Genomic DNA, 441444 nt, shown 5'->3' with positions numbered 1-441444 from the left:
GACGCGTGCGTGTGGGTCGGCCTGTTCCTGCTGGCGCTCGGCTCGCCGTGGGGCGTCCTCACGGTCTTCTCGCCGATCCTCATGACCTGGCTGCTGACCACCTTCAGCGGCGGCAAGCTCACCGAGAAGGGGATGCGCCGCAAGCGCGGCCCCGAGTTCGAGGCGTACGTCGCGCGCACGAGCTTCTTCTTCCCGCGGCCGCCGCGCAAGGTGGCCTCGGAGCCGAAGGCGTGACCACGTCGGTGGCCTCGCTCGGGTCGATCCTCGACCTGAGCGAGGCCGGCGACGGCGCCTGGATCGGTCACGGCGACGGCGTCGCGCTGCCGCAGCTCTACGGCGGCCAGCTCGTGGCGCAGTCGATCATGGCGGCCGGCCACACCGTGACGGGGCGCCTCGTCGACTCGCTGCACACGACGTTCCTGCGGCCCGGCCGGTCCGACCTGCCGATCCGCTTCGAGGTCGAGCACCTCCGCGACGGTCGGCAGTTCTCCACCCGTGTCGTCGACGCGGTCCAGGACGATCGGCTCATCTGCCGCTCCACGATCTCGCTCGTCGAGCCCCGCGAAGGTCTGTCCCACTCGCGTCGCCGTCCCGAGAGCCTCACCGCCGAGGCCAGCACCGAGCTGCGCGAGCTGGCCGCCGCCGACGGCGGCCTGGGGGAGTACTGGGAGGGGTTCAGCGCCGTCGAGGTGCGGATCTCGCCCGAGACCGAGGAGACCCCGCCTCACTCGGCCGCACCGGTGCAGAACATCTGGATGCGGGTCGCCGAGGACCTCGGGGACGACCCGCTCGTCCACCAGGCCGCCATCGGCTACGTCAGCGACCTCATGCTCATGTCGATGGCGGTCGCGCCGCACGGCCACCGTGCCGGGCGGGAGCGGTCGCTGGCCGAGCGCTGGAGCGCGGTCTCCCTCGACCACGGGCTCTGGTTCCACCACCCGGCGCGGGCCGACGACTGGCTGCTGTTCGAGCACGCCACGCCGACGGCCCACGCGGGTCGCTCCCTGATCGAGGCCGCCGTGTTCGGCGAGTCCGACGCCCAGGCGTGCCACGTCGTGCAGGAGGCTTTGGTGCGTGAGAACTGAGCCGAGCCCGCCCACGGGCTGCTACCGCCTCGTCGACCGCGGACCGGACGGTCAGGACGGCGTGCGCGAGGCCTTCGAGCCCACGTCCGCCGCGGGCAGCCCGTGGAGCGACGACCTCCAGCACGGCGGGCCCGTCGGCGCGGTGCTGACCCGGGCGATGCGCCTGCTCCCACAAGCCGCTCCCGGGCGCATCGCGCGCACGACCGTCGAGATCCTCGGACCGGTGGCCATGGCCCCGATCGAGGTCACGGCCTCGGTCGCGCGGCCCGGGCGCAAGATCGCACTGCTGTCGGCCGTGGCGTCCCAGCGCGGGCCGTCGGGGCTGCGGCCCGTGGCGCAGGCGTCGGCGTGGTGGCTGCGCACGCAGGACTCCTCCGACGTCGTCCACACACCGGACGCCCAGCCACCCGACCCGACGCCGGCCGAGCTCGACCGCGGCGAGCTCGGCGTCCCCGCCAGCTGGCGGCGCGGCTTCGTCGGCTCGCTCGAGTGGGCCGTGCGCACCGGCATCGGACGGATCGACGGCCCGGCGATGGCCTGGGCGTCGATGCCCTACCCGCTCGTCGAGGGCGACACGGGCGACGAGCTCGAGCGCACGATCGCGATCGCGGACGCCGCCAGCGGCGTCGGCTCGCGGCTCGACCCCGCGGACTGGGTGTTCATGAACACCGAGCTCACGATCCACCTCGCCGACGCCCCCACGGGCGCCTGGACGGGACTCGTGGCGGAGAGCTGGATCGGCCAGGACGGCGTCGGTCTCAGCCAGGCCGTCCTGCACGACCTCACCCGGCCCGTCGGTCGCGTCGCCCAGACCCTCCTGCTCGAGCGCCGCTGACTGCCCGCCCACTTCTCCACTTCTGGAACGCGTTGCACCGTTCTCGTCCACGCAACGGTGCAACGCGTTCCAGAAGTGGGCCCGGGAGGTCGGACGGCGCGCGACGCCCAGGGAACGGCGAAGGCCGCGAGCCCCTCTCGGGACTCGCGGCCTTCGCGGCGTGAGGACTCAGCTCACTTCCAGCGCTCGCTGGCCGGGGTGAAGTCCAGCTGACGGGCACCGGTGTAGATCTGCTTCGGGCGGGCGATCTTCTGCTCCGGGTCGTCGACGAGCTCGAGCCACTGCGCCAGCCAGCCCGACGTGCGGGGGATGGCGAACAGGACCGTGAACATCTCCGGCGGGAACTGCAGCGCCTCGTAGATCAGGCCCGAGTAGAAGTCGACGTTGGGGTAGAGCTTGCGCTTGACGAAGTACTCGTCCTCGAGCGCGATCTTCTCCAGCTCCTGGGCGACCTCGAGCAGCGGGTTGACGCCCGTGACCTCGAAGACGTCGTCGCAGGCCTTCTTGATGATCGTGGCGCGCGGGTCGTAGTTCTTGTAGACGCGGTGACCGAAGCCCATGAGGCGCTCGTCGCCGTTCTTGACGCCCTCGATGAACGCCGGGACGTTCTCCTTGGTCTTGATGCGCTTGAGCATCTTCAGGACGGCCTCGTTCGCGCCACCGTGCAGCGGGCCGTAGAGGGCCGCGATGCCGGCGCTGACGGCCGAGTACGGGTCGACCTGGCTGGAGCCGACCGAGCGCACCGCGTTCGTCGACGCGTTCTGCTCGTGGTCGGCGTGCAGGATGAACAGCACCTCGAGGGCCTTGGCCAGACGCGGGTCCGGGTCGTACTTCGGCTCGCTCATCCGGAACAGCATCGAGAGGAAGTTCTCGGTGTACGACAGCTCGTTGTCGGGGTAGACGTACGGCTTGCCCTGCGCGTGGCGGAAGGACCAGGCGCCGAGGGTCGGCATCTTCGCGATCATGCGCACGATCTGCTCGTGGCGGATCTGCGGGTCCTTGATGTTGCGGGCCTCGGGGTAGAACGTCGACAGGGCGCCCACGCTCGACAGCAGCATGCCCATGGGGTGCGCGTCGTAGCGGAAGCCCTGCAACTGGCTCTTGAGGTTCTCGTGCACGAACGTGTGGAACGTGATCTCGTGCACCCACTGGTCGTGCTGCTCCTTGGTGGGCAGCTCGCCGTGGATGAGGAGGTAGGCCACCTCGAGGTAGGTCGAGGACTCGGCCAGCTGCTCGATGGGGTAGCCGCGGTACTCCAGGATGCCCTTCTCGCCGTCGATGTAGGTGACGGCGGAACGGGTGGAGGCGGTGTTCGTGAAGCCCGGGTCGTAGACGGACAGGCCGGGGTCGTCGTCGGACTTGCCGATCTTGCCCAGGTCCGCGGCGCGGATGCTGCCGTCGGTGATCTCGACCTCGTACTCCTCGCCGGAGCGGTTGTCACGAATGGTCAGCGTCTGCTTGTCGGTCACGATGCGGGTCTCCTGTGACGTCAGAGAAGTAACGGTCGCGGGGGTGAGCGACCCACTCCAACCTAGTGTCCCCCGAGACGCTGCGCGAGAGCAGGGTCACGTTCGGCCGACCCGTTTTGACCAGCGGAGGGGTCGCCGGGTAATCTGGGGAGTCGTTGTGTTGCGGCACGTCCTGCGTGCTCACCAACGCGAGTCCCGACTTCACAGATTTCGATTTGCAGCGAGAAGGTCATCCGTGCGTACGTACAGCCCGAAGCCTGCTGACATCACCCGTCAGTGGCACGTCATCGATGCCGAGGACGTCGTCCTCGGCCGTCTCTCGGTTGCCGCGGCGACCCTCCTGCGTGGCAAGCACAAGCCCACGTACGCGCCCCACGTGGACGGTGGCGACTTCGTCATCATCGTCAACGCCGACAAGGTCGCGCTGTCGGGCAACAAGCGCACGGACAAGAACGTGTACCGCCACAGCGGTTACCCGGGCGGCCTGAAGCAGATCGCCTACGGCGACCTGCTCGACAAGGACGCGCGCAAGGCGATCGAGAAGTCCGTGCGCGGCATGCTGCCGAAGAACCGCCTCGGCCGTCAGCTCATCACGAAGCTGAAGGTCTACGCCGGCCCGGATCACCCGCACGCCGCCCAGAAGCCCCAGCCGTTCGAGATCACGCAGATCTCCCAGTAAGCGAAAAGCGCAGGTTCATCGTGGCTGAGACCACCGAAGAGACGACCGAGTTCACCACCAACTCCGAGGGTGTCGCGTACACCTCCGAGTCCGCTGGCGCCGTCGGGACGACCGAGATCAACTCGATCATCGCCCCCGGCTCCGCGACCGGCCGCCGCAAGGAGGCCGTCGCCCGCGTGCGCATCGTGCCCGGCACCGGCGTCTGGACCGTCAACGGCAAGCCGCTCGAGGAGCACCTGCCCAACAAGCTGCACCAGCAGATCGCCAAGGAGGCGCTGGCCGTCACCGGCCTCGTCGACTCCTTCGACGTGATCGCTCGCGTCAGCGGTGGCGGCATGACCGGCCAGGCCGGCGCGCTGCGCCTCGGCGTGGCCCGTGCGCTCAACAACGTCGACGTCGACGTCAACCGTCCGACCCTCAAGAAGGCCGGCCTGCTGACGCGCGACTCGCGCATCAAGGAGCGCAAGAAGGCTGGTCTGAAGAAGGCCCGCAAGGCGCCGCAGTACAGCAAGCGCTGATCTGCCGGCGCGCATGGGCCGGATCTTCGGTACCGACGGCGTTCGCGGTCTGGCCAATCGGGACCTGACCGCCGAGCTCGCGGTCGACCTCTCGGTGGCCGCCGCCCACGTCCTGGGCGAGGCCGGTGCCTTCGCCGACCAGCGCCCCACGGCAGTCGTCGCCCGCGACACCCGCGCCTCCGGAGAATTCCTGGAGGCCGCGGTGGTCGCGGGTTTGGCGTCTGCGGGGGTCGACGTCCACCGCCTCGGCGTGGTCCCCACCCCGGGCGCGGCGTACCTGACCTCGTTCCTCGAGGCCGACATGGGCGTCATGATCTCCGCCAGCCACAACCCGATGCCCGACAACGGCATCAAGTTCCTGGCGCGCGGCGGGGTCAAGCTCGACGACGACATCGAGGCGGCGATCGAGCAGCGGCTCGAGGAGCCGTGGGACCGCCCCACCGGCGCCGACGTCGGTCGCGTCGGTGACAGCCACGCGGGCCTGGGCGCCTACGTGCGCCACCTGCTCGACACGCTGCCCGCGCGGCTCGACGGCCTGAAGGTCGTCCTCGACTGCGCCAACGGCGCCACCCACGAGGCCGCGCCCGACGCGTTCGCGCGCGCCGGCGCCGAGGTCGTCGCGATCCACGCCGAGCCCGACGGACTCAACATCAATCGCGACTGCGGCTCCACCCATCTCGGCGACCTCCAGCGCATCGTCGTCGAGCAGGGCGCCCACGTGGGCTTCGCCTTCGACGGCGATGCCGACCGCTGCCTGGCGGTCGACCAGAACGGCGAGGTCGTCGACGGCGACCAGATCCTCGCGATCCTGGCCCTGCGCGGCCAGCGCGAGGGCTCGCTCGCGCAGGACACCGTCGTGGCCACCGTCATGAGCAACGTCGGCTTCACCCGGGCCATGGAGGCCGCCGGCATCACGGTGCTGCGCACCGCCGTCGGCGACCGCTACGTGCTCGAGGCGATGCGCGAGGGCGGCTACACGCTCGGCGGCGAGCAGTCCGGCCACGTCATCATGAGCCGACACGCCACCACCGGCGACGGCACCCTCACGGCGCTCCAGCTGGCCGCCGAGATGGCCGAGTCCGGCCGCACGATGTCCGAGCTCGCCTCGGTCATGCAGCGGCTGCCGCAGGTGCTGGTCAACGTCGGCGGCGTCGACCGCGCCGGCGCCGCGAGCCACGAGGTCGTGCTGGCCGAGGTGAAGGCCGCCGAGGCGAGGCTCGGCGACTCCGGCCGCGTGCTGCTGCGCCCCTCGGGCACCGAGCCGCTCGTGCGCGTGATGGTCGAGGCGCCCACCTCGCAGGAGGCGCAGGACATCGCCGACCACCTCGCCGAGGTCGTCCGCACGCACCTCGCGATCTGACCGTGGTCACCGTCGAGGCCGGTGGGCTCGAGCGCGACGACGTGCACGCGCTGCTGGCCGAGCACCTGGCCGACATGTTCGCCACCAGCCCCGCCGAGAGCGTGCACGCGCTCGACCTCGGCGCGCTGCGGCACGAGGCGATCAGCTTCTTCACGGTGCGTGAGGACGGCCGCCTGCTGGGCTGCGGCGCGCTGAAGGACCTCGGTGACGGACACGGCGAGATCAAGTCGATGCGCACCACCGCCGCGGCTCGTGGCCGGGGCGTGGCCACCGCGATGCTCCAGCACCTGCTGGACACCGCGCGCGCCCGTGGCCTCGAAAGGCTGAGCCTCGAGACCGGCTCGGAGCCCTACTTCGCCGCCGCTCGCCGGCTGTACGTGCGCCACGGCTTCGAGGAGTGCGAGCCGTTCGCCGACTACGTCCCCGACCCGAACAGCGTCTTCCTGACCCGGGTCGTCTGACCTGTCGCTCGGCGCCCGTGCGGTGCGAGAATGCGCGCATGGGCGCGACCATCGAAGTCCTCGACCCCACCGACCACGGCAGCTTCGTGGAGTTCCACGACGTCTACCAGCGCTCGAACGAGCGCGACATCGACCAGCCGTGGTCGGCCGACGAGCTGCGGGTGATGCTCGTCGGCGACGCCTACGAGCGCTGTGACTCGCTGCTGCTGCGCGAGGGCGAGACGCCCGTCGCCGTGGCGCTCGCGGTGTTCCCCGAGCGCGACAACGCCTCCACCGCGTTCGTCGAGGTCTGGGTGCCGCCCGAGCTGCGTCGTCGCGGCCACGGCTCGGCGCTGCTGGAGCGGATCGAGCTGCGCGTGGCCGAGGACGGGCGCGACCAGATCCTCACCGAGACACTGCGGCCCATCGACGCCGAGACCGGATCGGGCCGCGAGTTCATGCTGGCCCGGGGCTACGCGCCGGACACGACGAACGTGCAGCGCGAGCTGCGACTGCCGGCCGACGTGCCGCCGGCGGATCCGCGCGACGGCTACACGCTCGCCGGCTGGCGAGGCAGCCCGCCGCGGGAGTGGCTCGACCAGTACGCGCGGCTCCGGTCGCTGCTCAACCAGGAGGCGCCGTCGGGCGAGGTCACGCTGGAGAACGAGTTCTGGGACGCCGATCGGCTGCTGCACGAGGTCGAGCAGTGGAAGCGGCAGCGCCGCGTCGCGCACACGGTCGTCGCGGTGGCGCCCGACGGCTCGCTCGCGGGCCACACGCAGCTGCTGTTCCCGCACGAGACGCCCGAGGTCTACCAGTGGGACACGCTCGTCCTGCCCGAGCACCGCGGCCGCGGCCTGGGCCTCTCCCTCAAGCGCCAGGCCATGCGCGACGCGAGCGACCTGCTCGCCGGCCGTGGCCGCATCGTCACGTGGAACGACGCCCAGAACGTCAACATGATCGCGGTCAACGAGGAGCTCGGCTACCGCGCCACCGCGTGGGCCGACCAGTGGGTCAAGCACCTCGCCTGACGCCGAGTGGGCGGTGAGCTGTCAACCCGTCCTGCCTCAAGCCGGTGCGTCATCAACCTCACGAGGTCCGGTTGTGGTTGATCACTCACCGCCACCTGGTGGGATGGGTTGACCACTCACCGCCACTCCCGCGGGTCAGAGCTTGCGGAGCCGGACCCACTGCACGCTGTGGTCGGCGGACTTGCGCAGCACGAGGTCTGCGCGGCCGCGCGTGGTGGCCACGTTCTCGCGCAGGTTGGGCCAGTTGATCGTGTCCCACAGCTCCTCGGCGCGCGTGACGGCCTCGGCGTCGGTCAGCGTGCTGTAGCGGTGGAAGTACGACGCGGGATCGGCGAACGCGGTCTCGCGCAGGCGCAGGAAGCGACTGATGTACCAGCGCCGGATGTCGCGGCTGTTCGCGTCGACGTAGATCGAGAAGTCGAAGAAGTCGCTGATCGCCAGGCCGGGGGAGCCGTCGCCGCGCAGCCGCGGGGGAGCGAGCACGTTGAGGCCCTCGACGATGAGGATGTCGGGGCGCTTGAGCGAGACGGTCGCGTCGGTGCGGTCGTAGGTCAGGTGGTCGTAGACCGGCGCCTCGATGTGCTCGGCGCCGCTCTTGGCCTGCATGACGAAGCGCAGCAGCGCCTTGCGGTCGTACGACTCGGGGAAGCCCTTGCGGTGCATGATGCCGCGGCGCTCGAGCTCGGCGTTCGGCAGCAGGAAGCCGTCGGTGGTGACCAGCGCGACGTGCGCGTGGTCGTCGTGCTGGGCCAGCAGGTCGCGCAGCAGGCGGGCGGTCGTGGACTTGCCCACGGCCACCGATCCGGCGAGACCGATGATGAACGGCACCCGGTCGGGCTGCGGGTCGCCGAGGAACCGCTCGGTCGCCCGGTAGAGCGCCTCGGCCAGCCGCACGCGCAGGCTGATCAGCTGCGTGAGGGGCACGTAGACCTGCTGCACCTCGTCGAGGTCGAGCTCCTCGCCGAGGCCGCGTACGCGCTCGATCTCCTCGCCGGACATCGGCTGCACGGCGTCGCGCGCCAGCTCGGCCCACGCCTTGCGTTCCAGCTCCACGTACGGGGAGGAGTCGCGTGACATACCGACCATTGTTGCCAGCGGCGCCGCCAACCGCGCAGTCGGTACCCTGAACCCATGTGTGGAATCGTCGGATACGTGGGCCATCGCCAGGCGCTGGACGTCGTCATGGGTGGACTGCGACGCCTGGAATACCGCGGCTACGACTCCACCGGAGTGGGGGTCGTCGACGGCGAGCGGATCGCCTGGGCCAAGAAGGCCGGCAAGCTCGCCAACCTCGACGCCGAGCTCGAAGAGCACGAGCTCCCCGCCTCCACCACGGGCATCGGCCACACCCGCTGGGCCACCCACGGTGGACCCACCGACGCCAACGCGCACCCGCACCTCGCGCCCGACGAGCGTGTCGCGGTCGTGCACAACGGCATCATCGAGAACTTCATGGAGCTGCGCTCCGAGCTCGAGGACGAGGGCTACGAGTTCGCCTCCGAGACGGACACCGAGGTCGTCGTCCACCTCGTGCACCGCGAGCTCCAGCAGCAGGACGACCTCTCCGAGGCCGTGCGCGCGGTCTGCCGCCGCCTCGAGGGCGCCTTCACGCTGGTCTTCTCCGACGCCCTGAACCCCGACGTGGTGGTCGGCGCACGCCGCAACTCCCCGCTGGTCGTCGGCCGGGGCGAGGGCGAGAACTTCCTCGGCTCCGACGTGGCCGCCTTCATCGACTACACGGCGCAGGCCATCGAGCTGGGCCAGGACCAGGTCGTCACGATCACGAAGGACGCGATCGAGGTCACCGACTTCGACGGCAACACCGCCCCCACCACCGAGTACACCGTGGACTGGGACGTCACGGCCGCCGAGAAGGGTGGCTACGACTGGTTCATGACCAAGGAGATCGAGGAGCAGCCGAAGGCCGTGGCCGACACGCTCCTCGGCCGCATGACCACCGACGGTCGTCTCCAGCTCGACGAGATGCGCCTGTCGGACGACGAGCTGCGCGAGATCGACAAGATCATCATCATCGCGTGCGGCACGGCCTCCTACGCGGGCCTCGTGGCGAAGTACGCGATCGAGCACTGGACCCGCATCCCCTGCGAGGTCGAGCTGGCGTCGGAGTTCCGCTACCGCGACCCGATCATCGACCGCTCCACGCTCGTCGTCGCGATCAGCCAGTCCGGCGAGACGATGGACACCCTGATGGCCATCCGGTACGCGCGTCAGCAGCGCGCCCGCGTGCTGTCGATCTGCAACACCAACGGGTCCACGATCCCGCGCGAGTCCGACGCCGTGATCTACACGCACGCCGGCCCCGAGGTCGCCGTCGCGTCCACGAAGGGCTTCCTGTCGCAGGTCGTGGCCTGCTACCTCCTGGGCCTCTACCTCGCTCAGGTCAAGGGTGCGAAGTACGGCGACGAGATCACGCACATCATCGACGAGCTCCACGAGATCCCGGCGAAGGTGCAGCGGATGCTCGACGAGGCCGAGCAGGTCAAGAAGCTCGCGGCCGAGCTCGTCGACCGGCGCTCGTTCCTGTTCCTGGGTCGCCACGTCGGCTTCCCGGTCGCGCTCGAGGGCGCGCTCAAGCTCAAGGAGCTGGCCTACGTCCACGCCGAGGGCTTCGCCGCGGGCGAGCTCAAGCACGGCCCCATCGCGCTGGTCGAGCAGGGGCTGCCGATGTTCGTCGTCGTGCCGCCCCGGGCCCGCGACCAGCTGCAGGAGAAGATCGTCAGCAACATCCAGGAGGTCCGGGCGCGCGGCGCCTACACGATCGTCCTGGTCGAGGACGGCGACGACACCGTGGTGCCGTTCTCCGACGTGGTCATCCGGCTGCCGAAGGTGCCCACGCTGCTCCAGCCGCTCGTGGCCACCGTCCCGCTGCAGATCTTCGCGTGCGAGCTGGCCGAGCTGCTCGGCCACGACGTCGACCAGCCGCGCAACCTGGCCAAGTCCGTCACGGTCGAGTGAGCTGATGCTGACCGCCCACACCGTCGCGCAGGTGCGCGCGGCGGAGGAGGTCGCCGCGGCCGACGCCGGGTGGGACGAGCTCATGCGGCGCGCCGCCGCCGGGCTCGCGCAGCACGTCGCGCGGGCCCTGCCCGCCACCGAGACGCTCGTCGTCCTCGTCGGGCCGGGCAACAACGGCGGCGACGCCCTGTTCGCGGCCGCCCACCTGTGCCGGGAGGGCCGGCGCGTGAACCTGTGCCTGCTCGACGAGACCAAGGCTCACCCAGCCGGGCTCGCCGCCGCCCGCGAGGCCGGCGCGCAGGTGGTCGACGGGCCCGAGGGCCACCGCCACGTCGTGGACGCGATCTTCGGCATCGGCGCGCGTCCCGGGCTCGAGGGCACGGCCGCCGCGTGGGCGGAGTGGGTCGAGCGCGAGCGTCCCTTCGTCGTCGCGGTCGACGTGCCGTCCGGGATCGGCGTCGACGACGGCCGGCTCGACGGGCCCGCGATCCGCGCCGACCTCACCGTCACGTTCGCCACCGCCAAGCACGGCCTGCTGCTCGGTCCCGCGTCGGCGCTCGCCGGCCGGGTGGAGGTCGTGGACATCGGGCTCGACCTCGCGGGCGAGCCCGCGCTCGAGGCGCTCGACGCCGGCGACGGCGCGCGGTTCCGCGACGCGATCGTCCCCGGTCACGACGCCCACAAGTACACGCGCGGCGTGCTCGGCGTCAGGGCCGGCTCCCCGCAGTACGCCGGCGCCGCCCACCTCTGCGTCGCGGGCGCCCAGGCCGGACCCGCCGGGATGATCCGCTTCGTCGGCGCCCAGGACCTCGCCCGCCGGGTCGTCGACCGCGCGCCCGAGATCGTGGCGCGCCGCGGTCGCGTGCAGGCGTGGGTCGTGGGCTCGGGCGGCGAGGACTCGCCGGTCCCGCTCGCCTCGGCCCTGCGCGACGAGGTGCCGATCGTGGTCGACGCCACCGCCCTGCACCACCTGCCGCAGTCCTTCGAGGTCGACGCGCTGCTGACCCCGCACGCGGGCGAGCTCGCCGCGGTGCTCGGCGTCGACCGCGAGGCCGTGGAGGCCGATCCCCTCCGGCACGCCCGCGAGGCCGCTGAGCGGTACACGGCCACGGTGCTGCTCAAGGGGCCGCGCACGCTCGTCGTCGCGCCCGACGGCCGCACCCGCGTGAACCTCTCGGGAACGCCCTGGCTCGGCACGGCCGGTGCGGGCGACGTGCTGGCGGGGTTCATCGGCTCCTTGCTCGCGACGGGCCTCGACGCGTTCGACGCCGGCTCGGTCGGTGCGCTGCTGCACGGACTGGCGGCCGAGCGACTCCGCGGCCCCCTCGTCGCCTCCGACGTCGCCCGTCAGCTGGGGTCCGTCCTGCACGACTTCTGCGAGCCGCGTCGCCCCGGCGACGGGGAGGGTGAGCGCCCGTGACCGCCAACGCCGAGCTCGTGGTCGACCTCGACCGGTACCGCGCCAACCTCGCGGTGCTGCGCTCTTACGCGCCCGACGCGCTCCAGATGGCCGTCGTGAAGGCGAACGCATACGGCCACGGGATGGTGCCGATGGCGCGCGCGGCGCGCGAGTCGGTCGACTGGCTCGGCGTCGCGACGCCCGCCGAGGCGCTCGAGCTCCGCGCCGCCGGCGACCGCGGCCCGCTGCTGTGCTGGCTCGCCGTACCGGGTGCGCCCTTCGCCGAGCTCGTCGCGGCCGACGTGGAGGTCACGGCCTCCGGCGTCGACCAGCTCGAGGCGATCGCCGCCGCCGGCGACCGTCCGCGCGTGCAGCTGAAGGTCGACACGGGCCTCTCGCGCAACGGCGCCTTCGGTCCGCAGTGGGACGAGCTCGTCGCGGCCGCCGCGCGCCTCCAAGCCGCAGGGAGCATCGAGGTCACGGGCATCTGGTCGCACTTCGCGAGCGCCGACGAGCCCGACCACCCGGCCAACGACCAGCAGGAGGCGGTGTTCCGCGCCGCGGTCGACCAGCTCGCCGCGGCGGGCGTCGAGCCGGGGCTGCGGCACCTGGCGAACTCCGCCGCGGGCCTGACCCGACCCTCCTCGCACTTCGACCTCGTCCGCTGGGGCATCGCGTCGTACGGCATCGACCCCGACCCGGCCGTCCCCGCGCCCGGCGTCACCCCGGTGCTCACCGCGCGCACCGTCCTGGCGAACGTGAAGCGGGTGCCCGCTGGCGCCTCGGTGTCCTACGGCTGGCGCTGGACCGCCGACCACGAGACCACGCTCGGCCTCGTCCCGGTGGGGTACGGCGAGGGCATCCACCGCACCGCCTCCAACCGCGCCGAGGTGGGGTTCGCCGGGAGCCGGGCGCCCGTCCGTGGCACGATCTGCATGGACCAGTTGGTCGTCGACCTGGGCGACCGACCCGCCCGGATCGGCGATCCGGTCACGCTGTTCGGGTCCGGCGACGACGGCGAGCCGACGGCGCAGGACTGGGCGGACGCTGCCGGCACGATCGCCTACGAGATCGTCACCCGACTCGCCGGACGCTGGTCCCGGACCTACCGAGGAGAGCGATGACATCGGTCGCAGGACGCGTCGCCGCCACCGCGGGCGCCTTCGCCGCAGCGGGAGTCGCCGGCGCCGCCGCCACGGTCCTGAAGAACCGCAAGACCGAGCAGCGCCGCCTCCAGCGCGGCGAGGAGGTCGAGTTCGGCTCGGTCCGCGGCGACTCGTACTACGTCTCGGCGGCCGACGACGTCCCGATCCACGTGGAGGTCGACGAGGGTCCCGGGCCCACGATCGTCTTCCTCCACGGCTGGATGTGCGACCTCGACACGTGGCACTTCCAGCGCCTCGCGCTGCGTGGCCACGCCCGCCTCGTCTTCATGGAGCACCGCTCGCACGGTCGCTCGGGCCGCAGCGGCCCCCGCAACTCCTCGCTGCACGACATGGCCGACGACGTCCGCCGCGTGCTGGACGCCCACGCGGCCGAGGGGCCCGTGGTGCTCGTCGGCCACTCGATGGGCGGCATGGCCCTCATGCAGCTCGCGCAGCTGCAGCCCGACCTGTTCGACGACCGCGTCCGCGGCGTCGTCCTCATCAGCACCAGTGCCGGCAAGCTCATGCGCCGCAGCCCCGCCCTGCGCTTCGTGATGCCGCTGGCCAAGGCCGCCACCCCGGTGCTCGACTGGGGTCGGGAGTTCAACAGCTTCTCGATCATCCGCCGCTGGGCGTTCGGGCCGCACGCGCAGCCCGCCGTGGTCGACATGGCCGACGAGATGATCCTGCGCGCGCCCACCACCGTGGTGCTGAACTTCTACGACAACTTCGTCGAGCTCGACCTCGGCGCCGGGCTGGAGACGATCTCGCGCTGCCGGACCTCGGTCGTGTGCGGCACGAAGGACGTCATGACGCCGTTCGGTCACAGCCGCTGGCTCGCCCGGCACATCGCCGGGGCCGAGCTCGTCCCCGTCAACGACGCCGGCCACATGGTGATGCTGGAGGAGCACGAGCAGGTGACCGAGGCGATCGAGCGCGTCCTGAAGGACATCGCATGAGCGAGTGTCGAGCATGACGTCGGAGCTCGACGTCGCGCTGGTCGGACCCGACCGCGCGGCCGAGGTCCTCGGGGTCATCCACCGCGCGTTCGCCGCGCGGCCCGTGCTCGACCCGCCGGCCACCGCCGGCGACGAGACGCTCGAAAGCGTCGCCGCCTCGCTCGAGCGCGACGGCGGTCTGCTGGCCACGCGCCGCGGCCATCCGATGGGCGCGATCCTGTTCGACCGGTCCCGTCCCGGGCGCCTCGGCCTGCTCCGCGTCAGCGTCGACCCGCTCGGCCGCGACCGCGGGGTCGCCTCCGCCATGGTCGGCGTCGCCGAGGACGTCGCGGAGGAGCAGGGCATGGACGGCATCTGGCTGCACGTGCGCGAGGAGCTGCCCGCGAACTTCCGCTTCTGGAACCACCGCCTCTACCTGCCGGTGCGCCAGCAGGGCCCCACGATCGAGATGGCCAAGACGCTGTGGCTCGCGCGCGAGGTGCCCGACGCCGACGCGATGCGCGACCTCGCCGCGCGCGTGGCCACGCTGCTGCGCGCGGGCGACCTGCTCGTGCTCACCGGCGGCCTCGGCGCCGGCAAGACCACCTTCACGCAGGGCCTGGGCGATGCGCTCGGCGTCCGCGGCCCCGTCACCTCGCCCACGTTCGTCATCGCGCGCACGCACCCCAGCGAGGTCGGCGGGCCGCCGCTCGTGCACGTCGACGCCTACCGGCTCGGCGACGCGGCCGAGATCGACGACATCGACCTCGACGCCACCACCGAGGAGTCGGTGACGGTCGTCGAGTGGGGCGAGGGGATGGCCGAGCAGCTCTCCGACAGCTGGCTCGCGATCACGATCGAGACGCGCGGCGCGAGCCCCGGCGACCCGCTCGGCACCGCGTGCGGCGTCCCGTCCGACGAGATGCGCGTCGTCACGATCCGCCCGCACGGCCCGCGGTGGCTCGAGGAGCCGCTGCGCTCGGTCCTGCTCGGCTGAGCGGCGGCCGCTCGAACGTCGGTCCGGGGCGGAACTAGGCTGGGCCCGTGCTGCTGCTCGCGTTCGACACCGCCACCCCGGCGATCTCCGTCGCCGTCCACGACGGCTCGTCCGTCGTCGCCGAGGCGACGGGGGAGGGCGCGATGGCGCACGGCGAGCTGCTGGCCCCCGCGATCCGCACCGCGCTCCAGCGCGCCGGCGCCGCTCCGTCCGACCTCACCGACGTCGCCGTCGGCGTGGGTCCCGGCCCGTTCACGGGCCTGCGGGTCGGTGTCGTCACCGCGCTGTCGCTGGGCCAGACGCTGGGCCTGACCACGCACGGCGTGTGCTCGCTCGACATCCTCGCGGCCGAGGCCGCCGCCGACTTCGACGAGGAGTTCGTCGTGGCCACGGACGCCCGGCGCAAGGAGGTCTACTGGGGCCGCTTCACGCCCGAGGGCGTGCGCGTCACCGGTCCCGACGTCGACTACCCCGAGACCGTGGCCGCCCTGGGCATGCCCGTGGTCGGTCGCGGCGGCACGCTCTACGCCGACCGCTTCGCGACGGTGCACGACGGTCCGCTCGACCCGTCGGCCGCCGCGCTGGCCCGCCTGGTCGCCGGCGGCACGGCCGCCGAGGTCCCGCTCGAGCCGCTCTACCTGCGCCGACCCGACGCGACACCGCAGGTCGCGACCAAGCGCGCATGATCCGCACGGCGGGCCTGCGCGATCTGGACACGCTGGAGTCCATCGAGAACGCCAGCTTCGGGCCCGACGCGTGGTCGTCCGCCCAGGTCCGCGACGAGCTCGTCGGCGACCGCATCGTCCTGGCGCTCGTCGACGAGTTCGGGGTCCGTGGCTACGCCTCGATCCGGATGTTCGCGCCCGAGGCCGAGCTCATGCGGATCGCCGTGGGGCTGGGCTCGCGCCGCCAGGGCGTCGGCTCCCAGCTGCTCGGGGCCGCCCAGGACGCCGCCCGTGCCCGCGGTGCCGAGCGGCTGCTGCTCGAGGTCGCCGACGACAACGAGCCGGCCCTCGCGCTCTACCGCCGCGCCGGCTACCGCGAGACCGGCCGCCGCCGCGGCTACTACCGCTCGGGTGCCGACGCCGTGCTCATGGAGCGTGACCTCTCCGCGCCGGACGCGACGAGGTCGTCGTGAGCGAGGTGCTCGACGCGATCAGGGCGTGGCCGTGGTTCTGGGCGTGGCTGACGTTCTTCGTGATCGTGCTGCTGCGCGCCGGCGGCACCTATGGCATCGGCCGCGCGATCGCGGCCGGCGTGCTGCGCGAGCGCGAGCCCGGCCCCCGGGTGCGGGCCGCGATGGCGCAGGTCGAGCGCTGGGGCCCGCCAGCGGTCACCGTGAGCTTCTTCACGGTCGGCGCGCAGACCGCCGTGAACCTCGGCGCGGGCCTCGCGCGGATGTCATTCCCGCGCTATCTCACCGGCCTGGTGCCCGGCGCGGTCATCTGGGCGTCGATCTGGTCGACCATCGGGATGAGTGCCTTCCTGGCCGTCTTCTCGGGCGGATCCGAGCGTCTCGGGTGGCTCTTCGTGCTGCTCGTCGTGGTCGTCGTGGCGGTGTTGCTGACCCGCTCGTTCCGGCAGTCTGCGCCCGCCCGGGACACCCGCGCGGACTGAGATCCGCCGCCCGGCGAGTGCGCCCGGTGCGTGGCAAGGTGGAGACATGAGCGATCCCCGCAACCAGCCCCCGGCCCCTTCCCAGTACCTGAGCCAGGACCAGGACCAGGACACGCTGCTCGGTCGCGAGACCCATGATCCGCTGGACGAGGGCCTGACGGCCCCGGAGCGGTGGTCCGCGGGCGAGGGCTACGGCACCACCGCCGAGGAGCAGCGTGACGGCGAGTCGTTCGAGCAGCGTCTGCGCCAGGAGCAGCCCGACGTCGACCCCGAGGCCGAGTGGAGCGAGGACGACCTCGACGACGGTGAGGTCGGCGCCAGCCGCTCCGGTCGACTGGTCGATCCCGAGGGCGGGAACGGCGTCGACCACGTCTCCGAGCTGGTCGGCGACGACGTCGGCATCGACGGCGCCGGAGCCAGTGCCGAGGAGGCCGCCGTCCACGTCGTCGAGGACGAGTGAGACGCCCTTCGGGTGAACGCGCGTGCACTAGTGTGCTCGCATGCGCGACCTGACGTACCCGCCGATCATCGGCACGGCCAAGACGCTGTTCAAGGTGCTGGGCATGAGCTTCCAGACGTCCGGCACCGAGCACATCCCGCGTGAGGGCGGGGCGATCCTGGCCTCCAACCACGTCAGCTACGTCGACTTCGTCTTCAACGGACTCGCGGCCCAGCCGGCCGGCCGGCTCGTGCGGTTCATGGCGAAGAAGGAGGCGTTCGACCACAAGGTCTCGGGCCCGATCATGCGCTCGATGCACCACATCCCAGTCGATCGCGCGCAGGGCGAGGCCTCGCTGCACGAGGCCGCCGAGTACGCGCGGCGCGGCGAGATCGTCGGCATCTTCCCCGAGGCCACCATCAGCCGCTCGATGGAGGTCAAGGAGATCAAGACCGGCGCCGTCCGCGCCGCCGCCGAGGCCGGCGTGCCGCTCGTTCCGATGGTCGTGTGGGGCACCCAGCTGCTCAAGACGAAGGACCACGACGCCGACCTGTGGGGCCGCGGCAAGACGATCGCGCTGCACGTCGGCGAGCCGATCCCCGTCACGGGCGAGGACCCGGTGACCGAGACCGCGCTCCTGCACGAGTCGCTCACGGTGCTGCTCGACAAGGCCATCCGCGAGTACCCCGTCTCGCCCGAGGGCCAGTGGTGGGCGCCCGCGCGCTACGGCGGCACCGCGCCCACGCCCGACGAGGCCCGCCAGATGGACCTCGACGAGAAGGCGGCCCGCGAGGCCAAGCGCGCCGAGCGCGACTGACCGCCGAGGTCCGGTGACGAGCCCGGTGGCCCGCCCACGGCACAATGGACCGGTGAGCGAACCGCTGGTCCTGGGCATCGAGTCCTCCTGCGACGAGACCGGCGTGGGCATCGTGCGGGGCACCACCCTGCTGGCCCATGCCGTGGCGTCGAGCGTGGAGGAGCACGTCCGCTTCGGTGGCGTCGTCCCCGAGGTCGCCAGCCGCGCGCACCTCGAGGCGATGTTGCCCACGCTCGAGCAGGCTTACGAGCAGGCGGGCGTCGACGTCCGCGACGTCGACGCGATCGCGGTCACCAGCGGCCCCGGCCTGACCGGCGCGCTGCTCGTCGGCGTGGCCGCGGCCAAGGCGCTGGCCCTCGCGCACGACAAGCCGCTCTACGGCGTCAACCACCTCGCCGCCCACGTGGCGGTCGACCAGCTCGAGCACGGCCGGTACACCGAGCCCTCGATCGCGCTGCTGGTCAGCGGCGGCCACACCGAGCTGCTGCTGGTCAACGACATCGCCACCGACATCACGTTGCTGGGCGGCACGATCGACGACGCCGCCGGCGAGGCCTTCGACAAGGTCGCCCGCCTGCTCGGCCTGCCCTACCCGGGCGGTCCCGAGATCGACAAGGTCGCCCGCGACGGCGATCCGAAGGCGATCGACTTCCCGCGCGGCCTCACCACCGGCCGCGACCTCGAGCGGTACCGCTGGGACTTCTCGTTCTCCGGCCTGAAGAGTGCCGTCGCCCGCCACGTGCAGCACGAGGAGCGGATGGGCCGCGAGGTCGCCGTGGCCGACGTGGCCGCCTCGTTCCAGGACTCGGTGTGCGACGTGCTGAGCCGCAAGGCGATCAAGGCGTGTCTCGAGCACGACGTGCCGCGGCTGATCCTCGGCGGCGGTGTCGCGGCCAACGGCCGACTGCGCCACTACGTCCTGGAGCGGGCGGAGAAGGCAGGCGTCGAGGTCCGCATCCCGAAGCCGTCCCTGTGCACCGACAACGGCGCGATGGTCGCCGCCCTCGGCGCCGAGGTCGTCCGCCGGGGCATCGCCCCCAGCTCGCTCGACCTCGCCGTCGACTCGAGCCTCCCCGTCACCCGCATCGTCGCCGCCTGACCCGGCTGCCCGCCGCTCGCGACCCCGGTTTGCGCCACTCGGCGGGACGGGGAGGGCGTCAGGCGCGGTGGCGCCGGAAGCGGACCACGTCGCCCGGGCGCACCTGCGCCAGCAGGTCGGTGTCGGGGTCCACCACGACGCCGATGACCGGGTAGCCGCCGGTCACGGGATGGTCCGGGCCCAGCACCACCGGTCGCCCCGAGGTCGTCACCTGGATGCTGCCGCGCAGGACCGGCTCGCTCTCGAGCTCCCCGTCGCGGGCGCGCTCCAGCGCCGGTCCGTCGAGCCGTACCCCGATCCGGTCCGAGACGGGGTCGACCCGCCACGGACTCGACAGCAGGTCCGCGACGGCGGCCGGCGTGAACCAGTCGTCCCGCGGCCCGAGCACGACGCGCACGGTGACCTCGCCCGAGGCGAGCGCCGCCGGGTAGGCCTCGAGCGAGACCGCGTCCGCCAGCACCCCGACCCTCAGCTCGGCCCCCGAGGACAGCGGCGCAGGTCCCAGGGCGGCGAGGGTGTCGGTGCTGCGGCTGCCGAGCACCGGAGGCACGGTGATCCCGCCGCCGACCGCCACGGTCCACCGCAGCCCCAGCTCAGGAACACCCAGTCGCAGCACCTGGCCGCGGCGCAGCGCGAGCACCCGTCCGGAGTTCACCGGAGTGCCGTCCACCGTCAGTGGCCCGGCGGCTCCCGTCACCGCGACGACGTGCGCCGCGGTCGCGACGAGGGCGAGCCCGCCGCCGAGCGCCTCGACGATCGCCGCACCCTCCGGGTTGCCCACCAGGTGGTTGGCCTCGCGCAGCGCCCGCCGGTCGAAGGCGCCGGACGGGCCCACGCCCAGGTCGCCGAGCCCAGGCCGCCCGAGATCCTGCACCAGGCTCAGCGCACCCGGCTCCAGCACCCGCAGACTCATCGCGCCACCGCCTCGGAAGAGCGAAGGTAGGTCGGTGTCGCGATTCGTGGTGTGGAATGGCTCGCTCGCTGGCGCTCGCTCATCGCGCCACCTCCACGAACCGCACGAGGTCGCCGGGGTGCAGCAGCGCCGGGTCGTCGCGGGCGAGGTCCCACAGCGGCGCGTCGGTGCGACCGATCAGTCGCCAGCCGGCGGGGGAGGGGCGCGGGTAGACGCCGCTGAACCGCCCGGCGAGCCCCACCGATCCGGCCTCCACGCGGGGCCGAGGCCGCTCCAGCCGCGGCACCTCGAGTCGCGGGTCGCCGCCGGACAGGTAGGCGAAGCCGGGCGCGAAGCCGGCGAACGCCACGGTCCACCGCGAGGCGACGTGGCGGCGCACGACCTCGTCCGGCTCGAGCCCGCAGTGCCGCGCGACCACGTCGAGGTCCGGGCCGTCGTAGACGACCGGGACCTCCACCTCGCGGCCCACGACGTCGGTCAGGTCGGCGGGCTCGGTGGCGCCGACGAGCGACCGCAGGTCGGCCGGGCGTCCCCGCAGCAGCACGGTGGTGGCGCCGAGGGTCGCACCGTGCTCGCGCAGGGCGGCGTGCCAGCGCCGCGCCTCGGCCGCGTCGGCGCAGTCGAGCAGCACGGCGCGATCGCCGCAGGGCAGGATCCTCATCTTCAGCCGAAGGCCTCGATCGCCACGTCGTGCGCGGCCAGCACCTCGCGCACCCGGCGCAGCAGGGCCTCGGCCTCGGGGCTGTCACTGTGCACGCACAGCGAGTCGACCGACTCGGCGAGCGACAGCGCCTGACGGGCCGCCTCGTCCGGGTCCGTGAGCACGGCGCCCGGCTGGTCGCGCGGCACGAGGCCACCCTCGGCCGTGTAGGCGCGGTCGGCGAACCCCTCGTGCACGACGCGGATCCCGGCGTCCTCGGCCATCTCGAGCGCGATCGACCCCGGCATCCCGACGAGCGGCAGCGGATTCCCGTCGGCGAGGAGGGCCTCGACGACCGCCTCCGCCTGGTGCGGGTCGCGCGCGATCCGGTGGTAGAGCGCGCCGTGCGGCTTGAGGTAGGTGACGACCCCTCCGGCGGCGTCGGCCAGCTCGGCGAGGTGGTCCAGCTGGTGACGCACCTCGTCCACGAGGTCGCGGGGAGCCAGGTCGACCTCGCGCCGGCCGAAGCCCTCGCGGTCGCGGTAGCCGACCTGCGCGCCGATCGCGACGTCGTGCGCGACGGCCGCCTCGCACGTGGCGCGGATCAGGTCGTCGTCACCGGCGTAGGCGCCGCAGCAGACGTTGGCGCTGGTGACGAGCCCCAGCAGCCACACGTCCTCACCGGACTCCCAGCGAGCGCGGTCCTCGCCGAGGTCCACGTTGAGGTCGACTCGGCGGGTCATGGCCCGACGCTACCGTGCCCGGGGCATCGCTGGCAGTGACGTTCCCGGGGTCGGATCCGGGTGCTGCCCCCGGAACGTCACGCTCAGGGCTGCCGCTCGACGAGGAAGGCGCGGGCCTCCCCGGCGACGCGGGTCAGCACGACGGTCGCGGTGCGCGAACCCGACAGCTTGAGGCGGGCGACGAGGCGCTCGGGCACGACGTCGACGCCGCGCTTCTTCACCGTGAGGGTGCCGATGTCGCGCTCGCGCAGCGCCGCACGCAGCTGCTTCTCGCGGTAGGGCAGCTCCTCGAGGACCCGGAACGCGCGGCCGAGTGGTGCGGCGTCGGGGGGCTCGGTGGTGATCCAGGCGATGTGGGGGTCGAGCAGGTGACCGGCGAGGTCCTCGGCGAGCTCGGCCACGAGCCCGGCCCGGATCACGGCGTCGTCGGGCTCGACGAGATGCGACAGCAGAGGCCCGACCGTGGCCGGCGTGCCGCGCGCCACGAGGCTCACCCCGGCCGGGAGGACCGTGGCGACCCGGCCCTCGGGCGCCCCGAGACCGGCGGCCCACAGGCACGCCTCGACGAGGTCGCCACCGTGGGACACCCATTCGGCCTGCACGCCCGGCGGCACCGCGTCGTGCGCGATGCCCGGCATCACCTTCGCGACGGCCCGCCCGGCGAGCAGCCCCGTGACGAAGTCCCAGGGCGGCACGAGGGCGTCCAGCCGGAACGTGCGTCCCGCGCCGTCGCGACGGGCCGGGTCGACGAAGGCCACCTCGTCGGCTGCGACGGTGGTGGTCGTCGCGTCGCCGACCTCGACCGTGCCCTCCAGTCCGAGGGCGGCGAGGTTCGCGCGGGCGATCGCGGCGCGCACCTCGTCCTGCTCGACGCCGCGCACGGCCAGTCCGGCGCGGGCGCAGGCGATGAGGTCGCCGCCGATGCCGCAGCCGAGATCCACGACCCGGGTGGCGCCGAGGGCGACCAGCCGCGTGGCGCGGTGGTCGGCGACGGTCCGCCTCGTGGACTGCTCGAGCGCGTCGTGCGTGTAGTAGAGGTGGGCGGCGTCCGCGCCGAACTTCGCGACGGCCCGGCCGCGCAGGTGGTTCTGGGTGACGGCCGCGGCCACCAGCTCCACCGGGTGGTCGCGACGCAGGCGGGTGCCCAGGGCGAGGTCGGACTCGCGCCCGGCGCAGGCGGCCACCTCGGCCAGCAGCGCCTGCCCGGCCGGCGTGGTCAGGGTGGCGAAGGTCTGGGCGTCCACGCGCCCGAGTCTGCCACCGCGTGCCCCGGCTTCGGACCTAGCACTCTGTTGGGACGAGTGCCAGCCGGTGCTACGCTGACGACTGGCACTCCCAACGAGTGAGTGCCAACCGAACGTCTCTCATCGAAAGGGGAGGTCGACCAGTGTCGGTCACCATCAAGCCGCTCGAAGATCGCATCGTCATCAAGGCCGGAGAGGCCGAGCAGACCACCGCGTCGGGTCTCGTCATCCCCGACACCGCCAAGGAGAAGCCGCAGGAGGGCGAGGTCGTGGCCGTGGGCCCCGGTCGCGTCAGCGACAGCGGCGAGCGCATCCCCGTCGACGTGGCCGTCGGCGACAAGGTGCTCTTCAGCAAGTACGGCGGCACCGAGGTCAAGCACGGCGGCGAGGAGTTCCTCATCCTCAACGCCCGCGACGTCCTCGCCGTCATCGCCTGAGTCCACCCAAGCCAACCGTTAGGGAGCACTCGTGCCCAAGATTCTGGAATTCGACGAGGACGCACGCCGCGCCCTCGAACGCGGTGTCGACAAGCTCGCCGACACCGTCAAGGTGACCCTCGGCCCCAAGGGCCGCTACGTCGTCCTCGACAAGAAGTGGGGCGCCCCCACGATCACGAACGACGGCGTGTCCGTCGCGCGTGAGGTCGAGCTCGACGACCCCTTCGAGAACCTCGGCGCCCAGCTCGCCAAGGAAGTCGCCACCAAGACCAACGACGTCGCCGGTGACGGCACCACGACCGCCACGGTCCTGGCCCAGGCGATGGTCCACGAGGGCCTGCGCGCCGTCGCGGCCGGCGCCAACCCGGTCGGCCTCAAGAAGGGCATCGAGGCGGCCGTCGAGGCCGTCACGAACGAGCTGCACTCGCGCGCTCGCGCCGTCGACTCGGTCTCGGACATGTCCGCCGTCGCCACGGTCTCCAGCCGTGACGCGGTCATCGGCGAGCTCATCGCCGAGGCGTTCGACAAGGTCGGCAAGGACGGTGTCATCACCGTCGAGGAGTCCAACACCATGGGCACCGACCTCGAGTTCACCGAGGGCATGCAGTTCGACAAGGGCTACCTGTCGCCGTACATGGTCACCGACACCGAGCGCATGGAGGCCGTCCTCGACGATCCCTACATCCTCGTCAACCAGGGCAAGATCTCGGCCGTGTCCGACCTCCTGCCGCTGCTGGAGAAGGTCGTCCAGTCCGGCAAGGCCCTGTTCATCATCGCCGAGGACATCGAGGGCGAGGCCCTGTCCACGATCGTGGTGAACAAGATCCGCGGCACGTTCACGTCCGTGGCCGTCAAGGCGCCCGCGTTCGGCGATCGCCGCAAGGCCATGCTGCAGGACATCGCGACCCTCACCGGCGCGACCGTCGTGACGCCCGACGTCGGCCTCAAGCTCGACCAGGTCGGCCTCGAGGTCCTCGGCACCGCCCGTCGCGTCGTCGTCACCAAGGACGACACGACGATCATCGACGGCGGCGGCGAGCAGGCCGAGGTCGAGGGCCGCGTGGCCCAGATCAAGGCCGAGTTCGAGCAGACCGACTCCGAGTGGGACCGCGAGAAGCTCCAGGAGCGTCTCGCCAAGCTGGCCGGTGGCGTCTGCGTCATCCGCGTCGGCGCGGCCACCGAGGTCGAGCTCAAGGAGAAGAAGCACCGCATCGAGGACGCCGTGTCGGCGACCCGCGCGGCCATCGAGGAGGGCATCGTCCCCGGCGGTGGCTCGGCGCTGGTCCACGCGGTCGGCGTGCTCGACCAGGACCTCGAGCTCTCGGGCGACGAGGCCATCGGTGCTCGCATCGTCCGCAAGGGCGCGGACGCCCCGCTGGAGTGGATCGCCCGCAACGGCGGCGTCTCCGGCGAGGTCGTCGTGGCCAAGGTCCGCGAGTCGGGCGAAGGCTACAACGCGGCCACGGGCGAGTACGGCGACCTGCTCGCGCAAGGCATCCTCGACCCGGTCAAGGTCACGCGCTCGGCGCTCGCCAACGCGGCCTCGATCGCGGCCATGCTGCTCACCACCGAGACCCTCGTGGTGGACAAGCCGGCCGACGAGGACGACGCGCACGCCGGTCACCACCACTGACCGACACCGTCACGACGCAGGCCCCGGGCACCCGCCCGGGGCCTGCGTCGTGCGGTGACGGCGGGACGGGCCGGAGCCGCTCGTGAGACGAGGGACGACAGTGTCCGTCGGGCCCAATAACCTAGGGTTCGACCCGGTGTCCGCACCCGTTGATAGGACTGCCCCATGACGACGCCATCGACCACCTGCCCGTGGTGGTGCACCGACCACCGCTCCGGCGAGACGGCAGAGGACGAGCAGCACGCCCGTGTGTTCCCGGTGCCCGGTGGGGCCTGGGTGGCCATCCTGCACGGCGCGCTGCCCGGCGACCGGATCGAGCTGGCCTACGGGGCCGAGGCCTATGCGGCGTCGGCGGGGGAGGGGCGTGCGTTCGCCGCGGCACTGCAGCACGCGGCCGACGTGTTCGACCGGATCGTGTCCGAGGTCGAGCGCGTGAGGGTCAGCGGTCGGACGACTCCATGAACCGCCGCACGTCCACCAGCAGGTCGCCCAGCTCCAGTCCGAAGGCCGCCTCGAGGGCCAGGATCGTGTCCAGGCTCGGGTTGGCCGAGGAGCGGCCGGTGGCGTTGTTGTTGCGGTTGTTCTCCAGGTTCTGCACCTGGTTGCGGCTCAGTCCCGCGCGGTGCGCGAGCTCCTCCTGGGTCATGCCGGCCTGCTCGCGGCGGCGGCGCAGCCACTGGGCGAACGAGCTGGCGACCTCGGCGGTGTGAGCGGTCGGCGTCCGTTTGGGCATGCACAACAGCATGGGCCCAATCGTCGTCCGCGCGCAGCCCAATACGGTGTGGCGCGGCGTCGCATCCCCGGCGTGCGGACCGGGGATCCGGGACGGCTCCGAAAAGGTGGTGACGCGTCTCACAGTCTATGTTACATTCACAATGTCACATACCGATGACCGAGGAGATCGCATGACCGTCACCGACGATCGCGCCGCCGTCGAGTTCCGCCAGTCCATCGACATGGACTCCGAGCTGGAGCGACTGCTCGAGTCCGCCGCCGTCCTGTCGTACGACCCCGACCAGGAGATCGACTGGGACAAGCCGCTCGACCCGCACAAGTACGGCCTCAACCCCGAGTGGTCCACGCTCTACGGCACGCCGCTGTGGGACCGGATGACCGAGCAGCAGCGGATCGACCTCACCCGCCACGAGGTCGGCTCGATCATGAGCACCGGCATCTGGTTCGAGACGATGCTCCAGTCGATGGTGCTGCGCTCGCAGTACTCGGCCGACTACGGCGACCCCGAGTTCCGCTTCGCCCTCACCGAGATCGCCGACGAGTGCCGCCACTCGCTGATGTTCAGCAAGACCTGCAGCAAGATGGGCGTCCCGCACTACCGCCCGCGCCGTCTCTTCCACGAGCTGGCCCGCGTCTTCCGCACCACCGCCACCGGCGAGATGGCGTACTCCTCGATCCTCGTGGCCGAGGAGGTCCTCGACATCATGCAGCGCGACTGGATGCGCGGCGAGAACGTCCTCGAGGAGGTGCGCACCACGAGCAAGATCCACGTGGTCGAGGAGGCGCGCCACATGAAGTTCGCGCGCATGGAGATCAAGGAGTACCTCGAGGGGATCTCCAAGCCGCGCCGGCACCTGGCCGCGTTCGTCATCTCGATCGTGGCCGCGATCATCGTCGACTCGCTGGTCAACGACGACGTCTACGCCAACGCCGGCCTCGATCCCGAGGAGGCGAAGGCGGCGGCGAAGTCCAACACCCACCACCAGAACCTCATGCGGATGAGCTGCGTGCACCTCATGGACTTCCTGTCCGAGGTGGGCCTGCTGACCCCGTCCGCCATGCGGATGTACCGCACCGTCCACATGCTCTGACGGCCACGCCGACCCGAACCGAAAGCACCCGCCGTGGCCTACGCGATCACCCAGTCCTGCTGCAAGGACGCCTCGTGCGTCTCGGTCTGCCCCGTGGACTGCATCCATCCCACCCCCGACGAGCGCGACTTCGCGACGACCGACATCGTCTACGTCGACCCGAGCGTCTGCATCGACTGCGGCGCCTGCGCCGACGCCTGCCCGGTGGCGGCGCCGAAGCCGATCGACCTGCTGCGCGGCCCCGAGACGATCTTCGCCGAGCTCAACGCCGCGTACTTCGAGCGGCGCCCCGAGCGCGAGGAGCCGAAGGTCCACACGTGGGAGGAGATGGGCGGCGACCTCGAGCGCTCGCTGTCGATCGCGATCGTCGGCACGGGTCCGGCCGCGGCCTACACTGCGCGTCAGCTGCTGCTGTCCACCGACGCGCGCATCACGATGATCGACCGGCTCCCCGTGCCGGGCGGTCTCGTGCGCGGCGGGGTGGCTCCCGACCACGTCGACACCAAGAAGTTCGCCGACCTGTTCCAGTGGGCCTACAAGCACCCGCGCACCTCGATGGTGATGAACGTCGAGGTCGGCCGCGACATCTCCCACCGCGACGTGCTGCGCCACCACGACGTCGTGATCTACGGCGTCGGCGCGCGCCGCGACCGCGAGCTGGGGGTGCCGGGGGAGGACCTGCCCGGCGTCTACCCCGCGCCCGAGGTCGTCGGCTGGTACAACGGCGCGCTCGACGTCGAGCCCACCGGCGTGGTGCTCCAGGGTGACCGCGTCGTGATCGTGGGCAACGGCAACGTGGCGCTCGACCTGGCCCGGCTGCTGCTGCACGACCCCGACGTGCTGGCGCGCACCGACATGCCCGACCACGCCGTGCAGGCCTTCCGCGGGCTCGACGTCCGCGAGGTGGTCCTGCTCGGCCGGCGCGGGCCGTCGGTCGCGGCGTTCACCCGGCCCGAGCTGCTGATGATGCCGCCGGGCATCGACGTCGTGGTCGCCCGCGACGAGTTCACCGTGACTGAGCTGGAGGACGCCGAGCCCGAGACCAACGCCGCGGTCCTGGCCGCGCTGCCGCTGGTCGACGTCGACCTCACCACGCCGCCCGGCGAGCGCCGTCGCCTCGTCTTCGCGTTCGGCCGCCAGGTCGTCTCGATCGAGGGCGACGACCGCGTCGAGGCCGTGCAGATGGCGCCGTCGGGCGTCGCCGAGCAGGCCGTGAAGGTGCCGTGCGGCACGCTGATCCGCGCCACCGGCCACCGCGGCACTCCCGTGCCCGATCTGCCGTTCGACGAGGAGACCGCCACGGTCCCGAACGAGCACGGTCGCGTGATCGACCCCGACACGGGTCGGCCCGTGCCGGGCACCTACGTCGTCGGCTGGATCAAGCGCGGCGCCACGGGCGGCATCGGCACCAACCGCACGTGCGCCCACGAGACGATCCAGTCGATCATCGCCGACGCGAACGCCGGGCTCATCCCGCCGGCGCCGCGCCGCAGGCTCACCTTCGGACCGTTCGTGCGCACCCGCGTCGACGGCGTCGTGGGCCGTCGCCGCATGCTCGCGATCGAGAAGGCCGAGGAGAAGGCGGGCCGCCGCGAGGGCCGTCCGCGCGTGAAGTTCTCGTCGGTCGACGAGATGCTCCAGGTCAGCCCCGCGACGAGCCTGCACTGACGACGCGGATCACATCCCGCGGCCTCGGGACGGCGTCGGGGCGCGGGTAGACTCGCGCCATGGTGGGCATCCCCGACAAGTTCGCTCCTCTCGGCCTCACGTACGACGACGTCCTGCTGCTCCCGGGCGAGACCGACGTCATCCCCAGCGAGGTCGACACCACGACCCGGCTGACGCGTGACATCTCGCTGCGGATCCCGCTGCTGTCGAGCGCGATGGACACCGTCACCGAGTCGCGCATGGCGATCGCCATGGCGCGCGAGGGCGGCATCGGCATCCTGCACCGCAACCTCTCGATCGAGGACCAGGCCTATCAGGTCGACCTCGTCAAGCGCACCCAGACGGGCATCATCCCCAACCCCGTCACGATCGGCCCGAAGGCCACCCTCGAGGAGCTCGACGAGCGCTGCGGCGAGTACCGCGTCTCGGGCCTGCCGGTCGTCGATGAGGACAACACGCTGCTGGGCATCGTCACCAACCGCGACCTGCGCTTCACGCCCGTCGCCGAGTGGGCCACCACGCTCGTCCACGACGTCATGACCCACATGCCGCTGATCACCGGGCCCGTCGGCATCAGCCGCGAGGACGCCTCCGCGCTGCTGCGCCAGCACAAGCGCGAGCGCCTGCCGATCGTCGACGAGCAGGGCAAGCTCGCCGGCCTCATCACCGTCAAGGACTTCGTGAAGTCCGAGCAGTTCCCGATGGCCAGCAAGGACGCCGAGGGTCGCCTGCTCGTCGGTGCCGCGGTCGGCTTCTTCGGCGACTCCTACGACCGCGCGAGCCGCCTCATGGAGGCCGGCGTCGACGTGCTCGTCGTCGACACCGCCCACGGCCACGCCCGCGCCCTGCTCGACATGGTGCGCAAGCTCAAGGCCGACTCGGCCTTCGACGGCGTCCAGATCATCGGCGGCAACGTCGCCACCCGCGAGGGCGCCCAGGCGCTCGTCGACGCCGGCGTCGACGCGGTGAAGGTGGGCGTCGGACCCGGCTCGATCTGCACCACGCGCGTCGTCGCGGGCGTCGGCGTGCCCCAGATCTCGGCCGTCTACGAGGCCACGCTGGCCGCGGCCCCGGCCGGCGTCCCGGTCATCGCCGACGGCGGCCTGCAGTACTCCGGCGACATCGCCAAGGCGCTCGTCGCGGGCGCCGAGAGCGTGATGGTCGGCTCCCTGCTGGCCGGCTGCGAGGAGAGCCCGGGCGAGCTGATCTTCGTCGCGGGCAAGCAGTACAAGACCTACCGCGGCATGGGCTCGGTCGGCGCGATGGCCTCGCGCGGCAAGAAGTCCTACTCCAAGGACCGCTACTTCCAGGCCGACGTCACCAGCGACGACAAGATCGTCCCCGAGGGCATCGAGGGACGCGTCGCCTACCGCGGCCCGCTGTCCACCGTGGCGCACCAGCTCGTCGGTGGCCTGCACCAGTCGATGTTCTACGTCGGCTCGCGCACCATCCCCGAGCTGCGCGACCGCGGCCGCTTCGTCCGGATCACCGCGGCCGGCCTCAAGGAGAGCCACCCGCACGACATCCAGATGACGGTCGAGGCGCCGAACTACACGATCCTCTGACGTCATCGCGGCCCGATAGGCTGGGCGCGTGAGCATCGACATCGGACTGGCCAAGCGCGGCCGGCAGGGGTACCACTTCGACGACATCGCCATCGTGCCGAGTCGCCGCACGCGCGACCCGCAGGAGGTGTCGACGCACTGGCAGATCGACGCGTACCGCTTCGACCTGCCGATCGTCGCCGCTCCGATGGACTCGGTGATGAGCCCCGAGACCGCGATCGCGCTGGGCAAGTTCGGCGGCCTCGGCGTGCTGAACCTCGAGGGCCTGTGGACCCGCTACGAGGACCCGCGCCCGCTGCTGGAGGAGATCGCGCGCATCGAGCCCGCGCAGGTCACTCCGCGCCTGCAGCAGATCTACAGCGAGCCCATCAAGGCCGAGCTGATCACCGCGCGCCTCCAGGAGATCCGCGACGCGGGCGTGACCGTCGCGGGCTCGCTCTCGCCGGGCCACACGAAGCAGTTCGCCGACGCGGTCGTGAAGGCAGGCGTCGACCTGTTCGTCATCCGCGGCACCACCGTCTCGGCCGAGCACGTCTCGGGCAACGCCGAGCCGCTGAACCTCAAGGAGTTCATCTACGAGCTCGACGTGCCGGTGATCGTGGGCGGCTGCGCCACCCACCAGGCGGCCCTGCACCTCATGCGCACCGGCGCGGCCGGCGTGCTGGTCGGCTTCGGCGGCGGCGCCACCCACACCACGCGCAGCGTGCTGGGCGTCGCGGTGCCGATGGCCTCGGCCGTGTCCGACGTCGCCGCGGCGCGCCGCGACTACCTCGACGAGTCGGGTGGCCGCTACGTGCACGTCATCGCCGACGGCTCGATCGGCCGCAGCGGCGACCTCGCCAAGGCCTTCGCCTGCGGCGCCGACGCCGTGATGATCGGCTCGCCGTTCGCGCGCGCCACGGACGCCCCCGGCAGCGGCTTCCACTGGGGTGCCGAGGCCTGGCACGGCGACCTGCCGCGCGGCGAGCGCGTCGAGATCGGCACCGTCGGCTCGCTCGAGCAGGTGCTCTTCGGTCCCTCGCACGTGCCCGACGGCACGATGAACCTCGTCGGCGCCCTGCGCCGCGCGATGGCCACCACCGGCTACACGGACCTCAAGGAGTTCCAGCGCATCGAGGTCGTCCTCGGGTGACGCTCACCGTCGCGGCCGGCCAGTTCGCCTCGGCCGGCGACGTCGAGACCGACATCGCCACCGTCGTCCGCGCGGTGCAGCAGGCCGGCGGAGCCGACCTGCTGGTGATGCCCGAGCTGTTCCTCGGCGGCTATCGCCTGCCGCCGATCGTGGTGGGCGAGTCGGATCCGCGCCTGCAGCCGATCGCCGACGCGGCGGCTGCCGCGGGCACGGTCGTACTGGTGGGCGCGTGCCTCGACGGGCCCGACGGGTTCACGATCTCCACGCTCGCGTTCGGGCTCGGCGACGACCCGGCCGCTCGCCGCGTCTACGACAAGCAGAACCCCTGCGGCGACGAGGGTCAGCACGTCGTCCCCGGCTCCGAGAGCGTCATCATCGACGTCCGGGGCTGGGCCGTCGGCCTGTCCATCTGCTACGACGGCTGCTTCCCCGAGCACGCCCGCGCGGTAGCCCTTGCCGGCGCCGAGGTCTACGCCGCGTCGGTGGCGTACTTCGCCGGCAGCGCCCACCGGCGCGAGGTCTACTACCGCGCCCGTGCGGTCGAGAACGGCATGTACGCGGTCGTCAGCGGCCTGAGCGGCTCGGTCGCGGGCGCGGAGTTCGACGGCGGCAGCGCGGTCTACGACCCCGAGGGCCGCGTCCTCGCCTCGGTCGAGGAGACCGAGGGCCTCGCGATCGCCACGCTCGACCGGCCGCTGCTCAAGGCCACGCGTGCGGCCCACACGATGCTGGCCGACGTGCGCGAGCCCGGCCCGGTGGTGCGGCGATGACCGCCGAGATCGTCGAGGTCGACTTCCTCGACCCCCGCGTGCTCGACCTGCGCGCTCGGATGGGCGCCGAGATGGGCGAGCTGTACGGCACGCCCCGGCACTCCGTCGGGGCCGAGGACGTCACCCCGGAGTCCGTGCTCGCGTGCCTGCTCGCGCTCGACGGCGACCGGCCGGTCGGCACGGTCAGCCTGCGCCGCCTGCGCGACCTCGTGGAGATCAAGCGGATGTTCCTGCTGCCCGAGACGCGCGGCACGGGCCTCGCGGCGCGGATGCTCGCGGCGATCGAGGACCGCGCCCGTGCGGTCACCGACCGCGTCGTGCTGCACACGGGGGAGCGGCAGCGAGCCGCGATCGCCCTCTACACGCGCTCGGGCTACGAGCCGATCGAGATCTACGAGCCGTACGACCAGGTGCCCGAGTCGCTCTGCTTCGCCAAGCGGCTGGACGACCCCGCCTTGCTGTAACCCGCGGTGACGGGATGTGACAGTCGTGGTGTCACATGTCGGATTTCTTCGGTATCGTCCTGTCCATGCCTGATGTCGCCCAGATCACAGTCGCGCCCGAGCGCGCCGCCCAGCTCACCCGCCTGATCCGGGCGACGGGCACCGAGACCCGTACCACCGTGTCGCCCCTGAGCGGAGCCGACGTGGCCACCATCCCGGTCTCCACCGACCAGGACGTCCTCGACGCCTTCGCTGCCGCTCGCGTCGCCCAGCTGACCTGGGCGCGCACCTCGCTGCGCCGCCGGAAGAAGGCGCTGCTGCGGCTGCACGACCTCGTCCTGAAGCACCAGGACGAGCTGCTCGACCTCGTGCAGCTGGAGTCGGGCAAGGCGCGCGCGCACGCCTTCGACGAGGTGCTGCACACCGCGCTGACCGGCCGCTACTACGGCCGTCGCCTGGCGCGCATCCTCGGCCCGCACCGCCGGGGCGGCGTCTACCCCGGGCTCACGAGCGTGCGCCAGCACCAGCGGCCGAAGGGCGTCGTCGGCCTCATCACGCCGTGGAACTACCCGTTGTCGATGGCGCTCGTCGACGGCCTCGCCGCCGTCGCCGCCGGCAACGCCGTGGTGCACAAGCCCGACAGCCAAGCGCCGCTCACCGCCCTGGCGATCATCGAGCTGATGCACCGCGCGGGCTTCCCGAAGGACCTGTGGCAGGTCGTCAGCGGCGCCGGTTCGGTCATCGGCTCGGCGATCATCGCGAACGCCGACTACATCTGCTTCACGGGCTCCACCGCCACCGGCAAGCGCATCGCCGCCCAGTGCTCCGAGCGGCTCATCGGCTGCTCGCTCGAGCTCGGCGGCAAGAACCCGATGATCGTGCTGCCCGGCGCCGACGTCGAGAAGGCGGTCGAGGGCACGGTCACGGCGGCCTTCAGCTCGGCCGGCCAGCTGTGCGTCTCGATCGAGCGCATCTACGTGCACGAGTCGATCTACCCGCGCTATCGCGACGCACTGGCCGAGCGCCTGTCGCACCTGGCCTACGGCGCGAACGCCGACTGGGAGGTCGAGATGGGCACGCTCGTCTCGCCCGCCCAGCTGGCCACGATCGAGAAGCACGTCGCCGACGCGCTCGACCACGGTGCCACCCTCGTGTCCGGCGGCCGGGCCCGTCCCGACATCGCCCCGTGGTTCCACGAGCCCACGGTCCTGGAGGACGTGCCCCCGGCGGCGCTGTGCTTCGCCGAGGAGACGTTCGGTCCGCTCGTCTCGCTCTACCCGTACCGCAGCGTGGGCGAGGCGGTGCAGGCCGCGAACAGCACGGTCTACGGCCTCAACGCCAGCGTGTGGGGACCCACGCGCCGCGCCCGCAAGGTGGCCGAGCGGCTCCGCGCGGGCACGGTCAACGTCAACGAGGGCTTCGCCGCCACGTTCGGCAGCATCGGCGCGCCCATGGGCGGCATGAAGGAGTCCGGCACCGGACGCCGCCAGGGCGCCGAGGGCCTGCTGCGGTTCACCGAGACCCAGTCGATCGGCGTGCAGCGGCTGATGCCCGTCAGCGGACCCGCCTTCCTGTCGAGGCGGACGTTCGGCTCCCTGCTGACCGTCGGCCTCGGCCTGCTGCGCCGACTCACCACCCGAGCCTGAGAGAGGAACGACCATGACCGAGCAGGACTACGACGTCGTCATCATCGGATCGGGGTTCGGCGGCAGCGTCTCGGCGCTGCGGCTGACCGAGAAGGGCTACAAGGTCCTCGTGCTCGAGGCCGGCCGCCGCTTCGCCGACCACGAGTTCGCGAAGAACTCCTGGCACCTGCGCGAGTACCTGTGGGCCCCGCGGCTCGGCTGCTACGGCATCCAGCGGATCAACCTGCTGCGCAACTCGCTCGTGCTCGCCGGCGCGGGCGTCGGCGGTGGCTCGCTGGTCTACGCCAACACGCTCTACGAGCCGCTCGACCCGTTCTACGAGGACCCGGCCTGGAGCCACATCACCGACTGGAAGAGCGAGCTCGCGCCGTACTACGACCAGGCCAAGCGCATGCTCGGCGTCAACCCGGTCACCGAGATGAGCCCCGCCGACACGGTCGTGAAGACCACCGCCGAGCGGCTCGGCTACGGCGACAGCTTCCACTTCGCGCCCGTCGGCGTGCTGTTCGGCGAGGAGGAGGGCCGCGACGTCGGCGACCCGTACTTCGGCGGCGTCGGACCCGACCGCCGCACCTGCATCAACTGCGGCGAGTGCATGTCGGGCTGCCGACACAACGCCAAGAACACGCTCGTCAAGAACTACCTCTACCTGGCCGAGCAGGCCGGGGCCGAGGTCCGCGACCTCACCACCGTGGTCGACGTGCGCCCGGCCGCCGGCGGCTACGAGGTGCACTCGCGATCCACCCGGAAGTGGCGTGGCAAGAACCCCGTGATCCGAGCCGAGCAGGTCATCTTCTCGGCCGCCTCGCTAGGCACGCAGCGACTGCTGCACCAGCTGCGCGACGGCGGCAGCCTGCCGCACGTCTCGAAGCGCCTCGGCCTGCTGACCCGCACCAACTCCGAGGCCCTCATGGGCTCGGTCGCGATGAACCGCGACGTCGACTACACGCGCGGCGTGGCGATCACGTCGTCGATCCACCCCAACGACACCACCCACATCGAGCCCGTCCGATACGGGAAGGGCTCCAACGTGATGATGTTCGTCCAGATGGTGCTGTCCACCGACGGCAGCGGCCAGGGCAAGCCGAGCGTGCTCACGGTGCTGAAGAACATCGTGCGGATCGCGCCGCGGCTGCCGAAGCTCTACGACGCGTTCCACTGGTCCGAGCGCACCGTCATCGCGCTGGTGATGCAGGCGCGCGACAACTCGATCACGACCTACACGAAGCGCCGGCTGTTCGGCGGTCGCAAGATGACGACCAAGCAGGGATCGGGCGAGCCGAACCCCACCCACATCCCCGAGGCGCACCGCGCGGTGACCGAGATGGCCGACTACATGGACGGCGTCCCGGGCGGCATCGTCACCGAGCCGATCGGCATTCCCATGACGGCGCACTTCCTCGGCGGCTGCGCGATCGGCGACTCGCCCGAGACCGGCGTCATCGACCCCTACCAGCGGCTCTACGGGCACGAGGGCCTGCACGTCATCGACGGCTCGGCGATCAGCGCCAACCTCGGCGTGAACCCCTCGCTCACGATCACGGCGCAGGCCGAGCGGGCCGTGGCGATGTGGCCCAACAAGGGCGAGGCCGACCAGCGTCCGGCGCTGGGCCAGGCCTACCGCCGCATCGAGCCGATCCTGCCGAAGAACCCCGTCGTCCCCGACCAGGCCCCCGCGGCCTACCGCCTCCCGATCGTCGCCGTCTCCTGACCGTTCCCGCCTCCGGCGGGCGAGATCTGTAGCGGTAGCCACCCTTTTTCGGCCGGAACCGCCCGAGAACGGTGGAGACCGCTACAGATCTCGGTCCCGGGAGGGACGAAAGACGCCCGCGGGCGTGAGCACGAGGTCGACCGGGTGGTCGTGCGGCTCGTGCGGCACGTGCTCGAGGAGCTCGTCGTCGAACACGACGGCGCACACGACGCCGGGGAAGTCCGCGAGGGCGCGGTCGTAGTAGCCCGCGCCCCGGCCGAGCCGGTTGCCGGCGTGGTCCACCGCGAGCCCGGGCACGAGCGCGACGTCGCACGTGGCCAGCGCGCCGGCGCCGAGCGGCGGACCGGTGGGCTCGGGCACGCCGAGCGCCCCCACGGCCACCGAGCCGAGCTCGTGGACGACCCAGTCCATCGAGCGGTCGGGCCGGCCGAGCGGCACCAGCACCTCCACGCCGCGTCCCGCCAGCAGGTCGATCAGCGGCTCGGTGCCCGGCTCGCTCGGCAGCGAGAGGTACGCCGCCACCCGCCGCGCACGCACCAGGGCGGGCAGCGCGGTGGCGTGCAGGGCGATCGCCTCGGCGGCTCCGGTCCGCTCCGCGGTCGTGCGATCGCGCCGACGTGCGGCCAGCAGCCGACGGAGGTTCGTCTTCTCACCCGTCACGGACGCCGACATGGCGCTAGCCTAGGGCCGATGAACGCACTGGCAGCCGCACAGGACAAGATGCGCTCGGTCGGGCTGCCCGAGCAGGCGATCGACGTCTTCACGGCGTTCTACCACCAGCTCGAGGAGGGTGCGTCCGGGCTCATCCCCGAGTCCGAGGTCGAGCCGCTCGAGGACGTCGCGAGCATCCACTCGCTCGACTACGACACCGAGACGCTGCGCCGAGCCGCCGCCGAGACGGTGGTCATCAAGCTCAACGGCGGCCTCGGCACCACGATGGGCATGCAGCAGGCGAAGTCGCTGCTGCCGATCAAGCACCGCCTGAGCTTCCTCGACCTCATCGTCGACCAGGTGTGGCACGTGCGCTCCACCCTCGGGGTCGACCTGCCGCTGCTGTTCATGAACAGCTTCCGCACGCGCGACGACACCCTCGAGGCCCTGTCGCACTACCCCGAGCTGAAGGTCGGCGACCTCCCGCTCGACTTCCTGCAGAACCGCGAGCCCCGCCTCGACGCCGAGACCCTCGCGCCCGTCGAGTGGCCCGACGATCCGTCGCTCGAGTGGTGCCCGCCGGGCCACGCCGACCTCTACACCGCCCTCGACGCCTCGGGCGTGCTCGACCAGCTGATCGAGGCCGGCTACCGGTACGCCTCGATCTCCAACGCCGACAACCTCGGCGCCGTGCCCGACCCGGCGATGATGGCGTGGTTCGCCGAGACCGGGGCGCCGTACGCGGCCGAGGTCTGCCGCCGCACGCCGGCCGACGTCAAGGGCGGTCACCTCGTGGTGCGCCGCTCCGACGGCCGCCTCATCCTGCGCGAGACAGCGCAGATCGCCCCTGAGGACCGCGAGGCCGCGGCCGACCTGTCGGTTCACCGCTACTTCCACACGAACAACCTCTGGTTCGACCTCCACGCGCTGCGTGCCGAGCTGGACCGCGCGCAGGGCGTCCTCGACCTGCCGCTCATCCGCAACCAGAAGAACGTCGACCCCACCGATCCCGACAGCCCCGAGGTGATCCAGATCGAGTCCGCGATGGGCGCGGCGATCTCGGTGTTCGAGGGCGCCACGGCGATCGAGGTCGACCGCGCGCGCTTCCTGCCGGTGAAGACCACCGACGACCTGCTGCTGCTGCGCTCCGACGTCTACGACGTGGGCCCCGACTACCAGATGCGCGCCCGCGTGGACGACGTCCCGTCGGTCGACCTCGACAAGCGCTACTTCAAGGCCATCGGCGAGTTCGACAAGCGACTGCCGTTCTCGGTCGGCCTGCTGTACGCCTCGTCGCTCACGGTGCGCGGGGACTGGAGCTTCGGCGAGGGCGTCGTGGTGCGCGGCGACGTGGTCCTCGAGGACGAGGGCCGACCGCGCCACGTGGCCTCCGGAACGGTGCTGTCCGGGATCTAGCGCGGAACGGCCGTTAGGCTGGCACGCATGTCGTCAGGACAACTGCCTCCGCGGACGCGTCCCGTCAGCGTCGCCCCCGGCCGCCTGACGGTCGAGGACCACCTCGAGACCATCCTGCGGGGCGTCGGACCCCTCGCGGCCTACGACCAGCCCGTCGTCGAGTCGCTGGGCCTGACCCTCCACGAGGACGTCCTCAGCGACGACGACCTGCCGCGATTCTCCGCGGCCGCGGTCGACGGCTACGCCGTCAACGCCACCGACGTCGTCGGGGCCCGCCCGGGCGAGCCCGTCGAGCTCCCGGTCGTCGCCGAGATCGTCCCCGGCCTGGGCAAGCCCTTCGCCATCAGTGGCGGCTCGTGCGTGCGGATCATGGCCGGCGCGCCGCTGCCGCGCGGCGCCGACGCCGTCGTCCCCGCCGACTCCACCGACGGCGGCCGGACGAAGGTGGCCATCGGCCGCGCCGTGCTGGCCGGGTCGGGCGTGCGGCACGCCGCCGGCGACCTCTCGCGCGGTGCCGTCGCGCTGCCCGAGGGGGCCGTGCTCGGTCCGCGCGAGATCGGCCTGCTGGCCGCGATCGGCCGCGACCGCGTGCGCGCCCGTCCGCGTCCGCGCGTCGTCGTGATGTCCACGGGCCGCGAGCTGCGCGAGCCCGGCGCCCACCTCGACGCCGACTCCGTCCACGACGCGAACTCCTCGATGCTGGCCGCGGCCGTGCGCGACCTCGGCGCGATCGCCTACCGCGTCGGCGTCGTCGACGACGATCCCGCGCACTTCAAGCGCGTGCTGTCCGACCAGCTCGTGCGTGCCGACCTCGTCATCACCACCGGCGGCATCACGGGCGACGAGCGCGCCCTCGTGAAGCGCACGCTCACCGAGGTCGGCGAGGTCACCTTCTCCGACGTCGCGCTGCACCCGGGCCGCACCCACGGCTTCGGGCGCGTCTTCGACGAGCAGACCCCCGTCATCACGCTGCCGGGCGACCCGGTGTCGGCGTACGTCGGCTTCGAGGTCTTCGTGGTGCCGGCGATCCGCCGCATGCTGGGCCGCACGCCCTACCGCCGCCCGCAGGTGCACGCCGTCCTGGCCGAGGACCTCACGTCCGACACCGGCGTGCGCGAGTACCGCCCGGCGTTCTTCGAGGTCACGCACCGCGGAGCGAAGGTCACCCCCTTGCCGCACGCCGGACCCCACCTCGTGGGCACGCTCGCGAAGGCCAACGCCCTGATCGTGGTGGGCGAGGACGAGAGCGCGCTGCACCTGGGCGACACCGTCCGCACCCTCGTGCTGGACCGCAACTTCTGATGGCACGCGGGTGGCCGGCCACGCTGTCGGACGGTCTCGTCGGCGTCCGTCCGCTGGTGCGTCGCGACGCCTCCACGTGGGCGCGGCTGCGCTCGGAGAACGCCGACTGGCTCGTCCAGTGGGAGGCCACGCTGCCGCGCGGCGAGGGCAACGCGCCCGAGTCCTACGGTGCGACGATCGCCACGCTGCGCCGCCGCGCCCGTGAGGGCTCCGCGATGCCCTTCGCCGTGACGTGGGCCGGCGACATGGTCGGGCAGGTCACCGTGAGCGGCATCACGCGCGGCTCGGCGCTGTGGGCCAGCATCGGCTACTGGGTGGCACGCAGCCACGCCGGTCGCGGTGTCACGCCCACCGCGGTCGCGCTCGTGTGCGACCACCTGTTCACCAAGGCCGGCCTGCACCGGATCGAGATCTCGATCCGTCCCGAGAACGCCGCCAGCCTGCGCGTCGTGGAGAAGCTCGGCTTCGAGGAGTTCGGTCTCGCCCCGCGCTACCTGCACATCGCGGGGGAGTGGCGCGACCACCGGATGTTCCAGCTGCTCCAGGAGGACGTGCCGCACGGCGTCCTGGCGCGCCTGCGCGGGGACGGTTCCACCACCTGAGTCCGACGGGGCCTGCGTGAACTCTGGTGCGACACACCCGGCAGGCTCCCACGGATCGAGCGCGTCACGACCTACGGTTTCAAGCGTGGGTTCCAGCGGATTGATCGTCGCGTTCGTCGTCGCCTTGTGGGCGGCGTACTTCGTGCCGCTCGTCCTGCGTCGCTACGACGAGGCGGGCAAGAACTCCTCCCTCGACCAGGACGGTCCCACGCGTCGCGTGGTGGAGCCGCGCCGCACCGTGGTGGCCGCCGAGGAGCGTCCCGCGCCCTCCGTCACGAAGAAGGTGGCCCCGCCCGTGACGAAGCGCGCCGAGCCCGCCACCCCCTCGACTTCCCCTCGCGTCGACCGGACTTCTCCGGCGGTCGACGCGCAACGTCCGCGCGTCACGCGCGAGGCCGCCCAGATCGCGGCCCGTCGTCGCCGCAACGTGCTGCTGACGCTCGTGGCCGTGCTGGCGGTGCTGACCGGCGTCACCGTCGCCAGCCTCGTTCCCGTGTGGACGCCCGCGATCGGCGTCGGCCTGATCGTCGCCTGGCTGGTCCTGTGCCGCGTCATGGTGCGCCAGGAGCGCGGCATCGCCCGCGGCTCCTCGCAGGGCCGTATCGTGCGCGGGCTGCGCGCCGTGCCGTCGTCCGTCGTCCGGGCCTTCGGCTGGGCCTCGGGCCGTGTCGGGTCCGACCGGTCCACCACCGTCGGGGGCACCGCCGCCGACGAGGAGATGACCATCGTCGTCTCCGACCAGGTGGAGGACCTCGCGCTCGAGCGTCGCAACGTCATGGAGACCGACGCGCCGCTGGCCGCCGACGCCCTCGACGAGCAGTTGCAGATCGCGGTGCCCAGCGTCTCGGCCACGAGTGGCGAGCCGCTGTGGGACCCGCTGCCGATCACCGTGCCCACCTACGTGAGCAAGCCGCGCGCGGGCCGGACGGTGCGCACGATCGAGTTCGGCCAGCCCGGCGCGTGGACCTCGGGCCACGTCGAGGGCGAGCAGACCGAGCTGCCCGGCATGGACGAGGGCGACGCGGGCTCCGACCAGCGCGCCGTCGGCCACTGAGCCGGTCACCCACCCCCGCAGGAGCGACACCGGGGACCGTGTTGCTATCCTGATGTACGACCTTGGGGCATTGGCGCAGTTGGTAGCGCGCTTCGTTCGCATCGAAGAGGTCAGGAGTTCGAATCTCCTATGCTCCACGTCATCGACGCCCCCGGACCCGGTCCGGGGGCGTCGCTCACTTTCCGGGCCCGCGCGCCTCATCCGAGCTTCCTACACGCGATGGTTCCTTCGGACCACCTTCGCGAAAAAGCGCGACACTCCCGCACCACGCGCCCCTAGGCTCACGCGCATGATCCCCCCGAAGACCCAGTACCGAGTCGTGTCCGGACTCCTCGGCGGAGCCCTCGTCACGAGCGCTCTCGCCTTCGCCGCACCTGTCGCCACGGCCGCCCCGGCCGCCGCGCCCGGCGCCAAGGTCGTCGTCCTCAACGACCCCAGCTTCGTCGACACCATCGCCCTGGCCGACGTCCCCACCAACGAGGGCCACGAGGCCGCGAACATGATCGTCGGCCTGCGCGCCGACGGCCACACGGTCACCGAGCTCACCACCAGCACCCCGGCCGCCATCACCGCGGCGCTGAAGGGCAAGGACACGCTGGTCGTGCCCGAGCTCGAGCGGGACGCGTGGGCGCAGAACATCGGCTCCGCGAGCCGCAGCGCCGTCAAGTCCTTCGTCCGCAACGGCGGCACCATCGTGGTCGCCTCGGACTACGAGGACACGCTCAACACGCTGTTCGGCTACAAGATCGAGACCACCGGCGACGACGGCTGGACCAAGCGCGCCCCCGCGGGCAGCCCGTTCCGTGGCGGCCCGGCCGCGCTGCCGGACAACAACGGCTCGAACTCGGCCGTGATCTCCACCCTCCCGGCCGGCGCGGTCGTCGAGTACGCCGACTCCGACAACGACAACGCCGGCGTCTTCACCAAGCGTGAGGGCAAGGGCCTGGTCGTCTCCCTCGGGTGGGACTGGTACTGGGCGGCTCCCGCGCAGGCCGACGGTCAGGACGGCGGCTGGCGCAGCATCCTGGACACCTCGGTGCGCACCGGCATCAAGCCCGCCGTCGCCCCGAGCAACGTGTTCAAGCTGCCCAAGCCCGCCGCGCACTCCCGTGCCGCCGCGGTCAAGCTGAAGCTCGACCTCCCCGGTGCCGGCAAAATCAAGGTCGGCCCTTCCAAGAAGGGCACGCTGAAGACCGTCACGAAGAAGGTCGGCTCCTCGGGCCACACGTCCGTCTGGGTCAAGCCGTCGGGCTCGACGATCAAGAAGCTGAAGAAGAAGCTCAAGGCGAGCGGAAAGTCCGCCGTCGCGACGAAGCTGCGCGTCAAGGCCACGTACACCCCGACCGGCGGCAAGCCGCGCACGGTCACCCGGGTCTACGTGTTCAAGCTCCAGCGCTAGCTCGAACCCCCCACCGGCGCGGTGGATCGTGGCCTCGGCCACGGTCCACCGCGCTGTCGTTCGCGGGGCGTAGGCTCGGCGCGCACCCGCCGTCGCCGGAAGGAGTCCCGTGCGCGCTGATGACGCCTCGTCGCAGGCGCGGCCGCTGTACGCGAGTCCGGTGGCGCTCGTCCTCGTCCTGATCGGCGGTGCGGTCGGCACGGCCGTGCGTGCGTCGCTGGCCGAGGCCTTCCCGCCGGCCGCCGGCGACTGGCCGTGGGCCACGTTCGCGGTGAACGTCGTCGGGTCGTTCCTGCTGGGTGCGCTGGTCGCCGTGGTCTCGGGACGCGAGGTCGGACGGCTCCGGTACGTGCGCCCGGCCCTCGGCGCGGGCGTGCTGGGCGGATTCACGACCTACAGCACGTTCGCGGTCGAGGTCGAGCGGCTGCTGACGGGTGGTGCCGTGGGTCTCGGGCTGGCCTACGGGGTGCTGAGCGTCCTGCTGGGCGTCCTGGCGGCCGCTGCGGGCGTCCTGGTGGGCGGCGGCGTCCGGCCTCCCGCCGCGGAGCGGGACCGGTGATCGCGCTCGTCGCGCTCGCGGGCGGCGTCGGGGCCGTGCTGCGATTCGTCGCGGAGGGTCTCGTCACGCGTTCGGTGCGCGCCCCCGTGCCGCTGGGGACGTTCGCGGTGAACGTCACCGGTTCGTTCGTGCTGGGACTGGTGGTGGCCGTCACGGTCGCGGACTCGGACGTGCGCCTCGTCCTCGGCACCGGCCTGCTCGGCGGCTACACGACCTTCTCGGCCGCCAGCGTCGAGGCGTTTCTGCTGGCGCGCTCCCGCGGCCCGCGCGCCCTCTCGCTCGCCGCCGCCCATGCCGCGGCGATGCTCGCCTGCGGCCTCGGCGCCGCCGCCCTCGGGCTCCGGCTGGGCTGACGGTTTCCCCGGTTAACCGGGGAAACCGTCACTTCGCGAGGTTTGCGAACCTCGCGAAGTGACAGGAAACCTCGTTCAGTCTGCGAGGGGGAGCGTCAGAGGACGAGCTCGGCCATCATCCGGAGCGTGTCGGCGTTGCCGCCGATCGTGAGGGTGGTGACGACGGACTCGCGCCAGGCGGCGAGGTCGTCGCGGATCTTCTCCTTCGGGCCGATCAGCGCGATCTTCTCCACGAGGTCGAGCGGGACGGCGGCGGTGGCCTCCTCCTTGCGACCCTCGAGGTAGAGGTCCTGGATCTTCGCGCAGGCCTCCTCGTAGCCCAGGCGTGCGACCGCGTCGAAGTGGAAGTTCGCGCCCTTCGCGCCCATGCCGCCCACGTAGAGCGCGATGAACGGGCGGATGAAGTCGGCCGCGGCCTCGAGGTCGTCCGACACGATCACCTGGACGGGGCAGGCGATCTCGAACTGCTCGCGGGGGAGCCGCTCGGGGGCGCGCTTCGCGAAGCCCTCCTCGAGCGCGGTGTGCGCGAACTCGGCGTCCCAGGGGGAGTAGAAGAACGGGATCCAGCCATCGGCGATCTCGGCGGACAGCGCGATGTTCTTCGGGCCCTCCGCCGCGAGCAGCAGCGGGATCTGCTCGCGCACGGGGTGCAGCGTCGAGCGCAGCGACTTGCCCAGGCCGGTGGACTTCAGGCCGTAGACGTCGCGGTAGGGGATCTGGATCTGCGGGCCGTCGTGCGCGACCCGCTCGCGCGCGATCGTCTGGCGCAGCACGTCGAAGTACTCGCGCGTGCGGGCCAGCGGGCGCGGGTAGGGCTGGCCGTACCAGCCCTCGACGACCTGCGGGCCCGAGACGCCCAGGCCCAGCATCATGCGTCCGTTCGAGAGGTGGTCGAGCGTCATCGCGGCCATCGCCGTGGCGGTGGGCGTGCGGGCGGACATCTGCACGATGCCGGTGCCGAGCTTGATGCGCGAGGTCGAGGCGCCGAGCCACGCGAGCGGGGTCAGCGCGTCGGACCCGTAGGCCTCGGCGGTCCACACCGAGTCGTAGCCGAGCTCCTCGGCCAGCGCCAGCTGTTCGGCCTGGCCCGGCGGCTGTCCCTGACCCCAGTAGCCGAGGCTGAGTCCGAGCTTCATCGCGTACCTCCGTCGTCCCGGGCGCCCGTCGCCCGTGTCGTGGCTCACGCTGCCACATCGGGGGTGGCGTCGTCCCGGGGGTCTGACGAACGATGAGGCATTCGGGCACCCCAGCGGGGCCGAATGCCTCATCGTTCGTCAGGCGCGGGCCCTCCGGCGGCGGAGCCACAGCACGACGGCCGCGACGAGGCCTGCCGGGACCAGCCACGGCGTGACCAGACCGGCGAACGCGACGATCCCGTCGACGGTGGCGACGAGGGCGTTCCAGCCACGCGTCAGGCCGCCGACGAAGCCCTCACCGGGCTCGACGGACCGTGCGGTGTCCCGCGGCACCACCAGCACCTCGATCGTGGCGAGCGAGGTCTGGTCGCGCAGCACCCGCCGCTGGGCCTGCAGCGCCTCGAGATCGCTCTGGCGCTGGGTCAGCTGGGCCTCCGCGTCGAGCAGGTCGCGCGTCGACGAGGACTCGGCGATGATCGCGCGCAGCCGGCGGATCGACGTCTCGAGCGACGCGATCCGCGCGTCCACGTCGGCGATCGTGGCCGCCTCGTCGGTGCGCTCGAGGAACACCGAGGCCGGCCCGCCGAGCTCGTCCAGCTCGCGCCGCAGCGCCTCGACGGCCCCGGCGGGGACACGCACGGTCAACGAGGCCGACCCCTGGGTCCCGCTCTCGATGCTCTCGCCGTCGATCCGCCCCTCCCGCTGGGCCACGAAGACGCGGATGGCGGTGACGGCCTCGCGCACGTCGTCGACCTCCACCGACATCGAGCCCGTGGTGACGACCGTGCTGCTCGTCGGCAGCTCGGCGTCGGGGGCGACCTCCTCGTCGGCCTCGGCCCCGCCCGCGTCGGACCGGGAGGTCGGACCCTCCGCCGCGCCGGAGTCGCTCGAGGTCATCGAGTCCGAGCCCCCGGAGGTCCCGGCGGGTCCGCCCAGTCCCACTCCGACGCCACCCACCACCACGACCGCCGCGGCCGCGGCGCCGGCGAACGCGGCGCGCACCCGCCGTCGGCGCCGGCGCGCGTCCTCCGCGTCCTCGGCGACGACGTCCATGACGTGCGCACGCATCCGCTCGATCCGCTCCGGCTCCAGCACCGGCAGCTCCGTCCCGCTCATCGGGCACGCTCCTCTCGCAGGTCGCCGCGCAGGCGGGCCCGCAGTCGCGACACGCGGTTGCGGACGGCCCCGTGGGTCACGCCCAGCTCCGCGGCCGCCTGCTCATAGGTCAGGTCGCCGTCGACGCACAGCTCGAACAGCCGTCGGTCGACGGGGGAGAGGCGGGCGACGGCAGCGTCGATGGCCGCCGCGACCGCCGCCTCCTCCACGTGGCCGGAAGGGTCCGCGCCGGGGTCCACCGGCTCGTGCTCCAGGTCGACCGCGTGCAGGCGAGCGCGCTTCCGTCCGGCGTTCAGTGCGGTGTAGCGCGCCGTGACCATGAGCCACGGCAGGATCGAGCGGTCGACGATCGTGATGTCGCCGATGCGACGCCACGCCGTGACGAAGGTGTCCTGGCAGACGTCCTCGGCCTCGCTCGCGTCACCGACGACCCGGTGCGCCTGCCAGTAGACGGCGCTGACGTGCCGGTCGAACAGCGTGCCGAACGCGAACGTGTCCCCTGCCTGCGCACGCGCCAGCAGCGCCGTGTCGCTCAGTGGCGGGTCGTACCCCGCGCCGTGGGCCGGTCCGGCCATCGTCTCGATCCTTGCCTCCACGACCTCTCATGTCGCGGTGCAGCGCATCGTCTCAGATCCAGCGGTCCCACCACATGCGCTCGCGCCACTGGTCGTACGTGATGATCCGGTTGGCCAGGATCGGGAAGAAGTACCAGAACGTGACGGCGACGACGCCGAGGTAGGCCGCGAGGCCCGGCCACCAGTAGCGGTCGGGGATGCGACGGCGGATCGCGCTGAACACCAGGCACAGCGCGATGATCATGAACGGCACGATCGCGATGGCGTAGAACGTGAAGATCGGGCGGCCCGAGGTGATCCACCACGGCGCCCACGTGGCCAGGACGCCCACGAGCGGCAGGCTCCAGCGCCACGTGGGGTTGCGGATCCACGCGACGAGCGCGGTGACCAGGCCGAGGGTGCCGACCCACCAGATCGCCGGGTTGCCCAGCGTGAGCACCTGGCGCACGCACTTGGAGTCGGCCGAGGCGCCGCACACGTCGGCGGCGATGTCGAAGTTCGACGAGACGTTCGTGGGCCGCCACTGGATGAGCCAGCCGAATGCGTTGGACTCATAGGGGTGGGACTTCGAGGCGAGGTAGTCGCCCGTGTGGAAGTTCCAGGTCATGACGTGGAACGACCACAGGGAGCGGAACGCGTCGATCAGGCCCCCGAGGGGACCGCGCGTGGGATCGGAGACGCTGCCCCACACGGGCTCGTCGCCGTATCCGTTGCCGAAGCGGGCCTCGAACACGTCGTGGTGCAGCAACCAGCCGGTCCAGGTGAGCAGGTAGACCACGAGCGCGACGCCGACGAGCCAGCCGAACGCGGGCAGCCCCACCCGGAGCACGCGGACGAAGGCGTCCTGCACCGACTCGACGCGGCCACGGGCCCAGACCTCCCAGATCACGACCGTGAGGCCGAACGCGGCCAGGACGTACAGGCCGCTCCACTTCGTGGCGACGGCCAGGCCGAAGCAGGCGCCGGCGGCGAGCTGCCACGGCCGCCACGCGTAGTAGCGCCGGTCGAGCGCCAGCCGCTCGCCCAGCCAGTCGCGGTCGACGGCGAGGCACGCGACGGCGCACAGGATCCAGAACGCCAGGAAGATGTCGAGCAGGGCGATGCGCGACATCGTGTAGTGCAGGCCGTCGAGGGTCAGCAGCAGCCCGGCCACGCAGCCGAGCGCGAGCGAGCCGGTGAGGCGCAGCACGAGCCGCGCGAGCACGAGCACCATGAGCGAGCCCACGACGACCGCCGCGAAGCGCCAGCCCAGCGGCGTGAGGCCGTAGATCTTCTCGCCGAACGCGATGAGCCACTTGCCGCCGTCGGGGTGGACGATCCACGTGGGGTCCTGCGTGAAGACGTCGGTCTCGCCGTTGATGATGCGGCCGTTCGCGTCCTCGACGGCGTCGCGCGCGTAGCCGCCGTGGATGAGGCCCCACGCGTCCTTGGCGTAGTACGTCTCGTCGAAGGTGAGCGAGTTCGGGCTGCCGACCTTCCAGATCCGCAGGGCGAACGCGAGGAGCGCGATGGCGATCGGGCCGATCCACTCCCACGCGCGTAGGCTGATCCGGTCGAGCAGGGTCACCCGCACACCCTAGCCAGACGGGACGCCCGGCGGGAGAGTGTTCTGAACTCGCAGTTACCTTCCGGTCGCGGGGCCCGGACGACGGCCGACCGGCGCGTGCGCGGGTCCGTGGCAGGATCGAGGGGTGCTGATCCTCGCCGCGACGCCCATCGGGACGGTGGCCGACGCATCGGGCCGGCTGGCCGACGCCCTCGCGTCGGCCGACGTGGTCGCCGCCGAGGACACCCGCCGCTTCCGTCGCCTCGCGGCGGACCTCGGCGTCGAGGTCCCGGGCCGCGTCGTCTCCTACTTCGAGGGCAACGAGCAGCAGCGCACCACCGAGCTGCTCGACCACCTGCGCGACGGGGCGACCGTCGTGCTGGTCACCGACGCGGGCATGCCCAGCGTCTCGGACCCCGGCTACCGGATCGTGGCCGCGGCGGTCGCCGAGGACCTGCCCGTCACCGCGATTCCCGGGCCGTCGGCGGTGCTGACGGCGCTCGCCGTCTCGGGCCTGCCGGTCGACCGCTTCTGCTTCGAGGGCTTCCCGCCGCGCAAGTCCGGCGAGCGGTCCCGCGTGCTCGGCGCCCTCGCCGACGAGCAGCGCACGATGGTCTTCTTCGAGTCCCCGCACCGCACCGCCGCCACCCTCGAGTCGATGGCCGAGGCGTTCGGCGCCGACCGGCCCGCCGCGGTGTGCCGCGAGCTGACCAAGACCCACGAGGAGGTCGTGCGCGGTCCGCTGTCCGAGCTCGCCGCCTGGGCCGGCGACGGTGAGCGGGTCCGGGGCGAGATCACGATCGTGGTCAGCGGCAGCGAGCCGCCCGCCCCCGCCGACCTCGACGAGACCGACCTCGCCGCCCTGGTGGACGAGGCCCGCGCCGAGGGACTGAGCACGAAGGACGCCGTCGCGGACGTCGCGCGGCGCACGGGGATCTCCCGCAAGGTGGTCTATGCCGCCGCCCACGCCACGAAGGAGTCGACATGAGTCAGCCGTTGAAGCTCGGGTACAAGGCGTCGGCCGAGCAGTTCGGCCCGCGCGACCTCGTCGAGTACGCCGTCGCCGCCGAGGCGCACGGCATGGAGTCGGTCTGGACGAGCGACCACTTCCAGCCGTGGCGGCACACCGGCGGCCACGCGCCGTTCTCGCTGGCGTGGATGACCGCGGTGGGGGAGCGGACCAGCTCGGTCGTCATCGGCACCTCGGTGATGACGCCGACGTTCCGCTACAACCCGGCCGTCATCGCGCAGGCCTTCGCCACGATGGGCTGCCTCTACCCGGGGCGGATCGTGCTGGGCGTCGGCACGGGCGAGGCGCTCAACGAGATCGCCACGGGCTTCCGCGGCGCCGGCGAGCAGGACTGGCCCGAGTTCAAGGAGCGCTTCGCGCGGCTGCGCGAGTCGGTGCGGCTCATGCGCGAGCTCTGGTCGGACGAGCGCGTCTCGTTCGAGGGCGAGTACTACTCCACGCACGACGCCTCGATCTACGACCGCCCCGACGAGCCGATCCCGGTCTACGTCGCGGCGGGTGGCCCGGTCGTGGCGCGGTACGCCGGCCGCATGGGCGACGGCTCGATCTGCACGTCGGGCAAGGGCCCCGAGCTCTACACCGAGAAGCTGCTGCCGGCGTTCCGTGAGGGCGCCGAGAAGGCCGGTCGCGACCCCGAGGCCGCCGACCGCATGATCGAGATCAAGCTGTCCTACGACACCGACCTCGACACGGCGCTGGAGAACACGCGCTTCTGGTCGCCGCTGTCGCTGACGCCCGAGCAGAAGCACTCCATCACCGACCCGGTCGAGATGGAGGCGGCCGCCGACGCGCTGCCGATCGAGCAGATCGCGAAGCGCTGGATCGTCGGCTCCGACCCGGACGAGGTCGCGGAGATGATCGGCCAGTACGTGGACTGGGGCTTCAACCACCTCGTCTTCCACGCGCCGGGCCACGACCAGACGCGCTTCCTCGAGCTGTTCGAGCGCGACCTCGCCCCACGCCTGCGCGACCGCTGAGGCTCAGAGCGCGATCTCGGGCTTGATCTGCGAGACGCGCCAGATCCGGCGTCGGTAGGCCGCGGCCGCGGAGACCGCGACGCCTCCCACGACGTAGGCCGTCAGCACCGCGATGTCGCGTGGCAGCGAGTCCAGGCTCGCGCCGTACATCAGGTGCCGGATGCCGTCGATCGCGTAGGTCATCGGCAGCACGTGGTGAATCGACTGCAGCGTGGGCGGCAGCGTCTGCCACGGGAACGTGCCACCCGCGCTGGCCAGCTGGAGCACCAGCAGGACCAGTCCGAGCAGCTGTCCCACGGGCCCGAGCCAGGCGTTGAGCGCGTGGACGATCGCCACGAAGGCGGCCGCCACGAGCAGCAGGAACAGCGCCACCTGGGTCGAGCGGAGCACGTCGATGCCGACGACCGACATCACCACGGTGAGCATGATGAGCACCTGGGCCGCGGCCAGCACGGCCGGCGTGAGCCAGCCACCGAGCGCCGTGCGCCACGGGGACTGACGGGCCGCGATCGCGCGGTTCGACAGCGGTCGCACCAGGAGGAACATGACGTAGCCGCCCACCCAGGCGCCGATCGCCAGGAAGAACGGGGCCAGGCCGGCACCGTAGCTGTCGGCCGAGGCCTGGGCGACGTCCTCGGTGCGGATCGGCGAGGCGATCGTCCGGGCCGTCTCGTCGCGGCGCTCCTCGGAGAGGTCCGGGATCGACCGCACGCCGTCGGCGAGTCCGTCGGCCAGCTCGCGCGAGCCGTCGCGGGCGCTCTCGAGTCCGGACGCGAGGGTGCCGGCCCCGTCGGCCAGCTGCTCGGCGCCCGCCTGGGCGTCGCGCTGGCCGGAGAGCAGCTCGGCGCTGCCGCCCTGCGCGGTCCGGAGGCCGTCGCGGAGCGTGCCGGCGCCCGTGGAGAGGCGGTCCGCGCCGGTGCGGAGCTCGCCCGCGCCTGAGGCCACCTGATCGGCACCGTCGGCCAGCTGGTCGATCTGACCGGTGGTCGTCTCCACCCGCTCGCCCAGCTCGTCGAGCGGCTGGCGCAGGTCGTCGAGGGTGGCGAGCACCGCCGCCTGCTCCTCGGGCGTGAGACCGGAGTCGGCGAGGCGCTCGGCGATGTCCTCGCGGGCGCGGTCGAGGTCGCCGCTGGCCTGCGTGGCGGCGTCGGCGACGCGGTCGGCCACGGTGGCCAGCTGCTCGGTGCCGTCGGCCACCCGGCGCGCGCCGGACGCCAGCTCGGACGCGCCGTCGGCGAGATCGCCCGAGCCGTCCGCGAGCCGGCCGGCGCCGGTCACCGCATCCTCGAGTCCGCTGTTCAGCCGCTGCTGGCCGTCGACGAGACGCGCCTCGCCGTCGGCCAGGTCGCTGGCGCCGTCGGTCAGTCGCAGCGCTCCGTCGTGCGCGCTGACGAGCCCGTCGGCCAAGGTCTCGGCGCCCTCACCGGCCTTCTTCAGCTGGTCGTGCAGCGTCGAGAAGCCGAGCAGGAAGGACGAGGCCGCGCGTTCACTGACGTTCTCGGCGATCGACGAGCTGACCTTCGTCAGGACCTGCTCGGCGATCGTCGAGGAGAGGTAGTTGTTGGCCTCGTTGGTCGTGAGGATCAGCGTGCCCTGCGCGGGATCGAAGTCCGCGGTCGAGGCGAGCGCGGTGGAGAAGCCGCGCGGGATGGTGAGTGCGAACAGGTAGGTTCCGTCCTCGACGCCCGCGGCGGCCGCGTCGGCGTCGACCTCCTGCCAGTCGAACGAGCCGTCCTCGACGAGGTCGTGGGCGACGTCGCGGCCGGCGTGCACCGTGCCGCTCTGGTCGCTCTCGGCGGGCACGTCCTCGACGACGAGCGCGGCCTGCACGGTCGCGAGCTTGCCGTAGGGATCGTGGTTGGCCCACAGGTAGAGCGAGGCGTACATGGTCGGGATCAGCACGATCGCGAGCACGGCCAGCCGCGGCATGCGTCCGGCGGTGAGGCGGCGGAGCTCGCTCAGCGCGAGTCGGAGCGCGGTCACCGGACGGCTCCCAGCGTGGTGTGCGAGGCCCGGACGTTGCGCAGCGAGTTCGTGGTCAGCTGGAGGCAGACCGCGAGGCCGCGGTCGGCCAGCTCGTGGGCCACGCCGAGTGCCGCGTGCGGGTCGGCCCCGTAGCGGTCGGGGCAGCACAGGACCAGCGCCTCCACGCCCGGCCGTCGGGCCGCGACGTCGGCCAGGAGCGCGAGCCGCACGTCAGCCGGCACGTCCTCGACGCGGGTGCGACGCCACTGCGCCGCCGCGCGCTCGTCGAGCCAGTCCTTGACGTCGCCCCGGCCCGCCGGACGTCGCGCCATCGCCAGCTCCTCGCCCATCGTGGTCGCCAGCGAGACGACGTCGTCGGGCTCGGAGACGTCGGGGACGTCGACCAGCGCGACCACGTCGCGCAGCCGCTGCCCGTCGGCCTCGCCGTCGATCAGGACCCGCCCCGACGAGGGGACGAGGCGTCCGCCCAGCAGCAGGCTGAACGCCGTGTGGCCGGTGCCGGGTGGTCCGTCGACGATGGTGACCGCGCCGGTCTCGATGGTGGCCGACGTCGGCTCCAGCACCGCGGAGTGCGGGCCGTCGACCGACGTGGCGATGGCTTCGATTCTCATGTTTCTCGCTCCCGGGCCGTGAAGGTGGCCCAACTCTCCAGTCTCCAGCGTCACGCGTGGTTCTCCCAGAGTCGAGGCGGGTGATTCCCGTTACCCGGCCGTGCGGGCTCGCTCCGGCACGTCAGCGGCCGGGCGGTCCGGGTCGTGTCGGCGCGCTCACTAGACTCGGACTCGTGCCCGAGCCGACCTTCTACGCCACGACGCCGATCTACTACGTCAACGACGCGCCCCACATCGGGCACGGCTACACGACCACGATCGGCGACGTCATCACGCGCTGGCACCGCCAGCGGGGCGAGCGCGTCCAGTACCTCACCGGCGTCGACGAGCACGGCCAGAAGGTGCTGCGCAAGGCCGACGCCAACGGCGTCTCACCGCAGGAGTGGGTCGACCGCCTCGTCGAGAACGAGTGGCTGCCGATGCTGCGCACGATCGACGCGGCCAACGACGACTTCATCCGCACCACCGAGGCGCGCCACGAGAAGGGCGCCCAGGCGTTCTGGCAGGACCTGCACGACCGCGGCGAGGTCTACAAGGGCGAGTTCTCCGGCTGGTACAGCGTCGGCTCCGAGGAGTTCGTCGCCGACGAGTACGTCGCCGACGGAGAGGGCGAGGACGAGGGCTTCAAGGTCTCCACGCTCGACGGCAGCCGGCTCGAGCACGTCACCGAGGAGAACTACTTCTTCCCGCTGAGCCAGTACGCCGAGCGGCTGCTCGCGCTCTACGAGGAGCGCCCCGACTTCGTGCAGCCCGAGTCGGCGCGCAACGAGGTGCTCGCGTTCGTGCGCGGCGGCCTCAAGGACCTCTCGATCTCGCGCTCCACGTTCGACTGGGGCATCCCGCTGCCGTGGGACGACTCGCACGTCATGTACGTGTGGATCGAGGCGCTGCTGAACTACGTCACCGCGGCCGGCTACGGCGTCGACGACGAGCGGTTCGAGGACCTGTGGCCCGCGAACGTGCACTTCGTCGGCAAGGACATCGTCCGCTTCCACGCCGTCATCTGGCCCGCGCTGCTGATGGCCGCCGGGCTGCCCGTCCCGCACCGCGTGTTCGCGCACGGCTGGCTGCTCGTCGGCGGCCAGAAGATGAGCAAGAGCAAGGCCAACGGCATCCACCCCACCGAGATCGTCGGCACGTTCGGCTCGGACGCCTACCGCTACTACTTCACCCGCGCGCTCACGTTCGGCAGCGACGGCTCGATCTCGTGGGAGGACATCGGCGCGCGCTACCACGCCGAGCTCGCCAACGGCTTCGGCAACCTGGCCTCGCGCGTGGCCGCCATGATCGGCAAGTACTTCGACGGTGCACTGCCCGCGGCCGGTCCGCTGGGCGACGCCGAGCAGCGGATCGTCGACACCGTCGCCACCGCGGTCGCCGAGGCCGACGAGGCAATGGAGCGCATCGCGCCGCAGGACGCCCTCGCCGCGATCTGGCGCATCGTCGATGCGCTGAACCTCTACATCACAGAGACCCAGCCGTGGGCCGTCGCGAAGGACGAGTCGCAGCGCGAGCGTCTCGGCACGATCCTCCACACGGCCGCCGAGGGCCTGCGCGTCCTGGCGGTGACGCTGCACCCCGTCATGCCGAAGGCCACCACGTCGCTGTGGGAGTCCCTCGGCGCCGAGCCCGCGCTGGGCGCGCTGGCCGACCAGCGGATCGACGAGGTCGCCCGGTGGGGCCAGCTGCCCGAGGGCGCGACGATCACCAAGGTGCCATCGCTGTTCCCGCGCATCGACCTCGCCGAGGCCTGAGCCGGTGACGCTCACCGAGGGCTGGCCCGAGCCGCCCGCGCCGCTGCCGCGCCCCGTGGTGGACAACCACTGCCACCTCGACACCCGCATCCGCGGCGGGGCGCTGATCCCGGTCGACGAGGCGCTCGACCGCGCCGCGGCCGTGGGCGTCACCCGCACGGTCCAGGTCGGCTGCGACCTCGAGGGCTCGCGGTGGGCGGTCGAGGTCGCCCGTGCGCAGCCCAGCGTGGTGGCCGCCGTGGCGATGCACCCCAACGACGCCGCGCGCAGTCAGACCCTCGAGGCGGACCTCGCCGAGATCGACCGGCTCGCCGCCGATCCCGTCGTGCGGGCCGTGGGGGAGACCGGGCTCGACTACTTCCGCACGGGCGCCGACCTGCGACCCCTCCAGCACCACAGCTTCCGCGAGCACATCCGCATCGCGAAGCGTCACGACCGCACGCTCGTGATCCACGACCGCGACGCCCACGACGACGTGCTCGCGATCCTCGACGACGAGGGCGCCCCCGACCGCGTCGTCATGCACTGCTTCAGCGGCGACGCCGACTTCGCCCAGCGGTGCGTCGAGCGCGGCGCGTACCTCTCGTTCGCCGGCACGGTGACGTTCAAGAACGCCGAGTACCTGCGCGAGGCGCTGCGGATCGCGCCCCGCGACCGCATCCTCGTCGAGACCGACGCGCCGTTCCTGACCCCCATGCCGCACCGGGGGGAGCCGAACGCCTCGTTCCTCATCCCGCACACCGTCCGGTTCATGGCCGAGGTGCTCGAGGCCCCCGTGGAGGAGCTCTGCGAGGCCATCGACGCGAACACCGATCGGGCGTTCGGGGGACACTGGCCCGAGCGTGTCGCTACAGTCACATGAGTCACAGGATTTGAAATCCCGGCCACCAGCACGCATGGTGGAAAGGTTGTATCTCCAACCCTGAGGTAGTTCGTGCCCCGTTTGTTGCCTGAAATCACGCCCCGGAACACCGTCACCATGGGCCTGGTCGCCCTCGGTCTGGCGGTCGCCGTCGGAGGCGTCGTCCACGCATCGACCTACGACGACCTCGTGCGCTTCGACGTCGACGGCGTCGTCACCGAGGTCCGCACCGAGAGCGAGACCGTCGGCGACCTGCTCGCCGAGAAGAACGTCACGCTCGCGGCCGCCGACCAGGTCAGCCCCGCCGTCGGCACCGACATCGACGACGGTGACGTCGTCAAGGTCCGTCGCGAGAAGGCCGTCACGCTCGTCGTCGACGGCAGGATCACCCAGAACACCGTGCACGACGTCGACGTCGCCAGCGCGCTCGACACCCTCGGCGTGAAGCCGAAGGAGGGTGCCACGCTCTCGATGGCCCCCGACGAGCGCCTCGGCCTCGACGGCAACAGCGTCGTGGTGAGCAACCCCAAGCCCGTCACCCTCAAGGTCGACGGCAAGAAGCAGCGCTTCGTCACCGCAGCCCCCACCGTGCAGGCACTCCTGCAGCAGCGCGGCGTGGAGGTCGGCGAGCTCGACGAGGTCAAGCCCGGTCTCGGCTCCTACCTGAAGCCGAAGCAGGCCCTGCGCGTCGTGCGGATCGAGAAGGTCACCCGCACCGAGAAGATCGAGGTCGACCACAAGGTCACCTACACCGACGACTCGTCGCTGTTCACCGGCGACACCGAGGTCCTCAAGGAGGGCCGCGACGGCGTCGACCGCGCCAAGGTCGAGCTGATCCTGGCCGACGGCGAGATCCGTGAGCGTCGCGTCATCTCGCGCAGCACGGTCCGTCCGCCGATCGCCGAGGTGCAGAAGCGCGGCACGAAGGACCCGAACACGATCGACGGTGGCGTCTGGGACCGCATCGCCAAGTGCGAGTCGGGCGGCAACTGGAGCATCAACACCGGCAACGGCTACTACGGCGGCCTGCAGTTCTCGGCCGCCACCTGGCGCAGCGTCGGTGGCCCCGGGCTCCCGCACCAGCACAGCAAGGCGACGCAGATCAAGTACGCCGAGATCCTGCAGAAGCGCTCCGGCTGGGGCCAGTGGTCCTGCGCGGCCAAGGTGGGCGTCAACTGAGCGAGTCCGGGGCCTCCGGCTCCGTCCGCCTCCTCGGCGCCGCCGACATCCGTCGGCTGGCCGCCGAGGCCGGCGTTCGCCCCACGAAGCAGAAGGGGCAGAACTTCGTCATCGACGCGAACACGGTGCGGCGCATCGTCGACGTGTCGGGCGTCGGTCCTGACGACGCCGTGGTCGAGATCGGGCCGGGCCTGGGCTCGTTGACCCTGGCCCTGCTCGACCGGTCGCGGCACGTCACGGCGGTCGAGATCGACGAGGTCCTCGCGGGCCGGCTGCCCGCCACGATCGCCGAGTTCGCGCCCGGCGCCGCCGACCGGTTCGACCTCGTGCTCGCCGACGCGATGCACGTGCGCGAGCTCCCCGGCCCCGAGCCCACCGCGCTCGTGGCGAACCTGCCGTACAACGTCTCGGTGCCGGTGCTGCTGCACTTCCTCGAGCAGTTCCCGTCGCTGCGGTCGGTGCTGGTGATGGTGCAGGCCGAGGTCGCGCACCGTCTGGCCGCGGGTCCCGGCTCGCGCACCTACGGCATCCCGAGCGTGAAGGCGGCCTGGTACGCCGACGTCCGGCTCGCCGGCAACATCGGCCGCAACGTCTTCTGGCCCGCGCCCAACGTGGACTCCGCGTTGGTCTCGCTGGTGCGCCGCGAGCCACCGGTGGGCGACCGCAGGACGGTCTTCGCCGTCGTCGACGCCGCGTTCGCCCAGCGTCGCAAGACCCTCCGCGCCGCCCTCTCGGGCTACGCGGGCAGCGGCGAGGCCGCCGAGCGCGCCCTCGTCGCCGCCGGCATCGACCCCCGCACCCGCGGCGAGCAGCTCACGGTCGAGCAGTTCGCCGCCATCGCCGACGCCCTCGGCGCGCGAGATCTGTAGCGGCATCCACCGTTTTCGCGTGGTTTCGGCCTGAAAAGGGTGGACAGCGCTACGAATCTCGTGGCCGGACGGCCAGCCGCCGGGCGCCGCTGATCGGACCTCCGGTCCGCGAGATCTGTAGCGGTATCCACCGTTTTCGGAGGGTTGACGCCGAAAATGGGTGGTCAGCGCTACACATCTGCTGGCCGGGACGGCCAGCCACCGTCACCGGGGAAGCCGCACCCGGCGGCGCCCGTTAGGTTGGTGGGCGTGGTGACGAGGGTGACCGTGCGAGTGCCGGCCAAGATCAATCTGTGCCTGGGTGTGGGCCGGGTGCGCGCCGACGGGTTCCACCCGCTCGCCACCGTCTACCAGGCCGTCGACCTGCACGACGAGCTGCGCATCTCCTCGCGCGAGGACGGCGAGCTGGCGGTCGCGGTGCACACCGAGCTGGACCTCCCCGAGGGGTCGCAGGTGCCCGACGGCGACGACAACATCGCGGTCCGGGCGGCGAAGCTGCTGCGGACGCGCCTCGGCGACGAGACCCTCGGCGCGGACATCGCGATTCGCAAGCTCATCCCCGTCGCGGGCGGCATGGCCGGCGGCTCGGCCGACGCAGCCGCCGCGCTCGTCGGCTGCAACGAGCTGTGGGGCGGCGGTCTCGGCCGCGCCGACCTCGAGCCGCTGGCGGCCGAGCTGGGCAGCGACGTCCCGTTCCTCCTCCACGGCGGCAACGCGATCGGCGGTGGGCGCGGCGAGACCGTGAGCCCCGTGCTGGCCCGCGGCAGCTACCACTGGGTCTTCGCCACCGCGCCCGAAGGACTGTCCACGGCGGCCGTCTACGCCGAGTTCGACCGCATCACCCCCGATGCCCCGGAGGAGCCCGAAGTCCCCGACGCGCTGCTCAACGCGCTGCGCGCCGGCGACGCGCAAGCCCTCGGCCAAGCCCTCTCGAACGACCTGACCGACGCGTCCCTGTCCCTGCGTCCCGAGCTCGCCGACACGCTCGAGGTCGGCCTGGAGGCCGGCGCCCTCGGCGCGATCATCTCCGGCTCGGGCCCCACCACCGCATTCCTGGCCGCCTCTGACCAGCACGCGCTCGACCTCGCGATGGCGCTGGCCAGCACGGGAGCGGCGGCCGACGTCCTGCAGTCCCGCGGCCCCGTGTCGGGTGCGCGGCTCGTCTGATGCCGCCCCTCGTCGTCGCCGAGCGCATCGGCCAGTCGTTCCCGTCCGGCACGGTCCTGTCCGACGTCACCGTGGGCGTCGGCGACGGCGACCGCATCGGCGTCGTCGGTCGCAACGGCGACGGCAAGTCCACGCTGCTGCGGATCCTGGCCAAGCGCTTCGAGCCCGACTCCGGTCGCGTCACGTGGCGGCGCGACCTGCGCGTCGGGGTGGTCGAGCAGGACGACGTCCTCGACCCGTCGCTCACCGCGATCACCTCGGTCGTCGGCGACCGCCCCGAGCACGAGTGGGCGTCCGACGCGGGCGTCCGCGACGTGCTCGCCGGCCTCATGGGCGACGTCGAGCACCGGGCGCTCGTCGGCACGCTGAGCGGCGGTCAGCGGCGCCGCGTCGCGCTGGCCCGCACGCTCGTGCAGCGCTGGGACCTGCTGGTGCTCGACGAGCCCACCAACCACCTCGACCTCGAGGGCGTCACGTGGCTGGCGGAGCACGTGAAGCGCCGCACCGAGGCGCTCCTCGTCGTCACCCACGATCGCTGGTTCCTCGACGAGGTCTGCACGCTCACGTGGGAGGTCCACGACGCGCGCGTCGACGCCTACGAGGGCGGCTACGCGGCCTACGTGCTGCAGCGCGTCGAGCGCGACCGGCAGGCCGCGGCCTCGGAGGAGCGGCGCCAGAACCTCATGCGCAAGGAGCTGGCGTGGCTGCGGCGCGGCGCCCCCGCGCGCACCTCGAAGCCCAAGTTCCGCATCGACGCCGCGAACGAGCTGATCGCGCGGGAGCCTCCCGTGCGCGACGGGGTCTCGCTGGCGAAGCTGGCCACCGCGCGCCTGGGCAAGGACGTCGTCGACATCCTCGACGTCTCGGTCGCCTACGACGGCCAGCCCGTGCTGCGCGACGTCGAGTGGCGGATCGGTCCGGGCGAGCGGGCGGGCATCCTCGGCCCGAACGGTGCGGGCAAGAGCACCCTGCTCGGGCTGGTGACCGGCGAGGTCCTGCCCACCACCGGCCGCGTCAAGCGCGGCAAGACCGTGAAGATCGCGGCGCTCACCCAGCACCTCGCCGACCTCGACGCCGTGGCGGACGACCGCGTCAGCGAGGTCGTCGCGCGCAAGCGCACCTCGTACGTCGCCGAGGGCAAGGAGATGACGCCCGGCCAGCTGCTCGAGCGGCTCGGCTTCACCTCGGCCCAGCTGTCCACGCCGGTCCGGGACCTCTCGGGCGGCCAGCGGCGCCGGCTGCAGCTCATGCTGATCCTGCTCGACGAGCCGAACGTACTGATCCTCGACGAGCCGACGAACGACATGGACACCGACATGCTGGCCGCGATCGAGGACCTCCTCGACACGTGGCCGGGCACGCTGCTGGTCGTGTCGCACGACCGGTACCTGCTCGAGCGCGTCACCGACCACCAGTTCGCGGTGCTCGACTCGCACCTGCGCCACCTCCCGGGAGGCGTCGACGAGTACCTCCGGCTGCGTGCCGCCGCGGACGCGGAGCCGGCGGCCGTCGCCGCGCCCGCGCCGCGCGCGCAGGGCTCGCGTGGCGGGCAGGACGAGCGCCAGCTGAAGAAGGACGTGGCGCGGATGGAGCGCCAGATCGAGCGGCTCACCGAGCGGATCGCCGACCTCGACCGCGCGATGGTCGACGCCGCCACGCAGCCCGCGCGCCTCATGGAGCTCGACGCCGAGCGCCGCCCGCTGGCCGAGGAGCTCGAGGCCACCGAGGAGGCCTGGCTCGAGGCCTCCGCCGCCCTCGAGCCCTGACGCACCCTCCACTTCTGGAGCGCGTTGAACCCTCTCGCGCCCCGGAACGGTGCAAGCCGTTCCAAAAGTGGGGGAGGGGGCGGCGCGGTCAGGTCAGCCGTTGAAGTGGCTCGTGAGGGTGCGCAGGGCCTGGGCGACGTGGTCGCGCTCGGTCGAGGGGAGATCCTCGAGGATCGCCGACTCCAGCCCGATGAGGGTGTCGAGGGCGCCGTCGACGCGCTGGCGGCCCTCGGGGGTGAGCCGCACGAGCACGCCGCGTCGATCCGACGGGGCGGGCCGGCGCTGCACGAGACCGCGCTGGACGAGCCGGTCGACGCGGTTGGTCATCGTGCCGCTCGTGACCATCGTGGCGGCGACGAGGTGGCCGGGGGAGAGCTCGTAGGGCTCGCCCGAGCGGCGCAGCGCGGACAGCACGTCCCACTCCCACACGTCGAGCTCGTGCGCGGTGAACGCCTGCTTGCGGAGCCGCTCGAGGTGCTTGGCCAGTCGCATCAGTCGGCTGAAGACCTCGAGCGGGGACACCTCGACGTCGGGGCGCTCACGGCGCCACGCCGCGACGATCTCGTCGACCTCGTCCATACCGTCACGGTAGTCCATCAAGAATCTTGACGTAGAGATAGTTGCCGTACGCCGCAGCGGCCGGGCGCACGAGCCTGCTCCGGTAGCCTGAGGCCACCGATCCCCGGTTGGTCTGCCGGCAGGGCCCGCCTGACTTTGAATCAGGACAAGCGACGTAGGTTCGACTCCTACCCGGGGAGCCAGCGCCTCTCAGCCCCGTGCGATGACGGCATGCGTGCCGGTCGCGCGGGCGATCACCCGTCCATCCTGGGTGATCTCCCCCTCCGTCATCGCGATCCGCCCGCCGGCGCTGATGCAGGTCGCCACACAGACGAGCGGCCTGCCCGGTGCGCCGGCACGGACGAACTGGGTGCTGAGCTGGACGTGCGGGGCGACGACGCCGGCCCCGGTCGCGTGCACCGCCCACCCGGTGGCGCTGTCGAGGAGGGCGTTGAGGTACCCGCCGTGCAGGATGCCGCCGCCGTTCACGTGATCGGGCCCGGGTGTCGCCTCGACGACGGCGCCCTCGGCATCGGCGCGTACCACCCGGAAGCCCAGATGCGACGCGAAGGGTCCAGGGTCTCCCACGGCGGTCATGGCGTCACCCTAACGACTGCGCGACCCATGACGGCCGGACCCTCGGCTGCTCGACGCCGCAACGCCGGTCTCGGCTGGGACGCCCGGCCGGGGGACACCTACACTCGGAAGGTCGTCGAACCGAGGAGTGATGTGAGCGAGCAGGTCACCGCGATCGTTCTGGCAGCTGGTGCCGGGACCCGGATGAAGTCGCGTCGAGCGAAGGTGCTGCACGAGATCGCCGGGCGCCCCATGCTGGGCCACGCGCTCGACGCCGTGCGGACCGCCGGGATCGATCACGTCGTCACCGTCGTCGGCCACGACCGCGAGCAGGTCGAGGCGGCCGTCACGCGGCTCGACCCCTCCGCCACGATCGCCGTCCAGACCGAGCAGCGCGGCACCGGCGACGCCGTCCGCGTCGCGCTGGACGCCGCCGGCTCGACCTCCGCGACCTACCTGGTCACCTACGCCGACGTGCCGCTGCTGTCCGCCGAGACGCTGCGCGGCCTCGTCGACGAGCACCGCGCGCACGGCCACGCCGTCACGATCCTCACCTCGGAGCCCGAGGACCCCACCGGCTACGGACGGATCCTGCGCGACGCCTCGGGCGCGGTCACCGCGATCCGCGAGCACAAGGACTGCACGGACGAGGAGCGCGCGACCCGCGAGGTCAACAGCGGCATCCTCGTCGTCGACGGCCCGTTCCTCGACCGCGCCGTGCGGGCCCTGAGCACCGACAACGCGCAGGCCGAGCTGTACCTCACCGACATCGTCGGCCAGGCCGTCACCGAGGGACTGCCCGTCGGCGCCCACGTCCTCGAGGACGTCTGGCAGACCGAGGGCGTCAACGACCGCCGCCAGCTGGTGCGCCTCGGTCGGGAGCTCAACCGCCGCACGGTCAATCGCTGGCTCGCCGAGGGCGTCACGATCGTCGACCCCGAGACCACGTGGATCGACAGCGCTGTCACGATCGGCCGCGACACCACGATCCTTCCGGGCACCCAGCTGCTGGGCGCCACCACGATCGGCGAGGGCGTCACGATCGGGCCCGACACCACGATGCGCGACGTCGAGGTCGGCGACGACGCCTCGGTCGTCCGCACGCACGGGTCGGATGCCGTGGTCGGCCCGGGCGCCACCGTCGGCCCGTTCGCCTACCTGCGCCCCGGCGCGGTCCTCGACACCGGCTCGAAGGTCGGCACGTTCGTCGAGGTCAAGAACAGCCACATCGGCCCCGGCGCGAAGGTGCCGCACCTGTCCTACATCGGCGACGCCGAGGTGGGGGAGGGCACCAACCTGGGAGCCGGCGCGATCACCGCCAACTACGACGGGGTGAACAAGCACCGCACCACGATCGGCACGCACGTCAAGACCGGGTGCCACAACGTGTTCGTCGCGCCCGTGAGCCTCGGTGACGGCGCTCACACGGGCGCGGGAACGGTCGTCCGCGAGGACGTGGCGCCGGGGGCGCTGGCCGTCCCCGCGTCGGGACAGAGGACAATCGAGGGGTGGGTCGCGAGCCGGCGACCGGGTACGCCTTCCGCGCACGCCGCGGACCAGACCACGCAGGAGACCAGCGGTGGCCACCAACAAGAGCCTCAGTAAGCGCACGCCCACGAGCAACCTCATGTTGTTCTCGGGCCGCGCGCACCCGATCCTCGCCCAGGAGGTCGCCGAGCTGCTCGAGGTGGACTGCGTGCCCACCACGGCCTACGACTTCGCCAACGGCGAGATCTACGTGCGCTTCGAGGAGTCGGTGCGCGGCTGCGACGCCTTCGTGATCCAGAGCCACGCCGCGCCCATCAACGAGGCGATCATGGAGCAGCTCATCATGATCGACGCGCTCAAGCGCGCCTCGGCCAAGCGCATCACCGTGGTCCTGCCGTTCTACGGCTATGCCCGCCAGGACAAGAAGCACCTCGGTCGCGAGCCCATCAGCGCCCGCCTCATGGCCGACCTCTTCCTCGCCGCCGGCGCCGACCGCCTCATGACGGTCGACCTGCACACCGCGCAGATCCAGGGCTTCTTCGACGGCCCCGTCGACCACCTCCTGGCCATGCCGATCCTGACGCGTCAGGTGCGCAAGCGCTACGGCAACAAGCCGCTCGCGGTGGTCTCGCCCGACGCCGGCCGCATCAAGGTCGCCGAGCAGTGGGCCCGCCAGTTCGACAACGCCCCGCTGGCGTTCATCCACAAGACCCGCGACATCTCGCAGGCCAACGTCACCAAGGCCAACCGGGTCGTCGGCGAGGTCGCCGGCCGCACGTGCATCCTGGTCGACGACCTCATCGACACCGGCGGCACGATCTGCCAGGCCGCCGAGGCCCTCATGAACGACGGCGCGGCCGAGGTCGTCATCGCCGCCACGCACGCCGTGTTCTCGGGCGAGGCCGTCGACAAGCTGAAGAACTCGGTCGCCACCGAGGTCATCGTCACCAACACGCTGCCGCTGTCGGAGGACCGTCAGTTCGACAAGCTCACCGTCCTGTCGATCGCCCCGCTGCTGGCGCAGGCCGTCTCGGCGGTGTTCGAGGACGGCTCGGTCACGAGCCTCTTCTCCGAGTGAGGCGAGTCCCGGAGTGAGGACGGCGTGACCACCGGGTCGGTCGTGCGCGCCGCGGCGCAGCTGGCGCTGCTGTACGCCGCGATCGGCGTCGCGGGCACGCTGCTGCTGGCTCTTTCGGCCGGCGACCTCACCACGAACCTGCTGCTGCCGCTCGCGGTGCTGGTCGTGGCGCTCGCCCTGGCCGCCGCGGTGATCGTCGTGCTGGCCCGGCTCGCGGTCGGCTGGCTCGAGGGCCGCGTGAGCGAGCCGGTGGTCGTCGCGATCATGGTCGCCTCCGGCGTCGTGCTGCTGAGCGGCGTCCTCACCGTGAGCACGCTGGGCATCCTCTCGGTCGCCGTCTCGGCGCTGATGGCGCTCGCCACCCACCTCGTGCTGACCCGCTGCTGGGCCTGAGTCGCTCCTCGCGGCCGATTTCGGCTCGCCCGCACGGGTGGGTTAGACTCGTGGGGTTGCCTCGGCGAGGGTCCACCGGACCGTGATCGACAGGGCGCTCCACAGGAGTGCTGTGTCGAGCGCCGAGCCCAGACTTCAGACTGAACCCTCCAAGGAGAGAATCCCCGTGGCCGAGATCAAGCTTTCCGCCGAGCAGCGCACCGAGTTCGGCAAGGGTGCCGCGCGCCGCATCCGACGTGACGACAAGATCCCCGCCGTCCTCTACGGACACGGCACCGACCCCATCCACGTGACCCTGCCCGGCCACGACACGATGCTCGCGCTCAAGACCCCGAACGCGCTGCTCGCGATCGACCTGGGCTCGGACAACCACCTCGCCATCCCGAAGCAGGTCCAGCGCGACCCGCTCAAGGGCTTCATCGAGCACGTCGACCTGCTCATCGTCAAGCGTGGCGAGAAGGTCACCGTCGACGTCGCGATCACCGTCGTGGGCGAGCCCGAGGCCGGCGTCCTGCTGGTCACCGAGAACGCCACGGTCGCCCTCGAGGTCGAGGCCACGCACATCCCGTCCGAGATCGAGGTCTCGGTCGAGGGCCTGCAGGTCGGCGCGCAGGTGCTCGCCTCCGACCTCGACCTGCCCCAGGGTGCGGCCCTGGCGGTCGAGGAGGACCTGCTCATCCTCAACCTGACCCACGCGCCCACCGCGGCCGAGGTCGAGGCCGAGCTCGAGGACGCCGAGGCCGAGGCCGGCATCGAGCACGACCAGCCCGAGGCGCCCGCCGAGGAGCAGGCCGCCGAGCCGGAGTCCACCGAGAGCTGATGACCTGGCTGGTCGTCGGGCTGGGGAACCCCGGCCCGTCCTATGCCGCCACCCGGCACAACGTCGGGTACCACGTGACCGATGAGCTGGCCGCCCGCATGGGCGGCCGGTTCTCGTCTCTGAAGGCGGCGCGTGCCGACATCGTCTCGGGCCTGCTCGCGAGCGAGCGCACGGTCCTGGGCCGCTCTCGCGCCTACATGAACGAGAGCGGCGGGGCGGTCTCCGCGCTGATGAAGTACTACGACGTCACGCCCGACCGGCTGATCGTCATCCACGACGAGCTCGACCTGCCGCTGGGCTCGCTGCGCTGCAAGTCCGGCGGCGGCGACAACGGGCACAACGGGTTGAAGTCGATCCGTCAGTCGATCGGCACGGGCGACTTCCTGCGCGTGCGGTTCGGCATCGGGCGCCCGCCCGGCCAGCAGCCCGTGCACGACTTCGTGCTCAAGCCGTTCGCGAAGGTCGAGCGCACCGAGGCCGACATCGTCACGCAGGAGGCCGCCGACGCGGTCGAGAGCCTGATCTCCGTCGGCCTGGAGAAGACGCAGAGCGCCTTCAACTCCTGACGCCGCCGCGTCAGATGGTCTTGAGCTGGACCAGCTCGCCGTCGGCGAAGACGCCGACGAAGCGGGTCGCGATGCCGCAGGCCGCGAACTCGCGCTCCTGCACCGAGGTCACGCCCTTCGCCGCCAGCCGCCGCAGCGGGCCGAGCTCGGCGTTCGCCTGGGCCATGACGTTCGGGTCGGAGTAGAGGCGCGACAGCCGCGCGGAGTGCTGCAGCACCTGCGAGACGTTGACGCGCTCGAGCGTGCCGGGGGAGCGCATCAGTCGCTGGGTCTGCGCGAGCGACGTGCCGCGGACCGAGGGTGAGAACGCCGCGTCGATCCTCAGGGCGCGAATGTCGGGGGCGGTCGCGCAGGCGTTCTGGCGCACGACGAGGCGCATCGCGCGGCGCGTCGTGGCGGTGCGCCCCTTCGAGCGGGACTTCACGGTGATGACGGCACGGTACGTGCCGGGGCGCAGGCGCACGGCGCTGCGGTTCGTGTGGAGGCGCTTGCCGCTGCGGGACACGGTGATGCGCTTCGAGAGCAGCTTGACGCCTCGGGCGCGCTTGACCTGCGGGACGACGCGGACCGAGCCGGCCCACCCCACCACGCGCTGGGTCGGGTTGACGATCTTCACCTTGGCGGTGGTGGCGGCCGTGGCCGCGCGGGGAGCGGGCGCGCTGGCGCGAGCGGACGTGATCGCACCGGCCGTGACGACGGCCGTCGCCACGAGCGCCACCAGCGAGCCGAGGCCCAGCGTCTTCGTGTTCACCCTCGAAGTATGGGGCACGTGTGACTCGCGTGACCACTGATATGCCAGATATAGGTGGGCACTCGTGATACGGCAGGGACTCGCTGGACGTATCAAGGAGGCCCGATGGTGCCTCTCCGCGGGTGATGACGATGACGTCACACACCACATCAGTCGCACTGGTCACAACATTGGGAAAGCCGACAAAACCCCGGCGTTCCGGTCGTTAGGCTCCGAGACACGGGGGGTGCTCGCGGTCTCGAAGGTTCACGAACGCACCGCGACATCAGTGTGGAGATTCGGGTCTCATGCGTCGCAACAGGCGGGAGTGCAGAGGCCATCTGTGAAGGACGGCGTGATGCTTCATCTCAACCCCCCGGGCCGGCGGACCGCGACGATCCTCGCGACGCTGGCCGTGCTGGCCTCGGCCCTGGGCGCTCCGGCGTCCGCCGAGACCACCGACCCCACGCCGACGCCGAGCGCCTCCGAGCCCGCGCCGACGAGCGAGCCGTCCCCGGCTCCCACGAGCGCCGCGACCAGCGCGCCCACCTCCGCTCCCACGAGCGCCCCGACCACCGCGCCCACCACGAGCGCCCCCACCGTCCAGGCCGCCACGCAGCCCGACTACAGCCGCTCGGTGCTGGACACCTCGCCCTCGCAGATCGCCTTCGGCACCCGCGCCGGCCGCCCGTGCACCGGGGGACAGGCCGTCTCGGTCGTCACCTGGAACGGTGACGACCTGCCGTGGACCGCCTCCGCCGACGCGTCATGGATCTCGCTGTCCGCCACGTCGGGCCCGAGCCCCGCGCAGCTGACCGTCACGGCCGACTGCGACGAGCTGTCCGCAGGCGTCCACTCCGCCCAGGTCACCGTCCGCGACGACGCGCCCGGCGTCGACCAGAGCCAGACCGTCGACGTGCGCGTCGTGGTGAACCCGTCCGGCCCGGTGGGCATCTCCACCTGGAAGGACGGCCACCGCGGTGCGTTCAGCTCCTCCACCGACGACTCGTACGACTCGGGGTACGCCGAGCTGAAGGCCGCCGGGACCAAGGGCACCTTCGTCATGAACGGCAGCACGCCTCCCGCGAGCTACCCGCAGATGTACGCCGACGGCATGGAGCTGGGCTCGCACCTGCTCTACCACCTGTGCACGCTGGTGAGCCGCACGAGCCTGATCTCGCACATGACCGGCAGCATCTCGGCCGTCGCGCAGGCCACGGGCTCGGCCGACGAGGTCCAGAGCCTCGTGTGGCCGTGTGGCTTCCGCAACATCGAGTACGGGGTCACCGCCGCCGACTACTTCCTGTCCGCGCGCGGCTACAACTGGAACGCGCTCGAGGACACGACGCCCGTCGACTTCATGGACCTCAAGAGCTTCAACTCCCACGAGCACACGCCCGTGCCCCCGGCCGACCTGAAGACGATCGTCGACGACGCCCAGAGCCAGGGCAAGTGGGCCAACCTCGTCCTGCACGACATGACCAACGACGACGGCGCGATCGCCTACGCCGCCACGAAGGACGTCTGGTCGGCGCCCATCGGCACGGTCGTGAAGTACATCCACCAGCGCAACCGCACGGTGATCGACGACGTCGTCGACGGCCAGGACGCCCTCGACTTCACGATCCGCCGGCTGCCCCTGCCTGCCGTCCCGCAGCGTGATGCCGAGGCGTTCGTGAAGTCGCGCGACGCCCTCACGTTCACCGTCGACGTCACGGGCGTGCCGCACGTCTCGGGCGTCCGGGTGGCCGGCGCGACGGTGCCGTTCCGCATCCGCACCGAGGGCGACACCTCCACCCTCTACTTCTCCTCGGCGGTCACCACGTCGAAGCAGGCCGTCAAGATCCTCAAGTCCGAGACGGTGCCGCCGATCCTCGAGGTCGACGACACCCCGCTGTCCTTCACGTCGGCCCAGGACGGGGCGGTGAAGGAGAAGACGCTCGCCGTCACGAACTCCGGCGCGGGCACGCTGACCTGGGGTGCCGAGGTCGTCTCGGGCGCCTCGTGGCTCTCGGTCACGCCCGAGTCGGGCACCGGCGACGGCAGCGTCACGGTGCGCGCGAACCCGGGCTCCCTGGCGGCGGGCACGTACTCCGGCTCGGTCAAGCTGCACGCGTCCGGCGCGGCGGGCAGCCCGGTCATCGTCCCGGTGTCGCTCACCATCACGCCCAAGGGCGAGAAGAGCTACCTCCTGAACTACCCCGACCGCGCGGCGCTGCTGGCCGACGGCTGGGACTTCAAGGCGAGGACGGCGGCCGGCGCGGTGCGCGACACCGAGCGCACGTCCGGCGCCGTGGTCTCGTACTCGGCCTCCGGCCTGCGAGTGCCGGTCGACACCGGCGACATCTGGTCATCGATGAACAACTCGCGGAACTCGCTGCTGCGCGACCTGCCCTCCGGGTGGAGCCGTGTCGAGCTGTCGGTCCCGTCGTTCGCGCCCACCCGGAACTACCAGTCCGCGGGCATCGGCGTGTACGACGACGACGACAACTACGTGCTGCTGACGCGCAGCTTCAACGTGGGCCAGCGGGTCTCGCTGGTCAACGAGGTCGGGGGCACGGCGCAGATCGTCCAGGCGCAGACGGCCACGGCGACGAGCCTGCGCCTGCGGCTGACCCGGTCGGGCAACACGATCACCGCGGCGTACTCCACGACGGGCGGGGCCTCGTGGATCCCGGCCGGCTCGGTGAGCTCGACGCGGGCGTTCTCGCGACTCGCGCTGCTGACGGGCGCCGACGCGCAGACCACCTCGCAGCCCACCGCGCTGTACGACGAGGTCGTCGTCGCGGCGGACGAGTCGACCCAGCCGACCACCGCGCCCACCACGACGCCGACGACGCAGCCGACCACCCAGCCGACGACGCAGCCCACCACGACGCCGACCACCCAGCCCACGACCAGCCCGACGACGACGCCGCCCACCACGACGCCGCCCGCGGGCGGGACGTTCTCGCTCGGCTACGCGAACCGCGCCGCGATGATCGCGGACGGCTGGGACTTCCGCGCCCGCACGGGCGCCGGGATCGTGCGCGACACCGAGCGCACCAGCGGCGCCACGGCGACGTACTCGGCGCAGGGCCTCGGCCTGCCGACCACGTCGGGCGACCTGTGGTCGACGTCGAACAACTCCGACAACACGGTCCTGCGCGACCTGCCCAGCAACTGGACCTCGGTCCGGGTGCGGCTGACCCACGCGCCGTCCGCGAACTACCAGCACGCCGGGATCGTGCTGTACGACAACGACGACAACTACCTCGAGCTCGCGCGGTCGTACCACTCCACCGCCGGCGGACAGATCGTCATGGCGGTCAACGAGACCTCGGGCACCCCGGCGGCGCAGGCCGTCTCGGGCGTGACCGCGACGGACCTCGTGCTGCGGTTCGAGCGCAACGCGGCGACGAACCAGATCGTGTCCTCGTTCTCGAGCGACGCCGGAGCCACGTGGCGCACGGTCAGCACCGTCACGCGCGGCTTCACGGCTCCGCGGCTGGCGCTGAACTCCGGCGGCGCGACGGGTGCGCAGGTCACCGCGACCTTCCGCGAGGCCACGATCCAGGTGCCGGCCACGGTCGCACCGACCGAGCCGGCCCCGTCGCCGACCACGCCGACACCGACAGCGACGCCGACGCCGACGCCGACGACGCCGTCGCCGTCCCCCACGACGCCGACCCCCACCCCCACCCCCACGACGCCGACGCCGACGCCCACGGCCCCGACCGAGACGACGGACACGCACGTGCTCGACCAGACGTCGCGCGCCGGCCTGCTGGCCGCGGGCTGGGACTTCGCGGCCCGCACGGCGGCCGGCGCGGTCCGCAACACCGAGAGCGCCACGGCGGCGCCGAGCTACGCGGCGCACGGGCTGGGCCTGGCCACGGGCCAGGGCGACCTGTGGCAGGCGATGAACAACACGACCAACACCGTGTTCCGTGACCTGCCGGCGACGTGGACGAGCGTGACCACCACGATGAGCTACGCACCGACGGCGAACTACCAGCACGGCGGGATCGTGCTCTACGTCGACGACGACAACTACGTCGAGCTGACCCGTGCCTACAACTCCGCGGCGGGCGCCCACACGGTGGCCCTGATCGACGAGCGGTCGGGCACCCCGGTCGTGCAGCGCGTGGCCACGACGGCCACCTCGCTGCAGCTGCGCTTCACCCGCCATGCCGCCACCGGCGTGATCACCGGTGCCTTCTCCACGGATGCTGGTCAAAACTGGCGCGAGGTGGGCACCGTCAGTCGTACGCTGACGAACGTGAGGATCGGACTCAACGCGGGAGGAGCCGTCTCGGGCTCGCCCGTGGCGCGGTTCGAGCGCGTCGTCGTCGGCCGGACCACGGCGGGCTGAGCGATGCGCGTCGGGATCATCGGGGGTGGATTCTTCGGATTCCACATCGCGCAGCAGATCGAGCGACGGTTCGGCGACGTCCGGGTCGAGATCTTCGAGCGGGAGCCCACGCCGCTCGTCGGCGCCGGCACCACGAACCAGTGCCGCCTGCACATGGGCTTCCACTACCCGCGCTCGGGCTACACGATCTACCAGTCGATCATGGGCTTCGACCGCTTCACCGGCGAGTACTCCGAGTTCCTCAGCGACGTCGACGAGAACCTCTACGCGGTGCACCACGACGGACTGGTGTCGGTGGAGGAGTACCTCGCCGTGATGAACTCGTTCCACCTGAAGTACGAGGTCCTGCCGATCACCGGCGACCTGCTGCGCCGGCCCGACGACTACGGGCTGCTGGTCAAGGTGCTGGAGAAGTCGATCGACGTGAAGGCGTTGCGCGAGCGGCTGGTGCACCGGTTCGACGGCGTGCTGCACGTGGACACGCCGATCGACGAGGTCGACGCCGCCGCCGGAGTCCTGCGCAGCGGCTCGCGCGAGTTCGGGCCGTTCGACTACGTCATCAACGCCAGCTACACCGACCCCAACATGGGCCTGCCCGCCGACAAGCACTTCCGCATCAAGTGGGAGCTGGCGGCGCTCGTGCTGGCGAAGACCTCGCTGCCACCCGCCAGGGCCGTGACGATCATGGACGGCGACTACGTGTCGGTCTACCCGGCGTACGAGGGGCTCCACACGCTGTCCTCGGTCGCGTACACCCCGATGCGCCGGTACGACTCGCACGACGAGCTCCGGGCCGACTACCCCCACCGCTACGAGATCGCCGAGCGCGAGCACGTCGCCGAGCGCATCGCCCAGGACGTGGGGGAGTACCTGCACATCGAGCACGACCAGAAGGAGCTGTGGGTCACCGCCAAGACGAAGCTGGCCACCGACATGGGCGACTCCCGGGTCACCGAGGTGCGTCAGCACGACCGTCTGTTCTCCGTGCTGTGCGGCAAGATCGATGCCGTCTTCGAGGCCTCCGACGCGATCCTGCGAGAGATGAGGTGAGTGAGCCGCGGCGGCTGTCCCTCGGCATCCGCGACTCGACGTTCGGCGACGACTGCGTCGTGGCCGAGCAGGTCAACATCTACGAGGCCACGTTCGGCGATCGCTGCTTCGTCGGTCCGTTCGTGGAGGTCCAGAACGACGTCGTCTGCGGCTCGAACGTGCGCATCCAGTCCCACACGCTGGTGTGCGAGGGCATGCGGGTCGGCGACGACGTGTTCATCGGGCACGGCGTGATGACCGCGAACTCGCGCTACCCGCAGGCCGGGGCCGCGGAGTGGACGTGCGAGCCGCCGGTGATCGGCGACCGCGTCGCGATCGGCTCGAACGCCTCGATCCTCCCGGGGGTGGTCATCGGCGACGACGCCGTGATCGGCTCCGGCGCCGTCGTCTCGCGCGACGTCGCGCCGGGCGCCGTCGTGGTCGGCGCCAACCGAGTCCTGCAGAAGCCGGAGCAGCCATGAGAGTGCCCTTCCTCGACCTCGCCGCCCAGCAGGCCGAGATCGCCGACGAGGTCCTGCCCCGGTGGCAGGAGCTGTTCGCCTCGTCGGAGTTCATCGGCGGGCCCGACATCGAGGCGTTCGAGCGCGAGTACGCGGCCTACGTCGGCGTCGACCACTGCGTCGCCGTGGCCAACGGCACCGACGCGATCGAGCTCGCCCTGCGCGCCGTGGGCGTCACGGCGGGCGACGAGGTGGTGCTGCCGGCCAACACGTTCGTCGCCACGGCGGGTGCCGTCGCGCGGATCGGCGCGGTGCCGGTGCTGGTCGACGCGGACCCCGAGTACCTGCTGATCGACCCCGACCTCGTCGAGGCCGCGATCACCGACCGCACCCGTGCCCTCGTGCCGGTGCACCTGTTCGGCCAGACCGCGCCCGTCGAGCTGCTGCGGCCGATCGCCGAGCGCCACGGCCTCGCGATCGTCGAGGACACCGCCCAGGCGCAGGGCGCGCGCTCGTCCGCGGGCGTCGCCGGGGCCCTGGGCGACGCCTCGTCCACCAGCTTCTACCCCGGCAAGAACCTCGGTGCCGCCGGCGACGCGGGGGCCGTGCTCACCCACGACGCGGCCGTCGCCGAGGTCGTCCGCAGCACCGCGAACCACGGCAGCACGGTCAAGTACGTGCACGACCGGGTCGGCATCAACTCGCGCCTCGACGCCGTGCACGCGGTCGTGCTGAGCGCGAAGCTGCGTCGGCTCGAGCGGTGGAACGAGGCCCGCCGCGCCGCAGCCGCCCGCTACACCGAGCTGCTGGCCGACGTGCCAGGCGTCCGCACGCCACGGGTGCGGCCGGGCAACGAGGACGTCTGGCACCTCTACGTCGTGCAGGTCGACGACCGCGACCGCGTGCTGGCGCGCCTGCACGAGGAGGGCATCGGCGCCGCGATCCACTACCCGACGCCCGTGCACCTCACCGACGCCTACGCCCACCTCGGGCACGGACCCGGCTCGTTCCCGGTCGCCGAGGAGGCCGCCCGGCGGATACTCTCGCTGCCCATGCACCCGCACCTGACCGCTTCCGACCAGGACGAGGTCGTCACGACCCTCGCGAAGGTCGTGCAGGAGGACGCTTCGTGAAGCTGCGCTGGCCCACCCGTCCCACCACCGGGCGGCTGCCCCACGTCGAGGTCGTCGTGCCCTGCTACAACTACGGACACTACCTGCCGGCCGCGGTCGAGGCGATCGTGCGCCAGCCGCACGTCACCACCCAGGTCACGATCCTCGACGACAAGTCCACCGACGACTCCGCCGAGGTGGCCGAGCGGCTCGCGGCCGAGCACGACAACGTGCGGCTGATCCGCAACGAGGTCAACCTCGGCGCCGTCCCCACGTTCAACAAGGGCGTCTCGCAGGCCGACTCGGACTACGTCGTCCTGATCTCGTCCGACGACCAGCTGGCGCCCGGCGCGCTCGGGCGGGCCACGGCGCTCATGGAGGCCCATCCGAGCATCGGCCTGGTCTACGGCAAGACGCAGAAGTTCCTCACCGACCCGGTGCGCCGGCCCACCCGGCCGGCCGTCACGTGGACCACGTGGGACGGCGACGACTGGATCCGGATGCAGCTGCGCCGGTCGTGGAGCAACATCGCCTCGCCCGAGGCGGTCGTGCGCACCTCGGTGCAGCACGAGGTGGGGCCCTACGACGAGGACCTGCCGTTCACCCACGACGCGCTCATGTGGCTCAAGATCGCCGCCGTCGCCGACGTCGGGCACGTGAACGGCGTCGACCAGGCCTACTACCGCCGTCACCCGAGCAGCATGTCGATGCAGGTCGGCCTCGCCCGCGACGCGTGGGAGCGCTGGCGTGCCTACGACCGCTTCCTGTCGTCGTGGGGCGACCGCGACGCGGCCGAGCGGCTCCACCCGCACGTGCGGCGCCGGCTGGCCGACGAGGTGCTGCTGACCGCGCTGCTGCTCGCGCAGGAGTCGCCGCTGTCCGACGAGGCGTACGACGAGGCCTTCGACACCGCGCGCCGGATCGATCGCCACGTCGTCGAGCGGGCCCAGTGGGCCGACCTCCAGGCGCTGCGCGAGGGCCACTCGCCCGACGGCCTGTCCGCCCACGCCCGCGCGGCCGTGCGCACCGCGGCCGTCCGATCGCGGTGGCCGCGCTGGCACCGCTACCGCTACTTCGGGTAGGCGAGGCGCCGTGAACCCCACCCCGTCCCGCAGCACGGTGCTCGTCGTGCTGGCCGCCCTGCTCGCGCTGGCGGTCGTGGCGGTCGTGCTCCTGTGGGCGCTGCGGGACGAGCCGTCTGACGCCCGGCGCACCGACGGCCCCCTGCCGCAGGAGCCGGGGACGGTGCTCGAGGTCGAGCCGGTCGCGGAGTCGCCGCTCGCGGGCAGCCGGGCCTGGCGCATCCTCTACACGACGACCGACCGCGACGGTGAGCCCGTCGAGGCGAGTGCGGCCGTCTACGCCCCGGAGGACTCCACGCTGACCGACCTCCCCGTCCTGGTGTGGGGCCACGGGACGTCGGGCTTCGCCCGCGACTGCTCGCCGAGCCTGCAGCAGGACCCGATGGCCGCGGGGTCGATGTACGTCGGCGACGAGGTGCTGCGGCGCGGCTGGGTCCTCGTCGCGCCCGACTTCCCCGGCGTGGGCGCCGACGGCGAGCAGCCCTACCTGATCGGCGAGGGCGCCGGCCGGACGATGCTCGACGCCGCCCGGGCCGCGCGCGAGGTCGACGGGCTGAGCACGTCGCCGCGGACCGCCGTCTGGGGCTTCTCCCAGGGCGGTCACGCCGCCCTCTGGGCCGGAGGGCTCCAGCCGACCTACGCGCCCGAGCTCGAGCTGGACGGCGTCGCCGCCCTCGCGCCGGCCACCTTCCTGCGCGAGACATTCGACCGGCTGCCGGCGCAGGACCGCATCTTCGCCGCGTACACGATGGCGTCCTACGACGCGGCGTACGACGACGTCAGCTGGGGCGACTACGCGAGCGACGAGGCCGAGTCGTTCGGCCGGAAGCTGGCCGCGGAGTGCCTGCCCGACCCGCAGGCCTACTCCGAGCTCGCTGAGGAGGTGATGTCGTTCCAGGACGGTGCGATCTTCGACCAGTACTTCGCCGACGGCGCGATGGGCAGGAGACTGGGGGAGAACGAGCCCGAGCTCCCGGTCCCGGCGCCCCTGCTCCTGGCGCAGGGCTCGGCCGACACCGTGGTCCCGGCCGAGCGACAGGCCGAGTTCGCCACCCGGGCGTGCGCGCGCGACCAGGTCCTGGACTACCTGACCGTCGAGGGGCGTGACCACCTGGGACTCGTGCTGGAGGACTCGCCGCTGTACCCCGACCTGTTCGCCTGGACCGACGCCCGCCTGGCGGGCGAGCCCGGTCCCACCGTTTGCGCCCGCGCCACCGCGGGGCGCGGATAGGCTCGGCGCGATGCTCGACTACGCCATCGTGGTGGCCACGCGGAACCGCCTCGACATGCTGCGCATCTCGCTGCCGCTCTTCGTGGCGCAGACCCGGCCCGCCGCCCGGATCGTCGTGGTCGACCGCAGCGACGACCACGAAGCCGTGCGCGCGTACTGCGAGGCGGTCGCCCGCGACACCGACGTCCCGGTGGTCGTCCGCTACGGCGACCACGCCAACCTGCCGGCGCAGCGCAACCAGGGCCTCGACCTCGTCGAGGAGCCGGTCACGATGTACCCCGACGACGACTCGCTGTGGTTCCCCGACACGGCCGAGCACCTCATGGGCGTCTACGAGCAGGACCGCAACGCGCGCTACGGCGCCGTCTCCGCGACTCCCGTGGCCTCCGCGCCCCCCGGTGTCGACGTGCCCGTCGCGCCCACCCGGCGACTGACCAACGTGCCCGCCGTGATGGCCGTCCGCAACCGTGTGGAGCGGCTGCTGGTGCCCGCCCCCTTCGTCCTCTACGGCGCCGAGCGCACGCGCGCGCTGCGTTCCGGGGCGGTCGCCGACGGGCTCGACCACCCGCTCGTGCCCACGATCGGCGGCTACCGGATGACGTTCCGCACCGACGTGCTGCGGGCGGTGCGGTTCGACGCCACGCTCGGCTCGCGGGTCGGCTACGCCACGCACGAGGACATCGACATCGGCCTGCGCGTGCTGGCGGCCGGGTCGCTCGTCGCCGCGGCGCCGCGCTCGCTCGTGTTCCACTGCGTGGCGCCGGGAGCGCGGGCCGCCGGCTTCGACTACGGCTTCTTCCACGTCCTCAACTACGTGTACATCTGCGCCAAGGTGATGCCCGACCGCTCACTCGCGCGACGCAGGCTTCGCCGGTACCTGCGCTACAAGCTCTTCCTCTACGCGCTCAAGCGCCGCGACGAGTACGGCCGCCAGGTGTACGCCGGGGCGAAGGCGGCGCACGCGCGGCTCGACGAGGTGCTGGCGGCCGATCCCGCCGATCTGCCCGAGCTCTACGGCAGGGTCGCCGACGCCGAGCGCGCCGCGTACTCCTCCCTCACCGACAGCTGAGCGCGCCGACGCTGGCGACCGCGCCGTCCTTCGACACCGTGACGGCCTCGTTCCCGGAGCCCCAGCGCGTGGCCCCGCACGAGGTGATCGTGGTGGGTCCGTACTCCCACGAGTCGGCGACGACCTTGAGGCCCGAGACCTCGCCCGGGGTGCCGAGCCGGAACGGGAACCCGCCGCCGGCGACCAGCACGTTCTCCACGGTGAGGCGCTCGTTGCCCGCGTCGTTCGGGTGGAAGATCGCGCCGTTGCCCAGGCACCCCTCGTCGTGGTTGAGCAGGATCGTCGTGTCGCGGATCGTCACCGCCGCGGCGTCGTAGGCCTGGAACCCGTCGCCGTGCCAGTCGACGTCGGGGCACCCGTCCGCCGGCGCGATGCTGACGTAGGAGTCCTCGATCACGACCGGGCCGCAGCCGTTCGGGCGACCGCCGGCACGCAGACCCTCGGACAGTCCGATGACCTTGACGCGCGTGGCGCGGTAGCCGCCGAACTGGACGGCGGGCTGGAAGAGCTCGGTGTCGCCACGGACGAAGCTGGAGTCCTCGATCACGAGGTCGTTGTTGCAGGAGCTCGCCTGCAGGTTGTCGATGCGCGAGCCCACGAACTCGACCCGCCGGATCGTCACGTCGGGTGCGCGCACGTGCAGCACCCCGTTCACGATGCGCACGTCCTCCAGCACCGCGCCGGGCTCGTCGATGTCGACGTCGCCGGTGAAGGTCTGCTGCGGCTCCCAGTCCTTCGGCACACCCGTGTTCGTCGAGGTCGGGAAGCCCTCGGCGCGGAAGTCGTCGGTGTCGACGATCTTCGGCAGGGCCGGGGCGTCCGCCTCCGGCACCTCTTCCCGCGGCACGAACAGCGGGTCGACCCAGTACTGGCTGGACTCCCACGACTTCGTCGGGAACGCGCTCTCGCCGTCGGCATAGACGCCGCTCTCGCCGGGCTCCACCGCGAGCGCGCCGGTGTACGACTGTCCCGAGAAGCCCACCGTCTGGGCGAAGTGGCCGCGCGGCGCGTGGTACGACACGACGTACCGCTCGCCCTCGGAGATCTCGACGGGCTGGTCGAACCACGCGGTGCGCCAGCCCTCCTGGCCGCCGGCCTGCTCGAAGTCGACGGTGGCGAGCCGCTCGCCGTCGGGCGACCAGAGGCTGGCGGTGTGCGGGCCCTCGTTGCGCGGCGTCCACCAGAACCGCACGCCGGCGACATCGCCCTCGACCTTGCTCGTGAAGGCGGTGCCGAGCTCGACCGGGTCCGCGTCGCTCACCACGTCGACGTGCGCCGGTGGGACCTCGGGCCACAGCGACACGACGTCGCCCGAGGGCGCTCCGTCGTCGAACGGGTCGAGCACGAAGAACGCGGCGGCGGCGAGCGCGACGAGGCCGACGCCGAGCGCCAGGCCGATGAGGACGAGGCGGCGCATCAGCGTCCCGCCTCGGTGCCGACGACGCCGCGCGAGGTCTCGTCGCGGTTCCAGCCGTGGTCGCCGCGTCGCGCCCGCAGGCGGGCGTGGGCGCGGGCCGCCACGGTGACGGTCACGTAGACCACGGCGGCGGGCATCAGCCGCGGCTCGGACCGCACGATGTCGCGCCACGTGGGGCGCGGCGCCTCGACCCGGTGGCCGAGGGCGGCCAGCTGCTGGTTGCCCGCGACGATCCGGACCTGGCGCCGGTAGAGCGACCGCAGCGTGCGCGGCGGGTGCACGGTGAACGTGGCGCCGGGCGGGTTGACGCGCTCGGCGTGGTCGAAGTGGGCGTAGACCCAGCCGTCGTCGGCGATGACGTCGGGGAAGGCGCCGAACCGCGCACGCCCCTCGGCCGACACGGCGTAGACGCCGGCGCCGATGACGTGGTGCCTGACGTAGCCGAGCCGCGAGCGGATCGCGTAGTACGCGCGGCACGGCAGCGACAGGCCCGTGGTGTCGAAGACGGGGCGCGGGGCCGCCGCCGGGTGACCCGCCTCGAGCGCCGTGACCACGGCCTCCAGCGCGCCGGGGCCGAGGACGACGTCGGCGTCGAGGTAGACGCGCGGGAACGCCGACACGGCGGCGTCGCCGGCGTTGAGCGCGGCGGTCTTGGAGGGCGTGGCGATCTCGACCACGCGGACGCCGTCGAACGCCGCGGCGATCCGGGGCGTGGCGTCGGTGGTGCCGTTGCAGACCACGACGGTCTCGTACTCGTGCGGCGCGGTGCCGGCGAGCGCGGCGTTCAGCGTGCGCCCGATGACGCGCTCCTCGTCGTGGGCGGGGATGACGATGCTGGCCCGGGCCGCGCCGCTCATCGTCCGCTGCCCTCGGGGAAGCCGTCCCACCACTCGGCGCGGCGCTGCCACGTGGCCAGCCACTTCGCGCCCCTGCCGGTGAGGCGGGCGCCGAGTGCGCGCAGGCCGACGCCGGCGCGCAGCAGCCAGACACCCAGCGGCCCCAGGCGCCCGTGATGCGTACGGGCGTAGGTGATCTTGCCGGCCAGCAGCAGCGGCTTGCTGCCGGCAGTGCCGGGGGAGGACGTGCCGATCGCGTGGACGACCTCGACCGCGGGGTCGATGACGGGACGCGCGCCGAGGGCTCGCGCCCGGGCGCTGAGGTCGGCGTCCTCACCGTAGACGAAGTAGCGCTCGTCGAAGCCGCCGAGCCGGTTCCACAGCCGGCGCTCCACCAGCAGCAGGCAGCCGGTGATCATGCCGACCTCGCGTACCGAGTCGCGCTGCCAGCCGCCGATGGCCTCGGGGTCGAACACGCGTGAGTGACGGAAGACGGTGGACAGGCCCGAGGCGAAGCAGAACGTGCTCCACAGGCTCGGCAGGCCCCAGCACGAGGAAGGCTCGAGCTCGCCCTCGGTGGTCAGGGTGCGGCCGCCGTACATGCCGTGACCGGGGTGGCGGTGCGCGAACCCGACCAGCTCGGCGAGCGAGCCGGGCCGCGCCTCCATGTCCGGGTTGAGCAGCAGCACCCACGGCGCGGAGCCGGCCGCGGCACCTTGGTTGACCGCGCGGGCGAAGCCCGCGTTGACGTCGTTGTGCATCAGCCGCGCGTGGGGCGCGTGGCGCGCCACGACCTTCGCGCTGTCGTCGGCCGAGGCGTTGTCGACCACGACGAGCTCGGCCTCGAGGTCGCCGAGCGCGGCGGGCAGCGAGTCGAGGCAGCGACCCACCCAGTCGGCGCTGTTGTACGTGACGATGACGATCGTGACGTCCGCAGTCATGAGGACGCACCGCGGCGCCGGACGACGGTGGCGGGGACGCCGGCGGCCACCGAGTCGGGCGGGAGATCGCGGGTGACGACGGCACCGGCGGCGACGATCGTGCCGTCGCCGATCGTGACGCCGGGCAGCACCACGACGCGGGTGCCCAGCCAGGTGTTCGCGCCGATCACGACGTCGGCCTCGCGCTTGGGCAGGTCCATCACGGGACCGGGGCCGGCGTCGAAGTCGTAGTTCGAGGCGGTGATGAACACGTCGGGCCCGAGCAGCGCGTGGTCGCCGAGCGTGATGCTGCCGCTCGCGTCGCCCGCCCACAGGCAGCTGCCCTGGCCGATGTGGGAGCCGGCGCCGATCGTGACCCGGCTGCCGTTGCGCACCGAGACCGTGGGGGAGAGGCGCACGCCCGCGCCGATCGTGGCGTCGTCCAGCTCGGCGCCGTCGTAGCCGGCGAAGTTCGCCAGGCGCGCCCAGCGTCGCCACGTGCGGGGCCGCAGGACGCGGCGGGCCGCGCTCGAAGCCTGTCGACCGTCGCTCATGAATCGGTCCTCTCGACGTCGTCCACGCACGGTGGCCGGTCTGGCGGATTCGCCCACTGGGAGCAGTGCTGCGCAGTACAGTGTAAAGCGGTCGGCCGGTGCCTTTCGGCGGTTTGCGGCAGACGCCCGGGACTCGTGCTGCGGCCTCCCCGGCGTGCGACCCACGAGGGTGATGGGGTGAGCATGAGCGACGACACGGGCCTCGCACGCCACACCTCGATCAGTGTGCTGTGGATGACCGCTCAGCGCTGGGTGACGCGCCTCGGCGGCTTCCTGACGATCATCATCCTGACGCGGATCCTGTCCCCGGAGGACTTCGGCGTCGCGGCCACGGCCACCACGCTGCTGCCGCTGATCTACGTGCTCGCCGACGCGGGCTTCTCGGCGTACCTGGTCCAGGCCGACGACGTCGACGAGCGCACCCTCGCCACGGCGTTCTGGTTCTCGCTCGGCTCGGGCCTGCTGCTGGCCGGTGCGATCGCCGTGGCGGCCCCGTTCATCGGCTCGGCCCTCGGCGTGCCCGAGGCCGCGCCGCTGCTGCAGGTCATGGGCCTGTCCGTGCTGGCCGTCGCCCTCGGCTCGGTCCCGGTGGCCCTGCTGCGCCGGGCGATGGAGTTCCGCAAGCTCGCGCTCCTCGAGGCCAACGCCGCCATCATCGCCCAGGTCGTCGCGATCGCGGTCGCGCTCACCGGCGGCGGCGCCTGGGCGCTCGTCCTGCAGGTCCTGTGCGGCCAGCTGATCGTGCTCGTCTCGGTGTGGATCGTCGCGCGCTGGCGGCCGCACCCCGGCTTCTCCTTCGCGCGCTTCAAGGTCATGGTCGACTTCGGCCTGCACGTCGTGGGCAGCGGCCTGGTCTACGCGCTGCGCGTCTGGGCCGAGACCGCGATCGTCGTGGCCGGGCTGGGCGTGCGCGAGATGGGCTACCTCTCGATCGCGCAGCGGCTGGTCCAGACGGCGCAGGACCTGTCGATCTCGGCGCTGCTGCCGGTCTCGATGGCCGCGTTCGCGAAGATCCGCGACTCGGTCGACCGGCTGCGCGGCGCGTACCTGCGGGCCTCGTCCGTGGCCTACGCGGTCATCACGCCGCTCATGGTGTTCCTCGCGGTCGCGGCGCCCGAGGTGGTCCAGCTGCTGTTCGGCGCGGACAAGGCCGAGAGCGCCCACGTCGTCCCCGCCCTGGCCGTGATGGCGATCGCGGGCGTCGGCTGGGCCGTCGACCAGGCGCTCCTGGTCGGCACCGGACATCCCGGTCGCTGGTTCGCCTTCATCGCGACGATCTACAGCCTGGCGCTGCTGGTGTCCCTGTACCTCGTCCAGTTCGGGCTGATGGCGGTCGTCGTCGGCTGGGCCACGATCGCCACGGTCGAGGCGCTGCTTCGCTCGATCCCGGTCGCGCCCGTCATCGGGGCGACCCGCTGGCAGGTCATCCTGCCGTTCCTCGGGGTCGTGCCCACCGCGATCGTCGCGGGCGCCGTCGGCTGGGGCGTGCTGCACCTCGCCGACCCGCTGCCGCTCGTCCTCGAGATCTTCTTGGGCGGGGCCGCCGTGGGCATCACGTACCTGCTGGCCCTCGCGGTGCTGCGCCCGAAGACCACCGCCACCGTGCTCTCGGTCCTTCCCGGCCGGATCGCGGGGCCCGCCCGCGCCGTGCTCGGCCGCCGGGTCCGCGGCGCGTGAGTCCGGCCTCGAGGACCCGCGCGTAGAGCTCCTCCACGTGCTCGACGCGGCGGTCCCACAGCGAGACCTCCGCGCTCTGCCGCCGGGCTCCCTCGGCGAGCCGGGCGCGCAGCACGGGGTCGGCGCACAGTCGGGCGAGGGCGTCGGCGAGGTCCCGGGCCAGCTGCTCGGGATCGGTCACGGGCACGCGGATCCCGCACGCGTCGGTGACCGTGCTCGACGGTCCGCCGCGGTCGCACGCGACCACCGGCAGGCCGTGCGAGAGCGCCTCGATGACGACGATGCCGCCCGCCTCGCGGTAGCTGGGGAACACGAACACGTCGGCCTGCTCGTAGAAGGAGTCCACCTGCTCGTGCGGGACCCGGCCGTGGAACCGCACGAGGTCGGCCACCCCCAGCTCGGCGGCGAGCGCCTCGCAGGCCGCGCGGTCGTAGCCGTCGCCCACGACGTCGAACGTCGCCGTGCCGCGCGGCAGCAGCGCCAGGGCCCGCACCGCGTCGCGCACGCCCTTGGTGCGGATGACCCGTCCGACGAACAGCAGGCGCACACCCCGGGTGCGGTCGCTGCCCGGCGCCGGTGCGGGCAGCGACTCGATGCCGGTGTCGCTCATCGTGGTGAACGCACGCAGGCGGATGTCGCCGAGCTGCTCGCGGACGTAGTCGGCGATGCCGACGACGAGCGCGGCATTCGCGAACGTGGCGCGCAGGCCGCGGCTGTGGCGGAGCCGGAGCGCGTCGAGCCGGCGCAGGCCCGTGAACCACGGCGCGCCGCCCTCCTCGTCGGCGAAGGCCGGCGGCGAGTCGAGGCTGCCGCCGACGGGGCCGATCACGTACGGGATGCCCGAGCGGGCCAGGGGGGAGGCGAACCGGAGCGAGACCGGGGTCAGCTGGTGCGCCAGGTCGAACCGCTCGCCGCGCGCCAGGGCCCGCCGGATCCAGCGGCGTGCCTGCCACGCGAACGGGTAGTAGCCCGGGTTCAGCATGGCCTTGAAGCGCTCGTGCCGGCCGATCAGCGGGGGCTCGGTCCACTCGACCACGCGAGCGTTCGGGACGGTCCCGGTCAACGGCAGCCCGGCGCGCTGGCGGTAGCACAGGACGGTGACGTCGTGACGCTCCGCGAGCCGGTGGATCCACTGGTACGCGATCCAGGCCTCGCCGACGGACTCGGGGTGCGCCGTCGAGACGACCAGCAGGAGGCGCAGCCGGCGCGGCTCGGGGACGGGCGCGACGGGAACGGGGCGGTCGGTCATCGCAGCGCTCACCTCGGCCTCGGGGACGGTCGCCACATCGTATCCGCGAGACGCCCTCGGGCGGGCGATTCCGGCACTACGCTCGTGACATGGCAGACGGTTCGCGGCTCGTGCCGATCGCCGGGATCGACCGGCTCCTGGGTGGGTCGATCATCCGCCAGTCCTTCAGCCCCCTCGACCTGCCGCCGCCCGAGGCGCTGCGCGAGGCGTTCGTGCGCCTGGCCGCCCACGGCCCGCAGACCCGCGTCGGCTTCGAGCGCGCGGACGCCGACCACTGGCGCTACCGCGGCGCCGCGATCGCCGACCGCGCCGACGAGGTCGTCCGCGTCGTGCCCGACGACGTCACCGAGTCCGCACAGGACTGGCTCGTCGCCCACCTCGTCCCGGACCTGCCGGTGCAGTTCGCGCTGAAGGACGACGAGCTCGCCACCGCCATGGACCACGTGCTGCTCGACGCGCCGCTGGCCTCGAGCCTGCCCGCGATCGTGCTGATGATGGCCGCGGGCGCGCCCGTGCCGGCGATGTTCGACGGCGTCACCGACCGGCCCCTCTCGAAGGCACTCTGGAACACCTTCGGGCGCCACCCCCGGAACGCCATCGCCCTCGTGCGCGACCGCGGCGGGGTCCCCGGTCCGCCGCCGGCGGGCGAGGCCCCACGCGAGGACGACCGGCTGCCGCTGATCGACCCGGGTGGCCTGACCCGCCGCCTGCACCGCGACTGCGACGTCGCCGAGATGGCCGGGGTGCGCGCGTGGGGCGCGAAGCACGGACTGGGGATCAGCCCCACGATGCTGCTGCTGGCCGCGGCCGCCACCGAGCAGGCCGGTCTCCCGATCGAGCCCCAGGGCGACCTCGTGGTCGACCTGCGCCGCTACCTGCCGAAGGGCGTCACGACCGGGGGCAACTTCATCACCGGCGTGTCCGTCCCGGTGTGGTCCGAGGGCTTCGAGCCGGAGATGCTGGGCGAGCGCCTCGACGCGATGCTGAGCTCGGGGCGGCCCCTGGCCGCCGTCGCCGCGCGGCTGCTGCGCGCGAAGCGCCGCCCGCCCGTGCCGCCCACGGCTGCCGACACCGTGCCGCGTCCCGTGCGGGCGCGCGTCTCGGTCAGCAACCCCGGCGTGCTGAAGATCTACGAGTCGATGCCGTGGACCGTGCCGGGTGCCGAGCGGCGTGCCGTGCACGGCACCGAGGGCATCGCCCCGAACACGATCGGCTGGATCAGCTCGACCGACGCCGGGCGCTTCCGGATCTCGGTCTCGTACCGCGGCGACGCCTTCGACCCCGCGCAGGTCGAGCGCGCCGCGGACCTCGTGTTCACGGACCCGGTGGCGGTCCTGGACGCGATGCTCTGACCTGACGCGCCCACCTCCGGCGCAGTCGGCGCGCGACGGCACGCCGCAGGACGCGGAGCGGGTGGGTGACGGTGGACCCGGTGGGCACCAGCGACGGGTCGGGACGCCGTGGCTCGAGCACGACGATGCGATGGACCGCCCCGGCCATGCCCAGCAGCAGGAAGTACGTGCCCATCGTCATCGGGAACGCGAACGAGTCGAACAGCGCCATGCCCGTGGCACCGGCGGCGATCGCGGCGAGCAGCGACAGGCCGAGGTCGCGGGTGTCCTCGTCCCGGGCGAGCAGGCGCACGCGCAGGGACACCCACAGCCCCGCGAGCGCGAGCAGCAGGAACGCCGCGGTGCCCACGAGGCCGATGCTCACCATGAGCAGCAGGTACTGGTTGTCGAAGATGCGGTACTTGGGCAGGAACGAGCCGAGACCGCGCCCGAACGCCGGCGACTGCGTGATGAACGCCCACGCGATCTCGTAGCTGTCGGTGCGCGAGGTGATGCTCGGATCGGTGCCGACGTTGCGGAACAGCGACTGGATCGTGCCGAACAACCGCGGCACGGCCGCGAACAGCACCACGGCCATCGCGAGCGCGCCGGCCAGGAACAGCCGCCGGCGCTGGCGCGGCCAGCCGACCACCAGCACGGCGGCGGCCACCGCGGCGCTCACGTACGCCGACCGCGAGAACGTCAGCGCGATCGTCACGCCCACCATGAGCGTGGGGATCCACTGCAGCAGCCGACGGTCGTGGGTGGTGTGGAACGCCGCGTGCAGCGTGAACGGCAGCAGCATCGCCATGATCACGCCGTACTCGATCGGGTGCGTGGCGGTGCCCGAGGGACGGATCGTCTCGCCGCGGGTGAAGATCTGGAACTCGGCGGCCGACAGGCCCGGGATCGAGATGCGGTTGATGATCGGGTCGCTCGTGACCACCTGCATGAGTCCGAGGAACGCCATCAGTCCGCCGGCCCAGGCCAGCGCCGTGGCCAGCGTCCGGGCCCGCTCCATCGTCGAGATGCCGTCGTGGGCCACCAGCAGGGTGCCCGTCCACGACAGCGTCACGGCCATCGCAACGTTGACCGGGCTGATCTCGTCGAAGTCGATCGGCCGGGACATCGCGACGACGTACGTGATCGCGACGCACGTGACGAAGCCGAACAGCGCCCGGCGGACGGGCAGCACCTCACGCGGGTGGCTCTGGCTGGTGGTGCGGCCCACCTGGTAGAGCGCCCAGCCGCCCAGGCTCACCAGGCCGACGAGCATCGAGGGCGAGCCGGCGCTGCCGAGCGCGGGGACGACCAGCCGGGACGGGATCGCGTAGAGGACGGTCAGGTAGAGCAGCAGCCACGTGACCGAGTCCATCCGCGCGGGGGTCCGGACGGTCGAGCTCATGGCGGGGTGAGGCTCCGCGAGGTCTCGGCGTGGCGCTCGCCGTCGGCGGGCTCCCACTCCTTCGAGGACTCGTCCGCGTCGTCGGACGCGGTGGGCTCGGCGCCCTGCTCCTCGGCCTCCGCCTCGGCCTCGCGGCGGCGCCTGGCCGCCCCGAGGCGACGCGCCAGCGCGTCGATGCCGGCGGTGGCGCCGGCCGTGATCGCCAGGCCCACGGCGACGGCCGCGACGAGGGCACGCGTGGTGGCCCGGGTGACGGGGGTGGCGTCGAGGTCGGCGGCCAGCTGCATCGAGGTGATGGAGTCGCCCTTCGGCACGTCCTGCTGGCGCTGGAGGTCGGCCAGCGCCTGCGGCGCCGCGGCCAGGACCAGCTCGAGGGTGTCGATCGTGGCCGCGGCGGTCTGCGCCGAGACCTGCACCAGCACGACCGGCCCGCGCATCGTCGGGTCGGTGGAGACCTGGTAGAGCGCGTTGGGCTGCTCGGCGACGATCTGCTCGCGGACCTCGTCGCCGTTGAGGCGCGCGACCACGAGGGACGTCGGGACGTCGAGGTTGTTCAGCTGCAGGAACGGGTTCTGGATGCCCTCGCCGCTGACCTGGTCCTCGGGCGGGAGCAGCAGCACCGTGCCGCTGGCCTCGTAGACGGGCGGCGTGGAGGTGTACGCGACGTAGCCCAGCACTCCGGTGAGGAGCAGGCCCGCCACGACGACGTACCAGCGCCTCAGCACCGTCCTGACGACTTCTACCAGCATGGATTCCCCAACGGTCTCGTTCCCCGACTGCCGCACGAAGACCCCGTGCCGGCCATCGTGCCCCCATCGTAACGAGGCATGCGTCACGTGGGGCGCTTTCTCGATCGGGGCCGTGACTGGTGGGACCAAGCCCGTCGTTCCGGGCGGTTCGCGGCGTGGCCCGTGTCAGACTGGGCGGACACGCGGACGGTCGGGCCGCGGACGAGGAGTGACGTGGTCTTCTGGGACGTGCTGGTGGCGGCGGCTCGCCGCTGGTACGTCGTGTTCCTGGGGCTGATGGTCACCTACGTCGCGATCGCCGCCGTCGAGGCCCGCCAGGACGTCTACTACCTGCGCGGCCAGGCCGTGTTCGTCGCGCCGGCCAGCCAGGTCTACCCGAACAAGCTGCGCGTCAACGCCGCCGACCTCATCACGGTCGCCGGCATCGTGGGCAAGCGGATCAACGGGATGGAGGCGCTGCCGAAGACGGCGTCGTCGGCGGCCACGATGGTGGGCCGCGGGGTCCGCGACGGCGTGCTCATCACGCTGCCGGACAACGGGGTCCAGTGGGCGCCGTACTACGACACGCGCGCTCTCTACATCGAGGTCGCGGCGCCCGATCCCGACACCGCGCGCGAGCGACACCGCGCGGCCCTGGCCGAGATCGGCGCGGAGCTCGAGGCGCTGCAGGACGAGCAGGACGTCGCCGCCGACGAGCGCGTGACGATCGCCCCGTCGCCGGAGTCCCCGGCCGTCTACCGCCTCGGTGGGCAGCCGATGTTCGCCAAGATCATGACGCTCGTGATCGGCGGCGGCATCACGCTGACGATCGTCGCCGCCATCGAGCGCCGCGCCCAGCGCCGGCGGAGCCCGCAGACGACCGCGCCCGCCGAGCGCGAGCTCGTCAGCAGCAGCTGAGGCTCGGCGCGGCGGGCGCGGTCGGTCGGACTCCGGGTCAGCCCCGGAAGCCCAGGCACGAGAGCGGACGCTTGGACGACCAGGCGCCCGTGCCCTCGTTGTAGCTCACGTACTCGTTGCCCGCGCCCCACGTGATCCCGCCGGTGCAGGACTGGTTGTGGCTGGGCCCGTAGTACCAGGAGTCGTCGACGACCTTGAGGTTCCGGACGGTGCCCGGGGTGTCGAGCCGGAAGACGAAGCCGCCTCCGGACACCAGCACCTTGTCGATGTCGGCGCTGGTGTTGCCCTGGGTGGGGTAGAAGAACGCCGAGTTGCCGATGCAGTACGGCGTCGGGTTCAGCTTGAGCACCGAGTTGCGCACCGTGACCTTCGGGCCGTTGTAGCCCTGCAGCGCGTCGCCGTGCCAGTCGATGCCGCTCCCGGCGCGCTCGCAGCCCGCGTAGGCGTTGACGTTGACGAACGTGTCCTCGACGCGGACCTCGCCGCAGCCGTAGTCCTTGCCGCCGACGCGCAGGCCCTCGGACGGGCCGTCGATCTTCACCCGCCGCGCGGTGTAGCCGCCGAACTGGATCGCGGGCTGGCCGATGTCGGTGCTGCCCCGCAGGATCGTCGTGTCCTCGATCACCAGGCCGTTGGAGCACTGGCGGCTGAAGACGTTGTTGATCTGGCCGCTGCTGATCTCGACGCGACGTACCGTGACGTTGTTGGCCCGGATGTTCAGGCTGCCGTTCACGATGCGCAGGTCCTGCACCACGGCGCCCGCGGTGGTGACGTTGTAGTCACCGTTCACGGTGGTCCGCGGCGACCAGCCCGACGGCGTGCCGGTGGAGGCGCGGGTCGGGAAGTTGGTGCCACCGGGTGCCGTGGTGGGCGCCGTCGTCGGAGCGGTGGTGGGGCTCGTCGTGGGCGACGTCGTCGTCGGCTGGCTGGTCGGCTCCGTGGTGGGGCCGCCCGTGGGCTCGGTGGTCGGCGCCGTCGTCGGCTCGCTCGTGGGTGCCGTGGTCGGGCCGGTGGTGGGGCTCGTGGTCGGCGGGGGCGTGGTCGGCCCGGCGCCACCGGTCGAGACCACCACGTCGACGTGGTAGTTCGAGGCCCGGTAGGTGCGGGTCGGGAAGTTGCCGAGGCGGCCGCTGTAGACGCCGGCGTTGGGCTCGGCCTTCAGGACGCCGTTGCTGATCGAGCGCGTGAACTGGCGCTGGTCCTGCGGCTGGCGGCCCTGGGGCGCCGAGTAGGACACGATGTAGTCGTCGCCCGGCTCGAGCTGCACGGGCGAGTCCAGCTGGACGGTGTCGAGGCCGGTCTGGCCGGAGGGCTCGAAGGTCACGGTCGACAGGGCGCGGCCGGTGGACGACCACAGCGTCGCGATCGTCCCCGCGCTGAGCGTGTGGTTGCGGTACACCTGGATCGCCTCGGCGTACGCCGGGCTGGTGACCTGGAACTTGAGTCCGACCTCCCACGGTCGGGAGTCGCCCAGGGCGCGAGGACGCAGGTCGTCGGGCAGCAGGCTCTGGGTCTGCTGCGCGGCGGGCGCGCGCTCCGTCGCTGCGAAGAGGGCTGGGGTGGTGAGGGAGACCGCGAGCAGTGCCATGACGAGGCTGCGTCGCGAGAAGTTGAGTTTCCGCTTGGCCGAGATCCTGCGGTGCTTTCTGGGGGAACGGTGGGTCAACGGCATGAAGTTAAGCCTTGTGAATAGGGGCTTGGTCGCGCCAACCCTTGCATGGCGCGACGCGGCGATGCAAGCGGAATGACAGGGAGAACGGGCCGTTCCGTGTGACGGGTGTGCTTCAGGATGCGGGAGGGATCGGCCCGCGCGAGAGCACGAAGCGCTCCAACTCCTCCCGTGTGACCAAGTCCACATAGTTCGTTCTGACTGGTCCGGCGTGATCCGTGCTACCCAGCAGGGACTCCCAGACGCCGACGTAAGCCTCCGACTGCGGTTTCCAGTCCAAGTGGGTCGAGACCCGATCGCGGGCCTCTCGCGCCAGCCTGACGCGCAGTTCCGGGTCGTCGAGCAGCCGTTCGACGGCATCGGCGAAGGCCCGCACGTCGCCCGATTCCACGAACAGACAGGTCTCACCTGCCGAGACGCGCGTCTCCACGAGGTCGAACGAGACGGTGGGCAGCGCGTACGCCATGTACTCCATCGTCTTGTTCATCGTGGAGACGTCGTTGAGGGGCGTCTTGAGGTCGGGGCACAGGCCCACGCTGGCGGCGCTGAGGTGGCGCGCGATCTCGGGCGGGCCGACCCGGCCGGTGAACGTGACGACGTCGTCGAGCCCCAGCTCGGTGCTGCGGCGGCGCAGGTCCTCGTAGCAGTCGCCGAAGCCCATGAGGACGGCGTCGACGTCGGTGCGGCCGCGGCGGTGCACGAGCTCGTCCATGACGTCGAGGACCGTCTCGACCCCGTCCTGCGGGCCCATGATCCCCAGGTACGCCAGCGTGTGGCGCGTGCGGTCGGCGTCCTCGGGCAGGTGGATCGGGCGCATCGTGGAGGTGTCGGGGCCACTGCGCACGACGGTGACGTCGGCGGGATCGAACCCGCCGCGCTCGATCGCGATCCGCTGGTACGACTCGTTCGTCGAGATGACGTGGGTGGCCGTGGCGTACGTGCGCCGCTCGAGCCAGCGCAGGAACCCCAGCTGCAGCCGGCCCATGAGCGAGGTCGGCTCGCCGAAGCGCGAGAGGAACAGCTCGGGGTTGAGGTCGTGCTGGTCGAAGACGAAGGTCACGCCGCGGCGACGCCACAGCCGGGCCAGCGCCCAGTAGGTGTCCGGCGGGTTGCAGGCCTGGATCGCCTGGAAGGGGCGCTCGCGCCACACCTTCAGCGAGAGCCGAGCCGTGCGGAGCCAGGAGTAGACGAACTCCACGAGGTAGCCCAGCGCGCCCGAGGCCTGCGGCGCCGGCCGGTACTTGTGGATGCGGACGCCGTCGAGGGTCTCCGAGGACGGGTCGCCCGGTCCCTTCGGGCAGATCACGCTGACGTCGAAGCCGGCGGCGATCAGCGCTCGGCACTCCAGCCACACCCGGCGGTCCAGCGGGACGGGCAGGTTCTGGACGATCACCAGGACGTGAGGCCGAGGCCCGGACGCGTGCGACATGGGCACCAGCCTAGGGAGTCCGGGACCTCGTCGTGGTGAAACCGCGGCGCTCGTCCGGCCGCGGTTCGAGGCGGTACCGGCGGCCCCGCGCCGGTGCCATACTCCTGCCATGACGACAGAGCAGGCGCCCCGGCGGACCCCACCCGTCGTCGTCACGCCGCCCACCGGATGGGACCTGTCCACGTGGCAGGGCCTGGTCGACATCGTCCGCGAGGACATGGCGTCTCACGCCCGCGGCTGGCTCGTCCCCGCCAAGCACATGCTCGCGGTGCACCGCTTCGGCGAGTGGGTCCACGCCCCGCAGCGCGGGCTGCTCGGGGGCCGGCTCGGCCGCATCGCCTACAAGCTCGTCAACGCGGCCTACGTCCGGAACGTCCTCGGGTTCGAGGTCAGTCACGACACCGCGATCGGGCGCCACGTCGTCTTCGTCCACCAGAACGGCGTCGTGCTGCAGCCCGGCGCCGTCATCGGCGACGACTGCATGATCTACCACGGCGTCACCCTCGGGCGGCGGTGGGAGCCCGATCACGCCGAGGCCTACTACCAGCCCCCGCGCATCGGCCGCGGCGTCCACCTGGGCGTCGGCTGCGTGGTCATCGGCGCCGTCAGCGTGGGCGACGGGGCGAAGGTCGGGCCCAACGCCGTCGTCGTCACCGACGTCCCCGAGGGTGGCAGCGTCGTCTCGCCCCCCGCGCGGTCGCTGAGGCTGCGATGATCGCAGCGGCGTTCGCCGACCTCCTGCGGCTGGCCGACGACCCGCAGCGCGTCGCGGTGATCGACGGTGACGTCACGCTGACCCGCGGCGAGCTCAACGACCGCGCCCGCGCGCGGGCCGCGCAGATCGAGCGCACGGTTCCGGAGGACGAGCGCGTGGCGCTGTCCGGCACGGGCCACGAGGCCGTGGTCGACCTCGTCGCCGTGCTGCTGGCGGGCCGCTCGCTCGTGATGCTCCCGCGTCCCACGCCCGAGCGCACGCGCGAGCTCGCCGCCCGCTCCCGCTGCCGCGTCGACCTCGCCGCCGGTGTGCTGGAGCCGTTCGACGTCGAGCCGTCCACCGACCCGCGCCACCGTCCCGGCGACGGCATCGCCGACACCGGCTCTCCCGAGGCGCTGCTGCTCTTCACGTCGGGCACCACCAGCGAGCCGAAGGGCGTGCGGCTGTCCGCGCGCAACGTGGCCTGCAACGTCACCGCGGTCGACCAGGTCGTCGAGCCGTGGGACCCGGACTCCGACGTGCTGGGCTTCATCCTCGACCCCACCCACTCCTACGGCTTCTCGATGGTGTTGCTGGCGCTGATGCGCTCAGTGCCGCTGCTGATGACCTCGGGCACGCTGCCGTCGCGGCCGCTGGCCGAGCTGCTCGACCGGCACCGCGTGACCGTGCTGCCGTGCGTCCCCTACTACCTGCGCCTTGTCGCGCGGCGGTTCACGCTCGGGCAGGACTTCGCGCCGCACCTGCGCACGCTGCTGCTGGCCGGGGGAGGGGTCTCCGACGCCGCGCTCGCCGAGCTGACCTCGGGCTTCGTCGGCGGGACGCACCTCATGTACGGGCTGACCGAGGCCACGGCGCGGGTCGCGGTGCGCCCGCCCTCGAGCGCCGCGCCGGCCGACTCGGTGGGGCTGCCGCTGCCGGGCACCACGGTCGACGTCGTCGACGAGGACGGCCACGTGGTCACCGGGCGGGAGGGCCGCATCCGCGTCACGGGCCCGTCGGTGTTCCTGGGCTACCTCGGCGATCCCGTGCGCGAGCCGGGCACGCCGCTGGTCACGACCGACCTCGGACGCCTGGACGAGCGTGGCCACCTCACGGTGACCGGTCGGCTCGCCGAGATGATCAACTTCCGCGGCAACCGGGTCTCTGCGGTGGCGGTCGAGGCCGACGTCGCCCGGGTCGACGGGGTGGCCGGAGCCCTCCTGCTGGCCGACGACACGGTGGAGGACGCCCAGTGCTCCCTGTTCGTCGAGCTCGCGCCGGGCGTGGAGCGCGACGGCCTCACCCGCCGGATCCTGGCCGCCGTCGAGCCGCGCGGGCTGGTGCGCGAGGTGACCGTGGTGGAGCGACTCGAGACCACCCGCACGGGCAAGCTCGTACGGCGCCGGCCGGCGCCGGCGCCCGAGGCCTGACTCAGAGCGACGTCAGCAGGTACTCCGCGTACAGCGAGCGGCGCGTGTAGAGCTCGAAGAACTTCTCGACGTCGGAGGTGGACAGCCCCAGCCGCTCGGCCGTGGCGCCGGCGTCCTCCTTCTGGTCCCACGCCAGCCACAGCTCGTCGTTCGTGCGCACCGACGTGCCGTAGAAGTACTCCTCCTGGCTCTGCGGCGCGCTGAACGTGTCGGTCGTGGGTGGGCGCTTCTGGACGGACTCGGGCACGCCGATGTGCGCGGCGACCTCGTACACGTGCGACTTCAGCAGGTGGCGCAGCGGGAAGACCTCGCCGCAGCCGTCGCCGTGCTTGACGTAGAAGCCCTGGTCGAGCTCGAGCCGGTTGGAGGTGCCCACGACGATCTGGTTGCGCTCGTCGGCGATCCGGTAGGTCGAGAGCATCCGGATGCGCTGCTTCTGGTTCGTCGCGGCCATGATCGTCAGGAAGTCGCGGCCGCCGAGGCGGTGCATCGTCTGCTCGCCGCCGCGGATCACGTTGAGGCGGAACGACTGGAGCTGCTCGTCGTTGCCGAGGGCCGGGTCGAACTCGACCGAGTAGCGGTCGCCCGCGTCGGCGTCGAACTCCGGCACGATCCGGCGCACCACGGCGAGACGGTCGTCGTAGCAGCCGAGCGCGTCGAGCGGCGCGGTGATGTCGCGGTGCAGCAGCTCCACGCCGAACGCGTCGGCGACCTCCTGCGCGTAGCCGACGGTCTCGACCGAGCTCTCCTTGTCGGGCAGCGTCAGCGCCACGACGCGCTTCGGGCCGAGCGCGCGGACCGCGAGACCGAGGCAGGCCGAGGAGTCGATGCCGCCGCTGAGCGCGACGATCGCGCCGGTGCGGCGGAAGTGCCGGGCCGTGTCGCGGATCGACGAGACCAGCAGGTCGGTGGTGGCGGCCACGTCCTCGAGATCGATCCGGCGGCTCAGTTCCTGGATGTCGGTCATGCGGTTCCCCTTCGAAGGTCGGCGTTCGCGTCCGCGAACCCGTAGGTCTGGACGAGCATCTGGGTGCTGAGGATCCACACGAGCGCGAGGTCGTCGTGGAAGCTCGTGCGGCTGCGCTGCGTCTTGTCGATGAGCCAGGCGACACGGCGCGGGTCGAACACCCCGGTGTCGGCCACCGCGTCGGGGGACAGGTACCGCTCCAGCAGGGCGCGTCCGGTGGGGGAGCGGAAGACGCCGCCCTCGGGCGCGGTGTACGGCTGCTTGACCCGCTCGGTGACGGCCGGCGGCAGCTGGTCGCGGACGGCCTCCTTCAGCACGAGCTTCTCGTTGAGCTCGTGCAGCTTCGACGACTCGGGCAGCGTCAGCGCGAAGTCGATGACGTCCTCGTCGAGGAACGGGTAGCGGCACTCCACGCTCTGCGCCATGAACGGGCGGTCGCACTGCGTGGCCAGCAGCGAGGTGCCCAGGAAGTAGGTGGCCTCGAGGTACTGGGCCCGCTCCACCGTGGACCAGCCGTGGAACGCCTCGGGCAGGCGCTCGCGGACGCCCTCGAGCGTGCCCTCCAGCGAGACCTGCTCGCGCAGCGGCTCGGCGAGGTACTGCGTGATGCGGAACGCCGCGCTCCAGCGGTGCAGGTGCGAGAAGACCGGGTCGTCGTGCTGCTCCAGGCCGCGCTCGTAGAAGGCGCGTCCCGCGCCGCGGCCCAGCTGCTCCTGGTGCGCGAGCGCCTTCTCCAGCAGTCGCGCGAAGGCGGGGGAGTCGGGGTCGGCGCTCCACTGGTCGCGGATCGAGGCCACCTTGAACACGTCGTAGCCGCAGAACAGCTCGTCGGCGCCCTCGCCGCTGAGGACGGCCCGTGAGCCGCTGTGCTTGATCCGCTCGGCGAGCGCGATGGACGAGCCCGGTGCCGTGCGCATGAGCGGCAGCTCGGCGTGGCGGGTGATGAGCTCGAGGGCGCGAGCCACGGCCTCGTCGTCGCACACGATCGCGTCGTGGCGGGTGCCGAAGTGCTCCGAGACCATCGCCTGGAACGGCGCCTCGTTCAGCCCGTCCTGCGTGAACTGGATGGAGAAGCTGTCGATCTGCTGCTCGGGCCGGATCGCGCGCAGGGCCGCCAGGACGGCACTCGAGTCGAGGCCGCCCGAGAGCAGGACCGCGGGATCGCCGTACTGGGGCACGCGGCGCTCGACCGCCGCGGTGAGCAGGCCCAGCAGCTCCTTGGCCTGGTCGTCCACGGGGCGGTCGTCGCGCTGGTCGGCGAACGCGAAGCTCCAGTAGCGGGTCACGGTCTCGCGGCCCTCGTGCGACGCGACGAACGAGCCGGCCGGCACCGAGGAGACGCCGTGGAACGCGGTGCGTCCGGGGTGCAGGCCCCACAGCACGCCGGCGTCGACGATGTCCGGCAGCGACATCGGGGTGCGCAGGCCGGCGTCGGCGAACGCCTTCACCTCGGAGGCGAAGACCAACTCGTCGGCGGGTGTGCGGGTCCAGAACAGCGGCACGATGCCGAGCCGGTCGCGCCCCAGCAGCAGCCGGCGCCGCTCGTCGTCCCAGAACGCGATCGCGAACTGTCCGCGGAAGCGCGCGAAGGCGTCGGTGCCCCATTCCATGAGGGAGTGCAGGACGACCTCGGTGTCGCCCGCGGTGCGGAAGGAGTGGCCGAGGCCCGACAGCTGGGAGCGCAGCTCGGCGAAGTTGTAGACCTCGCCGTTGAACGAGAGCAGGTAGCGGCCGGCGTCGTCGGCCATCGGCTGGCGCGACGTGGGCTTGTCGACCAGGGCCAGCCGGACGGTGCCGAAGTGCGCCGGGCCGGAACTGGTGGAGAGGCTCTCGTCAGGACCGCGGTGGGCGATGCTGGCCAGCATCCGCTCGACCGACCGCAGTCGGTGGGCGTCGTCGTGGGCCGCCGGTGCGACGATCCCCGCAATTCCGCACATGGCCGGTCCCGGAGCGGATCAGCTGTGCTGCACGATGAAGTCGACGACGGAGTCGACGGACGCGAAGGTGGCGCGCGTCTCCTCCTCCGCGGCGAGCGGGCGGCCGATGCGGTCCTCGACGAAGACCGCGACCTCGGCGATGCCCAGGGAGTCCAGGACGTCGTCGACCAGCGGCGAGTCGTCCTTCAGCTCCTCGGGATCGAGGGGGATGAGCTCCCCCAGGATCAGGTCGCGCAGCTCCTGCACCAACTCGTCTCGCGTGGCCATGGGTACTCCTCATCTCCGCAACCGCTGGTGTTCCACCGAGTGTCCCCGACCTCGGTGTCACCGGACAGTACCAGTCGAATAACGCTGAATTCTCGGGTTCTGGGCAACCGCGGGACGGTACGATCAGGGGTACCGGACCACGTATTTTCACAGGAGTCACAGGACTCTCTGCTGATACCCGCCGACGGGAGGAGTTTCCATGGCGAGGATCTGGATCGCGGCCGCCGCCGCGGTCGCGGCCGTGGCGCTCGCGGCCGGCGTCGGCATCGCCGTGGCCGCCGACGTCGAGGACGTGGCCGGCGAACCCTTCACCCCTGCCGAGGCGAGCGAGGCCGACGTGAGAGCTCTGGAATCGACCAAGGTCTTCTTCGCCCACCAGTCCGTGGGCGACGACGTGCTGCGGGGGCTCGCCCTCGTGCACGAGCGCGAGGGACTGCCGCAGCCGGCGGTCGCCGAGGGCACGAGCGTGGCCGGACCGGGCGTCACCCACATGCACGTGGGCACCAACGGCGACCCGATGGGCAAGATCGAGGAGTTCGACTCCGTCGTGCGCTCCGGCGTCGGCGACGACGCCGACGTCGTCGTGTTCAAGCTCTGCTACGTCGACCTGTGGGCGTCCACGGACACCCGGAAGGTCTTCGCGGCCTACCGCGACACGCTGCGCTCGCTGCAGGAGGCGTACCCCGACACCGCGTTCGTGGCCACCACCGAGCCGCTCACCACCCGCCGCAGCTGGAAGGGCTGGGTCAAGAAGGCGATCGGCCGCGACGACGGCCTGGCCAACCAGCACAACATCGCCCGCGAGCAGTACAACCAGCTCGTGCGCGCCGAGTTCACCGAGCCGGGCGAGCTGTGGGACATCGCCGCGATGCAGTCCACCACCCCGTCGGGCGATCGCGTGGCCGCCGTCGAGGACGGTCAGACCTTCTACTCCCTCTACGACGGCTACGCCCGCGACCCCGGCCACCTGAACGAGGAGGGCAGCGTCGTCGCCGCCGAGAGCTTCCTCGCCGCGGTCTCGGCCGCCACGCCCCGGTGACCGATGCCGCAGCCGTGGCGTGCGGCGTCGACATCGTGTCCGTCGCGCGGATCGCCGCCGCGGTCGAGCGGTCGGGCCTGCCGTTCCTGCAGAAGTACTGGACCGAGGACGAGCTCCGGTACTGCGACGGGCGGCCCGAGCGGCTCGCCGCGCGCTGGGCCGCGAAGGAGGCGGTCATGAAGGCGCTCGAGGGCGGCTTCGACCGCTTCGACCCGTTGACGATCGAGGTGCGGCGTGACGACGGGGGAGTCCCACGGCTCCGGCTGAGCGCCGCCGCCGCCGAGCACGCGCGGGCCCGAGGTCTCGAGGCCTGGTCCCTCTCGCTGTCGCATGAGCGCGAGCACGCGATCGCGATGGTCACCGCCGTCCGTCGGGCGCCGGGTCCGGCCTCGTCCTGAGGATCGCCCGGCGGGTCCCGCGCTGGTCCTGCCCGTAGGCTTGACAGGCCATGGCACAACCTGAATTGACGGCAGCGGTCGCCGCAGAGCCCCACCTCGTCGAGTTCGCCTCGGCCCTGCGATCCGGGGCCCGCACGGCGCAGCTCACCGCTCCTCCCGCGTTCCATCCCTTCGCCGCGTCGGCGCTCGCCGGCGACGAGTCCGTCGTCGTCGCCGTCACCGCCACCGAGCGCGAGGCCGACGACCTCGCCGCCGCGGTGGGCTCGCTCATCGGCCGCGAGCAGGTCGCCACCTTCCCCGCGTGGGAGACGCTGCCGCACGAGCGGCTCTCGCCGCGCTCGGACACCGTGGGCCGGCGCCTCGCCGTGCTGCGCCGTGTCGTGCACGGCGGCGACGAGCGCCCGAAGGTCGTCGTGGCGCCGATCCGCTCGATCCTCCAGCCGCAGGTCAAGGGCCTGGCCGACCTCGAGCCGGTCGAGCTGCGGGCGGGCCAGGACGTCGAGCTCGATGACGTCGTCGCCCGTCTCGCCGCCGCCGCGTACACCCGCGTCGACCTCGTCGAGCGTCGCGGCGAGTTCGCCGTCCGCGGCGGCATCGTCGACGTCTTCCCGCCCACCGAGGACCACCCGCTGCGCGTGGAGTTCTGGGGCGACACGGTCGACGAGATCCGTCGCTTCGCCGTGGCCGACCAGCGCACCCTCGAGCCCGTCGAGCGGCTGTGGGCCCCGCCGTGCCGCGAGCTGCTGCTGACCGACGAGGTCCGCGCCACCGCCGCGCGCTACGCCCAGAGCCACCCGTCGCTGGGCGAGCTGTTCACGAAGCTCTCCGAGGGTCACGCCGTCGAGGGCATGGAGTCGCTCGCGCCCGTGCTGGCCGGCGAGATGGAGCTCTTCGTCGACCTGCTGCCGCCGGGATCGACGATCATCGCCTCCGAGCCCGAGCGCATCAAGGCGCGCGCCGCCGACCTGTTCGCCACGAGCGAGGAGTTCCTCGCCGCGTCGTGGGCCACCGCCGCGGGCGGTGGCGAGAGCCCGATCGACCTCGGCTCGGCGGGCTTCCACGAGCTCGGCGACGTCCGCGACCACGTGGCCGAGCTCGGCCTGGGCTGGGGCGAGATCTCCTCGTTCGCCCTCGACGCGTCGCACGTCGTCGACGCCGAGCCCGCGCCGCAGTACCGCGGCGACACCGAGGCCGCGGTCGCCGACATCGTGAAGTGGCGCGCCGACGGCCGCCACCTCGTGGTGGTCGCTCCGGCCCACGGCCAGGCCCAGCGCAGCGTCGAGTGGCTCGCCGAGCACGACATCCCCGGCTCGATCGTCGACCGCGCCTCCGGCACCGACGGTGTCGAGCAGGGCGTCGTCCAGGTGATCTGCGCCGACATCGCCCACGGCTTCGTCTCCGAGTCGCTCGGCCTCGTCGTGCTGACCCGCGACGACCTCGTCGGCCAGCGCGCGCCCGAGCGCACCGAGAAGTCGATGCCCGTGCGCCGACGGCGCCAGATCGACCCGCTCGAGCTCAAGCCCGGCGACCCGGTGGTGCACGAGCAGCACGGCGTCGCCCGCTACGTCGAGCTGGTCAACCGTGTCGTCCACGGTGCGGCGCGCGAGTACCTCGTGCTGGAGTACGCGCCCAGCAAGCGCGGTCAGCCCGCCGACCGCCTCTTCGTGCCGATGGACCAGCTCGACCAGGTCAGCCGGTACGTGGGTGGCGAGTCGCCCACGCTCGACCGCCTCGGCGGCGGCGACTGGACGAACCGCAAGAACCGCGCCCGCCGGGCCGTGCGCCAGATCGCCGACGAGCTCATCAAGCTCTACGCCGCGCGCCAGTCGACGAAGGGACACGCGTTCGGCCCCGACACCCCGTGGCAGGCCGAGCTCGAGGACGCCTTCGCCCATGTCGAGACGCCCGATCAGCTCGCCACGATCGACGAGGTCAAGCGCGACATGGAGCGCACCGTGCCGATGGACCGCCTCGTGTGCGGCGACGTCGGCTACGGCAAGACCGAGATCGCCGTGCGCGCCGCGTTCAAGGCCATCCAGGACGGCAAGCAGGTCATCCTGCTCGTGCCGACCACGCTGCTCGTGCAGCAGCACTACGCCACGTTCGCCGAGCGCTTCGGCCAGTTCCCGGTCACCATCAAGCCGCTCTCGCGCTTCCAGACCGAGAAGGAGTCCAAGGCCACGCTGGAGGGCCTGGCCGACGGCTCGGTCGACCTCGTGATCGGCACGCACCGACTGCTGCAGCCCGGCGTGCGGATCAAGGACCTCGGTCTCGTGATCGTCGACGAGGAGCAGCGCTTCGGCGTCGAGCACAAGGAGGCGCTCAAGCACCTGCGCGCCGCCGTCGACGTGCTCAGCATGTCCGCCACGCCGATCCCGCGCACGCTCGAGATGGCCGTCACCGGCATCCGCGAGATGAGCACGATCGCCACGCCTCCGGAGGAGCGCCACCCGGTGCTCTCCTTCGTCGGCGCCTACGACGACAAGCAGGTCACCGCCGCGATCCGGCGCGAGCTGCTGCGCGAGGGCCAGGTCTTCTACCTGCACAACCGCGTGCAGAGCATGGACAAGGCCGCCGCCCGCCTGCGTGAGCTCGTGCCCGAGGCCCGCGTCGCCGTGGCCCACGGCAAGATGGGCGAGCACCAGCTCGAGGAGGTCATGGTCGACTTCTGGGAGAAGCGGTTCGACGTGCTGGTGTGCACCACGATCGTGGAGTCGGGACTCGACGTCTCGAACGCCAACACCATGCTCATCGAGCGCGCCGACACCCTCGGCCTCTCGCAGCTGCACCAGCTGCGCGGCCGCGTGGGCCGTGGTCGCGAGCGGGCCTACGCCTACTTCCTCTACCCGCCGGACAAGCCGCTCACCGAGACGGCGCACGACCGCCTCGTCACGATCGCGCAGCACTCCGAGCTGGGCGGCGGCATGGCCGTCGCGATGAAGGATCTCGAGATCCGTGGCGCCGGCAACCTGCTCGGCGGCGAGCAGTCGGGCCACATCGCCGACGTCGGCTTCGACCTCTACATCCGACTCGTCGGCGAGGCGGTCGCGGAGTTCCGCGGCGACGCGGCGCCCGAGAAGGAGGTCAAGCTCGAGCTGCCGGTGGAGGCGCACCTGCCGCACGACTACGTGCCCAGCGAGCGACTGCGCCTCGAGATGTACAAGCGGCTCGCGGACGTGCGGGCCACGTCCGACATCGACGAGCTGCGCACCGAGCTCGAGGATCGCTACGGCCGGATGCCCGACTCGGTGGAGGCGCTGCTCGACGTGGCGAGGCTGCGGGTGAAGGTGAGGGCGGCGGGGCTGTCCGAGGTCACCTCGGCCGGCTCGAACATCCGCTTCAACCCGGTCCAGCTGTCCGAGTCGGCGAAGCTGCGGATGAACCGGGTCTACCCCAAGAGCCTGTACAAGGAGGCCGTGAAGGTCCTCCTCGTGCCGGCTCCGCGCGAGCCCGGCATCGGCGGCAAGCCGCTGCGGGGGCGGCCGCTGCTGGAGTGGGTCGCCACGGTCGTCGACACCATCACCGGCTGATCGCCTGAGAGGGTCCCAAGAGGTTCCGAAACCGCCCGAATCGCGGGCGGATCCGGGTTACTGTCAGGCGTGACCGACGCCCAGACCACCGAGGCGCCGCCCGCGGCGAAGCCGCGCTGGCGGCGCGTGCTGCGCAGCCTGACGATCGTCACCTCGATCGTCGTGGCGATCGCCGTGGTGGCCGCGCTCGGCACCGGCCTGTGGCTCCAGGACAAGCTCGGCGGCCAGGTGGACCACTTGCCCTCGGCCATGCCGGCGGGCGACCGTCCGGCGGAGTCGCCGGGCGACTCGATGAACATCCTGTTGATGGGCAGCGACAAGCGCGTCGACGGCTCGGTCGCGGGTCAGCGCAGCGACACGATGATGGTCGTGCACGTCCCGTCGAACCGTGAGGGCATCGGCGTCATCGGGATCCCGCGCGACTCGTGGGTGCAGGTGCCGGGCCACGGCCCCGCGAAGATCAACGCGGCCTTCGCGTGGGGCGGTCCCGCGCTCGCGGTCGAGACGGTGGAGAACCTCACCGACGTCCGGATCGACCACGTCGCGGTCATCGACTGGGAGGGCTTCAAGGCGCTCACCGACGCCCTCGGCGGCGTCGAGATCACGGTGCCGAACACCGTCACCGACGGCTACTCCGGCCGCACGTGGCGCGCCGGAACCCAGCGCATGGACGGGGCGACGGCGCTCGACTACGTGCGTCAGCGGGCCGGTCTCGCGGGCGGCGACTTCGACCGCATCAAGCGCCAGCAGAACTTCCTGCGGGCCCTCATAGCGCAGACCCTCTCGACCGGCACCTTCGCCAACCCGGTGCGGCTCTACGGCGCGCTCGACGCGGTGACGAAGAACCTCTCCGTGGACGAGGGCTGGTCCACCGGCGAGCTGCGCGACTTCGCGTGGTCGCTGCGCTCGATCCGCGGGTCCGACGTCGCGTTCACGACCGTGCCGGTCAAGGGCACGGGCATGGAGGGGGAGCAGAGCGTCGTCTACCTGGATCGCCAGGCGGGCGAGGACCTGTGGCAGGCCGTGCGCGAGGACACGGTGGCCGAGTGGGTCGCCACGACCGGCGCGGGCCTGCCGTCCGACGTGAACTGAGTCACGCTCGGTAGTCTGACGCCATGTCGAAGACCCGCCTGGCCGTCCTCGGACTCGCCGCGCTGCTGATGGCGGGCTGTGGCCCGGTCAACCCCGGCGCCGCGGCCGTCGTCGACGGCACCCGGATCCCCATGTCCGACGTCGATGACGTCGCCGACGTGTACTGCACCGCCTCGCTCTCGGGCCAGGGCGGCAGCGCCGCCGGCATCGACTCCTCCGCGCTGCGTCGCCAGTCGGTGGCCGACCTCGTGTCCGGCGCCGTCGCCGACCGCGTGGCGAAGGAGCGCGGCTACCAGGTCACGGTCCCGGCGCTCGCCGCCGCCGACCGCGAGCAGCTGGAGCAGATGTTCGGCGACGACCTCGACGCGGCCCTCGAGCTCATCGAGCGCAACCAGCGCACCGGCGTGATCGCGCAGCAGATGGCGCGCGAGGCCGACTCCTCCCTCCAGGAGGGCGAGGCGCTCCAGCAGGCCGGTCAGCAGCTGCTCGCGCAGGCCACCGCCGACAGCGACATCGAGATCGACCCGCGCTTCGGCCTCGACGACACCGTCCAGCAGATCGCCGACAGCGGGTCGCTGTCGGTCGCCGGCGGCGAGCTCGACGCCACCGCCACCGAGGACCGCCCAGCCGCGCTGCAGTGCTCCTGACGTGAGCGACGAGTTCGACCGCCTCGTCGAGGTCATGCGGCGGCTGCGGGCCGAGTGCCCGTGGACCCGTGAGCAGACCCACGCCTCGCTGCGCCACTACGTCATCGAGGAGGCGTACGAGACGGCCGAGGCGATCGACCTGGCCGACTCGGGCCACCTGCGCGAGGAGCTGGGCGACCTGCTGATGCAGGTGGTCATCCATGCCGCGATCGCCGAGTCCGACGACGAGGGCTGGAGCACCGACGACGTCGTGCGCGAGATCGCCGACAAGCTCGTGCACCGCAATCCGCACGTGTTCGGCGACGTCACGGTGTCGTCGGCGGCCGAGGTGGACGCCAACTGGCAGCGCCTCAAGGCCGAGCGCAAGCAGCGCACCCACCCGTCCGAGGGCATCCCGAAGGACCTGCCGGCCCTCATGGCCGCCGACAAGGTGCTGGGTCGCGTCGACCGCCCCGTCGAGGGCGACGACCTGGGCGCCCGCCTCCTGAGGCTCGTGGCAGAGGCCAGGGTCCAGGGCGTGGACGCCGAGGCTGAGCTGAGACGCGCCACCCGCCGCCACGCCGACGGCTGACCCAGGATCCGCCTCCGGCGGACGAGATGTGTAGCGCTGTCCACCCTTTTTCGGCCGATCCGACCGCAAAAGGGTGGCTGCCGCTACAGATCTCGGGCGCCTCGGGCGACGGTGATCTGCGGGGCGTAGAGCGCCATGAGGTCGAGGGCCTTGGCGTGGTTCTCCGGCGTGGAGCCGGCGCAGGCCTCGGCCACGACCTTCACGGTCGCGCCGGCGTCGGCCGCCGCCAGGGCCGTGGAGATCACGCAGCAGTCGGTGGCCACGCCGGTGAGCACGAGCTCGGGCGCCGGGCCCGTGACTGCCCCCAGCGCCGGCCACTTGCCGAACGTGGTCGCGTCGACCGTGCCGTCGGAAGCGAGGTCGGTCACCTCGGGCACGAGGTCGAACAGCGCGTCGTCCGCCGGCCGGTCGGCGAACGGCCATGCCGCGAAGTACGCGTTCCAGCCGCCCACGCGCTCCTCGCCCGGCGCGGGCACCCACCGCGTGACGATCGTGCGGTGCCGGGCGGCCAGCTCGCGCACGGGCTCCACGATCGCGTCGAACATCGGCGACCCCCACGGCGAGTCCGGCGCCGCGAAGACCCGCTGGGGGTCGATCACGACGAGCCAGGGCTCGCTCACGCGCGGCCCTCCTGACGGGCGACCCGCGACCGCTGGAACACCAGCGTGACGAGGAACCCGATCGCGAAGGCCAGCAGGACGCCGAGGTTGGCGTAGGCCCAGTTGCCGGTCCAGTAGCCGCCGTCCGCGACCCACTCGCCGAGTCCGAGCGGCTCGATCAGGTAGCCCTGCCAGTTGTTCCAGCTGGCGTCCTGGGCGAAGCTGTTGACCACCAGGCCCCAGCCGACGACCGAGGCGACGGCCATCGTGATCACGGGCACCCAGTTCACGGCGCCGTAGCGGCCCGAGGAGTCGAACAGCGCCTCCTCGTCGTAGTCCCGCTTCCGCAGCGCGATGTCGGCGATCATGATGCCCGCCCACGCCGCGATCGGGACGCCGAGCGTGATGAGGAAGCTCTGGAAGGGCGCCAGGAAGCTCTCGGCGAAGAAGACCACGTAGATCGTGCCGAGCGTGAGGATGACCCCGTCGATGAACGCGGCGGCCGGTCGCGGGATCCGCACGCCGAGGCTCAACAGCGTGAGGCCCGACGAGTAGATGCCGAGCACCGCGCCGCTGACGAGCGCGAGCACCGAGGCCACGAGGAACGGCACGAGGTACCACGTGGGCAGCACGGTGGCCAGGGTGCCGATGGGGTCGTTCACGATGCCGGCGCTGAGCTCCTCGGAGGAGCCGGCCAGCAGGATGCCGTAGAGGACGAGCACCACCGGGGCGAGCGCTCCGGCGAAGGTGTTCCACAGGACGATCTGGGCGCCGCTGGTCTCGCGGCGCTGGTAGCGCGACCAGTCGGCGGCGATGTTGATCCAGCCGAACCCGAAGCCGGTCATCACCATGACGAACGCGCCGACGACCGCCTGGCCCGAGCCGTTCGGCATCGAGGTCACGGCGTCCATGTCGATCTCGTCGACGGTGAGCACGATGTAGCCGATCGTGGCGATGCCCGTCAGCCACGTGAGAACCGACTGCATGGCCATGATGATGTGGTAGCCGGCGACGGAGGCGGCGACGATGAGCGCGGCCACCACGATCATCGCGATGACCTTGACGGCGTCGCCGCTGCTCCAGCCGAGCTCGCGGAAGACCGTGGCGGTGGCGAGCGTGGCCATGATCGCCAGGAACGTCTCCCAGCCGATGGAGATGAGCCAGCTGAAGACGCCGGGCACCTTCTGGCCGACCACGCCGAACGGCGCGCGCGAGAGGATCATCGTCGGCGCGGAGCCGCGCTTGCCCGCGATGGCCACGAGGCCGCACGCGGCGAACGACACCACGATGCCGAGGACGGCCACGATCGTCGCCTGCCACAGCGACAGGCCGAAGCCCAGCACGTAGCTGCCGTAGGAGATGCCGAAGACCGACACGTTCGCGGCGAACCAGGGCCAGAACAGGTCGGAGGGCCGCGCGACGCGCTCGCTCTCGTCGATGATCTCGATGCCCGTGGTCTCGATGCCCGCGCGGCGGACCTGGTCCAGCCCGCTGCCGGGGCCCTCGCTGTGAATCGTCATGACAGACCTCCCTCGTACCTGCGCTCACTGTCCCACGCGCGGGACGCAGGATGAGGCATGGCGCCCCGCTGCGGGACCGGAATGCCTCATCGTGCGTCCGCCCGCCGCGGGGCCTCCTCGATCCGGGTCGTCACGGCGCTAGGCTGACTCTGCTGGACCCCCACACCCCGAACCCACTCGAGGAGCCTGCCGTGGCCATCATCGACGACGTCGCCGCCCGCGAAATCCTGGACTCCCGGGGCAACCCGACCGTCGAGGTCGAGGTCGTCCTGGACGACGGCACGCTGGGCCGTGCCGCGGTGCCCTCCGGCGCCTCCACCGGCCAGTTCGAGGCCGTCGAGCTGCGCGACGGTGGCGACCGCTACCTCGGCAAGGGCGTGCTGAAGGCCGTCGAGGCCGTCAACACCACGCTGTGCGAGGCCCTCGTGGGCTTCGACGCCGACGACCAGCGCGCGATCGACGAGGCCATGCTCGACCTCGACGGCACCCCCAACAAGGGCAACTTCGGCGCCAACGCGATCCTCGGCGTCTCCCTGGCCGTCGCGCACGCCGCCGCCGAGTCGGCCGGCCTGCCGCTGTTCCGCTACGTCGGCGGCCCCAACGCCCACGTGCTGCCCGTGCCGATGATGAACATCCTCAACGGTGGCGCCCACGCCGACTCCAACGTCGACGTGCAGGAGTTCATGATCGCGCCGATCGGCGCCGAGTCCTTCGCCGAGTCGCTGCGCTGGGGCGCCGAGGTCTACCACGCGCTGAAGGGCGTGCTGCACGACCGCGGCCTGTCCACGGGCCTGGGCGACGAGGGCGGCTTCGCGCCGAACCTGGAGAGCAACCGCGCCGCGCTCGACCTCATCGCGATCGCCGTCGAGAAGGCCGGCCTCACGCTCGGCTCCGACATCGCGCTGGCGATGGACGTCGCCGCGAGCGAGTTCCACGGCGAGGGCGGCTACACCTTCGAGGGCGTCGCGAAGTCGTCCGACGAGATGATCACCTACTACAGCGAGCTCGTCTCCTCGTACCCGATCGTCTCGATCGAGGATCCGCTGGACGAGGAGGACTGGGCCGGCTGGACCGCCATCACCGCGGCCCTGGGCGACAAGACCCAGCTCGTCGGCGACGACCTGTTCGTCACCAACGTCGAGCGCCTGAGCCGTGGCATCGCCGAGAAGGCCGGCAACGCCATGCTCGTCAAGGTCAACCAGATCGGCTCGCTGTCCGAGACGCTCGACGCCGTCGACCTGGCCCACCGCGCCGGCTTCCACAACATGATGAGCCACCGCTCGGGCGAGACCGAGGACGTCACGATCGCCGACCTCGCCGTCGCCACGAACTGCGGCCAGATCAAGACCGGCGCCCCGGCCCGCTCCGACCGCGTCGCGAAGTACAACCAGCTGCTGCGCATCGAGGAGCTGCTCGGCCCCGCCGCCAGCTACGCGGGCGCCGGCGCCTTCCCGCGGTTCGCCTGAGCCATGGCCGGACGCGGATCGTCCCCGTCGTCGCGTCGACCCACGGGTCGGCGCGACGGACGGTCGACCCCGCGCACCACGGCCCGGCCGCAGGCCGCGCCCGTCGCGTCGTCCGGGGGCTCCGGCACCCGGTTCACCACCCGGGCACTGATCCTGCTGGGCGTCGCGGTCATGCTGATCGCCTCCTACACCACCTCGGTGCACGCCTGGTGGCAGCAGCGGTCCGAGATCGCCGCGCTCGAGGCGCAGAACCGCCAGACGCAGCAGGACATCGCGCAGCTGGAGGACCAGGAGCGCCGCTGGAGCGATCCGGCCTACATCCGTCAGCAGGCCCGCGAGCGCTTCGGCTGGGTCATGCCCGGTGAGATCGGCTACCGCGTGATCGGCGTCGACGGCGAGCTCAAGGGCCAGTCGTCCACCCTCGAGGAGCCCGAGGTCGCCCCGCGCCGGCCGTGGGTCGAGCGGCTGTGGGGCTCGGTCGAGGCCGCCGGCACCCCCGACCGGGCCGCGGAGCCCACCGACGCCGACCCCGAGCTGGAGACCGACGAATGATCGACCCCGCGGACATCGCCGCGATCACCGAGCAGCTGGGCCGCCCGCCCCGCGGCATGATCGAGGTCTCCTCGCGCTGCCCCTCGGGTCACCCGAACGGCGTGAAGACCGAGCCGCGGCTGCCCGACGGCACCCCGTTCCCCACGCTCTACTACCTGACCTGCCCGCGGCTCACCGGCGCGATCGGCACGCTCGAGGCGTCGGGCCTGATGGCCGAGATGACCCAGCGACTGGGGGAGGACGACGAGCTCGCGGCGGCCTACCGCGCCGCGCACGAGTCCTACCTCGCCGAGCGCGAGGCCATCGGTCACGTCGACGAGATCGACGGCATCAGCGCCGGCGGCATGCCCGACCGCGTCAAGTGCCTCCACGTGCTGGTGGGCCACTCGCTGGCCAAGGGCCCGGGCGTCAACCCTCTCGGCGACGAGGCCGTCGCCCTCCTCGGCGACTACTGGGGCCACTCCGCCTGCGCCCCCGCCGCCGACCAGGCCCCGCCCTCCGCCTGACCCGCGCGTCCCGCGCGCCGGATGTGTAGCGGTATCCACCCTTTTCGCTCCGATCCGAGGGGATTTCGGTGGAGGTTGCTACACATCTCGGGCACGCCCGTGCCGCGGTGAGAGGCGACCCCGATAGCCTGACGGCATGGCTCGAAGCACGGTGGCGGCGATCGACTGCGGGACCAACTCCATCCGACTGCTGATCGCCGAGATCGAGGGCGACGCCAAGACCGACCTGCTGCGCGAGATGCGCGTGGTCCGTCTGGGACAGGGTGTGGACGAGACCGGCACCCTCGCCCCCGAGGCCGTCGAGCGCACGCTCGAGGCCTGCCGCGAGTACGGCGGGGTCATCGACGCGATGGGCGTCGACGTGGTCTCGTTCGCCGCGACCTCGGCGATGCGCGACGCCGACAACGCCGCGGACTTCTCCGACCGGGTCGAGGAGATCCTCGGCGTCCGGCCGCGCGTGCTGACCGGCGAGGAGGAGGCACGCGCCTCCTTCGAGGGCGCCACCGGCGACGTCGCCGAGGCGCTCACTGCCGTCATCGACCTCGGCGGCGGCTCCACCGAGGTCGTCCAGGGGCGCGGCGCCCCGACCTTCTCGCACTCGTTCGACCTCGGCTCCGTGCGGATGACCGAGCGCTTCCTGCTCACCGACCCGCCGTCCGTGGCCGAGGTGACCGCCTGCATGACACACCTGGACGCCGTCCTCGCGCCGGTCTTGTCACAGCTCGAGCCGTCCGACGAGATCGTCGGCGTCGCGGGCACCATCACCACGATCGCCGCGCACTCGCTGGCGCTGCCCTCCTACGACAGCGAGGTGATCCACCAGGCGCGCATCCACGTCGATGACGTCCGCGCCGCCTGCGGCTCCCTCATGCAGATGCCCGTGGCCGACCGCCGCGCGCTGCCGTTCATGCACCCGGGCCGCGCCGACGTGATCGCGGGCGGTGCGCTCATCCTCGACCGGGTGCTCGAGCACCTGCCGCGCACCACCGAGGAGCTCGTCGTGAGCGAGCAGGACATCCTCGACGGCATCGCCTGGGCGGCCGCGAGGGAGGTCGCCTGATGCGCATCTCGGTGCCCGACTCCTCCTGGCAGGGCGTCCTCGACGATCTCCCCGTCGAGGTCGTCGAGTGGGACGGCAAGGCCCCGCAGCCCGAGGGCCGGCTCGACCTCGCGGTGTGGCCGTACACGCTCGACCCCTCCGACATGGCGGCCGTCGACGCGTCCCGCATCGGCCTGATCCAGGGCCAGTCGCTGGGCTACGACGGCGTCGGCGACGTGCTGTCGGCCGGTGGCCGCTATGCCAACGCCGTCGACGTGCACGAGGACTCCACGGCCGAGCTGGCGATGGCGCTGCTGCTCGCCGCCGTGCGCAAGCTCGACGTCTTCGCCGCCCAGCAGGCGGAGGGCCGGTGGCGCAAGAGCTGGACCACCAGCCTGCTCGACCGGCGCGTGCTGCTGCTCGGCGTCGGCGGCATCGGCCGGCGGATGGCCGCCCGGCTCGACGGCTTCGGCTGCGAGATCGTCCGGGTCGGCACCCGCGCCCGCGACGACGAGCACGGCCACGTGCACGGCACCGACGAGCTCGCCGACCTGCTGCCCACGGTGGACGCCGTCGTCGTGGCGGTCCCGCTGACGCCCGACACCGAGCGGATCGTCGACGCGGAGTTCCTCGCCGCCCTGCCCGACGGCGCGATCGTCGTCAATGTGGCCCGCGGCCGCACGGCGGACACCGACGCCGTCCTCGCCGAGGCCGGCCGGATCCGCTACGCCTCCGACGTCTTCGACCCCGAGCCGCTCCCGGCTGACCACCCGCTGTGGTTGGCGCCGGGCGTCATCATCACGCCGCACGTCGGCGGCATGACCTCGGCGATGGCGCCGCGCATCCAGGCCGTCGTGCGCGGCCAGGTGGAGCGGCTGCTCGCGGGCGAGGAGCCCGCGGACGTCGTCGTGGACCACCGCGAGTCCTCGGACTCGTAGGCTGGGCCAGGCTCCCGTAGCCCAACGGCAGAGGCAGACGGCTTAAACCCGTTTCAGTGCGGGTTCGAATCCCGCCGGGAGCACGCGCTCAGGACTGCTTGAGCTCGATCGCCGACCAGGTCTCGTCGAGCTCGAGCGGCGCGGCGGTGTCCCAGCCGTACTCGTCGACGCCCGCGCGCAGGATCGACAGGGGCAGTGCGTCGGAGGGGTAGAGCACCCAGACGCGGCCGATCGAGCCCAGGCGCGGCAGCACGTCGTCGAGCCGCATGTGGAACTCCTGGCTGTTCGACACGGCGATCACCGCGGTGTCGATGCCGGAGGGTCGCACGGGGTCGGTGGGCTCGGGCTGGTTCTCGGCGCCGGTCCACGTGTCGTCGAACCAGCTCTCGGACTGCTCGGGCTCCTCGTCGGCGTACGTCTCCACACCCTCGGGCAGGGGGTCGAGCACGGCCGTCTCCTCGACGGTGTCGCCCACGATCCACAGCAGCGATCCGGGCTCGATCCCGAGCAGCTCGGCCGTGGTCCGCTCGTTGCTCATGGGGTCATCCTAAGCGCCGAGACGTCGCGGATCGTGCGTCCCTTGGCGATGCCCTTCGCCTCGAACTTCGTGATCGGCCGGCCCTCGAACCGCTCGGCCCAGTCGCCCGAGGTCGTGAAGCCCTCGGCGCGCCCGACCACCTCGAGCATCTGGTCGGCGTAGTCCTGCCAGTCGGTGGCCAGCCGCCACACGCCGCCCGGCTTGAGGACGCGGTGGACGAGGGGGACGACCTCGTCCGTGACGAGGCGGCGCTTGTGGTGACGCTTCTTGTGCCAGGGGTCCGGGAACCAGACGCGCACCTCGTCGACGCTCTCGGCCGGCAGCATCCGGGTGAGCGCGGGCACGGCGTCGACGACCGCGAGCCGCACGTTCTCGACCCCCTCGTGGCGCAGCTGGACGAGGGTCTGCGCGACGCCGGGCACGTAGACCTCGAGGCCGAGGAAGTCGGTGTCAGGGTTCAACTTCGCGGCGTGCACGAGGGACTCGCCGCGGCCACTGCCGATCTCGAGCACCAGGGGAGCGTCGCGGCCGAAGAGCTCGGCCGGGTCGATCGTGAACCCGTCGGCCACGGAGGTGCTGGTGCGCCCGCGCGGCACGTCGACGACGAAGCGGTGGGCGACGTCGTCCCACGCGTCCTGCTGGCGCTCGGTGAGCCGGCCGCCGCGCCGGGTGAACGACACGACCTCGCGTCGGAACGGGTCTTCGTCGTGATCCGTGCGATCTTCGGCGGTTTCGGGCATGGTCCGAACCTATCGAGCCTGCCATCGTGAGCGGCATGGCGATCATCCCCGACACCAAGGACTGGACCTGGGTCCTGCAGCAGACCTGTGAGGAGTGCGGCTTCGACGCGGACGCGGCGGAGCCCACGCGGGCGGGGGAGGAGGTCCGCGCGATGGTGCCGCGGTGGGGTGAGGCGCTGGCCCGGCCCGACGCCGCGCAGCGCCCGGACGACGCGACGTGGTCGGTGCTGGAGTACGCGTGCCACGTGCGCGACGTGCTGCACCTGTTCGCCGACCGCCTCGCGCTGATCCGCGAGCAGGACGGGCCGGAGTTCGCGAACTGGGACCAGGACGCCACGGCGGCCGAGTCCCGCTACGCCGACCAGGATCCCGCCGTCGTCACCGCCGAGCTCACTCCGGCCGCCGCCGCGTTCGCGGCCGAGATCGACGCCGTGCGCGACTGGTCGCGCCCCGGCCTCCGATCCAACGGCTCGGCCTTCACCGCCGACACGCTCACGCGCTACGCCCTGCACGACCTCGTGCACCACCTGCACGACGTCCGGGCCTGACGGTTTCCCCGGTTAACCGGGGAAACTGTCACTTCACGAGGTTCGCGAACCCCGTGAAGTGACAGGAAACCTCGTTCAGTGGTGCGACACGACGTGCCGGTGTCACGTTTCGCACACTAATGCGGATTGCGTGGTACTGTCCGACGCATGGATGCAACCCAACTGCTCAAGGGAGTGCTCGACGTGGCCGTCCTGGCCGTCGTCGAGGGCGAGGACGGCTACGGCTACGACGTCGTCCGTCGCCTGCGGGCCGCCGGGCTCGAGGAGGTGGGCGACGCGTCGGTGTACGGCACGCTGCGCCGCCTCTACTCGGCCGGCGCGCTCACGTCGTACGTGGTCCCCAGCGAGGAGGGGCCCCACCGCAAGTACTACGGCATCACCGAGCAGGGCCGGACCATGCTCGCCGCGCAACGCAAGACCTGGGCCGAGTTCGCCCGCACCATGGACCGCATGCTCGAAGGGACCGCCGCATGAACGCCACCACCCTCCCCGCCGAGATCGTCGCGTTCGCGGCCGCCGTCCGCGCCGCGCTGGCCGACCTCCCCGCCGACGAGGTCGAGGAGCTCACCGACGGCCTCGAGGCCGACCTCGCCGAGGCGTACGCCGAGGACCTGGCGCGCGAGCTGCCCGACCCCACCGCCTACGCCCACGAGCTGCGCGGCGCCGCCGGACTGCCGACGCCCCAGGCTCCCAAGGGCCGACTCCACGCGATCGGGACCTCCTTCGCCGAGGCGGGACGCGACGTCGAGCGCAGTCTGCGCCGCAGCCCGGCGGTCTCCTCGACGCTGGACTTCCTCGTGACGCTGCGTCCCGCGTGGTGGATCGTGCGCGGCTGGGTCGCCTACCAGGTGTTCTGCCTGACGATCCTGGGCATGTGGAAGACCGACGTCCTCCCCGGTGACTTCGCGAAGTGGCTGCTCCTGATCCTCTTGGTGGCCGGCAGCGTCTTCCTGGGCCTGAGGTCCTGGCCGCGTCCCGTGGCCGTCCTGATCGTCCTGGGCAACGCGTTCGCCGCGTTCGCGCTGATCCCGGTGCTGGCGAACGACGCCACGGGCGCCGAGCTGGAGATGGCCTACGAGAACCCGCCGGAGTACGAGTACGGGAGCGGGTACGAGGGTGGCGACGGCACCGGCGTCTGGCTGAACGGCAGCGAGGTCACGAACATCTTCGCCTACAACGCCCGCGGCGAGAGGCTCAACGGCGTCCAGCTGTTCGACCAGGACGGCAAGCCCCTCACGACCTCGGTCCCCGGCGGCAACGGCTGCCTGGAGAAGGACGAGTTCGACGAGTGCGCCAAGCCCGGCGCCTGGATGCCCGTGCAGCTCGAGACGGGCGCCTCGGCGTGGAACGTCTTCCCGATGAAGATGGCCGAGTCCTCCTTCGACGATCCGACCCGTCCGGTCACGGGAGCGGTCGCGCAGGACCGTCCCGCGCCATTCCTCAAGGTCCCGGCGCTGCTCGTCGCGAGCCCGACGGCCGACGCGAAGAACTCCGCGGCCGCCACCGAGGAGAAGGACGGGAAGAAGAAGCCCTGAGCGGGAAGCCTGGCGGTGGTGGGGGCGTTGTATAGGGTGAGTACACCGACCCCGCCACCACCGGCGCGCGGGGCCACATTCTCCCGGAGGAGATCATGAGGAGCAGCAACCCCGTCTTTGCGAACAACGCGGAGTTCAACGGCCGCAACACGACTCAGTACGCAGACCCGTCGCAGTGGAAGATCGACCTGTCCGGCTCGGGTGACGGAACGCAGACCCCCGGCCTGCAGGCTCCCACGTCCCCCGGACGCATGACCTTGGACACCGTGGTCGAGAAGACCGCCATCACGCTCGGCCTCGTGGTGCTCGGCGCCGCGGTCGCTTGGTTCATGATCGGCGACATCGACTCCGACGCGGCGCTGGCCACCGCGTGGACGTTCTCCATGGGCGGCGCGCTGATCGGCTTCGTCCTGGCGATGGTCAACTCCTTCAAGAAGGTCATCAGCCCCCCGCTGGTCATGGCGTACGCGCTCGTCGAGGGCGTCTTCGTCGGCGCCTTCTCCAAGATCATCTCCACCTGGGTGGGCGACGCCGGCATCGTGTTCCAGGCCGTCCTGGCCACGTTCGTCGCCGCGGCCGCCACCCTGGCCGCCTACAAGTTCTTCAACATCCAGGTCACCGCGAAGTTCCGCCGGGTCGTCATGATCTCGCTGTTCGCGTTCATGGGCGTCATGGTCCTCAACCTGGTGCTGAGCCTGTTCGGCGTGTTCCCCAACGGCGGCCTGCGCAGCATGGACAACCCGATGCTGGCGATCCTCGTCGGCGGCGTCGCGATCGTGCTCGGCGTCCTGTGCCTGATCATGGACTTCGACTTCGTCGAGCGCGGCGTCGAGGCCGGCCTCCCGGAGCGCGAGTCCTGGCGCGCGGCGTTCGGCCTGACCGTCACGCTGGTCTGGCTGTACCTCGAGATCCTGCGCCTCCTCGCGATCCTGCGCGGAGACAGCTGATCCACGGGGTCACCCGAGACCCCAGCACGAAGGCCCGCCACCACGAGGTGGCGGGCCTTCGTCGTGTCCGGGACCCTGCGGGGAGCGGTGAGCTGTCAACCCTTCCCTCTGGCGACCGGTGCGCGATCAACCGCATCGGGGCCTCGTGCGGTTGACGACCCACCGCCCAGGAACGGGAAGGGTTGAGGACTCACCGCCACAGGCAGGTCAGCGGCGGCGCAGGACGGCGGCCCAGCGGCGGCCGCGGAGAGCCGGCGCGACCTCAGTGCCGCCGTGCTCGGACGCCCACTCGGCGGCCTCGCCGAGCGGCATCTGCTCCACGGCGCCGACCTCGGGCTGCTCGTCGCGCGAGCGCCACTGCGCCACGGCGGCCGCCACGAGGAACCCGCACACCGTGGCGTAGCCGTCGGCGCTGGGGTGGAAGCGGTCATCGCCGAAGAGGGCGTCGCCCTTGACCAGCAGCAGCGGCTCGAGCACGTCGGCCAGCGAGATCACGCGCGCGCCGGCCTCGACGGCGGCCACGGTCTGGCGGCGGGCCAGGTGGCGGCTCCAGTAGCGGCAGACGGTGCGCAGGGGGACGGGCAGCGGCTTGATCGTGCCGAAGTCGGGCACCGAGCCGACGACGACCTCGCTGCCGAGGCCGCGCAGGCGCGCGACGGCGGCCGCGAGGCGGCGGGCCGAGCGCTTCGCGGGCACCTGGTGGGTGATGTCGTTGGCGCCGATCAGGATGATCGCCAGCTGCGGGTCGTCGAGGTCGGACGCGGTGATCTGGTGCTGCAGGTCGCGCGACCGCGCGCCCACGGTGGACTCGTTGCGGATCTGCACGGGTTGGCCCAGCAGGTGCGACAGGCCGGTGCCGATGAGGGCCGACGGCGTGTGCTCGAGGTCCTTCACCCCGTAGCCCACCATCGTCGAGTCGCCGAGCAGCAGGCAGCGGACCGGCTCGCCCGGCAGGTCCTCGCCGTAGACGCCGTTGCCCGAGGGCGGACGGTCGGTGGTGGTGCCGATCCGCTTGCGCGCCAGGAGGGCCTGTCCCACGAGGATCGCGTAGGTGCCGAGGCTGAATCCAGCCGTCCTCGCGGCGGCCTTGGCAGTGGTCCTCGCGGGGCTGGGCACGCGTCCAGTGTAGGAAGTCGGACCAGACGGTCGGACGCGGTTCCTAGGATGGAGGGGTGAACGAGACCGTCCCGAACCTGCGCGACCTCGGCGGCACCTCCGTCGAGGGCGGCGTCATCCGTCCCGGCCGCCTGCTGCGCAGCGCCCTGCCCCTGGGTGACGACGTCGCGCCCGACGACATCACGTGGCCGCCCACGGTCGTCATCGACCTGCGCTCCTCGATGGAGACCGAGACCCAGCACCCGCTCGCCGGGCCGGGGGTCACGGTGCTCAACTTCCCGCTGCTCAGCGCGCTGCGGCCGGGCGTCGCGCCGCCGGAGTCGCTGGCCGAGCTCTACCAGCTCATGCTGCAGACCACGGCGGAGCACCTCGTCGAGGTGATCGACGCGGTCGCGCAGGCCGAGGACGCCACCACCCTCGTCCACTGCGCCGCGGGCAAGGACCGCACCGGCGTCTCGATCGCGATGGTGCTCGCGCTGCTCGGCGCGAAGCGCGACGACATCGTCGAGGACTACCTCGTCACGGCGCAGCACGAGGAGCAGATCCAGGCCCGCTTCAACCGTCTCTTCGGCGAGCGTCGCGCCATGCTGCCGGCCGGCTACATCGCCACGCCGGTCGAGGCGATCAGCGGCGTGCTCGACACGTGGGACCAGCACCCCGGCGGCGCCGTCGGCTGGTTCCAGCGCGCCGGCGGCACGCCCCAGACCATCGACCGGCTCCGCACTACGCTGGTGCGATGAGTCCGGATCGGACGATCGAGCCGCGCGAGGTCCCGCTGGGCGGGCTGCGCGGACTCAAGGTCCATCGCACGCTGCCCAGCAAGGAGATCCCGCTCATCGGAGCGTGGTGCTTCGTCGACCACTTCGGTCCCACCGAGCACCGCATGGAGGTGCTGCCGCACCCGCACATCGGGCTGCAGACCGTCACGTGGCCGATCGAGGGACGGATCCGGCACCGCGACAGCCTCGGCAGCAACGTCGTGCTGGAGCCGGGCGAGCTCAACCTCATGACCTCGGGCGACGGGGTGTCGCACTCGGAGTTCACCGAGGGCCCGCCCGGCGAGATGCACGGCGTGCAGCTGTGGGTGGCCCTGCCCGACGCCACGCGGCGCGGCCCCGCCGCCTTCGAGCACCACCCCGACCTGCCGCGCGTCGAGGGGGAGGGCTGGGCCGGCGTCGTGCTGGTCGGCAGCTTCGCCGGCGAGACGTCGAAGGCCACGGTGCACACGCCGCTCGTCGGCGTCGAGCTGCGGCTTCAGCCCGGGCGCCACGAGTTCGACCTGGATCCCGACTTCGAGCACGGCATCCTCGCCGTCGACGGCGCCGTCAGGGTGGGCGGACGAGCCGTTCCGCACCGCTCGCTGGAGTACGTGGCCCCCGGCCGCGCGCGTCTGGCGCTCGAGGTCGACCGCCCCACGATCGTCATGCTGCTCGGCGGCGAGCCGTTCGGCGAGGAGATCGTCATGTGGTGGAACTTCATCGGCCGCTCGCACGAGGAGATCGTCGAGGCGCGCGAGTCCTGGGAGGCGCTCGCGCCTCGCTACGGCCACGTCGAGGGCCACGGCGACCAGGTCATTCCGGCCCCGCCGATGCCCCACGTGAGACTTCGTCCGCGCGTTCGTCGCGCCTGAGGCCCACTTTCGGATACTGTCGGTATCCGGAGGTGGGTATGACGTACTTCACAGGCAAGGTCGCCGTCGTCACCGGCGCGGGATCGGGCATCGGACGAGCCCTCGCGGTCGCACTCGCGCAGCGGGGAGCCCGCGTGGCCGTCAGCGACGTGGACGCCGCGGGATTGGCCGAGACGCGAGGGATGCTCGAGGCCGCGGGCGCCGACGTCCGCGCCGATCATCTCGACGTCTCGGAGCGTGAGCGGGTGCTGGCCTACGCCGACGAGGTCGCCGCGCACTTCGGCGTGATCCATCAGGTCTACAACAACGCGGGCATCGCGTTCACCGGCGACATCGAGGCGATGGACTTCAAGCACCTCGAGCGCGTCATGGACGTGGACTACTGGGGTGTCGTGAACGGCTCGAAGGCGTTCCTGCCGCACCTCATCGCGTCCGGCGACGGTCACGTCGTCAACATCTCGAGCGTCTTCGGCATCATCTCGGTGCCCACGCAGGGTGCCTACAACGCGGCCAAGTTCGCCGTCCGCGGCTTCACCGAGGCCCTGCGGATGGAGATGGTGGCGCGCGGTCGGCCGGTCAAGGTCACGTGCGTGCACCCCGGCGGCATCAGGACCAATGTCGCTCGCAACGCCGGCCAGGTGGACGGGCTCGACCACGACGACCTGGCCTCGTCATTCGACCGCGTCGCCCGCACCACGCCCGAGCGCGCCGCCGAGGTGATCCTGCGCGGCGTCGAGAAGGGCAAGGCGCGGGTGCTCATCGGCGCCGACGCCCGCGTGATCGACGTCGTGTCGCGGGTGGCGGGTCCGCACTACCAGCGGCTCGTGGCCCGATTCGCGGGGAAGGCGGGACTGTGAGCGTCTTCACCGTCAAGAACGCGTGGGGTGGCCAGCGCCTGCCGCACCCGCCCGGTCGCCGCCCCGTCGCCTACGACGCCCTGACGATGCGCACGGGCACGCCGTTGGCCAACGTCATGCGCGTCGGCAAGGACCTCGGTCCGCTGTTCGAGGTGCGCGTGTTCAGCCAGAAGTTCGTCTTCGTCACCGGTGCCGAGCTGGCCGCCGAGATGTGCGACGAGACCCGCTTCCACAAGAACCTGCCGCCGGCCCTGGTGGCGCTGCGCGAGTTCGTCGGCGACGCCCTGTTCACCGCGTTCGACCACGAGCCCAACTGGGACACGGCGCACGGCGTGCTGATGCCCGCGTTCTCCAAGGCGGCGATGCGCGGCTACCACGACACGATGCTCGAGACGGCTGCCGAGATGCTCGCGGTCTGGGACGGGATCGACGGACCGATCGACGTCACCGCCGACATGACCAAGCTGACGATGGAGACGATCAGCCGCTGCGCGTTCAGCCGCGACTTCGGATCGTTCACGTCGCGCGAGCGACACCCGTTCGTCGACGCCATGATCGCCGCACTGATGACGGGCATGCAGAAGTCGTCGCTCGACTCGATCCCGGGCGGCAAGCGCATCGCCAAGCGGATCGACGAGGCGAACGCGGAGCACCGCGCCTACGTGGACGACCTCGTCGACGAGATGGTGCGCGACCGCCGCGCGACCGGCGAGCGACGCGACGACCTGCTCGACCGGATGCTCTACGAGGCGCACCCCGAGACCGGGGTGCGGCTGGACGACCAGAACATCCGCGAGCAGATCCTGACGTTCCTCGTGGCGGGCCACGAGACCACCTCGGGGGCGTTGAGCTTCGTCCTCTACTACCTCTCGCGCCACCCCGAGCTGCTGGCGAAGGCCCAGGCCGAGACCGACGCGCTGCTCGGCGACGACCCGGACGCCGAGCCGACGTTCGAGCAGGTGCCGCGGTTCCGCTACCTGCGCCGCTGTCTCGACGAGGGCCTGCGCCTGTGGCCCACGGCGCCCGCGTTCGCGCGCTCGCCGCGCGAGACCACCACGATCGCGGCGGGCACCGACCACGAGGCCGTGATGACGCCCGACGACTGGGCGATCATCGTGCTGCCGATGATGCACCGCGACCCCGTGGCCTGGGGGCCGACGGCGGACGAGTTCGATCCCGACCGCTTCCTGCCCGAGAACTCCAAGGGCCGGATGAAGAACGTCTACAAGCCGTTCGGCACGGGCGACCGGGCCTGCATCGGGCGCCAGTTCGCGCTGCACGAGGCGATCCTCGTCCTCGCGCGGCTGCTGCACCGCTACGACATCGCGGCCGACCCCGACTACGAGCTGCGGATCGACGAGCGCCTCACGATCGTGCCGAAGGGCTTCGAGGTGACGCTGACCCGTCGGACGCCTTCGCGTGGGCCCGAGGCGCTGGCCGACGACGACGGTCCGGCCGAGGTGCCCACGGGCTGCCCCGTGGCGCACTGACGCCGGCTCACCTCAGGGTGGTGCGGCCGTCGGCGTGCACGGTCCAGAACGGGTTGTGCGCGATCTCCCACGGGTGGCCGTCGGGGTCGGCGACGTAGCCGGAGTAGCCGCCCCACTCGGTGGGCTCGGCCGGTTTGAGCACCGTGGCGCCGGCCGCGCGGGCCTGCTCGATCACGGTGTCGACCTCGTCGCGTGAGCCGACGTTCTGGGCCAGCGTGATCCCGCTGAACGTGGCTCCGGTGTCCTCGACGCGGGGGTCCTCCGCCAGCCCGGCGCGCGTCCACAGCGCCAGGATCATCCCGGGCAACTGGTAGAACGCGATGCCGTCCTCGTCGTTGTCCTTCGAGAACCCGAGGCCGTCCTCGTAGAAGGCGCGCGACCGTTCGAGGTGGGCGACGCCGAGAGTGATGAGACTGATGCGTTGGTCCATGCCGGTCACGCTAGACGCCGTCGCGGACATCGGGGGCGGCCGACGACCGACCATGTCACACCGTCATCTTCGTCAACCCCACACGCATCCGACACATCGTCGGTAACATCCGTTCAGGCCCCGAACCGATCGGGCGTGCCGTGCCCGGTCGAGCGAGTGGAGGGCGAGGATGCTGAGCTCCTTGCGGATGGTGTTGGCCTGCGGAGCGGCGTCGGCGGTGGTCGGGGCGGGCTCCGCGCTCGCCGTGACGACGGCGACGAGCAATGACGCGGTGCCGGTGAGCTCGCCGATGTACGGCTGCATGGATGTGTCCGCCGGCTCGCTGTACCTCTCCGACTCCGGGACCTGCGCCGACGACCTCGTGCCGGTCACGTGGCAGGGCGAGCCGCAGGCCGCCGACGGCGGGGTCGACGCCGATGGCGAGGACGGCTCGAACGGTGAGGACGGGCAGGACGGTCTCGACGGCGCCGATGGATCCGCTGGCGCGGCTGGCGCGCCTGGCGCGAAGGGCGCGTCCGGAGCGAACGGCGAGGACGGCGCCGACGGTGAGGACGGCGCCGACGGTGAGGACGGCGTCGACGGTGCCGCTGGGTCGAACGGCGCCAAGGGCGAGAAGGGCGAGAAGGGCGAGAAGGGCGACAAGGGCGACGACGGCGCCGCGGGTGCGACGGGTGCCAAGGGCGACAACGGTGCCGCGGGTGCCAAGGGCGACAAGGGTGACGACGGTGCCGCGGGTGCCAAGGGCGAGAAGGGCGATGACGGCGAAACCGGCGCGACCGGCGCCACCGGCGCCAAGGGGGATCGAGGCGACGACGGCCTCGTCCCGTGGAGCGCGGTGTCGTCCTGGAGCGCCTCGACGACCTACAGCGCCGGTCCTCCAGCGGCGGTGGTGACCCGCGGCGGCAGCACGTACGTGGCCGCGCGCTCCTCGATCGCCGCGGACCCCGCGACCTCCCCGGCGGACTGGATCCTCGTCGCGGCCGCAGGCGCGAAGGGCGACCGGGGCGACAAGGGCGAGACGGGCGAGCAGGGTGAGATGGGGGCCACGGGCGAGGCCGGCGCCGACGGTGAGGCCGGCGCCACGGGCGCGGCCGGCGCCGAGGGTCCGGCGGGCCCGCAAGGTCCTCAGGGCATCCAGGGCCCGGCTGGGAACTCGCTGCTGTCCGGCGAGTTCAACCAGTGGCAGGGCTCCGCCCGCGCGTTCCGCGACGACTACGACTGCACGGTCGGCACGGTCGTGCTGGGCGTGGGCTGGCGGGGAGTGCCCGCCGATGGCCGGATCCTGCCGATCTCGCAGTACCAGGCGCTGTTTTCGCTCCTCGGCACCTACTTCGGCGGGAACGGGTCCACGACGTTCGCGGTCCCGGACCTGCGAGCGGTCACCCCGAACGGGCTGCGCTACAGCATCTGCAACAACGGGATCTACCCGTCGTCCGAGTGAGGACGGAAGCTCAGTCGTCGAGGAGTCCTGCCGCCCGCGCCACCTCGCGGTAGGCGCGCGCCAGGGACTCGACGGTCTCGTGGGCGTTGAGGCCGCTCGGGTTCGGCACCACCCAGACCTGGGCACCCGCGAGGTCGTCGGGCTGGCGCCCCGGCTTCGCGGCGCGGTGCCCGAACGCGGTGCGGTAGGACGTGATGCCCGCGACCGCCACCACCCGCGGTGCGCGCTCGCGCACGAGCGAGACCAGCCGCTCGCGGCCCTCGACCAGCTCCGCGGGCTCCAGCTCGTCGGCGCGGGCGGAGGCGCGCGCGACGAGGTTGGTGATGCCGACGCCACGCTCGCGCAGCTGGCCGACGGCCTCGGCGGGGTCGTCTGAGTCCACGAGGCCGGCCCGCACGAGCGCCGGGTAGAAGCGGTTCCCGCGCCGCGCGAAGTGCAGCCCCGTGGCGGCGCTGACCAGGCCGGGGTTGATGCCGACGAACAGCAGGCGCGGCTCGTCGGGCATCAGGTCCGGGATCGTGCTGCCGGCGAACGACTCCAGCTCGGCGCGGCTCCAGCCCACGTCAGCCCGCGAACCGGCCGAGGAGGCCGGCGTCCAGCTCGGCCTCGGTGACCTCGTGGTGGTCGACATGGGCGTCCTTCTCGACGAGCAGGTCGTCGTCACCGGGGTAGAACACGGCGACCCCGGGCTCGGCGCCGGCGAAGCCCCGCACGTCGTCCATCGACTCCCACAGCGAGAGCGTGACGACCTCGACCAGGTCGCCGACGGGCCGGCGCAGGACGAGGACGCCGAGGTTCCCGGGGGTGGCGCGGTAGGCGCGCACCCCCGTGGCGCTCTGGTGCGCCAGGTAGGCCTCGACGTCCTCGGGGCGCACGGCGCCCCGCCAGCGACGCAGGATCACCGGTCCGGCCTCAGGCGTACGAGACGCCGGTGGCGTGCAGCGGGCAGTAGCCGTACGGGTTCTTCACGAGGTACTGCTGATCCATCTCAGAAGAGCGATCAATTCTCATGCGATCAACTCCTCGGCACGCGACGCAAGAAGACTTGCTCGGTCGGGGAAGAACGCCTTCGGGTCGTCGGACCACAAGCTGTCGGGCAGGAACGCACTCGACTCGATCGCGGCGATTGAACTCGGCATCTTGGCGCGGTACTCAGACGGTGCCTTTCCGCCGATCTCACGATTCTCGGAACGGCTGATGATTGCAAAGTTGGCGAGCGAGTTCTGTCTCGTTTCGGGGATCGATTCGTGGTTCTTCTTCAACCAGGCTTTCGGCATGCAGTGGTGGAACTCTTTGCGGTTGGGTTCCGAGAGTACGATGTCAAGATTTACGGGGGACCCGGAGAGGAAACTTCGCGGCGAGTTGCCGGCGAGCATGAGAATCAGCGCTTTCGACGCAACCGTGCGGGCGCTGAAGCTGTTGTCGAGGAAGAAATCTGGACCAACCGTCGCACTGATCTGATCGAGGGTTGACTGTTTTCCGCTTCGGAGCGCCGCCGCCTGTTCGACATCGTGCTTGATATTGCGGCCAGGGTTACCGCTGTACCGATGAGCGAAGGTTGAACGCCAGAACCAGCGCAGCAACACCTCGACGTCCGACGCCGGCGTCGACTTGCTCTGATCAATGGAAAAGTATGTTGCGAGAGGAATCAACTGAGCACTGTAGGGAAGAAACTTGAGGTGGCGCACCTGCAGATTGGTCCGCAGGAAGTCGATGGCCAAGCGCAATGCCTCTTCGACTTTGTCGAAATCTTGGCGGACTTCGCTTCCGTTAATGTCGATCATCGCCGAGGGCGCCGGGTCGCCCTTGAGAATGGCCGCACAGCAGCGCAGCATCAAGTCGTTGTCGGCGCCCACCTCGCCAAACCCGAAGTCGGCGAACTCCTCCGCCAAGTCGGCGAACCTGTTCTGAAGGTCGAATTCCTCACTCCATGTCCATGCAGTTAGGAGTTCGAACATGTCAAGTTCTACGCCCATCCGGTTGACGCGCTCGAACACGATTGCGACGCGCGTTCGATCCTCGGTCTCGAACGTCTCCGCAGGGATGAGCGCCTCTTTGAACTTCTCTTGCACGCTGACGATTTCCACATTGCGCGCTTCGGGGAGGTTTGCGACTGCCCTGGAGAAAGTCACAGGGTCGAAGAACGTCCGCAGCGGAAAGTGTTTGTCGGTGTCCACCTCGGCCTCTTGCAAGGCTAAGAAGCGGGAGTCCTGCGCATCCTCCTGTGCTGAAAAATCATAGTAAATCGGCAGCCAAGATTCCGGGTCCTCAGCTGGTGCCGGGAGCGAAGTCTGGAACGTTGCGAAGATTGACGTCAACCGCTGCTGCCCGTCGAGGACGTAGTCGATGGGGTAATCCTTCTCCGGATCTGGCAGCTCGAAGCCGCCCACCATCTTTTCGGTCTTCAGCTCCGTCCGGGTCCGCCAGAGGAGTACCGAGCCGAACGGGTAACCCTTGTAGATGCTGTCCATGAGGAGAGCGGCCCGGATCGGCTCCCAGACAAACTTGCGCTGGAACCCGGGAATGCGGATCGCGCCGTCGTTGATCTTCTCGATTACTTTCCGCAGGGGCAGCGGCTCACTCATGTACGGGACCTCCAGTCAGTCGCCTGAAGCCTACGCACATCCGTTCTGGCACGTTGGTGAACGTCAATTCCGGTGGTTGACTAGATCCATCACCGGTCCGGCCTCAGGCGTACGAGACGCCGGTGGCGTGCAGCGGGCAGTAGCCGTACGGGTTCTTCACGAGGTACTGCTGGTGGCCCTCCTCGGCGTACCAGTAGTCCTCGAGCGGACGGATCTGCGTGGTGATCTGTCCGTACCCGTGGGCGGTCATCTGCTTCTGGTAGGCGTCGCGGGACGCCTCTGCCTCGGCCTGCTGCTCGGGCGTGGTCGTGAGCAGAATCGACCGGTACTGCGAGCCGCTATCGTTGCCCTGCCGCATGCCCTGCGTGGGGTCGTGGTTCTCCCAGAACACCTTGAGCAGGTCGGCGTAGCTGGTGACCGAGGGGTCGAAGACGACCTTCACGACCTCGGCGTGACCGGTGCGTCCGGTGCACACCTCCTCGTAGGTGGGGTTGGGCGTGTGACCGCCGGCGTAGCCGACCGAGGTCGACCAGACGCCGGGCTGCTCCCAGAACGTCTTCTCCTCACCCCAGAAGCAGCCGAGGCCGAAGACCGCGACGCCGAAGCCCTCGGGGCCGTCCGTCTCGATGGGGTTGCCCGTGACGAGGTGGCGGTCGCCGACCTCGAAGGGGCGGATGTCGCGGCCGGGCAGGGCCGTGTCGGCCGTGGGCAGCGTCGTCTTGTCGAATCCGAATCGCATGGGACCTCCTGTGTCGTCGTCAACACCGTGCGGCGTCGGAGTGTTCCCGTAGCCTCGATGCGTGAGCAACGAGACGCCGCGCGGTGCCGGGCGGTACGAGGTTCCCATCGGCATCGAGATCGCCGCAGCCTGGGCCTGGCGCATCGTCGTCATCGGCGCCGCGCTGTACGTCCTGGCACTGGGCCTGGGGCACTTCTCCGAGGTCACCATCCCCATCGCCGTCGCGATCCTGCTGGCCGCGCTGACGATCGGCGGCGTCGACTGGCTCGTGCGGCACCGGGTGCCGCGGCTCGTGGCCTCGCTCGCCGTCGTGCTGGGGCTGGTGCTCGCGCTGGTGGGCATGCTCGGCCTGGTCGGGCAGCAGCTCTCGACGCAGTTCGACGACCTGCGCGACAGCGTCGTCGAGGGCATCGCCCAGCTGCAGGACTGGGCGCGCACCGGGCCGCTCGGCCTCTCCGACCGGCAGCTGGCCGACTGGGTCGACCGGGTGCAGTCCGCGATCTCCTCCAGCGACTCGTCGGTGGTCAACCAGGCCACCGAGGTCGGCACCCAGATCGGCCACTTCGTCACCGGGTTCTTCATCGCGCTGTTCGCGCTGTTCTTCTTCCTCTACGAGGGCGGCCGCATCTGGTCGTGGGTGGTGGCGCTCTGGCCGCGCGCCGCGCAGCCGCGCGTGGCCTCCTCGGGCCGCGCGGCGTGGGGCTCGCTCACCGCGTTCGTCCGGGCCACGGTCCTCGTCGCGCTGGTCGACGCGATCGGCATCGCCGGCGTCGCGCTGATCCTGCAGGTCCCGCTCGCGGCGGCCATCGGCGTCCTGGTGTTCCTCGGCGCGTTCGTGCCCATCGTCGGTGCGCTCGTGTCGGGCATGGTCGCCGTCCTCGTGGCGCTCGTCGCCCAGGGACCGGTCACCGCACTGCTCATGCTCGCGGGCGTGATCGCGGTCCAGCAGCTCGAGTCGCACGTCCTCCAGCCGTTCCTCATGGGCGCGATCGTCGCCCTGCACCCGCTGGCCATCCTGCTGGCGATCGCCACGGGCCTCGTCGTCGCCGGCGTGGTCGGCGCGCTGCTCTCGGTGCCGTTCGCGGCCTGCCTGAACAGCGTGGTCCGGCACCTCGCGAACGGGGAGCCACCCGACACCGACGGGGTGCTGGGGGAGGAGTCCCGCGACCTCGGCGAGCCACCGCCGGCCACGGCCTAGGGTGGACGTGTGGATCTCGACGATGCGCGCGCGGCGCGCGAGCTGCTCGACGGAGTCAGCGAGGTCACGCCGCTGACGCACTCCCGCTGGCTGCACGCCCTGACCGGGCGCGACGTCCGGTTCAAGTGCGAGAACCTGCAGCGCGCGGGGTCGTTCAAGATCCGCGGCGCCTACACCCGGATCGCCCGGCTGTCCGACGAGGAGCGCTCCCGCGGCGTCGTCGCAGCCAGCGCCGGCAACCACGCGCAGGGCGTCGCCCTCGCGGCGGCGCAGCTCGGCGCCGACGCCACGATCTTCATGCCGCACGGCGCGGCCCTGCCCAAGGTCGCGGCCACGCGTGGCTACGGTGCCGACATCCGCTTCCACGGCTCGGGCGTCACCGAGGCGCTCGTCGCGGCCTCGGAGTTCGCCGAGCGGACCGGGGCCACCCTGATCCACCCGTTCGACCACCCCGACATCGTCGCGGGCCAGGCCACCGTGGGCCTCGAGATCATCGAGCAGCTGCCCGAGGTCGCCACGATCCTCGTGCCGCTCGGCGGTGGCGGGCTCGCGGCCGGCATCGGTCTGGTCAAGACCGAGCGCCCCGACATCACGGTCGTCGGCGTGCAGGCCGAGGCCGCCGCGGCCTACCCCGACTCGCTCGCCGAGGGCATGCCCGTCGAGGCCGACCTCGGCGCCACGATGGCCGACGGCATCGCCGTGGCCCGCCCCGGCGAGGTGCCCTTCGGACTGATCCGCGACCACGTCGACGAGGTCGTCACGGTCTCCGAGGAGTCGATGAGCCAGGCGCTGATCGGCCTGCTCGAGCGGGCCAAGCTGCTCGTCGAGCCCGCCGGCGCGGTGGGCGTGGCGGCGCTGCTGGAGCACCCCGACCGGTTCGAGGGACCCATCGTGCCCGTGCTGTCCGGCGGCAACATCGACGCGCTGCTGCTGCTCGAGGTGATCCGCCACGGCCTCGCGTCCGGCGGCCGCTTCCTCATGTTCCGCGTGCGCATCTCCGACCGTCCCGGCGAGCTGATGCGCCTGCTCACCGCGCTGGCCGAGATGGACGTCAACATCCTGAACGTGCACCACGACCGCGGCTCCGAGGCCCTCGGCGTGCGCGAGGTCGAGGTCGCCCTGCAGGTCGCCACCCGCGGTCCCGAGCACCGCGCCGACGTCTGGCGCCGTCTCGTGGAGCTCGGCTACGACCCGATCTGAGCCCGCACGCACGAGCGCCCGCCACCGGAGGTGACGGGCGCTCGCAGCCACCGAGCGGTGGCACGCGGGATCAGTAGGGCTTGGCCTCGAGGATCTCCACGGTGATCGTCTTGCCGTTCGGGGCCTCGTAGGAGACCGTGTCGCCGGCGAACTTGTCCACGATCGCCGAGCCGAGCGGCGAGGTGGGCGAGTAGATGTCCAGGTCGACGCTGGAGTCCAGGCTGAGCAGCTCGCGCGAGCCCAGCAGGAACGTCTCGGTCTCGGTGTCGCCCTGGAAGCGGATCGTGACCTTCATGCCCGCCTCGACCTTGCCGTCGTCGGCCGGCGCCTCGCCGACCTCGGCGCGGCGGAGGCGATCCTCCAGCTGACGGATCTGCGCATCGGTCTTGCCCTGCTCCTCGCGAGCGGCGTGGTACCCGCCGTTCTCGCGCAGGTCGCCCTCCTCGCGGGCGTTGGCGATCTTCTGCGTGATGTCGGGCAGGACCTCGTTCTTGAGGCGGTTGAGCTCGGCGACGAGTCGGTCGTAGGCCTCCTGGGTGACCCAGATGGTCTCGGTCTCAGTCGACATGGCGTGCTCCTCACTACGTACGACACCCCGGGACCTCCCGGGGTGAAATTCCGAGTCTACAGCATCAGGCCGCGTCGCAGGAGTCCAAGACGGCCGTGACGGCACGGCGCTCGGTGCGGATCTCCGCGACCACCCGGGTCTGCGACTTCGATGACGCCGGGACCTCGATCGTGCGCTCGCCGACGACGACCTTGTCCTGGCTCTGGGCGAAGACGCGGCACGTCAGCGCCACGGGCTCGTCGTAGAAGATCTCGAGATCGACCTTGGTGGTGCGGTCGTCGAGGACCTCGTAGGAGTGGACCCGGGCCTGGTGCGCGGGGACGTCGGACCAGGAAGCCCATGCCGCCCAGGCGACGCCGATCGAGATGCCGATGGTGGCGACGACGGGCCACAGCCAGCGGGGGGTCGTGCGGCGGTGGCGTCCGTATCGCGCTTCCAGGTCGGTCACGACTACCAGTGTCTCAGGGGCGTGAAAGACTGGGGCACGTGGTCGAGAACGCCGAAGCCGGCACCCTGCGTCTGATGCACGTGCACGCCCATCCCGACGACGAGTCGAGCAAGGGCGCCGCGTCCACCGCCAAGTACGTGGCCGAGGGGGTCGACGTCCACGTGGCCACCTGCACCGGTGGCGAGCGCGGGTCGATCCTCAACCCGGCGTTCGAGCACCCGGGGATCCTCGAGAACCCCGACCTCATCGCCGAGATCCGCCGCGAGGAGATGGACAAGGCGCGCGAGATCCTCGGCATCGCCCAGGACTGGCTCGGCTTCGTCGACTCCGGCTGGCCCGAGGGCAACCCCAAGCCCCCGCTCGAGGAGGGCTGCTTCGCGCTCGTCCCGATCGAGGAGGCGGCCGCGCCGCTCGTGCGGCTCATCCGCTCGTTCCGCCCGCACGTGCTCACCACGTACGACGAGAACGGCGGCTACCCGCACCCCGACCACATCAAGTGCCACGAGGTCAGCATCTACGCCTTCGAGGCCGCGGCCGACCCCGAGCGCTACCCCGACCTCGGCGAGCCGTGGCAGGTGCAGAAGCTCTACTACCACCACGGCTGGTCGCGGGCGCGCATCGAGGCGATCAACGCCGCGATGGAGCGTCACGGCCTCGAGTCGCCGTACAAGGACTGGCTCGAGACGCGCGAGATCGACCCCGAGCACGAGAAGCGCCTCACCACGCGCGTGCCCTGCTCGGAGTACTTCGAGGTGCGCGACCGGGCGCTCATCGCGCACGCCACCCAGATCGACCCGAACGGCTTCTGGTTCGCGGTCCCGCGAGAGGTCCAGGCCGAGGCCTGGCCCACCGAGGACTACGAGCTCGTGAAGTCGTTCGTCGACACGCAGCTGCCCGAGGACGACCTCTTCGCCGGTCTGCGCTGAGTCAGCGGCGCAGCGCCCGGCGGGCGACGCCGCGCACGGGCTCGAGCACGCCGTCCACCCGGTGGTGGGCCAGGGCGGCGCGCGCCGCGTTCATGCCGGGCGCGCCGTGCACGCCGCCGCCGGGGTGGGCCGAGGCCGACCCGAGGTAGAGGCCGCGGACGGGCGTCTCCGACCGGCCGAGCCCCGGGATGGGGCGGAAGAACAGCTCCTGTTGCAGCTGTGACGTGCCGCCGTTGATGGCGCCGCCGACGAGGTTGGCGTTGCGGGCCTCGAGCTCGCGTGGTCCCAGCACGCGACGGGCGATCACGCGCGAGCCGAAGCCGGGCGCCAGCCGCTCGATCCGCGCCTGCATGCGGTCGGCGAAGCGCTCGGCGTCGGCGGCGTCCCAGGTGCCGCGCACCGAGCCGTCGCCCGCGTCGGCCACGGTCTTCTGCGGGACGTGCGTGTAGGCCCACACCGACTCGGTGCCGGCGGGGGAGCGGGTGGGGTCGGTCGTGCTCATCTGGCCGGCCAGCATGAAGGGCTGCGCGGGCACGTGGCCCGCGTGCACCTGCTGGAGCGCCACGTTCATCTCAAGCCGCGAGTCGGCCACGTGGAACGTGCCGGGGTCGTGCGGGGGCCGGCTGGCCCACGGGATCGGACCGTCGAGCGCCCAGTCCACCTTCACGGTGCCGGGGTCGAGGCGGAAGCCCTGCATCCGCTCGTGGATCTTGGCGGGGACGTCGGACGGGGCGAGCAGGTCGCCGTAGAGCTGGGTGGCGATGACGTCGGCGATCACCGCCCGGCGGGCCTCGTGGCGCTCGCCGTCGGCGGTGCGGACGCCCACCGCGCGCCCGTCGACGACCTCGACGTGGGCGACCCGGGTGGAGGTCTCGATCTGGCCGCCCAGCGACTCGAGCCGGCTGGCCATCGCGCGGGTGAGCATCCCGGCGCCGCCCTCCGGAACGGGGAAGCCCACGGTCTGGCCGAGCATCGTCATCATGAGGCCCATCAGGCCCGAGCCCGGCGCGTCGAGCGGGATGTCCGCGTGCCCGGCGTTGCCCGCGAGGAGCAGTCCGGGGGAGGAGCCCGTGAATCGGACGTCCGCCAGGTCGACGACTGGGCTGAGCAGCGTCTTGACGAAGTCGAGGCCGCCGACGCGACGCAGCTTCGCGAGCGTCGAGACGCCGCCGCGGACCGGCGGGAACGGTGTCAGCAGCGAGGTGATGAGGGCGTCGCCGATCTCGTCCCACGCGGCGCAGAGCTCGAGCCAGGCCTCGCCGTCTCCGGGCTGCTGCTCCTCCATGAGGGCGGCGGTGATGGTGCGGTCGCGGTGCAGGATCGCCCAGTCGCCGTAGGGCGTGGGGTGGCCGAGCACGGCGGGCGCGTGGGTCCAGCGGAGCCCGTGCTCCTCCAGACGGAAGCCCTGGATCGTGCGCGAGGCGGCGGCCAGCGGGTAGAAGGTGCTGAACGTGTCGTGGACGAAGTCGGGGTGCACGGACCGGTCGCTGCGGACCGCCCCGCCGATCTCGGGCTGCTCCTCGAGCACCAGGACCGACCAGCCGGCGTCGATCAGGTGGTTGGCGGCGACGAGGCCGTTCGGGCCCGCGCCGATGACGATCGCGTCGTGGGTCACGGGTGGATCACCTTCGGGCAAAGCATCGGGAGGTCGTCGACATCGTAGCCGCGGGGGCTCACGAGGTCGGGAGGTCGCGTCGCTCGGCGATGTAGGCGAGCCGTCGCAGCGTCTCGGAGTTCCGCCACTTGAGGGAGGGACCGCGGACGGGGCGGGGGATCAGGGTGGCCGGCCCGCTCGCGGGCTCCTCGGAGATGGTCACGAGGGTCCCGGCCCCCTGCGGCGCGAGGGTGATCACGACCTCGGCCGTGCCGGCGGGCCAGGCGCGGGCGAGCAGCTTGAGGCGATGGCCGGGGTTGACCTCGAGCACGCTCGTGCTGTCGTCGATGAGGGCAGGCCAGACGCCGACGGAGTGGTGCAGCTTCGAGCCGACGATCGGCCACGACGGGTCGACGTCGCGCATGCGCGAGGCACCGACGACCCACAGCGGGTAGAGCCAGCCGTCGGACAGGACCTCCCACACGCGCTCGGGCGTGGTCTCGATGAGGCGGGTGTTCGTCGTCATGCCGGGGACGTACCCACGGCGGGCGCGGCCACACGTGCGCGCGGGCCGGTTGAGGTCGTCGCCTACGCTGCGGTGGAACACCGATTCGACAGTGAGGAACGAGCAGATGTGCTCTCCGGTCCCGTGCAGGCAGTGCGGCAAGACGACGTGGCGTGGATGTGGCGAGCACGTCGACCAGGTCAAGGCGGCCGTCCCGGCCGATCAGTGGTGCGGTCACGAGCAGGACTAGGCTGATCCGGTGACCATGCTGGATTTCGCGATTCTCGCGACGCAGGAGATCGACCCCGAGGGCAACCAGCCGATCGGCTGGCTGGCCGGCCTCTACACGCTGGCCCTGTTCATCGTGATCGGCCTGCTGCTGTGGTCGTTCACGAAGATGGCCAAGAAGGCGCGCCAGCCCTGGGAGGGCGAGGACGCCGACACGCCCACCGACGAGGACCCGCCGAAGCCGTGACCGAGCTGCCCCGTCTCTGGCACGAATTCGTCGAGGCGAACCCGCAGTTCGCCGACGAGGTCCCGGAGGTCGAGCCGTTCGGCGACACCCCCGAGATGGCCGACCGACTCGCGCAGCTCGTGCTGTCGGGGACGAAGCGGGCCACCGCCTCGCCGGTCGAGGTGGGCGTGGCGCCGGAGGACGCCCACTGGGTGATGCTCGACGGTCGCGGTGAGGCCGTGGCCGTGCTGCACACGCACGAGATCCGCATCGGCCGCCTCGATTCCGTGGACGACGTGTTCGCCTGGGACGAGGGCGAGGGCGACCGCACGCGCGACTGGTGGCTCGACGCCCACCGCGGCTTCTTCCGTCGCCGGCTTCCTCACGTGACCGACTTCGACGCGCTGCCCACCGTCTTCGAGCGGTTCACCGTCGTCTGGCCCCCGGCGCTCGCCGACTGACCCGTGCCCACGCTGACGACCGAGCGCCTGACGCTGCGGCCCTGGACGCCGGCGGACCGCGAGCCCTTCGCGGAGCTCAACGCCGACCCCGAGGTCATGGAGCACTTCCCGTCCGTCCTCGATCGCGCCGCGAGCGACGCCCTCGCCGACCGCTTCGAGACGCGCATGGCGCACCAGGGCTGGGGCCTGTGGGTCGTCGAGGCGCAGGGCCGCTTCGCCGGCATGGCCGGGCTGAACCCCGTGCCGCCCGAGGTCCGCGCCCTCCTGCGCGGCTCGCCACCGGTCGAGGTCGGCTGGCGCTTCGCCCGCTGGGCCTGGGGCCACGGCTGGGCCACCGAGGCCGCTCACGCGGCGGTCCGCCACGGCTTCGACATGCTAGGCCTGAAGGAGATCGTCTCCTTCACCGCCGCGGGCAACCTCCGCTCGCGGGCCGTCATGGAGCGCCTCGGCATGACCCATGACCCGGCCGACGACTTCGACCACCCCGCGCTCGCGGCCGACAGCCCCCTGCGCCACCACGTCCTTTACCGCCTGCCCCGCTGAGTCCGGCTCACTCGTCGAGTGGCAGGTGCGGGGGAGGTGGGAAGAACCTCCGGAGCCTTTCCCTGAGCGTAGGATCGCAGACGTAGACGTACGTACCGCGAATTCCGCGGGTGAGCAACACTCGATACACGTTGACTACGTACTCGAGAAGATCTTCGTCGTCGTAACTCTGACCGAGTGCGACGTTGTTCTTGCTGCCGTTCTTGTCGTGGTAGTTCTCGCGGACGAAGACGATCTTCTGCTTGGCCTCGTCCCAACGGAGCTCCGGGCCGATGATGACCCCCGCGTAGTTCAGGTCGTACCCCTGACTCGTGTGGATGCAGCCGACCTCCTCGATGGCCGTCGGAGAGTTGATCCAGTCCTTGTCGGTGCGATTCCAGAACATGGAGAGGCCATCGATGGTGATGTCCGGCGTCTGCTTGTGCTTCTTGCTGACCCAGGGCCAGGCGAACCCCGCAAGCATGCGCGAGAGTCCGACTTCGCCGTCGCGCTTGAAGATGTCCTGTCGCATGCGCCTGATGTCGTCGTAGAAGCGCAGGTCGTAGTCGATGAACTCGACGCGACGCTCCTGCCGCAGAGTGAGGACGTCCACGACGTAGTCGACGTAGTCGTCGCCCGCGAGACTGCGCATCTGAGTCCCCAGCGTGATCAGGCGGTCATCCGCTCGCGCCTCGTCCGTCAGGCCGGCGACCACGGCGGTCGGGAGGTCCGACATCGGTCGAACGGACTGTTTGGCATCGAGCAACAGGATCGGGTGCCTGCTCTTCGCACGGACCCAGTCCAACTGGGTATGTCGGGTTCCTTCGTGGTCATCGGGGAAGAGGCTGCGGTTGATCCTGCGAAAGCGAGTGCTGTTCGTCTGGAGCGCACCCGAGAACTGCTGGAGACGATGCGCCTCATCGACGATGAGGACGTCGAAGCCTGCTTCGTCCTCCGCCGCTTCGAAGGCCGTGATCACCGGCACTGAGTTGAGTGCAGGGATGGCTTCGAAGACCTTCTTGAGCGTGTTGCGCAATGCCTGCTGTGGCACCACGAAGCCGATGCGAAGGTTCTTCACCGCTCGCGCGGCAAGCGCGCTCGACTCCTCGGCGAATGTCTCCTCGTCCAAAGCCGGGTCGTAGGCATCGTGGAGATCGACTAGAAGCTTGGCGAGGAAGACACCCACCACGGTCTTCCCCGTTCCGGGGTCCCCTTGCACGACGATCGGTCGGGAATCCCGCGCGGGCGTCTCCAGCTGGACGATCGAGAGAATCTTCTCGACGGCAACGGTCTGGGTCTGGGTCAGGGAGACGAACGGAGAGAGCTTGAAGAGGTTGCTGTTCTCGAGATCCTCGAGGCGCCGAGCATTGAAGAGCCCCTCGTCCCTCAGCGCCCTGAATATCTCAGCGAACCGCTCGCGATATCGAGCACGATCGTAGTAGTTGCTGTTCCGGGAGTTCGTCTGCTTGTTCAAGACGCGGAAGCGTTGGTCCGCCCCGAACAGGCGGATCAGATAGGTCTCGAGGTCCAGGCAGACCGACTTGTTGAACGTCTCGTCGAGGACGACGTGGAAGCGGTCGAGCAGAGGAGCCTTGGGGGAGTCAAGATGCTGGCGCATCCGGGTCGCCGCGTTGACCGACTCGCCGATGTAGACGTGGTTCGATCCCCGGATCGCGTAGACAACCGGCCAGTCGTCGTGGGCGACCTCCATCTTGGCCCAGCGCGCGACGGCATCTCGCGCGAAGCGCTCACGCCTGATCGTGAAGCCGGTCATACTTCTCGCTCGTGCCGCGCGCGAGCTCCGTCGGATACTTCTCGCGCGTCTTGGTCAGCTTGTTCAGGACGATCTCGCTCGCATCGGCCTCCAGCCGGTCGGCGAGGAGCAGCGCGTAGGTCAGCACATCGGCCAGCTCATCGAGCACTTCGTCCCGGTCGAACGAGTCGTCCCACTGGAAGTGCTCAAGAATCTCGGCGCTCTCGATGACGATGCTCTTGGCAAGGTTGGCGGGTGTGTGGAACTGGCTCCAGTCACGTTCCGACACGAACTTCCGAAGTTCCTCGAGGACGTCAGGCTCGACCATGCCGACACCCTATCCGCGGTGATCGCGGGCGTCTGAAGAACCGCTTCCCGTGCCCACTCTTGCAGCAGGCCGCACTTTCCTACGGCTTGGGCCCGGGCATCCCTATTCAGAAGTGGGAGGAGCGGCGGTGCTGAGCAGGTGAGGGCTGGCCGCCGCCGGTAGCGTGACGAAATGGCCAACCGACTCGCTCAGTCCCAGTCGCCGTACCTGCGCCAGCACGCGGAGAACCCCGTGGACTGGTGGGAGTGGGGCGCGGAGGCGCTCGCGGAGGCGGAGCGGCGGGACCTGCCGATCCTGCTGAGCGTCGGGTACGCGGCCTGCCACTGGTGCCACGTCATGGCGCACGAGTCGTTCGAGGATCCGGCGACCGCGGCGTACATGAACGAGCACTTCGTCAACGTCAAGGTCGACCGCGAGGAGCGGCCCGACATCGACGCGGTCTACATGCGCGCGACGCAGGCGATGACCGGGCAGGGCGGCTGGCCCATGACGTGCGTGCTCACCCCGAGCGGCGAGCCGTTCTTCGCCGGGACCTACTTCCCGCCCGAGCCCACCGCCGGACATCCCGCGTTCAGCCAGGTGCTGCAGGCGCTCGCCGACGCGTGGCAGAACCGGCGCGACGAGGTCCTCGACTCCGCGAGCCAGGTGCGCAGCTTCCTCGGCGAGAACGACGACTTCGGCGGCGACCCGCTCACCGCCGAGGACCTCGACGCGGCGGCCGCCGCGCTCCTGAAGCAGGCCGACGACGAGGCCGGCGGCTTCGGCGCCGCGCCCAAGTTCCCGCCCTCGATGGTGCTCGAGTTCCTGCTGCGCCAGCACGCTCGCACCGGCGACGAGAAGGTCTGGACCACCCTCAGCCGCACCTTCGAGGCAATGGCCCGCGGCGGCATGTACGACCAGCTAGGTGGCGGCTTCGCGCGCTACAGCGTCGACCGCTTCTGGCGCGTGCCGCACTTCGAGAAGATGCTCTACGACAACGCCCAGCTCCTCCGCGCCTACCTCCACTGGCTGCGTGCCCTGAAGGCCCGCGGCGAGAACGGTCCCGCGACCGCCCTGGCCGAGCGCGTCTGCCACGAGACCGCCGACTTCATGCTGCGCGAGCTCGGCACCGACGAGGGCGGGCTCGCCTCGGCCCTCGACGCCGACAGCGACGGCCACGAGGGCACCTACTACGTCTGGAACCCGCACCAGCTGATGAAGGCGCTCGGCACGGCCGACGCCGCATGGGCCGTGGAGCTGCTCGGCGTCACCGGCGGTGGCACGTTCGAGCGCGGCCTCTCCACCCTCCAGCTGCAGCAGGACCCTGATGACCCCGAGCGCTGGGAGCGCGTCAAGCAGCGACTCCTCGAGGTTCGCGCCGAACGCACGCGCCCCGCCCGCGACGACAAGGTCGTGTCCGCCTGGAACGCCTACGCCATCACGGCGCTCGCCGAGACCGGGATCGCGCTCGAACGTCCCGAGCTCGTCGAGGCCGCTACTCAGGCCGCCACGCTGCTGTGGGACCTGCACGTCGAGCCCGGCTTCGTCCGCACCTCCCTCGGCGGCGTGCGGTCCGGGCACGCGGCGGTGCTGGAGGACCACGGCGCCACCATCGAGGGGTTCGTCGCGGTCCTCGGCGCCACCGATGACGACCGCTGGCTCCACCGCGCGCGCCACGTCGCCGACCGCGCGATCACCCACTTCCGCGCCGAGGACGGCGGCTGGTTCGACACCGCCGATGACACCGAGGCGCTCCTCGTCCGCCCGCGCGACGCAGCGGACAACGCGCACCCGTCGGGCGCGTCGGCTCTCGCGCACGGCCTGCTCGCGCTGGCCGCCGTCACGGGCGACCACGACGTGAGGGCCGCCGCAGTGGCCTGCGTGGAGTCGGCCGCCGCACTGGCCACGGGCGCCCCGCGGTTCGCGGGCTGGACCCTCGCGGCCGCGGAGGCGCTGCTCGACGGACCCGCCGAGGTCGCCGTGGTGGGCGAGGTCGGCGGACCGATGCACCGCGCCGCCCTCGCGCTCCTGTCGCCGGGCGCCGTCGTCGCCGCCACCGAGGCGGGATCGTCGGTGCCGTTGTTCGAGGGCCGCGAGGCGATCGACGGGAAGCCGACGGCCTACGTGTGCCGCGACTTCGTGTGCGCGCTCCCGGTCACCGACCCGGAGGCACTGGTCCGTCGGTAGGACGTGGTGCCGCGCCCCACTCGACTCTTGTGACGCGTTTCGCCCGTCCGCGACCGTCTGAGCCGAAAGCGTCACAGAAGTGGGGACGGGCGTCACGAAAGTTGACTCCGGGGGAGTCGGGATCCGGGCGGGTCGGCGAATCGCGGGAGCCCGGCCACGACTCCGCGAACTCAGGAGTTGTAGACGAGGAAGCTGACGCCGATGTAGTGCACGATGAACGCCGCGATCGTGAAGACGTGGAACACCTCGTGATAGCCGAACCAGCGGGGGCTGGGGTCGGGCCACTGGAAGGCGTAGACCAGCGCACCGAGGGTGTACAGCGCACCGCCGACGCACAGCATCACGAACACGACGGTGGACGCCGCCGCGTAGAAGTCCGGCAGATAGAGGAGCGCTGCCCACCCCAACGCCAGGTACAGCGGCACGTAGACCCAGCGCGGGGCCGTCATCCAGAAGACCTTGAACAGCACACCGAGCAGTGCGCCACCCCACACCAGCGTGAGCAGCGTGAGCATGTCCCTCTTGTCCAGCAGCAACAGGGAGAAGGGGGTGTACGACCCGGCGATCATCACGAAGATGTTCGAGTGGTCGAGCCGGCGCAGCACGCGCTTGGCCCGCTCGCGCCACGGCACCGTGTGGTAGACGGCGCTGACCCCGAAGAGCAGCAGAGCGCTGACCATGAAGACCGCGGCGCCGGCGCGAGCGGCGCGACTGTCGGCCAGCACCAGCATCACCAGGAACGAGATCAGCGCCAGGGGAGCGGTGGCGGCGTGCAGCCAGCCGCGAAGCTTGGGCTTGATCTCGTCGACGGTCTCGCGCAGGCGCTCACCGACATCGTCGACGAGGGTCTCGTGCTTGGGGGGCGCCATGCCTTGATTCTAGTGCGGTCCCGGTCAGCGGCGAATCGGACGACCACGTGACGGTCGTCCCACGCGGGCGGCGCGTACTCTGGCGGCATGCCGGTCAGTGACCTCATCTACGGGGCGTACGAGCGTCGCCTCGCCAAGGGGCTCGATCCCGCGCAGCTGCCGCGCCACGTGGGCGCGATCGTCGACGGCAACCGCCGCTGGGCCAAGGGCGCGGGCGCCGGCGTCGACCTGGGCTACCAGGCCGGTGCCGACAAGATCACCGAGTTCCTCGGCTGGTGCGACGAGCTCGGCGTCGAGATCGTCACCCTGTGGCTGCTGTCGACGGACAACCTGCGCCGCCCCGCCGACGAGCTGTCGGCCCTGCTGGTCGTCATCGAGCGCCTCGTGGAGGACCTCGCGTCGCTCGGCTACCGGCTGCGCCTCATCGGCAACCTCGACATGCTCCCCGCCGAGTCCGCCGCGCGGATGAAGCGGGCCGCCGACCTGACCGTCGACCACGAGGGCGCGCTCTCGGTCAACGTGTGCGTCGGCTACGGCGGCCGCCAGGAGCTCACCGACGCGATGCGCTCCCTGCTGCTGGAGCAGGCCGCCGCCGGCCGCACCCTCGAGGACGTCGCCTCCACGCTCGAGGTCGACCACATCGCCGAGCACCTGTACACGAAGGGCCAGCCCGACCCCGACCTCGTCATCCGCACGTCGGGCGAGCAGCGGCTGAGCGGCTTCCTGCTGTGGCAGAGCGTCCACTCCGAGTTCTACTTCTGCGACGCGATGTGGCCGGCGTTCCGCCGCGTCGACTTCCTGCGAGCCATGCGTTCCTACGCCGCGCGCGAGCGCCGCTTCGGCGGCTGAGCGCGGCTCCGATCGTTCACGCGATCGTCACGAAGACACGCCGCTGACCTTCCCCGATCCGGCCACTCACGGTCGTACTTTCGGGGTGTGCCCATGCTCGAACCCGAGCCCTTCTCCCGGAAGGCTCAGGCCCCCACCCACTAGTGAGGGCTGGGCGCCGGGCGCGCGCGTGGCTCTCGAGGAGATTGCCGTGGCTGCTTCGAAGAGCGTGACTCCGCCCCGCCCCGATCACCGGACCTACGTCCTCGACACGAGCGTCCTGCTGGCCGATCCGGCCGCCATGCAGCGCTTCGGCGAGCACGAGGTCGTGATCCCGGTCGTCGTCATCACGGAGCTGGAGGCCAAGCGCCACCATCCCGAGCTCGGGTACTTCGCCCGCAACGCGCTGCGATTCCTCGACGACCTGCGGGTCCAGCACGGCACGATCGACGTCCCGATGCCGGTCGGCGACGAGGGCGGGACCCTGCGGGTCGAGCTCAACCACACCGACGCCTCGTCGCTGCCGTCGGGCTTCCGCCTCGGCGACAACGACACCCGGATCCTGTCGGTCGCGCGCAACCTCGCCAACGAGGGCCACGACGTCGTGCTGGTCTCGAAGGACCTGCCGATGCGCGTCAAGGCCTCGGCCGTCGGCCTCACCGCTGAGGAGTACCGCGCCGAGTGGGCCCTGGAGACCGGCTGGACCGGCATGACCGAGATCGAGGTGGACTCGGTCGACCTCGACGAGCTCTACGAGGACGGCACGATCGACCTCGAGGCCGCCCGCGAGCTGCCGTGCCACACCGGCCTGGTGCTGCTGTCGGACAAGGGGAGCGCGCTCGGCCGCGTCACGCCGGACAAGCAGGTGCGGCTCGTCCGAGGCGACCGCGACGCGTTCGGCATCCACGGCCGTTCGGCCGAGCAGCGGGTCGCGCTCGACCTCCTGCTCGATCCCGACGTCGGCATCGTCTCGCTCGGAGGTCGCGCCGGCACCGGCAAGTCGGCGCTCGCCATCTGCGCCGGCCTCGAGGCCGTCATGGAGCGCCGCCAGCACCAGAAGGTGATCGTGTTCCGGCCGCTGTACGCCGTGGGCGGCCAGGAGCTCGGCTACCTGCCCGGCAGCTCCGACGAGAAGATGGGCCCGTGGGCGCAGGCCGTGTTCGACACCCTCGGCGCCGTCGCCTCACCGCACGTGGTGGAGGAGATCGTCGACCGCCAGATGCTGGAGGTGCTGCCGCTCACGCACATCCGCGGCCGCTCGCTGCACGACGCGTTCGTCATCGTCGACGAGGCGCAGTCGCTGGAGCGCAACGTGCTGCTGACGGTGCTCTCGCGGATCGGCGCGAACTCCAAGGTGGTGCTGACGCACGACGTCGCGCAGCGCGACAACCTCCGCGTGGGTCGCTACGACGGCATCGTCGCGGTGGTCGAGAAGCTCAAGGGCCACCCGCTGTTCTCGCACGTCACGCTCACCCGGTCCGAGCGCTCGCCCGTGGCGGCACTGGTAACGGAGATGCTGGAGGACGTGACGCTCTGAGCGACTGTCAGGCGGCCGTGCCGAGACCTTTCGAGATCTCGGCGCGGCCGCCGTCCCATGTCAGTTGACGGCGCGGGCCGCGAGGGCGCGGCGCAGGTCGTCGCGACCCTCGAGCACGTAGCGACGCGCGGCGGCGGGGGCCGAGGTGGACTCGAGCCACGCATCCACCTTGGCGAGTGCGTCGGACGACGGGTTCGCCAGCGGGAACAGGTGGATCAGCGCGTTCTGGCCGATCCACACGCCCATCTGGTCGATGACCGTGTCGGCCATCTCGAGGTAGCGGTCGACGTAGGGCGCGAGCAGCTCGGCCTGGCCGGGCACCTGGAAGCCCTCCGCGATCTGGCGGCGGGTCTCGTTGGGCGTGGACGCGTCCTCGACGACCTTGCGCCAGGCCTCGGCCTTGGCCTCGGCGACGGGACGACGAGCCCGGGCGCCGGCCGCGTTCTCGCGACCCTGGTTGGTGTCGTCGCGCGCCAGCTCGGCGTCGATCTCGGCCTCGTCCACGTCGCCCAGGCGGGCGAGCCCGCGGATCAGGGTCCAGCGCAGGTCGGCGTCGACCTCGAGGCCCTTGACCGAGCCGCCCAGCACGTCGCGCAGGCGGTCGGGGGTGGTGGCCGCGGCCGACAGCGCGCGGGCGAACGCGAGCTGGTGGTCGCTGCCGGGCTCGGCCGCGGCCAGCAGCTCGGCCACGCCCTGCTCCCAGCGGCGCGCCAGCTCGACGCGCTGCTCGTCGGACGTGAACAGGCTGATCGCCGACTGCGCCTGGCGCAGCAGGGACGACACGGCCGTGAGGTCGGACTCGGTGCCGACGCCCGCGAGCACGAGGTCGACGAACGACGCCGACGGCAGCTCGGCGTCGCGCGTCATGTCCCACGCCGAGCCCCAGCACAGCGCCCGCGGCAGCGAGTCCGCGAACGTGGCGATGCCCGCCAGCAGGGTGTCGAACGATCCCTCGTCGAGGCGGATCTTCGCGTAGGTGAGGTCGTCGTCGTTGAGCAGGATGAGGTCGGGACGACGCTGGTCGACGAGCTCGGTGATCGACGTGCTCTCGCCCCGGACGTCGGTCTCGATGCGCTCGGTGCGCACGAGACGGCCGTCCTCGCCGCGGTCGTACAGGCCGATCGCGATGCGGTGGCGGCGCAGCGTGGGGTACTCCTCGGTGGCGGTCTGCACGACGTCGAAGCGGGTGAACCGGCCGTCGGCGTCGACGTCGAAGTCGGCGCGCAGCGTGTTGACGCCGGAGGTCTGCAGCCACTCCGCGGCCCAGCTGTCGAGCTCGCGGCCCGAGGCCTCGGACAGCTCGGCGAGCAGGTCGGTCAGCTCGGTGTTCCCGTAGGCGTACTTCGTGAAGTACGCGCGCAGCCCGGCGAAGAAGTCGTCCTCGCCGACCCACGCCACCAGCTGCTTGAGCGCCGAGGCGCCCTTGGCGTAGGTGATGCCGTCGAAGTTCGCCTCGACCGCGTGCAGGTCGTAGTTGTCCGCGGCGATCGGGTGCGTGGTGGGCAGCTGGTCCTGGCGGTAGGCCCAGTTCTTGCGGCTGTTGGTGAAGCCGGTCCAGGCCTCGGTGAAGCGCGTGGCCTTCACCGAGGAGTGGTGCGCCGCGAACTCGGCGAACGACTCGTTGAGCCACAGGTCGTCCCACCACTTCATGGTGACGAGGTCGCCGAACCACATGTGGGCCATCTCGTGCAGGATCGTGTTCGCGCGCTGCTCGTAGGCCGAGACCGTCTGGCGGCTGCGGAAGATCATCTCGTCGCGGAAGGTCACGCAGCCCGCGTTCTCCATCGCGCCCATGTTGTACTCCGGCACGAAGAGCTGGTCGTACTTGCCGAAGGGGTAGCCCATCTGGAACGCGCCCTCGAAGAACTCGAAGCCCTGCTTGGTGATGAGCAGGATGTCGTCGGCATCGAGGTACGGCACGAGCGACTGGCGGCAGAACACGCCGAGGGGGATCTGGCCGTACTCGCCGGCGTAGGTGTCGCGCACCTCGTGGTAGTCGCCGGCGACCAGCGCGGTGATGTAGGTGCTCATCGTCTTCGTGGGCTCGAAGTGCCACACGGCGCTGCCCCCGTCGAGCACGACCGGCTCGGGCGTGGGGGAGTTGGAGACGACCTTCCAGTGCGCCGGCGCGGTGACGTGGAACGTGAACTGCGCCTTGAGGTCGGGCTGCTCGAACGTGGCGAACACGCGGCGGGCGTCCGGCACCTCGAACTGCGTGTAGAGGTACACCTTGTCGTCGGTGGGGTCGACGAAGCGGTGCAGGCCCTCGCCGGAGTGCGAGTACAGGCACGTGCCCGTGACGACGAGCTCGTTCTGCGCCTCGAGCCCATCGATCGCGATGCGGCTGTCGGCGTAGGCCGACAGGTCGAGCTCGCGACCGTTGAGCGTGATCGAGGTCAGCTCGCCGTCGACCAGGTCGACGAACGTGGCCGAACCGGGCTGGGCGGCGAAGGTCAGGGTGGTGACCGAGCCGAAGCGCTCGCCGTCCAGGGTGAGGTCGAGCTGCACGTCGTACTGGGGGTCGGAGACGACGGTCGCGCGCTGGCGGGCTTCTTCGCGGGTGAGGTTGGTACCGGGCATGGTGCCCACTCTTGCACTGGGCACCCCCACTGTCACAGTCAGGCCGCGGCACGATCTGGGTCACACGGGGCGCTTTCGTCGCGGCATGGTCCGACGAGTCGTGCAGGATGGAGGAATGCACATCCCCTTCGCCGCCTCCGAGCGATCGACGATCGGAGTCGAGTGGGAGCTGGCGCTGGTCGACCAGGACTCCGGCGACCTGCGCCAGGTGGCCCAGACGGTGCTCGACGCCGTCGCTCCGGGGAACGGCGAGGACCACCCGCACATCAAGCAGGAGCTGCTGCTCAACACCGTCGAGGTCGTCACCGGCGTGTGCCGCACGGTGCGCGAGGCCACCGACGATCTCGGCCGCAGCATCGAGCGGCTGCGCGAGGTCACCGACCCGCTGCGGGTCGAGCTGATGTGCGCCGGCACGCACCCCTTCGCCCGGTGGACCCAGCAGAAGGTCACCGACAAGGAGCGCTACGCCACCCTGATCGACCGCACCCAGTGGTGGGGCCGCCAGATGCTCATCTACGGCGTCCACGTGCACGTCGGCATCGAGGACCGCGACAAGGTGCTGCCGATCAGCCGCGCGATGCTCACGCACTACGGCCACTTCCTGGCGCTCAGCGCCTCCAGCCCGTTCTGGGGCGGCCAGGACACCGGCTACGCCTCGAACCGCGCCCTCATGTTCCAGCAGTTGCCCACCGCGGGCCTGCCGTTCCAGTTCGACCAGTGGCACGAGCTCGAGCAGTACGTCGACGACATGATGCACACCGGCGTGATCGACCACTTCGACGAGATCCGCTGGGACATCCGGCCGTCGCCGAAGTTCGGCACCCTCGAGATGCGCATCTGCGACGGCATCCCCACGATGTCCGAGCTGGCCAGCATCGCCGCCCTCACGCACTGCCTCGTCGAGTTCCACTCGCGCGAGCTCGACGCCGGCCGCGAGCTGCCGTCGATCCCGTCGTGGTTCGTGCAGGAGAACAAGTGGCGCGCCGCGCGGTACGGCATGGACGCGATCCTCATCCTCGACCGCGAGGCCCGCGAGGAGCTCGTCACCGACGACCTCGAGCGCCTGCTGGTCCAGCTCGAGCCCGTCGCGGCGGACCTCGACTGCACCGAGGAGCTGCAGGGGATCCGCGACATCATGCGGGCCGGCGGCGCCTCCTACCAGCGCCAGCGCGCCGTGGCCACCCAGAACCGTGGCGAGCTCGACGCCGTGGTCGCCTCGCTGGTGGAGGAAATGCGGGAGGGTCATCCGGTGTTGGACCGGACATGACCACCACCGAGACCGTCGACCTCTGGTTCGACCCGCTCTGCCCCTGGGCCTGGATGACCTCCCGCTGGATGCTCGAGGTCGAGAAGGTCCGCCCCGTCCGCACCTCCTTCCACGTGATGAGCCTGTCCGTGCTCAACGAGGACAAGGACGTGCCCCAGGAGTACAAGGACATGATCGAGCGCGGGTGGGGCCCGGTGCGCCTGGCGATCGCGGCCGAGCAGCAGCACGGCAACGAGGTCCTGCGCGACCTCTACACCGCCCTCGGCACCCGCCGTCACAACGAAGGGCGTGAGTTCGACCGCGCGATGTACGAGGAGGCGCTGGCCGAGGCCGGACTGCCCGTCGAGCTCGCCGACGCCGCCGACGACAGCTCGCTCGACGACGCCGTGCGCGCCTCGCACAACGACGGCATCGACCGCGTCGGCCAGGAGGTCGGCACGCCCGTCATCGCGATCGGCGACACCGCGTTCTTCGGCCCGGTCGTCTCGCCGGCGCCCAAGGGCGAGCAGGCCGGCACCGTGTTCGACGGCGCCCGCGCCCTCGCGTCCTACGACGGCTTCTTCGAGCTCAAGCGCACCCGCACGCGGGAGCCGATCTTCGACTGAGGCCATCGCGCCGCCTCGGCCGCCCGCGCCGACCCACCCCCGACTTTTGTGACGAGATTCGGTCGAGAAGCCTCAGACCATCCGCAAGCCGTCACAAAAGTCGGGCGCGGGGCGCGGGGCGCGGGAGAGGGGCGCCGGGGCCCGCGGTCCAAGCGCTAGGTTGGGTGCGATGTCGACATTGCTGGAGCGGGTGCGCCGACGCCGCGACCGCTGGCTCGACGACGTGCGTCACCGCTTCCGCACCGACGTCCCCACCCGAGACCGCTGGTTCGCCGGCTCCACCGCCGCGATCGTCCTCGTCGCCGTGGTGGCCGTCCTGGTGCGCGTGGCGCTCGACGGATCGCTGCTCGCCGGCGCGGCCGCCGCGGTGGTCGGCGCCCTGCTGGTGCGCGCCGCGATGCTGCGCCCGGCCACGCCGCCGCACGTCCACGGCCTTCCGGGAGTGCCCGAGCCCGAGACGTGCCCCGCTCCCGACCCGCCCGACCGCGGCCCCTTCGTGGTCGCCGTGCGCTGGCTCGGAGCTGTGCTGGCCCTCGCCGTCGCCTTCGCGCCGACCGCCGTGGTCCTCCTCCTGCTCGTGCTGCTGGCCGCGGCCGCGACGCCGGTGCTGGCCGACAAGCTCGTCCTCTGGCGGGCCCGCCGCACGCTCCGTCGCGCGCTCGCGGACTTCGAGCCCCGCTTCGCCCTCGGCTACGGCGGCTACGGCGGCGGCCCCATCCACGTCGGGATGTGGGAGTCGCACCTGCTGGCGTCGGGCGACCGCGGCGTCATCGTCGGCCTGCGCAGCCACTACTGCGCCGAGCTGCGGGCCGCGATCCAGCCACGGATGCCGTGGATCTCCGCCGGCTCCGACGTCCTCGGAGACATGCGGGTCCTCACGGTGCCGAGCCTCACGACCTTCTTCTACGTGCACAACGCCCCCGGCCACCTCAAGCTCATCGGCATCCGCTCGGTGCGCCACGTGTGGCTCGGCCACGGTGACTCCGACAAGTCCGGCAGCCACCACTCGCGCCACCAGCGGTTCGACGTGCTGGTCGCGTCGGGCGAGGCCGCCGTCGAGCGCTATGCCCGGCACGGTGTGGAGATCCCGCGCGAGCGCTTCGTGCTGCTGGGCCGCCCCCAGTCGGGCGACGTCCTGCCCGCCTCCACGCCCGTCACCGAGGTCGCACGACCCACGGTGCTCTACGCGCCCACGTGGATCGGCAACGGCAGCATGACCGACTTCTCCTCCATGAAGGTGGCCGACCGGATCCTGCGCGCCCTGCTCGACGCCGGCGCCGACGTCGTGTTCCGGCCGCACCCGGTGTTCCTGCGCGACCCGTACTGGTCGAAGCGTCTCGTCGAGCTGAACGCGATCCTGCAGGCCGACCACGACGACCGCGCCACGCCGGGGCGTCACGTGTGGGGTGAGCGAGCCGTCCGCGAGTGGTCGATCGCCGAGTGCATGAACAGCGTCGACGCGCTGGTGTCCGACGTGTCCAGCGTCGTCTCGGACTGGCTCGCCTCGGCCAAGCCGTACCTGATGGTGAGCATGGTCCACGACCTCGACGAGTTCGTCGACGCGGTGCCCGTGGCCGCGGGCGCGTACGTCGTCGACCGTGACCTCACGGGCCTGCCCGAGGTGCTCGACGAGATGCTGCACCGCGACCCGCTGGCCGAGCGCCGGCGCGAGCTGAAGGTGCGCGTGCTGGGCGAGTTCGAGGGCGACGAGTCCGCCCGGGCCTTCGCCGCGTGGGTGCACGAGATGGCCCACACGCCGATGGTCCGCGGCTGACCCCACCTGCGAGAATGGCCGCATGCGCGTCCACCTCGGTGCCGATCACGCCGGCTACGAACTCAAGAACCACCTCGTCACCTGGCTGCAGGAGCACGGGCACGAGCCCGTCGACCACGGCGCCCACGCCTACGACGAGCTCGACGACTACCCGCCGTTCTGCATCGACGCCGCCCAGGGTGTCGTCGACGACCCGGGCTCGCTCGGCATCGTCATCGGCGGCTCGGGCAACGGCGAGCAGATCGCCGCGAACAAGGTCCCCGGCATCCGCTGCGCGCTGACCTGGAGCGTCGAGACCGCCCAGCTCGCCCGCCAGCACAACAACGCCCAGGTCATGGGCATCGGCGCGCGCATGCACACGGTCGAGGAGGCCGAGCAGATCGTCGAGGCGTTCCTCACCACCGAGTGGAGCCAGGCCGACCGCCACCAGCGCCGCATCGACCTGCTCGCCGAGTACGAGGAGAAGGGCAGCCTGTGAGGAACGGGCACGGGCAGGTCGAGCTCCGTGCCTGAGGGTCACACCCTCCACCGGCTCGCGCTCGACCTGACCGGCACGTTCGGAGGCAAGAGCGTGCGGTCGACCAGCCCGCAGGGCCGCTTCGAGGCGGCGGCAGGGCTCGACGGACGCGAGCTCGTCGAGGCCACGGCACACGGCAAGCACCTGTTCGTCGCCTTCTCCGGCACCGAGCAACAGGCGCACGTGCACCTCGGCCTGTACGGGTCGTTCGCGTTCGTCGAGGACCCCGAGCCCCCGGTCGTCGGCCAAGTCCGCTGGAGATTGGCCTCCGACCGCGTCACCGCCGACCTGCGCGGCCCCACGGCCTGCGAGCTGCTCACGCCCGGCGAGGTCGAGGCCGTGCTGGCCCGCCTCGGCGAGGACCCGCTCGACCCGGACGCCGACGTCGAGCGCGCCGCCGCGCTGGTGGCGCGCTCGCGGGCGCCGATCGCCACGCTGTTGATGGACCAGCGCGTCATCGCCGGCGTCGGCAACGTCTACCGCGCCGAGGTCCTCTTCCGTCACCGCCTCGACCCGAAGACGCCGGGGCGCGACCTGCGGCCCAGCACGTTCCTCGCCGTCTGGTCCGACCTGGTCGACCTGATGGGGGAGGGCGTGCGCACCGGACGCATCGACACGGTGCGTCCCGAGCACGAGCCCGAGGCCATGGGACGGCCGCCGCGCGAGGACGATCACGGTGGCGAGGTCTACGTCTACCGGCGCGACGGACGTCCTTGTCACGTCTGCGGGACCAAGGTCCGCACCGAGGTTCTGGCCGCCAGAAACCTGTTCTGGTGTCCGCGCTGCCAGCGGCGCCGATAAGGTCGGTCCGTGAGCACGGTGCGAGGCCTCAGACGCGACCCGGTCGGTCGCTATCTGTCCTCGAACGCCCGCGAATGGCGCTCGGGCTCCAAGGACGGACAGATGGCGGTCCTGGCGGCCCTGCTGCTGGTCACCGTCGTCATGTTCATCGTGAGCCTGACCTGGTACGCGATCATGCCCAGCACGATGTTCATCCTGCCGATCATCGTGGGCGGGATGCTGCTGCAGTGGTGGCCCCAGGCCTCGCTGACGTTCATCGTGCTGTTCGCCGCCACGGTGTCGTCCTTGGTCTACACGCTCGACAGCGGCTGGAACTCCGCCCGTCCGGCGTCGCTGCTGGCCGTGTACATCGGCGCCGGCATCCTGCTCTACAGCTCGTCGCGCACCCGCTCCGGTCTCCCCGCCGCGCTGGGCGAGGCGATGCTGATGGAGCTGCGCGACCGCCTGCAGGCCCAGGGCGCCGTGCCGAAGCTGCCCGAGGGCTGGGTCAGCGAGTCGGCGATGGAGTCGGCCGGCTCGGCCAAGTTCGCCGGTGACTTCCTCGTCGCCAACCTGTCCAAGGACGAGAAGTACCTCGAGATGGTCCTCGTCGACGTGTGCGGCAAGGGCGTCTCCGCGGGCACCCAGTCGCTGCAGCTCGCGGGAGCTCTCGGCGGTCTGATCGGCTCGCTGCCGCCCGTGGGCCTGTTCGCCGCGGGCAACGACTACCTGCTGCGCCAGTCGTGGGACGAGGGCTTCGCCACCGCCGTCCACGTGCTCGTCAACCTCGAGACCGGCGGCTACGAGCTGCTCAACGCGGGCCACCCGCCGGCGATGCAGTGGAAGCCCGACCAGCAGGAGTGGACCGTCACCGGCGCCCGCGGCCTGGCGCTCGGCATCATCGACCGGCCCGAGTTCCGCGGGTCCACCGGCGTGATCCAGCCGGGCGAGGCGCTGATGTTCTACACCGACGGCGTCGTCGAGACCCGCACGCTCGACCTCGCGGTCGGCATCGAGTGGCTCCGGGGCGCGGCGAGGATCGCGATCAGCCAGGGCATGGACGGCGCCCCCGCGCGCATCCTCGGCCAGACCGAGCCCGGCGAGGACGACCGCGCCGTGCTGATCCTGCACCGGCTGCCGGACTGACTCGCGCGGCGGGACCGGGAGGAGGACGACGTGGCCGAGGCTTCGCGACGGGTCGGACGTGGCCTCGCCGGCGCCGCGGTGCTGGCGGCACTGGTCCTCCAAGGTTGTGACACCAGCCCCGGGCCCCAGTACGGGGCCGTTCTCGTGGGGCGCGTGGAGTCCGGTCCGGTCGTGAGGGTCCTGACCTGTGCGGCCCCGAGCCAGTCGGTGGTGGGCCTCACCGTCTATGAGTGGCCCGACGACGAGGAGGTGGGGTGGGACTCGGCGAGGTTCCGCTCCCGTGCACCGGTGATCGGCGACGTCGACCTGTCCCTGACCGCAGTGCTCTCTCCGGCGTGGCAACCCGTCCAGGAGATCGAGGAGGGCCCACCGCGCCGGACGTTGCGCCCTGTCGGTGGCTTCCGGACCGACTCCTCGTACTCGATCAGCGCGACGGTCGCCGGGCCGGCATCCGACCGGCACCTCACCCTCGACGTGGTCTTCACGGCAGCCGATCTGGAGGCTCTGCCGGTCGGCCGATGGCTCCATGCGGGAAGCGGATCAGAGGAGACGGGCGCGCCTCCTGTGACGAGCTCCGATCCCGCCGCTCTCCGAGACGCTGCCTGCGAGGGGTGGACCGAAGGTCGGACGGTCACCGCATGACCGGGTCGTAGGGTGCTGGCATGGACGACACCCCGCGCGCGCCGCTGTCCTCGTGGGCCCTGCTGGTCACGTGCGTGGCCGTGCTGCTGATGGGCGTGTTCATCCTGACCAGCACGAGCGACCCCGAGAAGGGCTGGGTGTTCGTGGTGTTCGGCGGCGCCTGGATCGCGTTCCTGGCGGTGCGGGCCGTCGTGGCCCTCGTGCGGCGGCCGCGGGACTGATCCCGCGGCGGCGGTGGAGCGGACGACGAGATTCGAACTCGCAACATCCTGCTTGGAAGGCAGGGACTCTAGCCATTGAGTTACGTCCGCGCGGCGCCGGAGCGCCACGTCCATGATGCCACAGACCCCGTCGGCGTCAGGCACCCGTCGACACGATGAGGTCGGCGACCTCGCGGGTGTGGTCCGAGGCGAGGTACTCCTCCTCCTGCGCGGCCCATACGTCCCACCACGGCTCGTAGGTCGCGCCGTCGCGGGCGAGCGCCCGCTCTCGACGCTGGTCCTCGGGCGCCTCGAGCCAGACCAGGTGGCTGAGGAACGGGCGCAGCACGGTGGCACCGGCGCCGACGCCCTCGATGATCAGCTCGGGGGTCGGCCGCAGCGAGAGCCACCTGCCCGGCTCGTCGCGCTCCCAGTTCCACAGCCGGGCGCGGCCGACCTCGCCGATGGCCAGGTCCGCGAGCAGGGCGCGCACCATCGCGGGGGTGCGCGCGAGGCCGTGCCAGCCGGGGTAGAGCCGCTCGAGGTGCAGGATCGGCGCACCGGTCAGGTCGGCGACGTCGAGGGCCAGCGCCGTCTTGCCCGAGCCGCTGCGTCCGTCGATCGCGATGACGCGGGTGACGCCGCACACCGGGGCTCGCCCGCGGGCCCGCTCGACGAGGAGCTCGGGAAGGCTGGAACGGCTCACCGAGTCGACGCTACCCGCTCGCCGGATCGTGGCCAGCCCTCGCGGAGGTTAGTTTGGCTGCATGCAACCGGTCCGAGTGCGCCTGTTCGCCGCCGCCCGCGAGGCCGCGGGACTCTCCGAGACGACGTCCGAGGCCGCCACGATCGGCGAGCTGCTCGATGACCTCTCGCGGCGCTTCGCCGACCTCGGGCCGGTGCTGACGCGCTGCTCGGTGCTGTTGGAGGGCACGCGCACGACCGAGCGCTCCACCCCGATCCCCGAGGGCGGCACCGTGGACGTCCTCCCGCCCTACGCCGGGGGCTGAGCCGATCAGCCGCCGATGGCGCTCATGGGGCGGTCGGGCTGCACGAAGGTGGGCGAGTCGATCCCGTGGCCCGCGCGCTTGGCCGCGATCGACGCGGTGACGATCCGCTCGAGGTCCTCGTCGCTGCCGCCGCCGCGCAGGACGGGCACGAGGTCGGACTCGTCGCGCGCGAAGAGGCAGTTGCGCACGTGACCGTCGGCGGTGATCCGGATGCGGTCGCAGGCCGCGCAGAACGGAGCGGTGACCGAGGCGATCACGCCGACCGTTCCCGGCCCGCCGTCGAGCGACCAGGTGTCGGCGGGGGAGGAGCCGCGGCCGGGCACGGGATCGAGACGCCAGCGCGTGCGCAGCTGCGCGAGGATCTCCTCGCCGCTCAGCATCGCGGCGCGGTCCCACGTGTGGCCGGCGTCCAGCGGCATCTGCTCGATGAACCGCAGCTGGGCGCCCTTGCCGACCGCGAACTCCACGAGGTCGACGAGCTCGTCCTCGTTGACCCCGCGCATCGCGACGGCGTTGAGCTTGAGCGGTGTGAACCCGGCTTCGCGCGCGGCATCGATCCCCGCCAGCACGTCGTCGAGCCGGTCGCGCCGGGTGAGCTGGGCGAACCGCTCGCGGTCGAGCGTGTCGATCGAGATGTTCAGGCGCGACAGGCCGGCCTCCTTCAACGGCTCGGCGAGCTCGGCCAGACGCAGGCCGTTGGTGGTCATCGAGACCTCGGGGCCCAGGGCCGCCAGCCGGCGCACGACCTCGACGGCGTCCTTGCGCACGAGCGGCTCGCCGCCGGTGAGTCGGATCGACGTGACACCGAGTCCGACGCACACCCGCGCGACGCGCTCGAGCTCGTCGGTGGTGAGGATGCTGTCGCGCTCGATCCATGGCACGCCCTCGGCGGGCATGCAGTAGGTGCACCGCAGCGAGCACTTGTCGGTGAGCGAGATCCGCAGGTCGCGGTGCACGCGGCCGAAGCCGTCGACGAGGGTCACAGGCCCACCCAGTCCGACCGGCCCTCGGCGTCGGTCTGGCGCTTCCAGATCGGCACCTCGGTCTTGATCAGCTCGATGAGGGCACGCGTGGCCTCGAGGGCCTCCCGGCGGTGCGGTGCCGCGCTGGCGATCACGACGGCGACGTCGCCGACCCCGAGCGTGCCGTAGCGGTGCGAGATCGCGACCGTGGTGCCCGTGTTGAGCGCGACCTGCCCCGCGAGCGCGTTCATCATGCCCTCGGCGTCGGGGTGGGCCTCGTACTCCAGACGCACGACGGTGCCGTCGGCATCGGGGTCGTGGTCGCGGATCGTGCCGACGAAGACGTCGATCGCCCCGTGTGCGGGCCCGGCGACGGCGGCGAGGTGCTCGCCCACGTCGAGGGGCTCGTCGACCACGCGGGCGTGGACCACCCGTCCGGTCGCCGAGTCGGTCGTCATGCTGACAGCCTAGGCGGCGCGGACGAGCGGGGCGCGTCCTCGCTCGGTGCGCGGACCATGGTCGGGATGACAGGATTCGAACCTGCGGCCCCCTGCTCCCAAAGCAGGTGCGCTACCAAGCTGCGCCACATCCCGGAGGCACCGATCAGTGTAGGCCCGCGCGCGGCAGCCCGTTTGACCCGCCACCACGGGCGCCCCGTAGACTGGACGCTGGCCTGCGTGAGGACTCCGTGGGCTGTCCGAGAGCCCACCGACGCAGGAGTCAACACGTGAAGAGCAGCACCGAATCGCTGAGCCCCACCCGGGTCAAGCTGACCATCGAGGTGCCGTTCGAGGAGTTCAAGCCGAACCTCGACAAGGCCTACAAGACCATCGGTGCGCAGATCCAGGTCCCCGGCTTCCGCAAGGGCAAGGTCCCCGCGGCGATCATCGATCAGCGCGTCGGCCGTGGCGCCGTCCTGGACGAGGCTCTCAACTCCGCACTCCAGGGCTGGTACACCGCCGCTCTGCAGGAGACCAACACGACGCCGCTCGGCCAGCCCGAGATCGACCTGACGAAGTTCGAGGACGGCGAGACCATCGAGGTCACCGCCGAGCTCGACGTGCGTCCCACGCTCGAGATCCCCGACGCCTCGCAGATCGAGGTCACGGTCCAGGACATCGAGGTCGCCGACGAGGACGTCAACGAGCAGCTCGACCAGCTGCGCGAGCGCTTCGCCACCTTCACCGAGGTCGACCGCCCGGCCGCCGAGGGCGACTCGATCTCGATCGACCTCTCCGCCGCCAACAAGGACGGCTCGCTGATCGACGAGGCGCAGGCCGAGGGTCTGCCCTACGTCATCGGCAAGGCCACGATGCTCGACGGTCTCGACGAGGCCGTGACCGGTCTGTCGAAGGGCGAGTCGAAGACCTTCTCCACCACCCTGGTCGGTGGCGAGCTGAAGGGCGACGAGGTCGACGTCACCGTCACGCTGCAGGACGTGCGCCAGACCGAGCTGCCCGAGCTCGACGACGAGTTCGCCCAGATGGCGTCGGACTTCGACACCATGGACGAGTTCCGCGCCGACCTCGTCGAGCGCCTCACGCGCGGCAAGCGCATCGAGCAGGCCGCCGAGGCCCGCGACCTCGTCCTCGAGGAGCTCGTCTCCAAGATCGAGGCGCCGATGCCCGAGGGCCTCGCCGAGGGTGAGCTGGCCAACCGTCGTCAGCAGATGGACCAGCAGCTCGCGATGGCCGGCCTGACGCTCGAGGACTACCTGAACGACCAGGAGGACGGCAAGACCGTCGAGGAGTTCGAGTCCGAGCTGGAGCGCGACGTCCGCGAGTCGATCGTGGCCCAGTTCGTCCTGGACCAGCTGGTCGAGGAGAACGAGTACCCGCTCGACAACGACGAGCTGAGCCAGCACATCATGCGCCGCGCCCAGCAGTCCGGCGAGGACCCGAACTCGTACATCCAGCACATCATGGAGCACAATCACGTGCCCGAGATGATCAGCGAGGTGCTGCGCGGGAAGGCGCTCGCCGCGCTGGTCGAGTCCGCGAAGGTCACCGACAAGTCCGGGAACGCCGTCGACCTGAAGAACCTGCGCGCCGACGGCACGATCGGCAGCGACGAGGACGAGGCGTCCGAGGAGCAGTGATCCCCGGTGGGCCCGTCCCACCCCGCTGAGAGAGCCGGTACCCCTCGGGGTGCCGGCTCTCTCGCGTGAGGGGGAGTTCGTGGGACGGGGGCTTGACGTGATCCACTTCACACGAGAACGTAACTCCTCGTTACTGTAACTATCGGTTACAGGTCGTTCTCCCACCAACGACGCTCAGGAGTGAATGTGAACCCACGCCCCTTCGCCGCGACCTTCGCGGCCGCAGCCGTCGCCGCGCTCGCGGTGACCTCCCTGTCCTCACCGGCGCAGGCCGCCGAGGACGTCTACGCCCCGCCGGCGACCATCTCGGGGAGCCCCGGCACGATCCTCAGGCAGGCGCCCGGCACCTACGCCCTCGACGCCCTCGGCGGCAAGGCCGACGCCACCGTCACCAAGGTCCAGTACGTCTCGACCGGCGCGAAGGGCAACAAGACCGCCGTCACGGGCACGGTCATCGTCCCCAAGGCCGCCTGGACGAAGGGCGGCGAGCGTCCGATCATCTCGCTGAGCCCGGGCACCCAGGGACTCAACGACCGCTGCGCGCCGAGCAAGCTCGTGGCGACCGCGCAGCTCTACGACGGCAACTGGCTCAAGCAGTTCTACGACGCCGGCTACGCCGTCGCCATGACCGACTACGAGGGTCTGGGCACGCCCGGCACCCACCCGTACGCCAACAACGTCGCGCTGGGCCAGAACGCGCTCGACGTGGTGCGCGCGGCGCAGAACCTCGGCTACTCCAAGACCGCTCCGGTGTTCCTCCAGGGCTTCTCCGAGGGCGGCGGAGCCACGGCCGGCGCGCTCGAGCTGGCCCCGACCTACGCGCCCGAGCTGCGGATCAAGGGCGGTCACGCCACGGCTCCCACGGTCGACCTCGGAGCGATCGCGAAGAACATCGAGCACGGTCCGTACCAGACGTTCATGCTCTTCGCGGTCAAGATGCTCGACGTCACGTACCCCGAGCTGGGCATCCGCGACCTCACCAATGCGGCGGGCCAGAAGCTGCTCGACGGCGCCGACACCGACTACGGCTGCCTGCCCGAGAGCCTGCCGAGCGGCTGGCTCGACACCAAGACGCTGACCAAGGAGGGCAAGACGATCACGTCCTACCTGTCGCGGGCGGACATCGCGGCTCGGCTCGGTCAGCTGAAGCTCGGGTCGAAGAAGATCGACGTGCCGTTCAAGGTGACGTCGTCGTGGGCCGACGACGTCATCCCGAATGCGACCGTCAAGCAGGCCGCCAAGGACTGGTGCGCGAAGGGATCGAAGATCTCGTACAGCACGCTGTTCGCCCCCACCCACGTCGCCTCCGGGTACGAGGGCAGCGGTCAGGCGGTCGGATTCTTCAACGACCTCGTCGCGGGCAAGGGCTTCAGCTCGAACTGCGGCTGGATCTTCTGAGGTCCTCCACCCCACGGTGATCCCGCCCCCGCGAGCCCCGGCTCGCGGGGGCGGCTGCCGTTCACGGTCCGAGATCGCGTGGCTGCGACGCGGGGGAGTGCGGCACCATGGGGCCATGTCCCCGACGGCGCGCACGACCGACGTCGCCGCGCTCGCGCTCGAGTACGGCGACCGCCTCGTGCTCGGCACCGTGCGCGACGTGCACGCCGCCGTCGCTCGTCGGGCCTTCGGCGCGACGCGGATCGTCGGCAGCCGGGTCCCCGAGGCCGTGCACGACGCGGTCGCGGGCTCGGTCTACGGCTCGCTCTCGGCGGTCCTGAGACGATCGGGCGGCGCGGCACGGTCGCTGGCGGCGCGCGGCGTGGGGGCTCCGGTCGACGGCACGCGCCTCGGACGGCAGGTCCGCTCCGCGGTGAACGGCCTGATCGGCGACGAGCTGCGTCTCCTCGGCGACCCGCAGGCGATCACGATGTCGCTGCGGCACGCCGGGGCCGACATCCCGGCCACGCCCTGGAAGCTGCGCCAGGCGTACCCCGACGCCACGAGCCACCTCGTCGTCCTCGTCCACGGGCTGTGCGAGAACGAGGAGTCCTGGGGGCGCGGCCGCGACCGGCCCACGTACGCCGACCGGGTGGCCGCCGACACCGACGCCACCCCGGTCCTGCTGCGCTACAACACCGGCCTGCACGTCTCGGAGAACGGCCAGCACCTCGACGAGCTGCTCGAACAGCTCGTGGGCGCGTGGCCCGTGGCGGTCGAGCGGATCACGCTGGTCGGTCACTCGATGGGAGGGCTCGTCGTGCGCGCGGCTACGAACCGCGCCACGGTCGCGGGTCACGGCTGGGCGCACCGCGTCAGCGACGTGGTCTGCCTGGGCACGCCGCACGCGGGTGCCAACCTGGAGAAGGCCGCCCATTTGGGCTCGCGGATCCTGCGCATCTGGCCGCAGTCCACGCCGTTCGGCGCGATCCTCGACGCGCGGTCGGCGGGCATCGTCGACCTGCGCCACGGCTACATCACGGCCGACGAGTGGGAGGGACAGGACCTCACGGCGCGCTGGGGCCTCGACCGGATCGCGGCGGCTCCGCTCGCGCACGCGGAGTATCACTTCGTCGCCGCCACGGTGGGCGCGACGCAGCGCCACCCGTTCAGCGCGGTGCTGGGCGACCTCATCGTGCACTTCTCGTCCTCGGCCGGGATCGGGCGGCACGGACCGGTCGTCCCGCACGCGCGACTGGAGTACCTCCCGTCGGCCCACCACCTCGCGCTGCTGAACCATCCGCGCATCGCCGACTGGCTGGTCTCGTGGGTCAACGCGCGGCCGCGCCGGGTGCGCCAGCTCGAGTCCTGACCGCCCACACTGTGAGCGGGGTCACCCCCATGTGACAGTTCTGCTGTCACGGTCCACTAGGCTCCCGTGGCAACGACCGCACGACGAGGGGAGACCACCATGGCCAACCGCGAGGAGATCTCGGCGACCATCGACATCGAGGCGCCGCCCGAGGTCGTCTGGCACCTGGTCAGCGACCCGGCGCAGATGCCGCGCTGGAGCCCGCAGTGCCGCAAGATGATCGTCCGCGGCAAGGGACCCGTCGGCGTCGGCACCACCACGATCAACGTCAACCGCCGCGGCCCGTTGTTCTGGCCCACCCGCTCCAAGGTGAAGGAGTTCGTGCCCGGGAAGCGGTTCGCGTTCAAGATCGCCGAGAACGGCACGGTGTGGTCGTACGACCTCGAGCCCACGGCCACCGGCGGCACCCGCCTCACCGAGAGCCGCCACGCCCCGCACGGCGTGTCGAACCTGTCGAACTTCCTCACCCAGCGCGTCCTGGGCGGCACCGACAACTTCGAGGTCGAGCTCGAGCAGGGCATGCGCCAGACCCTCGAGCGCATCAAGGCCGCGGCCGAGAGCGGTGACCTCGCGGGAAAAGCCTGAGCGGGGGAGTCCCGCCGCTCGAGACCTCCACGTTCGTCGCGGCCCCGCCCGAGAAGGTCTGGGACGTGCTGAAGGACCAGCGCCGCATGCGCCGCTGGAGCCCCGAGACGTGGGCGCAGCTGTTCTACCCGCGCCGGCTGAGCCACAACCAGGTCTCGCTCAACCTCAACAAGCGCAAGGGCTTCGTCTGGCCCACGGTGAGCCGCTACGTCGACGTGGTCCGGCCGCAGCGCCTCGCCTTTCACGTCTACGGACCCGCGGCGCGCTGGAGCTACCGCCTCGACCCCGAGGCCGGCGGCACCCGGCTCACGCTGCGCCGTGACCTCGCGGGTGGGCGCCGCAGCCTGCTGAGCCGGGTCGTGGCCACCCTCGCCCTGGGCGGCATCGAGAGCCACGACGACGAGCTGCTCGACGGGATGGTCCGCACCCTCGCGGCGATCTCCGCCGAGGTCGAGGCGCACGTCGCCTGAGAGGAGCCTGTACGCCGATGGCGAACATGGGTGCCGGGCGCGTGTCTGCGTCGTCTCGGCGGTCTAGGGTCAAAGACGTGAACGCACCCATGAGCCCCCAGATGGCCGTCGAGGCGGGTCCCTCCGACCTCGACGGACACATCTACAACCGTCTGCTGAAGGAACGCATCGTGTTCCTCGGTTCGGAGGTCCGCGACCAGAACGCGAACGCGATCTGCGCGCAGCTGCTGCTGCTCAACGCCGAGGACCCCGAGGCCGACATCTTCTTCTACATCAACAGCCCCGGCGGCTCCGTCGACGCGGGCATGGCGATGTACGACACGATGCAGTTCATCTCGAACGACATCGTCACCGTCGGCATGGGCCTGGCCGCCTCGATGGGCCAGTTCCTGCTCGCCGCCGGCACCGCGGGCAAGCGCTACGCGCTGCCGCACACGCGCATCATGATGCACCAGCCCTCGGGCGGCATCGGCGGCTCGGCGTCGGACGTCAAGATCCAGGCCGAGCAGTCCATCCTGCTGAAGAAGCAGCTCAACGAGCTGCAGGCCCAGCACACCGGTCAGAGCGTCGAGCAGATCGAGGCCGACGCCGATCGCGACCGCTGGTTCACGCCCGCGCAGGCCAAGGAGTACGGCCTGATCGACGAGATCGTCAACACGGCAGGAGACGTCCGATGAGCTACTACATTCCCCAGTGGGAAGAGCGGACCTCGTACGGCTTCCGTCGCATCGACCCGTACGCGAAGCTCTTCGAGGACCGCATCATCTTCCTCGGCACCCCGATCAGCGATGACGTCGCCAACGCCGTCACGGCGCAGCTGCTGTGCCTGCAGTCGATGGACCCCGACCGCGACATCAGCATCTACATCAACAGCCCCGGCGGCTCGTTCACCGCGCTGACGGCGATCTACGACACGATGCGCTACGTCAAGCCCGACGTGCAGACCTTCTGCCTGGGCCAGGCGGCCTCGGCCGCCGCGGTGCTGCTCGCCGCCGGCACGCCGGGCAAGCGCTTCGCGCTGCCGAACAGCCGCATCCTGATCCACCAGCCCTACACCGAGGGCACGGGCGGCCAGATCTCCGACCTGGAGATCCAGGCCAACGAGATCATCCGCATGCGCGAGCTGCTGGAGAAGATGATCGCCGAGGCGTCGAACAAGACGCCCGAGGAGGTCAGCCGCGACGTCGAGCGCGACAAGATCCTGACGGCCCCGGCCGCCGTCGAGTACGGGATCATCGACCAGGTCCTCGAGACGCTCAAGACCCCGGTCTGAGCGACACGTCCGGACGCAAACGCCGTTGACGGGTCCCTCACGATGCCTGCATGTGGCATCGTGGGGGGACCGCCAGGAAACGACAGGAAACACGCATGGCACGCATTGGTGAGACCGCCGACCTGCTCAAGTGCTCCTTCTGTGGGAAGAGCCAGAAGCAGGTCAAGAAGCTGATCGCCGGCCCCGGCGTCTACATCTGCGACGAGTGCATCGACCTGTGCAACGAGATCATCGAGGAAGAGCTCGCGGAGGGCGCCGAGGTCAGCCTCGGCGAGCTGCCCAAGCCCGCTGAGATCTACGAGTTCCTCAACACCTACGTGGTGGGCCAGGAGGGCGCGAAGAAGTCGCTCGCCGTCGCGGTCTACAACCACTACAAGCGCGTGCAGGCCCAGGCGTCCGGTCGGATCAACAAGGACGAGACCGTCGAGCTGGCCAAGTCGAACATCCTCATGGTCGGTCCCACCGGCTGTGGCAAGACCTACCTCGCGCAGACGCTTGCACGGATGCTGAACGTCCCGTTCGCGATCGCCGACGCCACGGCGCTCACCGAGGCCGGCTACGTCGGCGAGGACGTCGAGAACATCCTCCTCAAGCTCATCCAGGCCGCCGACTACGACGTCAAGAAGGCCGAGACGGGCATCATCTACATCGACGAGATCGACAAGATCAGCCGCAAGAGCGAGAACCCCTCCATCACCCGCGACGTGTCGGGCGAGGGCGTGCAGCAGGCGCTGCTGAAGATCCTCGAGGGCACCACCGCCTCGGTGCCGCCGCAGGGTGGTCGCAAGCACCCGCACCAGGAGTTCATCCAGATCGACACCACCAACGTGCTGTTCATCGTCGGTGGCGCGTTCGCGGGCCTCGACCAGATCATCGAGCAGCGCAGCGGCAAGAAGACGCTCGGCTTCAACTCCGACCTCGCGCCCGTCGTCGACGAGAACGACGCGCAGAAGCTGTCGAAGGTCGTGCCGACCGACCTGCTGAAGTTCGGCCTGATTCCCGAGTTCATCGGCCGTCTGCCGGTCATCGCGGCGGTCAACAAGCTCGACAAGCCGGCGCTGGTCTCGATCCTCACCGAGCCGCGCAACGCGCTGACGAAGCAGTACATCCGCCTGTTCGCGATCGACGACGTCGAGCTCGAGTTCACCGAGGAGGCGTGCGAGGCGATGGCCGACCTGGCCCTCGAGCGCGACACCGGCGCCCGCGGCCTGCGCTCGATCGTCGAGGACGCCCTGCAGGACGTCATGTACGAGATCCCCAGCCGTGAGGACGTCGCCAAGGTGATCGTCACGGCCGAGACCGTCCGTGGTCACGCGAGCCCGACCGTGCTGACGCACGACGAGGCCGACAAGAAGGCGAGCTGACCGCGGTATAGCGTCGACCCATGGTCGATCTCACCCTCTTCGGGGCCACCGGATTCACCGGCGGGCTCACCGCCGACTACCTCGCGGTGCACCTGCCCGCCGACGCCACGTGGGCGATCGCAGGGCGCTCGCGCGCCAAGCTGGAGCAGGTGGCCGAGCGGATCGCCGCCACGGGCCGCACCGCGCCGGAGATCGTCGTCGCCGACCTGGCGAACGAGTCCTCGATGGCCGCGATGGCCGAGGGCACGCGCGTCCTCATCAGCACGGTCGGTCCGTACCTCGAGCACGGCGAGCCGGCGGTCAGGGCCGCGGCCGAGGCGGGCATCGACTACGTCGACCTCACCGGTGAGCCGCAGTTCGTCGACGAGATGTGGCTGAAGTACCACGAGACCGCCGAGGCCACGGGTGCCCGGCTCGTGCACGCCTGCGGCTTCGACTCCATCCCGTACGACCTCGGCGTCCTCTACACGGTCCAGCAGCTGCCGGCGGGCACGCCGATCACGATCAAGGGCTACATCCGCGCCAAGGCCAGCTTCTCGGCCGGGACCTATCACTCGGCGCTCGGGCAGATCGGCCAGTTCCGGGGCTCGCGGGCCGCGGCGAAGCAGCGCCGGGCGCGCGAGGGACGTCCCACCAACCGGCGCGTGCGCGGAGGGGGAGGCGTCGGCCGGGCCGAGCCGCCCGCCAAGGGCTTCGGCGTGCCGCTGCCCACGATCGACCCGCAGATCGTGCTGCGCTCGGCGCGCGCCCTCGACCGCTACGGCCCCGACTTCACGTACGAGCACCACGCGCACTTCCGCACACGGCGCATGATGGCACTGGCCGCGCCCCTGCTGGGCGCGGTGGCCGTGGGCGCGCAGATCCCGCCCGTGCGGGCGCTGCTGGTCAAGCTCAAGTCAGCCGGCGACGGACCGAGCGAGGAGGAGCGCGCGAAGTCGTGGTTCACCCTCACGCTCGTGGGCACCGGCGGCGACACCAAGGTCGTCACCACCGTGCGCGGCGGCGACCCCGGCTACACCGAGACCGCCAAGATGCTGGCCGAGTCGGCGATGTGCCTGGCCTACGACGACCTGCCCGCGGTGTCCGGCCAGACCACCACGGCCGTCGCGATGGGCTCGGCCCTCATCAACCGACTGCAGAACTCCGGCATCGACTTCGCCACCCAGCCCGCCGAGTAGCCTCCGTCCGTCCCGAGATGTGCTCCATTTTCGACGTTTGAACGCCCTTCAATCGTGGAAAATGGAGCACATCTCGTCCCCCGGGGATGGGAGTCAGGCGACGACGACCTCGACGCCGAGCTCCTCGAGCATCGCGCGGCCGCGGTCGCTGACGCCATCGTCGGTGACGACGGCCGTGGCATCGGTGAGGGCCGCGAACGAGAACACCTGGTGCGGGCCGAACTTGGTCGAGTCCGCCAGCACCACCCGCGTGCGCGCCGACTCGACCAGCGCGTGCTTCACGGCGGCCTCCTCGGAGTCCGGCGTGCTGAAGCCGTGGTCGGGCGCGATGCCGTTCGTGCCGATGAACGCGACGTCCGCGCGGGTGGCCCGCAGCGCCTCCACCGTGGTGTGGCCGACGGCCACGCCGGTGACCTCTCGCACGCGCCCACCGAGGGTGTGCAGGGCGATGCCCTCGTGCCCCAGCAGCTGGTGCGCGATCGCGACGCTGTGAGTGAGCACGGTGAGGCGGCGATCGGTGGGCAGCACCTCGGCGAGGTGGGCCACGGTGCTGCCACCGTCGAGCAGGACGCTGCCACCGGTCTCGGGGAGGAACTTCAGCGCGGCGGTCGCGATGCGCGCCTTGAGGTCGGGTCGCTCGCCCGTGCGCTGTGTCAGGCTCGCCTCGAGCCGTGAGTAGGACGAGGAGAGCACCGCACCGCCGTGCACGCGGCGCGCGGCGCCCGCGCGCTCGAGGACCGCGAGGTCGCGCCGGATCGTCTCGGTGGACACCTCCAGCTCGGCGGCCAGCTCGTTGACGGAGACCCGCCCCTGACTGGCCAGCCGTTCGGCCAACAGCACCTGGCGCTCAGCGGCGTACACGCGACCTCCCCCGACGTCCCTGTGGGACTGTGTGACTTTTCGTGGAAGTCTACGCGGCGCGGCGGACGCCCGACCAGTGTTCGACCGGACGGGCGTCCGAAGGCTCAGGCCTCGGCGAGCGTGGCGTCGACGACGAGGGCGCCCTCGCCGGCGGTGGTGACGACCTCGCCCACCACGCGGCCGGCGGCCCGCACGTCGGGCAGCGCGGCGTCGAGCAGCTCGAGCGCGGCGGGGTCACCCGTGACCGACACGGCCGTGACCTCGGTGCGCTGGCTGACCTTCGCCGTGGACTTGGCGCCGCGGATGCCCGCGAGGGCCTCGCCCGCGATCGCCAGCAGGCGCGCGTCGAAGGTCTCGACCGCGAGGTCGGCGTCGGGGGCGGGCCAGGCGGCGCGGTGGATCGAGCCCTCCTGCCACCACGACCAGACCTCCTCGGTCACGTACGGCAGGAACGGCGCGAGCAGGCGCAGCTGCACCGAGAGCGCCAGCACGAACGTGGCCTTGGCGGAGGTGCCGGCGGTGTCCTCGCCGCGGGCGCGCTCCTTGACCAGCTCGAGGTAGTCGTCGCAGAAGTCCCAGAAGAACTTCTCCGTGACCTCGAGCGCCGACGTGTAGTCGTAGGCCTCGAAGTGCGCGGTGGCCGTCTCGACGACGTCGCGCAGACCCGTGAGCAGCGCGCGGTCGAGCGGCTCGGTGACCAGTGCGGGGTCCAGCAGCGAGGCGTCGGCGCCCAGGCCGTACTGCTCGACCGGCGCCACGACGAACTTGCTCGCGTTGAGCACCTTCATCGCGAGGCGGCGGCCGACCTTCATCTGCGTCTCGTCGAACGGCGAGTCGGCGCCCGGGCGGGCGCCGGCGGCACGCCAGCGGACGGCGTCGGCGCCGAACTTCTCGAGGATCTCGTCGGGGACGACGACATTGCCCTTGGACTTGCTCATCTTCTTGCGGTCGGGGTCGACCACGAACCCCGAGAGCGCGGTGTGCTTCCACGGTGCGGTGCCGAACTCCTGGTTGGAGCGCACGACGGTGGAGAACAGCCACGTGCGGATGATGTCGTGGCCCTGGGGACGCAGGTCCATCGGGAACGTGCGCTCGAACAGGTCGAGGTCGCGCTCCCAGCCGCAGATCAGCTGCGGGGTCAGCGACGAGGTGGCCCACGTGTCGAGGACGTCGGGGTCGGCGATGAAGCCGCCGGGCTGGCCGCGCTGCGACTCGTCGAAGCCCGCCGGTGCCTGCGAGGCCGGGTCGACCGGCAGGTCGAACTCGGGCGCGAGGATCGGGTTGTCGTAGTCGGGCTCGCCGTCGGCGTCGAGCAGGTACCAGACCGGGAACGGGATGCCGAAGAACCGCTGGCGGCTGACCAGCCAGTCGCCGTTGAGGCCCTCGATCCAGTTCGTGTACCGCGACTGCATGTAGCCGGGGTGCCAGTCGATCTCGTCGCCGAGGCTCACGAGGTGCTGGCGCAGCTCGGCGTCGCGGCCGCCGTTCTTGATGTACCACTGGCGCGTGGAGACGATCTCGAGCGGCTTGTCGCCGCGCTCGTAGAAGTTCGCCATGCGCTGGGTGGCGCTGGGCTCGCCGTCGAGGTCGCCGGACTCCTTGAGCGCGGCGGCCATCGCCTCGCGCGCGCTGAACGCGGTCTTGCCGGCCAGCTCGGCGTACACGGCCTCGCCGGGGCCGCCCGCGATCCACTCGGGCGTCTCGCGCAGGATGCGGCCGTCGCGGCCGATCACGGTGCGGTTCGGCAGGTCGAACTCGCGCCACCACTGCACGTCGGTGAGGTCGCCGAAGGTGCAGCAGTGCACGATGCCGGAGCCCTTCTCGGGATCCGCGAGCGTGTGCGCCAGCACGGGCACCTCGACGCCGAAGATCGGCGAGTGGGCGGTGGTGCCGAACAGGTGCTGGTAGCGCTCGTCGTCGGGGTGCGCGATGAGCGCGACGGCGGCGGGCGTCAGCTCGGGACGCGTGGTCTCGATGTGCACCTTGCGGCCGTCGGCCAGGTGGTACGCCACCCGGTAGTAGTGGCCGGGGTAGTCGCGCGCCTCGAGCTCGGCCTGGGCGACCGCGGTCTGGTACGTGACGTCCCACATGGTGGGGGCGTCCTGGCTGTAGGCCTCGCCGCGCGACAGGTTGCGCAGGAACGCACGCTGGCTCGTGGCCTGCGCGTCGTGGCCGATCGTGGTGTAGGTCTGCGACCAGTCCACCGAGAGGCCGAGCGTGCGCCACAGCCTCTCGAAGACCTGCTCGTCGCGGACGACGAGCTCGTTGCACAGCTCGATGAAGTTGCGACGGCTGATCGGGATCTGCTTCTTCGGGTCGGGCTTGGCCGGCGGCGTGAAGTCGGGGTCGTACGGCAGCGACGGGTCGCAGCGGACGCCGTAGTAGTTCTGCACGCGACGCTCGGTGGGCAGGCCGTTGTCGTCCCAGCCCATCGGGTAGAAGACCTCGAGGCCGCGCATGCGCTTGTAGCGCGCGATGAGGTCGGTGTGCGTGTAGCTGAAGACGTGACCGACGTGCAGTGAGCCCGAGACGGTGGGCGGCGGGGTGTCGATCGAGTACACCTGGTCGCGGGTCTTGGTCCGGTCGAACGCGTAGGTGCCCTGATCGGCCCATACGCCGACCCACTTCTCCTCGAGGCCTTCGAGGACGGGCTTCTCCGGGACGCGGCTCTGTGGGGTGGTCACGAGCGTCGATTCTACGTGGCGCCCCGGGGGTGCGGCACCGCGCGGCCGTCCGTCCAGCAGGATGGTGCACGGAGGCGATCAGATGAGCGACGGCGACCGGCCCACGATCCACGTGGTGGCCGCATTCACGACGGACGCGCAGGGCCGGATCCTCATGGTCCGCAAGCACGGGTCCGAGGTGTTCATGCAGCCCGGTGGCAAGCCCGAGCCGGGGGAGGAGGCGGTCGACGCGCTCGTGCGCGAGCTCGAGGAGGAGCTCGAGGTCCGCATCGATCCCGACGAGCTCGCGTCGTGGGGCCGCTTCGAGGCCGACGCCGCCAACGAGCCCGACCACCACCTCGTCGCCGACGTGTTCGCGCTGCGCCTCGACGGGGAGGTCGTCGCCGCCGCCGAGATCGCCGAGGCGCGCTGGTTCACCCGCGAGGAGGCCCACTCGCTCGGCGACCGTCTCGCCCCGCTGGCGGGCCGGATGCTCGAGCTGCCCGAGGTCCGCTCCCACTTCCGTCCCGCGAGGTTCGCCCCGATCGAGACCGAGCGGCTTCGGCTGCGGCTCATGACCCTGGCCGACGTCGACGCCGTGCACTCGTACCAGTCACGCGAGGACGTCTGCGAGTACATGCTGTTCGAGCCGCGCACCCGCGAGGAGGTCGCCGACCGCGTCGAGCACTGGGCGCGGGCCGACCGCATCGGCAGCGAGAGCGACTACCTCCAGCTCGCCCTCGAGCGTCGCGAGGACGGCGCGATGCTCGGGCACCTCTACCTGCGGGTGAAGTCCCTCGACGCGCTCACGGCCGAGCTCGGCTGGACCCTGCACCCCGACTTCCAGGGCGCCGGCTACGCCACCGAGGGCGCGACCGCGCTCATCCGGTGGGTGTTCGACCGGCTCGGCCTCCGGCGCGTGATCGCCGACCTCGACCCGCGCAACGAGGCCTCGATCGCGCTGTGCCGCCGGCTGGGCATGCGCCAGGAGGCGCACTTCCGTCAGGACGTCTGGTTCCGCGGCGCCTGGGCCGACACGGGCATCTTCGCCGTGCTCTCCGACGAGTTCACCGGCTGATCCGGCGGGGCGCCGTCGTCGCGCCCCAGCCGGCTGGGCCACCAGATGCGGCGGCCGATGTCGAGGTTCAGCGCGGTCACCAGCACCGAGCGCACGATGATCGTGTCGAGCAGCACGCCGATCGCGACCGCGAAGCCCAGCTCGGCGAGGAACACGATCGGCAGCGTGGCCAGCGCGGCGAACGTGCCGGCCAGGACGAAGCCGGCCGAGGTGATCACGCCACCCGTGGCCGCGAGGCCGATGAGGGCGCCCCGGCGCGTGCCGTGCAGGAGCGACTCCTCGCGGACGCGGGTCATCAGGAAGATGTTGTAGTCGATGCCCAGCGCCACGAGGAAGACGAACGCGAACAGCGGGAACGAGGAGTCCGCGCCGGCGAAGTCGAACACGTAGTGGAACACCAGCGCGCTGATGCCCATCGCCGCGGCGAACGACAGCACGACCGTGACGAGCAAGATCAGCGGCGCGGCCACCGACCGCAGCAGCATCATGAGGACCAGCAGCACGACGGCGAGGATGATCGGGATGATCAGCCGGTTGTCGGCGGCCGAGGCCTCCTGCACGTCGAGGTTCAGGGCGGTGTTGCCGCCGACGAGAGCGTCGGCGCCCTCGACGGAGTCGAGGTCGGCGCGGGCCGTCTCGACGATGTCGCGCGCCTCGGTCGAGTCGCTGGGGACCGTCATCGTCGCCTCGATGTAGGCCACGTCTCCCGAGACCTGCGGCTGCGTCACCGAGGCGGCGTCCACGCCGTCGATCCCGGCCACGACGCTGCGCACCTCGGCGGCCTGCGGCGCGTTCGAGATGATCTGCAGCGGGTCGCCCGCGCCGGCCGGGAAGTGCTCGGCGATCCGCTCCTCGGCCGCCAGCGAGGGCTGGTCGGTGGTGAAGGCCTCGGCGTTGCTCAGGCCCGTGGCGTCGAGCTTCACGATGCCGAACGACAGCGCGATCAGGACCAGCGAGGTCACGACCCACACGACGCGGGGTGCCCGCGCGATCCACGTGCCGACCCGGGCCCAGAAGCCCTTCGAGGTCCGCTGCGGGTCGCCGAAGTGGGGGATGAACGGCCAGAACACCCAGCGGCCGAAGATCACCAGCAGGGCCGGGAGCAGCACGAGCATCGCGAGCAGGGCCACGGCGATGCCCGCCGCGCCGACGGGACCGAGCCCGGCCGTCGAGTTCATCTGCGCGAACAGCAGGCAGAGCAGACCGATGATGACGGTGCTGCCGCTGGCGAACACGGCCGGAGCGGCGCGGTGGAGAGCGTGCGCCATGGCCTCGTGCCGGTCCTCGTAGTTGCGCAGCTCCTCGCGGTACCGGGCGACGATCAGCAGGGCGTAGTCGATGCCGGCGCCCAGCACCAGGACGCTGAGGATGCCGGCGCTCTGCCCGTTGACCGTGAGTCCGCCGTACTTCGCGAGCAGGTAGACCAGGCCCTGCGAGGCGAAGACGCTCATGAGGCCGCAGAACAGCGGGATCAGCCAGAGGATCGGGCTGCGGTACGTCAGCAGCAGCATCACGACGACGACGCCCACGGCGGCCGCGAGCAGGATGCCGTCGATGCCGGCGAACGCCTCGGCCTGGTCGGCGCCCAGGGCGGCCGGACCGCCGACGTCGACCCGCAGGCTCGTGCCCTCGACGGCGTCCTCGGCCGCCTCGGTCACCTCGTCGATGAAGTCGGGGAGGTCCTCCCAGCCCTCGTCGTCCAGGGTGATCGGAACGATGAGCTGCGCGGCGACGCCGTCCTCGCTCGGGATCGGACCGACGACCTCGCCGACCGGGACGTCCTCGAGCGCGCCGATGGCCTGAGCCGCCTGCTGCCCGGCTGCGAGGTCGGCGGGGGTCAGCGGGGCGTCCGAGGTCAGCAGCACGATCGCCGGGGCGGTGTTCTCGTCGTAGAACGAGCCCGCCTTCTCGATGACCTGCGTCGACTCGGCCTCCTCGGGCAGCCAGGACGCGATGTCGTTGTCCTGGACGCTCGTGAGCTTGGCCCCGAACGAGCCCAGCCCGCCCAGGATCACCAGCATGAGGGCCAGCACGACCCACTTGACCCACCGATGGGTGATCCACCCCGCGACCTGACGATTCATGCGTTCAGTCTCTTCCCGCTCCTCGGCCCTGAGAATGGGTGAGAACCCCGAGATTGGAATCATTCGCACCAGGGGTCACTGGTGGCTCCGGAGCCGCTGGGATGTCGGCGCCCCTGGAGGCAGACCCCTGCGGCACCGGCTGGGATACTGGCAGGGATGAGGCCCACCTATCCCGACGTCGAGCTCGCCCTGCTGTCCCGCTGGCCGGAGACCAGGCTCGAGCCGTCCCTCGACCGCATCCGCGCGATCTGCGAGCTGATGGGCGACCCGCAGAACGCGCAGCCGCTGGTCCACCTGACCGGAACGAACGGCAAGACCTCGACGAGCCGCATGATCGACGCGCTGCTGCGTGCCCTCGACCTGCGCACGGGTCGATTCACGAGCCCGCACCTGCAGCGCATCAACGAGCGCATCTGCATCGACGGCGAGCCGCTGTCGGACGAGCTGTTCGTCGACGCGTACGCCGACGTCGCGGTCTACGCCGACCTCGTCGACCAGAGCCAGCCGCACCCCCTCAGCTTCTTCGAGATGCTCGTCGCGATGGGCTACGCGGCGTTCGCCGACGCCCCGGTCGACGTGGCCGTCGTCGAGGTCGGGATGGGCGGCGCGTGGGACGCCACGAGCGTCGCCGACGCCGACGTCGCGGTCATCACGCCGATCGACGTCGACCATGCGTCCTACCTCGGTGACACGCCCGCCGACATCGCCGTCGAGAAGTCGGGGATCATCAAGCGCGGCTCGCGCACCGTGCTGGCCTCGCAGTCCGAGGAGGTGCTCGAGGTGATGCTGACCCGCGCCGCCGAGATGGGCTCCCCGGTCGTGCTCGAGGGCGTCGACTTCCGCGTCGAGTCGCGCACGCCGGCCGTGGGCGGGCAGATGTTCACGATCCAGGGCGTCAAGGGCCGCTACGAGGACATCCTGCTGCCGCTGCACGGCGCCTTCCAGGCCCGCAACGCGGCGCTCGCGCTCGCCGCCGTGGAGGTCTTCACCGGTGACGCCGAGCTGGACCCCGAGCTCGTGCGCGCGGGCTTCGGCGCCGTCACGTCGCCCGGCCGCCTCGAGGTGGTTCGCCGCAGCCCCACGATCGTGCTCGATGCCGCGCACAACCCGCACGGGGTGCGCGCCATGGTCGAGTCGATCGGCGAGGAGTTCACCTTCAACCCGCTGATCGGCGTCGTCGGCGTCATGGCGGACAAGGACGCCGAGGAGATCCTGCGCGAGCTCGAGACCTCGGTCGCGCACCTGATCTGCACGCAGAACAGCACCGAGCGCTCGCTGCCGGCCGCCGACCTCGGCGAGCTCGCGACGGGCATCTTCGGATCCGAGCGGGTCACCGTGGTGCCCCGCCTCGACGACGCGCTCGAGCGGGCGATCGCCTTCGCCGACGCCTCGGGCGACGAGTTCGACGACGCGATCGGCTCCGGCGGGGTCATCGTCACGGGCTCGGTCGTCACGGTCGGTGAGGCGCGCACCCTGCTGCGCGGCGCGGGGGAGGAGTCGCAGTGAGGCACATGTGCGCGGCGATGCTGTCGCTCCAGGCGATCATCCTGGGCCTCTCGGTCCCGGTCATGATCGCGGTCGAGGACGTCGATCCCGCGGTGGCCGGTGTGATCGGCGGAGGCCTCGCGGTCCTGTGCCTGCTCACGGCCGGGATGCTGCGGCGGCCGTGGGCCTACTGGGTGGGCCACGGGATCCAGGTGGCCACCTTCCTCACCGGCTTCCTCGTGCCGATCATGTTCTTCATCGGCCTGATGTTCGCCTCGCTGTGGCTCGGCGCGTTCTTCCTGGGTCGCCGGATCGAGGCCGACAAGGCCCGCTGGGCCGCCGCGGAGGAGTAGGTCGGCTGCTGCCAGCGCTTCCCTGACCGCCTGAGATGTGACGTGGCTCACCCGGTTCCCCGGTACGGTGGAGGCATGGTGCGCGTGCTCGTGGTCGCTGACGAGATCTCGCCGGTGATCCACGATGCCGGCGTGCGCCGCATGGACCCCGACCTCGTCCTCGGCGCAGGCGATCTGCCCTGGGACTACCTCGAGTTCCTGTCCTCCATGCTCGACGTCCCGGTGGTGTTCGTCCCGGGCAACCACGACCCCGAGGTGGACGCGCCGCTCTCGGGCTTCCGCGGCTGGCTGGCCGGCAACGGGCTGCCCCCGGAGGATCCTCGTCCGCTCGGCGGGACCAACGCCGACGAGTCGATCGTCGACGTCGCGGGGCTGCGCATCGCGGGCCTCGGCGGCAGCATCCGCTACAACGAGGGACCCAACCAGTACACCCAGGACGAGTTCGCCAAGCGGGCCAAGCGGCTGATGAAGGTCGCGGCCAAGCGCGGTGGAGGCGTCGACGTCCTGCTGACGCACTCGCCACCCCGCGGCCTCGGTGACGGCGACGACCCGCCGCACCACGGCTTCGAGGCGCTGCACGAGGTCATCGAGACGCTGCAGCCCACGTGGCACCTGCACGGCCACATCCACCCGTTCGGCCAGCCGCAGCCCGACCGCGTCGTCGGCGACACGACGATCCGCAACGTGGTGCCCTACAAGCTGCTCGAGATCGCGCCCGTGCTCGACCCGGTGGGCGGTCATGGCTGACTCCGGCTCCCCCCGGATCGACGCCGAGAGCGACTTCATGCGGTCGCGTCGCCTGCAGACGCTGTCGGCGCTGGCGGCCCGCCTGCGCGGCGAGGGCGGTGAAGCCACGCGGGCGCTGTCGTTCGACGAGGTCGTCGACGCCCTCGGCCGACGCGGCGAGCGACGCCTCGGGTTGCAGCTGATCCCGCTCGACGCGATCATCGGCTCGGTCGACAAGGTGAAGGACTTCGACCGCCGCTTCCGGCCCACCTCCGACAAGAGCCGCGCGCGGTGGGAGCGCATCGCCCGTGCCAGCCGCGTCGGCGAGGAGATCCCGCCGATCGACGTCTACAAGCTGGGGGACTACTACTTCGTCCGCGACGGGCACCACCGCGTCTCCGTCGCCCGTGCCCTGCGGCTGCGGCTCATCGAGGCCGAGGTCACCGAGGTGCAGACCCTGCTCGAACCGCGCGACATCGGCCGGCGCGACAGCCTCGAGCTCAAGCACTGGCGCAAGCTCTTCATCCAGCGCGTCCCGCTCCCGACCTCGGTCCGCGAGCGAGTCCGGGTCACCAAGCCCCACGGCTACGGCGTGCTCGCCGAGATGGTCGAGGCCTGGGCGGCTCGCACGATGATGGCCGAGGCGCAGCTGATGGACAAGAAGACGATGGCACAGCGCTGGATGGACGAGGAGTTCCTCCCCGTGCTCGAGCTCATCGAGGAGGCGGGCCTCCAGGGCGAGGACGAGACCGCCGGCGACGCCTACATGCGGGTCGCGGGGGAGCGGTACCGGCTGATCCGCGAGCACGCGTGGGACCGCGAGATCATGAAGCAGGTCGCCGCGGGAAAGAAGCGCGGCCGCAAGTCTCGATGACTCACGGCCGCGCCTGCTGCAGATCTGCGGGTCAGGACCCGTGCGCCAGGTTCTCCCCGGACTGGGCGTCGAACACCTGGATCTTGCTGCTGTCGACGTACAGCTCGGCGCCCTCGCGGGCTCCCACCTTCGACTCCGCGCTGAGGCGGGCGTTGATCTGCGTGCCCTCGCCGGCCATGTCCTGGCCGGTGTCCTTCGCGAGGTCGTCGAGGTCGGCGTTCGCCGCGCCACCCTGCACCGTGAAGTACGCGTAGACGTCCGAGCCCATCTGCTCGACCAGGTCGACGTCGACGTTGACCCGGGCGCCGGGGGCGTCCGCCGCGACGAGTGAGGCGTCCTCGAAGTGCTCGGGGCGGATGCCCACGATGACGTCGCGGCTCGCGCTGCCCGAGCGCAGGGCTTCGCGGTAGGCGTCGGGGACCGGCAGCTCGCCGATCGCCGTCGAGAGCGACTCGCCCTCGATCGTCGCGGGCAGGAAGTTCATCGACGGGCTGCCGATGAAGCCGGCCACGAACAGGTTGTTCGGGTGGTCGTACAGCTCGGTGGGGGAGCCCACCTGCTGGATCTTGCCGGCGCGCATCACCACGACGCGGTCGCCCAGCGTCATCGCCTCGGTCTGGTCGTGGGTGACGTAGACCGTGGTGGTGCCGAGGGTCTTCTGGATGCGGGCCACCTGCGTGCGCATCTGCACGCGCAGCTTCGCGTCGAGGTTCGACAGCGGCTCGTCCATGAGGAAGGCCTTCGGGCTGCGCACGATCGCGCGGCCCATCGCCACGCGCTGACGCTGGCCGCCGGAGAGGTTAGAGGGCTTGCGGTCGAGGTGCTGCTCGAGCTCGAGCATCTTCGCCGCCTCGTCGACCTTCTGCTTGATCGTGGACTTGTCCACGCCGGCCAGGGTCAGCGGGAACGCCATGTTCTCGTAGACCGTCATGTGCGGGTAGAGCGCGTAGGACTGGAACACCATCGCGATGTCGCGGTCCTTCGGCGCCTTGTCGTTCACGACGGTGCCGTCGATCTTGAGGTCGCCGGTGGTGATGTCCTCCAGCCCCGCGATCATGTTCAGCGTCGTCGACTTCCCGCAGCCCGAGGGGCCGACCAGGATGATGAACTCGCCGTCGGCGATCTCGAGGTTGAAGTCCTCCACGGCGAGGGCTCCGTCGGGGTACCGCTTGACCACGTGGTCCAGGACGATTTCAGCCATGATGTTTCCTTTCAGCCCTTGACGGCGCCGCTGGTGAGGCCGGCAACGATCCGGCGCTGGAAGAAGAGGACGAAGATGACGATCGGGATGGTGATGACCACCGCGGCCGCGGCGATCGACTGCGTGGGCTTCTCGAACGTCGTGGCGCCGGTGAAGTAGCTCAGGGCCGCCGGCACGGTGCGGGAGCGCTCGCTGGAGGTCAGCGAGATCGCGAAGAGGAAGTCGTTCCAGCACGAGATGAACACCAGGATCGCGGTCGTGAAGACCCCGGGCATCGCGAGCGGGGCGATGACCTTGCGGAACGCCTGGTAGGGCGTCGCGCCGTCCATCTTGGCGGCCTTCTCCAGCTCCCAGGGGATCTCGCGGAAGAAGGCGCTCAACGTGTAGATAGCCAGCGGGAGGGCGAACGTGATGTAGGGGATGATCAGGCCGAGCCACGTGTCGAACAGGCCGATCCCGGTGAGGATCTTGAACAGCGGCGTGACCAGGGCGATCTGCGGGAACATCGCGATCATCAGCGACGCGCCGACCACGAACTTCTTGCCCGGGAAGTCCAGGCGCGCCACCGCGTAGGCGGCCATCGTGCCCACCACGATCGCCACGAACGTGGAGATCAGGCAGATGCCGATCGAGTTGATCAGGGCCCGGGTGAAGCTGTCGTTCTGGAAGATCGCCTCGTAGTGCTCGCCCGTGATCTGGCTGGGCAGGAAGCGGCCGTCGTTGAGGGTCGCGTCGGGCTTGAGCGACAGCGAGATGATCCAGATGACGGGGATGAACGCGTAGAGCAGGACGATGGCGTTGACGCCCCACCAGATCGCCTTGCTCTTCGGCGTCTCGACTGCGGTGCTCATGACGTCACCTCTTCCCTTCGTCGGAGCCTGGTGCCGCTGCGCCGAACAGCTTCACGAAGATGATCGCGATGATGGCGATGGTGATGAAGATCAGCACCGACATCGTCGAGCCGATGCCGAGGTTGAGCCCTCGGATCAGGTTGTTGTAGGCCACGATCGAGACGCTGGACGTGTCGTTCGCGCCGCTGGTGAGGATGTAGATGTTGTCGAACACGCGGAAGGCGTCGAGGGTGCGGAAGAGGACCGCCACCAGGATCGACGGCTTGATCAGCGGGACCGTCACCTTCCAGAAGCGCTGCCACGGCGAGGCGCCGTCCATCGACGCCGCCTTCATGAGGTCCTCGGGGACGAGCGCCAGGCCGGCCATGAGCAGCAGGGCCATGAAGGGGATGGTCTTCCAGACCTCGGCCAGGACGATGATCCAGAACGAGCTCCACTGGCCGGTGAGCGGAGCGCTGTCGCCGGCGAGCCAGCCGATGTCCTGGCTCCAGGCGAAGCGCCAGCTGAACGCGGCGACGACGGTGACGATCGCGTACGGCACCAGGGCCGAGGTCCGCACCAGGCCGCGGCCCACGATCGTGCGGTGCATGACGATTGCCAGGCCCATGCCGAGCGCCAGCTCGAACGCCACGCTGACCACCGTCAGCAGGAGGGTGAAGCCGAACGCCTGCCACCAGATGTCGCTGGTCAGCACCGTGACGTAGTTGTCGAGGCCGACGAACTCGTTGTCGTCCGGTGTGCGCAGGTCGGCGCGGAACAGCGAGAGGTAGATCGCGTACGCGATCGGGTAGGCCGTGACCGCGATCATGAGGATCACGGCGGGCGCCACGAGCATCAGGCCCAAGCGGCGCTCGGCCTTCTTGCCCTCGCTGAACCGCTGCCGCGCGATCTCCGCGCTGTCGTCCTCCACCTTGTCCAGAACGCTCATGGCAGGATCCCCTTCCCTTCGATGGCGTCATTGATCGAGGAGTCGAGCTCCTTCGTCGTCTCCTCGGGCTTGATGCTCGAGGGCGGCGAGAGCGTGGACGAGATGATCGTCGAGATGTTCTGGTAGACCGGCGAGATCGGTCGAGAGCTGGCGGTGTTCAGGGCGGAGAGGAGCACCTCGCCCTGCGGGTAGGCCTCCTTGAACTCCGGGTCCTCGAACACCGTCTCGTCGACCGGGGGCTCACCGGCGGTCAGCGAGTGCTTGAGCTGGTTCTCCGGCGACCGCAGGCACATCGCGGCGTCGAAGGACTCCTTCGGGTGCTCGCTGAACTTGCTGATCGCGAAGTTCATGCCACCGACCGTGACCTTGGAGGGCTCGCCCTCGACGGTGGACGGGAACGTCGTGAAGGCCAGGTCCTTGGCGATGTCCGGGTTGGCCTCGCGCATCGCGCTCAGCACGTACGGCCAGTTGAGGCTGAACGCCGACTGGCCGTTCTGCAGCTGCGCGAAGACCTCGGGCTCCTGCGAGTTCGACAGCGACCGGTTCGCCAGGCCCGACGTGGCCAGCTTGTTCAGCAGCTCGAGCGACTGGGTGGTCTTGTCGTCGATGGTGGTCTCGGTGCTGTCCTCGTTGACGATCGTGCCGCCGTACGACGACAGGATCGTGTTGAAGCCGACCACGAGACCCTCGTAGCGGGCTCCGGTGAAGCCGATCTCGTACGGATCGCCGGCGTCCTTGAGCTCCTGGGCCATCTCGAACATCTCGTCCCACGTCTCCGGCGGCTTGCCGTCGCCGACCTTGTCGACGAGGGACTTGCGGTACCACATGAGCTGGGCGTTGGTGTGCTTCGGAATCGCGTACAGCTTGTCCTTCCAGGTGGCCGTCTCCAGCGGCACCTCGAGGGTGTTCTCCGAGGCCTGGGCGGCCTGCTCGTCGGTGAGCGGCAGGATCCAGCCGGCCTCGGCGAACTCGGCGGTCCAGACCACGTCCATGCCGATGAGGTCCATGCCGGTGTCGCCGGCGGCGAGGCGCCGGACCATCTGCTCGCGCTGTCCGTCGGCGTCGCTGGGTACGAGGTTGCCGACGATCTCGTACGCGCCGTCGGCCTGCTCGTTGCAGCCGTCGATCAGATCCTGGAACCCCGTGGCGGACGCACCGCCGAAGAGGTTGATGGTGGGGACCCCGCCGTCGTCGCTGCCGGCGCAGGCGGCCAGCGACGCGATGAGCGTCGCAGCCGCGGCCAGGCCGACGGATCGGCGGGTCTTCCTCGATCGCCTTGTCACGTGCACCACCCGACCTTCCCCCGAGACCATGCGGCGTGCGACTCGAAGAAATGTGACGCCGCTCACACGAAACTACGGCGGGCGGACGAACGCCGCAAGTCAGGCGGCGCCGGGTGGCTCAGCCGGGTGCGATCCAGGCGGTGGTGTCGCCGGGCAGGCGGTGACCCTCGAGCGGACCGCTGACCGACAGCAGCTCACCGTGCGGGAGGTCCAGCGGCGCGGCACCGAAGTTCGTGACGACCTGCACCCGGCGCCCGCCGGAGCCCGTCACGGTGAACGCCAGCACGTCGTCGCCGGCCTCCTGCCAGTGCAGCTCGCCCCGGCCCAGGCCGTACTTGCGCCGCACAGCCAGCAGTCGCCTGTAGAGCTCGAGCGTGCTGCCGGCGACGCCGTCCTGGCGGTTGGGCGCGAGGTCGCCGTAGACCTCGGGCTGGGGCAGCCAGCTCTTGCCCGTGGGGCTGAACCCGAAGGCGGGCTGGTCGGCGTGCCACGGCACCGGCACGCGGCAGCCGTCGCGGCCCACGTCCTCGCCGTTCGTGCGAACGAAGGTGGGGTCCTGGCGGACCTCGGGGGGCAGGGTGGTCGCCTCGGGCAGGCCGAGCTCCTCGCCCTGGTACAGGTACGCCGAGCCCGGCAGCGCGAGCATCACCGAGGTGGCTGCGCGGGCGCGGCGCAGGCCCAGCTCGTTGTCGGGCTGCGGGTGGTCGGGGCCGATGCCGAGCACGCGGGTGGCGCGCTCGATGTCGTAGGACAGGCGCGAGGCGTGCCGCGGGACGTCGTGGTTGGACAGCACCCAGGTCTGGGGCGCGCCCACGGCCGCGGTGGCCTCGAGGCCGCGGGTGATGGCCTCGCGCTGCTCGCGCGCCCGCCACGGGGTCATGAGGTAGCCGAAGTTGAACGACTGGTGCAGCTCGTCGGGACGGACGTAGCGCGCCAGCGCCTCGTCGGGGATGACCCACGCCTCCGCGACGAGGATGCGGTCGGCGTCCTGGCCCTCGACGCGGTACTCGTCCACGACGCGTCGCCAGTCGCGGTAGACCTCGTGCACGGCCGGCTTGTCCCACATCGGCTGGTGGCCCGTGGGGTGGATCGCGAGGTCGTAGTCCTCGGGGGAGTCGGGCAGGCCCTCCTCCTTGTGCAGGCCGTGGGCCACGTCGATGCGGAAGCCGTCGACGCCCCGGTCGAGCCAGAAGCGCAGGATCGAGCGGAACTCCTCCTGGACCTCGGGGTTGTTCCACTCGAAGTCGGGCTGGCTGGGGTCGAACAGGTGCAGGTACCACTGGCCGGGGGTGCCGTCGGGGTTCGTGGTGCGGGTCCACGCCGAGCCGCCGAAGTTGCTCTGCCAGTTGTTCGGCGGGAGCTCGCCGTTCTCGCCCGCGCCGTCGCGGAAGATGTAGCGGCCGCGCTCGGGGCTGCCGGGCTCGGCGGCCAGCGCCGCCTGGAACCACACGTGCTGGTCCGACGAGTGGTTGGGCACGAGGTCGACGATGACGCGCAGGCCGAGCTCGTGGGCACGCGCCGCGAGGGCGTCGAAGTCCTCGAGCGTGCCGAAGAGCGGATCGACGTCGCGGTAGTCGGCGACGTCGTAGCCCGCGTCGTTCTGCGGGCTGGTGTAGAACGGCGACAGCCACACGGCGTCCACCCCCAGCGCGACCAGGTGGTCCAGGTGCGCGGTGATGCCCGGCAGGTCGCCGATGCCGTCGCCGTCCGCGTCCGCCCAGGACCGCGGGTACACCTGGTAGATCACGGCGTCCCGCCACCAGGCGGGGGTGGTGGTGTGCGTGCTGTCGACCATGGGAACTCCTTGGCGCGCGCGGAGGATAGGTTGGGCACATGACGCAGCGCACGCTTGTTCTCATCAAACCCGATGCCGTGGCCCGGGGCCTCGTGGGGGCCGTGCTCTCGCGGTACGAGACCAAGGGACTGCGCATCGTCGCGATGGAGCACCGCTCGATCGACGCCGACATGGCAGACGCCCATTACGCCGAGCACACCGAGCAGCCCTGGTACCCGCCGCTGCGGGCCTTCGCCACCTCCGGACCGCTCGTGTCGCTGGTCCTCGAGGGCGACGAGGCGATCGAGGTCGTGCGCGCCCTGAACGGCGCCACCGACGGCCGCAAGGCCGCGCCCGGCACGGTGCGCGGCGACTTCTCGCTGTCCAACCGCGAGAACCTCGTGCACGCGTCCGACTCCCCGGAGTCGGCCGAGCGCGAGATCTCCCTCTGGTTCCCGGAGCTGTGACTCCGTGGGCGGGCGCTCGTTGATCCAGGCCTGTCTCAACGGCGCGCGCCCTCCGGCCGCGCACCCCGCCCTGCCTGTCACCCCCGTCCAGCTCGCCTCCGACATCGTCCGTGCGGTCGAGGCGGGCGCCGACTGCATCCACCTGCACCCGAAGGACGTCGACGGACTCGACACCCTCGACGCCGACGCGGTCGACGCGGTGATGACCGCGGTGCGCTTCGTGTCCCCGTCGGTGCCGATCGGCGTCACCACGGGCGCCTGGGCGCTGCCCGACCCCGCCGCCCGCGTCGAGGCGATCCGCCGCTGGACCGTCCTGCCCGACCTCGCCTCGGTGAACTGGCACGAGACCGGCTCCGAGGCCGTGGCCGCCGCCGTGCTCGAGCACGGCATCGGCATCGAGGCCGGACTGTGGAGCCTCGACGCCGTCGAGGCGTGGGCGCAGTCCCCGTTGCGTGGCGACGTGGCGCGCGTGCTGATCGAGCTGCCCGAGGGGATCGGCGAGACCGAGCTGGTGATCCTCGCCCAGGACATGCTCGAGGCGGTGCGGGCCGTCGACCCGCGGGTGCCGGTGCTGCTGCACGGCGAGGCCCGCTCCGCGTGGCCGGCCCTGCGTCACGCGGTCGCGCTCGGGCTGGAGACCCGCATCGGACTCGAGGACACCCTGCGGCTGCCCGACGGCAGCACGACACCCGACAACGCCGCGCTCGTGCGCGCGGCCCGCGAGCTGGACGACCGGCACACGATCCCCGTGGGACTGCCCGAGGAGGACGTCCCGCTGGCCTGAGGGTCAGCCCTGCTCGAGCAGCTCTCCGTCGAGCCACGCGACGCGACGCTCCAGCCACCGGTGCAGCAGGTCGACCTCGTTCCGCCAGCCCTCGCCGGGCTCCACCGCGGGGTCCTCGTTGGCGAAGACGAACGTCTCGGGGTCGCTGTCGAGGGGGCTCGCCGCGATCGGCAGTCCGGGACCGTCGACCTCGGGTGGGCTGAAGTTGTCCACCGCGTCGTCCTCGATCACGGCGGCCCGCTCGTCGACGAAGTCGCCGATCGTGCCGAGGTCTTCGGACACCTCGCTCCACCGCTGCGCCACGCGCTCCGCGAACTCCGGATCGGACATCAGCACGTTGTAGTAGTGGCCCTGCCGCTGGTTCCACACCTGCGTGGGGGAGAAGGCGCGCCGCCACGCGGGGTCGTCGCTGATCCCGTACCAGGACCGCTGCAGCCACCAGCCCTTCGGATGGTCGAGGCGCCAGGAGCCGTTCTTGCGGTTGCCCTGCGAGGCGGTGAAGTCCCACGGCGGTCCCATCGCGAGGGTGTCGTCGCCGCGCAGCACGAAGTGGACGTCGTCCTGCAGGGGGCTGCCCAGGTTCTTGGTCAGCTCGTTCACGAGGTACCAGTCGGCGAACGAGTCGAGGTCGAGCCGGTCGCGGTAGCCGTTGTCCGGGAACGCCGGGTCGTACAGGAGGTCCTCGATCTCCTGGAAGCGCGCGGCGACCTCCTGGCGGTCGGCTGCGGAGCCCTCGTCGAGGTACACGCGCAGGCCCCGCTCGGTGCGGAACCGGGGCCGGTCCGCGAGGTCGCGGGCGTCGGCCAGCAGCAGCTCGTCGTCGGCGGCGATCTCGATGCGACCGTCCTGGACGGTGGGGCGCTCGCCGAGCAGGTACAGGCCGCACGCGGTGCCGTTGATCTCGAGGTTCGCCGGCACGAGCCGCGGCACCCAGTCGAGACCGATCCGGCGGGCGATCTCCATCGCGGTGGCGCTGCGCAGCAGCGACCGGTCGGCGAACTCGTCCAGGAGGACCCAGTCGCGCGAGGCGGGCAGGCCCAGGACGGAGGCGACCTCGGAGAGCTCGAGGTCGTAGGGGCGCTTGAGGCTGTTGAAGGGATTCGCCGTCTCGGTCACGGAGACGGCGGCGGAGAGCTCCTGGCGCTCGTGCCCGGGCGCCGTGATCGCGAGCTCGACGTCGGTGGGGTCCGTGACGCTCGTGACGAGGTCGTGGCACGGTGCGGCCGGCTCGGTCGCGAAGTCGTCGGTCGGCACTGTGAGCCGCACGGTGGCGACGCCGTCGACCTCGACCTCCGGCTGCACGGTCGCGGACGTGGAGGGCTCGTTCCCGCCGTCGGCGTCTGGAGCGGAGCGCAGGTTGACCGCGATCACGAGCGCCATCAGCCCCAGCAGCGCGAGGGACACCACTGCCACCGAGACCGCCCGAGTCCTGCTCATGGACGAAACCCTACGTCCCACCACTCCCACCAGCCCGGCCCGGCACCGCCACGGCGAGACGACGCGCCGACGACCCGCAACCGAGGGTTACCGCCGGGTACGGTGTCGAGCGTGAACCGTTGGATGCCTTGGGCCTGGGGTGCGGTCGTCGGGCTGCTCTACAGCCTCGTCTCCGTGCTGTCGTGGCGGCGGCTGACCGTGAACTCGTGGGACAACGCGATCTTCGAGCAGGCCGTCAAGGCCTACTCGCGGTTCGAGGCGCCGATCGTGCCCGTGAAGGGTCCCGGCTACAACATCCTCGGCGACCACTTCTCACCGATCGACGCGCTGCTGGCGCCCGCGTACTGGCTGTTCCCGTACGGCCAGACGCTGCTGGTGGCCCAGGGGCTGCTCATCGGCCTGTCGGTCGTGCCGGTGACCCGCCTGGCCGTCGATCGGCTCGGCGCGCGCGTCGGCTGGACGATAGCGGTCATGTACGGCCTCGCCTTCGGCTTCGGCAACGCCGTCGTCGCCGACTTCCACGAGGTCGCCTTCGCGGTCCCGATCCTGGCGATGGCGGGCGTGGCGTTCGTCGAGCAGCGGTACGCCGCCGTCGTCTGGTGGTCGCTGCCGCTGCTGCTGGTCAAGGAGGACATGGGCGTCACGGTCGCCGCGGTCGGGGTGGCCCTGTGGCTGGTCGGGGAGCGTCGCCGCGGACTGATCCTGGCGATCGTCGGAGCCGTCGCGCTCGTCCTCGTCGTGTGGGTCGTCATCCCGGCGTTCAACACCGGGGGCGGGTACGACTACACGGGCAACCTCGGCGGCGAGGTCGGGCTATGGGAGACGCTGACCACCGAGGCCGACCGCAAGCTGCTCACCCTGCTGCTCACCTTCGGGGTCACGGGCTTCGCGGCGCTCTGGTCGCCGTGGGCCGTGGTGGCCGCGCCCACCTTCCTGTGGCGATTCCTCGGCGACGTCGAGTACTACTGGGGCACCGACTGGCACTACTCGATCGTCATCATGCCGATCGTCTTCGTGGCGATGATCGACGCGATCGGCAGACGGCCACGGCTCGAGTGGCCGGGCGTCGTGCTGGGCGCCGCCGTGGGCGGCTACCTGCTGGCCGGCGGTCCGGTCGTGAAGCTGCTCGAGCCCGAGACCTGGGAGGCGTCGCCCCGGCGGGAGGCGATGCAGGAGGCGATCGGGACGATTCCCGAGGACGCCGTCGTCGAGACCGACATCGCGGTGCTGAAGTACCTCACCGGCAGCCACGACGACGCCTACTGGATCGGGACGATCGGCGACGTCGTGCCCGACTACATCATCTTCGACCGTCAGCTGACGCAGACCGACCCCGTCCAGCACGGGGCCGAGCACGGCGCCTCGTACGAGATCGTCTTCGACCGCGACAACTACGTGGTCGCCCGTAGGCTCGGCTGAACGACGGACGCCGCCCGCCCCGAGGGGCGAGCGGCGTCCGAGCGAAGCCCAGCCTCAGGGGTGGGTCATGCTCATGACGTCGAGCGCGGCGTCGAGGTCGGCCTCGCTGATGTCGCCCCGCTCCACGTAGCCCTCCTCGATGACGACCTGGCGGATCGTCTTGCGCTCCTTGACCGACTTCTTCGCGATCGCGGCGGCGTTCTCGTAGCCGATGTGGCGGTTGAGCGGCGTCACGACCGACGGGCTCGACTCGGCCAGCTCGAGGCAGCGCTCCACGTCGGCGGTGATGCCGTCGATGCAGCGGTCGGCCAGCGTGGTGGAGGCGTTCGCCAGCAGGCGCATCGACTCGAGGATGTTGCGGCCGATGACCGGCAGCATGACGTTGAGCTCGAACGAGCCCGAGGCGCCGGCGAAGGCGATCGCGGCATCGTTGCCGATGACCTGGGCACACACCATGAGCGTGGCCTCGGGAAGCACCGGGTTGACCTTGCCGGGCATGATGCTCGAGCCGGGCTGCAAGTCGGGCAGGTGGATCTCGCCCAGGCCGGTGCGCGGGCCCGAGCCCATCCAGCGCAGGTCGTTGTTGATCTTGACCAGGCTCACCGCGATCGTGCGGAGCTGGCCCGACATCTCGACCAGGCCGTCGCGGGCGCCCTGCGCCTCGAAGTGGTCGCGTGCCTCGGTCAGCGGCAGGCCGGTGCGCTCGGCGAGGATCTCGATGACGCGCTGCGGGAAGCCCTTCGGCGTGTTGATGCCGGTGCCCACGGCGGTGCCGCCCAGGGGGACCTCGGCGGTGCGGGGGAGCGAGGCCTCGACGCGCTCGATGCCGCGGCGGATCTGCGCGGCGTAGCCGGCGAACTCCTGGCCGAGGGTGACGGGCGTGGCGTCCATGAGGTGGGTGCGGCCCGACTTCACGACCTCGGCGAACTCGGCGGCCTTGGCCTCGAGGCTCTTCGCGAGGCGGTCGAGGGCCGGGATCAGCACGGTGGTGGCCGACTCGGTGGCGGCGACGTGGATCGAGGTGGGGAACACGTCGTTGCTCGACTGCGAGGCGTTGACGTGGTCGTTCGGGTGCACCTCGATGCCCGAGGCCTTCGTCGCGAGCGTCGCGATGACCTCGTTCGTGTTCATGTTGCTCGAGGTGCCCGAGCCCGTCTGGAAGACGTCGATCGGGAAGTGCGCGTCGTGGGCGCCGGAGGCGACCTCGTCCGCCGCGGCGACGATCGCGTCGGCCATCGCCTGGTCGAGGATGCCGAGCTCGGCGTTGGCGGTCGCGCAGGCGGCCTTGATCTGCGCGAGGGCGCGGATCTGGGCCGACTCGATGGGCGTGCCGGAGATCGGGAAGTTCTCGACGGCGCGCTGCGTCTGGGCGCGGTAGAGGGCGTCGGCGGGGACCTTGACCTCGCCCATGGTGTCGTGCTCGATGCGCCACTGAGTGTTGTCGGTCATGCTTCGCACCCTAGTGGGCGCAGGTCGCGAGGCGGGTGCGAGGTCGGCTCAGCGGGCGCGGGCCGCCGTGGCCGCGATCGCGTCGACGAACGTGTCGTACAGCTGCGCCGGCAGGTCGTGCCCCATCCCGGCGATCTCGAGCAGGGTGGCGCCGCGGATCGCATCGGCGGTGGCCCGTCCGCCGGACCGGTGCACGAGGAGGTCCTTCGTCCCGTGGATCACCTGGGTGGGCACCGTGACGGCGCCGAGTCGCTCGGTGCGGTCGGGCTGCGTCAGCACGGCCATCATGTGGCGCGAGACGCCGCTGGCGATCCAGCCGCGGTCATAGGTCTCGAGCGCGCGGGCGTAGGCGACGTCGTCGGGCGTGGGGAACGCCGGCGAGGCCACGACCTTGCCGTTCCTGACCGAGAGCTCGGCGTACTCGGGGCGGGTGCGGCCGGCGGGGGCGAGCATCGTGCGCATCACGAGCGGGTGGATCCAGCCGACGCGGCGGCGGCCCGTGGTGGACATGATCGAGGTCAGCGAGCGGACGCGGTCGGCGTGGTCGACCGCGAGGGTCTGCGCGACCATGCCGCCCATCGACACCCCGACGACGTGGGCGGACTCGATGCCCAGGTGGTCGAGCAGCGCCGCGGCGTCATCGGCGAGGTCGTCGAGACCGTAGGGCGCCGTGCCGCGGCCGAGGTACGCCTTGAGGAGGTCGGCCCGCGTGACCGGGTGGTGCCGCAGCTTCGTCGAGCGACCCGTGTCGCGGTTGTCGAACCGGATCACGTGGAAGCCGCGGCGCGCCAGTCGCGCGCAGAAGTCCTGGGGCCACCAGGTCATCGGGCCGCCGAGGCCCATCACCAGCAGGACGGGCTCGTCACGCGGGTCGCCGAACGTCTGGTGGCACAGGTCGAGCCCGTTGGGCAGGTGCGCGAACAGCTCGTCGGAGACCGCGACGGTCTCCTCGCCGGCCTGCCCGGGACCCATCGGCTCAGTGCTCGTAGTCGATGGAGGAGAACGCCGCGAGCTTGTGCAGGCGGTGCTCGCTGCGGATCGTGCGGATCGTGCCCGAGCGCGAGCGCATGACGATCGACTCGGTGGTGGCGCTGCCGGCGCCGTAGCGGACGCCCCGGAGCAGGTTGCCCGAGGTGATGCCCGTGGCGACGAAGAAGCAGTCGTCGGAGGTGACGAGGTCCTCGGTCGTGAGGATGCGGTCGAGGTCGTGGCCGGCGTCGATGGCGCGCTGGCGCTCCTCGTCGTCGGTGGGGGTGAGGCGGCCCTGGATGACGCCGCCCAGGCACTTCATCGCGACGGCGGTGATGATGCCCTCGGGCGTGCCGCCGATGCCGAGCAGCAGGTCGACGCCGGAGTCGGGACGGGCCGCGGTGATGCCGCCGGCGATGTCGCCGTCGGCGATGAACTTGATGCGGGCGCCGGTCTCGCGGATCTCCTGGACCAGCGCGTCGTGGCGGGGGCGGTCGAGCACGCACACCGTGACGTCCTCGACGTCGAGGCCCTTGGCCTTGGCGACGATCGCGATGTTCTCCGAGGCGGGGAGGCGGATGTCGACCTTGCCGGCGGCCTCGGGGCCCGCGATGAGCTTCTCCATGTAGAACACGGCCGACGGGTCGTACATCGAGCCCCGCGGCGCGACCGCCATGACCGAGATCGCGTTGGGGAGGCTCTTGGCCGTGAGGGTCGTGCCGTCGATCGGGTCGACCGCGACGTCGCACTCGGGACCGGTGCCGTCGCCGACGCGCTCGCCGTTGTAGAGCATCGGGGCGTCGTCCTTCTCGCCCTCGCCGATGACCACGACGCCGTCCATCGAGACGGTGTTGATCATCGAGCGCATCGCGTTGACCGCGACGCCGTCGGCGCCGTTCTTGTCGCCCCGTCCGACCCAGCGGCCGGCGGCCATGGCCCCGGCTTCGGTCACCCGGACGAGGTCCAGGGCGAGGTTGCGATCAGGGGCGGCCTCGGCGGGCTTCAGTGCGTCCACGCGCACAGCCTATCGGGCCGGAAGGCTAGGCTGGCCGAGGCGACCGAACGGTCGCCGCAGGCGCGGACAGGAGCAGGATGAGCGGGTACTCACGAGGCGTTCCGGCGATGGGTGACGTGCTGCGCTCGGTCCTGGTGCTGGGCGGCGTCGTGCTGGCGATCTTCCTGTTCGGCAAGCTCTTCACGCAGACGCCCGACCAGCCCACCGCCGACGTCGACTGGCGCACCGCCGCGAGCGGCGTGGAGGTGCGCGCCGGTTTCGTGCCGCTCGTGCCCACCGAGCTGCCCGAGGGCTGGCGCGCCACGCGGGCCGAACTCATCGACGACCGCTGGCAGCTCAACGTGGTGACCGACGTGAACCAGTACGTGGGCCTCACCCAGCGCACCGCCGCGGCCGACGAGCTGACCAAGCTCGTCCAGGATCGTGCCGAGGGCAGCGAGCCCGACGGCGAGGTCGAGATCAACGGCGTCACGTGGCAGGTGTTCAAGGGACCCGACGGCGACACCACGCTCGGCCGCGCCGTGGAGTCCGAGATCGTCGTGGTCACCAGCAGCGCGCAGCGCGCCGTGGTGGAGGACTACGTCGCGTCGCTGGAGCCCTTCACGTCCTGAGCGGGATCCACCCGGGCCCGCGCCCCGTCGAGCCACCGCTGGCACGCCTCGGCGAGGGCCTCGCCGCGCTCCCACAGGGCGAGCGACTCCTCGAGCGTGGTGCCGCCGGTCTCGAGGCGCTGCACGATCGAGACGAGCTCGTCGCGCGCCTGCTCGTAGGAGAGCTCGGACGGGTCGGGCAGTTCACTCATGGGGATGCTCCTGCAGGTCGGTGACGCGGACGGTGGCGAGGCCGTCGGTGAGGTGGAGGACGAGGTCGTCGCCGGTGGCGATCGTGCCGACGGACGTGACCGCGCGGCCCTCGGGATCGAGGGCGACGGCGTAGCCGCGCTGCATCGTGGCCAGCGGCGACAGGGCGCGCACGCGCGCCAGGTGGTGGCCGACCTCGTCGTGGGCGCGGGCCAGCCGGGCTCGCATGGCCAGCCGGGCCCGCTCGCGCTGGGCCGAGACGACCTCCTGCTGGGTGTCGACGAAGGCGGCGGGGGAGCGCAGGACTGGGCGGCTGCGGAGGGCGTCGAGCCCCGCCTGCTCGCGGTGCAGCTGGGCGGCGATCGCCTGGCGCGCGCGCTCGCGGGCCCCGGCGAGCCCGGTCAGCTCGTCGCCCACGTGGGGCACGACGCGCTTGGCCGCGTCGGTGGGCGTGGAGGCGCGCAGGTCGGCGACGAGGTCGAGCAGCGGCACGTCGGGCTCGTGGCCGATCGCGCTGATGACGGGGGTGGTGGCGCCGTGGACGGCGCGCACGAGCGCCTCGTCGGAGAACGGCAGGAGGTCCTCCATCGAGCCGCCGCCGCGGGCGATGACGATGACGTCGACGTGGGCCGCGGCGTCGAGCTCGCGAAGCGCCGCGATGACGGCCATCGCCGACTGCGAGCCCTGCATCAGCGCGTGGCGGACCTCGATCGCGGCGCCCGGCCAGCGGTCGCGGACGTTCTCCAGGACGTCGCGCTCGGCCGCCGAGCCCTTGCCGGTGATGAGGCCGATCGAGGTGGGCAGCAGCGGCAGCGGTCGCTTCCAGCGCGCCTCGAACAGGCCCTCGGCGGCGAGCAGCTGGCGACGGCGCTCGAGCTGGGCGAGCAGCTCGCCCTCGCCCGTGGGACGGATCTCGAGCAGGCGCAGCGACAGGCGGCCGTTCGGCGAGTAGAACTCGGGCTTCGCGTGCACGATCACGCGGGTGCCGTCGGTGATGGGACTGGCGCTGGACTCGACCACGCCGCGGAACGCGGTGGCGCTGACGCTCATCGTGGCGGTGAGGTCGCGCAGGGTGAGGTAGTACGTGTTGCCGCTCAGCTTCGGCTGCACGACCTCGGCCTCGACCCACACCGCGCCGAGGCGCGCGATCCAGCCCTGCAGCGCGAGCGAGACGGAGCGCAGGGGCGCGGGCTTGTCCGCGCTCGTCTCCAGGGCCATGCGCCCACCCTATGAGGCGGCGCCGACGCTGCGGTCCTCATCGCCGGGTCGGTAGGCTGGTGCCATGTCCACTCAGGTCGATCTCGGCATGCCCGGAACCTCGGGCCAGGTCCTCCTCGCCGACCCGCGCGGCTACTGCGCCGGCGTCGACCGGGCCGTCATCACCGTCGAGAAGGCGCTCGACCTCTACGGCGCCCCCGTCTACGTCCGCAAGCAGATCGTGCACAACAAGCACGTGGTCAACGATCTCGCGGCGCGCGGTGCGATCTTCGTGGAGGAGCTCGACGAGGTCCCGCACGGCGCCACCGTCGTGTTCAGCGCCCACGGCGTCTCGCCGGCGGTGCACGCCGAGGCCGCCGAGCGCAGCCTGAAGACGATCGACGCGACCTGCCCGCTGGTGACCAAGGTGCACCACGAGGCGCGCCGCTTCGCCGCCGACGACTACCGCATCCTGCTGATCGGCCACGCCGGTCACGAGGAGGTCGAGGGCACGGCGGGCGAGGCCCCCGAGCACATCACCCTCGTGGAGCACCCCGACGACGTCGCCGCCCTCGAGTTCCCCGAGGGCACCCGGCTGAGCTGGCTGAGCCAGACCACCCTGAGCGTCGACGAGACGATGGAGACGGTGCGCCGGCTGCGCGAGAAGTTCCCGCAGCTGGAGGACCCGCCCAGCGACGACATCTGCTACGCCACCCAGAACCGCCAGGTCGCGGTCAAGGAGATCGCCAAGGACGCCGACCTCGTGATCGTCGTCGGCTCGGCGAACTCGTCCAACTCGGTCCGCCTCGTCGAGGTCGCGCTCGAGGCCGGCGCCAAGGCGTCGTACCGCATCGACGACATCAGCGAGATCGACGAGGCCTGGCTCGAGGGCGTCAGCACCGTCGGCGTCACGTCCGGAGCCTCCGTGCCGGACGACCTCGTCCAGGACGTGCTGCTCTACCTCGGCGAGCGCGGCATCGGCGACGCCAAGGCGATCCGCACGGCCGACGAGTCGCTCATCTTCGCCCTGCCGCCCGAGCTGCGCCGCGACATCAAGGCCGCCGCGCAGGCCTGACGGCCCCGCCGCCCGCCCTCAGCGGCGAGCGGGCCTCACCACCAGGGCGGTGCCACCGCCACGGCGCTTCGGCTCGGCCGCGGCGGTGATGAAGCCGCGACGGTCCACCTCGATCGTGGCCGCGGCCCCGATCTCGGCGGCCGACGTGAACGTGTCGCCCGAGGGCACCAGCACCTGGCCGAACGGGCGCAGCGCGTCCGCGTACCGCGCGATGAACTCCGGCTCGGCCGGCGTGGTCGCCGCGTTGCGCTGCGAGGCACGCGGCGCCGCCACCGCCTCGGGCAGCGTCATCCCGAGGTCGATCCGGTTCATGAGGATCTGCAGCACGGTGGTGATGATCGTGGCGCCACCGGGGGAGCCCACCACGTAGCGGACCTGCCCGTTCTTCGTGACGATCGTCGGCGACATCGAGGAGCGCGGACGCTTGCCCGGCTCGATCCGGTTCGGGTCGTTCGCGTCGTAGGTGGTGCTGAAGTCGGTCAGCTCGTTGTTGAGCAGGAACCCGCGACCGGGGACGGTGATGCCCGAGCCGCCGGTCTGCTCGATCGTGAGGGTGTAGGCCACCGCGTTGCCCCACTTGTCCACGACGGACAGGTGCGTGGTCGAGATGTTCTCGGTGTCCGCCTTCTCGTCGAAGGCCGCCGTGGCGCAGCCGCTGCCGTCGAGGGCGCCGGCCGGGACCGGGCGCGTGGACGCGCGGTTCGGGTCGATCGTGCAGTCGCGCGAGTCGGCGAACCGCTGGCTCAGCAGCGTGCGGGTGGGGACGTCGACGAACGCCGGGTCGCCGAGGTAGGCGGCGCGGTCGGCGAACGCGCGGGCCGAGGCCTCGAGGTAGAGGTGCAGGCTCTGGGCCGTGCGCGTGCCACCGCCGAGGCGGTGGTTCTCCAGGATGTTGAGCGCCTCGCCCACCGCGATGCCGCCCGACGAGGACGGCGCCATGCCGTAGACGTCGTGGCCGCGGTAGCTGACCTTCGTCGGCTTCTGGAGGCGGACCTCATAGCCCTTCAGGTCGCGCGTCGTCATCGACCCGGGCGGCACCGGGAGCGTCGTCGTGGGGCTCTTCGGCGGGTCCTGCACGGTGCGGGCGATGTCCTCGGCGAGTGCGCCACGGTAGAACGCCTGGGCGCCACGTCGGGCGATCAGGGCGTAGGTGCGCGCCAGCTCGGGGTTGCGGAAGCGCGACCCGACGACGGGCGCGTCGCCGTTCGGCAGGAACAGCTCGGCCGTGTCGGGGAAGGCCGAGAAGCGGGTCTTGTTGTCGAGCGTCTGGTTGCGGAACGTCTGGTCGACCGTGAAGCCACGGGCGGCGAGCCGCGTCGCGGGGGCGAGGTTGCGTGCCAGCGAGCGCTTGCCGAACAGGCGCGACGCCTTGTCCCACGTGGCGACCGTGCCGGGCACGCCCACCGAGACGCCCGAGGAGACGAGGTCGGCGAAGGGGCGCGGCTGGCCCGTGGCCTCGTCGTAGAAGGTGCGGGGCGTGACGCCCGCGGGAGCGGTCTCGCGACCGTCGATCGTGGTGACGCGTCCGCTGCGACCGTCGCGGAACATGAAATAGCCGCCTCCGCCGACGCCCGCGCTGTAGGGCTCGGTGACGCCCAGTGCGGCCGCGGTGGCCACGGCGGCGTCGGCCGCGTTGCCTCCCGACCTGAGCACGGCGAGGCCCACCTCGCTGGCGTCGCGGTCGACGGAGCTGACCGCTCCGCCGTAGCCGTAGGCGGTGGGGCCGGCGGCGACCGGCCGGTCGTGACCGCCCCCGCGCGCCTGCGCCGGGGACTGCAGGGCCACCGCGCCGGCGGCCAGGGTCAGAGCGGACAGGGCGGCGACGGAACGTCGGACGATCATGGTTTCCCCCCGGAAGAGTCGTCGTCCTGTCACGGTAGGTCGGGGATGCGCGCCCGGCAACCGGGTCGACTCCGGCGCTCTCCGGCGGCGTGGTCACGGGTCGGATAGTGTGGGGCGTCGCCTCCGCCGGGGGAGTCGCTTCGTCCGCACCACCCCCCAGAGGACCCCATGCGCCGCGACAAGGCCCTGCTCATGACCTCGGTCGTCTCCTCGATCCTGGCCGCCGGCGTGCTGCTCTACGTCCCCCTCCTGGTGGGCTCGCAGGACGACTTCTCGGCCGGGCTGATGTTCCTGACGCTGCTGGTCACCGGCCTCATGGCCGGACTCCCCGTGCTGGCCAGCGCGGTCGCGCACGGCTGGTTCGGGCTGCGCGATCGCTGGACGGCCGCCGTCGCCTCGATCGCCGCGGTGGTGGCGAGCGTGCTGCTGATCGGCGCGGGCGGGCGCACGGGAACCCTCGTCACGACGGCGATCGTGCTGGTCGTGGTCTTCGTGGGCCTGTCGCTGGCGGGCTCGTGGGTGGCCTCGAAGGCCTCGGGACCGGGTCTCAGCGGCGGACGCTGACGATTCGCGCCACGATCACCGCGAGCGCGAGGGCGTGCCCGATCAGCAGGGGCACGCCGTGGGCGATCGTGGCGGTGAGGGTGCGGCCGAACAGGCCGGTGTCGGCGGGCAGCCCCTCGACGACGATGGCCTCGGGCACCTGCCACGCCAGCAGGAGCAGCGACCCGACGAGCAGCACGGGCGGCATGACGCCGACGGTGAACAGCCCGCGCTCCTGCACCGCGGTGGCGGCTGTGAGCACGACGAGCACGAAGCCGACCGCGAAGGCCACGCCCAGCCGACCGTCGATGAGGTCGAGCCCGGTGACGGCGGCGAGGGTGAGGGCGGAGCACGCCACGGTCGCACGTGGCGTCAGGTCGTACCTGGACGCCACGGCCGGGGTCCTGGCCAGGGCCATGACGGCGCCGGCTGCCGGCGAGCTCATGCTCATGACGTTAGTTCATCGAGCAGCTCGGGCGCGGTCATGACGCGGGGTGTCGCCTCGATCACACGCGGATGGAACGGCGGCTGGTCGTCGACCTTGAGGTCGTGCAGCCTCCGCGCGCTGACGAGCAGGCGGGACTCCACCGACGCGACCGCGTCGTTGTAGGACCGGACGGCCCGCTCGAGCGAGGCGCCGAGGCGGTCGACGTGCCCGGCCACGGTGCCGAGTCGTTCGTAGAGCTCGCGCGCGACGCGGTGGATCTCGCGGGCGTTGTCGGCGATCGACTCCTGCGTCCATGCCAGGGCGACCGTGCGCAGCAGCGCCACGAGCGTGGTGGGGGAGGCCAGCACGACCTGCCGCTCGGCGGCGTGCTCGAGCAGGGCGGTGTCGGCCTCGAGCGCCGCGGAGAGGAAGGACTCGCCGGGCACGAACAGCACGACGAACTGCGGCGCGGCGTCGAACTGGCGCCAGTAGGACTTCGCCGCGAGCTGGTCGACGTGGCCGCGCAGCTGGCGGGCGTGGCGGTCGAGGTGGGCCTCGCGGACGTCGGCGTCGTCGGTGGCGGTGGCGTCGAGGAAGGCGTCGAGCGGTACCTTCGCGTCGACCACGATGTCGCGGCCGCCGACCAGCCGCACGACCATGTCGGGACGCAGCCGCCCGTCGTCGGTGCTGACCTGCAGGTCGAAGTCGCAGTGCTCGGTCATGCCCGCCAGCTCGGCGGTGCGGCGCAGGTGCATCTCGCCCCACCGGCCGCGCACCTCGGGACGGCGCAGCGCGGTGGACAGCGAGGCGGTCTCACGGCGCAGCGCCTCACCCGTGAGACGTACGGACTCGACCTGCTCGCGGAGCTGCGCGTGCCACTCGATGCGGCTGGACTCGAGGTCGCGCAGGCGGGTGTCGAAGCGGTCGAGGCTCTCGCGCACGGGCGCGACGGCACGCGAGGTGGCGGCGGTGGCCACCTCGACGTCGTGGGCCGACGCGGGCCGGGCGCGGACGCCCAGCAGGTAGCCGAGCGCGCCGGCCAGGCCGGCGACGAGCAGGAGCAGCAGCAGGACGGTCAGGCTGGGGAAGGTGGCCATGCGGCCATGGTGGTGTCGGGGTCTGACAGTTCTGGTCCGAGGCGGTGCGCGCCGGAGATGCACGGATCTTTCGACCGTGTGGTCGTCCCAGCGACATCGTGGTACCAAGATCCGTCCGACAGGGTGGACAGGGTGCCGCCCCGGCGGAACGATCGGGTCACGCGCACCCAGGAGGCACCATGCCCAAGATGACCCTCGCGATCAGCACGACCCTCGAGCCGCGCGGCCCGGCGGCGGCCGTGGTCCTCACCGACGAGCAGGTCGAGTCGTTCGGCGCGGGCCGCTCGTTCCCCGTGCGGATCACGATCGGCTCGGTCACCGAGCCCGCCCGGCTCGCGCGGATGGGCGAAGAGAACCTGATCGGGCTCAGCAAGGCGAAGCGCGAGGCGCTCGGGGTCGAGATCGGCGACGAGGTCGACGTGCGGATCGAGCTCGACGACGCGCCGCGCGAGGTGGACGTCCCCGATGCGCTGGCGACGGCGCTCGACGCGGCGGGCCTGCGGGAGGCGTTCGACGCGCTGGCCTACTCGCACCGCAAGGAGCACGCCCGCTCGGTGGCCGAGGCGAAGAAGGACGACACGCGCGAGCGCCGGGTCCAGAAGGTTCTCGACGCCCTGCGCGGGTCGTGAGGGTCAGTCGCGCGTGAGGTCGGCGACCTGGTAGCTCCAGACCTCGCTGTGGGTGGAGACGGGCTCGGGCGCCTCGCCGCCGGCGCGCTCGGACTCCGAGCGGTGGCCGTGCCCGAAGGCGGGCGAGCTCAGCCACGCCCGGAACGACTCCTCGTCGCGCCAGCGGGTGACGACGAGCCACTGCTCGCGGTCGTCGGTGGGCTTGAGCAGCTCGAAGCCCTCGAAGCCCTCCTGTCCGTCGACGGCGCCGGCGCGCTTGGCGAAGCGGTGGGCCAGCTCGTCGCCGGAGTCCTTCGGAACGGTGATGGCGTTGATCTTGATGACGGTCACGACAGCCATGCTGCCACTGCGGCCCGATCGAGGACGATGACGGCGTCGTCGTCGTCCTGCCAGGCGATGCGGGCAGGGACGTGCGCGGCCTGCTCGGCCGAGAGCAGGGTGACGAAGGCGCCGCCGGGCGCCAGCCACTCGGCCATCGGGGAGACGACGGCGCGCACGTGGTCGAGGCCGTCGCGGCCGCCGTCGACGCTGGAGCGCGGCTCGTGCGCGCGGAAGTCGCCATGGATGCCGTCGATCCGCGCGCTCGGCGCGTGGGGGAGGTAGCCGACGGCGAGGTCGATGCGGCCGCGGAGCGCCGGCGGCAGGGCGTCCCACCACGACCCGTGATGTGTGGTGAACCCGAAGCGGCGACCGTTGGCCCGGGCGACCACGACCGACGCCGGATCGAGGTCGACCGCGTGGACCTGCGCGGTCGGAAGGCGGCGCGTCATGACCGCGGCGATCGCTCCGCTGCCGCAGCCGAGGTCGACGACGACCTCGGCGTCGGGACGCAGGACGGCGGCCACCTCGGGGATCGCCTCCGCTCGACGGCGGGGGACGAACACGCCCTCGGCGACGGCGACCGCGACGCCGCCGAACTCGGCCACGCCCACGGCCTGCTCGAGCGGCAGGCCGGAGACCCGGGCGGCCACGGCCCGCTCGACGTCGCCGGGGTCGATCAGGTGACGGCGCACGAACGCGGCCTCGCGCTCGGCGAACACGCACCCGGCAGCACGCAGCCGGGCGACGATCGGGTCGCTCTCCACGACTCGATCATCGCCCGGCCACGTCATCGGACGCCCGTCAGGGCAGCAGCCACAGCGAGCTGCAGTTCGACTTCACGGCCTTGCCCGTGAGGCGATCCGCCAGCCAGTCGTGGGTCTGGCCGAGGCGCGTGATCGCCGGACCGAGGTGGTTCAGCGCGGTTCCGCCAGTGCCGACCAGCTGCACGACGGGCGTGTACGTGACGTTGACGCCCTGGGCGCACCAGTCCTTGGCCAGCTGCTTGGCCTGCGCGTGGTCGACGATGTCGTCCTTCGTGCCGGTGAGGACCTGGACGGGCACGTTCGGCTTGAGCCGGCCGATGCGCTGGGCGTCGACGGGGGCGCGCAGGGCGGCGTCGTTCTTGACGATGTCGTAGAGCGACTTGCCGTTGGTGGTCCACTTCGACGTCTTCTGGAAGCCGTACGAGAACAGCGTGCCGCCGATGCACTGCGTCTTGACCTTCTCCAGCGCCTCCTTGCCAGCGGGCGTGGCGAGCGTGTCGAGGGCGCTCTGCAGCTCGGGGAAGTACGGCGTGATGCCGTTGATCGCGTAGGCGATGACGCCGGTGAGGTCGGTGCCGTCGGCGGACTTCAGCACCTCGACGAGGTTGGCCGGGGGAGCGCCGGCGTAGGCGCCCTTGAGGTTCAGCTCGGGGGCGTAAGAGGGAGCCAGCTCGGCCGCCGAGCCCGCCGCGCCGCCACCCTGGGAGTAGCCGTAGAGGCCGATGGGCGACGCGGTGGTGACCGAGGTGTCGGGGAGCTGCAGCGCGGCACGGGCGGCGTCGAGCAGCGCCTGGCCCATGTCGAGACGGTTCGTGTAGGTGTGGACGCGGTCGGTGGTGCCCAGGCCGATGTAGTCGGTGAGCACGACGGCCATGCCGCGGTTGAGGAAGTCGTGGATGCTCGGGATCTCGTAGCCGATGCCGAACTCGTCGCCCTCGACGTTGAGGAAGGTCTCGAGGGACTTGGAGGGGGCACAGGCGTCGCCCTGGCCCTGGGTGCCGGCGGCGACCGCGACCAGCGGGCGCGGACCCGTGCCGGTCCACTTCTTCGTCGGCTCGATGTAGGCGCCGCTGACGGCCGCGGGCTCGCCGGCCGCGTCGGTGGACGTGTACATGATGCGGGTGGCCTTGCCGGGCAGGTAGAGGCCGTTGAGCGTCAGCGCGAGCTTCATCGGCTCGGTGCGGATCACCGTGCCCTTGCCGGAGGGGAGGTCGGCGGGCGGGTCGTAGAACGTGGGCGCGGCGTTGGCCGCCTGCGGGGCCGCGACGAGGCCGGCGAGCAGGGCGCCGGCGGCCGCGGTGACGAGGAATCGAGCGGATCGGAACACGAGGTACTCCCAAGTAATGTGACGCTGGTCACGCGAAAGGTATCACGGAGTTACACCTGCGCGACATGGGGATTCCCTGGTCGTGGGCACGCGGCAGTAGGCTGGTTCCCCGTGGCCCTCACCATCGGAATCGTCGGACTTCCCAACGCCGGCAAGTCGACGCTCTTCAACGCCCTGACCAAGAACGACGTCCTCGCGGCGAACTACCCGTTCGCGACGATCGAGCCCAACGTCGGCGTCGTCGGCGTGCCCGATCCGCGGCTGGAGAAGCTAGCCGAGATCTTCGGCTCCGAGCGCATCCTGCCCGCCACCGTCGAGTTCGTGGACATCGCCGGCATCGTGCGCGGCGCGTCCGAGGGCGAGGGCATGGGCAACAAGTTCCTCTCGCACATCCGCGACTCCGACGCGATCTGCCAGGTGACCCGCGTGTTCCGCGACGAGGACGTCACGCACGTCGACGGCGACGTGAACCCCGCCAGCGACATCGAGACGATCTCGATCGAGCTCGTCCTGGCCGACCTGCAGACCGTCGAGAAGGCGCTGCCGCGCCTCGAGAAGGAGTCGCGCAAGGACAAGTCGCTCGTCTCGCAGTTCGAGGAGGCGAAGAAGGCCAAGGAGGCGCTCGAGGCCGGCACCGGCGTGCTCAATGCGGGCCTCGACCTGGCCGAGCTGCGCGACCTGCACCTGCTCACCGCGAAGCGCTTCCTGTTCGTCTTCAACTGCGACACCGACGAGCTGAACGACGAGGACCTCAAGGCGAAGATGCGCGAGCTCGTCGCGCCCGCCGAGGCCGTCTTCCTCGACGCCAAGAGCGAGGCCGAGCTGGTCGAGCTGGGCGACGACGAGGAGGCCGAGCAGATGCGCGCCGAGATGCTCGCGGACCTCGGCATCGAGGAGCCGGGCTTGGACCAGCTGGCCCGCGTCGGCTTCGACACCCTCGGCCTGCAGACCTACCTGACCGCGGGCCCGAAGGAGGCGCGCGCCTGGACGATCAAGAAGGGCGCCACCGCCCCCGAGGCCGCCGGCGTCATCCACACCGACTTCCAGAAGGGCTTCATCAAGGCCGAGATCGTGTCCTTCGACGACCTGATCGCCGCCGGCTCGATGAACGACGCCAAGGCCGCCGGCAAGGTCCGCATGGAGGGCAAGGACTACGTCATGGCCGACGGCGACGTGGTGGAGTTCCGCTTCAACGTCTGAGCCTCGGGCGCCCGCCCTCGGTTCAGGGTGGAGCTGTTGCGCGCGGACCCCTGGGCTGAGGGGTGGCCTCACCCTGACAGGCTTCTGTCATGGGTCACGTCGACGTCGCACACCTGGAGTACGTCCTGCCGGACGGGCGGTTGCTGCTCGGTGACGTGTCGTTCCGGGTGGGGGAGGGTTCCGTCGTGGCGCTGGTCGGCCCGAACGGGGCCGGCAAGTCGACGCTGCTCCGGCTGATCGACGGCTCCCTGACGCCCGACTCGGGCACCGTGAACGTCTCCGGCGGCCTGGCAGTGATGCCGCAGTTCGTCGGGACGGTTCGGGACGGCTCGTCGGTGCGTGACCTGCTGGTGAGCGTGGCGCCTGACCGGATCCGCGACGCCGCGCGAGCGGTCGATGCCGCCGAGGCCGCGCTGGCCTCGAACGACGACGAGGCCACGCAGATGGCCTACGCCCAAGCGCTCTCGGACTGGGCCGAGGCCGGCGGCTACGACTACGAGAACACCTGGGACATGTGCACGATCGAGGCGCTCGGTGCCTCGTACTACTCCGTCATGGACCGTGAGGCCGTGACGCTGTCGGGCGGTGAGCAGAAGCGGGTCGTGCTGGAGGCGTTGCTGCGCGGACCGGCCGAGGTGCTGCTTCTCGACGAGCCCGACAACTACCTCGACGTGCCCTCCAAGCGCCGGCTGGAGCAGCAGCTGCGCGAGACCCGCAAGACCGTGCTGCTGGTCTCGCACGACCGCGAGCTGCTGTCGGAGGCCGCTGACAAGATCCTGTCGGTCGAGCCGTCGCCGGCCGGAGCGGACGTGTGGGTGCACGGCGGCGGCTTCGCGTCGTTTCACGAGGCCCGCATGCAGCGGTTCGCGCGGTTCGAGGAGCTGCGCAAGCGCTGGGACGAGCAGCACGCGCGGTTGAAGAAGCTGGTGGTGAGCCTGCAGCAGGCCGCCGCCGTCAGTCATGCGATGGCGTCGCGGTACGCCGCGGCGCAGACCCGGCTGAGGAAGTTCGAGGAGATCGGGCCGCCCCCCGAGCCGCCGCGCGAGCAGGACATCACGATGCGCCTCAAGGGCGGCCGCACCGGCGTGCGTGCGATCACCGTCGAGAAGCTGGAGTTGACGGGTTTGACGGCGCCGTTCGACCTCGAGGTGTTCCAGGGCGAGCGAGTGGCCGTGCTCGGCTCGAACGGCTCCGGCAAGTCGCACTTCCTGCGCCTGCTGGCGGGCCAGCCGGTCGACCACTCGGGTGCTTGGAAGCTCGGCGCGCGGGTCGTGCCGGGACACTTCGCACAGACCCACGCCTACCCCGAGCTCGAAGGCCGCACGCTGCTGGACATCCTGTGGGCCGAACATGCCCTGCAGCGCGGGCCGGCGATGTCGTTACTGCGGCGCTACGAGCTGGAGCAGCAGGCCGAGACCACGTACGAACGGCTCTCGGGAGGGCAGAAGGCACGGGTGCAGATCCTGCGCCTCGAGCTCGGCGGAGCGACGTCGCTGCTGCTCGACGAGCCCACCGACAACCTCGACCTGGAGTCGGCCGAGGCGTTGCAGGCCGCGCTCGAGTCGTACGAGGGCACCGTCCTGGCCGTGACTCACGACCGTTGGTTCGCCAAGACCTTCGACCGATTCCTGGTCTTCGGGGCCGACGGCGTGGTGCGCGAGAGCTCGGAGCCCGTGTGGGACGAGGGACGCGTGCAGCGCGACCGCTGAGACACTGGACCGTCCGGAACCGCTGCCCACGCGCACCCTCACTCCCAGAGGGCCACGTACGTCCAACCGCTCAGCCAGCAGCGGAGTGAAGTCAGACGCCTCGCCCCTCCACGCATCGCGCAGGGACCCGAACTCCAGACGGCCCATCGTGTGGTCAGTCATCCGTGGCTTCTTGGAGTCGAACGAGAGAAAGCAGCATGGCAGGCCGCGCTGAGCGTCGGGCGCTAGTTCTTGCGCGAACGATAGACGTCCGCGCGGCGCCAGGGTGATCGTTCGCGATGTTCTGGCGCTGAGGCCCGGGTAGGGGCCCAACCATCTCAAGATCCGCGACGAATCGCGGGTACTTCCCGACGGGTCCATCCTGAGAAGGACAGCACGCCGGGTGGATCCGACCTCGGCGACCGGACGATGGAAGCCGGCGGCGACTGCGATGCACGGCCACGCGGCCACTCCCGGCGGGGGGCGGCACCATGTGCACGAGCATCAGATTCTCCGACGGGAGCGGCCATCTGTACCTGGCCCGCAATCTCGACTGGACGCAGGGCTACGGCGAGCGGGTGGTGGTGACGCCCACCGGTGTCGAGGTGCCCTCGCCCTTCGGGGCGGTGCCGAGCATCCGGCACGCCGTCATCGGGATGGCGATCGTGGAGGAGGGCACGCCCCTCTACTTCGACTGCGGCAACGACGCGGGTCTGGCGGTGGCCGGACTCAACTTCCCGGGCTACGCGCGCTACGCGCAGGAGCCGGTCGAGGGCGCGACCAACGTCGCTGCGTACGAGTTCCCACTCTGGGTGACGTCCCAGTTCTCCAGCGTCGACGAGGTCGAGGCGGCGCTGCGGAGTCTGGTCATCGTGGACAAGCCCATCAACGATCGGTACCCGAGCTCGCTGCTGCACTGGATCATCGGCGACGCCACACGCGCCATCGTGGTGGAGGCCACGGACGAGGGGGTGCAGGTCTTCGACGACGACGTTGACGTCCTGGCGAACCAGCCGGGCTTCGGCTGGCACCACGAGAACCTGCGCAACTACCTCAACGTCGGCCCGGAGTTCCCCGAAGAGACCGAGGTCGGCCGAGCGCGCCTCGCGCCGTTCGGCTCCGGGTCGCACATGCGAGGGATTCCCGGGGACTACTACTCGCCGTCCCGGTTCGTGCGCGCGGCCTACGTGAACGCGCACTACCCGCAGAAGTCGACGGAGGAGGAGAACGTGAGCCGCGCGTTCCACACGCTCCAGCAGGTCGCCATGGTCGACGGGAGCGCGGCCATGGGCTCCGGTGAGTTCGAGACGACCATCTACACCGGGCTCTTCTCGGCGCGGACCACGACGTACTACTGGAGCACCTACGACGACCCCGCTGTCCAGAGCGTCGCGCTGGCGGACCACGATCCGGCCGGCAAGGAGCTCGTCGTCGTCTGACCGCTGATCGCACCCGGGTCGCGGCTCGGCGATCACCGGGGGCTGGCTCTAGCGGTGTGGCGCTCGTCCCGCTGTCTCGGCGCGGCTGCCGAGGAGGCGGAAGGCCTGGGCGAGCTCAAGCGGCTCCACGGCCTCGATCTCGGCGTCGAAGCGCAGGAGCGAGGCCGCGAGCGCCGGCCACGACCACGAGCCCTCCACGACGCGAGTGCGGTCGTCCGCGACCGTCTCGGCGTGACCGTCGCGGACGAAGGGGCGCACCCGGTCGATCGGCAGGTGCACCACCGCCGCTCCGCGGCACGGCCAGTCGCTGTCCACGGACCCCCGGAACCGGGAGGTGACGAAGGCCGCAGGGTCGCCGCCCGGCAGGTCGCGCGGGACGAACCGCGGTCCATTCGGGACGCGCGGGCTGATCCGGTCGGCGCGGAAGACGCGCCAGTCCGCGCGGTCGAGGTCCCAGCCGACGAGGTACCAGCGGCCGTGCCGGTGGACGAGGTGATGGGGCTCGACGCGGCGCCGAACGCCGGCGTGGTCGAACCGCAGGACCTCGCGCGCATGGACGGCGGCGCCGATCGCGAGGAGGACGTCGCGGTCGACGGCCGGGCCCGATCGCGCCTCGACCACGTCGACGGGCAACGCGTCCAGGCGGTGCCGCAGTCGTGACGGCATGACCTGGCGCAGAACGGTGAGCGCCCGCAGTGCCGCCTCGCCGATCCGGTCGTCGAGCCCGAGGCCGGTGGTGGTGGAGACCTGCAGTGAGAGGGCCAGGGCCAGTGCCTGGTCGTCGTCGAGGAGCAGGGGCGGAAGGTCCGCTCCGGCGTCGAGACGATAGCCGCCTGCCGGCCCCGTGAAGGCCTCGATCCGGTAGCCGAGCTCGCGCAGCCGCTCGACGTCGCGGCGCACGGTGCGGGGGCTGACGTCGAGACGCGACGCGAGCACCTCGCCCGTCCAGTCGCGGCGGGTCTGCAGGAGCGAGAGCAGGGCGAGCAGCCGTCCCGAGGTCGTCGTCACGTCTCGATTCTGGCGCAAGTAACGGACAGATGCTGACCGCAATGCTCGGGAGGCTGCCACGAGAGCGGCCACCGTGGCCGCCGGAAATGAGGGTCTCCATGTTCAACGTCCTGGGTGACATCAGCTGGCTGGCGTTCGGCATCGCCGCCGTCGCCTCGATCGTGCTGGCGGGCGTGTGGTTCGCCGTCGTCGTGCCCCGCCCCTATGCACTCGCCCTCGGGCGGGCGGGGGAGTCGACGCCTCCGGTGAGCGCCGTGTCCGCGGTGGGGCCGGTCGTGTGCCAGCTCGTCACCCTGCTCGCGACCGCGGTGCTGCTCGAGGCTCTCGGTGTCACCACGACGGGCGATGCGGTGGTCTTCGGCCTCGTCGTCGGCGTGGGCTACCTGACCGCGATGGCCTTCCAGATCGCGATCAATCCCAACGTCCCGCGACCGCTGCTCTACGGCCTCGTGAACGCGCCCTACTTCGTGGGCACGAGCGTGCTCGCCTCGGTGCTCCTCGTCGCCGTCGGATGACGTGCGAAGGGGTCGAAGGGCGGGGTCACCTCGTGCCCTTCGGCCCTGTGCGCGCCAGCGTTACGGCGGGACGATCGAGGGGTAGGAGGCGAGGGCCATGTGGACGATCCGGAGCATGGGCGGCATCGCACTCCTGCTCGCCGGCAGTACGTGGCTGTGGCTGACGCCGGCGTTCGCCGGGCGCGGCGTCGCGACCTCCGGGGCGCTGTGGTGGGTCACGCGGCTTCTCTGTCTCGTGACGATCGCGGGATTCTGCTTGGCGACCTACGGGCTGTTCGCCCGCCACCCCTGGTGGGAGACGGCGGCACTGACGTCGTCGGCCATCGGGCTCGTCGCCCTCCTCACCTACGCCGTGGCCGCCGCCCGCGGTGGTGAGCCCACCGGCACGTGGCTGTGGAACGCCTTCGTCCACGTGCTCATGCTGGCGGGGATCGCCGCCCTGCTGCTCGTCCCGGCGCTGGAGCGCTGGGTGGACTCCCACGTGATGAGCCCCTAGGAGGAGGAGATCCCATGAGCTGGCTGTTCGGTGCCTTTCTCATCGCCCACGGTCTGGTGCACGCCGCGATCTGGCTGGCGCCCGCCTCGGACGACGTGCCCTTCGACGTGCGGCACTCGTGGCTGCTGGGCGAGCTCGGCTCGTCGACGACGGTCGTGGCCCTGGCGGCGGCAGCGGTGTTCGTCGTCGCGGGCATCGCGTTCCTCGCGGGTGCGCCCTGGTGGCCGGGTGTGCTGTTGGCGGCGTCGCTGATCTCGCTCGCGCTGCTGCTCGTGACCTTCACCCCGTGGTGGCTGCTCGGCGTCGGCATCGACGTGGCGCTGGCGGCCGTGGCCCTGCGGGAGCTGTGGACCTGACCCACCGCTCCGCGGCGCCAGATGTGTAGCGTTCGCCACCGTTCTTCGGCCCCATCCTCCGGAAAGGGGTGGAGACCGCTACACATCTCGCGCGCCGGAGGCGTGGACGCGGACGGAGGTCAGCGCTGGCCCGGCAGGGTGCCGAAGCTGTTGCGGTACCGCGTGCCCTCCTTCGGGCGGGTGAACCGCAGCCCGCTCCACGTGGGGTCGACGGACAGGCAGGTGCTCTCCACGAGGCCGCAGTCGTAGCCGATCTCGATGACCTTCGGAAGGGTCAGGTCGGAGCCCAGACCGCGTCCCTTCGGCCACGAGAGCCAGAGCTTGCCCTGCGGCGCGACGTGCGGCACGAGGCGGGGGAACTCGGCTCGCATCTGGTCCTGCGTGACGACGAAGAGGTGGAGGTAGTCGATCTCGCCGCGCAACGGCACCATCCTCAGGTCGGGGAGCCCCATGGACTCCGGCACGCCGTCGGGCGCGTGCACGAAGTGGGCCGTCCAGCCGGGCTTCACGCCCATCTTCTCGGCGACGCTCCGGTTGCCCACGGGCTCAGCCCTCGACTCGCACGTGCTGTCGGGCGGGGCGACCGGTCGCGACCACGGCCACGGCAAGCGGGAGCAAGATGACGCATCCGGCCGCGCTCGCGTGCGCGAGCGCCTCGTGAATCGGGAAGAGCTCGTTCGGGACGGTCTCGCCGGGGATCGGCATGTCGTGGGCATTGGCCCACACCACGAACTGGACGAGCCACAGGAGCCAGGTGACGAGTGCGACGGCCTCCGTGACCCTCCGGAGTCGACGACTCGGTCTCAGCAGGCCCGCGAGTGCGGCGATGGCCGGGGCGATGAAGGCTGCGAGCGCCCAGCCCAGGATGATCCACCACTCCGCGAGGCTCTCCATGGCGCAAGGCTAGGCCTCGCGGCGCTCGCCGGGGCTGTTTTCGACGGTGACCGGTGGCATGCTGCCACCCATGGAGTCCCGTCACGTCAGCCGCGTCATCGCCGCATCGCCCGAGGAGGTCTACGACTTCGCCGTGGATCCCGCGCACCTGCCGCGCTGGGCGGCGGGGCTGGCGCAGGCCGAGGACATCGAAGTGCAGGGCGACGTCCTGCGGATGCAGTCGCCGATGGGAGAGGTGTCGGTGCGCTTCGTCCCGCGCAACGACCTTGGCGTCCTCGACCACGACGTCACCCTGCCGAACGGCGACGTCGTCACCAATCCGTTCCGCGTGCTCGCGCACCCGGAGGGCGCCGAGATCCTCATGACCGTGCGCCAGCTGGACCTCTCGGACGAGGACTTCGACCGCGACTGCCGCCAGGTGGCGGCCGACCTCGACACGCTGGCCGGCCTGCTCGAGGGCTGACTCAGGGCGAGACGGCGCGCGCCTCGGCCGGGTGTCCGGGCTCGAGGTCGTCCGCGTCCGAGACGCGCAACGGCGTGAACGGCCCGCCGCTGTGGGCCGAGAGCACGCGCGTGGCCAGGCAGACGTGGTCGCCGCCGTCGTCGAGCACCGCGATCCGCTCGAGCAGCAGCCGGTTCGGGAGGTCGCGCAGCAGCGGCGTGCCGTGCTGGTCGGTGTCGACCTCGAGGTCGGCGAACTTGTCGGTCTCGGCGCTGCACGCGGTGCCGAACCGCTCGGCGAGCGCGTGGTCCTGGTCGGTGAGGAAGTGCACCGCGAAGTGCGTGGCGCGCAGACCCGTGCGGTACGTGTGGTTCGCCTTCGACAGCCACAGGCTGTAGTGCCCGCTGTCGATGCTGGACTGGGAGTGGAAGCCGACGAGGCAGCCCGCGCGCTCGTCCTCCGCCGCGGTCGTCACCACCACCAGGGGCGGGTCGACGGACGTCATCAGGGACTCGAAGGCCTCGTCGCTCACGCCAGCACCCTACGTCCGCCGGGCGTGCTCCGCAGCGGACGAACGATGAGGCATTCGGGTACCCCGGCGGGGCGAAAGGCATCATTCTGCGTCCCCTACGGTGGACGGGTGACCGAGCTGCTGATCGCGCGCCTCGTGCTGTTCGTCGTCATGGCGGGTACGGGAGTGCTGCTGCTGTGGATGGCGCGCGCCGCGGCCTCGGGCCGCCTCCGTCGCAACGCGCTCGCCGGGATCCGCACGCCCAGCACGATGGTCAGCGACGAGGCCTGGCTCGCCGCCCACCAGCGCGCCGAGCGCCCCACGCAGGCAGCCGGAGCCGCATCGCTCCTGGTCGCCGTCGTGATGCTCACGCCGGTCTCCGAGACCGCCATGTTCGTCACCGTCATGCTCGGCGCTGCCGCGATGCTCGTGCTGGTGATCCACGGCGCCGTCGTCGGCGGGCGCGCCGCGCGGGCGCTCGACGACTGAGGTCACACGTCGGCGAGGTCCGTCCCTTCCGGTGCCCAGTTGCCGTGGAAGCCCGCGGGCACGCGGCCGGGAAGGTGCACCGTCGCGACGTCCTCGAGCGTCGCGGCGTCGAGCAGGCGCAGCTGGCTCCGACCCTCGGCGCGGTCGTGGACGTAGCCCATCAGCACGCCGTCGTCCTCGGCCGTGCCGTCGGGGTCGGGCACGAAGCAGAACTCGCTCGCCTCCATCCCGGAGCCCAGCCGGCGCGCGTCGGTGGTGCCGGTGGCGAGGTCGTGCCGCAGGACGGTGTCGCCCGGGACGCCGTCCTCGAAGCCCACGGCCCAGCCGTACCGGTGCCGTCGTCCCGTGAGCCGCTCGTCGTGCCGAGGGAACTCCTGCGACCGCTGGTCCAAGCCGCTCTCGTGGGCCCGGCCGGTGCGCAGGTCGAGGGTGAACCGGGTCAGCACCGCAGGGCCCTCGTCCGGCCCGTTGAGGACCGTGTCGAACATCCGCGGGTGCCGCACCACGTCCACCACGACGGAGTCGCCGTCGTCGTAGGCGTTCAGCGTGTGGAAGACGTAGCAGGGGTCGATCTCGAACCACCGCACGGCGTCACCATCGGCGTCGCGCGGCAGGATCCCGATCCGGGCGGGGTAGTCGCGGTTCCACCGGTAGGGGAGTGAGGGCTCGTCGCTCCCGCCGCGCGCGATCCGGGCGATCACCGGCTCCGGCAGCGGATTGCGCCCGATCACCCGGTTGAGGACTCCGCGGACGAGTGGCCTGATGAGGCGCGGCACGTCGGCGGTGGCCATCGCGATGTCGAACGTGACGGGCAGGTCGAGGATCACGACGTGCCGTTCGGTGAGGGCGAAGTCGTGCATCATCGGGCTGCCGTGCACCTCGATGTCGACGCTGCGCCGGATCCGGCCGTCGTTGCCGAGCACCGAGTAGGCCACCTTGTTGCCGCGCATCCAGCTGTAGGACAGGGCGTGCAGCTCCCCGGTGTCGGGGTCGCGATGGGGATGCGCCGCGTAGCCGGGCCGACCGGGCAGGCTCGGCAGGGTGCCGCCGAAGTCGCACGGGCCCACCGTGTCGAGCTCGTGGGTCAGCTCGTAGGGCGGCGCGCCCGCCTCGACGAGGGCGAGCGTGCGCCCGGCGTGCTGCAGGACGTTGGTGTTGGCGGCGAAGTCGAGCTCGCCGGGCGTGCCGCGCACGGGCTCGCCGAGGGCGTCGGCGACATCGGCCGAGCGCACCCAGCGGTTCCGGTACCACTGGGCCTGTCCGTCGCGCAGCCGGACGCCGTGCACCATGCCCTCGCCGAGGAACCAGTGGTGCTGGTCGCCGGGGTCGTCGAGCGGATTCGGGCCGATGCGCAGGTAGCGGCCGTCGAGGTGGGCGGGCAGTCGCCCGGTGACGGCCAGGTCGGTCGCCGTGAGCTCCTCGCGAACGGGCGCGAAGTTGTCGCGCAGGTACCGGTTCGTCGAGCTGGTGATGGGGTCGATGGTGTGGGTCATGGCGTCTCCTCAGACATGCGCCCGAGCCGCATAACGCTGTTATCGCTCGACCATAACGCCGTTATGGCAGGGTGTCCAGCATGAGCTCGGAGACCACCGCCGACACGCCGGACGCCCGTCGCAGACTGCTGGAGGAGGCGGCGCGCATCCTCGACGAGCAGGGCCCGTCGGCGCTGTCCGCCCGCCGGCTCGCCACGGGTGCCGGCACCTCCACGATGGCCGTCTACACGCACTTCGGCAGCATGGGCAAGGTCGTCGACGCCGTCGCGACCGAGGGATTCCGTCGCCTCATCGACCGGGTGGACGCCGTCGAGAGGACGGACGACCCGGCGGCCGACCTGTTGGCCACCGCGGCCGCGTACCGCGAGAACGCCCTCCAGAACCCCCACCTCTACGCCGTGATGTTCGGAGCGATCAGTGTGCGTGGTCTGGGTGGCCAGGGACCTGACCCCGATGTGGCCTACGCGGCCTTCCGGCAGCTGGTGACGCTGGTGGAGCGGGCCATGGACGCCGGGAGGCTCCGTCGCGACGACCCGAAGGCCGTGGCGGCACAGTGGTGGAGCGCGCTCCACGGCTACATGATGCTGGAGCTCGCGGGGATGGACCAGGTGGTGAGGGATCCGGAGCACCACGTGCTGTGGCGGCTCATGGGCAACCTCCTCGAGGCGCTCTCGGACTGAGCGCACCCACGAACGATGAGGCATTCGGGGACCGGAGCGGGGCGAAAGTCATCATCGTTCGTCCCGCCGGAGGCCGGCCTCAGGCGCTGCGGGGGGCGTACATGATGACGGCGACGCCGACGAGGCAGATGGCGGCGCCGGCGACGTCCCAGCGGTCGGGGCGGAAGCCGTCCAGGAGCATGCCCCAGGCCAGCGAGCCGGCCACGAACACGCCGCCGTACGCCGCGAGGATGCGCCCGAAGCTCGCGTCGGGCTGCAGCGTGGCCACGAACCCGTAGAGGCCGAGTGCCACGACGCCCAGTCCCATCCACATCACGCCGCGGTGCTCGCGCACGCCCTGCCAGATCAGCCACGCGCCGCCGATCTCGGCGACGGCGGCCACGGCGAACAGGGCGATCGAGCGCAGGACGTCCATGGCGCGATCATGCCGTGTCAGGCTGGAGCCGTGACCGACCAGCCCCAGACGGCCGAGGCGCTGATGCGCTCGCGGTTCGACGCGTTCCGGCGCGGCGACCGCGACTGGCTGCTCGCGACATGGCACCCCTCGACCCGCCCGGACGACCTCGATCTCGCGGACAACCCGCGCTGGCGCGGCTTGCAGATCGTCGACACGCAGGCCGGCGGGCCCGGCGACACGACGGGCGTGGTGGAGTTCCGCGCCACGTACCTCGTCGACGGCGAGCTGGGCATCCTGCACGAGCGGTCGCGCTTCGTCCGCGAGGACGGACGCTGGCTCTACGTGGACGGGGACGTGCGGTGAGCGCCGCGGGAGACCTCCCGACCTCGATCGGCAGGCCGGCGACCCATGCGCTCCACGCCGCCGGCATCACGACGCTCGCGCAGGTCTCCGAGCGCTCCGAGGCGGAGGTCCTCGCGCTGCACGGCGTGGGACCCAAGGCCGTGCGGCTGCTCCGCGAGGCGCTGTCCGACCGAGGCCTGCGCTTCCGTCCGGGCGACTGACTACGCTCGCACCATGACGGAGAGCGTGAAGGGCCCCGCCTCGTACTTCCCGGCGATCGAGAAGAAGTACGGCGAGCCGATCGAGCACTGGATGAGCGAGCTGGAGTCGGTCGCGACCGCGAAGCACATGGAGCAGGTCGCGTTCCTCAAGGACCAGCACGGCTTCGGCCACGGACACGCCAACGCGCTCGTCGCGGTGTTCCGCCAGCGGAAGGGACTCTGAATGGCCCAGCGCATCGCCTTCGCCACCTGCGCCAAGCTCGCCGAGGGATTCGAGGACGACCACGCGGCCGCGCGCCTGCTCGACGCGGACTTCGTCGTCTGGAACGACCCCGCGGTCGACTGGTCGGTGTACGACCACGTCGTGATCCGCTCGGCGTGGGACTACACGATCCAGCGCGAGGCGTTCGTGGCCTGGGTGCGGTCGCTGGGCGAGCGGGTCTCCAACGCGCCCGACCTCATCGCCTTCAACTCCGACAAGGCCTACCTCGGCGCGCTCGGCGTGCCCACGGTCCCCACGGCGTACGTCGTGCCCGGTGCCGAGACGCCCCAGCTGCGCGGCGAGGTCGTCGTCAAGCCCACGGTCTCCGCCGGCGGCCGCGACACCGGCAGGTTCGACCCCGACCACCACGACGAGGCCCGCGACCTGATCGCGCAGATCAACGCCTCGGGTCGCGTCGCGATGGTGCAGCCCTACGTCGAGGGCGTCGACGCCGCGGGCGAGACCGCGGTCGTCTTCCTCGACGGCGAGGTCTCGCACGTCCTGCACAAGAAGCCGGTCCTGCGCGAGCAGGGCACGCCCGAGCTGCTCGATCCCGACGACCCGGCCTCCGAGGCCGCGATCATGCACGACGAGGACCTCGTCACGTCGGGCGAGGCGTCCCCGGAGTTCCTCGACCTCGCGCACGCCGCCCACGGCGAGCTGGCCACCCGCTTCGGCGTGCCGCTCTACGTGCGCGTCGACATGGTGCCCGGCCCGTCGGGTCCGGTCGTCATGGAGATCGAGGCCGTCGAGCCGTGCCTCTACCTCGACCTCGCCGAGGGAGCGGCCGAGCGCCTCGCGGACGCCGTCAGAGCGCGCGCGACCCGGTGACGACGTCCTCGGGACGCAGCTTCTCGGGGGCCAGCCACACCGCGATCGCGGTCGTGATCGGCACCGCCAGCACGAGCCCGATCGCGCCGACGAGCGTGCGCACGATCTCCTGGGCAATGCCCTCGGTGACGGCGACCTCCAGCAGGGGCCGCTGGTAGGCCGAGATCAGCAGCAGCGTCGTCATCGCCGTGCCCGCGTAGGCGAACACCAAGGTGTAGACGCTCGACGCGATGTGGTCGCGGCCGATCCGCATCGCGGAGCCGAACAGCTCGGCGCGGCCCGCGGTGGGCTTGAGGGCGCGCATCTCCCAGACCGCGCTGGCCTGGGTCACGGTGACGTCGTTCAGCACGCCGAGGCCGGCGATCACCATCGACGCCGCCACGACTCCCGCGAGACTCATCGCGGGCGCGGTGGCCAGCAGCAGGTGGTCGTCCTCGGAGCCCACGCCCGTCAGGTGCGCCCAGTCGGTGGACATCGCCCCCACCAGCGCCGTGAAGGCGATGCCGAACAGGGTGCCGAACAGGGCGGCGGTGGTGCGGATCGAGACGCCGTGCGCGAGGTAGAGCACGGCGAGCATGATCACGGTCGAACCCGCCACCGCTACCGCGATCGGTGGCTGGTCGGCCAGCAGGGCGGGCAGGACGAAGCGCAGCAGCACGAGCAGCGTGATCCCGATGCCCAGCAGCGCGAACAGGCCGCGCCAGCGACCCACCACGGCGACGAGGATCGCGAAGACGACGGCGAGGATCAGCAGCTGCGGACCGCGCTGGTGGTCGTAGAACTCGTAGGAGGCCGGCTGGCCCTCGGGCTGGACCTCGATGACGCGGATGCTGTCGCCGACCTCGACGGCCCCGCCGACGTAGCGCGTGGGATCGAGCGTGAACACCGCGGACGAGCCGCGCTCGGTCTCGGCCGTGACGTTCGCGCACGAGCCCTCGACCATCGGGATGTTGTCGGGCCCGGTGCCGGTGCTGCCGCAGTCGAAGGGGTTCACCTCGGTGACGGTGGCGTCCAGGATCGCGACCGAGCCGTAGGGATCCGCGCCCTGCGGGACGTCGGCCTTGTCGGGCCACAGCGCCGCGACCGCGCCGAACGCGACGAGCGCGACGACGAGGACGACGGCGGTCAGCGACCACGCGAGGCGGGGTCGCGGCGGTCCCTCGGGAGGCTGGATCGCGTGGTGGTGTGTCACGATGCCAGCGTGTCAGAAGGCGAAGAGATCCCCGAACACCTCCCCGGTGGATCCGGCGGTGTCTGGCGGGTGGGCCGCACGGTCCGCCGCCCGACCGGTGCCTGGACCCCCGCCGTCCACGAGCTGCTGCACTGGCTGGAGAACGAGGGCCTGGGCGGCATCCCGCACGTCTCCGGGCTCGACGACGACGGCCGCGAGATCGTCTCGTACGTCGAGGGCCGCGGCGTGCCGGTCGACGACGAGGTCGTCCTGGACTCCGTGCTGGTCGAGGCCGTGGGCTGGCTGCGCGACTTCCACGACATCGTCGAGGACTTCCGTCCTGAGGGCCCGCGCGTGTGGCGTCAGGCGGGCGAGGTCGAGCTCACCGGCGACCAGATCATCTGCCACAACGACCCGGGCGCCTACAACTGGATCATCCAGAGCGGGCACTTCGTCGCGATGATCGACTGGGACCTCGCCGGCCCGGGGGAGCGGATCGACGATCTCGCGTTCCTGTGCTGGACCGCGATCCCGCTGTACCGCGAGATCCCGCTCGAGGACGTCGTGCGCCGGCTCGACCTGGTCGTCGACGCGTACGCCGAGTGGGGGCCGATGGCGCTGCTCGACGCCGTGGTGGCCCGCATGACCACCGCCACCGAGCGGATCGCGGCGGGCATCGAGCGCGGCGACCCCGGCATGCTGAACCTCGCGCGCAAGGGCGAGCCGCAGCGCACGCGCGACCGGCTGGCGGCCTTCGAGGCCCGTCTGCCCGAGATCCGCGCCGCGCTCTGAGGCCTCCGGGACCGACCTCGTCGGACCGCCCCGGAATGTGACACGTGTCACGTAGGGTGTCGGCCATGGATTCGATGCTGTCGACCGTGGGACTGCCGGTCGCCCTCGGGGTCATCATGTTCGGGCTGGGGCTGTCGCTGACCGTCGCGGACTTCGCGCGGGTGCGCAAGTCGCCCAAGGCGGTCGCGATCGCGCTGCTGTGCCAGCTCGTGCTGCTGCCGGTGGTGTGCTTCGGGCTGGTGCTCGCCCTCGACCTCCCGCCGCTGCTGGCCGTCGGCATGATGCTGCTGGCCGCGTCGCCCGGCGGCAGCACCGCGAACCTCTTCAGCCACCTGTTCCGCGGCGACGTCGCGCTGAACATCACGCTCACCGCGATCAACTCGGTGGTCGCGATCATCTCGCTGCCGATCGTCACCAACCTCGCGATGGCCTACTTCGACCTCGGCGACGAGGTCTCGCTGCAGTACGGGAAGGTCATCGAGGTCTTCGCCGTGGTCCTGGTGCCCGTCGGCCTGGGCATGCTGGTCCGCGCCAAGCGGCCCGACTTCGCCGACGCGATGGACAAGCCCGTCCGGATCGGCTCGGCGGTGCTGCTGTTCGTCATCATCGCCGGCATCGTCGTGGACCAGCGATCGAACGTGGGCGACTACGCCGCCTCGGTGGGCCTCGCGGTCACGATCTTCTGCATCGCCAGCCTGGTCATCGGGTTCGTCGTGCCCTCGTGGGCGGGCGTCACCGACCGGCAGGCCGTGGCCTGCTCGTTCGAGATCGGCGTCCACAACGCCACGCTCGCGATCTACGTCGCCGTCGAGGTGCTCGACAGCGTCGAGCTCTCGGTGCCCGCCGCGGTCTACGGCCTGGTGATGTTCGTGCTGGCGGCGCTGTGGGGTCTGGTCCTCACCCGGTGGATCCTGCCGAGGTCGAAGGCGCGGGCGCTACCGTCGCACCATGGCTGACGTGCACTTCGACGAGCGCGACGACGCGATCGCGTTCGTCGCCTCCCTGGGGGCGCAGGACGTCCCGTGTCGCCTCCACCGCGACGAGTTCGCCGGCGAGGACGACTTCGACGACGCCGCGTGGCTGGTCGAGGTCGATGCGTCCCTCCCGGGACTCGCGCAGCGCGCCGAGGAGGCCGGGGGCTGGCTCGTCGAGGCGTCGGAGGGACCCGCATCGGTCCCGCCGCCGCTGCCGGAGGCGCCGAAGCGGCTCAAGCGCGCCTGAGGCTCAGGCGGTCTGCGTGGCGTCGTCGTCCTCGGGCAGCTCGATGATGCCGTGGAAGACGGTCACCATCATCTGGTCGAGGACGGTCTCGCGGTCGAACGTCCGGCCCGTCCAGCGCGCCATCTCGGCCGAGAACCAGAGCGCGCCGAAGACCTCCTCCAGCCCCAGGCGGACGTCGATCTCGTCGCGCATGAGGTCGGGGATGCCGTTGACCGTGATCGCGGTGGCCACCTCGAAGAGCGCGTCGAGGCGCTCGATGAGCTTGGTGCGCACGGGGGAGTTCGGCCCGAAGCCGGTCGCGCCGATGAGCGGGCCGAGGTCGACCGCGAGGTCGGCGAGGTCGGTGAAGAACCTGCGGATGCCGTCCTCGACGTCGCTCGCGGAGCCGGCCAGGTCGCGGCTGATGCCGTGGGCGTTCTCGGTGGCGCGGACCATCGCCGCGTCGATCGACTCGAGCACGGAGGCCTCGAAGAGCTCCTCCTTGGACGGGAAGTGCCGGTACAGCATCGCCTCGTTGACACCGGCCTCGGCGGCGATCTCGCGGGTGCGCGTGGCGGCATAGCCGCTCTCCGCGAAGACGCGACGGGCCGACTCGATGATCTGGGCCCGTCGACGCTCCGCGGACATCCGCCGCTTGGGTGTGCGTTCTCCGGTCACGGAAGAGACGGTAGGACACACCACGGCAACATGGGGCAGAAGCCTTGAAACTTATGGGGTTTGTGTGACTCATGTGACTGGATGTGCGACCAAAAGTTACGCAAGTCACCATTTCGACGAATTCGATTGCAGATCGCGTCATGGCGGCCCTAATCTGGCGTCACTCTCTTGAAGTCAATACCTACTTACTTAGGTCGGGATGCTGCCCCGGCCTTCGCGAAGGAGAAGATATGAGCGTTCCGAAGCCGCTCGTCCGGACCCGGCTGTTGATGGCCCGGTCCGTGATGCACTCCACCCGCGTGAGCCTGGGCGCCAAGCGCACCATGGCCGACTCGATGGCCGGAGCTGCCCGCGCCCCCGAGGGCGCGATCTACGACTTCGACGTGATCGCCGGACTGCCCGTGCAGTTCGTCACCGTCGAGAACACCGGCCCGGCCACCGGCCGCGCCACGATGATCTACCTGCACGGCGGCGGCCACGTCGTCGGCAGCTCGCGCGCCTACCGCGCCTTCGCCGCCCATGTCGCGATGCACGCGGGCATGGACGTCCTGCTGCCCGAGTACCCGCTGGCCCCCGAGAGCCCCTACCCGGCGGCGCTCGACTCCCTGATCGCGCTGTACCGCGCGCTCCCGTCCTACGGCGTCGACCCGAGCACCGTGGTGCTGGCCGGCGACGACGCCGGTGCCGGCCTCGCCCTGTCGATGGCACTGGAGATCCGCGACCTCGGCCTGCCGATGCCGGCCGCGATCGGCATGATCAGCCCCTGGCTCGACCTCAACGCCGACATCGAGCGGGCCCGCCCCTCGGCCTCGGACCCGTGGTTCACCCCCGCGCTGGCCACCCGCTGGGCGCGCACCTACCTCGGCGGCGCCGACCCGCTCGACCCGAGCGTCTCGCCGCTGCACGGCGACTTCGACGGCCTCCCGCCGATCGTGGTCCACTACAGCGGCCTCGACCCGCTCCGCACCGACGCCGAGGCGTTCCTGCAGAAGGTGACGCTGCGCACCGAGAGCCCCCGCGTCATCGCCCGCGAGTACCCCGACATGTGGCAGTCGTTCCACCTCCAGGCCGGACGCCTCGAGGCGGCCGACCAGGCCACCGAGGAGTTCGGCAAGGCGATGGCCTCGCTCGTCGAGGCCCCGCGCGGTCACGGCGACGTCGTGCCGATCAACCGCCCGGTCGCCGGACTGGGCGGTCGCCGGCTGCGACTGGTCAAGCCAGCTGCTGCCGCAGGAACTCCATCTGTATGAGCTCGAGGTTCTCGGCGACCTCCTCCTGAGGCGTCATGTGCGTGACCCCCGACAGCGGCAGGACCGTGTGGGGGCGTCCCGCCGCCAGGAGTGCCGAGGAGAGCCGCAGCGTGTGCGCGGCGACCACGTTGTCGTCCGCGAGCCCGTGGATGAGCATGAGCGGTCGCTCGAGCCTCGGGGCCAGCGGCAGCAGTGAGTTGGCGTCGTAGACCTCGGGCACCTCGTCGGGGTGGCCGAGGTAGCGCTCGGTGTAGCAGGTGTCGTAGAGGCGCCACTCCGTGACGGGCGCTCCGGCGACGGCCGCGTGGAACACGTCGGGGCGCTGCAGCACCGCGAGCGCGGCGAGGTAGCCGCCGTACGACCAGCCCGTGATGCCGACGCGGCCGGTGTCGACGTCGTCGGGATAGCGCTCGGCGATCGCGGCGACCGTGTCGACCTGGTCCTGCAGCGTGACCTCGGCGAACCGGTGGTGGATCGCGCGGTCCCACTCCGAGCCACGACCGGGCGTGCCGCGGCCGTCGGACACGACGACGCAGAAGCCCTGGTCGGCCATCCACTGCGACTTGAGGAACATCCGGCCCGATGCCAGCACGCGCTGGGCGCCCGGGCCGCCGTACGGGTCGAGCAGCAGCGGGAGCCGCGTCGAGCCGGGCACGTGGTCACGCGGGAAGAGCACCGCGGCACGCAGCTCGCGCTCGCCCAGGCGCACCAGCTCGACGGACGGTGAGATCGGCGCGGGCTCGGACAGCACGCGGAGCGAGCCGGTGGCATTGCCGCGGCGGACCGTGAACGTGCTGGCGGTGGAGTCGAGGTCCGTGCGGACGACGACGGTGGTGCCGCCGCCGACCACCGCGCCGTGGACGGCTGCGCCCTCGGTGAGGACCTCGGCGTTGCGGCCGGCGGCGAACCGCACGAGGTGGACCTCGGTGGGCTCGTCGGACGCGGTGGCGAGCACGCCGTCCTCGTCGACCTCGACGATCGAGCGCACCTGCCAGGCGTCGCCGCTGACGGGGGTGCCGTCCACGCACACGCGACGGCGGCTGTCGACGTCCTCGACCGTGACGAGGCGGCCCTGCGGGTCGCGGCGCGGACCGGCCGACAGCTCGACCCACGCGTCGTCGGAGAGCTCGCGCAGGGTGCGGGTGGCGCCGGTGGCCGGGTCGGCCTCGAGCACGAGGCTGCGGTGCTGGTCGCGGCTGAGCACCTGCAGGAGCGGGTCCGAGCCCTCCGACCAGTCGACCCGGGCGAGGTACTCGAAGGCGTCGTGGTCCCACGCGATCTCGACCGGCTCGCCGCCCTCGAGCGGCACGTGCCACAGCGTGACCACGCTGTTCGCGGTGCCCGCGGCCGGGTAGCGCTGCTCGACCGCGGGGCGGTCGGGGTGCGCGGGGTCGGCGACGTGCCACACCTCGACGTCGACGTCGTCGTAGCGCTCGACCAGCAGCGAGCGGCCGTCCGGCGCCCACCAGAAGCCGCGGTGGCGGTCCATCTCCTCGGCGGCGGTGAACTCGGCACGGCCCCACACCCGGGTGGGCGTGTCGGGCGTGACCAGCGCGCGGTCCTCGCGGCCGGCCACGTCGACCACGCGCAGCTCGCCGGCGGAGTTCGCGTAGGCGACGTGGCGGCCGGTGGGATCGAGTCGCGGGTCGATCACGGCGCCCTCGGCGGGCAGCTCGCGCACGGCGTCGGCGCCCAGGTGCACGGCGAAGAGGCGTCCCGAGAGCGCGAAGCAGGCCCAGCGGCCGGTCTGGTCGACGTCGTAGGACACGAGGCCGCCGGCGCCCTCGCGGCTGCGCTCGCGGCGCGCGCGCTCCTCGGGTGAGAGGTCCTCGTCGGCCCCGCCGAGCACGGCGACCGGGTCGACCAGCAGCGACTCCTCGCCCGTGGCGACGTCGTACTCCCACAGCCCGCCCGAGCGGGAGACGCCGTTGGCGGTGCGGATGAAGCGCACCGTGCCGCCGTCGGGGGAGACGGTCAGGTTGCGGGGGACGCCGAGCGTGAAGCGCAGGGTGCGTGCGGCCAGCCGGGGGTAGGACTCCGTCATGCCCCCATCCTGTCAGGGCGGTCTGTCACCGTCGGCCCCTACATTGGGACCCATGTCCGACCGCCGACTGCTCCTCGTGCACGCCCACCCCGACGACGAGTCGATCCAATCGGGACTCACCATGGCGAAGTACGTCGCCGAGGGGGCTCAGGTCACGCTCGTCAACTGCACGCTGGGCGAGCACGGAGAGGTGCTGGTCCCCGAGCTGGCACACCTCGCGGCCGAGCACGAGGACCGCCTCGGCCCCCAGCGGCTCACCGAGCTCACCGACGCGATGGCCCACCTGGGCGTCACCGACTTCCGCCGGCTCGGCGGCGACGGCGCCTACCGCGACTCCGGCATGGTCTGGGACGAGAACGGCAACGCCGCCGCGATGGACGAGATCGACCCGCGGGCGTTCTGGCGGGCCGACCTGCTCGAGGCCGCGAACCACCTCGTCGCGATCATCCGCGAGGTCCGCCCGCAGGTGCTCGTGACCTACGACGAGTTCGGCAACTACGGCCACCCCGACCACATCCAGGCCCACCGGGTCTCGACCTACGCGGCCGCGCTGGCCGCCGTCGAGTCGCACCGGCGCGACCTCGGTCCCGCGTGGGACGTGCCGAAGATCTACTGGACCGCCGAGTCCGCCTCGCGGCTGCGCGAGGGCGCGGCGATGATGGCCGAGGCCGGCCAGGAGATGCCGTTCCAGTTCGACCTCGAGAACCTGCCGCCGATGTTCTCCGAGGACGAGGACCTCAGCACGGCCGTCTCGTCGACGCCCGAGCACGTGCAGGCCAAGCTCGACGCGATGCGCGCCCACGCCACCCAGATCACCCCCGACGGCGAGTTCTTCGCGATGGGGATGGACCTCGCGGCGATCACGTGGGGCACCGAGTACTACCGCCTCGCGAAGGGTCGGCGCGGACCCGTGGGGGAGTCCGGCTTCGAGGACGACCTGTTCGCCGGCCTGCGCTGAGTCGGGCTGCTTGGGCCGGAGCCCGTAGGCTTGACGGGTGGAGAAGTCCGTCGATCAAGCCGCATTCCGGGGTGCGCTGTCGCGATTCGCCAGTGGCGTGACCGTCGTGTCCACCCAGCACGAGGGTGTCGACCACGCGATGACCGCGAGTGCGTTCACCTCCGTCTCGCTCATCCCGCCGCTCGTGCTGGTGTGCTCCAACAAGGGCAGCCGCTTCCACGACGCCGTGCGTGAGTCGCGCCGCTGGGGCGTGTCGATCCTGTCCGAGCACGGCCGCCAGGCCTCCGCCTGGTTCGCCCACCGCGGGCGCCCGCTCGACACCCAGTTCGCCGACATCCCGCACCACCGCAGCCCCGGCGGGCTCGCGCTGCTCGACGACGCGCTGTCCTGGCTCGAGTGCGAGACCGAGGCCGAGCACGACGGCGGCGACCACCTGATCCTCGTCGGCCGGGTGACCTGGGCGCAGTACCAGGACGAGACCGACGACCCGCTGCTCTACTACCGCTCGCACTACGGCACGATCATTCGCCAGCCCGAGTCCGAGAAGACGGCCTACCGAGGGGGCGCATGAGCCGCCGTCGCCTGCTGATCGTCGCGGGCGCCGTCGTGTCCGTGATCGCCCTCGCCTACGTCGCCGGGTACGTCCTCACCGGCCAGCGACTGCCGGCCGACACGTCGATCGCCGGCGTCGACGTCGGCGGCCAGAGCCCCGACGAGGCCGAGGAGACCCTCGAGCAGGGACTCGCGGAGCGCTCGAAGGAGCCGATCCGGGCCACGTTCGACGACCGCGACTTCGAGATCGAGCCCACCCAGGCCGGCCTCGCGGTCGACGTGGCCGCCAGCGTGCGCGCCGCGGGCGGCCGCTCCTGGGACCCGCGCGACATGGTCGCCCTGGTCGCGGGCGGCTCCGACCACGACCCCGTGCTCGACGTGGACGAGACGAAGCTGGCCGCGGCGGTGGCCTCGGTCGCCGAGACCGTGGACCAGCCCGTCGTCGAGGCGCAGATCACCTTCCCCGACGCGAAGCCGAAGGCGCGCGCGCCGAAGGCCGGCAACGAGGTCCCGCAGGACGAGTTCGCCGAGGCGATCCAGGACGCGTGGCTCACGCAGGACGAGCCCGTCGAGGTCCCGGTCGAGGCCGTGGCGCCCGCCGTCGACCGCGCCGGCCTGCGTCAGGCCATCCGCGACATCGCCCGGCCCGCCGTGGCGGCGCCGGTCAAGCTCCAGGTCGGCGACGCGACCATCGACCTGCCCGTCACCGCGTACGCACCGGCCCTCGCGGTGGTCGTCAAGGACGGCGCGATGACCCCGGTCATCGACGCGAAGGACCTCGCGAAGCCGCTCACCAGCTCCACCACCGGCATCGGTCGCAGCGCCGTCGACGCCTCGTTCCGCTTCGAGGGCGGGAAGGCGTTCGTCGTGCCCGGCAAGGCGGGTGTGGGCCTCGACCCCAAGACGATGGCCACGCAGCTGGTGCCGGTGCTGACGAAGACGGGCGACGCCCGCTCGATCACCGTCGAGGCCAGCGCGGTGCAGCCCGAGTTCACCACCGAGGACGCGAAGGCGCTCGGCATCAAGGAGCGCATCAGCTCCTTCACCACCGAGTACCCCCACGCCGACTACCGCAACACCAACCAGGCCGAGGCCGCCCGCCGCATCGACGGCGTCGTCCTCGAGCCCGGCGAGACGTTCAGCTTCAACGACATCGTGGGGGAGCGGACCGCGGCGAACGGCTTCGTGTCGGGCTTCGTCATCAACGGCGGCGTGTTCCGCGAGGAGCTCGGCGGCGGCGTCTCGCAGGTGGCCACCACCGCGTACAACGCGGCGTTCTTCGGCGGCCTCGACGACGTCGAGCACCACCCGCACGCGTTCTACATCGACCGCTACCCGGTGGGCCGCGAGGCGACGATCTACTACGGCAGCCTCGACCTGCGCTTCCGCAACCCCTACAAGACGGGCGTCGTCATCCATGCCTGGGTCGACAAGAGCGCGCCCGGCACGGTGGGCCGCATGAACGTCGAGATGTACGGCACGAAGGTCTACGACGTGAAGTCGCGCTCGAGCGACCGCTACAACTTCCGCAACCCGGGCACGCAGTACGACGACACCGACCGCTGCGTCTCGCAGGCGCCGGTCACGGGCTTCGACATCGACATCCACCGCGACTTCTACCAGGGCGGCAAGCGGGTCAAGACCGAGAAGGACACGGCCTACTACCAGGCCGCCGACCGCGTCATCTGCGGCAAGAAGCCCGAGAAGGACGACTGAAGGCTCGCCGCGCCCGTTCCACAAGTTGCACGGTTCGCTCGGAGGCTCAGGGGGCGGTGAGGTACCGGTACGCGTGGTGCGTGCGGAAGCCGAAGGGCGCGTAGAGAGCGATCGCCGGGTGGTTGTCGCGCATCGTCTGCAGGTAGGCCTTGTCGGCGCCGTGCGCCGCGGCCCAGGCCAGTGAGGTCTCGACGATCCGCCGGGCCAGCCCCTGACGGCGGTGCGCGGGATCGACCTCGACCGCCGCGAGTCCCGCCCACTCGCCAGTCACCACGATGCGCCCGATCGCGGCGTCGCCGATCGACACGAAGCCCACGGTCGCCGGGCCCTCGAGCACCGCGCGCGCGGTGGAGGCGTCGCGCACGCGTCCGTAGTGCCGCAGCCAGCCGTCGGTCGCGTGGTCGGCGACGATCGCCTCGGGATCGGCGGCAGGCACATCGCGCAGGTCGGCGACCTGCACGATCGCGCCCGGCGGCTGGTCGGTGACGCCGACCCAGCCGGCCTCGACGAACCGCTGGTGCCACGCCGAGTCCTCGACGATCTGGACGAGCGGACGCAGGTCGCGGGCGCGGTAGAAGTCGACGACCGCGCCGAACGGGTCGTCGGTGCCCGGGTCGCCGTGCACGGCCGCGGAGTTCGCGCGGCCGGTGAATCCGCTCGCCGCCCGCAGCTCCCACGCGCCCAGCGGCACCGACTCGGTGGCCGGCCAGCCGCGCGACGTGACGCGGGTCAGGTCCTCGGACGAGATCGCGCCGGCCGCGCGCGTGCGGACGGGCCGGTCGGGCACGACGCGCATCGCCAGCACGGTGCCCGCGGGCACGAACGCGAGCTCGCCATCGCGCCGCTCGATGCGCAGCCCGTCGGGCTCCGCGCTCAGCACGCGGCCCACGACGTCGCGCGCGCCGTCGCCGCTGCGATGGCGCACGGAGACGCGACGACCGACCAGATCCACGGCGACACGATCTCATGAGGCGAACCCGGCCAGCGAAGCCCGGGTCCCCCGGGAGATACTGGGGACCGACCCCGAAGGAGCAAGCCCGTGACGTATGTGATCGCCCAGCCGTGTGTCGACATCAAGGACCGTGCCTGTGTGGACGAGTGTCCGGTCGACTGCATCTACGAGGGCAACCGCATGCTCTACATCCACCCGGACGAGTGCGTGGACTGCGGCGCCTGCGAGCCGGTCTGCCCGGTCGAGGCGATCTTCTACGAGGACGACACCCCGGACGAGTGGAAGGACTACTACGACGCGAACGTCCACTTCTTCGACGACCTCGGCTCGCCCGGTGGTGCCGCGAAGATGGGCGTGATCGACGCCGACCACCCGTTCGTCAAGGCCCTGCCTCCCCAGAACCAGGAGTGACGGGCGATGGCCGAGGCCCGGGTGTCGGGACGCTTCCCCGACTTCCCGTGGGACACGATCGCCGCCGCCAAGGCACGGGCCGCCGAGCATCCTGACGGCCTCGTCGACCTGTCGATCGGCACGCCGGTCGATCCCACGCCCGAGGTCGCGCGCCAGGCGCTGATCGCCGCGGCCGACTCGCCCGGGTACCCCACGGTCCTCGGCCCCGAGTCGTTGCGGCAGGCCGTCGTCGACTGGCTCGAGCGCCGCTTCTCCATCACCGGCGTCGGCACCGACAACGTGCTGGCCACGATCGGCAGCAAGGAGCTCATCGCCAACCTGTGCGTGCAGCTCGGCCTCGGCCCCGGCGACGTCGTCGGCCTGCCCGAGACGGCCTACCCGACCTACGCCGTGAGCGCGGCCTACGCGGGGGCCACGGCGATCGCCACGGACTCGCGCGTGGCGTTCGGCCCCCAGCGTCCGAAGCTCGTGTTCATCAACTTCCCGGCCAACCCGCACGGCCGCGTCGTCGGCCGCGAGCACCTCAAGGCGTGGGTCGACTTCTGCCGCGAGTCGGGCGCGCTGCTCGTCAGCGACGAGTGCTACCTCGAGTTCGTCTGGGAGGGCGAGCCCGTCTCGGTGCTCGACCCCGAGGTCAACGGCGGCTCGCTCGACGGCATCCTCGCGCTGCACTCGCTGTCGAAGCGCTCCAACATGGCGGGCTACCGCGACGCGTTCCTCGTGGGCGACCGCTCGGTCGTCGCCGAGCTGCTCGCGGTCCGCAAGCACCTGGGCTTCATGGTGCCCACGCCCGTCGCCGCCGCGATGGAGGCCGCCCTGGCCGACGACACGCACGTCGACGAGCAGCGCGAGCGCTACCTCGCGCGGCGGGCCACACTGCGCACGGCGCTGGAGCAGGCGGGCTTCCGCATCGACCACTCGCAGGGCTCGCTGTACCTGTGGGCCACGCGCGGGGAGCCGTGCCGCGACACCGTCGAGTGGCTGGCCGACCGCGGCATCCTCGTTGCTCCGGGCGACTTCTACGGCGCCACCGGCTCGCACCACGTCCGGTTCGCGGTCACGGCCACCGACGAGCGCATCGCCGCCGCTGCCAAGCGCCTCTCGTCCTGAGCGCTGCCTGATCAGCCGGGCAGCTCGACGGCCTCGAGGGCCATCAGCACGCTGCCCACGCACGACGGGCGGTCGTCCAGCTCGGACCCGGTGACCCGCACCTCCCGGGCCACGGGCGTCAGCGCGTGACGGCGCATCGACGCGCGCACCTCGTCGAGCAGCAGGTCGCCCGCCGCGGCGAGGTCGCCGCCGATCACGACGACCTCGGGGCCGAGCAGGTTCGCGACGGCCGCGACGGCCTCGCCCAGGTGGCGTCCGGCGTCCTCGATGAGACGTCGGGCGCCCTGGTCGCCGCGCAGCGCGCGCTCGACGAAGCCTTGCACGTCCAGCTCGCCGCCCGTGGGCGCGTACTGGGCGATGAGGGCGGCGCCACCGACGTAGGCCTCGAGACAGCCGCGGCTGCCGCAGCGGCACAGGGGACCCGACTCGTCCATCGTGAGGTGGCCGAGCTCGCCGGCGGTGCCCAGGCCGCCGTGGTGGACGCGGCCGTCGAGCACGAGTCCGCAGCCGACGCCCGAGGCGATCTTGATGTAGACGAGGTCCTGGTGGCCGCGGCCCGCGCCGCGCATCCACTCGGCCAGCGCGCTGAGGTTGGCGTCGTTGTCCACCACCGTGGTGCGCTCGAAGACCTTCTCGGCCGCGGAGCGGGCGTCGACGCCCACCCAGCCGGGCAGGATCGAGCCGGAGTCGATGATGCCGTCGCGTCCGATCGGGGCGGGGATCGCCATGCCGATGGCGCGCAGGCCGTCGTGGTCGAGGTCCCCGGCCTCCAGCAGCTCGTCCACCATCGAGCGCGCGAGGTCGAGCGCCTCGTCGCTGGGGGCGTCGGGCGCGAGCGGGACGACGCGCGAGTCGCGGATGTCGCCGGCGAGGTCGGCCAGCGCGACCTGCAGGTGCGAGTGACCGAAGTCGACACCGGCCACGACGCCGGCCTCGGGGGAGACGGTGACGGTGGCGCCGCGGCGTCCCGCCCCGGCCTCGGAGTGCAGGAAGCCCGCCGTGACCAGCTCGCGGATGATGCCCGAGACGGTCGCGGGGGCCAGCTGCGTGCGGCGCGCGATCTGTGCCTGGCTGAGCCCGCCGGCCTCGCGGACGACCCGGACCACGCGACTCTGGTTGGAGACGCGCAGGGCAGCGGTCGAACCCGGGCTGGAGGACATGGCGTCCACTGTGACTCACGTCGCAGTTGTCGTCAAGTGTTGAAGGCAAACACGGGCTCTACTGTTGCGTAACAAGATTTGCGTTCATTACTTGACGCTTTTCTTGTGACGTAGTTCACTGGTCATGCTCCACGCCGACGTGGGGACGACATTTCTTGGAGGAACTGTGAACACCATCTCCCGCGTCGCCATGCTCACGGCGACCCTGACGATCGGCCTCGGCGGCCTGGCCGCGTGCGGCTCCAACGACGACGGCGACAGTGGCTCGGACGAGGGCAAGACCATCGCCCTGCTGCTCCCGGAGACCAAGACCACCCGCTACGAGAGCTTCGACAAGCCGCTCTTCGAGGCCAAGGTCAAGGAGCTGTGCGACAGCTGCAAGGTCGACTACCTCAACGCCGACCAGGATGCCTCGAAGCAGCAGCAGCAGGCCCAGTCGGCCATCACGAACGGCGCCTCCGTCCTCGTGCTCGACCCGGTCGACGGCAAGGCCGCCACCACCATCGTGAAGTCGGCGCAGAGCTCCGACGTGCCGGTCGTGGCGTACGACCGCTTCATCGAGGGCGCGGACTACTACATCTCGTTCGACAACGAGCGCGTCGGCCAGATGCAGGGCGAGGCCCTCGTCGAGGCCACGGGCGACAAGGGCGACATCCTCATGCTCAACGGCTCGCCGACGGACCCGAACGCCGCGCAGTTCAAGAAGGGCGCGCACTCGGTCCTCGATGCGAGCGGCCTGAACATCGTGGCCGAGTACGACAACCCGGACTGGAGCCCCGACAACGCGCAGAAGTTCACCAGCTCGCAGTTCAACAAGGTCGATCCCGGTGACCTCGCCGGCGTCTACGCCGCCAACGACGGCCAGGCCGGCGGCGTCTTCGCCGCGTTCAAGGCCGCCGGCGCCGCGGACGTCCCGCCGATCACCGGCCAGGACGCCGAGCTCGCCGCGATCCAGCGCATCGTGGCCGGTCAGCAGTTCATGACCGTCTACAAGCCGATCAAGGCCGAGGCCGAGCAGGCGGCCGAGCTGGCCGTCGACCTCGCCAATGGCGAGGACATCAGCGGCACCGAGGACTTCCAGGGCGTGCCCTCGTTCATCCTGGACCCGATCTCGGTGAAGCAGGACAACGTGGGTGACACGGTCGTGAAGGACGAGTTCTACACTGTCGACCAGATCTGCACCGCCGAGTACGCCGACGCCTGCCAGAAGGCCGGCCTGTCCTGAGTGGCACACGGTGGGGCCGGCCGCCGCCGGCCCCACCGTGCTTCCCTTTTCTCCCGTCGCTCGACCCCAGGAACACTCATGACCACACCCGTGCTGTCCATGCGCGGCATCGGCAAGCGATTCGGTGCCGTCCAGGCGCTCACCGACGTCGACTTCGACGTCCGACCCGGCGAGGTGGTCGCCCTCGTCGGTGACAACGGCGCCGGCAAGTCGACCCTCGTCAAGATCATCTCGGGCGTCTACGGCTCCGACTCCGGAACGATCGAGGTGGAGGGCCGCGAGGTCCACATCCACGGCCCGAAGTCCGCCCAGGCGCTCGGCATCGCCACCGTCTTCCAGGACCTCGCGCTCGCCGACAACCTCGACGTCGTCGCGAACCTCTTCCTCGGCCAGGAGGCCACCGCCGGCGGCGTCCTCGACGAGGAGACGATGGAGTCGCGCAGCTGGGAACTGCTGCGCCAGCTCTCCGCCAAGATCCCGTCGGTGCGCATCCCGATCGCCGCCCTCTCCGGCGGCCAGCGCCAGACCGTGGCCATCGCCCGCAGCCTCGTGGGCGAGCCGAAGATCGTGATGCTCGACGAGCCCACCGCGGCCCTCGGCGTCGCGCAGACCGCGGAGGTGCTCAACCTCATCGAGCGGCTGCGCGAGTCGGGCCTGGGCGTCGTCGTCATCTCGCACAACATGGCCGACGTGCAGGCCGTCGCCGACCGGATCTACGTGCTGCGGCTCGGCCGCAACGCGGCGGAGTTCCACATCGACGACGTCACCACCGACCAGCTGGTGGCCGCGATCACCGGCGCCTCGGACAACGTGGTGGCGGCTCGCCGCGCCCGCGCCGAGGGCGCCGACGTGGCCCCCAACCCGCAGGCCGACCTGTTGGTCGAGGACGAGGAGGGGAAAGCATGAGCACCTTCGCGGACCGCTCGGACGAGCGCCTCGTCCAGGACTCCTCGCCCAAGGCCCTGCTGGGCAACCTGAAGCGGCGGCTGCGCTCGGGTGACCTCGGGATGATCCCCGTGGTCGTGGGCCTGGTCGTCATCTGGATCGTGTTCTACGCGATGAACCCGCGGTTCCTCTCGTCGCGCAACCTCGTCGAGCTGAGCCTGGACTCCGCCACGATCGGCATGATCTCCGTCGGCATCGTGCTGGTGCTGCTGCTGGGCGAGATCGACCTGTCGGTGGGCTCGGTCTCGGGCCTGTCGGGCTCGATCCTGGCGGTCCTGCTCGTCTACCAGGGCTGGCCGCTGCTGGGCTCGATCCTGGCCGCGCTGTGCGCCGGCCTGCTGATCGGCGTGTTCTACGGCGTCCTCTACACGCGCTTCGGCGTGCCGAGCTTCGTCATCACCCTGGCCGGCCTGCTGGCCTTCCTCGGCGCGCAACTGCAGGTGCTCGGGTCGAACGGCACGGTCAACCTGCCGGGCGAGTCGGCGCTGATCGACTTCGCGAACTTCACGTTCCTGCCCCCGTGGCTGTCGTACGTGCTCGCGGCGGCGGTGGGCGTGGCCTACCTGCTGGCGCGGCTGCGCACCCTGCGTCGCCGTTCCGCGGCGAACCTGTCGACGCCGAGCGTGCAGTCGGTGCTCGTGCGCGCGGTGCTCATCACGGCCGCCATCGCCGGCGTGGCCTGGTACCTCAACATCGACCGCGGCATCGGTGCGATGCCGCTGCTGTGGGTCGGCGTCATCATCGGGATGGACTTCCTGCTGCGCCGCACGACGTGGGGCCGGCACGTGTTCTCCGTCGGCGGCAACGAGGAGGCCTCGCGGCGCGCCGGCATCGGCGTGGACCGGGTCTACATCTCGGTGTTCGCGCTGTGCTCGATGTTCGCGGCGCTCGGCGGCGTGCTGGCGGCCGGCCGTCTCCAGGCGGTGAGCCAGACCTCGGGCGGCACGGACACGAACCTCATGGCGATCGCCGCGGCGGTCATCGGCGGCACCAGCCTCTTCGGCGGGCGTGGCTCGGTGTACTCGGCGCTGTTCGGCATGCTCGTGCTGCAGTCCATCACCAGCGGCCTCAACCTGGTCGGCGTCGACGCCTACGTGCGGTACATGGTCACCGGCGCGGTCCTGCTGCTGGCGGTCACGATCGACTCGCTGTCCCGCCAGGCGCGCAAGAGCAGCGGCAGCGGCTGAGCCGTCCCCTGGTCGCCCTCGCCCCGTCCCCCCGGCGAGTGGCGCAGAGACGCCCGCCACTCGCCGAGTGGCGGGCGTTTCCGCGCCAGTCGGCACCCCGGCTTGCGCCAGTCGCGGACCAAGGTCGGACGGACGTTAGGGTCGAGTCATGCGAACCGAGACCGACATCGTCGTCGATCACCTGTCCAAGCAGTTCGGTTCCGTCAAGGCCGTCGATGACCTGAGCTTCACCGTCCGCCCCGGCGCGGTGACCGGATTCCTCGGCCCGAACGGTGCCGGCAAGACCACCACGCTGCGGATGCTGCTGGGCCTCGTGCGTCCCACCGGGGGCCACGCGCTCATCGGCGGGAAGCGCTACGAGGACCTCGTGCGCCCCGGCTCCACGGTCGGCGCCGCGCTGGAGGCCTCGAGCTTCCACCCCGGCCGCACCGGCCTCGACCACCTCCGCGTCTTCGCGCCCCAGGTCGGCGCCACCGACGCCCGCTGCCACGAGCTGCTCGAGCTGGTCGGCATGACCGACGCGGCCAAGCGCCGGGTCGGCGGCTACTCGATGGGCATGCGCCAGCGCCTCGGCCTGGCCTACGCGCTGCTCGGCGACCCCGAGGTGATCCTGCTCGACGAGCCCGCCAACGGCCTCGACCCGCAGGGGATCGTGTGGCTGCGTCACCTGCTGCGCGCGTTCGCCGACGAGGGACGCACGGTGCTGGTCTCGAGCCACGTGCTCAGCGAGGTCCAGCACACGGTGGACGACGTCGTGATCATCGCCGGAGGCCGCCTCGTGCACGCCTCGCCGCTGCAGGGCCTGCACGCGCTGGTCGAGTCGCGGGTGCGGCTCGCCGGCCCCACGCCCGACAAGATCGTCGCGCTGGCGTCCGAGAAGGGCTGGCGCACCGAGCCCGTCGCGGGCGGCGTCGACATCATCGACGTCCCGGCGGCCGAGGTCGGCTCCGCCGCCTTCGCCTCAGGTATCGAGGTGCACCAGCTGGCCGACGTGGGCGTCGGCCTTGAGGACGTCTTCCTGCGCCTGACCTCCAGTCCCGACGCCCCGGCGTCGCGAGGCGGTGTTGCGGCATGAGCGAGCGCCAGCGAGTGAACCAGGAGAATCTCATGTCGGTGCCGACGTACCGTGCTCTTTCGACGGAGGTGGCGGCATGAGCGCTGCAGTGAAGGCAGAGCTGCGCAAGCTCTTCAGCACGCGTCTGTGGTGGCTGCTGGCCCTTGTGCTCGTGGCATACCTCGTGTTCATCGGCGCCGTGATGGCGTTCTCGTTCACCGTCGACACGGGGACCGACATGACCGGCGGCGGCCCGCTGGCCGAGGGGGAGGAGCTGGCGAAGCAGATCTACTCGCTGACCAGCCCGATCGGCTACGTCTTCCCGCTCATCATCGGCAGCCTGCTGTTCACGGGCGAGTTCCGGCACAAGACGATCACCGCGTCGCTGCTGGCGCAGCCGAACCGGTCGATCCTCATGGCGGCCAAGCTCGTGGCGGGCATCGCCGTGGGCGTCGTCTACGGCGTGATCGGCACGGCCTCGACGGTCCTGGGCGCCGCGCCGATCCTGGCGTGGCGCGGCGACGGCGCCTACCTCGGCTCGAGCGCGGTGCTCGAGCTGCTGGGCATGTCGGTCCTCGTCATGACGATCTGGGCCCTGCTGGGCACCGCGATCGGCAGCGTCCTGACCAACCAGGTCGCGGCGATCATCGTGATCCTGGCGTTCACGCAGTTCGTCGAGCCGATCGCCCGCGTGGCGCTCGGCGCATGGGACGCGACGTCCGAGGTCGCCAAGTTCATGCCCGGCGCGGCCGCGGACGCCGTGATGGGCTCGAGCTTCTTCGCCTCCGACGCGAGCGCCGACCTGCTCTCGCGCGGTGCCGGCGCCGCCGTGCTGCTGGCCTACGTGCTGGTCTTCGTGCTGATCGGCCGTCTCGTCACGCTGCGTCGCGACATCGGCTGACGGCCCCTCGCCCCGCCCCTCCACTTCTGGAACGGGATGAACGCCTTCTCGCGCTGAGAGGGTGCATCTCGTTCCAGAAGTGGGAGGGGGCGGGGCGTTCGCGTTCTCGGGTTCAGCGCCGCACGAAGCGGACCTCGGTGCGGCTGGCGTCCTCGGTGGGGCTCCAGCCGGGCTCGTCCTGGTCGGCCTCCCAGCGCATGTCGTCGAAGGTGACCTCGGCGATGCGGAACTCGGTGGAGTTCGCCACGAGGAACTGCGCGAGCGCCCAGCCGCGGGCGTCGACGTCGTCCCCGGTCAGCGCGATCGCGCTCTGGCCCGAGGACGGGTCGGTGTCCACGCGGACCCGGCCGAACGCCTCGTCGAGGTACTCCTCGAGATCGGACGAGACCGAGCCGGCCTTCGGGTCGGTGGCGCACGAGAACGCGGCGGGGGAGTAGCCGCGCAGCGACGAGGCCAGCACGCGCGCGTCGGCCTCGTGGTCGGCGTACGCCTCGGGAAAGCCCGAGCGCTGCACGGCCTGCGCAGCGTCGGTGATCTCCATCGACTCGTAGCCGTCGATCCTCACCAGACCGTCGTAGAACTTCCCGATCGAGTACGACGGGTCGAGGATCTGCTCGACCGAGCCCCAGCCCTGCGACGGGCGCTGCTGGAACAGTCCGACGGAGTCACGGTCGCCGTAGTCGATGTTGCGGATCTTCGACTCCTGGTAGGCGGTCGCGATCGCGATCGTCGTGGCGCGCGGCGGCAGTCCACGCTCCTGGGCCTTCGCCGCGATGAGCGCCGACCACTTCGCCTGCTCGAGGTCGACCTCCGCCGTGCGGTCGCCCACCGTGGCCACGCAGTAGTCGCGCGCCTGCGCCTCGGTCTCGTAGATCTTGAAGACGACGAGCACGAGCGCCACCGTCGCAACGACGGTGGCGACGATCCAGCGCATCAGTTGGCGTGCAGGTCGGCGTTCAGCTCGACGCCGGTGCGGCCGCCGCGGGGGCGCGCCTCGATGGCACCGGTCTGGCTGTTCGTGAGGAAGAGGATGCCGTCGGAGCCCGACAGCTCGGCGGCCTTGACGACCGCGCCGTCGGGCAGCGTGACCTTGGTGCCCGCGGTGACGTACGTGCCCGCGGCCACGACGCAGTCGTCGCCGAGCGAGATGCCGATGCCGGCGTTGGCGCCGATCAGGCAGCCCTCGCCCACGCGGATGACCTCTTTGCCGCCACCGGACAGTGTGCCCATGATCGAGGCGCCGCCGCCGACGTCGGAGCCGTTGCCCACGACGACGCCGGCCGAGATGCGGCCCTCGACCATCGCGTGGCCGAGCGTGCCGGCGTTGAAGTTCACGAAGCCCTCGTGCATGACCGTGGTGCCCTCGGCGAGGTGGGCGCCGAGGCGCACGCGGTCGGCGTCGCCGATGCGCACGCCTGAGGGGACGACGTAGTCGGTCATGCGCGGGAACTTGTCGATGCTGGTGACCGCGACGGCGAGGCCGGCGGCGCGGGCGCGGGCGCGCACGTCCTCGAAGCCCTCGACGGGGCACGGGCCGATCGATGTCCACACGACGTTGCTGAGCAGGCCGAAGACGCCGTCGAGGCTCTGTCCGTGGGGCTGGACGAGGCGGTGCGAGAGCAGGTGCAGGCGCAGGTAGACGTCGTACGCGTCGGTGGGCGCGGCGTCCAGGTCGGCGATCTCGGTGTGGACCACGCGGGTCTCGACCCCTCGCACGGCGTCGTGGCGCGACGCGGCCACGAGCTCGGCGGGCTCGACGGTGCTCTCCGGCGCCGGACCGAGGGCCGGGGCGGGGTACCAGACGTCCAGGACGGTGCCTTCGGGCGTGACGGTGGCCAGGCCCCAGGCGTGGGCGGATCGAGGGGAGTCGCTCATGCCCCCAAGGCTATCGAGGGGTCACACCCCGCCGGCGAACCCGTGCTGGCGCCAGGCCTCGTAGACCGCGATGGACGCGCAGTTCGCGAGGTTCATCGACCGGCGCGACGGCTGCATCGGCAGTCGGAGGCGGTCGGTGATGCGCGCGTCGGCCATGACCTCCTCGGGCAGACCGGTGGGCTCGGGGCCGAAGAGCAGCACGTCGCCCGGCTCGTAGGCGACGTCGCTGTACCGCGTGGTGGCCGCGGTCGTGTACGCGAAGACACGCGCCGGCAGCAGGGCGTCGTAGGCCTCGTCGAGCGTGCGGTGCACCGTGACGACGGCGAGATCGTGGTAGTCCAGGCCTGCCCGGCGCAGCTTCGCGTCCTCGAAGTCGAACAGCGGATCCACCAGGTGCAGGTGCGATCCCGTGGCGGCGGCCAGGCGGATGGCGTTGCCGGTGTTCCCGGCGATGCGCGGCTCGAAGAACAGGATCCGGAACACGCCCCCACAGTAGGCGCTAACACCTTTTCGGCTTCGCCGACGCCAGTTCTTGGAGTGTGAGACGTGGTCGGAGGGGTTCGTGGGACCTGCCTACGGTCGTCGTCGCCCCTCCCACAAGGACCGGGGCGCCCCGCACCGGAAAGGAACCACCGTGTCCGACAACTCCCCCCTCATCGAGGCACCCAAGCGCCGCGGCCCCGCGATCGCGCTGGCTGTCGTCGTGATCGCCGTCGTGGCGGCCCTCATCGCCTTCGCCCTCACCCGGGGTGGCGACAGCGCCGGCGGCGACCTGACGAAGGTCAAGCTCGGCACCGTGGGCGCCAGCGACCCCTACTGGAAGACGCTCCAGGACGAGGCCGAGAAGGAGGGCATCGATCTCGAGGTCGTCGACTTCGCCGACTACGCGCAGCCCAACCCGGCGCTCACCGAGGGCGAGATCGACATCAACCAGTTCCAGCACATCGTCTACCTGGCGGACTACAACGTCTCGAACAAGCAGGACCTCGTGCCCGTCGGCGCCACCGCGATCTACCCGCTGGGCCTGTACTCGCAGAAGGTCGACTCGGTCGAGGAGCTCAAGCAGGGCGACACCGTGGTCGTGCCCGACGACGACAGCAACCAGGCCCGTGGCCTGCTGATCCTGCAGTCGGCCGGCCTGATCAAGCTCAAGGACGGCGGCTCGATCTTCTCGACCCTCGCCGACATCGACAAGGACGCGTCGAAGGTCAAGGTCAAGGCGATCAAGGCCGACCTGACGCCCACCTCGCTGCCCGACGTCGACGCCGCGATCGTCAACAACGACTTCGTCGAGAAGGCCGGCCTGAAGTTCTCCGACGCGATCGCGCAGGACGACCCCTCCGACCCGAACGCGCTGCCTTACGTCAACATCTTCGCCGTCCGCGCCGAGGACAAGGACAACAAGACGTACCAGAAGCTGATCGAGATCTACCAGAACAGCAAGCCCGTCCTCGACGGCGTGCAGGAGGTCTCGGGCAACACGGCGCAGCTGCTGAAGACGCCGGCGGCCGACCTGCAGGCGTCGCTCGCCGACGTCGAGGCGGACACCGCCGCGCAGGGCTGACATGGCACTGGTCGAGCTGCGCGACGTCCACAAGACGTTCGCGCCCACGAAGCGGGGAGCCGCCCCCGTCGAGGCGATCCGCGGGGTCGACCTCGACGTGGAGGCCGGTGAGATCCACGCGATCGTCGGCTACTCCGGTGCGGGCAAGTCCACCCTGGTGCGACTCGTCAACGCGTTGGAGCAGCCGACCTCAGGCAGCGTCACGGTGGACGGGACGCGGCTCGACCAGCTGCGCGAGCGTGACCTGCGGCGCGTCCGCCAGGGCATCGGGATGATCTTCCAGCAGTTCAACCTCATGCGGTCGCGCACCGTGTGGGGGAACCTGGAGTTCCCGCTGCGCCTGGCGGGCGTCGACCAGGCCGAGCGCCAGCGCCGGATCTCCGAGCTGCTGCACTTCGTCGGTCTCGCCGACAAGGCGCACGCGTATCCCGAGCAGCTCTCGGGCGGGCAGAAGCAGCGCGTGGGCATCGCCCGGGCGCTCGCGACGAACCCGTCGATCCTGCTGGCGGACGAGTCCACCAGCGCCCTGGATCCCGACACCACGCGTGAGGTGCTCGGGCTGCTCCGCAAGGTCAACGAGGAGCTGGGCATCACGATCATCGTCATCACGCACGAGATGGACGTGGTCCGCACGCTCGCCCACAAGGTGAGCGTCATGGAGCACGGCCGGATCGTCGAGAGCGGACGCGTGGCCGAGATCTTCGCCCGCCCGCGCGAGAACGTGACGCGGCGCTTCGTCGGCACGCTGGTCGAGGAGGTCCCGCAGGGGCCCGAGCTCGCGGCGCTGCGCGAGCGCTTCGGCGGGCGTCTCGTCGTCGTCGACGTCGAGGGCCGCACGAGCCAGTCCGACGTCTTCGCGGCGCTCGTCGCACGGGGACTGAAGGTGGAGATCGTGCAGGGCGGCGTGAACCGCGTCGGCGGCTCGGTCTTCGGGCACGTCACGCTGTCGGTGCACGGTGACGGCGTCGACGAGGCGGTGGCCCAGGTGGGTCGCCTCGAGGGCGTGGAGGTGCTCGCATGATCGCCCGGGACACCAACCTCCCCGAGCTGTGGCCGCTGATCGGCACGGCCACGTGGGAGACGTTCTACATGGTCGCGATCACCGTCGCGATCGGTGGCTTCCTGGGCCTCGTCGTGGGCCTGGCGCTCTACGCCACGCGCGCCGGCGGCCTGTTCGCGAACCGCGTCGCCTTCACGGTGCTCAACGTGGTGGTGAACTTCTTCCGCCCGATCCCGTTCGTGATCTTCATCGCGGCGGTGCAGCCGTTCGCGCGGCTCGTCGTGGGCATCGGCATCGGCAACCGGGCGATCATCTTCGCGATGACCCTCGCGGCGATGTTCGGCATCGCGCGCATCGTCGAGCAGAACCTCGTGACCGTCGAGCCCGGCGTGATCGAGGCGGCTCGCTCGATGGGCGCCAGCCGGTTGCGAATCCTCGCGACCGTCGTGGTCCCCGAGGCCCTCGGTCCGCTGATCCTGGGCTACACGTTCGCGTTCGTCGCGATCGTCGACATGAGCGCGATCGCGGGCGTCATCGGCGCCGGCGGCCTGGGCGCCTTCGCCCAGCAGTACGGCTACCGCCAGTTCGACACCGTCGTCACGTGGACGGTCGTGCTGATCATCGTGGCCTTCGTCCAGGTGGGCCAGTTCTTCGGCAACACCCTGGCCCGCAAGGTCCTGCGCCGCTGATCCACGCCTCCGGCGCGCCAGATGTGTAGCGCTGTCCACCCTTTTTCCCTGGTCGAGCCGGAAAAAGGGTGGATGCCGCCACACATCTCGCGCGCCCGGGGGCGTGGGCACGAGAGGGTGGAGTGGTGACCGCGCTTCCCCCCGGTGCCCTGACCGACCCTGCGGCCCTCGCGGCCGCGACCTCCGACCGCAGCGGACGTCCGGGGGCCGAGCCCCTCGCGGTCGTGCGCGCCGTCGACGTCGACCACGTCGTGGAGGTGCTGCGCTGGGCCACGTCCACGCGGACGCCGGTGGTGACCCGGGGCGGCGGCTCCGGCCTCGCCGGGGGAGCGGTCGCGACGCAGGGCGCCGTGGTCCTCGACGTCGCGGGCCTGGACCGGATCGTCTCGCTGGACCCGGTGGACGAGATCGCCGTGGTGGAGCCGGGCGTGATCACCGCCGACCTCGACGCCGCCGCGCGCGAGCACGGCCTGTTCTACGCCCCCGACCCCGCCAGCGCCCACCTCTCGACCATCGGCGGGAACATCGCGACCAACGCGGGCGGCATGCGCTGCGTGAAGTACGGGGTCACGCGCGACGCGGTGCTGGGGCTGGAGGTCGTGCTGGCCGACGGACGTCGGCTCGCCACCGGCCGCGGCACGCTGAAGGGCGTGACGGGCTACGACCTGACCTCGCTGCTCGTCGGCTCCGAGGGCACGCTCGGCGTCATCGTCGGCGCCACGCTGCGGCTGCGTCCCGTGCCGGTCGCGGAGGCCACGGTGGCGGCCAGCTTCGCCGACGTGGAGTCCGCGGCTGCGGCGACCTCGGCCCTGGCCGCGGCCCGACTCGTGCCCTCGGTGCTCGAGCTGCTCGACGCCTGCACCCTGGCGACGATCGACGCGGCGCAGGGCACCTCCCTGAGCGCGCGCGGGGGAGCGCTCGTGCTCGCCCGCACGGACGGCCCCGATGCGGCTTCCCAGGCCTCGGCCGTCGCCGCGGTGCTCGGAGCGACCGCCACGTGGATCGAGCACACCGAGGACGCCGCTCGCGCGGACGAGCTGCTCGCGGCACGGCGGCTGGCGCTGCCCTCGATCGAGCGCTTCGGCCGCGCCCTGATCGAGGACGTCTGCGTGCCGCGCTCCAGGCTCGCGGAGGCCGTGCGCGGCATCGAGGCGATCAGCGCGGAGACCGGCGTCACCGTGCACACGTTCGCCCACGCCGGCGACGGGAACCTGCACCCGATCGTCTCGTGGGACCCGAGACTCGGCGACGAGGTGCCCGAGGACGTCCAGCTGGCCGCCGACCGCATCTTCGACCTCGCGCTGGAGCTCGGCGGCACGCTCACCGGCGAGCACGGCGTGGGCCTGCTCAAGCGCGAGCACGCCCGCCGCGAGCTCGGCGAGACGGGTCTCGACGTCCACCGCGCGATCAAGCACGCCCTCGACCCCTTGGGCCTGCTCAACCCGGGCAAGGCCTTCTGACCCTCGTGCACGCCTCCGGCGCGCGAGATGTGTAGCGCTGCCCACCCTTTTCGCAGCGGATCCGCGGGAAAACGGTGGATGCCGCTACACATCTGGCGTGCCGGGGGGGGGGGGGGGGGCACGGCTGTTCGGCTGCGGCTGTCACGCGAACGGCCGCATGGTGAGACGGCTGGAAAGTGTCCGAGGCGCGTGGCTGACTGGGAGCTCGAGCCCACGAGCACACGCCTGGAGGTGACCGTCATGACCGAGCCGATTGCGAGGCCCGTCTCGCAGCTGCGAGCCGGCGACCTGATCGCGCCCGACGACGAGGGGACCGTCTACGTCGTGTGTGCGGTCTCGCAGCCCGTCGGCACCAGCCGCAGGGCCGAGCTCGTCGACGCCCGCACGGGTGAGGCCGGGCGCTGCGTCCGGCTCCAGCTGCACGACGCCGTGCTCACCGTCCCGGGACGCGCCCAGTGGGTGGTCGTCGCGGGCGGCGAGGCCTCCGAGTCGCTGCTCGTCGGAGCCGACTTCCACGCCGGCGACGAGCGTCACCACCTCACCACGTGGGACGTGGAGATCGACCTGCTCGGTCGTCCCGGCTGGGAGCAGCTGCGCCGAGGACCCCGGCTGGAGGCCGCGCGCGCCGCGTGATCAGAGGAAGTCGCGCGGGTCGAACTCGTCGATCGGGATGACCTTGATGCGCGGCAGTGCCACGGTGAACGCGTCGACGTCGTGCTCGAGGTCGTAGCACTCCAGCCCGCGGGGCACGAGCGCGCTGAAGCGGGAGTTGCGGAATTCGTCGAAGCCCAGCACGGCCACGCGGCGCGAGCCGCTGACGAGCGCCTCGACCTGCGGGACGAAGTCGCCGTCGTTGCTCGCGAGCATGACGTCGGCGTCGCGCCGGGCGATCTCCTCCAGCGTGCGCTGGATGGCCAGGTCGACGACCTTCTGGTCGGGCGTGCCCGACAGCGGCACCGGACGGTAGCCGATCGACGTCAGCGCCTGCACGAACGGCATCGGCAGGTCGGTGTCGACCGCGAGGAAGAACAGGCCCTGGACGGGCTGGCTCCAGAGGTCCTCGGCGAACCGGAGCAGCCGGTCCCACCGCGGGCGCTCCTGCGGTTGGGGACGGCGGCCGAGGATCGACATGCCGAGGGTGGCGTCGATGTTCTCGCCGTCCACCAGCAGGTAGGTCTGGGAGCCCGAGTCGCTGTTCACGCTCCGAACCCTACGCGGCCGCGGGCGGTCGGTCCTGCGCGCGGCCCCCCACTTCTGGAACGGGATGAACGCTTTCGATCGCGGGGAACGTGCAACCCGTTCCAGAAGTGGAGAGGGGCGGCGAGCGTCGGAGGCCGCGGACACGACGACGCCCCCGGGACCGAGGTCCCGGGGGCGTCGTGCGGAGGTGGATCAGACCAGGTCGAACCGGTCGAGGTCCATGACCTTCGTCCACGCGGCGACGAAGTCCCGGACGAACTTCTCCTGCGCGTCGGAGCTGCCGTAGACCTCGGCCAGCGCGCGCAGCTCGGAGTTCGAGCCGAACGCCAGGTCGGCGCGGGTGCCGGTCCAGCGGCCGTCCTTCGACGCGAAGCGCGTGCTCGACGGGTCCGTGGCGGTCCACTGCGTGTCGATGTCGAGCAGGTTGACGAAGAAGTCGTTCGTCAGCGTGCCGACGCGATCGGTGAGGACGCCCAGATCGGAGCCGTCGTAGTTGGCGCCCAGCACGCGCAGGCCGCCGACGAGGACGGTCGTCTCCGGAGCGGTCAGCGTGAGCAGGTTGGCGCGGTCGATGAGCTCGTACTCGGCCGGCATGCCGCCCTTGCCCTCGTAGTTGCGGAAGCCGTCGTGGCGCGGCTCGAGGTGGCCGAACGACTCGACGTCCGTCTCCTCGAGGCTGGCGTCGACGCGGCCCACCGTGACGGGAACCGTGATCTCGACGCCACCGTCACGCGCGGCCTTCTCCACCGCGGCCGCACCGGCGATCGCGATGACGTCGGCCAGCGAGACCGCCTTGTCGTAGGCGTCCGCGACGCCCTGCAGGACATTGAGGACCTTCGCCAGCTGCGCGGGGTTGTTGACCACCCAGCCGTTCTGCGGCGCGAGACGGATGCGGGCGCCGTTCAGGCCGCCGCGCTTGTCGCTGCCGCGGAAGGACGACGCAGCGGCCCACGCCGTGGAGACGAGCTCGGAGACGGTCAGGCCGGTCTCGAGGACCTTCGCCTTGAGCGCGGTGACGTCGGCGTCGCCGATGACCTCGCCCTCCCACGCCGGCAGCGGGTCCTGCCAGAGCAGGTCCTCCTGCGGGACCTCGGCGCCGAGGTAGCGCGCCTTCGGGCCCATGTCGCGGTGCGTCAGCTTGAACCAGGCACGGGCGAACGCGTCGGTGAACGCCTGCGGGTCGTTCTTGAAGCGCAGCGAGATCTCGCGGTAGGCGGGATCCTCGCGCAGCGCGATGTCCGACGTGAGCATGCGCGGCTCGCGGGCTCCGGAGCCGTGGGCCTCGGGGACCATGTCCGCGCCGCCGCCGTTGACCGGACGCCACTGGTGCGCGCCGGCGGGCGAGGTGAACAGCTCCCACTCGTACGCGAACAGGATGTGGAAGAACTCGTTGTCCCAGCGCGTCGGGTGGTAGGTCCAGGTGACCTCGAGGCCCGACGTGATGGTGTCGGCGCCGTGGCCGGTGCCGTGGTTGTTCTTCCAGCCCAGGCCGAGCTGCTCGATGGGAGCGCCCTCGGGCTCGGGCTCGAGGTTGTCGGCGTCGGCCGCACCGTGCGTCTTGCCGAAGGTGTGGCCACCGGCGATGAGCGCGACGGTCTCCTCGTCGTTCATGGCCATGCGGCCGAACGTCTCGCGGATGTCGCGGGCGGAGGCCAGCGGGTCGGGGTGACCGCCGGGACCCTCGGGGTTGACGTAGATCAGGCCCATCTGCACGGCGGCGAGGGGAGCCTCGAGCTCACGGTCGCCGGAGTAGCGGTGCTCGTCGCCCAGCCACTCGGTCTCGGCGCCCCAGTACACGTCGGCGTCGGCCTCCCACACGTCCTCGCGGCCACCGGCGAAGCCGTAGGTCGGGAAGCCCATGGTCTCCAGCGAGACGTTGCCGGCGAGGATCATCAGGTCGGCCCAGCTGATCTTCTGGCCGTACTTCTGCTTGACGGGCCACAGCAGCCGGCGGGCCTTGTCGAGGTTGACGTTGTCCGGCCACGAGTTCAGGGGAGCGAAGCGCTGCTGGCCGGCGCCCGCGCCGCCGCGACCGTCGGTCACGCGGTAGGTGCCGGCGCTGTGCCACGCCATGCGGATCATGAGCGGGCCGTAGTTGCCGAAGTCGGCGGGCCACCAGTCCTTGGAGTCGGTCAGGACGGCCGCGATGTCGGCCTTGACCGCGGCGAGGTCGAGCGAGCTGAACTCCGCGCGGTAGTCGAAGTCGTCGTCCATCGGGTTCCGGACTGGCGCGTTCTTGGCCAGGATGCCGAGGTTGAGGCGCTCGGGCCACCACTTGCGGTTCGCGTCACCGGCCACCGGCTTCGGCAGCTGGTTGTGCACGACGGGGCACTTGCCCTTCGCCTCGTCCGGGTCGTTGACCTCGGCGAGGATCGCGTCGTCGTGGTTCTTGTCAGACATGCTGGTCCTTTCGGGATTCGTCAGGCGTTCTGGGCAGAGCAGGAGGGGCACAGGCCCCAGAAGACGACCTCGGCCTCGTCGATGACGAAGCCGTGGTCCTCGGCGGGCGTGAGGCAGGGCGCGGCGCCGATGGTGCAGTCGATGTCGACGATGCGGCCGCAGGACCGGCACACGAGGTGGTGGTGGTTGTCGTCCGTGCGCGACTCGTAGCGCGCCACCGAGCCGGCTGGCTCGATGCAGCGGACGAGGCCCGCGTCGGTGAGGGCGTGCAGGGCGTCGTAGACGGCCTGGTGCGAGATCTCGGGGAGCGTCGACCGGGCGTGGTCGATGATCGTCGAGGTCTCGGCGTGGGGGTTGGCGGCGACGGCGTCCATGACGGCCGCGCGCTGGCGCGTGACCCTCAGCCCGGCGTCGCGGAGCGACTGCTCGATGGCGGGGGAGGAGGTCATGGCTCCACCCTAGGGGCTTTTCTTGAATCGATCAAGAAAAGGTCGCGGGTGTGTCGCGTCGCGAGGTGTGGCGCGGCAGACTGGGGCCATGCCGCTGACCGGAGAGTACGAACCGAGCACGTCCGAGTGGGCCCGCACGCAGGCCGAGACCTACGAGGCCACGGACGGGCGTGAGGCCAATCTGCTGCAGGGGGTGCCGATCATCGTCCTCACCAGCGTGGGTGCGAAGTCGGGCAAGCTGCGCAAGACCGCGCTCATGCGCGTCGAGCACGAGGGCGAGTACGCCGTCGTCGCCTCGAAGGGCGGGCACCCGTCGCAGCCCAACTGGTACTGGAACCTCAAGGCGAACTCGCACGTCGAGCTGCAGGACGGGGCCGACAAGCGCGACTACCGCGCCCGCGAGCTCGAGGGTGAGGAGTACGAGACCTGGTGGGAGCGCTCGGTGGCCGTGTGGCCCGACTACGCCAACTACCAGAAGAAGACCGACCGGAAGATTCCCGTGTTCGTGCTCGAACCGATGAGCTGAGTCGTGCTCGAACCGATGAGCTGAGTCGTGCTCGAACCGATCAGCTGAGCGCGCTGGAGCGCATCTGATCGGGTGCCGGTGACAGGAATCGAACCTGCACGCCCGTGAGGACACCAGGACCTAAACCTGGCGCGTCTACCGTTCCGCCACACCGGCAACGGCCCCAGCGTAGGGCCGCGTGACCGCGACCGTCAGGCCGCGTCGAGGCCGAGATCGCGTCGCAGCTTCGCGACGTGACCCGTGGCCTTCACGTTGTACTGCGCGAGCTCGACCTTGCCCTCGTCGTCGATGACGAAGGTCGAGCGGATGACGCCCTCGACGACCTTGCCGTAGAGCTTCTTCTCGCCGAACGCGCCGTACGCACCGAGGACCTGCTTGTCCGGATCGGACAGCAGCGTGATCGACAGGCCGTCGCGCTCGCGGAACTTCGCGAGCTTCTCGGGCTGGTCGGGGCTGATGCCCAGCACGTCGTAGCCCTCGGCCTGCAGCCGGTCGATCGAGTCGCTGAAGTCGCAGGCCTGCTTCGTGCAGCCCGGTGTCATCGCGGCGGGGTAGAAGTAGACGATCACGCGGCGGCCGCGCAGGTCCGAGAGCGTGACGGTCTTCCCGTCGTCGGTCGGGAGGGTGAAGTCGGGGGCCGGATCGCCGGGCTGCAAGCGGGTCGTCATGGGCACTATCCTGACAAGGCACCCCGCACCGAACCGAGAGGACTCCCGTGGCACGAGGAAATGCGGACCCCGCCCAGGCGTCCCCCGACGAGATCGTCGACGAGCTCGAGGTGCTGCTGACGCGGCTCAGCGGCAACATCGACGAGCTCGTCGATCGCGTGAAGCCCGGCAACATCGCCAAGCGCCAGGTGCAGCGGATCAAGGACTACTTCGTCGACGAGGAGACCGGTCCGCGATTCGAGCACATCGTCCCGGTCGTCACCGGCACGGTCGCCACGATCGCCGGCTTCGCGGTGCTGCGCCGACTCCTGAAGTGATGGACGCCAAGCTCCCGATCCGGATGCTGCACGACCGGCTCCTGGTCTCGCTCGACAAGGAGGCCGGCGACCGCCGGTCGTCCGGCGGCATCGTCATCCCCGCCACCGCGGCCATGGGCCGCCGGCTGGGCTGGGCACGGGTCGAGGCCGTCGGCTCGCAGGTCCGGACGGTCGAGGTCGGCGACCGGGTCCTGTTCGACCCCGACGACCGCGCCGAGGTGGAGGTGCGCGGCGAGAGCTTCATCCTGCTCCGGGAGCGCGACCTGCACGCGGTGGCCTCCGAGCGGATCGACGAGGGCCAGACCGGCCTGTACCTGTGAGCGATCGCGACCGGCTCCCGTTCCGCCGGTTGCGCCTGCCCCGCCTCGAGGTCACGCTGCAGGACCGGCTCACCCGGGTGCGTCGCAGCTGGCGCATGCTGCTGCGGATCGCTCTGTCCACCGGTGCCGCATTCGCCATCGCCACGTACGTCCTGGGCCACAGCCAGGCGTTCTTCGCGCCGATCGCGGCGGTCATCACGCTCATGGGCGGCGCCGGACGGCGCCAGCGCGTCGTGTTCGAGCTCGTGCTGGGCGTGGCCTTCGGCGTGCTCGTGGGCGAGATGCTGATCCTGGCCATCGGCCGTGGAGCTTGGCAGATGGCGCTGGTCGCCTCCCTCACGGCCGTGGTGGCGATGCTGTTCAACCTGCGGGGCATGGCGCTCACGCAGGCCATCAACTCGGGCGTGCTGCTGGCGGCGATCGTGCCGCTCGCGGGCGCGGCCAACCCTGCGGTCAGTCGCTTCGTCGACGCCCTGATCGGCGGCCTGTGCGGCTTCGCGATGCTGCTCGTGCTGCCGCGCAACACGCGCCGCGACATCGACGAGGGTCTGCAGGAGCTGCTCGCCGGACTCACCGGCGTGCTCGAGCGGATCGCCGCGGCGATGCGTGGCCACGACGCGCAGCTGGCCGACGCCGCGCTCGCCGAGGCGCGCGACGCACAGCCGGTCATCGAGTCGCTGCACGCCACCGCCGCGAACGTCAGCGAGATCGTGCGACTCGCTCCGTTGCGCTGGAAGGAGCGGGCCGACGTGGAGCGCTACGCCGGCAGCGTCAACGACCTCGACAACGCGCTGCGCGACGCCCGCGTGCTGGCGCGACGCGTCGCCTCGATGCTCCGGCACGGTGAGCGTGCCCCCGACGGGCTGGCCCGCTCCGTCGAGACGCTCGTGGAGGCGGTGCGCATCTACGCCGACGAGTACGCCTCCTCGGTCGACCTCGAGCGGGCGAACGAGCGACTCGTCGAGGCCTCCGACCTGGCGATGCACGCCATGGCCGAACGGCTCACCGTGAACACCGCCTCGATCGCGGCCCAGGTGCGGTCGCTCGCGGCCGACCTGCTGATGGCCGGGGGAGTGCCGCGCACGGCCCTCGACGACCTCCTGGACGTGGACTGATGGAGCCGCGTCACCTGCTCGCCGAGCTGCGCCGGCGCCTCGCCGAGCTCGTCCATGACGACGAATCCGAGGAAACGCCGCCGGAACCCTCGACAGACGAGGATTGATCCACTAGTTTCGACAGGTCGCTCCGACCGGAGTGACACGTCACACAGACGCAGGAGGTGAGCACCGATGACCCCGTTCCTCGTGTTCACGAACGCCGCCGGGCGCTCCTCCGTCGTGTTGCTGACCTAGTCGACTTCCTTCTGTCGACACGTATCACCAGCCGCTTCGGACGCTCGTCCGGAGCGGCTCTTCTTTTGCCCACCACCCACACGAATCAGAAAGGAGGCGCGTCATGACCACGACTCTCACCCACCTCATGCCCGCGAACACCACCACTGCCCCGACACCCGTCCCGAACTCCGGGACCGTCCACGCGGAGGCGACCACGGGAGAGGAGGTGACCTCCATGTCGTTGTTCGACCTGAAGATCAAGCCGCGACCGCGCCCCGATCTCGATCGCGTCGTGGTCCTGGAGCGGGTGAAGCACCGTCGACGCGCGCAGCGCCAGACCCGTTCCGTCTACAGCCAGGTGTGGGGCGTTCGCGCCAACCGCTGACTGACACGCCACGAGGCGCGTACCCGGACTCTCGTCCCGGTACGCGCCTCGTTCGCGTTCCTGCGGCGTCAGCGGCCCTGCAGCGCCTCGGCGTAGGCGAGGATCCGCTTCGCGTCGCGGATGTGCAGCTCCTCGATCATCTTGCCGTTGTACGTGGCGACGCCCTTCTTCTCGGCCATCGCCTCGTCGAACGCCGCGATCATGCCCTGGGCGCGCTCGACGTCGGCCTCGCTGGGCGCGAACGCCGCGTTGGCCGGCTCGACCTGCGAGGGGTGGATCAGGGTCTTGCCGTCGAAGCCCATCTCGCGACCCTGGCGGGCCTCGGCCGCGAAGCCCTCGTCGTCCTTGACGTCGTTGTAGACGCCGTCGATGACGACCTTGCCGGCGGCGCGGACGGCCAGCAGGGTCCAGGACAGGGCCGTGAGCACGAGCGGGTTGCGGCCCGGGACGTGCAGTCCGTAGGTCTCGTTCACGATGTCGTTGGTGCCCAGGACGATCACCGTGAGGCGCTCGTGCGCCGCGGCGATCTCCTCGGCGTGCAGCAGGGCGGTAGGCGTCTCGATCATGGCCCACAGCTGCGTGTGCTCCGGGGCGCCCGCGGCCTCGAGGGCGGTGACCAGGTCGCGCACCTGCTGGGCGGACTCCACCTTGGGAACGAGGATCGCGTCGGGGCCGGCCTTCGCGGCCGCGGCGACGTCGTCGTCGTGCCACTGCGTGCCGATCGAGTTGACGCGGATGGCCAGCTCGCGGTGGCCGTACTCGCCCGAGGTGACCGCGGCGCACACGTTGGCGCGACCGGTCTCCTTGGCGTCGGGGGAGACGGAGTCCTCGAGGTCGAGGATCAGCGCGTCGGCGTCGATCGACTTGGCCTTCTCCAGCGCGCGCTCGTTGGCGCCCGGCATGTAGAGGACGGAGCGGCGGGGACGGATCTCGGTCATGTCAGGCTCCTCAGAGGTCGTAGGCCGCGGCCAGCTCGGGGTCGCGCTCGGCGAGGGACTTGGCCAGGTCGAGCATGACGAGGCACTGCTTGCAGGAGGCGTCGTCCTCCATCTTGCCGTCGATCATGACGGCGCCCGAGCCGTCGCCCATCGCCTCGACGACGCGCTTCGCGTGCGCGACGTCCTCGGGGCTGGGGGAGAAGACCTTCTTGGCGATGTCGATCTGCACCGGGTGCAGGCTCCATGCGCCGACGCAGCCGAGCAGGAACGCGTTGCGGAACTGGTCCTCGCACGCGACGACGTCCTTGATGTCACCGAAGGGGCCGTAGAACGGGAGGATGTCGTTCATCGCGCAGGCGTCCACCATGCGCGCGATCGTGTAGTGCCACAGGTCCTGCTGGTACGTGGTGCGGCCGACGGTGAGGTCCTCGCCGGTCGGGTCCTGGCGCACGATGTAGCCGGGGTGGCCGCCGCCCACGCGGGTGGTCTTCATGCGGCGGCTCGCGGCGAGGTCGGCCGGGCCGAGACTGATGCCCTGCATGCGCGGGCTGGCCGCGGCGATCTCCTCGACGTTGGCGACGCCCTCGGCGGTCTCAAGGATCGCGTGCACGAGGATCTGGCGGTCGAGGCTGGCGCGGGCCTCGAGCTGGGCCAGCAGGCGGTCGACGTAGTGGATGTCCTGGGCGCCCTCGACCTTCGGCACCATGATGACGTCGAGCTTGTCGCCGATCTCGGTGACCAGCGTGATGAGGTCGTCGAGCACCCACGGGGAGTCGAGGCTGTTGACGCGGGTCCACAGCTGCGTGTCGCCGAAGTCGGTGGCCTTCGCGATGTCGACCAGGCCCTGGCGTGCGGCCTCCTTCTTCTCGGTCTTCACCGCGTCCTCGAGGTTGCCGAGGATGATGTCGACCTTCTTCGCGATGTCCGGCACCTTCGCGGCCATCTTCTCGTTGCTCGGGTCGAAGAAGTGGATCATCCGGCTCGGGCGGAACGGGACGTCGGAGCTGGGCTTCGGGGCGCCGACGGCCAGCGGACGCAGGAAGGCACGAGGATTGCGCACGGGAACTCTCTTCCGTGGGAGTCAGGGTCGGGGCCAGTATGGCGCGCCGCGCCCGGACGGGCGCGACGGGTCCGGGCTCACGGCCCTCCGCCAGCCCGAGATTTGCTCCTTGATCCACCTTTGAGAGGTCCTGAAAGGTGGATTGAGGAGCAAATCTGGGGACTCAGAGGATCTCGTCGACCGACTCGATCGGCCGTGCCAGTCGCGCGCCCTTCTCGGTCACGACGAAGGGTCGCTCGACGAGGATCGGGTGCTCGACCATCGCGGCCAGAATCTGGTCGTCGGTCGCGTCGGCGAGGCCCAGCTCGCGGTAGAGCGGCTCGCGCTTCCGAGCGGCCTGGGCGGGGGTGAGCCCGGCCGCGGCGAAGAGGTCGCGCAGCTGCTGCTCGGTCCAGCCCTCGTCGGCGTACTTCACGATCGTCGGCTCGACGCCGGTCTCGCGGAGCCGGTCCAGCGTCTTGCGCGAGGTCGTGCAGCGGGGATGGTGATAGATGGTCGCGTCCACGTCTCCGACGGTACTCACCAGACGCGGGCCAGCACAGGGACGCGCTCTCCAGCCGCGAGCCCCGGGCTCGGGACCACGGCCACGGCGTCGGCGTCGGCGAGGCCGCGCAGCATGTGAGGGCGGCTCGCTCCCGCCGGGACGAGGCCGTCGGACGTGCGCACGGCGGGCACGAGCGTGGTGCCGGCCCGGCCTTCGAACGCCGCGGCGGCCACCTCCTGCTCGAGGCGGGGGAGCGGTACGTCCGTGAAGCCCGCGACGAGCGCCGGCACGAAGGACAGCGCCGTCAGCGCGGCGGCCAGCGGGTTTCCCGGCAGCGCCAGCCAGGCGCGGCCGTCGGGCAGGACGGCCAGCGAGACCGGGTGACCGGGACGCATGTCCACACCGCGGAACCGCACGTCGGCGCCGAGCCGGTCCCACGCGGACTCGATCGGGTCGGCGGAGGAGCGTCCGGTGCCACCGGCGCTGACCACGAGGTCGGCATCGCTGCGCCCGACCTGGGCGACCAGCGCGGAGACGTCGTCGTGGACGCGCTCGTGATGCGAGGTCTTGGCGCCGAGCGCCGCCAACAGCGGCGGCAGCATCGGGGTCATGACGTCGCGGACCTGTCCGGCCGCGGGAACACCCGCGCCGATCAGCTCGTCGCCGGTGACGAGCAGGCGGACGAGTGGCGCGTGGCGCACGCGGACCAGGTCGTGCCCCGCGGCGGACAGCACCGCCAGCCGCGCGGGCGTCAGCACCGAGCCGGACGCCACGATGACGTCGCCCTCCTGCGCCTCCTCGCCCGCGGGCCGGACGTGGCGACCGGCCGAGGGAGCATCGCCGTGCAGGAGGTCGCCATCGACCTCACCCCACTCCGACGGGAGCACGGCGTCGGCGCCCTCGGGCGGCACGCCGCCGGTGACGATGGGCCGGGCGTGCCCCGGCTCGAGCGGCCCGTCGGTCGCGTCGATCCGCCACGGACCCGAGCCCGCCACGGCCCAGCCGTCCATCGCCGAGGTCGCGGCATGGGGGACGGGTCCGAGCGCGCACAGGTCGGCGGCGGTGGTGGTGCCGAGGGCGCCGTGCACGTTGAGGTCGGTGGGCTCGGCCGGGCGCACGGCCGCACGGGCCAGCTCCCGGGCCTGTTCCCAGGACGGGTCGGTCACGCGAAGTCCTCGGCCGCCCGCTCGGCCCGCGCGATGAGCTCGGCCATGCTGTCGGCGCCGGCATCGGCGCGTCCGGCGGCGTAGCCGACGAGGAAGGTCGTGAGCGGCGCCGCGGGCCGCACGACCGAGTGCGCTGCGGTGCCGGCCAGGTCGAGCAGCGCCTCCGGGTCCGCCTGCGGGTCGATGCCCAGCTCGGCGGTCAGCGCCTGCCACCAGCGGGTCAGGGTCTCGTCAGTCATCGGCGTGCTCCTCCAGGTCGTCGGGCGTGTCGACGTCGGCACCGGCCGCGGCGTCGACGGGGACGTCGACCGGGTCGAGCCGGCCGATCAAGGATCGCAGGGACGCGCCCTCGGTGGGCGCCGTCGAGACGGCCGCCGCTAGGTCGCCGACGCGCACGACGCAGGCGGCCCACTGGCGGCGGCCGCCGGGGTCGACGGCGACGCGGTTGCCCTCCCCGCCGCGAAGTGCGGCGACCAGCAGGTCGGGCCGGACGAGGTCGGCCGCCAGCACGAGCACCTCGCCGTCCGTGTCGGGCGGAAGCGCTGCGAGCCCGGTGGCCACGGCATGCGCCGGTCCGGCGAAGGGCGGGTCCTCGCGCACCCACGCGACCTCGCGCTCGAGGTCGAGCCGGCGCCAGGGGCCGACCACGACCACCCGATCCGCCTGTGCTGCCGCAGCCACGGCGTGGGCCAGGAGGGGGCGTCCGCCGACCGGGACCATCACCTTGTCGATCCCGCCGAGTCGGCTCGCCCGTCCGCCCGCGAGGACGATCGCGTGGAACGGGGCCATGTCCTCATCGTGCCGCACGTGATGGGTGGGTTGCGTGTGACCCACCCCACGCGGTCTGGTGGTGTCATGGCGAAGCCCCTCGATGGCCCCGCAAGCGCTGCACTGCTGAAGACTGGGAGGTTCTTCACTCGGTGGGAGGAGACCGACGACGGTCGAGCCGTCTTTCGCGAGGGAGGACGCCGCGGCGACGTCTTCTACCGCGACCGCTGGAGTCACGACAAGGTCGTCCGGTCCACCCACGGCGTGAACTGCACCGGCTCGTGCTCGTGGAAGGTCTACGTCAAGGACGGGATCATCACGTGGGAGGCGCAGCAGACCGACTACCCCTCGGTCGGACCCGATCGCCCCGAGTACGAGCCTCGCGGCTGTCCTCGGGGCGCGGCCTTCTCCTGGTACACCTACTCGCCCACGCGGGTCCGCTACCCGTACGCGCGCGGCGTGCTGCTGGAGATGTACCGCGAGGCGAAGCAGCGCCTCGGCGACCCGGTGCTGGCGTGGGCCGACGTGGTCGGCGACCCCGAGCGCCGCCGCCGCTACCAGCAGGCCCGCGGCAAGGGCGGCTTCGTCCGCACCAACTGGCAGGAGGCCGTCGAGATCACCGCGGCCGCCCAGGTGCACACGATCAAGCAGCACGGCCCCGACCGCATCGCGACGTTCAGCCCGATCCCGGCGATGTCGATGGTGTCGCACGCCGTCGGCGCCCGCTTCACGCACCTGCTCGGCGGCGCGATGACGTCGTTCTACGACTGGTACGCCGACCTGCCGGTGGCCAGCCCGCAGGTGTTCGGCGACCAGACCGACGTCCCCGAGTCCGGCGACTGGTGGGACTCGACCTACCTCATGATGTGGGGCTCGAACGTTCCCGTGACCCGCACGCCGGACGCGCACTGGATGGCCGAGGTCCGCTACCGCGGCACGAAGGTCGTGACGATCAGCCCCGACTACGCCGACAACACGAAGTTCGCCGACGAGTGGCTGCCCGCGCAGGCCGGCACCGACGGCGCGCTGGCGATGGCGATGACCCACGTCATCCTCAAGGAGTTCTTCGTCGACCGGCGGGTGCCGTTCTTCGTCGACTACGTCCGCCAGTACACCGACCTGCCGTTCCTCATCACGCTCAAGCAGAACGAGGAGCACGGCGGCCTGGTCCCGGGCAAGTTCCTCACGGCGCGCGACCTCGGCGACGAGACGCCCGAGGGCGCGTGGAAGACGGTCCTGGTGAACGCGGCCACGGGCGAGACCGTGGTCCCGAACGGCACGCTCGGCGACCGCTACTCCGAGTCGGGTGAGGGCAGGTGGAACCTCGACCTGCAGGGCGTCACGCCGGCGCTGTCGCTGCGGGACGCGAGGGTCGAGACGGACGCCGCCGAGGTGCTGCTGCCGTCGTTCGCCGGCGTCGACGGCGAGGGCGAGGTGCTGCGCCGTGGCGTGCCCGTCACCCGCGTGGGCGACCAGCTGGTCACCACGGTGTTCGACCTCATGCTGGCGCAGCACGGCGTCGGCCGTCCCGACCTGCCGGGCCGGTGGCCCGCGGGCTACGAGGACGCGACCTCGCCGTACACGCCCGCGTGGCAGGCCGAGGTCACGAGCGTCACGCCCGAGGCGTGCGTGCGCGTGGCACGCGAGTTCGCGAGGAACGCCGAGGAGTCCGGCGGCCGCTCGATGATCATCCTGGGCGCCGGCGTCTGCCAGTGGTTCCACGCCGACGCGACCTACCGCGCGATCCTGTCGATGCTGCTGCTGACCGGCAGCATGGGCCGCAACGGCGGCGGCTGGGCGCACTACGTGGGCCAGGAGAAGTGCCGCCCCATCACGGGCTGGATCTCGCTGGCGAACAACCTCGACTGGAGCCGCCCGCCGCGCACGATGACGGGCACCTCGTACTGGTACATGCACACCGACCAGTGGCGCTCCGACGGCTATCGGGCCGACGCCCTCGCCTCGCCGCTCGCGGAGGGGCACCTGACCGGCATGCACACGGCCGACACGATCGCGCAGTCCGCGCGGATGGGCTGGATGCCGTTCTACCCGCAGTTCGATCGCAACCCGCTCGACCTCGCCGACGAGGCGTTCGCGGCGATCGAGGCGGGGACGGCCGAGGACGTGAACGACTACGTCGTGCAGCGGCTCAAGGACGGCTCGCTGAGGTTCGCGATCGAGGACGTCGACGCGCCCGAGAACTGGCCGCGCACGCTCACGCTCTGGCGCTCGAATCTGTTCGGCTCGTCCGCGAAGGGCAACGAGTACTTCCTCAAGCACCTGCTGGGCACGCACTCGAACACGAAGGCGGTCGACGGGGAGGCCTCGGTCAGGCCGAAGGACGTCGTCTGGCGGGACGAGGCGCCCGAGGGCAAGCTCGACCTGCTCGTCTCGGCCGACTTCCGCATGACGTCGACGACGCTGCTGTCGGACGTGGTCTTCCCGGCCGCCACCTGGTACGAGAAGCACGACCTCTCGTCCACCGACATGCACCCGTTCGTGCACGCGTTCACGCCGGCGATCGACCCGCCGTGGGAGTCGCAGACCGACTTCTCGATGTTCCACCACGTGGCGAAGAGGTTCTCCGAGCTCGCGAGGACCCATCTCGGCGTGCGGCGCGACATCGTGGCCGTGCCGATGCAGCACGACACCCCCGGCGAGACGGCGCAGCCCGGCGGCGTCGTCCTGGACTGGAAGCGCGGCGACGTCGAGCCGATCCCCGGGAGGACGATGCCGGCCCTGCACCTCGTCGAGCGCGACTACACCGCCGTGGCCGACAAGCTCAAGGCGATCGGCCCGCTGGCCGACCGGCTGGGCTTCGGCGTCAAGAACGTGACCTTCGACCTCACCGAGGCGCTGTCGCTGCTCGCCCAGTCCGGGGGAGTGTTCGACTCGGGCGTCGCCGCCGGCCGACCCGCGATCGACACCGACGCGAAGATGGCCGAGGCGATCCTGACACTCTCGGGCACCACGAACGGCGAGCTGGCCACGCAGGGCTTCCACACCCTGGAGAAGCGCGTGGGCAAGCGGCTGGCCGACCTGGCGGAGGGCTCGGAGGAGAAGCGCATCACCTTCGCCCAGACGCAGGCCGCGCCCGTCCCGGTCATCACGTCGCCGGAGTGGTCGGGCTCGGAGACCGGAGGCCGGCGGTACGCGCCGTTCACCGTCAACGTGGAGCGGCTCAAGCCGTGGCACACGCTCACCGGCCGCATGCACTTCTTCCTCGACCACGACTGGATGCGCGACCTCGGCGAGGCGATGCCGATCTACCGACCACCCCTCGACATGAGCCGGCTGTTCGGCGGGCCACGCCTGGGCGAGAACGGCGACCGCGAGATCACGGTGCGCTACCTGACGCCGCACTCGAAGTGGTCGATCCACTCCGAGTACCAGGACAACCTGCTGATGCTGTCGCTCTCGCGCGGCGGCCCCACCGCCTGGCTCAGCCAGGAGGACGCCGCGGCGATCGGGGTCAAGGACAACGACTGGATCGAGTGCTCGAACGCGAACGGCGTGTTCGTGTGCCGCGCGATCGTCACGCACCGCCTGCCCGAGGGCGTCACGTACGTCCACCACGCGCAGGAGCGCACGATCGACGTGCCGAAGTCGGAGTTCACCGGCCGGCGCGGCGGCATCCACAACAGCGTGACCCGCGTGCTGGTGAAGCCGACGCACCTCATCGGCGGCTACGCGCAGCTGTCCTACGCGTTCAACTACCTGGGCCCGACGGGCAACCAGCGGGACATCATCGCGACGATCCGTCGCCGGTCGCAGGAGGTGACGTACTGATGCGTGTCATGGCCCAGATGGGCATGGTGATGAACCTCGACAAGTGCATCGGCTGCCAGACGTGCTCGGTCACGTGCAAGCAGGCGTGGACGAACCGCGCGGGAACCGAGTACGTGTGGTTCAACAACGTCGAGACGCGGCCCGGCCAGGGCTACCCCCGCCGGTACGAGGACCAGGAGCAGTGGAAGGGCGGCTGGGAGCTGAACCGCCGCGGCAACCTGACGCTCAAGGCCGGTGGCCGGCTGCGCAAGCTGTTCGGCATCTTCGCCAGCCCCGTCCAGCCCGAGCTGAGCGACTACTACGAGCCGTGGACGTACGACTACTCCACGCTCATCGAGGCCCCGCTGGGCGACGACTTCCCAGTGGCACGTCCGAAGTCGCTCATCACCGGCGAGGACACCAAGGTCTCGTGGTCGGCCAACTGGGACGACAACCTCGCCGGCACGAGCGAGCTGGGGCACCTCGACCCGATCGTGGAGAAGGTCCGCCGCGAGAGCGAGGACAGGATCAGGTTCGAGTTCGAGCAGACCTTCATGTTCTACCTCCCGCGGATCTGCGAGCACTGCCTCAACCCGTCGTGCATGGCGTCGTGCCCCTCGGGCGCGATCTACAAGCGAGCCGAGGACGGCATCGTGCTGGTCGACCAGGATCGCTGCCGCGGCTGGCGCCAGTGCATCACCGGCTGTCCGTACAAGAAGATCTACTTCAACCACAAGTCCGGCAAGGCCGAGAAGTGCACGTTCTGCTACCCGCGGATCGAGGTCGGACTGCCCACCGTCTGCGCCGAGACGTGCGTCGGCCGACTGCGCTACCTGGGCCTGTTCCTCTACGACGCCGACGCCGTGACGGACGCCGCCTCGACCCCGGACCCGCAGGACCTGTACGAGGCCCAGCTGGACCTCATGCTGGACCCGAGCGACCCCGAGGTGGCGCGGCTGGCCCGCGAGCAGGGCATCCCCGAGGACTGGATCGACGCGGCCCGGAGGTCGCCGGTCTACGCGCTGGCGAAGACGTACCGCGTGGCGCTGCCGCTGCATCCGGAGTACCGCACGATGCCGATGGTCTGGTACGTCCCGCCGCTGTCGCCGATCGTCGATCTCCTGCGCGAGCAGGGCCACGACGCCGAGGCTCCCGAGACGCTCTTCGGCGCGATCGGCTCGCTGCGGATCCCGATGGAGTACCTCGCCGAGCTGTTCACCGCCGGCGACACCGAGGTGATCGCCGAGGTGCTGAACAAGCTCGCGGCGATGCGGTCCTACATGCGCGACGTGAGCCTGGGGCGCGAGCCCGACGGCTCGATCCCCGAGGCGGTCGGGATGACCGAGGAGTCGATGTACGAGATGTACCGGCTCATGGCGATCGCCAAGTACGAGGAGCGCTACGTCATCCCGCAGGCGCACGCCGAGGACGCCCACCACCTCGAGGAGATCGGCTGCTCCCTCGACTTCGAGGACGGACCCGGCATGGGGGGCTCGGGCCCGTTCGGCGAGGCCAGCGGCGGACCCGTCCCGGTGGCGGTCGAGACGTTCCAGGCACTCCGTGACCGCCAGCAGACCGACACCCCGGCCGGCGGCGAGCACCTGCGGTCCCGCGTCAATCTCCTCAACTGGGACGGCAACGGCGTGCCGCAGGGGTTGTTCCCCGACCGGAGCGAGGATTCATGAGCACCCAGGTCGTCCACCAGGTCGCGTCGTGGGTGCTCTCGTACCCGCACGACGACGTGATCGAGGCGCTGCCGCAGCTGGCGGCGGCGCTGCGCGAGCAGCGCCCGACTCGCGCCGTGCGCGAGCTGCTCGAGGTCATCGAGCAGCTCGCCGCCACCGACCCGGAGGAGCTGCGCCACCTCTACGTCGACACGTTCGACCTGACCCGACGGCACGCGCTGCACCTCTCGTACTGGACCGAGGGCGACACCCGTCGCCGTGGCGAGGTGCTCGCCGCGTTCAAGCAGGTCTACCGCGACAGCGGCCAGGTCGTCCGGCTCGGCGGCGAGCTGCCCGACCACCTCCCGGTCGTGCTGGAGTTCGCCGCGGTCGTCGACCCGGAGGCGGGCGCCGCGCTGCTGCAGCGGTACCGCGCGAGCCTCGAGCTGCTGCGCATCGAGCTGGAGGACGACGCATCCCCGTGGGCCGGGGCCGTGCGCGCGGTGTGCGCGACCCTGCCGGGGGAGTCGCCCCGCACGCGCACCGAGGCGATGGCCCTCGCCGGACCCGTGCAGCCCACCGAGACCGTCGGCCTGGAGCCGTTCGACCCGCGGCTGCTGCCGCTCGCGGAAGGAGCACGCCGATGAACGTCCTGCTGTGGGGCGTCCTGCCCTACGTGATGCTGGCGGTGCTGGTCGGCGGCACGATCTGGCGCTACCGCTACGACAAGTTCGGATGGACGACCCGCTCGTCGCAGCTCTACGAGTCCCGGCTGCTGCGGATCGGCTCGCCCGCGTTCCACTTCGGCATCCTCATGGTCGCGATCGGCCACTTCGGCGGCCTCGTCATCCCCGAGAGCTGGACCGAGGCGGTGGGCGTCACGGAGGACCTCTACCACTTCAACGCCCTGTTCTTCGGCACGATCGCGGGCCTGCTGACGCTCGGCGGGCTGGCCCTGCTGATCTACCGCCGCCGCACGACCGGACCCGTCTTCATGGCCACCACCACGAACGACAAGGTCATGTACGTCGTGCTCGTGGCCGCGATCGTGCTGGGACTGTGGACCACGCTCGTCTCGATCGGCGCCGGCCACGAGGCGCACAACTACCGCGAGACGGTCTCGCCGTGGTTCCGATCGATCTTCGTGCTCCAGCCCGACGTCGACGCGATGGCGGCGGCCCCGTTCCAGTTCCACATCCACGTGCTGGTGGGGATGCTGCTGTTCACGATCTGGCCGTTCACCCGGCTCGTGCACGCCTTCACCGCGCCGCTGCACTACCTGTTCCGCCCCTACATCGTCTACCGGAGCCGCGATGCGGCGCACGGTGCCGGAGCCCGTGACCCGCGGCCCGGCTGGGACCCCGTCGGCACCCGTGACAACGCGGGAAGAAGGAGAGACCGGTGAGCGATCAGCAGCAGGCCCTCGAGGCGGGACGGGGCCGGAACCTGGCACTGGCCACGCTCGCGTTCGCGATCAGCTTCTGGGCGTGGAACGTCATCGCGCCGCTGGGCGTGAGGTACGCCGAGCAGCTCGACCTGACCGCGGGGGAGAAGTCGCTGCTCGTGGCGACGCCCGTGCTGGTCGGCTCGCTCGGCCGCATCCTGGCCGGCGCCCTGACCGACCGCTTCGGCGGTCGGATCATGTTCCCCGCCCTCATGCTCGTGTCGGCGCCGTTCGTGCTGCTCGTCGCGTTCGCCGGCGACCGGGGCTCGTACCCGCTGCTGCTGCTGTTCGGCTTCTTCCTCGGCATCGCGGGCACGACGTTCGCGGTGGGCATCCCGTTCGTGAACGCGTGGTTCGACAAGCCGCGCCGCGGCTTCGCGACGGGCGTGTTCGGCGCGGGCATGGGCGGCACCGCCCTCTCGGCGTTCTTCACGCCGCGGATGGTCGAGTGGTTCGGCTACGGGATGACGCACGTCCTCATCGCGGCGGCGCTGGTCGCCGTGGCGCTCCTGTCGTGGACGATGATGCGCGACTCGCCCGCATGGTCCGCCAACCACGACCCGGTCGTGCCGAAGCTGGTCGGCGCCGCGAAGCTGCCGATCACGTGGCAGCTGTCGTTCCTGTACGCCGTGGCGTTCGGTGGCTTCGTCGCCTTCTCCACCTACCTGCCGACGTACCTCAAGGACGTCTACGACTTCGACCTCGCCGCGGCGGGCACCCGCACCGCCGGCTTCGCGCTGGCCGCGGTGGCCGCGCGACCGCTGGGCGGCATCCTGTCGGACAAGGTCGGCCCGAAGGTGATCACCGGGGTCTCGCTGCTCGGCACCGTCGTGATGGCCGGCGTGGTCGCGCTGCAGCCCGTGCCCGAGGTCCCGGCAGGTGCCGCGTTCATCCTGCTGGCGCTGTTCCTGGGGCTGGGCACCGGATCGGTGTTCGCGTGGGTCGCGCAGCTGGCGCCGCCCGAGCGGGTCGGCAGCGTCACCGGCATCGTCGGCGCCGCCGGCGGCCTCGGCGGCTTCTTCCCGCCGCTGGTCATGGGAGCCACCTACAACGAGGCGGACCACAGCTACACGGTCGGCCTCGTCCTGCTGATGGTCGTGGCGCTGGGCGCCTGCGCGTTCTCCCAGTGGGGGATCAGGGCGAAGCGGACCACCTCGGCCTAGCCCGCCTCAGCCGATCCCCAGCAGGTTCGCCATCACGGTCACGCCCGTGACGATGATGACGATGCCGATGACGTCGAACACGATGCCCGACCGGAGCATCTTGGTGATCGGCACCATGCCGGTGCCGTAGACGATCGCGTTCGGAGGCGTCGACACCGGCAGCATGAACCCGAACGACGCGCCGAACACCGCGGCCAGCACGGGGATCGCCGGGTTGACGTCGGCGGCGAGCGCCAGCTGGGCGGCGATCGGCGCGACCACGACCACGCTGGCGGTGTTGCTCGTGGTCTCGCTGATGATCACGGCGATGACGGTGGCCAGGATGGTGATGCCGACGAGCGTCTCGGTGCCCAGCAGGTCGCCCAGGGAGGTGCCCATCGTCTCGGCCAGACCCGTTGACGACAGCAGTCCGCCCAGCGCGATGCCGCTGCCGAACAGGATGATCGTGCCCCAGTCGATCTTCACCGCGTCGTTCCAGCTCAGGGTGAACTCGCGCCTGCCCCAGTCCAGCGGCAGCAGGAACAGCAGCGAGGCGGCGAAGATCGCGACCGCGCCCTCGTCGAGGTGCTCCAGCAGCCAGTCGTAGGTGTCGGACTCGCCGCCGGTGACCAGGCCGACCGCGCCGGGCAGCACCCACAGGGCGACCGCGGTGCCGAACGCGATGAGGGTGTTGCGGCCTCCGGGGCCCATCGTGCCGAGCTTCTGGCGCTCCTCGGCGATGTAGCCCTCGACGCCCTCGACGCTCTTGATCTCGGGCTTGTTGAGCCGCACCAGCAGGACGCACAGCACGAGGAACATCAGCAGCACGAGCGGGAAGGCCAGGATCATCCACTGGAAGAACGGGATCGTGACGTCGAGCTCCTCCTCCAGGTACGCGCGGCCGATGAGGTTCGGCGGGCTGCCGACGGGCGTGAGCAGTCCGCCGACGCTGGCGCTGTAGGCCACCATCAGCATCAGGGCGGTGGCGAACTGCAGCCGCTGCGGGTTCAGGTCGGTGTCACCGTCGCTGCTGCGGCGCATCGCCGAGGCCATGAAGCCGACGATGCCGGCGCCGATCGGCATCATCATGGCGGCCGTCGCGGTGTTGGAGACGAAGCCGCTCAGCACGGCGGTGATCGCGCCGAACGCCACGATGATGCGCGTGGTCGACGCGGCGACCCCCGGCAAACTCAGGATCCCGAACGCGAAGCGCCGGTCGAGCCCGTGCTTGCGCATCGACTCGGCCAGGATGAAGCCGCCGATGAACACGAAGATCGTGCTGTTGCCGAAGGCCCCGAAGACGTCGTCGGCCGTCGCGATGCCGAGCGCGATCACCGCTGCCATCGCGAGCATCGCGGTGACGGGGATCGGGATCGCCTCGCAGATCCAGTAGACGGCGACCCACGCCAGCACCCCGGCCAGGCGCTGCGCCGGCTCGTCGAGCGAGCTGCACGCGAGGTACGTGACGATGCCCAGGACCGGGCCCGCGAACAGACCCGTGGTGCGGCGGATGCGCTCGAAGCGCTGCTCGGCCGGACTGAGCGTCTCCTGGACCTCGTCGAACGTGCGGTAGGTGGTCGGTCGTTCCTCGGCCGTGCTCATCGCGCCCCCCTGGCGGTGGTGATCGAAGTCACATCAGCCTAGGGAGGCCGCGGGCGTTACGCGAACGGGAGCTCGGCCTGGTCGTCCTCGTCGTCGGCGCTGCTGGCCAGGTGGCGGTGCGCCTGGAGGATCTCGACCTCGGGCCGCTCGGCCATCCACCGCTCCACGGCGTCGAGCACCTCGACGACGTGCGCGCGGTCGATCGAGACGAGGGAGCCGCCGATCCCCGCGCGGCGGTAGAGGTCGAGGGAGTCGGTCTCGGCGGCGGACACCGAGAACCGGCGCCGCAGCTCGTTGACGATCGGGCGGACGATGGCGCGCTTCTCCTTGAGGGAGTGCACGTCACCGAGCCGCAGGTCGAACTCGATCCATCCCACCCACACGTGATCAGTGTGGCAGGAGGTCGTCGACGAGACGGTGGAGGTGCGTGCGCAGGTCCTCGAGGGGCTCGACGGTGCGCAGGGCGCGGGCGGTCAGGATCGCGCCCTCGAGGGCGCTGATCTGGAAGCGGGCGAGCGCCGTGGCCGGCTCCGGCTCGGCCCCGGCCTCGACCAGGAGGTCGGCGTAGGAGCGGGTCCAGGTGTCGAACACCTCGGCCGCGGCCTCGACGACCTCGGGGAACTCGCTGCCGGCGATCGCGGCCGCGGCGACCGGGCAGCCGAGGGCGAAGTCGTGGCGCTCCAGCTGGCCCACCCACCAGTCGACCCGCCGGTCGAGGTGCGCGTGCGGCCCGGACGCACCGTCGCGGCGGGCCATGAAGTCGCCGGCCCGACGGGTGGCCGCCGCGACGAGCTCGGCCTTGCCCCCGGGGAAGTGCTGGTAGATCGACTGGCGCGCCGTCCCGCTGGAGCTGAGCAGCTCGGCGATCCCGGTGCCCTGCACGCCGTGGCGGCGCAGGGACGTGATCGTGGCGTCGAGGAGCCGCTCGCGGGGCGAGGTGCGGGAGGCCATGGTGGACACCATAGACCGATCGGTCTACATTGACCAGCATGACCGCCCTGCCGCTCACCGATGACCAGCTCGCCGCGATGTCCCGCATGACCGGGCTCGAGTTCCTGCAGTTCGCCTTCACGCTGCCGCGCGACCAGCGTCCCGCCGTGATCGGCGACCTCTTCGGCATGCAGGTGCTGTCGTTGGAGGAGGGGAAGGTGTCGTTCTCGATCCAGTCGCTGCCGACGGCGGCCAACCCGCTCGGCACGCTGCACGGCGGCGCCTGCGCGACCCTGCTGGACTCGGTGATGGGCTGCGCCGTGCACACGATGCTCGGCCCGGGCGTCGGCTACGGCACGCTCGAGCTCAAGGTCAACTACATCCGCACCGTGCCGGTGGACGGCCGCACGCTGACCGGCACCGGGTCGATCATCCACGTCGGCCGCAGCACCGCCACGGCCGAGGGCAAGGTGCTCGACCCCGACGGCAAGCTCGTCGCGCACGGCACCACCACCTGCATGATCTACTCCTGAGCGGTGGCGGCCACGACCGCTAGGGTGGTCGTCAGGTGTGCCGGGAAGTCTGGTCGGCGTCCTGCCACCGACCCCTGAAGGACTGCCATGACCTCACCCGGCCTGTTCACCCGCGGCAGCTGGCGCGAATCCGCTCGCATCGCCGACATCCTGCGGCGCGAGACCGTGGGCGGCACGATCCTCGTGGTCGCCGCCCTCGCCGCGCTGGTCTGGGCCAACTCGCCCTGGTCGGACGCGTACTTCGACCTCACCCAGGCCCGGATCGGTCCCGAGTCGCTCCACCTGGACCTGACCGTGGCGCACTGGGCCGCCGACGGGCTGCTCGCCATCTTCTTCTTCGTCGTCGGACTCGAGCTCAAGCGCGAGTTCGTCGCGGGCGACCTCAGCGATCCGCGCCGTGCCGCGCTGCCCGTCGTGGCGGCCATGGGCGGCATGGCCGTCCCGGCCCTGATCTTCGTCGCGTTCAACGCCGGCAACGGCACCACCCACGGATGGGCGATCCCCACGGCCACCGACATCGCCTTCGCGGTGGCGGTGCTGGCGGTGCTGAGCACGCACCTCCCGTCCGCGCTGCGCACGTTCCTGCTGACCCTCGCGGTCGTGGACGACCTGCTCGCGATCACGGTCATCGCGGTGTTCTACACCGCTTCGCTCGACCTCCTGATGCTCGGCGCCGCCGTGATCCCGCTCGCGCTGTTCGCCGTCGTCGCCCGCCGCGGTCCTCGCACGGGCTGGGTCCTGATTCCCCTCGCGCTGCTCACGTGGTGGTTCATGCACGAGTCGGGCGTCCACGCGACGGTGGCCGGCGTGCTGCTCGGCTTCACCGTGCCCGCGCGCGGCGACGACAGCATCGCCGAGCGGATGGAGCACCGGGTGCGTCCCGTGTCCACCGGAGTCGCCGTGCCGATCTTCGCCTTCACTGCCGCGGGCGTCGCCGTGTCGGGCGACGTGCTGGCCGACGCCTTCTCCTCGCCGGTCACCCTCGGCATCGTGGCGGGCCTCGTGCTCGGCAAGCCGATCGGCATCGTGGGCAGCGCCATGCTGCTCTCGGCCACGACGAAGGCGCAGCTCGACCCGAGCATCCGCTGGGTCGACGTCCTCGGCGTGGCGATGCTCGCCGGCATCGGGTTCACGGTCTCGCTGCTGATCGGCGACCTCGCCTACGCGACGGACGCGCTCGAGGAGTACGTCAAGATCGGCGTGCTGGCCGGCTCACTGACGGCGTCGATCCTGGCCGCGATCGTCCTGCGGCGCCGCAATCGGCACTACCGCGACGTGGAGCGCGAGGAGTCGGTGGACGACGACGGCGACGGCGTGCCCGACGCGTTCCAGCGCTGAGTCAGAGCACCCAGACGAAGCCCGCGGCGCAGATCCCCAGCAGCAGGACGAGCCACGGCGTGGTCCTCCAGCCGAGGAACGGCTTCTGCAGGATCACGATCGTCACGGCGTAGATGATGATCGCGAGCGGCACCGAGACGCCGAGCAGGATGATCTGGTCGCCGCGGCGGTCGTCGCCGATCGCCTGCGCGGCGCCGATCGCGCCGAACAGGCCGTGGATCGACGTGACCACCCACGTGATCGCCATGATCCGGCGGCGGACGATGTTGAGGGACTCCTCCGAGGCGTCGGGGAGGCGCTGGCTCATGCCGTGGTCCTTTCGTGGGCCCGGTCGGCCCGCTCGATGAGTTCGTGCAGCCATCGGTTGACCTGCTGGAGCTCGGCGACGTCCATGTCGAAGCGCTCGAGCATCGTCGCCGGGACCGCCAGGGCCTTCTCGCGCAGGGCGCGGCCCTCGTCGGTCACGGTGAGCGAGAAGGCGCGCTCGTCGCCCGCGCGGCGGTCGCGACGGATGAGGCCGGCCGTCTCCAGGCGCTTGACGAGGGGCGACACGGTGGCCGGCTCGAGGCGCAGCGCGTCGCTCAGTCCGCGCAGGGTGAGTCCGTCGTTCTCCCACAGCGCCAGCATCACCAGGTACTGCGGATGGGTGAGGCCGAGCGGCTCGAGGACGTCGCGGTAGCAGCCGATCACGGTGCGCGACGCGACCGAGAGCGCGAAGCACACCTGCTCGTCCAGGGAGAGCGGGTTCGGGGCCGAGGTCATGTCATCAGTGTACTAACGATTCGTGGGCTCACGAAATCGTCTCGCGCCCGGACCCCACCGGGCTTAAGTTGTCCACATGGCCTTCCGCCACCGTCGCGAGTACGACGAATCCGTGCCCCGGGCGCTCCGAGCGGCCCGTGACTCGTACGACGCCGCCACCTCCGAGTACGAGGAGGCCATCGCCCGCGCCCGGCGCGAGTGGGCGGCCGCCCTGGCCACGGCGATCGAGGCCGGGATGTCCTACCAGGAGATCGCCGACGAGGTCGGTGTCTCGCACACCAGCATCAGCCGCGCGATCAAGCAGTACGGCTCGGACTGAGGCGTTCGTGAGGCGGGTCCACGTCACGGTGCGCGGCCGGGTGCAGGGGGTCGGCTACCGCTGGTCGACGCGTCTCGTGGCCGAGCGCGAGCGGGTCACCGGGTGGGTGCGGAACTGCGACGACGGCACGGTCGAGGCCGAGCTGCAGGGCGAGCCCGAGCGGCTCGACGCCGTGCTCGCCTGGATGGCCGAGGGCCCTCCCGGATCGGTCGTGGAGTCGCGCGACGTGGCGGACCTGGAGCCGGTGGAGTCGAGCGGGTTCGACGTCCGATGAGACGACGAAGGCCCCGGTGTGAACCGGGGCCTTCGAGCGGGTGGTACACCCCCTCGGACTCGAACCGAGAACCCATTGATTAAGAGTCAATTGCTCTGCCAATTGAGCTAGGGGTGCTCGCGCGCTGCGCGATCACCAACACTAGCGCATACCCTCCCGCGACATGAAATCGAGTGCCACGATGGTCGTCATGACCACCATCGCGGACTGGAATCGCAGCACCTTCACTCACGCGGGGATCGAGCACGAGACGTTCCGGCGCGGCACGGGGCCCGGCGTCGTCGTGATGCACGAGCTGCCCGGGATCACCCCCGAGAGCATCGCGTTCGCCGACGAGGTGGTCGACCGCGGCTTCACGGTGGTCATGCCGAACCTGTTCGGCGACCCCGGCCGGCCCATGACGGCGGGGTACACGGTCCGATCGCTGGTGCGCGGCTGCGTCAGCAAGGAGTTCACGGCCCTCGCCCTGCGCCGCACGGCTCCCGTGACGCGGTGGCTCGCGGCGCTCGCGTCCGACCTGCACGCCTCGGTGGGCGGACCCGGCGTCGGCGCGGTCGGGATGTGCTTCACGGGCGGGTTCGCCCTGGCGATGCTGGTGGACGACGCGGTGGTCGCCCCGGTGCTGGCGCAGCCGTCGCTGCCGTTCCCCGTCACGTCCGCGCGATCGCGCGACCTCGGGCTGTCCCCGGCCGACCACACGCGAGTGCTCGACCGCGTCGCCGCCGGCTGTCCGGTGCTGGGGCTGCGCTACGAGGACGACCCGGCCTCCGGCGGGCGCTTCGAGGTGCTGCGTCGCGAGCTGGGGGAGCGGTTCACCGCCGTCGAGCTCCACGGCCGCAAGCACAGCACGCTGACGCTGCACCGCCAGCAGCGCGCCGTCGACGCCGTCCTGGACTTCCTCGACGAGCGGCTGCGGTGACGGTCAGAGCGAGTCGAGCAGCGCCCGCGCGGCGCTGTGGCCGCCGAGACCGCTGACCGCGCCGCCGCGCCGCGCGCCGCTGCCGCACAGCAGCACCCGCGGGTGCGCGGTCGCGACGCCCCAGCGCTCGGCCGGGGAGTGCGGACGCTCGCCCTCCTCGAGCCACGGCCACGCGAGGTCGCCGTGGAAGATGTGGCCGCCCGGCATGGCCAGCTCGTGCTCGATCTCGGTGGGCGTCTTGGCCTCGAGCCCCAGGATCAACGGCGCGATCGGCTCGGCGAGGTGCTCGTCGAGCGCGGCCAGGACCCGCTTGACGGCCTCCTCCTTCGCGCCGGGGGCGTCGAGGACGCCCGGGGGCGTGTGCAGGCCGAAGTAGGTCAGTGTCTCGGCGCCTGCGTCGCGCAGCTCGGGGCCGAGGATCGAGCGGTCGGTCAGGGTGTGGCAGTAGAACTCGCCGGTGGCCGGCGGGAGGTCGCCCGACTCGGCGACCGACCACGCGTGCTGCAGCTGGTCGAAGGACTCGTCCAGGTGGAACGTGCCGGCGAACGCCACGCGTGGGTCCACGCCCGAGGCGAGCTCGGGGAGTCGCGAGAGCAGGACGTTGAGCTTGAGCTGCGCCCCGGCGGGCTTGCTGGTCGGGGAATGGCCGAGCAGCCGCTCGAGCACGTACGGCGCCGCGCCGAACAGCACGTGGTCGGCGCGCTCGACGAACCCGTCGCCGCAGATCGTGACGTCGACGTCGCTCACGTCGATGCCGTCGACGGCCGAGTTGAGGCGGATCTCGGCGCCGGCCTCGGTGGCGACCCGCGCGAGCTCCTGCGTGACCGCGCCCATGCCGCCGACGGGGACGCGCCACTCGCCCGTGCCGTTGCCGATCAGGTGGTAGAGGAAGCAGCGGTTCTGCACGAGCGAGAGGTCCTCGAGCGACGCGAACGTGCCGATCAGCGCGTCGGTGGCGACGACCCCGCGCACGACGTCGTCGGCGAACCGGCGCCGGATGGCCTCACCGATCGGCTGCTCCACGAGGTCGGTCCAGATGGCCATCTCGACGTGGTCGCGCACGTCGCCGATGTGGGGGAGGGGCTGCAGCAGCGTGGGCGCGAGGGCCCGGGCCAGCGTGCCGACCTCGTCGTAGAAGGCCTTCCACGCCTCGAACTCGGCGTCGCCGCCGGTGAGCTCGGCGAAGGAGGCGCGCGTGGCCTCGCCGCCGGAGGTCTCGACGAGCAGCCCGCCGGCGCGTCCGTCGCGACGCCACGGCGTGAACGACGCGGTGTCGCGCGAGCGCAGCTCGAGGTCGAGCCCCAGCTCGTCGATGAGCGCCTGCGGGAACAGGCTCACGAGGTAGGAGAAGCGCGAGAGCCGCGCGTCGTGACCGTCGAACGCCTGCGTGCTCACCGCGGCGCCGCCCACGCGGTCGAGCCGCTCCAGCACCAGGACGTCGAGCCCCGCCCGCGCCAGCAGCGCCGCCGCCACGAGCCCGTTGTGTCCTGCCCCGACGATGACGACGCGTTCGGCCATGACCCGAGCCTACGGGCGCGCCGGCTCACGAACGATGAGGCATTCGGGTGCCTCAGTGGGGCGAAATGCCGCATCGTCCGTCCGGGCCACCCCGGCTCGTTAGGGTGAGGCGCATGTCACAGGAGTTCGTCGGCGCGATCGACCAGGGGACGACCAGCACGCGGTTCATGGTGTTCGACCACCGCGGGGAGGAGCAGGGACGGCACCAGGTGGAGCACGAGCAGGTGCTGCCGCAGGCCGGCTGGGTGGAGCACGACGCCACCGAGATCTGGGAGAACACGCGCGAGGTCATCGAGCGGGGACTCGAGGCCGCCGGGATCACCGCCGCCGACCTCGCCGCCGTCGGCATCACGAACCAGCGCGAGACCACGGTCGTGTGGGACCGGCGCACCGGCGAGCCCTACGCGAACGCGATCGTCTGGCAGGACACCCGCACCGCCGACCTCGCGAAGCGCCTCGACGAGGACGGACACGGCACGGTCATCCACGCCAAGTCCGGCCTGCCGCCCGCCGCGTACTTCGCCGGCGGCAAGCTGCACTGGATCCTGGAGAACGTGGACGGCGTGCGCGAGGACGCCGAAGCGGGCCACGCGCTGTTCGGCACGATCGACACCTGGCTCATCTGGAACCTCACCGGCGGCACCGACGGCGGCGTCCACGTCACCGACGTCACCAACGCCAGCCGCACCATGCTGATGAACCTCGAGAGCCTCGAGTGGGACGACGAGCTGCTCGAGATCTTCGGCGTCCCGCGGCAGATGCTGCCCGAGATCACCTCGTCGTCCCAGGAGTTCGGGCGCACGACCAAGGACGGCCCGTTCGGTGCCGAGGTGATCCTGGCGGGCAACCTCGGCGACCAGCACGCCGCGCTCGTCGGCCAGGCCTGCTTCGAGCCCGGGATGCTCAAGAACACCTACGGCACCGGCAACTTCCTCGTGCTCAACACCGGCACTGAGATCGTCCGCTCCGATCGCGGCCTGCTCACCACGCTGGCCTACCGCTTCGGCGACGAGCCGCCCGTGTACGCGCTGGAGGGCTCGATCGCCGTCACCGGGTCGGCGATCCAGTGGCTGCGCGACCAGCTCAAGGTCTTCGACGACGCGGCCGACTCCGAGGCGCTCGCCGAGACGGTGGACGACAACGGCGGCGTCTACTTCGTCCCGGCCTTCAGCGGCCTGTTCGCGCCGTACTGGCGCTCCGACGCCCGCGGCGTGATCGTCGGGCTCTCGCGCTTCAACACCGTGGCCCACGTGGCCCGGGCCGCCCTCGAGGCGATCTGCTACCAGAGCAAGGACGTCGTCGACGTCATGGTGGCGGACTCCGGCATCGAGCTGGAGGTGCTGCGCGTCGACGGCGGCATCACCGCGAACGAGCTGTGCATGCAGATCCAGGCGGACATCCTCGACATCGAGGTCAGCCGCCCGGTGGTCCCCGAGACCACGTGCCTGGGCGCCGCGTACGCCGCCGGGCTGGCGGTGGGCTTCTGGTCGAGCACCGACGAGCTGGTGGCGAACTGGTCGGAGTCGAAGCGCTGGAGACCGGACTGGGACGACGAGCAGCGCGACGCCGGCTACCACCAGTGGAAGAAGGCCGTCGAGCGCACGCTGGGGTGGGTCGAGTGAGCGCCGGCACCAGCGCGGGCCTGTCCGCCGCGGCGATGGCCGAGCGTGCCGTGGTGCGCGGCTTCGCCCGTCTCCCGGAGTCCGTGGTCGCGCGGCTCGGCCGGCACGCGCCGGTCAACCGCGACGGGGAGCAGCTCTCGCCCGAGATCGCCGTGGCGCTGCGGGTCCTCAACCGGATCCCCGGTGGCGACTTCACCGAGTACCCCGTCGAGCAGGCCCGCCGCATGCTGACCGACGAGGCCCTCGTGTTCGCCGACGTGTTCCCCGAGTTCGCCGTCGAGGAGGACCTCCTCATCCCCAGCGCGGCCGGCCCGATCCCCGCCACCCGCTACCGCGCGACCACCGAGTCGAAGGGCCTCGTCGTGTACTTCCACGGTGGCGGCTGGGTGCTGGGCAGCCGCGTCAGCACCGACTCGGCCGTGCGCTTCCTGGCCACCGAGGCCGGCGTCGACGTCCTGTCCGTGGACTACCGGCTGGCCCCCGAGCACCCGTTCCCGGCCGCGGTCGAGGACGCGGAGGCGGCGTGGGACTTCGCCGTCGAGCACGCGCCCGGCTGGGGCCTCGACCCGCACCGCATCGTCGTCGCGGGCGACAGCGCGGGCGGCAACCTCAGCGCCGTGCTGTCGAACCGACTCCGCGGACGCGAGGTCGTGCCCGCGCTGCAGGTGCTGCTGTTCCCCGTCACGGACCTGTCCACCAAGCATCCGTCGTACCAGGAGTTCTCCGACGGCTTCTTCCTCACCGAGAAGCACATGGACTGGTACCGCGAGCGCTACCTGGCCGATCCGGCCGAAGCGCTCGACCCGCAGGCCTCGCCGCTGCTCGAGCCCGACCTGTCCGGAGCCCCGCCCGCGTACGTCGCCGTGGCGGGCTTCGACCCCCTGCGCGACGAGGGGATCGCCTACGCCGAACGGCTCGAGCAGGCCGGCGTGCCGACCACGCTGGCGCGCGAGGGCTCGCTGATCCACGCCTTCGTCAACATCACCGGCGTCAGCCGTCCCGCGCGGGAGGCCACCACCCGCATCGCCCGAGCGATCGCGGCAGCCGTGGCCTGACACTGGTTGACTGGAGTCCATGCGATCGGTTGCCCTCTCCCCGCAGCACCGCCAGGAGGCGCTCGACGCGCTGGCCTCGGAACACCTCGACGTCCTCGTGATCGGCGGTGGCGTCGTCGGCGGCGGCGCGGCGCTCGACGCGGCGACCCGCGGCCTGTCCGTGGGCCTCGTCGAGGCGCGCGACTTCGGCTCCGGCACGTCCAGCCGCTCGAGCAAGCTCGTCCACGGCGGCCTGCGCTACCTCGAGATGCTCGACTTCCGCCTCGTCGCCGAGGCCCTGGGGGAGCGCAGCCTGCTGATCGACAAGCTCGCGCCGCACCTGGTCAAGCCCGTGCCGTTCCTGTACCCGCTGACCCACCGCGTCTGGGAGCGCTTCTACGCCGGATCCGGCGTCGCCCTGTACGACTCGATGGCGCTGCTGTCGGGCCGCTCGCGCGGCGTGCCGCGGCACCGTCACCTCACCCGCACCGGTGCTCGCCGGATCATGCCCGCGCTGCGCAAGGACGCCCTCGTCGGCGCCCTGCACTACTACGACGGCCAGGTCGACGACGCCCGCCACACGATGTTCCTCTCCCGCACGGCTGCCGCGTACGGCGCGCACGTCGCCAGCCGCACCCGCGTGATCGACCTGCTGCGCGAGGGCGACCGTGTCGTCGGCGCGCGGGTCAAGGACCTCGAGTCGGGCCGCGAGATCGACATCCGCGCGCGCCAGGTCGTCAACGCCACGGGCGTGTGGACCGACGAGACGCAGTCGTTCGCGGCCGAGCGCGGCCAGTTCAACGTGCGCGCCAGCAAGGGCATCCACCTCGTCGTGCCGCGCGACCGGATCCGCGGCGAGTCGGGCCTGATCCTGCGCACCGAGAAGTCGGTCCTCTTCGTCATCCCGTGGGGCCGCCACTGGATCATCGGCACCACCGACACGGACTGGTCGCTCAGCAAGGACCACCCGGCCGCGAGCGCCAAGGACATCCAGTACCTGCTCGACCACGTGAATCGCGTGCTCGTCGAGCCGCTCGAGCCCGAGGACGTCGAGGGTGTCTACGCCGGTCTGCGTCCGCTGCTGGCGGGGGAGGACGAGGCCACGAGCAAGCTCTCGCGCGAGCACGCCGTCTCGACCTCGGTGAAGGGACTCGTCGTCATCGCGGGCGGCAAGTACACGACCTACCGGATCATGGCCAAGGACGCGATCGACGCAGCCGTGCAGCAGATGGGCACGCTGCTCGACCGGCGCGTGCCCGAGTGCGTCACCGACGACATCCCGCTGCTGGGCGCCGACGGGTACGCGGCCCTGTGGAACCAGCGCCAGGCGCTCGCCGCCGCGCACGGCATCGGCGTCGGCCGCGTGGAGCACCTGCTCAACCGCTTCGGCACGCTGGCCACCGAGGTGCTCGACCTCATCGCCGGGCGTCCCGACCTGGGGGAGCCGCTCGCCGGCTCCGACGACTACCTGCGTGCCGAGGTCGTCTACGGCGTCACGCACGAGGGCGCCCGCCACCTCGACGACATCCTCGCCCGCCGCACGCGCATCTCGATCGAGACCTTCCACCGCGGCACCGAGTCCGCGCAGGACGCGGCCGCGCTCATGGCCGAGGCGCTCGGCTGGTCCGACGAGCAGCGCGAGCGCGAGGTCGACCACTACCTCAAGCGGGTCGACGCCGAGCGCGAGAGCCAGACGATGCCCGACGACGAGACGGCCGACGCGGCGCGCCTCGGCGCTCCGGACGTCGTGCCGGTGGCGCGCCAATGAGGAGTGCCGGTGGCCCGCCAGTGAGCCCTGACCGGGTCCTCGTCGTCTCGGCGACGAAGGCCGAGGCCGCGCACCTGCCGACCGAGATGCCGCTGGTGCTGACGGGGATCGGCAAGGTCGAGGCGGCCACCGCGACCACCGAGGCGATCGCCGCGCTGCGTCCCGAGCTCGTGCTGAACGTGGGCACCGCGGGTGCCCTGCGGCCCGGTCTCACGGGGCTCTTCCTGCCGTCCACGGTGCTCAACCACGACTACTCGGCCGACGCGATCCGCGCCCTGGGGCACGACGCGGTCGACGAGATCGGCGTGCCGGACGGCGACGGGACCGTGCTCGCCACGGGTGACCTGTTCGTCACCGACCCGGCCGTCCGCGCGGGACTGGCCGAGCGGGCTCACCTCGTCGACATGGAGGGATTCGCCGTGGCCCGCGCCGCCCAGCGCGCCGGTGTCCCGTGCCGCCTCGTGAAGATCGTCAGCGACGCCGCGGACGACTCGGCGCTCGAGTGGAACGCCGTGGTCGACGCGTGCGCGCGCCTGCTCGGCCACTGGGTGCGCGAGCAGATCGTCTGAGGGTCAGGGCTCGGGGTCGTCCTCGCGGGCCCACGCGATCGCCACGAGCCGGCGCAGCACGTCGAGGTCGACGTCGTCGAGCCTCTTGACGTAGACGCAGCCCGCGCCCTCGGTGTAGGTGCCCAGGGAGGGCAGCAGTGCGGCGCCCTCGGGGCGGTCCTTCAGCCCGTAGAGCGACAGCGAGGCCTTGCGCGGGGAGAACGCGACCTTGGGCCAGTTCCCGCGCGTGCGCGGGTTGGCGGGCGAGACGTAGCGGTAGCTGCCGTACCCGACCATCGACGGACCCCAGAGGACCGGATCGGTGCCGGTGACCTCGCGGAAGAGCTCGGCCAGCCGCAGTCCGTCCTCGCGGCGGCGCGCGGGAGTGGCGGCGTGGAGGAAGGCCTCGACGTCGGCGTCGGTCGGCTGCGTCTTGATCTCGGCCATGAGCCCATCATGACGCATGAAGAACGGCCCGGAATCATTCGATTCCGGGCCGTTTCCTGGGGTGGATGACGGGACTTGAACCCGCGGCCACCGGCACCACAAGCCGGTGCTCTACCAACTGAGCTACACCCACCATGTGCGCCTTGCGGCACAGCGCGACGAGTCTACCGGACGTCGCGCACGGGACCTACTCCGAGGGGGTGGTCCCGGCGATCTCGGCGGCGATGGCGCGCGCCGACTCGCTGTCGATGCCCGGATCGGGCGTGAAGACCGTGCGGCGGTAGTAGCGCAGCTCGTCGATGCTCTCGCGGATGTCGGCCAGCGCGCGGTGGGCGCCGCCCTTCTCCGGGGCGGCGAAGTAGGCGCGCGGGAACCAGTGGCGGGCCAGCTCCTTGATGGAGGAGACGTCGATGACGCGGTAGTGCAGCCAGTCCTCGAGCTCGACCATGTCGCGGGCCAGGAAGGCGCGATCGGTGCCGATGGAGTTGCCGGCGAGCGGGGTCTTCCGCGGCTCCTTGGCGTACTGGCGCACGTACTCGAGCACCTGCTCCTCGGCCTCGCGCACCGTGATGCCGTGCTGCAGCTCGTCGAGCAGGCCCGAGGTCGTGTGCATCTGCGTGACGACCTCGTTCATCTGGTCGAGCGCCGCCTGCGGGGGCTTGATGATGAGGTCGACGCCGTCGCCGAGGATGTTGAGGTCGTAGTCGGTGACCAGGGCCGCGATCTCGACCAGGGCGTCGTCCTGGATCGACAGACCCGTCATCTCGCAGTCGATCCACACCAGCTTGTCGTTCACCCCGCCACCCTAGTCCGCGACGCCGACAGGTGGGCGGCGACGGGTAGGCTTCCGGCCGTACCGCGTATACGTCTGAGGAGCCACACGTGACGAACGACCGCCAGGCCCGCGCCGCCCGCGCCGAGCAGATGCGCAAGGAGCGCGAGAAGGCCGAGCGCAAGCAGCGCAACAAGATCACCGTCGCGATCGTCGCGATCGTGGTCGTGCTGATCGCCGCGGCCGGCTGGGGCATCAAGTCCCTCTCCGACTCCAACGAGAAGAACACCGAGGTCATCGAGCCGAAGAACCTCACCGAGAGCGGCGTCGACTTCCCGGCGACCGGTGGCGACGTCGACAATGCGGACGCGCCGCTCGTCGAGGTCTTCGAGGACTTCCTGTGCCCCGCGTGCGGCTCGTTCGAGCAGCTGAGCGGCCAGTTCCTGCAGGACCAGGCCGCGTCGGGCGCGATCCGCCTGCGCTTCATGCCGTTCTCGTTCCTGCACAACCAGAGCACCAACGACTACTCGCGCCGCGCCACCAACGTGGCGATGTGCGCCGTCGACCAGGACGGCCCCGAGGCCTTCTGGAAGGTCCACAACGCGCTGTACGCGAACCAGCCCTCCGAGGGTGGCGCCGGTCCCGAGAACGCCGCACTGATCGACCTGGCCGAGGAGGCCGGCGTCACGGGCATCGACGACTGCGTCCGCACCGAGCGCTTCGTGCCGTGGATCGACGACGTGAAGGACACCTTCACCGACGAGCGCGACATCTCCGGCACGCCCACGGTGCACATCGACGGCAAGAACTCCGAGGCGCGCACGCCGCAGGAGCTGCAGGCCGCGATCACCGAGGCGTCCAAGTCCTGACGTGACGAACGACCGCAAGGCCCGCGCCGCTCGTGCCGAGCAGGCGCGGGTCGGGCGCGAGCGGGCCGCGCGTCGCCAGCGCCTCATGATCACGACCGCAGCCGTGGTGGGCGCGCTCGTGCTGGTCGCCGCCGTGGCGTGGGGGATCTCCTCGCTCGGCGGCGACGACGCGGCCGACGGCCCGGTGGTCGAGCCGCGGGGGCTCACCGAGGGCGGGGTGCAGCACCCCGGCACCCCGGCCCGCGGCGCGCCCGTGGTGGAGGTCTACGAGGACTTCCTCTGCTCGCACTGCGCCGACTTCGAGGACGAGCACGGTGCCTACCTGACCGACCTCGCGGAGCAGGGCCAGATCGCGCTGCGCTTCGTGCCGATGACGATCCTCGACGGCACGGCCGACACCGGCCCGGCCCACGACGCCATGAACGCGGCGTTCTGCGTCACCGACCGTCAGGGCGCCGAGGCCTTCTGGGCGATGAAGCCGGCGCTGTTCGCCGCCGGCTTCGCCACCGGGGACGCCGAGCCCGCGCAGCGGGCGCTCGCGGCGATCGCCCGCGACGTCGGCGTGCCGGACATCGAGTCGTGCCTCGAGGACGGCACGTTCGTGCCGTGGCTCAACGAGGTGCGCGAGCAGGCCCGCGAGCGTGGCGTCACCGGCACGCCGTCGGTCTTCGTCGACGGCACGAAGCTCGAGGACCCGGCGACCGTGCGCTCGGCCGTCGAGGACGCGCTCGCGTCCTGACGGCCCTCAGTCACCAGCGCAGCTCGACCTCGATCTCGTTGTCCTCGCCGATCTCGACCTCGACGGTCAGCTCGACCTCGTCGGGCACGTCGACCGTGATGCGGTGCCCGTTCTTCTCGAACTCCACGGAGTTGTGGCGCGCGAGGGCGTCGGCGAGGGCGTGCAGCCGCGCGGCGGCCTCCTCGCGACGCAGGCGCTGGGTCTGGTCGAGCTCGAACAGGTCGCTCATGGCGGTCTCCTTCGGTGGAAGCTGGCGCGCCCGGCAGGATTCGAACCTGCGACCTCGAGATTAGAAGGCTCTTGCTCTATCCAGCTGAGCTACGGGCGCCTGCGGCCACACTATCGGTGGCGGCCGCGGTCGTGACGGCGCTCTAGGCTGTCTCCGTGACGACGACCGAGGTGCAGGCCGCCCTCCCCGCCGAGGACGACCCCCTGCGCCAGCGTGGTCGCAAGCTGCTCGTGATCGCCGTCTGGATCGCCGGTGTCGTGGGTGCGGGCGGAGCGGTGTTCTTCGCCTCCACGTCGGGCTCGGTGGCCGGCGCCTCGCTGGCGCTGGTCTACGCGCTGATCCCGCTGCCGGTCGCGCTCGCCGCGTACTGGTGGCTCGACCGGGTCGAGCCCGAGCCGTTCCGCTACAAGGCCGCCGCGTTCGTGTGGGGCGCCGTGATCGCCGTCGCGATCGCGCTGCCGATGGAGATCGGCATGTCCCGCCTCGGGATGAGCGAGGACTGGCTCATCGCGCTGGGCGCGCCGGTGGCCGAGGAGCTCGCCAAGGGCCTGTTCGTCGTGCTCACCCTGGTGCGGCTGCGCCGGATCATCGACGGCGTGCTCGACGGCCTCATCGTCTCGGGCCTCGTCGCGCTGGGCTTCGCCGCGATGGAGAACGTCGGCTACTACGCGGCCAGCTACCTCGGCTTCGACGAGGTCCCGTACTCCGGCACCGAGATGGCCACCGCCACGTTCGTCGTCCGCGGCCTGTTCAGCCCGTTCGCCCACCCGCTGTTCGCCTCGGCGATCGGGATCGCGATGGGACTCGCGGTGCACCGGTCCTCGCGCGCCCAGCGCTGGGGACTGCTCGCGCTCGGCTACCTGGCCAGCGTCGCGCTGCACGCGCTGTGGAACGGCTCGATCGTCGTCGGAGGGGGCGTCGGCTTCCTGCTGGCGTACGTCGTGCTGGCCTGCCTGCTGCTGGGTCTGGGCATCACCGCCGTCGTCCTGCGGATGCGCCAGCTCGACGTCCTGGCCCGGGCACTCGGCGACATGGCGCGACGCGGCTGGATCCATCCCGCCGAGGTGCCGTGGCTGGTCCGCTTCGCCCGCCGTCGCCAGGCCCGCACGTTCGCCACGCAGTACGGACCCCTGCACGCCGAGGCCGTCGAGCGCTACCAGCGACTCGCCACCGAGGCGGCGTTCCTGCACGACGCGGTCATGACCGGACGGGCCAAGCCCGCAGGGCCCGACCGCACCTACGCGCTGCTCGACCGGATGTGGCACCTGCGCCCGTTCCTGCGCTTCCCTCCGGCGCTGCCGCCGGGCGTCAGATGAGTGTCGCGTCGATTCGTTGGGGCTCGGTCCTCGCCGGTACGCTGGTGGGTATGGATTATCGCGTCAAGGACCTGTCCCTCGCCGAGTTCGGCCGCAAGGAGATCGAGCTCGCCGAGCATGAGATGCCGGGCCTCATGGCCATGCGCGAGCGCTACGGCGACACCAAGCCGCTGTCGGGCGCCCGCATCGCCGGCTCGCTGCACATGACGGTGCAGACCGCGGTCCTGATCGAGACCCTCACCGCGCTCGGCGCCGACGTCCGCTGGGCCACCTGCAACATCTTCTCCACCCAGGACCACGCCGCCGCCGCGGTCGTCGTCGGCCCGAACGGCACCGTCGACGCGCCGGCCGGCACGCCGGTCTTCGCGTGGAAGGGCGAGACCCTCGCCGAGTACTGGGACGAGGCCGAGAAGGTCTTCGCCTTCACTGATGAGCAGGGTGCGGAGTGCGGACCGAACGTCCTGCTCGACGACGGCGGCGACATCACGATGCTGCTGCACCTGGGCGTCGAGTACGAGAAGGCCGGCGCCGTCCCGCCGCAGGACTCCACCGACAACGAGGAGTTCAAGGAGGTGCTGCGCGTCCTGGCCCGCTCGCTGGAGACCAAGCCGCAGTACTGGACCACCATCGCGAAGGACATCAAGGGCGTCTCGGAGGAGACCACCACCGGCGTCCTGCGCCTCTACGAGCGCTTCCGCGAGGGCACGCTGCTCTTCCCGGCGATCAACGTCAACGACTCGGTCACCAAGAGCAAGTTCGACAACAAGTACGGCTGCCGCCACTCGCTGATCGACGGCATCAACCGCGCCACCGACGTCATGATCGGCGGCAAGGTCGCGGTCGTGTGCGGCTACGGCGACGTGGGCAAGGGCTCGGCCGAGTCCCTGCGCGGCCAGGGCGCCCGCGTCATCGTCACCGAGATCGACCCGATCTGCGCGCTGCAGGCCGCGATGGACGGCTACGAGGTCAAGCGCCTCGAGTCGGTCGTCGAGATCGCCGACATCTTCGTCACCACGACGGGCAACTTCGACATCATCCGCGTCGAGCACTTCGAGAAGATGAAGCACCAGGCGATCGTCGGCAACATCGGCCACTTCGACAACGAGATCGACATGGCCGGCCTGGCCAAGGTCCCCGGCATCGTCAAGGACGAGATCAAGCCCCAGGTCCACCAGTGGATCTTCCCCGACGGCAAGAAGATCATCGTGCTGTCCGAGGGCCGCCTGCTCAACCTGGGCAACGCCACCGGCCACCCGTCGTTCGTGATGTCGAACTCCTTCACGAACCAGGTCCTCGCGCAGATCGAGCTGTTCAGCAAGGCCGACCAGTACGAGCTGGGCGTTCACGTGCTGCCCAAGCACCTCGACGAGGAGGTCGCCCGGCTGCACCTGGACGCCCTCGGCGTCGAGCTCACCGAGCTGTCGAAGGCCCAGGCCGAGTACCTGGGCGTCGACGTGGCCGGTCCGTACAAGTCGGACCACTACCGCTACTGAGCATGTCGCAACGTCGCCCCAAGAATGATCGGGTGCTCGTCGTCGACGACGACGCGTCGTTGGCGGAGATGCTCACGATCGTCCTCGAGGGCGAGGGCTTCCGGACCTCGGTGTGTCGCACCGGTGACGGCGTGATGGAGGCCTTCGAGGCCTTCAAGCCCGACGTGGTCCTGCTCGACCGGATGCTCCCGGGACTGGACGGCATGGAGGTGTGCCGCCAGATCCGGGAGCTCTCGGGCGTCCCGATCGTCATGCTCACCGCCAAGGGCGACACCCGCGACATCGTCGAGGGGCTCGGCGTCGGCGCCGACGACTACATCACCAAGCCGTTCCGCAACAGCGAGCTGATCGCCCGCATCCGCGCGCGGCTGCGCCGCAGCGACCCGCTCGGCGCGCGGATCGAGTTCGGCGGCATCGTGCTCGATCCCCAGGCGCACACGGTCACGCGCGACGGCCGGCCCGTGTCGCTGACCCCGCTGGAGTTCGACCTGTTGGCGTGCCTGATCTCCGCGCCCGAGCAGGTCTTCAGCCGTGAGGCACTGCTGCAGAAGGTGTGGGGCTACCACCATCCGGGTGACACCAAGCTGGTGAACGTCCACATGACCCGGCTGCGCCAGAAGATCGAGGACGACGCCGAGAACCCGAGCGTCATCCGCACGGTCCGGGGCGTCGGCTACCAGGCCATCGAGCCGGCGTCGCACTGATGGGCCGACTCGTCGGGCTGTGGCGCCGTTCGCTGCGCACGCGAGTCGTCATCAACACCCTGCTGCTGAGCACGGCGGTCATCATGATCGTCGGCTGGGCGCTGCTGCGTGACGTCGCCGGCGGCCTGGCCGACAACCGGCGCGACGCGGCCATCGCGGAGGCGCGCGCGGGACTCGAGCAGGCGCAGTCCCAGCTCGACGCGGCGGTCGACAGCGAGCCCGCCCGCCAGTCGCCGGCGCTGACCCAGCTGGTCGACTCCCTCGCCGCCACGCGCGGGGAGAACCGGGCCTACGAGCTCGTCCTGCAGGGCCCGCTGGCCGAGGGCGGCGACGCCCCCGTGCGGGCCTCGGGCAGCGTCGGCATCGACGAGGTGCCGTCCTCGCTCGCGGAGCGCGTCGGCTCCGACCAGGGCACCTTCTGGACCTTCTCCGAGCTCTCGCCCTTCGGCGCGGGCGACGACGTCCCGGTGGTCACCGTGGGAGGGCGCGTCACGGCGCCGGGCTCCAACGACCAGTACGCGCTCTACTACGTCTTCTCGATGGCCGACCAGCAGGAGACGCTCGACCTCGTGCGGACGGCGCTGCTCGCCGGCGCGGGCGTGCTGCTGGTGATGGTCACGCTCGTGTCGTTCCTCGTCGCGCGCCAGGTGGTCGAACCGGTGCGTCTGGCCCGCCGCATCGCCGAGCGCTTCGCCGCCGGCAACCTCGAGCAGCGCATGCACGTCAAGGGCGAGGACGACATCGCCCGACTGAGCACCTCGTTCAACCAGATGGCCGAGAGCCTGCAGAGCCAGATCCGCCGGCTGGAGAACCTCTCGCGCCTCCAGCAGCGCTTCGTCTCCGACGTCTCGCACGAGCTGCGCACCCCGCTCACCACCGTGCAGATGGCCGGTCAGGTGCTCTACGAGGCGCGCCCGACGTTCGACCCGCAGACCGCCCGGGCGGCCGAGCTGCTGCACACCGAGGTCGGCCGCTTCGAGGCGCTGCTGTCGGACCTGCTCGACCTCAGCCGCTTCGACGCCGGTGCGGCCACGCTCGAGCTCGACCCCGTCGACCTCACCGCCGTGGCCCGGGCGGCCGCCGCCGACGAGGCGCTGACCCGCGCCGGGATCAAGGGTCGCGCCCTCGGGGTCGCCGTGCCGGCGATCGTCGACGCCGACATCCGCCGCGTCGACCGCATGGTGCGCAACCTCATCGTCAACGCCGCCCGGTACAGCCGGTCCCAGCGGGTCGAGGTCGTCGTGTCGCAGGCCCCGGACCGTGTCTCGCTCGCGGTGCGCGATCACGGCGTGGGCATGGACACCGAGGAGGTACGCCGCGTCTTCGACCGGTTCTGGCGGGGCGATCCGGCCCGCTCGCAGGGTGGCACGGGACTTGGACTGGCGATCGCGCGCGAGGACGCCGCGCTGCACGGCGGGACCCTCGAGGTCTGGTCGCGCAAGGGCGAGGGCACCGAGTTCATCCTGACGCTCCCGCGCGAGGCGGGGGAGCGCGTGTGGTCGCCCGTCACGAAGTCGGTGTACGCATGACGCGCCGCTCCGTGGGCCTCGTGCTCGCCCTCGCCGTCGCCGTGCTGACGGGGTGCGCCGGCATCCCCACGTCGGGTCCGGTCGAGCGCGTCGAGGACGAGGTCGGTCTCGGCGAGAGCACGGTCCGGTACACGCCGTCGGGGCCGATCCCGGGCATGACCGAGACGCAGGTCGTGCGCGGCTTCCTCGACGCGATGCTGGCCTACCCGGTCACGCACCGCGTCGCCGCGGAGTACCTCACGCCCACCGCCGCCCAGCGCTGGCGTCCGGGCGCCAGCACCACCGTCTACTCCTCCGTCGAGGCGTTCTCCGCGTCGGTCGGGTCCACCCGGGTCGAGCTCGGCACCGAGGTGCGCCTCGACGAGCAGGGCTCCCTGACGCCCGCCGAGGGCACCGAGCGGCTGCGGTTCGCGCTCGAGCGGATCGACGGGCAGTGGCGCATCGCGAACCCGCCCGACGGCGTGCTCGTCAGCCGGGACTGGTTCGAGGACTACGTGCGCGCCTTCGACCTGTTCTTCCTCGACGCGTCGGGCCGTCACCTGGTGCCCGTGCCGGTCCACGAGGTCGTCGGCGACCAGCTCGCGACCTCGCTCATGACCAGCCTCGCGCTCGGTCCGCCACCCGAACCTCCGGGACTCACCACCGCCGTCCCGCCCGAGGGCGAGCTGCGGGCCTCGGTGCCGGTCGTCGGCGGAGTGGCGCAGGTCGACTTCGCCCGGCGGGTCGGCGACCTCTCCACCTCGACGCAGAAGCGTCTCTCGGCCCAGGTCGCGTGGACGCTGCGGCAGGTCCCGGCGGTCACGGACGTCCAGATCACCGGCGACGGCACGGTCGTCGCGCCCACCGGCGACCTCGTGCAGGACGCCCGTGGCTGGGCCTCGTACGGCCCCGACAAGTCGCGGCGATGGGTGCACGTGACGGCGGGCGACATCGTCCACCAGGTCGGCCCGCGGGCGCAGCAGCCGGTGCCGGGCGCGTGGGGCCGCACCGACGGCGGAGCCACGGCCGTGGCCGTCGGCGAGGAGCTGGCGGTCGGCGTCTGGACCGATCGCGCCCGCGTCACCACCGCCCGGGGCGGGCGGCCGCTCGACCTCACGGGCGACCGCTTCGTGCGCCCCGCGGTCGACATCGACTCGATGGGCTGGCTCGTCGACCGCCAGGACGGTCGGGCGCGCGTCCGCGTGCACGACGGCGAGTCCCTGACGCTCGTCCCGAGCCCCGGCCTCCCGGTCCTCTCGTCCTTCGCGATCTCGCCCGGCGGAGCGCGCTACGCGGCCACGTCGGGCGGGCGTCTGCTGCTCGGCGGGGTGGAGCGGCGCGAGGGCCGCGTGGTCGGTCTGACCGAGCCGGAGCAGCTGCCCACGCAGGCCGCCGCCCGCGAGGTCGCCTGGGTCGACGGCACGCGCGTCGCGCACCTCGGGCCGCGGGGCACGCAGGTCCGCTCGGTGCGCATCGACGGCACGGGCGCCGTGGACGCCTGGCCCGGGGGAGGGCAGCTGCTGCCCGGCATCGACCCGGTCGCCCTCGTCGCGACCCCGGCCGCTCGGTCCGACCTCTACCTGCTGGACACCGAGGGCGGCGTCTGGGTGCTCGACCGCACGCGGTGGGTGCAGCTGGACCTGCCCGCCGCCCGCGGCATCGCCTGACGATCCACAGGCCGTGTCCGGGCGCTGGTGACCGCGCCCCGGCGCGCCCACACTGGCTCGATGGACCGGTGGTGGCAGGCGGCGGCCGACCTCGTGCTCGGGGCGTGCTGTCCGCTGTGCGAGGCGCCCGGAGGACGCGTCTGCCGCCGGTGCGCCGCGAGCCTGCCGCCCGAGCCCGTCCACGTCGCCGCCGGTGACCTCGAGGTGGTCGCCGCGGGCGTCCACGCGGGATCGCGCCGCGATGCCGTGCTGGCCTGGAAGCTCCGCGCCGCCTCGGGCCTCGACCCGCTCCTGGCCCACCACCTCGCCGCCGCCGTGCTGGCTCTCGTGGGCGACGCCGAGGCGGTCACGCTCGTGCCGGTGCCGTCGACCCGGCGCTCACGCCGCGAGCGAGGGCGCGACCTCGTGGCCGACCTGGCCGTCGCGGCGGCCCGCGACCTGACGGGGATCGGGCTGCACGGCTCGGCCCGGCGGTGCCTGCGGCTCGTGCGCCAGACCGCCGACCAGCACGCGCTGGGACGCGAGGAGCGCGCCCTCAACCTGGCCCGGAGCATGCGCGCGACGGCGCTCCCGACCGGCCCCGTGGTGGTCGTGGATGACATCGTCACGACCGGCTCCACGGTGCGCGAGGCGGTCCGCGCCCTGGCGTCCCGGGGCGATGTCGAGGTGCTCGGCGCGGCAGCTCTCGTGGTCGCCGAGCAGGGCGGTCCAGCGGTGGCGGGTCACCCCGTGGACGGGCTACGGTCGAGGTGAGCCAGAAGCTCGAAACCTCGGGACTGGAGAAGGAGACGGACATGGAAATCGTGGTCACCGGACGCAACAGTGAGATCTCGGAGCGGTTCCGCTCCCACGTCACCGAGAAGCTCCAGCGCATCGAGAAGTTCGACGGTCGTCAGCGCATCAACCGCGTCGAGGTCGAGGTGACCCACGAGAAGAACCCGCGCCAGCACGACAAGGCCGCGCGGGTCGAGATGACGCTCCGCTCGCGGGGCCCCGTCGTCCGCGTCGAGGCCAACTCGACCGACCAGCACTCCGCCCTCGACGCCGCCGTCGACAAGCTGGAGAAGCGCCTGCGCAAGATGGGCGAGCGCCAGATCCGCCACCGCGACAAGCACGCGCCGGCGTCGATCGAGGAGGCCACCGCCGACCTGCGGCTGGCCGGATCGCCCGACGAGGACTCCGGAGAGCCCCACGTGCGCCAGGTCGCGACGCTCGAGGTGCAGGGCGACGGCCCGCTCGTCGTGCGCGAGAAGGACCACACCTCGCCGGCCATGACCCTGGACCAGGCGCTCTACGAGATGGAGCTCGTGGGCCACGACTTCTTCCTCTTCGTGGAGAAGGACTCGATGAAGCCGAGCGTGGTCTACCGCCGCAAGGGGTACGACTACGGCGTGATCCGCTTGTCGGTCGAGGGGTGAATCGCCTCGAACGTGGCATGATCGTGCCGTGACTACGAACGCCGACGCCATCCGGGTGCTGCTGGTCGACGACCAGGAGCTCTTCCGCAGGGGCGTGACGATGGTCCTGGGTGCCGACGGCGGGTTCGAGATCGAGGACGTCGACGACGGCGACGCCGCGCTGGAGCGCATCGCGGAGGAGCCGTTCGACGTCGTCCTGCTCGACGTCCGCATGCCGGGGCGCAGCGGCGTCGAGATCTGCGGCGCGATCAAGGAGACCGCGCCCACGACCGGCATCATCATGCTGACCGCGAGCGACGACGAGGCCGACCTCTACGAGTCGATCAAGGCCGGCGCCGCGGGCTACCTGCTCAAGGACGGCTCCACCTACGACCAGGTCGCCGAGGCGGTCAAGCTGGTCGCGGCGGGGCAGTCCCTGATCAGCCCCAGCATGGCCACCAAGCTGCTCGACGAGTTCGTGCACATGGCCAAGGGGCCGGCCCCGGCCACCAGCCTGACCGCCCGCGAGCTGCAGGTGCTGCGCCTGGTCGCCCACGGCAAGAGCAACCGCGACATCGCCGGCGAGCTGTTCATCAGCGAGAACACGGTGAAGAACCACATCCGCAACATCCTGGAGAAGCTCCAGATGAAGTCGCGGATGGAGGCGGCCATGTACGCCGTCCGCAGCAAGCTCATCGACGACGTCCTGTGACCCCGCGCCTCTCGGCGCTGCAGGCCCGGCGCATCGCGCTGGCGGCCCAGGGGTTCACGCGACCCGCGCCCGCCGAGGTGCGGCGTGAGCACGTGGCGCGCGTCGCCCGGCGGCTCGGGTTCTTCCAGATCGACTCGGTGAACGTGCTGCAGCGGGCGCACTACCTGCCCCTGTACTCGCGGCTCGGGCCCTACGACACCGACCTGCTGCACCGCGCCGCGGGCCGCGCCCCGCGGCTGCTGTTCGAGTACTGGGCGCACGAGGCCGCGCTCGTCGACGTCGACCTGTGGCCCGCGATGAGCCACAAGATGCGCTCGGGTCGCGGCATGTGGGGCGCGATGGCCCGGACCGCCGCGGAGAACCCCGCGCTCATCGACGAGGTCGAGGCCGCCGTGGCACGGTGGGGGCCGATCACGGCGCGCGAGCTCGAGGCCCGGCTGGGCGCGCAGGAGCGCGACCGCACGCACTGGGGCTGGAACTGGTCGCAGACCAAGCAGGCGCTGGAGTACCTGTTCTTCGTCGGGCGCGTGTCGGCCGCCCGCCGCAACAACGCGTTCGAACGCGAGTACGACCTGCCCGAGCGCGTGCTGCCCGCCCGCGTGATGGCGATGCCCGAGCCCTCCGACGAGGAGGCGTACCTGACGCTCGTGGGCCATGCCTCCCGCGCGCTGGGCGTCGCCACGGCGCAGTGCCTGCGCGACTACTTCCGCCTCGCACCCGAGCCGACCGCGCAGGCGGTCCAGACGCTGGTCGCGGACGGGACGCTCGAGACGGTCACGATCGACGGCTGGAAGCGCCCGGCGTTCCTGCACGCCGAGGCCACCCGGCCGCGCCGCGTGGACGCGCGGACGCTGCTGAGCCCCTTCGACCCGCTCGTGTTCGAGCGCACGCGCACCGAGCACCTCTTCGGCTTCCGCTACCGGATCGAGATCTACGTCCCGGCCCCGAAGCGCGTGCACGGCTACTACGTGCTGCCCTTCCTCCTGGGCGACCGGCTCGTGGCGCGGGTCGACCTCAAGGCCGACCGGGCGCGCGGCCGGCTGCTCGTCCCGGGGGCCTTCGCCGAGCCCGACGCACCCGCCTCCACCGCCGCCGAGCTCGCCCGCGAGCTGCACCGGATGGCGGGCTGGCTCGGCCTCGACGGGGTCGAGGTGGGAGATCGTGGTGATCTGGCCCGCAGGCTGGCGACGGAGTGTGCCACCCCGCACTAGGATGTTCGGGTGCCGAAGATCATCGACAGTATCCTGCGGGCCGGCGAGGGCAAGATCCTCAAGCGCCTCGACCGCATCGCCGACCAGGTCAACGCCCTGAGCGACGAGTTCTCCGCCATGAGCGACGCCGAGCTGCGCGCCATGACCGACGAGTTCAAGGAGCGCCTCGGGGGCGGCGAGTCCCTCGACGACCTGCTGCCCGAGGCCTTCGCCACCGTCCGCGAGGCGGCCACTCGCGTGCTCGGCCAGCGGCACTTCGACGTCCAGATCCTCGGTGGCGCCGCCCTGCACCTGGGCAACATCGCCGAGATGAAGACCGGTGAGGGCAAGACCCTCGTCGCCACCCTGCCGTCCTACCTGAACGCGCTGTCGGAGAAGGGTGTCCACGTCGTCACGGTCAACGACTACCTGGCGAAGTACCAGTCCGAGATGATGGGCCGCGTCCACCACTTCCTGGGTCTCACCGTCGGCGTCGTCGTCGCCGGCCAGACCCCCGCGCAGCGCCGCGAGGCCTACGCCTGCGACATCACCTACGGCACCAACAACGAGTTCGGCTTCGACTACCTGCGCGACAACATGGCCGACTCGCTCGACGAGTGCGTCCAGCGCGGCCACAACTTCGCGATCGTGGACGAGGTCGACTCGATCCTCATCGACGAGGCCCGCACGCCGCTGATCATCTCGGGCCCCACCGAGGACGAGGTCAAGTGGTACGGCGAGTTCGCCCGCATGGTCGGCGCCATGCGCATCGACGAGCACTACGAGGTCGACGAGAAGAAGCGCACCGTCGCCGTCACCGAGAAGGCCATCGACGTCGTCGAGGACCAGCTCGGCATCGCGAACCTCTACGACGCGGTCAACACGCCGCTCATCGGCTTCCTCAACAACGCCGTCAAGGCCAAGGAGCTGTTCAAGCGGGACAAGGACTACGTCGTCATCGACGGCGAGGTCCTGATCGTCGACGAGCACACCGGCCGCCTGCTCGAGGGTCGCCGCTACAACGAGGGCCTGCACCAGGCGATCGAGGCGAAGGAGGGCGTCCGGATCCGCGAGGAGTACCAGACCCTGGCCACGATCACGCTGCAGAACTACTTCCGCCTCTACAGCACGCTCTCGGGCATGACCGGCACCGCGATGACCGAGGCCGCCGAGTTCGACAAGATCTACAAGCTCGGCGTCGTCCCGATCCGTACCAACAAGCCGATCCAGCGCGACGACCTGCCCGACCTCGTCTACCGCACCGAGGACGCCAAGTTCAACGCCGTCGTCGACGACATCGCCGCGCGTCACGCCAAGGGCCAGCCGGTGCTGATCGGCACCACGAGCGTCGCCAAGTCCGAGCGCCTCAGCAAGCAGCTGAAGAAGCAGGGCATCGCCCACGAGGTGCTGAACGCGAAGCACCACGACCGTGAGGCCGCGATCGTCGCCCGCGCCGGTCACAAGGGCGCCGTCACCGTCGCCACCAACATGGCCGGCCGCGGCACCGACATCATGCTCGGCGGCAGCGTCGAGTTCCTCGCCGACGCCGAGCTGCGCAGCAAGGGCCTCGACCCGGTCGAGACCCCGGAGGAGTACGACGCCGCCTGGCCCGAGGCGCTCGAGCGCATCGAGAAGCAGGTCGCGGCCGAGAAGGACGAGGTCGTCGCCGCCGGCGGCCTGGCCGTCATCGGCACCGAGCGCCATGAGTCGCGCCGCATCGACAACCAGCTGCGTGGCCGCTCCGGCCGTCAGGGCGACCCGGGCAGCACCCGGTTCTACCTGTCGCTCGAGGACGACCTCATGCGCCTGTTCAAGGGCGAGTGGGTCAACTGGATCCTGCAGACGATGAAGATCCCCGACGACGTGCCGATCGAGAACAAGCGCGTCACCAAGTCGATCGCGTCGGCCCAGGGCCTGGTCGAGGCGCAGAACTTCGAGACCCGCAAGAACATCCTCAAGTACGACGACGTCATGAGTGCCCAGCGCGAGGTCGTCTACGCCCAGCGCCGCCGGGTGCTCGAGGGCGAGGACCTCGAGCCGCGCGTGCGCCAGATGATCGAGGACGTCACCGGCGCCTACGTCACCGCGGCCACCGAGGGCTACCCGACGGCGTGGGAGCTCGACAAGCTCTGGACCGCCCTGCGCACCCTCTACCCGATCTCGCTCGATCACGAGCAGCTCGTCGAGGAGGCCGGCGGTCAGGAGCGCCTGGACGGCCCCACGCTGCGCACGCAGATCGTCGAGGACGCGCTGGCGGCCTACGACAAGCGCGAGGCCGAGCTGGGCGACGAGGTCGCCCGCGAGCTCGAGCGCCGCGTCGTGCTGAGCGTGCTCGACCGCAAGTGGCGCGAGCACCTCTACGAGATGGACTACCTCCGCGAGGGCATCGGCCTGCGTGCGTACAGCCAGCGCGACCCGCTGGTCGAGTACCAGCGCGAGGGCTACGACCTGTTCAACGCGATGATGGAGGGCATCTCCGAGGAGTCGGTCGGCTACCTGTTCAACCTCAACGTCGAGATCGAGGTCGAGGAGGACGGCGAGGACGGCGAGGCGCCGCACATCCACGCGAAGGGCCTCGAGGCGGACAGCACGCCCAAGCAGCTGTCGTACTCCGCCCCGTCGGAGGACGGCTCGGCCATCGCGGTGGAGGAGTCGGTCGTCGACGAGGACGAGGAGCTCGACCCGAACGAGCAGGCGCGCCAGAGCAAGGCCAAGGAGGCCGCGCGCCGCAAGGCCAAGGCCCAGCGTCAGTCCCGCAAGAAGAACCGCTGACCTGACCGAGGCCGCTCGTCACGCCCACTCTGCTCGTTAAGCCCACTCGGCTGCCGTGCAGCGCCAGGTCGCGCGCCCCTGAGGGTCGCGACCGCGCTGCAGGCGGACGGCAAGGGCGTGCGAGCGGCCTCGGTGCACCATCCGGGCCGCGATCTCGGCGGCACCGACGTCGACCATGGCGATGTGCACCGACACGACCCGTGGGCTGTGGCGCGGGCCGCCGGAGACGAACCGGTCGGTCACGTAGCGGTGCAGCTGCTCGTACACGTCGCGGCTGAGCCACGGCCCGAGCTGGCGCACGGGCCGAACACCGGTGATCACCTCGGCCAGCGCCTGCGTGAAGCGGGCGCACCGGTGGCGCAGCTCGCTGGCGTCTCCGCGCTCCACCGGCACCGGCAGGAGCGGTGCCGAGGAGGTGAAGGGGAGCGGCACCTGGCGCGGTGCGAACGGGTCGGTGGCGAGGGCGGTGGCGGTGATCATCGTGCTCCTGGCGGGTCGAGGCGTTGTCCGGGATGGATCAGGTCGGGGTCGGGGCCGATGACGGCGCGGTTCGCGCGGTGCCAGGCGCGGACCCGGTCGCTCACGGCGGCGTCGTCGGCGGCGGGGGAGCGCTCGCGCACGATGGACCACAGGCTCTCGCCGGGTGCGACGACGTGTGCGGAAGCGGCGGGGGCTCGGGCCGGCTCCGGCTGCGGGGCAGCCGTCGGCGGGCGCTCGGGCAGGGACAGCCCTTGGAGCGCGTCGACGTCGCTGGTGCTGGCGTGGCTCGGCGCCTGCACCGCCATGACGGCGCCGGTGGCGAGCAGGGCGCGCAGCAGGGGAGGGGCGAGTCGCGCCGCGAGCCTGCGGTCGACGAGTGCCGCGAGCAGCCCGACGCACCACCAGGCGGCCCAGGCCAGCAACAGGGCGGTGAGCACGGTGCGCAGTGCAGCCTCCGGCCCCATGGTCGTCAGGTCGTGCATCCGATCCCCCGATCGATGAGCCACTGACGTCCGATGGAGGCATTTGACGACAGATGGCGTGTGATGGCGACCAGCGAAGCGCATGCCGACCCCGCCGTCAACGGGTGCGTTGGCGGCCTGTGGAGATCAGGTCAGGACGAAGCGCGGGAGCGCAGCCGCCGGTTCTCGCTCTGGAGCCGGGCCAGCTGCTCCTCGAGGGCGAGCACGCGCTCGATGCCGGCGAGGTTGAGCCCCTCGGCCAGCAGGTCGCGGATGCGTACGAGGCGCCGCAGGTCGGTGCGGCTGTAGCGGCGGGTGCCGCCGGGCGTCCGGGTGGGCTCGAGCAGGCCGCGACGCTCGTACACGCGCAGGTTCTGGACCTGCATCGAGACCATCTCGGCCGCCACCGAGATCGCGTAGACCCCGGCCTCGTCGTCGTCGCGCATGCTCCACCTCCGTTGGAACTGAACTCTACTTGACAAGGAATATGAAATGACGAATATAGGTTTCAACGGATGAACCCATCACCACCCAGCGAGGAGGAGACGACGATGATGATCCGCACCACCGACCCGTTCCGTGACTTCGACCGCCTGACCCAGCAGCTCTTCGGGACGACGAACCGACCGGCCATCATGCCGATGGACGCCTGGCGCGAGGGCGACACCTTCGTGGTCGAGTTCGACCTCCCGGGCGTGACGAAGGACAGCATCGACCTCGACGTCGAGCGCAACGTGCTGACGGTCCGCGCCGAGCGCGTCGCGCGCAACGGCGACTGGGAGATGCTCGCCTCCGAGCGCCCCCGTGGCGCGTTCAGCCGCCAGCTCGTGCTGGGCGACAACCTCGATCTCGAGCGGATCGAGGCCGCCTACGACGCCGGCGTGCTGCGCCTGAGCATCCCGGTCGCGGAGCGGGCGAAGCCGCGCAAGATCCAGATCGGCGGCGCCAGCGAGAGCACCGCGATCGAGGCCTGACCCGCCCCTTCCCCCGAGGACACCGTGGGGCCTCCGTGCGAGGCCCTACGGTGTCCTCATGCGTTGGGACCGACTCTTCGCCGACCTCGAGGGCGCGGCGATCGACGAGCACGCCGACGAGCGCGACGCCCTCGCGGAGGACCTGCGCGACGAGCAGTGGGCCGCTCTGGCGTGGACCGACCTGCTCGGGGGTGCCGACGTCCGGCTCGACGTCGTGGGCCTGGGCGAGATCGGTGGACGGGTGACCGGGGTCGGCGACGTGGTGCTCGTGCAGGACGAGACGTCCCGCATCGTCGTGCTGCCCGAGGCGATCGCGGCCGTGGTCGGGCACGACGGTCGTGCCGCCGCGGCGCCGACGGTCTCGAGGACGCGGCGCCAGGTCGCCCGTGCCGTGCGCGACGCGGGCGTGGAGGTGCGCGTGGTGCGGCGCGACGGCCGGACCATCGAGGGACCCATCGTGGAGGTCGGCGCGGACTTCGTGCAGGTGGCCGCCGCCGGGCGGCGGGTCAGTCTGCCGTGGGCGTGGATCGCGGCTCTCGTGCCGCGTTGACCGAGGTCTCTCGCGCGGTGCGCTCGTACTGCCGGGCGATGTAGTCCTCGAGGGCACTGGCCTCGATCCGCCACATCTTGCGTCCGCCCACCTGGAAGCCGCGCAGCTCGCCCGACTTCAGCAGTCCCCACACGACCCGCACGTCGACCTTGAGGGTCTCGGCGACGTCGTTCGCCGTGAGGAACTGATGCTCGGGGGCCATGGCGCCCATTCTCACACGCAGCACCGGCGACGAGGCGCACGTCACGCCCGGACTGTGGACGACCGGTGGCAGCCGCGGGTCGCGACCCCGTATGACTGGCCCATGCATGTCACGGGGGGTGACACGTCCCGGCGCGCGCTCGCCCGGCGCACCTCGATCTCCAGATGGCGCCAGCCGCGACTCGTGCTCGGTGCCGTCCTCGTCCTGGCCTCAGCCGTCGCCGGCGGCTGGCTCGTCGCCACCGCGCGCGACTCCACCGACTACTGGCTCGTTCGCGCCGAGGTGAGGGCCGGCGACCCGGTCGATCCCTCGCAGCTGTCGCCCGTGGCCGGTCGGGTGGAGGCGGCGGCGGCCGACTCGCTCGTGCCGGCCGGCGAGGGCGTGCCGCGCGGCGTGTGGGCGCGCGACGCCGGCCCCGGCACGCTCGTCACGCGCGACGCGGTCACGGCATCGGTCGACCGCGGTCGCGAGCTGGCGATGGCGGTGCCCGCGGGCACCGCCCCGCCGGACCTCGCCGCGGGCGACCGGGTCGACGTGTGGGCGGGGCCCGGCGAGAGCGGTGACCCGAGCCGGTCCACGCGGCGCGTCCTCGTCGACGTCCCGGTCGTCTCGCTGTCGGGGGTCGACGGCACCGGCTCGCGCACCCTCGTCGTCGACACGGGCCGTGGCGGACCCGGCGGCGACGTGGTCGCCGCGCTGGGCACCGGTCACCTCACCGTCGTGCGGGTCCCGTGAGCGCGACCGGGTCCCTGCGCGTCGCGGTCGCGGCGTGCGGGGCGCACTGGGAGGCGGTGGCGCTCGCCGAGATCGAGTCCGACCCGCGACTCGTGCTGGTCCGCCGCTGCGTCGACGTCGCCGACCTGCTGGCCACGGCCGGAACGCACCGCCTCGACCTGGCCCTCGTCGCCGTCGACAGTCCCGGCCTCGACGCGGGTGTCGTGCAGCGACTGCTCCAGCTCGGCGTCCGGCCGGCCGCCGTCGAGGGCGACGGCTCGCCCCTGGGGATCGACCAGTCGGCGCGTCTCGGTGCGCTCGCCGACGCGGCGGCCACACCGGTCCCCGAGCCGGAGCGCGAGAGCGAGCCCGGCCTGCTCGTGGCGGTGTGGGGCGCCACCGGCGCACCGGGCCGCAGCTCCCTCGCGGTGTCGCTCGCGGCGGCGGCAGCGGCGGCGGGTCGCTCCACCGCCCTGGTGGACGCCGACGTCTACGGCGGGTCACTCGGCCAGCTGCTCGGGGTCCTCGACGAGGTCAGCGGGATCATGGCCGCCTGCCGCGACGTCAATCGTGGGCGGGCGGGCGCGGCCGGGACGCACCTGCTGCGGCTCGCCCCGCACTGGGACCTGCTCACCGGCCTGCCCCGCTCGGACATGTGGCACCACCTGCGGCCCGACGCCCTCGAGGCCGTGCTGCGCGACCTGCGCCGCGACCACGAGCTGGTGGTCGTCGACTGCGGCTTCGGGGTCGAGCCGGCGATGGGTCAGGGGCCGTCGCGCGACCAGGTCACCCGACGCGTGCTCGACCTCGCCGACGAGGTGATGGCGGTCGGCCGGGTCGATCCGGTGGGCCTGGCACGACTCGTCCGCGCGCTCGACGACGCGGGTCCGTGGAGGCGACCGCCGCGGCTGGTCCTGAACGGATTCCGGGCCTCGCTGGGCTGGACCGAGCGCGAGGTCGCCCAGACGGTCCGCGAGCTCACGGGCGTCACGCCGTGGGCGTTCCTGCCCCAGGACGGCGCTGGTCACGACCTTGCCCTGATGACGGGTCGTCCACTCCGCGAGGTCGCGCCGACCTCGGGCTACGTGTCGCGCGTCGAGCGGCTCGCGTCCGAGCTGGTGGCGGCGCGGTGACGCGGCTCAGGTCACAGGAGGCTGCCCTCGCCGATCGCGTCGTAGACGCCCACGATCTCCGAGCCCAGCACGAAGGCACCGGTGGCGAACAGCGCCACGAGCAGGCTGCGGAGGAGCCAGGCCGCGACCTCGGGCATCCGGCGTCCCACCCGGCGCCACAGCAGCCAGCCCGCCACCAGGACGATCGTCACCGGGAAGAGCGGGAACACCCACGGCACCAGCGCGAGCCACGTCCAGCCGCCACGCTGCCATGCGGAGCCGTCGCGCACGGCCCGGTCCACGGCCGGCGGCATGAGCAGGCAGAACACCAGCGGCACCGCCAGGGTCAGCGCGATGGCGGCCCACGTCGGCTCGAGCCGGGTGAAGTCCACGCCCTCGTCGTGCACGAGCGCCGCGCCGACCATCACGGTGCCGCCCACGGCGACCGAGAGTCGACGGAACCACGGCGGACCGAGCGCGAGCCAGCCCAGCGCGAGGTAGATGCCGGCGCCCAGGACGCCCAGGGCCGCGCCGGTCATCAGCAGCTGGATCGTCCCCGACGTCGTGAACTCGCCCATGGGGAAGCCGTCGTCGGTGATCGTCCCGTGGTCCTCGGGGTTCAGGCTCGCCAGCAGGGCCATGAACAGCCGGCCGCCGATGCCGCCCACCAGCAGCCCCAGCGCGGCGCCGACCCACGAGGCGGCGGCGAGACGGCGCGCCGCGGTCACCGCCGGCGCCGACGTTCGGGTGCGTGTCTCCATCCGGGGAGGATGGCACGGTGAGGGCCGGGCTGTCAGCGACTCGCAGCCTTTTCGTTGCCCGTTCGACGGGTGGGTCGGGTGGTAAGTTTCTGGGCTACCGGCGGACCGGACCGAGGCGAGGACAGCAGGGGATCGCATGCAACGACTGAGCCCTCTCGACGCGATGTTCCTGCACCAGGACCATCCCGAGACGCCCCGTCAGGTCGCCTCACTGGCGATCCTCGAGCCGGGCGACCGGCCCCTCGACTACGACCGCCTGATCCAGGTCATCAACGACCGCATCGACCTCGTGCCGCGCTACCGCCAGGTGCCGCGGCGGATCCCCGGCGGCATCGGCATGCCGGTGTGGGCCGACGACGAGCACTTCGACCTGTCGCTGCACGTGCGCCGCTCGGCGCTCCCGCGGCCCGGCGGACGCGACGCCCTGCACGAGCTCGTCGGACGGCTCATCGCCCGACGGCTCGACCACGAGCGCCCGCTGTGGGAGCTCTACCTCATCGAGGGGCTCCAGGGCGGCGAGATGGCGCTGCTGTTCAAGTCGCACCAGGCGCTCGTCGACGGCTCGCACACGGTCGACCTCGCGCAGGTCCTCCTCGAGGAGACCCAGCGCGACCGTACGATCCCGCACGACGAGTGGACCCCGCGCGCCACGCCCGGCACGGTCGAGCTGCTGGCCGGCTCGGTGCGCTCCCAGCTGAGCCACCCGGCCGAGCTGCTGTGGAACGGCGAGTACCAGTGGTCGCGCGTCGCGTCGCACCTGCCGGTGCTGGGACCCGACGCCGCCACGCACGGCCCCCTCACCGCCACCTTGTCGCGACACCGGCGCTTCACCTCGGTGAGCGCCCCCTTCAGCGAGTTCCGGCGGGTCCGCGACGAGCACGGCGGCACGGTCAACGACGTCATCCTCGCGGCGATCGCGGGCGGCCTGCGCGGCTGGATGCTCACCCGCGCCGAGCCCGTCACCGCCAAGACCAGCTTCCGGGCCATGGTGCCGATGTCGGTCACCCGCGACGGCCAGGCAGAGGGCGGCCACCCGACGTCGCTCGGCCCTCTCGTGCGCGGGCTCATGCTCACGCTGCCGGTGGGGGAGTCCAACGCGGTCGTGCGGCTGCACCAGGTCTCCTACGCGCTCAAGGGACACCGCGAGACCGGCTCGGCGGTGGCGGCCAACAAGCTGGCCAACCTGCCCGGCTTCGCCACCTCCACCTTCCACACGGTGGGCGCCCGGGTGGCCGCCGACGAGGCGAACCGGCCCTACCACCTGGTCATCACCAACGTGCCCGGTCCGCAGGACCCGGTCTACATGGCGGGCCAGCAGCTCAAGGAGATCTTCCCGGCGATCCCACTCACGGGGCACCGGGCGATCTCGGTGGGCGTCACGTCCTACGACGGCCGGGTGTTCTTCGGCATCGTCACCGACCGCGAGTCGGTGCCCGACGCCGACGTGCTGGGCCAGTGCATCCTGGAGGCCCTGGAGGAGCTGACCGAGACGATCGGTCCGAGGCGAGCGCGGGCACCGCGCGGACGGAAGAGGCCCACATGAGCAGGACCCGCGTCTACGCGGCCGCCGACGCCGAGCTGCTGCGCGCGCTGGCCGACGACCGGCCGATCACGCCCGAGCGCGTCACCGCCGCCTCGCAGGACGAGGAGGACGAGTACGACGCGTTGCTGACCGCGGCCGAGCAGGGGCCGGTCGTGGTGTGCGCCGAGCTCGACGACGAGGACGGCCAGATCGTGCTGCGGGACGTGCAGTCGTTCCACGTCGACGCCGACGCCAGCGGCGACCTGGCCTGGTACGCGCCGCAGGAGCTCGCGCAGGTCATCGCGCTGCTGGCCGCACGCTGAGGGCTCACGCCCGCCAGTCGTAGTCCATCTGCCGCGCCACGCGGGTGCCCAGGCCGCCCTCGATCCGGTCGACCAGGTGCAGCGCCAGGTCGATGCCCGCGGAGATGCCCGCCGAGGTGTAGACCTCGCCCTGCCGGATCCAGCGCGGTCCGTCGACGACGTCGAGGCGCGGGAACCGCCTGGCCAGAGCGGCTTGGTCCTCCCAGTGCGTCGTGACGCGCTGGTCGGTGAGGATGCCGGCCTCGGCCAGCAGGAAGGCGCCGGTGCACACCGACGCGATCGTGGGCGTGGCCGCACGGGCGGCGATCCACTCGATCACGCGGGCGTCGCGCTCCACCGCGTCGGTGACGCCGCCGGGCACGAGCAGCAGGTCGAGGTCGGGCGCGTCCTCGAGCGAGGCGTGGGTGCCCAGGACCAGCCCACCACGGGCGACCACGGAGGATCGCCCGGGGTGGGCCGAGACGAGCGTGACGGTGAGCTCGGTGGGGGCGGGCTCGCGGCCCAGCAGCCGGGCCGCCACCGAGAACACCTCGAAGGGCCCGCACGCGTCGAGCACCTCGACGTCGTCGAACGCGAGGATGCCGTACCTCACGCGCGGGTCCTCGACGTCACAGCTGGGTCTTGCCGAACTCCACCTCGTCGCGCAGCGAGGCGGAGATCGCCTTGGCGACCTCGGGCTCGATGCGGCGACCGATGAGCGGGAGCGAGACCTTGACGTCGCCGTCGAGCGACATCGTGGTGGAGGAGGCGGTGCCGGCGATCGTGGACGTGCCGGTCATGCGCGCGGGCTGGCCGTGGATGTCCACCGAGACGTCGGCGGTGCGACCGCCCGAGGCATCGGCTGGGCCCCACTTCTCGACCTGGGTCACGGTGACCGAGTCGCCCGTGAGCTTCTTGATGAAGTCGGGCATGTCCGACTCCATCGTGCGCACGATCGTGACGACCGTCCTGCCGCCCTGCTCCTCCACGGTGACCGTGTAGTCGCGGGCGCCCTGGCGCTCGCACGACTGCTCGCGGAAGGTCTGGTCGCTGACCAGCCCGAAGACCTGCTCGGGGCTGGCGGGGTACTCGTACCGCTCGGTGAGCTTCACGCGTTCTCCTCAGGGGTGGGGGTGCCCTGGCCGAGCCCCTTGAGCTCGGCCAGGCGGGCCTCGATCTCGAGCTGGCCGGCGTCGGCCTCCAGCTCGGCGAACTGGGCGTCGAGGCTGGAGGAGGTCAGCTCCTGCTGACCGCGCACCTGCGCCTCGACGCGACGGACGCGGTCCTCGTAGCGGCTCAGCTCGCTCGTGGGGTCCAGGATGTCGATCGACTTGATCGCGTCGTTGACCTGCGCCTGGGCCTCCGCCGAGCGGTGGCGGGCGACGAGCTCGTCGCGCTTGCTGTTGAGCTCGGTCAGCTTGGTGCGCATCCCGACGAGGCCGGTCTTGAGCTTCTCGACGACCTCGCTCTGCTGCGCGATCATCGGGGCGGCGGCCTTGGCCTCGGTCTCGGCGGTGATCTGCTTGCCCAGCGCGAGCTTGGCGAGCTGGTCGAAGCGGTCGGCCTCGCCCGCGTGGCCACCGGCTCGCAGCTGGTCGGCCTTGTTGGACGCGGCGATCGCCTTGGCGCCCCACTCCTTCGCGGCGGCGACGTCCTCGGCGTGGTCGGCCTCGGCGAGGCGCAGGTTGCCGATCGTCTGGGCGACGGCCTGCTCGGCCTCGGCGATCGAGTTCGTGTAGTCGCGGACCATCTGGTCCAGCATCTTCTGCGGGTCTTCCGCCTTGTCGAGCAGCGCGTTGATGTTCGCCTTCGTCAACTGGGAGATGCGTCCGAGGATGGACTGTTTCTGAGCCATGCGTCGAGCATAGTGGCGAACGTGAGCGTGAAGGTGGTGTCGCCGGGACGGCTCTGCACCGAGGCGTCTCCGCCGTGGGCCTGCATGATGGCGCGCACGAGCGACATGCCCAGGCCCGCTCCGCCGGCGCTGCGCGTGCGCGACGAGTCGCCGCGCGTGAAGCGCTCCCAGACCACGGGGACGAGGTCCTCGGACAGGCCCGGGCCGTCGTCGTGCACCTGCACGCGCGTCGGGTCGGTGAGGATGCGCACGGTCACGGTGGTGCCCTCCGGGGTGTGACGCGTGGCGTTCGTCAGCAGGTTCGTCACGGCCTGGTGCAGGCGCAGCTCGTCGCCCGCGACCGAGACCGGCTCGGGCGGCACCTCCAGGCGCCACTTGCGGCGCGGGTCGACGACGCGGGCGTCGGCCACGGCCTCGACGACGAGGTGGGTCAGGTCGACCTCGCGCTGCTCGAGCGGGCGCCCGGAGTCGAGCCGCGCGAGCAGCAGCATGTCCTCGACGAGCGCCGTCACGCGACCGACCTCGGACTCGATTCGCGCGAGGGACTCCTTCGGGTCGGCGTCGGTGCGGCGGGTGAGCTCGGCGTAGCCGCGGATCGTGGTCAGGGGAGTGCGCAGCTCGTGCGACGCGTCGGCGAGGAACTGGCGCACCTGCTGCTCGCTCTCGTGCCGCGCGTGGAGCGCGTCGTCGACGTGGCCGAGCATCTGGTTGAAGGCGGCGCCCACGCGGCCCACCTCGCTCACGGGGTCGGTCAGCTCCTCGGGCACTCGCGGGGTGGAGGCGACGTCGCCGCTGGCCAACGGCGTCTCGGCGACCTCGTGCGCCACGGCGGCGACCTGCTGCAGCGGCCGCAGCTGGCGGCGGACGATCTCGCGCGCCACCACCGCGGCGGCGCCGATGCCCAGCAGCGACAGCAGCACCTCCCAGCCGATGAGGCTGCGGATCGTGTCGTCGACGTCGTCGGTGGGCAGGCCGAAGGCCACGCGGTCGCCCGTGGCGTTGGTCGTCGCCGCGACCCGGTAGGACCCGAGATCGGGCAGCTCCACGGTGCGCGGCTCGGAGCCGACCTCGGCCTCGCTCATCGCGTCCACCGCCCCGGCGGACAGCTGGCTGAGCTGGCCACGGTCGGTGATGCGCACGCCGATGCGGCAGGCCGAGCCGAACACGGCCGTGACGCTGCCGGCGTTCTGTCCCGGGGGCAGGGTCGGCAGGTCGCCGCAGTCCGTGACGAGCCCGCTCGATCCGGCACCCGGTCCCTCGACGCGCTCGGCCCGCTCGACCGCTCGCTGCAGGTCGCGGTCGAGGCGCTCCATGAGCGACGACCGCATGATGATCGTGGCGGTCAGGGCGACCAGCATGCTGACGACCGTCACCAGGGCGACGGAGGAGGCGATCAGCCGGCCCGTCAGGGTCTGCGGCCGCATCAGGACGCCGGCGCCTTCAGGACGTAGCCGGCGCCGCGCTTCGTGTGGATCATCGGCTCGCGCCCGGCGTCGATCTTCTTGCGCAGGTAGGAGATGTAGAGCTCGACGATGTTGTCGTTGCCGCCGAAGTCGTAGTCCCAGACCCGATCGAGGATCTGCGCCTTGGACACGACCCGCCGCTCGTTGCGCATGAGGTAGCGCAGCAGCTCGAACTCGGTGGCGGTCAGCTCGATCGGCGTGCCGCCGCGCGAGACCTCGCGGCCGTCCTCGTCGAGCTCGAGATCGCCGACGACGAGCGTCGGGGTCTCGACCTGCTGGCGCCCGCCGGCACGTCGCAGCAGGCCGCGCAGCCGCGCCACGACCTCCTCGAGGCTGAAGGGCTTGGTGACGTAGTCGTCGCCGCCCGCGGTGAGGCCGGCGACGCGGTCCTCCACGGAGTCGCGGGCGGTCAGGAAGATGACGGGGACGTCGGGGGAGAAGGCGCGCACCTTCGCCAGCACCTCGAGCCCGTCGTAGTCCGGCAGCATCCAGTCGAGGATCATCGCGTCGGGCGCGAACTCGCGCGCCGCGGCGACCGCCTTGCGGCCGGTGCCGGCGATGCGGACGTCGAAGCCCTCGTAGCGCAGCGCCATCTGGAGCAGCTCGGCGATGTTGGGCTCGTCGTCGACCACGAGGACGCGCACCGGGGTGCCGTCGACACGGGTGAGGGCAGGGGCGACGCTCATGGGTCCAGTGTGGACCGATGGGCGCGGGAACGGCTGAGTCCGTCCTGTGAGGCCGCTGTGCGCCTGAGAATCACAGCGGTGTCATTAACACACTTCAACCCTAAAGTTCAACTTTAAGTTCATTTCGGCGTGTCGGTGGTCTAGGCTGTCGCCCATGCGCCGGTTGGGACTCGTGGGACTCGTGTGCCTTTTCGTCATGGCAGGACTGACCGCCACCACGACCTCGGCGCAGGCGTTCACCGTGATCTGCACCGGCAAGACCAAGTCCGAGGTCGCCACGTGCGACCTCTCCGGCTACGCCGACGTGATGCACCAGATGCACTGGCGGATGTACGCCGGGCACAACTGCACGAACTACGCCGCCTGGCGGATGAAGAAGGCCGGGGTGCCCGAGCCGAAGATCCTCATGGGCAACGCCCGCGACTGGCACACCAACGCGAAGAAGCTTGGGTACGTCGTGGACAACCGACCCGCCGTCGGCTCGATCGCGCAATGGTCGAAGGCCGCCAGCCACGTGGCCTACGTCGAGCAGGTCGGCTCGGGCTTCCTGATCCTGTCCGAGGACAGCTACACGTCCAAGACGTACCGCCGGTACAAGGTGCTGACGGGCGCCTCCTGGTACCCCGAGCGGTTCATCCACTTCAAGGACGTCGCGGCCCCGCCGCCGGCCGAGTCCGACCCGACCCCCGCTCCGACGACCCCCGCGCCGGCCCCGGCGGTCACCTCGAAGGTCACCGTCTCCGGACCGGCGAAGGTCACCACCTCGGCCAAGCCGAAGGTGACCGTGAAGGTCGCGGCGGCGAAGGGCGTCGTGCCGCAGGGCACGGTCCGCGTCCGTCGCGGCGGCGTCACGGTCAAGACCGTGACCCTCAAGGCCGGCCACCGCGGCTCGGTCGCCGTCACGCTGCCCAAGATGAAGCGCGGCAAGCAGTGGATCTCGGCGGTGTTCGACGGCAGCGCCCAGGTCCGCAAGGCCACCAGCCCCACCATCAAGGTGGTCGTGACGAAGCCGGCGAAGGTCGTCTCCGCGAGGACCGCGATCGTCCTGCCGGCGAAGCAGTTCACGGTCGGAACGCGCCCGACGGCCACGGTCACGGTCACGCCCACGGACGGGCGCACCACGACCAACGCCGTCTCGGTGTACGTCGACGGCAAGCGGATCGCCTCGCCGAAGCTGACGAAGGCGAAGAAGGGCAAGGTCACCGTCCGTCTGCCCGCTCTCGCGCCCGGCCGTCACACGATCCGGGCGACCTACTGGGGCTCCAAGACCGTCCGCCGCTCGAAGGCCAGGGCCCAGGCGTTCGCGGTCGTCGAGCCCACCACCGTCCGCGCCTCGCTGGCGAAGGCCGCGGTGCGCTCGAACGAGCCCGCCCAGGTGGTCGCCACGGTCGGCACGGCACGCGGCGTCGCGCCCGCTGCGGGCGAGGTCTGGGTGCTGGCCGACGGCGCGAAGGTCGCCTCCGCGCCGCTCTCGGCCGCGGCCCGCGGCACCGTCACGGTGGCGCTGCCGGTCCTGGCGCCCGGCCCCCGCGCGATCTCGGTGCAGTACCGCGGCTCGACCTACCAGACCGCCTCGGCCACGGGGACGCTCCCGCTGCTGGTCCAGGAGCGCTCGATCACGGGCACCTCGCTGTCCGCCGCGACGATCAAGTCGACCGCGCAGGCGAAGCTGACCATCTCGGTCCACTCCGGTCGCACGGTGCCGCAGACGTCCGGCGCGGTCGCCGTCCTGGTCGGCGGCAAGCAGGTCGCCACGGTCACCCTGACCGCCGCGTCGAAGGGCAAGGTCGTCGTCACGCTGCCGAAGCTGGCGGTGGGCAAGCACGCCGTCAGCGCCTCCTTCGGCGGCACCGACCTCCTGGAGCCGTCCACCAGCGTGGTGCGGACCCTCACCGTCACGAAGTAGGCGTCCCGGGGCCCGTGCGTGGGCACGTACCCTTGATGTCATGCCTGTCGACTCCGTCTACGCCCGACTCGAGCCGCTGCTCTCGGGAGTCTCCAAGCCGATCCAGTACATCGGCGGTGAGCTCAACTCCACCGTCAAGGACTGGGACGAGGCCGACGTCCGCTGGGCGCTGATGTACCCCGACGCGTACGAGGTCGGCCTGCCCAACCAAGGCGTCCAGATCCTCTACGAGGTGCTCAACGAGCGCGAGGGCATCCTGGCCGAGCGCACGTACGCCGTCATGCCCGACATGGAGGCCGTGCTGCGCGAGCACGGCATCCCGCAGTTCACGGTCGACGCCCACCGCCCGGTCGGCGCGTTCGACCTCTTCGGCCTCAGCTTCTCCACCGAGCTGGGCTACACGAACATGCTGACCGCGCTCGATCTCGCCGGCATCCCGCTGCACGCGGTCGACCGCGACGAGTCGCACCCGATCGTCCTGGCCGGCGGCCACAGCGCCTTCAACCCCGAGCCGATCGCCGACTTCGTCGACGCCGCCGTCATGGGAGACGGCGAGGAGGTCGTCCTCGCGATCAGCGAGGTCGTCCGCGAGTGGAAGGCCGAGGGCCGTCCCGGCGGCCGCGACGAGGTGCTCGCGCGCCTGGCCGCGTCCGGCGGCGTCTACGTGCCGAAGTTCTACGACGTCTCGTACCGCCCCGACGGCCAGATCGGCGCGGTCGTGCCGAACCGACCCGGCGTGCCCACCCGCGTCGCGAAGCACACGCTGATGGACCTCGACAGCTGGCCGTACCCGAAGAAGCCGCTCGTGCCGCTGGCCGAGACCGTGCACGAGCGCTTCAGCGTGGAGATCTTCCGCGGCTGCACGCGCGGCTGCCGCTTCTGCCAGGCCGGCATGATCACGCGTCCCGTCCGCGAGCGCTCGATCCGGACGATCGGCCAGATGGTCGACAACGGCCTCAAGCAGTCTGGCTTCGAGGAGGTCGGCCTGCTCAGCCTGTCGAGCGCCGACCACTCCGAGATCGGCGAGGTCGCCAAGCAGCTCGGCGACCGCTACGAGGGCACCAACACCTCGCTCTCGCTGCCGTCGACCCGCGTCGACGCCTTCAACATCACGCTGGCCAACGAGTTCAGCCGCAACGGCCGCCGCTCCGGCCTCACGTTCGCCCCCGAGGGTGGCAGCGACCGCATGCGCAAGGTCATCAACAAGATGGTCAGCGAGGACGACCTGATCCGCACCGTCGCCGCGGCGTTCTCGCACGGCTGGCGCCAGGTGAAGCTCTACTTCATGTGCGGCCTGCCCACCGAGACCGACGAGGACGTCCTGCAGATCGGCGAGCTCGCCAAGCGCGTCATCGACACCGGCCGCGAGGTCTCTGGCCGCCGCGACATCCGCTGCACCGTCTCGATCGGCGGCTTCGTGCCCAAGCCGCACACGCCGTTCCAGTGGGCCTCGCAGCTCGACCACGAGACCACCGACGAGCGCTTGCGCAAGCTGCGCGCCTCGGTGCAGTCCGACAAGCGCTACGGCAAGGCCATCGGCTTCCGCTACCACGACGGCAAGCCCGGCATCGTCGAGGGACTGCTGTCTCGCGGCGACCGTCGCGTCGGCGGCGTCATCGAGGCCGTGTGGCGCGACGGCGGCCGGTTCGACGGCTGGAGCGAGCACTTCAGCTACGACCGCTGGGCGCAGCAGGCCGCCGAGGTCCTGGAGCCGCAGGGCGTCGACCTCGACTGGTTCACCACGCGCGAGCGCGACCACGACGAGGTCCTGCCGTGGGACCACATGGACTCCGGTCTCGACCGTGAGTGGCTGTGGGAGGACTGGCAGGACGCGATCGACCCCGACGGCGCCGTCGAGGTCGAGGACTGCCGCTGGACCCCGTGCTTCGACTGCGGCGTGTGCCCCGAGATGGATCTGGAGATCCAGATCGGTCCCACGGGCCAGAAGCTCCTGCCCCTCTCGGTGGTCTGACATGGCCGACCAGTCTCCGCGCCAGTCGCTGGTGTTCGCCGCCCTCACCGGCCTGGCGTCGATCGTGCCCATCTGGCGCGCACCGCGTCCCGTCCGCGTCGCCCTGGTGGCGGGCACGGGCCTGGTCGCCGGTGGCGCCGCCTACGTCGCGCTCACCCGACCCGATCTCATCGACGCCGACCGCGAGCCGGTCGCCGCTCCGCAGTCAGCAGCCGTCGGCACGGGCGTCGCTGTGCTGGCCGGGGGAGCGACGGCGGTGGGATTCGCCGTCGACCGCGCCTTCGAGCAGGGCCTCGTCCGCCGCGGCGTGAAGCACCCCCGCCTCGTGCTCGGCACCGCCGGCGCGGTGCTGTCGTACGCGATCGACGTGCTCGACCGCCGGTTCGACTCGAACTAGCCCGACGTTTCGCCCTGGCTCTCCGACCGCCCCGGCCCCGACTCTTGTGGCGGGATTCGGCCGGATCCGCCTCGGACGGGCGAAAGGCGTCACAAGAGCTGGTCCGGGGTGGGTTCGGGGGTCGGTCCCGCCTAGCGCAGCGTGTCCTCGAGCATCCGGGGACGGCTGATGACGATGCCGGCGGCCGTGATCGCCCCGGCCGACACGATGAGCGCCACGAGCGGCGCGGTCCACGAGCCCGTGGCGTCGTGGAGCGCACCGACGCCGAACGGGCCGAGCCCGGCCAGCAGGTAGCCCAGGCCCTGCGTGAGCAGGGACAGCGCCGTCGTCGCCGCGGGCGTGCGGGTGCGCTTGCCGATCATGGCCAGCACCCACGTGAAGGCGCCGCCGCCGAGGCCGAGCAGCACCGACCACAGCACCGGCAGGCTCGCCGGCGCCAGCAGCACCCCGAGCCAGCCCGCGGCGCTCACGACGCCGAAGAACACCGGGAGCACGGGGGTGTCGCCCGTGCGGGCCATGAGCCAGGGCAGGGCGAGCGTCAGCGGGATGCCGACGCCGGTGATGACGCCCAGCAGGATGCCGGCCTGGTGCTCGCCCACGCCGCCGTCGGTGAGGATCTCGGGGTACCAGCCGAACTGCGCGTACGCGGCGGCCGACTGGGCGCCGAAGCACGCGACCATGGCCCACGCCAGCGGGGACCGCGTGATCTCGCGCAGCGGCAGCCGGTCGGCCGTGGCGGGGCCGGTGTGCACGTCGTGCCGCAGCAGCGTGAGCCACGGCAGGATCGTCACCACGGCCAGCAGCGCCCACGCGGCGAGGCCGGGGCGCCAGCCGCCGAGCGCCTCGCTGATCGGCACCGTGGTGATCGAGGCGATCGTGGCACCGCCCATGATCGCGGCGCCGTAGAGGGCGCTGATGAGGGGGATGCGGTCGGGGAAGTGCACCTTCGCCAGCGGCGGCAGGATGACGTTGCCGACGGCCGCGCCGGCGAGGGCGATCGCGGTCGTGCCGAGGAACAGGGGCGTCTCGTCGAGGAGGGTCCGCGCGACCAGACCGGCCGCGAGCACGGCCAGCAGCGCGACGCAGGCGTGGTGCAGGCCGAACCGGCGGACGAGCCCCCCGGCGCTGAAGCCGATGAGGGCGAAGCACAGGACGGGCAGCGTGGTGAGGATCCCGGCCGTGGTGGGGGTCATCGCGAGGTCGTGGCGCACCTCGGGCAGGACGACGCCGAGGCTGGCGACCACCACGCGCAGGTTCAGCGCGAGCAGGACGATGGCGGTTCCGACCAGCCAGCGCCCGCCGACGCTCGGGGCGGGAGTGGTGGGCTGGTCGGGCACGTGCTCCATCTACGCACACGCCGCGGACGGCGGGACGGGTGGGGCAGGATCAGCGAAGGCGGCGTCAGAGGGGCGCGCCGAGGTTCTGCACCCAGTACGTGCCGTACGTCGACGACGAGTCCGTGGCGTACCCGACGCCCAGGTGGGTGAAGGCGTCGCTCATGAGGTTGGCGCAGTGCCCGGGGCTGCCCAGCCAGCCGCGCATGACCTCGGCGGGGGAGTCGTACCCGGCGGCGATGTTCTCCCCGACGGCGCGCCACGCGTAGCCCTGCCGGTCGGCACGGTCGGCGACGGTCGAGCCGTCACGGCCGGTGTGGCTGAAGTAGTCGTGGACGGCCATGTCCTTCGCGTGGCCCTGCGCGGCGGCGGTCAGCCGCTGGTTCAGCGAGACCGGGGCCTGCGCCTCGTAGCTCTTCGTGCCGCACTCGCGCTCGGAGGCGCGGGCCTCGTTGACGAGGCGGAGGATCTCCTGCGACCGGGCGTCCGGCTTCCAGGGCGCCCGGGCGGCGACCCGCTTCGCCGGGCTGTTGGCGGCCTTGAGCGAGCCCTTCGCCGAGACGCGGACCCGCAGGGCGATCGCGGCACCGGCCTTCGCCGGGGCGCGGTAGCGCAGGACGACGCGCCCGTAGCGGTTCGTGCGGGCGCGGTCGGCCTTGACCCACGTGCCGTTCACGCGGCGCTGGAGCGTGACGACGCGGGCCTTGGACGCGCGACCCTTCGCGGTGACCTTGACCGAGTACTTCAGGGCGGTCCCCGGCTTGACGGCCTGGCCCGCCTTCGTGAAGCCCGCGATCCTCGTCGGGGTCGCGGCGTCTGCCGGCGCGGCGCCCAGGACGAGGGCGCCGGCGGTGAGCAGCACGGCGATGGTGTGACGCATGTGACCTATGTTACGCGCTTTCGACGGCTGTCGGAGCCGTGATTCGAGGCGCCGTAGGCTGGAGCGGTGAGCAACGACGGCAGCACGACCCTCGAGGGCACCCCCAATCCGGAGGCCCCCAATCCCCAACTGCCGATCGTGCAGAAGCTGCGCATCCGCTACGCCAAGCGCGGCCGGATGCGGTTCACCAGCCACCGCGACTTCGCCCGCGCCTTCGAGCGCGCGATCCGGCGCGCGGCGCTGCCGATCGGCCACTCCTCGGGCTACACGCCCCACCCCAAGATCTCGTACGCCGGGGCGTCGCCCACCGGCGCGGCCAGCGAGGCCGAGTTCGCCGAGATCGGGCTGACCCGCCCGATGGAGCCGGCCGACGTCCGCGCGGCCCTCGACGAGGCCCTGCCCGACGGTCTCGACGTCGTCGACGTGGTCGTCTCTCCCGGGGGCGCGCTGGCCGACCTGCTCCAGGCCAGCCGCTGGTCGATCGAGCTGCCCGACGTCTCGCCCGAGGACGCACGGACCGCCGTCGAGGCCTTCCTGGCCCGCGACGAGGTCCTCGTCGAGCGCATGATGAAGCGGGGCCTGCGCACCTTCGACTGCCGGGCCGCGGTCGTGCGTCTCGCCGTCGATCCCCGGGCAGGCACACACGGGTGTGCGATACTGGACCTGGTCGTACGCCATGACACCCCGTCGGTACGACCGGACGACGTGATCACCGGACTGCGCACCCTGTGCGGCCTGCCGATCGAGAAGGCGCCCCTGGCGACCCGCTCGGACCAAGGGCCGCTGGATGAGCAGTACGGTACGGTCGGCGATCCGCTCGCCACCGGCCGCGACGCACCCTGACAGGTGTCGACCGCGGCGGGTCGGGCTGGTGGCCGCGTGACAGGCCGTGGCGGAGTCCTTACAGACAGACTTGAGGTCCCGCGGGACCGTTGACCAGCCCGGTGGGTGGCTGCGCCGCTGCCGGGCGAAGGAGAGCACATGCTCGATCCGAACGACGCGGCCGACACGCCCGAGACCACCGGCGAGGACACCCCCGAGGCCCCCGTCACCACCACGACCACCACCCGCACGCGCCGTCGTGCCGCGGGTCGTCCCGCCGGGCCGCCCGCCGCGGTCTTCGCGCCTCCGGTCGAGGAGGAGCCCGAGCCCGAACCGGTGATCGACGAGGACGAGGACGCCGAGGACGGCGAGGCCGCCGAGCCCGCTCCCGTGGTCCGCACGCGCCCGCCGGTCGGCGCGATGTTCCAGGCCCCGCCCACCGAGCTGGCCCCGCCGCTCGAGCGCAAGCGCCCCGAGACCGACGACGCCGACTCCGGCTCGGACTCCGACGACGACGAGGACGGCTCGGACGACGACGGCAGCGAGGGCGGCCGCCGCCGTCGCCGCCGCGGAGGCCGTCGCCGCCGCAAGAGCGACCAGGACACCACCGACGACGACTCCGAGTCCGGCTCCGACGACGCCCAGTCGAAGGACAAGGACTCCTCCGAGTCCGGTGACGACGAGCAGTCCGGCTCCGGCTCCACCCGTCGTCGCCGTCGCCGCGCCCGGGCGGGCGAGGGCGCCGAGGGCTCGCCCGACGATCCCGAGAACACCGTCGTGAAGGTCCGCGAGGGGCGCACCGCCGAGGACGAGATCACGGGCGTCACCGGCTCCACCCGCCTCGAGGCCAAGAAGCAGCGCCGCCGCGAGGGCCGCGAGGCCGGCCGCCGCCGCGCGCCCATCGTCAGCGAAGCCGAGTTCCTCGCCCGCCGCGAGGCCGTCGAGCGGGAGATGGTCGTGCGCCAGCGCGACGACTACACGCAGATCGCGGTGCTCGAGGACGGCGTCCTCGTCGAGCACTACGTCGCCCGCGAGTCGCAGACCTCGCTCATCGGCAACGTCTACCTGGGCAAGGTCCAGAACGTGCTGCCCAGCATGGAGGCGGCGTTCGTCGACATCGGTGCTGGCCGCAACGCGGTCATCTACGCCGGCGAGGTCGACTGGTCGAACATCCAGAACGGCAAGCAGCGCAAGATCGAGGACGCGCTCCAGCCCGGGCAGACCGTGCTCGTCCAGGTCTCCAAGGACCCGATCGGCCAGAAGGGCGCCCGCCTGACCAGCCAGATCAGCCTGCCCGGACGCTTCCTGGTCTACGTGCCCGGCGGTGGCAGCAACGGCATCAGCCGCAAGCTGCCCGAGAACGAGCGCGCGCGCCTCAAGGGCCTGCTGAAGGAGGCCCTGCCCGAGAGCGCCGGCGTCATCGTCCGCACGGCCGCGGAGGGCGCCACCGAGGATCAGCTGCAGCGCGACATCGCCGCGCTGACCGCCCGCTGGGAGGACATCGAGAGCAAGGTGACCGCCGGCAAGGCGCCCCAGCTGCTCTACTCCGAGCCCGACCTGATGATCAAGGTCATCCGTGACCTGTTCAACGAGGACTTCGCGTCGCTGACGATCCAGGGCGACGAGGCCTGGGACATGGTGGCGGGCTACGTCGCGCACGTCGCGCCCGACCTCGAGGAGCGGGTGAAGCGCTGGGACGGCGATGAGGACATCTTCGCCGCCCGTCGCCTCGACGAGCAGATCCACAAGGCGCTCGACCGCAAGGTCCACCTGCCGTCCGGCGGCTCGCTGGTCATCGACCGCACCGAGGCCATGGTCGTCGTCGACGTCAACACGGGCCGGTTCACCGGCTCGGGCGGCAACCTCGAGGAGACCGTCACCAAGAACAACCTCGAAGCGGCCGAGGAGATCGTGCGCCAGCTCCGGCTGCGCGACCTCGGCGGCATCATCGTCATCGACTTCATCGACATGGTCCTGGAGAGCAACCGCGACCTCGTCATGCGCCGTCTCGTCGAGTGCCTCGGTCGCGACCGCACGCGTCACCAGGTCGCCGAGGTCACCTCGCTGGGCCTGGTCCAGATGACCCGCAAGCGCATCGGCACGGGCCTGCTCGAGTCGTTCAGCCACGACTGCGAGGAGTGCAACGGCCGGGGTGTCGTCATCCAGGACGCGCCGGTCGAGCCGAAGAAGGACGAGGGCCAGCGGCGTGGACGTCGTGGCGGCCGATCGAACCGCGGCGGCGGCGGCGGCAACGGTGGCGGTGGCAACAACGGTGGCGGACGCCAGCAGCGCTCGGACAAGGGCGACCAGTCCAAGGACGAGCAGCCGAAGGACGAGCAGCCGAAGGACGAGCAGCCGAAGGACGAGCAGCCGAAGGACGAGCAGCCGAAGGACGAGCAGCCGCAGCAGGACGCCCCGAAGCCCGCGGAAGCCCAGGCCCAGGAGCAGCCCGCGCAGGCTTCCGACGCCCCCGTTTTGACCGACGATGGGGCGCCCGAGTAGAATCGACAGTCGGTGCGCTCGGCGCGCCCTTCAGACTTTCACGACCCAGTCTTTTTCAGTAAGTACAGAGTGAGGAATCCCGTGGTGTACGCAATCGTGCGCAATGGCGGCGGCCAGGCCAAGGTCGCGGTCGGCGACGTCATCTCGATCGACCAGGTCCAGGCGACCGAGGGCGACACCGTCCAGCTCGCCGCCGTCATGGTGGTCGACGGTGACCAGGTGACGGCCGGTGCCGACGCCTCCAAGGTCAAGGTCGACGCCGAGGTGATCGGCGGCGCCAAGGGCCCCAAGATCATCATCCAGAAGTACAAGAACAAGACCGGTTACAAGAAGCGCCAGGGTCACCGTCAGAAGTACACCCAGGTCAAGATCACCGGAATCAGCAAGTAAGGGACTGACGACATGGCACACAAGAAGGGCGCAGCCTCCACCAAGAACGGTCGCGACTCCAACGCCCAACGCCTCGGCGTCAAGCGTTTCGGCGGCCAGCTGGTCAACGCGGGCGAGATCATCGTCCGCCAGCGTGGCACCCACTTCCACCCCGGCTCCAACGTCGGTCGCGGTGGCGACGACACGCTGTTCGCCCTCGCCCCCGGCGCGGTCGAGTTCGGCACGAAGCGCGGCCGTCGCGTCGTGAACATCGTTCCGGAGCAGTGACACGCAGATCCTCCTGAAGGGGGCGGTCCGCTGATGCGGACTGCCCCTTTCTCATTTCCCTCTCGGGCCTCGTTCCCCACCCAGACGCATCCAGGAGACACCCATGGCGATCCCCACGTTCGTTGACCAGGTGACCCTGCACGTCTCGGGCGGCAACGGTGGGCACGGCGTCGCGTCGGTCCACCGTGAGAAGTTCAAGCCCCTCGGCGGTCCCGACGGCGGCAACGGCGGGCACGGCGGCGACGTCGTCCTGGTCGTCGCGTCCGACGTCACCACGCTGATCGACTACCACCACGAGCCCCACCGCAAGGCCACCAGCGGCGCGCCTGGCGCGGGCTCGAACCGCAACGGCGCCAACGGCGACGACCTCGTCCTGAAGGTCCCCGACGGCACGGTGATCCGCGACGAGAGCGGCGAGATCCTGGCCGACCTGGTCGGCGCCGGCACCTCCCTGGTCATCGCGGCCGGCGGTCGCGGCGGTCTGGGCAACGCCGCCCTCGCGTCGAGCAAGCGCAAGGCACCCGGCTTCGCGCTCAAGGGTGAGCCGGGCGAGGAGCGCACGGTCACGCTCGAGCTGAAGGTCGTGGCCGACATCGGCCTCATCGGCTTCCCCTCGGCCGGCAAGTCCAGTCTCATCGCCTCGCTCTCGCGCGCCCGTCCCAAGATCGCCGACTACCCGTTCACCACGCTGGTGCCGAACCTCGGCGTCGTGCGCGCGGGTGACACCACCTTCACCGTCGCCGACGTGCCCGGCCTCATCGAGGGCGCCAGCGAGGGTCGCGGCCTCGGTCACGACTTCCTGCGCCATGTCGAGCGCTGCGCCGCGCTGGTGCACGTGATCGACTGCGCCACCGTCGAGCCCGGCCGTGACCCGCTCAGCGACCTCGACGTGATCGAGACCGAGCTCGCGCGCTACGGCGAGTACGCCGACGTCGACTTCAGCGACCGTCCCCGTCTCGTCGCCCTCAACAAGACCGACGTCCCCGACGCCGCCCAGATCGCCGAGTTCGTGATCGGCGAGCTGCGCGAGCGCGGCCTGCGCGTCTTCGAGGTCTCCGCGGCCAGCCATGCCGGCCTGCGCGAGCTGTCGTTCGCGATGGCCGAGATCGTCGCCGCGCGTCGCGCCGCCGAGCCGAAGCGCGAGGCCACCCGCATCGTGCTGCGCCCGCCGGCGCCGTCGGGCGTGGGCCGCGAGTTCGAGGTCAGGCAGATCGACGGCCGCTGGCACGTCGTCGGCGAGAAGCCCGCCCGCTGGGTCCGCCAGACCGACTTCAGCAACGACGAGGCCGTCGGCTTCCTCGCCGACCGGCTCAACCGCCTCGGCGTCGAGGACGAGCTGCTCGGCCTGGGCGCCAAGGCCGGCGACGACATCGTCATCGGTGCCGCGCACGCCGGCGAGGTGGGCCGCGACGAGGTCGTGTTCGACTTCGATCCCACGATCACCGCCGGCGCCGAGGTGCTCGGCCGTCGCGGCGAGGACCTGCGCATCGACCAGAGCACGCGCCGAACGAACGCCGAGCGTCGCGAGCTGCTCGCCGCCCGTCGCGCCTGGGAGCTCGAGGCGGCCGCGCTGCGTGCCGAGGGCCGCGAGCCCGAGCCGTTCGACCCCAGCACGGTCCTCGAGGACTGGACGATCGGTGAGGAGTACCCCGGCGACGACGAGCTCGACGACGAGGACCTGCGGTGAGGGTCGTCGTCAAGGTCGGCTCCTCGTCGCTGACGACGCCGGACGGACACCTCGACCCCGACCGCATCGGCACCGTCGTCGACGCCGTCGTCACGGTGCGTGCCCGCGGTGACGAGGTCGTCCTGGTCTCGTCCGGTGCCATCGCCGCCGGCCTCGGCCCCCTGGGCCTGCCGCGCCGTCCCCGCGACCTGCCCACGCAGCAGGCCGCGGCCGCCGTCGGCCAGCGCGCGCTGATCGCGCACTACTCCGAGGCCTTCGCGGCCGCGGGCCTGGTCGTCGGCCAGGTGCTGCTCACCGTCGATGACGTCACGCGCCGCAGCCACTACCGCAACGCGCACCAGACCTTCGCGAAGCTGCTCGAGCTGGGCGTCGTGCCGGTCGTCAACGAGAACGACACGGTCGCCACCTCCGAGATCCGCTTCGGCGACAACGACCGGCTGGCCGCGCTCGTGGCCCACCTCGTCCACGCCGACCAGCTGATCCTGCTGTCCGACGTCGACGGCCTCTACACGGGCCACCCCGACCTGCCCGACTCCCGGCCGATCGCCACGGTGCGGTCCGAGGCCGACCTCGCCGGCATCGACGTCGCGCGCGTCGGCTCGGCCGTCGGCACCGGAGGCATGGTCACGAAGCTCGACGCCGCGCGGATCGCCACGGCCGCCGGCATCCCCGTCCGCCTCACCTCGGCCGCCCGCGCGGTCGAGGCGGTCGAGGGCGAGCCCGTCGGCACGCTGTTCGAGCCCACCGGCAAGCGACGCGGCACGCGCCTGCTGTGGCTCGCGCACGCCAGCGAGACCAGAGGTCGGCTGCTGCTCGACGCGGGCGCGCGCCGGGCGCTCGTCGACCGCGGCGCCTCGCTGCTGGCCGCCGGGATCGTGGGCGTGGAGGGCGACTTCTCCGCCGGCGACCCCGTCGACGTGGTCGATCCCGACGGCGCCGTCATCGCGCGTGGCCTGGTCAACTACGACAGCGACGAGCTGCCCGGCATGCTGGGCCGCTCCACGGCCGAGCTCGCCGCCGAGCACGGTCCCGAGCGCGAGCGCGCGGTCATCCACCGCGACGACCTCATCCTCGTCTCCTGACGCATCACGCGGGCTTGCCCGTGACTCTCCTTCGGTGACACGGTCACCCCAGGAGGTCGGTCATGTCCGGTCAGGACGCCAGCACGGTCGTGATGGAGCTGCGCGTGCACGGCGTGCGCGGCACGCCGACGGACTTGATGCTGGGCGTCCCGGCCGACGAGGTCGTCCAGGTCGCCGGTGACGGACGGACCGGCTTCTACCGCATCCGCGACGGCGCCGACCCACCGCTGCGCACGCTGCCGCGCGGGATGGCACTCGAGGCCTACTCGTGGGGCGAGCTCACCTCGGGCGTGCGCGGCGTGCTCGGCTGGGTGACCCGGGTCCTGTGGCTCGTCCTGCTGCCGTTCGCGCTGGTGAACCTCGCGTTCTGGGCACGGACCCAGGCCGGCGAGGACAGCGGGCAGGCCCGGTGGGGGATGCGCGCCGTCCGGATCAGCGCGCTGCTGCTCACCGTGATCGCGATGCTGACCGTCTGCTTCGTCGCGATCGACCTCGTCGCCTGGCAGTGCTTCCGCGCGAACGCCGTGGCCTGCCCCGTCCTGCCCGACGCGCTCGACCGCGTGGCCGGACTGTCGGCCGGCGCCCGCATCGCGGTGATGTCGCTGGTCCCGCTCGGTGCCCTGCTCACGCTCGTCGCGCTGTCGTTCCAGAGCCTCGCGCGCTACGAGGCAGCGGTGCACGAGGCGGACGTGACGATGACTGACGAGGAGCGTGGCCGGCCTCGGGCCAGCATCCTCGAGCACCCCCTGATGTGGCGGGGCGAGCAGCGCACCCGCCGGCTGCAGCGCCTGCACGTCGCCGCCGGCCTGACCACGGTCGTGCTGTTCACCGGCATCCACGTGCTGGTGCGCGAGGGGCCGTCCCGGGTGTGGCCGACGACGCTGGCGGCGGCGGCCATCATGGCGGTCGTCGTGCTGCGGACGATGGCGGTCGACCAGGACGACCTGGAGTACCGCGACCGGCCGCACCAGGGACGGCTCAGCCGCCGCGTCTTCCCGTGGACGGGTCCGGGACGGATGATGCGACGGCTGCCGCTCGACGCCCTGGCCTGGGCGGCGCTCGGCGTCGTGGTGGTGCATCTGGCCGTGCTGTGGACGGTCGAGCTGCCCTTCGCGCAGCAGGACCTGGCCTGGTACGGCTCCAACCTGTGGTTCATCGGGCTGTTCGTGCTGCTGACGATCGTGCACGTCATCGTGTTCGTCGGCGGGCGCGTGCGGCTGCGCTGGACGTGCGTCGTCGTCCTCGGCGTGCTGCTCGTCGTGGCGTCCGGCTGGCTCGTGCCGGCGTGGGTGCTGGCGGTCGAGACGGTCGCGGCGTGGGTCGTGCTGCTGATGTTCCACCGGAACCGCAGCCGCAGGGAGCGCAATCGCCGCGTGGCCTGGGGCGGTGCGGGGGCCTCGGTGATGCTCGGCGCCGCGACGATGGTGGCGCTGCTGTTCACGTCGGCGGGAGCGGTGGCCGCGGCGAACTTCCTCAACGGCGACACCCAGACCGTGGCCGACCTCATCACCGTGCGCAACGAGCGGTCGCCCGTCTCGGCGCAGGGGGAGCGGCGGCTGGCGCTGTCCGGCGACATCCGCCTGCAGGGAGCCCGCATCGTCCTGGAGAGCGGTGCCGTGCGGGTCACGCACGGCACGATCCGTGCCGACGCGCTGTCCCGGGAGAGCGACGGCGTGGCCTCCTACTCCTTGGCCTCGACGCTCGTCGACCGAGCCGTCCTCGTGCTGCCGCCGGGCACGCGGACGGTCCGGCTGGTCGGGTCGTGCTTCGGTCGTGCCGACGACCCCGCGTACCCGGCGCAGGAGCCGTGCACGGGGGAGTCGAAGGGGTTCCGGACCGCCGGCGCCCTCGACGTCTCGCCCTCCTGCGTCCGCGACGACGCGCTCGTGCCGTGCCTGCGTGTCAAGGCCGCCGACGGGAAGGTGGCGCTCAAGGTCTCCGATCCGCCGCAGACGCCGATCGTCGTGCCCCAGGTGCTCGTGTGGACGCCGCTCATGCAGTCCTCGATGCTCGTGCTGGGCGGCCTGCTGACCGTCGTGATGGTGGTCCGCTACCGGACGAAGGCCGGTCCCGCGATCCGGCGGCTCGTGGGCCGCGACAGCCTCCGGGTGCCGTCGCAGGATCGCGACGGAGTGACCGACGCGCGCCTCGCGGCGGGCCTGGCCCACCGCGCCGAGCGTCTGCTGGACGGCTCGGGGATGGTGACGACGGCCCTGGCCGTGGCGACGCTCGCCCTCTCGTCGGGAGGCCGGGCGCCGTGGTCGGTCTACCCGGGGCTGCGGCCGCTCGCGACGATCTCGCTCTACGTCGCGCTGCTCGGCAGCATCGGCCTGATGATGGCCGGGGCGCGGGTCCGGCGATCGCCGACGGCGCGCCGCAACGTGGGCATCCTGTGGGACGTCACCACGTTCTGGCCGCGGGCGGCCCATCCCTTCGCACCGCCCTGCTACGCCGAGCGGGTCGTCCCTGAGGTCACGGCGCGGGCACGCTGGGCGCTGGGCGACGACCCGAAGCGGGCGGTCGTCCTGTCCGGACACAGTCAGGGCTCGCTGATCTGCGTGGCGGTGGCGTGCCGCCTGAACGGCCAGGCGTCGCGGCTGCGGCTGCTCACGTACGGCAGCCAGGTCCGCGCGATCTACGGTCGCGTGTTCCCCGCGGCGGCGGGTCCGTCGGCCCTGGGCTACGTGCCGACGCCGGGCCCGACGAGGCTGGGCGAGGCCTGGCCGGACGTGCCCGACGGACGGCCGCAGGCGTCGCCCGCGCCGACCGGCCTGCGGCACCAGCTCGGCGATCCGACGCACTGGGTCAACCTGTTCCGCCGCGGCGACCCGCTCGGCTACCGCGTCTACTCCGACCGCGACCACCCCGTGTTCGACGTCCCGACGCTCGAGGTGCGGCCCGCGGACTCGGGCGATCCCGGCTCGCTCGTGATGACGCATGGCGGCTACCAGCACTCCCCGGAGTACCGCACCGCGATCGCGGCGTGGACGGGGGAGCCCGTGCACGTCTGCCCGACGGATCCGGCCCGGGCCGACGCGCTCCCGCCCACCTGATGCACCAAATCCGAAAAACATTGCATGTGACCCACGTCATACGGCAGGATGCGGGACGTGGACCAGACCCGGCAGCAGCTCGTGCGAGCGGCCCGGCACGCTCTGATCGCGGGCGAGCCGGTCGACGTGGGCAAGGTCGCCGCAGAAGTGGGTGTCGACCGCAGCACCGTGTTCCGGCGCGTGGGCCGTCGTGACCGCCTGGTCGCCGACGCGCTGTGGGAGACCACCGAGCAGATCGCCTGGCCCCGGGTCGTGGCGGAGCACCCGCCGGGGACCGAGCACCGGGCCGCCAGCATCCTGCGCGCCTATGTGCAGCTGCTGATCGACGAGCCCTGGTTCCGCGCGTTCCTGCACCGTGACCCGGCCCGGGCGCTGCGCATCCTCACCACATCCGAGCAGCCCAACCAGGCACGAATGCTCGCCCTCGTGCGCGAGCTCATCCAGACCGAGCCGCCCGGACCGGTCGACCTCCCGTCCGACGAGCTCGCGTTCGTCGTCGTCCGGGTGGCCGAGTCGTTCATCTACGCCGACCTCATCACGGGCGGCACCCCCGACGCCGACGCGGCGTACCAGGTCTTCGTCGCCCTGCTCGGGTGACCGGAAGGAAAGAGAGAGACATGACCCCCCACGGAACCGCCGACCCCCGCTTCGACCGCCTGCGCGACGTCTTCGCCGCGAACCTCGAGTCCGGCGAGGAGCTCGGCGCCGCCATCGCCGTCGACCTCGACGGCGAGACCCTCGTCGACCTCTGGGGTGGGCACGCCGACGTCGCCCGCACCCGCGAGTGGGACCGCGACACGATCGTCAACGTCTGGTCCACCACCAAGGAGATCTCCGCGCTGGCGGTCCTCGTGCTGGTGGAGCGCGGCCTCGTCGACCTCGACGCGCCGGTGGCCACGTACTGGCCCGAGTTCGCCCAGAACGGCAAGGAGGGCGTGCTGGTCCGCCACGTCATGTCGCACACCTCGGGCGTCTCGGGATGGGAGCAGCCGTTCGTGCTGGAGGACATGTTCGACCGCGAGGCGTCGACGGCGCGGCTGGCGGAGCAGGCGCCGTGGTGGGAGCCGGGCACCGCCTCGGGCTACCACGCGCAGAACCAGGGACACCTGCTGGGCGAGATCGTCCGGCGGGTCAGCGGCCGCACGCTCACGCGGTTCGTGGCCGAGGAGATCGCGGGCCCGCTCGGCGTCGACCTGCAGATCGGCGCCACCGAGCAGGACGACGACCGGATCGCCGAGATCGTGCCCCCGCCGCCGCTGGACATCGACCTGAGCGCCGTCGCGATGGACTCGCCGATGGTCAAGACGTTCACGGGTCCGGTGGCCGACGCGAACGCCGCGAACACGATCCCGTGGCGTCGGGCCGAGCTGGGCGCGCTCAACGGGCACACGAACGCCCGCGCGCTGGCCCGTGCCTTCTCGGTCGTGTCGCGCGGGGGAGAGGTCGACGGGGTCCGGCTGCTCTCGAAGGGCACGATCGACCAGATCTTCCGCGAGCAGTCGCACGGCGTCGACCTGGTGCTGGGCGTGCCGCTGCGGTTCGGCATCGGCTTCGCCCTGCCCGAGCTGGAGACGCTGCCGTACCTCCCGGACGAGCGGATCTGCTTCTGGGGCGGCTGGGGCGGCTCGATGACCGTGATGCTCCCGGACCGTGGACTGACGTTCTCCTACGTCATGAACAAGATGGCGCCCGGAATCATCGGCTCGGAGCGATCGGCGGGGTACATCACCGAGATCCTCGCCGCCGTGCGGTGAACCAGCGGTCCCACCCCAGCACGATCGCGAGTCCCACGAGGACTCCGAGCACCGTGTCGACCACCCGGTCGAACACGAGCGTGGAGGCCGGGGCGTCCGAGCCGAGGCTCACCATCAGCAGGGCGCACGGCGTGATCGCGACGAGGGCGACGGCGTAGTTGCGACCCACCAGCAGCTCGGCGATCACCTGCAGGACGATGACCACGAGGATCGTCGCGAGTGGGTTCGGCTCGAGAGCGAGCAGCCCGCCCGCGACGACCACGCCGACGGTCGTGCCGACGGCGCGGTGCAGACCGCGCAGGACCTGGTGACCGGTGCTGGGCCCGGAGGCCACGGCCGCGCCGCCGACCGCGGCCCAGTACGCGTGACCGAGGTCGAGCGCGACGGCGGAGGCTCCTGCCGCTCCGATGACGAGGGCGACCCGGGCGACCTCCTCCAGGGTGCGCGGGCTGTGCAGCGCGCGGTGCAGGGGAGCGTCCCAGGCTGACCGCGGCCTGCGACGCGACGGCGTGAGAGCGCCGAGCGTGCCCACCACGAGGGCCAGCACCGCGGTCGCCGCGGCCACGGCTACGTGCGGCAGGACCTCGCTCGCGGCGGCGCCGGTGCTGCTCGTGGCTCCCACGGCGAAGACGGGGAAGAGGGCGCCCGGTGGATGCCACGACCACGCGATCGAGGCGAGCGTGGCGACAGCGTCCGTCGCCGTGAGCGCCACGACGAGGACCCACGGGCCCGTGTCGGCGGCCGCGAGGGTGGTGCCGAGCGCGACGGCGGCGACGAGCACCATCGCGGCGGAGGTCTGCATCGCCGCGCGGGACCGGTACGCGTTCGCCCGCCCGTACAGCGCGGTGAAGGCGCCGAAGGTGGCCGGCAGGGCCAAGTCGAGACGGTCGATCGCCCACAGCAGGAGCAGCGGGACGCCGAAGCTGACACCGGCCCGCAGCGCGATCCAGTGGGCGTGGCCGTGTGGTGCGAACTCGGTCAGCGACCGCCAGGACCGGCGCAGTGGCGAGTCGGACGAGGGCACCTCCCGAGCCTAGTTCGCGCCACTAGACTCGCCGCATGGGTACCGAGGTCCGTGAGGCTGCTCTGCGCGCGCGTGACGCCGCGCGCGTGCTGGCGCTCGCGACGCGCAAGGACAAGGACGCGGCGCTGACCGCGATGGCCGAGGCGCTCGTCGCCGGCACCGATCGCATCGTCGCGGCGAACGCCGAGGACGTGGCCGAGGCGCGGGCGGAGGGCACGCCCGAGAACGTCATCGACCGCCTCGCGCTCGATGCTGGGCGCGTGGCCGCGTTCGCGCAGGGCGTGCGCGACATCGCCGCGCTGCCCGACCCGATCGGCGAGGTCGTGCGCGGCTCGACCCTGCCGAATGGCCTGCAGCTGCAGCAGATCCGCGTGCCGATGGGCGTGATCGGCATGATCTACGAGGGCCGCCCGAACGTCACCGCCGATGCCGCGGCCATCTGTCTCAAGGCCGGCAGCGCGTCGCTGCTGCGCGGCTCGCGCTCGGCCCGACGCTCGAACGCCGTCATCGTCGAGATCATGCGCGACGCCGTCGCCTCGGCCGGGCTGCCCGCCGACACGATCCAGGCCATCAGCGCCGAGGACCGCAGCACCTCCACCGACCTCATGACCGCGCGGGGCCTGGTCGACCTCGTCATCCCGCGCGGCGGCGCCGGCCTGATCCGCACGGTCGTCGAGCAGTCCACCGTGCCCGTCATCGAGACCGGCACGGGCAACGTGCACGTCTACGTCGACGCGGACGCCGACCTCGACATGGCGCTCGACATCGTCCTGAACTCCAAGACCCAGCGCAACAGCGTCTGCAACGCCGCCGAGTCGCTGCTCGTGCACCGCGCGGTCGCCGACGAGTTCCTGCCCCGCGTCGTGAAGGAGCTACAGCACCGCGGCGTCGCGATCCACGGCGACGAGGCCTTCGGCGCGTTCGACGGGGTCGACGAGGCCACCGAGGACGACTACGCCACCGAGTACCTCGACGCGCAGATCGCGGCCCGCGTGGTGGACTCGCTCGACGAGGCGGTCGACCACGTCCGGCGCTACACCTCGGGGCACACCGAGGCGATCGTCACGCGCTCGCTCGACGCCGCCCGCCGCTTCACGATGGGCGTCGACTCGGCCGCCGTGATGGTCAACGCCTCCACCCGGTTCACCGACGGCGGGGAGTTCGGGTTCGGCGCCGAGATCGGCATCTCCACGCAGAAGCTGCACGCCCGCGGGCCCATGGGCCTGACCGAGATGACCACGACCACCTACGTGGTGACCGGCACCGGTCAGACGCGCTGATAGATTGTCGCCCATGCTCGATCTGATGCTGGCCGCCGAGGAAGTGGCCGAACACGGCGAGGCCGCGATCAACCACTGGGTGGTCGGCGGCATCGCCCTCGGAGTCCTGATGCTGCTGCTGCTCATCACGTTCCTGTTCGGATTGGGTCGCGAGCACACCTGAGCATGACCGACCGTCGCCGCCGCATCGGCGTGATGGGCGGCACGTTCGATCCCATCCACCACGGACACCTCGTTGCCGCCAGCGAGGTGCAGTCGTGGTTCGACCTCGACGAGGTCCTGTTCGTCCCCACGGGCCAGCCCTGGCAGAAGACCGACCGCGACGTCTCGCCGCCCGAGGACCGCTACCTGATGACGGTCATCGCCACGGCGGCCAACCCGCGCTTCCGGGTGAGCCGCGTGGACATCGACCGCGCCGGCCTGACCTACACGATCGACACGCTGCGCGAGCTGGCCGCGACGTACCCGGACGACGAGCTCTACTTCATCACCGGCGCCGATGCGATGGCCGCGATCCTCACGTGGCGCGACCACGGCGAGCTGTTCGAGCTGGCGCACTTCGTCGGCTGTACGCGACCCGGCCACGAGATGGACGAGTCCACCCTGGAGGGCCTGCCGAAGGAGCGGGTGACGCTGGTCGAGATCCCGGCCCTGGCGATCAGCTCCACCGACTGCCGCGCACGCGTGCACAGCGGCGAGCCGGTCTGGTACCTCGTGCCCGACGGTGTCGTCCAGTACATCGGCAAGCACGGCCTCTACCAACCCCACGACCCACCCAAGGACCCCTCATGACCGCCACCGATCGCGCGATCGAACTGACTCGTGCCGCTGCTGCTGCCGCCGCCGACAAGCAGGCGGCCGACATCATCGCCTTCGACGTCTCCGAGCAGCTGGCCATCACCGACGTCTTCCTGCTGTGCTCGGCGTCGAACCAGCCGCAGATGAACGCCGTCAAGGACTCCATCGAGGAGAAGCTGCTCGAGATCGGCGCGAAGACGATCCGCCGCGAGGGCCAGCGCGAGTCGCGCTGGATCCTCATGGACTACGGCGACATCGTCGTGCACGTCCAGCACTCCGAGGAGCGCGCGTTCTACGCCCTCGAGCGGCTCTGGAGCGACTGCCCGACCATCGACCTGAAGCTGTCGTGAAGCCCGGCTTCAACCCCGGCCGCCGCGTCATCGCGTGGCGGCACGGGCGCACCGAGTGGAACGTGGCCGGCCGCGTGCAGGGCCAGACCGACATCCCGCTCGACGAGGTCGGCCGCCAGCAGGCCGTCGACGCCGCGGCCCGTCTGGCGTCGCTGCGTCCCGTGCGGATCGTCAGCTCCGACCTGTCACGTGCCGCCGACACGGCCCAGGCGCTCGCCGACCGGACGGGACTCGAGGTCGAGCTCGACCCGCGGCTGCGCGAGCTCGCGTTCGGCGCGCGCGAGGGACTGACGTGGCGCGAGTCGTGGGAGCGGTTCCCGGCCGAGATGCAGGCGTGGGCCGACGGCGACGAGACCCGCATCGAGGGCGCCGAGACGCACGCCCAGGCCGGTGCCCGCCTGGAGGCGGCGCTGCGCGACCACCTCGACGCGCTGCCGCTGGGGGAGACCCTCGTGGTCGTCGCCCACGGTGCCGTCCTGCGCACGGGCATCCTGTCGTTCCTGGGCATCGCCGAGGAGTCGTGGCGCCAGTTCGGCGGCCTGTCGAACTGCCACTGGTCGGTGCTGCAGGAGGCCCGCTACGAGGAGTGGTCGCAGTGGCGCCTCTCGGAGTGGAACTCCGGATCCCTGCCCGAGCCGGTCATGTCGGACGACGAGGCCGACGAACCCGACCCCGGTTTGGGCAACTCGGCACCGGCCGTGTAATCTTACGGAGGTTGTTAGAGGGGCATTGGCGCAGTTGGTAGCGCGCTTCCATGGCATGGAAGAGGTCAGGAGTTCGAATCTCCTATGCTCCACAGGACACAGGTCCGGATCCTCACCGAGGATCCGGACCTGCTGCGTTTCCGGGTGGTGGCGACGCCTACCAGCTGGACTTCGTGATCCCCGGCAGCTCGCCGCGGTGGGCCGCCTCGCGGAACCGGATCCGCGACAGTCCCGCCTTCCCCACGTGCCCGCGCGGACGCCCGTCGACCTGGTCGCGGTTGCGGACGCGGACGGGGCTGGCATCGCGGGGGAGCCGGGCCAGGGCGCGCACCGCCGCGCGGACCTCGTCCGGGGTGACGGCCGTCCGGACGGCCTGCTTGAGCTCGGCCCGGCGGACGGCGTGACGGGCCGCGACCTCCTTCCGGCGCTCGTTCGCGACGATCTTCGACCGCTTCGCCATCAGCGCTCCTCCCGGAAGTCGACGTGCCGACGGACGACGGGATCGAACTTGCGCAGCAGCAGCCGGTCGGGGTCGTTGCGCCGGTTCTTGCGCGTGACGTAGGTGAATCCGGTCCCAGCCGTCGACCGGAGCCTCACGATCGGACGGACGTCGTGGCCGCGCCGCGCCATCAGACCCTCACCCCTCGGGCGAGCAGGTCGGCGACGACCGCATCGATGCCGCGGCGGTCGACCGTCTTGATCCCGCGGGCGCTGAGGGTGAGCGTGACACGGCGGTTCAGGCTCGGCACCCAGTAGTGCCTCGTCTGGACGTTGACGTCGAACCGTCGCTTCGTGCGGCGGTGGGAGTGGGAGACCCGGTGGCCGAATCCCGGCTGGGCGCCGGTGACCTGGCAGACACGCGACATGCGCACCTCCATCATGTAGAATGATAATCATTGTCAACTACGACGTTAGCAGGAGACCGTGAAGAAGGACATCCATCCCCGATACGAGACCGTGGTCTTCCGGGACAAGTCGGCCGGAACGACCTACCTGACCCGCTCGACCCTCATGAGCGACGAGCGCCTGGAGGTCGACGGCGTGACCCATCCGGTCGTCGACGTGGAGATCTCCAGCGCCAGCCACCCGTTCTGGACGGGTCGCGGCCGGGTCGTCGACACCGAGGGCCGGGTCGAGCGCTTCCGCCGCCGCTACGGAACCCCCACGGAAGGAGCGAGTCGATGAAGGTCCGCAACTCACTGAGGTCGCTGAAGGACCAGCCCGGGTCGCAGGTCGTGCGACGCCGCGGCCGGACGTACGTGATCAACAAGCGCAACCCGCGGCTGAAGGCGCGACAGGGATGACGCCGGCGGTGCCCGTGGTCCTCATCAGCGGCGTCGAGGACGAGCCCATGGCCGCCGCGGCGATCGCCCTGCAGTGGGACCTGCCTCGCGCGGTCGCGGTGCGCCACCTCATCGACCCCGAGCGCGAGGTGCTGTGGCGGATCGTCAGCGATGCCTCAGGGGTCGTCGAGCGGACCGAGATCGACGTCGAGCACGCCTGCGTGAGCTGCGCGATCCGCGAGGACGTGGTCCCGACCTTGGAGCGGCTCGCCGCGGACGGGCGCTGGGAGACGATCATCGCCCAGCTGCCCGTCACGGCCGAGGCGGTGCAGGTCTGCCGGGTGATCGGCTGGGCGCCCCACCAGGTGCCGCACGTGCGGATCGCCGCGTCGCTCGTGGCCCTGTCGGACGACACGCTGCTCGACGACCTCCTGGGCGACGACCTGGTCAATGAACGCGACCTCCCGGTGCGCGGCGACGACCACCGCGGGGTGGCCGAGGTCGCCTGCGCGATGGTGGAGTACGCCGACGTCGTGGCGGTCGGGGACACCCTCGACGCCGAGGAGCGCGAGGTCCTCCGGGCGCTGGTGCGGCCCGGCGTGCCGGTCGTGGAGTCGTTCAGCCAGGTCGACGCCCAGCCTCTCGTGACGGGCGTCCACGACCACCGCGCGAACGAGTCGTGGGTCGCGGAGGTGCGCCGCGACGCGCTGCCCGACCGCGACCTCGCGACCGCGTGGGTGCTGGACTTCGCGTCCGATCGACCGTTCCACCCCGAGCGGCTCCGCGACGCGATCGCCGTCCTCGGCGGCGGTCCCCGGCGCTCCCGGGGCTGCTTCTGGCTGCCGTCGCGCCCCGGGCAGGTCTGCGCCTGGGACGGTGCCGGCGGCCAGCTCAGCGTCGGCTCGACCGAGATGTGGGGGCGGACCCGCCCGCTCACCCGGATCACGGTCGTCGGTCTGGACGACGGCCGCGAGGAGCTCGAGCGCGCGTTCGCGTCCTGCGTGCTCACCGATGCCGAGATGCACGAGCGCGGCCCGTACTGGGAGGTGACCGAGGACGGCTTCGAGGCCTGGCTCGGTCCCATCCGCCGCGCCGCCTGACCCGACCACATCCCTCTCCGAAGGAGCCGTCATGGCCGTTCCCAAGCGCAAACTGTCCCGCAGCAACACCCGTCACCGCCGCTCGTCGTGGAAGGCCACGGCAGCCGACCTCGTCCCCGTGGAGATCGACGGCCGCGTCCACCGCGTGCCGCGCCGGCTGGTGAAGGCGGCCCACCGGGGCCTGCTCGACCTCGACGGACGTGGCTGAGACGGTCGCCGCCCGCTGGGGGTCTGCGCCAGACTGGTCGCATGGCGCGCTACGTGACGTACACCCAGACCGGCGGACCCGAGGTCCTCGAGGTCACGGAGGGACCTGAGCCCCTGCCCGGCGAGGGCCAGGTGCTCGTGGCGATCCGTGCGGCCGGTGTGAACCCGATCGACACGAAGCTGCGGGCCGGCATCCGGCCGTCGCCGCCGTTCGAGGAGCCGCGCGGCGCGGGCTTCGACGGCGCCGGCGTGATCGTGGCGGTCGGCGAGGGCGTCGACGGCTGCGGTCCGGGCGACGAGGTCGTCCTGCAGAACACCCAGGGCACCTACGCCACGCACGTGCTGGCCGACCCGGCGAACCTCACGGCGCTCCCCGCGGGCGTCGACTTCGAGGTCGCGGCGGCGCTCGGCGTGCCGGTCTCCACGGCCTACCAGGTGCTGAACTCGCTGGGCGTGGAGACGGGCGACCGCCTGCTCCTGCACGGCGGCTCCGGCAGCGTGGGCCAGGCGGCGATCCAACTGGCGCGCTCGCGCGGCGCCCAGGTCGTGGCGACGGCCGGCGAGGCCAACCACGACCGCCTGCGCGAGCTCGGTGCGACCCCCGTGACGTACGGCGAGGGCCTCCTGGAGCGGTTGCGCGAGGCCGCGCCCGAGGGCTACACCGTCTCGCTCGACTGCGCCGGCACCGAGGAGGCCTTGGAGGCCAGCCTCGCGCTGGTCGACCGCACCCGCATCGGCACGATCGTCCAGGGCGCGCAGTACCACGAGCTGGGCCTGCAGGCGTGGTCCGGCGGCTCGCCCGAGCCGCTGACGCCCGAGCAGCAGGGCTGGCGAAACGAGGCGCTCGGCGTGGTCCTGCCGCTCATCGCCGCCGGCTCCTTCGAGGTCGAGATCGGGAAGGTGCTCCCGCTCGAGGAGGCCGTGGAGGCGCATCGCCTCAGCGAGCAGGGCGGTGTGCGGGGCAAGATCGTCCTCGTGCCCTGACGCACCCGACCGGCAGGAATGAGTTCACGCGGCGTTCAGCCTGACGCGGCCCGGAGTTGGGCCGGGCCCGTCAGGGTGACGCCGTGTCTCGTTCCCTCGCGTGCCTCGCCGGCACCGCCGTGCTGGCCACGGCCCTCCCGCTCCTGACCACCTCCGCCGCGGACGCGGCGCCCGAGAAGTCCTTCCACCGGGTCGCGACGTACCCCGTGTTCCAGAACGTCCCGGCGGGCACGCCCGCCTCGGCCGAGACGGTCGCCGAGATCTCGGCGGTCTCCGACGACGGCCGCACGCTGGTGTACACCGACGCCCTCGGCAAGCGCATCGGCTTCCTCGACATCAGCGACCCGTCGTCGCCGCGCGGCGAGGGCTCGCTGTCGCTGGAGGAGCTCGGCGACGCCGACGACCAGCCCACCTCGGTCAGCATCGTCGGGAAGTACGTCCTCGTGGTCGTCGACACGTCGGCGTCCTTCACCGAGCCGAGTGGTCGCCTCGACGTCGTCCGGCTGTCCGACGGAGTGCGGGTCCGCAGCATCGACCTCGGTGGCCAGCCCGACTCGATCGCCCTCGATCCCGCGAAGTCGGTCGCGGCGATCGCGATCGAGAACCAGCGTGACGAGGAGGCGACCCCGGCCGGCCGCGCGAAGGGCGACCTGCCGCAGGCCCCGGCGGGCTTCGTGCAGCTGCTCGACCTCGAGGGCGCGCCGGCCGACTGGAGCCTGCGCCGCGTCGACCTCGACCCCGCGGTGCTCGGTGCCGCCGGCATCGTCGAGCCGACCGACCCCGAGCCGGAGTACGTCTCCATCAACGGGAAGGGCACGCTCGCCGTGACCCTCCAGGAGAACAACGGCATCGTGCTGATCGACACGGCCACGGGTGAGGTCGAGAAGGCCTTCAGCGCCGGCTCGGTGGCGCTCAGCGGCGTCGATGCGAAGAAGGACGGCGCGATCTCGCTGACCGACTCGCTGGACGCCGCGCCGCGCGAGCCCGACGCGGTCGCCTGGATCGGCGACGACCACCTCGCCACCGCCAACGAAGGCGACTGGAAGGGCGGCACGCGCGGCTGGACCGTGTTCGACACCGACGGCGACGTCGTCTGGGACGCCGGCAACACCTTCGAGCGGATCGCCGTGAGGCACGGCCTCCACAACGACGACCGCGCCGCCAAGAAGGGCGCCGAGCCAGAGGGCCTCGCGGTCGCCGAGTTCGACGGCACGCCGTACGCCTTCGTCGGCTCCGAGCGCAGCAACTTCGTCGCCGTGTACGACGTCAGCGACCCGGCCGACCCGGAGTTCGTCCAGATCATGCCGACCACGAACGGCCCCGAGGGCCTGCTGCCGATCCCGTCGCGCGGTCTCTTCGCGGTGTCCAGCGAGACGGACGACGCGAGCGTCGGCGTCCGCGCCACCGTGGGCCTCTACTCCTGGAAGCCGGGCCGGGCGGCGTTCCCGTCGATCGTGTCGGACGACCAGGGCGGCGCGCCGATCGGCTGGCAGGCGCTCGGCGCGCTGTCCGGCGACCCGAAGGACGCGAAGACGCTGTGGACCGCGGCCGACACCGTGATCAAGAACGGCACGCTCTACCGGGTCGACGTCTCGGCCACCCCGGCTCGGATCACCGACTCGGTGGCGGTCACGGACGGAGGGGCTCCGGCCGCGCTCGACATCGAGGGCCTGATCAAGCGCCCCCAGGGTGGCTTCTGGCTCGCCTCCGAAGGGGCGACCGGCCCGGGCAACGTGCTCGTGCGCACCGACGACGCGGGGGCCGTGCGGGAGCGCGTCGCGTTGCCCGCCGACGTCGCGGCGCGCCTGGGCAAGTGGGGTCTCGAGGGCGTGACCGCGACGAACGACGCGGACGGCGAGCACGTCTGGTTCGCCCTCCAGCGTCCGCTCACCGGCGAGGACGTGGTGCGGATCGGGCGGTACGACGTCGCCGACGGCACGTTCCACTGGTTCGGCTACGAGCTGGAGAGCCCACTGCGCGGTAGCGGCGACTGGGTGGGCCTGTCGGAGATCACGGCGATCGACGACGACACCTTCGCGGTCATCGAGCGCGACAAGCTCAACGGCCCCGCCGCCCGCAACAAGCGGATCTACACGTTCTCGGTCCCGGAGGACTCCGCCGAGGAGCTGCCGGTCGTGGAGAAGCGACTGGCGATCGACGTCCTGCCGCAGCTGCGGGCGACGAACGGCTGGACGCAGGAGAAGCTCGAGGGCTTCACGATCGCGGCCGACGGCTCGCTGTACGCCGTGACCGACAACGACGGCCTCAAGGACGCCACGGGCGAGACGGTGTTCCTGCGCCTGGGCCAGGCCTCCGACGCGTTCGGCACGGAGCTCGCCACGACGACGGGCCTGAGGGTGTCGGTGTCGCGTGCCGCATACGGCGCGCGCCTGGCCGCCACGGTGACGCTCGGAGGAGCGGCCACCTCCGGCTCGGTCGAGCTGCGCGACGGCTCGAAGGTCGTGGCGCGGGCTCGCGTGGCGGGTGGGAGGGCCACGGTGACGCTGCCGCGCCTCGCGGTCGGCACCCACCGCCTGACGGCCCGCTTCACGGGCTCGGCCTCGGCGGCGGCGTCCACGAGCACGCCGGTCACCGTCACGGTCGTCAAGGCCGCGAGCCGGACGTCGCTCGCCGCGAAGGGCAGTGTGAAGCGTGGCAAGCCGGTCAAGGTCGTCGCGACCGTCCGCGCCGCGGGCCACGTGCCCACGGGGAAGGTCCGGTTCGTGTCCGGCGGGCGCGTCCTGAAGACCGTGAGCCTGAGGAACGGCAAGGCCGTCGCCACGGTCCGGCTGCGCTCGACCGGTGGCCAGCGGATCCGCGCGGTCTACGTGGGCTCGTCGCAGACGAAGGCCTCGACGTCGGCGCCCCGGAAGCTCACCGTCAGGCCATAATGGGCCGATGCCCAAGATCTCCGCGCCCACGGTCGGCGCGCACCGCGCAGCACAGCGTGCCGCGTTGGTGCGCGCCGCCGAGGCCGTCCTGAAGGAGGGTGGCGCGGCGGGGCTCAACCCCCGCACGGTCACCGAGCGTGCGGGGATGTCGCGGTCGAGCTTCTACGACTACTTCCCCTCGAAGGACGACCTGCTGGTGGCCGTCGCGATCGAGGCGTTCGGCCGCTGGAACGAGTCGCTGGCCGAGGCGCTGCGCGACGTCGAGCCCGGGCTGCAGCGGCTCCGGGCTCTCGTCGAGACGACGATGCGGATGACCGCCGACGGCGAGCACGACCTGGAGGGTCACCTGCGCCAGGCCGAGTTCTCGCCGGCCCGGCTCGACGACCTCATGGTGCTGCACGACGAGCTGTTGCGGCCGGTCACCGAGGTGACGGCCGAGCTCGGGGCGCCCGCGCGGTTCGTGCCCCTCGTGCACGGTGTCCTCGGTGCAGGCGTCCAGGCGGTCCAGCACGGTGCCGATCCCGCGTCGACCGCCGCGGACGTCGTCGCGCTGCTGGAGTCGGGACTGCCCCGAGACTGACCGCTCAGGGGTCGAGTGACACACTGTCGGTATCTTCCCGACAGTGTGTCGGGATGCGCCGACCCTCGAGGAGTCCCATGTTCCTGGCGCTGCGCGAGCTGCGGTTCGCCCGTGGCCGCTTCGCCCTGATGGGCACGGTGATCTCGTTGATCTCCGTGCTCGTCGTCCTGCTGTCCGGCCTGTCCACCGGCCTGGTCAACGACGGTGTGTCAGGGCTGAAGGCCATGCCCGTCACCGCCTTCGCCTTCGACGAGGGCACGATGAAGGACAACGCCTTCAGCCGCTCGATCCTCGAGGAGGACCAACTCGCGCCGTGGCGTGACGCCGAGGGCGTCGACGCGGCCGAGCCGATGGGCGTCAGCATCGTCAACTCCACGACCGACGAGGGCCAGCAGGTCGACCTCACGCTCTTCGGTGTCGACGCCGGGGGCTTCCTGAACCCGGGCACGTCCAGCGGTGAGGGACTCGGCACACCGAATGGCATCGTCGTCTCGGAGACGCTGAAGGACGACGGCGTCCGGATCGGCACCGTCGTCACGCTCGACCGCATCGACGTGGAGCTGACCGTGGTCGGGTTCACCGAGGGACAGGCCACCTTCGGCCACGTCGACGTCGCCTACCTGCCGCTGGAGACGTGGCAGCTCATCGCGTCGAACGCCGTCCAGCCCGGCGCGCCCACCGCCGCGACCGTCGCGGCGGCCGACTACCCGCTCTACAGCGCGATCGCCGTGCAGGCGCAGGACGGCGCCGAGCCGGACCTCGCCGCGATCGACGAGCAGGCCGGGACCACGAGTATGACGCTCACCGAGTCCTTCAACGCCTCACCCGGGTACGAGGCGGAGACGATGACGCTCAGCATGATCCAGGTCTTCCTCTACGTGATCTGCGCGCTCGTCGTGGGCGCCTTCTTCACCGTCTGGACGATCCAGCGCGCCGGCGACCTCGCGGTGCTGCGCGCGATGGGCGCCTCCAGTCGCTACCTGCTGCGTGACAGCCTCGCCCAGGCCACGCTCGTCCTGGTCGTCTTCACCGGCATCGGCGTCGCCGCGGGCGTCGCGATGGGCGCCGTCATGCCCGACGCGATGCCGTTCGAGCTCGAGGCCGGCCCGATCGCCGTCGCCTCCGCGCTCACCATCGTGCTCGGCCTGCTCGGCGCAGCCGTCTCGGTGCTGCGCATCACTCGCATCGACCCGCTCGCCGCGCTGGGAGGCCGACGATGACCACTGACACCACCCCCGCCCTCGAGATCGTCGACGCCACGCTGGAGCTCGGCGACGGGGACTCGCGCGTGCGCGCCCTCGACGGCGTCTCGCTGACCGTGCGCCCCGGAGAGCTCGTCGCGGTCGTGGGACCGTCGGGCTCGGGCAAGTCCTCGCTGCTCGCGGTGGCCGGTGCCCTGTCGCAGCCCGACTCGGGCTCGGTCCGCGTGCACGGCACCGACCTCTCGACACTGTCGAAGGGGGCGGCGGCGCGGTTCCGCCTGGCGACCATCGGCTTCGTCTTCCAGTCCGGCAACCTGCTGCCCGCGCTGTCGGCCGCCGACCAGGTGCGCCTTGCCGGACGGCTGGCCGGCCGGAGGCGTGTCGATCCCGTGCCCGTGCTCGACGCGGTCGGCATGGCGCACCGGGCGACGCACCGCCCGGGCCACCTGTCGGGTGGCGAGCGTCAGCGCGTGGGCATCGCGCGCGCCCTCGTCAACGACCCCTCGCTGCTGCTGGTCGACGAGCCCACCGCGGCCCTCGACCGCCGCCGCAGCCACGAGGTGGTGCAGGTCCTGGCCGACCGGGCGCGCGACGCGGACGTCGCGGTCGTCATGGTCACCCACGACCACGACGTCCTCGGGCACTGCGACCGAGTGCTGGAGATGGTCGACGGGACTCTGACAGAGTTGCCCCATGCTGCCCGACGGATGGATCCCGCACCGACGCGGTGACGGCGAGGTGATCGGCTGGCTGGAGATCGTGGGCGACGACGTGATCGCCCACGACCTGCTCGGCCGGCGGGTGACGGCGCCCGGCGTCGACTGGCACGAGGCCGAGCAGGCGCTGGAGGAGCGCGGCATCGGCTACCTGGCCGATGCCTACACGGTGACCACGACCGAGGGCGCCCTCGTCGCCGTGCGCATCGGCGAGGTGACCACGGACCGGGTGACGGTCGTGGAGGATGCGTTCGGCGGAGCCTCCGTGGTGGGAGCCGATCCTGCGACGCATGTGCTGCCGTTCCCGGTGCCGCGGACGCGGCTCTGGGACTACGTGCGCCCCCGGCTGGACCTCGGGACCTGGCTCGACGACGACGGACGCCTTATCGCGTACGGGTCCCGGTGGCTGGAGCCGCCCGAGGACTCCTACAGCACCTGTCGGCACCCGGAGCGGTTCGCGCCGGTCGTCGAGGTGGCCCGGGCGCTCATCGGCCACCTTGAGCGCACGTACGACGTCGAGCGGACCGAGAACCCGGAGGGCGAACGGACCCGGATCACGCTCACGCCGACGTCGGGCGACGGCACGCCAATCACCGTGCTCCTCCCACTGGCGGGACTTCCCGGCGTCGAGATCACCGCCGGCCTGCGGTACCGGAACTGGTGGCCGGGCTGCGGCTGCGACGCCTGCGACGAATCCGTTCCGGACCTGCTCGACGAGCTGGAGCGGGCGGTCTTCGCGCTGGTCGAGGGCACGATGCGCGAGTGGCGCAGTGGGCCCAGCGGCGACGTGCCCTGGATGATCGAGGTGGAGTTCGACGACGACCTGGTGGACTCGGGCTACGAGGCAGGCTGGTCGTCCGGCAGTCCGGAGCCGGTGGACGTGCCGACGACGCCGCGTCGATGGGGTCCGTGGCCGCTCAGAGGCTGAGGCGCATCAGCACGCGCGGGAACCGGTTGAGCACCGAGTCGGTGTTGGCGGCCTTCGTGAAGCCCGCGCGCTCGAACAGGGCGCGCGTGCCCACGTAGGCCATCGTGAGGTCGACCTTCGCCCCCTCGTTGTCGACGGGGTACGCCTCGACGGCGGGCGCGCCCTCGGACCGCGCGTACGCCACGGCGCCCTCGATGAGGTGGTGCGCGATGCCCTGGCCGCGGTGGCCCGGGCGAACGCGGACGCACCACAGGCTCCAGACGTCGAGGTCGTCGACGTGCGGGATCTTGCGGTTCGTGGCGAAGGAGGTGTCGGCCCGCGGGTGGATCGCGGCCCACCCGACGACCTCGTCACCGTCGTAGGCCAGCACGCCGGGCGGCCCCTGCGCCATCAGCTCGCGGACCTTCTCGCCGCGGGCCTGCCGGTGCAGCTCGCGGTTGACCTTGCCGGGCACGCGGTAGCTGAGGCACCAGCACACGTCGGAGTCGGGCCGCTTGGGCCCCACCATCGTGCGGACGTCCTCGAACTCCGTGGCGGGGCGCACCTCGATCGCCATGCCCCGCATCAGATCAGATGACGGGGACGTTCGCCAGAGCCGCCTGCAGGTCCTCGTCCGACAGCGGGTCGTCCTCGAGCCGGCCGTTCAGGTACGAGTCGTACGCGCCGAGCTCGAGCAGACCGTGACCGGACAGGCCCACCACGATGACCGGCTCGGTGCCGTTCTCGGCGGCCTCCAAGGCGGCCCGGCGGGCCTGGGCCAGGGCGTGGGAGGACTCGGGCGCCGGGACGATGCCCTCGGTGCGCGCGAACTCGATGGCGCTGTCGAAGCACTCGCTCTGGTGCAGCGCCGTCGCCTCGATCAGGCCCTCGTGCACGGCGTGGGACACCAGCGGCGCCATCGCGTGATAGCGCAGGCCACCGGCGTGGATCGGCGACGGGACGAAGTCGTGACCCAGCGTGTACATCTTCATCAGCGGGGTCATGCCGCCCGTGTCGCCGAAGTCGTAGCGGTACTCGCCGCGCGTGAGCGTGGGGCACGAGGCCGGCTCGACGGCGAGGATCCGCGGCGACTGGTGGCCGGCGAGCTTCTCGCGCAGGAACGGGAAGGTGAGGCCGGCGAAGTTCGAGCCGCCGCCGGCGCAGCCGATCACGAGGTCGGCGCCGTCCTCGCCCGCCAGCGCGAGCTGCTTGAGCGCCTCCTCGCCGATGATCGTCTGGTGCAGCAGCACGTGGTTCAGCACCGAGCCGAGCGCGTACTTGATCGTCTCGTCCTGCGCGGCGACCTCGACGGCCTCGCTGATCGCGATGCCGAGCGAGCCGGTGTGGTCCTCGGGCAACGAGCGGCCGAACTCCGTGAGGCGGCTGGGGGAGCGGTGGACCTTGCCGCCGAAGACCTCGATGAGGGTGCGGCGCTGCGGCTTGGTGTCGAACGAGGCGCCGACCTGCCACACCTCGCACTCGAGACCGAACAGCGAGCACGCGTACGCCAGGGCCGTGCCCCACTGGCCCGCGCCGGTCTCGGTGGTCAGGCGGGTGATGCCGTGGATGGCGTTGTAGTACACCTGCGGCACGGACGTGTTCGTCTTGTGCGAGCCGGCCGGCGAGACGCCCTCGTACTTGTAGTAGATGCGCGCCGAGGTGCCGAGCCTCTGCTCCCAGCGCCGGGCGCGCACGAGCGGCGACGGACGGTACTGGCGGTAGACGTCGCGCACGGGCTCGGGGATCTCGACGAAGCGCTCGGAGGTGACCTCCTGGGCGATCAGCTCCGGCGGGAACAGCGGCGCGAGGTCGTCGGGACCGACCGGCTGGTGCGTCCCCGGGTGCAGCGGCGGAGGCGGCGGCGTGGGAAAGTCCGGGACGATGTTGTACCAGTGCGTGGGCATGTCGGACTCGGGGAGCACGAACCTGATCTGATCGGTCACGCGGCGAGCCTAGTGGTCCCGGCTGCCCGCCGAGGGTGAGTGTCGGGGAATCCGTCAGTCGACGCGAGCGGGCGCGCGGGACGCGAGCACGACGGTGGCGACGACGGGAACCGTCAGCAGGGTGGCGACGGCGGTGAGCGCGCCGAAGCTCCAGACGGCGACCACGAGGCCGGCGATCAGGCCGCCGGCCGCGCCGGCGAGGTTCATCGTGAGGTCGCTGAAGCCCTGCACCAGCGGCCGGACCTCCGGGGCGGCGCTGCGGGTGAGCAGGGCCGCGCCGGCGATCACCGACATCGACCAGCCGACGCCCAGCAGGATCAGGCCGATCGTGATCTGCACGTCGGACGAGCCGGCGGTGCCCGCGATGCCGCAGGCGAGGATCAGCACGGACTGCCCGAGCAGGATCGTGGGCTCGGGACCCCAGCGGTCGGATAGCCAGCCGAACAGCGGCGACAGCGCGAACATGCCGGCGATGTGCAGGCTGATCGTGAGGCCGATGATCGAGAGCTCGGCGCCGTGGCCGGACATGTGCACCGGCGTCAGCGCCATGACCGCGACCATGACCGCGTGCGACAACGCGACGGACGTGATCGCGATCGCCGTGGCGCCGCGGACGTGGGGCAGCGCGGCCGCGATCCGCGGCGGCGGGGGAGCGGCGGCGTCGCGGCGCGGAAGCGGGTCGGGCCGCAGCAGCACCCACGTGAGGATCCCGGCAGCCGTGAAGGCGAGCGCCGAGAAGACCTGGGGGCCCGCCAGCTCGGGGATGCCGAGTGCGCGGGCGACCGCGGCGCCCGGACCCGTGAGGTTGGGGCCGGCGACCGACCCGATCGTCGTGGCCCACACGACCAGCGAGATCGAGCGGCCCACCTGTGCGGGCTCGGCCCGGTCGGCGGCGGCGAACCGCGACTGCAGGTTGGCCGCCGTGCTGGCGCCGAACAGCAGGAACCCGACGAGCAGCAGCGGCAGCGAGCGCCACTCGCCGCCCGCGATCACGGCGACGGCGCCGAGCGCGCCGCCGAGCCAGCCCGCGGTCAGGGCGGGCCGACGCCCGCGGTGCACGGCGAGGTTCGACAGCGGCACGGTGAAGCCGGCGGCGCCGAGGGTCATCGCGACGACGGCGAGGCCCGCCCAGCCGGCCGACCCGCTGACGTCCTCGACGAGCAGGGCGCCCACGGCGAGTCCGGCGCCGTTGCCGATGCCGCCCACGACCTGGGCCAGCGCGAGCGTGCCCAGGGCGCGTCGCTGGTGCGCCCAGGTCACCTCAGGCCCAGATCGTGACGCGCTCGGCCGGGTCGAGCCACAGCGCGTCGTCCGGGGTCACGCCGAACGCCTCGTAGAAGGCGTCGATGTTGCGCACGACCTGGTTGCAGCGGAACTCCGGCGGCGAGTGCGGGTCGACCGTGAGGCGACGGATCGTCTCGGCCGGCCGCACCTTGCCCTGCCACGCGCGCGCCCACGCCAGGAAGAAGCGCTGGTCGGGCGTGAGGCCGTCGATCGGGTCGGCGGGCTTGCCCTCCTGCGCGAGCTTGAACGCGAGGTACGCGATGCCGAGTCCGCCCAGGTCGCCGATGTTCTCGCCGATCGTGAGCGCGCCGTTGACGGTCTGGCCGTCGGCGTTCTCGGGGCTGAGGTCGTCGTACTGCGCGATGATCCTCGCGGCGAGGCCGTCGAACGCGGCGCGGTCCTCGTCGGTCCACCAGTTGCTCAGGGCGCCGGTGCCGTCGTACTGCGAGCCCTGGTCGTCGAAGCCGTGGCCGATCTCGTGGCCGATGACCGAGCCGATCGCGCCGTAGTTCACCGCGTCGTCGATCCCGGCGTCGAAGAACGGCGGCTGCAGGATCGCGGCGGGGAAGACGATCTCGTTCATCGTCGGGTTGTAGTAGGCGTTGACCGTCTGCGGGGTCATGTACCACTCGTCGCGGTCGATGGGCTGGCCGATCTTGGCCAGCTCGCGGTCCATCGCCACGGACTGCGCGCGACGCGCGTTGCCGACGAGGTCGGCCGGGTCGGTCTCGAGCGCCGCGTAGTCCTTGAACGACTCGGGGTGGCCGATCTTCGGCGTGAACGCGTCGAGCTTGGCCAGCGCGCGCTGCTTGGTCTCGTCGCTCATCCACGGCAGCTCGCGGATGCTGATCCGGTAGGCCTCGAGCAGGTTCGCGATGAGCTCCTCCATGCGCGACTTCGCCACGGCGGGGTACTCGGTGCGGACGTAGATCTTGCCGACGGCCTCGCCCATCGAGCCCTCGACGAAGCCGATGCCGCGCTTCCACCGCGGACGCAGCTCGTCGGTGCCCTGCAGGGTCTTGCCGTAGAACGCGAAGTTGGTCTCGACGAAGTCGTCGGACAGGAACGGCGCGGCGCCGTGGACCAGCTGCCAGCGCAGCCAGTCGCGCCACGCGGGCAGCGACCCCTCGTCGAGGAGGCCCTGGAGTCCCTCGAGGTAGGACGGCTGCGAGACGACGGCCTCGGCCAGGACGGACAGGTCGATGCCCGCGGCCTGCGCCCACGCCTGCCAGTCAAAGGCGGGGGTCAGCTCGCCGAGCTCGGCGAACGTCTTGAGGTTGTAGGTCTTCTGGGCGTCGCGGACGGCGACGCGGTCCCAGTGGTGCGAGGCGATCGCGGTCTCCAGCTCGAGGACACGGTCGGCGCGGTCGCTCGCGTCGTCGAAGTCGGCCAGCTGGAGCATCGCGGCGACGTGGTCGCGGTAGGCGTCGCGGATCTCGGCGAACTGCTCGTCGCGGTAGTACGACTCGTCGGGCAGGCCGATGCCCGCCTGGACCACGTGCGTGACGTAGCGGTCGGGCTGGCCGCGGTCGGGCGCGATGTAGAGGCCGATGATGCTGTTGACGCCCGAGCGCTCCAGCGCGCCGATCGTGCGCACGAGCGAGGGGATCGAGTCGATCGCGTCGATGGCGGCCAGGTCGTCGGCCAGGGGAGCGGCGCCGAGCTGCTCGATGCGCTCGGTGTCCATGAAGCTGGCGAACAGGTCGCCGATCTTGCGCTGCTCGTCGTCCTCGGGCTCGGCCGCGCAGGACTCGACGATGGAGCGGACGAGGATCTCGGCCTCGTCGACGAGGTCCACGAACCCGCCGGCGGTGGCCCGGTCGGGCTTGATCGGCGTGTCGCGCAGCCAGGGCCCGTTCACGTGGCGGAACAGGTCGTCCTGCGGGCGGATCTGGGTGTCGAACGTCGTGGGATCGAAGCCTTGGGTCACGCGGTTTAGGCTACACAGCGTGGCTCAGAAGACCGAGGTGGAACTGACCGTCCAGCGCACCGAGGACCTGGCCCCGCGACTGCGCCGCGTGGTGCTCGGCGGAGCCGCGTTCGACGAGTACCTGGCGCACCACCTCGACTCCACCGACACCTACGTCAAGCTGGTGTTCGCCGACGGCGACGACACCGTGCTGCGCACCTACACCGTGCGGTGGGTGGATCCCGAGGCCCGCGAGCTCGCGATCGACTTCGTCACGCACGGCACCGAGGGCCTCGCCGGGCCCTGGGCGCTCTCGGCGCAGCCCGGCGACACGCTGCGGTTCCGCGGCCCCGGCGGCGCGTACCGGCCCCGACCCGACGCCGACCACCACCTGTTCGTGGGCGACGAGTCGGCCCTGCCGGCCATCGCCGCGTCCCTCGCGTCCCTCGAGCCCGGCGCCCGCGCGACGGCGTTCGTCGAGATCGACGGTCCTGGCCACGAGATCGACCTGCCGAGCTCGGGCGAGGCCGACGTGCGCTGGCTGCACCGCAACGGCGCGGCGCCCGGCTCCACCACGCTCCTCGACGACGCGGTGCGCGCCTGGCCGTGGCCCGAGGGTCGCGTGCAGGCCTTCGTGCACGGCGAGTCCGCGCTGCTGAAGTCCGTGCGTCCCTACCTGCTCGACGGCCGCGTCGAGCGCACCGACATCTCCGTCTCGGCCTACTGGCGCCGCGGCGAGACCGAGGAGGGCTTCCGCGCCTGGAAGCGCGAGCAGCAGGACGCCGTCATGCGCCCCGGCGCCTGAAGGAGTTCCTCCCCGGTAACCTCGACGGGTGACCGAATTGCGCAACGTGGCCGTGATCCTCGCCGGTGGCACCGGGACCCGCGTGGGGCTGGCGATCCCGAAGCAGCTGATCAAGATCGCCGGCAAGACGATCCTCGAGCACACCATCTCGGTGTTCCAGGCCGCCGACGCGATCGACGAGATCATCATCCTCATGGCCCAGGGCCACCTGGACCCCGTGCACGCGATCGTGCGCGACGGCGCCTACCCGAAGGTCACCCAGGTGCTCGAGGGCGGCTCGACCCGCAACGAGACCACGAGCCTGGCGCTGCAGGCGCTCGGCGACGAGGAGTGCAACGTCCTGTTCCACGACGCGGTGCGCCCGCTCGTGTCGCAGACGATCATCTCCGACGTGGTCGCCGCGCTCGGCACGTACGAGGCCGTCGACACCGCCATCCCGTCGGCCGACACCGTGGTGCAGGTGCACGACGAGCGCACGGGCGACCTCGACACGATCTCCGACGTGCTGCGCCGCGACCTGCTGCGCCGCGGCCAGACCCCGCAGGCCTTCCGGTCCTCGATCATCCGCGACGCCTACGAGAAGGCGTGGCAGGACCCCGACTTCACCGCCACCGACGACTGCACCGTGGTGCTGCGCTACCGCCCCGACGTGCCGATCGCGGTCGTCCAGGGCCACGAGCGGAACATGAAGGTCACCGAGCCGATCGACGTCTACATCGCCGACAAGCTGTTCCAGCTGGCCTCGGCCGAGACGCCGGACGAGCTCGACGACGAGCAGTACCGCGCCGCGCTCGAGGGCAGGACGATGGTCGTGTTCGGCGGCTCCTACGGCATCGGCGGCGACATCGCGAAGCTCGCCGAGTCCTACGGTGCCCGGGTGTTCGCGTTCTCCCGCTCGTCCACGGGCACGCACGTCGACCGCCGCGAGGACGTCGCCGAGGCCGCGCGCGAGGTGGTGGAGAAGGCCGGCCGGGTCGACTTCGTCGTGAACACCGCCGGCGTGCTGCCGATCGGCGACCTCGCCGACACGTCCGAGGAGACGATCTGGGCCGCCACCGAGATCAACTACCTCGCCCCGATCTTCATCGCGCAGGAGTTCCGCCCGCTGCTGGCCGAGTCCAACGGTTCGCTGCTGCTGTTCACGTCGTCGTCCTACACGCGCGGCCGCAAGGGCTACTCGCTGTACTCCTCGGCGAAGGCGGCCACGGTGAACCTCACGCAGGCGCTGGCCGACGAGTGGGCCGGCGAGGTCCGCGTGAACTGCGTCAACCCCGAGCGCACCGGCACGCCGATGCGCACCAAGGCGTTCGGCGAGGAGCCCGAGGGCACGCTGCTGTCGTCCGAGGAGGTCGCGCGTCGCTCGCTCGACGTCCTCGTCGCGCCGATGACGGGGCACGTCATCGACATCCGCCGCGAGGCCGGTCCCGCCGCCATCGGCGGGGGCCACTGAGTCACGCCAGCGGGAACGTCCGGCCGCTGACCCAGCGGCGCTCGGTGCCGTCGACCGGGTCGGTGAGCTCGAGCTCGCTCGCGAGCAGCTGGAGCGGGCTCGAGAAGTCGTCGACCGAGACGTCGGCGACGGTCGGGTAGAGCGGGTCGTTCACGATCGGGCTGCCGAGCCCGGCCAGGTGCATCCGCAGCTGGTGCGTCCGTCCGGTGCGGGGACTGAGGCGGTAGACCGCGAGGTCGCCGCGGCGCTCCTCCATCTCGACGAGGGTCTCGGCATTGACCGGCGCGTCGGCGACGACCTCGGCGCGGAGGGCGCCCCGGTCCTTGCGCAGGTGGTTGCGGACGACGACCGGCGACTCGAGCGCCTCCTGCCACGGGGCGAGGGCGCGGTAGGTCTTCGTGACCTGCCGGTGCTCGAACAGCGTCTGGTACGGCCCGCGCCAGCGGCGCTCGACCGCGAGCAGCAGGACGCCCGAGGTGACGCGGTCGAGCCGGTGCAGCGGGGTCAGCTCGGGCAGGTCGAGCTCGGTGCGCAGCCGCACGACGACGCTCTGCAGCACGTGGCGGCCGCGCGGGATCGTCGAGAGGAATGGCGGCTTGTCGACCACGAGGACCCGCTCGTCGCGGTGCAGGACTCGGATCTCGCCGGGGACCTCGACCTCGTCGCGCAGGTCGCGGTGGAACCACACGAACGTGTGCGGCGCGTAGGGATCGCCGACACGTACGGGCGTCAGGTCGTTGTAGACGAAGCGCTCGTCCGCCAGCATCGCGTGGACGTCGGCATGCGGCGCGACCTCGTGCTCGAGCCACGCGACCATCGACGGCCACGGCGGTCCCTGCGGATCGCGGTCGGGCGTGCGCAGCCAGGCCGCCTGGAGCCCGTGACGGGGCGGCAGCGGCGAACGGGGAGGCACCGCCCGAGTCTAGGCACGGGATACTGGAGGGCGTGACGGTCACCAGGCGGGACGTGCAGGCGGCGGCGAGCCGGATCGAAGGACGCGTGCGGCGCACGCCGTTGTGGCAGACCTCGGCGGACGGTTCCCTGTGGCTCAAGCTCGAGCTGCTCCAGCACTGCGGCGTGTTCAAGACGCGCGGTGCGTTCAACCGCCAGCTCGCCGGACTCGAGTCGGGCGAGATCACCGACGCCGGCATCGTGGTGGCGTCCGGCGGGAACGCCGGCCTTGCCCAGGCGTTCGCCGCGCGCGAGCTGGGCGTGCGGGCCACCGTGTTCGTCCCCGAGGCGGCGCCGCAGGTCAAGGTCGACCGCATCGAGGCGTACGGCGCCGAGGTCCGCCGGGTGGGAGCCGAGTTCGCCGAGGCGCACCGTGCGTCCGTCGAGTTCGCCGACGAGACCGGGGCCGCGCTCGCGCACGCCTACGACCAGGTCGAGGTCGCGGCCGGCGCCGGCACGCTCGCCGAGGAGCTGCTCGAGGACGAGCCCTCGATCGACACGATCGTCGTCGCGGTGGGCGGCGGAGGCCTGTACGCGGGCGTCGCGGCGTCCGCGTTGGGCCGGGCGCGCGTCGTGGTGGTCGAGCCCGAGCAGTGCCCGACGATGCACCGCGCGATCGACGCCGGGCGACCCGTGGACGTCGCGGTCTCCGGCGTGGCCTCGGATTCACTCGGCGCGCGCCGGCTCGGCGATCTCGCGTTCTCGGCCGTCGAGGCCGAGGCGCCGGTCCCGGTCATGGTCACCGACGACGAGATCGTCGCAGCCCGGACGGCGCTGTGGGACGAGTTCCGCGTGCCGTCCGAGCACGGTGCCGCCGCGGCCTACGCCGCGCTGCACTCCGGCCGCTACGTGCCGGGGCCCGGCGAGCGCGTCGCGGTCGTCGTCTGCGGCGCGAACACGGACGCGGCCACCCTCGCGCGTCCCTGAGGTGCCCCGGGGACGAACGATGAGGCATTCGGGTAGCCGAGCGGGGCGGAATGCCTCATCGTTTGTCCGCCAGGACCATGCCGACCGACCTCGGGGCGCTGTCGACGAACCCGTGGCGCTCGTACAGGCGGCGGCCGGGCGGGTCGGCCATCAGCGAGACGTAGGCGCCCGGGGGAGCGTCCGTGGCGATCACGTCGAGCAGGTGCGACAGGACGAGGTCGCCGAGCCCGCGGCGCTGGTGGTCGGGCAGCACGGCCATGTCGACGACGTGGAAGCACCAGCCGCCGTCGCCGATGACGCGGCCCATCGCCACGGTCTCGCCGGTGGCCTCGTGCACCACGTGGCACGCCCCCCAGCCGCCGGCGAGCGCCGGACCCGCCTGGTCGGGACGCTTCGGCGTGAGCCCCGACGCCTCGCGCAGGCGCAGGTAGGCGACCTCGTCGGGGGCCGTTCCGTGCAGGGAGTAACCGTCCACCATGGGCCTACTGTCCCACCGTCGGGCCCGGCCAGAGGTGGCGGACGAGGAAGGCCATCGCGGGGTCGGCCTCGAACGCCGGCACCCCGGTGTGGCCGCCCATGTTGGCGTGCAGGGTCTTCTCCGCCGTGGCGAACGCGTCGAACAGGTCGAGGGCCCGTTGCCGGTCGTTGCCCGCGTCGTCCCACTGCAGGAGAACGTGCACGGGGATGCGCAGCCGCCGCGCCTCCTCGAAGGTCGACCGGGGAACGAAGCTGCCGGCGAACAGGAGCGCCGCCGCGATCCGCGGGTCCGTGACGGCGAGCCGGACGGCCAGCGCGATCACGCCGCCCGAGATGCCGACCGGCCCCTCGACCTCGGGCAGCTCGAGTGCGGCGTCGAGGGCCGAGCGCCACTCGGGTGCGGCCAGGTCGACCAGCGTGAGGACGAGGGCATCGACGATCGCGTCGTCGACCGGACGTCCCTCGGCCAGGGCCGAGCGCAGATCGGTGCGGGCCTGCTCCAGCTCCGGGATGCGAGGTCGGACACCCGCGCCGGGCAGCTCGATCGTCAGGGAGGCGAAGCCGTGCTGGGCCGCGTCGCGCGCGCGGCCGAGGAGCCGCTGGTGCATCGGCTGCAGCCCGCCGGGGTGTCCGAGGAGGATGAGGGGAGCGGGGCCGGAGTCCGGCGTCCAGAGGATGCCGGGGACGTCGTCGTGAGTGAGGTGGCGCTCGAGGACGCCGTCGTGGCGCTGCTCGGAGAGGAACTGCATGGTCGCGCCTTTCGGGAGTGCAGGAACGGCGCTCCCGGACGACCTATCGTCCGACCGTGACCCCGGAGGGGAGCACCCGTCGTGATGTGTTCACGGGTACCACCTCCTCGCTGTGCTGCACGGACCCTCCGACCGTAGCAGCGCGCGGTCCGATCACGACGGTCTCGACGGCGCCGAGTGAAAGTGGCACGCGGGACGATCGGTTCTGCGAGGGTGTCTGCGTGACCCACCAGAGCGAGTTCATCGAGGTCTTCACCGCCTTCCTGCGCGACGTGGTGGACGAGCACCGCCCGGACCCCGACGAGCAGGGCGAGCTGGCGAAGGCCCTCACGGAGCACCTGGGCGTGGACGCCCGCGCGCTGAGCGCCGTCACCGAGCAGCTGAGTCGCGCCCAGCTGGTCGACGCCGACATCGCGCTCGACCTCATCGATCCTGCCGTGCGGGTCGTCGGCTACCGCGGCAGGGGAGGCGGCGACCTCGGGTTCATGGACCTGGTGAACGACGAGCACGGTCTTGTCGGACTCGGGCCGGTCGAGTACGTCAGCGCGGCGGTCGGACCGGGCCGGGACCGTCAGGTGGTGGCCGCCGGCGTCCGGCTGATGACGTTCGAGGGTGCTGCAGTGGCCGTGCTGCAGCGCGTCGCCGACCACGAGTGGGGGCGCCCTTCGCCGACGCTGGAGATCATGGCCGAGGACCGGGGGACCGCGGGTGAGCTCCTGGTGCGCCTGCGCGCGGTCATGCGCGAGCACAGCGTCCTGCGAGGCCAAGTGCTCTCCTTCTCCTCGGACGAGTACGGATCCTCCCTCGGAGGGGTCACGTTCCACGAGCGCCCGGACATCCCGGGCTCGGCAGTGGTGCTTCCGGGCGAGTCACTGCGACGGATCGAGCGTCACGCGCTGCTCATGGGGGACTACCGCGACGAGCTGCTGCGCGCCGGTCAGCACCTCAAGCGCGGTATCCTGCTCTACGGGCCACCGGGGACGGGCAAGACCCACACGGTGCGCCACCTGCTCGGTCGCTCCGCCGGGACCACGGCGATCCTGCTCAGCGGAAACACGCTGGGACTGGTCAAGGAGGCCACACAGATCGCCCGCGCGATGGAGCCGGCCATCGTGGTGCTGGAGGACTGCGACCTCGTCGCCGAGGACCGCGACATGGTCGACTCGCCCGACTCGATGCTGTTCGAGTTGCTCGAGGCGCTGGACGGCCTCGATGGCGACGCCGACGTCACGTTCCTCATGACCACGAACCGTCCCGACCTACTGGAGCGGGCGCTGTCGCAACGGCCCGGCCGGATCGACCTCGCCGTGGAGATCCCCCTGCCCGATCGCGACGCGCGACGCGCGCTGTTCGCCCTCTACGCAGGCGACCTCGCGATCTCGCGGGAGGCGCTGGACCTCGCGGCCGACCGGGCCGAGGGGGTCACGGCGTCGTTCGCGAAGGAGCTCGTGCGGCGCGCGGTGCTCGCGGCCGCGATCGCGCGTCGCGAGCCCGGTGACACCGACCTGCTCGAGGCGCTGGACGAGCTGCTGTCCGACCAGGACGCGCTCACGCGCAGCCTCTTGGCGTCGGGCCCGCGCAGCTTCGAGGACCTCGACGACGAATCCTGGGACGACGAGGAGGACTAGAGGCGCCGGCCGTCCACGTAGAGCGGGGCGCCGGGGGTGGTCGCGGCGCGGAGTGCGGCGAGGGCGGCGTCTGCGAGGGCAGGGTGACGTCCGTCGAGGGCGCCGACCCGGTTGGCGAGGGCCAGGTCGTACGGGTCCTCGCCGGGCTCGAGCCTGAACGACTCGGCGGACGCGTGGCGCACGCCGAGGACACCCGCCGCGATCTCGGTGGCGCAGGCGGTGCGGGTGGCCGCGACACCCCGCTGCGAGCGGTCGACCACGAGGACGAAGCCGCCGGGGAGACCCGGGCGGCCATCGCGCGGGCGAGCGGGCCGGGCGCTCCGCCGATCTCGAGCACCCGCAGACCCGGCGCGAGCGGCAGCGCCTCGAGGACTGCGGCCAGCCGCGGTGAGAGCGCGCTCATGGCGCCCATCGTCGCAAGATGCGGGCCTGTTCGGCACGCCCCCGCGGGGTTACCGTCGAGGCATGTGCCGCAACATCCGAGTCCTCCACAACTTCGAGCCGGCGACGACGGACGAGGAGGTCCGCGAGGCCGCGCTGCAGTTCGTGCGGAAGGTCAGCGGGTCCACGAAGCCGTCGCGCGCCAACCAGGAGGCGTTCGACCGCGCGGTCGACGAGATCGCGGAGGCCACCCGGCGTCTGCTCGACGACCTCGTGACGAAGGCGCCGCCGAAGAGCCGTGAGCGCGAGGCCATCAAGGGACGCGAGCGTCACGAGAAGCGGATGGAGCGCGAGGTCCGCCTGCGCACCGCGAGCGCATGAGCCTGCGGCGCACGTGAGAAGGGACACGTGCGCGCTCGGGAAGGTTCGAGCCCCGAGCAGACGTTAGTTGAATCATGAACGATTTTCTCGAGCTCTCGTCAGACGCCCAGGACCTGCTGTTCCGTCAGGCCCGCACCGCGAACTCCTTCACCGACGAGCCGGTGACCGATGAGCAGGTCGCGGCGATCCAGGACCTCGTGAAGTTCGGCCCGACCGCGATGAACTCGCAGCCCCTGCGCATCGTCCTCGTCCGCAGCGACGACGCCCGCGCGCGCCTGCTGAAGCACATGGCCGACGGCAACCGCGACAAGACCGCCGCCGCCCCGCTGGTCGCCATCCTCGCCGCGGACACCGACTTCAACGAGCACCTGCCCACCGTCTTCCCGCACGCCGAGGGTGCCAAGGACTGGTTCCCGGACCCGGTCGCGCGCGAGGCCACGGCTCGTCTCAACGCCGGTCTGCAGATCGGCTACTTCATCATGGGCGTGCGCGCCGCCGGCCTGGCCGCGGGCCCGATGACCGGCTTCGACGCCGAGGGCATCGACGAGGACCTGCTGGCCGGCACCGGCTACAAGACGATGGTCGTCGTCAACATCGGCCACCCGGGCGAGAACGCCTGGTTCGACCGCCTCCCGCGCCTCGAGCACGAGCAGGTCGTCACGGCTCTCTGAGCCCCACCGGGGGCGCGTCCACCGCCTCCTCCCCGTGCCCGCGTCGAGTCACCTCGGCGCGGGCACGGTCGATTCCGCCATGCTCCAGCGCGGCGAGGCCGGACTCGCCCTGCCACACGAGCCGGTCGCGGTGGTGGACCGTGACGTGCATCCGGGCGCCGAGGTGCTCGATCGCGCCGGGCACGTTGCGGCGCTCGCGGGGCAGCGGCACCGGCAGCACGTGGGCGGCGGCGAGGTCGCCCCAGCCCTTGATCTCGATCCGCCAGCGGGCACTGCGGCCGCGCAGGGACCAGCGCTCGTCGCTGACCTCGGCGCGCACCGGCGACACGACCGGGTCGCCGAGCCGCACGAGCCGCCCGTCGGGCAGCAGCACGACGACGGCCGTCACGGTCGTGCGCAGCGGGCCGGCCGAGACCTCGCCACCCGCGAACGCGACGCACACCGACGGGTCCTCGAAGCCCTGCGCCTGGCCCCACCACCACGCGTTGGGGAAGCCGCCCTTGCCCCAGTTCTTCTCGCCGTAGACCTGCCAGCCGTCGAGCTCCCAGGTCTGCGTGCCGACGACCGCCTCGCCGTGGGCCGAGCCGCCGAGCAGCCACGGATGCCAGTACTGGTTGAGGCCCGGGACGGCCTGGAAGATGCTCGAGCCGCCGAGGCTGCGGCGCGGCCACGGCACCGGCTGCCGGACCTCGACGTCGATCCGCGCGTCGGGTCCGAGATCGACGTGCAGGCGGTCGGGCGAGCCGCGGAAGGCGACTCCGGAGACGACGCCGAGCCCGCTCGCGTCCGCCTCGCCCACGGGGTGCGCCGTCGTGCGCAGGAACCCGTTCGGGTGGGAGGCCACGCCGAGCGTCGACCACGTGCCGCCGGCCGCGCGGTTCACCCCGTCGAGGGCGATCAGGACGCGCCCGGAGGCGGGGTCGGTGAACCTCCAGAAGTAGCCCTCCATCGCGACGCCGTGCGCGGGGAGGGGGTCGCCGAACGGGCGGTCCGCACCACTCGCCCGGTAGGCGTCACGCAGCGCGGCTGGCCGGCGCATGGCTCAGTCGAACAGCTCGCCGAGCCAGTGACTCTTCTTCTTGCCCCGGTAGCCGCTGCTGCGGTCGTCGTATCGGCGGTCCCGGTCGTCGTACGACGGGCGCGGCGCGTAGCGGTCGTCCCGCTGCGGCGCCGCCGTGCGGGTGGCGTCCTGCTCGGCGCGCTCGAGGATCTTGTCCAGCTCGCCGCGGTCGAGCCACACGCCCCGGCACTCGGGGCAGTAGTCGATCTCCACGCCGGACCGCTCGCTCATCACGAGGGTCGTCGCGTCGTTGGGGCACTTCATCGGGGACCTCCAGGAGTGGGAACTGGGTTCAGCCTAGGCGGGCCCTGCCAAGGCCGCCGCCGCTCGGCGTGCTTGCCGAGCGGGCCGCGGACGGTGAGCATGAGGCATGACCAGCCCGTCGCGCCGATGGCTCGTCCGGGCCCTTGCGGTGGCGCTGGTGCTGGTCGGGATGGGGGTGGCGACCGTGTGGGCGCTGCAGCGCCAGCTGATCTACTTCCCCGACGCGGAGCCGGTGCCCGCGGCGGCGGAGGCGGTCCCCGGCGCGCGCGACGTCACGTTGAGCACCGCGGACGGGCTCGAGCTGGGTGCGTGGTTCGTTCCGGCGGCCGAGACCGACACGGGTCTGGCGGTGCTCCTGGCTCCGGGCAACGGGGGCAACCGGCTGAGTCGCACGGGTCTCGCGGAGGAGCTGAGCCGGCGCGGTCTCGCGGTCCTGCTGATGGACTACCGCGGCTACGGCGGCAACCCGGGGCGCCCGAGCGAGGACGGGCTCGCGGCCGACGCGGACGCCGCCCTCGAGGCGCTGGCCGACCTCGGGTACCCGGCCGCTCGCACGATCCTGTTCGGCGAGTCCCTCGGCTCGGGCGTGGTCGCCGCGCTGCAGGCGCGCACGACACCGGCGGGAATCGTGCTGCGCTCGCCGTTCACCGAGCTGGCCGACGTCGGTGCGCACCACTACCCGTGGCTGCCGGTGCGGATGCTGCTGCGCGACCGCTTCCCGGTCTCGGAGCACCTGGCCGCCAGCGACGTGCCCGTCACGGTGATCCACGGCCACCACGACACGGTCGTGCCGACCGAGCTCAGCGAGCGCGTCGCCGACGGTGCACCCTCGCTGTTCGAGCGGGTCGTGGTGACCGGCGACCACAACGACGCCGTGATGTTCGGCGCACCTGTCGCGGACGCCGTCCTGCGGCTCGCGCACCACGTTCGGTGAGGCGTCGAGTCGGGTCAGCCCCTCGGCCGCGTGGTCATCCGTCCCTGAGGCGATTCGCGAGCAGTTCGACCCCCGGACCGTCGAGGTCGTCGAGGGCGACGCGGCGACCGGAGAGGGCGAGCAGCAGCGACAGCGCCGGTCCTCGGACCGCGGGCCCGTCGCCCGCCGCCAGGTCGGCGTCCGTGGCAGTCATGCGGACGCCCGTGAGGTGCTCCTTGCCGCCGCCGAACGCCACGGTCGTGCGCTCCTGGAGACGGAACGCGCGCACGACCGCCTCCTGCGGGTAGGCGCGCACCAGTCCCAGAGGCCGGCGGATGTCCTCGCCATGGACGACCTCCTCGACGAGGCGGCTGTCGAGCGGCGCCGGCGGCGTGGAGGTCCGGTGCGCGACGTCGCGCAGGCGGCGCAGGGTCTCGTGAGGACTCGCGCCGCGATGGCGGCGGACGCCCCGCTCGTTCTGGCGATGGAAGTCGAACCGCGCCCGGACGAGTCCCGCGACGAAGCCCACCCGTGTCGTCGACGCGGTGTCGACCAGGTGCGCCGCGACGTCGTGCACGGTCCATCCGTCGCACAGCGAGGGCAGCTCCCACGAGGACTCCGGCAGCTGCCCGAGGTCGGCGACGAGCGCCTCGCGCTCGGCATGCACGAGCGGCCAGACGTCGGACATGACGCCCACCCTAGGAGGGATGTACGCCGCGCGCGCCCGGGCGTACATTCCGAGAATGAGCGCAGACGAGCTGCTCCCGCCGTTCCCCGACGACGCGATCGAGCGCGTCCTGTGCGTCGTGGCCCACCCGGATGACGTCGAGTACGGCACGTCCTCGGCCGTGGCGCGCTGGACGAGCGAGGGCGTCGACGTCGCCTACCTCCTGCTGACCCGTGGCGAGGCGGGCATGGACGCGCTGTCGCCGAAGGAGACCGCCGAGCTGCGTCGCGACGAGCAGATCGCCGCCTCCGAGGTCGTGGGCGTGTCGCAGGTCGACTTCCTGGACTACCCGGACGGGATCCTGGAGTACTCCTTGGCGATGCGCCGCGACATCGCGATGTCGATCCGCGGCTTCCGCCCGGACGCGGTGCTGGTGGGCTCGTGGGACGTCGAGTTCGTCGCGGGGCTGAACCAGGCCGATCACCGCGTCGCCGGTCTCGCAGCGATCGACGGCCTGCGCGACGCCGGCAACCGCTGGGTGTTCCCCGAGCTGCTCGCCGAGGGCCTCGAGCCGTGGTCGCCGCGCTGGCTGCTGGTCTCGGGCGACAACCGTCCCACCCACGGGGTCGACGTGACGGGCGAGCCGCTCGAGCGCGGCATCGCGTCGCTGGAGGCGCACGGCCAGTACCTCGCCGGGATCCCCGGCCACCCGCCGCCGCGCCCGATGATCACGGGCATCACGGCGATGCAGGGTCGCCGGATGGGCGTCGACCACGCGGTGCTGTTCCGTGCCTTCGACGGCGCAGGTAGCGGACTTCCATGCGTTGCCGCCGATCGCCCGCGAGGCGATGGAGCTCGGCGGGGCCTGACCTGCGCCCCGTCACGCCGTGAGCAGGCCGATGCCGAGGGTCGTGAGGCTGACGGCCAGCAGCGCGGCACCGCCGAAGACGAGCGCGATCAGCGCGTTCGGCCGCGTGCGTCCCCGGCCCATTGAGGCGAAGAAGAAGCCGCCCGGCATGAGCAGGGCCGAGACCGCGACGCCGGTGCGGGCGAGCCACTCCCAGATCCCGGTGAGTGTGGTGGCGTCGACGAACGGCTGGCAGACCAGGGCGAGGACGAGCAGGACGCCGGCGTGGGCGTGACCGGCCCGGGCGAACTTCTCCTGGAAGGCAGTGACGTCCTCGCGGCCGGTGACGATGCGCACCATGTACAGGCCGCCGGTCTCCACCGTGACGAGCGCGAGGAAGAGGATGCCGGCGAGCTGCCGCGAGTCGTCGGAGAGCAGGGATTCCATGGGGGCTCCAATGTTCGGATAGTGGAACTATCCCATTTATTGGAGACCTGGACTATCCGATCTGTCAAGATGTCCCCATGCGCCTCGCCGAGCTCTCCGCCCGCAGCGGCCTGCCGACCGCGACGATCAAGTACTACCTGCGCGCCGGCCTGGTCCCTCCGGGCGAGACCGAGGGCGCCACGTGGGCCCGCTACGACGAGTCGCACCTGCGCCGGCTGCGGCTGGTCCGCGCCCTGACGGAGGTCGCCGGACTCGCCCTCGACGAGGTGCGGGCGGTCGTCGCGGCGCTCGACGCGTCGGCCTCCGAGCACGAGGCCCGCGGGATCGCCCAGTGGCCGCTCTCGACGCCCGTCGCCGAGAACCCCTCGGACGACTCGCGCGAGCAGGTCGACGCCCTCCTCGCGCGGCATGACTGGCACCTGGAGGCGCAGAGCCCTCACCGCCGCATGCTCGCCGCCGCCCTCGACACGCTGGAGCAGCTCGACTTCCCCGCTACGGACGAGGTCCTCGACGCCTACCTCCGGGCGGCCGAGTCCGTGGCCGCCGTCGACGTCCCGCGCGTCGTGGCCGAGGCCGACCCCATCGTCGCGGCCGAGCGGCTGGTGGTCGGCACGCTGCTCTACGAGCCCGTGCTCACCACGCTGCGACGCATGGCGCATGAGGTCGTCTCTGGCCGCGGCTAGTCCGGGACGGTGCAGTCCCGCGCGGTCACCTCCGGGTGTAACGGACCCACGGGGTGTACGCGCCGCTGGCCGGCAGGTGGTCGACGAGCGGCGGGTCGTTGGGATGGAACGTGGTGCCCTCGTAGTAGCCGCTCTGCTGCGTGCGGACGTTCACACGGACCAGCTTCGGGTGGTACAGGCAGCCCTTCTTCGGGCGGATGTGGACGGTGATGACGCCCTTCTGGACGTCCCAGCTCTCGGCGACGGTCCTGCCGCACCGGCCCACCGACGGGTAGGTGCGCCAGCTCTTCTTGAACCGCTTCGAGCCGTGGCGCGCGGAGAACCCGCCGTCGCCCGGCATCCCGAAGGCCTCCGCAAACTCGGCGCCGCCACCCTTCTTGGTGTCGATGAGCATCCGGAAGTCGCCCAGTGGACTGGAGGTCACCCAGTCGACAGGGTCGATCGTGACCGTGATCCGCACGCCCTTGGCGTTGTTCGTGACCTTCACGCGGTGGATGTCGAGCAGGCTCGATCCGCCGCCGCGGGGGTCCCTCGTGGTCTTCGTCTGCGCCACGGCGGGCGCGGCGGTCGCGCTCAGCGCGAGGACGAGCAGCAGGATCCCCCAAGTGCGTCGCATCAGGCCACGGTAGACCTGCACGAACCCGCTCGCCAGCAGTTCCGTTGCGTCGGTACGGACGGATCTCTCACGGAATCTCACGGATGCGGTCGACGACGAGGTTGGGCACGTGGGCGGCCTCATCGGGGCCGCCGCGCTCGGGGAAGTCGAACACCGCGAGCATGACCTGCATCGGGTAGCGCGGCGGGGTCGGGCAGGTGCGCAGGAGGCGACCGTCGACCGAGAAGCTGACCTCGTCGGGCGTCCATTCCAGGCCGTAGGTGTGGAAGCGGCTCACGTCGATCGGCACCCGTGAGGTGGCGAAGTCCTCGGGGGCTACCGGGTCGCGGAACGCGTGGAGTCCGGCGCCGACCTCAGCCGACTCGCCGGCGACGATCGTGTCGCCGAAGACCTCGAACACGCAGATCTCGGCGCACTCGCGCGGGTCGACCTCGCGGCCCACCAGCCAGCACGACGCCATCGACCGAGGGGAGAGGTCCATGCGCGCGGTGATCTCGAGTCCGGTCAGCCGCGGGGTCCAGCCCCAGTGCTCGGACTGCTTCTCGCGGACCCGGAGGCCGGGCCGGAAAGGCTGCTGACCCTGCGTGCTGCCGACCGGTCCGGAGTGGTTGCCGCTCTGCACGCCCGAGACCCGCAGCGGCGGCTCGTGGTCGCCCTCGCACCAGACGCCCTGGCCCGGGCCGATCCGCAGGGTCAGGCAGGAGTCGGCCACCGAGTAGTCCGCGGCGGTGGCGTCGAGCGAGCTCCAGGCCGGGAGGTAGTGCGGCAGCCACACCGAGCGGTCGAGGTCCGAGTCGTCGAAGTGGTCGTCGAAGCGCGTGGCCATGCCTCATGGTGCCCCGGGGACGCGCCGAGGGGGACGGATCCTGGTACCCAGATGTCGCCGGAGCGACCCGAAGGCAGGAAGGATCCGTCCCCCGCAGGGCGGTGCGGCGTCAGTCCTCGGGCTTGTCGGCGAACGCCTTCTTCATGTCGTTGTACCAGCCGAGGGACTTCTTGGGGTGGCGCCAGCGACCCTTCATGGCGTCGCGCGCTGCCTGGTGGATGGCGTCGCCGGACTTCTCGGCGTCCTTGAGGTGCTTGTCCTGGGCCTGGATGACGTCGTCGGCCGTCTCGCCGCGGTGCTCGAGGTCGCAGGGGCCGCCGAGCTCGCGGCACGTCATGGTCTTCATGGTGTTCTCCTTCGAAGCGGTTCTTCTACTCGTCTGACGATCGGGAGGGCGCGAGTGTGACCATTCAGCGCGGATCGGCGCCGTCGCGGCGCACGACCTGCTCGAGCACCTCGGGTGCGGCGCGGAACGTGATGCCCCGCACGAGGCCGTCGGCCACGGTGAAGTCGAAGACGACCTTCGCGTCGCCGAGGTGGAACCAGGCGGTGCCGGGCCGGTCCTCGACGAACACGGGGAGCGCTGCGTGGGCGCTGCCGTTGAAGAACGCCGCCACGTCGCCGCGTCCCTCGATCCGCTCGGGGGTGCCGACGAGGATCGCCGCGTCGTCCGCCGTGACGACGGCGTCGGGAGCCAGCAGCTGCAGCAGCCGGTCGAACTCGCCGTTCTTCGCCGCCGCCATGAACGCGTCCACGACCTCCCAGTCAGCGAGGGCGTCCTCGGCCGCCGGCTGCCGGACCTTCGCGCGGGCCCGCGAGGCGAGCTTGCGCGCCGCGGCCGGCGTCGTGTCGAGCAGCTGCGCGATCGTGGGGAACTCGAAGCCGAACGAGTCGTGCAGCACGAACGCGACGCGCTCGCCCGGCGTCAGCCGGTCGAGCACGACGCTCAGCGCGATGCCGACCGTGTCGGCCAGCGCCACGTCGTCGGCGGGGTCGTCCACGGTCTCGCCGGGGTCGAGGTCGTCCACCGGCTGCGGCGTGCGGGACCGGAGCCGGTCGAGGCACAGCCGCGTGGTGACCGTGGTCAGCCAGGCCGGCAGGTTGTCGATCTCGGTCTCGGTCCCGTGCAGTCGCAGCCACGCCTGCTGCACGATGTCCTCCGCCTCGGCCGGGTCCCCGAGCACGCGGCTCGCGATCGACACGAGCCGCGGTCGCTCCGCCTCGAACTGCTCGTCCTGGTCCACGGTGATCACCCTTCCACGTTCGTCGGTCACTCCCTCGACGTTCGGCGCGGCCCGAGTGTGACAACCGGGGAATCGGTCATCCGCGCGGACCATGTGCGAGTGAGCCCGTTCGGGAGCACAGTGGGAGCAGGAGCTGATCACGATGACGAATCTCCTTCGCTGGGCCGTGGTGATCATCGTGACCGTGCACGGCCTGATCCATCTCCTGGGCGCCGCCGAGCGGTTCGGCTGGGCCGACGACCCGACCCTGGAGCCGTCGAACGGGCTCGGCCTGCTGTGGCTCGCCGCGGCGATCCTGCTGCTCGTCACCGCACTGTTCGCCGCCCTCGGACGGGTGGTCGGCTGGTGGCTGCTCGCCGTGGTCGCGGCACTCGTCTCGCAGGCCGCGATCCTCACCTCGTGGGACGTGTCGAGCGGCGGGACGGTCGTGAACGTCTTCCTGCTGCTGGTCGCCGTCTACTCGTTCCTGCTGCGCGGGCCCTTCAGCCTGCACGCGCAGTGGCACCGACACGTCGACGACGCGCTCGAGGCGGTCGGGACGGACGCGCGGGTCGTGACCGAGGAGGACCTGCGCGACCTCCCGGCACGGATCGCGGCCTATGTCCGGGCGTCGGGCGCGGTCGGCCGGCCGCGGCCCACGAGCGTCCGCGCCGACTTCCACGGCCGGATCCGCAGTGGCCCCGACGCCGCGTGGATGTCGATCACGGGCAAGCAGGTCAACACGTTCGGCGCCGACCCGCGGCGGTTCTTCCTGCTGGAGACGAGCCGCGCCGGGCTGCCCGTGCTGGTGCTGCACGCGTACGCCGGCGCCACCGCCTCGATGTGCGCGAAGGTGCTCTCGGTGTCCACGGTCGTCGACGCGGCCGGACCCGAGATGGACCAGGGCGAGACCGTCACGGTCTTCAACGACCTCGTCGTGCTGGCCCCCGGGGCGATCGTCGGCGCGCCGATCGAGTGGACGGCGCTCGACGACCGGCAGGTCCGCGGCGTGTTCACGAACGGAGGCCGGAAGGTCGAGGCGACTCTCACCTTCGACGGCGACCGCCTCGTCAACTTCGTCTCGCACGACCGGTTCCGCGCCTCGGCCGACGGGAGGTCGTTCGACCGCCAGGCCTGGTCGACCCCGCTCGCGGGCCACACGGCGGCCGACGGGCGCCACGTCATCACCTCGGGGGTCGGCCGCTGGCAGGACCCGAAGGGCTGGTTCACCTACGTCGAGATCGAGTTCGACGACATCACGCACGACCTCGGCGAGATGCACCGCACCGGCGAGCCTCGGCTCCGCACGCGCGCGTCGACGCCTAGCGATGCGACTCGGTGAGGAACTCGCGGACCTCCTGGTCGCAGCGGCACGCGGCCGCGAACTCCGCGGCCCACTCCAGGGCCTCCTCGTAGGTGGGCACCTGGATCAGGGCAAACCCGGCGATCGCTCCGTTGACCCCGGGCTCGGGGCCGTCGATGATCTTGCGCTCGGGCGTGACGATGGTCGTCTCGTCGTGATGCCTCAGCCCCCCGCCCAGGATCCACACGCCCGCGTCCTTGGCCTCGGCGACCACCGCGTGGGCGGCGCGGACCACCTCCGGCAGCTCCTCCTCGGACACGTCCATCGCGCCTTCGGTGAACGAGATCAGATACTTCGTCATCTCACGCTTCCTTTCGGCAGCCTCGGGGGCCTTACTGGCCATTGTGGACCCGCGGCGGGCTTCCGGGGTGTCGGAAGCGTGTCGCGCGTGCGAGCCTGAGGAAAAGCCCGCAGGAGGATCCATGTCCCAGTACCGCGTCGGCTACTTCGTCGGCAGCCTCTCCTCGACCTCGCTCAACCGGGTGCTGAGCCGGGCGCTCATCCGGCTCGCGCCGGAGAGCCTGGAGTTCACCGAGCTGCCGATCGGCAACCTTCCGCTCTACAGTCCCGACTTCGACAGCGCGTACCCGCCGGAGCCCCAGGCGCTCAAGGACGCCATCGCCTCCTCGGATGCCGTGCTGTTCGTGTCGCCGGAGTACAACCGCTCGATCCCCGGCGCGCTCAAGAACGCCATCGACTGGGCCTCGCGGCCCTGGGGCCAGAACTCGTTCGACCACGTGCCGGCCGCGGTCATCGGCGCCTCGCCGGGCCAGATCGGCACGGCCGTGGGCCAGCAGAGCCTGCGCTCGGTGCTGAGCTTCTGCAACGCCCGTCAGATGACCGCGCCGGAGGCGTACATCACCGCTCCGCCGGGGCTCATCCAGGACGATGGCGAGGTGACGAGCGAGTCCACGGCGGCGTTCCTGAAGGACTTCATGCAGGAGTTCGCCGACCACGTCGCGCGCGTGCTGACGGTGCTGCCGCGCTCGTAGCGTCAGGCCAGCTGCAGCAGCCGCTCGATGGCCGGCACGGTGTGCGTCGCGATCCGCTCCCGCGCGTCGTCGAGAGCGGGTGAGGCGGGGTACCCGGCGGGGATCCGCGTCGGGTTCAGCGGTACGTCGTTCGCCCACGCCTTCACGTCGGGGGCGGAGGTCGCCGACGCGGCGGCGCGCGTGCCCAGGACGGTCATCCGCACCCACGCGGCGAGCGAATCGCCGTACGGCGTGGGCGGGCACAGGCGGTTCTTCTCCGCATCGTCGTCGCGGGTCGCCTCCACGTAGCCCGCGAGGGCGGCGCCGAAGCACGGGAAGCCGGCCCGGATGGGCTGGAGAGTGATCTCGCGCGGGCCCCAGATGGGCACGAGCGGCGGGTACTTCAGTCCATCGGCCGCGCAGTGCACGACGACGGCGTCACGGTCCACCGCGACCGTGGCGTCGGCGAACCTCAGCTCGCCGGGCGCGACCGCCACGAGGTGACCGTGACGGACCACGTTCTCCACGGTGCGCAGCTGCTCGAGCTCCCAGGTGGCCAGCGTCGGTGCCTTCGCCATCGTCGGCACTCTCGAGCGGTCGATCCGCAGCATGATGCCGTGATCCTCGAGCCTCAGGAAGAGGTCGTCGAGGGACTCGGCCACCCGTGCCGACTCCATCAGGTCGGCCACCATGCCCAGGAAGATCGCCGGGTCCGGCTGGATCACGGCACGGTTGAACATCCAGGGCTCGCGGGCACGCACCCACGTGATCCGGTCGGGATCGACGCCCTGCGCGAGCAGCCAGATGCAGGCATCCGTGGCGGTCTTGCCCGCTCCCACCACGACGAGCTCGTCGGGCACGTCCTCCAGGCGGGGGAGCGCGTTGACCGGCACGACTCGAACGCCGTCGAGGACCTCGAAGGGTGGTGGCGTCTCGGCGGGGATGCTCGGCGCGAGGTAGCGGGCGTCGACGACCCGGCAGCCGCCCGGCACCTCGGTGCGTCGTCCCGAGACGCGCGAGACCACGGCGCCGTCGGCGTACTCGCTGCTGGTGATCAGCTCGACCCGTCCCGTCTCCAGCAGCCGGGCGAGGACCTGCTCGTAGTACCGGCAGATCTCGGTCCGTGTGGCGCGCTCCTGGAGGCCGGCCTCGGGTCCGTGCTGCTGGAGCTGCCCGCCGCCGAGCAGCGTCGACGCGACGCCGTAGAACGCGGAGGCCTGGTGCAGGCGGACGAACGGGTAGGCCTCGAGCCAGTGCCCGCCGACGCCGTGACGGCGGTCGACGAGGGCGACCCGGGCGTCGGCGTGGTCGACCAGGGCGTCGGTGAAGGCCATCCCCATGGCGCCGACGCCCACCACGAGGTAGTCGGCCTCGAGCGTGCGAGCCACGCCTCCACGGTGCGCCTCGTCCGGGCCTCGGTCAATGGCCGCTCGGAGCGGGGTTCTTTCGCGTGATGCGGTAGTCGAGCGTGAGGAACGGGAAGCCGAAGATCCGGAAGGCGTGCTCGGCGCGCAGGGCGCCGTCCTCGACGAACACGTCGAGCTGCTCCTCGAAGCCCGGCACGGCGAGGGTGGTCAGCTCGTCCGCCTCGGTGTCGACGTAGGAGAGGTAGTGCCCGGCCTGGCCGTCCTCGACGCGGCTGCTCAGGGTGAGGCCGCCATCGCGTCGCGCCCTCGGGCGCAGGGTGGCGGTGAAGCTGCCCTCCGGCAGGGGGAACCCCACGCTGACGTAGCCGCGACCGTCGTTGACGTAGGTCGTGTAGATCCCGAGCATGATCGGCCGGTCGTCATCGGCGAACGATCGGATCCAGCCGCGCACGGACACGGCGCCGTCGACGCCGCTGATCGTGTCGATCCGGCTGCGGACGCCGCGCTGCGCCTCGCGCTGGTTCATCGGCATGATCGCCTGGCCGAGCGGTTGCGCCACGGCGGACCGGTACAGGAGGTAGCCGGGCCGGACCCAGGCCCGCCACCGGGGCACGATGTCGAGCGCGAACTCCGTGGTGTGCTCGTAGAACTCGCGCACCAGCGGGTGGACGACGGCCGGGTCGAACCCGGGGCCGGCCAAGGTGTCGAGGCTCGCCACGATGCCGGTGTCGCGACGATCCGCGGTGTACGTCCCGCCGAGCTCCTCGGCCAGCTCGCGCACGTAGCCCGTGCCGATGTAGCGCGAGCGCGACCGGCGGGCGACCACGAACGGCAGGTCGGCGGTGCGCGCACGCTCGGCCAGCAAGGTCACCTGCGCGTCGCGGAAGAGCAGATTGGCGAGGCAGCGCTGGGCGACGACGGCGGTCGTGGCGACCACGGCACCGGGCGACCCCGCACGCCTCAGGACCAGTCCGACGCCCGCGCCGACCACCGGACCCATGAGGACTTTCTGCGGTCGCACGCCGAGCGCGCCCGCCGCGGCGCCCGCGGCCGTGCCGATCGCGCCGGGACCGGCACCGGCCCGCTCGGCCGCCCAGCCGAGCGGCGCGGCCAGCGCACCGCTCACGACGATGCGGTGCCAGAGTCCGGGGATCTCGTCGGGCTGCTGGCGCGCGCGGGCGACGGCCTCCGACGCGGCGAGCCCGGCGGCCCCGGCGAGGGCGGACAGCGCCACCGAGCGGGCCCCGCGGCGGGCCGACAGGGCGGCACCGGCGAGACCGCCGATCGCGGCCGCGAAGCCGAGGGAGGAGGGAGTCGCCACGCCCGCGAGCCTAGTGCCGGACGGGCTCTCAGCGGACCGCCCGCAGCTGCGACGAGGTGGCCAGGGGAGTCCCGTCGGGCGTCCAGATCGTGATGTTCTCGGTGAGCCAGCCGTCATCGCTGGCGTCCACGGTCACGGCGTCGACGAGCACCCACGAGAACTCCTCCGTGGCGACCTCGGGCGTGAACCGCACCGTCGTGCGCACGGTGGGCATCGTGCGCAGCTCGGTCATCACCGCCGAGAGCGACGGCGCGAGTGCGTCGGCCAGCACGAGCAGGCGCTCCCACGGGTCCGCGACCTCCTCCGCGAGCCGGATCCACGCGCGCAGATTCGGCTCGGGCGAGGCCGAGAACGGCAGTGGATCGGTGGCGGGACGGATCTCGATGCGCGTGCTGATCGGCACGAACTCCGGCGGCACGACGAACGGGCGCGCGGTGGCGAGCGGGTGGTCGACCGCGGGTGCCTGCACGCGGGTCGTGGGCACGCCGGCGCGGAGCGTCGAGCCCAGCACGGCGGTGGCCACGGCGGCCGTGCGTGAGCCGGAGGAGGCCGTGGCCGACACGACGGTCACGGCGCGGCCGCGGTGCGTCACCTCGGCTGCCACGCCGAGGCGCGCGTCGACAGGACGGACGAGGTGCGCGGTCAGCTCGACCGGGACGAGGCCCGGACCGGCGACGGCACGCATCTCGCGCAGCGCGATGGCGGCGACGATGCCGCCCTGGAGTCCGCCGAACCCGTGGAACGGCCGCAGGTCGAGGTCGTCCCCCGAGAGCACGTCGGCGATGCCGGGCGAGGTCGTGATGGTCATCGGGGCTCCCTTGCCATCACGGTGACGGAGGACGCGAGCGCGAAGACCGCCGTCGTCCACCACGCGGCCTCGAACGCCTCCGCGCCGGGGGACTGCGCCCCGAGGACGGCGACCAGCACCGCCACGCCGACGGCGATGCCGACCTGTCGGGCGGTCTGCAGGACGGCCGAGCCGGTGCCACGACGGTCGGGCGGCAGCTCGCTGGTCCCGAGCGCCATCGAGGGCGGGACGACGAGGCCGACGCCGACGCCGGTCAGCAGCATGCCGGGCAGGACGGTCGCGGCGTACGAGGTGGAGGCGCCGGCGAGGACCGCCCACGACGCCACGCCTGCCGCGAAGACCGCCCCGCCGAGCGCGATGACGGCGCGCGGGCCGATCGCCGCCACGAGCCGGCCCCCGTACACCGCGACGAACGGCACGAGCAGCGGTCCCGGCGCGATCGCGAGGCCGGCCTCGAGTGCCGAGAGCTCCCAGACCTCCTGCAGCCACAGCACGATCGACAGCAGCATCGCGCCGAACGCGACGTGGAACGTGAGCAGGGTGAGGCTCGTCGACGCGAAGTGCGGCGCCCGCAGGACGTCGAGGCTGACGAGCGGGTCGGCCGCGCGGGTCACCGCGGCCACGTTGAGGGCGAGCCCGACGACCGTGACGGCGGCGAACGCCAGGGTGCGGCCTGACGTCCAGCCCCACTCCGGCCCGTTGACCAGGACGAGGACGAGCGCCGCGACGGTGACGGTCAGGAGCAGCGCGCCGACGAGTCCGGGCGCCCGGCCCCGGTCGCCCGGTGCGTCGGGCAGCACGCGCCAGCCGACGAACGCCGCCACGAGGCCGGTGGGGATGTTGACGAGGAAGACCCACCGCCAGTCGGCGTGCACCAGGACGCCACCGACGACGGGTCCGAGGGCGGCGCCGATGCCGCCGAGTCCGGCCCACAGTCGCACGGCGCCCTGGCGGCCCTCGGGCGGGAAGGCGGTGAGGACGAGCCCCAGCGACGAGGGGATCATCAGCGCCGCGCCGGCCGCCTGGACGACGCGGAAGGCGACGAGTCCGGCGAGGCCGGGGGCGAAGGCGCAGGCCGCGGAGGCGGCCGTGAACAGCAGCAGCCCACCGAGGAAGCCGCGCTTGGCGCCGATGCGGTCGCTGATCCGCCCGGCCGGCACCAGCAGCGCGGCGAAGGTGATCGCGTACGCGTTGAGGATCCACGACAGGTCGGCGAGGTCGCTCACGCCGAGCGCGACCGCGATGTCCCCGAGGGCGACGTTGACGATGAACAGGTCGAAGCCGGAGAGGAGGACGCCGACCGCGACGACCGCCATGACGAGGCGGGGCGAGGTGGGACGTTCTGTCAGTTGCGTCACGAAACGCACACTAGACCTAGTGCGTTGCATGGTGCAACTGACTACGCTGGGGGCATGCGCCGCAGCAGCTTCTCCGACATGAACTGTTCGATCGCCCAGAGCCTCGAGGTGATCGGCGAGTGGTGGACGCCTCTGATCCTGCGCGACGCCCTCATGGGTGTGACCCGCTTCGAGCAGTTCCAGTCGCGCCTCGGGATCGCGCGCAACGTCCTGTCGGCCCGCCTGCAGACCCTCGTCGAGCACGGCGTGCTGGAGGAGGTCGAGTACTCGCAGCGGCCGCCTCGGTCCGAGTACGTGCTGACCCCGAAGGGCCGCGAGCTGTGGACCGCCCTCACGATGCTGCGCCAGTGGGGCGACAAGTGGCTCGCGCCCGACGGTGCTCCGGTGGAGCTCGTGCACACCTCCTGCGAGCACGTCGCGCACGCCGAGCTGACCTGCTCGCACTGCGGCGAGCGCCTGCGCGGGCGTGACCTCGAGCTGCGTCACGGGCCCGGCGCCCCCGGCGGCGGACTCCTCCCCGAGCCTCGAGTCGACAGCGGGGTCCCACGGGGCTAGACCTGAGGGATGGAACCAGGCACTCGCGCGGGCGCGAAGCTCGCCGGCATGGCGGCCGCGGCGCTCGGAGGCGTCGTCGCCTACGACCTCACGCAGAAGAAGCACGCGATCCTGCGGAACTTCCCGGTCATCGGCCACTTCCGCTACTGGGTCGAGACGGTCGGTCCCGAGCTGCGCCAGTACATCGTCACGAGCAACGACGAGGAGCGCCCGTTCTCGCGCGACCAGCGGCGCTGGGTCTACGCCAGCGCGAAGGGCGAGAACAACTACTTCGGGTTCGGCACGGACAACGACGTGGAGCGCGTGGTCGGCTACCCGATCATCAAGCACCGCACGTTCACCGGCCCCGGGGCGACCACCGCCCCGCACGGCGGCGAGGGGATGCCGCTGCCCTCGGCGAAGGTGCTCGGAGGTCCGCGCGGACGGCGCCACGCGTTCCGTCCGGCGTCGGTCGTGAACATCTCGGGCATGAGCTTCGGGGCGCTGTCCGCGCCGGCCATCACGGCGCTCAACGCGGGCGCCGCGATCGCCGACTGCCTGCAGAACACGGGGGAGGGCTCGATCGCGCCGGCCCACCGGCAGGGCGGCGACCTGGTGTTCCAGATCGGCACCGCCTACTTCGGCTGCCGCGACGAGCAGGGCCGCTTCGACCTCGGACGCCTCGTCGACCTCGTGCAGTCCGCGCCCGTGCGCGCCATCGAGATCAAGCTGTCGCAGGGCGCGAAGCCCGGCCTCGGCGGCATGCTGCCGGCGGCGAAGGTCGACCGCACGATCGCCGGCATCCGCGGCATCCCCGAGGGCGTCGACTGCGCCTCGCCCAGCCGCCACACCGCCTTCGACGACGTCGACTCGATGCTGGACTTCGTCGAGACCGTCGCCGAGGCCACCGGGCTGCCGGTCGGCATCAAGTCCGCCGTCGGCAACATGACGTTCTGGGACGAGCTCGTCGAGCGGATGGAGCCGCGGCAGCGCGGCGTCGACTTCGTGAACGTCGACGGCGGCGAGGGCGGCACGGGCGCGGCGCCGATGATCTTCGCCGACTCGGTGGCCTACCCGTTCCGCATCGCGTTCACCGAGGTCTACAAGCGCTTCGCCGAGGCCGGGTTGACCGATGACCTCACGTTCATCGGCGCCGGGAAGCTGGGCCTCACCGAGAACGCGCTGGTCGCGTTCGCGCTCGGCGCGGACATGGTCAACGTCGGCCGTGAGGCCATGCTCTCCATCGGCTGCATCCAGGCGCAGAAGTGCCACACCGACCACTGCCCGGTGGGCGTCGCGACGCAGAATCCGCGGTACACGCGCGGCCTCGACCCCACCCTGAAGAAGGAGCGGCTGGCGAGCTACGTCCTGTCGCTGCGCCGCGACCTGCTGAAGGTCTCCGAGGCGGTCGGCGTCGTGCACCCCGGCCTCATGAACGCCGACGACATCGACATCCTCGACGGGCAGCGCTCGGCCGAGTCCCTGCGCGCGCTCTACGGCTACGAGCCCGGCTGGGGCGAGCTGGGCCAAGGCCTCCAGGACGAGCTGCTCGACGTCATGGCGTCGCTCGGCGAGGGCCAGCACGATGACGAGGACGGGAAGCGCTGAGCGCCACTCTCCGGGCCGCGATCAGAAGGTGCGCGTGTTCGACGAGGAGTCGGGATCGGCGTTGCCCTCGCCCGAGACGGTGACGGTCCCCGACGGTGACGCCGCCATCAGCGCCAGCTGCAGCGGGGTCACGTCCTGGCCGGGCTGGTAGGGGTACTGGCAGCGCACCTGGAGGAAAAAGTACGGGTTGCCGCTCGAGTCGCCGGCCTCGATCGGCCCGCAGTCCCACCCGGGGGAGCGCCGCGCGACGAATCCCGTGACCTGGTTCATGGTGAGGTCGACCGCGAGGGTGAACGGCGCCGCGGCGGCGCCCTCCGTCGCGAGGATCGGCACGGTCAGCTCCCAGGACGTCTCGTCGCCGGTCTGGACGAGCGTCGGGTCACCCACGCCGAGGTCCACGGGCTCCGGGGTCGGCTCGGGTGTCGGCTCCGGGGTCGGCTCGGGTGTCGGCTCGGGGGTGGGCTTCGGGGTGGGCGTGGGTGTCGGGGTCGGCGTCGGATCCGGGTCGGTGACGGGCTCCGGGTCGGGCGTTGGCGTGGGCGCCGGCGGAGGGTCGTCGACCGGCGTCACGTCCGTGGGCGCCGGGTCGGTGGGCGCATCGGTCACGATCAGGGGCGAGGACAGCAGCGTCGCCGCGTCGTCGGGCGCGGGAGTCTCCGCCGGCAGGGGGTCGGCCTCCACGGCGGGCGCGAGCAGGGGAGCGGCCACGTCGACGGGCAGCTCCGCACGGTCGTTCGCGAGGTGGACCACCCCCGCGGCCACGGCGGCGACGACTCCCACGGCCACGGCGATCGCGGGCACGGCCGCGAGGACGCCTCCGGAGGCCGCGGCCGAACCCGCCGCGCCGGCCGAGCCGGCGCCACCGGACGCCCCGCCACCGCCCGAGCCCGACGAACCCGAGCCGTGGGGGGTGACGACACCTGTCGCCGGGGCCGACCACGGGAACGCGCCGGCGGACACGCCGCCCGCGAGCACGAGCGGCCAGACGACGGCGCCCAGCTTCGTGTTGAGGCGGTGCAGGTCGTCGTAGAGGGCGGAGCAGTCGGCGCACTCGCTCAGGTGCTGGTGGACCTTGGCGGTGAGGCGCGAGGTGAGGCTGCCGCGGGCGAGCCGGCTGAGCCGGGCCCGCGTCCACTCGCAGCGGTCGTCGTCGGCGGGGGGCACGTGCTGGTCGAGGTAGGCCACGCGCAGGCCCTCGCGGGCCCGGTAGACCGTGCTGGACACGGTGGTGACGGGCACCTCGAGCTCGCGCGCGACCTCGGCCGGCTTGCTGCCCTGGACGTCGAGGCGCCACAGCAGCTTCTGCCAGGTCTCGGGCAGCGAGCGCAGTGCGCGGGCGGCTCGGTCGGCGTCGACCTCGGCCTCGAAGGGCTCGGGCTCCGTCTCGTCCACGGCGTCCAGCAGCCACGGCTTGTCGGACGCGGCCTGCTCGCGGCCGGCCCGGCGGCGGCGCTCGAGGTTGAGGTTGCGGATGACGGTGTGCAGGTAGGCGCGGAACCCACTGGTGGGGCCGCCGCCGTCGGCGATCCGGGTGACCACGCGGGCGAAGGCCTCGGCGGCGAGGTCGTCGGCGTCGGTGTCGCGGCTGACGATGCGGGCGACCCGCAGGGCGTCGGGGTGGTGGCGTGCGTAGAGCTCCGCCATCGACTGATCGTCGCCGGACCGCACCCCTGCCACCAGCTCGGCGTCAGGGATCGCGGCGTGCGTCTCCAGTTCCGTCATCGCCTCGTGAGCGGGTCCCGTCGACCCCGCTCTCCTCCCATTCGCGCGTCACGTTACTTCACCATCCGGAACAAGGGTCACGTTTCGCCCCAATGTGAACAGACCCACATCTGCGAGATTTTCGCGCGAGATTTCGGGCCTCGTCACTCCAGTAGGCGTAACCAGCGTTCGCGGACTCGCGGATGCACGCCTCACCACGAAGGACGAGACACCGATGAGACGAACCCTGCCGGCCGTACGGGCCGCGGTCGTGGCGGCGCTGGCGCTGCTGCTGACCGTGCTGGCGCTGCCTGCGATCGCCGCGACCTCCGGGATCACCTCCAGCCTGCTGCTGAACGGCGCGACCTACCACGGCACGGACGTGGTCACCGAGGGCGACGTGCTGACGCTGCGCGTGCAGTACAACACCGACGTCACCCCCGGCTCGACGGTCGAGTTCGACCTCGGCACGAACGTCAAGCTCACCGGTGTCCCGTCGGCGAACACCGCGATCGAGTCGGTGACGCAGGACGGCAACTCGGTGGCCATCACCTTCAAGGACCCGTGGCCGACGGGCGTCAACCAGGGCGTCTTCGACCTGAGGCTCACGGTCGACGAGGTCGAGGGCAGCTCCGCCGAGAAGATCGTGTGGAAGGTCGACGGCGAGGAGAGCTCGATCGACGTCATCATCCGCGACCGCGGCGACGAGTTCGCGAACGTCACGGAGGGCTTCTCCAAGGGCGTGACCCCCGGCAACCTCGACAGCTTCGTGACCGTCGTCGACGGCACCGTGAAGCTGAAGCCGGAGATCGTCGACCAGGACCTCGCGTACACGCTGCGAGTGAACTCGCCCGAGGCACGCGACGACTTCGAGATCGCCGACCGTCTCCCCGCCGGCCTCGGCTACGTCGCCGGCTCGTTCGCCGGCGAGATCACGAGCTGGGACGAGGACGGACTCAACAAGAGGACCGGTCCCTTCGCGTTCGCGCCCACCGTCTCGGGACAGACCTTCGCCGGCACCGTGGACGTGCCCGGACCGTCGATCCTCGCGATCACCTACAAGGCCCGGGTCACCGACGTGGCCGCGATCGAGGCACTCCTGCAGGCGCAGCTCGACCGGCTCACCGATGGCTACGGCCAGTTCGAGACCGTGCTGACGAACACGGCCACCTTCGGCTCGGCCACGGTCGAGCGCCAGGCGGGCGTCCGCCTGCGCCACACGGTGGCCAACCCGAACCCCGGTCCTAACGTGGGCTCGCTCTTCGGCAAGACCGCCGACTGGAGCGCGAAGAACGTCGTCACGGACGAGTCCGGGAACCTCGAGCCGCCGGCCGAGATCACCTACACGCTGAAGGCCGACCTGCGCGGCTGGGACGGCAGCAACCCGAACAAGGTGCTCGCGCGCAACGTCGTCATCAGCGACACGCTCCCCGCCCAGGCCGCGTGGCGCACCGACGCCGGTGACTTCATCACCGCCACCGGCATCACGCTGACGAAGGCCGAGACCTGCCCCGCCACCCCCGCCGCGTTCGCGGGCGACGAGTTCGTCGGCCAGTACTGCGTGGACGGCCAGCGCCTGCTGGTCAACGTCGGCAAGGACACGACGACGAACGCGTCCATCGCGGTCAAGGCGCAGCTGAACTCCGTGGACGGACTGACCGTCGCGGGCAGCACGACCATCAAGGACGCGACCCCGTACCGCTGGCGCAACGTCGCGGACTTCCACTACCGCGACGGCAACCCGCACACGTCGACCCGCGACGTCACGGTGGTCGTCCTGCCCGACACCACCGGCGGGATCAACGACCCGAGCGTCTTCAGCAAGACCGGCGCGCCGCGCCAGAAGGCCGTCGACCCGGGCGAGTCCGTGACCGTCGACTACACGTTCACCGTCGCCGCCGGCAAGGGCATCGACGTGCGCGAGAGCCGGATCGTCGACCACGTGGACGCCGACGTCTACGACCTGGGCGACCTCTCCAGCGTGAGCGTCTCCGGCAGCTACGACGGCGTCGCGCTGAACGCCTCCCACTTCGACCTGCGCAAGAGCGCCGACGGCGACCTCGTCATCGAGCTCAACGCCGCGGGCGACGCCATCGTCACCTCGCGTGGGGCCGACAAGCGCTTCCAGGTCACGATCGCGCTGACCACGAAGGCGTTCGAGGGCAAGGAGACGAAGACGATCAAGAACAAGGCCACGCTCCTGGGCCTCGACGACAGGCCCCTCCACTGGTCCGAGACCGTCAGCGAGGCCACGTCGTACGGTGACGAGGCCGAGGTCCGCAAGCGGGTCTGGGACACCGTGAAGCAGGAGTGGGTCGCGTCCCTCTCGGCGCAGATGGACGGCGCGGGCTCGCTCGTGCAGGACCAGTACGTCTACCGCATCGAGTTCATCCCGCACGGCAGCTACGACCAGGTCGCGATCCTGCCGGTCGTCGACGTCCTGCCCGACGCGGTCGAGTTCCTCGGCTTCGTCGACGAGGACGACAAGGCCACGGCCGCCGGCGCGAGCGCGGGACCGGTCGACATCGGTGGCAACCTCGTCGCCTCGCACGACGCGGGCATCGTGACGATCAAGCAGAAGGACGGCACCCGCCTGCAGGCGGGCGGCACGCTCGCGGCCTACGTGGCCGTGAAGGTCACCGACGCGTCGGCCCCGATCGTCAACCGGATCGGTGACACGTCCGCGGAGATCGTGCCGGTGCGCTCGGTGTCGGTCGGCGACTTCGTCTGGGTGGACGAGGACCGCGACGGCCGCCAGGGCGAGGGAGAGCCCGGCATCGAGGGCGTCGTGCTCGAACTCGTCGGTCCCGACGGCGAGCCCGTCGTGGACGTGTTCGGCCAGCCCGTGCGTCCGGTCACGACCGACGCCGACGGCCGGTACACGTTCGACCACCTCCCGGCGCTGACGGGCGACCAGACGTACACCGTCCGGATCGACCGCGAGGAGTCCGCCGAGGCGCTGCGACCGTACGTCCCGACGCGGCCCGGCATGGGCGACCGCGTGCTCGACTCGTCGACCTGGGAGGCCACCACGGTTCCCGGCGAGCTGCACGAGGACGGCGACCGCGACCCGACGCTGGACTTCGGCTTCGTGACGAAGACCTACGCGATCGGCGACCGGGTCTGGATCGACACCGACAAGGACGGCGTCCAGGGCCCCGGTGAAGAGTCGCTGCCCGGCGTGAAGGTCGAGCTGCTCGACACGGACGGCACCGTCCTGGCGACGACCACGACCGACCGTGACGGCCGGTACGCGTTCGACGAGCTGCCCGCGGGCACCTACCGGGTGCGGTTCACGCTGACGCCCGAGCAGCAGCGGACGTACGAGTTCACCAAGCGCGACGCCGGTGACGACGACGCCGCGGACTCGGACGCGAACCCCGCGGACGGGCTCACGATCGAGATCGTCCTCGACGACTCGAACACGGCGCTCACGGGCGACTACGAGCACCGCGAGATCGCGGCCACACAGGGCATCGACCCGACGTGGGACGCCGGCGTCGTCGTGAAGCCGGAGCCGGTCGAGAGCGGCACCGGGGGAGAGCAGGACCCGGAGGGCGAGGACACTCCGGTCACCGACGAGTCCGGTTCTGGGGGACCGGACGCCAGCGAGCCGAACGCCGAGGAGTCGGACGGGCAGCTGCCCCGCACCGGCGCCGACCTCGGCCTCGGGCTCGTCGCGCTCATGCTCGCGCTGCTCGGCGCGGGTGGAGCGCTGGTGTGGCGCGGACGGCGCGGGACGCTGTGAGGGGCGAGTAGCGCCGGTCGCGTGAGGGGGGAATTGGGGAAGTGACGGTGCCCCGGCCGAGAGGCCGGGGCACCGTTGCGTTCCGCGGCGGTCAGTCCTCGCCGATGCCGGCGTCGCGCGCCCGGGCCACGGCCTCGGCGCGGGTGCCGGCCTGGAGCTTCGCGAGGATGTCGCTGACCCGGTTGCGCACGGTCTTCTCCGAGAGGAACAGCTGTCGGGCGATGCTGGCGTTGTCGAGTCCGCGCGCCATCAGGTCGAGGACCTCCCGCTCGCGGGTGGTGAGGTGGGGGAACGCCGACGTCGCCGGTGCGCTCCCGCCTCCGGCGAAGAACCGCACCACGTGCTCGGCCACCTTCGGGCCGAACACGGCCTCTCCGCGCATCACGCCCTCGACGACCCGGTGGACGTCGTCGGCACCCGACTCCTTCAGCAGGTAGCCGCGGGCGCCGGCGCGCAGGGCGGCGAAGACCGAGTCGGGGTCCTCGTTCATGGTCAGCACCACGACCTTGGTGTCCGGGTGCCGCTCGGTGATCCGCCCGGTGGCGGCGAGGCCGCCGATGCCGGGCATCCGCAGGTCCATCAGCACCACGTCGGGCCGCAGCCGCGCCACGGACTCGAGCGCCTCCTCGCCGGTGGCGGCCTCGCCCGCGACCTCGATCCCGGGCAGGCTGCCGAGGACGGCCAGCATCCCGGCGCGGAAGAGCTCGTGGTCGTCGACGACGAGGACGGTGGTCATGGGCGCTCCTCGGGCAGCGGGATCGAGAGGTGCACGGTGGTGCCGCCGCCGGGGGTGGGGCGGTGCTCGATCGTTCCCTCGAGCTCGGCGGCGCGCTGGCGCATGCTCGTCAGGCCCACGCCGGCGCGCGGGTGGGCGGGCAGCCCGCGGCCGTTGTCGGCGACCGTCACGTGGACGCCGTCGCCTCGACGGGCCTCGAGGCGCACGCGCGAGGCGGCGCTGTGCTTCACCGCGTTCGTCACGGCCTCGGCCGCGATGGCGTAGGCCGCCACCTCGACCGCCGCGGGCAGGTCGCCCAGGTCGTCGACGTCGGCCTCGCCGACGATCGGCTCGATGCCGGCGACGAGCTGGCGCAGCGACTCCTCGAGCCCGACCTGGTCGAGAATCGGCGGGCGCAGGCCGTGCGAGACCGAGCGGACGTCGGCCACGGTCTCGCGCAGGCGGTCGCGGATCAGCACCGCGTGCTCGCCGTGGTCGCTGTCGGAGAGCTGGTGGGCCAGCACGTCGGCCTGCAGGGCGATGGCCGCGAGGGAGGGCCCGACGCCGTCGTGCAGGTCGTTGCGGAGGCGGCGGCGCTCCTCCTCGCGCGCGCCGACGATCGAGGCGCGGCTGCGCTGCACGTCGGCCACGAGTCCGGCCGCGTACGCGAGCATCCCTGCCTGGGCCGCCGACTCGTCGAGCACCTGGCGCTCCTGGCGCGTGAAGCCCTCGCCCTCGCGGCGCGGGCCGATCTCGAGCAGGCCGACCTCGCGCCCCATCGCGACGGCGTCGAGGGCCACGACGTGCTCGGGCCGTCGGCCGCTCTCGACCGAGGCGAGGCCGGGCCCGCTGAAGCCGACGTACGGCAGACGCATCGTGGTGCGCACGGCCGCGACCAGCTCGCGCAGGGCCTCGCGCGGCTCGGTCGAGCCCGACATGGCCGCGGCGATGCGGCGGCCGAGCAGGCGCGAGCTCTCGCGCTCGGGGAACAGCCAGCGGTCCACCCCGTGCTGCGCGGCCGCCCGCAGCAGCACCGCCGCCACCGCGAGGGCCGCGATGAGGAAGATGCCGCGGCGCGTCCCGGCGACCTCCGGGTCCAGCCGCAGCAGCAGCCAGGCGCCACACGCCATCACGACCGCGAGCACGACGACGAACACCAGCGACCGGCCGAGGACGACGTCGATGTCGAACAGCCGGTGCCGCACGATCGCGACGGCGATGGCGAAGGGCACGCCCAGCAGGCCGATCGCGAACACGGCGGGGTGGGTGTCGGGCACGGCCGAGAGCAGCAGCGACACCAGGACGAAGACCCCGCCGAGCGCGAGCCACTGCAGCTGCGCCCGCTCGACGCCGACCGACCGGCGGATGCGTCGCAGCACCGCCACGATCGCCACCGGGATGCCCACGAGGTTGCAGTAGATCGCCGAGATCAGGACGACGTAGTTGAGCGCGTCGGGGACGGGGAGGTCGAGCGGGCTGTAGACGTTCGGGTCGATGTCGCTGCGGCCGGGGACCAGCATGCGGCAGACCACGACGGCCGCCGCGGCGACGACGATCGACCAGGCGAACGGCCGCCAGCGCGGCGAGGGGAGTCGTCCGTCAGGGAACAGCAGCGGCACGAGGGGCAGCACCAGGACGTAGGCCGCGAAGCCCCACATCGACGTCCAGTCGGTGAACGCGGCGAACGGCAGCTCGGAGACGTAGGCGTTCCAGATGCTGTACTCGCCGAGCAGCTGGTAGACCGAGATCCACGCCGTGCCCACGAGCAGCCAGCCGCAGCGGTTGCGCGGCTGGGCGCGCACGACGACGAGGCCGGCGAGGGGCCACGTCGCGCCGAACGCGAGGTTCGACCACGCGAAGACCGGGACCTCGGGGGAGCGGGCCTGCGCGACGACGTGCAGCGCGACGGCGCCCGCCGAGCACACCAGCGACACGACCACGCAGGCGGCCGCCAGGCGGCGCAGCTGCGGATCGGTCAGGCGGGACACGAGCACATCGTGGCACGCAGCGGCGGTGGCCCGGGCCCGATCCGGGCAGGAATCCCGGGCGATCGGGGGTCCTCGTCCCTACTGCCCGGGACGCGTCCCGACCTAGCTTCGGGTCACCGAGAACAGATCCGTGATCCTCCAGAAAGGGACCCACCATGACCGCCACCACCGCGCCCCACCCGCAGGCCGAGCCCGCCACCGTCGGACGAGGCCGCTGGCCGCTGCTGGGCGTCGCCGCCGGCATCGGCAGCATCGTCGCCACGCTCGCGCTGGACATCCACCCGTCGGGCTGGGACATCGACACCCCGTACAGCCAGGCCGTCGTCGAGCAGGTCAGCACGGGCAAGGCGCACGCCAGCGTCATCGTCGGCTACCTGACGGTGGGTCTGCTGCTCTTCCTCGCGGCTGCGTGGCGTCGTCACGTCGAGCCGCGGGCGCTGGCCAGCACGGCCGCCCGGGTCGTCCCGCTGGCGCTGACCGCCGCGGCGGGCGCCCTGTCGCTCGGCTACGGCTGGCGCGGCGCGTTCGGCCTCTACACCGGCAACGAGGCGGGCGCCTTCGACACCGAGGGTCTCTACGTCCTGTTCGTGCTGAATGACTTCGGCGCCTACATCGGCTACCTCGGCGTCACCGTCGCCGCGGCCGCCGTGATCTGGATGTCCCTCAAGGAGCGCCTCGTCTCCCGCTGGATCGGCGTCTTCAGCATCCTGCCGATCCTGCCGGTCGTCATCACCGTCGCCGCCTTCGGCCTCCCGGGATTCCCCGGCATCGTGAGCGGCCTGTGGCTGATCGTCGTCTTCGCCGGCCTCGCCTTCGGCCGCAGCCCGATCAACCGCTGAACGCACCACCCACCGGACCGGCGCCCCTCGGGGCGCCGGTCTCGTGTGTCTGGAGTGATTCGTGGGACGCGCCGCCGATCCGCGCCTACAGTCGCGGGATGACCGCCGAGATCGCCCCTCAGAAGCAGATGCGGCTCCGCTATGCCGGGACCTGTCGCCTGTGTGGCCTCGAGTTGGCGGCGAGGACGCTGGCCGTCTACGAACGTGCATCGCAGACGGTGCGGTGCGTCGACTGCAGCGAGGACACGACGGCCGAGCCGCCCGTCGTCGATCCGGGCACGCCCGGCGCGTCCGCGCGACGCGAGTACCAGCGCCGCAGGGCCAAGGACGAGCAGGCGATCCGCGACCGGCATCCCAGGACCGCGCGCCTCCGTCTGGCCCTCGGAAGTGAGCGACGGTCGACCAAGTCCTGGGCCACCGGAGCCACGGGCGAGGAGCAGCTGGGCGCCGCCCTCGAGCGGAAGGCGTCGAATCGGCTGCGCGTGCTGCACGACCGTCGCATTCCGGGCAGTCGGGCGAACATCGACCACATCGTCGTCACGCCAGCCGGGGTGTGGGTCATCGACCCCAAGCGGTACGTCGACCAGCGGCCCGTGCTACGGGTCGAGGGTGGAGTCGTCCGACCTCGCACCGAGCGGCTGTTCGTCGGTGGCCGCAACCGAACCCCTTTGGTGGAGGGTGTTGAGAAGCAGCTCGGCGTCCTGCGCGAGATCGTTGGCTCCGACGTCCCCCTGCGTGGGGTCCTCTGCTTCATCGAGGCGTCGTGGCCGGTGTTCGGTGGTGACTTCCGCATCCGCGAGATCGACGTCGTCTGGCCGCGCAGGCTTCACGCGATCCTCGACGAGGAGGGCCCGCTCGTCGAGTCTCGGATCGAACAGCTCTACCAGCAGCTCGGCCTCGCCCTCCCGCCGGCGTGACACGGTCCGCCGGATGTGTAGCGGTATCCACCGAATTTCGGTCTCGAACCCCAAAATTCGGTGCATACCGCTACACATCTCGCGCGCGGGACGCGCGGGACCGAGTCAGACCAGCGTGAACCGGATGCAGGCGATGAGGGTGTCGTCCTCGACGGGTGTGCCGGCGGCGGCCCAGAAGCGGCGGTGGCCCGTGCGCCACTCGTCGAGGTCGGCGTCGCCCTCGCCCTCGGCGGCGGCGAACTCCCACGGGATCTCGATGAAGGGGTGGATCGTCAGATCCGTGACCTCGACCGTGCCGATGCGGTTCCCGTCGTCGTCGAGCAGCGCCAGTCGCTCGCCGATGTGCTCGAGCTCCTCGCTCTCCTCGTCGTACTCGCTCAACAGGCCCGCGGTGGCGCGCTTCTGGCCGGCCAGGACGAGCCCGTTCAGGCGGGCGCGCAGCTCGCCGGGGGAGCCGAGCTCGAGCCCGCGCAGGCCGTCGACCCGGGGCCACGTCATCGCGGGCCCTCCGTCCGGCTCAGCGTCGCGCCGACGCGCAGGCGATGCACTGCCGCGCCGTCGGTCGTGCCTCGAGTCGCGCGGGGGCGATCGGTCGTCCACATGTCTCGCATGTCCCATAGACTCCCGCATCGAGGCGCTCGATCGCAGCATCGACCTCGGCGAGGTGTCGGTGGGACTGCTGGATGAGAGAGTCCACCTGCGACCGCTCGAAGGCGATCGTCGAGCCGTCCGGGTCGTGCTCGTCGTCGGCGTTGGAGTCGAGCGAGGCCTCGACGACCGCGTCGAAGTCGCGCGTCAGGCTGGCGAGCTGCCGCAGCGTCCGCCGTCGCTCGTCCTCGAGCCGCTCCCGGGTGTCCATCTCTCGATGATCTCGCACCGTGCCCAGCGCCGTGGGTTCCGCGCAGCGCCACACCCGGCGAGACTGCGGAGATGAGCAGAGTCGATCTGGAGCCGGCGGGCCACGCGCTCCTGCGCACCGCCTCCCGCATCACCGACCAGGACTTCCATCGCCCCACGCCGTGCGAGGGGGTGACCGTCGGCCAGCTCCTGCACCACGTCGTCGGGCTCACCCAGGCGTTCCGCGCGGCCGCCGACAAGGAGTTCGGACCGCTGACCGACACGGCTCCGGACCCCGACGCCGCCCCGAGCGCGGGCGAGGGCTGGGAGGTCGAGCTGGAGCAGCACGTGCCGCGTCTGGTGAACGCGTGGAGGGAGGCGTCGGCCTGGGAGGGGATGACCCGTGCGGGCGGCGTCGACCTGCCGGGCGCCGCGGCGGGGCTGGTGGCGCTCGACGAGGTCGTCCTGCACGGCTGGGACCTCGCGCGCGCGACGGGTCAGGAGTACGTCCTCGACGACGCCACCGCGGCGGCGTGCCTGGGCTTCGTCGAGTCGTTCGACCCGGGCGGGACGCCCGGCCTGTTCGGACCGGCGGTGCCGATCGCGGACGACGCCCCGGTGCTGGACCGCCTCGTGGCGCGGGCGGGCCGCGACCCCGGCTGGTCGCCGCGCTGACGGCTCAGGCGCGCAGGACCTTCTCCATCGCCTTGCCCTTGGCGAGTTCGTCGACGAGCTTGTCGAGCCAGCGGATCTGCTGCATGAGCGGGTCCTCGACCTCCTCGACGCGCACGTGGCAGACGACGCCGGTGATGAGGGTGGCGCTGGGGTTGAGGTCCGCCTGCGCGAAGAAGTCCTGGAACGTGGTCTCGGCGTCGAGGTGCTTCTGCAGCGCGGCCTCGTCGAAGCCGGTGAGCCACTCGATGACCTGGTCGAGCTCGGCCTTCGTGCGCCCCTTCTTCTCCACCTTGGCGACGTAGTGGGGATAGACCGAGGCGACGCTCGTGGTGAAGATCCGGTGCATGACGCGATTCTAGGCCGAGGTCAGCCCTCGACGGCAGCCTCGCTGTAGGCGGTGGCGAAGGTGTCGAAGTGCTCGAGGAACCGCGCTCGCTCGCCCTCGGGCAGCGCCTGCAGGGCACGGTCGAGGAGCGCGAGGTGGTCCTGGAGTTCGCGCGAGAAGTCCTCGAGCGCCGCCTCGCTGGCGCTGAAGTGCCAGGCGTTCTGGCCGGGCTCGCGCGACCGTGTCAGCAGGCCGGCCTTGAGTGCCGCGTTGGCCTGGCGGTTCACGGTGGACTGCTCCAACGCGAGCTCGTCGGCGATCTCCCGCAGCGTCCGCGGCCGGCCGTCGGAGAACATCCACAGCAGGCGTCCGTCGGCGTGCCCGAACCTGACGCTCTCGGCGGCACGGCGACCCCGCTCCAGGCGGGCGATCCCGCGGAGGGCGGCCCATGCAGGAGCGGCGCGGGCGGACTCTGTGAGGGAGGTCATGCGGACTCCGATGCGGCGGGGGACGATCTCCATGTGTAGTCTACACAGGTTGCTTGTGTAGACTACACATCGCTGTTCGGACAGGACCTCCCATGCGCTCACCCTCCGTCGTCGACGAGCCCGTCGACACGCGCTTCCCGCCGCTCGCCGTCATCCTCGTGCTCTGCTTCGGCAGTCTCGCGGGCGCGCTCATGCAGTCGCTCGTCATCCCGATCCAGAGCGACCTGCCGCGCCTGCTGGGCACCGACCCCGGCAACGCCTCGTGGGCCGTCACGGCCACGCTGCTCGCCGCCGCGGTGACGATGCCGGTCACCGGCCGCCTCGCCGACATGTACGGCAAGAAGAAGGTCATGGTCGGGTCCGCCGGCATCCTCGTCCTCGGCTCGCTGATCGCCGCCCTGTCGAGCTCGCTCGCGCCGTTCCTCGTCGGCCGCGCCCTCCAGGGCATGGCGATGGGCTACATCCCCGTCGCGATCAGCATGGTGCGCGAGGTCGCGCCGGTGGAGAAGCGCGCCACCGCCGTCGCCGCCGTCAGCGCGACCCTCGGTGTCGGCGGCGCCCTCGGCCTGCCGCTGGCGGCCTGGATCGCCCAGGACTACTCGTGGCACGCGCTGTTCTGGTTCTCATCCGTCCTCGCGGCGGTCATCCTCGCCGCGACGCTGGTCGTCGTCCCGGGCATCCACGACGAGCACCCCGCCCGGATCGACGTCGTCGGCGTCGCGGGCCTCGCGATCGGCCTGGTCTCGGCGCTGATCGGCGTCAGCAAGGGCAGCGAGTGGGGCTGGACCGACGGCCGCACGCTCGGCTCGATCATCGGCGGCGTCGTGGTCCTGCTGCTGTGGGGGTGGTTCGAGCTGCGTCACGACGACCCGCTCGTCGACCTGCGCACGAGCGCGAACCCGCCGGTGCTGTTCACGAACCTCGCCGCCGTGCTCATCGGCTTCGGCATGATGGCCCAGTCGATCGTCCTGCCGCAGCTGCTGCAGATGCCCGAGGAGACCGGATTCGGCCTCGGTCAGACGATCCTCCAGGCGGGCCTGTGGATGGCGCCGGGCGGGCTCATGATGATGTTCTTCGCGCCCGTGTCGAGCAAGCTCATCACCACGGTCGGCGCGCGGATCACGCTCTCGGTCGGCGCCACGGTGCTGGGCGTCGGCTACCTCGTGACGCTGTTCCTCATGAACGCGCCGTGGGAGCTCATGCTCGGCTCGCTGGTCGCCTGCGCCGGCGTCGGCATCGGCTACGCCGCGATGCCCACCCTGATCCTGGACAACGTCCCCGAGTCCGAGTCCGGCTCGGGCGTCGGCCTGAACGCGCTCATGCGCTCGGTCGGCACCACGATCGCCGGCGCTGTCATGGCCGCCGTGCTGACCAGCAAGACGGTCGACTTCGCCGGCTACGCGATTCCGGACAAGGGCGCGTTCCAGCTGTGCTTCGTGATCGGCGCGGGCGCGGCCTTCGCCGGTGCGCTCGTGGCGCTGCTGGTGCCCCGTCGGGTCAGTCGTCGATGACGTCCTCGCCCCGGGCCTTCAGCGCGGCGAGACTGTCACGCATGTGCTGCAGGACCTCGGGCGGGTGCGGGTCCCACGCGACCTCCTCCACGACGCGGATCGGGTCCTTGCTGCGGTAGGAGCGCGTCGGGTTGCCCGGGAACTTCTTGTCCGTGAGGTTCGGGTCGTCGTGGAACGGTCCGGTCGGCTCGACGCGGTACACGTGCCCGGGCCCCTCGCCGACCGAGAGCTCGGCGCCCCAGACGGCGGCGTCGAGGGTGGCGGCGAAGTAGATGTGGCCGGCGGTGCGGTTCCCGCCGAAGTTGGCGCGCCGCCCCGGCTCGAGGAGGTCACCGGGGGAGAGGGCGGCCTTCGTGCCGTGGAAGTAAGGACCGTCGTCCGGTCCCGGTCGGTCGGTCATGGGAACAGGATGGCCGACCTGGACGGATCTTGGTACCAAGGTGTCGTTGGGGCGACCCGAAGGTCGAAAGATCCGTCTCCCTCAGGGGCCGGTGGCGCCGCGCCGACGGTGGGACGCCCAGGTGCGGTCACGCAGGTCGATCGCGGCGCCGCACGCCTGCAGGAAGCGCTCGGTCGCGGCACCAGGGGTGGTGTCGCCGAGGTAGTACTCGAGCAGCTCGCTGCGGGCCGCGGCCCCGGGATCGGCCGCGAGGTGCTGCGCCACGAGCGCCGCCACGTCGGCTTCCTCGTCCAGCAGCGGCAGCGTGTCCATGAGGCGCGACGGCGGCACCGGCACGCGCGGTCGGCAGACCAGCACGGGCTTGCCGCTGGGCAGCCAGTTCAGGGTGACGGCCGAGACGTCGGTGACCAGCAGGTCGGCGTCGGCGAACGACTGCTCGAGCGGCACGTCGGTGTCCACGCGGTCGGCGCGCTCGCGGATCGCCGCGTCGGCCTCGCCGTAGGCCGGGTCGATGACGCCGTTCAGCGGGTGCGGCCGGTAGACGACGCGGTACGTGCCCGACAGCGCGTCGAGGATCGCGGCGCCGTGGGTCAGCAGCGAGCCGTAGGAGACCGACGGCTGCGACGCCTCCCACGTGGGGGCGTAGAGCACGGTGGGGCGCTGCGGGTCAGGGCGCGGTGCGGACGCGGGCGCGTCCAGCTGCGGCTGGCCGATGAGCACCGAGCGGGCCTGCGCGTCGTAGAGCATCACGCCCACGTCGGTGCGGTCGAGCGCCGCCTGGCCCGCGAGGAAGCACAGGTCGTAGGCCTTGACCTGGTTGGACACCGAGACGCCCTTGTCGCTGTCGCCGTGGCCCAGGTAGACGTGCACGAGCGACGTGAACCGCAGGCACTCGAAGTTGATCGGGTCGTGGTTGACGTAGAGCGCCAGCTTCACGTCGCTGAGCGCGAGGATCTCGTCCAGCTGGCCGTAGCGGGCGAGGGTGACGCAGTCGAGGCCCGACTCGACGCGCACCAGCGCGGCCGTGCGGGAGTCCTTGAACACCGCGACCACGCCGTGCGCCGCGTCGAGCGCCTGCAGCGCTCGGAACCACGGCCGCAGCTGGTAGAGCGCGTCGGCGCCGTTGGGGAAGTAGAGCAGCACCGACTGGGTGAACGCCCGGCCGAGCCGGTGCTCGTCGGTGCGCTTGTCGGGCATGCCGACGGGCAGGAAGCGCGAGCGGCGCAGGCGTGCGATCGCCCACTGGCGGAGCCGGGCGACGATCCCGACCCGCGACTCAGCCACGGACGAGCCCCGGCCTCAGGACGTTGTCGACCATCGAGAGCGCCGACGCGATCGCCATGTGCATGTCGAGGTACTGGTAGGTGCCCAGGCGCCCGCCGAAGTGCACGTCGGACTCGCCGACCGTGAGCTCGCGGTAGGCCTTCAGCGCCGTGCGGTCGTCGGCGGTGTTGACGGGGTAGTACGGCTCGTCGTCGGTGCCGGCGGTCGCGAAGCGGCTGAACTCGCGCATGATCACGGTGGCGTCGGACGGGTAGTCGCGCTCGGGGTGGAAGTGCCGGAACTCGTGGATCCGCGTGTACGGGATCTCCTCGTCGGCGTAGTTCATCACCGGCGTGCCCTGGAAGTCGCCGATCGGCAGCACCTCGGACTCGAAGTCGAGCGTGCGCCAGCCGAGAGGGCCGTGGGCGTGGTCGAAGTAGCGGTCGAGCGGGCCGGTGTAGACCACCGGCAGCTGCCCAACGGTGGCCGCCTTGTTGAACGGCTGGGACTCGTCGAAGAAGTCGGTGTCGAGGCCGATCGTGATGTTCGGGTGGTCGGCCATGCGCTCGAGCCACGCCGTGTAGCCGTCGGTCGGCAGGCCCTCGTACGTGTCGTTGAAGTAGCGGTTGTCGTACGTGTACCGCACGGGCAGCCGGGTGATGATGTCCGCCGAGAGCGCGGTGGGGTCGGTCTGCCACTGCTTGGCCGTGTATCCGCGGATGAACGCCTCGTAGAGCGGCCGCCCGATCAGGCTGATCGCCTTCTCCTCGAGGTTCGTCGCCGCGGCGGCGCCGCCCGACAGGCCGATGCCGGCCTGCTCGGCCACCCACGCACGGGCCTCGTCGGGTCCCATCGACGAGCGGGTGAACTGGTTGATGGTGCCGAGGTTGATCGGCAGCGGGTACACCTCGCCGCGGTACGTCGAGTAGACGTGGTGGCGGTAGCCCGTGAAGGTCGTGAAGCGGTTGACGTACTCCCACACGCGCTCGTTGGAGGTGTGGAACAGGTGCGCGCCGTAGCGGTGCACCTCGATGCCGGTGGTGGGCTCGGCCTCGCTGTAGGCGTTGCCGCCCAGGTGCGAGCGGCGGTCGATGACGTGCACCGTGAGACCGGGGTCGTTCGCCAGCTGCTCGGCCACGGTGAGGCCGAAGAAGCCCGACCCGACGACGAGGACGTCAGTCATGCGTGCCGCCCTCCAGCGCGGGCATCGGCTGCCACGTGCGGTCGGCCCAGATCCTCCGGCCGTCGCGCCAGCCCTTCACCAGTGAGGAGAAGCCCTTGAAGGAGCGCTCGACCACGATGAGCCGGACGATCTCCTTGGCGAACGTGAGCGCGGTGCCGAGGGCGAAGCCCGGCTTGTTCAGGCGGCCGTGCTCGGCGAAGTAGCGGCCGACGTAGGCCCGGTTCCGCATGACGTGGTACTTCGCCAGCGGGCTGGAGTCGTTGAGGTGCCGCACGCCGAGGCTGACCTGCTTCTGCTCGCGCTTCTTCTGCAGCACGAACTCGTCGACGTAGACGACCTCGGTCTCCAGCGAGGCGAGCCACGCGTAGATCGCGTCGTCCCACGAGATGAAGAAGCGGGGATCGGGCAGTCCGATCCGGCGCACGACGTCGGCGTGCACGAGCATGCCCTCGAAGGTGCCGGAGTTGGTGACGGCGTAGCCGTCGGTGTTGAAGGTGCGCACCGAGTAGGGCAGCGGCACGCCGAGGAACTGGTTGAACTTGGCCTGCCAGTAGAAGGGGGTGCCGTCGACGTCGTAGCGGCGGCCGTGGATGACCTTGAACCGCTCCATCCAGGGCGCGAAGCGCTCGAGGGCGTCGGGGAGGATCTCGACGTCGTCGTCCATCAGCCAGACCCACTCGGCGCCCAGCTCGAGGGCGACCTTGGTGCCCTCGCTGAAGCCGCCGGCGCCGCCGGTGTTGGTCTCCATGCGGTGGTTCACCAGCACGTCAGGGCCGAGCTTCGCCTGCCAGCGGGTGACGACCTCCTGCGTGTCGTCGGTGCTCGCGTTGTCGACGACGACGATGCGATCGGGCGCGGTCGTCATCGTGGAGGCGCTCTGCAGCAGCTCGTCGAGCAGGGCCGAGCGGTTGAACGTGACGATGGCGATCGCGAGAGGGCTGGTCGTCGAACTCACCACGACAGGCTATCGGCCCTGATGACGGATCCGTGAATCCCACCTACGCTGAACGGGTGGCGCTGCGCACCGCTGGTCGAGCACTCGCCGTCGTCGGGATCCTGACGATGGCGACCGGTGCGGGCCTGTGGAGCACGAGTCCCGCGTGGGCCGTCGGGCCGGTCAATCCGGTCGTGGTCGACTCCGCCGATCCGGCCAACGCCAACTTCCTGATCTTCGTCGAGGGCGACGCCATCCTCGAGGCCGACGAGGCCGAGGGCACGATGGCCGTCGGCGGCGACGTGACGTTCCGCCGCAACTACAACGTCCTGGCAGGGGTGGCGTCGACTCCGCAGGACGTCGCGCTCTACGTCGGGGGAGGGCTCACGTTCCCGGCCGCCGGCTCCGGCGCGATCCTGCGGATCATCGGGGGCCAGGCCCGGGTGATGGACGACTCCACCTACGACGCGTTCGTCGGCGGTCCCGGTGCGGTCGCGGTGCCGCAGGGCCAGACGGCCGACTACATCCCGCGCCTCGAGGTCCAGACGGCGCAGACCGTCGCGGAGTTCACGCAGCCCGTGCCCGAGGTGGACTTCGACGGCGCCTTCGAGCAGTACCGCACGCTGTCCACCGAGATCGGCGCGTGCGTCGAGAACGTCACCCTCACCAGTGCGAACGGCGATCCGCTCACGCGGCCCGTGCCCGTCGGACAGCAGGCCTACGTGTCGCTGACCGCCGGCACCACCAACGTGCTCAACCTGACCTCCGCCGAGCTCGACGGCCTGACGAGCATCACGTTCAACGACCCGCGGCCGGGCCCCGGGACGCCGCTCGTGATCAACGTGACGGGCGACTTCGACGGGTCCATGCCGAACCTCGCGGGGATCGGCGGCGCGAACGCGCCGTTCATCCTGTGGAACTTCCCCGACGCGACGTCGCTGCAGATCGAGAACTCCGACACCCTCGAGGGCACGATCTACGCCCCGCGCGCCGACCTCGACTGGTACGCGCACGGCAACATCGAGGGCAACGTCATCGCGCGCAGCTTCGACCACCTCAGCTTCGCCGGGCGCACGGTGCGCGAGGTGCACGACTTCCCGTTCCAGGGAGTGATCGACTGCGAGCCGGCCACGGAGCCCACGACCGAGCCGACGACGGAGCCCACGACCGAGCCGACGACGGAGCCCACCACCGAGCCCACGACGGAGCCGACCACGGAGCCGACGAGCGAGCCCACCACCGTCCCGACCACGACGCCGACCACCGTCCCGACCACCCAGCCGACCACCGTCCCGACCACCCAGCCGACGGCGATCGACTCGGACGGCGACACGACTGACGACGACGCGTACTACTGGAGCTCCGGCGGCACCACGGGCGGTGGCTCGGGCCTGGCGTCCACCGGCGGTCCCGGGCCGGGACTCGTGGCCGGGGGAGCGGTGGCCTCCGTCGCCGGCCTGCTGCTCCTGGCGCTCAGCGGTAGATCGCGCGCTCGGCGTCCGATCGCTCCACGAACGCCGTGACCGCGGCGCGGAACGCCTCGAGCGTGCGCTGCTCGGGCGAGCCGAGCAGGTAGGTCGCCAGCTTCGAGCGGTACTCCGCGAGCACGTCGGGGGCGCGACCCGTGACGACGTCGAGGAGCTCCTCCACCCCCGTGGCCTGCGGGCCGAGGATCGTGGCCGCGGCGCTGGACGGGTAGTCCTCGCGGAACTGCTTGGTCGAGGAGCCTTCGTGGTTGAAGACGGCGTACGGCTTCTCGCCGGCGAGCCAGTCCGAGAGCACGCTGGAGATGTCGCTGACGAGCGCCGTGGACTGGTTCATCCAGCCGGTCAGCGCGCCACCCGTGACGACCCGGTGGTCGATCCCGGTGCGTGCCTTGGCGTCGTCGAGGCGGCGGCTGATCACGGCGTGCGCCACGCGGTACTTCGCGTCGCGCTGGCCCGTGAACGGGTGCGGCTTGTAGACGACGCGGACCGAGCCGTCGGCCAGCAGCGCGTCGATCAGCTGCACGCCGATCGCGCGCAGGGAGGAGTACTCCTGGTGCTGGTTGACGCCCTCCCACGTGGGCGCGTAGAGGACCGTCGGGATCTCCTGCTCGCCGATGCGCGGCGTGGGCTCGATCGCGTGCACCTGCGGGCGACCGACGAAGCGGAACTGGTCCTCGGGGATGTGCATGCCGGACCGGCGGTACCGGTCGGCGCCGGCCTCACCCGCCACCCAGAGCTCGTCGTAGACCCGTGAGAACGGGTTGTTCGAGGCGCTCTTGTCGCTGTCGCCGTGGCCGATGAAGGCGCTCATCATCGTGGGCAGCCGCAGCAGGTGGATGTTGTTGCCGGTGTTGGCCGGGTAGAGCGCCACCTTGACCGTCGAGAAGTCGAGCATGAGCAGCTCGCCGGGAGCCGGCAGCGAGAGCGTGGGCAGCTTCGAGGCCGCCATCCTCTCGAACAGCGGGTGGTCGCGCAGGACCACCATGACCCGCTGGTCGAGCGCCTCGAGCGCCTCGATCCACGTGTTGATCTGGTAGGCCGCGGTGTCGGGTCCGGACAGGTGGACCACCACCTCGGGCCGGTACTCGTCGATGAACTGCTGGACGGCCGAGAGCTGGGGCGTGAAGCCGGTGGCACGCTTGGCCGTGCGCATCCGCCAGCTGGTGAGCAGCTCGGGCACGGTGCCCGCCAGCACGAGCGCCACGGCCGCGGCTCCGACGGCCAGGACGGCCCACCACGGGGCGCCGAGCACGGCCGGCGCGAGGGCGCCGAGCTGGGCGACGGTGACCAGGAGCGGGCGGCTCTGCGGCTCCTCCTCGATGTACGTGTCGCCGGGGATGTGCCGCGTGCGCATCGGCTTGAGGGGGCCGATGCGGCGGTACTCGGCGTGCAGCGCGCGCACGCACAGCACCGTGATCATGAGCAGCGCGACGAGCAGGAACGCGTGCAGGGCGGGGCCGTCGGCGAACTGCGTGGAGGCGACCGCGGCGACGATGACGCGCAGGGCGAACCGCAGCGGCGGGCCCGCCGACGCCTGCCTCAGCAGCACCGAGGAGACGGGGGAGCGGCGCTCGAGCCACCACTCGGCGGCGGTGGACACGAGCAGGGCGATCACGGCGGCCAGGTCGAGGTCGAGGACCACGAGCAGCAGGGCCAGCAGGATCGTTCCGTTGACCAGCAGCAGGCCCGGAAGCTCCGAGCTGCGACCCAGACGCGTCACGAGGGCACGGACGACATGCGCCGGGGAAGCCATGGTCCGCAATCTACCGGGTGTGACGGCTGGGGCGGGTGTACCGTCGGGGCGTGCCCTGGCGCCGTCGCTTCCGTCTCCCGGCGTCGATCGCCCACCCCGTGCGATTGCTGCCGCTGACGTTCCTGTCCCTCATCGTGGTCGGCACGCTGCTGCTGCTGATGCCCTTCGCCCGTGCGGGCGAGGAGGACCCGTCGTTCATGGACGCCTTCTTCACCTCGGCGTCCGCCGTCACCGTGACCGGCCTGGCCGTGGTCGACACGGGCACCTACTGGTCGCCGATCGGGCAGGGCATCATCATCGTGCTCGTCGAGATCGGCGGCATCGGCATCATCGCGATGACGACGCTGCTCGGCCTGTTCGTCGGCGGGCGGCTGGGCCTGCGCACGCGGCTGGCGGCCCAGACCGACATGCACGTCGTGAGCCTGGGCGACGTCGGCCCCCTGTTCAAGCGCGTCGCGATCACGACCCTGATCTTCCAGGGCATCACGGCGATCATCCTCACGATCCGCTACGCGACGTACTACTTCGACTCGTTCGCCTACTCGCTGTGGCACGGCGTGTTCGACGCGGTCATGGCGTTCAACAACGCGGGCTTCTCGCTGCACCCCGACAGCCTCACCAGCTACGCGGGCGACTACGCCGTGATCCTGCCGATCTCGGTCGCCGTGTTCGCCGGCGGTGTCGGCTTCCCGGTCCTCGCCGAGCTCTACCAGGAGTGGCGCTCCCCGAAGACGTGGACGATCCACACCCGGCTGACCGTGTGGGGCTCGTTGGCGCTGCTGGCCATCGCCTCCACGATGTTCGTCGTGGTCGAGTGGAACAACGCCGCCACGATCGGCGACCTCAGCCCCATCGACAAGCTGGTCACGGGCATCGAGGGCGGCATCATGCCGCGGTCGGGCGGCCTCAACAGCTTCGACTGGGGCCAGGTCGAGCCGGTCACGCTCTTCACCGCGATCGTCATGATGTTCATCGGCGGCGGCAGCGCCTCCACGGCCGGCGGCATCAAGATCACCACGTTCCTGCTGCTGGCGTACGTCATCCTGGCCGAGCTGCGCGGCGAGGAGCAGGTGCGGATCGGCTCGCGCGCGATCAACGCGCGCACGATCCGCACGGCGCTCAGCATCGCGCTCATCGCCGTCGGCCTCGTCACGGGCGGCGCGATGGCCCTCATGATCGTCGCGGGCGTCCCGCTGTCGGAAGGACTCTTCGAGTCGACGTCCGCGTTCGGCACCGTGGGCCTGTCCACGGGCCTGACCCCCGAGCTCAACGTCGCGGGCCAGCTCGTCCTCATCGTCTTGATGTTCATCGGCCGAGTCGGCACCATTACGGCAGCCTCGGCGTTCGTGCTGCGGCGCCGCGTCGCCAGGTATCACCTTCCCGAGGAGCAACCGATCATTGGCTAACAACGACCCCCTCACCGCCCCGGTCCTGGTCGTCGGCCTGGGCCGCTTCGGCTCGGCCGTCGCGCGCTCGCTGGTCCGCCTCGGCCACGACGTCCTCGGCGTCGACGAGGACGCCGCGCTCGTGCAGCGCTTCGCCAGCGAGTTCACGCACGTCGTCTCCGCCGACACCACGGACACCGAGGCGCTGCGCCAGATCGGCGCCGAGCAGTTCGACCGCGCCGTCGTGGGCATCGGCACCGACATCGAGGCCAGCGTCCTGACCGTGCTGAGCCTCGTCGAGCTCGGCGTCTCGGAGGTGTGGGCCAAGGCCATCAACGCCAAGCACGCCCGGATCCTCGAGCGCGTCGGCGCCACCCACGTGGTGCGTCCCGAGTCGGCGATGGGCGAGCGCGTGGCGCACATGGTCACCGGCGCGATGATCGACTACATCGAGTTCGACGACGGCTTCTCGATCGCGCGCACGCGCGCGCCGAAGCTGGCCGCCGGGCGCACGCTGCTGGAGTCGCAGCTGCGAGCGAAGTTCGGCGTCACCGTCGTCGGCGTCAAGCGGCGCGGCGAGGACTTCACCTACGCCCGCCCCGAGACCTCGATCGAGGCGACCGACGAGCTGATCGTCTCCGGTCCCACCCGCAAGGTGGAGACCTTCTGTGCCCTCGGCAACTCCTGACGCGACGGCGGGCGCCCGAGCCCGGCGGGTAACCTAGGTCGGTGAGCAACCAGGACACCCAGGAGGGCGCGGCAGCCGACGGCGCCGCACACCGGTACACCAGCGCGTACGCCGGCCGCATCGAGACGGCGTGGCAGGACCGCTGGGAGGCCGAGGGCACGTTCGAGGCCCCCAACCCGGTCGGTGACCTCGCGCTCGACGACGACCGCCACAACGCCGGCGGCTCGAAGTACTTCCTGATGGACATGTTCCCGTACCCCTCGGGCGCCGGCCTGCACGTCGGCCACCCGCTGGGCTACATCGCCACCGACGTCGTCGGCCGCTTCCGCCGCATGCAGGGCGACAACGTGCTGCACGCCCTCGGCTACGACGCGTTCGGCCTGCCCGCCGAGATCTACGCCGTCCAGACCGGTCGCCACCCGCGCGAGACCACGCTGGAGAACATCGCCAACATGCGGCGCCAGCTGCGCCGCCTGGGCCTGGCCCATGACGCGCGCCGCTCGTTCGCCACGATCGAGCCCGAGTTCATGCGCTGGACGCAGTGGATCTTCCTGCAGATCTTCAACTCCTGGTACGACCCCGAGCAGGGCAAGGCCCGCCCCATCAGCGAGCTGATCGAGCAGCTGGGCACCGACGACCCCGCCGTGATCGACCAGCACCGCCTGGCCTACATCAGCGAGTCCCCGGTCAACTGGTGCCCGGGGCTGGGCACGGTGCTGGCGAACGAGGAGGTCACGGCCGAGGGTCGCAGCGAGCGCGGCAACTTCCCGGTCTTCAAGCGCAGCCTGCGCCAGTGGCAGATGCGCATCACCGCCTACGCCGACCGCCTGATCGACGACCTCGATCGCGTCGACTGGCCCGAGCCGGTCAAGCTCATGCAGCGCAACTGGATCGGTCGCTCGCACGGCGCCCAGGTGCGCTTCGAGTCGGCCGCGGGCCCGATCGAGGTCTTCACCACGCGCCCCGACACGCTGTTCGGCGCCACCTACATGGTGCTCGCGCCCGAGCACCCGATGGTCGACCGGCTGGCCGCCGAGACGTGGCCGGAGGCGGTCGACGAGCGCTGGACCGGCGGCGCGCCCGACCCGGTCGCGGCGATCGCGCAGTACCGCCGCACGGCCGCGGCGAAGTCCGACGTCGAGCGCCAGGAGAACAAGGAGAAGACGGGCGTCTTCACCGGCTCCTTCGCCACCAACCCGGTGAACGGCGAGGCCGTCCCGGTCTTCATCGCCGACTACGTCCTCATGGGCTACGGCACGGGCGCGATCATGGCCGTGCCCGGCCACGACGAGCGCGACTTCGAGTTCGCCACCGAGCTGAGCCTGCGCATCACGCCGGTGGTCCAGGCGCCCGAGGACGAGGTCCTGCCCTGGACGGGTGCGGGCGTCGCGATCAACTCCGACAACACCGGCGTGTTCGGCGACGAGGGCGTGAGCCTCGACGGCCTGACGGTCGACGACGCGAAGGCCGCGATCATCGCGTGGCTCGAGCAGCGCGGCGTCGGCGAGGGCACCACCACCTACCGCCTGCGCGACTGGCTGTTCAGCCGCCAGCGCTACTGGGGCGAGCCGTTCCCGATCGTCTACGACGAGGACGGCCGCGCGATCGCGCTGCCCGAGTCGATGCTGCCGGTCGAGCTGCCCGAGGTGCCCGACTACTCGCCGAAGACCTTCGAGGCCGACGACGCCACGAGCGAGCCCGAGCCGCCGCTGGCGCGCGTGCCCGAGTGGGTCGAGGTCGAGCTGGACCTCGGCGACGGCCCGAAGCGCTACCGCCGCGAGACCAACACGATGCCCAACTGGGCCGGCTCCAGCTGGTACGAGCTGCGCTACACCGATCCGCACAACGCGAACGTCCTCGCGGATCCGCAGAACGAGCGCTACTGGCTCGGCCCGAAGGCGCCCGGCGAGACCGGCGGTGTCGACCTCTACGTCGGCGGCGTCGAGCACGCGGTGCTGCACCTGCTGTACGCGCGCTTCTGGCACAAGGTGATGTTCGACCTCGGCCACGTGAGCAGTGAGGAGCCGTTCCACCGCCTGTTCAACCAGGGCTACATCCAGGCGTACGCCTTCACCGACGAGCGCGGCACCTACGTGCCCGCCGACGAGGTCGAGGAGCGCGACGGCGGCTGGTTCCACGAGGGCAGGCCCGTCAACCGCGAATACGGGAAGATGGGCAAGAGCCTCAAGAACGTCGTCACGCCCGACGAGATGTACGAGGCCTACGGCGCCGACACGTTCCGCGTGTACGAGATGAGCATGGGTCCGCTGGACGTCTCCCGTCCGTGGGAGACCCGTGCGGTCGTCGGCTCGCAGCGCTTCCTGCAGCGCGTGTGGCGCCTCGTCGTCGACGAGGAGACGGGCGAGGTCGTCGCCGACGACACCGAGCCCGACACCGCGTCGCTGCGCGCCCTGCACCAGGCCATCGCCGGGGTCACCGAGGACATGGGCGAGCTGCGGTTCAACACCGCGATCGCCAAGCTCATCGAGCTGACGAACCACCTGACCAAGTCGTCGGTGCGCTCGCGCACGATCATCGAGCCGCTCGTGCTGATGCTGGCCCCGCTGGCCCCGCACCTGGCCGAGGAGCTGTGGTCGCGCCTGGGCCACGAGGACACGCTCACCTACGAGCCGTGGCCCGTCGCCGACGAGCAGTACCTCGTCCAGGACCTGGTCACGTGCGTCGTGCAGATCCAGGGCAAGGTGCGCGGCAAACTCGAGGTGGCCGCCGACATCAGCGACGAGGACCTCACGGCCCTCGCGCTGGCCGAGCCGAACGTGGTCCGCACGATCGACGGCCGCGAGATCCGCAAGGTCATCGTCCGCGCCCCCAAGCTCGTCAGCATCGTCGTCTGATCACACGCGGGCCGCGTGGGTGTCGGTCCCGGGTCGCGCGTAGACGCCCCAGGCGACCACGAGCATGACCGCGTAGACGGCGGCGAAGGCCCACAGGCCACCGGTGATGCCGAGCTCGGCGAAGGTGCGCGGCACGAAGAACGAGCCGAGCGCGCCGACGGCGCCCGCGATGCCGATGCAGCCCGCGGCGGCGCGGTGCCCGCGGGCTCGGGCGTCGTCGTCGTGCGCGCCGATCTGGAAGGCGATCGGGATCATCCTGTAGACCGAGCCGTTCCCCACGCCGGCCGCGCCGAACAGCACGAGGAACAGGGCCAGGAAGAGCGCGAACGAGGCATCCTCGAGCGTCAGCACCAGCCCGATCACGCCCGCGGCCATCGCGACGTAGGACGCCATCGTCACGCGGGTGCCGCCGAACCGGTCGGCCAGCGCGCCGCCGAGGGGTCGCATGAGCGCGCCGGTGGCGGCGCCGAGGAATGCCATCGCGATCGGCACGTCGGGATGCATCGCCTTCATGAGCGTGGGGAAGGTCAGCGAGAAGCCCAGGAACGAGCCGAACGTGCCGATGTAGAGGAACGAGATGACCCACGTGTGGGGGTTGCGGACGGCCAGCGCGTAGCTGCGCAGGTCGGAGCTCGTGTTGGACAGGTTGTTCATGAGCAGCAGGGCCGCGAGCGCCGAGATGATGGCGGCGGGCACGAAGATCAGTCCCGCGCGCTCGAGGGCGACGCCGGCGCCGGTCGTGATGATGAGCGGCACCACCAGCTGCACGACGCCGGTGCCGAGGTTGCCGCCGGCGGCGTTGATGCCGAGCGCCTTGCCCTTCTCGCGCTGCGGGTAGAAGAACGAGATGTTCACCATCGACGAAGCGAAGTTGCCGCCGCCGAGGCCGGCCAGGGAGGCGACCAGCAGCATCACCGCGAACGGCGTGGTCGGGTCGCTCACCGCCCAGGCGAGCCCGAGCGCGGGGATCAGCAGCAGCAGGGCCGAGATCACGGTCCAGTTCCGCCCGCCGAACACCGGCACCATGAACGTGTAGAGCACGCGCATGGCCGCGCCCGCGAGCCCCGGCAGCGCGATCAGCCAGTAGAGCTGGTCGGTCGAGTAGGAGAAGCCGGCCGTGCCCAGGTTCGGGACGACCACGCTCCACACGCCCAGCATCATGAAGCCGAAGAACTCGGCGAACACGGACACGGTGAGGTTGCGCCGTGCGATCGGGCGACCCTCGGCGGCCCACTGGCCGTCGTTCTCGGGATCCCAGCCGTCGATCCACCGGCCGGGCCGGTGGACGAGGGAGGAGGTCTGCAGGTCGGTGTTCACGGTGGTCATCACGACTCCTGACGCGGGGCTGCTCGGATGGCCACGACCGTAGGAACGGCGCGTTTCGGCCGCCCGCGCCTGCCGGTAACCGGCCGGGAACGTTCTCCTCACAGGCCGTCGGTGACGATCGTGAGACCGATGTCATCGGTTGTTACATCCAGGTGTCGGGCCGGAAACCTGCGCCACGGACGCTGGAGGCATGACACGCAAGAGACTGATCGTGGCCGGCGCCGGCATGGTCGCCCGCCGCCTGGTGGAGGCCCTCGTCGAGCGCGGCGCCACGGAACAGTGGGACATCGACGTGTTCGGTGAGGAGAGCCGTCCGCCCTACGACCGCGTCGCACTCACCTCCTTCTTCACGGTGGCCGACCCCGACGAGCTGCTGCTCGGCGACCAGGCCCTGTGGCGCACGCCCGGCGTACGACTGCACCGCAACGCGCGGGTCTCGGGCATCGACCGCGAGGCGAGGACGGTCACGGTCCACGGTCGCGAGGAGCACTACGACGAGCTCGTCCTGGCCACCGGCTCGTACGCCGCGGTGCCGCCCGTGGACGGGTCGGACCTGCCGGGCTGCTTCGTCTACCGCACGGTCGACGACGTCACCGAGCTGCGCACGTGGGTGCGCGACCGCGGCGAGCAGCTGGGCCACCCGGCGCGCGGCGTCGTCATCGGCGGCGGCCTGCTCGGTCTCGAGGCGGCCGGCGCCCTGCGCGAGCTGGGCGCCGAGTGCACCGTGGTCGAGTTCGCCGACCGGCTCATGCCCGTCCAGCTCGACCTCGCCGGCGGCCAGGCGCTCCGCCGCCTCATCGAGGGGCTCGGCGTCGAGGTCCGCACGTCCACCGCGACGAAGTCCCTGCGCACGGGACGCGGGACGAAGAAGGTGGGCCGGATGACGTTCGCCGACGGCGAGACGATCCCCGCCGACGTCGTCGTCTTCGCCACCGGAGTGCGGCCACGCGACGAGCTGGCCCGCGAGGCCGGACTCGAGGTCCACCCGCGCGGGGGCGTGATGGCCGACGACTCCTGCCGCACGAGCGACGAGCACATCTGGGCGATCGGCGAGGTCGCCTGCATCGCCGATCGCGTCTGGGGCCTCGTCGGTCCGGGCTACACGATGGCCGAGGTCGTCGCCGACCGGCTGCTCGGTGGCTCGGCCGCGTTCACCGGCGCGGACCTCTCCACGAAGCTCAAGCTGATGGGCGTCGACGTCGCCAGCTTCGGCGACGCGTTCGCCGCGCAGGGCGGCAGCCTCGAGGTCGTCTACGCCGATCCGCTCGCCGGCGTCTACAAGAAGCTCGTCATGAGCGACGACGCGAGCACGCTGCTCGGCGGCATGCTCGTCGGCGACGCCTCGGCGTACACGAGCCTGCGCCCGATGGTCGACGCCGAGCTCGGCAGCGACCCCGCCGCGTGGCTGATGCCCGACGGCATCGAGCCGCCGTCGACCGGCGCGCTGCCCGACACCGCCACGGTGTGCTCGTGCAACAACGTGTCCGCGGGCGCGATCCGCTGCGCGATCAGCGGCGGCGAGTGCACCGACCTGGCGGGTGTGAAGGCGTGCACGAAGGCCGGCACCAGTTGCGGCTCGTGCGTGCCGCTCGTGAAGACGATCGTGAACGCCGAGCTCGAGGCGCAGGGCATCACCGTCAGCAACGCCCTGTGCGAGCACTTCGACCTCAGCCGCACCGAGCTGTACGAGGTCGTGCGGGCCACCGGGATCGGCTCGTTCAGCGAGCTGATCGCGCGGCACGGGCGGGGTCACGGTTGCGACATCTGCCGTCCCGTCGCCGCCTCGATCCTGTCGAGCCTGGGCCGCGGCCACGTGCTCGACCGCGAGAACGCCCGACTGCAGGACACGAACGACCACGTCATGGCCAACCTCCAGAAGGACGGCACGTACTCGGTGGTCCCGCGCATCCCCGGCGGCGAGATCACCCCGGAGGGCCTCATCGTCATCGGCCAGGTCGCCGCCGACTTCGGGCTCTACACGAAGATCACGGGCGGACAGCGGATCGACCTCTTCGGCGCCCGCATCGACCAGCTGCCGGCGATCTGGAGGCGCCTCGTCGACGCGGGCTTCGAGTCGGGGCACGCGTACGGCAAGAGCCTGCGCACCGTGAAGTCGTGCGTCGGCCAGACCTGGTGCCGCTACGGCGTGCAGGACTCGGTGGGCCTCGCGGTCGAGCTCGAGCTGCGCTACCGCGGCCTGCGCTCGCCGCACAAGATCAAGCTCGGCGTCTCCGGGTGCGCGCGCGAGTGCGCCGAGGCGCGCGGCAAGGACGTGGGCGTCATCGCCACCGACCACGGCTGGAACATGTACGTCGGCGGCAACGGCGGCTTCACGCCCCGGCACGCGCAGCTGTTCGCCGAGGACCTCACCACCGAGGAGCTCGTGCGGGCCATCGACCGCTTCCTGCTCTACTACGTCCGCACGGCCGACCGGCTCCAGCGCACGGCGCCGTGGATCGAGTCGATCGAGGGCGGGATCGAGCACGTCCGCGACGTCGTCCTGAAGGACTCCCTGGGCATCGGCGCCGAGCTGGACGCGCAGATGGCCGAGCACGTCGAGAGCTACGCGGACGAGTGGGCGCAGACGCTGGCCGATCCCGAGAAGCTGGCCCAGTTCGGCTCCTTCGTGAATGCGCCGGACACGCCCGACCCGGACCTCGCCTACGTCGAGGAGCGTGGTCAGCGCCGGCCCGCCGACCCGGTCGTGATCGCCGGCGACCGCCTGCCCGTCCGGACGGAGGCCGTCTCATGAGCGCCGCCGTGTCGGAGACGGCGTGGACCGCGGTGTGCACGGTCGATCGGCTCTGGGTCGACCGGGGCGCGGCGGCTCTCGTCGACGGCGATCAGGTGGCGATCTTCCGCCTCCAGGACGGCGAGATCCTCGCGGTGGGCCACCGCGACCCGTTCACGGGATCGAACGTCATCGCGCGCGGCCTCGTCGGGTCCCGCGGCGACGTCCCGACGGTGGCCTCGCCGCTGCACAAGCAGGTGTTCGACCTGCGCACCGGCGTGTGCCTCGACGAGCCCGAGGTCACGCTCGGACGCTGGGACGTGCGGGTCGTCGACGACGTCGTCTGGCTGCGCCGGGAGGGCGCGTGACCCCTCACGGGCCGGTGCTCGCCGGGACCCGGATCCTCGTCACCGCGCAGCGCCGCGCCACCGATCTGGCCAGCGCGCTCGTGCGGCGCGGCGCGCAGGTCCACACGGCGGCGACGCTGGGCGTCGAGGCGCACATCGACGAGGCCACGCTCGTCGCGCGCACGCAGGAGCTCATCGACGACCGTCCCGACATCGTCGTCGTGACGACCGCGATCGGCTTCCGCAGCTGGCTGGAGACGGCCGAGTCGGTCGATCTGCTCGAGCCGCTGCACGAGGTGCTGGCCGGCGCCCGCATCGTCGCGCGCGGGCCCAAGGCGCGCGGCGCGATCCAGGCCGCGGGGCTGGTGGCCGACTGGGTCGCGGAGTCCGAGACCTCGCGCGAGATGGCCGAGTACCTCGTCGCGGAGGGCGTCGACGGGCTGCGGATCGCCGTGCAGCACCACGGCGCGGGCGACGACGGACTGGAGTCCGCCGTCTCGGGTGCCGGAGCCTCGACCGTGCCGCTGGTCGTCTACCGCTGGGGCCCGCCGCCGGACCCCGAGGCTGTCGAGCGCTCGGTCCGCGACGCGGCCTGCGGCGGCTTCGACGCCATCGTCTTCACCTCGGCGCCCGGCGCCAGCGCGTGGCTGCGCGTCGTGCGCGAGCTCGGCGTGCTGCCCGAGCTGCTCGAGCTGGCGGGGGAGGGCCGGCTCGTGCTGGCCGCGGTCGGACCCGTCACCGCGGAGCCGCTCCTCGTCGCCGGCTTCGACCCGCTCGTGCCCGACCGGGGCCGTCTCGGCGCGCTCGTCCGCTCGGTCGTCGTGCACTTCGGCCGTGACGACCTCGGCATCGACGTCGCCACCGGCTGTCTGCGCGTGCACGCCACCGCGGCCACCCTCGACCACGAGGTGCTGCCGCTGCCGCCCGCCGGGCTGGCCGTGCTGCGACTCCTGGCCTCCGAGCCCGGAGCCGTGTTCACCCGCGAGCAGGTGCTGGCCGTCCTGCCGCGCGCCACGGCCGACCCCCACGCCGCCGACGTCGCCGTCGGCCGGCTGCGCGAGGCGCTCGGCGACCGCCGCCTCGTCGGCACCGTCGTCAAGCGCGGCTACCGACTCGAACCGCACACTCTGGAGAGGCCCGCATGAGCATGCCCGTCCTGATCGCCTGCAGTCACGGCACCCGCTCGGAGCGCGGGGCCGCCGCCGTCACCGCCCTGGTGGACGCCGTCCGGGACGCCTCGGGTCTCGAGGTGGTCCCGACGTGGGTCGACGTGCAGGAGCCGGCGCTGCCCGAGGTCGCCGCGTGGCTCGGTGACCGTCCGGCGGTCGTCGTGCCGCTGCTGCTCTCGGCGGGCTACCACGTGCACCACGACATCGCGGGCGTCGTCGCGCGGCGCCCGGCTCACGCCGCTGCCGCGCCGCTCGGCCCGCACGCGGCCGTCATCGACGTGCTCGTCTCGCGGCTGCACGACGAGGGGCTCGCGCCCGACGAGGTCGTGGTCCTGGGCGCCTCCGCCTCCAGCGATCCGCGCGCTCTCGCCGACCTCCGGGCGACCGCCCGCGATCTCTCGCTCCGGCTCGACCGCGAGGTCGCGCTCGGCCACGTCGGGCACTGCGGCACGCCGCTGGCCGAGGTCGTGACCTCGGTCCGCCGTCCCGGCCGTCGGGTCCTGGTCGCGAGCCACCTGCTGGCTCCCGGGCACTTCCACGACGCGCTCGGTCGGACCGGCGCGGACGTCGTCACCGCACCGCTGCTCGACGAGCGGACGCCCGACGAGCGCCTCGTCCGTCTCGTGCTCGAGCGGTACGACCAGGCCCGGGCTCGCGAGCTGGCGACGGCGGTCTGACGTGGTGCGCACGGTCTGTGGGTACTGCGGCGTGGGCTGCGGCCTCACCCTGCAGGTCGAGCGACGCCACGACCAGGTGCTCGTCACCGGCGCGGCGGGCACGCCCGACCACCCCGCGAACGCAGGCCGGCTGTGCACGAAGGGCGCGACGACGGCCGACCTGCTCGCCGCGCCGGGACGGATGGAGAAGGCCTCGATCCGCTCCGACCGCGCGGCCGACCGGGTCGAGGTCGGCATCGAGGCCGCGCTCGACGAGGCGGCCGCCCGCTTCCGCGCCGTGATCGACGAGCACGGACCCGACGCGGTCGCGCTGTACGTCTCGGGCCAGATGTCGCTGGAGGCGCAGTACCTCGCGACGAAGCTGGCCAAGGGCTACCTGCGCACGGTCAACATCGAGTCGAACTCGCGGCTGTGCATGGCCAGCGCGGGCACGGGCTACAAGCAGTCCCTGGGCGCGGACGGTCCGCCGGGCTCGTACGACGACTTCGACCACGCCGACCTGTTCCTGGTCATCGGCTCGAACATGGCCGACGCCCATCCGATCCTGTTCCTGCGGATGATGGAGCGGGTCAAGGCCGGAGCGCGTCTCGTCGTCGTGGACCCGCGGCGCACGGCGACCGCCGAGAAGGCCGACCTGTTCCTGCAGGTCCGCCCCGGCACCGACCTCGCCCTGCTCAACGGGCTGCTCCACCAGCTCATCGCGACGGACGCCGTGGATCGCGCGTTCGTCGCGGACCACACCCGCGGCTGGGAGGACGTCGAGGCGATGGTGGCCGCGTACGACCCGGACTCCGTTGCCGCCACGAGCGGCGTCGCGGCCGACGACCTGCGCACCCTCGCCGGCTGGATCGCCGCCGCCGACGACTGGATGAGCTGCTGGACGATGGGCCTCAACCAGTCCACGCACGGCACGTGGAACACCAACGTGCTGGTCAACCTGCACCTCGCGACCGGTGCGATCTGCCGCACCGGGTCCGGTCCCTTCTCGCTCACGGGCCAGCCGAACGCGATGGGCGGACGCGAGATGGGCTACATGGGGCCGGGCCTGCCGGGCCAGCGCTCCGTCGTCTCGCCCGCCGACCGGGCGTTCGTCGAGGAGGCGTGGGGCCTCGAGCCCGGCACGATCCGCGACGAGGTGGGCCGCGGCACGATCGACCTCTTCGAGCAGCTGGCCGCGGGTGAGGTCCGCGCCGCGTGGATCATCTGCACGAACCCCGTGCACTCGGTCGCGAACCGCTCCACCGTGCTCGCCGGGCTGGCCGCCGCCGACGTCGTCGTGGTGCAGGACGCCTACGCCGAGAACGAGACGCTCGCGCACGCCGACATCGCCCTGCCCGCCGCGCTCTGGACCGAGGCCGAGGGCGTCATGGTCAACTCCGAGCGCAACCTGACGCTGTGCCAGCCGGCCGGGTCGCCGCCGGGGGACGCCCGCCCGGACTGGCGGCTCATCGCCGACATCGCCACGCGAGTGGGGTTCGGCGAGGCGTTCGCCTTCGACAGCGCCGAGGAGGTGTTCGACGAGATCCGGTCCTTCGCCAACCCCGCCACGGGCTACGACCTGCGCGGCGCCGACTACGACCGCCTGCGCGAGGGCCCGCTCCAGTGGCCGTGTCCGCCGGACGGCGAGCGGCGCAACCCGATCCGCTACGTCGAGGACGGGGTGGTCCGGTTCCCGACCCCCGACGGCCGCGCCGTGTTCCACGCCCGGCCGCACCTCGCGCCGGCCGAGCTGCCCGACGACCGGTTCCCGGTGGTCCTCAACACCGGGCGCCTGCCGCACCAGTGGCACACCATGACCAAGACCGGGAAGGTCGCGCGGCTCAACCGGCTCAACCCCGGCCCCTTCGTCGAGGTCCACCCCGACGACGCCGCTGCGCTCGGGATCGGCGACGGCTCGTCGGTCCGGGTCGTCTCGCGCCGCGGGACCGTCGAGCTGCCGGCCGTCGTCACCGATCGCGTGCTGCCCGGCACGTGCTTCGCGCCGATCCACTGGGGCGAGATGACGGGGGAGCGGCTCGCCGTCAACGCGGTCACGCACGACGCGGTGGACCCCGACTCGCTCCAGCCCGAGTTCAAGTACTGCGCGGTGCGGCTCGAGCGTGCCCCGATCCGGCTGCCCGTCACGCCGCCGCGGCCCACGTCCGAGGCCGAGACGGCCTGGCTCGCGGGATTCCTCGCGGCGAGGACGCACGCCGGTCTACCGGCCTCTGCGCCGGTCGGTCCGGAGGTGCGCGGGTGGTTCGCCGAGGTGCTGGCCGCCCTCGCTCCCGAGGAGGAGTCCGGCGACGCGGACGTCACGGTCCTCACGGCCTCGCAGACCGGCCGCGTGGAGGACCACGCGCCGCAGCTGGTCGAGCTGCTCCGCGCCCGCGGCGTCTCGACGGTGCACCGCTCGATGCGCGACGCCGGCGACCTGCGCGGCACCGTCCTGTTCGTCACCAGCACCACGGGCGACGGCGATCCGCCCACCGAGGCGGTCGGCCTCTGGCGCCGTCTCGTCGCGCCGGACGCACCCCGGCTGGAGGACCTGCGCTTCAGCGTGCTGGCCTTCGGGGACTCCACCTACGCCGACTTCTGCGGCTTCGGGCGGCGCCTCGACGAGCGGCTGGCCGAGCTCGGAGGCCGACGGCTCGCCCCGCGCACGGAGTGCGAGCCGGCGTACGACGGGCCCGCTGCCGCCTGGCTCGAGGCGGTCGGCCGCGCCCTCGGCGCGACGGACGCACCCCCTGTCACGCCCGCGCGCAGGCCCTCCCTGATGACCCGACTCACCCGCAACGAGCTGCTGACCGCGCCGGGCTCGTCGAAGGAGGTGCGCCGGTTCGGCTTCCACCTGCCCGACGACTCGCTCACGTACGAGCCCGGCGACGCGCTGGCCGTGTCGCCGAGGGTCGACCCGGCGTACGTCGACGCCTGGCTCACCCTCACCGGCCTCGACGGCGACGCCGTCGTGGACTCCGACGGCGAGCCCGTGCGCCTCGCCGACGCCCTCGCCGACCGGTACGACCCCGTGACGATCACACCGGCGGTCGTCCGGCTCGTGATCGAACGCCACCGCGGCACGCTCACCGGCCTGCCCGACCCGGATGACCGCCTCGCCGTGCAGGAGTGGGCGTGGGGCCGTCAGGTCGTCGACCTCCTCCACGACCACCCGACCCTCGCCCGGCTCGACCAGTGGCTCGACGTCCTGCGGCCGCTCACGCCGCGGCAGTACTCGATCTCCTCGAGCCCGCTGGAGGACCCGCACGAGGTGCAGGTGACCGTGGGCGTCGTGCGCCACCGCGTGCACGGTCCGGAGCGCCACGGCATCTGCTCGGGCTTCCTCGCCGACCGCGCGGACGACGTCCGGGTCCACGTGCAGCGCCAGCGCCACTTCCGGCCGCCCGCCGACCCGGACGCCGCGGCGATCATGGTCGGTCCCGGCACGGGCATCGCGCCGTTCCGCGGCTTCCTGGCGCACCGCGCGCTGGCGGGGGAGCCGGGCCGGAACTGGCTGATCTTCGGCGATCGCCACGAGCAGACCGACTTCCTCTACCGCGAGGAGCTCGAGCGGTGGCGCGACGACGGCGTCCTGACCCGCCTCGACACCGCGTTCTCGCGGGACCAGGACCGTCGCGTCTACGTGCAGGACCGGATGCGCGAGCACGGCGCCGAGCTGTGGCGCTGGCTCGACGAGGGCGCCCACCTGTACGTGTGCGGCGACCGCGTGCACATGGCCAAGGACGTCGAGGCCACCCTGCTGCACCTCGCCGAGCGGCACGGTGGGCTGGGCCGCGAGGCGGCCCGCGACTGGCTCGCGGGCCTCGCCGACGAGGGGCGCTACGCGAAGGACGTGTACTGATCTCGATAGGGTCACGAGCATGACCGTGGCCGTCGTCACCGACTCGACCGCGTCGTTGGATCCCGACGACGCGGCGCGCGAGGGCATCACCGTCGTGCCCACGACCGTCATCATCGGCGCGCGCGTCTACACCGAGGGCGTCGACGTCACGTCGCACATGATCGCCGACGCGCTGGCCGACAACGTGCCCGTCAGCACGTCGAGACCCTCGCCCGAGACCTTCCAGGCCGTCTACCGGGCGCTCGCGTCCACCGGCGTCGACGAGATCGTCTCGGTCCACATCAGCTCGAAGGTCTCCGGCACGGTCGACGCCGCGCGCCTGGCCGCCGACCGCGTCGACGTCCCCGTCCGCGTCGTCGACACGATGCAGGTCGGTCTGGCCACGGGCTTCGCCGCGGGTGCCGCGGCTCGCGCCCGCGACGCCGGCGGCACGGCCGAGGAGGTCGAGGCGGCGGCCGTCGCGTCCGCCCGCTCGGCCCGGGTGCTGCTCTACGTGGACACGCTCGAGTACCTGCGCCGCGGCGGCCGGATCGGTCGGGCCGCCGCCCTCATCGGCTCGGCACTCGCGGTGAAGCCGATCCTCACGCTCGAGGACGGCGAGGTGACGCCACTGGAGAAGGTCCGCACGTCGTCGAAGGCCCTCGCCCGCGTGGAGGCGCTCGCCGTGGAGGCCGTCCGCGGCTACGCCGGCGACTACGACATCGGCGTGCTGCACCTGGCGAGCGAGCCCGTCGCGGTCCGCGTCGCCCAGTCGCTCGCGCAGCAGCTGGACCGTCCCGAGATCCCCGTCGACGAGGTCGGCGCGGACATCGGCGCCCACGTCGGTCCGGGGATGATCGCGGTCACCGTCAGCGCCCGCTGATCCACAGGCGGGTCCGACCCGTCGCGGCGCTCCACAGGCGCGCGATGACGGGTTCCGCGCCGAGGCCGGGGATTCCTAGGGTCGCGGCATGGTTCCCGTCCCGCCCGAGACCCGCGCCCAGGTCGCACGGCAGCGCCTGGCCGAGCTGGCCGCGACGTTCGACGCGACGCTCCCCGATCCCGACCGCCCGCCACCGGGCCGGCGCCGCAAGCCGCGCCGCGTGCTGCGACCCGTCCACGTCCGGTTCGCCGGGGTCGTGGGAGGCGCGGCGGCCGTCCTCGTCGTGTGGTGGCTGCTGGCCGGCCGACCGCAGGAGGTCGCCGTGCCCGACCCGACGCCGGTGGCCGTGAGCGAGGGCGCTCCTGCGGCCTCCGCACCCGCGACCCTCGTCATCGACGTGGCGGGGCGGGTGCGACGTCCCGGCATCGTCACGCTGCCGCCGGGCTCGCGCGTGCACGAGGCGATCGAGGCCGCCGGCGGCACGAAGGGCAAGGTCGACACCGCCTCGCTGAACCTCGCGCGCGTCCTCAGCGACGGCGAGCAGGTCGTGGTGGGCGGACCTTCCGCGGGTGCGGCACCCGCAGGTGACGACGCCCCCGCGACCGTCAATCTCAACTCCGCCGACGTCGTCGCCCTCGACGCCCTGCCCGGCGTCGGCCCCGTGACCGCCGAGGCGATCGTGTCGTGGCGCGACGAGAACGGTCCGTTCCGGTCGGTCGAGGACCTGCTCGACGTGAAGGGGATCGGCGAGGCGACCCTGGCCGACCTGCGTGACCGGGTCGCGCTCTGACCTGAGGGTCGTCCCGGCCGCGCTCGCGGTCTGGGCGGCCGCCGCGGCGCTCTCGCACGCGGCGCCCCCGTGGGCGTTCGGCGCCGCTGTCTCCGGCGCGGTGGTCCTCGCCCTCGGCTGGCGACGCCCGGTGCTCGCGTTCCCCGCCGCCGCCCTCGTGGTGGTCGCCGTCACGTGCGGCTGGCGGGTGACGGCGGTGGAGGCGTCGCCGGTCACCGCACTCGCCGAGCGGGGGACCACCGTCCGCGCCGAGGTCCAGGTGCGCCAGGACGGTCGCGTCTACCGCGCGCCCTCGGGTCCCGGCACGGTCGTCCCGGTGATGGTGCGCGTCGTCGAGGCCCGCGGTCGCACGTGGGAGGTGCGCGTGCGCGCCACGGCGTTCGTCGAGGGGTCGCAGTCGCTCGTCACCGGCACGCGGCTGGCGGTGCGCGCCGAGCTCGCGCCCGCCGACGGCCGGGACGAGGCGGCGGTCCTGCGGGTGCGCGAGTGGCGCAGCGTCGGCTCGGGGCCGTGGTGGTGGCGCTGGAGCGAGGTCGTGCGCGCCGGCGTCCGCGACGGTGTCGACCACCGCGACGACCAGGCCGCGGCGCTCGTCCCCGCCCTGGTCGCCGGCGACGAGACCGGACTGTCGGACCGGACCCGCGAGGAGTTCGCGACGACCGGGCTCACCCACCTGCTCGCCGTCTCCGGCGCGAACCTCACGATCGTGCTGGGCATCGTGCTGCTGGGGCTCAAGGCCGTCGGCGCGTCCCGCCGCGTGGTGCTCGCGGCGGGCGCCCTCACGGTGGTCGCGTTCGTGCTCGTCGCACGACCGGAGCCCAGCGTGCTGCGGGCGGCGGTGATGGGATCGGTCGCGCTCGCCGGTCTCCTCGTCGGTCGCACGGGCGCGGGTCTGCGGGCGCTCGCGTGGTCCGTGATCGCGCTGGTCGTGCTGGACCCGTGGCTCGCGACGAGCGCGGGGTTCGTCCTGTCGGTCTGCGCCACGGCCGGCATCATCGCCCTCGCGCCACCCCTGGCCCGTCGCCTCCGCTGGCTGCCCGGGCCACTCGCCACGGCGGTGGCCGTGCCGATCGCGGCTCACCTCGCCTGCCTGCCGGTCGTCACGTCGTTGAGCGGCGAGGTCTCCCTGGTCGCGGTCTTCGCGAACGTCGTCGTGGCCCCCGCCGTCGCGCCCGCCACGGTGGCGGGGCTCGTCGCGGGACTCCTCGACCTCGTCTGGGCGCCCGTCGCGTCGGTCCCTGGCACCGTCGCGTGGGGTGCGGCCTCGGTGATCGTCGCGGTCGCCCGCGTCGGCGCGTCCGTCCCGGGCGCCTCGGTCGCGCGGCCGTGGCCGTGGTGGACGCTGCTGCCACTGGTGCCGGCGCTCGGCGTCGCCCTCTGGTGGCTCGTCCGTCGACCGGCCCTGACCGTCGGCGTCACCCTCGGCCTGCTCGTCGCGATCGTGCGGACGCCGACGCCCGGATGGCCGCCACGGGACGTCGTGGTGGTGGCGTGCGACGTGGGCCAGGGGGACGGGTTCGTCGTGCCGACGGGGCCGGGCGAGGCGATCGTCGTCGACGTCGGGCAGGAGCCCGGACCGATCGACCGCTGCCTCACCGAGCTGGGTGTCGAGCGCATCCCGCTGCTCGTGCTCACCCACGGCGACGCCGACCACGTCGAGGGCTGGCGCGGCGCGGTCCGCGGGCGCGAGGTCGAGGTGCTCGGCGACGGTCCGTCCGGCGGCCCGGGCGTGCCGGCCGCGCGCCGAGTCCGCCTCCTGTCGGGCAGCACGCTTCAGGTCGGCGACGTGCGCCTCGAGGTCCTCTGGCCGCGCACCGACGCCGAGCGCGTCCCACCCGAGGCGCGCAACGACGTGAGCGTGGTGCTGCGGGCCACCGTTCGCGGGCACCGCGTCCTGTTCACCGGCGACCTGGGGGAGGAGGCCCAGCGGGGGCTCGGCCGCCTCCACCCCGACCTGGCCGCCGACGTGCTGAAGGTGGCGCACCACGGCAGCGCCGACCAGTGGCCGGGGCTCGTCGAGAGGGTCGCGCCGACGGTCGCGCTGATCGGCGTGGGCGCCGACAACCCGCACGGTCATCCCACCGGGGCGGCCTTGGACGAGCTGGCCTCGCACGGGGTCTCGGTGTGGCGCACGGACACCTCGGGCACGGTCGCGGTGGTCGACCGCAACGGGAGACTCGTCGTGTCGGCGCGGTGACCTATTCTCGGGACGTGGCGAACCCGTTCGGCAAGATCCTGCTGGTCACCGGCAACTCCGAGTTCCTCTCCGACCGTGCCCGGCGCCAGGCCGTCGCGCAGGTCCGCGAGGCGGCGCCCGAGGCCGAGATCGCCGAGTCGTCCGCCTCCTCGCTCGCCCCGGGCGAGTTCACCGCGCTCACCAGCGCGTCGCTGTTCAGCCAGGCCACGGCCGTCGTGCTCACCGACCTGCAGGACCTCGGCGAGCAGGTCGCCGCCGAGCTGCTCCAGTACGCCGCGTCGCCGTCCGACGACACGGCCGTCGTGCTGGTGCACGGCGGGGGAGCGAAGGGCAAGGGCCTGCTCGACAAGCTGCGCAAGACCGCGGCCGTCAGCGAGGTCGCCCAACAGGCGCCGAAGTACGAGCGCGACCTCATCGCGTGGGTGCGCCAGGAGGCGCGCTCGCGCGGCCGAGCGATCGACGACGAGGGCGCGGCGCTGCTCGTGGCGGCGGTCGGCTCGGACCTGCGGTCCCTGGCCGCGGCCGTCGACCAGCTGGTCACCACCCTCGCCGAGGGGGAGCGGCTCGACGCCGCGGTCGTCGGACGGTACTTCGGCGGGCGCGCCGAGGTGCGCGGCTACGAGATCGCCGACGCGGCCCTCGACGGGCGCCTCGACCTCGCGCTCGAGCGGGCCCGGTGGGCCGAGGCCGCGAAGGTCGCGCCGCTGCTCATCACCGCGGCGCTCGCGTCCGGCCTTCGCCAGCTGGCGCGCGTCGCCACGGCCGACCCCGGCCTGCGCGACGCCGACCTGGCCCGTGAGGTGGGCGCGCCGCCGTTCAAGATCCGCACGCTGCGCCAGAGCGCTCGCGGCTGGACCGAGGCGTCCCTGCGCCAGGCGCTCGACGCCGTCGCCCGCGCCGACCTCGCGGTCAAGGGCGGCTCGGCCGAGCCGGGTCACGCGGTCGAGCGGATGATCATCGACATCGCGGTCGCGCGCTCGCGCGGCTGACTCCCGAACGCACGAACGCCCCGCCACCCATCGGGTGCGGGGCGTTCGAGGCGGAGCTCAGAGAGCGGCGGCCTTCTTGGCGATCGCCGACTTGCGGTTCGCAGCCTGGTTCTTGTGGATGACACCCTTCGAAGCAGCCTTGTCGAGCTTCTTCGCGGTGTCGGCGGCGAGGACCTTCGCCTCGTCGGCGTTGCCGGCCTCGACGGCCTCCTGGAAGCGGCGAACCGAGGTCTTCAGTGCCGAGCGCACGGACTTGTTGCGCTCGCGCGCGGCCTCGTTCTGCCGGTTGCGCTTGATCTGCGACTTGATGTTCGCCACGGCAAACCTGTTCTTTCGTCGTTCTGGGTGATGAGAAGTCTGGTCGCGTCCGAGCCCGTCGTACGGTGGGCTGGACACGCAATCGTCAATGCTACCAGCGGTGACGGTCGGTCCTCAAATCCGGTGCGTCTCGTAGGCTACGGGCGTGCAGCTCCTCTACGACATCCTGGTCTGGGTCCACATCGCGTGCTGGGTCGCGGCCCTCGTCCTGTGGGCCATGTCCCTCAAGGCTCCGCGCGTCCCGAAGGGCATGGCGCACGCCGTCGCCACGGCCCTGGTCATCGGCATCGTGCTGACCGGCATCGGCTCGGCCAGCGAGGCCGTCCACGACCCGAACAACGCGAAGGTGGGCGTCAAGCTCGTCATCGCCGCGGTCGCCACCGCGCTGGCGTTCATGAAGCAGAAGCTCCCCGCGCCGAACCCGTGGGGACACGTCGTGGCGGCCCTCGTGCTCGTCAACGTCGTGATCGCGTACGCCTGGCGCTGATCGGCTGTCACGACCCCTGTGCGGGTCGTGGACAATGGATCTCACCATGACGCGCCCCACCACCGCCCCGGCCCCGGGGTCGACGCCGCCCGACCTGCTGCGGAACTTCTGCATCATCGCGCACATCGACCACGGCAAGTCGACCCTCGCCGACCGCATGCTGCAGCTGACCGGCGTCGTGGACGAGCGCGCCGCCCGCGCCCAGTACCTCGACCGGATGGACATCGAGCGCGAGCGCGGCATCACGATCAAGAGCCAGGCCGTGCGGATGCCGTTCACGAAGTCCGACGGCGACGACGCGGGCACGACCTACGTGCTCAACATGATCGACACGCCCGGGCACGTGGACTTCACCTACGAGGTGAGCCGCTCGCTCGAGGCGTGCGAGGGCGCGATCCTGCTGGTCGACGCGGCCCAGGGCATCGAGGCGCAGACGCTGGCGAACCTCTACCTGGCGATGGACGCCGACCTGCACATCATCCCGGTGCTCAACAAGATCGACCTGCCGGGCGCGCAGCCGGAGAAGTACGCCGAGGAGATCGCCGGGATCATCGGCGGCGACCCCGACGACGTGCTGCGGGTCTCGGCGAAGACCGGCCAGGGCGTCGAGGCGCTGCTGAACCTCATCGTCGACGAGGTCCCGCCGCCCGAGGGCGATCCCGACGGCCCGCCGCGTGCGCTGATCTTCGACTCCGTCTACGACACGTACCGCGGCGTCGTGACCTACGTCCGCGTGGTCGACGGCAAGCTCAGCCACCGCGACAAGATCAAGATGATGTCCACCGGCGCGGTCCACGAGATGCTCGAGGTCGGCGTGATCAGCCCCGAGCCCGTCAAGGAGGACCACCTCGGCGTGGGCGAGGTCGGCTACCTCATCACCGGCGTGAAGGAGGTCCGCCAGAGCCGCGTCGGCGACACCGTAACGTCGGCCACGAAGCCGGCCTCCGAGCCGCTCGGCGGCTACCAGCACCCGAACCCGATGGTGTTCTCCGGCCTGTACCCGATCGACGGCGACGACTTCTCCACCCTGCGCGACGCGCTGGAGAAGCTGCAGCTCAACGACGCGGCGCTGGTCTACGAGCCCGAGTCGTCCGGCGCACTGGGCTTCGGCTTCCGCATCGGCTTCCTGGGCCTGCTGCACCTGGAGATCGTCCGCGAGCGGCTCGAGCGCGAGTTCAACCTCGACCTCATCTCCACGGCGCCCAACGTGGTCTACCGCATCGAGCTCGAGGACGGCAGCGAGCACGTCGTCACCAACCCGAGCGAGTACCCGAACTCGGGCAAGATCGCGAAGGTCTACGAGCCCGTCGTCTCGGCCACGATCCTGGCGCCCTCGGACTACATCGGCACGATCATGGAGCTCTGCCAGGCGCGACGCGGCCAGCTCGGCGGCATGGACTACCTGTCCGAGGACCGCGTCGAGATCCGCTACACGCTGCCGATGGGCGAGATCATGTTCGACTTCTTCGACGCGCTGAAGTCGCGCACGAAGGGCTACGCCTCGCTGAACTACGAGCTCGCCGGCGAGCAGGCCGCCGACCTGGTGAAGGTCGACATCCTGCTGCAGGGCGAGGTGGTCGACGCGTTCAGCGCGATCGTCCACCGCGACAGCGCCTACACGTACGGCGTCGCGCTCGCGGGCAAGCTCAAGGAGCTCATCCCGCGCCAGCAGTTCGAGGTGCCGATCCAGGCCGCCATCGGCGCGCGCGTCATCGCCCGCGAGAACATCCGCGCGATCCGCAAGGACGTCCTCGCCAAGTGCTACGGCGGCGACATCAGCCGCAAGCGCAAGCTGCTGGAGAAGCAGAAGGAAGGCAAGAAGCGCATGAAGATGGTCGGTCGCGTCGAGGTCCCCCAGGAGGCGTTCATCGCCGCCCTCTCCACCGGGGACGCCAAGCAGTCCTGAGCCCTCGGGGCCAACTGTGACGAGAAACACCCGCGTGGCCCGTACGCGCGGGTAGGGTGACGGGCATCACAGTGTCGACCGTCCCCCGGGAGCTCTCCAATGTCCGTCTCCGCCGCCGACCAACTCACGATCGTCCAGAACCGCGCCCGCAGCGTCGGTGAGCTGTTCTTCAGCCGCGTCGACGCGTCGGGTCCCCGCGAGGCGTTCCGCTACCCCGATGCCGACGAGAACTGGCACTCGCTGACCTGGACCCAGTCCGGCGAGAAGGTCACGAAGCTGGCTGCAGGCCTCGTCGCCCTGGGCGTCGAGCCCGAGGAGCGCGTCGCGATCGCGTCGGGCACGCGCATCGAGTGGATCCTGTCCGACCTCGCCATCAACTCCGCGGGCGCGGCCACGACCACCGTCTACCCCAGCACGGTGACGAACGACGTCGTCTACATCCTGGCCGACTCCGAGAGCCGCGTCGTCTTCGCCGAGGACGACAGCCAGGTCGCGAAGCTGCGCGAGGGCCGCGCCGAGCTGCCGCAGGTGGCCAAGGTCGTCGTCTACGAGGGCGAGACCGACGGCGACTGGGTCATCTCGTTCCAGGACCTGCTGGACCTCGGCGAGAAGCACCTCGCCGACCACCCGGGCGTCGTGCAGGAGCGCATCGCGGCCACGGGCCCCGAGTCCCTGGCCACGCTGATCTACACGTCGGGCACCACCGGCCGTCCCAAGGGCGTTCGCCTCGTGCACGACTGCTGGACCTACGAGGGCGCCGCCGTGGCCGCGCCCGGCTTCCTCTCCATCGACGACCTCGAGTACCGCTGGCTGCCGATGGCGCACTCGTTCGGCAAGGTGCTGCTGACGACGCAGCTCGCCGTCGGCTTCCCGTGCGCGGTCGACGGCCGCGTGCCGAAGATCGTCGAGAACCTCGCGGTCGTGAAGCCCACGTTCATGGGCGCCGCGCCGCGCATCTTCGAGAAGGCCTACGGACGCATCGTCGGCATGATGGAGGAGGAGGGCGGCCCCAAGCTCAAGCTCTTCCACTGGGCCGAGCGCGTCGGCCTGCAGGTCTCGCGCCTCACCCGGGCCGGCAAGCCCGTACCCCTGCCGCTGAAGGTGCAGCACGCGATCGCCGACAGGCTCGTGTTCTCCAAGGTCCGCGACCGCTTCGGCGGGCGCGTCCGGTTCTTCATCTCCGGCGCCGCCTCGCTCTCCACCGACATCGCCGAGTGGTTCCACGCCGCCGGCATCCTCGTGCTGGAGGGCTACGGCCTGACCGAGACGTCGGCCGGCGCCGTCGTGGCCCACCCCGACGACTTCAAGATCGGCACCGTCGGCCGACCGTTCCCCGGCTCCGAGGTCAAGATCGCCGAGGACGGCGAGGTCCTCATCAAGGGCCCGAACGTCATGCGCGGCTACCACAACCTCGAGACCGAGTCGGCGTCCGCGCTGACCGACGACGGCTGGCTCGCCACCGGCGACATCGGCGAGTTCGACGCCGACGGCTTCCTGCGGATCACCGATCGCAAGAAGGACCTCTTCAAGACCTCGGGCGGCAAGTACGTCGCGCCGTCGCACATCGAGGGCATCTTCAAGGCGGTGTGCCCGTTGGCCAGCCAGATGGTGGTGCACGGCAACGACCGCAAGTTCTGCTCGGCGCTCATCACGCTCGACCCCGACGCCGTCGACGGCTGGGCCGAGCACCACGGCATGTCCGGCAAGTCCTACCAGGAGATCGTGTCCTCGCCCGGCATCCAGCAGCAGATCGCGCAGGACGTGGAGGAGCTCAACGCGAAGCTCAACCCGTGGGAGACGATCAAGAAGTGGGCCGTCCTCGACCACGACCTGTCGATCGAGTCCGGGGAGATCACGCCGAGCATGAAGGTCAAGCGCCGGGTCGTCGAGGAGCGCTACGCCGACGTGCTCGACGGCTTCTACGCCGGGGCCTGACGGGCCGCCACGTACCCTTGGTGCGTGGCGTTCGGCATCTACCTGCACGTGCCGTTCTGCTCGGTGCGGTGCGGCTACTGCGACTTCAACACGTACACCGCCGACGAGCTCGGCGGACCCGACGTGGTCGGTGCGTCGCGCACCACCTACATCCAGGCGGCGCTGCGCGAGCTCGACCTCGTGCCCGAGCGCACGGTCGACACCGTGTTCGTCGGCGGCGGCACGCCGTCGCAGGTGCCTGCGGGTGACCTCGTGCGGTTCCTGAAGGCGGTCGACGCGCGCGGCGCGCTGGCCCCCGGTGCCGAGGTCACCACCGAGGCCAACCCCGACAGCGTCTCGCCGGCCTCGCTCGCCGAGCTGCGCGAAGGCGGCTTCACCCGGATCTCGTTCGGCATGCAGTCCGCCGTGCGGCACGTCCTGTCGGTGCTCGACCGCACGCACGATCCCGAGCGTGTTCCGCAGGCCGTGGCCTGGGCGCGCGAGGCCGGCTTCGAGCAGGTCAGCCTCGACCTCATCTACGGCTCGCCCACCGAGACGATGGACGACTGGCGTCACACCGTGGAGGCGGCGCTGGAGATGGAGCCCGACCACATCAGCGCCTATGCGCTGATCGTCGAGGACGGCACCGCCTTCGCCCGCAAGGTCCGTCGCGGTGAGGTCGTCATGCCCGACGACGACGAGACCGCGGACAAGTACCTGCTGGCCGACGACCTGCTCGAGGCCGCGGGGCTGCGCTGGTACGAGCTGTCGAACTGGGCTCGCGACGAGGCGGCACAGTGCCGTCACAACGTCGGCTACTGGAACGGCGGCGAGTGGTGGGGCGTCGGACCCGGCGCGCACTCGTTCGTCGACGGTGAGCGCTGGTGGAACGTCAAGCACCCCGCCGCCTACGCGCAGCGGCTCACGGCGGGGGAGTCGCCCCGTGCCGACGGCGAGCGTCCCGACGCCGACGCGCGTCACCTCGAGGACGTCATGCTGCGCATCCGGCTGGCCGAGGGGATCGAGCCGAGCCTGCTCGGCGACGTGAGCCGGTTCGTCGACGCGGGCTGGCTCGAGCCGCGCGGCGACCGCGTGGTGCTGACCCGCACGGGCCGCCTCATGGCCGACCGTGTGGTCCTTGAGGCTGTCGGCGACCTCTGAGGTCTGTTCGGCACCCTGTCGGCTGCGCTACGTTCGCCCCATGGGGGACGTGGAGGTCACCACCTCGAAGGTCAGCCGCCCGGTCCTGACCGCGATGGTCATCGGCTCCATGGTCGGAGCCGGGGTCTTCTCGCTGCCGGCGCGCTTCGGCACGGCCACGGGCGTCGCGGGCGCCCTCATCGCGTGGACGATCGCCGGCACCGGCATGCTCATGCTGGCCTTCTGCTTCCAGGCCCTCGCGGTGCGCAAGCCCGAGCTGGACTCCGGCGTGTTCATCTACGCCAAGGCCGGGTTCGGCGACTACGTCGGCTTCAACTCCGCGGTCGGCTTCTGGGCCAGCACGATGGCCGGCAACGCCTTCTACTGGGTCTTCATCTCCGCGACGATCGGCGCGTTCTTCCCCGAGTTCGGCGACGGCGACACGCTCCTGGCGGTCGCGATCTCCTCGGCGGGCGTGTGGGTGTTCCACGTCCTCATCGCGCGCGGCGTCCGCGACGCGGCCGTCATCAACCGCCTCGTCACGATCTTCAAGATCATCCCGATCCTCGTGTTCATCGTGGTGCTGGGCCTGAGCTTCGACGCGGGCACGTTCAGCGAGAACTTCTTCGCCTACGGCGACCTCGGCTCGATGACCGAGCAGGTCAAGAACACGATGCTCGTCACGACCTTCGTCTTCATCGGCATCGAGGGCGCGAGCGTCTACTCCCGCTACGCCCAGCGGCGCGAGCACGTCGGCCAGGCCACGGTGGTGGGCTTCCTGAGCGTGCTGGCGATCTTCTCGCTCGTCACCCTCGTGTCGTACGGCGCGTTCCCGCAGTCGCAGATCGCGAACACCCGGCAGCCGTCGATGGTGGGTCTCTTCGAGGAGACCGTCGGCCCGTGGGGCGAGTGGTTCATCAGCGCGGGTGTCATCGTGTCGGTGCTCGGCGCCTACCTCGCGTGGACCCTGATGGCCGCCGAGGTCGCGTTCGTCCCCGCCCGCAGCAACGACATGCCGCGGTTCCTCGGCCGCGAGAACGCCTCGGGAACCCCGATCGCCGCGCTCATCGCGACCACGATCGGCGTGCAGGCCCTGCTGGCGCTGACGCTGTTCGTCGACGACTCGCTCAACTTCATGCTGGACCTCACCACGAGCCTCGCGCTCGTGCCGTACCTGCTGGCGGCGGCCTACGCGCTGAAGCTGACCCTGTCGGGTGAGACCTACGAGGAGGACTCCTCCGAGCGGGTGAAGCACGGAGTCTTCGCGGGCGTCGCCACCGCGTACGCGATCTTCCTCTTCGTCGCCGCAGGTCTGGAGTTCCTGCTGTTGTCGTGCCTGCTCTACGCGCCCGCGGTGCTGCTCTACGTCATCGCGCGCTTCGAACGCCGTCTGCGGATCTTCACCGTGTCGGAGGGGGCGTTGTGCGCGATCATCTTCATGGGCGCCGTCGTCGCCCTGTTCGCACTCGTCACCGGCTGGATCACGCTGTGATGCCACGTCCCGAAGGAGCCCCATGACGAACCCGTCCGACGCCTACGGCGTCCACTCCGAGGTCGGTCGACTGCGGAAGGTCCTGGTCTGCGCGCCGGGTCTCGCGCACGAGCGACTCACGCCGTCGAACTGCGACGACCTGCTCTTCGACGACGTGCTGTGGGTGCAGAACGCGCAGCGCGACCACGAGGACTTCGTGGGGAAGATGCGCGAGCGGGACGTCGAGGTCGTCGAGCTGCACGACGTGCTCGCCGACACGATGGCCGACCGCGCGGCCCGGGCCTGGCTGCTCGACCGCAAGATCGTCGCGAACGAGGTCGGCGTCGGGCTCGTGGAGGAGACCCGCGGCTACCTCGACGACCTGCCCGCCGACGAGCTGACCCGCTTCCTCATCGGAGGCCTCTCCACCCGCGACCTGCCGCGCGAGCTTGCGCCGGGATACCGCGCGCTGGTGCGGGAGGCGCACGGCGGCCACGAGTACCTCATGCCGCCGCTGCCGAACACGCTCTACACGCGCGACACCACGTGCTGGGTGTACGGCGGCGTCACGCTGAACCCGCTGTACTGGGCGGCGCGCAAGGACGAGACGCTGCTGATGAAGGCGGTCTACGAGTTCCATCCCGACTTCGCCGGCTCGAAGGTCTGGTGGGGCGACCCCGAGGTCAACTGGGGGACCGCCACGGTCGAGGGCGGCGACGTCCTCGTCCCCGGCAACGGGGTCGTGCTGATCGGCATGAGCGAGCGGTCGTCGCGCCAGGGCATCACCCAGCTGGCCAAGTCGCTGTTCGACCAGGGCGCCGCCGAGAAGGTGATCGTCGCCGGCATGCCGAAGCTGCGCGCCGCGATGCACCTCGACACGGTGTTCACGTTCGCCGACCGCGACGTCGTGACGATCTACCCCGACATCGTGAACACGATCCACGCGTTCACCGTGCTGCCGGGCGAGGGTCTCCCGGGCATCGAGGTCATCGACCACGAGGACACCCCGTTCCTCGACGTGGTCGCCGACGCGCTGGGCATCGAGAAGTTCCAGGTCGTCGAGACGGGCGGCAGCGAGTACGACACCGAGCGCCAGCAGTGGGACAGCGGCAACAACCTCGTCGCCCTCGAGCCGGGCGTCGTGGTGGCCTACGACCGCAACACCCACACGAACTCGCTGCTGCGCAGGGCCGGCATCGAGGTCATCGAGATCGTCGGAGCCGAGCTCGGGCGCGGCCGCGGGGGCGGGCACTGCATGACGTGCCCGATCATCCGTGAGCCCCTCGACGGCTGAGCCGCGCCGCCGCTGGCTGCGCTTCGCGGTCACCGTCGGGTTGACGCTGCTGGTCCTGGTCGTCGGGATCAGCCTCGCGGACGAGATCGACTGGGAGGGCGTCCGGTCCTCGCTCGCCCGCCTCGAGGCGTGGCAGCTCGCGGTGCTGTGCCTGGGCCTGCTGCTGCGGCAGTGGCTCAACGCGCTGCCGCTGGCCCTGTTCATCGAGGGCCTCTCGTCGTGGCGGGCGATGCAGAACGACCAGGCCGCGATCCTCATGACCACGGTCGCGCCGCCCCCGGCGGACTACGTGATGCGGTTCGCCATCTTCACGTCCTGGGGGATCGCGCTGCCCGCCGCGGTGGCCGGCTCGGTCATGAACACGCTCTCGTTCTACGTCGTGCGGTTCGGGGCGCCGGTGCTGGGCAGCCTGCTGATGATCCTCCTCGGCACGTTCCACCTCGGTGAGCTGCTCGGCGCCCTGCCGAGCATGCTCGTGAGCGTCGCGATCCTCGGGGCGCTGTGGCTGGCGTTCCGTGGCGAGGCGTTCACGGCCGCGCTCGCGCGCCGGGCGGGCGACCTCGTGGCGCGGGTGCGGCCGAAGGTCTCGGGGGAGGCCTGGGCGGAGTCGGCGGCCGGCTTCCGTCGCCAGGTCATCGGGCGGGTGCCGCGGGCGCTGCCGCGCTCGCTGCTCGCGCTGACGGCCATGGTGCTGGTGGACGCGACGCTGCTCGTCGCGTCGCTCCGGTTCGTCGGTGTGGACGCCCAGCAGGTGCCCGCGATCGAGGTCGTCGTGGCGTTCCTCGTCGCCTACCCGCTCACGCTGTTCCCGTTCTCGGGCATCGGCATCCTCGACGCGGTGGTCATCGCGACCCTCCTCAGCGTCGGCACCGACGTGTACGAGGAGGGCGTGATCGCAGGATTCTTCGTGTGGCGCATCGTGACGATCGGCGGCCCGATCCTGCTGGGCCTGCTGTCGGTGGCGCTGTGGAAGTGGGAGCTGCTGCGGCGCCCGACTACGCCGGCTGCGTGACGAAGTCGATGAGCTCCTCGACCCGCCCCAGGAAGGCCGGCTCGAGGTCGGTCCAGGAGTCGACCCGGCCGAGGATCGCCTTCCACGCCCGCGCGATGTCGGCCTGCTCGGCGTGCGGCCAGCCGAGGTGGGCGCAGATGCCCTTCTTCCACTCGATGGTGCGGGGGATCGTGGGCCACGCGTCCATGCCGAGGCGCTGCGGCTTCACGGCCTGCCACACGTCGACGTAGGGGTGACCCACCACCAGCAGGTGCGGCACGTGGGCGACGGCGTCGGCGAGGCGCTGCTCCTTCGAGCCGGGCACGAGGTGGTCGACGAGGACGCCGAGGCGGCGCTTCGGGCCGGGGGAGAAGTCGCGCACGATGCCCGCGAGGTCGTCGATGCCGCCGAGGTGCTCCACGGCCACGCCCTCGGCGCGCAGGTCGTCGCCCCAGACCTTCTCGACGAGCTCGGCGTCGTGGCGACCCTCGACGAAGATGCGGCTGGGCAGCGCGACCTTCGCGCGGGTGTCGGCCGCGACGCGCGAGCCCGAGGCGGTGCGGGTGGGCGCGGCGGCGACCTTCGGCGTGGGCGCGACGAGCACGACGGGCTTGCCCTCCATGAGGAAGCCGGGGCCGAGCGGGAAGACCTTGCGTCGCATCCGGCGGTCCTCCAGCTCCACGGTGCCGAGGTCGCGCTCGACACGCATGATCTCGCCGACGAAGCCGGAGGAGGCCTCCTCGACGACCAGGCCGGGATCGGCGGCCAGCTCGGTGGAGCGGCCTCGGGCGGGCCGGCGCCAGTCGCCGGAGAGCACGTCGGACCCGTAGCGGTCAGCCATGGCCGAACCACACGCCCAGGAGTCGCTGGTGGAAGTCCTCGACGTCGTCCTTCGTGCCGCTGTCGAGCGTGTCGCCGGCGATGAGGCCGATCGCGAGGTCGACCGCGGCGGGCCAGGTCTCGGGGACCTCGGCCGGTATCTCGTCGGTGACGAGAGCGCCGAGCGCGACCTCGGGCGCGTGACCGGGGCGGGTGACCACCATGACGAGCTCGCCGCCCTCGGGCCCATGGCCCAGGTGCGAGACCTCGACGAACGCCTCGCCGACGGCGCCGGCCCAGACCGACGCCATCGAGCCGCCGCGCGACTCGTGGGCGACGGTGGTGCCGTCGGGGGCGGTCACGGCGTAGGGGGTGTAGACGAGGACCTGGTCCCCGTCGACGACCTCGATCGCGCCGTCGGGGCGCACGGAGACCTCACTCACCCCGACAGGTTGCCATGTCCGCGGACGCCGTTCGTGCAGGCACACCGCCCTCGACGGCCTCGCTAGACTGGCACTGGTCAGGGTCGAGTGCCAGCAGCGTGGGAGGTGACAGCGTGATCGAGGACCGCCGGCTCAACGTCCTGCGAGCCATCGTCGAGGACTACGTCGCCACGCAGGAGCCCGTCGGCTCGAAGGCGCTGGTCGAGCGCCACCGCCTCGGCGTCTCGCCCGCCACGATCCGCAACGACATGGCCGCCCTGGAGGACGAGGGGTACCTCACCGCGCCGCACACCAGCGCCGGCCGGATCCCCACCGACAAGGGCTACCGGATGTTCGTCGACCGGCTCGCCGAGGTCAAGGCGCTGTCGGGCGCCGAGCGCCGCGCGATCGAGACCTTCCTGTCCGGCGCGATCGACGTCGACGACATCGTCATGCGCAGCGTGAAGATCCTCGCCCAGCTGACCAACCAGGTCGCGATCGTGCAGTACCCGTCGCTGACCCGGTCGACGGTGCGCCACGTCGAGCTCGTCGCGCTCGAGGGCTCGCGCGTGCTGATCGTGGTCATCACCAGCAGCGGCCGCGTCGAGCAGCGCATCGTCGAGCTCGCCCAGACCCCCGGCGAGGGCCTGTTGGGCGACCTCAAGTCGCGCCTCGTGCGGGCCACCCTCGGCGAGCGCCTGCCCGAGGCCTCGCTGCGCCTGGCCGAGCTGATCGACACGTTCGAGGTCGACGACCGCCCCGTCGTCTCCGCGATCGTCACCACGCTGGCCAACACGTTCTCCAACGAGCGGTCCGACGAGCGCGTCGCGGTCGGTGGCACCGCCAACCTGGCCCGCTTCGGCGCCGACTTCGACACCGCCATCCGGCCCGTGCTGGAGGCGATGGAGGAGCAGGTCGTGCTGCTGCACCTGTTGGGGGAGGCCACGGTCGGCCCACACGTGCGGATCGGCCGCGAGACCGGACGCGACGACCTGTCGGGCACGGCCGTCGTCTCCAGCACCTACGGACCCGACGGGGAGTCCTTCGCCCAGCTGGGCACGATGGGGCCGACCCGCATGGACTACCCCGCCACGATGGCCGCCGTCGGCGCCGTCGCCCGCTACGTCGGGCGAATCCTCGCCGACGGCTGAGCGCTCCACCTCGGACTGCGAAAGAGAAGAGATCTTGGACTACTACGAACTGCTGGGCGTGTCGCGCGAGGCGACCCCGGAGGAGCTGAAGAAGGCCTACCGCAAGGCGGCCCGCAAGTGGCACCCCGACGTGAGCGACGCCCCCGACGCCGCCGAGCGCTTCAAGGAGGTCACGACCGCCTACGAGGTGCTGTCCGACCCCCAGAAGCGGTCGATCTACGACCGCGGCGGCGACCCGCTGTCGGCCGGCGGCGGCATGGGCGGCGGCTTCGGCCAGGGCTTCAGCTTCGACGACATCATGGACGCGTTCTTCGGCCAGACGTCGTCGCGCGGCCCGCGCCCGCGCACCCAGCGTGGCCAGGACGCGCTGCTGCGCCTCTCGGTCAGCCTCGCCGAGGCGGCGTTCGGCGTCCAGCGCGAGATCAAGGTCGACACCGCGGTCACGTGCGAGGTCTGCGACGGCTCCGGCGCGAACGCCGGCTCCGAGCCGGTCACGTGCGGCACCTGCCACGGTCACGGCAGCGTCCACCACGTCCAGCGCTCGCTGCTCGGCGACATCCGCACCTCGCGCCCCTGCCCCACCTGCCACGGCTACGGCACCGTCATCCCCGACCCCTGCCGCGAGTGCAACGGCGAGGGCCGGGTCCGCTCGCGCCGCAGCCTGCAGGTCAACGTGCCGGCCGGTGTCGACGACGGCAACCGGATCCAGCTCGCGGGCGAGGGCGAGGTCGGCGCCGGGGGAGGCCCCGCCGGTGACCTCTACATCGAGATCAAGGTGGCGCGTCACCCCGTCTTCACGCGTCAGGGCGACGCGCTGGCCTGCCAGATCACGGTGCCGATGACGGCCGCCGCGCTCGGCACCCGCATCGACCTGCCCACGATCGACGCCGACCGCGAGGACGTCGAGGCCGACCAGCGGACCGTCGCGATCGAGGTGCCCGCCGGCACGCAGTCGGGCGAGACCGTCGTGGCGCGCGGCCACGGCGTCCCGCGCCTGCGTGGCTCGGGACGCGGCGACCTCACGGTGCAGGTCGTGGTGGAGACGCCGCGCGACCTCGACGCCGAGCAGCGCGAGCTGCTGGAGAAGCTGGCCGCGTCCCGCGGCGAGGAGCACGTCGACCCGGTCGTGGGTCACCACTCCCGCTCCGGCGTCTTCGGCCGCATCCGCGACGCCTTCAAGTAGGCCGCGGCGGGTCGCTAGAGTCGCCCCATGGCTGCTGACTGCATCTTCTGCAAGATCGTCGCCGGGGAGATCCCGGCCGAGATCGTCGCCGAGTCCGAGCACACGATCGCGTTCCGCGACATCAACCCGAAGGCGCCCGTCCACGTGCTCGTGGTGCCGAAGGTCCACGAGCCCGACGCGGCCTCGCTCGCCTCGGCCGAGCCGGTCGTCGCGGCCGAGCTCCTCGCGCAGACGCGTGTGGTGGCCACGCAGGAGGGGTACGAGGACTACAACCTGGTGTTCAACACCGGGGCGAACGCGGGACAGACCGTCTTCCACGCGCACGTGCACCTGCTCGCAGGCGTCGACGTCTCGAAGCTGTTCCTGGCCTGACGCTACGCTGGAGGGGTATGACTGACGACACTGCACCGCCGCGGCACACGGTGACGATTCCCGCATCCGTGCCCCTGGTCTCCCTGTTCGGGCCCGCCGACGAGTTCCTGCGTCTCATGGAGGCGGCGTTCGACGCCCGGATCCATGCCCGCGGCAACGAGGTCACGATCACGGGCGAGCCCGCCGAGGCCGCCCTCGTGGAGCGACTCCTCGACGAGCTCGTCACGATCCTGCGCACCGGGCAGGCGCTCACGTCCGAGACGGTCGAGCGCAGCATCGGCATGCTGCGCACCGAGACGCAGGAGCGCCCGGCCGACGTGCTGAGCCTCAACATCCTGTCGAACCGCGGCCGCACGATCCGCCCCAAGACGCTCAACCAGAAGAAGTACGTCGACGCGATCGACGAGCACACGATCGTCTTCGGCATCGGTCCCGCCGGCACCGGCAAGACCTACCTCGCGATGGCCAAGGCCGTGCAGGCGCTGCAGGCCAAGGAGGTCACCCGGATCATCCTGACCCGGCCCGCGGTCGAGGCCGGCGAGCGGCTGGGCTACCTGCCGGGCACCCTCAGCGAGAAGATCGACCCGTACCTGCGTCCGCTGTACGACGCGCTGCACGACATGCTCGATCCCGAATCGATCCCCAAGCTGCTGACGTCGGGCGTCATCGAGGTCGCGCCGCTGGCCTACATGCGCGGCCGCACGCTCAACGACGCGTTCATCATCCTCGACGAGGCGCAGAACACCACCGCCGAGCAGATGAAGATGTTCCTCACCCGCCTGGGCTTCGGCTCGAAGATGGTCGTCACGGGCGACGTCACGCAGGTCGACCTGCCCGGTGGCGCCACCAGCGGCCTGCGCGTGGTGCAGCAGATCCTCGACGACGTGCGCGACGTGCACTTCAGCCGGCTCACCAGCCACGACGTCGTCCGCCACAAGCTGGTCGGCCGCATCGTCGCCGCCTACGACCAGTACGAGGCGAACGGTCGCGGACGCGCCGACGCCGCCGGGGGAGCGCATGACCGTCGACGTCCTCAATGAGTCCGGGGTCGACGACGTCGACGTCGCGGCCCTCACCTCGCTGTGCCGGTTCGTCATGCGCCGCATGCGCCTGCACCCGCAGACCGAGATGACGCTGCGCCTCGTCGACGTCGACACGATCGCCGTGCTCAACGAGCAGTGGATGGGCAAGAAGGGCCCCACCGACGTGCTCTCGTTCCCCATGGACGAGCTGACGCCGGGCCGCGACGACGAGGAGCGCGACGCGGGCTACCTCGGCGACATCGCGCTGTGTCCTCAGGTCGCCGAGCAGCAGGCCCCGGCCGCCGGTCACGACCGCGACGACGAGATGGCGCTGCTCACCGTCCACGGCATCCTGCACCTGCTGGGCTACGACCACGCCGAGCCCGAGGAGCACGCCGAGATGTTCGGCATTCAGGGCCGCCTGCTGCTCGAGTGGGCCGACCCGGCCCTCCGGGAGAGCTGAGATGAGTGGTCCAGCCATAGCCCTGGCCGTCTTCCTCGTGGTGCTGGCCGGCGTGCTGGTGGCGGTGGAGGCGGCCCTCTCCACGTTCTCGCGCGCCCGCGCCGACGAGCTCACCGAGGCGGGCGTCGGCGGCGCCAAGCGCCTCGCGCGGATCCTCGAGGACCCGGCGCCCTACCTGAACTCCGTGCTGCTCCTGCGCATGCTGGCCGAGACCACGGGCATCGTGCTCGTCGCGGCGATCGTCGCCGACGAGGTCGAGGGCTACTGGCAGAACGTCCTCATCGCCGCCGGTCTCATGTCGGTGGTGTCGTTCGTCGTCATCGGCGTCGCGCCGCGCACGCTGGGCCGGCAGCACTCCGAGAGCATCGCCGTGGCCTCCGCCGCGCCGGTGATCTGGCTGACCGTGCTGCTGGGTCCCGTCCCGCGGCTGCTGATCCTGCTGGGCAACGCGCTCACCCCGGGCCGCGGCTTCGCCGAGGGCCCGTTCGCGTCGGAGGTCGAGGTCCGCGAGCTCGTCGACCTCGCCGCCGCCAGCTCGGTGATCGAGTCCGACGAGTCCAAGATGATCCAGTCCGTGTTCGAGCTGGGCGACACGATCGTCCGCGAGGTCATGGTGCCGCGCCCCGACCTGGTCTACATCGAGAAGCACAAGACGCTGCGCCAGGCGATGTCGCTTGGCCTGCGCAGCGGCTACTCGCGCATCCCCGTGATCGGCGAGAACCTCGACGACGTCATCGGCATGGCGTACCTCAAGGACGTCACGAAGCGCGTCTTCGACAATCACGCGGCCGAGACCACCGAGAAGGTCGACTCGATCTGCCGCCCGTGCGTCTACGTGCCCGACACCAAGCACGCCGACGACCTGCTGCGCGAGATGCAGGCGCAGCGCACCCACGTGGCGATCGTGATCGACGAGTTCGGCGGCACCGCCGGCATGGTGACGATCGAGGACATCCTCGAGGAGATCGTCGGCGAGATCACCGACGAGTACGACGACGAGCCCGATGAGCGCGAGCAGCTGTCCGACGGCGCCTGGCGCGTCAGCGCCCGCTTCGACGTCGACGACCTCGAGGAGCTCTTCGGCATCCCCGTCGAGGACGAGGACGTCGACTCCGTGGGCGGCCTCATGGCCAAGCACCTCGGCACCGTCCCGATCCCGGGCTCGGTCGTCGAGGTCGACGGCCTGCGCCTCGAGGCCCAGGCGCCCCAGGGCCGCCGCAACCGCATCGGCCGGGTCGTCGTCTCGCGCGTCGAGCCGCTGGACGTCACGGCCGAGGCCTGAGCCCGGCCGGTACATTCGTCGCATGGACCTGACCTCCGAGGACGCGAAGCTCGTGACGCTCGCCCGGACCTCTCGTGCCCGTCTCGGAGTGGCCCAGGGGGCCGCCGTGCGTGACCTCGACGGCCGCACCTACGCCGCTGCCACCGTCCACCTCGACACGCTGCGGGTGTCCGCGCTCGACCTCGCCGTCGCGATGGCCGTCTCGTCGGGCGCGAAGGGCCTGGAGGCCGCCGCGCTGGTCACCGAGGGCGACGTCCCGGTCGGGCTGGACTCGGTGATCGAGTTCGGCGGCGCCGGCGTCACCGTCGTGGTCGCCGATCCGGCGGGCGCCGTCGACACGGTGCTGTCGACATGAGCCAGTTCCGCTCCGGCTTCGCCTGCTTCGTCGGCCGGCCCAACGCCGGCAAGTCCACGCTGACCAACGCCCTCGTGGGCGGCAAGGTCGCGATCACGTCCTCGCGCCCCCAGACCACGCGCCACGTCATCCGTGGCCTCGTCCACCGCGAGGACGCCCAGCTCGTCCTCGTCGACACCCCCGGCCTGCACAAGCCCCGCACCCTGCTGGGACAGCGCCTCAACGACCTGGTCCGCACCACGTGGGCCGAGGTCGACACCGTGGGCATGTGCCTGCCGGCCAACGAGAAGATCGGCCCGGGCGACCGCTTCCTCATCAAGGAGATCGCGGCGCTGCGCCGCAAGCCGGTCATCGCGATCGCCACGAAGACCGACCTCGTGACGCCCGCCCGCCTCGCCGAGCACCTGACCGAGATCGCCGCCGCCGGCGCTGAAGCGGGCCTGTCCTGGCACGAGGTCGTGCCGGTGTCCGCCGTCTCCGGCGAGCAGGTCGAGCTGCTGGGCTCGCTGCTCATCGACACGCTTCCCGAGGGCCCGCCGCTGTATCCCGAGGGTCAGCTCACGGACGAGCCCGAGGAGACGCTGATCGCCGAGATCATCCGCGAGTCCGCCCTCGAGGGAGTCCACGACGAGCTGCCGCACTCGCTGGCCGTCGTGGTCGAGGAGGTCGTGCCCCGCGAGGACCGTCCCGCAGAGAAGCCGCTGCTCGACGTGCGCGCCAACGTGTACGTGGAGCGCGACAGCCAGAAGGGCATCATCATCGGCAAGAAGGGCGCCCGCCTCAAGCAGATCGGCATCGACTCCCGCTCGCAGATCGAGCGACTGCTGGGCACGCCCGTGCACCTCGACCTGCACGTCAAGGTGGCCAAGGACTGGCAGCGCGACCCTCGCCAGCTGCGCAAGCTCGGCTTCTAGGCCACGCGGTACCGCTCGACGTGGGTCATCGGCCCGTCGAGGTGACGGTCGTCGAGGTGTCCGTGGGACTTCATGTTGTGGTGCCGTCGGCACAGGCAGCGCAGGTTGTCGGCCGAGGTGGTGCCGCCCCGGTCGTAGGCGAGCTCGTGGTCGAGGTCGGTCGAGCCGGCAGGAGCCCGGCAGCCGACGACCCGGCAGGCGCCGTCCCTCCAGCGCAGGGCCTGACGCAGTGACTCCGGGGGCCGGTAGGCCAGAACCGTCGAGTCGAGCACGGTGCCGGCCGCGTCGAGCACCAGCCGCCGCAGCACGGTGTGCTCGGACTGCGCCAGCTCGCGCACCCATGCGGCACCGACCGGTTCGCCGTCGAGAGTGAGGCCCGGGCCGTCCGTGAGGCCGACGAGGTCGGTGGCCGCGATGCTGATCGCGATCTCGGCGCGGATGTCGGTCGCGGTGCCCTCGCACGACGTGAGCCAGTGAGCCACGAGGTCGGCCTGCTTCTGGTCGCGCGTGCGTCGCTCGCGCTCGCCCGTCTCGGGGTCGACGGCGGGAAATGCCTTCGCCGCACGACGCAGGCGCTCGGCGACGACCACGGCCACGCCGGTGGGCAGCAGGGCGTTCAACCAGCTGGTGCCGTCGTCGAGGTGGGTGACGCTGACGCGACGCTCGTCGACGGCGCGTGCCGACTCGTGCGCCACCTCGTCGGGCTCGAGGCGGGCGCGCAGACGCCGCAGCCACGAGCGGAGCTCGCCGACCGTGTGCGTCTCGGCGTAGTCGACCACGGATGCGTCGACGGCGGCGACGGCCTCGGAGGTGCGCAGCTTCTCGACGATGGCCGCGATCGCGCCCGCCTTCGCCGCGTCGATGTGACCGACCCGGAACGTGGCCCAGACGCGAGGCGTGTGGTCGCGCAGGGTGCGGGCGTCGTGCAGGATGCCCCACGCCCGCTGCTCGGAGATCGCCAGCTGCTGGGCCATGTCGAGCACCACGGCGCTGCGGCCGTGCTGCTTGCAGATCGACGGCTGGTCGGCTGCGTCGATGAGCTTCGTCGCGCGTTCGAAGTGGCCCAGGATGAGATTCCACGTGGCGTACTCGGCGCGGGCCTGCTCGCGGCGGACGTCGGCGAATGCCTCGTCGTCGGTGCGGGCCCTGAGCATGCCTCATTATAGAACAGGTGTTCGAATATCAAGTTAATTCACGCCGTCCTTCCCGCGATGCGAGACGGGTTCATCGACCGGGTGAGTGGGTGGACACGGCGTCGCTGAGCCGGTCGAGGAGCTCGGAGTCGAGCCGCCACCGCTGCCAGTACAAGGACACCCGCGTGACCGATCGGCCCAGGCGGATCAGCGTGCCCGCCTCGATGCCGGCGCGGGCCTGCGCCTCCGGCAGCAGTCCCCAGCCGAGCCCGGCCTCGATCGCGGCCCGGAAGTCGTCGGATGACGGGACCTCGTGGACGACGGGAGGCGCGACCTCGGTGTGGCGTCGAAGCTCCTCGTGCTGGAGCCGGTCCTTGGCGTTGAACACGACCATCGGCATGCCCGACCAGTCGGCTCGCCCCGAGCGAAGGAGCGACGGATGGGCGACCGGCAGGTACCTCATCGTGCCGAGCGGGGTCACCGAGCAGCCCTGCACGGGGGAGGGGTCGCTGGTCACCGCGGCGACCACCTCGCCGCGCCGCAGCAGGTCGTGGCTGTGCCCCTCGTCCTCCACGCGCAGCCGCAGCGCGACACCCTCCCACGTGGCGATCTCGGCCAACACGGGCCGGAACCACGTGGCCAGGGAGTCGGCGTTGATCGCCAGCGCGAGGTCGGTCGGGCCCTCGGTCAGCCCGTCCGTGAGTGCCTCCGCGAAGACGAGCTCGAGCTGGCGGCCGAGCCGCACGAGTGGGGCTCCCGCCTCGGTCGGCACGCAGGGCGTCCCGCGGCCCACGAGCACCCGGCCGACGGCGCTCTCGAGTGCACGGATGCGCTGGCTGACGGCGCTCGGGGTGACGTGAAGCCGCTCGGCCGCGGCCTCGAAGGAGCCGGTGTCGGCGATCGCCACGAGCGCCGACAGCTGGGCGGGGGAGAGGTCCATGGATCGAGTTAAGCACTCCTTCACCATGCGAAGAAAGATTCGTTGGACTTCACGACGTCACGGATCCTACGGTCGAACGGTGCTGAACGCCTTCGTGACCGGAATGATCACCGGCCTGTCCCTCATCGTCGTCATCGGCGCCCAGAACGCCTTCGTCCTGCGCCAGGGCATCCGGCGGGCCCACGTGGGCGCCGTCGTCGTCATCTGCGCGGTGTCGGACCTCGCGCTCATCCTGGCCGGAGTCGCGGGCATCGGGGCGATCGTCGACCGGGCGGGCTGGCTCATCGACGTCGTCACGTGGCTCGGCGTGGCGTTCCTGCTCTGGTACGGCGTCGGCTCGATCCGGCGCGCGTTCCGCCCCGAGCACCTGGACGCCGCCGGGCGCACCGCCGCCACCCTGCGTGCCGTGATCCTGCAGGTGCTGGCGCTCACCTGGCTCAACCCGCACGTCTACCTCGACACGGTGGTGCTGCTCGGCTCGATCGCCCAGACCCACGGCGACGACCGCTGGTGGTTCGGAGCGGGCGCCTCCGTCGGCAGCATCGTGTGGTTCTCGTCGCTGGGATTCGGGGCCACGCGCCTCGCGCCCCTGCTCGCGCGCCCCCGGGCGTGGCAGGTGCTCGACCTGGTCATCGGCCTCGTGATGTTCGTGATCGCGGCGTCACTGGTCTGGTGACTCACGAGGACATCCCGCACGATGGAGGGGTGGACCCCGTCGAGGCGCTGCGCGAGACCGCGTTCTGGCTCGAGCGCGAGCGTGCGTCGACCTACCGGGTCGAGGCCTTCCGCAAGGCCGCCGCGGCACTCGCCGACCTGACCCCCGACGAGGTCGTCGAGCGTGCCGGGAACGGTTCGCTGGGTCGGATGAAGGGCCTCGGCCCCCGCACGACCACGGTCGTCGAGCAGGCGCTCTCGGGCGACGTGCCGGAGTACCTCTCCGACCTCCGCGCGCGCAACACCGGACCTCTCGCCGAGGCCGGGGCCGAGCTCCGGGCCCTGCTGCGGGGCGACCTGCACAGCCACTCCGACTGGTCCGACGGTGGGAGCCCGATCGAGGAGATGGCGCGCGCGGCGGTCTGGCGCGGCCGCGAGTACCAGGCCATCACCGACCACTCGCCCCGGCTCACGGTCGCCAACGGGCTGAGCCGCGAGCGTCTCGAGGTGCAGCTCGAGGTCGTCGCCGACGTGAACGACCAGTTCCCCGACGTCACGCTGCTGACGGGCATCGAGGTCGACATCCTCGACGACGGCGCGCTCGACCAGGACGACGACCTCCTCGGTCGCCTCGACGTGGTGGTGGCGAGCGTCCACTCGAAGCTGCGCATGGACGCCCCGGCGATGACGCGGCGCATGGTCGCCGCGGTCTCGAACCCGCACACCGACGTGCTGGGGCACTGCACCGGCCGCCTCGTCGAGGGCTCGCGCGGCACCCGGAAGCAGTCCCAGTTCGACCCCGATCAGGTCTTCCGCGCGTGCGCCGAGCACGGCGTCGCCGTCGAGATCAACTCCCGCCCGGAGCGCCAGGACCCGCCGGACGAGCTGATCGACCTCGCGTACGACCTGGGCTGCCTGTTCGCGATCGACACGGACGCCCACGCGCCGGGCCAGCTGGACTTCCTCGACCACGGCGCCGCCCGCGCGGCCGATCGTGGCATCGACCCCGACCGGATCGTCACGACCTGGCCGCTCGACCGCCTGCGGGAGTGGCTACGACGCTAGCGAGCCGCAGGAGCCCGGATCAGGCCATGAGCAGCGCGGCGAGCGTGCCGCCGAGCTCGGTGGCCGCGTCGAGGTGCGGGGCGACATCGCCGGTGAAGACCAGCGGGGGAGCGGCCAGGGTCCACTGCAGTCCGGTCGTGATCGACTCCATCGCGCGCTCGGCGCCGATCGTGTCGTAGCCACCGCGGATCCAGTACGAGAAGGGCCGCTTGGCGGTGGGCTCGCGCACGTCGTTGTAGACCGTGTCGAAGAAGTGCTTGAGGGCGCCCGAGATGTAGCCGAGGTTCGCCGACGTGCCCAGCACGTAGCCGTCGGCCGCCAGGACGTCCTCGACGGTGGCCTCGAGCGCGGAACGCACGACGACCTCGACGCCCTCGATCGCGTCGTCGCGCGCACCGGCCAGGACGGCGTCGCCGAGGGTGGTCAGACGCGGGGTGGGACAGTGCTGCACGACGAGGAGGCGGGCCATGGCGTCACCGTAGCCGCCGGTCCGTTCGTTCGCGTGTCCGATATTGCTCGGTGTGCCTAGGATCAGGCCATGGACTTCGCCGCAGCAGCACAGGCCGTCCTCGACAACGTGGCCAAGGTCATCGACGGCAAGCAGCAGGCGATCGAGACTGCCCTCGTGGTGATGCTGGCCGAGGGCCACCTGCTCATCGAGGACGTCCCCGGAGTCGGCAAGACTGCGCTCGCCCGCGCCCTGGCCCGCTCGGTCGACGGCTCGGTGCGACGCATCCAGTTCACGCCCGACCTGCTCCCGTCCGACGTCACCGGCGTCTCGGTGTTCAACCAGGCCAGCGCGGAGTTCGAGTTCAAGCCCGGCGCCGTCTTCGCGAACCTCGTGGTCGGCGACGAGATCAACCGCGCCTCGCCCAAGACCCAGTCGGCGCTGCTGGAGTCGATGGAGGAGCGCCAGGTCTCGGTCGACGGCACCACCTACCCGCTGCCCCGCCCGTTCATGGTGGTGGCCACGCAGAACCCGTTCGAGATGGAGGGGACGTACGTCCTGCCGGAGGCGCAGCGCGACCGGTTCATGGCGCGCATCTCGCTCGGCTACCCCGACACCGACGCCGAGCTGGCGATGCTGCGCGACCGCGACACCCGCGACCCGGCGGCGCTGCTCGAGTCGGTGATCCTCGTCGACGACCTGCAGCAGATGATCGCGCACGCCCGCGGCATCCACGTGGCCGAGTCGGTCGAGCGCTACGTCGTCGCCCTGGCCCGCGCCACGCGCGAGTCGGGCGACCTCCGCCTGGGCGCCAGCCCGCGCGCCACGCTCCAGCTGGTGCGCGCCGCCAAGGCCCTCGCCGCCGTCCGCGACCGTGAGTTCGTCCTGCCGGACGACGTGGTCGAGCTCGCGCCCCTCGTGCTGACCCACCGCCTGGTCCCGCTGCGTGGTGGCGGGAGCTCCGACGAGATCGTGTCGGACATCCTGCGCCGGGTCCCGGTCTGACCATGTGGCTCACCGGACGGTCCATCGCGTTGATCGCGGCCGCTGCGGTGAGCCTCGCCCTGGCCGCCCTCGTCGGCATCCCCGCGCTCCTCTACGTCACGGGACTGTGCGCTGGGCTCGTCGCCGTCGCCGTGGTCCTCGCCGTGCTGGCCCGGCCGAGGCTCGTGCTCACCCGCACCGTGACGCCCGCGATCGTCGAGCCCGACGAGCCGGTCGAGGTCGTGCTGGACGTCGGCGTCGTCTCGGGCGTGCCGGTCGTCGCGGGTCACTGGCGCGACCGCCTGCCCAGCACCGTGCTCGGCACGGCCACCGGCACGGTCCCGGTCACCGGCGAGCCACGCGCCCGGGTGGAGTACGTCGTCACCGGGCGCCGTCGCGGGAGTCACGAGCTCGGCCCGTTCTCGGTCTCGGTGGGCGACGCCTTCGGGCTGGTGCAGCGCTCCCTCGTCGCGGGCGGCCGCGACCGCTTCATCGTGCTGCCGCGTCGGCACTCGCTCGACGTGCGGGTGGGCCCGGCCGGCGCCACCGACGGGGCCACGCGGCTGCACCCGACCTCGGGCCTGGGGCAGGACGACGTCATCGCGCGCCCCTACCTGCCGGGCGACGCCCTGAAGCGCTGGCACTGGAAGGCCACCGCCCACCACGGCGAGCCGATGGTGCGGCAGGAGGAGTCCGAGCTGCGGCCCACCGTCCTGGTCGTCCTCGACGCCGACCCGCGCGTCCACGACCACGCCGGCTTCGAGTGGAGCGTCTCGGCCGCCGCCTCGGTCGTCGCCCACTACGGGGGACGCGGCTTCGACGTCGACCTCGCCACCGGAGCCCAGCAGGTGTCGCTGGAGTCCGGCCACGGTCTGCAGGACGCCCTCGTGGTGCTGGCGCTCGCCGAGCCCGACTCCTCGCCCCTGATCATCCCGGCGCGCGAGCGCACCACCTTCGTCATGACCGGCTCGCTCGACTCCACCTCGGCTGCTCGCCTGCTGCAGGCCGTGCCGTCGCGCGACACGATCGCGTTCGTCGCCCGCGGCACCTCCGAGGACGCCCACGGCGCCCTCGCCGCGGCCGGCTGGCACGTCGTCGTCCGCGACTCCAACGAGGACCTGGAGGCCGCCTGGGCCGCGGCGACGGGGGTGCCGGCGTGAGGCGCGACCGCGGCGACGAGCTCAACGACACGCTGGTCGTGCTGGGCGCGACGGCCGTGCTGCTCGGTGGCTTCGCGCCCCTGTTCGACGGCCTGCGCTGGGTCGTGGTGGTGCTCTCGCTCGTGGTCTCCGTCGCGGCGGTGACCGCCGTGGTCCGCCTCTTCGCGCCCACGTGGGCCACGCCTGCCGGGGCCCTGGCCGCGGTGCTCGGGCTGGTGTGGATGTTCGTTCCCGGCACCACCGTCCTCGGCATCCCCACGCCGTCCTCGTTCGTCGAGCTGGCGTCCATGCTCGGCGATGCCCGGACCACGATCGTGGAGGAGGTCGCGCCGATCCTGCCGCCCGACTCGGTGGTGCTGCTCGTCGCGATCGCGTACCTCGTGATCTTCGTGCTGTCCGACGCCGTGGCCCGCCAGGCGTGGCGTGTGCCGCTTCTCGGGCTGCTGTGGGCGACGATGCTCGTCGTCCCCAGCGTCATCGCGATGGAGATGCCCCCGTGGTGGCTGTTCGCCGGCACGGCCGTGGCGTGGCTGTGGCTGTGGTGGTCGGAGTCCCCGCATGTCGGCGTCATCCCGAGCGGGGCCGCGGCCGTCACGGGCGTCGGCGCGGTGGCCGTCGCGCTGGTGGTGCCGGTCGTCGGGCCCGAGATCGACCCCACCTCGAGCGACTTCGGCGTCGCCGAGAGCCAGGTCTTCGGCACAGGCATCAACCCGATGATCGAGCTGGGCCGCAACCTGCGCCAGACCCAGCCCCGCCGCGTCCTGACGTACTCCACCGAGGGCACCACGGGCCAGTACCTCAAGGTCGCGACGCTGCGTCAGTTCAGCGGGCGCTCCTGGATCCCCAGTCCGGTCATGGGCGACCTCGACATCGAGGGCCTCGACGACCTCGACGAGACCATCACGTCCGAGGAGCGCACCACCAGCATCCGGATCGAGAGCCTGCGCTCGAGCCTGCTGCCGGTGCCGTACCCGGCCACCAGCATCAAGGGCCTCGAGGGTGACTGGCAGTGGCTGCGCGACGGCAGCACCGTGCGGGCCCAGGGTCGCACCACGACCGAGGACCAGAGCTACACCGTGACGAGCCTGGACCGGCTGCCCACGGCCGACCAGGTCCGCGACGCCGGCGACGCGGGCCGGTCTCTCGACTCGTACCGCTCGCTGCCGGACGACGTGCCCGAGCTGGTCACGCGGCTGGCCCGCGAGCGCGCCGGCGACGCGGACAACGACTACGACCGCATGCTGGCGCTCCAGGACTGGCTGCGCACCGACTTCTCGTACTCCGTCGAGGCGCCGGTGGACGAGGGCTACGACGGCAACGGGCTCGACGTCATGGAGGAGTTCCTGGAGAAGCAGACCGGGTACTGCGTGCACTTCGCGTCCACCCTGGCCGTGATGGGTCGCGTGCTCGACGTGCCCACGCGCGTCGCGGTCGGCTACGCGCCGGGCGACAGCCTCTTGGGCCGTTCGGTCGACGAGTCGACGTTCGGCGTCGACTCCGACGACCTGCACGCCTGGACCGAGGTGTACTTCCGCGACATCGGCTGGATCCCCTTCGACGCGACGCCGGGCATCGGCGAGGCCACCGAGTTCGCCGAGGAGGTCGAGTCGAGCGGTGGTTCGGACGCCGACTCCGAGGTTCCCGAGGCGAGCGGCCAGAACGGGCGGACCCTCGACCCGCAGGACGAGCAGTCCGCGCAGCAGTCCGCCGGCGAGACGGGCCCCACGTGGCGGCCCGCCCTGCTGGCGCTGCTCACGGTGTCCGTGCTCGGCGCGGTTCCCGCGCTGGTCCGCCAGGTGCGTCGCCGTCGCCGGTGGAGCGCGGGCGAGCGATCCAGCGAGCCGCTGTGGAGCGAGGTCTCCGACACCGCGCGCGACCTCGGCATCGGCCTCGACCCCACCGAGACACCGCGGGTGTTCGCGGGCCGGCTCGAGTCCCACGGCGTCGCGGGGTCCGACCTCGACGGGCTCGTCGCCCAGGTCGAGCGCGACCGCTACGCCGGGACCGGACCGGGCACGGCCCGGGTCGAGGAGGCGCAGCGCGTCGTGGAGTCGCTGCAGGCCGCCAGCAGCCGCAAGGCGCGCTGGTGGGCGCGGCTCGCGCCGCGGTCGCTGCTCAGGTGACGGGCTCGAGCCACACCGAGGTGTCGGGCCCCTTCGGCACGATCTGCGTCGGGTTGATGTCGGTCTGCACCACGTAGTAGTGCTGCTTGATCTGCTCGAAGTCGGTGTTGCCGCCGAACGCGGGGTGTGCGTAGAGGTCGCGGGCGTAGCGCCACAGGTGCGGCATCTCGGTGAGCTGGTTGCGGTTGCACTTGAAGTGACCGTGGTAGACGGCGTCGAAGCGCGCGAGCGTGGTGAACAGGCGCACGTCGGCCTCGGTGATCGCGTCGCCCATGAGATAGCGACGGTCGGAAAGGCGGTGCTCGAGCCAGTCCATCGTGCTCCAGAGCCGGTCGTAGGCCGCGTCGTACGCCTCCTGCGACCCGGCGAAGCCGCACCGGTAGACGCCGTTGTTCACCTCGGTGAACACGCGCTCCATGACGTCCTCCATCTCGTCGCGCACGGCGGCGGGCCAGAGGTCGGGGGCGTCGGGGGAGTGGTGCTCGCGCCACTCGAAGAACAGGTCGTGGGTGATCCACGGGAAGTCGTTCGTGACGACCTGACCCGAGGCGACCTCGACCATCGCCGGCACGGTGATGCCGCGCGGGTAGTCGGGGTAGCGCGCGAAGTAGGCCTGCTGGAGCCGCTCGATGCCCAGGACGGGGTCGACGCCGCCGGGATCGAGGTCGAAGGTCCAGCTGCGGGCGTCGTGGGTGGGGCCGGGGAGGCCCACGCTGATGACGTCCTGCAGTCCGAGCAGGTCGCGGACGATCAGGGCGCGGGTGGCCCAGGGGCACGCCTTCGCGGCGACGAGCCGGTAGCGGCCGGGCTCGACGGGCCACGTGGGCGCGTCGGCCACGGGCGGCTTGCCGGTGCCCGCGCGGTCATCCGCAGGGGCGCCGCCGTCGCGCGTGATGCGGTCGGGGATGTAGTTCATGTCGCGGTCGAAGGCCGAGCCGGCCTTCACGTACGAACCGGTCGTGGCGTGTGCGTCGTCGGCCATGCTCCCGACCCTAGCCACCCGGGACGATCCGCGCCGGGAACGGCCGGTGCTACGCTGGCTCCATCATGCGGATCGCGAACCTCCTCCTTCGCCGCCGCGTCGAGGTCCTCTGAAGGTCGGACCCCTCGGCGCGGAGTCAGTCATGGCCGGCCGCTGAATCGCTCGACGATCCCCGAGGAAGACCTCCCATGAAGAACAACCCTGTTTCCCCCCAGCAGCCCTCCGGCATGCCGTTCGGCCGCTACCAGCCCTTCACCCCGATCGACCTGCCCGACCGCACGTGGCCGGCCCAGCAGATCACGCAGGCCCCGCGCTGGCTCTCCACCGACCTGCGCGACGGCAACCAGGCCCTGATCGATCCCATGACCCCGGCCCGCAAGCGCCGCATGTTCGACCTGCTCGTGCGCATGGGCTACAAGGAGATCGAGGTCGGCTTCCCGTCGGCCAGCCAGACCGACTTCGACTTCGTCCGCTCGTTGATCGAGGGCGGCGCCGTCCCCGAGGACGTCACGATCTCGGTGCTGACGCAGGCCCGCGAGGACCTGATCGAGCGCACCGTCGAGTCGCTGGTGGGCGCCCCGCGCGCCAACGTGCACCTGTACAACGCGGTCGCTCCGCTGTTCCGCCGCGTCGTGTTCAACGTCGACCGCGACGAGTGCCGCGCCATCGCCACCCGCGGCACCGAGATGGTGATGAAGTACGCCGAGCAGCTGCTGGGCGACACCGCGTTCGGCTACCAGTACAGCCCCGAGATCTTCACGGGCGCCGAGCTGGAGTTCAGCCTCGAGGTCTGCGAGGCCGTCATGGACGTCTGGCAGCCCGAGGGCGACCGCGAGATCATCCTGAACCTGCCGGCCACCGTCGAGATGGCCACGCCGAACACGTACGCCGACCAGATCGAGTGGTTCAGCCGCAGCATCAGCCGTCGTGACGCCGTCGCGATCTCGCTGCACCCGCACAACGACCGCGGCACCGCCGTGGCCGCCACCGAGCTGGCGATGATGGCCGGCGCCGACCGCGTCGAGGGCTGCCTGTTCGGCCACGGCGAGCGCACCGGCAACGTCGACCTGGTGACGCTGGGCATGAACCTGTTCAGCCAGGGCATCGACCCGCAGATCGACTTCTCCGACATCGACGAGGTCCGTCGCACGGTCGAGTACTGCACGAACCTTCCGGTCCACCCGCGCCACCCGTACGCGGGCGACCTGGTCTACACCGCGTTCAGCGGCTCGCACCAGGACGCGATCAAGAAGGGCCTGGAGGATCTCGACCGCCAGGCCGCCGCGCAGGGCGTCCCGGTCGCCGAGCTGCCGTGGGAGGCGCCCTACCTGCCGATCGACCCGCACGACGTCGGCCGCACGTACGAGGCCGTCATCCGCGTCAACAGCCAGTCCGGCAAGGGCGGCGTCGCGTACATCATGAAGACCGAGCACCAGCTCGACCTGCCGCGTCGCCTGCAGATCGAGTTCAGCCGCGCGATCCAGTCGATGAGCGAGGGCGAGGCCGGCGAGATCCAGCCCGACGAGATCTGGGGCGCGTTCACGCGCGAGTACCTGGAGCGCGACGAGCCGTACTCGCTGACGCGCTTCACCTCGGTCACCACCGAGGACGGTCGCGACGAGCAGGTCGTCGACCTCGTCGTCCGTGGCCAGGAGCGCTCGTTCAAGGGCGAGGGCAACGGTCCGGTCGCGGCCTTCGTCGACGGCATGCGTCAGGCCGGGGCCGACATCCGTGTCCTGGACTACAGCGAGCACGCGCTCAGCTCGGGCGGCGACGCGAAGGCCGCGGCCTACGTCGAGTGCGAGATCGCCGGCGAGGTCGTGTGGGGCGTCGGCATCCACGAGAACATCGTCACCGCCTCGCTGCGTGCCGTGGTGTGCGCCGCCAACCGCGCGGAGGCCACCACCATCCCGGTGGGCTGAGCGAGCAAGGTCCGACGTCGGGGTCGTTGGTATACCGTTTTGGTATGCCAACGACCCCGACCTCGTTCCGCCCCTTGCGCGACGACGTCCGCGACCTGATCCGCGAGCGGATCATCGCGGGCACGCACGCGCCGGGCACCCGCCTCGTGGAGCGGACGATCGCGTCCGACCTCGGCGTCTCGCGGATCCCCGTGCGCGAGGCGCTGCAGGCACTCGTGCTGGAGGGCTTCGCGGTCGACCGTGACACCCGCGGCATCGCGGTCCGGGCCTACGAGCCCGACCAGATCGCCGAGCTGGCCGAGGTCGGCGCCGCCCTCGAGCGCGTGCTGGTGGGCCAGGTCGTCGCGACCGTCACGGACGAGGGGCTCGTCGGCCTGCGCGCGGTGCTGGACGAGGCGCAGGACGCCATCGACCGGGGCGACCTCGACGCGGCCGTCGCGGCCAACGGCCGGTTCCACGACGCGCTCGCCGCCCTCGGCGAGGGCACGATGGCGCACGAGGTGCTGGGCACGGTGTCGCAGCGTCGCCGCTGGCTGCTCGCGCAGCACACCGATCCGGCGCCGATCCACGCCGAGCACGTCGCGCTGTTCGACGCGATCGCCAGCGGCGACGCCGACCGGGCCCGGCGGATCACGGAGGACCACGCGCGGACCACGGTCGAGAACGCGCTGCGCACGCGGGGACCGGTCTCGTGAGCCTGCGCACCACGTCGCTCGCGGCGATGGTGGCCTCGGCCGGGCTCCTGCTGGCGGCCTGCCAGGCGTCGGGGGAGGACCGGGCCGAGAGGCCTGCCGCGAGCACGACGGCCACCCCGACGACGCCGTCCCCGTCCCCCTCGCGGAAGGACCCGCCGATGGACCTCGACCAGGACCAGCTCGACGCCCGGCTGATCGCCGCCGCCTGGGACGACGACGTGAAGGCCGCGCGTCGGCTGATCGCCGCCGGCGCCGACGTGAACGCCACCGACGACACCGTCCAGAGTGCCCACCTCATCGCCGCGAGCGAGGGGCGTCGCGCCCTGCTCGACCTCACGCTGCGGCACGGCGCGGACCTCGACGTGCACGACTCGTTCGACGGCACCGGCGTGATCCGCGCGGCCGAGCGCGGGCACGCCTGGATCGTCGGGCGCCTGCTGCAGGCCGGCGCCGACCCGGATCACGTCAACAACCTCGGCTGGGTGGGCCTGCACGAGGCCCTCGTCTTCGCCAAGCCCGAGCGCCGGCGCCAGTACGTCGACACCGTGCGCGTGCTCGTCGCCGGGGGAGCCGACGTGCGGATCGCGTCCCGGCGCGACGGACTCACGCCGGTGCAGCTGGCCGAGCGGCACGGGCTCGAGCCGCAGGCGCGCCTGCTGCAGAGGGCCCGGGGCGCCGAGAAGCTGGGCCCCGAGGTCGCCGGCCGCCGGCTGCTCGCGGCGGCCCGCGAGGGAGACGCGGACGCCGCTGCCCTCGCCCTGCGTGCGGGCGCCGACCTCGAGGTCCGCAACGAGCTGCGCCAGACGCCGCTGCTGCTGGCCTCGACCCACGACAGCGTCGCGGTGGCCCGCCTACTGGTGGCGATGGGTGCCGACCCGGACGCGCTCGACCACCAGCACGACACGCCCTGGCTCGTGACGGGGGTGACGGGCAGCGTCGCGATGCTGGAGGCGCTGCTGCCCGCCCGTCCCGACCTCACCATCGAGAACCGGTACGGCGGCCTCTCGCCGATCCCGGCGGGGGAGCGCGGCCACGTGGACTACATCCGCCGCGTCATCCGCACCGACGTCGACCTCGATCACGTGAACGACCTGGGCTGGACCGCGCTGCTGGAGGCGGTCATCCTCGGCGACGGCTCGCGCCGCTACGAGCAGATCGTCCGGCTTCTCGTCGACGCCGGCGTGGACACGGGCATCGCCGACAAGAACGGCGTGACGGCGCTGGAGCACGCGCGAGCCGCCGGGTACGACGGGATCGTCCGGCTGCTCGAGCGGGCCTGAGGGCTCAGCGCGCCCGCAGCGCCTCGACGATGGCGCGCAGCAGCGGGCGGTCGCGCTCGCCGGAGCGCACGGCCGCGCGGATCTCGCGCCCGAGCCGGGCGCCGGCCGGGACCGCGGTGTGCAGTCCGCGCCGGTCGACGTCGATCGCCAGCTGGGGCAGCAGGGTGACCCCCTGCCCGGCCGCGACCGCGCGGGACAGCAGCTGGAGGTCGTCGGTCTCCCAGCGCACCTGCGGCTCGAAGCCCGCCTGCCGGCAGGCGTAGCGGACCGACTGGCCGCACGCCGCCTCGGCGGGTGGCATGACCCACGGCGCGTCCGCGAGGTCGGCCAGCGTGGTGCCCTCGGGGAACGGCTCGCGCCCGATGAGCACGAGCGGCTCGCGGTGCACGGTCGTGGCGGTCACCCGCGGCGGGATGGGCATGGGGGCGTGCTCGTAGACGTCGACGAGCGCGAGGTCGATCCGGCCCTCGTGCAGCGCGGCCAGGCTCGACTGCGGCTCGGCCACCGTGACGGTGGCGTCGATGCCGGGATGGTGCTCGCGCAGGTCGGTCAGCGTGGGCAGCACGAACTCCTGCGCGGCCGAGGCGATCGTGCCGATGCGGACCCGGCCGACGAGGTGGTCGTCGAAGCCGTCGATGTCGCCGCGGGTGGCCTCGAGCAGGCGGACGAGGCTGCGACCGCGCTCGGCGAGCACCTCGCCGGCGGCCGTGAGGGCCACGCCGCGGGGGAGTCGCTCCAGCAGCGGCACGCCGGACTCGCGCTCGAGCGTGGTGATCTGCTGGGAGACGGCCGACGGGGTGATGCTGTTGGCACGGGCGGCGCCGGCGATGGAGCCGTGGTGGGCGACGTCCACGAGGAGCCGCAGTCGGTTCGGGTCGGGCAGGTCGCGCACGGTGGTCCTCCGAATGCGTTAGAAGAACTTACGCTGGACAGTCTGCCGCATCAGGCAGACGATGGGGTAGTGAGGATTGAGAACGTCGCCGTGTTCGGACTCGGCAAGGTCGGAGAGCTCGTCGCGCACCTGCTGTCGCGTGCGGAGTTCAAGGTGGTCGGATTCGACTCGCGCGAGCGGGAGGTGCCGAACCTGCAGACGCGGGTGCTGGACGTCGCCGACGCCGACGCGCTGCGCGCGGCGCTGAGCGAGGTCGACGGCGTCGTCTCGTGCCTGCCGTACCACCTGAACATCGCCGTCGCGGAGGCCGCGCACGACACCGGAGTGCACTACTTCGACCTCACCGAGGACGTCCCCACGACGAACCGCGTGATCGAGCTGTCGAAGGACCGTCCCGACAGCGTGTTCGTCCCGCAGTGCGGTCTGGCGCCCGGCCTCATCGGCATCGTCGGCGCCAGCCTGGCCTCGACGTTCGACTCGATCCGCAGCATGGAGCTCAAGGTCGGCGCGCTGCCGCAGAACCCCACGGGTCTGCTGGGCTACGCGTTCAACTGGTCGGCCGAGGGCGTCGTCAACGAGTACCTCAACGACTGCGAGGTCGTTCGGTCAGGCGAGCGCCGCATGGTGCCCCCGATGACCGAGAAGGAGCGCGTCGTCATCGGCGGCATCGAGCTCGAGGCCGCGCTGACCTCGGGCGGCCTCGGCACGATGTGCCAGACCTACGAGGGCCGCCTGCAGCGCCTGGACTACAAGACGATGCGGTACCCGGGCCACTTCGAGCAGATGCACTTCCTGTTCGAGGAGCTCAACCTGCGCGACGAGCGCGAGCTCGTCGGCCGGATCCTGGTGGACGCCAAGCCGCCGGTGAACGACGACGTCGTCTACCTGCACGCCGCGGTGGAGGGCATCCACTCCGGCCAGCCGTTCCGACGCAACCACGTCCGCGCCTACCGGCCGATCGACATCGACGGCCAGACCTGGCGCGCCATCAGCTGGACCACCGCGGCGAGCGCCGTGGCCGTCGTCGAGCTGGTCGCCGCCGGGAAGCTCCCCTCCACCGGCTTCGTCCGGCAGGAGGACATCTCCCTGACCGACCTGCTCGCGACGCACTCCGGCCAGCTCTTCGACACCCACGGAAAGATCGACGCATGAACGAGCGCCAGCGAGTGAACGAGGGGCCCCGAATGCCGGCTTCTTCGTACCCTGCACTTTCTTCGACGAAGGAGTCGGCATGAGCATTTCTGACCAGGTCACCGAGATCTTCGGGCGCATCGGCGCGTCCACGCAGTTCGCCGCCGACGGCGAGATCGTCTGCCGCACCCCGATCGACGGCTCCGAGCTGGGCCGCCTCCAGGCCGACACGGCGCAGTCCGTGGGCGAGGCCGTGGGCCGGGCCCACGCCGCCTTCCAGGAGTGGCGCACCGTGCCGGCTCCCGCCCGCGGCGCGTTCGTCCGCGAGCTGGGCAACCTGCTGCGCGAGCACAAGGACGACCTCGGCGCCCTCGTGACGATCGAGGCCGGCAAGATCCTGTCCGAGGGCCTCGGCGAGGTCCAGGAGATGATCGACATCTGCGACCTGGCCGTGGGCCTGTCGCGCCAGCTGCACGGCCTGACGATCGCCAGCGAGCGACCGGGCCACCGCATGATGGAGCAGTGGCACCCGCTGGGCGTCGTCGGCGTCATCAGCGCCTTCAACTTCCCGGTCGCGGTGTGGTCGTGGAACGCCGCGCTGGCCTTCGTCTGCGGCGACAGCATCGTGTGGAAGCCGTCGGAGAAGACCGTGCTCACGGCGCTCGCGTGCCGCGCGCTCGCCGAGGAGGCCGCCCGACGCTCGGGTGCCCCCGAGGGCCTGCTGCAGGTCGTGGTCGGCGCCCGCGAGGTGGGCGAGGCGCTCGTCGACGACCCGCGCGTGCCGCTGGTCTCGGCCACCGGATCCACACGGATGGGCAAGGAGGTCGCGCCCCGCGTGGCCGCCCGCCTCGGCCGCAGCCTGCTGGAGCTCGGCGGCAACAACGCCGCCATCATCGCGCCCAGCGCCGACCTCGAGCTGGCCGTGCGCGGCATCGTGTTCTCGGCGGTCGGCACCGCCGGCCAGCGCTGCACGTCGCTGCGTCGCGTGATCGTGCACGAGTCGGTGAAGGACGAGCTGCTCCAGCGCCTCGTCGCCGCCTACGAGACCCTGCCGATCGGCTCGCCGCTGGACTCCGGGACGCTCGTCGGCCCGCTGGTGGACGAGTCCGCCGCGGCCGGCTTCGCCAAGGCCCTCGACCAAGCGCGCTCCGACGGCGGCGCCGTGCTGACCGGCGGCACCACCGCCGAGGGCGTGGAGGGTGGCCACTACGTGCACCCCGCGATCGTCGACATGCCCGACCAGACCGAGATCGTGCGCGCCGAGACCTTCGCGCCGCTGCTCTACGTGCTGACGTACCGCGACCTCGACGAGGCCGTCGCGCTGCACAACGCCGTCGACCAGGGCCTGTCCAGCGCCATCTTCACGACGGACGTGCGCGAGGCCGAGCTGTTCGTCTCGGCGACCGGCTCGGACTGCGGCATCGCCAACGTCAACATCGGCACCTCGGGCGCCGAGATCGGCGGCGCGTTCGGCGGTGAGAAGGACACCGGCGGAGGCCGCGAGTCCGGCTCGGACGCGTGGAAGAGCTACATGCGCCGGTCGACGAACACGATCAACTACTCCACCGAGCTGCCGCTCGCGCAGGGCGTCGACTTCGGCTGAGGTCAGCCCAGCGCGGAGCGGTACGCGAACAGCGAGGGGCCGCCGCCGGTGTGCAGGAACACCGTGCGGCGGCGCAGCTCGGGGTCGCCGGGCAGCGCCGCGTACGCCTTCGCCGTGTAGACGGGATCGAGCGCGATGCCGCGCGTGGTGGCGAGGCGGTGGATCTCGGCCAGGCCGGCCGGCGACGGGATGCCGTAGCCGTCGCCGAGCTGAGAGTCGTCGAGCACCCAGCGGTCGTCGTCGGGGACGGGCACGCCCAGCTCGTCGGACGCCTGCGCCAGCAGGTCGCGCAGCTGGGCCTCGGTCTGCTCGAGCGAGTGGTAGACGCAGACGCCGCGCACGACCGTGTCGACCTCGGCGGCGGCGAGCCCGATCACCAGGCCCGCCATGGTGCCGCACGTGGACGCGGCGACGACGATCTCGTGCGGGTCGAACTCGAGCTGGCTGTACAGCTCGAGCGCGGTGTCCACGTGACCGAGGACGCCGATGCGGTCCGAGCCGCCGGGCAGGATCACGGCGAGGTCGTCGCCGTGCTCGGCCATGAGCTCCAGCGCGAGTGCGCCCGCGGCGTCGTCGTCGGCCACGACGTGGCGGGTCGCGCCGAACAGCTCGGTCAGGAACGCGTTGCCCGAGCCCGTGTAGTCCGCGTCGGTCCGCGGCACGGCCTGCACGGCGATGGCGTCCAGGTGCAGCCCGAGGCGGGCGCAGGCGGCTGCGGTGGCGCGCACGTGGTTGGACTGCAGCGCGCCGAAGGTGACCACGCGGCGCTGGCCGCGGGCGACCGCCGCGCCCAGCAGGAACTCGAGCTTGCGGACCTTGTTGCCGCCGAAGCCGAAGCCGCTGAGGTCCTCGCGCTTCATCCAGAGTCCGTCCACGTCCTGCAGGGGCGTGGGCCACACGCCGAGGTGGGCGCGGGGGCGATCGCTCAGGTCCATGGACCCGAGCGTGCCACACCGGCGGACGACCGCGACTGGGGCAGAATGGAGCGGTGGGCACCTATCGCGACTCCGGTGTCGTCCTGCGCACCCAGAAGCTGGGGGAGGCCGACCGCATCGTCACGATGCTCACGCGCGGACGCGGCGTCGTGCGGGCCGTGGGCCGCGGGGTCCGCAAGACCTCCAGCCGCTTCGGCGGGCGCCTGGAGCCCTTCATGCACGTCGACGTGCAGTTCGCCGAGGGCCGCTCGCTCGACGTCATCGCCCAGGTCGTGACGATCGACCCCTTCGCCTCGCACCTCGGCGCCGACTACGGCGCCTACACGGCGGGCACGGCGATGCTGGAGACCGCCGAGCGTCTCGTCGCCGACACCGCCGAGCCCTCGGTCCCGCAGTACCACCTGCTGGTGGGGGCGCTGCGCGCGCTCACCGAGCACCGCCAGCCGCCCGGCGTGCTGCTCGACTCGTTCCAGCTGCGGTCGCTCGCGATCGCCGGCTACGCCCCGTCGTTCGACGGCTGCGCCCGCTGCGGCCTCGAGGGCCCGCACCGCCACTTCCATGCCGGATCCGGCGGCATGCTGTGCGACGGCTGCCGCGTGCCGGGCTCCTCGGTCCCGTCGGCCACCACGGTGGCCCTGCTCGCCGCGCTGCTCGTGGGCGACTGGAGCGCGGTCGGGCTGGCCGACGAGCGGTCCCGCCGCGAGGCCGGCGGCATCGTGGCCAACTACCTGTCCTGGCACCTCGAGCGCGGCCTGCGCTCCCTGGCCCACGTGGATCGCTGATGCCCCGAAACCCCACCCCGCACCCGTCGGGGGCCACCCCGCCGCGCCTCGCCCCCGAGCAGGTGCCCCAGCACGTCGCGATCGTCATGGACGGCAACGGCCGCTGGGCGAAGGAGCGCGGACTGCCGCGCACCGAGGGCCACAAGGCCGGCGAGGCGGCGCTGTTCGACGTCGTCGAGGGCGCGATCGAGATCGGCGTCAAGGCCGTCAGCGCCTATGCCTTCAGCACCGAGAACTGGAAGCGGTCGCCCGACGAGGTGAAGTTCCTGATGGGCTTCAACCGCGACGTCATCCGCCGCCGCCGCGACGAGATGCACGAGCTCGGCGTCCGCGTCCGCTGGGCGGGCCGGCGCCCCCGGCTGTGGCGCAGCGTCATCCGCGAGCTGGAGGAGGCCGAGCAGCTCACGAAGGACAACACGGTCTGCACCCTGACGATGTGCGTGAACTACGGCGGCCGGGCCGAGATCGCCGACGCCGCCGCGGCGCTCGCGCGCGACGTCAAGGCCGGCCGGCTGAACCCCGAGAAGATCACCGAGGCCACCTTCGCGCGCTACCTCGACGAGCCGTGGATGCCCGACGTCGACCTCTTCTGGCGCACCTCCGGCGAGCAGCGCACCAGCAACTTCCTGCCGTGGCAGTCGGCCTACGCCGAGCTGGTGTTCAGCGACATCGCGTGGCCCGACGTCGACCGCCGCGCCCTGTGGGCCGCGGTGGAGGAGTACGCCACGCGCCAGCGCCGCTACGGCTCCGCCTGACCGACCCCGCCTCCGGCGGGCGAGATGTGTAGCGCTCTCCACTCTTCTGAGGCCACATGGCCGGATTCCCGGTGGACACCGCTACACATCTCGCGTCGCTAAGCGGTGGCGGGACCGTCGAGCGACCAGCGCGTCGTGCCGGCGAGGACGTCGGTGACGAAGCCGCGGAACCGCGGGCACTGGGTGATGTCGTGCGAGCGGCAGCGCAGGGCGTGCTCGGTCATCTCGCGCGAGCGCTCCATCTCCTGCATGCGCCGGTCGAGGTCGGCCAGGTGGGACTCCAGCACCTCGTGGCGCGACGGCGCCTCCTCGTCGAGCAGCACGGCGATCTGCTCGAGCGACATCCCGGCGGCCTTGCTGCGCAGGATGACGGCGACCCGCACCAGGTCGTCGTCGCCGTAGCGGCGCCGGTCGGCACCGTCGCGGGCCGGCCGCAGCAGTCCCACGTCCTCCCAGTGCCGCAGCACGTGGGTCTCGAGCCCGAACCGCGCGGCGACGTCCCCGATCGACTGACTTGACTTCATGTCGACCTGAAGTCGCAGGCTCGTCTCGTTATTCCATTCGAGAGGGGAACACCATGTACGACGCGCTCGTCATCGGCGGCGGACCGGCCGGGCTGCAGGCCGCGCTCACGCTCGGCCGCATGCACCGGACCGCCGTCCTCATCGACTCCGGCCGCTACCGCAACGGCACGGTCGAGCACGCCCACAACTTCGTGACCCACGACGGTCGAGCGCCGGCCGAGATCCGCCGGCTGGCCCGCGAGGACCTTGCCGCGTACGACACCGTCGAGCTCCGCGACACCACGGTGCACGCCGTCCGCGAGGAGGGCGACGGCTTCGTGGCCGAGACCGACGGCGGCCCGATCCACTCCCGCACGCTGATCCTGGCGACGGGCCTGAAGGACGACCTGGGCTCGATCCCGGGCCTGGAGGAGGCGTGGGGTCGCGAGGTCGCGGCGTGCCCGTTCTGCCACGGCCACGAGCTCTCGGGTCGCGTGATCGGCCTCGCCGGCACCGGACCTCACGTGCCGATGATGACCGCGATGCTGGCACCGATCGCGTCGCGCCTCGTGCACTTCGAGGATGGTGAGGTCACGAAGATCGAGCGGACCGGCGACGGCGTCCGGGTGCACCGCGCGACCGCTGAGCCGGTCGAGGTGGCGGGCCTGTTCGTCCACCCGGCGTTCGCCCAGGCGGCCCCGTTCGCGGAGCAGCTCGGTCTCGAGCTGCTGCCGTCGGGCTGCATCCGGATCGACGTCCTCGGCCAGACCAGCCACCCGCGCGTCTTCGCCGCGGGCGACCTCGCGCACGTGGAGCAGCTGCCGATGCCGATGGCCTCGGTGCTGGGTGCCGCGGCGGCGGGCCTGACCGCCGGGGCGAGCGTCGTGAGGACCCTCGCCCTCGCCGAGTCCGCGCAGGGCTGAGCGGCGCGGTCCGGGTCGGGCGGACCGCGCGGACCTCGGTAGTCTGGAGCGCATGCGCGTGGCCAGATTCGCCGGTGACGACGACCCCCGTTTCGGGGTCGTCGGCACCGAGGGCGACACCCCGATCATCGCCCCTCTCAAGGGGGACCCCCTCTACGCTCCGCTGGAGCTCACCGGCGAGAAGCTGGCGCTGGAGGACGTGCGCCTGCTGGCGCCGGTCATCCCGCGCAGCAAGGTGGTGTGCGTCGGCAAGAACTACGTCGCGCACGCCGCCGAGATGGGCGGCGACGTCCCCGAGGAGCCGCTGATCTTCCTCAAGCCGAACACCTCGGTGATCGGTCCGGGCGAGCCGATCTTCTACCCGAAGCAGTCGCAGAACGTGCACTTCGAGGGCGAGCTCGCGATCGTGATCGGCCGCATCTGCCGCAACCTCACGGCCGAGGACGCGCCCAAGGTGATCTACGGCTACACCGTGGCCAACGACGTCACGGCGCGCGACCTGCAGAAGAAGGACGGCCAGTGGGCCCGTGCGAAGGGCTTCGACACGTTCTGCCCGCTCGGCCCGTGGATCGAGACCGACTTCGACCCCTCCGACGTCCGCGTGCGCACCACGCTCAACGGCGAGACGAAGCAGGACGGCCGCACGTCGGACATGGTCTTCGACGTGACCACGATCCTGCAGTACGTGACCAGCTTCATGACCCTCCTGCCCGGTGACGTCGTCCTGACCGGCACGCCCGACGGCGTCGGCCCCATGGTGGCCGGCGACGACGTGGCCGTGACGATCGACGGCCTGGGCACCCTGACGAACCCGGTGGTGGCAGATGAGTGAGACCCGTTGGACGACCGCGACCGGCAGCGACGTGGTCGCCCGGTTCTGCCCGTCGCCGACCGGCAACCCGCACGTCGGCATGGCGCGCACGGCACTGTTCAGCTGGGCCTTCGCGCGTCACCACGGTGGGCGCTTCGTCTTCCGCATCGAGGACACCGACGCCAGCCGTGACTCCCAGGAGTCCTACGACCTGCTGATCGACGTCATGCGATGGCTCGGCCTGGACTGGGACGAGGGCGTCGAGGTCGGCGGCCCGAACGGCCCCTACCGCCAGAGCGAGCGCATGGACGTCTACGCCGACGTCGCGCAGCGCCTCCTCGACGCGGGCTTCGCGTACAGGGCCTACGACACCGCCGAGGAGCTGGAGGAGCGCCGCAACGCCGCGCGCGCCGCCGGCCGCCCGAGCGGCTACGACGGACTGCACCGCGACCTCACGCCCGAGCAGCAGGCGGCGTACGAGGCCGAGGGCCGCCAGCCGGTCATCCGCTTCAAGATGCCCGAGCGCGACTGGACCTTCGACGACCTCGTTCGCGGCGAGATCACGTTCGGCGCCGAGAACGTGCAGGACTTCGTGATCGTCCGCGCCAACGGCCAGCCGCTCTACACGCTGACCAACCCGGTCGACGACGCGCTCATGGGGATCACGCACGTGCTGCGCGGCGAGGACATCCTGTCGTCCACCCCGCGCCAGATGGCGCTGTACGAGGCGTTCGGCGAGATCGGCGTCGGCTCGGGCTTCACGCCGCGGTTCGGCCACCTGCCCTACGTCATGGGCGCGGGCAACAAGAAGCTCTCGAAGCGCGACCCCGAGTCGAACCTGCTCGGCTACCGCGACCAGGGCTTCCTGCCCGAGGGCCTGCTGAACTACCTCGCCCTGCTCGGCTGGTCGATCGCCGAGGACCGCGACATCTTCTCGCTCGAGGAGATGGTGGCCGCGTTCGAGGTGGAGCGCGTCAACCCCAACCCGGCCCGCTTCGACCTGAAGAAGTGCGAGGCGATCAACGGCGACCACGTGCGCCTGCTCGCCCCGGACGAGTTCGTCCGCCGGCTGCTGCCGTATCTGCCCGAGGGCGTCGACGAGGCGCTCGTGACGCAGGCCGCGCCGCTCGTGCAGGAGCGCAGCAACCTGCTCACCGAGGCCGCCGAGATGCTCGGCTTCCTGTTCGCGGGCGAGGACTTCGCCGTCGATCCCGACGACGCCGCCAAGCAGCTCAACGAGGACGGCCTCGAGGTCGCGAAGGCGGCCCGCGAGGCGCTGTCCGGCCTCGACGCGTGGACCACCGAGTCGATCGAGGCGGCCCTGCGCCAGGCCCTCGTCGAGGAGCGCGGCCTCAAGCCGCGTCTCGCCTTCGGCCCGGTCCGCGTCGCGGTCACCGGCCGTCGCATCTCCCCGCCGCTGTTCGAGTCGATGGAGCTGCTGGGCCGCGAGACCTCGCTCGCACGCCTCGACGCCGTCCTCTGACACACGAGAACGCGGTCCACCCCGGCTGGGGTGGACCGCGTTCGTCGTCTCCGGGCGATCAGACCTTGTCGGCCTCGGTGCCCATCTGCAGCGAGCGGATGCTGTCCTTCGCGTAGTAGCCCTTCAGGCCCACCAGCACCGCGACCAGGCCGACCGCGGCGAACAGCACCACGTAGTAGGCCGGGGAGATCGGGTCACCCGTGCGGGCGATCAGCCACGTGGCCACGAGGGGCGCCGTGCCGCCGAGCAGGGCGAAGGCCATGTTGTAGGCCAGCGCGCTCGCCGTGTAGCGGATCTCGGGGCGGAACAGCTCGACCATGATCACCGGGGTGATCAGCGCGATCGCGCCGGCGAAGATGCCGTAGAGGCCCTGGCCGAGCATGGTGGCACCGAGGCCGCCCATGCCCATGATGTGGAACGACGGGATCACGGCCACGGCCAGGCCGATGGCGGCGGCGATGGCGACCGGACGCCGACCCCAGCGGTCGGCGGCCAGGCCGGTCAGCGGGCAGGAGATCGCGAAGACCAGCAGCGCGACGATGTACGAGGTCAGCGCGTCGACCCGGCCGAGACCGAGCTCCTCGGTGTTGTACGCCACCATGTAGCCGCCGAGCAGGTAGAAGCTCACCGCGGTGACCATCGACCAGGCGAAGACGACGATCATCGGGCGCAGGCCCTCCTGGAAGGCGCGGACGATCGGCGGGTGGACCGCCTCGGCGGCGGCCTCGCGAACGGCCTCGAACTCGGGCGTCTCCTGGATCTTCAGGCGCAGGTAGAGGCCGACCAGGCCGACCGGGCCGGCGAGGATGAACGGGATGCGCCAGCCCCAGCTCTCGAGGGACGCCTCGTTCATCGACTGGGTCACGACCAGGCCCACGGTCGCGCCGGCGGCGGTGCCCAGGGCGACGGACATCGGGTTCACGGCGCCGAACAGCGCGCGGCGGTGCGACGGCGCGTACTCGATGATGAAGCTGCCCGAGCCGGCGTACTCGCCGCCGGCCGACAGGCCCTGGAGGATGCGCCAGGCGACGAGCAGGACGGGGGCGAGCAGGCCCACGGACTCGTAGCTGGGGGTGAGGCCGATCGCGACGGTCGCGCCCGACATCAGCAGGACGGCGCCGGACAGGGCCGTACGGCGGCCGACGCGGTCGCCGATGTTGCCGAAGATGATGCCGCCGATCGGGCGGGCGAGGAAGCCGACCGCGAAGGCGGCGAAGCCCGACAGCAGCGACGCGGTGGGGTTGTCGCTGGGGAAGAACTTCATGCTGATGATGGTGATGAACTGGGCGTAGATGCCGAAGTCGAACCATTCGACGAAGTTGCCGATGCCGGCGGCGGACACGGCTTTCTTGCGTGCGCCGGCGATCTCGGCGGTCTTGAGGTCGGTCATGACCCGGGCCTTTCTGGAGTGGGTGAGTCGAGTGGAGGGGGAGGCGTCAGCGCAGCTCGCGACGCAGGATCTTTCCGGTGACGGACTGGGGGAGGCGGTCGAGGACCTCGACCTCTCGCGGGTACTTGTAGGCGGCCATCCGCTCCCGGCAGAACGCGATGAGCTCGTCGGGGGTGGCCTCGGCGCCGGAGTGCAGGGCGACGTAGGCCTTCACGGTCTCGCCGCGGTACTCGTGCGCGACGCCGACGACCGCGGCCTCCTTCACGGCCGGGTGGGCGTAGAGGACGTCCTCCACCTCGCGCGGCCACACCTTGTAGCCGGAGGCGATGATCATGTCCTTCTTGCGGTCGACGATGAAGAACCAGCCGTCAGCGTCCATGAAGCCCATGTCGCCCGTGCGCAGCTCGCGGTCGATGATCGCCTCCGCCGTGGCCTCCGGGTTGTTCCAGTAGCCGGGGATGACCTGCGGGCCGGAGGTGGCGAACTCGCCGATCTGGCCCACGGGGACCTCGGCGCCGTCCTCGTCCACGACGCGCACGTGCGTGTTGAAGACGGGGAAGCCGACCGCCAGCGCGCCCGAGACCGGGTCCACGGGCGCCCGCAGGCCGCGGGGGACGCCGTGGGTGGGGGAGGTGGTCTCGGTCATGCCGTAGAAGTTGTGGGCGTAGAACCCGAACTCCTCCTCGATCCGGTCGGCGACGGACGGCGGGATCGGGGCGCCACCGGAGTAGACGACCTCGAGGGACGTGAAGTCGTCACGCGTGGCTCCCTCGGCGCTGGTGAGGGCGACGAGTGCGGTGATCGCGCCGATCGTGAAGAAGGGCCGGTGCTCACGGATGGCGTCGAGCATCGAGAGCGGCTCGAAGCGGTGCGTGAGGACCAGTGGCCCGCCGAGCAGCATCGCCAGGGTGGCGTGCCCGACGAGGCCGGTGATGTGGAACAGCGGCGCGATGGCCAGGACGCCGGCGCCCTCGGGCAGGTCCATCCAGTCGCGGTAGGTCTGCGTGTTGAACGTCATCGCGCCGTGCGTGTTCATGGCGCCCTTGGGCAGGCCGGTCGTGCCCGACGTGTAGGTCAGGACGGCGATGCTGTCGGGGCCCAGGTCGGGAGCGGGGACGCGACGGCCGGCGTGCGTCCGGGCGACGTCGGTGAGCCGCAGGGTGCCCTCGGTGACCACGGCATCGGTGCCCAGCACGCGCGGGTCGTTCCGCGTCTGGAAGTCGGTCGCCGAGGTGGTGATGACGGTCGTGACCGAGGTCTGTCCCGAGTCGACGACGTCGCGGGCCACTGTCGCGTACAGGTCGTCGAGGGTGAGCAGGGCGACGGCGCCGGAGTCGCGGAGCAGGTTCCCGACCTCGCGCTGCTTGTTCATCGGGTTGATGAGCACGGCGATGCCGCCGGCCTTCCACGCCGCGACGAGGCCGAGGGGGAACGCCGGGTCGTTCTGCAGGTACAGCGCGAGGCGGTCACCGGGCGCGAAGCCGCGCTCGACGAGGACCGCGGCCATCGCGTCGGTGAGGGCGTCGACCTCGGCGTAGGTCAGGGTGCCGTCGAAGTACCGCACGGCGGGAGCGTCGGCGCCGCGCTCGACCGCGGCGGAGAACATCTCCAGGCACGTGGCGTACTCGGCGACGATGGTCTCGGGCTTGCCCTCGGGGTAGCCGGACAGCCACGGCGGGCGGGTCTGGGTGACGGAGTCGGACATCGAGTTCCTCGTGAGGCGGGCCGTTCAGGTTCAGCGGACTGAACTCGCTGAACTCACTGAACGACCGTTCGGGTGTGACGCAGGGAACAGTAATCACCGCTGTCCTGACGGCAAAACCGCCGATTCCGTGTTCAGGTGTTCAGTTCAGGCGACCTGAACACGCGACGGCGGTCAGCGTCGCAGGACGGCCTCGGCCAGGGTGACGGGAAGCGTGCTTCCGCCTCGGATCTCGGGCGGGATCAGCCATGAGACGCCCGCGAGCCGCAGGACGGCCGCGCTGAACTCGTCGGCCGACAGCGGGGCGCCGTCGGTCGTGTTCAGGGCCTCGTCGGCGTGCACGCACAGGGTGTCGTAGACGCCGCGGCACCGGGCGGCGATCCGTCCGCTCTCGGGCTCGTCGAGGCTGCGCAGCTCGGAGTCCGCCACGCGCGCCAGCTCGGGGTGCTGCTCGCGGAAGGTGCTCATGGCCTCGACGACGTTGACGACGCGGTCGTGCGGGGTCGCGCCGTCCTCGGCCGCCGCGGCCACGCGCGCCTGCAACTCGTCGAGCAGGAGGTCGTAGACCGAGACCAGGATGCTGTGCTTGCTGCGGTGGTGGTGGTAGACGCCGGCGACGCTCAGCTGGGCCGTCGCGGCGATCGCCCGCATGGTGGCGCCGTGGTAGCCCGCTTCGTGGAACACCGTGACGGCGGCGGCGGTAACGTTGTCGAGTCGGATCGTCGACGAGGCGCGCCACGGACGCGGCCGGTCGAGCGACGGGGGCGTCCCGGCGGAGGGCACCGAGGGAGGCTGCATGACCAGGTGGGCGGTCTCGGTGCCCAGTGCCGAGGCGATCTGCGAGAGGCGGGCGATGCTGACCCCGACCTTGTCGTTCTCGATCGCGCTCATGGTGCCCGCGCTGACGCCCACGGTGGAGGCCAGGTCCCGCAGGGTGACGCCCGCTGCCTGGCGCGCGAGGCGGATCGCGGCGCCGACCGTGGGAGCCCCGGACGTCTCGGTCACGCAGCGGACTCTACCGGCCCGACCTGCCCTTCTCGTCCGGCCACGGGCGGCGGCATGAGCGCGGGCGAGGGGCGCCCTTGGACCGCCTGGTACCCCGACGGCGACGTCGACCTCGCGGCCAGTGGGCTGACCCTCATGGACCACTTCGGCGCCACGGTCGCGCGCCAGCCGGGCCGCGTCGCGGTGCGCTACTTCGACGGCGCGATCACGTACGCCGAGCTCGACGCGATGGCGGACTCGCTCGCCGCGCACCTGCGCGACGCCGGGCTCGGTCCCGGCTCCACCGTCGCCCTGATGCTGCAGAACAACCCCGCGTTCCTCGTCGCCGTCGTCGCGGCATGGAAGCTGGGTGCCGTGGCCGCGCCGCTGTCGCCGCTGGCGACCTCGCC

Annotated in this window: 444 protein-coding genes, 10 tRNA genes and 2 pseudogenes (2 of these 456 running past the window's edge); 283 read left to right on the top strand and 173 right to left on the bottom strand. The window is 71.7% G+C overall.

Annotated features, from left to right (window positions below):
* The 3 genes in view from ACGWYL_RS02830 to ACGWYL_RS02820 are tightly spaced (each overlapping or abutting the next) and all read left to right on the top strand, a layout consistent with a single transcriptional unit that may run on beyond the window.
* Positions 1–234: the 3' portion of a DUF1295 domain-containing protein gene (locus ACGWYL_RS02830; RefSeq protein WP_395486374.1), read on the top strand. 597 nt of this gene lie to the left of the window's left edge; only the last 234 of its 831 coding nucleotides appear in the window; the start codon falls outside the window, past its left edge; the stop codon is at positions 232–234.
* Positions 231–1085: an acyl-CoA thioesterase II gene (locus ACGWYL_RS02825; protein ID WP_179422963.1), complete on the top strand. Its 855-nt coding sequence runs from the start codon at positions 231–233 to the stop codon at positions 1083–1085. The genes ACGWYL_RS02830 and ACGWYL_RS02825 overlap by 4 nt, the downstream gene beginning before the upstream one ends.
* Entirely contained in the window at positions 1075–1920 is an 846-nt protein-coding gene (locus ACGWYL_RS02820; protein WP_395486373.1) for a thioesterase family protein, read from the top strand. The genes ACGWYL_RS02825 and ACGWYL_RS02820 overlap by 11 nt, the downstream gene beginning before the upstream one ends.
* A gap of 173 nt (positions 1921–2093) precedes the next feature.
* Here ACGWYL_RS02820 and ACGWYL_RS02815 read toward each other — a convergent pair whose 3' ends face one another.
* Complete coding sequence (locus ACGWYL_RS02815; protein ID WP_179422967.1) at positions 2094–3389, bottom strand: citrate synthase; 1296 nt, start codon at positions 3387–3389, stop codon at positions 2094–2096.
* A gap of 235 nt (positions 3390–3624) precedes the next feature.
* Here ACGWYL_RS02815 and rplM point away from each other — a divergent pair, with 235 nt between their 5' ends.
* From rplM to ACGWYL_RS02790, 5 genes are read left to right on the top strand one after another with little or no spacing between them, the layout of a single operon-like run.
* On the top strand, positions 3625–4068 hold the full coding sequence (gene rplM, locus ACGWYL_RS02810) for a 50S ribosomal protein L13 (RefSeq protein ID WP_269303563.1): 444 nt from the start codon (positions 3625–3627) through the stop codon (positions 4066–4068).
* Between the two features lie 20 nt (positions 4069–4088).
* A complete protein-coding gene (gene rpsI / locus ACGWYL_RS02805; RefSeq protein ID WP_179422971.1) occupies positions 4089–4586 on the top strand; it encodes a 30S ribosomal protein S9 in 498 nt (165 codons plus the stop codon).
* Between the two features lie 13 nt (positions 4587–4599).
* Positions 4600–5946, top strand: a complete 1347-nt coding sequence (gene glmM / locus ACGWYL_RS02800; protein ID WP_395486372.1) for a phosphoglucosamine mutase — start codon at positions 4600–4602, stop codon at positions 5944–5946.
* A gap of 2 nt (positions 5947–5948) precedes the next feature.
* Positions 5949–6407: a GNAT family N-acetyltransferase gene (locus ACGWYL_RS02795; protein ID WP_269303557.1), complete on the top strand. Its 459-nt coding sequence runs from the start codon at positions 5949–5951 to the stop codon at positions 6405–6407.
* Positions 6408–6445: 38 nt separating this feature from the next.
* The gene (locus ACGWYL_RS02790) at positions 6446–7417 is read left to right on the top strand and encodes a GNAT family N-acetyltransferase (RefSeq protein WP_395486371.1); all 972 of its coding nucleotides are present in this window, start codon (positions 6446–6448) and stop codon (positions 7415–7417) included.
* Positions 7418–7552: 135 nt separating this feature from the next.
* On the opposite strand, the gene coaA is transcribed toward ACGWYL_RS02790, so the two are convergent.
* Complete coding sequence (gene coaA / locus ACGWYL_RS02785; protein WP_179422977.1) at positions 7553–8503, bottom strand: type I pantothenate kinase; 951 nt, start codon at positions 8501–8503, stop codon at positions 7553–7555.
* A 45-nt stretch (positions 8504–8548) separates the two neighbouring features.
* On the opposite strand from coaA, the gene glmS reads away from it, so the two are divergent.
* The 11 genes from glmS to tsaD are packed head-to-tail and all read left to right on the top strand — an operon-like array spanning position 8549 to position 18844.
* Positions 8549–10393: a glutamine--fructose-6-phosphate transaminase (isomerizing) gene (gene glmS, locus ACGWYL_RS02780; protein WP_179422979.1), complete on the top strand. Its 1845-nt coding sequence runs from the start codon at positions 8549–8551 to the stop codon at positions 10391–10393.
* A 4-nt stretch (positions 10394–10397) separates the two neighbouring features.
* Entirely contained in the window at positions 10398–11813 is a 1416-nt protein-coding gene (locus tag ACGWYL_RS02775; RefSeq protein ID WP_395486370.1) for an NAD(P)H-hydrate epimerase, read from the top strand.
* Entirely contained in the window at positions 11810–12916 is a 1107-nt protein-coding gene (gene alr, locus ACGWYL_RS02770) for an alanine racemase (protein WP_395486369.1), read from the top strand. The genes ACGWYL_RS02775 and alr overlap by 4 nt, the downstream gene beginning before the upstream one ends.
* Positions 12913–13896 carry an alpha/beta fold hydrolase gene (locus ACGWYL_RS02765; protein WP_179422985.1) on the top strand — a complete coding sequence of 328 codons (984 nt, stop codon included), beginning with the start codon at positions 12913–12915 and terminating at the stop codon, positions 13894–13896. Before alr ends, ACGWYL_RS02765 begins: the two co-directional genes overlap by 4 nt.
* 13 nt (positions 13897–13909) lie before the next feature.
* Positions 13910–14872: a tRNA (adenosine(37)-N6)-threonylcarbamoyltransferase complex ATPase subunit type 1 TsaE gene (gene tsaE, locus ACGWYL_RS02760; RefSeq protein WP_179422987.1), complete on the top strand. Its 963-nt coding sequence runs from the start codon at positions 13910–13912 to the stop codon at positions 14870–14872.
* Positions 14873–14919: 47 nt separating this feature from the next.
* Positions 14920–15558, top strand: a complete 639-nt coding sequence (gene tsaB / locus ACGWYL_RS02755; protein WP_179422988.1) for a tRNA (adenosine(37)-N6)-threonylcarbamoyltransferase complex dimerization subunit type 1 TsaB — start codon at positions 14920–14922, stop codon at positions 15556–15558.
* A complete protein-coding gene (rimI, locus tag ACGWYL_RS02750) occupies positions 15555–16010 on the top strand; it encodes a ribosomal protein S18-alanine N-acetyltransferase (protein WP_179422990.1) in 456 nt (151 codons plus the stop codon). The genes tsaB and rimI overlap by 4 nt, the downstream gene beginning before the upstream one ends.
* Positions 16007–16489 (top strand): DedA family protein, encoded by a 483-nt coding sequence (locus ACGWYL_RS02745; RefSeq protein WP_218845702.1) that lies wholly within the window; start codon positions 16007–16009, stop codon positions 16487–16489. The genes rimI and ACGWYL_RS02745 overlap by 4 nt, the downstream gene beginning before the upstream one ends.
* Before the next feature lie 46 nt (positions 16490–16535).
* A complete protein-coding gene (locus ACGWYL_RS02740; RefSeq protein WP_179422992.1) occupies positions 16536–16949 on the top strand; it encodes a DUF5709 domain-containing protein in 414 nt (137 codons plus the stop codon).
* A gap of 40 nt (positions 16950–16989) precedes the next feature.
* Positions 16990–17745, top strand: coding sequence for a lysophospholipid acyltransferase family protein (locus tag ACGWYL_RS02735; protein ID WP_395486368.1), 756 nt, complete (start codon positions 16990–16992; stop codon positions 17743–17745).
* A 52-nt stretch (positions 17746–17797) separates the two neighbouring features.
* Positions 17798–18844: a tRNA (adenosine(37)-N6)-threonylcarbamoyltransferase complex transferase subunit TsaD gene (tsaD, locus tag ACGWYL_RS02730; protein WP_395486367.1), complete on the top strand. Its 1047-nt coding sequence runs from the start codon at positions 17798–17800 to the stop codon at positions 18842–18844.
* 58 nt (positions 18845–18902) lie between these two features.
* Here the strand turns inward: tsaD and ACGWYL_RS02725 are convergent, their stop codons facing one another.
* The 4 genes from ACGWYL_RS02725 to ACGWYL_RS02710 form a co-directional block, all read right to left on the bottom strand.
* Positions 18903–19757 carry a biotin-dependent carboxyltransferase family protein gene (locus ACGWYL_RS02725; RefSeq protein WP_395486366.1) on the bottom strand — a complete coding sequence of 285 codons (855 nt, stop codon included), beginning with the start codon at positions 19755–19757 and terminating at the stop codon, positions 18903–18905.
* A gap of 79 nt (positions 19758–19836) precedes the next feature.
* Positions 19837–20418 (bottom strand): allophanate hydrolase subunit 1, encoded by a 582-nt coding sequence (locus tag ACGWYL_RS02720; RefSeq protein ID WP_395486365.1) that lies wholly within the window; start codon positions 20416–20418, stop codon positions 19837–19839.
* 2 nt (positions 20419–20420) lie between these two features.
* A complete protein-coding gene (locus ACGWYL_RS02715; RefSeq protein ID WP_395486364.1) occupies positions 20421–21140 on the bottom strand; it encodes a LamB/YcsF family protein in 720 nt (239 codons plus the stop codon).
* Positions 21141–21223: 83 nt separating this feature from the next.
* The gene (locus tag ACGWYL_RS02710) at positions 21224–22384 is read right to left on the bottom strand and encodes an SAM-dependent methyltransferase (protein WP_395486363.1); all 1161 of its coding nucleotides are present in this window, start codon (positions 22382–22384) and stop codon (positions 21224–21226) included.
* A 143-nt stretch (positions 22385–22527) separates the two neighbouring features.
* On the opposite strand from ACGWYL_RS02710, the gene groES reads away from it, so the two are divergent.
* The 3 genes from groES (at position 22528) to ACGWYL_RS02695 (ending at position 24916) form a co-directional block, all read left to right on the top strand.
* On the top strand, positions 22528–22821 hold the full coding sequence (groES, locus tag ACGWYL_RS02705; protein ID WP_078698994.1) for a co-chaperone GroES: 294 nt from the start codon (positions 22528–22530) through the stop codon (positions 22819–22821).
* Positions 22822–22852: 31 nt separating this feature from the next.
* The gene (gene groL, locus ACGWYL_RS02700) at positions 22853–24454 is read left to right on the top strand and encodes a chaperonin GroEL (RefSeq protein WP_179423006.1); all 1602 of its coding nucleotides are present in this window, start codon (positions 22853–22855) and stop codon (positions 24452–24454) included.
* Positions 24455–24619: 165 nt separating this feature from the next.
* Positions 24620–24916, top strand: coding sequence for a hypothetical protein (locus ACGWYL_RS02695; protein ID WP_179423008.1), 297 nt, complete (start codon positions 24620–24622; stop codon positions 24914–24916).
* Here the strand turns inward: ACGWYL_RS02695 and ACGWYL_RS02690 are convergent.
* Complete coding sequence (locus tag ACGWYL_RS02690) at positions 24894–25187, bottom strand: helix-turn-helix transcriptional regulator (protein ID WP_218845703.1); 294 nt, start codon at positions 25185–25187, stop codon at positions 24894–24896. The two genes, ACGWYL_RS02695 and ACGWYL_RS02690, sit on opposite strands and share 23 nt — an antisense overlap.
* A 172-nt stretch (positions 25188–25359) precedes the next feature.
* On the opposite strand from ACGWYL_RS02690, the gene ACGWYL_RS02685 reads away from it, so the two are divergent.
* The 8 genes from ACGWYL_RS02685 to ACGWYL_RS02650 all read left to right on the top strand — a co-directional run bounded on the left by ACGWYL_RS02685 (position 25360) and on the right by ACGWYL_RS02650 (position 35215).
* On the top strand, positions 25360–26280 hold the full coding sequence (locus ACGWYL_RS02685; RefSeq protein ID WP_179423012.1) for a diiron oxygenase: 921 nt from the start codon (positions 25360–25362) through the stop codon (positions 26278–26280).
* Between the two features lie 33 nt (positions 26281–26313).
* Positions 26314–27948: a 4Fe-4S binding protein gene (locus ACGWYL_RS02680; protein WP_395486362.1), complete on the top strand. Its 1635-nt coding sequence runs from the start codon at positions 26314–26316 to the stop codon at positions 27946–27948.
* Between the two features lie 59 nt (positions 27949–28007).
* On the top strand, positions 28008–29513 hold the full coding sequence (gene guaB / locus ACGWYL_RS02675; RefSeq protein WP_179423016.1) for an IMP dehydrogenase: 1506 nt from the start codon (positions 28008–28010) through the stop codon (positions 29511–29513).
* 34 nt (positions 29514–29547) lie between these two features.
* A complete protein-coding gene (locus ACGWYL_RS02670) occupies positions 29548–30645 on the top strand; it encodes a GuaB3 family IMP dehydrogenase-related protein (protein WP_269307067.1) in 1098 nt (365 codons plus the stop codon).
* Positions 30642–31415, top strand: coding sequence for a carbon-nitrogen hydrolase family protein (locus tag ACGWYL_RS02665; RefSeq protein WP_395486361.1), 774 nt, complete (start codon positions 30642–30644; stop codon positions 31413–31415). The genes ACGWYL_RS02670 and ACGWYL_RS02665 overlap by 4 nt, the downstream gene beginning before the upstream one ends.
* Complete coding sequence (locus ACGWYL_RS02660; protein WP_395486360.1) at positions 31412–31879, top strand: GNAT family N-acetyltransferase; 468 nt, start codon at positions 31412–31414, stop codon at positions 31877–31879. The genes ACGWYL_RS02665 and ACGWYL_RS02660 overlap by 4 nt, the downstream gene beginning before the upstream one ends.
* A gap of 65 nt (positions 31880–31944) precedes the next feature.
* Entirely contained in the window at positions 31945–33504 is a 1560-nt protein-coding gene (locus tag ACGWYL_RS02655; protein ID WP_395486359.1) for a succinic semialdehyde dehydrogenase, read from the top strand.
* A 13-nt stretch (positions 33505–33517) separates the two neighbouring features.
* Entirely contained in the window at positions 33518–35215 is a 1698-nt protein-coding gene (locus ACGWYL_RS02650) for an FAD-dependent oxidoreductase (RefSeq protein ID WP_395486358.1), read from the top strand.
* A gap of 81 nt (positions 35216–35296) precedes the next feature.
* On the opposite strand, the gene ACGWYL_RS02645 is transcribed toward ACGWYL_RS02650, so the two are convergent.
* Positions 35297–35887: a 5-formyltetrahydrofolate cyclo-ligase gene (locus tag ACGWYL_RS02645; RefSeq protein WP_179423028.1), complete on the bottom strand. Its 591-nt coding sequence runs from the start codon at positions 35885–35887 to the stop codon at positions 35297–35299.
* Between the two features lie 18 nt (positions 35888–35905).
* On the opposite strand from ACGWYL_RS02645, the gene ACGWYL_RS02640 reads away from it, so the two are divergent.
* The 8 genes from ACGWYL_RS02640 to ACGWYL_RS02605 all read left to right on the top strand — a co-directional run bounded on the left by ACGWYL_RS02640 (position 35906) and on the right by ACGWYL_RS02605 (position 42551).
* The gene (locus tag ACGWYL_RS02640) at positions 35906–37282 is read left to right on the top strand and encodes a UTP--glucose-1-phosphate uridylyltransferase (protein WP_179423030.1); all 1377 of its coding nucleotides are present in this window, start codon (positions 35906–35908) and stop codon (positions 37280–37282) included.
* Positions 37283–37309: 27 nt separating this feature from the next.
* Positions 37310–38584: a gephyrin-like molybdotransferase Glp gene (glp, locus tag ACGWYL_RS02635; RefSeq protein WP_179423032.1), complete on the top strand. Its 1275-nt coding sequence runs from the start codon at positions 37310–37312 to the stop codon at positions 38582–38584.
* Entirely contained in the window at positions 38584–39186 is a 603-nt protein-coding gene (locus ACGWYL_RS02630) for a GNAT family N-acetyltransferase (protein ID WP_179423034.1), read from the top strand. Before glp ends, ACGWYL_RS02630 begins: the two co-directional genes overlap by 1 nt.
* 85 nt (positions 39187–39271) lie before the next feature.
* Complete coding sequence (locus ACGWYL_RS02625; protein ID WP_395486357.1) at positions 39272–40240, top strand: hypothetical protein; 969 nt, start codon at positions 39272–39274, stop codon at positions 40238–40240.
* A 64-nt stretch (positions 40241–40304) separates the two neighbouring features.
* Positions 40305–40377: transfer RNA gene (locus ACGWYL_RS02620), tRNA-Ala, on the top strand.
* A gap of 152 nt (positions 40378–40529) precedes the next feature.
* Complete coding sequence (locus ACGWYL_RS02615) at positions 40530–41639, top strand: hypothetical protein (protein ID WP_395486356.1); 1110 nt, start codon at positions 40530–40532, stop codon at positions 41637–41639.
* 109 nt (positions 41640–41748) lie between these two features.
* The gene (locus ACGWYL_RS02610; RefSeq protein ID WP_395486355.1) at positions 41749–42198 is read left to right on the top strand and encodes a fluoride efflux transporter FluC; all 450 of its coding nucleotides are present in this window, start codon (positions 41749–41751) and stop codon (positions 42196–42198) included.
* Positions 42195–42551, top strand: a complete 357-nt coding sequence (locus ACGWYL_RS02605) for a fluoride efflux transporter FluC (protein WP_395486354.1) — start codon at positions 42195–42197, stop codon at positions 42549–42551. The genes ACGWYL_RS02610 and ACGWYL_RS02605 overlap by 4 nt, the downstream gene beginning before the upstream one ends.
* A gap of 95 nt (positions 42552–42646) precedes the next feature.
* On the opposite strand, the gene ACGWYL_RS02600 is transcribed toward ACGWYL_RS02605, so the two are convergent.
* From ACGWYL_RS02600 to ACGWYL_RS02585, 4 genes are all read right to left on the bottom strand, one after another.
* Positions 42647–43687, bottom strand: a complete 1041-nt coding sequence (locus ACGWYL_RS02600; RefSeq protein ID WP_179423042.1) for an LLM class F420-dependent oxidoreductase — start codon at positions 43685–43687, stop codon at positions 42647–42649.
* A gap of 138 nt (positions 43688–43825) precedes the next feature.
* The gene (locus tag ACGWYL_RS02595; RefSeq protein ID WP_395486353.1) at positions 43826–44803 is read right to left on the bottom strand and encodes a DUF4349 domain-containing protein; all 978 of its coding nucleotides are present in this window, start codon (positions 44801–44803) and stop codon (positions 43826–43828) included.
* Entirely contained in the window at positions 44800–45378 is a 579-nt protein-coding gene (locus tag ACGWYL_RS02590) for an RNA polymerase sigma factor (RefSeq protein WP_179423046.1), read from the bottom strand. Before ACGWYL_RS02590 ends, ACGWYL_RS02595 begins: the two co-directional genes overlap by 4 nt.
* Positions 45379–45430: 52 nt before the next feature.
* Positions 45431–46945: a dolichyl-phosphate-mannose--protein mannosyltransferase gene (locus ACGWYL_RS02585; RefSeq protein WP_395486352.1), complete on the bottom strand. Its 1515-nt coding sequence runs from the start codon at positions 46943–46945 to the stop codon at positions 45431–45433.
* Positions 46946–47069: 124 nt separating this feature from the next.
* Between ACGWYL_RS02585 and rsmI the strand changes: the two genes are divergently transcribed.
* Both rsmI and fgd read left to right on the top strand, forming a co-directional pair.
* Entirely contained in the window at positions 47070–47912 is an 843-nt protein-coding gene (rsmI, locus tag ACGWYL_RS02580; protein ID WP_395486351.1) for a 16S rRNA (cytidine(1402)-2'-O)-methyltransferase, read from the top strand.
* Entirely contained in the window at positions 47909–48931 is a 1023-nt protein-coding gene (fgd, locus tag ACGWYL_RS02575) for a glucose-6-phosphate dehydrogenase (coenzyme-F420) (RefSeq protein WP_179423052.1), read from the top strand. The genes rsmI and fgd overlap by 4 nt, the downstream gene beginning before the upstream one ends.
* Before the next feature lie 3 nt (positions 48932–48934).
* Here the strand turns inward: fgd and ACGWYL_RS02570 are convergent, their stop codons facing one another.
* Entirely contained in the window at positions 48935–50914 is a 1980-nt protein-coding gene (locus ACGWYL_RS02570) for a YhgE/Pip family protein (RefSeq protein WP_395486350.1), read from the bottom strand.
* Positions 50911–51528, bottom strand: a complete 618-nt coding sequence (locus ACGWYL_RS02565) for a hypothetical protein (protein WP_395486349.1) — start codon at positions 51526–51528, stop codon at positions 50911–50913. The genes ACGWYL_RS02570 and ACGWYL_RS02565 overlap by 4 nt, the downstream gene beginning before the upstream one ends.
* 173 nt (positions 51529–51701) lie before the next feature.
* Between ACGWYL_RS02565 and metG the strand changes: the two genes are divergently transcribed.
* From metG to ACGWYL_RS02535, 6 genes are all read left to right on the top strand, one after another.
* Positions 51702–53282: a methionine--tRNA ligase gene (gene metG / locus ACGWYL_RS02560; protein WP_179423058.1), complete on the top strand. Its 1581-nt coding sequence runs from the start codon at positions 51702–51704 to the stop codon at positions 53280–53282.
* 4 nt (positions 53283–53286) lie between these two features.
* The gene (locus ACGWYL_RS02555; protein WP_395486348.1) at positions 53287–54144 is read left to right on the top strand and encodes a TatD family hydrolase; all 858 of its coding nucleotides are present in this window, start codon (positions 53287–53289) and stop codon (positions 54142–54144) included.
* Positions 54145–54261: 117 nt separating this feature from the next.
* Entirely contained in the window at positions 54262–55323 is a 1062-nt protein-coding gene (locus tag ACGWYL_RS02550) for a transglycosylase family protein (RefSeq protein ID WP_395486347.1), read from the top strand.
* Positions 55296–56192, top strand: a complete 897-nt coding sequence (gene rsmA / locus ACGWYL_RS02545; RefSeq protein ID WP_395487231.1) for a 16S rRNA (adenine(1518)-N(6)/adenine(1519)-N(6))-dimethyltransferase RsmA — start codon at positions 55296–55298, stop codon at positions 56190–56192. The genes ACGWYL_RS02550 and rsmA overlap by 28 nt, the downstream gene beginning before the upstream one ends.
* Positions 56193–56441: 249 nt before the next feature.
* Positions 56442–57359 (top strand): 4-(cytidine 5'-diphospho)-2-C-methyl-D-erythritol kinase, encoded by a 918-nt coding sequence (locus ACGWYL_RS02540; protein WP_395486346.1) that lies wholly within the window; start codon positions 56442–56444, stop codon positions 57357–57359.
* Positions 57359–59125: an ABC-F family ATP-binding cassette domain-containing protein gene (locus ACGWYL_RS02535; RefSeq protein WP_395486345.1), complete on the top strand. Its 1767-nt coding sequence runs from the start codon at positions 57359–57361 to the stop codon at positions 59123–59125. Before ACGWYL_RS02540 ends, ACGWYL_RS02535 begins: the two co-directional genes overlap by 1 nt.
* A gap of 93 nt (positions 59126–59218) precedes the next feature.
* Here the strand turns inward: ACGWYL_RS02535 and ACGWYL_RS02530 are convergent, their stop codons facing one another.
* Positions 59219–59704, bottom strand: a complete 486-nt coding sequence (locus tag ACGWYL_RS02530; RefSeq protein WP_223302974.1) for a MarR family winged helix-turn-helix transcriptional regulator — start codon at positions 59702–59704, stop codon at positions 59219–59221.
* Positions 59705–59804: 100 nt separating this feature from the next.
* Here ACGWYL_RS02530 and ACGWYL_RS02525 point away from each other — a divergent pair.
* Positions 59805–59886: transfer RNA gene (locus tag ACGWYL_RS02525), tRNA-Gln, on the top strand.
* 7 nt (positions 59887–59893) lie between these two features.
* Here the strand turns inward: ACGWYL_RS02525 and ACGWYL_RS02520 are convergent.
* Entirely contained in the window at positions 59894–60280 is a 387-nt protein-coding gene (locus ACGWYL_RS02520) for a PaaI family thioesterase (protein WP_179423070.1), read from the bottom strand.
* Positions 60281–60412: 132 nt separating this feature from the next.
* Between ACGWYL_RS02520 and glmU the strand changes: the two genes are divergently transcribed.
* The 5 genes from glmU (at position 60413) to pth (ending at position 64604) form a co-directional block, all read left to right on the top strand.
* On the top strand, positions 60413–61864 hold the full coding sequence (gene glmU / locus ACGWYL_RS02515) for a bifunctional UDP-N-acetylglucosamine diphosphorylase/glucosamine-1-phosphate N-acetyltransferase GlmU (protein WP_395486344.1): 1452 nt from the start codon (positions 60413–60415) through the stop codon (positions 61862–61864).
* Between the two features lie 22 nt (positions 61865–61886).
* On the top strand, positions 61887–62825 hold the full coding sequence (locus ACGWYL_RS02510; RefSeq protein ID WP_179427941.1) for a ribose-phosphate diphosphokinase: 939 nt from the start codon (positions 61887–61889) through the stop codon (positions 62823–62825).
* 24 nt (positions 62826–62849) lie between these two features.
* Positions 62850–63218 (top strand): hypothetical protein, encoded by a 369-nt coding sequence (locus tag ACGWYL_RS02505; protein WP_179423074.1) that lies wholly within the window; start codon positions 62850–62852, stop codon positions 63216–63218.
* A gap of 166 nt (positions 63219–63384) precedes the next feature.
* On the top strand, positions 63385–64038 hold the full coding sequence (locus tag ACGWYL_RS02500) for a 50S ribosomal protein L25/general stress protein Ctc (protein WP_395486343.1): 654 nt from the start codon (positions 63385–63387) through the stop codon (positions 64036–64038).
* On the top strand, positions 64038–64604 hold the full coding sequence (gene pth, locus ACGWYL_RS02495; RefSeq protein ID WP_395486342.1) for an aminoacyl-tRNA hydrolase: 567 nt from the start codon (positions 64038–64040) through the stop codon (positions 64602–64604). The genes ACGWYL_RS02500 and pth overlap by 1 nt, the downstream gene beginning before the upstream one ends.
* A 10-nt stretch (positions 64605–64614) precedes the next feature.
* On the opposite strand, the gene ACGWYL_RS02490 is transcribed toward pth, so the two are convergent.
* The gene (locus tag ACGWYL_RS02490; RefSeq protein WP_179423080.1) at positions 64615–65355 is read right to left on the bottom strand and encodes a hypothetical protein; all 741 of its coding nucleotides are present in this window, start codon (positions 65353–65355) and stop codon (positions 64615–64617) included.
* Between the two features lie 337 nt (positions 65356–65692).
* Here ACGWYL_RS02490 and ACGWYL_RS02485 point away from each other — a divergent pair, with 337 nt between their 5' ends.
* From ACGWYL_RS02485 to ACGWYL_RS02455, 7 genes are read left to right on the top strand one after another with little or no spacing between them, the layout of a single operon-like run.
* Positions 65693–69688, top strand: coding sequence for a hypothetical protein (locus ACGWYL_RS02485; RefSeq protein WP_395486341.1), 3996 nt, complete (start codon positions 65693–65695; stop codon positions 69686–69688).
* 3 nt (positions 69689–69691) lie between these two features.
* Positions 69692–70738: a hypothetical protein gene (locus ACGWYL_RS02480; protein WP_395486340.1), complete on the top strand. Its 1047-nt coding sequence runs from the start codon at positions 69692–69694 to the stop codon at positions 70736–70738.
* A complete protein-coding gene (locus tag ACGWYL_RS02475; RefSeq protein ID WP_179423086.1) occupies positions 70735–71199 on the top strand; it encodes an acyltransferase in 465 nt (154 codons plus the stop codon). Before ACGWYL_RS02480 ends, ACGWYL_RS02475 begins: the two co-directional genes overlap by 4 nt.
* Positions 71196–72311, top strand: a complete 1116-nt coding sequence (locus ACGWYL_RS02470; protein ID WP_269303476.1) for a DegT/DnrJ/EryC1/StrS aminotransferase family protein — start codon at positions 71196–71198, stop codon at positions 72309–72311. Before ACGWYL_RS02475 ends, ACGWYL_RS02470 begins: the two co-directional genes overlap by 4 nt.
* Positions 72308–73372 (top strand): glycosyltransferase family 2 protein, encoded by a 1065-nt coding sequence (locus ACGWYL_RS02465; RefSeq protein ID WP_179423090.1) that lies wholly within the window; start codon positions 72308–72310, stop codon positions 73370–73372. The genes ACGWYL_RS02470 and ACGWYL_RS02465 overlap by 4 nt, the downstream gene beginning before the upstream one ends.
* 10 nt (positions 73373–73382) lie before the next feature.
* Entirely contained in the window at positions 73383–74603 is a 1221-nt protein-coding gene (locus tag ACGWYL_RS02460) for a lipase family protein (protein ID WP_179423092.1), read from the top strand.
* 10 nt (positions 74604–74613) lie between these two features.
* Positions 74614–75672 carry a glycosyltransferase family 2 protein gene (locus ACGWYL_RS02455; protein WP_269303474.1) on the top strand — a complete coding sequence of 353 codons (1059 nt, stop codon included), beginning with the start codon at positions 74614–74616 and terminating at the stop codon, positions 75670–75672.
* Here ACGWYL_RS02455 and ACGWYL_RS02450 read toward each other — a convergent pair.
* Genes ACGWYL_RS02450 through ACGWYL_RS02435 form a run of 4 tightly spaced genes read right to left on the bottom strand, consistent with a single transcriptional unit; the run spans position 75659 to position 79399 of the window.
* Entirely contained in the window at positions 75659–77089 is a 1431-nt protein-coding gene (locus ACGWYL_RS02450; protein WP_395486339.1) for a DUF4082 domain-containing protein, read from the bottom strand. The genes ACGWYL_RS02455 and ACGWYL_RS02450 overlap by 14 nt on opposite strands.
* Positions 77089–77946, bottom strand: coding sequence for a glycosyltransferase family 2 protein (locus ACGWYL_RS02445; RefSeq protein ID WP_395486338.1), 858 nt, complete (start codon positions 77944–77946; stop codon positions 77089–77091). Before ACGWYL_RS02445 ends, ACGWYL_RS02450 begins: the two co-directional genes overlap by 1 nt.
* Positions 77943–78866 carry a glycosyltransferase family 2 protein gene (locus ACGWYL_RS02440; protein ID WP_395486337.1) on the bottom strand — a complete coding sequence of 308 codons (924 nt, stop codon included), beginning with the start codon at positions 78864–78866 and terminating at the stop codon, positions 77943–77945. Before ACGWYL_RS02440 ends, ACGWYL_RS02445 begins: the two co-directional genes overlap by 4 nt.
* A complete protein-coding gene (locus ACGWYL_RS02435) occupies positions 78863–79399 on the bottom strand; it encodes an acyltransferase (RefSeq protein ID WP_395486336.1) in 537 nt (178 codons plus the stop codon). Before ACGWYL_RS02435 ends, ACGWYL_RS02440 begins: the two co-directional genes overlap by 4 nt.
* 183 nt (positions 79400–79582) lie before the next feature.
* Here ACGWYL_RS02435 and ACGWYL_RS02430 point away from each other — a divergent pair, with 183 nt between their 5' ends.
* A complete protein-coding gene (locus ACGWYL_RS02430; RefSeq protein ID WP_179423104.1) occupies positions 79583–81076 on the top strand; it encodes a lipopolysaccharide biosynthesis protein in 1494 nt (497 codons plus the stop codon).
* Between the two features lie 52 nt (positions 81077–81128).
* Here ACGWYL_RS02430 and ACGWYL_RS02425 read toward each other — a convergent pair.
* A pseudogene (locus ACGWYL_RS02425) lies at positions 81129–82058 on the bottom strand (glycosyltransferase); the annotation flags it as partial.
* A gap of 356 nt (positions 82059–82414) precedes the next feature.
* Between ACGWYL_RS02425 and ACGWYL_RS02420 the strand changes: the two are divergent.
* On the top strand, positions 82415–83677 hold the full coding sequence (locus ACGWYL_RS02420; protein ID WP_395486335.1) for a hypothetical protein: 1263 nt from the start codon (positions 82415–82417) through the stop codon (positions 83675–83677).
* Here the strand turns inward: ACGWYL_RS02420 and ACGWYL_RS02415 are convergent.
* Positions 83640–85061, bottom strand: coding sequence for an O-antigen ligase (locus ACGWYL_RS02415; RefSeq protein ID WP_179423110.1), 1422 nt, complete (start codon positions 85059–85061; stop codon positions 83640–83642). The genes ACGWYL_RS02420 and ACGWYL_RS02415 overlap by 38 nt on opposite strands.
* Positions 85058–85810, bottom strand: coding sequence for a hypothetical protein (locus tag ACGWYL_RS02410; protein ID WP_179423112.1), 753 nt, complete (start codon positions 85808–85810; stop codon positions 85058–85060). The genes ACGWYL_RS02415 and ACGWYL_RS02410 overlap by 4 nt, the downstream gene beginning before the upstream one ends.
* Before the next feature lie 213 nt (positions 85811–86023).
* On the opposite strand from ACGWYL_RS02410, the gene ACGWYL_RS02405 reads away from it, so the two are divergent.
* Positions 86024–86707, top strand: a complete 684-nt coding sequence (locus ACGWYL_RS02405) for a hypothetical protein (protein ID WP_179423114.1) — start codon at positions 86024–86026, stop codon at positions 86705–86707.
* A 37-nt stretch (positions 86708–86744) separates the two neighbouring features.
* On the opposite strand, the gene ACGWYL_RS02400 is transcribed toward ACGWYL_RS02405, so the two are convergent.
* The gene (locus ACGWYL_RS02400) at positions 86745–88295 is read right to left on the bottom strand and encodes a DUF4082 domain-containing protein (protein ID WP_395486334.1); all 1551 of its coding nucleotides are present in this window, start codon (positions 88293–88295) and stop codon (positions 86745–86747) included.
* 196 nt (positions 88296–88491) lie between these two features.
* Positions 88492–89805, bottom strand: coding sequence for a glycosyltransferase family 4 protein (locus ACGWYL_RS02395; RefSeq protein WP_395486333.1), 1314 nt, complete (start codon positions 89803–89805; stop codon positions 88492–88494).
* Positions 89806–89914: 109 nt separating this feature from the next.
* Here ACGWYL_RS02395 and ACGWYL_RS02390 point away from each other — a divergent pair, with 109 nt between their 5' ends.
* Positions 89915–90520: a serine O-acetyltransferase gene (locus ACGWYL_RS02390; RefSeq protein ID WP_179423120.1), complete on the top strand. Its 606-nt coding sequence runs from the start codon at positions 89915–89917 to the stop codon at positions 90518–90520.
* The gene (locus tag ACGWYL_RS02385) at positions 90517–91929 is read left to right on the top strand and encodes a class I adenylate-forming enzyme family protein (RefSeq protein WP_395486332.1); all 1413 of its coding nucleotides are present in this window, start codon (positions 90517–90519) and stop codon (positions 91927–91929) included. The genes ACGWYL_RS02390 and ACGWYL_RS02385 overlap by 4 nt, the downstream gene beginning before the upstream one ends.
* Position 91930: 1 nt before the next feature.
* Here ACGWYL_RS02385 and nadE read toward each other — a convergent pair whose 3' ends face one another.
* The 3 genes from nadE to ACGWYL_RS02370 are packed head-to-tail and all read right to left on the bottom strand — an operon-like array spanning position 91931 to position 95100.
* Positions 91931–92896, bottom strand: a complete 966-nt coding sequence (gene nadE, locus ACGWYL_RS02380; protein WP_395486331.1) for an NAD(+) synthase — start codon at positions 92894–92896, stop codon at positions 91931–91933.
* Complete coding sequence (gene asnB / locus ACGWYL_RS02375) at positions 92893–94833, bottom strand: asparagine synthase (glutamine-hydrolyzing) (RefSeq protein ID WP_395486330.1); 1941 nt, start codon at positions 94831–94833, stop codon at positions 92893–92895. Before asnB ends, nadE begins: the two co-directional genes overlap by 4 nt.
* Positions 94834–94851: 18 nt before the next feature.
* On the bottom strand, positions 94852–95100 hold the full coding sequence (locus ACGWYL_RS02370; protein ID WP_179423128.1) for a hypothetical protein: 249 nt from the start codon (positions 95098–95100) through the stop codon (positions 94852–94854).
* 199 nt (positions 95101–95299) lie between these two features.
* Here ACGWYL_RS02370 and ACGWYL_RS02365 point away from each other — a divergent pair, with 199 nt between their 5' ends.
* The 6 genes from ACGWYL_RS02365 to ACGWYL_RS02340 all read left to right on the top strand — a co-directional run bounded on the left by ACGWYL_RS02365 (position 95300) and on the right by ACGWYL_RS02340 (position 102377).
* Positions 95300–96139 (top strand): hypothetical protein, encoded by an 840-nt coding sequence (locus tag ACGWYL_RS02365; RefSeq protein ID WP_179423130.1) that lies wholly within the window; start codon positions 95300–95302, stop codon positions 96137–96139.
* Entirely contained in the window at positions 96136–96537 is a 402-nt protein-coding gene (gene acpS / locus ACGWYL_RS02360; RefSeq protein WP_395486329.1) for a holo-ACP synthase, read from the top strand. The genes ACGWYL_RS02365 and acpS overlap by 4 nt, the downstream gene beginning before the upstream one ends.
* Positions 96538–96587: 50 nt before the next feature.
* Positions 96588–100067 (top strand): transcription-repair coupling factor, encoded by a 3480-nt coding sequence (mfd, locus tag ACGWYL_RS02355; RefSeq protein ID WP_395486328.1) that lies wholly within the window; start codon positions 96588–96590, stop codon positions 100065–100067.
* Positions 100068–100136: 69 nt separating this feature from the next.
* On the top strand, positions 100137–101159 hold the full coding sequence (locus ACGWYL_RS02350) for an LCP family protein (protein ID WP_395486327.1): 1023 nt from the start codon (positions 100137–100139) through the stop codon (positions 101157–101159).
* A gap of 23 nt (positions 101160–101182) precedes the next feature.
* A complete protein-coding gene (locus ACGWYL_RS02345; protein WP_179423134.1) occupies positions 101183–101806 on the top strand; it encodes a hypothetical protein in 624 nt (207 codons plus the stop codon).
* 1 nt (position 101807) lies between these two features.
* The gene (locus tag ACGWYL_RS02340) at positions 101808–102377 is read left to right on the top strand and encodes a MazG family protein (RefSeq protein ID WP_395486326.1); all 570 of its coding nucleotides are present in this window, start codon (positions 101808–101810) and stop codon (positions 102375–102377) included.
* Between the two features lie 83 nt (positions 102378–102460).
* Here the strand turns inward: ACGWYL_RS02340 and ACGWYL_RS02335 are convergent, their stop codons facing one another.
* Complete coding sequence (locus ACGWYL_RS02335) at positions 102461–102997, bottom strand: cysteine hydrolase family protein (protein ID WP_395486325.1); 537 nt, start codon at positions 102995–102997, stop codon at positions 102461–102463.
* Positions 102994–104496, bottom strand: a complete 1503-nt coding sequence (locus ACGWYL_RS02330; RefSeq protein WP_179423138.1) for a cytosine permease — start codon at positions 104494–104496, stop codon at positions 102994–102996. Before ACGWYL_RS02330 ends, ACGWYL_RS02335 begins: the two co-directional genes overlap by 4 nt.
* A gap of 191 nt (positions 104497–104687) precedes the next feature.
* Between ACGWYL_RS02330 and eno the strand changes: the two genes are divergently transcribed.
* The 6 genes from eno to ACGWYL_RS02300 all read left to right on the top strand — a co-directional run bounded on the left by eno (position 104688) and on the right by ACGWYL_RS02300 (position 109080).
* On the top strand, positions 104688–105962 hold the full coding sequence (eno, locus tag ACGWYL_RS02325) for a phosphopyruvate hydratase (RefSeq protein WP_179423140.1): 1275 nt from the start codon (positions 104688–104690) through the stop codon (positions 105960–105962).
* Between the two features lie 3 nt (positions 105963–105965).
* Positions 105966–106514: a septum formation initiator family protein gene (locus tag ACGWYL_RS02320; RefSeq protein ID WP_179423142.1), complete on the top strand. Its 549-nt coding sequence runs from the start codon at positions 105966–105968 to the stop codon at positions 106512–106514.
* Positions 106511–107020, top strand: a complete 510-nt coding sequence (locus tag ACGWYL_RS02315; protein WP_179423144.1) for a DUF501 domain-containing protein — start codon at positions 106511–106513, stop codon at positions 107018–107020. The genes ACGWYL_RS02320 and ACGWYL_RS02315 overlap by 4 nt, the downstream gene beginning before the upstream one ends.
* 136 nt (positions 107021–107156) lie before the next feature.
* Positions 107157–108080, top strand: a complete 924-nt coding sequence (locus tag ACGWYL_RS02310) for a Ppx/GppA phosphatase family protein (RefSeq protein WP_269303436.1) — start codon at positions 107157–107159, stop codon at positions 108078–108080.
* A complete protein-coding gene (locus ACGWYL_RS02305) occupies positions 108080–108997 on the top strand; it encodes an NAD(P)-dependent oxidoreductase (RefSeq protein ID WP_395486324.1) in 918 nt (305 codons plus the stop codon). The genes ACGWYL_RS02310 and ACGWYL_RS02305 overlap by 1 nt, the downstream gene beginning before the upstream one ends.
* A gap of 10 nt (positions 108998–109007) precedes the next feature.
* Positions 109008–109080, top strand: a tRNA-Leu gene (locus tag ACGWYL_RS02300).
* Positions 109081–109085: 5 nt separating this feature from the next.
* Here the strand turns inward: ACGWYL_RS02300 and ACGWYL_RS02295 are convergent.
* Both ACGWYL_RS02295 and trmB read right to left on the bottom strand, forming a co-directional pair.
* The gene (locus ACGWYL_RS02295) at positions 109086–109535 is read right to left on the bottom strand and encodes a hypothetical protein (protein WP_179423150.1); all 450 of its coding nucleotides are present in this window, start codon (positions 109533–109535) and stop codon (positions 109086–109088) included.
* Positions 109532–110275 carry a tRNA (guanosine(46)-N7)-methyltransferase TrmB gene (gene trmB, locus ACGWYL_RS02290; RefSeq protein ID WP_395486323.1) on the bottom strand — a complete coding sequence of 248 codons (744 nt, stop codon included), beginning with the start codon at positions 110273–110275 and terminating at the stop codon, positions 109532–109534. The genes ACGWYL_RS02295 and trmB overlap by 4 nt, the downstream gene beginning before the upstream one ends.
* Before the next feature lie 35 nt (positions 110276–110310).
* On the opposite strand from trmB, the gene ACGWYL_RS02285 reads away from it, so the two are divergent.
* The 4 genes from ACGWYL_RS02285 to ACGWYL_RS02270 all read left to right on the top strand — a co-directional run bounded on the left by ACGWYL_RS02285 (position 110311) and on the right by ACGWYL_RS02270 (position 113305).
* The gene (locus ACGWYL_RS02285; protein WP_395486322.1) at positions 110311–110823 is read left to right on the top strand and encodes a DinB family protein; all 513 of its coding nucleotides are present in this window, start codon (positions 110311–110313) and stop codon (positions 110821–110823) included.
* 147 nt (positions 110824–110970) lie between these two features.
* On the top strand, positions 110971–111297 hold the full coding sequence (locus ACGWYL_RS02280) for a PadR family transcriptional regulator (RefSeq protein WP_179423156.1): 327 nt from the start codon (positions 110971–110973) through the stop codon (positions 111295–111297).
* Entirely contained in the window at positions 111294–112358 is a 1065-nt protein-coding gene (locus ACGWYL_RS02275) for a hypothetical protein (protein ID WP_269303430.1), read from the top strand. Before ACGWYL_RS02280 ends, ACGWYL_RS02275 begins: the two co-directional genes overlap by 4 nt.
* A gap of 95 nt (positions 112359–112453) precedes the next feature.
* Positions 112454–113305, top strand: a complete 852-nt coding sequence (locus ACGWYL_RS02270; RefSeq protein WP_179423160.1) for a Bax inhibitor-1/YccA family protein — start codon at positions 112454–112456, stop codon at positions 113303–113305.
* A gap of 207 nt (positions 113306–113512) precedes the next feature.
* Here the strand turns inward: ACGWYL_RS02270 and ACGWYL_RS02265 are convergent, their stop codons facing one another.
* Complete coding sequence (locus ACGWYL_RS02265; RefSeq protein WP_179423162.1) at positions 113513–114421, bottom strand: SGNH/GDSL hydrolase family protein; 909 nt, start codon at positions 114419–114421, stop codon at positions 113513–113515.
* A gap of 56 nt (positions 114422–114477) precedes the next feature.
* Between ACGWYL_RS02265 and ACGWYL_RS02260 the strand changes: the two genes are divergently transcribed.
* Genes ACGWYL_RS02260 through ACGWYL_RS02245 form a run of 4 tightly spaced genes read left to right on the top strand, consistent with a single transcriptional unit; the run spans position 114478 to position 118398 of the window.
* Complete coding sequence (locus ACGWYL_RS02260) at positions 114478–115161, top strand: tyrosine-protein phosphatase (RefSeq protein ID WP_395486321.1); 684 nt, start codon at positions 114478–114480, stop codon at positions 115159–115161.
* Entirely contained in the window at positions 115158–116051 is an 894-nt protein-coding gene (locus tag ACGWYL_RS02255) for a pirin family protein (RefSeq protein WP_395486320.1), read from the top strand. The genes ACGWYL_RS02260 and ACGWYL_RS02255 overlap by 4 nt, the downstream gene beginning before the upstream one ends.
* A gap of 38 nt (positions 116052–116089) precedes the next feature.
* Positions 116090–116908 (top strand): SDR family NAD(P)-dependent oxidoreductase, encoded by an 819-nt coding sequence (locus ACGWYL_RS02250; protein ID WP_395486319.1) that lies wholly within the window; start codon positions 116090–116092, stop codon positions 116906–116908.
* The gene (locus ACGWYL_RS02245; RefSeq protein ID WP_395486318.1) at positions 116905–118398 is read left to right on the top strand and encodes a cytochrome P450; all 1494 of its coding nucleotides are present in this window, start codon (positions 116905–116907) and stop codon (positions 118396–118398) included. The genes ACGWYL_RS02250 and ACGWYL_RS02245 overlap by 4 nt, the downstream gene beginning before the upstream one ends.
* Before the next feature lie 7 nt (positions 118399–118405).
* On the opposite strand, the gene ACGWYL_RS02240 is transcribed toward ACGWYL_RS02245, so the two are convergent.
* Positions 118406–118828: a VOC family protein gene (locus ACGWYL_RS02240; RefSeq protein ID WP_395486317.1), complete on the bottom strand. Its 423-nt coding sequence runs from the start codon at positions 118826–118828 to the stop codon at positions 118406–118408.
* Positions 118829–118900: 72 nt separating this feature from the next.
* Entirely contained in the window at positions 118901–119131 is a 231-nt protein-coding gene (locus tag ACGWYL_RS02235) for a hypothetical protein (protein ID WP_395486316.1), read from the bottom strand.
* On the opposite strand from ACGWYL_RS02235, the gene ACGWYL_RS02230 reads away from it, so the two are divergent.
* Positions 119130–120269 carry a tail fiber protein gene (locus ACGWYL_RS02230; RefSeq protein WP_395486315.1) on the top strand — a complete coding sequence of 380 codons (1140 nt, stop codon included), beginning with the start codon at positions 119130–119132 and terminating at the stop codon, positions 120267–120269. The two genes, ACGWYL_RS02235 and ACGWYL_RS02230, sit on opposite strands and share 2 nt — an antisense overlap.
* Positions 120270–120279: 10 nt before the next feature.
* Here the strand turns inward: ACGWYL_RS02230 and ACGWYL_RS02225 are convergent, their stop codons facing one another.
* The 4 genes from ACGWYL_RS02225 to msrA all read right to left on the bottom strand — a co-directional run bounded on the left by ACGWYL_RS02225 (position 120280) and on the right by msrA (position 123593).
* On the bottom strand, positions 120280–120831 hold the full coding sequence (locus ACGWYL_RS02225) for a mismatch-specific DNA-glycosylase (RefSeq protein ID WP_395486314.1): 552 nt from the start codon (positions 120829–120831) through the stop codon (positions 120280–120282).
* A gap of 1 nt (position 120832) precedes the next feature.
* Complete coding sequence (locus tag ACGWYL_RS02220) at positions 120833–121171, bottom strand: hypothetical protein (protein ID WP_395486313.1); 339 nt, start codon at positions 121169–121171, stop codon at positions 120833–120835.
* Between the two features lie 105 nt (positions 121172–121276).
* Positions 121277–122854 (bottom strand): DUF262 domain-containing protein, encoded by a 1578-nt coding sequence (locus ACGWYL_RS02215; protein WP_395486312.1) that lies wholly within the window; start codon positions 122852–122854, stop codon positions 121277–121279.
* Positions 122855–122957: 103 nt separating this feature from the next.
* On the bottom strand, positions 122958–123593 hold the full coding sequence (gene msrA / locus ACGWYL_RS02210) for a peptide-methionine (S)-S-oxide reductase MsrA (RefSeq protein WP_395486311.1): 636 nt from the start codon (positions 123591–123593) through the stop codon (positions 122958–122960).
* Between the two features lie 61 nt (positions 123594–123654).
* Here msrA and ACGWYL_RS02205 point away from each other — a divergent pair, with 61 nt between their 5' ends.
* Both ACGWYL_RS02205 and ilvA read left to right on the top strand, forming a co-directional pair.
* The gene (locus ACGWYL_RS02205) at positions 123655–124791 is read left to right on the top strand and encodes an AI-2E family transporter (protein WP_269303382.1); all 1137 of its coding nucleotides are present in this window, start codon (positions 123655–123657) and stop codon (positions 124789–124791) included.
* Positions 124792–124800: 9 nt separating this feature from the next.
* A complete protein-coding gene (ilvA, locus tag ACGWYL_RS02200) occupies positions 124801–125991 on the top strand; it encodes a threonine ammonia-lyase (protein WP_395486310.1) in 1191 nt (396 codons plus the stop codon).
* Between the two features lie 70 nt (positions 125992–126061).
* Here the strand turns inward: ilvA and greA are convergent, their stop codons facing one another.
* Positions 126062–126559: a transcription elongation factor GreA gene (greA, locus tag ACGWYL_RS02195; protein ID WP_179423186.1), complete on the bottom strand. Its 498-nt coding sequence runs from the start codon at positions 126557–126559 to the stop codon at positions 126062–126064.
* Positions 126560–126623: 64 nt separating this feature from the next.
* Positions 126624–127007, bottom strand: a complete 384-nt coding sequence (locus ACGWYL_RS02190) for a DUF4307 domain-containing protein (RefSeq protein ID WP_179423188.1) — start codon at positions 127005–127007, stop codon at positions 126624–126626.
* 74 nt (positions 127008–127081) lie between these two features.
* Here ACGWYL_RS02190 and mca point away from each other — a divergent pair, with 74 nt between their 5' ends.
* Positions 127082–127933 (top strand): mycothiol conjugate amidase Mca, encoded by an 852-nt coding sequence (mca, locus tag ACGWYL_RS02185; protein ID WP_395487230.1) that lies wholly within the window; start codon positions 127082–127084, stop codon positions 127931–127933.
* Between the two features lies 1 nt (position 127934).
* Here mca and ACGWYL_RS02180 read toward each other — a convergent pair whose 3' ends face one another.
* The gene (locus ACGWYL_RS02180; protein ID WP_395486309.1) at positions 127935–129548 is read right to left on the bottom strand and encodes a phytoene desaturase family protein; all 1614 of its coding nucleotides are present in this window, start codon (positions 129546–129548) and stop codon (positions 127935–127937) included.
* 58 nt (positions 129549–129606) lie between these two features.
* Positions 129607–130053 (bottom strand): SRPBCC family protein, encoded by a 447-nt coding sequence (locus ACGWYL_RS02175; protein ID WP_395486308.1) that lies wholly within the window; start codon positions 130051–130053, stop codon positions 129607–129609.
* Between the two features lie 238 nt (positions 130054–130291).
* On the opposite strand from ACGWYL_RS02175, the gene ACGWYL_RS02170 reads away from it, so the two are divergent.
* From ACGWYL_RS02170 to ACGWYL_RS02160, 3 genes are read left to right on the top strand one after another with little or no spacing between them, the layout of a single operon-like run.
* The gene (locus tag ACGWYL_RS02170) at positions 130292–130507 is read left to right on the top strand and encodes a hypothetical protein (protein ID WP_395486307.1); all 216 of its coding nucleotides are present in this window, start codon (positions 130292–130294) and stop codon (positions 130505–130507) included.
* Positions 130504–130947 (top strand): ASCH domain-containing protein, encoded by a 444-nt coding sequence (locus ACGWYL_RS02165; RefSeq protein WP_395486306.1) that lies wholly within the window; start codon positions 130504–130506, stop codon positions 130945–130947. The genes ACGWYL_RS02170 and ACGWYL_RS02165 overlap by 4 nt, the downstream gene beginning before the upstream one ends.
* A 3-nt stretch (positions 130948–130950) precedes the next feature.
* Complete coding sequence (locus ACGWYL_RS02160; RefSeq protein ID WP_395486305.1) at positions 130951–131490, top strand: GNAT family N-acetyltransferase; 540 nt, start codon at positions 130951–130953, stop codon at positions 131488–131490.
* 7 nt (positions 131491–131497) lie between these two features.
* On the opposite strand, the gene ACGWYL_RS02155 is transcribed toward ACGWYL_RS02160, so the two are convergent.
* Entirely contained in the window at positions 131498–133243 is a 1746-nt protein-coding gene (locus ACGWYL_RS02155) for a DNA/RNA helicase domain-containing protein (protein WP_395486304.1), read from the bottom strand.
* Positions 133218–133550 carry a nucleotide pyrophosphohydrolase gene (locus tag ACGWYL_RS02150; protein WP_269303361.1) on the bottom strand — a complete coding sequence of 111 codons (333 nt, stop codon included), beginning with the start codon at positions 133548–133550 and terminating at the stop codon, positions 133218–133220. Before ACGWYL_RS02150 ends, ACGWYL_RS02155 begins: the two co-directional genes overlap by 26 nt.
* A gap of 171 nt (positions 133551–133721) precedes the next feature.
* On the opposite strand from ACGWYL_RS02150, the gene ACGWYL_RS02145 reads away from it, so the two are divergent.
* Positions 133722–135716 (top strand): thioredoxin domain-containing protein, encoded by a 1995-nt coding sequence (locus ACGWYL_RS02145; protein ID WP_395486303.1) that lies wholly within the window; start codon positions 133722–133724, stop codon positions 135714–135716.
* A gap of 170 nt (positions 135717–135886) precedes the next feature.
* Here the strand turns inward: ACGWYL_RS02145 and ACGWYL_RS02140 are convergent, their stop codons facing one another.
* A complete protein-coding gene (locus ACGWYL_RS02140; RefSeq protein WP_179423202.1) occupies positions 135887–136585 on the bottom strand; it encodes a hemolysin III family protein in 699 nt (232 codons plus the stop codon).
* Between the two features lie 87 nt (positions 136586–136672).
* On the opposite strand from ACGWYL_RS02140, the gene ACGWYL_RS02135 reads away from it, so the two are divergent.
* Positions 136673–137434 carry an isoprenyl transferase gene (locus tag ACGWYL_RS02135; protein WP_179423204.1) on the top strand — a complete coding sequence of 254 codons (762 nt, stop codon included), beginning with the start codon at positions 136673–136675 and terminating at the stop codon, positions 137432–137434.
* A gap of 280 nt (positions 137435–137714) precedes the next feature.
* Positions 137715–138950 carry a PhoH family protein gene (locus ACGWYL_RS02130; RefSeq protein ID WP_179427955.1) on the top strand — a complete coding sequence of 412 codons (1236 nt, stop codon included), beginning with the start codon at positions 137715–137717 and terminating at the stop codon, positions 138948–138950.
* A gap of 60 nt (positions 138951–139010) precedes the next feature.
* Here ACGWYL_RS02130 and pepN read toward each other — a convergent pair whose 3' ends face one another.
* On the bottom strand, positions 139011–141530 hold the full coding sequence (gene pepN / locus ACGWYL_RS02125) for an aminopeptidase N (protein WP_395486302.1): 2520 nt from the start codon (positions 141528–141530) through the stop codon (positions 139011–139013).
* A 115-nt stretch (positions 141531–141645) separates the two neighbouring features.
* On the opposite strand from pepN, the gene ACGWYL_RS02120 reads away from it, so the two are divergent.
* The 8 genes from ACGWYL_RS02120 (at position 141646) to ACGWYL_RS02085 (ending at position 148482) form a co-directional block, all read left to right on the top strand.
* Positions 141646–142797: a glutamate--cysteine ligase gene (locus tag ACGWYL_RS02120; protein ID WP_395486301.1), complete on the top strand. Its 1152-nt coding sequence runs from the start codon at positions 141646–141648 to the stop codon at positions 142795–142797.
* On the top strand, positions 142794–143402 hold the full coding sequence (locus ACGWYL_RS02115; protein ID WP_179423210.1) for a disulfide bond formation protein DsbA: 609 nt from the start codon (positions 142794–142796) through the stop codon (positions 143400–143402). The genes ACGWYL_RS02120 and ACGWYL_RS02115 overlap by 4 nt, the downstream gene beginning before the upstream one ends.
* A gap of 169 nt (positions 143403–143571) precedes the next feature.
* The gene (locus ACGWYL_RS02110; RefSeq protein WP_395486300.1) at positions 143572–145176 is read left to right on the top strand and encodes a CDP-glycerol glycerophosphotransferase family protein; all 1605 of its coding nucleotides are present in this window, start codon (positions 143572–143574) and stop codon (positions 145174–145176) included.
* A gap of 22 nt (positions 145177–145198) precedes the next feature.
* Positions 145199–145654, top strand: a complete 456-nt coding sequence (locus tag ACGWYL_RS02105; protein WP_179423214.1) for a ribose-5-phosphate isomerase — start codon at positions 145199–145201, stop codon at positions 145652–145654.
* A gap of 27 nt (positions 145655–145681) precedes the next feature.
* Entirely contained in the window at positions 145682–146494 is an 813-nt protein-coding gene (locus ACGWYL_RS02100) for an Fpg/Nei family DNA glycosylase (protein ID WP_395486299.1), read from the top strand.
* A gap of 9 nt (positions 146495–146503) precedes the next feature.
* Positions 146504–147619, top strand: coding sequence for a PP2C family protein-serine/threonine phosphatase (locus ACGWYL_RS02095; RefSeq protein ID WP_395486298.1), 1116 nt, complete (start codon positions 146504–146506; stop codon positions 147617–147619).
* Positions 147620–147790: 171 nt separating this feature from the next.
* Positions 147791–148261, top strand: coding sequence for a hypothetical protein (locus ACGWYL_RS02090; RefSeq protein WP_395486297.1), 471 nt, complete (start codon positions 147791–147793; stop codon positions 148259–148261).
* Between the two features lie 20 nt (positions 148262–148281).
* The gene (locus ACGWYL_RS02085; protein ID WP_179423219.1) at positions 148282–148482 is read left to right on the top strand and encodes a hypothetical protein; all 201 of its coding nucleotides are present in this window, start codon (positions 148282–148284) and stop codon (positions 148480–148482) included.
* Between the two features lie 14 nt (positions 148483–148496).
* Here the strand turns inward: ACGWYL_RS02085 and ACGWYL_RS02080 are convergent.
* Positions 148497–148572, bottom strand: a tRNA-Gly gene (locus ACGWYL_RS02080).
* A 46-nt stretch (positions 148573–148618) separates the two neighbouring features.
* Positions 148619–149167, bottom strand: coding sequence for a dephospho-CoA kinase (locus ACGWYL_RS02075; protein ID WP_179423221.1), 549 nt, complete (start codon positions 149165–149167; stop codon positions 148619–148621).
* Positions 149168–149228: 61 nt separating this feature from the next.
* Between ACGWYL_RS02075 and ACGWYL_RS02070 the strand changes: the two genes are divergently transcribed.
* Positions 149229–149471: a MoaD/ThiS family protein gene (locus ACGWYL_RS02070; protein WP_269303344.1), complete on the top strand. Its 243-nt coding sequence runs from the start codon at positions 149229–149231 to the stop codon at positions 149469–149471.
* 5 nt (positions 149472–149476) lie between these two features.
* Here ACGWYL_RS02070 and moaA read toward each other — a convergent pair whose 3' ends face one another.
* From moaA to ACGWYL_RS02055, 3 genes are all read right to left on the bottom strand, one after another.
* Positions 149477–150454, bottom strand: a complete 978-nt coding sequence (moaA, locus tag ACGWYL_RS02065; protein ID WP_179423225.1) for a GTP 3',8-cyclase MoaA — start codon at positions 150452–150454, stop codon at positions 149477–149479.
* A complete protein-coding gene (locus ACGWYL_RS02060; RefSeq protein WP_395486296.1) occupies positions 150451–150891 on the bottom strand; it encodes a molybdenum cofactor biosynthesis protein MoaE in 441 nt (146 codons plus the stop codon). Before ACGWYL_RS02060 ends, moaA begins: the two co-directional genes overlap by 4 nt.
* 58 nt (positions 150892–150949) lie before the next feature.
* Positions 150950–151026: transfer RNA gene (locus tag ACGWYL_RS02055), tRNA-Pro, on the bottom strand.
* Positions 151027–151160: 134 nt separating this feature from the next.
* Here ACGWYL_RS02055 and tig point away from each other — a divergent pair.
* The 9 genes from tig to ACGWYL_RS02010 all read left to right on the top strand — a co-directional run bounded on the left by tig (position 151161) and on the right by ACGWYL_RS02010 (position 160150).
* Positions 151161–152531: a trigger factor gene (tig, locus tag ACGWYL_RS02050; RefSeq protein WP_179423229.1), complete on the top strand. Its 1371-nt coding sequence runs from the start codon at positions 151161–151163 to the stop codon at positions 152529–152531.
* Positions 152532–152717: 186 nt separating this feature from the next.
* Positions 152718–153929, top strand: coding sequence for a lipase family protein (locus ACGWYL_RS02045; RefSeq protein ID WP_395486295.1), 1212 nt, complete (start codon positions 152718–152720; stop codon positions 153927–153929).
* 115 nt (positions 153930–154044) lie between these two features.
* A complete protein-coding gene (locus ACGWYL_RS02040; protein ID WP_395486294.1) occupies positions 154045–155280 on the top strand; it encodes a lipase family alpha/beta hydrolase in 1236 nt (411 codons plus the stop codon).
* A gap of 99 nt (positions 155281–155379) precedes the next feature.
* Positions 155380–155865 carry an SRPBCC family protein gene (locus ACGWYL_RS02035; protein WP_395486293.1) on the top strand — a complete coding sequence of 162 codons (486 nt, stop codon included), beginning with the start codon at positions 155380–155382 and terminating at the stop codon, positions 155863–155865.
* Complete coding sequence (locus ACGWYL_RS02030; RefSeq protein ID WP_395487229.1) at positions 155862–156335, top strand: SRPBCC domain-containing protein; 474 nt, start codon at positions 155862–155864, stop codon at positions 156333–156335. The genes ACGWYL_RS02035 and ACGWYL_RS02030 overlap by 4 nt, the downstream gene beginning before the upstream one ends.
* Positions 156336–156436: 101 nt before the next feature.
* A complete protein-coding gene (locus ACGWYL_RS02025; protein WP_179427960.1) occupies positions 156437–157012 on the top strand; it encodes an ATP-dependent Clp protease proteolytic subunit in 576 nt (191 codons plus the stop codon).
* Positions 157009–157608, top strand: a complete 600-nt coding sequence (locus ACGWYL_RS02020; RefSeq protein WP_179423237.1) for an ATP-dependent Clp protease proteolytic subunit — start codon at positions 157009–157011, stop codon at positions 157606–157608. Before ACGWYL_RS02025 ends, ACGWYL_RS02020 begins: the two co-directional genes overlap by 4 nt.
* A gap of 95 nt (positions 157609–157703) precedes the next feature.
* Complete coding sequence (gene clpX, locus ACGWYL_RS02015) at positions 157704–158972, top strand: ATP-dependent Clp protease ATP-binding subunit ClpX (RefSeq protein ID WP_179423239.1); 1269 nt, start codon at positions 157704–157706, stop codon at positions 158970–158972.
* Between the two features lie 20 nt (positions 158973–158992).
* A complete protein-coding gene (locus tag ACGWYL_RS02010; protein WP_269303331.1) occupies positions 158993–160150 on the top strand; it encodes a trans-acting enoyl reductase family protein in 1158 nt (385 codons plus the stop codon).
* Between the two features lie 93 nt (positions 160151–160243).
* On the opposite strand, the gene ACGWYL_RS02005 is transcribed toward ACGWYL_RS02010, so the two are convergent.
* Both ACGWYL_RS02005 and valS read right to left on the bottom strand, forming a co-directional pair.
* Positions 160244–161011 (bottom strand): DeoR/GlpR family DNA-binding transcription regulator, encoded by a 768-nt coding sequence (locus ACGWYL_RS02005; protein WP_179423243.1) that lies wholly within the window; start codon positions 161009–161011, stop codon positions 160244–160246.
* 104 nt (positions 161012–161115) lie between these two features.
* Entirely contained in the window at positions 161116–163695 is a 2580-nt protein-coding gene (gene valS / locus ACGWYL_RS02000; protein WP_395486292.1) for a valine--tRNA ligase, read from the bottom strand.
* A gap of 82 nt (positions 163696–163777) precedes the next feature.
* Between valS and ACGWYL_RS01995 the strand changes: the two genes are divergently transcribed.
* Positions 163778–164752, top strand: a complete 975-nt coding sequence (locus tag ACGWYL_RS01995) for a GNAT family N-acetyltransferase (RefSeq protein ID WP_395486291.1) — start codon at positions 163778–163780, stop codon at positions 164750–164752.
* Here the strand turns inward: ACGWYL_RS01995 and ACGWYL_RS01990 are convergent.
* Positions 164677–166836, bottom strand: a complete 2160-nt coding sequence (locus ACGWYL_RS01990; RefSeq protein ID WP_395486290.1) for an MMPL family transporter — start codon at positions 166834–166836, stop codon at positions 164677–164679. The genes ACGWYL_RS01995 and ACGWYL_RS01990 overlap by 76 nt on opposite strands.
* 156 nt (positions 166837–166992) lie before the next feature.
* On the opposite strand from ACGWYL_RS01990, the gene ACGWYL_RS01985 reads away from it, so the two are divergent.
* The 4 genes from ACGWYL_RS01985 (at position 166993) to ACGWYL_RS01970 (ending at position 170274) form a co-directional block, all read left to right on the top strand.
* The gene (locus ACGWYL_RS01985) at positions 166993–168342 is read left to right on the top strand and encodes a bifunctional folylpolyglutamate synthase/dihydrofolate synthase (RefSeq protein ID WP_395486289.1); all 1350 of its coding nucleotides are present in this window, start codon (positions 166993–166995) and stop codon (positions 168340–168342) included.
* A gap of 5 nt (positions 168343–168347) precedes the next feature.
* Complete coding sequence (locus ACGWYL_RS01980; RefSeq protein WP_179427962.1) at positions 168348–168674, top strand: DUF4233 domain-containing protein; 327 nt, start codon at positions 168348–168350, stop codon at positions 168672–168674.
* 75 nt (positions 168675–168749) lie between these two features.
* On the top strand, positions 168750–169421 hold the full coding sequence (locus ACGWYL_RS01975; protein WP_179423253.1) for a metallophosphoesterase: 672 nt from the start codon (positions 168750–168752) through the stop codon (positions 169419–169421).
* On the top strand, positions 169414–170274 hold the full coding sequence (locus tag ACGWYL_RS01970; protein WP_395486288.1) for a chromosome partitioning protein ParB: 861 nt from the start codon (positions 169414–169416) through the stop codon (positions 170272–170274). The genes ACGWYL_RS01975 and ACGWYL_RS01970 overlap by 8 nt, the downstream gene beginning before the upstream one ends.
* Before the next feature lie 31 nt (positions 170275–170305).
* On the opposite strand, the gene ACGWYL_RS01965 is transcribed toward ACGWYL_RS01970, so the two are convergent.
* The 5 genes from ACGWYL_RS01965 to ACGWYL_RS01945 form a co-directional block, all read right to left on the bottom strand.
* Complete coding sequence (locus ACGWYL_RS01965) at positions 170306–171475, bottom strand: ABC transporter ATP-binding protein (protein ID WP_179423257.1); 1170 nt, start codon at positions 171473–171475, stop codon at positions 170306–170308.
* Positions 171476–171486: 11 nt separating this feature from the next.
* Complete coding sequence (locus ACGWYL_RS01960; protein ID WP_179423259.1) at positions 171487–172326, bottom strand: carbohydrate ABC transporter permease; 840 nt, start codon at positions 172324–172326, stop codon at positions 171487–171489.
* A gap of 4 nt (positions 172327–172330) precedes the next feature.
* A complete protein-coding gene (locus ACGWYL_RS01955) occupies positions 172331–173254 on the bottom strand; it encodes a carbohydrate ABC transporter permease (RefSeq protein ID WP_269303316.1) in 924 nt (307 codons plus the stop codon).
* The gene (locus ACGWYL_RS01950; protein WP_218845711.1) at positions 173251–174537 is read right to left on the bottom strand and encodes an ABC transporter substrate-binding protein; all 1287 of its coding nucleotides are present in this window, start codon (positions 174535–174537) and stop codon (positions 173251–173253) included. The genes ACGWYL_RS01955 and ACGWYL_RS01950 overlap by 4 nt, the downstream gene beginning before the upstream one ends.
* 118 nt (positions 174538–174655) lie before the next feature.
* Positions 174656–176332, bottom strand: coding sequence for a glycoside hydrolase family 13 protein (locus ACGWYL_RS01945; protein ID WP_395486287.1), 1677 nt, complete (start codon positions 176330–176332; stop codon positions 174656–174658).
* Positions 176333–176370: 38 nt separating this feature from the next.
* Between ACGWYL_RS01945 and ndk the strand changes: the two genes are divergently transcribed.
* Together ndk and ACGWYL_RS01935 are read left to right on the top strand one after the other, a co-directional pair.
* Positions 176371–176778: a nucleoside-diphosphate kinase gene (gene ndk, locus ACGWYL_RS01940; protein WP_179423267.1), complete on the top strand. Its 408-nt coding sequence runs from the start codon at positions 176371–176373 to the stop codon at positions 176776–176778.
* Between the two features lie 4 nt (positions 176779–176782).
* Entirely contained in the window at positions 176783–177562 is a 780-nt protein-coding gene (locus ACGWYL_RS01935; protein ID WP_395486286.1) for a 3-keto-5-aminohexanoate cleavage protein, read from the top strand.
* Positions 177563–177565: 3 nt separating this feature from the next.
* On the opposite strand, the gene ACGWYL_RS01930 is transcribed toward ACGWYL_RS01935, so the two are convergent.
* Positions 177566–178999, bottom strand: a complete 1434-nt coding sequence (locus ACGWYL_RS01930) for a CotH kinase family protein (protein WP_395486285.1) — start codon at positions 178997–178999, stop codon at positions 177566–177568.
* Positions 179000–179110: 111 nt separating this feature from the next.
* Here ACGWYL_RS01930 and ACGWYL_RS01925 point away from each other — a divergent pair, with 111 nt between their 5' ends.
* Positions 179111–180418 carry a DUF2079 domain-containing protein gene (locus ACGWYL_RS01925; RefSeq protein WP_395486284.1) on the top strand — a complete coding sequence of 436 codons (1308 nt, stop codon included), beginning with the start codon at positions 179111–179113 and terminating at the stop codon, positions 180416–180418.
* Between the two features lie 54 nt (positions 180419–180472).
* On the opposite strand, the gene ACGWYL_RS01920 is transcribed toward ACGWYL_RS01925, so the two are convergent.
* Genes ACGWYL_RS01920 through glpX form a run of 3 tightly spaced genes read right to left on the bottom strand, consistent with a single transcriptional unit; the run spans position 180473 to position 183851 of the window.
* Positions 180473–181867 carry a class II fumarate hydratase gene (locus tag ACGWYL_RS01920; protein ID WP_395486283.1) on the bottom strand — a complete coding sequence of 465 codons (1395 nt, stop codon included), beginning with the start codon at positions 181865–181867 and terminating at the stop codon, positions 180473–180475.
* A gap of 48 nt (positions 181868–181915) precedes the next feature.
* On the bottom strand, positions 181916–182839 hold the full coding sequence (locus ACGWYL_RS01915) for an alpha/beta fold hydrolase (protein WP_395486282.1): 924 nt from the start codon (positions 182837–182839) through the stop codon (positions 181916–181918).
* A 4-nt stretch (positions 182840–182843) separates the two neighbouring features.
* Positions 182844–183851 carry a class II fructose-bisphosphatase gene (gene glpX / locus ACGWYL_RS01910; protein ID WP_179423279.1) on the bottom strand — a complete coding sequence of 336 codons (1008 nt, stop codon included), beginning with the start codon at positions 183849–183851 and terminating at the stop codon, positions 182844–182846.
* A gap of 107 nt (positions 183852–183958) precedes the next feature.
* Here glpX and ACGWYL_RS01905 point away from each other — a divergent pair, with 107 nt between their 5' ends.
* Entirely contained in the window at positions 183959–184462 is a 504-nt protein-coding gene (locus ACGWYL_RS01905; RefSeq protein ID WP_395486281.1) for a DUF4245 domain-containing protein, read from the top strand.
* On the opposite strand, the gene ACGWYL_RS01900 is transcribed toward ACGWYL_RS01905, so the two are convergent.
* On the bottom strand, positions 184429–184653 hold the full coding sequence (locus ACGWYL_RS01900; protein WP_179423283.1) for an exodeoxyribonuclease VII small subunit: 225 nt from the start codon (positions 184651–184653) through the stop codon (positions 184429–184431). The genes ACGWYL_RS01905 and ACGWYL_RS01900 overlap by 34 nt on opposite strands.
* Positions 184646–185869 (bottom strand): exodeoxyribonuclease VII large subunit, encoded by a 1224-nt coding sequence (gene xseA, locus ACGWYL_RS01895; protein WP_269303297.1) that lies wholly within the window; start codon positions 185867–185869, stop codon positions 184646–184648. The genes ACGWYL_RS01900 and xseA overlap by 8 nt, the downstream gene beginning before the upstream one ends.
* Before the next feature lie 64 nt (positions 185870–185933).
* Here xseA and ACGWYL_RS01890 point away from each other — a divergent pair, with 64 nt between their 5' ends.
* Entirely contained in the window at positions 185934–186923 is a 990-nt protein-coding gene (locus tag ACGWYL_RS01890) for a 4-hydroxy-3-methylbut-2-enyl diphosphate reductase (RefSeq protein ID WP_179423287.1), read from the top strand.
* Positions 186924–186941: 18 nt separating this feature from the next.
* On the opposite strand, the gene ggt is transcribed toward ACGWYL_RS01890, so the two are convergent.
* Positions 186942–188765, bottom strand: coding sequence for a gamma-glutamyltransferase (gene ggt, locus ACGWYL_RS01885; RefSeq protein WP_395486280.1), 1824 nt, complete (start codon positions 188763–188765; stop codon positions 186942–186944).
* Between the two features lie 168 nt (positions 188766–188933).
* Between ggt and ACGWYL_RS01880 the strand changes: the two genes are divergently transcribed.
* On the top strand, positions 188934–189329 hold the full coding sequence (locus ACGWYL_RS01880; RefSeq protein ID WP_269303292.1) for a hypothetical protein: 396 nt from the start codon (positions 188934–188936) through the stop codon (positions 189327–189329).
* On the opposite strand, the gene ACGWYL_RS01875 is transcribed toward ACGWYL_RS01880, so the two are convergent.
* Both ACGWYL_RS01875 and ACGWYL_RS01870 read right to left on the bottom strand, forming a co-directional pair.
* A complete protein-coding gene (locus ACGWYL_RS01875) occupies positions 189313–189753 on the bottom strand; it encodes a DUF6542 domain-containing protein (RefSeq protein ID WP_269303290.1) in 441 nt (146 codons plus the stop codon). The genes ACGWYL_RS01880 and ACGWYL_RS01875 overlap by 17 nt on opposite strands.
* Positions 189754–189755: 2 nt before the next feature.
* Positions 189756–190832, bottom strand: coding sequence for a DNA recombination protein RmuC (locus ACGWYL_RS01870; protein ID WP_395486279.1), 1077 nt, complete (start codon positions 190830–190832; stop codon positions 189756–189758).
* Between the two features lie 179 nt (positions 190833–191011).
* Between ACGWYL_RS01870 and ACGWYL_RS01865 the strand changes: the two genes are divergently transcribed.
* A complete protein-coding gene (locus tag ACGWYL_RS01865; protein WP_395486278.1) occupies positions 191012–191461 on the top strand; it encodes a YdeI/OmpD-associated family protein in 450 nt (149 codons plus the stop codon).
* Positions 191462–191464: 3 nt separating this feature from the next.
* Here ACGWYL_RS01865 and ACGWYL_RS01860 read toward each other — a convergent pair whose 3' ends face one another.
* From ACGWYL_RS01860 to ACGWYL_RS01850, 3 genes are read right to left on the bottom strand one after another with little or no spacing between them, the layout of a single operon-like run.
* On the bottom strand, positions 191465–191800 hold the full coding sequence (locus ACGWYL_RS01860) for an antibiotic biosynthesis monooxygenase family protein (protein ID WP_395486277.1): 336 nt from the start codon (positions 191798–191800) through the stop codon (positions 191465–191467).
* Positions 191788–192546, bottom strand: a complete 759-nt coding sequence (locus ACGWYL_RS01855) for a methyltransferase domain-containing protein (protein ID WP_395486276.1) — start codon at positions 192544–192546, stop codon at positions 191788–191790. The genes ACGWYL_RS01860 and ACGWYL_RS01855 overlap by 13 nt, the downstream gene beginning before the upstream one ends.
* Before the next feature lie 37 nt (positions 192547–192583).
* Entirely contained in the window at positions 192584–193873 is a 1290-nt protein-coding gene (locus tag ACGWYL_RS01850) for a lipase family protein (protein WP_395486275.1), read from the bottom strand.
* 111 nt (positions 193874–193984) lie between these two features.
* Here ACGWYL_RS01850 and ychF point away from each other — a divergent pair, with 111 nt between their 5' ends.
* From ychF to bsh, 3 genes are all read left to right on the top strand, one after another.
* Positions 193985–195073 (top strand): redox-regulated ATPase YchF, encoded by a 1089-nt coding sequence (gene ychF / locus ACGWYL_RS01845; RefSeq protein ID WP_179423301.1) that lies wholly within the window; start codon positions 193985–193987, stop codon positions 195071–195073.
* An 89-nt stretch (positions 195074–195162) separates the two neighbouring features.
* Positions 195163–196782 (top strand): ABC-F family ATP-binding cassette domain-containing protein, encoded by a 1620-nt coding sequence (locus tag ACGWYL_RS01840; protein ID WP_395486274.1) that lies wholly within the window; start codon positions 195163–195165, stop codon positions 196780–196782.
* A gap of 470 nt (positions 196783–197252) precedes the next feature.
* Entirely contained in the window at positions 197253–198200 is a 948-nt protein-coding gene (gene bsh, locus ACGWYL_RS01835; RefSeq protein ID WP_395486273.1) for a choloylglycine hydrolase, read from the top strand.
* A 48-nt stretch (positions 198201–198248) separates the two neighbouring features.
* Here bsh and ACGWYL_RS01830 read toward each other — a convergent pair whose 3' ends face one another.
* Complete coding sequence (locus ACGWYL_RS01830) at positions 198249–199208, bottom strand: helix-turn-helix transcriptional regulator (protein WP_395486272.1); 960 nt, start codon at positions 199206–199208, stop codon at positions 198249–198251.
* 98 nt (positions 199209–199306) lie between these two features.
* On the opposite strand from ACGWYL_RS01830, the gene ACGWYL_RS01825 reads away from it, so the two are divergent.
* From ACGWYL_RS01825 to ACGWYL_RS01815, 3 genes are all read left to right on the top strand, one after another.
* The gene (locus ACGWYL_RS01825; protein WP_395486271.1) at positions 199307–199723 is read left to right on the top strand and encodes a DUF1761 domain-containing protein; all 417 of its coding nucleotides are present in this window, start codon (positions 199307–199309) and stop codon (positions 199721–199723) included.
* A gap of 97 nt (positions 199724–199820) precedes the next feature.
* Complete coding sequence (locus tag ACGWYL_RS01820) at positions 199821–200219, top strand: hypothetical protein (RefSeq protein WP_395486270.1); 399 nt, start codon at positions 199821–199823, stop codon at positions 200217–200219.
* A gap of 14 nt (positions 200220–200233) precedes the next feature.
* On the top strand, positions 200234–200575 hold the full coding sequence (locus ACGWYL_RS01815) for a hypothetical protein (protein ID WP_395486269.1): 342 nt from the start codon (positions 200234–200236) through the stop codon (positions 200573–200575).
* A 119-nt stretch (positions 200576–200694) separates the two neighbouring features.
* On the opposite strand, the gene ACGWYL_RS01810 is transcribed toward ACGWYL_RS01815, so the two are convergent.
* Together ACGWYL_RS01810 and ACGWYL_RS01805 are read right to left on the bottom strand one after the other, a co-directional pair.
* Complete coding sequence (locus ACGWYL_RS01810) at positions 200695–201117, bottom strand: hypothetical protein (RefSeq protein ID WP_218845716.1); 423 nt, start codon at positions 201115–201117, stop codon at positions 200695–200697.
* 4 nt (positions 201118–201121) lie between these two features.
* Complete coding sequence (locus tag ACGWYL_RS01805; protein WP_395486268.1) at positions 201122–201469, bottom strand: hypothetical protein; 348 nt, start codon at positions 201467–201469, stop codon at positions 201122–201124.
* A gap of 70 nt (positions 201470–201539) precedes the next feature.
* Between ACGWYL_RS01805 and ACGWYL_RS01800 the strand changes: the two genes are divergently transcribed.
* On the top strand, positions 201540–201932 hold the full coding sequence (locus ACGWYL_RS01800; RefSeq protein ID WP_395486267.1) for an SRPBCC family protein: 393 nt from the start codon (positions 201540–201542) through the stop codon (positions 201930–201932).
* A 1-nt stretch (position 201933) separates the two neighbouring features.
* On the opposite strand, the gene ACGWYL_RS01795 is transcribed toward ACGWYL_RS01800, so the two are convergent.
* Positions 201934–202443 (bottom strand): flavin reductase family protein, encoded by a 510-nt coding sequence (locus tag ACGWYL_RS01795; RefSeq protein WP_395486266.1) that lies wholly within the window; start codon positions 202441–202443, stop codon positions 201934–201936.
* A gap of 108 nt (positions 202444–202551) precedes the next feature.
* On the opposite strand from ACGWYL_RS01795, the gene ACGWYL_RS01790 reads away from it, so the two are divergent.
* Positions 202552–202911 carry an SdpI family protein gene (locus ACGWYL_RS01790; protein ID WP_395486265.1) on the top strand — a complete coding sequence of 120 codons (360 nt, stop codon included), beginning with the start codon at positions 202552–202554 and terminating at the stop codon, positions 202909–202911.
* Positions 202912–202913: 2 nt separating this feature from the next.
* On the opposite strand, the gene ACGWYL_RS01785 is transcribed toward ACGWYL_RS01790, so the two are convergent.
* Positions 202914–204404 (bottom strand): carotenoid oxygenase family protein, encoded by a 1491-nt coding sequence (locus tag ACGWYL_RS01785; RefSeq protein WP_395486264.1) that lies wholly within the window; start codon positions 204402–204404, stop codon positions 202914–202916.
* An 80-nt stretch (positions 204405–204484) separates the two neighbouring features.
* Between ACGWYL_RS01785 and ACGWYL_RS01780 the strand changes: the two genes are divergently transcribed.
* Positions 204485–205084 (top strand): TetR/AcrR family transcriptional regulator, encoded by a 600-nt coding sequence (locus tag ACGWYL_RS01780; RefSeq protein ID WP_395486263.1) that lies wholly within the window; start codon positions 204485–204487, stop codon positions 205082–205084.
* Positions 205085–205163: 79 nt separating this feature from the next.
* Here ACGWYL_RS01780 and ACGWYL_RS01775 read toward each other — a convergent pair whose 3' ends face one another.
* Positions 205164–205499: a YnfA family protein gene (locus ACGWYL_RS01775; protein ID WP_179423347.1), complete on the bottom strand. Its 336-nt coding sequence runs from the start codon at positions 205497–205499 to the stop codon at positions 205164–205166.
* A 30-nt stretch (positions 205500–205529) separates the two neighbouring features.
* Here ACGWYL_RS01775 and ACGWYL_RS01770 point away from each other — a divergent pair, with 30 nt between their 5' ends.
* From ACGWYL_RS01770 to ACGWYL_RS01755, 4 genes are read left to right on the top strand one after another with little or no spacing between them, the layout of a single operon-like run.
* Positions 205530–205844, top strand: a complete 315-nt coding sequence (locus tag ACGWYL_RS01770) for a YchJ family metal-binding protein (protein ID WP_317628218.1) — start codon at positions 205530–205532, stop codon at positions 205842–205844.
* Positions 205841–206044, top strand: coding sequence for a hypothetical protein (locus ACGWYL_RS01765; RefSeq protein ID WP_395486262.1), 204 nt, complete (start codon positions 205841–205843; stop codon positions 206042–206044). Before ACGWYL_RS01770 ends, ACGWYL_RS01765 begins: the two co-directional genes overlap by 4 nt.
* A 13-nt stretch (positions 206045–206057) precedes the next feature.
* Positions 206058–206267 carry a DUF4287 domain-containing protein gene (locus tag ACGWYL_RS01760; protein ID WP_179423350.1) on the top strand — a complete coding sequence of 70 codons (210 nt, stop codon included), beginning with the start codon at positions 206058–206060 and terminating at the stop codon, positions 206265–206267.
* Positions 206268–207137: a RimK family alpha-L-glutamate ligase gene (locus ACGWYL_RS01755; RefSeq protein WP_395486261.1), complete on the top strand. Its 870-nt coding sequence runs from the start codon at positions 206268–206270 to the stop codon at positions 207135–207137.
* Here ACGWYL_RS01755 and ACGWYL_RS01750 read toward each other — a convergent pair.
* Positions 207115–208329 carry a YibE/F family protein gene (locus ACGWYL_RS01750; RefSeq protein WP_179423354.1) on the bottom strand — a complete coding sequence of 405 codons (1215 nt, stop codon included), beginning with the start codon at positions 208327–208329 and terminating at the stop codon, positions 207115–207117. The two genes, ACGWYL_RS01755 and ACGWYL_RS01750, sit on opposite strands and share 23 nt — an antisense overlap.
* 9 nt (positions 208330–208338) lie before the next feature.
* Between ACGWYL_RS01750 and ACGWYL_RS01745 the strand changes: the two genes are divergently transcribed.
* The 3 genes from ACGWYL_RS01745 (at position 208339) to ACGWYL_RS01735 (ending at position 210321) form a co-directional block, all read left to right on the top strand.
* Positions 208339–209100 carry a phosphotransferase gene (locus tag ACGWYL_RS01745; RefSeq protein WP_269303230.1) on the top strand — a complete coding sequence of 254 codons (762 nt, stop codon included), beginning with the start codon at positions 208339–208341 and terminating at the stop codon, positions 209098–209100.
* 65 nt (positions 209101–209165) lie between these two features.
* On the top strand, positions 209166–210056 hold the full coding sequence (locus tag ACGWYL_RS01740; protein WP_179423359.1) for a bile acid:sodium symporter family protein: 891 nt from the start codon (positions 209166–209168) through the stop codon (positions 210054–210056).
* Entirely contained in the window at positions 210049–210321 is a 273-nt protein-coding gene (locus ACGWYL_RS01735) for a hypothetical protein (protein ID WP_395486260.1), read from the top strand. The genes ACGWYL_RS01740 and ACGWYL_RS01735 overlap by 8 nt, the downstream gene beginning before the upstream one ends.
* 3 nt (positions 210322–210324) lie before the next feature.
* On the opposite strand, the gene ACGWYL_RS01730 is transcribed toward ACGWYL_RS01735, so the two are convergent.
* A complete protein-coding gene (locus tag ACGWYL_RS01730) occupies positions 210325–210978 on the bottom strand; it encodes a TetR/AcrR family transcriptional regulator (RefSeq protein ID WP_179423363.1) in 654 nt (217 codons plus the stop codon).
* Positions 210979–211208: 230 nt separating this feature from the next.
* Here ACGWYL_RS01730 and ACGWYL_RS01725 point away from each other — a divergent pair, with 230 nt between their 5' ends.
* A complete protein-coding gene (locus ACGWYL_RS01725; protein WP_395486259.1) occupies positions 211209–212228 on the top strand; it encodes an alpha/beta hydrolase in 1020 nt (339 codons plus the stop codon).
* Here ACGWYL_RS01725 and ACGWYL_RS01720 read toward each other — a convergent pair.
* A complete protein-coding gene (locus tag ACGWYL_RS01720) occupies positions 212191–214272 on the bottom strand; it encodes a prolyl oligopeptidase family serine peptidase (RefSeq protein ID WP_395486258.1) in 2082 nt (693 codons plus the stop codon). The two genes, ACGWYL_RS01725 and ACGWYL_RS01720, sit on opposite strands and share 38 nt — an antisense overlap.
* A gap of 52 nt (positions 214273–214324) precedes the next feature.
* On the opposite strand from ACGWYL_RS01720, the gene mshB reads away from it, so the two are divergent.
* The 3 genes from mshB to ACGWYL_RS01705 are packed head-to-tail and all read left to right on the top strand — an operon-like array spanning position 214325 to position 217498.
* Entirely contained in the window at positions 214325–215230 is a 906-nt protein-coding gene (gene mshB, locus ACGWYL_RS01715) for an N-acetyl-1-D-myo-inositol-2-amino-2-deoxy-alpha-D-glucopyranoside deacetylase (protein WP_179423369.1), read from the top strand.
* A 37-nt stretch (positions 215231–215267) separates the two neighbouring features.
* Positions 215268–215801, top strand: coding sequence for a flavin reductase family protein (locus ACGWYL_RS01710; RefSeq protein WP_179423371.1), 534 nt, complete (start codon positions 215268–215270; stop codon positions 215799–215801).
* Positions 215798–217498 (top strand): VanW family protein, encoded by a 1701-nt coding sequence (locus ACGWYL_RS01705; RefSeq protein ID WP_395486257.1) that lies wholly within the window; start codon positions 215798–215800, stop codon positions 217496–217498. The genes ACGWYL_RS01710 and ACGWYL_RS01705 overlap by 4 nt, the downstream gene beginning before the upstream one ends.
* A 46-nt stretch (positions 217499–217544) precedes the next feature.
* On the opposite strand, the gene ACGWYL_RS01700 is transcribed toward ACGWYL_RS01705, so the two are convergent.
* Positions 217545–218450, bottom strand: a complete 906-nt coding sequence (locus ACGWYL_RS01700) for a GNAT family N-acetyltransferase (RefSeq protein WP_179423375.1) — start codon at positions 218448–218450, stop codon at positions 217545–217547.
* 87 nt (positions 218451–218537) lie between these two features.
* Between ACGWYL_RS01700 and fdxA the strand changes: the two genes are divergently transcribed.
* A complete protein-coding gene (gene fdxA, locus ACGWYL_RS01695; RefSeq protein ID WP_179423377.1) occupies positions 218538–218861 on the top strand; it encodes a ferredoxin in 324 nt (107 codons plus the stop codon).
* A gap of 6 nt (positions 218862–218867) precedes the next feature.
* Entirely contained in the window at positions 218868–219971 is a 1104-nt protein-coding gene (gene dapC, locus ACGWYL_RS01690; protein WP_179423379.1) for a succinyldiaminopimelate transaminase, read from the top strand.
* 11 nt (positions 219972–219982) lie between these two features.
* On the opposite strand, the gene ACGWYL_RS01685 is transcribed toward dapC, so the two are convergent.
* Complete coding sequence (locus ACGWYL_RS01685) at positions 219983–221131, bottom strand: ROK family transcriptional regulator (protein WP_269303213.1); 1149 nt, start codon at positions 221129–221131, stop codon at positions 219983–219985.
* Between the two features lie 166 nt (positions 221132–221297).
* On the opposite strand from ACGWYL_RS01685, the gene ACGWYL_RS01680 reads away from it, so the two are divergent.
* From ACGWYL_RS01680 to ACGWYL_RS01660, 5 genes are all read left to right on the top strand, one after another.
* On the top strand, positions 221298–222356 hold the full coding sequence (locus ACGWYL_RS01680; protein ID WP_269303211.1) for a substrate-binding domain-containing protein: 1059 nt from the start codon (positions 221298–221300) through the stop codon (positions 222354–222356).
* A gap of 78 nt (positions 222357–222434) precedes the next feature.
* Complete coding sequence (locus ACGWYL_RS01675) at positions 222435–223262, top strand: ATP-binding cassette domain-containing protein (protein ID WP_395486256.1); 828 nt, start codon at positions 222435–222437, stop codon at positions 223260–223262.
* On the top strand, positions 223259–224488 hold the full coding sequence (locus ACGWYL_RS01670) for a sugar ABC transporter permease (RefSeq protein WP_269303209.1): 1230 nt from the start codon (positions 223259–223261) through the stop codon (positions 224486–224488). The genes ACGWYL_RS01675 and ACGWYL_RS01670 overlap by 4 nt, the downstream gene beginning before the upstream one ends.
* A gap of 148 nt (positions 224489–224636) precedes the next feature.
* Entirely contained in the window at positions 224637–225563 is a 927-nt protein-coding gene (locus ACGWYL_RS01665; protein WP_269303207.1) for an ATP-binding cassette domain-containing protein, read from the top strand.
* A gap of 76 nt (positions 225564–225639) precedes the next feature.
* A complete protein-coding gene (locus ACGWYL_RS01660) occupies positions 225640–226443 on the top strand; it encodes an ABC transporter permease subunit (RefSeq protein ID WP_395486255.1) in 804 nt (267 codons plus the stop codon).
* A 112-nt stretch (positions 226444–226555) separates the two neighbouring features.
* On the opposite strand, the gene ACGWYL_RS01655 is transcribed toward ACGWYL_RS01660, so the two are convergent.
* The 3 genes from ACGWYL_RS01655 to ACGWYL_RS01645 are packed head-to-tail and all read right to left on the bottom strand — an operon-like array spanning position 226556 to position 228801.
* The gene (locus ACGWYL_RS01655) at positions 226556–227377 is read right to left on the bottom strand and encodes a hypothetical protein (RefSeq protein ID WP_395486254.1); all 822 of its coding nucleotides are present in this window, start codon (positions 227375–227377) and stop codon (positions 226556–226558) included.
* Complete coding sequence (gene dapD, locus ACGWYL_RS01650) at positions 227377–228318, bottom strand: 2,3,4,5-tetrahydropyridine-2,6-dicarboxylate N-succinyltransferase (RefSeq protein ID WP_395486253.1); 942 nt, start codon at positions 228316–228318, stop codon at positions 227377–227379. The genes ACGWYL_RS01655 and dapD overlap by 1 nt, the downstream gene beginning before the upstream one ends.
* 21 nt (positions 228319–228339) lie before the next feature.
* Positions 228340–228801 (bottom strand): tRNA (cytidine(34)-2'-O)-methyltransferase, encoded by a 462-nt coding sequence (locus ACGWYL_RS01645; protein ID WP_395486252.1) that lies wholly within the window; start codon positions 228799–228801, stop codon positions 228340–228342.
* Positions 228802–228952: 151 nt separating this feature from the next.
* On the opposite strand from ACGWYL_RS01645, the gene ACGWYL_RS01640 reads away from it, so the two are divergent.
* From ACGWYL_RS01640 to ACGWYL_RS01620, 5 genes are all read left to right on the top strand, one after another.
* Complete coding sequence (locus tag ACGWYL_RS01640; RefSeq protein ID WP_395486251.1) at positions 228953–229882, top strand: MetQ/NlpA family ABC transporter substrate-binding protein; 930 nt, start codon at positions 228953–228955, stop codon at positions 229880–229882.
* A 1-nt stretch (position 229883) separates the two neighbouring features.
* Positions 229884–230903 carry a methionine ABC transporter ATP-binding protein gene (locus ACGWYL_RS01635; RefSeq protein ID WP_395486250.1) on the top strand — a complete coding sequence of 340 codons (1020 nt, stop codon included), beginning with the start codon at positions 229884–229886 and terminating at the stop codon, positions 230901–230903.
* A complete protein-coding gene (locus ACGWYL_RS01630; RefSeq protein ID WP_179423401.1) occupies positions 230900–231571 on the top strand; it encodes a methionine ABC transporter permease in 672 nt (223 codons plus the stop codon). The genes ACGWYL_RS01635 and ACGWYL_RS01630 overlap by 4 nt, the downstream gene beginning before the upstream one ends.
* Positions 231572–231696: 125 nt before the next feature.
* Complete coding sequence (locus ACGWYL_RS01625) at positions 231697–233031, top strand: FAD-binding oxidoreductase (protein ID WP_395486249.1); 1335 nt, start codon at positions 231697–231699, stop codon at positions 233029–233031.
* 240 nt (positions 233032–233271) lie between these two features.
* On the top strand, positions 233272–233664 hold the full coding sequence (locus ACGWYL_RS01620) for a hypothetical protein (RefSeq protein ID WP_179423426.1): 393 nt from the start codon (positions 233272–233274) through the stop codon (positions 233662–233664).
* Here ACGWYL_RS01620 and ACGWYL_RS01615 read toward each other — a convergent pair whose 3' ends face one another.
* From ACGWYL_RS01615 to ACGWYL_RS01605, 3 genes are all read right to left on the bottom strand, one after another.
* Entirely contained in the window at positions 233665–234231 is a 567-nt protein-coding gene (locus tag ACGWYL_RS01615; protein WP_269303192.1) for an NYN domain-containing protein, read from the bottom strand. It abuts the gene before it with no gap.
* A gap of 192 nt (positions 234232–234423) precedes the next feature.
* Positions 234424–236631, bottom strand: coding sequence for a catalase/peroxidase HPI (katG, locus tag ACGWYL_RS01610; RefSeq protein ID WP_395486248.1), 2208 nt, complete (start codon positions 236629–236631; stop codon positions 234424–234426).
* A gap of 20 nt (positions 236632–236651) precedes the next feature.
* Complete coding sequence (locus ACGWYL_RS01605; RefSeq protein ID WP_395486247.1) at positions 236652–237080, bottom strand: Fur family transcriptional regulator; 429 nt, start codon at positions 237078–237080, stop codon at positions 236652–236654.
* Between the two features lie 88 nt (positions 237081–237168).
* Between ACGWYL_RS01605 and ACGWYL_RS01600 the strand changes: the two genes are divergently transcribed.
* Positions 237169–237606 (top strand): nitroreductase family deazaflavin-dependent oxidoreductase, encoded by a 438-nt coding sequence (locus ACGWYL_RS01600; protein ID WP_179423432.1) that lies wholly within the window; start codon positions 237169–237171, stop codon positions 237604–237606.
* A 73-nt stretch (positions 237607–237679) separates the two neighbouring features.
* Here ACGWYL_RS01600 and ACGWYL_RS01595 read toward each other — a convergent pair.
* Positions 237680–237762: transfer RNA gene (locus ACGWYL_RS01595), tRNA-Leu, on the bottom strand.
* A gap of 35 nt (positions 237763–237797) precedes the next feature.
* On the bottom strand, positions 237798–238274 hold the full coding sequence (bcp, locus tag ACGWYL_RS01590; RefSeq protein WP_269303185.1) for a thioredoxin-dependent thiol peroxidase: 477 nt from the start codon (positions 238272–238274) through the stop codon (positions 237798–237800).
* A 47-nt stretch (positions 238275–238321) separates the two neighbouring features.
* On the opposite strand from bcp, the gene ACGWYL_RS01585 reads away from it, so the two are divergent.
* The 4 genes from ACGWYL_RS01585 (at position 238322) to ACGWYL_RS01570 (ending at position 240630) form a co-directional block, all read left to right on the top strand.
* Positions 238322–238591: a DUF3618 domain-containing protein gene (locus tag ACGWYL_RS01585; protein WP_179423436.1), complete on the top strand. Its 270-nt coding sequence runs from the start codon at positions 238322–238324 to the stop codon at positions 238589–238591.
* Positions 238591–238911, top strand: a complete 321-nt coding sequence (locus tag ACGWYL_RS01580; RefSeq protein WP_179423438.1) for a co-chaperone GroES — start codon at positions 238591–238593, stop codon at positions 238909–238911. Before ACGWYL_RS01585 ends, ACGWYL_RS01580 begins: the two co-directional genes overlap by 1 nt.
* Positions 238908–240026 (top strand): aromatic acid exporter family protein, encoded by a 1119-nt coding sequence (locus ACGWYL_RS01575; RefSeq protein ID WP_395486246.1) that lies wholly within the window; start codon positions 238908–238910, stop codon positions 240024–240026. Before ACGWYL_RS01580 ends, ACGWYL_RS01575 begins: the two co-directional genes overlap by 4 nt.
* A 340-nt stretch (positions 240027–240366) precedes the next feature.
* Entirely contained in the window at positions 240367–240630 is a 264-nt protein-coding gene (locus tag ACGWYL_RS01570) for a hypothetical protein (RefSeq protein WP_179423442.1), read from the top strand.
* Positions 240631–240698: 68 nt separating this feature from the next.
* Here ACGWYL_RS01570 and ACGWYL_RS01565 read toward each other — a convergent pair whose 3' ends face one another.
* The 6 genes from ACGWYL_RS01565 to ACGWYL_RS01540 form a co-directional block, all read right to left on the bottom strand.
* On the bottom strand, positions 240699–241568 hold the full coding sequence (locus ACGWYL_RS01565; protein ID WP_395486245.1) for an HpcH/HpaI aldolase/citrate lyase family protein: 870 nt from the start codon (positions 241566–241568) through the stop codon (positions 240699–240701).
* A gap of 10 nt (positions 241569–241578) precedes the next feature.
* Entirely contained in the window at positions 241579–242628 is a 1050-nt protein-coding gene (locus tag ACGWYL_RS01560) for an HpcH/HpaI aldolase/citrate lyase family protein (RefSeq protein WP_395486244.1), read from the bottom strand.
* Positions 242629–242791: 163 nt separating this feature from the next.
* Positions 242792–243133, bottom strand: a complete 342-nt coding sequence (gene arsC / locus ACGWYL_RS01555) for an arsenate reductase (glutaredoxin) (protein WP_179423448.1) — start codon at positions 243131–243133, stop codon at positions 242792–242794.
* Positions 243134–243147: 14 nt separating this feature from the next.
* The gene (locus ACGWYL_RS01550; RefSeq protein WP_395486243.1) at positions 243148–244278 is read right to left on the bottom strand and encodes a molybdopterin molybdotransferase MoeA; all 1131 of its coding nucleotides are present in this window, start codon (positions 244276–244278) and stop codon (positions 243148–243150) included.
* Positions 244275–244517, bottom strand: a complete 243-nt coding sequence (locus ACGWYL_RS01545; RefSeq protein WP_179423452.1) for a DUF6457 domain-containing protein — start codon at positions 244515–244517, stop codon at positions 244275–244277. The genes ACGWYL_RS01550 and ACGWYL_RS01545 overlap by 4 nt, the downstream gene beginning before the upstream one ends.
* Positions 244510–245067: a molybdenum cofactor guanylyltransferase gene (locus ACGWYL_RS01540; protein WP_395486242.1), complete on the bottom strand. Its 558-nt coding sequence runs from the start codon at positions 245065–245067 to the stop codon at positions 244510–244512. The genes ACGWYL_RS01545 and ACGWYL_RS01540 overlap by 8 nt, the downstream gene beginning before the upstream one ends.
* 66 nt (positions 245068–245133) lie before the next feature.
* Here ACGWYL_RS01540 and ACGWYL_RS01535 point away from each other — a divergent pair, with 66 nt between their 5' ends.
* Genes ACGWYL_RS01535 through ACGWYL_RS01515 form a run of 5 tightly spaced genes read left to right on the top strand, consistent with a single transcriptional unit; the run spans position 245134 to position 253085 of the window.
* Positions 245134–248835, top strand: a complete 3702-nt coding sequence (locus ACGWYL_RS01535) for a nitrate reductase subunit alpha (RefSeq protein ID WP_395486241.1) — start codon at positions 245134–245136, stop codon at positions 248833–248835.
* Complete coding sequence (gene narH, locus ACGWYL_RS01530) at positions 248835–250499, top strand: nitrate reductase subunit beta (RefSeq protein ID WP_395486240.1); 1665 nt, start codon at positions 248835–248837, stop codon at positions 250497–250499. The genes ACGWYL_RS01535 and narH overlap by 1 nt, the downstream gene beginning before the upstream one ends.
* Positions 250496–251125, top strand: coding sequence for a nitrate reductase molybdenum cofactor assembly chaperone (gene narJ, locus ACGWYL_RS01525; RefSeq protein ID WP_395486239.1), 630 nt, complete (start codon positions 250496–250498; stop codon positions 251123–251125). Before narH ends, narJ begins: the two co-directional genes overlap by 4 nt.
* Entirely contained in the window at positions 251122–251883 is a 762-nt protein-coding gene (gene narI / locus ACGWYL_RS01520; protein WP_395486238.1) for a respiratory nitrate reductase subunit gamma, read from the top strand. The genes narJ and narI overlap by 4 nt, the downstream gene beginning before the upstream one ends.
* Complete coding sequence (locus ACGWYL_RS01515) at positions 251880–253085, top strand: nitrate/nitrite transporter (RefSeq protein WP_179423464.1); 1206 nt, start codon at positions 251880–251882, stop codon at positions 253083–253085. The genes narI and ACGWYL_RS01515 overlap by 4 nt, the downstream gene beginning before the upstream one ends.
* 6 nt (positions 253086–253091) lie before the next feature.
* Here ACGWYL_RS01515 and ACGWYL_RS01510 read toward each other — a convergent pair whose 3' ends face one another.
* Genes ACGWYL_RS01510 through ACGWYL_RS01500 form a run of 3 tightly spaced genes read right to left on the bottom strand, consistent with a single transcriptional unit; the run spans position 253092 to position 255617 of the window.
* Entirely contained in the window at positions 253092–254666 is a 1575-nt protein-coding gene (locus ACGWYL_RS01510; protein ID WP_395486237.1) for an SLC13 family permease, read from the bottom strand.
* Positions 254667–254722: 56 nt separating this feature from the next.
* Positions 254723–255049, bottom strand: coding sequence for a DUF503 domain-containing protein (locus ACGWYL_RS01505; protein ID WP_179423468.1), 327 nt, complete (start codon positions 255047–255049; stop codon positions 254723–254725).
* Positions 255050–255053: 4 nt separating this feature from the next.
* Positions 255054–255617, bottom strand: coding sequence for a TetR/AcrR family transcriptional regulator (locus ACGWYL_RS01500; protein ID WP_395486236.1), 564 nt, complete (start codon positions 255615–255617; stop codon positions 255054–255056).
* A gap of 38 nt (positions 255618–255655) precedes the next feature.
* Here ACGWYL_RS01500 and ACGWYL_RS01495 point away from each other — a divergent pair, with 38 nt between their 5' ends.
* A complete protein-coding gene (locus tag ACGWYL_RS01495; RefSeq protein WP_179423472.1) occupies positions 255656–256129 on the top strand; it encodes a PaaI family thioesterase in 474 nt (157 codons plus the stop codon).
* Between the two features lie 87 nt (positions 256130–256216).
* Positions 256217–257467 (top strand): Na+/H+ antiporter NhaA, encoded by a 1251-nt coding sequence (nhaA, locus tag ACGWYL_RS01490; RefSeq protein WP_179423474.1) that lies wholly within the window; start codon positions 256217–256219, stop codon positions 257465–257467.
* 1 nt (position 257468) lies between these two features.
* On the opposite strand, the gene ACGWYL_RS01485 is transcribed toward nhaA, so the two are convergent.
* Together ACGWYL_RS01485 and ACGWYL_RS01480 are read right to left on the bottom strand one after the other, a co-directional pair.
* Positions 257469–257774 carry a hypothetical protein gene (locus tag ACGWYL_RS01485; RefSeq protein WP_179423476.1) on the bottom strand — a complete coding sequence of 102 codons (306 nt, stop codon included), beginning with the start codon at positions 257772–257774 and terminating at the stop codon, positions 257469–257471.
* Positions 257771–258229, bottom strand: a complete 459-nt coding sequence (locus tag ACGWYL_RS01480; RefSeq protein WP_179423478.1) for a MarR family winged helix-turn-helix transcriptional regulator — start codon at positions 258227–258229, stop codon at positions 257771–257773. Before ACGWYL_RS01480 ends, ACGWYL_RS01485 begins: the two co-directional genes overlap by 4 nt.
* A 76-nt stretch (positions 258230–258305) precedes the next feature.
* Here ACGWYL_RS01480 and ACGWYL_RS01475 point away from each other — a divergent pair, with 76 nt between their 5' ends.
* Together ACGWYL_RS01475 and ACGWYL_RS01470 are read left to right on the top strand one after the other, a co-directional pair.
* A complete protein-coding gene (locus tag ACGWYL_RS01475) occupies positions 258306–258548 on the top strand; it encodes a helix-turn-helix domain-containing protein (protein ID WP_395486235.1) in 243 nt (80 codons plus the stop codon).
* Between the two features lie 7 nt (positions 258549–258555).
* Positions 258556–258822, top strand: coding sequence for an acylphosphatase (locus ACGWYL_RS01470; protein ID WP_395486234.1), 267 nt, complete (start codon positions 258556–258558; stop codon positions 258820–258822).
* 41 nt (positions 258823–258863) lie between these two features.
* Here the strand turns inward: ACGWYL_RS01470 and ACGWYL_RS01465 are convergent.
* Positions 258864–258939, bottom strand: a tRNA-Lys gene (locus ACGWYL_RS01465).
* A 73-nt stretch (positions 258940–259012) separates the two neighbouring features.
* Here ACGWYL_RS01465 and ACGWYL_RS01460 point away from each other — a divergent pair.
* On the top strand, positions 259013–259741 hold the full coding sequence (locus ACGWYL_RS01460; protein WP_395486233.1) for a dienelactone hydrolase family protein: 729 nt from the start codon (positions 259013–259015) through the stop codon (positions 259739–259741).
* A 3-nt stretch (positions 259742–259744) separates the two neighbouring features.
* Here ACGWYL_RS01460 and ACGWYL_RS01455 read toward each other — a convergent pair whose 3' ends face one another.
* Complete coding sequence (locus tag ACGWYL_RS01455; protein ID WP_395486232.1) at positions 259745–261259, bottom strand: phytoene desaturase family protein; 1515 nt, start codon at positions 261257–261259, stop codon at positions 259745–259747.
* Between the two features lie 113 nt (positions 261260–261372).
* Here ACGWYL_RS01455 and glpK point away from each other — a divergent pair, with 113 nt between their 5' ends.
* Genes glpK through ACGWYL_RS01435 form a run of 4 tightly spaced genes read left to right on the top strand, consistent with a single transcriptional unit; the run spans position 261373 to position 266252 of the window.
* The gene (gene glpK, locus ACGWYL_RS01450; protein ID WP_395486231.1) at positions 261373–262881 is read left to right on the top strand and encodes a glycerol kinase GlpK; all 1509 of its coding nucleotides are present in this window, start codon (positions 261373–261375) and stop codon (positions 262879–262881) included.
* Positions 262878–263936 carry an alpha/beta hydrolase gene (locus ACGWYL_RS01445; RefSeq protein ID WP_395486230.1) on the top strand — a complete coding sequence of 353 codons (1059 nt, stop codon included), beginning with the start codon at positions 262878–262880 and terminating at the stop codon, positions 263934–263936. The genes glpK and ACGWYL_RS01445 overlap by 4 nt, the downstream gene beginning before the upstream one ends.
* Before the next feature lie 19 nt (positions 263937–263955).
* Positions 263956–265683, top strand: coding sequence for a glycerol-3-phosphate dehydrogenase/oxidase (locus tag ACGWYL_RS01440; protein WP_179423492.1), 1728 nt, complete (start codon positions 263956–263958; stop codon positions 265681–265683).
* A 20-nt stretch (positions 265684–265703) separates the two neighbouring features.
* The gene (locus ACGWYL_RS01435; RefSeq protein ID WP_395486229.1) at positions 265704–266252 is read left to right on the top strand and encodes a nucleosidase; all 549 of its coding nucleotides are present in this window, start codon (positions 265704–265706) and stop codon (positions 266250–266252) included.
* 3 nt (positions 266253–266255) lie between these two features.
* On the opposite strand, the gene ACGWYL_RS01430 is transcribed toward ACGWYL_RS01435, so the two are convergent.
* The 3 genes from ACGWYL_RS01430 to orn all read right to left on the bottom strand — a co-directional run bounded on the left by ACGWYL_RS01430 (position 266256) and on the right by orn (position 267474).
* A complete protein-coding gene (locus tag ACGWYL_RS01430; RefSeq protein ID WP_395486228.1) occupies positions 266256–266678 on the bottom strand; it encodes a DUF1801 domain-containing protein in 423 nt (140 codons plus the stop codon).
* 57 nt (positions 266679–266735) lie between these two features.
* A tRNA-His gene (locus ACGWYL_RS01425) sits at positions 266736–266811 on the bottom strand.
* 54 nt (positions 266812–266865) lie between these two features.
* Complete coding sequence (gene orn, locus ACGWYL_RS01420; protein WP_179423498.1) at positions 266866–267474, bottom strand: oligoribonuclease; 609 nt, start codon at positions 267472–267474, stop codon at positions 266866–266868.
* 86 nt (positions 267475–267560) lie between these two features.
* Between orn and ACGWYL_RS01415 the strand changes: the two genes are divergently transcribed.
* Positions 267561–268319: a thioredoxin domain-containing protein gene (locus ACGWYL_RS01415; RefSeq protein WP_179423500.1), complete on the top strand. Its 759-nt coding sequence runs from the start codon at positions 267561–267563 to the stop codon at positions 268317–268319.
* A gap of 1 nt (position 268320) precedes the next feature.
* A complete protein-coding gene (locus tag ACGWYL_RS01410) occupies positions 268321–269058 on the top strand; it encodes a DsbA family protein (protein ID WP_395486227.1) in 738 nt (245 codons plus the stop codon).
* A 10-nt stretch (positions 269059–269068) separates the two neighbouring features.
* On the opposite strand, the gene ACGWYL_RS01405 is transcribed toward ACGWYL_RS01410, so the two are convergent.
* Both ACGWYL_RS01405 and ACGWYL_RS01400 read right to left on the bottom strand, forming a co-directional pair.
* Positions 269069–269287 carry an amphi-Trp domain-containing protein gene (locus ACGWYL_RS01405; protein ID WP_179423504.1) on the bottom strand — a complete coding sequence of 73 codons (219 nt, stop codon included), beginning with the start codon at positions 269285–269287 and terminating at the stop codon, positions 269069–269071.
* A 22-nt stretch (positions 269288–269309) separates the two neighbouring features.
* Positions 269310–269386 (bottom strand) — tRNA-Arg (locus ACGWYL_RS01400).
* Between the two features lie 56 nt (positions 269387–269442).
* Here ACGWYL_RS01400 and ACGWYL_RS01395 point away from each other — a divergent pair.
* The 10 genes from ACGWYL_RS01395 to secA are packed head-to-tail and all read left to right on the top strand — an operon-like array spanning position 269443 to position 282046.
* Positions 269443–270603, top strand: coding sequence for a PrsW family intramembrane metalloprotease (locus ACGWYL_RS01395; RefSeq protein ID WP_179423506.1), 1161 nt, complete (start codon positions 269443–269445; stop codon positions 270601–270603).
* Between the two features lie 50 nt (positions 270604–270653).
* Positions 270654–272096, top strand: coding sequence for an adenosylhomocysteinase (gene ahcY / locus ACGWYL_RS01390; RefSeq protein WP_179423508.1), 1443 nt, complete (start codon positions 270654–270656; stop codon positions 272094–272096).
* Positions 272097–272098: 2 nt separating this feature from the next.
* Positions 272099–272800 carry an MtrAB system response regulator MtrA gene (gene mtrA, locus ACGWYL_RS01385; protein WP_179423510.1) on the top strand — a complete coding sequence of 234 codons (702 nt, stop codon included), beginning with the start codon at positions 272099–272101 and terminating at the stop codon, positions 272798–272800.
* Positions 272800–274329, top strand: a complete 1530-nt coding sequence (gene mtrB / locus ACGWYL_RS01380; protein WP_269303141.1) for an MtrAB system histidine kinase MtrB — start codon at positions 272800–272802, stop codon at positions 274327–274329. Before mtrA ends, mtrB begins: the two co-directional genes overlap by 1 nt.
* Positions 274326–275975, top strand: coding sequence for a GerMN domain-containing protein (locus ACGWYL_RS01375; RefSeq protein ID WP_395486226.1), 1650 nt, complete (start codon positions 274326–274328; stop codon positions 275973–275975). The genes mtrB and ACGWYL_RS01375 overlap by 4 nt, the downstream gene beginning before the upstream one ends.
* A 60-nt stretch (positions 275976–276035) precedes the next feature.
* Positions 276036–276728 carry a phosphoribosyltransferase family protein gene (locus ACGWYL_RS01370; protein WP_395486225.1) on the top strand — a complete coding sequence of 231 codons (693 nt, stop codon included), beginning with the start codon at positions 276036–276038 and terminating at the stop codon, positions 276726–276728.
* A 41-nt stretch (positions 276729–276769) separates the two neighbouring features.
* Entirely contained in the window at positions 276770–277393 is a 624-nt protein-coding gene (hpf, locus tag ACGWYL_RS01365; RefSeq protein ID WP_179423518.1) for a ribosome hibernation-promoting factor, HPF/YfiA family, read from the top strand.
* Between the two features lie 28 nt (positions 277394–277421).
* Complete coding sequence (locus ACGWYL_RS01360; RefSeq protein WP_231948952.1) at positions 277422–278084, top strand: response regulator transcription factor; 663 nt, start codon at positions 277422–277424, stop codon at positions 278082–278084.
* On the top strand, positions 278081–279295 hold the full coding sequence (locus ACGWYL_RS01355; protein WP_395486224.1) for a winged helix-turn-helix domain-containing protein: 1215 nt from the start codon (positions 278081–278083) through the stop codon (positions 279293–279295). The genes ACGWYL_RS01360 and ACGWYL_RS01355 overlap by 4 nt, the downstream gene beginning before the upstream one ends.
* 21 nt (positions 279296–279316) lie before the next feature.
* The gene (secA, locus tag ACGWYL_RS01350) at positions 279317–282046 is read left to right on the top strand and encodes a preprotein translocase subunit SecA (protein ID WP_269307061.1); all 2730 of its coding nucleotides are present in this window, start codon (positions 279317–279319) and stop codon (positions 282044–282046) included.
* Positions 282047–282082: 36 nt separating this feature from the next.
* Here secA and ACGWYL_RS01345 read toward each other — a convergent pair whose 3' ends face one another.
* The 3 genes from ACGWYL_RS01345 to ACGWYL_RS01335 form a co-directional block, all read right to left on the bottom strand.
* Entirely contained in the window at positions 282083–282526 is a 444-nt protein-coding gene (locus tag ACGWYL_RS01345; protein WP_269303130.1) for an Rv3235 family protein, read from the bottom strand.
* Complete coding sequence (locus ACGWYL_RS01340) at positions 282523–283008, bottom strand: hypothetical protein (protein WP_395486223.1); 486 nt, start codon at positions 283006–283008, stop codon at positions 282523–282525. Before ACGWYL_RS01340 ends, ACGWYL_RS01345 begins: the two co-directional genes overlap by 4 nt.
* A 131-nt stretch (positions 283009–283139) precedes the next feature.
* Positions 283140–283433 carry a MerR family transcriptional regulator gene (locus ACGWYL_RS01335; protein WP_179423528.1) on the bottom strand — a complete coding sequence of 98 codons (294 nt, stop codon included), beginning with the start codon at positions 283431–283433 and terminating at the stop codon, positions 283140–283142.
* Positions 283434–283538: 105 nt separating this feature from the next.
* On the opposite strand from ACGWYL_RS01335, the gene ACGWYL_RS01330 reads away from it, so the two are divergent.
* Positions 283539–283961 carry an Hsp20/alpha crystallin family protein gene (locus ACGWYL_RS01330; RefSeq protein ID WP_269307060.1) on the top strand — a complete coding sequence of 141 codons (423 nt, stop codon included), beginning with the start codon at positions 283539–283541 and terminating at the stop codon, positions 283959–283961.
* 58 nt (positions 283962–284019) lie between these two features.
* Positions 284020–284511, top strand: a complete 492-nt coding sequence (locus ACGWYL_RS01325) for a hypothetical protein (protein WP_395486222.1) — start codon at positions 284020–284022, stop codon at positions 284509–284511.
* Here the strand turns inward: ACGWYL_RS01325 and ACGWYL_RS01320 are convergent.
* Positions 284468–284713 carry a helix-turn-helix domain-containing protein gene (locus ACGWYL_RS01320; RefSeq protein WP_223302971.1) on the bottom strand — a complete coding sequence of 82 codons (246 nt, stop codon included), beginning with the start codon at positions 284711–284713 and terminating at the stop codon, positions 284468–284470. The genes ACGWYL_RS01325 and ACGWYL_RS01320 overlap by 44 nt on opposite strands.
* A 102-nt stretch (positions 284714–284815) precedes the next feature.
* On the opposite strand from ACGWYL_RS01320, the gene ACGWYL_RS01315 reads away from it, so the two are divergent.
* Together ACGWYL_RS01315 and ACGWYL_RS01310 are read left to right on the top strand one after the other, a co-directional pair.
* A complete protein-coding gene (locus ACGWYL_RS01315; protein ID WP_179423534.1) occupies positions 284816–285448 on the top strand; it encodes a hypothetical protein in 633 nt (210 codons plus the stop codon).
* Positions 285445–286560 (top strand): CpaE family protein, encoded by a 1116-nt coding sequence (locus ACGWYL_RS01310; protein ID WP_395486221.1) that lies wholly within the window; start codon positions 285445–285447, stop codon positions 286558–286560. Before ACGWYL_RS01315 ends, ACGWYL_RS01310 begins: the two co-directional genes overlap by 4 nt.
* 11 nt (positions 286561–286571) lie before the next feature.
* Here ACGWYL_RS01310 and ACGWYL_RS01305 read toward each other — a convergent pair whose 3' ends face one another.
* Complete coding sequence (locus ACGWYL_RS01305) at positions 286572–287300, bottom strand: hypothetical protein (protein WP_395486220.1); 729 nt, start codon at positions 287298–287300, stop codon at positions 286572–286574.
* A gap of 136 nt (positions 287301–287436) precedes the next feature.
* Between ACGWYL_RS01305 and ACGWYL_RS01300 the strand changes: the two genes are divergently transcribed.
* Positions 287437–288843, top strand: coding sequence for a wax ester/triacylglycerol synthase family O-acyltransferase (locus tag ACGWYL_RS01300; protein WP_269303117.1), 1407 nt, complete (start codon positions 287437–287439; stop codon positions 288841–288843).
* A complete protein-coding gene (locus ACGWYL_RS01295) occupies positions 288840–289145 on the top strand; it encodes a hypothetical protein (protein ID WP_395486219.1) in 306 nt (101 codons plus the stop codon). The genes ACGWYL_RS01300 and ACGWYL_RS01295 overlap by 4 nt, the downstream gene beginning before the upstream one ends.
* A 4-nt stretch (positions 289146–289149) precedes the next feature.
* On the opposite strand, the gene ACGWYL_RS01290 is transcribed toward ACGWYL_RS01295, so the two are convergent.
* Genes ACGWYL_RS01290 through ACGWYL_RS01270 form a run of 5 tightly spaced genes read right to left on the bottom strand, consistent with a single transcriptional unit; the run spans position 289150 to position 293128 of the window.
* Positions 289150–289737, bottom strand: coding sequence for a DJ-1/PfpI family protein (locus tag ACGWYL_RS01290; protein WP_395486218.1), 588 nt, complete (start codon positions 289735–289737; stop codon positions 289150–289152).
* Positions 289738–289753: 16 nt separating this feature from the next.
* Entirely contained in the window at positions 289754–290236 is a 483-nt protein-coding gene (locus tag ACGWYL_RS01285) for a DUF2505 domain-containing protein (protein WP_179423546.1), read from the bottom strand.
* Positions 290233–290979 carry a PspA/IM30 family protein gene (locus ACGWYL_RS01280; RefSeq protein WP_395486217.1) on the bottom strand — a complete coding sequence of 249 codons (747 nt, stop codon included), beginning with the start codon at positions 290977–290979 and terminating at the stop codon, positions 290233–290235. The genes ACGWYL_RS01285 and ACGWYL_RS01280 overlap by 4 nt, the downstream gene beginning before the upstream one ends.
* A complete protein-coding gene (locus ACGWYL_RS01275; protein WP_395486216.1) occupies positions 290937–292403 on the bottom strand; it encodes an ATP-binding protein in 1467 nt (488 codons plus the stop codon). The genes ACGWYL_RS01280 and ACGWYL_RS01275 overlap by 43 nt, the downstream gene beginning before the upstream one ends.
* Complete coding sequence (locus tag ACGWYL_RS01270) at positions 292403–293128, bottom strand: response regulator transcription factor (RefSeq protein ID WP_179423552.1); 726 nt, start codon at positions 293126–293128, stop codon at positions 292403–292405. The genes ACGWYL_RS01275 and ACGWYL_RS01270 overlap by 1 nt, the downstream gene beginning before the upstream one ends.
* Before the next feature lie 196 nt (positions 293129–293324).
* On the opposite strand from ACGWYL_RS01270, the gene ACGWYL_RS01265 reads away from it, so the two are divergent.
* Genes ACGWYL_RS01265 through ACGWYL_RS01255 form a run of 3 tightly spaced genes read left to right on the top strand, consistent with a single transcriptional unit; the run spans position 293325 to position 297403 of the window.
* Positions 293325–295034: an Ig-like domain repeat protein gene (locus ACGWYL_RS01265; RefSeq protein ID WP_395486215.1), complete on the top strand. Its 1710-nt coding sequence runs from the start codon at positions 293325–293327 to the stop codon at positions 295032–295034.
* 40 nt (positions 295035–295074) lie between these two features.
* Positions 295075–297006, top strand: coding sequence for a TIGR03960 family B12-binding radical SAM protein (locus ACGWYL_RS01260; RefSeq protein ID WP_179423556.1), 1932 nt, complete (start codon positions 295075–295077; stop codon positions 297004–297006).
* 1 nt (position 297007) lies between these two features.
* Positions 297008–297403, top strand: coding sequence for a hypothetical protein (locus tag ACGWYL_RS01255; protein WP_395486214.1), 396 nt, complete (start codon positions 297008–297010; stop codon positions 297401–297403).
* A 131-nt stretch (positions 297404–297534) separates the two neighbouring features.
* Here the strand turns inward: ACGWYL_RS01255 and ACGWYL_RS01250 are convergent, their stop codons facing one another.
* Both ACGWYL_RS01250 and ACGWYL_RS01245 read right to left on the bottom strand, forming a co-directional pair.
* Complete coding sequence (locus ACGWYL_RS01250) at positions 297535–298740, bottom strand: CynX/NimT family MFS transporter (protein WP_395486213.1); 1206 nt, start codon at positions 298738–298740, stop codon at positions 297535–297537.
* Between the two features lie 64 nt (positions 298741–298804).
* Positions 298805–299617 (bottom strand): CAP domain-containing protein, encoded by an 813-nt coding sequence (locus ACGWYL_RS01245; RefSeq protein ID WP_395486212.1) that lies wholly within the window; start codon positions 299615–299617, stop codon positions 298805–298807.
* Between the two features lie 66 nt (positions 299618–299683).
* Here ACGWYL_RS01245 and ACGWYL_RS01240 point away from each other — a divergent pair, with 66 nt between their 5' ends.
* From ACGWYL_RS01240 to ACGWYL_RS01200, 9 genes are all read left to right on the top strand, one after another.
* Positions 299684–300460: a TIGR03936 family radical SAM-associated protein gene (locus ACGWYL_RS01240; protein ID WP_395486211.1), complete on the top strand. Its 777-nt coding sequence runs from the start codon at positions 299684–299686 to the stop codon at positions 300458–300460.
* Between the two features lie 138 nt (positions 300461–300598).
* A complete protein-coding gene (locus ACGWYL_RS01235; protein ID WP_395486210.1) occupies positions 300599–302941 on the top strand; it encodes an Rne/Rng family ribonuclease in 2343 nt (780 codons plus the stop codon).
* A gap of 84 nt (positions 302942–303025) precedes the next feature.
* A complete protein-coding gene (rplU, locus tag ACGWYL_RS01230) occupies positions 303026–303331 on the top strand; it encodes a 50S ribosomal protein L21 (RefSeq protein ID WP_179427982.1) in 306 nt (101 codons plus the stop codon).
* A 12-nt stretch (positions 303332–303343) separates the two neighbouring features.
* Positions 303344–303598 carry a 50S ribosomal protein L27 gene (gene rpmA / locus ACGWYL_RS01225; RefSeq protein WP_179423566.1) on the top strand — a complete coding sequence of 85 codons (255 nt, stop codon included), beginning with the start codon at positions 303344–303346 and terminating at the stop codon, positions 303596–303598.
* Positions 303599–303701: 103 nt separating this feature from the next.
* Positions 303702–305285 carry a GTPase ObgE gene (gene obgE / locus ACGWYL_RS01220; protein WP_179423568.1) on the top strand — a complete coding sequence of 528 codons (1584 nt, stop codon included), beginning with the start codon at positions 303702–303704 and terminating at the stop codon, positions 305283–305285.
* Complete coding sequence (gene proB / locus ACGWYL_RS01215; protein WP_179423570.1) at positions 305282–306367, top strand: glutamate 5-kinase; 1086 nt, start codon at positions 305282–305284, stop codon at positions 306365–306367. The genes obgE and proB overlap by 4 nt, the downstream gene beginning before the upstream one ends.
* A gap of 62 nt (positions 306368–306429) precedes the next feature.
* Entirely contained in the window at positions 306430–309420 is a 2991-nt protein-coding gene (locus ACGWYL_RS01210; protein ID WP_269303096.1) for a hypothetical protein, read from the top strand.
* A 57-nt stretch (positions 309421–309477) separates the two neighbouring features.
* Positions 309478–310017: a QsdR family transcriptional regulator gene (locus tag ACGWYL_RS01205; RefSeq protein WP_179423574.1), complete on the top strand. Its 540-nt coding sequence runs from the start codon at positions 309478–309480 to the stop codon at positions 310015–310017.
* A gap of 20 nt (positions 310018–310037) precedes the next feature.
* Positions 310038–311174: a serine hydrolase domain-containing protein gene (locus tag ACGWYL_RS01200; RefSeq protein ID WP_395486209.1), complete on the top strand. Its 1137-nt coding sequence runs from the start codon at positions 310038–310040 to the stop codon at positions 311172–311174.
* Here ACGWYL_RS01200 and ACGWYL_RS01195 read toward each other — a convergent pair.
* Positions 311146–312198 (bottom strand): FUSC family protein, encoded by a 1053-nt coding sequence (locus ACGWYL_RS01195; protein WP_395486208.1) that lies wholly within the window; start codon positions 312196–312198, stop codon positions 311146–311148. The genes ACGWYL_RS01200 and ACGWYL_RS01195 overlap by 29 nt on opposite strands.
* A gap of 35 nt (positions 312199–312233) precedes the next feature.
* Between ACGWYL_RS01195 and ACGWYL_RS01190 the strand changes: the two genes are divergently transcribed.
* The 6 genes from ACGWYL_RS01190 (at position 312234) to ACGWYL_RS01165 (ending at position 315422) form a co-directional block, all read left to right on the top strand.
* Positions 312234–313478 carry a glutamate-5-semialdehyde dehydrogenase gene (locus tag ACGWYL_RS01190; RefSeq protein WP_269303089.1) on the top strand — a complete coding sequence of 415 codons (1245 nt, stop codon included), beginning with the start codon at positions 312234–312236 and terminating at the stop codon, positions 313476–313478.
* Between the two features lie 13 nt (positions 313479–313491).
* Positions 313492–313641, top strand: coding sequence for a hypothetical protein (locus tag ACGWYL_RS01185; protein WP_179423582.1), 150 nt, complete (start codon positions 313492–313494; stop codon positions 313639–313641).
* 2 nt (positions 313642–313643) lie between these two features.
* Positions 313644–314270 (top strand): nicotinate-nucleotide adenylyltransferase, encoded by a 627-nt coding sequence (gene nadD / locus ACGWYL_RS01180; protein WP_395486207.1) that lies wholly within the window; start codon positions 313644–313646, stop codon positions 314268–314270.
* Complete coding sequence (gene rsfS / locus ACGWYL_RS01175; RefSeq protein ID WP_269303085.1) at positions 314267–314626, top strand: ribosome silencing factor; 360 nt, start codon at positions 314267–314269, stop codon at positions 314624–314626. Before nadD ends, rsfS begins: the two co-directional genes overlap by 4 nt.
* The gene (locus ACGWYL_RS01170) at positions 314623–315330 is read left to right on the top strand and encodes a histidine phosphatase family protein (protein WP_395486206.1); all 708 of its coding nucleotides are present in this window, start codon (positions 314623–314625) and stop codon (positions 315328–315330) included. The genes rsfS and ACGWYL_RS01170 overlap by 4 nt, the downstream gene beginning before the upstream one ends.
* Before the next feature lie 19 nt (positions 315331–315349).
* Positions 315350–315422: transfer RNA gene (locus ACGWYL_RS01165), tRNA-Ala, on the top strand.
* Between the two features lie 65 nt (positions 315423–315487).
* On the opposite strand, the gene rpsN is transcribed toward ACGWYL_RS01165, so the two are convergent.
* Genes rpsN through rpmB form a run of 3 tightly spaced genes read right to left on the bottom strand, consistent with a single transcriptional unit; the run spans position 315488 to position 316196 of the window.
* Positions 315488–315790, bottom strand: coding sequence for a 30S ribosomal protein S14 (gene rpsN / locus ACGWYL_RS01160; protein ID WP_395486205.1), 303 nt, complete (start codon positions 315788–315790; stop codon positions 315488–315490).
* Entirely contained in the window at positions 315790–315960 is a 171-nt protein-coding gene (rpmG, locus tag ACGWYL_RS01155; protein WP_395486204.1) for a 50S ribosomal protein L33, read from the bottom strand. The genes rpsN and rpmG overlap by 1 nt, the downstream gene beginning before the upstream one ends.
* Positions 315960–316196, bottom strand: a complete 237-nt coding sequence (rpmB, locus tag ACGWYL_RS01150) for a 50S ribosomal protein L28 (RefSeq protein WP_395486203.1) — start codon at positions 316194–316196, stop codon at positions 315960–315962. The genes rpmG and rpmB overlap by 1 nt, the downstream gene beginning before the upstream one ends.
* Positions 316197–316254: 58 nt before the next feature.
* Here rpmB and ACGWYL_RS01145 point away from each other — a divergent pair, with 58 nt between their 5' ends.
* The 10 genes from ACGWYL_RS01145 (at position 316255) to ACGWYL_RS01100 (ending at position 325221) form a co-directional block, all read left to right on the top strand.
* Positions 316255–316515 carry a type B 50S ribosomal protein L31 gene (locus ACGWYL_RS01145; protein ID WP_395486202.1) on the top strand — a complete coding sequence of 87 codons (261 nt, stop codon included), beginning with the start codon at positions 316255–316257 and terminating at the stop codon, positions 316513–316515.
* Positions 316512–316634, top strand: coding sequence for a type B 50S ribosomal protein L36 (gene ykgO, locus ACGWYL_RS01140; protein WP_179423598.1), 123 nt, complete (start codon positions 316512–316514; stop codon positions 316632–316634). The genes ACGWYL_RS01145 and ykgO overlap by 4 nt, the downstream gene beginning before the upstream one ends.
* Entirely contained in the window at positions 316631–317713 is a 1083-nt protein-coding gene (locus ACGWYL_RS01135; protein ID WP_395486201.1) for a CobW family GTP-binding protein, read from the top strand. Before ykgO ends, ACGWYL_RS01135 begins: the two co-directional genes overlap by 4 nt.
* A 31-nt stretch (positions 317714–317744) precedes the next feature.
* Positions 317745–317921 carry a 50S ribosomal protein L32 gene (rpmF, locus tag ACGWYL_RS01130; protein WP_395486200.1) on the top strand — a complete coding sequence of 59 codons (177 nt, stop codon included), beginning with the start codon at positions 317745–317747 and terminating at the stop codon, positions 317919–317921.
* Positions 317922–317962: 41 nt separating this feature from the next.
* A complete protein-coding gene (locus tag ACGWYL_RS01125) occupies positions 317963–318904 on the top strand; it encodes a zinc-binding alcohol dehydrogenase family protein (RefSeq protein ID WP_395486199.1) in 942 nt (313 codons plus the stop codon).
* Positions 318905–318987: 83 nt separating this feature from the next.
* Positions 318988–321795, top strand: coding sequence for an esterase-like activity of phytase family protein (locus ACGWYL_RS01120; protein WP_395486198.1), 2808 nt, complete (start codon positions 318988–318990; stop codon positions 321793–321795).
* A gap of 7 nt (positions 321796–321802) precedes the next feature.
* Complete coding sequence (locus ACGWYL_RS01115; RefSeq protein WP_269303065.1) at positions 321803–322375, top strand: TetR/AcrR family transcriptional regulator; 573 nt, start codon at positions 321803–321805, stop codon at positions 322373–322375.
* A gap of 77 nt (positions 322376–322452) precedes the next feature.
* Positions 322453–323595 carry an ABC transporter permease gene (locus ACGWYL_RS01110; RefSeq protein ID WP_179423615.1) on the top strand — a complete coding sequence of 381 codons (1143 nt, stop codon included), beginning with the start codon at positions 322453–322455 and terminating at the stop codon, positions 323593–323595.
* Positions 323592–324308 carry an ABC transporter ATP-binding protein gene (locus ACGWYL_RS01105; protein WP_395486197.1) on the top strand — a complete coding sequence of 239 codons (717 nt, stop codon included), beginning with the start codon at positions 323592–323594 and terminating at the stop codon, positions 324306–324308. The genes ACGWYL_RS01110 and ACGWYL_RS01105 overlap by 4 nt, the downstream gene beginning before the upstream one ends.
* Entirely contained in the window at positions 324271–325221 is a 951-nt protein-coding gene (locus ACGWYL_RS01100) for a DUF6226 family protein (RefSeq protein ID WP_395486196.1), read from the top strand. The genes ACGWYL_RS01105 and ACGWYL_RS01100 overlap by 38 nt, the downstream gene beginning before the upstream one ends.
* On the opposite strand, the gene ACGWYL_RS01095 is transcribed toward ACGWYL_RS01100, so the two are convergent.
* The 4 genes from ACGWYL_RS01095 to ACGWYL_RS01080 are packed head-to-tail and all read right to left on the bottom strand — an operon-like array spanning position 325211 to position 330357.
* The gene (locus ACGWYL_RS01095) at positions 325211–325777 is read right to left on the bottom strand and encodes a GNAT family N-acetyltransferase (protein WP_395486195.1); all 567 of its coding nucleotides are present in this window, start codon (positions 325775–325777) and stop codon (positions 325211–325213) included. The two genes, ACGWYL_RS01100 and ACGWYL_RS01095, sit on opposite strands and share 11 nt — an antisense overlap.
* A 13-nt stretch (positions 325778–325790) precedes the next feature.
* Positions 325791–327143, bottom strand: a complete 1353-nt coding sequence (locus ACGWYL_RS01090) for a TrpB-like pyridoxal phosphate-dependent enzyme (protein ID WP_179423623.1) — start codon at positions 327141–327143, stop codon at positions 325791–325793.
* A gap of 54 nt (positions 327144–327197) precedes the next feature.
* A complete protein-coding gene (locus ACGWYL_RS01085; protein ID WP_269303052.1) occupies positions 327198–328403 on the bottom strand; it encodes an MFS transporter in 1206 nt (401 codons plus the stop codon).
* Between the two features lies 1 nt (position 328404).
* Complete coding sequence (locus tag ACGWYL_RS01080; RefSeq protein WP_395486194.1) at positions 328405–330357, bottom strand: M13 family metallopeptidase; 1953 nt, start codon at positions 330355–330357, stop codon at positions 328405–328407.
* Between the two features lie 19 nt (positions 330358–330376).
* Here ACGWYL_RS01080 and ACGWYL_RS01075 point away from each other — a divergent pair, with 19 nt between their 5' ends.
* Both ACGWYL_RS01075 and ACGWYL_RS01070 read left to right on the top strand, forming a co-directional pair.
* Positions 330377–331141, top strand: a complete 765-nt coding sequence (locus ACGWYL_RS01075; protein ID WP_269303048.1) for a siderophore-interacting protein — start codon at positions 330377–330379, stop codon at positions 331139–331141.
* Between the two features lie 28 nt (positions 331142–331169).
* Positions 331170–332591 (top strand): SDR family NAD(P)-dependent oxidoreductase, encoded by a 1422-nt coding sequence (locus tag ACGWYL_RS01070; RefSeq protein WP_179423631.1) that lies wholly within the window; start codon positions 331170–331172, stop codon positions 332589–332591.
* 1 nt (position 332592) lies between these two features.
* Here the strand turns inward: ACGWYL_RS01070 and ACGWYL_RS01065 are convergent, their stop codons facing one another.
* Positions 332593–333408, bottom strand: coding sequence for a pseudouridine synthase (locus ACGWYL_RS01065; protein WP_395487228.1), 816 nt, complete (start codon positions 333406–333408; stop codon positions 332593–332595).
* Between the two features lie 128 nt (positions 333409–333536).
* Here ACGWYL_RS01065 and ACGWYL_RS01060 point away from each other — a divergent pair, with 128 nt between their 5' ends.
* Positions 333537–334469 carry a threonine/serine dehydratase gene (locus ACGWYL_RS01060; protein ID WP_269303042.1) on the top strand — a complete coding sequence of 311 codons (933 nt, stop codon included), beginning with the start codon at positions 333537–333539 and terminating at the stop codon, positions 334467–334469.
* 55 nt (positions 334470–334524) lie between these two features.
* On the opposite strand, the gene ACGWYL_RS01055 is transcribed toward ACGWYL_RS01060, so the two are convergent.
* Positions 334525–334947 (bottom strand): GNAT family N-acetyltransferase, encoded by a 423-nt coding sequence (locus tag ACGWYL_RS01055; RefSeq protein ID WP_395486193.1) that lies wholly within the window; start codon positions 334945–334947, stop codon positions 334525–334527.
* Between the two features lie 4 nt (positions 334948–334951).
* Complete coding sequence (locus ACGWYL_RS01050; protein WP_179423639.1) at positions 334952–335695, bottom strand: dienelactone hydrolase family protein; 744 nt, start codon at positions 335693–335695, stop codon at positions 334952–334954.
* 221 nt (positions 335696–335916) lie between these two features.
* On the opposite strand from ACGWYL_RS01050, the gene ACGWYL_RS01045 reads away from it, so the two are divergent.
* On the top strand, positions 335917–337323 hold the full coding sequence (locus ACGWYL_RS01045) for an AAA family ATPase (RefSeq protein WP_395486192.1): 1407 nt from the start codon (positions 335917–335919) through the stop codon (positions 337321–337323).
* Here the strand turns inward: ACGWYL_RS01045 and ACGWYL_RS01040 are convergent.
* Positions 337320–337583: a hypothetical protein gene (locus ACGWYL_RS01040; RefSeq protein ID WP_395486191.1), complete on the bottom strand. Its 264-nt coding sequence runs from the start codon at positions 337581–337583 to the stop codon at positions 337320–337322. The genes ACGWYL_RS01045 and ACGWYL_RS01040 overlap by 4 nt on opposite strands.
* A 205-nt stretch (positions 337584–337788) precedes the next feature.
* Between ACGWYL_RS01040 and ACGWYL_RS01035 the strand changes: the two genes are divergently transcribed.
* Together ACGWYL_RS01035 and ACGWYL_RS01030 are read left to right on the top strand one after the other, a co-directional pair.
* A complete protein-coding gene (locus ACGWYL_RS01035) occupies positions 337789–338085 on the top strand; it encodes a DUF2277 domain-containing protein (protein ID WP_179423643.1) in 297 nt (98 codons plus the stop codon).
* A 74-nt stretch (positions 338086–338159) separates the two neighbouring features.
* Complete coding sequence (locus tag ACGWYL_RS01030) at positions 338160–338756, top strand: malonic semialdehyde reductase (protein ID WP_179423645.1); 597 nt, start codon at positions 338160–338162, stop codon at positions 338754–338756.
* On the opposite strand, the gene ACGWYL_RS01025 is transcribed toward ACGWYL_RS01030, so the two are convergent.
* Together ACGWYL_RS01025 and ACGWYL_RS01020 are read right to left on the bottom strand one after the other, a co-directional pair.
* Positions 338743–339795 carry a tocopherol cyclase family protein gene (locus tag ACGWYL_RS01025; protein ID WP_395486190.1) on the bottom strand — a complete coding sequence of 351 codons (1053 nt, stop codon included), beginning with the start codon at positions 339793–339795 and terminating at the stop codon, positions 338743–338745. The genes ACGWYL_RS01030 and ACGWYL_RS01025 overlap by 14 nt on opposite strands.
* Positions 339796–339798: 3 nt before the next feature.
* Positions 339799–340080 carry a zf-TFIIB domain-containing protein gene (locus ACGWYL_RS01020; protein ID WP_179423649.1) on the bottom strand — a complete coding sequence of 94 codons (282 nt, stop codon included), beginning with the start codon at positions 340078–340080 and terminating at the stop codon, positions 339799–339801.
* A gap of 106 nt (positions 340081–340186) precedes the next feature.
* Between ACGWYL_RS01020 and ACGWYL_RS01015 the strand changes: the two genes are divergently transcribed.
* A complete protein-coding gene (locus ACGWYL_RS01015) occupies positions 340187–341014 on the top strand; it encodes an alpha/beta hydrolase (RefSeq protein ID WP_395486189.1) in 828 nt (275 codons plus the stop codon).
* A gap of 34 nt (positions 341015–341048) precedes the next feature.
* Here ACGWYL_RS01015 and ACGWYL_RS01010 read toward each other — a convergent pair whose 3' ends face one another.
* Positions 341049–341681 (bottom strand): maleylpyruvate isomerase family mycothiol-dependent enzyme, encoded by a 633-nt coding sequence (locus ACGWYL_RS01010; protein ID WP_395486188.1) that lies wholly within the window; start codon positions 341679–341681, stop codon positions 341049–341051.
* 55 nt (positions 341682–341736) lie between these two features.
* On the opposite strand from ACGWYL_RS01010, the gene ACGWYL_RS01005 reads away from it, so the two are divergent.
* Positions 341737–342654 carry a PIG-L deacetylase family protein gene (locus ACGWYL_RS01005; protein WP_395486187.1) on the top strand — a complete coding sequence of 306 codons (918 nt, stop codon included), beginning with the start codon at positions 341737–341739 and terminating at the stop codon, positions 342652–342654.
* Here the strand turns inward: ACGWYL_RS01005 and ACGWYL_RS01000 are convergent.
* Positions 342541–342954 (bottom strand): hypothetical protein, encoded by a 414-nt coding sequence (locus tag ACGWYL_RS01000; protein ID WP_269303025.1) that lies wholly within the window; start codon positions 342952–342954, stop codon positions 342541–342543. The genes ACGWYL_RS01005 and ACGWYL_RS01000 overlap by 114 nt on opposite strands.
* Before the next feature lie 77 nt (positions 342955–343031).
* On the opposite strand from ACGWYL_RS01000, the gene ACGWYL_RS00995 reads away from it, so the two are divergent.
* Positions 343032–343637, top strand: coding sequence for a MerR family transcriptional regulator (locus tag ACGWYL_RS00995; RefSeq protein WP_395486186.1), 606 nt, complete (start codon positions 343032–343034; stop codon positions 343635–343637).
* Positions 343638–343662: 25 nt separating this feature from the next.
* On the opposite strand, the gene ACGWYL_RS00990 is transcribed toward ACGWYL_RS00995, so the two are convergent.
* The 4 genes from ACGWYL_RS00990 to ACGWYL_RS00975 all read right to left on the bottom strand — a co-directional run bounded on the left by ACGWYL_RS00990 (position 343663) and on the right by ACGWYL_RS00975 (position 346323).
* Positions 343663–344253 carry a hypothetical protein gene (locus ACGWYL_RS00990; RefSeq protein WP_179423661.1) on the bottom strand — a complete coding sequence of 197 codons (591 nt, stop codon included), beginning with the start codon at positions 344251–344253 and terminating at the stop codon, positions 343663–343665.
* A gap of 67 nt (positions 344254–344320) precedes the next feature.
* Positions 344321–345079, bottom strand: a complete 759-nt coding sequence (locus ACGWYL_RS00985; protein WP_395486185.1) for a glycoside hydrolase family 16 protein — start codon at positions 345077–345079, stop codon at positions 344321–344323.
* 109 nt (positions 345080–345188) lie between these two features.
* Positions 345189–345425, bottom strand: a complete 237-nt coding sequence (locus ACGWYL_RS00980) for a DUF1059 domain-containing protein (RefSeq protein ID WP_179423665.1) — start codon at positions 345423–345425, stop codon at positions 345189–345191.
* Positions 345426–345489: 64 nt separating this feature from the next.
* The gene (locus ACGWYL_RS00975) at positions 345490–346323 is read right to left on the bottom strand and encodes a sigma-70 family RNA polymerase sigma factor (RefSeq protein WP_395486184.1); all 834 of its coding nucleotides are present in this window, start codon (positions 346321–346323) and stop codon (positions 345490–345492) included.
* A gap of 142 nt (positions 346324–346465) precedes the next feature.
* On the opposite strand from ACGWYL_RS00975, the gene ACGWYL_RS00970 reads away from it, so the two are divergent.
* A complete protein-coding gene (locus ACGWYL_RS00970) occupies positions 346466–347644 on the top strand; it encodes a DUF6544 family protein (protein WP_395486183.1) in 1179 nt (392 codons plus the stop codon).
* Here the strand turns inward: ACGWYL_RS00970 and ACGWYL_RS00965 are convergent.
* Positions 347625–347966 carry a YciI family protein gene (locus ACGWYL_RS00965; RefSeq protein WP_179423669.1) on the bottom strand — a complete coding sequence of 114 codons (342 nt, stop codon included), beginning with the start codon at positions 347964–347966 and terminating at the stop codon, positions 347625–347627. The two genes, ACGWYL_RS00970 and ACGWYL_RS00965, sit on opposite strands and share 20 nt — an antisense overlap.
* A gap of 121 nt (positions 347967–348087) precedes the next feature.
* Between ACGWYL_RS00965 and ACGWYL_RS00960 the strand changes: the two genes are divergently transcribed.
* Positions 348088–348657: an NADPH-dependent FMN reductase gene (locus tag ACGWYL_RS00960; RefSeq protein WP_395486182.1), complete on the top strand. Its 570-nt coding sequence runs from the start codon at positions 348088–348090 to the stop codon at positions 348655–348657.
* 2 nt (positions 348658–348659) lie between these two features.
* On the opposite strand, the gene ACGWYL_RS00955 is transcribed toward ACGWYL_RS00960, so the two are convergent.
* Genes ACGWYL_RS00955 through ACGWYL_RS00940 form a run of 4 tightly spaced genes read right to left on the bottom strand, consistent with a single transcriptional unit; the run spans position 348660 to position 353490 of the window.
* Positions 348660–350024: a pyridine nucleotide-disulfide oxidoreductase gene (locus ACGWYL_RS00955; protein WP_395486181.1), complete on the bottom strand. Its 1365-nt coding sequence runs from the start codon at positions 350022–350024 to the stop codon at positions 348660–348662.
* 31 nt (positions 350025–350055) lie between these two features.
* Positions 350056–351324, bottom strand: coding sequence for a hypothetical protein (locus tag ACGWYL_RS00950; RefSeq protein WP_395486180.1), 1269 nt, complete (start codon positions 351322–351324; stop codon positions 350056–350058).
* Between the two features lie 28 nt (positions 351325–351352).
* Positions 351353–352132 carry an acyl-CoA thioesterase gene (locus ACGWYL_RS00945; protein WP_395486179.1) on the bottom strand — a complete coding sequence of 260 codons (780 nt, stop codon included), beginning with the start codon at positions 352130–352132 and terminating at the stop codon, positions 351353–351355.
* Positions 352129–353490, bottom strand: coding sequence for an MFS transporter (locus tag ACGWYL_RS00940; protein WP_395486178.1), 1362 nt, complete (start codon positions 353488–353490; stop codon positions 352129–352131). The genes ACGWYL_RS00945 and ACGWYL_RS00940 overlap by 4 nt, the downstream gene beginning before the upstream one ends.
* Positions 353491–353544: 54 nt before the next feature.
* Here ACGWYL_RS00940 and ACGWYL_RS00935 point away from each other — a divergent pair, with 54 nt between their 5' ends.
* Both ACGWYL_RS00935 and ACGWYL_RS00930 read left to right on the top strand, forming a co-directional pair.
* Complete coding sequence (locus tag ACGWYL_RS00935; protein WP_179423681.1) at positions 353545–354045, top strand: helix-turn-helix domain-containing protein; 501 nt, start codon at positions 353545–353547, stop codon at positions 354043–354045.
* A gap of 9 nt (positions 354046–354054) precedes the next feature.
* Complete coding sequence (locus tag ACGWYL_RS00930; RefSeq protein WP_179423683.1) at positions 354055–355632, top strand: FMN-binding glutamate synthase family protein; 1578 nt, start codon at positions 354055–354057, stop codon at positions 355630–355632.
* Positions 355633–355653: 21 nt separating this feature from the next.
* On the opposite strand, the gene ACGWYL_RS00925 is transcribed toward ACGWYL_RS00930, so the two are convergent.
* Positions 355654–357354 (bottom strand): sigma-70 family RNA polymerase sigma factor, encoded by a 1701-nt coding sequence (locus tag ACGWYL_RS00925; protein WP_395486177.1) that lies wholly within the window; start codon positions 357352–357354, stop codon positions 355654–355656.
* Between the two features lie 214 nt (positions 357355–357568).
* Between ACGWYL_RS00925 and ACGWYL_RS00920 the strand changes: the two genes are divergently transcribed.
* Positions 357569–361081: an SdrD B-like domain-containing protein gene (locus ACGWYL_RS00920; RefSeq protein ID WP_395486176.1), complete on the top strand. Its 3513-nt coding sequence runs from the start codon at positions 357569–357571 to the stop codon at positions 361079–361081.
* A gap of 91 nt (positions 361082–361172) precedes the next feature.
* On the opposite strand, the gene ACGWYL_RS00915 is transcribed toward ACGWYL_RS00920, so the two are convergent.
* Together ACGWYL_RS00915 and ACGWYL_RS00910 are read right to left on the bottom strand one after the other, a co-directional pair.
* Positions 361173–361817: a response regulator transcription factor gene (locus tag ACGWYL_RS00915; protein ID WP_269302997.1), complete on the bottom strand. Its 645-nt coding sequence runs from the start codon at positions 361815–361817 to the stop codon at positions 361173–361175.
* Positions 361814–363784, bottom strand: a complete 1971-nt coding sequence (locus ACGWYL_RS00910) for an ATP-binding protein (protein ID WP_395486175.1) — start codon at positions 363782–363784, stop codon at positions 361814–361816. The genes ACGWYL_RS00915 and ACGWYL_RS00910 overlap by 4 nt, the downstream gene beginning before the upstream one ends.
* A gap of 155 nt (positions 363785–363939) precedes the next feature.
* On the opposite strand from ACGWYL_RS00910, the gene ACGWYL_RS00905 reads away from it, so the two are divergent.
* Entirely contained in the window at positions 363940–364623 is a 684-nt protein-coding gene (locus tag ACGWYL_RS00905) for a hypothetical protein (RefSeq protein ID WP_395486174.1), read from the top strand.
* 98 nt (positions 364624–364721) lie between these two features.
* Complete coding sequence (locus ACGWYL_RS00900) at positions 364722–365540, top strand: nuclease-related domain-containing protein (protein WP_395486173.1); 819 nt, start codon at positions 364722–364724, stop codon at positions 365538–365540.
* A gap of 105 nt (positions 365541–365645) precedes the next feature.
* Here ACGWYL_RS00900 and ACGWYL_RS00895 read toward each other — a convergent pair whose 3' ends face one another.
* Together ACGWYL_RS00895 and ACGWYL_RS00890 are read right to left on the bottom strand one after the other, a co-directional pair.
* A complete protein-coding gene (locus ACGWYL_RS00895) occupies positions 365646–366038 on the bottom strand; it encodes an ASCH domain-containing protein (protein ID WP_395486172.1) in 393 nt (130 codons plus the stop codon).
* Between the two features lie 19 nt (positions 366039–366057).
* Positions 366058–366399, bottom strand: a complete 342-nt coding sequence (locus tag ACGWYL_RS00890) for a TraR/DksA C4-type zinc finger protein (protein WP_179423696.1) — start codon at positions 366397–366399, stop codon at positions 366058–366060.
* 71 nt (positions 366400–366470) lie between these two features.
* Here ACGWYL_RS00890 and ACGWYL_RS00885 point away from each other — a divergent pair, with 71 nt between their 5' ends.
* Positions 366471–367052: a TIGR03086 family metal-binding protein gene (locus ACGWYL_RS00885; RefSeq protein WP_395486171.1), complete on the top strand. Its 582-nt coding sequence runs from the start codon at positions 366471–366473 to the stop codon at positions 367050–367052.
* A 4-nt stretch (positions 367053–367056) separates the two neighbouring features.
* Here ACGWYL_RS00885 and ACGWYL_RS00880 read toward each other — a convergent pair whose 3' ends face one another.
* Positions 367057–367398, bottom strand: coding sequence for a DUF2200 domain-containing protein (locus tag ACGWYL_RS00880; RefSeq protein ID WP_179423700.1), 342 nt, complete (start codon positions 367396–367398; stop codon positions 367057–367059).
* 20 nt (positions 367399–367418) lie between these two features.
* A complete protein-coding gene (locus tag ACGWYL_RS00875; RefSeq protein WP_269302984.1) occupies positions 367419–367898 on the bottom strand; it encodes a MarR family transcriptional regulator in 480 nt (159 codons plus the stop codon).
* A 59-nt stretch (positions 367899–367957) separates the two neighbouring features.
* Here ACGWYL_RS00875 and ACGWYL_RS00870 point away from each other — a divergent pair, with 59 nt between their 5' ends.
* Complete coding sequence (locus tag ACGWYL_RS00870) at positions 367958–369376, top strand: MFS transporter (protein WP_395486170.1); 1419 nt, start codon at positions 367958–367960, stop codon at positions 369374–369376.
* On the opposite strand, the gene arr is transcribed toward ACGWYL_RS00870, so the two are convergent.
* From arr to ACGWYL_RS00850, 4 genes are all read right to left on the bottom strand, one after another.
* Positions 369363–369776: an NAD(+)--rifampin ADP-ribosyltransferase gene (gene arr, locus ACGWYL_RS00865; protein ID WP_395486169.1), complete on the bottom strand. Its 414-nt coding sequence runs from the start codon at positions 369774–369776 to the stop codon at positions 369363–369365. The two genes, ACGWYL_RS00870 and arr, sit on opposite strands and share 14 nt — an antisense overlap.
* An 81-nt stretch (positions 369777–369857) precedes the next feature.
* Positions 369858–371060, bottom strand: a complete 1203-nt coding sequence (locus tag ACGWYL_RS00860; protein WP_395486168.1) for a CDP-glycerol glycerophosphotransferase family protein — start codon at positions 371058–371060, stop codon at positions 369858–369860.
* A complete protein-coding gene (gene glf, locus ACGWYL_RS00855) occupies positions 371053–372222 on the bottom strand; it encodes a UDP-galactopyranose mutase (RefSeq protein WP_395486167.1) in 1170 nt (389 codons plus the stop codon). The genes ACGWYL_RS00860 and glf overlap by 8 nt, the downstream gene beginning before the upstream one ends.
* Positions 372215–373177, bottom strand: coding sequence for a glycosyltransferase (locus ACGWYL_RS00850; RefSeq protein WP_218845725.1), 963 nt, complete (start codon positions 373175–373177; stop codon positions 372215–372217). Before ACGWYL_RS00850 ends, glf begins: the two co-directional genes overlap by 8 nt.
* A gap of 107 nt (positions 373178–373284) precedes the next feature.
* Between ACGWYL_RS00850 and ACGWYL_RS00845 the strand changes: the two are divergent.
* Positions 373285–374253: pseudogene (locus tag ACGWYL_RS00845) on the top strand (collagen-binding domain-containing protein); the annotation flags it as partial.
* A gap of 376 nt (positions 374254–374629) precedes the next feature.
* Here ACGWYL_RS00845 and ACGWYL_RS00840 read toward each other — a convergent pair.
* Complete coding sequence (locus ACGWYL_RS00840) at positions 374630–376396, bottom strand: CDP-glycerol glycerophosphotransferase family protein (protein ID WP_395486166.1); 1767 nt, start codon at positions 376394–376396, stop codon at positions 374630–374632.
* A gap of 50 nt (positions 376397–376446) precedes the next feature.
* On the opposite strand from ACGWYL_RS00840, the gene ACGWYL_RS00835 reads away from it, so the two are divergent.
* Genes ACGWYL_RS00835 through leuS form a run of 3 tightly spaced genes read left to right on the top strand, consistent with a single transcriptional unit; the run spans position 376447 to position 381324 of the window.
* Positions 376447–377802 (top strand): TrkH family potassium uptake protein, encoded by a 1356-nt coding sequence (locus ACGWYL_RS00835; protein ID WP_179423716.1) that lies wholly within the window; start codon positions 376447–376449, stop codon positions 377800–377802.
* A complete protein-coding gene (locus tag ACGWYL_RS00830) occupies positions 377795–378469 on the top strand; it encodes a TrkA family potassium uptake protein (RefSeq protein WP_179423718.1) in 675 nt (224 codons plus the stop codon). The genes ACGWYL_RS00835 and ACGWYL_RS00830 overlap by 8 nt, the downstream gene beginning before the upstream one ends.
* A gap of 41 nt (positions 378470–378510) precedes the next feature.
* Positions 378511–381324 (top strand): leucine--tRNA ligase, encoded by a 2814-nt coding sequence (gene leuS, locus ACGWYL_RS00825; protein WP_395486165.1) that lies wholly within the window; start codon positions 378511–378513, stop codon positions 381322–381324.
* Here leuS and ACGWYL_RS00820 read toward each other — a convergent pair whose 3' ends face one another.
* A complete protein-coding gene (locus ACGWYL_RS00820; protein ID WP_395486164.1) occupies positions 381325–382650 on the bottom strand; it encodes an MFS transporter in 1326 nt (441 codons plus the stop codon).
* A gap of 190 nt (positions 382651–382840) precedes the next feature.
* On the opposite strand from ACGWYL_RS00820, the gene nirB reads away from it, so the two are divergent.
* The 9 genes from nirB to holA all read left to right on the top strand — a co-directional run bounded on the left by nirB (position 382841) and on the right by holA (position 396250).
* Positions 382841–385402, top strand: coding sequence for a nitrite reductase large subunit NirB (nirB, locus tag ACGWYL_RS00815; RefSeq protein ID WP_395486163.1), 2562 nt, complete (start codon positions 382841–382843; stop codon positions 385400–385402).
* On the top strand, positions 385399–385749 hold the full coding sequence (gene nirD / locus ACGWYL_RS00810) for a nitrite reductase small subunit NirD (protein ID WP_179423726.1): 351 nt from the start codon (positions 385399–385401) through the stop codon (positions 385747–385749). The genes nirB and nirD overlap by 4 nt, the downstream gene beginning before the upstream one ends.
* On the top strand, positions 385746–386873 hold the full coding sequence (locus ACGWYL_RS00805; RefSeq protein ID WP_395486162.1) for a uroporphyrinogen-III synthase: 1128 nt from the start codon (positions 385746–385748) through the stop codon (positions 386871–386873). Before nirD ends, ACGWYL_RS00805 begins: the two co-directional genes overlap by 4 nt.
* The gene (locus ACGWYL_RS00800) at positions 386870–387574 is read left to right on the top strand and encodes a sirohydrochlorin chelatase (protein ID WP_269302967.1); all 705 of its coding nucleotides are present in this window, start codon (positions 386870–386872) and stop codon (positions 387572–387574) included. Before ACGWYL_RS00805 ends, ACGWYL_RS00800 begins: the two co-directional genes overlap by 4 nt.
* A gap of 1 nt (position 387575) precedes the next feature.
* Entirely contained in the window at positions 387576–391412 is a 3837-nt protein-coding gene (locus ACGWYL_RS00795) for a molybdopterin-dependent oxidoreductase (RefSeq protein WP_395486161.1), read from the top strand.
* Positions 391413–391431: 19 nt separating this feature from the next.
* On the top strand, positions 391432–392274 hold the full coding sequence (locus ACGWYL_RS00790; protein WP_179423732.1) for a DegV family protein: 843 nt from the start codon (positions 391432–391434) through the stop codon (positions 392272–392274).
* Between the two features lie 88 nt (positions 392275–392362).
* On the top strand, positions 392363–393064 hold the full coding sequence (locus tag ACGWYL_RS00785; protein WP_395486160.1) for a helix-hairpin-helix domain-containing protein: 702 nt from the start codon (positions 392363–392365) through the stop codon (positions 393062–393064).
* Positions 393045–395261 carry a ComEC/Rec2 family competence protein gene (locus tag ACGWYL_RS00780; RefSeq protein ID WP_395486159.1) on the top strand — a complete coding sequence of 739 codons (2217 nt, stop codon included), beginning with the start codon at positions 393045–393047 and terminating at the stop codon, positions 395259–395261. The genes ACGWYL_RS00785 and ACGWYL_RS00780 overlap by 20 nt, the downstream gene beginning before the upstream one ends.
* 14 nt (positions 395262–395275) lie before the next feature.
* Positions 395276–396250, top strand: a complete 975-nt coding sequence (gene holA / locus ACGWYL_RS00775; RefSeq protein WP_395486158.1) for a DNA polymerase III subunit delta — start codon at positions 395276–395278, stop codon at positions 396248–396250.
* Positions 396251–396307: 57 nt separating this feature from the next.
* On the opposite strand, the gene rpsT is transcribed toward holA, so the two are convergent.
* On the bottom strand, positions 396308–396568 hold the full coding sequence (gene rpsT / locus ACGWYL_RS00770; protein WP_179423740.1) for a 30S ribosomal protein S20: 261 nt from the start codon (positions 396566–396568) through the stop codon (positions 396308–396310).
* 145 nt (positions 396569–396713) lie between these two features.
* On the opposite strand from rpsT, the gene ACGWYL_RS00765 reads away from it, so the two are divergent.
* The 7 genes from ACGWYL_RS00765 to ACGWYL_RS00735 all read left to right on the top strand — a co-directional run bounded on the left by ACGWYL_RS00765 (position 396714) and on the right by ACGWYL_RS00735 (position 405792).
* Positions 396714–397055, top strand: a complete 342-nt coding sequence (locus ACGWYL_RS00765; protein WP_179423742.1) for a hypothetical protein — start codon at positions 396714–396716, stop codon at positions 397053–397055.
* Positions 397056–397101: 46 nt separating this feature from the next.
* The gene (gene lepA / locus ACGWYL_RS00760; RefSeq protein ID WP_179423744.1) at positions 397102–398961 is read left to right on the top strand and encodes a translation elongation factor 4; all 1860 of its coding nucleotides are present in this window, start codon (positions 397102–397104) and stop codon (positions 398959–398961) included.
* 99 nt (positions 398962–399060) lie between these two features.
* Positions 399061–400896, top strand: coding sequence for an AMP-dependent synthetase/ligase (locus tag ACGWYL_RS00755; RefSeq protein WP_395486157.1), 1836 nt, complete (start codon positions 399061–399063; stop codon positions 400894–400896).
* Between the two features lie 24 nt (positions 400897–400920).
* Positions 400921–402036, top strand: a complete 1116-nt coding sequence (gene hemW / locus ACGWYL_RS00750) for a radical SAM family heme chaperone HemW (protein ID WP_179423748.1) — start codon at positions 400921–400923, stop codon at positions 402034–402036.
* Positions 402037–402076: 40 nt separating this feature from the next.
* A complete protein-coding gene (locus tag ACGWYL_RS00745) occupies positions 402077–403507 on the top strand; it encodes a basic amino acid/polyamine antiporter (protein ID WP_395486156.1) in 1431 nt (476 codons plus the stop codon).
* 22 nt (positions 403508–403529) lie between these two features.
* Positions 403530–404780, top strand: a complete 1251-nt coding sequence (locus tag ACGWYL_RS00740) for an arginine deiminase (protein WP_395486155.1) — start codon at positions 403530–403532, stop codon at positions 404778–404780.
* Positions 404761–405792: a lysylphosphatidylglycerol synthase domain-containing protein gene (locus ACGWYL_RS00735; RefSeq protein ID WP_395486154.1), complete on the top strand. Its 1032-nt coding sequence runs from the start codon at positions 404761–404763 to the stop codon at positions 405790–405792. Before ACGWYL_RS00740 ends, ACGWYL_RS00735 begins: the two co-directional genes overlap by 20 nt.
* Here the strand turns inward: ACGWYL_RS00735 and ACGWYL_RS00730 are convergent.
* Positions 405776–406612, bottom strand: a complete 837-nt coding sequence (locus ACGWYL_RS00730) for a DUF3097 domain-containing protein (RefSeq protein WP_179423756.1) — start codon at positions 406610–406612, stop codon at positions 405776–405778. The two genes, ACGWYL_RS00735 and ACGWYL_RS00730, sit on opposite strands and share 17 nt — an antisense overlap.
* Positions 406605–407033, bottom strand: coding sequence for a hypothetical protein (locus ACGWYL_RS00725; RefSeq protein ID WP_269302951.1), 429 nt, complete (start codon positions 407031–407033; stop codon positions 406605–406607). Before ACGWYL_RS00725 ends, ACGWYL_RS00730 begins: the two co-directional genes overlap by 8 nt.
* A gap of 113 nt (positions 407034–407146) precedes the next feature.
* Here ACGWYL_RS00725 and hrcA point away from each other — a divergent pair, with 113 nt between their 5' ends.
* Genes hrcA through era form a run of 8 tightly spaced genes read left to right on the top strand, consistent with a single transcriptional unit; the run spans position 407147 to position 413754 of the window.
* Positions 407147–408163, top strand: a complete 1017-nt coding sequence (gene hrcA, locus ACGWYL_RS00720) for a heat-inducible transcriptional repressor HrcA (protein WP_179423760.1) — start codon at positions 407147–407149, stop codon at positions 408161–408163.
* Between the two features lie 34 nt (positions 408164–408197).
* Positions 408198–409346, top strand: coding sequence for a molecular chaperone DnaJ (gene dnaJ, locus ACGWYL_RS00715; RefSeq protein WP_218845727.1), 1149 nt, complete (start codon positions 408198–408200; stop codon positions 409344–409346).
* 27 nt (positions 409347–409373) lie between these two features.
* Positions 409374–409718: a histidine triad nucleotide-binding protein gene (locus ACGWYL_RS00710; protein ID WP_269302949.1), complete on the top strand. Its 345-nt coding sequence runs from the start codon at positions 409374–409376 to the stop codon at positions 409716–409718.
* Positions 409719–409735: 17 nt separating this feature from the next.
* Positions 409736–410758, top strand: a complete 1023-nt coding sequence (locus tag ACGWYL_RS00705; protein WP_179423764.1) for a PhoH family protein — start codon at positions 409736–409738, stop codon at positions 410756–410758.
* Positions 410736–411203 (top strand): rRNA maturation RNase YbeY, encoded by a 468-nt coding sequence (gene ybeY / locus ACGWYL_RS00700; protein WP_269302947.1) that lies wholly within the window; start codon positions 410736–410738, stop codon positions 411201–411203. The genes ACGWYL_RS00705 and ybeY overlap by 23 nt, the downstream gene beginning before the upstream one ends.
* Position 411204: 1 nt before the next feature.
* The gene (locus tag ACGWYL_RS00695; protein ID WP_179423768.1) at positions 411205–412485 is read left to right on the top strand and encodes a hemolysin family protein; all 1281 of its coding nucleotides are present in this window, start codon (positions 411205–411207) and stop codon (positions 412483–412485) included.
* A gap of 22 nt (positions 412486–412507) precedes the next feature.
* Positions 412508–412840 (top strand): cytidine deaminase, encoded by a 333-nt coding sequence (locus ACGWYL_RS00690; protein ID WP_179423770.1) that lies wholly within the window; start codon positions 412508–412510, stop codon positions 412838–412840.
* Positions 412837–413754 (top strand): GTPase Era, encoded by a 918-nt coding sequence (gene era, locus ACGWYL_RS00685; protein ID WP_179423771.1) that lies wholly within the window; start codon positions 412837–412839, stop codon positions 413752–413754. The genes ACGWYL_RS00690 and era overlap by 4 nt, the downstream gene beginning before the upstream one ends.
* Here era and ACGWYL_RS00680 read toward each other — a convergent pair.
* Positions 413751–414908 carry a DUF222 domain-containing protein gene (locus tag ACGWYL_RS00680; protein WP_395486153.1) on the bottom strand — a complete coding sequence of 386 codons (1158 nt, stop codon included), beginning with the start codon at positions 414906–414908 and terminating at the stop codon, positions 413751–413753. The genes era and ACGWYL_RS00680 overlap by 4 nt on opposite strands.
* 70 nt (positions 414909–414978) lie before the next feature.
* Complete coding sequence (locus ACGWYL_RS00675) at positions 414979–415827, bottom strand: LysR family transcriptional regulator ArgP (RefSeq protein WP_395486152.1); 849 nt, start codon at positions 415825–415827, stop codon at positions 414979–414981.
* 79 nt (positions 415828–415906) lie between these two features.
* Here ACGWYL_RS00675 and ACGWYL_RS00670 point away from each other — a divergent pair, with 79 nt between their 5' ends.
* On the top strand, positions 415907–416503 hold the full coding sequence (locus tag ACGWYL_RS00670) for a LysE/ArgO family amino acid transporter (RefSeq protein WP_395486151.1): 597 nt from the start codon (positions 415907–415909) through the stop codon (positions 416501–416503).
* Positions 416504–416532: 29 nt separating this feature from the next.
* A complete protein-coding gene (locus ACGWYL_RS00665) occupies positions 416533–417546 on the top strand; it encodes a PHP domain-containing protein (RefSeq protein ID WP_179423779.1) in 1014 nt (337 codons plus the stop codon).
* 19 nt (positions 417547–417565) lie between these two features.
* On the opposite strand, the gene ACGWYL_RS00660 is transcribed toward ACGWYL_RS00665, so the two are convergent.
* Positions 417566–418015, bottom strand: coding sequence for a flavodoxin family protein (locus ACGWYL_RS00660; RefSeq protein WP_395486150.1), 450 nt, complete (start codon positions 418013–418015; stop codon positions 417566–417568).
* A 69-nt stretch (positions 418016–418084) separates the two neighbouring features.
* Here ACGWYL_RS00660 and ACGWYL_RS00655 point away from each other — a divergent pair, with 69 nt between their 5' ends.
* Genes ACGWYL_RS00655 through ACGWYL_RS00645 form a run of 3 tightly spaced genes read left to right on the top strand, consistent with a single transcriptional unit; the run spans position 418085 to position 422261 of the window.
* Complete coding sequence (locus ACGWYL_RS00655) at positions 418085–418999, top strand: MoxR family ATPase (RefSeq protein ID WP_179423783.1); 915 nt, start codon at positions 418085–418087, stop codon at positions 418997–418999.
* 2 nt (positions 419000–419001) lie between these two features.
* Positions 419002–420138, top strand: coding sequence for a DUF58 domain-containing protein (locus tag ACGWYL_RS00650; protein ID WP_179423785.1), 1137 nt, complete (start codon positions 419002–419004; stop codon positions 420136–420138).
* Positions 420135–422261, top strand: coding sequence for a DUF3488 and transglutaminase-like domain-containing protein (locus tag ACGWYL_RS00645; protein WP_269302934.1), 2127 nt, complete (start codon positions 420135–420137; stop codon positions 422259–422261). Before ACGWYL_RS00650 ends, ACGWYL_RS00645 begins: the two co-directional genes overlap by 4 nt.
* Here the strand turns inward: ACGWYL_RS00645 and ACGWYL_RS00640 are convergent.
* A complete protein-coding gene (locus ACGWYL_RS00640) occupies positions 422254–423243 on the bottom strand; it encodes a glutathione S-transferase C-terminal domain-containing protein (RefSeq protein ID WP_179423789.1) in 990 nt (329 codons plus the stop codon). The two genes, ACGWYL_RS00645 and ACGWYL_RS00640, sit on opposite strands and share 8 nt — an antisense overlap.
* A gap of 188 nt (positions 423244–423431) precedes the next feature.
* On the opposite strand from ACGWYL_RS00640, the gene leuA reads away from it, so the two are divergent.
* From leuA to ACGWYL_RS00625, 3 genes are read left to right on the top strand one after another with little or no spacing between them, the layout of a single operon-like run.
* Positions 423432–425165 (top strand): 2-isopropylmalate synthase, encoded by a 1734-nt coding sequence (gene leuA, locus ACGWYL_RS00635; protein WP_179423791.1) that lies wholly within the window; start codon positions 423432–423434, stop codon positions 425163–425165.
* Positions 425166–425209: 44 nt separating this feature from the next.
* Positions 425210–425860 (top strand): GntR family transcriptional regulator, encoded by a 651-nt coding sequence (locus ACGWYL_RS00630; protein WP_269302933.1) that lies wholly within the window; start codon positions 425210–425212, stop codon positions 425858–425860.
* On the top strand, positions 425857–427140 hold the full coding sequence (locus ACGWYL_RS00625) for an ankyrin repeat domain-containing protein (RefSeq protein WP_395486149.1): 1284 nt from the start codon (positions 425857–425859) through the stop codon (positions 427138–427140). Before ACGWYL_RS00630 ends, ACGWYL_RS00625 begins: the two co-directional genes overlap by 4 nt.
* A gap of 4 nt (positions 427141–427144) precedes the next feature.
* Here the strand turns inward: ACGWYL_RS00625 and ACGWYL_RS00620 are convergent, their stop codons facing one another.
* Positions 427145–428032, bottom strand: coding sequence for a LysR family transcriptional regulator (locus ACGWYL_RS00620; protein ID WP_269302931.1), 888 nt, complete (start codon positions 428030–428032; stop codon positions 427145–427147).
* Between the two features lie 69 nt (positions 428033–428101).
* Between ACGWYL_RS00620 and ACGWYL_RS00615 the strand changes: the two genes are divergently transcribed.
* Positions 428102–429184, top strand: a complete 1083-nt coding sequence (locus tag ACGWYL_RS00615) for a saccharopine dehydrogenase family protein (protein WP_269302930.1) — start codon at positions 428102–428104, stop codon at positions 429182–429184.
* A gap of 79 nt (positions 429185–429263) precedes the next feature.
* Complete coding sequence (locus ACGWYL_RS00610) at positions 429264–430766, top strand: aldehyde dehydrogenase family protein (protein ID WP_395486148.1); 1503 nt, start codon at positions 429264–429266, stop codon at positions 430764–430766.
* Positions 430767–430768: 2 nt separating this feature from the next.
* On the opposite strand, the gene ACGWYL_RS00605 is transcribed toward ACGWYL_RS00610, so the two are convergent.
* The gene (locus ACGWYL_RS00605) at positions 430769–431701 is read right to left on the bottom strand and encodes a 1-aminocyclopropane-1-carboxylate deaminase/D-cysteine desulfhydrase (RefSeq protein ID WP_179423800.1); all 933 of its coding nucleotides are present in this window, start codon (positions 431699–431701) and stop codon (positions 430769–430771) included.
* Between the two features lie 53 nt (positions 431702–431754).
* Between ACGWYL_RS00605 and recO the strand changes: the two genes are divergently transcribed.
* Together recO and ACGWYL_RS00595 are read left to right on the top strand one after the other, a co-directional pair.
* Positions 431755–432483, top strand: coding sequence for a DNA repair protein RecO (recO, locus tag ACGWYL_RS00600; RefSeq protein WP_179423802.1), 729 nt, complete (start codon positions 431755–431757; stop codon positions 432481–432483).
* Complete coding sequence (locus ACGWYL_RS00595; protein WP_179423804.1) at positions 432483–433238, top strand: isoprenyl transferase; 756 nt, start codon at positions 432483–432485, stop codon at positions 433236–433238. Before recO ends, ACGWYL_RS00595 begins: the two co-directional genes overlap by 1 nt.
* Positions 433239–433336: 98 nt before the next feature.
* Here the strand turns inward: ACGWYL_RS00595 and ACGWYL_RS00590 are convergent, their stop codons facing one another.
* Positions 433337–433762, bottom strand: a complete 426-nt coding sequence (locus tag ACGWYL_RS00590) for a MerR family transcriptional regulator (RefSeq protein ID WP_179423806.1) — start codon at positions 433760–433762, stop codon at positions 433337–433339.
* Positions 433763–433815: 53 nt separating this feature from the next.
* Here ACGWYL_RS00590 and ACGWYL_RS00585 point away from each other — a divergent pair, with 53 nt between their 5' ends.
* The 3 genes from ACGWYL_RS00585 to gltX are packed head-to-tail and all read left to right on the top strand — an operon-like array spanning position 433816 to position 436958.
* Positions 433816–434664 (top strand): NAD(P)/FAD-dependent oxidoreductase, encoded by an 849-nt coding sequence (locus ACGWYL_RS00585; RefSeq protein ID WP_395486147.1) that lies wholly within the window; start codon positions 433816–433818, stop codon positions 434662–434664.
* A gap of 52 nt (positions 434665–434716) precedes the next feature.
* Positions 434717–435496, top strand: coding sequence for a fumarylacetoacetate hydrolase family protein (locus ACGWYL_RS00580; RefSeq protein ID WP_179423810.1), 780 nt, complete (start codon positions 434717–434719; stop codon positions 435494–435496).
* Positions 435489–436958, top strand: a complete 1470-nt coding sequence (gene gltX, locus ACGWYL_RS00575; RefSeq protein WP_395486146.1) for a glutamate--tRNA ligase — start codon at positions 435489–435491, stop codon at positions 436956–436958. The genes ACGWYL_RS00580 and gltX overlap by 8 nt, the downstream gene beginning before the upstream one ends.
* A 58-nt stretch (positions 436959–437016) precedes the next feature.
* On the opposite strand, the gene ACGWYL_RS00570 is transcribed toward gltX, so the two are convergent.
* From ACGWYL_RS00570 to ACGWYL_RS00560, 3 genes are all read right to left on the bottom strand, one after another.
* Positions 437017–438348: an MFS transporter gene (locus ACGWYL_RS00570; RefSeq protein WP_269302926.1), complete on the bottom strand. Its 1332-nt coding sequence runs from the start codon at positions 438346–438348 to the stop codon at positions 437017–437019.
* Between the two features lie 46 nt (positions 438349–438394).
* The gene (locus ACGWYL_RS00565; protein WP_395486145.1) at positions 438395–440053 is read right to left on the bottom strand and encodes a class I adenylate-forming enzyme family protein; all 1659 of its coding nucleotides are present in this window, start codon (positions 440051–440053) and stop codon (positions 438395–438397) included.
* Between the two features lie 171 nt (positions 440054–440224).
* The gene (locus ACGWYL_RS00560) at positions 440225–441055 is read right to left on the bottom strand and encodes a TetR family transcriptional regulator (protein ID WP_395486144.1); all 831 of its coding nucleotides are present in this window, start codon (positions 441053–441055) and stop codon (positions 440225–440227) included.
* A 54-nt stretch (positions 441056–441109) separates the two neighbouring features.
* On the opposite strand from ACGWYL_RS00560, the gene ACGWYL_RS00555 reads away from it, so the two are divergent.
* Positions 441110–441444, top strand: the 5' portion of a protein-coding gene (locus ACGWYL_RS00555; protein WP_395486143.1) for a class I adenylate-forming enzyme family protein. 1273 nt of this gene lie beyond the right edge of the window; the window shows 335 of its 1608 coding nt (coding positions 1–335); it begins with the start codon at positions 441110–441112; the stop codon falls past the right edge of the window.

The organism is Aeromicrobium sp. JJY06, assembly GCF_044069275.1.
GTDB lineage: Bacteria > Actinomycetota > Actinomycetes > Propionibacteriales > Nocardioidaceae > Aeromicrobium > Aeromicrobium tamlense.
Note: the sequence above shows the minus strand (reverse complement) of the source record. Positions and strands in the feature narration are given on the sequence as shown.

Excerpts from the sequence above, each read along its gene's own strand:
- glmM (WP_395486372.1), top strand. The coding sequence starts at position 4,600 with ATGGGCCGGATCTTCGGTACCGACGGCGTTCGCGGTCTGGCCAATCGG.
- ACGWYL_RS02790 (WP_395486371.1), top strand. The coding sequence starts at position 6,446 with ATGGGCGCGACCATCGAAGTCCTCGACCCCACCGACCACGGCAGCTTC.
- coaA (WP_179422977.1), bottom strand. The coding sequence starts at position 8,503 with ATGGTCGGTATGTCACGCGACTCCTCCCCGTACGTGGAGCTGGAACGC.
- glmS (WP_179422979.1), top strand. The coding sequence starts at position 8,549 with ATGTGTGGAATCGTCGGATACGTGGGCCATCGCCAGGCGCTGGACGTC.
- ACGWYL_RS02775 (WP_395486370.1), top strand. The coding sequence starts at position 10,398 with ATGCTGACCGCCCACACCGTCGCGCAGGTGCGCGCGGCGGAGGAGGTC.
- ACGWYL_RS02765 (WP_179422985.1), top strand. The coding sequence starts at position 12,913 with ATGACATCGGTCGCAGGACGCGTCGCCGCCACCGCGGGCGCCTTCGCC.
- tsaE (WP_179422987.1), top strand. The coding sequence starts at position 13,910 with ATGACGTCGGAGCTCGACGTCGCGCTGGTCGGACCCGACCGCGCGGCC.
- rimI (WP_179422990.1), top strand. The coding sequence starts at position 15,555 with ATGATCCGCACGGCGGGCCTGCGCGATCTGGACACGCTGGAGTCCATC.
- ACGWYL_RS02740 (WP_179422992.1), top strand. The coding sequence starts at position 16,536 with ATGAGCGATCCCCGCAACCAGCCCCCGGCCCCTTCCCAGTACCTGAGC.
- ACGWYL_RS02735 (WP_395486368.1), top strand. The coding sequence starts at position 16,990 with ATGCGCGACCTGACGTACCCGCCGATCATCGGCACGGCCAAGACGCTG.
- ACGWYL_RS02725 (WP_395486366.1), bottom strand. The coding sequence starts at position 19,757 with ATGAGTCTGCGGGTGCTGGAGCCGGGTGCGCTGAGCCTGGTGCAGGAT.
- ACGWYL_RS02720 (WP_395486365.1), bottom strand. The coding sequence starts at position 20,418 with ATGAGGATCCTGCCCTGCGGCGATCGCGCCGTGCTGCTCGACTGCGCC.
- ACGWYL_RS02715 (WP_395486364.1), bottom strand. The coding sequence starts at position 21,140 with ATGACCCGCCGAGTCGACCTCAACGTGGACCTCGGCGAGGACCGCGCT.
- ACGWYL_RS02695 (WP_179423008.1), top strand. The coding sequence starts at position 24,620 with ATGACGACGCCATCGACCACCTGCCCGTGGTGGTGCACCGACCACCGC.
- ACGWYL_RS02690 (WP_218845703.1), bottom strand. The coding sequence starts at position 25,187 with ATGCCCAAACGGACGCCGACCGCTCACACCGCCGAGGTCGCCAGCTCG.
- ACGWYL_RS02685 (WP_179423012.1), top strand. The coding sequence starts at position 25,360 with ATGACCGTCACCGACGATCGCGCCGCCGTCGAGTTCCGCCAGTCCATC.
- guaB (WP_179423016.1), top strand. The coding sequence starts at position 28,008 with ATGGTGGGCATCCCCGACAAGTTCGCTCCTCTCGGCCTCACGTACGAC.
- ACGWYL_RS02660 (WP_395486360.1), top strand. The coding sequence starts at position 31,412 with ATGACCGCCGAGATCGTCGAGGTCGACTTCCTCGACCCCCGCGTGCTC.
- ACGWYL_RS02655 (WP_395486359.1), top strand. The coding sequence starts at position 31,945 with ATGCCTGATGTCGCCCAGATCACAGTCGCGCCCGAGCGCGCCGCCCAG.
- ACGWYL_RS02650 (WP_395486358.1), top strand. The coding sequence starts at position 33,518 with ATGACCGAGCAGGACTACGACGTCGTCATCATCGGATCGGGGTTCGGC.
- ACGWYL_RS02645 (WP_179423028.1), bottom strand. The coding sequence starts at position 35,887 with ATGTCGGCGTCCGTGACGGGTGAGAAGACGAACCTCCGTCGGCTGCTG.
- ACGWYL_RS02640 (WP_179423030.1), top strand. The coding sequence starts at position 35,906 with ATGAACGCACTGGCAGCCGCACAGGACAAGATGCGCTCGGTCGGGCTG.
- glp (WP_179423032.1), top strand. The coding sequence starts at position 37,310 with ATGTCGTCAGGACAACTGCCTCCGCGGACGCGTCCCGTCAGCGTCGCC.
- ACGWYL_RS02630 (WP_179423034.1), top strand. The coding sequence starts at position 38,584 with ATGGCACGCGGGTGGCCGGCCACGCTGTCGGACGGTCTCGTCGGCGTC.
- ACGWYL_RS02615 (WP_395486356.1), top strand. The coding sequence starts at position 40,530 with ATGATCCCCCCGAAGACCCAGTACCGAGTCGTGTCCGGACTCCTCGGC.
- ACGWYL_RS02600 (WP_179423042.1), bottom strand. The coding sequence starts at position 43,687 with ATGAAGCTCGGACTCAGCCTCGGCTACTGGGGTCAGGGACAGCCGCCG.
- ACGWYL_RS02595 (WP_395486353.1), bottom strand. The coding sequence starts at position 44,803 with ATGAGCGGGACGGAGCTGCCGGTGCTGGAGCCGGAGCGGATCGAGCGG.
- ACGWYL_RS02590 (WP_179423046.1), bottom strand. The coding sequence starts at position 45,378 with ATGGCCGGACCGGCCCACGGCGCGGGGTACGACCCGCCACTGAGCGAC.
- fgd (WP_179423052.1), top strand. The coding sequence starts at position 47,909 with ATGAGTCAGCCGTTGAAGCTCGGGTACAAGGCGTCGGCCGAGCAGTTC.
- ACGWYL_RS02565 (WP_395486349.1), bottom strand. The coding sequence starts at position 51,528 with ATGAGAATCGAAGCCATCGCCACGTCGGTCGACGGCCCGCACTCCGCG.
- ACGWYL_RS02550 (WP_395486347.1), top strand. The coding sequence starts at position 54,262 with ATGGGCCTGGTCGCCCTCGGTCTGGCGGTCGCCGTCGGAGGCGTCGTC.
- ACGWYL_RS02535 (WP_395486345.1), top strand. The coding sequence starts at position 57,359 with ATGCCGCCCCTCGTCGTCGCCGAGCGCATCGGCCAGTCGTTCCCGTCC.
- ACGWYL_RS02530 (WP_223302974.1), bottom strand. The coding sequence starts at position 59,704 with ATGGACGAGGTCGACGAGATCGTCGCGGCGTGGCGCCGTGAGCGCCCC.
- ACGWYL_RS02520 (WP_179423070.1), bottom strand. The coding sequence starts at position 60,280 with ATGACCGCCGTGGGAGACCCTGGACCCTTCGCGTCGCATCTGGGCTTC.
- ACGWYL_RS02510 (WP_179427941.1), top strand. The coding sequence starts at position 61,887 with ATGTTGTTCTCGGGCCGCGCGCACCCGATCCTCGCCCAGGAGGTCGCC.
- pth (WP_395486342.1), top strand. The coding sequence starts at position 64,038 with ATGACCTGGCTGGTCGTCGGGCTGGGGAACCCCGGCCCGTCCTATGCC.
- ACGWYL_RS02485 (WP_395486341.1), top strand. The coding sequence starts at position 65,693 with ATGCTTCATCTCAACCCCCCGGGCCGGCGGACCGCGACGATCCTCGCG.
- ACGWYL_RS02480 (WP_395486340.1), top strand. The coding sequence starts at position 69,692 with ATGCGCGTCGGGATCATCGGGGGTGGATTCTTCGGATTCCACATCGCG.
- ACGWYL_RS02470 (WP_269303476.1), top strand. The coding sequence starts at position 71,196 with ATGAGAGTGCCCTTCCTCGACCTCGCCGCCCAGCAGGCCGAGATCGCC.
- ACGWYL_RS02455 (WP_269303474.1), top strand. The coding sequence starts at position 74,614 with ATGCTCGACTACGCCATCGTGGTGGCCACGCGGAACCGCCTCGACATG.
- ACGWYL_RS02450 (WP_395486339.1), bottom strand. The coding sequence starts at position 77,089 with ATGCGCCGCCTCGTCCTCATCGGCCTGGCGCTCGGCGTCGGCCTCGTC.
- ACGWYL_RS02445 (WP_395486338.1), bottom strand. The coding sequence starts at position 77,946 with ATGAGCGGCGCGGCCCGGGCCAGCATCGTCATCCCCGCCCACGACGAG.
- ACGWYL_RS02440 (WP_395486337.1), bottom strand. The coding sequence starts at position 78,866 with ATGACTGCGGACGTCACGATCGTCATCGTCACGTACAACAGCGCCGAC.
- ACGWYL_RS02435 (WP_395486336.1), bottom strand. The coding sequence starts at position 79,399 with ATGAGCGACGGTCGACAGGCTTCGAGCGCGGCCCGCCGCGTCCTGCGG.
- ACGWYL_RS02430 (WP_179423104.1), top strand. The coding sequence starts at position 79,583 with ATGAGCGACGACACGGGCCTCGCACGCCACACCTCGATCAGTGTGCTG.
- ACGWYL_RS02420 (WP_395486335.1), top strand. The coding sequence starts at position 82,415 with ATGGCAGACGGTTCGCGGCTCGTGCCGATCGCCGGGATCGACCGGCTC.
- ACGWYL_RS02415 (WP_179423110.1), bottom strand. The coding sequence starts at position 85,061 with ATGAGCTCGACCGTCCGGACCCCCGCGCGGATGGACTCGGTCACGTGG.
- ACGWYL_RS02410 (WP_179423112.1), bottom strand. The coding sequence starts at position 85,810 with ATGCTGGTAGAAGTCGTCAGGACGGTGCTGAGGCGCTGGTACGTCGTC.
- ACGWYL_RS02400 (WP_395486334.1), bottom strand. The coding sequence starts at position 88,295 with ATGGCACTGCTCGCGGTCTCCCTCACCACCCCAGCCCTCTTCGCAGCG.
- ACGWYL_RS02395 (WP_395486333.1), bottom strand. The coding sequence starts at position 89,805 with ATGTCGCACGCGTCCGGGCCTCGGCCTCACGTCCTGGTGATCGTCCAG.
- ACGWYL_RS02390 (WP_179423120.1), top strand. The coding sequence starts at position 89,915 with ATGACGACAGAGCAGGCGCCCCGGCGGACCCCACCCGTCGTCGTCACG.
- ACGWYL_RS02385 (WP_395486332.1), top strand. The coding sequence starts at position 90,517 with ATGATCGCAGCGGCGTTCGCCGACCTCCTGCGGCTGGCCGACGACCCG.
- nadE (WP_395486331.1), bottom strand. The coding sequence starts at position 92,896 with ATGACCGACATCCAGGAACTGAGCCGCCGGATCGATCTCGAGGACGTG.
- asnB (WP_395486330.1), bottom strand. The coding sequence starts at position 94,833 with ATGTGCGGAATTGCGGGGATCGTCGCACCGGCGGCCCACGACGACGCC.
- ACGWYL_RS02370 (WP_179423128.1), bottom strand. The coding sequence starts at position 95,100 with ATGGCCACGCGAGACGAGTTGGTGCAGGAGCTGCGCGACCTGATCCTG.
- ACGWYL_RS02365 (WP_179423130.1), top strand. The coding sequence starts at position 95,300 with ATGGCGAGGATCTGGATCGCGGCCGCCGCCGCGGTCGCGGCCGTGGCG.
- mfd (WP_395486328.1), top strand. The coding sequence starts at position 96,588 with ATGGCACAACCTGAATTGACGGCAGCGGTCGCCGCAGAGCCCCACCTC.
- ACGWYL_RS02345 (WP_179423134.1), top strand. The coding sequence starts at position 101,183 with ATGTCGAAGACCCGCCTGGCCGTCCTCGGACTCGCCGCGCTGCTGATG.
- ACGWYL_RS02330 (WP_179423138.1), bottom strand. The coding sequence starts at position 104,496 with ATGACGATTCACAGCGAGGGCCCCGGCAGCGGGCTGGACCAGGTCCGC.
- ACGWYL_RS02320 (WP_179423142.1), top strand. The coding sequence starts at position 105,966 with ATGGCCGGACGCGGATCGTCCCCGTCGTCGCGTCGACCCACGGGTCGG.
- ACGWYL_RS02315 (WP_179423144.1), top strand. The coding sequence starts at position 106,511 with ATGATCGACCCCGCGGACATCGCCGCGATCACCGAGCAGCTGGGCCGC.
- ACGWYL_RS02310 (WP_269303436.1), top strand. The coding sequence starts at position 107,157 with ATGGCTCGAAGCACGGTGGCGGCGATCGACTGCGGGACCAACTCCATC.
- ACGWYL_RS02305 (WP_395486324.1), top strand. The coding sequence starts at position 108,080 with ATGCGCATCTCGGTGCCCGACTCCTCCTGGCAGGGCGTCCTCGACGAT.
- ACGWYL_RS02295 (WP_179423150.1), bottom strand. The coding sequence starts at position 109,535 with ATGAGCAACGAGCGGACCACGGCCGAGCTGCTCGGGATCGAGCCCGGA.
- trmB (WP_395486323.1), bottom strand. The coding sequence starts at position 110,275 with ATGCCCGAAACCGCCGAAGATCGCACGGATCACGACGAAGACCCGTTC.
- ACGWYL_RS02285 (WP_395486322.1), top strand. The coding sequence starts at position 110,311 with ATGGCGATCATCCCCGACACCAAGGACTGGACCTGGGTCCTGCAGCAG.
- ACGWYL_RS02280 (WP_179423156.1), top strand. The coding sequence starts at position 110,971 with ATGGATGCAACCCAACTGCTCAAGGGAGTGCTCGACGTGGCCGTCCTG.
- ACGWYL_RS02275 (WP_269303430.1), top strand. The coding sequence starts at position 111,294 with ATGAACGCCACCACCCTCCCCGCCGAGATCGTCGCGTTCGCGGCCGCC.
- ACGWYL_RS02270 (WP_179423160.1), top strand. The coding sequence starts at position 112,454 with ATGAGGAGCAGCAACCCCGTCTTTGCGAACAACGCGGAGTTCAACGGC.
- ACGWYL_RS02255 (WP_395486320.1), top strand. The coding sequence starts at position 115,158 with ATGAGTCCGGATCGGACGATCGAGCCGCGCGAGGTCCCGCTGGGCGGG.
- ACGWYL_RS02250 (WP_395486319.1), top strand. The coding sequence starts at position 116,090 with ATGACGTACTTCACAGGCAAGGTCGCCGTCGTCACCGGCGCGGGATCG.
- ACGWYL_RS02240 (WP_395486317.1), bottom strand. The coding sequence starts at position 118,828 with ATGGACCAACGCATCAGTCTCATCACTCTCGGCGTCGCCCACCTCGAA.
- ACGWYL_RS02230 (WP_395486315.1), top strand. The coding sequence starts at position 119,130 with ATGGATGTGTCCGCCGGCTCGCTGTACCTCTCCGACTCCGGGACCTGC.
- ACGWYL_RS02235 (WP_395486316.1), bottom strand. The coding sequence starts at position 119,131 with ATGCAGCCGTACATCGGCGAGCTCACCGGCACCGCGTCATTGCTCGTC.
- ACGWYL_RS02215 (WP_395486312.1), bottom strand. The coding sequence starts at position 122,854 with ATGAGTGAGCCGCTGCCCCTGCGGAAAGTAATCGAGAAGATCAACGAC.
- msrA (WP_395486311.1), bottom strand. The coding sequence starts at position 123,593 with ATGCGATTCGGATTCGACAAGACGACGCTGCCCACGGCCGACACGGCC.
- greA (WP_179423186.1), bottom strand. The coding sequence starts at position 126,559 with ATGTCGACTGAGACCGAGACCATCTGGGTCACCCAGGAGGCCTACGAC.
- mca (WP_395487230.1), top strand. The coding sequence starts at position 127,082 with ATGCACGTGCACGCCCATCCCGACGACGAGTCGAGCAAGGGCGCCGCG.
- ACGWYL_RS02175 (WP_395486308.1), bottom strand. The coding sequence starts at position 130,053 with ATGACGACGAACACCCGCCTCATCGAGACCACGCCCGAGCGCGTGTGG.
- ACGWYL_RS02155 (WP_395486304.1), bottom strand. The coding sequence starts at position 133,243 with ATGACCGGCTTCACGATCAGGCGTGAGCGCTTCGCGCGAGATGCCGTC.
- ACGWYL_RS02150 (WP_269303361.1), bottom strand. The coding sequence starts at position 133,550 with ATGGTCGAGCCTGACGTCCTCGAGGAACTTCGGAAGTTCGTGTCGGAA.
- ACGWYL_RS02145 (WP_395486303.1), top strand. The coding sequence starts at position 133,722 with ATGGCCAACCGACTCGCTCAGTCCCAGTCGCCGTACCTGCGCCAGCAC.
- ACGWYL_RS02140 (WP_179423202.1), bottom strand. The coding sequence starts at position 136,585 with ATGGCGCCCCCCAAGCACGAGACCCTCGTCGACGATGTCGGTGAGCGC.
- ACGWYL_RS02135 (WP_179423204.1), top strand. The coding sequence starts at position 136,673 with ATGCCGGTCAGTGACCTCATCTACGGGGCGTACGAGCGTCGCCTCGCC.
- ACGWYL_RS02130 (WP_179427955.1), top strand. The coding sequence starts at position 137,715 with ATGCAGCGCTTCGGCGAGCACGAGGTCGTGATCCCGGTCGTCGTCATC.
- pepN (WP_395486302.1), bottom strand. The coding sequence starts at position 141,530 with ATGCCCGGTACCAACCTCACCCGCGAAGAAGCCCGCCAGCGCGCGACC.
- ACGWYL_RS02120 (WP_395486301.1), top strand. The coding sequence starts at position 141,646 with ATGCACATCCCCTTCGCCGCCTCCGAGCGATCGACGATCGGAGTCGAG.
- ACGWYL_RS02115 (WP_179423210.1), top strand. The coding sequence starts at position 142,794 with ATGACCACCACCGAGACCGTCGACCTCTGGTTCGACCCGCTCTGCCCC.
- ACGWYL_RS02110 (WP_395486300.1), top strand. The coding sequence starts at position 143,572 with ATGTCGACATTGCTGGAGCGGGTGCGCCGACGCCGCGACCGCTGGCTC.
- ACGWYL_RS02105 (WP_179423214.1), top strand. The coding sequence starts at position 145,199 with ATGCGCGTCCACCTCGGTGCCGATCACGCCGGCTACGAACTCAAGAAC.
- ACGWYL_RS02085 (WP_179423219.1), top strand. The coding sequence starts at position 148,282 with ATGGACGACACCCCGCGCGCGCCGCTGTCCTCGTGGGCCCTGCTGGTC.
- ACGWYL_RS02070 (WP_269303344.1), top strand. The coding sequence starts at position 149,229 with ATGCAACCGGTCCGAGTGCGCCTGTTCGCCGCCGCCCGCGAGGCCGCG.
- ACGWYL_RS02060 (WP_395486296.1), bottom strand. The coding sequence starts at position 150,891 with ATGACGACCGACTCGGCGACCGGACGGGTGGTCCACGCCCGCGTGGTC.
- ACGWYL_RS02040 (WP_395486294.1), top strand. The coding sequence starts at position 154,045 with ATGTCCCCGACGGCGCGCACGACCGACGTCGCCGCGCTCGCGCTCGAG.
- ACGWYL_RS02035 (WP_395486293.1), top strand. The coding sequence starts at position 155,380 with ATGGCCAACCGCGAGGAGATCTCGGCGACCATCGACATCGAGGCGCCG.
- ACGWYL_RS02025 (WP_179427960.1), top strand. The coding sequence starts at position 156,437 with ATGGCCGTCGAGGCGGGTCCCTCCGACCTCGACGGACACATCTACAAC.
- ACGWYL_RS02020 (WP_179423237.1), top strand. The coding sequence starts at position 157,009 with ATGAGCTACTACATTCCCCAGTGGGAAGAGCGGACCTCGTACGGCTTC.
- clpX (WP_179423239.1), top strand. The coding sequence starts at position 157,704 with ATGGCACGCATTGGTGAGACCGCCGACCTGCTCAAGTGCTCCTTCTGT.
- ACGWYL_RS02010 (WP_269303331.1), top strand. The coding sequence starts at position 158,993 with ATGGTCGATCTCACCCTCTTCGGGGCCACCGGATTCACCGGCGGGCTC.
- ACGWYL_RS01995 (WP_395486291.1), top strand. The coding sequence starts at position 163,778 with ATGAGCGACGGCGACCGGCCCACGATCCACGTGGTGGCCGCATTCACG.
- ACGWYL_RS01990 (WP_395486290.1), bottom strand. The coding sequence starts at position 166,836 with ATGAATCGTCAGGTCGCGGGGTGGATCACCCATCGGTGGGTCAAGTGG.
- ACGWYL_RS01985 (WP_395486289.1), top strand. The coding sequence starts at position 166,993 with ATGAGGCCCACCTATCCCGACGTCGAGCTCGCCCTGCTGTCCCGCTGG.
- ACGWYL_RS01980 (WP_179427962.1), top strand. The coding sequence starts at position 168,348 with ATGTGCGCGGCGATGCTGTCGCTCCAGGCGATCATCCTGGGCCTCTCG.
- ACGWYL_RS01975 (WP_179423253.1), top strand. The coding sequence starts at position 168,750 with ATGGTGCGCGTGCTCGTGGTCGCTGACGAGATCTCGCCGGTGATCCAC.
- ACGWYL_RS01970 (WP_395486288.1), top strand. The coding sequence starts at position 169,414 with ATGGCTGACTCCGGCTCCCCCCGGATCGACGCCGAGAGCGACTTCATG.
- ACGWYL_RS01965 (WP_179423257.1), bottom strand. The coding sequence starts at position 171,475 with ATGGCTGAAATCGTCCTGGACCACGTGGTCAAGCGGTACCCCGACGGA.
- ACGWYL_RS01960 (WP_179423259.1), bottom strand. The coding sequence starts at position 172,326 with ATGAGCACCGCAGTCGAGACGCCGAAGAGCAAGGCGATCTGGTGGGGC.
- ACGWYL_RS01955 (WP_269303316.1), bottom strand. The coding sequence starts at position 173,254 with ATGAGCGTTCTGGACAAGGTGGAGGACGACAGCGCGGAGATCGCGCGG.
- ACGWYL_RS01945 (WP_395486287.1), bottom strand. The coding sequence starts at position 176,332 with ATGGTCGACAGCACGCACACCACCACCCCCGCCTGGTGGCGGGACGCC.
- ndk (WP_179423267.1), top strand. The coding sequence starts at position 176,371 with ATGACGCAGCGCACGCTTGTTCTCATCAAACCCGATGCCGTGGCCCGG.
- ACGWYL_RS01930 (WP_395486285.1), bottom strand. The coding sequence starts at position 178,999 with ATGAGCAGGACTCGGGCGGTCTCGGTGGCAGTGGTGTCCCTCGCGCTG.
- ACGWYL_RS01920 (WP_395486283.1), bottom strand. The coding sequence starts at position 181,867 with ATGACCGACAACACTCAGTGGCGCATCGAGCACGACACCATGGGCGAG.
- ACGWYL_RS01915 (WP_395486282.1), bottom strand. The coding sequence starts at position 182,839 with ATGGGTCCCGGGCAGGCCGGCGAGGAGACCGTCGCGGTCTCCGACGAG.
- ACGWYL_RS01905 (WP_395486281.1), top strand. The coding sequence starts at position 183,959 with ATGGGTGACGTGCTGCGCTCGGTCCTGGTGCTGGGCGGCGTCGTGCTG.
- ACGWYL_RS01900 (WP_179423283.1), bottom strand. The coding sequence starts at position 184,653 with ATGAGTGAACTGCCCGACCCGTCCGAGCTCTCCTACGAGCAGGCGCGC.
- xseA (WP_269303297.1), bottom strand. The coding sequence starts at position 185,869 with ATGGCCCTGGAGACGAGCGCGGACAAGCCCGCGCCCCTGCGCTCCGTC.
- ACGWYL_RS01890 (WP_179423287.1), top strand. The coding sequence starts at position 185,934 with ATGTCCACTCAGGTCGATCTCGGCATGCCCGGAACCTCGGGCCAGGTC.
- ggt (WP_395486280.1), bottom strand. The coding sequence starts at position 188,765 with ATGATCGTCCGACGTTCCGTCGCCGCCCTGTCCGCTCTGACCCTGGCC.
- ACGWYL_RS01880 (WP_269303292.1), top strand. The coding sequence starts at position 188,934 with ATGCGCCGCGACAAGGCCCTGCTCATGACCTCGGTCGTCTCCTCGATC.
- ACGWYL_RS01875 (WP_269303290.1), bottom strand. The coding sequence starts at position 189,753 with ATGAGCTCGCCGGCAGCCGGCGCCGTCATGGCCCTGGCCAGGACCCCG.
- ACGWYL_RS01870 (WP_395486279.1), bottom strand. The coding sequence starts at position 190,832 with ATGGCCACCTTCCCCAGCCTGACCGTCCTGCTGCTGCTCCTGCTCGTC.
- ACGWYL_RS01865 (WP_395486278.1), top strand. The coding sequence starts at position 191,012 with ATGCCCAAGATGACCCTCGCGATCAGCACGACCCTCGAGCCGCGCGGC.
- ACGWYL_RS01860 (WP_395486277.1), bottom strand. The coding sequence starts at position 191,800 with ATGGCTGTCGTGACCGTCATCAAGATCAACGCCATCACCGTTCCGAAG.
- ACGWYL_RS01840 (WP_395486274.1), top strand. The coding sequence starts at position 195,163 with ATGGGTCACGTCGACGTCGCACACCTGGAGTACGTCCTGCCGGACGGG.
- bsh (WP_395486273.1), top strand. The coding sequence starts at position 197,253 with ATGTGCACGAGCATCAGATTCTCCGACGGGAGCGGCCATCTGTACCTG.
- ACGWYL_RS01825 (WP_395486271.1), top strand. The coding sequence starts at position 199,307 with ATGTTCAACGTCCTGGGTGACATCAGCTGGCTGGCGTTCGGCATCGCC.
- ACGWYL_RS01820 (WP_395486270.1), top strand. The coding sequence starts at position 199,821 with ATGTGGACGATCCGGAGCATGGGCGGCATCGCACTCCTGCTCGCCGGC.
- ACGWYL_RS01815 (WP_395486269.1), top strand. The coding sequence starts at position 200,234 with ATGAGCTGGCTGTTCGGTGCCTTTCTCATCGCCCACGGTCTGGTGCAC.
- ACGWYL_RS01805 (WP_395486268.1), bottom strand. The coding sequence starts at position 201,469 with ATGGAGAGCCTCGCGGAGTGGTGGATCATCCTGGGCTGGGCGCTCGCA.
- ACGWYL_RS01800 (WP_395486267.1), top strand. The coding sequence starts at position 201,540 with ATGGAGTCCCGTCACGTCAGCCGCGTCATCGCCGCATCGCCCGAGGAG.
- ACGWYL_RS01785 (WP_395486264.1), bottom strand. The coding sequence starts at position 204,404 with ATGACCCACACCATCGACCCCATCACCAGCTCGACGAACCGGTACCTG.
- ACGWYL_RS01780 (WP_395486263.1), top strand. The coding sequence starts at position 204,485 with ATGAGCTCGGAGACCACCGCCGACACGCCGGACGCCCGTCGCAGACTG.
- ACGWYL_RS01775 (WP_179423347.1), bottom strand. The coding sequence starts at position 205,499 with ATGGACGTCCTGCGCTCGATCGCCCTGTTCGCCGTGGCCGCCGTCGCC.
- ACGWYL_RS01760 (WP_179423350.1), top strand. The coding sequence starts at position 206,058 with ATGACGGAGAGCGTGAAGGGCCCCGCCTCGTACTTCCCGGCGATCGAG.
- ACGWYL_RS01755 (WP_395486261.1), top strand. The coding sequence starts at position 206,268 with ATGGCCCAGCGCATCGCCTTCGCCACCTGCGCCAAGCTCGCCGAGGGA.
- ACGWYL_RS01740 (WP_179423359.1), top strand. The coding sequence starts at position 209,166 with ATGGATTCGATGCTGTCGACCGTGGGACTGCCGGTCGCCCTCGGGGTC.
- ACGWYL_RS01735 (WP_395486260.1), top strand. The coding sequence starts at position 210,049 with ATGGCTGACGTGCACTTCGACGAGCGCGACGACGCGATCGCGTTCGTC.
- ACGWYL_RS01725 (WP_395486259.1), top strand. The coding sequence starts at position 211,209 with ATGAGCGTTCCGAAGCCGCTCGTCCGGACCCGGCTGTTGATGGCCCGG.
- ACGWYL_RS01720 (WP_395486258.1), bottom strand. The coding sequence starts at position 214,272 with ATGACGGAGTCCTACCCCCGGCTGGCCGCACGCACCCTGCGCTTCACG.
- mshB (WP_179423369.1), top strand. The coding sequence starts at position 214,325 with ATGTCCGACCGCCGACTGCTCCTCGTGCACGCCCACCCCGACGACGAG.
- ACGWYL_RS01705 (WP_395486257.1), top strand. The coding sequence starts at position 215,798 with ATGAGCCGCCGTCGCCTGCTGATCGTCGCGGGCGCCGTCGTGTCCGTG.
- dapC (WP_179423379.1), top strand. The coding sequence starts at position 218,868 with ATGGCCGAGGCCCGGGTGTCGGGACGCTTCCCCGACTTCCCGTGGGAC.
- ACGWYL_RS01685 (WP_269303213.1), bottom strand. The coding sequence starts at position 221,131 with ATGTCCTCCAGCCCGGGTTCGACCGCTGCCCTGCGCGTCTCCAACCAG.
- ACGWYL_RS01675 (WP_395486256.1), top strand. The coding sequence starts at position 222,435 with ATGACCACACCCGTGCTGTCCATGCGCGGCATCGGCAAGCGATTCGGT.
- ACGWYL_RS01670 (WP_269303209.1), top strand. The coding sequence starts at position 223,259 with ATGAGCACCTTCGCGGACCGCTCGGACGAGCGCCTCGTCCAGGACTCC.
- ACGWYL_RS01665 (WP_269303207.1), top strand. The coding sequence starts at position 224,637 with ATGCGAACCGAGACCGACATCGTCGTCGATCACCTGTCCAAGCAGTTC.
- ACGWYL_RS01660 (WP_395486255.1), top strand. The coding sequence starts at position 225,640 with ATGAGCGCTGCAGTGAAGGCAGAGCTGCGCAAGCTCTTCAGCACGCGT.
- ACGWYL_RS01655 (WP_395486254.1), bottom strand. The coding sequence starts at position 227,377 with ATGCGCTGGATCGTCGCCACCGTCGTTGCGACGGTGGCGCTCGTGCTC.
- dapD (WP_395486253.1), bottom strand. The coding sequence starts at position 228,318 with ATGAGCGACTCCCCTCGATCCGCCCACGCCTGGGGCCTGGCCACCGTC.
- ACGWYL_RS01635 (WP_395486250.1), top strand. The coding sequence starts at position 229,884 with ATGGCACTGGTCGAGCTGCGCGACGTCCACAAGACGTTCGCGCCCACG.
- ACGWYL_RS01630 (WP_179423401.1), top strand. The coding sequence starts at position 230,900 with ATGATCGCCCGGGACACCAACCTCCCCGAGCTGTGGCCGCTGATCGGC.
- ACGWYL_RS01620 (WP_179423426.1), top strand. The coding sequence starts at position 233,272 with ATGACCGAGCCGATTGCGAGGCCCGTCTCGCAGCTGCGAGCCGGCGAC.
- katG (WP_395486248.1), bottom strand. The coding sequence starts at position 236,631 with ATGTCTGACAAGAACCACGACGACGCGATCCTCGCCGAGGTCAACGAC.
- ACGWYL_RS01605 (WP_395486247.1), bottom strand. The coding sequence starts at position 237,080 with ATGACCTCCTCCCCCGCCATCGAGCAGTCGCTCCGCGACGCCGGGCTG.
- ACGWYL_RS01600 (WP_179423432.1), top strand. The coding sequence starts at position 237,169 with ATGCCGCTGACCGGAGAGTACGAACCGAGCACGTCCGAGTGGGCCCGC.
- bcp (WP_269303185.1), bottom strand. The coding sequence starts at position 238,274 with ATGACGACCCGCTTGCAGCCCGGCGATCCGGCCCCCGACTTCACCCTC.
- ACGWYL_RS01580 (WP_179423438.1), top strand. The coding sequence starts at position 238,591 with ATGGACGCCAAGCTCCCGATCCGGATGCTGCACGACCGGCTCCTGGTC.
- ACGWYL_RS01570 (WP_179423442.1), top strand. The coding sequence starts at position 240,367 with ATGACCACGACTCTCACCCACCTCATGCCCGCGAACACCACCACTGCC.
- ACGWYL_RS01565 (WP_395486245.1), bottom strand. The coding sequence starts at position 241,568 with ATGACCGAGATCCGTCCCCGCCGCTCCGTCCTCTACATGCCGGGCGCC.
- ACGWYL_RS01545 (WP_179423452.1), bottom strand. The coding sequence starts at position 244,517 with ATGACTGACGAGACCCTGACCCGCTGGTGGCAGGCGCTGACCGCCGAG.
- ACGWYL_RS01540 (WP_395486242.1), bottom strand. The coding sequence starts at position 245,067 with ATGGCCCCGTTCCACGCGATCGTCCTCGCGGGCGGACGGGCGAGCCGA.
- ACGWYL_RS01535 (WP_395486241.1), top strand. The coding sequence starts at position 245,134 with ATGGCGAAGCCCCTCGATGGCCCCGCAAGCGCTGCACTGCTGAAGACT.
- narH (WP_395486240.1), top strand. The coding sequence starts at position 248,835 with ATGCGTGTCATGGCCCAGATGGGCATGGTGATGAACCTCGACAAGTGC.
- narJ (WP_395486239.1), top strand. The coding sequence starts at position 250,496 with ATGAGCACCCAGGTCGTCCACCAGGTCGCGTCGTGGGTGCTCTCGTAC.
- narI (WP_395486238.1), top strand. The coding sequence starts at position 251,122 with ATGAACGTCCTGCTGTGGGGCGTCCTGCCCTACGTGATGCTGGCGGTG.
- ACGWYL_RS01510 (WP_395486237.1), bottom strand. The coding sequence starts at position 254,666 with ATGAGCACGGCCGAGGAACGACCGACCACCTACCGCACGTTCGACGAG.
- ACGWYL_RS01500 (WP_395486236.1), bottom strand. The coding sequence starts at position 255,617 with ATGGCCTCCCGCACCTCGCCCCGCGAGCGGCTCCTCGACGCCACGATC.
- ACGWYL_RS01495 (WP_179423472.1), top strand. The coding sequence starts at position 255,656 with ATGACCGCCCTGCCGCTCACCGATGACCAGCTCGCCGCGATGTCCCGC.
- nhaA (WP_179423474.1), top strand. The coding sequence starts at position 256,217 with ATGACCTCACCCGGCCTGTTCACCCGCGGCAGCTGGCGCGAATCCGCT.
- ACGWYL_RS01485 (WP_179423476.1), bottom strand. The coding sequence starts at position 257,774 with ATGAGCCAGCGCCTCCCCGACGCCTCGGAGGAGTCCCTCAACATCGTC.
- ACGWYL_RS01480 (WP_179423478.1), bottom strand. The coding sequence starts at position 258,229 with ATGACCTCGGCCCCGAACCCGCTCTCCCTGGACGAGCAGGTGTGCTTC.
- ACGWYL_RS01475 (WP_395486235.1), top strand. The coding sequence starts at position 258,306 with ATGGCCTTCCGCCACCGTCGCGAGTACGACGAATCCGTGCCCCGGGCG.
- ACGWYL_RS01460 (WP_395486233.1), top strand. The coding sequence starts at position 259,013 with ATGACCACCATCGCGGACTGGAATCGCAGCACCTTCACTCACGCGGGG.
- ACGWYL_RS01455 (WP_395486232.1), bottom strand. The coding sequence starts at position 261,259 with ATGGCCGAACGCGTCGTCATCGTCGGGGCAGGACACAACGGGCTCGTG.
- glpK (WP_395486231.1), top strand. The coding sequence starts at position 261,373 with ATGTCACAGGAGTTCGTCGGCGCGATCGACCAGGGGACGACCAGCACG.
- ACGWYL_RS01440 (WP_179423492.1), top strand. The coding sequence starts at position 263,956 with ATGCGATCGGTTGCCCTCTCCCCGCAGCACCGCCAGGAGGCGCTCGAC.
- ACGWYL_RS01430 (WP_395486228.1), bottom strand. The coding sequence starts at position 266,678 with ATGGCCGAGATCAAGACGCAGCCGACCGACGCCGACGTCGAGGCCTTC.
- ACGWYL_RS01405 (WP_179423504.1), bottom strand. The coding sequence starts at position 269,287 with ATGAGCGACCTGTTCGAGCTCGACCAGACCCAGCGCCTGCGTCGCGAG.
- ahcY (WP_179423508.1), top strand. The coding sequence starts at position 270,654 with ATGGATTATCGCGTCAAGGACCTGTCCCTCGCCGAGTTCGGCCGCAAG.
- mtrA (WP_179423510.1), top strand. The coding sequence starts at position 272,099 with ATGTCGCAACGTCGCCCCAAGAATGATCGGGTGCTCGTCGTCGACGAC.
- mtrB (WP_269303141.1), top strand. The coding sequence starts at position 272,800 with ATGGGCCGACTCGTCGGGCTGTGGCGCCGTTCGCTGCGCACGCGAGTC.
- ACGWYL_RS01375 (WP_395486226.1), top strand. The coding sequence starts at position 274,326 with ATGACGCGCCGCTCCGTGGGCCTCGTGCTCGCCCTCGCCGTCGCCGTG.
- ACGWYL_RS01370 (WP_395486225.1), top strand. The coding sequence starts at position 276,036 with ATGGACCGGTGGTGGCAGGCGGCGGCCGACCTCGTGCTCGGGGCGTGC.
- hpf (WP_179423518.1), top strand. The coding sequence starts at position 276,770 with ATGGAAATCGTGGTCACCGGACGCAACAGTGAGATCTCGGAGCGGTTC.
- ACGWYL_RS01345 (WP_269303130.1), bottom strand. The coding sequence starts at position 282,526 with ATGATCACCGCCACCGCCCTCGCCACCGACCCGTTCGCACCGCGCCAG.
- ACGWYL_RS01340 (WP_395486223.1), bottom strand. The coding sequence starts at position 283,008 with ATGCACGACCTGACGACCATGGGGCCGGAGGCTGCACTGCGCACCGTG.
- ACGWYL_RS01335 (WP_179423528.1), bottom strand. The coding sequence starts at position 283,433 with ATGCGCGACGACGACGAGGCCGGGGTCTACGCGATCTCGGTGGCGGCC.
- ACGWYL_RS01330 (WP_269307060.1), top strand. The coding sequence starts at position 283,539 with ATGATGATCCGCACCACCGACCCGTTCCGTGACTTCGACCGCCTGACC.
- ACGWYL_RS01325 (WP_395486222.1), top strand. The coding sequence starts at position 284,020 with ATGCGTTGGGACCGACTCTTCGCCGACCTCGAGGGCGCGGCGATCGAC.
- ACGWYL_RS01320 (WP_223302971.1), bottom strand. The coding sequence starts at position 284,713 with ATGGCCCCCGAGCATCAGTTCCTCACGGCGAACGACGTCGCCGAGACC.
- ACGWYL_RS01315 (WP_179423534.1), top strand. The coding sequence starts at position 284,816 with ATGCATGTCACGGGGGGTGACACGTCCCGGCGCGCGCTCGCCCGGCGC.
- ACGWYL_RS01305 (WP_395486220.1), bottom strand. The coding sequence starts at position 287,300 with ATGGAGACACGCACCCGAACGTCGGCGCCGGCGGTGACCGCGGCGCGC.
- ACGWYL_RS01300 (WP_269303117.1), top strand. The coding sequence starts at position 287,437 with ATGCAACGACTGAGCCCTCTCGACGCGATGTTCCTGCACCAGGACCAT.
- ACGWYL_RS01295 (WP_395486219.1), top strand. The coding sequence starts at position 288,840 with ATGAGCAGGACCCGCGTCTACGCGGCCGCCGACGCCGAGCTGCTGCGC.
- ACGWYL_RS01280 (WP_395486217.1), bottom strand. The coding sequence starts at position 290,979 with ATGGCTCAGAAACAGTCCATCCTCGGACGCATCTCCCAGTTGACGAAG.
- ACGWYL_RS01275 (WP_395486216.1), bottom strand. The coding sequence starts at position 292,403 with ATGCGGCCGCAGACCCTGACGGGCCGGCTGATCGCCTCCTCCGTCGCC.
- ACGWYL_RS01270 (WP_179423552.1), bottom strand. The coding sequence starts at position 293,128 with ATGAGCGTCGCCCCTGCCCTCACCCGTGTCGACGGCACCCCGGTGCGC.
- ACGWYL_RS01265 (WP_395486215.1), top strand. The coding sequence starts at position 293,325 with ATGGCAGGACTGACCGCCACCACGACCTCGGCGCAGGCGTTCACCGTG.
- ACGWYL_RS01260 (WP_179423556.1), top strand. The coding sequence starts at position 295,075 with ATGCCTGTCGACTCCGTCTACGCCCGACTCGAGCCGCTGCTCTCGGGA.
- ACGWYL_RS01255 (WP_395486214.1), top strand. The coding sequence starts at position 297,008 with ATGGCCGACCAGTCTCCGCGCCAGTCGCTGGTGTTCGCCGCCCTCACC.
- ACGWYL_RS01245 (WP_395486212.1), bottom strand. The coding sequence starts at position 299,617 with ATGCGTCACACCATCGCCGTGCTGCTCACCGCCGGCGCCCTCGTCCTG.
- ACGWYL_RS01235 (WP_395486210.1), top strand. The coding sequence starts at position 300,599 with ATGCTCGATCCGAACGACGCGGCCGACACGCCCGAGACCACCGGCGAG.
- rpmA (WP_179423566.1), top strand. The coding sequence starts at position 303,344 with ATGGCACACAAGAAGGGCGCAGCCTCCACCAAGAACGGTCGCGACTCC.
- obgE (WP_179423568.1), top strand. The coding sequence starts at position 303,702 with ATGGCGATCCCCACGTTCGTTGACCAGGTGACCCTGCACGTCTCGGGC.
- ACGWYL_RS01210 (WP_269303096.1), top strand. The coding sequence starts at position 306,430 with ATGTCCGGTCAGGACGCCAGCACGGTCGTGATGGAGCTGCGCGTGCAC.
- ACGWYL_RS01200 (WP_395486209.1), top strand. The coding sequence starts at position 310,038 with ATGACCCCCCACGGAACCGCCGACCCCCGCTTCGACCGCCTGCGCGAC.
- ACGWYL_RS01190 (WP_269303089.1), top strand. The coding sequence starts at position 312,234 with ATGGGTACCGAGGTCCGTGAGGCTGCTCTGCGCGCGCGTGACGCCGCG.
- ACGWYL_RS01185 (WP_179423582.1), top strand. The coding sequence starts at position 313,492 with ATGCTCGATCTGATGCTGGCCGCCGAGGAAGTGGCCGAACACGGCGAG.
- nadD (WP_395486207.1), top strand. The coding sequence starts at position 313,644 with ATGACCGACCGTCGCCGCCGCATCGGCGTGATGGGCGGCACGTTCGAT.
- rsfS (WP_269303085.1), top strand. The coding sequence starts at position 314,267 with ATGACCGCCACCGATCGCGCGATCGAACTGACTCGTGCCGCTGCTGCT.
- rpsN (WP_395486205.1), bottom strand. The coding sequence starts at position 315,790 with ATGGCGAAGCGGTCGAAGATCGTCGCGAACGAGCGCCGGAAGGAGGTC.
- rpmG (WP_395486204.1), bottom strand. The coding sequence starts at position 315,960 with ATGGCGCGGCGCGGCCACGACGTCCGTCCGATCGTGAGGCTCCGGTCG.
- rpmB (WP_395486203.1), bottom strand. The coding sequence starts at position 316,196 with ATGTCGCGTGTCTGCCAGGTCACCGGCGCCCAGCCGGGATTCGGCCAC.
- ykgO (WP_179423598.1), top strand. The coding sequence starts at position 316,512 with ATGAAGGTCCGCAACTCACTGAGGTCGCTGAAGGACCAGCCCGGGTCG.
- ACGWYL_RS01135 (WP_395486201.1), top strand. The coding sequence starts at position 316,631 with ATGACGCCGGCGGTGCCCGTGGTCCTCATCAGCGGCGTCGAGGACGAG.
- rpmF (WP_395486200.1), top strand. The coding sequence starts at position 317,745 with ATGGCCGTTCCCAAGCGCAAACTGTCCCGCAGCAACACCCGTCACCGC.
- ACGWYL_RS01125 (WP_395486199.1), top strand. The coding sequence starts at position 317,963 with ATGGCGCGCTACGTGACGTACACCCAGACCGGCGGACCCGAGGTCCTC.
- ACGWYL_RS01115 (WP_269303065.1), top strand. The coding sequence starts at position 321,803 with ATGCCCAAGATCTCCGCGCCCACGGTCGGCGCGCACCGCGCAGCACAG.
- ACGWYL_RS01110 (WP_179423615.1), top strand. The coding sequence starts at position 322,453 with ATGTTCCTGGCGCTGCGCGAGCTGCGGTTCGCCCGTGGCCGCTTCGCC.
- ACGWYL_RS01105 (WP_395486197.1), top strand. The coding sequence starts at position 323,592 with ATGACCACTGACACCACCCCCGCCCTCGAGATCGTCGACGCCACGCTG.
- ACGWYL_RS01100 (WP_395486196.1), top strand. The coding sequence starts at position 324,271 with ATGCTGCCCGACGGATGGATCCCGCACCGACGCGGTGACGGCGAGGTG.
- ACGWYL_RS01095 (WP_395486195.1), bottom strand. The coding sequence starts at position 325,777 with ATGGCGATCGAGGTGCGCCCCGCCACGGAGTTCGAGGACGTCCGCACG.
- ACGWYL_RS01065 (WP_395487228.1), bottom strand. The coding sequence starts at position 333,408 with ATGGTCGCGTGGCTCGAGCACGAGGTCGCGCCGCATGCCGACGTCCAC.
- ACGWYL_RS01055 (WP_395486193.1), bottom strand. The coding sequence starts at position 334,947 with ATGGTGGACGGTTACTCCCTGCACGGAACGGCCCCCGACGAGGTCGCC.
- ACGWYL_RS01050 (WP_179423639.1), bottom strand. The coding sequence starts at position 335,695 with ATGCAGTTCCTCTCCGAGCAGCGCCACGACGGCGTCCTCGAGCGCCAC.
- ACGWYL_RS01035 (WP_179423643.1), top strand. The coding sequence starts at position 337,789 with ATGTGCCGCAACATCCGAGTCCTCCACAACTTCGAGCCGGCGACGACG.
- ACGWYL_RS01030 (WP_179423645.1), top strand. The coding sequence starts at position 338,160 with ATGAACGATTTTCTCGAGCTCTCGTCAGACGCCCAGGACCTGCTGTTC.
- ACGWYL_RS01025 (WP_395486190.1), bottom strand. The coding sequence starts at position 339,795 with ATGCGCCGGCCAGCCGCGCTGCGTGACGCCTACCGGGCGAGTGGTGCG.
- ACGWYL_RS01020 (WP_179423649.1), bottom strand. The coding sequence starts at position 340,080 with ATGAAGTGCCCCAACGACGCGACGACCCTCGTGATGAGCGAGCGGTCC.
- ACGWYL_RS01015 (WP_395486189.1), top strand. The coding sequence starts at position 340,187 with ATGACCAGCCCGTCGCGCCGATGGCTCGTCCGGGCCCTTGCGGTGGCG.
- ACGWYL_RS01010 (WP_395486188.1), bottom strand. The coding sequence starts at position 341,681 with ATGTCCGACGTCTGGCCGCTCGTGCATGCCGAGCGCGAGGCGCTCGTC.
- ACGWYL_RS01005 (WP_395486187.1), top strand. The coding sequence starts at position 341,737 with ATGAGCGCAGACGAGCTGCTCCCGCCGTTCCCCGACGACGCGATCGAG.
- ACGWYL_RS01000 (WP_269303025.1), bottom strand. The coding sequence starts at position 342,954 with ATGGAATCCCTGCTCTCCGACGACTCGCGGCAGCTCGCCGGCATCCTC.
- ACGWYL_RS00995 (WP_395486186.1), top strand. The coding sequence starts at position 343,032 with ATGCGCCTCGCCGAGCTCTCCGCCCGCAGCGGCCTGCCGACCGCGACG.
- ACGWYL_RS00990 (WP_179423661.1), bottom strand. The coding sequence starts at position 344,253 with ATGCGACGCACTTGGGGGATCCTGCTGCTCGTCCTCGCGCTGAGCGCG.
- ACGWYL_RS00985 (WP_395486185.1), bottom strand. The coding sequence starts at position 345,079 with ATGGCCACGCGCTTCGACGACCACTTCGACGACTCGGACCTCGACCGC.
- ACGWYL_RS00980 (WP_179423665.1), bottom strand. The coding sequence starts at position 345,425 with ATGAAGACCATGACGTGCCGCGAGCTCGGCGGCCCCTGCGACCTCGAG.
- ACGWYL_RS00970 (WP_395486183.1), top strand. The coding sequence starts at position 346,466 with ATGACGAATCTCCTTCGCTGGGCCGTGGTGATCATCGTGACCGTGCAC.
- ACGWYL_RS00965 (WP_179423669.1), bottom strand. The coding sequence starts at position 347,966 with ATGACGAAGTATCTGATCTCGTTCACCGAAGGCGCGATGGACGTGTCC.
- ACGWYL_RS00960 (WP_395486182.1), top strand. The coding sequence starts at position 348,088 with ATGTCCCAGTACCGCGTCGGCTACTTCGTCGGCAGCCTCTCCTCGACC.
- ACGWYL_RS00945 (WP_395486179.1), bottom strand. The coding sequence starts at position 352,132 with ATGACCATCACGACCTCGCCCGGCATCGCCGACGTGCTCTCGGGGGAC.
- ACGWYL_RS00935 (WP_179423681.1), top strand. The coding sequence starts at position 353,545 with ATGCGCCGCAGCAGCTTCTCCGACATGAACTGTTCGATCGCCCAGAGC.
- ACGWYL_RS00930 (WP_179423683.1), top strand. The coding sequence starts at position 354,055 with ATGGAACCAGGCACTCGCGCGGGCGCGAAGCTCGCCGGCATGGCGGCC.
- ACGWYL_RS00925 (WP_395486177.1), bottom strand. The coding sequence starts at position 357,354 with ATGACGGAACTGGAGACGCACGCCGCGATCCCTGACGCCGAGCTGGTG.
- ACGWYL_RS00920 (WP_395486176.1), top strand. The coding sequence starts at position 357,569 with ATGAGACGAACCCTGCCGGCCGTACGGGCCGCGGTCGTGGCGGCGCTG.
- ACGWYL_RS00915 (WP_269302997.1), bottom strand. The coding sequence starts at position 361,817 with ATGACCACCGTCCTCGTCGTCGACGACCACGAGCTCTTCCGCGCCGGG.
- ACGWYL_RS00905 (WP_395486174.1), top strand. The coding sequence starts at position 363,940 with ATGACCGCCACCACCGCGCCCCACCCGCAGGCCGAGCCCGCCACCGTC.
- ACGWYL_RS00900 (WP_395486173.1), top strand. The coding sequence starts at position 364,722 with ATGACCGCCGAGATCGCCCCTCAGAAGCAGATGCGGCTCCGCTATGCC.
- ACGWYL_RS00895 (WP_395486172.1), bottom strand. The coding sequence starts at position 366,038 with ATGACGTGGCCCCGGGTCGACGGCCTGCGCGGGCTCGAGCTCGGCTCC.
- ACGWYL_RS00890 (WP_179423696.1), bottom strand. The coding sequence starts at position 366,399 with ATGGACACCCGGGAGCGGCTCGAGGACGAGCGACGGCGGACGCTGCGG.
- ACGWYL_RS00885 (WP_395486171.1), top strand. The coding sequence starts at position 366,471 with ATGAGCAGAGTCGATCTGGAGCCGGCGGGCCACGCGCTCCTGCGCACC.
- ACGWYL_RS00880 (WP_179423700.1), bottom strand. The coding sequence starts at position 367,398 with ATGCACCGGATCTTCACCACGAGCGTCGCCTCGGTCTATCCCCACTAC.
- ACGWYL_RS00875 (WP_269302984.1), bottom strand. The coding sequence starts at position 367,898 with ATGGAGATCGTCCCCCGCCGCATCGGAGTCCGCATGACCTCCCTCACA.
- ACGWYL_RS00870 (WP_395486170.1), top strand. The coding sequence starts at position 367,958 with ATGCGCTCACCCTCCGTCGTCGACGAGCCCGTCGACACGCGCTTCCCG.
- arr (WP_395486169.1), bottom strand. The coding sequence starts at position 369,776 with ATGACCGACCGACCGGGACCGGACGACGGTCCTTACTTCCACGGCACG.
- glf (WP_395486167.1), bottom strand. The coding sequence starts at position 372,222 with ATGACTGACGTCCTCGTCGTCGGGTCGGGCTTCTTCGGCCTCACCGTG.
- ACGWYL_RS00840 (WP_395486166.1), bottom strand. The coding sequence starts at position 376,396 with ATGGCTTCCCCGGCGCATGTCGTCCGTGCCCTCGTGACGCGTCTGGGT.
- ACGWYL_RS00820 (WP_395486164.1), bottom strand. The coding sequence starts at position 382,650 with ATGACCACCGTGAACACCGACCTGCAGACCTCCTCCCTCGTCCACCGG.
- nirB (WP_395486163.1), top strand. The coding sequence starts at position 382,841 with ATGACACGCAAGAGACTGATCGTGGCCGGCGCCGGCATGGTCGCCCGC.
- nirD (WP_179423726.1), top strand. The coding sequence starts at position 385,399 with ATGAGCGCCGCCGTGTCGGAGACGGCGTGGACCGCGGTGTGCACGGTC.
- ACGWYL_RS00800 (WP_269302967.1), top strand. The coding sequence starts at position 386,870 with ATGAGCATGCCCGTCCTGATCGCCTGCAGTCACGGCACCCGCTCGGAG.
- ACGWYL_RS00790 (WP_179423732.1), top strand. The coding sequence starts at position 391,432 with ATGACCGTGGCCGTCGTCACCGACTCGACCGCGTCGTTGGATCCCGAC.
- ACGWYL_RS00785 (WP_395486160.1), top strand. The coding sequence starts at position 392,363 with ATGGTTCCCGTCCCGCCCGAGACCCGCGCCCAGGTCGCACGGCAGCGC.
- lepA (WP_179423744.1), top strand. The coding sequence starts at position 397,102 with ATGACGCGCCCCACCACCGCCCCGGCCCCGGGGTCGACGCCGCCCGAC.
- ACGWYL_RS00755 (WP_395486157.1), top strand. The coding sequence starts at position 399,061 with ATGTCCGTCTCCGCCGCCGACCAACTCACGATCGTCCAGAACCGCGCC.
- ACGWYL_RS00745 (WP_395486156.1), top strand. The coding sequence starts at position 402,077 with ATGGGGGACGTGGAGGTCACCACCTCGAAGGTCAGCCGCCCGGTCCTG.
- ACGWYL_RS00740 (WP_395486155.1), top strand. The coding sequence starts at position 403,530 with ATGACGAACCCGTCCGACGCCTACGGCGTCCACTCCGAGGTCGGTCGA.
- ACGWYL_RS00730 (WP_179423756.1), bottom strand. The coding sequence starts at position 406,612 with ATGGCTGACCGCTACGGGTCCGACGTGCTCTCCGGCGACTGGCGCCGG.
- ACGWYL_RS00710 (WP_269302949.1), top strand. The coding sequence starts at position 409,374 with ATGGCTGCTGACTGCATCTTCTGCAAGATCGTCGCCGGGGAGATCCCG.
- ACGWYL_RS00705 (WP_179423764.1), top strand. The coding sequence starts at position 409,736 with ATGACTGACGACACTGCACCGCCGCGGCACACGGTGACGATTCCCGCA.
- ybeY (WP_269302947.1), top strand. The coding sequence starts at position 410,736 with ATGACCGTCGACGTCCTCAATGAGTCCGGGGTCGACGACGTCGACGTC.
- ACGWYL_RS00695 (WP_179423768.1), top strand. The coding sequence starts at position 411,205 with ATGAGTGGTCCAGCCATAGCCCTGGCCGTCTTCCTCGTGGTGCTGGCC.
- ACGWYL_RS00690 (WP_179423770.1), top strand. The coding sequence starts at position 412,508 with ATGGACCTGACCTCCGAGGACGCGAAGCTCGTGACGCTCGCCCGGACC.
- era (WP_179423771.1), top strand. The coding sequence starts at position 412,837 with ATGAGCCAGTTCCGCTCCGGCTTCGCCTGCTTCGTCGGCCGGCCCAAC.
- ACGWYL_RS00680 (WP_395486153.1), bottom strand. The coding sequence starts at position 414,908 with ATGCTCAGGGCCCGCACCGACGACGAGGCATTCGCCGACGTCCGCCGC.
- ACGWYL_RS00675 (WP_395486152.1), bottom strand. The coding sequence starts at position 415,827 with ATGGACCTCTCCCCCGCCCAGCTGTCGGCGCTCGTGGCGATCGCCGAC.
- ACGWYL_RS00660 (WP_395486150.1), bottom strand. The coding sequence starts at position 418,015 with ATGGCCCGCCTCCTCGTCGTGCAGCACTGTCCCACCCCGCGTCTGACC.
- ACGWYL_RS00655 (WP_179423783.1), top strand. The coding sequence starts at position 418,085 with ATGGACTTCGCCGCAGCAGCACAGGCCGTCCTCGACAACGTGGCCAAG.
- ACGWYL_RS00650 (WP_179423785.1), top strand. The coding sequence starts at position 419,002 with ATGTGGCTCACCGGACGGTCCATCGCGTTGATCGCGGCCGCTGCGGTG.
- ACGWYL_RS00640 (WP_179423789.1), bottom strand. The coding sequence starts at position 423,243 with ATGGCCGACGACGCACACGCCACGACCGGTTCGTACGTGAAGGCCGGC.
- leuA (WP_179423791.1), top strand. The coding sequence starts at position 423,432 with ATGAAGAACAACCCTGTTTCCCCCCAGCAGCCCTCCGGCATGCCGTTC.
- ACGWYL_RS00630 (WP_269302933.1), top strand. The coding sequence starts at position 425,210 with ATGCCAACGACCCCGACCTCGTTCCGCCCCTTGCGCGACGACGTCCGC.
- ACGWYL_RS00610 (WP_395486148.1), top strand. The coding sequence starts at position 429,264 with ATGAGCATTTCTGACCAGGTCACCGAGATCTTCGGGCGCATCGGCGCG.
- ACGWYL_RS00605 (WP_179423800.1), bottom strand. The coding sequence starts at position 431,701 with ATGGACCTGAGCGATCGCCCCCGCGCCCACCTCGGCGTGTGGCCCACG.
- ACGWYL_RS00595 (WP_179423804.1), top strand. The coding sequence starts at position 432,483 with ATGCCCCGAAACCCCACCCCGCACCCGTCGGGGGCCACCCCGCCGCGC.
- ACGWYL_RS00590 (WP_179423806.1), bottom strand. The coding sequence starts at position 433,762 with ATGAAGTCAAGTCAGTCGATCGGGGACGTCGCCGCGCGGTTCGGGCTC.
- ACGWYL_RS00585 (WP_395486147.1), top strand. The coding sequence starts at position 433,816 with ATGTACGACGCGCTCGTCATCGGCGGCGGACCGGCCGGGCTGCAGGCC.
- ACGWYL_RS00580 (WP_179423810.1), top strand. The coding sequence starts at position 434,717 with ATGCGCGTGGCCAGATTCGCCGGTGACGACGACCCCCGTTTCGGGGTC.
- gltX (WP_395486146.1), top strand. The coding sequence starts at position 435,489 with ATGAGTGAGACCCGTTGGACGACCGCGACCGGCAGCGACGTGGTCGCC.
- ACGWYL_RS00570 (WP_269302926.1), bottom strand. The coding sequence starts at position 438,348 with ATGACCGACCTCAAGACCGCCGAGATCGCCGGCGCACGCAAGAAAGCC.
- ACGWYL_RS00565 (WP_395486145.1), bottom strand. The coding sequence starts at position 440,053 with ATGTCCGACTCCGTCACCCAGACCCGCCCGCCGTGGCTGTCCGGCTAC.